Consider the following 461,373-nt stretch of genomic DNA (forward strand, 5'->3'; position numbering starts at 1 on the left):
GCCACTCGCGCTTCACGCGCGCGCCCGGTCGACGCATTCGCTGCCCGAGATCGGTCGTGAAGAACCACGCCACGTTGTCGAGATCAATCTGGCTCGCATCGTCGGCGCTCACGACGCCCGCGTTGATCAGCCCGAGCAATTGGTCTTGCAGGCCCGCTGCGTCGCAAGGCCGCGTCAAGTCCAGCCGCTGCAAGAACTCGTGCGTCAGCGTTCCGCGCTGCCTCGCATCCGGTTCCGGCTTCGATTGGGCGAATCGCGGCAGCGGCAGGACGCGCCCGGCGGTCGACGCCGACGTTGCAGTCGATTTCGTTGCACGCCAAGCGGCCGTCGGCTCTTGCGGGTCTTCGCGCGTATCCCAACGCCGCTTCAGCACGCTCGCCGCCGCGACCGCCGGCAGGCGCGTCATTGGCTCGAACGCGTAGGAGGTTTCGAGACGCCGTCGCACGGTCGCCACGATCTGCTCAATCTCTTTCGCGCGTTCGCCGGCACCCGCCGCCGGCGCGGGAAGCGGCGCCAGCGTTGCAGCGGCTCCGAGCAGCGTTGACGACGCCGAATGAATCGGTGTATCAAGTTTCCAATCCGCCATCGCATCAGTCGAATACGTGACGACATCGAACAGTTCCGGCGGTCCTCCCGTCGATCCCGGCGATGCGTCGCGATCGTTCACGACCGTCGCACGATACCGAACGCGATCATTCGGCTGCGCGCAGATCGCCGGCAGCACCCAGTCCAGCATCGTGCTAGCGCTGCGCCGCTCAATCAACGGCAGCGCACCGAACGACCCCGCGTAGCGCCGTCGCAGGTCGTCTATTGAGTCGATGTTCCCGCTCCCGACGAGGATCAGCCGCTGCTTCGCGCGCGTCATGGCCACGTACAACACGCGCAGCTCTTCCGCCAGCGCCTCCTCGGTCAACGATCGCGCGACGAGCTTGTACGCGATCGTCGGATAGGTGATGTACTGCTCCAGATCAACCGCCTTGAGCGCCAGTCCGAGACGCCGATCCATCAGCACCGCCTCGCGCGCGTCGCCGAAGTTGATCCGCTTGCCCAGTTCGCCGACGATCACCACCGGAAACTCCAGCCCTTTGCTGCGATGGATGCTCATCACCTGCACGGCGTCCTCATCGCCGGCCGAGACGCTGCCGCGCGCGAGATCACGATCAGATTCTTTCATTGCCGCGATGAACTCTAGGAATCGCCGCAGCCCCTGCCGCTGAAAGGCGCCGAACTGCCGCGCGAGATCGTGCAGGCATACGAGGTTCGCGCGCCGCTGCGCCCCATCGCGAAGCCCGCTGACGTAAGCCAGATAGCCCGTCTCCTCGTAAAGCCGCCATAGCAGATCGGCGGGCGTCAGTTGCCGCGCGCGGTCGCGCCACGTTTGAATGGTTTCCAGAAAATCGGCAACGCGCCTGGCGCGTTCACGATCCTCGTCGTGCTTGACGTAGCGCACCACGGACTCGTGGAAGTCCGAATCGCGCGACGATGAACGAATCATGGCCAAGTCATCGTCACTGAACGGCTCACCCAGCAGCGGACCACGCATCACCGCCGCCAGGGGGATGTCCTGCCGCGCGTTGTCCAACAACGCGAGGAACGACAGCACATCACGAACCTCCAGCGCCTCGAACAAACCGCGGTCCGACTCGCTGCGCACCGGGATGCCACGCCGCGCGAGCGTGCGCACCAGCGCACCGGCCCGCGGTTGCAGCGAACGCAACAAGACAACGATGTCACCATACCGAACGCCCTCGGCCGCTAACGCAGCAATGCGATCCGCGATGACATACGCTTCGCGCTCGATCTGAAGCCAGTCCACGGCCTCGCCGTCCGAATCCGGTGAATCGGAATCGTGGCTACCCGCCGCGTCGTCGCTCGATTCGCCGGCGGCTGCGTGATCCGATTCATCCCCGCGCCGCGGCGTCTCCAGCAGGTGCAATTCGACAGGAGTCACTTTTTCAGCATCCGCGCTTTCGGTCCGGCCGGGCTTCAGCCGCGCGCGATCGTCGTAATCGATCTCGCCCAGGTCCTGCGCCATGATTTTCTCGAACACGGCGTTGACGGCTTCCAGCACTGCCGGCCGGCTGCGAAAGTTCTCAACCAGATCAATCCGCCGTCCGCGGTCATCCACGCCCGAACCGTAGGCCTCGGCGCGCCGCAGGAACAGCCGCGGCTCGGCGAGGCGAAAGCGATAGATGCTCTGTTTCACATCGCCGACGCAGAAGAGATTGCCCGGTCGCCCGGTATCGTCCTCACGGCTGATGAGCCGAATGATCTCCGCCTGCACCGGGTTGATATCCTGAAACTCATCGACGAGAACATGCTCGAAGCGATCGCGCAGCCGCCTGGCCACGCCGGCCGCATCGTTGCGAAGCAAATCCAACGTGTAACGCTCAAGGTCGGCGAAGTCGATCGCGGCGAGCTGGTGCTTGGCCGTTGCGTAGGCATCCCGCGCTCGGGCCGCGATGGCGAAAAGCGTCCGAATATGCGGCGCGATCCGCGCGAGGCCCGCTTTCGCCTGCGCTCGGCTCAAACCACCGAAATCCCGACGCAGCCGACCGGCGAAGTAACGCTCCTTGATGGCCTTCAATTCGTCACGAATCGGCTCCAGGGCGCTCACCGCATCATTCGACACTTCCTTCGCCCAGCGCTTGAAGTCCAGCCGACCGAATTGGAAGTTTGATATCTCACCGATGAGGCCATCCAACGCCGCCTCATTCGCTGACGGCCGCGACACACAACGCCGCCATGCGTCCATCGAGCGATCGAAAGGCTCGATCCACTCCAGCATCTTGACGATCAAGGCCTCCGCCTTCGGCCGCGCGGCCATCAACCGGGCGATCACGGCCTTCACCACCGCCGATTGCTCGGTCAGCTCCGATTGCAGCGCGGCCAGCCATTCCCGCTGCCACGCCGCGCCGTCTGCGTCGTAGCGTGCCAGAGATCCGGCACACCACGCATCGGGATCGGGCAACGACGCGAGAAACGCATTCAATCGCTCCACCGCATCCAGCAGCCGGCGATCCCCCGCGCTGCCGTACGCGCCCAGAAACTCCAGCACCGCCTCCCCCGCCGCGCCGTCGAGCGTCGCCAGCTCGTCCAGCGCCTGCTTGGCCGTCTCGCGCCGCAGCATGGCGGATTCATTTTCATCCAGCAGCGGCGCCTGCGGCTCCAGATCGACCTCGGCAAAGTGTCGATTCAACGTGCGCCGACAGAAGCTGTGAAGCGTGGAGATCGCCGCGGTGTCGAGCAGCGCGAGCTGCCGCGCGAGCCACGAATTCCCCGGTTCACGCGCCAGCCGCTCACGCAATGCCAAGCCGATGCGCTCGCGCATCTCCGCCGCCGCGGCGTCGGTGAACGTGACGACCAGAAACCGCTCCACGCCGCACCGCGCCGTCTCATCCGCCATCAGCCGCGCGCAACGCTCCGCCAGCACGGCGGTCTTGCCGCTGCCGGCGCCGGCCGACACGAGCACGTTCACGCCGAGGGTTTCAATGGCGGCGCACTGCGAGGGCGTCCAGCGAATCGCGCTCATGATTCGCCCCCTTTCGTACGGCGCTTGTTGCTCGGCGCGGGTTTCGTCTCGCGCTGGACCTTTGAATCGATCGCGCCACCCAGTTTCCGCAGCACCTCCTCGCGCCGCATGGCGTCGAGCCGCCGGCTCGAGCGCGCGACCTGCTCAATCCGACAGACCGCGGCGTAGTCGCAGTGCGCACAGGGCGACTTCGTGCCCAGCCGATACGGTGACACGGCAATCTCTCCCGCGATCCACGCCTCGCACAACTCCGTCATCTTGTCGCGCACATAATCCAGCAGCGGTCCCATCACACCGCTCGAGACAACATCAGTCGAATTAACATAACCCGGGCTGCCGTCCTTGCTGATCTGCACCGAGAAAACGTTGCTGCGGCCATTGCCCAGCTCGGAGTCCAGTTCGCCGATCCAGTCGAAATCGATGATGCCGCGCGGCCCGAAGCCGCTGAACGGCCTCTTCTTCTCCACCGCGTCGGGCGAATCCACGCTCGTCAGCGGCGACAACAGTGGAAGATAAAACGCTCCGCCGGGGATGACGCGTGCGCCGGCGATGCGCTCGCCATGGTCCCGCAGCACGAGCAGGTACGCCGCCAGTTGCAGCGCCAACCCGTGCCACAACTCATCCAGCCCCAGCCGCTTCGCTTTGGTCGAGCGTTTGTAGTCGTAGACCACACCGACGATCCCGCGCGATGACTGCATCAGGTCGATCCGATCAATCACGCCGCGCAGCAGCACCTTCGCGCCATTCTTGAGCGTCAGCTCCAGCGCCGGCAACGGCTCGGGCCGTTTCGCCTCGCCCTCCCGAATCGACAGGCCGAACTTCTGCTCCAGCCGCGCCGGCGCGAGTTTCGTCCGCCCGATCGTTCGACGCTGGCCTTCGACGGCCGCCGGCAGCTCGCGCCGGCCGCGCCACGTCGCCAGCTTCTGCTGCGGCGCTTCCATGCGAATCTGCTCGGCATAGCGGTTGACGGCCTGTTCGCAGAGCGTCGACACGCGTTGCGTGATCTCGACGGCCCCCAGTTGTTCCAGCGCGCGCCCCTCGGTCCGCAATCCCTCGACGAACTCCTCCATCACCGTGTGATACACGCGGCCCAGGTCCAGCGCGCCGATCTCGTGCTCCACGCGCTTTTCCAGTCGAAGGCCGCGCGCCGCGAAATGCCGGAACGGGCACTCCGCCATCATCTCCAAAGAATATACATTAGTCTCATACGGCGCCCGCCACATCGCCCCGGCCGCATCCGTTCCGAGCCGCGCGGTCTCGGCCGGCCGCAACGCCGACAGCGCCCGCTTCGCATCGCCGCGCAACAACTCATCGGTCCGCGCCAGCTCGTACAACGCCCGCCACGGCTCGGCCACGGACGGCGACAACCGCTGCTCGCACAGCGCGCGAATCTGCTCCGCGACCGCGCCCGCCAATTCCCGCGACGTCGACACATCCGCCGCGCCGAATCCCTCGATCGTCTCTTCCGCCGCCTCGGGCAGCACCGCGCGAACCTCCTCCCAAAAGGGCGAAGGCCGCAGCGATCGCCCTTTTTCATCGCTCCGGGGACAGCTCACCCACAATCGCTCGCTCGCACGCGTCAGCGCGATGTACGCCAGCGATCGCTCATCCAGCGCCCGCCGCTGGAAATTCATCGCCATCTCCAGACCGCTCGCCGCCAGCGCTGCCCGTTCGTCATCCCCCAGCACATCGTCCTCGCAGAGCCGCGCCGGGAAATCCGACTCGCTCATTCCCAGCAGGAAGACCGCCCGGACCGGCGGGTGGCGGCTGCGCTCGATCGCACTCACCAACACCTGATCGAGCGTCGACGGCGCCAGCGCCAAGGTGAACTCACTCAAGCCCGCTTCCACGCACTCGCGAAACTGCCGTGCGGTCATCTGCTCATCGCCCAGCGCGTCATGCAATTCTTCCAGCAATCGCACGACGCTGGTCCACGCCTGCTCATGCTCCGCTGCGGCGTCGTGATCGCCGCGCGCCATCGCCGAATCCCGCCACGCCATCAATTGCGCCCCCACCTGCATTCGCTCCAGCATCGACCACAACCGCTCCAGCCAGGTCGCCGTCTTCGGGTGCGCCCCCGCCGCGCCAGGAAGCCAATCGCCAACGAGTTCCAGCACCGCCGCGCGCATCGCATTGAGCCGCGCGAGCGCGTCGGAATCCGCTCGCGACATCGTTTCTTCGTCGCTTCCGCCGCCGGCTCGCGGGGAGTACTTCCACGGCTCCCGCCAGTTCGCCACGTCAATCAATCCGTACGCGAGAACGTAATTCTCCAGCTCGTCGGACTCATCATCCGTGAAGCGCGTCAAGCCCGATTTGAGCACCCCCAGCACCGCCGGACCGAAGCCGCGCGGCGCGTGCAGCGCCAGCGTCTCGCGCAACAGGCGAATCAGCGCATGCGGATGCGTCGGCCGACGACGATCCATGAAATACGGGATGCCATGCGCCGTCAGCGCCGCCGACAACAAATCGTGGTACGGCTCCAGGTCGCGCACGATGATCGCGAGATCGCGATAGCGCAGCCCGCCGACCGGCTTTCGCACCAAATCGACCATCGCCTTCACCGCCGCGAGCACCTCCGTCCGGCGATCCGGCGTCAGCACCAGTCGCACGGCCGGATCAGCCGACGGTGCGGACGCCGGCGTCGGTCCGTTCGCATCACGTTGCGCGACGTTCGATCGGCCGATTGAGAACAGTTCGCGCTCCAATCGAGCCAGCCATGGCGACCCTGCAAAGCGCGGGAACTCCTTCGGCGCCAAGAGCAGCGGCCGATCGACCGTCACGCCGGCCTCGGTCATCGCATGGCGCACGCCGTGCCACGTCCGTTCCATCCGCGCGAACAGGCCCAGTTCATCCGGCGCGCCGGCTCCGCTCCACGCCGCTTCGCACCCGGGGTCCAGCAGCAGCGCCAGTTCCATCTGCGACGCCTGCCGTGCCAGCGACACCAGCATTCGCACCTGTTGGCGCGTCAGCCCGGCGAAGCCGTCCACCCAGATCATCGCGCCGCTCAACCAGTCCGAACGCTCCAGACGCAGACGCGCCAGATCGAGCACCCCTTCGGGATCAACCCGCTCACTTCCCAGATACTCCAGGTAGTCGCGATACAGCATCGCCAGGTCATGCAAGCGTCGCGCCGACGGCACGTCGTCCGATTCCGCGCGACGGGCAGCCTCGTCCAGTTGCTCGACCGTCGCCGCTTCCTGGAGCAATTCCGTCACGCCGCGCGCCACGGCCGCGATGAAGCCCGGCCGATCGGCCACACGATCAAACTCCCGCCATTGCCCGCGACGACGCCCCAGCAATCGTCGCAGCACCGCCTGACGCCCGCTCGGCGAGAGCACGACCGGCACCGGCCCCGTCAACTCATTGAGAATCCGATGCGCGAGACGGCGAAAGCTCAACACTTCGCACCGGCCCAGCACCGGCACGCCAGCCATCGCCAACAGTCCGCGCTCCATCTGAAACGCCGCCTGCTCCGGCACGAGCATCACCAGGCGCGGACCGTCCGCGATGCTGTGCGTCAGATGCTCGCACAATCGACGCAGACAGGCGTGGGTCTTGCCTGACCCCGCCCGACCGGCGATAAGGCGGATCGACATGGCCAGTGTCCAGAGAGTTTCGTTTTCCATGCTCCAGTAGAAAGCACGCGGCGACGCTTGGCAACCATCCTTTGCACGCCGTGCCTGATTTTGACACCCGCTCGCAGTTTGGCAAAATCCGGCACAAGGCTGCGGCGCCGTGTTATTCGGGTACAATCCCCGCGTTGTCGCACGGAGCCATACGATCGTGACCGCCGCGCCGCACCTGCTCGCCGACGCCGCAGACTGGATAGCGGTCCTGCTGCGCTACAAGACATTTGCCGCGCTGTTCTTCGCGGCCGCCGTCGCGTCGGCCGTCGCCACGCCGATGTACATCCTGCTCGCGGCGCGGCTCGGATGGGTCGATCGTCCCGCCGGACGCAAGCAGCACGAGAAAGCAACGCCCACCATGGGCGGGCTGGTCATCTTCGCGGTCGTCTTCGCCGGCGCGGCCGCTGCCATGATGCTGACCAACCGCGTCGGCACGATGCTCGCCGAAAAGCGTTTCTACCTGTACGGGCTGGCCGCCTGCACGGCCTGCATGATCGGGCTGGGCATCATCGACGACCGCCACCCGGTCCGGCCGCGCGTCAAGCTGTTTGTTCAGACAATTGTCGCTATCGCCGCCGTGGCACTGGGCTTTCGAATGGAAGCGCTCACGATCCCCGGCGTCGGCTCGCTTCCGCTGCATCCCGCGATCGCCGCGCCGTTGAGCCTCCTCTGGATCGTCGGTATCACCAACGCAGTGAATTTGACCGACGGACTGGACGGTCTTGCCGCGGGCGTCTGCTTCCTGGCGGCCGCCGTCAACGCGCTCGTCGCGATCTGGCTCGAGAACTATTACATGAGCGTGATGATGCTGCTGCTGGCCGGCGCGCTGCTCGGCTTCCTCCGCTGGAACTTCCACCCCGCGCGCGTCTTTCTCGGCGACACCGGATCGCTGGCACTGGGCATGTTCCTCGCGCTGGCCTCGCTGCATTCGGCGCAGAAGGCGCACACCGTCGTGCTCATTCTCGTGCCGCTTTTCGCCCTGGGCTACCCCATCTTCGACACGCTCCTGGCGATCACGCGTCGCATGGTGCGCGGGCAGCCGCTCTTCGCATCCGACCGCGATCACATTCATCATCGCCTGCTGGATCGCACGCGCAGCCCATCGGCGGCGGCGATTCAAATCTACGCCGGTTCGGCCCTGCTTGCCCTGCTCTGCCTCGCCGCCATGACGACCAATTTCCTCGTCGTCGGCCTCGCGGTGACGGCCGTACTCGGGCTGGCGGTCTTCTGCGCGCGGGTGCTGGGCTACCTCGAATGGGGCGGCTGGGCGGCGAAATGGTCGGGCCGAAGTGAGACACAACTCCTCCATGCCGCGGCGCAACACGCGCGGTTGCGAATCGGCACGGCGAAATCAATGCCCGAAGTGCTTGGCGCCTTCGCGCTGGTCGCGCCGGAGACTCCTCTGCGCGAAGTGCAGGCCGATCTGCCGCACGGATGCGAGGCCGTCAAGCTGGCCGACGCCGAAGACGCCGCCGTGGAAGTCCGGCTGCAAATCGCAGCGCACGACGCCACCCTGACGCTTCTTCTGGACGGCTCGAAGCCGCTCGACGCCGAGCGCCGTCTGATCCTGGAAGAACTGGCACACGCCGCCACGCAGCGCCTTGCCGAGCTTCGCATGGCTTTTGTCGATGATTCACCCGACGCCAACCGACCAGCCCCAGTCCCGTGACCGACACACGCCATCTTCTCTACGTCACCGAGTTCTTCGCGCCCGATCTCTGCGCCACGGCCGTCGTCGCGACCGATCACCTCGCGCACCTTGCCGCTCGGCGACCGGACTGGCAGTTCACCGTCCTGACCGGCAACCGCGCCTGGCACGATCCGACGATCGTTTATCCCGCGCGCGAACGGATCGGCCGCGTGGATGTCATTCGCGTGGCACGCCCATCGCTGCACAGCCGCTCGCTGCTCGACCGGGCGCGCGGTTTCGCCGTGTTTTACTCTCGCGCGCTCGCCGCCGCGCACGATCTGGGCCGCTTTGATCTGGTCATCGGCTCGACTGCGCCGCCGCTGGGCGGTCGCATCGCCCGCAAGCTCGCCAAGCGGATCGGCTGCCCGTACCTCTACAAGGTTTACGACCTGTACCCGGATACCGCCGTGGCCCTCGGGCGACTAGGCGAACACTCGCTCATCACGAAGGTATGGCTGCGCGACGATTCGCGCACGATGCGCGACGCCGACGCCGTCGTCTGCATCGCCCGCGGAATCGAGGATCGGCTGCGACGAACGCGCGGCCTGATTTCGCCGAAACTGCTCACCATCCATGACGGCTACGATCCGGCGCGGATCGCCCGCCGTCACGTGAAACCGCACGAGGAACAGACGCCATCCGTCCCCGGCTTCACAACGGGCCGGCCGCTGATCGTTCAATACGCCGGCAACATGGGGCTGTCTCATCCGTTCGGCACGATTCTCGACGCGGCGAAGCGCCTCGCCACGGATGCGCGAATTCGATTCCAGTTCATCGGCGCGGGGCCGGCGCGCGGCGAACTGGCCGCCGGCCTGCCGCCCAGCGCCGAGCTGCTGCCCTTCCAGCCCGACGACCGCTTCGCGGACCGGATGCATGATGCCGACATTTGTCTTGTCACGCAGCACACCAATCTGTTCGACCACGCCCTGCCCTACAAGGTGTATGCCATTCTCGCCGCCGGCAAACCGCTGATCTTCGTCGGCAACCCGCGAAGTGAAATCGCCGATTGGCTGCAATCAGCCGAGTGCGGGCTTACCATCCCACAGGGAGACGGCCCAGCGCTGGCCGATGCGATCAAGACGTTGTATTCCGATCCCTCGCGCCGGACGGCGATGGGCCGCCGGGCGCGCGCGCTCTTTGACGAGCGTTTCCACGTGAACGCCGCCACCGGCAAGTGGGTCACTCTGATTAACGACGTACTGAACCGGCCTCGCAAGCCCGCAGGGTCGCAGTAGTGCTCGGTTTGGATTTACGGAGGATCGCCCTCTAGAATGCCGCCAAGGAATGCTTTGATCATGCTTAGCGCTTCCGCACGCGTAACGAAAACCGTCTGCCCCGTGTTGGTCTGGATGATCGCCGCCACGGCGTGCAGTTTCGCCGAAGACGGCAAATCGCCGCCTGCCGCTCGGCAGGCGACTTCCGTCCCCTCAACACAACCGGCCGATGCCGCCTCCTCCGGCGACCCGGTCGCTGACGAAATTCTCGACCGACTCGACGCGCGCGGCGAATCCATCAAGGGCCTCGCCTGCAAGATCATCTACCGCTACGTCACCGTCTTCCCTGCCGAGAGCATGCAGCAGAAGGACGGCACGCTGCTTTTCGCCAAGGCCGACCCCAACGCGCGCTTTCTCATTCACTTCACGAAACTCTCCGCCGAGGGCATCGAGCGCGAAACGGGCGAATACTGGGCCTTTGACGGCCGCTGGCTGACCGAGCGCAACGACAAGAGCCGCACGATCATCAAGCGCGAGATCGCCGCGCCGGGCGAGCGCAAGGATCCGTTCAAGCTCGGTCAGGGTCCGTTCCCCTTGCCGCTGGGACAGAAGCGAAAGGATATCCTCGACAACTTCACCGTGCGGCTGGAAAAATTCACGCTCGGCGACCCGCGCGGAAGCGACCATTTGCACTGCGTCCCGAAGCCGGGCACGCCGCTGGCCAATAAATATACCAGAGTAGATATATACGTCGACCGCGCCGCCAGCCTGCCCGTGCGCATCGTCACCGAGCGCGTCAGCGACGCCAATCGCATCGAGGTCGATTTCAAATCCATTGACACGAACGAGGCGCCCGCCGCCTCGCGCTTCACGATCGAGGAGCCGAAGGGATACGACGTATCGGTCGAGCCGCTTGAATCGGCCGACGCCGCCGGGGTGCTGCCATGACGCGACCGAAAGCCGTTCGCCTCGCGCTCGCCTGCCTGCCGGCGCTTCTCATTGCCGCCATCGCGCTGCCCGCCTGCGATTACATCCCGCGCGGCTCGACGCAGAAAAACGATCTCGCCACGCTGCGAACCGTGACCATCACCATCACCGGTAAGAAGTCCTACAACGCCTGGGTCGCCGAAACCCAGGAGACGCAGATGCTGGGACTCATGAACGTCACCAATGCCGAGCTGACACCCGATCGCGCCATGATTTTCGCCTTCGATCGTGACGAGTACCGCTCGTTCTGGATGCGCAACACGATCATTCCGCTCGACATCGCCTACATCCGCTCCGACGGCACGATCGTGAAGACCTACACCATGGAGCCGCTCAACGAGATCGGGTACCACTCGATCGAGCCGGCCCGCTTCGCCCTCGAGGTCCGCGCCGGCCAGTTTGCCGAGCTTGGCATCCAACCCGGTGACCACGTCGAGATTCCACCCGACCTGCTGGATTAGGCTCTCATTTCTATCGGGCCTTCCAGCGTCCCGAAACGGCAGCAATTCAGGACTTCGCGCAGCGAATGCTGCGACCCCTTGCGGCCGAAGTAATCTCGCGGCCCGGCCGCCTCGCACCATGATGACCGCCCAGACACCCATCCGCGACGCGCCGACCACGAACGGTGCACCTTTTGAGGCCACAAGCCGTCCGCGCCTCGCCGTGGAGTTGTTTAATCCTTCCTGCATTGAAGTGCCGTCGCTCACGGAACTCGCGCAAGACGGGTCGTTCGAATTGATCCCTGCGACGCATCACACAGTCCAACCATCGAGTGCGAATCCGCTCGAAACCAGCCGACCGGCGGCCAATCCACGCACACCACCGCCCGTCGCGGTCATCGTCGATCCGGCGCTGGCCGGCACGGTCAACGAAACCGAGCTTACCGATCTTCTCGCGGCGGCGGATCAGCGCGGGCAAACCGTGCTGATCCTGACGCGACGGCCGGCGCGGTTCCATCTTCCGGCGCCGTGCTGCGTCGCCCTCTCGCCCGACGATTCCACGGAGACCGTCCGCGGGGCGCTGCGAGGCTTGGCGGCATCGTCCGGCGCGCTCGCGCGTTTGCAGTCCGAACGCCGGCGCATTCAACACGTCGGCGAAAGCGTGCGCGATTACTTTGCCGCCATGGACTGCGAATTGCGGCTCGCGTCGCGACTGCAACAGGAATTTCTCCCACGCAGTGGCCAGCGCTTCGGACCGGCCGTCTTTCACACGCTCTTTCGGCCCGCCAACTGGGTCAGCGGCGATGTCTTCGACATCGTGCGGCTCGATGAGGAGCACGTCGCCTTCTATCTCGCCGACGCCATGGGGCACGGCGTCGCCGCCGGACTGCTCACCATGTACGTCCGCCAGTCGATCCGGCCCAAGCGCATCCTCGTCTCCGGCTACGAGATCATACCGCCCGGCGAGGTGCTCGGAATGCTCAACGATCGCTTCTGCGACCAGAAACTCCCCGAGCCGCACTTCATCACCGCCATCTACGCGATCTTCAACATGGAAACGCTGCAACTGGACTACGCCGTCGCCGGCCATCCGCCCGCGTTACGCATCCGTCCCGGTGGCGACATCTCCGAACTGCCGGGCGACGGCGCGCTCATCGGTCTCGGCTATGGTCAGACATTTGTCGCGCAATCCGTCCAGCTCCATCGCGGCGACCGCCTCATCGTCTACAGCGACGGCATCGAGCCGGCCATCATCACCGAACGTCACCCCGCGCCGCAGCCGCCCTGCTGGACGGCCAACGCAAGCGAGCTCCTGCAACTGCCCGCGGACCAGCTTATTCCGCGCCTCTTCGACGCCGTCGACCGCACACCTGGCAGCCTTCGCCACGCGGACGACGTCTCCGCACTCGTGCTTGATATCGACCCCTGAAACACGCGGCGCTTCGCCGCTGCGACCCTCCGAAACATGCTACAATAGGCATCGAGAGGGGTTTTTGTGCGCTCCACGAGCCGGTTGATTCTGTTCGCCGCGGCCATGACGCTGCACGCGGGCTGCGGCCTCGCGCCGGCTGCGTCCGTCTCGGGCACATTCGAGAACGTCGGCAACGACACCGTCCCGAGATTCTTCCACAAGGCCACGCGCCTGCACGACGGCCGCGTCCTCGTCACCGGCGGCATGACGCTGCAAATCTTCCCGCCTTCGCTCATCTCGCTGAACCGCATCGCGACGTACGACCCCGTCTCACGGACGTTCTCCGATTCGTTTGCGCCGACCGGCGGCGGACCGGCAACGAATCCGCTCCTCGCAACCGCACGCAGCAGCCATACGCAAACCACCCTCCTCGACGGCCGCGTGCTGATCACCGGCGGACACATCGGCGCCAGCGGCACCAATCCGGGCACGGCGACGACATCCGTAGAAATATTCAACCCGATCACGGGCGCCGTCACCCCCGGCCCCGTTATGGCCATCCCCCGAGCCATGCACACCGATACGCTGCTCGCGGACGGTCGAGTCGTCGTTTGCGGCGGAGGCAGCAATACCTGGCAAGTGCTCGACCCCATCACGAACACCTGGTCTACACAATTCTTCCTTGCACATTCTCGCATCAGCCATGCGGCCGTGCGGCTGGCGGACTTTCGCGGTCCGGGGCTGGACAGCGTGCTGCTCATCGGCGGCGGCGGCAGCGGACCGGCGACGATGGAGTTTCTCAACCCCGACGCGGGCACGACGAGTCTCGCGACCTCGGTTCTGTCGGTCGGCGTCGATGATCTCGGCGCGGCCGTGCTGCCCGACGGCACGGTGCTGATCGTCGGTGGACAAAGCATCGCCACCGGCAACACCGTCAACCTTGCCTACCGCTTCAATCCCGAGACGGATACACTCGTCTCGATTGATCCGCCGCCCAATCGACCCGACGGCCTCTCCGACCACGCCGTGATCCCAATGGGCCGCTACGTCGCCCTCTTCGGCGGCGAGCAGGAGATCAGCGGCAACGACACCGAACTGGACTACTGTGCTATCTTCGATTCCGCGACGAACACTTGGCCCTTCACGGCCGCGATGAACCGCGTACACGATGACTTCCCCGCGGTGCAGCTTGAGGACGGGGCGATCCTGCTCATCGGCGGCGGCGCGCCGCTCTTCGGCAACGAGGCCCCCACCAATCTTGCCGAAATCTTCGTGCCGATTCTCCCGCAGCCGGGCGATCTCAACGCCGACGGCGCGATCAACGAACTGGACATCCCCTTCTTCGTGTCCGTCCTCATCGCGCCCGAATCCGCCACGGTTAAGCAAGCCGCCGCCGCCGACCTGAACGACGACGACGCCCTCGACGGCCAGGACGTACCGCTGTTTGTGGCCGCGTTGACGGATCGCTAAAACTCCCTGACCCGTCGGGCGACCAACCCCGCACGAACAGCGCGGCCTTGTCCGTACCGCCGCAGTCGTGCGGCGTAATGATCGACGGCAACCCCCATCGGCCGGCGCGCTCCGGACCATTCCCACAGCACAGGACACGGCCATCGCCGGACCCATTGCGCGAATGATCCGATCCATGCGAGCGATCCGGGTGGCAACATTCTCGCCATCTGGAGAATCGTTCCTGGAGTGGGGATTGCCGCTGGAATTACATTTGGGGCCACGATGGGCTTCGAGGTAGTATGAACCACGAATGCTTCGCAATCTCATGCTTACCCTTGCCTACGACGGCGCCGACTTTCACGGCTGGCAGAACCAGCCCGGCCAGCGCACGGTCCAGTCCTGCGTCGAGACGGCGTTGCGCCGGGCGTTGCGACATCAGGTCGTCGTCATCGGGTGCAGTCGGACCGATGCCGGCGTCCATGCGGCGGCTTACGTCGCCAATGCCTACACGACCGCGACGACCGCCGATCTGCCGATCGCGCGAAGCATCGGCTCGCGCCTGCCGAAAGACATGACCCTGCTTCACCTCGAGACGGTCCCGCTGACGTTTCACGCGACGCGCTCGGCCCTGGGCAAACTTTATCGGTATCGCGTTCACGCCGCGCCAGGTCGGCCGTGCGAACAACTCACCCAGCGTTTTACGTATCACTTCTGGCAGGCGCTGGACGTCAACGCGATGCGCGCCGCGGCGGAGCATCTGATCGGTCGGCACGATTTCACGTCGTTCGCGTCGGCGGGCAACGAGCGCGAATCGAACGTGCGAACGATTCGGCGGATTGACGTATACCGCGTCGGACTGGAAGTGCGATTCGACATTGAGGGCGACGGGTTCCTGTACAAGCAGGTGCGCAACATGGTCGGCACCCTGATCGAGGTCGGTCGCGGGCATCGGCCGCCGGAATGGGTGGCGCAAGTTCGCGACGCGCTGGATCGGACCAAGGCCGGACCGACCGCTCCGGCGCGAGGCTTGTGCCTGCAATGGGTGCGATACAATCTGCGCGACCTGCCGGAGCCGGCGCCGGACGTGCTGGACAAGGCGCGGGAGGCCGGTGCGCCGCCGGCGCACCTGCGAGCCTTGGTGGAACGGCAGCATCGCTCGCTGAATGAGAAACAGCGGCAGGCGCTCGCGCCGAAGCCGGAGGGCGTGGAAATCGTTGAAGACCCCGAGGCGTGAGCGCGCGAGGCGCGTTCGACGGGTCAATGGCGATCCAGACGCGTGGAGCCTGCTGCCTTGCGCATTGTACACGTCATCACGCGGTTGATCGTCGGCGGGGCGCAGGAGAACACCGTTCTGACCTGCGAGGGGTTGGCGCAGCGCGGCCACGATGTCTATTTATGGGCCGGTCCGACCACGGGGCCGGAAGGCTCGCTCGTACCACGGGTCGAGCGCGCGGGCCGATCGCCCAACGGGGCATACGCCTATGAGGAGTTTCCTGATCTGGTGCGGCAGATCAGTCCCGCGTGTGAGCTTCGCGCGCTGGCGGCGCTACGCCGTCGATTGGAACAGCTTCGGCCCGACGTGATCCACACGCATTCGAGCAAGGCGGGGATTCTGGGGCGGATCGCGGCCCATCGCGCTGGGGTGCCGGTCATCGTGCACACCGTTCACGGCATGAGCTTCAACCGCACGCAGGCATGGCCGGCCCGGGCGCTGTATGCCGCGCTGGAACGGTTCTGCGCGCGACGATGTCACAAAATTGTCAGCGTGGCCGACGCCATGACGCGGCAGGCGCTGGAGGCCGGCGTGGGGCGGCCCGATCAGTACGTCACCGTGCGCAGCGGCATGGTGACGGCGGACTTCGACCCGGCGCGCTACGAGGGTCGCGAAGTGCGGCGCGCGTGGGGCATGCCGGACGATGCCGTCGTCGTCGGCACGGTGGCGCGCTTGTTTGAGAACAAGGGATATGAGCAGTTGATCGAGGCGATCCCGCGAGCCGTGCAAGCGGAGCCGCACTTGCGATTTGTCTGGATTGGGGACGGCGCCCATCGCGCGAAGTACGAGGCGGAGCTGGTACGCCGCGGGCTGCGCGATCGCGTGACGATCACCGGTCTACTCCCGCCGGAGGAGATGCCGCGCGTGCTGTCGGGCATGGACCTGGTGGCTCATGCCTCGCAGTGGGAAGGCCTGCCGCGCGCCGTGGTGCAGGGGATGCTGATGGGCAAGCCGGCGGTGTGTTTTGACTTGGACGGCGCGCCGGAGGTGGTCATCCCCGGCGAAACGGGCGAACTCGCGGCACCGGGGGACGTTGGCGCGTTTGCCGATGCAATCGTGAAACTCGCGCGCGATGCGGCGTTGCGTGCGCGCTGCGGTGAGCAAGGCCGGCGGCGGTGCCTGCTGGAGTTCGACCACCATCGCATGGTGGACGCGCTGGAGGGGCTGTATCGGAGCTTGCGGAAATGAAGCGACGTTTGCTGCGGATGGCGGCGTGTTTCTAGAACCGGTTTCTAAACTCCTCTCCCCCTTGGGGGAGAGGTTGGGTGAGGGGGAAATGTGGTTCAACCGAAAGGATTCACCCTCACCCCGACTCTCTCCCTGAAAGGGAGAGGGGGTTTTGAAACAGCTTGTACATTCCTAATTCGTCATTCTCAATTCCGCCACGCTCATGCGTGGATCAGCAGCTTCGTTTCCTTCGGCAGGTTCGCCGCGACCTCGGAGATGATGTCGCCGCGCAGGGTGCGAAAGACCGATCCGCGCCGCGTCACCCCCATGATGACGTAATCGACGGCGTAGGTTCCCGCGAAGTCGAGAATCATCTCGGCCGGCGATCGCGCGACGCAATAAATCGGCACAAGCGGGATGCGTTTCTCGCGCGCGAGCTGATGCGCCTGAAGGAAGATCGGCACGGCGTCGGGATCGTCTTCCATGCGAAACTGACCGTCCGCCGGCGGCCCGTAGGCCACGCGCAGATCGCGCACGAACAAAACGAGCAGGTTGCAGTTCCGCGCCTCGGCTTCTTCCGCGGCAAACGTCAGCAGATCGGGATTGCCGCGCGTGGAGACCAGCACCCGACCCCGCGACGGATCGAACGGCTCGATGCCTTCCATCGTGAGCGCGTTCGCGCCCTCCACCGGCGGCGCTTCGAACCAACTCCCCACCGCATCGGCGACCCGGGGAATGTACGGCTTCACCGCCGGCGCTTTCTTCACGAGCGCGCGCAGCAGGTATCCGCCAGCGATGACGGAGAGCGCGAAGATCGACGCATGGACTTTCTGATAGGCAATCGTGCATTCCACGATGAGCAGGAACGCGGCGATCGTACCCAGCGCAACGCGCTCCCATTGCTTCAGTTCGACCTTCCGGTTGATGCAGGTCGATCCCAGGTTCAGCGTGATCGCGCCGACGACGCCGATGGCGTAGAGGTGCGCCAACCTCTCGACGTCGCCCTCGAAAATCAGCACCATCGTGCAGATCGCCAGCGACGTGATCAATCCCAGCCAGGGAACGCCGAAGGCGTTGAGCCGGGTAAAGCCGCCGGGCATCTCCCCGTCCCGCGCCAGCGCGTATTGCAGGCTGATCATCGCCCCCACCGCCGTGTTCGTCGCCGACAGCAGCAGCAGCCCGAACACGACCGCCGCGACCATGCCAAACGTCGGGTGAACCACTTCCGACGCGACCACTTTCATCATCGTGTCGCGCGCGGCCAGATCGTGCGCCGTCAGTTCGTGCTCGGGCCGATCGGCGAGGATCGGCGTCGGCTCGCTCTCCAGCGCCGTCAGGCTCGGCAGGTTGGTCATGGCGACGGCGAAGAACAGGTTGAAGAAAACCACTTCGGCGAGAACGACGGAGATCGCCTTGCGCGACGTCTTGCCGACCGGCTCGACCATGATGCCGGTCATGTTGGCGATGGCTTCGACGCCTGACAGCGCCAGGATGATGTGAACGAAGCTGGTCCACTTCACGTTGAGCGGGCGATGATCCCAGGTAATGTGCGACAGGCCCATCCGTGGGATGCAAAACAGCGCAATGATCACCATACAGACAAATGTAAGTATCGCGATCATCGTGGCGAGCCGGCTCGCACGCCGCGGACCCACGAAGTTCACGCAGGCAATGACGAAAATCGCCCCAATGGCGAACATCCACGCCGACTCGGCGGATACCCCGAAATAGCGGAACGCCTCCACCGCCGACAGACCCGCCGTGATCACGTAATCCGCGAAGAGCAGGTACGCCCCGAGCAGGGCGACCTGCTGGTGCGTGGCCTTCGCAGCCGAATACACCCCCCCGCCGTCGTGAAAACACCGGCAGATCACCGTGTAGGCCCAGCCCACGATGATCATGAGCAGGCACATGCCCGCGACGTGCCACGGGCTGGAGGTGCCCGAATAGAAAAACGCCAGACCCAGCACGTAGAGGCGGCTGGTCCCCCAGTCCCCAAACAGCAGGCTCCCGGCGTGTCGCCAGGTCAGTTCACGCGGCCGTTGTTGATGGACCTGCAACACGAATGGTAGGTGATGCCCTTAAAGCAATTGCGCCCGCCGGAAACACCAGTCCCCGGTGCCGTTGCGGTGGTGCGAATGCTACCCGATGCGACGGCGCGCTCCAAAGGGCCTGTGAATTCCATCGGTCAGGGGATGCGAAGAAGGGGGTGGAATGGCGATTCGCCTGCGGCTAATCTGCCCGGCTATGAATCCCCAAACGTTGAATAAGACCATGGACCGCAACGACTTAGATTCCCTGGTCTGCCGCGAGGTGCTGGTCGAATTGTTCGGTCTTATGCGGCGGATGAAGCGGCGCGGGGTGGCCTATTCGTCCTGGTATGGGCACCTCGATGCCTGGCCCAGCGCGTGGGAACACATCAATCGCGGCGAAACTTACGAGATGTGGCCGGGCAATCCGGATGAGCTGACGGTTCCCTGGTTTCTGCTTTGGGAAATTGCCTGGCTGGCGGCCAACACACCGATGCGGCATGGGGCGCGGGTATTGGACATGGGCGGCGCGGGGTCGTTGTTCACCTGCTATTTGGCGAGCCGTGGATGCGAGGTCCATACCATCGATCTGCAACAGGAGCTTTGCGATCGGACGGCGAGCATCGCGAAAGCCATGAATTGGCGGCTGATTCCCCGTCGAATGGACATGACGCGTTTGGAGTACCCCGACGGTTATTTTGATCACGTGTTCAGCGTCTGCGTGTTTGAGCATCTGCCGGTTTCGGGGCGCGTGGAATGCAACACGCAGGTCAAGCGTGTACTCAAACCTGGCGGTACGGCCGCTTACACGTTTGATTTCGCCAATCCGCAATCGTTCGGTCGGATCGACACGCCGGAGGACGTTCGGCGACAGTTCATCGAACCATCCGGCCTGACGCCGCGCGGCAACGAGAGGTTCCACGACAATGGAAAGCGGTACCTTGCGTCGCCGCAGTGTTTCGGGTTCGGCCGATTCCTTCGAACCGGAGCGGCCCTTCATTCGTTGGTAACAGGGACAATGGATCGTCGCCGCGTGCTGGCGGGGAGCACGTCCTATACGATGGGATCGGTGTTCCTAGAAAAAGGGGAGTGAATATCGGCAAAACCCGCGGTCCGGTATTAGCGCCGCCGGGCAGTGCTGAAAATCGGGAATTTTCAGGAAACCGGCCATTTTTCGTTTGCCAGCAGCCGATAGAGACCATATAGATACCGTTGACGTTAGCGGTCGCGCAGGCTTGAAGTGGGTGGGAGACCAGGGCGAGCGTTCGATGCGGGCACAGATCAAAACCGACCCCAACCGGCACTATAAGACCCTCATTGCGCTCGTGCTTTCCATGACGTGCGTGACGTTGTTCCTGTTCTGGCTGGCGAATGTCACGCCTGTGACACCGCTGCGTGGCAAGGTCGGCGCCGCGCCGACGTGGGATCGCATCTCCGTCCGCGCCGAGAAGGAACCGGGCACCGAACGGGGATTCTTTCACTTTCGGATCGACGAGCAGGGTCGCCTGTTTCAGACCAGCGCGTGGAAGAGCGGCGTGCCTTCGCCTGTCCGCCGCGGCACGATTCACATCCTGCTAAGCAACGACAATCCGCTGAATCCCCCGACGGTCGAGCAGACGCAGACGCTGTCTCGGACGATCCGGGAGCTGCGCACGCGCTTCAACATCGGCGTCGATCAGGTCCACGTGGACCACGGCGAGCAAGTCGCCCGCGCGGGCTGACCACGAACCGCTCACAAGCGAGTCTCCTCCAACCGGCTCTGCAACGGCCGGTTTTTTGTTGCGCGGTGGAAGTTCGTGCAGGTAGCGAGGCGATCTCGCAATCACCGGGCCGACGCGGCCCGGCTTTGAAGCGGGATCGCTCGGTCATCGAAAGCGGGCACGTCGATCGCGTCAAAGCGCATATACTGTCCGGCGATGCGCGGTTTGGTTTACGAAGCTTCGCCGATGCGCTGGATGCTCTGCCGGGTGGCGGGCCTGTTCACCCCGCGCGCGTACTACGGTCCTCTGTCGATGCTGCGCCTGCGCGAACTGCCGATGCCGGCGCTGCCCGGCCCGGACTGGGTGCGCCTGCGAACGCGCTTGGGCGGCATCTGCGGCACGGATCTCGCCCTGATCGCGCAGCGCAACCATCCGGCGACCGTCCTTCAGCGTTTTGCACACTTTCCGGCCGTCCTGGGCCACGAAAACGTGGCCACGATTGAAGCAGTGGGCGAAGGCGTGCGAGGCTGGGCCGTCGGCCAGCGGGTTTGCGTCGAGCCTTCCATCGGCTGCGCGGGCCGCGGGATGGCGCCGCTGTGTGCACAGTGTGCAGCGGGCCGATGCTCGATCTGTGAGCATGCGGGCGACGCCGATCTTCCCCCGCGGGCACTGGTGGGGTTGAATCGCCTGACGGGCGGGAGCTGGTCGGAGTTCTTTGTCGCCCATGTATCGCAGCTTCACGCCGTATCGGACGCGCTGCCCGACGAGCAGGCTGTGTTGATTGATCCATTGGCGTCGGCGGCGCATGGCGTGCTTCGCCGGCCGCCGCGCGCGGGCGAGCGCGTGCTGGTGAACGGTGCGGGGATCATCGCGCTGGGCGTGATCGCGGCGATTCGGGCGCTGGGATTGCGGAATGAAATCGTCGCGACGGCGCGGCACGCCTTCCAATCGCATCTGGCACGAAGCGCCGGCGCAACGGATGTGATTGAGATCCCGAGCGGAACGCGCCAGGCGGACCGGTATGAAGCGATCGCGCGGCGCGTCGGCGGCCGGCGAGTGGAAGGACGATTCGGCAACCAGGGCCTGCTTGGCGGGTTTGATCTGACGTACGACTGCACCGGCAACGGGGCGGGCATGACCGATGCGATGAAATGGACGCGGGCGCGAGGGTGCGTTGTGATGCTGGGCACGAGCGGAATCACGCTGCTTGATACCACCCCGCTCTGGTTTGACGAGTTGGAAGTCATCGGGGCCAACGGTCGCCAGATGGAAGAGTCCGAAGGCAGCAAGGTTCACACATACGAGATGCTGATGGGCTGGGTGGCCGAGGGTCGTTTGAAGCTGGACGCGTTTCCGGTTCGGACGTATCGGCTGGACGCCTATCGGACGGCGTTGGGGGATTTGCTGTCGCGCGGGCGGCGCGGGGTTCTGAAGGCAGCATTTGATTTTCGGTCCGCAGGTGGCTGATAACATTCCGTGCCGGGCTGCTGAAAGTTCCTCCTTATGCAGCCGGTGCATCCTGCCGACGATGGGGGGGCTTAGGAGTCTTTCCACAGGGAGGAATCGGACATGCGTCGGAAGACAATCGTAACGAAACTCACCGTCGTCGCGGCCTTGTTTGTCTCACCCATGCTGGCCGGCTGCGACGCGGTCGGCGTGCTGGGGCCGAACTTGAATTTGAACTACGTATTGCCCCTGGGCTTCGGCGGAGCGCCGGGCCTGTACAACCCGTACGGCATCGTGCAGGCGATCGTCAATTCGCTGCTCGGCTCGGCGCTTCCGTCGGGTGACGGCGGCGACGGCGGCAGCCCGCAGCCGAATCCGTCGATCGTCAATTCGACGGCGGTCGGCGCCATATCGCAGTAAACCGGCGATTGAAACGGCATCCCAAGGGCCGTCGCTTCGATCGAGGCGCCGGCCCTTTTTCCTGCGCCGCGGCGCCGATCGCTACTCGGCCGAATCCAGCCCCATGCACGCCAGCAAATCGACCAATTGCGAAATGACGTGATCGGCTTCACCGGCCCAGGCTGGACGCGGCACGGGCGGTTCGGCGCGGTCGCCGACCCAGAGCAGGACCGTCGTCGCGCCGGCGCCTCGGCCGCACAGAATGTCGAAATGGTAATCCCCGACCACCCAGGCGTCGCACGGTGAGCGGCCCAGCGCCGCGCAGACTTCGCGGACCGGCGTCGGATCGGGCTTGATCACACCGTCCTCGCGCGTCCGCACGTGGTCGAAGGCCAGGTCGTGTCGATCGAGAAAGGTTCTTGCCGAGTCGCGGCTGTTTCGCGTCATCAGGGCTACTTTGTAGCCGCGTCGGCGCAGCCCATCGACGACCTCGCGCGCGCCGGGCTGCAATCTGCTCGTTTGCGCGTTGTACGTTTCGTGGCGATGGAGAATCGCCTCGGCGCGGGCGCGCTGGGCATCCGTCATCTGTTCAAGCGATTCGAGAATGGGCCGCCGCGCCGGTCCATCCGGCAGGCCGATCTCGCGGCGAATGGCGTCGAAATCGAACTGGTCATGCGTAAGCGTGCCGTCCATGTCAAACAGGACGGCAGTCTTGAGCGGGTTCACGCGCGGGCACTGGGAAAGCGATTCAGACATGATGAACGAGCGCGCCGGGGGGTCATCGTGCCTTAGCGGTGGCACCCTTGGCGCGGGCGTGTGCCGGGCGCATGATCTTGTGCGCCGCCTGGGTCTCGGAGAAATCGACGACTTCGACGGGGGTCAGTCCGGCCTCGCGCGCGGCGGCGTGAACGTTGGCCTTGGTGACCGTGCGGACGCTCTTGGGCAAGACGACCCAGATCGCTCCGTCGGACTCGAGGTTTTCACAAAGGTCTTCAATCTGACGCAGTTCGCTGGCGCGTTCGACGCCGAGCATGACCAGATCGCAGCGCGCATCGCCGTTGTGCACGACGCGGGCGCACTTGTTCTGGAGCGAGTTCAGGAAGGCCGGATCGTCAATGTTCATGATGCGGATGGTCTGGCCGTCGCGAATGCCGAGCTTGTCGGCGAGGCTGCGCGGGTGGCGCATCTGCTCGATCCACTGGCTGGCGGTTTTCTCGGAATGCAGATCGATGGAGACGGTGTTCCCATGAAAACCGAAATGCACGACGGGGCCTTCCTGCCGCGGGGCGGTCAGCTCGGCGATGCGAAAGCGATACTTGGTGGAGCCGGCAAAATCGATATGGTCGGCCTCCATGCGGGCCTTTCCTTCGTAGCGCTCCTTGCCGACTTTCAAGTGACAGGCGGATTCCATTGCCATGATCACGATTCCTCTCGAATCATTCGGGGCCGTCGTGCGCGGCGACCGACGGGCGGCGATTCGCACGCGGAAAAAACGAGACCCAGGACGAAGACATCCTGCTTGGAGCGCCGACACTTTCGCGTGATCACGCTGCTTCGCAAAAGCCAGGCATCGATGTCACCGTGCGCCCAAGACCTGCCTTGCCCCGAAGGAAACGATTCTCATGGCATGCCGGCTTGCGATTGAACCGCGCCCATTGCCGACGAACCGCGAACCGTTTCCGAAAAGCCATTATACCCGAACGGCGCCGACCGGCAAACGTCGCAAGTCGCGCCGTCAGCGTGGATTGCCGACGTCGCCATGAATGAATCCATTTCGGGCGGCATCGCATGATGAATTCACAATCGCGCGACCTCGCCCGATTTCGGCGCGTTCAACACGGAAGGAGTTGAAAAATGTCAGCGCGCACAAAAAACCCCGGCGCTTCGTCTGCTGAAACGCCGGGGCCGGTGTTGATACACCCCCACGGGGACTCGAACCCCGGTCTCCAGGATGAGAACCTGATATCCTAGGCCACTAGACGATGGGGGCCGGATAAACCCGAACGGCTTTCACCAATCGGGCCAGACTTAAGAGGGACTGACTATTAGAGCAGTGAATTCGGCAGTTGGCAAGTGCTCCCGCGACGCCCGTTTCTTGTCGAATCGTGCGATCCGGAGTATACTCCGTCGTTATAAGTGAAGCCGCTTCAAGCGATTGAAGCGACGGGCGTGAGGTGATCGCCGATATGCCGATTTACGAGTTTTCCTGCCCCGAATGCGGGCACGAGTTTGACGAATTGGTACCCTCGGCGTCTGCACGTCCGCGCGCGGTCTGCCCGCGCTGCGGCAAGGACACCGTGCAAAAGCGCCTTAGTCTGTTCGCGGCACGTTCCCATGAGGGAACGTCGCGAACGAACCAGCCGGTCCCGCCAGGCGGGTGCGGTCGCTGCGGTGACCCGGCCGGGCCATGCGGTCTGACTTGACCAGCGTGCATTTCGTAAGGAAACAAGGGATGGGCAATCTCCCGCAGCAGTCCACTCGTGCGAATTCCGTTCCGGCCCCCGTCGCGGCCCTCATGGCCTGGCTGGTGCCGGGTCTGGGTCACTGGCTGCTGGGTGAGCGGGCGCGCGGCGCGGTTTTCTTCGTGGTGATTTGTGTCACGTTCTGGGCCGGCGTCGCAGTCGGCGGCGTGCGCAGCACGGTGACGCCGAAAGAGAACGGCGCCTGGATCGCCGCCCAGTTGTGCGCCGGGCCGCAGGCGGTGGCAGCGATGTACCTCGGCAAGCGCGATCAAACGCTGAACGGCAATCGGCACAAGGCACCTTGGCCGGCGTCAAACATCTCGGTCGTCTACGCGGGAATCGCGGGATTGTTGAACCTGCTGGTCATCATTGACACGTTGTCGCGCTGCGAAGCAGCACCGGTACCGGCCGTGTCGCGCGGTCCGCCCGGAAAGGGAGCCGTACGATGAACGCCCTGCTGGCGACCTTGTTTGTTCATCCGCTGTCGATCACGGGAATCGGCCGGATCGCCATGCTGGCGCCGCTGTGTTTGTCCGTCGCGCTGGTTTACAAGACGATCCGCTGCGAGCGGCTGTCGGAGATTCCGAAGGCGAGCGTGGTGCTTTGGGTGACGATTCTTGCCTGCATGATGCTGATCGGGGCGGGGCTGCTTGTTGTGTCGAACGTGCTGGCGTGACGGTGCGGCGAAGGGATCGACCGCCTCGCGGCGGGCGAATCGGCCTCATCTTCAAGAACCATACGGATAATGCCATGAATGTAACAGTGAAACGGGCGACGCTCTGGACCACGGAAAAGCCGAACACGCCGGGGACGCTGGCGACGGCGCTGGGGCCGCTGGCGGATCACGGGGTGGACCTGGGCCTGGTCATGGGTTACAGCACGCAGGACAAGTCGCGTGCGTCGGTGGAAGTCTCGCCGGTGGACGGTGCGGCGGCCAAACGCGCGGCGCGGCAGGCCGGTTTCACAAGATCGGGGTACCCGTGCGTGAGCGTCATAGGCGTGAACAAGCCGGGGCTGGGCCGCCACATCGCTGCAAGCCTCGCCGACGCGGGGATCAACATCAACTTCTTCGTGGCGCAGGTCGTCGACAAGCACTACGCCGGAATGTTCAGCTTCGAGGCGGAATCGGAAGCCGACCTGGCCGTGAAGATCATTCGTCAAGCCGTCGCACATTACACCGGCCGTGGTGCCGCGGCGAAGCAATCAGCGGGTTCGCGCCGAAAGACTGCGACCCGCAGCCTGTCGCGTAGCCGTTCCGCCGATCGCCGTCCGTCCAGAAAGGTTCGCTGACGATGCGCGCTGCAATCAGCTGCTTGGTCGTCTTGGGGATGAGTTTTCTTGGCGCGTGCGACAAGCCGGCTGACTCCACGTCCGGCGCGGGAAGCGCCACGCCGGCGGTCACCGGAATCAAAGCGCCCGCGACGCAGTCCTCTGTGCCGTTGAACGGCGCGCCGGCCGGATCGCCCTCGGCGGATAACGCGATGAGGTCATCCACGACGCAGCCGAACCTGCGCCGCGCCGAGACGCTCAAAGGCGCCTGGTGGGAGCTGGATGAGAATTCGTACGATTTCGGCACGGCCTGGTCGGGCCAGCTTCAATCGCACACCTTTCTGCTCAAGAACAACGGTCCGGAGCCGCTGGAAATTTATGAGATGAAACCGTCGTGTTTCTGCGTGACGACGGAGCGGCTCGCCGCGCGCGTGCTGCCCAATCGGGGCACATCGGTTCGGTTCCACGTCAACCTCGCCAATCGCGTCGGTCCGTTCCTGGAGAGCATGACGCTGGTCACGAACGACCCCCAGCAGCCCTACATCGTGATGGAGATGCGCGGTGACGTGCGGATGCCGGCGGTGCAGGAAGTGATTTACGATTCCTCGCTTCCGGGCGGAGGCGACGCGACCACGCTGGGTCCGGTGCGAGGCATGCTGGGCACGTTCGGGAAGCTCAAGCGCGGCGACGTGCCGCTGAAGCGCATCCTGCGGATTCGCAATACGTCGGGTCAGCCGTTGCACCTGTCGTTGCTGCCGATGTTCCCGGAGAAGTCGCGGTTCAGCGCCGCGTTGAAGGCGACGATCGAGGGCGAAGAATACGAACTCACCATTGACGGTCATCCGCCCTTTGACGAAGGGCGAACCGAGGCGATGATTTCGCTCCAGACGAACCTGCGCGATCTCGAACGGTTTTCAATACCCGTGTCGGTCGAAGTCGTGGGCCGCATCGAGGTGCGTCCCAATCTGATTGTCGTCAATCCCAACCGGGCGGCGGTCCTGGAGCGACGGATCACCATCCGCCATGACGGAAGTCAGCCGTTTGTCATTACAGGGCTGTTCGCGAGCGACGCAAGCTTTGATCTGCGGCTGCTTCCACAGGACCCGGCCAAGCCGAACGAATGGCGGGCCTTGCTGAAGCTGCCCGGACCGCAATGGGTCCCGCCGCCCTGGGGCGAGATCATCCGTTTTGAAACGACGGACGCCCAGCGACACACGATCGACATTCCCGTCGTTGTGGATCGGGACATTCCCCTGTCGCCACGGCCGGATTCCGTTCCGCTGGCCTGGCAGCCGGGGATGATGCCGCCGGCGCCGTAGATTCGATCGCGCGGTTCGCCCGGCCGGCTATTCGCGTCGTGCAAACGTCACAATCACGTCGGTGATCGGCTGTTCCCCGTTGAGGGGCACCGCGGCGATGGCATCAACGACGTCCATTCCCTCAACGACCCGCGCGAACACCGTAAAGCCGCCGTTCTGGTTGTCGAGGTTCGCGGAATTGTCGGCAAGGTTGACAAAGAACTGGCTCGTGGCAGAGTTGGGATCGCCGCCGAGCTTGGCCATGGCGACGGTGGCGCGCACGTTGCTGCGGCTGGGGCTGAACTCGTTCTGAATCGGCGGGCGCAGGCCGGCCGGCTGAACGTTGCCAGGCAGGAATCCGCCGCCCTGAACAACGAAGCCCGGCACGACGCGATGGAAGATCGTGCCATTGTAGAAGCCATCGGTGACGTATTGCAGGAAGTTCGCGGTCGTGATCGGGGCATCGTCCACGAGTTCAAACACCATATCGCCCAGCGTCGTGGAGAGGCGCACGCGATTGGCCGTGACGACCCGGAAGGCGTTGTCGAGCGTGTCGGACGAGGCGTCGGGGTTGATGACCCGAGCGCTGTAATCGCCGAGCGGCGCGCCGCGGAGGTCCACGTCAAACGTCAGCGTGGAAGAACCCTGAACGACGACGTTCGTGCCCTCGATGGTCGTGGCGTTACGCGTCAGCCGGACGATCGCGCCGTCGACGAAATTCTCGCCCGTGGCGATGATGCCGGTGACCGTCGTGCCCACCACGCCGAAGTCGGGATTGAGCGATCTCACGAAAACGTCCGTGCCGACGACATCGACCAGCCGGGTGGTGGACGACGATGCACCGACCTCATCGGTCACCGTGAGTCGCACGTTGTAATCGTTCGGTTCGGCGTAGGTATGGCTGATCGTCGCGCCTTCGCCGGTCTGACCGTCGGCAAAATCCCAGGCGAACCGGACGATGTTGCCGTCGCTGTCCGTGCTGCCGGTCGCATCGAAGTTAAAGCGCAGGGCGTTGTTCGGGTCTTGTGTGAAGGTAAAGACCGCCGTCGGCAACGCATTGATCAGCACGGTGCGCGTGACGTTCGACGCCGCGCCGCGATCATCGCGGACGGTGAGCCGCACGACGAATCGTCCGCTGCGTGGGAACTCATGCACGACGTTGCTGCCGACATCGGATGTGCCGTCGCCGAAATCCCACGCGAAGGATTCGATCACGCCGTCCGGGTCGCGGCTGGTGGACGCATTGAACCGGCGCGAAAGCGGCAGGAGATTGTCCTCGCTGTCACGCACGTCGGAAAAGACAAACGCCGCCGTCGGCGCGACGTTCGGCCCGCGGACTTCGACGGGAATCGAACCAGTCGCCAGGAACGCCGCAGGCGTCCCATTGATCGGATCGGCCGCGCTGAACAGATGCACGCGCACGTTGAAGACGCCGTTGCCGGTGTATTGGTGGCTCACGGTGCGACCCGTCGAGACGGTCATGTTGTTGAGCATGCCGCCGTCGCCGAAATCCCAGTTGATCCGATGGGTTTCGGGATAGGCGCGCAGATCGACCGTGAAGGTGCGCGTGAAGGTGTCGCCGTCGGGCACGTTCGGGATGATCGCCGGCGGGCCGCGGAAGTTCAGCAGGCTGCCGACCCCGCCGCAGCCGTCGGCCGTCATGCCGAGTGACAGTGCCAGGCCGCCCAGAAGACAGAGTACCATCGCACGCTTGGACATGATGTTCCCCATTCGACCGTTCGGTGGAACCGGTCGGCCTTCGTCAGCCCCTGTGCGAGAAAGGCGGTTGTTCATTGTATTCCGTCACCAGGGGTGCAGTCCGCTGCCGGGCGACGAAACGCAGCGGGACCTTCCGTCGAAGGAATTTCGGACGGTCCGGCAACGTGCTTGAGGTGCAAGTCCCCCAGGCACAGCCATTACGACATCGGCGGATGAGTTATCGGGCGAGGCGATACCCAGCCGTCGCGCAAGGCGTTCGTTTCGAGCCGGGCGAAGCCTGTCCGGTGCGGCGGGCCAACCGGGGGCGGGCCATTCGGGCAGGTAAGACAGATAACAACCAGATCAAGCCTCGGGGAGCAGGTCACTGCTGGGCGAAGCGTTGCACCCGGCGGTGCAATACCGTTCAACGGCGTGCGCGGAATCGGGTAAATCGAGACAGTCGGCGAGATCAAGCCAAGGACGCCGCGAGCAAGGCATTACCGCGCAACGAAGTGAATGAAAACGACCAGAAGTGAAATGGGTAGGGCCGGAATTGAACCGGCGACACACGGATTTTCAGTCCGTTGCTCTACCAACTGAGCTACCTACCCGCCTGCCGGGCAATCAGGCCAACGGCGATTACCCGCATGGCAGACTGGCGATTATGAATCGGGATTGAACGGGTTGCAAGAGAAGCCGCAACCGTGCCGCCTCGACACGCACCCGCTGGCTCGATTGCAGGCGATTTGGACGCTCCTCATCATACAGCAGATCGACCGATTACGACCGCGCGAACTTGGACGGATCGAGCGATCCCAACCCCTGGTCCCACGAAATCGTAAGACCACCCCGGCGGCCGGCCGATTTCTCGCGGCGCTTGGCCGCTTCCTTCTCTGCGGCGGCCTTGGCGGCGGCGCGCTCGGCAAGTTCCTCGGGGGTCGGCTCACGCGGCGGCGTCTTCATGGAAAGCGAGATCTTGTGGTTCGCCGGATCGACGCCGAGCACGCGGACCTCGACCTCCTGCCCCGGCTTGACCTTGTCGGTCACGGCCTTGACGCGCGTGTCCGACAGTTCCGAAATGTGAATCAGGCCGTCGATGCCGTCCTCCAGCGCGACAAACGCGCCGAACTCGGTGGTGCGGACAACTTTGCCGGTGACCTTCGAACCGGCCACGTATTTCTCGGCGGCCTTGGACCACGGATCATCGGTCACCGCCTTGAGGCTCAATCCGATCCGCTTCTTCTCGGCATCGACCGAGAGCACGCCCACTTCGACGATATCGCCCTCTTTCACGACTTCCTTCGGGTGGTGCACGCGGCGCGTCCAACTCAACTCGGCCAGCGGCAAGAGGCCGTCCACACCCGGCTCCAACTCAACAAACGCGCCGAAGTTCTGCAGCCGCACGACCCGGCCGGAAACCTTCGCGCCGACGGGGTATTTCTCCGTCACGCGCGTCCAGGGATCAGGCTGCGCCTGTTTGAGACTAAGCGAAACGCGATTCTTCTCCTTGTTCAGCTTGATGATCTTGACTTCAATCTCGTCGCCGACCTTTAGGACGTCTTCGGGCTTGTTGACGCGGCCCCAACTCATGTCGGTCACATGCAACAGGCCGTCGACCCCGCCGAGATCGACAAACGCGCCATACTCGGCGATGCCCTTCACCTTGCCGCGGCGAATCTGGCCGACCTCCAGCTCGCCCAGTGCCTTCTCGCGTAATTGCGCCTGCTCTTTCATGAGCCACTTGCGCCGGGAGAGAATGATATTCTCCTCACCGGGATCGTGCTTCGTCACCTCGGCCGAAACGGTCTTGCCGATCAACTCCGAGATGTCCTTCAGGAAGTGCACGTCGACCTGGCTCGCGGGGATGAACCCGCGCAGGCCTTCGATGTTGACCTCCAGACCGCCCTTGTTCATGCCGGTCACGACGCCGGTGACCACCGCGCCGGGCTTCATTTCGCGCAGAATCGCCGCCTGACGTGCCTTGCGCCGCGAGACGTTCAGCAAACCTGTGCGATCATCATTGCCAAGGACCGCGACCTCGATCGAATCGCCGACGGCGAAATTTTCATCCTTGCCAAACTCCGATTTGGGCATCGTGCCCAGGCTCTTGCCGCCGAAATCGATCAGCACGTCCTCCGACCCGATGTTGGCGATGCGACCTGACACGATCGTGTCGGTCGTCGGCTCACCCACGGCCAGTTGGTTGTTCACGTCGGCCGTGCGATCGGATTCCGTCAGCCCGGCCATGGCCTCTTCAAGGGCCGCATTGACCGACGGGTCATCGACGCCTGCGAGAGAGGCCACCAGTTCCGCTCCGGACAACTTCTGTCGAGGCGCCCCTCCCCCGCCGGAGGGTCGAACCGGCGCGGCGGCAGCGTCGGGCGCCGGCGGATTCGCCGGCGCGGCGGATGGTGAATTAGACGAGTGTGAATCGGCGGGTTGAGAAATGGGATCGGTCGAGTCCATGATCGGTTCAATCCACGCGCGGTCGACGGGCGGCCGCGCGAACGTTCGGCTGGGTAACAAGCAGTCACGCAGAGGCGATCATCGATCGAACCGCGCTCCCAGCCGTACGGAGCGCGTGGCGATTCGACGAACGTTCGTCGCAGCAATTCCATTTGCGTGCGGGACGAGACAGCAAGAAAACGGCGGGAATCTCCCTCCTGCCGATCAGACCATACGATACCGGAAGACGATGGCCAAGTCGACACCGCCGCCGGGTCGTCCACGTCCTTCATCGGTCAGAGAATGCCGTGTCGAGAACCCGATCCCGAAGCGCGTTTTTCGCCCCGCCGGTGGTTTCTTTTAACAAATCGGATTCCTTTCGGACTATCGCCGCAAGTGAGAAAAGGTCTGACCAATCGAAGCCGGCGCAGTCGCAGCAGCGCGATGTTGACGGGCGATGCTGCGACGAACGCAACAAGCCGTGAGAACAGGAAATGGACCGTTGTAGCAACAACGAAAGCACTCAAGGGATGGCTCGGCAGCCGATGTCCGCGCGCGGCGCAGACGGCGAGCGCGGTCGGTAAACGATACGGCTGGACGGTATCGGTGCGAGGCTTCTGAAAAATGATAGGCCGCACGATGGCGCGTTGTCATCGGCTTTATCGGCACCATGCGAAAAAAATGCGCGTGCGGGAATCAATGGACGAGATTCCGGCGCATTCGGCCGAAGTTAAGAGATATAATGGAGTGACTCCCGAGACGAAATCCCTAAGCTGGGGGAGACTGCCATGGCCTCTCACGATCTGCGACGTATCCTGGCCGGTTGGGATTACGAGCCCAATCAAATCACGGTGCGAAAGATCACCGGTGATGACGGCACGATCAAGATCCAGATGCGCCTGGACCTGGGCCTGCTCCAGATGGAGGTGCAGGGTCGGCCCGACGGGCTTCGTCCCCACGGATTCGAGTCCCTGCTGGACTATCACGAGAACCGCATCAACGAGCACATGAACAAGAACGGCACCGATCTGGGGCTGGAGCTGACGCCCGAGGAGTGCCAGGCGCTGCGTGAGGAATCCGTCCAGTACTACCATCGGTACCTCGCCGAGTTCGTCCTGGAGGATTTCGCCGGAGTGCAGCGCGACACAAGTCGCAATCTGCGCGTGCTCGATCTGTGCGCCAACTACGCCCGCGAAGAGAGCGATCGCGAAGTGCTTGAGCAGTATCGCCCCTACCTGATCATGATGAACACCCGCGCCGAGGTCCACCTCGCCCTGCGAAAAGGCTCCTTCAAGACGGCCTTGGCGCGCGTGAACGCGGGCTTGACCGCCATCAAGGATGTGATGACCGAGTCGGGCCAGGACGAGCGATGGGAAGACGCGACTGAAGTGTCAATTCTCATGGCGCTTCGCAGCGAAATCGCCGCGCGCCTGCCGGCCGACCCGATGCAGAAGCTCGAAGAAGAACTGCAACGCGCCGTGGATGAAGAGCGCTATGAAGACGCCATCGTGCTTCGCCAACGCATGCAAGCCATGCGCGAACAACAGTCCGGCGCCCCGGTCCGCCGGCGTCCCAAGAAGTAGCCAATCCCAATGGATTCGGCTCGCGGAATCACCCGTCGCGGCGCGCGCCAACGCAACCTCGCCCCACTTACGGCCCCACCACGCGGGCGATCAACGCCGGGCCATCCTGCTTCCCGAATGGAAAAATGTTCGGGTGCAGATTTGCCGTCTTGAAATCCTGGTCCGCCAACAACGTGCTCGCAGAACCGGTCGTGTCCATTAAATCCGTCACGTCCGACGTGTGGTTCAGCCCGAGCAGGTGCCCCGCTTCGTGTGCCGCGACGTTGCCGATCGCCGTGGCAATGCCGTCGGCGGTCGGCTGCACCGCGAACGCCTTGTCGAAATCATTGGTGAAAACAATCGCGTCGTCGCAGCGATCGACGTTTTCCTGATCGACATCCTGCGAGATTCCAAAGAGCGTGGCGCTGAACGCCCCAAACTCAATCGTGCTGAAGGGGCCCGCGGGCGGCGGGTCGTCGCTCGTGACGACCTGCACGGGCGTTCCCTCGAAGTTCTCCCGTACGACGTCAGCAATTTTCATCTTGATCGCGGCGGTCATGCCCGCGTAGTTCGCGTCGATGTCGGCGGCATTAAACGGCAGGACGGTGAAGTTCCCCTCGGGCAGCATGATCGAACCGCCGGCAAAGTTCAGAAGCAGAATCTGCGGCGGCGGCGTAGGGATCGGCTCACTGCGCAGAATCTCCACCGAGCCGGAATAGGCCTGCGTCACGTTGTTCGCCGCCGAGTTTGCCAGACAGAGAAACAGCTTGCCCGTCGCCTGTGTGACCACCGCGTCAATGATGGTTTGCAGACCCGCCGCGCCGCCCTGCCCGGAATAGTACGTGAACAGCACGCCGTCAAAATCCAGCACCGCCGTCTTGGGGCGCAGCGTGCCGACCGGCGGCTCCAGCGCGACGCGAACACGATCTCCCGGCTGAACCGGTCCCAGGTCGTACACATCGACCTTGCTCGGAGCGAGGCTCGAATTCAATGCGGCGAATCCGGCGTCGTCGAGGAGCAAGCGCGTCGCGGTACCGAGCGAACTACCGATCGGTCCGGGTGGAAGCGGCGTGTCCATGCTCCCGCCGCAGTTAAGGCCCGTGGCGCAAACGAGCATGGCAAGCGCGAGGAGCGCCGGCGCGAATCCGCGGGAGGCGAATACGCCGGTCGATTCGCGGTGAGGCGCGGGCACGGAAAGGTCAATGGCGTTATGGGAATTCACAAGGAGGTACTCACGGCGAAGGTTCTCCGGCGAGGGGTATTTGATCCTATGCGGACGGATCCCGCTTCGCGCGGCGCGGGGCACGTGGGTCCGACCCGGCTCCGCACCCGCGATTATACCGCCGGAATTCGCGGACGCGCGGGCGCGAAACCAGTTGCCAGCACCCCGGATCGGCCGTTATATTCGGCGGCAGATAAGGATAGTCGCGTCGCCCGAAACGATCGGATCCCGTACCGGGATCGGGCGACCCCGCCGAAAGGAGTCGGATCATGCCGCGTACGTTCATTCTGCTCTGCACAATGGCCCTCTCATCCATCGCGCTGACCGGCTGCAAAAAGCCCGACCAGCCGCTGCCGATCGGCAACATCGACAAGGATTATGACCGCCCGCTGCCGCCGGGCGCGTTCGCCTTGCGCAAGATCGACCCGTCGCAATACCCGCGGTTCGGCGATGCGTGGTACAAGGCCAAGGGCACGACCCTGCGCGACGCGGTGCAGAGCAGCATCAACTACCTCAAGAAGCCGTCGAGCAAGAAGTACTACCCGCTCGGACCGATCACGCATGAGAAAGCCATGGCGACGCTTCAGGCCTTCCTCGTGACGCTGGACCAATCCAACAGCCCCGAGGCGCTCGATGAAGCCATTCGTCGCGATTACGACGTGTACATGTCCATCGGCTGCGACGATGATGGCGCCGTGTTGTTCACCGGCTACTACTCGCCGATCTTCAACGGCAGCAAGGAGCAGACGGCGGAATACACCGTGCCGCTTTATCGTCTGCCGCCCGGCTTCACGAAGGACGTCGAGGGCAACCCACTCGGCGGGCCGTACAAAACCCGCGCTGAAATCGAAACCAGCCAGGAACTCATGGGCAATGAAATCGTCTGGCTCGGCGATCGTTTCGAGGCGTATGTCTTCACCGTGCAGGGGTCGGGTTTCATCCGCCTGCCCGATCAGTCGCTCTTTGAAATCGGCTACGCCGGCCACAACGGGCATGAGTACACACCCATCGGCCGCCAGATGGTCGCCGATGGAAAAATCGACAAATACAAACTTTCGCTCGATACCCTCATTCGTTACTTCAAGGAACACCCCGAAGACATCGACACCTATTTGCACCTCAACAAGCGATACGTTTTCTTTCAGGAATCCACGGGCGGGCCGTACGGCTGCCTCGCCGAGAAGGTTCGGCCCTATCACTCCATCGCCACCGACAAGGACATCTTCCCCCGCGCGGGCCTCGCGTTTGTTGACACGCGCATTCCCGACGAGCGCGACCACGGCACCAAGCGGCCGTTCCGCACGTTTGTGCTGGACCAGGACCGCGGCGCGGCGATCCGCGCTCCGGGCCGCTGCGACATCTACATGGGCGTCGGCGACGAAGCCGGCAAGATGGCGGGATTCACCTACAGCGAGGGGCGGTTGTATTACCTGTTCCTGAAAGACGGCGTGCAGCCGCCGGGGCAGATGGCGGGGCAACCGGGCGCGGCGGAATCGACGGAATCGACGGAATCGTCCGGGGCGACGATGACGTCATCGGGCGAATGATGAATCGCGTTCCACCCGCCCCGCTTCCTCCGCAATCGCCATGAACAGATTCTGCTCCGCCGCGGAATACTTCCGCCCGCGGCGGGCCACGACCTTCAGCGCCACGTCCAGCGCCTTGACCGGGTCATTTCGCGCCGCGCCGGCATCCGTCAGCCAGCTGAAACTCGGCACGAACTGCGGCGGCATGCGGCTTCCCAACACGTTGCAACCGTAGCCGAACACCGCGCCGGTCGGCAGCCGCGTGCCAATAGCGGTCTTGGTGTGATCCCCGATGAACGCACCGACAAACGTCTGCCCGGATTCAACCGGCACGCCGTTGATCGGCACGCGAACCGGGCCGTACGTATTCTTCAAATCGCTCCCCACCGTGTCCGCGCCGAGGTTCACCCACTCGCCGACGTACGAATGCCCGATGAACCCGTCGTGCTGCTTATTGGAATAGCCGTGAAAAATCGTGCCCTCAACCTCGCCGCCGATCTTGCACGCCTCGCCGATGCTGCACCCAGGCCGCACGGCCGCACCGGGATTAATAATACATTTGTCACCGATATAGCACGGCCCCACGATCACCGCGCCGGGCGAAACCGTCGCGTTCTCCCCGATGTAGATCGGTCCTTCCTCGGCATCCAGCACGGCGCCGGGCTTGATCGTTGTTCCACCGCCGACGTGAATTGCGTGCCCGCTCACGAGGTGCGCGCCGGCGTACACGCGACCCAGCACGTCGCACTGCCGCTGCGCCGCCTGCCGCACGATCTCGCCCGCGTTCTCCTGCACCGCCTGCCACGGCCAGTCGATCAGCCTCCAAATCTCGTCCGACATCGTCGCACCGGCCAGCCCGCCCAGCTTCTGCCGCAGGGCTACCGGATCGAGCAATACGTTTGGCGTCAACTGCGAACCCAGCGCCCGATTCACCCGCGCGGCCACCAGCACCTCCCCTTGCCACACAGCCGACATCGGAGGCAACGCGAACGCGGCTCGCAGCAACACGCGCCCGTTCACCCACAACTGATCGTCGCAGGTCGAGGGTTGATTCACGCGCCGCGGCTGCCGCTCGGCCATCACCGCCGCCAGCACCGGACGCACGAATACCGCATCGGCTGTTCGATTGACGGCCGTCTCGATCTTGGCCAGCAGGTTGTCGAAACCGATCCGGAGATTAAACGTCGCGCGGGAATAGACCAGCGGCAGCAGGTTGCGAAAGCCCGCGTCTTCAAACACGATCAAGGACATGGCCGAATCATCCCCTCCCCCGCGCGCTATTGCAACGACACGGGGTCTACGTCCACGACGACGCTCTGGATCGCACTGCGCAGCGCCCCCTCCGCCCGAAAGGCATCCATCGCCGCCAGCACCGCATCGCCGCCCGAAAATATCATCACGATCTCGTAGCGATACTGATCGCGCAGCCGGGCGATCGACGCCTCGCGCGCCGGCTGCACCGTCCCCCCGAGATTTCGCTTCGCCAGAATGGCCCGCAGCCGATCCGCCATCGCGATCGATTCCTTCGACAGTTTCGACGCCTGCCGGTCGGCCAGGACGATCCGCACCATCCGCGTCGCCGGCGGCAGATGATTGCGCCGACGGCTCGCCAGTTCCCGCTCGGCGAATGCTTCGTAGTCGCCGCGAACGGCGTGCTGCACGGACTCGTTGTCCTTGGCGAACGTCTGCACCACGACGTGCCCGCCGGCAAAGCCCCGCCCGCTGCGGCCTGCGACCTGCAACACAAGTTGAAACGTGCGTTCCTCGGCGCGAAAGTCATTCTGTGCCAGCGCCGTATCGGCGCTGACGACGCCGACAAACGACACGAACGGGAAATCCAGCCCCTTGGCGATCATCTGCGTGCCGACGAGCACGTCGAACTCGCGCCGCTCGAAGGCTGACAGCACCTCGGCGTAGTCCGCCGCGCGCTGCATCACGTCCGAGTCCATGCGCCGGACGCGGGTCGCCGGAAACTTCCGCGCCAGCTCCTCTTCAACACGCTGCGTCCCCAGGCCGAACCGCACCATTCTCCCGTCGCAATTGGACATCGGGCACTGCACCGGCGGATTCACACGATTGAGACAATAATGGCAATGCACCTGCCCCGTCGTCTGGTGAAACACCATTCGCACGCTGCACCGCGGGCACGTCGCGACGTAGCGGCACTTGGGGCAGTGCAGGTAACTCGCATAACCCCGGCGGTTCAGCAGGATCACCGCCTGTTGCCCCTGGTTCAGCGTCGCCGCCAGCCGGGCCTCCATCTCGCGCGAGAGCAGATGCACCCCGCCGCGCGCGTGATGCTCCTCGTGCATATCGACCAGATGCACCTGCGGCATCGGCAGATCGCCGACGCGGCGCGGCAGGCGCAGGAGTTTGTAGTGCGGGCGCGTCTTGAGATTCTGCCACGTCTCCAGCGACGGCGTCGCCGACCCCAGCACGCAGACGATCCCTTCCAGCGACGCGCGCCGCACCGCGACATCCCGCGCGTGATACCGCGGGCTGGCCTGGCTCTTGTAGCTCGGCTCGGCCTCCTCATCGACGACGATCAGCCCCAGGCTCGGACAGGGTGCGAACACCGCGCTGCGCGTGCCGATGACCACGTCCACTTCGCCGCGCGCGATCGCACTCCACGCGCGCGACCGCTCCACGTCGCTCAAGCCGCTGTGCAGCGTCGCCACGCGGTCGAACCGCGCCGCCAGCCGCACGATCGTCTGCGTCGTCAGCGCGATCTCCGGCACAAGAAAAATCGCCTGCCGCCCAGAGGCAATGACGCGCCGGATCGCCGTGACATAGACTTCTGTCTTACCGCTGCCGGTCACGCCGAACAGCACCTGCACGCTGAATCCGCCTCTTCCGATGGCCGATTCGATGGCATCCACGGCCGCCTGCTGATCCGCGTTCAGCGAAAAGTCCGGCTCGTGTCGCTCCACCACCGGCGCGGATGCTTCCAGCGGCTCACGTTCGACCTCGATCGTCACGCGCCCGCGCCGCGCCAGTGTTTGCACCGTCGCAGCGCTGCATGCCGCCGCCGTGCACAGGGCCGCGATCTCCATGCGCCCCCCCGCGTTTGCCAGCACGGATACGATGCGCGCCGTCTTCTCCGCAAAGCCGGACGGACGGCGCTTTTTCGCATGCGTCGCGCGTTCATCGTTCACCGGGCCGACGCACCCCGGCTTTGATTGATCGTTCGCTATCGTACTCTGTTGCGATTCTTCGCCCGAAGTACGTTTGCTCGTGCAATCGCCTCGTTGATCTGCTTTGTCGGGGTGCGCTTCCTCGTGCGCTGCGGTATCCACCCATTGAACGTAGCGCACCTTCCGAAAGCCCGCCTTGCGCCGCGCGGCTCGGGGCACCAGCAGATCCAGTGTGCGCCCCAGTGGCGCCGCGTAGTACCGTGACACCCATTGGCCGAGTTCGAGCAACCGCTCCGGGATCGGATCGCACGATTCATCCACCGAAAGAATCGGTCGCAACGACGTTTCCCACGCTCCTTCGGACACCGCGATGCAGATCGCGTCCGCCGGCACGCCGCTTCGCCCGAACGGAACGCGCACGCGTGCGCCAGGCTTCACCGCCGCCGCCAGTTCCGCCGGCACGCGATACGAATAAGGCTTGTCCACCGGGCGCAGCAGCGCGATCGTCGCGACCGGCCCGTGTTCGAGCGACGGCTTTTCCATCAGGGAGCCGGTGAATCGATCTCGCTTTCGAGATGACATGGCTCTCATGATACCGCCGCACCGGAGCGGGTTCCTGCCTGGCCGCAGGTGGCGACATTGCACGCTCTGCGCGCTCGCGTACAGTAACGGCATGGTCGAAGTGCATGAACTGACCAAGGACTTCCCCACGACCGAGGGCGGGTTGAAGCGCGTCGTCGACGGGGTCTCCTTCATCGTCCGGCCGGGGGAAATCTACGGCCTGCTCGGGCCGAACGGGGCTGGCAAGACCACCACGCTTCGCATGATCAGCGGCCTGCTCACGCCGACCGACGGCTGGGCCTCGCTGAACGGCCACAACGTGCGCCACGATCGCGAAGCCGCGAAGCGCGCGCTGGGCTATCTCACCGCCAGCACGGGCTTGTACCAGCGTTTGACGCCGCGCGAGTTTCTGCGCTACTTCGGCGAGTTGCTCGGTATGACTCCCGCCGCCATCGACCGCCGCATCGCCGCCCTGTTCGACTGGCTCGACATGCACAGCTTCGCCGATCTGCGCTGCGGCGGACTCTCCACCGGCCAGAAGCAACGCACCAACATCGCCCGCGCTCTGCTGGGCGATCCGCCCGTGCTCATCCTGGACGAGCCGACGCTTGGGTTGGACGTGCTCACCAATCGCATCGTGCTCGACTTCGTCCGCGCCGAGGCGACCGCCGGCAAGGCGATCATTCTCTCCACGCATTACCTCGACGAGGCGGAGACGCTCTGCCATCGCTTCGGCCTGCTGCACGAGGGGCGGATCGTCGGCGAGGGCGATCTTGCGGCGCTGCGGCAGCGCGCCGGTCGCCAGCGGCTGTCGGAGATCTTTCTGCACCTCTGCGGCCATTCCGAGCACGTGCTGGCGATGAGCGGCGCGACGGCAACTCGTCTGCGCGGGGGAAAGTGAGACACGATGACGTCACGCTTCCGCCGCGTCTGGGTTGTCTTTCGCAAGGAACTGCTCGACACGCTGCGCGACCGTCGCACGCTGGTGGCGATGATCGTCGTGCCGATCGTGCTCTACCCGATCCTGATGCTCGTGATGGTGCAGGCGCTCCGCATGGAGGCCGGACGGCGACAAGTGGAGCTGTACACCGTCGCCGTGCCCGACGAGGCGCATCGCGCGTGGTTGTACGGCGTCCTTCATCGCGACGATGCCGAACGCGAAATCGGCGGCGCTGAATTGAAGTCGACTCCGGCGCAACACCCGGATCAATCGCCCGGGCAGACGCCGCCCGATGCCGGGCTGTCGACCACGCTGACCGCCGATCAGTTTGAGATCACCGTCGCCGGCGATCAGTCGCTCTGGAATCTTGTCACGCGGCAATCGCACCAACTGGGGCTGATCGTCGAACCGCCGCCCAACGCGACCCATTGGGCCGACGCCACCAATCGCGCGGCGCAATTCATCTACAACGAGACCGATCCGCGCAGCGAGTTCGTCTTCAATTACCTCGCGCGCGTTCTCGACCGCGAGGCCCAGCGCGTGATTCGCGCGCGGGTCATCCGCGCGGCCGGCAGCGATCAACTCTTGCAGCCGTTCACCACCGCAGCCCTTTCCACCGCCAGCCCGCAGCAGCGGTTCGCGAAGATCCTCGCGATGGTGGTCCCCTTCCTGCTCGTCATCATGTCCGTCACCGGGGCGATGTATCCCGCGATCGACCTGACGGCCGGTGAGCGCGAACGCGGCACGCTCGAAACACTCGCCGCGTCGCCGGTTCCCATCGGTCAAATCGTCGCCGGGAAGTTCGGCGTCATCGTCACCATCGCCATGGTCAGCACGGCGCTCAATCTCGCTTCCATGTCGGCCGTCATTCATTTCGCCGGACTGGAGCAACTGCTTGATCTGAAGTCCCGCCGAGCCGCGCCGCCAACCGCCGCATCGTCGGCGTCCACCGCCGACGGGGAGAATAACGTCGTCACGACGCACTCGCCGCCACGTGCGCCGGGTGACACCGCGCGATCGACGGCGCTGCGTCAACACGACTATCTCACGATGCGGCAAAACCTCGAAGCCGACGCCCGCAAGCAGACAAGCTTTCTCGTGCTCGCCGCACCGCTCGTCATGCTGGCCATGATCCCCTTCGCCGTGCTCTTCAGCGCCGTCATGCTCGCGACGTGCAGTTTCGCGCGCACCTTCAAGGAAGCGCAAAACTACATGATGCCCGTCATGATGGCCGCGATCATCCCAGCGATGGTCGTCAGTTACATGCCGACCCTCAAGCTCGAAGGCACGTTGCTCGTCGTTCCCGTCGCGAACGTCGTCGTGCTCATTCGCGATCTCTTTCTCGGTCAGACAAACGGCACGGCCGCCGCGATCTGCCTGCTGTCCACGAGTTTCTACGCCGCCGCCGCCGTCGCTACCGCGGCGAAACTCTACGGGCACGAAGCCGTGCTCTTTTCCGATGTCGCGGGTTACAAGACGCTGCTGCGCCGGCGATTTATCCTGCCGCGACCTCGGCCCGGACCCGCCATGGCCCTGCTCACGGTCGCCCTCGCGTTCCCCGTCTACTTCTATTGGCAATCCGCATCGATCACAGTTGACAGTACGGCCGACAGACTCCGCAGCGCCGTCGCACTGGGCCAGATTCTGATCCTCGCGGCACCGCCGCTCTTGCTCGCCTGGTATGCCAGGCTCGACTGGCGCGAGACGTTTTCACTGCGCGCGCCGGCCTTGCTTCCAACGCTTGGCGCGCTGCTCATTGCCGCGTCCATCGTCCCCGTCGGCCAATTGCTGCAACAAATTCAGGGCTGGGCCGTCCCCGGTCTGCGCCCCAGCGGTGAACTATTCCGCAAACAGGCCGAACTAATGCTTGATGGATCACTCGCCGCCATTCTGATCGCGTTCGCGCTCATCCCGGCCATCTGCGAGGAGATTCTGTTTCGTGGATTCCTGCTCGGCGGACTAAAAGGCCGTGCCCGGCCGGTCGTCGTTGCGATGATCGTCGGACTCGCGTTCGGTCTGTTTCACATCTACGCAGAGAAAATTCCGCTGACGACCGTGCTTGGGGTTGTCCTCTCGCTCGTGTGCCTGTATTCCGGCAGCATCTTCCCCGCCATGCTCATTCACGTCGCCAACAACGGATTGGCCCTGCTCGCCGCTCGGCCGGAAGGCGCGCGCCTCGTGGGGTGGTTCGGCTTGGTTGATGCTTCGGCGGCGGGCGAGATCGTGTTCAACGCCCGCGCCGCGATGTTCCTCGCGGCGTTTCTGGTGGGGATGTTGTTCGTCGTCGCAGGTCGTCGTGGTGAAGGACAACTCGCCCATAGCGATTAGCGAACAAACGCCGCGCGCACGTGTAGTCGTCATACAACAGCAGATCACGCAAGCGATTGAACAAGACCAGGGCACTCTCTCGGGCGCTTCGATTGCTTGCGCGATAAGCTCCTTTTCGCTATCCGCTACTCACATTCCCCCTTCCGCCTTGTCGCGCCCGGCCTCATTCGGCACAATATGCTGAATCCCGGAGAGACGCTTCCCCATGAAAGCCGCCCGCTATCACCAGACCGGCAAGCCCGATGTCATCCGCTACGAAGACGTGCCCGACCCCGTGCCGCAGCCGGGCGAGGTGCTGCTCAAGGTTCGCGCCGCCGCGCTCAACCGGCTCGACGTCTTCCTTCGCAGCGGCGCGACCTCGATGCCCGGCTTCACCCTGCCGCACATCGGCGGATTCGACTTCGCCGGTGAAGTTGCCGCCGTCGGCCCCGGCGTCGATCCAAGGCGCATCGGCGAATCCTGCGTCGTCAATGCTCGCGTCACCGGCCCCGCGGCGCGCGGCCGGCTCGACATCCTCGGCATCGCCCGGCCCGGCGGATTCGCGCAATTTGTCTGTGTTCCCGCGCACTGCCTCGCCCCCAAACCCGCGAACTACTCGTGGGAAGAATCCGCCGCGTTCGGCTGCGTCTATCTCACTGCGTGGTACGGCCTCATCCTTCAGGCAGCCCTCAAACCCGGCGAGACCGTTCTTGTTCACGCGGGCGGCAGCGGCGCGGGCACCGCCGCCATCCAGGTCGCCAAGTCCGCCGGCGCGACGGTCATCACCACCGCCGGAACCGACGAAAAGTGCGCCAAGGCGCGCGAGCTGCTCAAGGCCGATCATGCGATCAATTACAAATCGCAAAATGTCGCGAAAACCGTGCGCGATCTCACCGGCGGGCGCGGCGTCGACGTTGTGTTCGATCCCGTCTGGGGTGAAACCGCCGAATCCACGATGGAGTGCATCGCCCTGCGCGGCCGCTGGATCGTGCTCGGCATGGTCGGTGGTCAGATGGGGCGGATCGAAGCAGCGAAGCTGCTCTTCCGCGAGGTGACGATTCGCGGCATCGTGGAGTTCTATTCCGACGAATCGCAGATCGCCGGCGCGTGGAACCTGGCGCATCGGGGTCTCGTGCGGCCGATCATCAGCAAGGTCTGGCCGCTCGCTGATCTGGCGCAGGCACACGCCCAGATGGAGAGCGGCGACGTGTTCGGCAAACTCGTCGTGACGCCGTGACGCGCGCGGTGGAAGGTCCATCACACGACTCCGCTCCAGATGCGATGCTCAATAAAAAGCCCCGGGCAATTGCCCGGGGCTTTGGGTTGAAAAAACACTCGTTCTTCGCCGTTTCAAGTTCAATCGGACGTCATCGATAGATGTGCGTGCTCTCGCTCTCTTCGACAGGCGTCTGCAACTGGTCGCTCGTCATGTTGCAGCGGAATCGCACGTCGCCGCCTTCCAGGCCGCGCACCTTCACGCGATACACCGCCTGGCCCTTCTCCGCCAGTCGCGGCAGCGGAGCGAAGCGAATCTCCTGCCCGCCGACCGTGTGATTGACCGGACCGCTCGCGCTGATGAACTCCAGCTCCGGCGGCAATGTCACGTTGATGACTACATTCGTGCCTTCGGCTGTGCCCTGGTTCGTCGCGTAGATTTCATACGTCGTCTCGGCGCCGACCTCGATCGGATCTTCCAGGTCCACGACTTCCAGCAGCATCGCCGGCACGCCTTCGGCCTTCGTCGTCGCCGACGCCACAGCTTCGGCACAATAGCTCTTCGCTTCGACCGTGTTCGTGTACGTGCCCTTCTCGGTCGGCTTGAGCGTCACGGTCACGCTCTTGCTCTCGCCGGGGTTCAGATCGCCCAGCCGCCAGACCACGCGGCCGCCTTTCAGCGTGCCGCCGTCGGTCGACTCGACAAACTGCGTCCCGCCGGGAACCTCGTCGGTCAGCACGGTATCCACCGCCGTCGCGTTGCCGCGATTGGCGACCGTGATCTCGTACTTCGCCGGCCGGCCGATGTACCGCGTGCCGGGGCCGGTTTTGGTGATCTCCAGTTCAGGCTTGAGGACGACCGTCTTCGTGGACGCCTCGGCGTTCAACCCGCCGTCTTCCGTCGCAGTGGCCTGATTGGTGAACTCACCGATCGTGGACGACTTCAGCGTCGCCGCGTACTCCCGCGATTCGCCCGCCGCCAGATCCCCGACTGCATAAGTCAGGCTGCGCTGGCCGTCGATCGTCATCCAGCCGTCGGGCAGGGTATCGGTGATGCGCACGTTCTTCGCCGCGCCGCTGCCCGTGTTGCTCACGCGCAGTTTGACGGGAATCGTATCGCACAGCATGACCGTGTCCGGTGCGGTCTTGACCAGTTGCAGCGACGGCTCGACGACGCGCGTCGCCGAGCAGATCGACGTGTTGAACGTGACCGTCGCGCAGCCGCGCAGATCGCCGACCTGCTTTGCCGTGCCGGTGACGACCAGCGTCCTGGTCTCGCGCGCCGCCAGCGTGCCGATCGCCCACGAGAAGCCGTCCTCGATCTTGTCCACCTTCGGTTCCGTCGAGCGAACCTCCATGCCCTCGGGCGGGTGCTCATAGAGCATCACGTCGGTCAGCCCGCAGCCGGTCGTGTTCGTCACTTTCAATTCATACGTCATGCCGTTGCCGAGCCGCACTTCCGCAGGAGTCACGCGCTCGAGAATCACAGCCGCCGCGGCGCGATTGCCCGGCGGGAAGAACTGCCTCGTCGTGCCGTAGGTCTCCTTCACGCCCGCCGACTTCGCCGGCATGCGCGACGACGGCGACGCCTTGGGCGCCGGGCTTTCGACATGCGTCGGTCTCGGCGCGGAATGGGCCAGCGTGGTTCGCGGCCGCTCGTCCTGCGAGGAGCCGCTGCCCTTCATGTGCGCCTCCGGCGTCGACGACGATGATCGAATGGTCATCATCTCGTCGTCCGCAGCCCGGCGCGGCTGCATGTGCCCATCTTCGCGTTCGGCGACGCGCGCCTTGGCGGCGCGGCGCTTTTCGATTTCGGTGCGCGGATTGTGAGGGGTGCCCTGATACGTTCGATCCACGCGCGGCGGGTTGCTGGTGTGATCATTTGTCGGTGCCGGCTCGGGCAACGGCTCCATTTCCTCGTCCGGCTCGGTGCCGTCACGAAAGCCCGCTGGGACAATTCTCGCGCGCGACTGGGCGATGGCGGGCTGAACGGATGTAGCCAATCTCGGCTCATGCGAAGTCTTCGCGGAATCGGATCGCGAAGCCATCGTTTCGGGGGTCGTCAGCGACTCCGTCATCGCCTCGCCATGCCAGGCCTCGGTCGCGTCCGTTGAAGGGCGCTCCGGCGTCCGGAAGAAACCGCCCGTGCTCGGTACCTTGATGCCGCCGGAGGCGATCACATACGCCGCCGAAACGATCATCGTTCCGCCCATCAGCCCCAGGATCAGTTCGGCCATCCGTTGCCACTTCATGCTCATGCTCCTTGCAGACTCATCGCCGCTTCCCACCGTTCGGCGTCTCGGCGCTTCGTCGCACTCTCTCACGGCGAGCAGGCTCGCCGGCTACATGTCATAGCATCCGCCATTTCGACCATTCGTCGTTTCGACGCATCGCCTTTCTGGCGTTTCAATAAATATGCGTGCTCTCGGTTTCCTCGACCGGCGAGGTCGTCTGGTCCGTCGTCATCGTCGCGCGGAACCGTACGTCGCCCGTTCCCTTGCCCTTGACCGTCACGCGATAGACCAGCTTGCCGCCCGGTGGCACCGACGCCGCGGGGGCAAAGCTGACCTGCGGGCCTGTGTTCGTCGCCTCGGTCGGACCGTGCGCCGCCACGAACTCCTGCTGCGGCGGCAGGTAGCAGTTGATGACGACATTCGTCGCATCGGCCGAACCCTGATTCGTCACGACGATCTCATACGTCTCGTTCTGGCCGACCTCGATCGGGTCGTCCTTGTCGATGACTTCCAGCAGCACGGCCGCGATGCCTTCGACATCCGTCGTCGCCGACGCCTTCGCCTCGGTGCAATACGCCCGGGCGACCGTGTCGTTTCGGAACACGCCGCTCTCGTTGCACTGCACCGTCACGGTCACCGTCTTCGACGCGTCGGGGTTCAGCGTGCCCAGTCGCCAGACCAGCTCGCTGCCGTTGTGCCGCGGTCCGTCCGACGCCTGCGTCAGCACCATGCCCGGCGGCAATACATCCGTGAGCATCACGTCGCGCGCCGGCGCGTCGCCGCGGTTCATCACCGTGATCTCAAACGTCGCAGGCCTGCCCAGGTAGCGCTTCTCCGGACCGGTCTTGGTCACCATCAATTCGGGTTGGCGAATCACCGTCGTACACGCCGCCTCGGCGCGGAGATTGCCCTCGCCCGTGGCAATCGCTCGAACGGGGTAACTGCCGCGCGTCGCCGCCTTCACGTTGAAATGCGCCCGCTTCGACTGGCCCGCCTCCAGCGTGCCCGCGTCAAACGTCATCGTCGAGCGGCCGGTTTCGGTCAGCAACCCCGGCGGCAATTGGGCATTCACCACGACGTTCGTCGCCGGCGCGTCGCCCGGATTGCTCACGCGCACCGAGTACGGCAGCACGTCGCAGGTAATCGCCTCGCCGATGCACTGCAATTCCAGCGCAAGCTGCGGCGCGATGATCTCCGTGTCCGCGCAGTCACGCGCCGACAATCCCTGCGACGCCGTTACCTCGGCGCAGTTCGTGTACCGCCCCGTATGGATCGCCCGCACGTTCACCGTCAGGGTGCGCTTGCGCCGCGCCGAAAGCTTGTCAAAGTTCCATACCAGCACGTTGCCGCGAATCTCCGCCGGCGGATTCGCCGAGACGTACTCGACTCCCAGCGGAAGCGGGTCCGAGACCGACACGTCCAGCGCGTCAGCCGTCGAAGGATTCGTCACGACGACGTTGTAGACGAACTGCTCACCCAGGTTGGCGAACTCCGGCGCGTCCTTGTCGATCGTGATCTTCGGTGCGATCCATTGCTTGGTCGTGCCGCCCGTCGCAATGTGCCGCGCCGGCTTGCAACACTTTTCATCAGCGGGGCGGATGATATCGATCTGGATATTGTTCAGACCCTCCTGCGGCTGAACCTGCGTCAGCACGGCACGGGCGATGCCGGCGCCGTCGGTCCTGGTCGTCACCGTCTCGGTGCCGCTCGGCTGAAACGAGCCGGGAGGCCCGTCCACAAGCTTGTAGTTCACGATGTAGTTCGCCAGCGGCGTCCCGTCGCTGATGCGATACACGCGCGTCTCCAGATCGTGCGGCGTGCCCGTGGGATTCTGCGCCGGCGGCGGCCACTCCCATGCCACGTCGTACCAATGCTTGACCGCGAAGACCTTGTGCTTGTCCCAGTTGAAAATGCCCGGGGCGTACACCGTGATGTGGGTGTCGCCCTCGATCGGCGATGTGATCACGCACCAGGTCTGCCCAGGCTCCAGCGTGATGTCGTCCGACGGGTCATCGTTCCCGCGCGTCAGAACATGATTGAAGTTGTTGGTGTGCGAAATGGCGAACTTGTTCGTGACTTTCATGCCGCGGCTGGCACGCCACCCGCTTTCGTCCACCTCCACGATGTCGCCGACGCTGCCGTCCGCGATGATCCATTCCACGCGACGGTTGGGCAGCGGCTTGCCGTCCTTGTCACGCACCGTGGCGATCAACACGTGCTGCGTCTTCACCGGGTTCACGTCCTCGGCCGGGCTCAACTCGATCGTGCCCGCGTAGGGGTCCCAATCCGAGTAGTACCCGCCTTCCGGCGGTTTCGGATGCGTCTTGATCTCGTCGCCCGTCGCCGGCCATGTGCCCGAATGCGGCATGTGCTCGCGGCACCCCGCTGTCGCGACCACCATGGCGGCCGCCAGGCACACCACCCACGTGTACTTCAGCTTCATGGCATTCTCCATCTTCGATGAAACTGGACGAGAGGCCTCCGCCGGAGACGCGCTCGCGCCTTCACTCGAGGTCACATGAGTTGATGCAACGGTCGCTCCATTGACACTTGTGCCGTCATGAATCTGGCGGGCGAACAACGAATCTCGACGTGCATCCTTGCTCATCGAACAATGCTCCATCCGTGTCTGGGTCTGTCGCGCCGCGACGGCCGCGCCGCTCGACTGCGCGAACAAACCGGCCCGCGCGAAGCGTGTGGACCCCGCGCGGACCTCTCCTATTCGACCCGATAAGGCAGGGCCTTCATTTAGAAATGGGACCTGTTTCGAGTTCTCGGCCGCAGAAGCGCTCCCGACGACCGATAAGCAGGCGAGATCAATTCCGCCGCCCAGTGCAGGCTGGACGTTGCGCATAGAAAAGGCCGCCGCGATCGCTTGCGACGGCCTTCGGCTTAACTCTAGAACCGAATTTCAAAACTCCTCTCCCCTTGGGGGAGAGGGAAATGTGGTTCAAACGAAATGATTCACCCTCACCCCGACCCTCTCCCTGGAAGGGAGAGGGAGTTTTGAAACAGCTTGTCCTCAAAATGCGCTGGATGCGCTGGGCGGCATGGCTGCGACTTCCGGCGGCCAAGCTCGATCGCCACTAACGAGGCACGATTACCGTCTCGCCGGTGTCGCCGGAGTCCTGAATCCCTGCCACGCTCGGTTGTTCGTTCACCGGATCGGCCACCGGTCGAAGGCGCGGGTCGTCCGATGCGACGTACGTTTCGATGAACCTCGCGATGTCGCCGGTGAATCGCGGACGCGGCAGTGACCACACGACTTTCGCTGTGCTGTCCGCCACGTTGCCCAGCAGCCGCCACGGATGAGCGATGCTCCAGCGCGGATCGGCCTGCTTCTGCATCGCCACCGTCGCCGGCAGCGGAACCAGCAAACCGTTCCCGTGCGTCGGATCGCCGGCAGCGAGCATGGCCGATCGTCGCAGATCGTTCAGTGTTAGATCGACGGCGAGCGGATCATCTTCATCCGCGAGTGGCGCGCGACGCTCCGATGGAAGTGTCTTGTTTGTGGCACTGCTGGCAGGCTGTTCGACCGGTGCGGCCGTGGAATGGCTCGACGTCGCAGGCGCCGCGGCAATCTCAATCGGTTGATTGGCGATCACCGCGCTCGTCGGTTCGCGGCGCGTCGCCTTGGCGCTGCCCGCATCCGCCATGCCGCCGGCCGCCGAGTCGTCCAGCACGTCGTTACGGATCTCCGTCGTCATCGGCCCGCGATGCACCTTCGCCAGCGATTCATGCGTCTGCGGCACCAGGTCTCCATCCGGCTCGCGACCAGCACGCGGCGTCGCGCGGGACGACGCATCCTCGGGCAACGTAAAATCGCCCGTGCCTGATCCGCTCTTCGTCATCTCCGTACCGGCCGGCTCCACGGCCTTCGGCTCCCCCAGGTCCGATACGACCTGCAACGCATACGAATAGGCAAGCCCCAGATTGGCCGCGCGATCCATCGCCTCCACTCGGAAGCGAATCTCGTGATCCACCGCCTCCGACGGAATCTCGTAGCTGATCGATCCGCTGTCTGCCAAATCGCGCTGCACCTCGATCGGCTTGTGATCGTCCGACGTGAAATCCATCGCCATGCTGATCGTGACGGGATTCTCAATCAGGTGATAGTCCTTCGCCGTCCACGAAATCGTGATCGTCTGACCCGGCGTGTACCACGTCTGCTCCGGCTCGATGAAAACCTCCACCTCGGGCGGCGTCGTATCAACGTGATAGACCCGCTCGGGGAAGGCGGGCGTCTCTTTGGCAGGCTCCTGGCCAGGACCGATGAAGCGAATCCCGTAATCGCCGTCTTCCTCCACCTCAAACGGGAAGAACGTCTGCTCACGGCCGAAATAACCCGCCTTATGCCAGTGGAAGCCGTTGTTATCGGTCCAATACAATGCCACCTGCGGCACTTCCTCCGGCGTGTATCCCGCCGGACGGCGAATCATGACAACTTTCTCACGCGTGAAGTAATGCAGCGGGTCGTTCGGCCGCGCCTTCACTTCGGGGGTCAACTCGGCCGCCGGCTTCACGTAGCTCGGCTGGTTGTAGGCCCACTCCGGATACTGATTCGGTGGGTCGAAGGAGGCGTCCTTGTCGCTGCGCGGGGTGTTGTCCTTGCGCGCGAAGGGCGCGGGCATCTCGCTGCATGCGCTAAGAAGGAAAGAAAAGACAACCGTCGCGAAAACGGTCAGCCGCATCCGTGTGCTGTTCCACATGTCAAGCATCCTTGCTGAACAAAGGTCCCTGCGGGCGAATTGTAACGCGGCGGGCCGATTGTCAACAGGCGTGCCAAACGGCAAATGGCGTGCTGCCATATGCCGCTTCGACGCCGCGCTATGCGGATATCGTCGCACACCGCTTCCGCGCTTGATGCCGCGAACGGCTCGGCGTCAATGAATCGAACGGGATGCGTGCCCAGAGATCATGAACAAACTATCGAAACGCCGCCACGCCCCGGCGAAAGATCCGCAGACCATCGCTATCAGTATTGCCGGCTGCGATCCAGTCGGGGGCTTGCGACGGATCCACGTACCGCTCCGGGTGAGGCATCAGCCCAAGTACCCGACCCGTCGCGTCGATCAGCCCAGCCGCGTTTTCAATGCTGCCATTGGGGTTGGCAGGCCCCATGCCGAAACTGCCCGATTCGGCCCCCGCACCGGAATCCTCCCCGACGTAACGCATCGCCACGTGCCGCTGGAACGCCGGCCGCGCCCGCTCCGACGCATCCAACGTCGTCCACACGCGCCCTTCGGCGTTCGCCACCGGAAGGATCATCGTCTCGCCGCGCTCCAGCATCGGGCAGGCGTCCGTATCCACACGGCAGCGAACCCACCGGTCCTCATACCGCCCGCGATCCCCCAAGGTCAGTGTGAACGGGGCGTCGGACTCCCGCCCTGGAATCAGACCCAGGCTCACCAGCACCTGGAACCCGTTGCAGATTCCCAGGACCAGTCCTCCGCGATCGACGAAACGAAATAACTCGTCGCCGACATTCAGTCGCAGTTGATTCGCAAAGATGCGACCGCTGGCGATGTCGTCGCCATACGAAAATCCTCCAGGGATCGTCAGCACCTGATGCTCCCCCAGCAGGCCCGGGCGCTCAATCAGACGATTGACGTGGATGACCGTCGGGTCCCCGCCGGCAAGCCGCCACGCGTGCGCGGTCTCCTCGTCGCAATTCGTACCCGGCGCTCGAAGTACCAGCACGCGAACCGAAGCCATGCGCAAATTGTAATCCTCACAGCGCGGCCGGCCAAGCGAAGTTCGAGCTTGCTGCGAACGAACCATTCAAGTTTCGCCAGGCGTGTTCGCAACACCTGCTTGCGCTCCCGCTCTTTGACGCCTGCGCTACCGCAACTGACAATGAGCGCTTCGGAGGACTCCCCCGGTGATGCGCCCGCGTGCCCACGATTGCAATCGAACCGCGCGAACGCTCCGGGTCGCGGCCGTCCTGTCGCTTGCGACGTTGCCTGTCTGCGATCGTTCATCCGACGTTGCACCGCCGACCTCCCACGCGACGGCACACGACCCCGCCGCGACGCAGCCACAAACGAATTCGCCTCGTTTTCGCCGCATCATCTCCATCTCGCCAGACGCCACCGAGATGATCGGCGCGCTCGGAGCGGCCGATCGCCTCGTCGCCGTCAGCTCCTTCTGCATCGACCCGCCGCAGGTGATGAAGCTTCCGCGAATCGGCGGGCTGTTCGACGTCAACCTGGAACTTGTGCTGCGCTTGCAGCCGGACCTGATTGTGTTGCGCGGCGACCATCGCGCCGTGCAGGAGCTTTGCGAGCGAAACCGCATCCCCATCTACCGCGATCGTACCAATACATTTGACGACATCTTTCAGACGCTCGGCGACCTGGGCGAGTTGCTCGACGCGACGGACCGGGCGGAGCAGATCGCCGCCGCGATGCACGAGCGGCTCGCCAAGATCGAATCCGCCCTCGCACCGCTGCCTCGTCCACGTGTCTTCGTCACGCTCTCACGAAACCCCGACACGCTTGCGGCCGTCATGACCGCCGGACAGAATACCTTTGTCGATGAGATCATCCGCCGGGCCGGCGGCATCAACGTCTTCGCCGACGCCTCGCTTGATTATCCGCAGGTCAGTCCCGAAGCCGTCCTCGCCGCCCGGCCCGACGTGATCATCGAGTGCATGCCGGAGGTCGCCATCACGGACGCCTTGCGCGACAAGGTCGTTAAGACGTGGAGACCCCTGGCCCAGCTGCCGGCCGTCGCGTCGGGCCGCATCCATCTGCTCGACCTGCCGCACGCGCTGATCCCGTCCCACCGGGTCGTCGACACAGTCGCCGCCGTCGCGCGCATCCTGCATCCGGAGGCGAAGCTTGACTGACGCCGCCACGCCCATCCTGACCCTCGATCGCGTCACGTTCGGCTTCCCGCGCCGGCCGGACTTCCTCAAGCCCGTCACCCTGTCCATCGCGCGCGGCGACCTCTGGACCGTCATCGGTCCCAACGGCGCGGGCAAGTCCACGCTGCTGCGACTGATGGGCGGACTGGCCAGGCCGACCGGCGGCATCGTCCGAGTCGAATCCGAAGACATTTGGGACCTGCCCGCGCGACTGCGCGCCCGGCGCATCGCGCTTCTGCCGCAGCACCTGCCGCGCGATCTGGGCCTGACCGCGCGCGAGGTCGTGCTGATGGGCCGCTTTCCCCATCGCCGCTTCGGACTCTTCGACCGGCCCGCCGACCAGGCCGTCGTCGCGGATGTCATGAATTTGACGCAAACGACCGCCTTCGCCGACCGCTCCATCGACACGCTCTCCGGCGGCGAGGCCCAGCGCGTCCACGTCGCCGCCGCCCTGGCCCAGCAACCCGATCTGCTGCTGCTCGACGAACCAGCCGCCGCCCTCGACCTCAATCATCAACTCCTGCTTCTGGACATCCTCCACGAACTCACGCGACGCCGCGGCCTGGCCGTCGTCGTCGTCACGCACGATCTCAACTTCGCCTGGCGCGCCGCTTCCCATGTCCTGCTCCTGCACGAGGGCCGACCGATCGCCTCCGGCGCGCCCGCCGACGTGATGCGACCCGAAACGCTTGAACAGGTCTATGACGTGCGGCTGGGTCGCGCCGCCGCGCCCCGCGCCCGCGGCGACTGGCTCGTTGTCACCGGCCCGCGCCAATCCGACGGAGCCCCGTCATGATCTCCGTCACACCCGCGCGATACTGGTTCACTCTTTTCTGCGGCGCGGCCGTCCTCGGCGCGGTGCTGCTGCTCGCTCCGGGAATCGGCAGCCAGACATCGGTCGGACCGATCGAAGCCTGGCGCGCCTGGCAATCGCCAGACGCGAATCCCCTGGCGTATCAAATCGCTTTTTCGCTTCGACTGCCGCGCACGTTGCTGGCGGTGCAGGTCGGCATCACGCTCGCGCTGTGTGGCGCGGTCTTTCAAACGCTTTTTCGCAACCCCCTCGCCACGCCCTACACCTTGGGGATCTCCAGCGGCGGTTCGCTCGGCGCGCTGCTCGCCATCAAACTCGGCTTCGAAGTATCCCTCCTGGGAATCTCCAGCATCTCCCTCGCAGCGTTTCTCGGCGCGATGGCCGTCGTCGGCGTCGTCTTTCTCGTCACGCGCGGCGCCCGGCGATTCACCACCAACGAACTGCTCCTGTCCGGCGTCACGCTCGGCCTGTTCTGCTCGGCCATGATGATGCTCGTCACTTACTTCTCTAACGCGCGGCAGACCTTTGAAATCGTCCGCTGGATGATGGGCTCGCTCGACACCGTCGGTCACTTCGAAAACACCACCAGCCTCCCGCTCACCGTCCCCGCGTGGATCGTGCTCATCGCCGCCGCGCGCAGCCTCAATCAGTACCTGCTGGGCGACGAACTGGCCCGAACGCGCGGCGTTAATATCGACCGATTGCGATTACTATGCATCTTCTTCGCCTCCCTCGCCACCGCCGCCGTCGTCGCCATCTGCGGACCCATCGGGTTTGTCGGTCTCGTCGTCCCCCAGATCATCGCGCTCCTCACCGGACGCGACTGCCGAATTCTCTTTCCGATGTCGGCGCTGGCGGGCGGCGTCTTTCTCGCCGTCTGCGACTGGATCAGCCAGCTTGCCATGACCTGGGTCGGCTGGGCGTCCCACCGCGACCTGGCCGGCGTCATTCTGCCCGTCGGCGTCGTGACGGCCGTGGTCGGCGTGCCCATCTTTCTCGTTCTGCTGCATCGACGCATGGTCTGATGCCGCTCATCGGTTTGTCGCCCGGCTGGTCCGCGCGTATCCTTATGCGGCGGGCAGCCTGTCGCGCCCGACACCTACGCATGATCGATTCCGAACACCCCGCGACCGATCCACAGCCAACGCTCCCTCCGGTTCCGCGCCGAAATCCGCGAAGACGAACCGCCGTGCTGGTTGCGCTGCTGATGATCGGTGCGGCGTCGTATGCGGGGTATCAACTTTCGGCTCGCTACCCCCGGCGACTGGCGACGGTGCGAGACGGCGTGCTCTACCGCTCGGCGCAGCCCAAGCCCCGGCATCTAAAGACACTTGTCAAAGACTTTGGGATCAAGACGCTCTTCATCGTTCGCGACGTCGGCGGCGAGACCGTTCAGAACGAAATCGCCGAAGCCCGCCGACTCGGCCTTCGCGTCATCGAAGCCCCCGTTGTCAGCCGTCAGCCTGTCCCGCCTGAACGCATCCGCGAATTCTTCGATTGCCTGGACGATCCGGCCAATCTTCCTGTCCTGGTCCACTGCTCCGCCGGTCGGCACCGCACCGGCGTCCTCTGCGCCGCCTATCGCATCGAGCGCGACGGCTGGTCGAACGACCGCGCCGTGGAAGAACTGCTCTCGTTCGGCTTCGACGTCGAGCCGCACCGGCTGCTGCTGGATCAGGTCCGCGCCTACCGCCCGCGCGCCCCGGCGGCGGTTTCCAGCTCCGGCGCGAACGGGGAGATGAGCGACTGACGCATGACGCCTCGCACCACCACCGATTGCGCCGCGCTCCTGCTCGCCGCCCGGCCCGAGGCCGACGCCGCGTCGACCAACGATGGAAGCGATCCGTGGCTTCTCGTCGGCCTCCTCGCACAAGCCGTCATCATGGTGACATTTATCTGGCAGTGGTGGGAATCCAACCGGCGCGGCCGATTCTGGCTGCCGCCCTTCGCCGCCGCCCTCGCCCTGCTCGCCACCGCCGCCCTCCTGGCCTACGCCCTGAACCGCGCCGATCCGGTCTTCATCTTCGGCGAGGCCGTCTATCTCGTCATCGCCCTGCGCATGCATTACCTCGCCGTGCAGTTCAAACGTCGCGTCGAACACGCCCAATGGCCCGGCTTCCCTCGCGTCTCTCCGGAAGTCGCCGAACAACGCCACGTCGAATCCTCCGCCTCCCTCTCCGGAAAAATCGACACGGATCAAAAATAACCCGCCGTCGATTCCGTCCCCACTCTACAAGCTGTTTCAAAACCCCCTCTCCCTTTCAGCGAGAGGGTCGGGGGTGAGGGTGAATCCTTTCGGTTGAACCACATTTCCCCCTCACCCAACCTCTCCCCCAAGCGGGAGAGGAGTTTCGAAACCAGTTCTAACGCCTCGGCTGGTAATGAAGGATCGGCCGGCGGATGAACGCCTCCCCGTCGATCGCCGCCTGGAGCCGGTCGTAGTCTTCCAGGACGTCCCGGTTCGCGTCAAAAAACGCCTCCACCATCTTCCAGTTTCGCAGCACCACGGCATGCGAGCGGAACCGATTGTCGTCGTCGTTGTCCAGAATGATCGTCAGCAAATGCTGCATCGCGTAGGCCTCGGAATCGGTGTCCGCATTGCCGATGCCGATCCCCACGCGACCCAGCACGCGCTTCAGATGCCCGATGCGATCCGCCTTGAACTTCTGCACCCCGATGCTCTGCGCCAGGCCCGGCGTCGTGATCACCGGCGCGCGCGGGAACCCATTCGCCTCCAGCCAACGCTTCGTCTTCTCCAGCAAAAAACCCGGCCGCGCCGTCAGATACACCAGCCCGAATCGTTCGTTCAACTTCGTCAGCACCGCCGCGGCATCGTCAAATGGCCGCGAGGCCATATCGTGTTCGTCGAACACCAGCTCGCGGTAGTGCGTCATCGACACCGTGCCGTCAATGTCGCACACGATCACCATTCGCCCGGGTGGAAATCGAAACACCAGCCCCTCGCCTTTCAGCGGGTCGCCCGCATGTCGCGCCTCGGCGCGGAAGTGCGTCGCATCGACCGGCAACTCGCACGCCAGCCGGGCCACGCCCATGTCATTCGTGACGGCCTCGCCCAATCGCTGTTCGTGGATATGAAACGAGACCGGCACACCCGCGATGCCCGTCATGCCGCCGCGCACCGTACGCTCCAGGCGCGCCTCGAGCACGGTCTTCTGATCCGGCGTGTAGAACGCATCGCTGACCACCAGCATGGCTTGCTGACACCCCGTCGTGCAAGCCGCTATGGCGACGAGAACCGCCGTCACTATTGGCCGATGGTTTCGCATTCCAGTACCCTCCAAAATCACGGCAACGGGGCAACGCCGTGTGCCCTCGCTGCGGCGGCAGTCATGATGCCCGCCGACGGATGAATCAACTCGGCGAGAAGCTCCAGACTCTCCACCAGTCTTGGACCGGGCCGGCTGAAATAGGCATTGCCATCCACCACATGAATCCGTCCCGCTCGCACGCACGAAAGCCCCTCGTATCCTGCATGGCCCCGCAAGATCGGCAGGTCACGCTTCGTTCGCTCGATATCAAAACCGCAGCACGCCACCACGAGCACCTCCGGATCGGCCCGCACGATTTCCTCCCAATCGACGCCGCGCGAACGCTCGCCCGCGCGGCCGAGCATCTCCCGACCGCCCGCCAGCTCGACCAGCTCCGGCGACCAGTGCCCGCTCGAAAATGGCGGATCGATCCACTCCAGCAGCACCACGCGCGGACGCTTCGCGATACGGCTCGCTCGCGTCGCAACCATCGCCACACGCGCTTTCAATTCAGAGACCACTTTCATCGCGCGATGAGCAACCCCCGCCGCCTCCCCCACGGTGAGCATGCTCTCGAAGACATCTTCCAGACGAGTCGGTTCGAGATTGACCACCTTCGGCCGGCCGGGCAGCCTGCACACCGCAGCGGCGACGTCCGACGCCGCCACGGCACAGACATCGCACAACGTTTGCGTGACGATCAGGTCGGGCTGCACGCGCTCCAGCGTCGCCGGATCGAGCTTGTAAAGTGTGCGATCTGTCTTGAGTTGCGCGCGGACCATCTCGTCGATGTCGCGACTGGCCGCGTCGGTGGGAATCAGCGTGTGCGTCACCTTCGGCAAGCTGCGCACCGCCGGCGGATAATCGCATTCATGCGTCACGCCGACCAGTTGGTCGCCCAGGCCCAGCGCGCACACGATCTCGGTCGCGCTCGGTAACAATGAAACAATACGCATCGGAGTTGTTCCTTCCCGGCAGGCGCCACGGGCGGTCTCGTCGCCTGGCTGCCATGATATACCCTCTCGGCTCGATCGATACGTTCGACCGAGTCGATCACAGCCCACAATTCGGTGTCAAGCCGCCGATTCACGGATACCGTCCAACCTGCTCGAGCCTTGTCGCCATGCGAAATGCCGGGGGTGAAGCACCTCGCTATAATCAGCCCGGCAAATGCCCGTTGGCACGTGGAGCCTCCCTTGGCGCGGTTCACTCTCAACAATCTCTCCTGTGCCCAGGCTGCTGCAATCGGACTTGCATCGGCTTGGTTGACCGTCGGCGTTCATGCGGCTGTGGCGCAAGATACCAAGTCCAGCGCCGCCTATCCCGGAAACGAATTCGTCAACGTTCGGCTCACCTCCGAAAAATCCACCGTCGCCTTGTCGGGCACGTCCGACCTCGCCGTCATCTTCGACATCACGCCCGGCTGGCATCTCTATTGGCGAAACCCCGGCGACTCCGGCCTGCCGCCGCGCGTTGCCTTCAAGCCCATCGACGGCGTCACCTTCGGACCGCCGCAATGGCCGGTGCCAAAGCGCAAGGTCGAAGGCGATATGCTTCTCGATTACATTTACGAACGCGAGCTGGTCCTGATCGTCCCCGTAACGCTTGATGCCAGGTTCGCGGGCGGTTCCAGCCTGTCCCTGACCGCCGAAGTTGAATGGCTCGTCTGCAAGGAGCGATGCCTACAGGGCCGTGCGATCCTGACGGCGTCGATCCCCGTCGCGGATGGCGGCTCGCTCTCGCCCGACGCAAAGCGTTTCTCCGATGCCCGCGCTCGACATCCCATCTTGGCCGCCGAGTTCAAGACCTGCGAATCGCGATGGGAAGGCCTCAGGCTGACGATTCGCGTGAAGGACGCAACGAGCCTCACGTTCTTTCCGTATGAAAACGATGAAAACGTCTACCCCCACGACCTGATCCGCGACGGCTCCGTGAAATCCGACACGCTCCGGTTGCGGTACGGCGAGGACGTCGCCCGTTTGAAGCGCGTCGCCGGGATCCTGTCGGTCACGCGAAGCGGCCGCGAGACGTACCTGGAAATCAGCGTCAAACCTCCGGATTTGAAATGACAGCGGTTCTGCATCGTCGCGGCCCGGCGTTCGGCGCGACGATGCAGTCAGCAATAAGGAGCACACACATGACCCTACGAAAGAACATCGGACTGATGGCAATCACCGGCGTTGCGGCCATCGCCGTGGCAGGCGTCGGTCTGCTCATGGCCGGCCCGCGCGACGGCAAAGGCAGGAAGACTGAACCAGCGTCGACGGCTGCGCTCAAGATCGGCGACAAGGCCCCGGAGTTCACCCTGAAGGACACCGAGGGCAAGGAGCACAAACTTAGCGATTACACCAAGAAGGGGAAGATCGTCGTGATCGAGTGGTTCAACTCCGGCTGCCCCTTCATCAAGCTCCACCACGAAAAGCAGACAACCGTCGCCGATCTGTACAAGGACTTCAAGGACAAGGACGTCGCCTTCATCGCCATCAATTCCACCAACTCCGGCCATTCGGACTTCGGCAAGGACGCCGACGCGAAAACCAGGTGGAAGATAGAGTTTCCAATTCTCATTGACTCCGACGGCAAGGTCGGCCATGCCTACGGCGCCAAGACCACGCCGCACATGTTTGTGATCGATAAGAACGGCATGCTGGCATACCAGGGCGCGATGGACAACGATCCGCGCATGGACAAGAAGGACGCCGAAAAGGTGAACTACGTCCGCGCGGCGCTGAACGATCTGACCGCCGGGAAGAAGGTCGCCACGCCGGAGACCAAGCCCTACGGCTGCAGCGTGAAGTACTGATCGCGGCGCGGCATAGAACGCCGCGATTCTGGTTGACGGCGAAGAAGGCGCGGCGTGAAGTACTGATCGAGCCGCGGCAAATAAAGCCTGATACGGGAACCGCGTCAGAGACAAACATTGCGGCAAGCGAACGAGAAGCCGCGGTCCATCCCACGGGCCGCGGCCTTTTTTTCCGCTGCGGACAAAGGCCGACCCGATCCTTCGTCTGTTCGCTCATTCCGCCGGCGGCGCGGCGATCCGGTCGTTGTGCATCAACCTCGAACGGCGCCACGATCGCCCAGAAGGACGGGTCTCGGGTAAACAAAATCGGGGCGACTAGATTCGAACTAGCGACCTTCTGCACCCCATGCAGACGCTCTAGACCAGGCTGAGCTACGCCCCGTAGCTGCACGAGCATTCTAATCGATCCACGTGCCGGCTCAAGACGGCCCCGCGAGCACTCAAAACTCGCATCGCAACTACACCACAATCGATGCCCGACCGCCCGCGTCCGCTGCGGACTTCCCCCGCCCCTGTCGCGTTGACATCTGCCCCCGTGATTCATAGCCTAGCTCGCCGCAAACAAGCCCGGCGGCCGATGCCGCTGCGCCGATCCGTCTGCTTGCTGGGACGCACCGCGGGTGGGCGGCAAGTTACTGGAAGATGGCTTCCGCCGTCGAACGAAACAGACCGAGGCAGACCCGCACGTGGACGACGCCCTTTTTATCCTCATTCTCCTCTACTTCGGCGGCGTGCTGTGGCTCACCTACAGTCTGTTCAGCACGATTTTCCTCCTTCGACAACAGCAGCAGATCGCCGCCGCCCCGCGCACCGGGCGAGACTGGCCCACGATCGACGTGCTCGTCCCCGTCAAGGATGAAGCGGATACCATCGGCGCGTGCCTTCAATCCATCCTCGATCAGGACTATCGCGCCACCACCGGCGGCACGCAAATCGCCGGTGCGACCTCCGCTTCCAACAATGCCGGTAGACAGGACGCCGCGCAAACCAACGCGTCGGATTCGCCCCCCGACGGCCGGCCGCGCCTGCTCGTCGTGAACGATCGCTCGACCGACAACACCGCCGCCGCCGTGCAGGCGGTACAGGACGCCCACCCCCATGTGAAACGACTGGACATCCGCGAATTACCCGAAGGCCTGTACGGCAAGCCGCACGCGCTGCACGCACTCGCCCCGCAGCTTCGCGGCGACGTGCTGGCGTTTGTCGACAGCGATCTGCATCTCGAGCCACACTGCCTGCGCACGCTGACGCATCACCTGTTGCAGCACAATCTCGACTGGGTCGCGACGATGGGCCGGCCGGAGATTTCGCGCTTCTGGGAGCGGCTGCTCGTGCCGCTGCTGGGCGCGATCACCTTCGCCTGGTACGACCCGCGGAAGATCAGCGATCCAGCGTGGCCCAATGCCGTTGGCTCGGCACTGATGATCTGCCGCGCGTCGGCCTATCGCGCCATCGGCGGGCATCGCGCGGTCATCAACATCTACGACGAAGACAGCGAGCTGATCCGCATCGCCAAGCGCGCCGGCCAGCGCGTCAGCTTTGTCATGGTGCCCGAGCTGTTCCGTCAGCGGCATTACGGCACGCTGAAGCGCACCATTCACGGCATCACGCGCACCCTCGTCGGTGGATTGAAAACGCTCCCGCGCATTTTCATCACCATCAACTCGATGTTCTTCGTCTCCGTGCTGCCGATGGTGCTCCTGGGGGCCGTCGGCATCGCCGCCGCGCGCGGGGCGACGATCCCGCACGGCGGGCTCCTCGCGGGAATCGCCGCGCTGCACCTGGTCGTCTCCACCGCGCTCATTCGCGTCGTCCATCGCACGGCCGGAACCGGCGGCTCGGCCGTGTGGCTGCACCCACTGGGAACCCTGATGATGACATACATTTGCCTGCGAGCGGCCGTGCACCTGCTGCGCGGCGCGCGCATCACCTGGCGAGGGACCTCCTACGAACGCAGCCCTGCTTGAAAGACAGTTTGAAAACCTCCGCCGCCACGCCGCCCGCCCCCTCGCCTGGATCGGACTGCCCCTGCTGCTGCACGTCTGGTCGCTCACCGGGCCGTTCTGTTTCGATGACCTGAACCTCGTGCTCAAAGCCGAACGCTATCTCGCCGCCGAATCGACCGATCCCTCGCTCTTTCGCTTCGCCCCCGATGCCGACGCCTGGCGGCGCCTGCGGCGGACAGGGTCCTATCCGTGGTGGTCGCCGGCCGACGGACGCGCCGATTTCTTCCGCCCGCTGGCCGAGGCCGCGTTCTATCTTGACATGAAGCTATTTGGCCGACAGGCCTGGGCGCACCGAATGATGAGCCTCGCCGTGTTTGTGGTCGCCCTCGTTCTGCTGCACCGGCTGTTGCTCCGAATGGGCGTCGATCCCTTGCGCGCCGGCCTCGCGACGATGATGTTCGGCGTGTCACAGGCCGCCGCCCAGCCCGCCACGTTCATCAGCAATCGCAGCGATCTGTTAGTACTCATGGGCGTTTGCACCGCCGCGCACGCCTTCGCACCGCTCATCGCGCCAACGGCCGCGCGAAAGCCCGCTCGCGCGGGATCAACCGTGGCAATTGCCGGACTGGGTTTCGCCGGTGCGCTGCTTAGCAAGGAGATCGCCGTCGGCTGGGCGGGGACCATCGTGCTGTTCGAAATCTGGCGGCGAATTCGCGGAGACCAGACCCCGCAGCCACGCCTGCTCGCCGCGATGCTCGCGCTGACGCTGGTCTTTCTCGCCGCGTATGTCGCTTACTACGTCAGCACGCGCGCCGGCGCCGGTTCACGGACCGCCCTGCTCGCCGGTGCGCCCAAGAGTGGCGTCTTTTATCTGTCACTCTGGCTGCTCGGCGCGCCGATCAATCTCCTCACCGATCGCGGAGTCGACACCCTCATCCCCCTTGCCGTCGGCTGCCTCATCACCCTCGTGCTCATCGCGCCGCACGTGCGCCGCATGCTCGCCGCTGACCCGGCCGCACGTTTCTTTCTCTGCTGGGCCAGCGCCTTTGGCGCGATCGCCCTGCTCACTGCGCCAGAGGCCCGCGCCCTGTGCCTCGCCACGCCAGGCTGGGCCTACTTCCTCGCCCACCTGCTCCTGCCGAAGGAATCCGCCGCGCCAAACGGACCACGCCCTCCCTCGCTCCTGCTCCGTCACCATCTCCTCTTCTCCAACGGCGGCATCGGCATGGCCGCGGCCGTCGGCATCGTCGTCGTCTCCATGCAGGCCGAGCGCCGGGCCCAATCGCACATTCAGACTTGTGTCGCTTCACTGGATACGCCGTTGCGCGATGGCGACACGATGATCCTCCCCGCGCCCGAGATCGATCTGGAATGGCTCGCCGCAGGCGATCGCCTGCAATTCCTCACCGGCCGGCGAGACGTCGCGCTGCATTTCCTGCACGCTGCCGACGCACGCTCGAAGATCGACCACGTCGATGCCCACACCCTGCGCGTCGCGCTCGATCAGGACGCAACCGACCGCGCCTGGAACGAATGCTCCTGGCTCTATCGCTACTGGATGCCCAAGCCGTCCCTGCTCGATTCCGCTCTGGCGGCGCGCATGCTTGGCGCCGGCTGGACACCGCGAATCGGCGCGCGGTTCGATCTGCCCGATTTCACCGTGGAAATCAGCGGGGTGAAGGATAATCAAATTACGGAATTGAACTTTCGATTCGCCCGGCCGCTGGACGACCCGCGCCTGCACATCGCGACGGGCCAATCCAGCCCACGCGGTTAAGTGGTTTAGAGTGCCGCGATTACGGCACCTCGATCGCCATCGCCACCGCGTTCCCCCCGCCCAGGCACAGCGACGCCACGCCCCGCTTGCGACCCAGAACCTCCAATGCGTTGATCAGCGTCACGATCACCCGCGTCCCGCTGCATCCGATCGGGTGCCCCAGCGCGATCGCCCCGCCCAGCACGTTCACCTTCTCGTGCGGAATCTCCAACTGACGCATGCACGCCAGCATCTGCGCCGCAAACGCCTCGTTGATCTCGAACAGATCCACGTCCTTCATCTTCCAGCCGGCCTTCTCCACCGCACCGCGAACCGCCCCCACCGGCGCGATGAACAGCTCCTTCGGCGCCACGCCGAACGTCGTGTGCGCGACGATCCGCGCTCGCACCGGCCAGCCCCGCTTCGCTGCCTCGGCCTCCGACGTAATCAGCGCCATGGCGGCCCCGTCCGTCAATTGCGACGAGTTTCCCGCCGTGATCGTGCCGTCTTTCTCGAAGGCGGGCTTGAGTTTCTTGAGGTCATCCAGCGTCACATCCGACCGGATCGACTCATCTTCCGCCAGCACCATCGGCCCCTTGCGGCCCGGCACTTCGATCGCGGCAATCGTTCGATTGAAGTGCCCCGCCTTGGCAGCAGCCGCCGCGCGGCGATGGCTCTCCAGCGAGTATGCATCCTGGTCGTCGCGGCTCACACCGTATTTTCGCGCCGTGTACTCCGCCGCGTTGCCCATGCCCCATTTCTCAAACGGGCATGTCAGGCCGTCGGACACCATGCCGTCTTCCATCGTCATGTGCCCGAACTTCACCGCGCCCGTTCGCGTACCGCGCACGTAGTACGGCGCGTTCGACATGCTCTCGATGCCGCCAGTCAGAATCGTCGTCGCCTCACCGAGACGAATGTTGTTGTCCGCGTTCATCGCCGCGCGCATGCCCGATCCGCAAACCTGATTCACCGTCACCGCCGTGATCGTCTCCGGCAGGCCCGCCTTCAGCGCCACCTGTCGCGCCGGGTTCTGACCCGCCCCGGCCTGAAGCACCTGACCGATCAGCGCCCAATCCACTGCTTCGACAGGACACTGGATCGCCTCAAGCGTCGCTTTCGCCACTTGCGCCCCGATGTCCGTCGCGCTAAGCGGGCTTAACGCTCCCAGAAGCTTGCCCATCGGGCTGCGACGTGCTTCGACTATCACGCTGCGTGTCATGCAATATCCCCGGTGGCGGCGGCCGTGGAGTCCTCCCGGTGGCCGTCGCGGTCATGCCGTGCGGGCAACCCTGCCCACCTTATTGAAATTATAACGGAATTTGTGCAAACGCAACAACAGGAACGGCCCACGACATGCCGGGATCGTCCAAATCGCACCGATTATACCGAATCTAAGGCATTATCGGCATCAGACCCGCAAGAGGAGTGCCTGTTGCTCTTCGTGCAGATGCGAAAGGAGGTCCGCGGATGAAGCGGCGATCACACCGCCGAAACGCGCTGCGGCTCGCGGATGAGACTCTCCGCGATCGTCATGCGCTGCATCTCGCTCGTGCCTTCGTAGATCTCGGTGATTTTCGCGTCACGCAGGTAGCGCTCGACTTCGCTCTCGCGGCAGTAGCCCATGCCGCCGAAGATCTGAATGGCGTGGTTCGCGCAGAACGTGGCCGTCTCGGAGGCGAACACCTTGGCCATCGCCGGAATGTGCAGCGAGTGCGCCCCCTGCGCCTTCAGCCAGCAGCCCTTGTACAGCAACGCGCGCGACGCCTCGATCCGCACCGCCATGTCGGCGATCTTCCATTGTATCGCCTGAAACTCCGACAGACTCTTGCCGAATTGCCGGCGTTGCAGAGCGTAATCCGTCGAGCGATCCAGCGCCGCCTGCGCGATGCCCACCGCCTGCGCCGCGATGCCCAGCCGGCCACCGTCGATCGCCGTAAGCGCGATCTTCAGCCCGCTGCCGCGCTCCCCGATGAGATTCTCCGCCGGAACCCTGGCATTCTCGAAAATCAACTCCGTCGTGCTGCTGCCGCGAATCCCCAGTTTGTCTTCATGCTTGCCGACCGTCACGCCCGGTGTGTCCTTCGGCACCAGCAGGCAGCTCGCATTGCGCCGGTCGCCCTCATCCGTCCGCACAAACAACAGGATCACGTCCGCCTCGGCCCCGTTGGTCACCCACATCTTCGTGCCGTTGATGATCCACTCGTTGCCCTTCAACTCGGCCCGGCATTTCATCGCGCCGGCATCCGAACCGCTGCCGGCCTCGCTCAACGAAAAACAATTCAGCCACTCGCCCGACGCCATCTTCGGCAGCCACGCCTTCTTCTGCGCTTCGTTCCCGAACTTCAGTATCGGGTCGATCACCAGCGAGTTCTGCACGCTGTTGATCACGCCGACCGATGCATCGGCATACGACAGCTCTTCCACGACGATCGCCGACGCCAACGCGTCCAACCCCGGGCCGCCGTACTGCTCCGGAATGCAGATGCCCTGGTACCCCATCTCACCCAGCTGCCGAATGATCTCACGCGGGAACTCGCCCTTGAGGTCGCGCTCCATCGCCCCCGGCGCCACCACGTTCCGTGCGAAATCGCGAATGCTCTCGCGAAGCATCGCGTGATCCTCGTCCAGCTCATAGCCGTACCCGATGGGGCCTGATGTCGTTATCGTGTCGTTCATGCCGCCCTGCACTCTCGTTGATTCAATCGCCCAAACCCCGCTACCCTCACCCGCTGTACTTGCCACGCGATGATCACGCCCTGCGCCGCTGAAACTCCGCACGAGCGATCAGCATCCGCTGAACCTCGCTCGACCCCTCCCCGATCTCGCACAACTTGTTGTCACGCACCAGCCGCTCCACGCACACATCCTTCACATACCCCGCACCACCGTGAATCTGGATCGACTCCCAACCCACCCGGCTCGCCATCTCCGACGCGTACAACTTGGCGATCGAACTCAATCGCTTGTCCGGACGCCCCGCGTCGTGCGTGCTCGCCGCCTGACGAACCAGCAGCCGCGCCGATTCCACCAGCGTCTCCATGTCCGCCAGCTTGAATGCAATCGCCTGATGGGCGTGCAGCGGAACTCCGAAGCTTTTGCGCTCCGCCGCGTACTTCACCGCCTCCTCCAGGCAGCCGCGACCCAGCCCCACCGAGAGCGACCCGATCGTGCATCGCCCGCGATCCAGTACGCGCAGCGCATCCACGTACCCCTCGTTGTAGTTCCCGCAGAGGTTCTCCTCGGGTATCTCGCAATTCTCGAAATTCACCGGGACCGTGTCGCTCGCGCGCATACCCATCTTGTCTTCCGGCTCACCGACGATCAGACCTGGCCGATCACGCTCCACGATGAACGCCGAGATCGTCCGAGCCCCGCGCTTCGGCTCCGTCCGCGCCGTCACCACAAAGACCCCGGCGCGCTTTCCGTTCGTGATCCAGAACTTGCGACCGTTCAGCTTCCAGCCGGTCTTCGTCCGCTCGGCGCGCGTCGTCATCGCCTCGGCATCGGTTCCGCAGTCCGGCTCGCTCAAACACCACGAGCCGATGACCTCGCCCGACGCCAGCCTCGGCAGCCACTGGGCCTTTTGCTTCTCGTTCGCCGCCAGCCGAATGTGCGTCGCACACAGTCCCAGGTGCGCCGCGAGGAACAAGGCCGTCCCACCGCACCAGCGGGCCAGTTCCTCCGTCACGACCGTCATGCCCAGCAACCCCTGACCCGCGCCGCCGTACTCTTCCGGAATGGTGACCCCGAGCAAACCGATTCGACCCATTTCGGCGACGACTTCCTCCGGCAGCCATTTCACCTCGTCCCACTTCCGGGCATTGGGCGCGATGACTTCCAGAGCGAACTTACGGGTCAGATCGCGAAACGCGGCAAGGTCTTCCGACAGCTCATAACTCATGTTGCACACTCGATGCGGAAAGGGCGATCGCCCCTATCAATCTGCTTGACAATGGGTTACGCGATGCAGAACCGGCAATCCATCTGCAATTATAAACCGCCCTTGCACAGCGTCAAAGCCCGCTTGCGTCGCTGCTCCCAATACTGCTTGGGGACCAGTCCCCCGGAGCTGCGATCAGTCCCGACACGGCAAGAGCCGATGGCGACCCTTTCCATCCAATGCCACACGCCACAGCGCCTCATGCGGATCCTGGCCCAGCAACAAGCGCCAGTCGTTCCGAACCGCCTCTTCCAGCAGGCGGCCCTTCGCCTGCATGTTCTCGTACGGCAGCAAGTCATAGGCCATGTTGTACCGCAATCCGACGTGTGCCGAGGTCGGCATCAGATCGGCCGGCAGCACAATCGTCACCCCGCCGCCGCGAAGCACCACGCCCTGCTGATGCCGCGTATGACCCGGCAGCGGCCGCACCGAAACCCCCGGCGCGATCTCGGCCTCCCCCTCGACGAGTGACAGAATACCGGCACGCTCCAGGGGCGCGAGGTTTTCCTTGCGATAGGTTCCCGTCATCACAGCGTGATGGTTGACGGCATCGTCCCACTCGCCGCGTTGCACGATGTACTTCGCGCGCGGAAACGCCGGCAGGAATCCGCCTCGTCCATCCGCCACCGTCCCACCCCCCGCATGATCGAAATGAAGATGCGTGAGGACGACCACGTCAATCGTGGCGGGGTCGATCCCTGCCGCGCAGAGCGAGTCCATCAATCCGAACGGCGACAGGCGAAAGAACCCCCGCTCCTTCTCTTCATACTTCGACGCCGCGCCGACGCCCGTTTCGATCAGCACGCGCCGACCCCCCGTTTCCACCAGCACGCACGTCGTCGCGAGCGGGATGCGATTGGCCTCATCGACTTCCACCAGCCTGGACCACATCGGCTTGGGAATAATGCCGAACATTGCCCCGCCATCCAGCCACAACCCACCGCCGTCGAGCAGCGTCATCCGCAAGTCGCCAAGATGTAGCCTGTGCGGCGTCGCCGTGGGGCCGGTTCGAGCCTGATGGGTCGAGATGGGCGACGCAGTCATAGTCTCGTTTATAGTGACTTGCGAAAGGTGAATCAATCAGCTTCGTGCGCCGAGCCGACCGCTTTGATTCCGCCGCTGGACCGCTATAATCGCGGCCCGATTTCAATCACGCCCATTCAAACGAAAGGACGCTCCCTCCATGTTGCTCGCGGAAAAGCTCGCCCGCTGGACCCACAAGCTCAAGTATTCCGACCTCACCAAGGATGCCATTCACGAGTGCAAGCGCCGATTCATTGATTCGCTCGGAACCGCATTGGGCGCTTACAAATCCAAGCCCGCGACCATTGCCCGCGCCACCGCAGCCGCCCTGCCCATCAAGAACGGCGGTTCCGTCGTCATCGGCACGAACCTCCGAACAACGCCCGAGCTCGCCGCCTTCGCCAACGGCGCCCACATCCGCTACCTCGATTACAACGACACGTACCTGTCTAAAGAACCGGCACATCCGTCCGATAATATCGCCGCCACCCTCGCCGTCGCTCAAGCCGCCAACCGATCCGGCAAGGACTTGATCCTCGCCACCATCATCGCGTACGAAATCCAGTGCCGGCTCTGCGATGCGGCCTCGCTTCGCGCGCACGGCTTCGATCATGTCACGTACGGCGCCTTCAGCGCGACGCTCGGGGCGGCCAAGCTCTGGGGCATGTCCGTCGAGGAAATGATCCACGCGCAGGGACTGGCCGGCGTCTGCAACATCGCCACGCGGCAGACCCGTACCGGGCAAATTTCCATGTGGAAGGCCTGCGCCTTCTCGAACGCCTGCCGCAATGCGATCTTCGCCGCCAACCTGGCGCGACAAGGCTTCACCGGCCCGCACGAAATCTTCGAAGGCCCAAAGGGCGTCTTCAAAATGCTCACCAAGACCCCCTTTGACGTGCAGCTCGGCTCCAAATCCGGCGGATACATGATCAACAAAACTTACATCAAGTTCTGGCCCGCCGAGTATCACGCCCAAAGCTCCATCGACGCCGCCCTGCAAATCCGAAAGCAGTTCATGGCCGACGGCTACAAATGGCAGGACATTGCCAAGCTTGAAATGGAATCCTTCGAAGCCGCCGTCTCCATCATCGGCAGCGAGCCGGAGAAGTGGCGGCCCACCAGCCGTGAGACCGCCGATCACAGCATGGGCTACATGACCATCGCCGCCCTCATCGACGGCGACGTGACGCGCGAAACCTTCTCACCCAGAAAATTCACCAACAAGAAATACCTCGATCTTCTCGACAACACCACCATCGTCGAGGCCGACGACCTCAACGCCGGTTATCCTGACGGCATCCCCAATCGCCTAAAGCTGCACATGAAGGATGGCCGCATCTATCAGATGACCGTCACGTATCCCCGCGGCCACGCCGGCAACCCCATGACCGATGACGAGGTCGAGTACAAGTTCTCGACGCTGGCCGAAGGCGTCATTCCCGAGCGATTGCAGCGCAAGCTGCTCGATCAGATGTGGTCGCTCGACAAGGCGCGGGATGTCCGCAAGCTCTGGGCGTTTCCGGTTTCAAAGTAATTCGCTATCGACCGTTGCAGAGCGCGGATTCAGTCGCGCGCTTGCAGCGCTCGTCTCACACGCCAAGCACGCACGCCTCTGAAAGCCACTGGCGTTTGCCCGGGGCTTTGTTGCTGCACGGAGTGCGGCGAACGCGGCGCGAACGGCCCGCGCATAAAAAACCGCGGCCCCTGAAGGTTGCCCTTCAGAGGCCGCGGGGTTGAACAACTTATCGCGTCAACTCAACCGGATTACGGCTGGGTCGCAACGATCGAGAACGAACCCGTCGCACCGTGCCAGCCGGTGATTCGGATTCTGTAGGTGACATTCGCCGTCGCATTCCACTGGACGCGCGACGCGCTGCCGCCACCACAGAAGTCGTCATCACAGCCGACCTCGGTCAGCGATCCGCACGTTCCGCTGTACACGACCATGATCATGTCGTATGCAGCGTCGGTGCAGCCATTGACCGTCGTCAGACCGCCGACCGTCGGTGTGAACGTGTACCAACCGTCGCCGGAGGTATTCTGGCCTCCGCCGGCGCTCTCGCAGGACGGAACCAGACCCGGGCTGGGCGTCAGACCCACGGTCGTCCCAACCTTCGGAACGTTCAGCGTGAGCGGCGTCGCGTCGGCACAGTTGTCCGGAGCCAGCTGCGGGCAAGGATTCGCCGTGCAGTTCTGACCCAGGGTCCACGAACCACCGATCAGGTTCAAACACGTCGGCTCGTCGCTGTCCTGGCACAGGATATTCGGTCCGACCGTGTAGCAGCAGCGGCCTTGAGGCAGACCACAATCCTGCTTGTCGATGCGGATGTTATCCAGACAGAACGCGAAGTCACCACTCAACAGGTCACCCGCCGTGTAGTTGGCCTGACCAGCCGTACCGCCCGCTCGGGAAGCCGAGACGTTGTTGGCCGTACCAGCCAGCGACCACAGCCAGCAGCAATCGCCTGACGCGTTGTTGACAATCTCGATCCAGTAGCACGTGCCCGCCGTGACGTTCACGCCCGGGATCGTCGCTTCGTAGCGCCACTGCGTGGCCTGACCGAAGCTGCCGATCGGCGGGATGAATCCGTCAGCCGTCTTCGTCGGCACCACCGCATGCGGACCGGACAGCACGCTGCCCGGGACACCGGCGTTGTCGTTGAAGATGGTGATGCGGAAATCATCGCCCGTGCCGGCCTGGTTCGAGCAGACCGTGCCACCGGCCAGGTTCAGGTAGAACCCATGCCAGCAGACGCTCGTGATCGTGCCGCTGACGTTCGGGCGGAAGTCGTCGGTCGTCCGCTGATTGCAGCCCAGGGCCGCGCTCAACGCACTCACCGCACCACCGTCCGAAGTCGTCACGTGGCACTTGGCCGGATCAACACAGGTACCGATTGCCGGGCAATCCGTACCGGTGAGCAGCAGGTTCACGAAGCCCGGCACGTCGGCCAGCGTAATGGCATAGTCGCCATTGATGTCGGCCCGGCACGTGTTCAGGTTGTAGCAGCCGTCGACCGGGAACAGATTGATCGGCGGAGTGAGCAGGTTCTTGACGAACAGCTTCACGTCCTGACCGTTGCGCTTGCCGTCGTTGTTCATGTCACCCTTGCAGCAGACCTGCGCCGGGGCGGCCGCACAACTGACGGTCAAGAGGTAATCCGTTCCGCAATCGATGCCACTGAACACGTTGGGAACCACGATGATAAGGTACTCACCGGGGCATACCGACGCCGAGATTGGCGTATCTTCGCAGGCCGCACCCGCCGTGGCCGACGCAATGCCGAACAGGTCGCCGGCACAGGGGTCACCCGGGTTACCGATCTTGAAGATCGACGTGATGCCGCGGAAACCACCGTTGAACGTGACGTTCAGCGTGCCGGCCGTCGCGACCGACAGGCGGTACCAGTCCGTGTCGCGGCGGTTCTGCGTGACGGTCCCGTCGAGGAAGGTGTAAGTACCCGCCTCGCCGCAGATCGTCGAGTTGCACGTGATCGTCTTGAACACGTTCGGGGTGCTGTTGCAGCCGCCGTTGGTCGTGTCCACGTAATTCGCCGCACAAATCGGCTCGTTCTCCGGCACGCCGCCGCCCGGACAGGTAATCGCACAGGCGAAGCACTGGGGCGAAGACGTGACCGTCAGCGACAGCAGAACCGGCGTTCCGCAGTTTTCCGGAACCGGATCGATCGTCGTCAGCGGCGAGTTCTGAATCGAGTTGAACGCGCCGACTTCGATGAAGATGAAGTTGCCCGGGAAGAACGGCGACGACGGCGTCGAGCCGACCGTCACACAGACGCACGAGTCAACTTCCGCGCCGGCGAAGCACGGGGCAATGCCTTGCGCCGTGACAGCGGTCAGCTCGTTCGGCGAGCAATCGTCGTTGGTGACTTCCGGTGTACCGACGCACTCACCCGTTGTCGGATCCATGACGCCATCGGCGTAAATCGCAAGCACGGTGTCGAAATCCGAACCACAGGTGCTGAACGTGATGCCCTGGCCAGGCGTCGCCGTGACCGGGATCCGGTACTTGAAGAACGTCCGCTTGCGGACGGCCTTGGTCGTGGTGCCGAAGCCGCTCGGAAGCAGTTCAGGACCCTGACCATCCGGACCGGACAGGCGGAACGGCTTGAAGCACGCTTCGCCGATTTCCGGGCACGGAACCGTCTTGCAGCCGATGCCGGTGAACGGCGTCAGGGTCGGATCGCCCTCGGTCGCGTCATAGACGCTGGTGAAGAAACCACCGTCCTGCTCACACGTCGACGGATCACCGGTCGTGATCGCGCAAGCGCCATCGGGCCAGCAGCAGCGGCCGGAGTTGGCGGTCCACGGGAAGGCCGCGACCGGGACGAAGTCGATCCTCAACATGCCAGGACCGCGATTGGCGTCCGTCTCATCGAAGGTGGCCACGCGGATCTTGAAGCACTCATCGACAGCCGGCGCACCGCCGCCGCCGATATCCGAGATCGCCAGGTAGGAAGCGAAGTTGCCGCGATTGATGTTGATGTCATCGTTGCAACCGATTTCTTCGAGGTTGGCACATTGCGTCGCCTGGTTAGAACCGCAATCGACGCGGTAGACCGCCACGCGCGTGTCAACGCAGGAGTCGTATGTGCTCACAACGAGGCGACCAGCCACGGCGCCGGCCGGCACGTTCGCAACGGTCGGGCGGTAGTCCCACCACATGTCGCGGAACATCGGAACCGGACCGTTTTCGCACGTCGCGGTCGTGGTCGTGCTCTCCGTGGTTGCAAACGTGGTGTCGAACGCGACCATGACGGTGCTGTTCGTCAGCGTGATCTTCGTCAGACAGGTCTCGTTGGTCGGCGGAGTCGGACACGTGACCGAACCGCAGGTCGAGCCGTCGCCCTGGTAAACACCACCGGCGAGGACACAGCCCAACGCATTCGTGCGACCTTGCGGGTCGTTCGGGTTATCCACACAACCCGTCGGCAGACAGCAGGCGCCATCGGGCAGGTCGCACGGCTCGCAAGTCAGAACACCGCAGTACTGAATCCCGCACGGGAAGCCAACGGTGGTCGGCGCTCGCGCCACGGCGTAGTACGTGCCAGGAGGCAGACACGCCGTCGCAACGGCCGGCAGACAACCGGCGCCCGAGGTGCCCGAAGCGACGTCGCCCGGGCCGGACGGGGTAGCGAGGTTACACGGACCCGGAGGAAGCGGGATGAAGAGCTGGGCATTGGCGCCCGCCTCGCTCGTGACCGTCCACGTGACGCGCGAGGTGCTGGTCAGCGTGAAGCGGTAGTAGTCGTTGTCGCGGCGGTTCTCGACCACCGTGCCATTCTGGAAGGTGTAGGTTCCCATCGTGCCGAACACGCGATCGCCGCACTGGATGTTCGTGAAGTTCGGGTTGTTGGGATCCGGAGAGAAGGCACAACCGCTGTTGGTCGTGTCCACGTAGTTCGCCGCACAATCCGGCTCGTTGTCGATGATGTTGGCATTGCAATCGATCGTGGCCGGATCGGCGTCGGTGCCCTGGATCACGTTGCAAAGAACGCAAGGCGGGGCCTCGGCACAGGTGCCTTCCGTCCAGCGGTGGAAGTATTGCAGACAATCGCCCAAGGGCGTCGGATCAGTACAGACAGCCGTCTGCTGATTGCAGCAGGCGCCGTCAGGACCCGAACTGGCCTGAATCTGAATACCAAAGTTCGCAATGGGATTTCCGCCGAAGAAGAAAGCCGTGGCCGCACAATTAGGCGTGTCCTGCATCAGGAACACGTCGCCGCTGGAGCCGATTTCACCGGCGCCCGAGAAATCTCTCGTGATGGCCCAGGCAGGACCGGAACCGCCACCCGTCGCCACCGGCGTCACGAGTCCGATGTTGACCGTGTTCGGAATGAGGACGTCGGGGAAGGTGAAAATCTCGTTGTGGAAGCCGGGGGCGACCGTCAGAGCCAACTGCTCCGCAATCAGCACGGCGCCGGCATCGGTACAGAACGGGGAGGTCGTGTTCCAGATCTGGCACCGCAGCGGAAACGCCGGAATGCCACCGAACGAACCGACGAACACCGTGATCGTGCACACAAAGCGGTTCGTGCCCGCCATCGTGCAGGTGTCAGCCGTGATTCGCCCTTGACCGGCGATGATAAAGGCCGACGTCGCGCCCTGCATGTTGTTGTAAATATCAATGCATGCGCCGCGCGGATTGCCACCCTCTGCATCCTCGCCGCCCAAGCCGGACAGATCGACCGGGATCACGCGATCCGCATCCGCCAGCAACGGACTCATGCCGCCGGCGGCAGCCCAATCAACCGGTGTCGCCTCGTCGGCGACCGCCGGCCGGCCCGCTTGTGAAACAACGGAAGCCGAACTCGACTTGTCGGTCGAGTCGGCCTTCGCCGTCCACGTCGTGTTGGCGATGATGGCGCAACACATGCACGCCGTCATCCACAGCGTCTTAAAGCCTCTTGCGTTACTCATGGACACCTGCTCCTTAAAAAATGGATCCATCAAAACGGGAGAACATTGGGCCACTTTCGATGCGCTCCGGCAACGAACACGCCTTGCTCTGTCTGATTAGACCACCCTCTTGCTGTTCATCCCCACTCACGGTTAAACACATCGAGACCGTCGCACGCGCGGCGGCCGCGAAGAACGATTTTCGTCTAAAAACTGCGTTCCCATCCCTTCGTGCGAGGCTTTTCGGGAGCGGGATTCCCCGAAGACATCTCGGACGATTACACGCATGTTACCAATATTCGAGGCTCCGCGTCAAGCCAAATCGGCCTTTCAGACGCCAAACCGAAGCAACTATTTCTGAAACTGACTCACTCCGCCATCCGAACGCAATCCTTTTTAAAAGCTGGAGTTAGCGATAAAATGCCTCGCAGCGATAACCGATACAGGTCAAATCTGTCTGTGCATAAACACCTATCAATACCCCGATTTTGATACAGGTTAACGAAAACTACAGCAATGTCCTATAACTGTTACAAAAATCCCGAGTTTCCGTTGATCCGTCGCGTTTCCGTCTCAACGATTATCATCGTTGCATGGCCAGCGACCTGCCCGTGATATCGGCCCTGGTGCCACGGAGCATCGATGCGATTGCCGACGCGGCGCACGCGGTGCAGGCCAACGTCGCCGCGCTGCGCGTGGCGTGGTGCCGGCACACCGGAGAGACGGCGGTAGCGCACGAAATCCGCACGCCCTCGCCCGGCCCGGTGCGGCGGATGCGCGAAATCCTGATCCTGCCGCGCGTGCTGAAGGAATATACTTTCGGCGAAATATCGCTCCGGCTCCGCCAGGTCTGGGGCGAGTTCTGTGCCCTGTGCTGGCTGTTCCCGCACGTCGATCCGCAGCAACCCATCGTTTTTGATCCGCTCCCGCCGGCCGAATCCATCCGCTGCTGCGCCGACATCCAGACCAAGCTCGCCGAAATTCAGCGCGGCCTCTGGCGCCTTCGGCATGAAATATACATACGTCAGATTCCGACCCCCGGGGCCGTTCCCGGACTTCAGGCCGAGCACGAAATCGCCCTCGCAATGCCCGTCAGCGTCTATGGCCAGCCGGTTCATGAGGCGCCCGATGAACCCCTGCTGGCATGCGCTTGCGAATACGCCGGCATGCTCGCCGCTCTGCGCTGGGCCACGGATTCGCGCTGGACGTGGGAAGCTCCGGGAATCATGGATGTGATCCCAGCCCCGCATGATCTGTAACCTTTTGTCAATCGAAATGTTACGCTCAATTAGGACTGCCTCGCAAATCGCGCCCGGGCAAGCGACGAATGCAACCGCCAACCGGAGGCGAGCGTAAGAACCAATGCGCCGATAGACTTCGGGGAACGGTTCGCACTGGTCGCAAGGCCGCCCCGGCGGGAAGGCGGCGCGCTGCCATGATCGCGTTGCAACGGACTAAGATCCCCCAACGGACCCTCATGAATCTCGGTGATATTCTCCTGGAACAAAAGGCCATCACGCCGGAGCAGCTCCGCGCGGCCAACGAGCAATGCGGTCCGACCGATCGCCTGGATCGCGTGCTGGTGCGTTTGGGCTTCTGCACCGAGACGACGGTGCTGGAGGCGCTGGGGGCGTTGTATCATTTCGACGTGGTGGACCTGACGTCGCCGGGCATCAAGGTGGATTTGGACATCCTCCGCAAGATGCCGTCGAAGCTGGTGCATCGGTCGAAGCTGATACCGCTGGACCGGGTGAACGGTTCGATTCGGGTCGCCACGCCGGATCCGTTTCAGATTTATGCATTTGACGAGTTACGAATGCTCTGCGGTCTGGAAGTGCGACCGGTCCTCGCGAAAGAGAGCGAGATCAACGAGATCATCAAGAAGCACTTCGGCGTCGGCGGCGACACGGTCAGCCAGTTGGTGGAAGACGACGGGCTGGAAGTCGTCAGCGAGGTCGGCGAATCGGCCGGCGACCTGGCGCAGATGGCCGAGGACGCCAGCGTCATCAAGCTGGTGAACGAGATTCTCCTCGAAGCGATCAACGAACGGGCGAGCGACGTTCACATCGAGCCGTACGAGCACGATTTGAAGATCCGCTATCGCGTGGACGGCGTTTTGCGGAACACCAACGTGCCGCCGCAGATTCGCCAATTGCAGGCGGCGATCATCAGCCGCATCAAGATTCTGGCGAATCTGAACATCGCCGAGCGCCGCGTGCCGCAGGACGGCAGCTTCAAGATCAAGGTCCACTCGCGCGAGATCGACCTTCGCGTCAGCATCATTCCGATGGTGTTCGGCGAGGGCGTGGTCATGCGTATTCTCGACAAGCAGGCGATTCTGCTGTCGATGTCGGACCTGGGCTTCCAGGACGCGATGCGCAAGCAGTTCGAGCACGTCATCAGCCAGCCGCACGGCATTCTGCTGGTGACCGGACCGACCGGAAGCGGTAAGACGACCACGCTGTACGCCGCCCTGAACAGCATCAAAAGTGACGAGATCAAGACACTCACCGTCGAGGATCCGGTCGAATACCACCTCGAGGGGATCAACCAGGTCGGCGTGAATCTCAAAGCCGGGCTGACGTTCGCCAAGGGCATGCGCGCGTTTCTTCGACACGACCCCGACGTCATCATGGTCGGTGAGATTCGCGATCTGGAGACCGCCGAAACGGCGGTGCAGGCATCGCTGACCGGTCACTTCGTCCTGTCGACGCTCCACACAAACGATGCGCCGAGCGCGACGACGCGCTTGCTGGACATGGGCGTGGAGCCGTTTCTGGTTTCCAGTTCGCTGGAAGCGGTGCTGGCCCAGCGTCTGATTCGCACGATCTGCAAGCATTGCAAGGAAGAGTACCTGCCGGAAAAGCACGAGATCCCGCCGGACTTCAACTACCAGGGCGAGAAGCTGTTCCGCGGGCGCGGCTGCCGCGAGTGTCGCAACACCGGTTATTCCGGCCGGAAGGGCCTGTTTGAATTGATGGTAATGGATGACGACCTTCGCGAGCTGGTCCTGCAACGATCAAGCGCCGGCAAGATTCGCAATCTGGCCATCCAGCATGGGATGGTTCAACTTCGAGACGACGGATGGGAAAAGGTGCGCAAGGGCATCACGACCCTCTCCGAAGTCGTGCAGGCGACCAAAGGATAGGGCCACTTCCCGGCGCCGAAGCGGTATTCTTCCTCCTGCAACAAGACCCGTGTATCTTTATGATCGCTCCGTGCGCAGACCGGGATCGGCAGGCTTCCGCGGATTTGCACTCACAAGGTCGCGACCAGCGCGGCGGCGTTCAACAACGACTCATACTGCTGCACCAGTTCATCCACCTTCGCTCGCGCGGCGTCGACGGGCCGGCGTGCTTCGGCCGCAACGTCCGCGTCGGCCTTCATTCGGGCCTGGGCCTGGGTGAGGGCGGCTTCCTGCTGCACGATGCGATCGGGCAGCTTCGCCCGCTCGATTTCGGCATCGGCGGCGCGCTGCCGAGCCGCGGCGAGCGCGATCTGCGCGGCGTTGCGCGCCCGATCGGTCCGCTGCATGTTCTCCTGCGCATCCGCCGCCGATTGCCGGAGAAGGGCCAGCGCTTCCTCCGCCTTCGCAAGCGCCGCGCTGCCGGATGGCTCCGCAGCAACCGCCGAAGCCGCGGGCTGCGATGCAATCGGACCCGACGCGGAACCAGCCGGTTGGGTGGAGGTCGGTGCCGCGTCGCCCATCGGCGCAGCGGCCAGGCTCCGCCGAAGCGCTTCGACCGACTCGGAGAATCTCGCGGTTGCTTCCATGCTGCGGCGATGCTCTGCTTGCGCGATTTCGGCATGCTGTTCCGCCTCGCGCAGCGTCTGCTCGGCCGCCTGCACCGCTCGCGCCATCTCGGCCAGCGTCGCCGGCGCGTTTGAAAGCTGCGCACGCATGGCGTTCAGTTCCGCGGCGACCCGCTCGGCCGCCCGGCGTGATTCCTCGGCGACGGCGGCGATCGGCGCGAAACGTGCTTCCGCTTCGGCCAAGGCTTCGCGCGCGGCGTCCAACTGCATGCGCACTTCTCCGGCGCGCCGTAGCGCCAGCCGCGCTTCAGCCCATCGAACCGCCTGGTCCGCGTCCTGCTCCGACTTCGCAGCCTGATCGGCTGCCGTTTTCGCGGCATTCAACGCCGCTTCGGCCTCGCGCTCACGGGCCTGCGCCTGCTCCAGACCGGCCTGGGCGGCGGCCGTTTGGTTGACCATGCCGTCGCGGCGGGCCGTCGCCGCGGCCAGAAGCGACTCGGCCTGCTGCATGGCGCCACGGGCTTCTTGTTCGGCTGCCACGGCTGCCGTCCGCTGTGCTTTGGCCGCATCCGATGCCGCCATCGCCGCCTTCAATGCCTCGGAAGTCTGCGCCGCTCGCGCCAGCGCGGCCGCCGTTTCGGAGGTATCAGCCGGTTGCGTCGCCGCGACGGCATTCGACGACGTTGCGCCCGCGACCGCCGCCTGCGCGGCTGCGTCCGCATCCACCGCCGTCTTCAACGCCTGCAAGCTCGACTCCACGAGACTCGATGCCGCGGCCGTCGATTGTGCCGCAAGCGCGACACGACCGGCTGCCTCTTCCCGCGCGCGCCCGAATTGTTCGACTTCCTGATTCGCCGCCGCCGCGGCCGCCTGCGCCGACGCCAGTGCGGCGGCGGCCTCGGTTCGCGCCGTTTTCGCTTGATTGAGCGCGTCGGTCGCGTCCGCCAGCGCAGCCTGCGCCGCGTCGCGCGCCTGCAACGATTTTCCGTGCGATTCCCGGGCGACTGTTACCTCCTTGATCGCGCGGGCCAGTTGCTCGGGCCACGGCAAGGGGCTGGCCGTCGCATCGCCCCGTACGCCGCCATCCGTCGCCGACCACACGCGCAGCCGCCCGGCCCAGTCGCCCGCGATGATTCGATCCTCGCCTGCGGTCGCTGCGGAGCCGTTCACCAATGCTGCCGCGAGCGCCAAGTCCTCCATCGGCCCCAGCGACCGGACCATGCCACCGTTCGCATCCCAAAGCTTGACGTGTCGATCGCGACCCGCCGTCACCGATCGGCCATCTGCCGCGAAACACACCTTCAGGCACCCACCCTCGTGCGCGGGCCACTCCTTCACCATCGTGCCGCCGTTCACCTCAAACCATCGGACGCGTCCATCCTCGCAGGCCGTCGCAAGAAGGTTCGAGTCACTCCGCCATGCCAGCGCCGTCACCGCTGCCGGATGCGACGCGAACGCGAGGTACGGCGCCGCTGACTCGGCCTCCCAAAGATGGACGTTTCCTCCGCGATCCGCCGTCGCGAGCAGAACGCCGTCGGGACTGTATGCCACAGCCGTGACCCAGTCCGTATGCTTATCGATGCGATGGCGAAGCTGTCCATCGGCGGTGGAAAACACTTTCACGCGGCGCGACGGGCCGCCCAGCGCGACAAATTGCTCCAGCGGATCGATGTCGGCGGCCAGAACCGAGTCCGTTTCATCGCCCACCATGCCGAGCAGGCGACCATCGGCGGTTGCCCAGATCGCGACGCCGCCGGTTCGCGCCCCCTCGCCCACGCCGGCAATGAGTACGCGGCCGGATCGACTGAAGCGAAGCGTATTGGGAAATCCGCGCGGAACAGGGAGCACGCCGATGAGTTCGGCTGTGCGCCCGTCCAACAGCAGAACCTGTTTCTGCGCGGTCGCGGCAATGAGCGGGCGGAACGGATGCGCAACCAGATCGAGCACCGCGCCGCCGCGTGCCGTCGTCACGAGGTTGGCGAGCGGGTAGCGCGCCCGGATAGGCTGGGCGGCCTCGGCTGCCGGAGGCGTCGTGCTCACCGCGGCCAGTACCGGCGCGGCGGACTTGGGGGCGGTGCTGGAGGCGGTTTCGAGGCAACCGCCGGCGATCCACCGGCGAATCAAATCTATTTCCGTCTCATTCAACGGGCTGCCCGAGGGCGGCATGAACGGTTCGCGGGTTCGCTTCACGACGGCGAGCAGCGTGCTGCCGTCCGGATCACCGGGTTTGAGCACCGCGCCGCCGCTGCTGCCGGCCATGGCGGGGCCGAATGCGCCAAGGTCGAGACCGCCCTTGAGACGATCGGCGTTGTGACAGTTCAGACACCGGTTGGCGAGCAGCGGGCGAACGTGATCGACGTATGTGACCTTTTCGTCGGCTGTGACCGACGCCGCACCAGGGATGAACGCACTCCAAACCATCGCGCAGCGCATCGCAGCGAATGCGAATCGTGGCGGACGGGATGAGCGCGGGGTCGTTAACACGAAGCGGGTTCCTCAATGGTTGAACATGAATTCGCGGCTGTTCAGGATCGCCCAGAAGACATCTTCCAGCGCCGCACGCAGGGCGGCGTCGTCCGGCTTTGCGTCCGGCCTGGTCGGATCGACCGGCGGGAGCTGATCGAGCAATCGGGCGCGCTCGGCATCGGTCGGTCTGCGTGAGAGGCACGTCACATAGAGCTTGTCAACGATCTCCGCCGGTGAACGGCCCTGCCCGATGAGTTCCGCCACGACGCCGCCTTGCTTGATCCGCTGGTGCACGGTCTCACCGTTGAGCAGGTGCAGCGCCTGGGACAGATTCGGCTCCATGCGCACCTCGCAGGTGCAGACCGTGGCGCGGGTGGAGCGCCCGAACGTCGTCAGAAAATAGTCATATGTATTACCATCGGGAATCTGCACCGCCCTGGCGCCGCGCGGCAGTCCGGCGAACTTGTTGGGGGTCCGCGTCACCTGCGCGACCGCGTCCAGGAGCGACTCCGCGCGGATTCGACGCACCTGCATCCGCGAGAAGTTTGACACATCCGACGCGTTGGATGCGTTCGACTCGGCCGCACGCTGGTAGGCGTGCGACGTGCAGAGGTCGCGCACGAGCCGGCGATGGTCGAACTCGTACGCGATCAGCCGATCCGCCAATGCCTCCAGCAAGGGGCCGTTCGACGGCGGATTGCTGACGCGTAAATCGTCAGCCGGTTCGATGATTCCGCGGCTGAAAAAATGCGCCCAGGTGAAGTTCGCCACGTTTCGCGCGAACATCCGGTTGTCCTTCGCCGTCAGCCAGTCGGCCAGCACGGCGCGGCGGTCCTTTCCAGCCACGTCTGCGACCGGTCCGCCGAGGAACTTCGGGGCCATGACCCGCCCGCCGACGGGATGTTTCAGGTCGCCGCCGCCGCCGTTGAAGATGATCATCTCGCGCGGGTCCTCGCCGCCCTTGCGTCCGACCTGCGAGAAAAACGCGGCGAAGCCGTAATAGTCGTCCATCGTCCAGCGATCGAAGGGGTGATTGTGACACTGGGCGCACTGGATGCGCATGCCGAGAAAGGCCTGCGCGACGTTCTCGGCGAGTTTCAATACATCCGTCTCAAGTTGATAAAAGTTGGTCGCGGGGTTGGTAAACGTGCCGCCGTTGGCCGCAAGGAGATCGCGCACGATCAGGTTGATCGGCGTGCCCGCCGCCAGTCGCTCGCTCAACCAGCCGTGGTAAAGCAGCATGGCTTTCTGCGAGACCTGGAGCGTCGAGCGGACTCCGAGGCGCTCGGCCCATTTCATGACCCACAGCTCGGTGAACTCCTTGCGCGCCATCAACTCGTCGACCAGCTTGGCGCGTTTATCCGGCGCGGGGTCGGCGAGAAAGCGTTCGTACTCGTCGGGGGTCGGAAGCAGGCCGATGAGATCGATCGTGGCGCGGCGCAGGAACGTTTCGTCGCTGCACAGCTCCGATGGCGTGATGCGCAGCTTCGCAAGTTTGCGATCGATGTGTTCATCGATGTAGTTGCCGGGTTGTCCGGGCGTTGGCGGCGGTGGAATCACGCCGGCAGTTGAATCCGCGGGGACAACGATAACCGACGTGCCGACCGTCAGCGCGTCGAACCGGGCCATGACCAGCGCCTCGCCGGCGTGCGCCGCGCGGACGACGCCATCGGGCGACGCCGTCACCGCGAATTCGTTGTTGCTGATGAACGTCGCCAGGTCCGTCACATCGCGATCGGTGCCGTCGGAATAGGCCGCCCGGACAACGAGCGTCTGCGAGCGTCCGACGCCGCCCAGCACGATGTCCTGCGGGAACAACTCCAGCCCGACGACAACCGGCACGTCGGCCGGATCGGCGGGGCTGCCGGCGGCCAGCCAATCGACAATTGTCTTGTATCGCGCATCGCCGCGCTCCATCAGCTTGCCGCCGGTGTGCGGCGCGCCGCCGACCGCCTTGAGCAGCATCAGGCTTTCTTCCGGCAACGCGGGATTCAGCCGCCGCCCCGGAGCCTCGCGCGTCACCGTGCGATAGTCACCGGCCGGATCGTAACCAAACAGCGACAGGTGGAAGCCGTCCTGCCCGCGAGCCGATCCGTGGCACGCGCCGTTGTTGCAGCCGCTCTTGGTCAGCGCCGGCAGCACGTCCAGTCGAAAACCGACCGGCCGGCGCGACGCGGCGTTCGACACGGTGATGGGAACGTCCACGCGATGAGACTGCCACGTCACCGTCAGCGTCGTCTGCCCATCGGCGACCGGAACCACGGCGCGGCCCCGCAAACCGGCCAGCCTGGCATCCGCCACGGCAACGGATGCCTCGGTTGTCAGGTCATGCGTCACGCTAGTGGCATCAACACCGCGCACGACGAACGACTGGGCATCGTGGCCGCCCTGAAGCGAAATGGTGGCCGGGAATACGTCGATCCGCTCCATCACCGGTAGACCGGTGGCCGCGGCGGGCATGGTAGTCGGCAATGCATCGCGCGTCGGCGTGGCCGCGAAGGCCGCATGGCCAAGCACGAATGTCACAATTACGACAACGCGGGTCATGGCACCGCTCCCTTGGCCGAACCGCCCGGCGCCTCGCCGGCGGAAGCCGGCTTGCTTACCGCGGCGGCTTTCTCGGCGGCCTGCTTTCGCAACTGCTCCAATCGACTCAACGGCTTGGGCGCGGGGGCGGCAACAGACGGCGGCGCGGCCGGCACTGCGGCGACAGCGGGTGCGGGGGCCGGCGGCGGTGCGTCGATGCGAAGCACGCCGCCCTGTGCCACGCGATGCGTAATCTCCTCGCCGTTCTGTACAAGCGACAACTGGCACAACAGGCCGCCATGCTGGCCAATCGGCGCCTCGGGACCTGTGGCCACGTCGAAGACAATTTCCTTGTCCGCCGCCGTGATCTGTTTCGGCGAACAACTCGTATGCGCGGGCAGGCCGAGCATCGTCAGCACCGCCGTCCCCTCAAAGGGCCGCACCGGCTCCAGCTTCACGAGCAGCGACGCGGTCTGCCCTCGCTGCGCCGCAGCCATCTGAATTGTTCCAATGACGAACGGCCGCTCGACTTGCAGCGGCGTCAGCGCGCTGGAGACCCAGACATCGCCGCCCGCGATGCCGGCCCGTGCAAGGATGACGACGTTCGACGTGCGAACCGGCGCGTCGGGCGCGGCACTTAATGGGTACAGGACTTCGGCAGCGCTCACCGGCACCGGCACGGTCACGGCCGACGCAATGCCCGGCGGGTTCCACAGCATTTGAAGCGTCACCTCGCCGGTGAAGCCCGCCTCGCGCGTGACGCGGACCTTCAGGGCTTTCGAGCCGTTCTGCACGAGCGGCGACTTGGGCGGCTCGATATCGATCCGAAACGGCGCGGGCTGCGTGACGGCGGCGGCAAGCCGATCCACGTGTGTTTGATAGTAAACCGTCTCATTTGGAGCGGCGATCACCAATGGGATCGTCTGGCGAAAGGCGCCGATCAGATCCGCGCTGGCGTCGCCCATCTTGATGCGGCCGCGCACGTCCACCAGCGACCCGGCCAACGGGGCATCGGCCGCGGCCTCGAACACGACCGGCGTCACGCCGCGATCCGCTTCGATCCCGGTTGAGTGTACCGTTACGCCACCCGGTATGCTGCCAAACTCCAGCGCCACGGCGCCGCCGGTGTTCTGACGATCTGCCCGGACCAGCACGGCGAAGCGATTGCCGCGCGGCACGGCGACCGCCTGCAAGTGCTGCGGCCGCTTCGCGTCCACGCGCTCCAGTGCCAGGCCCAGGCTTGCACGCGGCGGGGCAATTTCCACGACATATACAAACGTATCACCGCCCCGCCCCAGGTGATCCCGCACACGCAGCTCGTACTCTCCATCGGCCGGCGCGGTCCAGTTCAGCACGCTATCGACCCCCGCGCCATCATCGACGCCGGCCAGCCCCTGACCGGCCGCATCAAACACCTCGACGATGCAGTCGAGCGGGCTGCGCAGCCGCCGCGCGAACGACTCAATCACCAGGTTCTGTCCCTTTGCCGCGCGGAAGCGATGGCGGTCCACTTCGCCCGGCGCGGCGATGACGCCGTACACGGCGCAGGGCGCCGAAAGCACGGCCGGCTCGACGGGCGCGCTGGTTGGCGAAGCCGACGGACTCCCGGGCAACGGTTCGCCGCGCGCCGGATACGGGCAAGGCCGCATCCAGACCGGCGATGGCGACACACCGGTGTCATCGCTCGCGTTGATCGGCCACGCCCCCGCCGCATCGGCCGGCATGACGCCCGGCGGCGGGCGCACCGCCCCCGCGGCATCGCCCAGCAGCGTGACCGCCGGCTCCTCCCCGGGGCGTCCGACGGGCGGATACGCGACGCGCGGTCGCGGGAACGTGCCGACGTGCAGCCGATAGCGCGACTGCTCGCTGCCGCCGAGCGACGCATCACGCACGCTGATCACATACACGCCGTCGACCGGCGCGACGATCGACGCGACGCTGTCCTGAAGCAACAGGGACGAATCATCGCTGACGGCCTGCTCAAAACGACGCGAGTCGAGAATCGCCACGGCCGGGTCGAACATCGCCCGCCCCAGGCGCATGGCCTCGATCTCGGCCGTGAGCCGCTGGCCCTTCTTCACTTCCACCGCGTAGTAATCGATATCTTCGAGCGTGATGGCGCCGTCGATCGTGCTGTTCAATGCGATCTTCTGCGGCGCGGCGAAGTCGCCGTTGGGCTCGACCTCGGCCACGACCGGCAACGCGCCGACCCAGACGGTGCGCAGCTCGGTGACGCCGCCGGCCGTGCGCAGCCGCAGCGGATGCTCGCCGAGCGGGCAATCCGCGGCCACCGCGCAATTCATGACAACAGTATTATTATCAACCGCCTTCAGGTCCCTGACGGACACGCCGGGCTTGTAGAACAGCGCTTCGGAGACCTCGCCCAGTCTCGCCCCGCGCAGGGTCAGCGCACCGGTTGTGCCGCGCGTCAAGCCGGCGGGCATGATGTCGTGCAACTCCGGTGAGCCGGCGACAACGATCGGCGCGGACGGCGACGCCGGGGCAGTGGTCGGTGCAGCCGGCGCGGACACGGGTGCGGCCGACGCGGTCGTCGGCACCATCGGCTCGCCCGCACGAACCGGCGAGATCAAAACCGGTGCGCCAAGTGCAACCACCATGCAACACATGGCCGCCAGAGGTCGCAAGCATGCCACCCTGTTCAGCAGCCCTGCTACGTCCATGCCGGAAACCCGCTCCCTGACGGTCGCGGTTCGGTTGGAAACTGATCGCGGATCGTTTCGTACCATCACGCAGGCTTCGCCAGTATCTCCGTCAGCACGCGGCCGCCTTTGACAATCTCAACCGGCCGGCCACCGGGCGCCATCAGCTCCTTGTCCGCGGGAATGCCAAGCTGGTTATAGACAGTCGTCGCCAAATCCTCGATGCCCACCGGGTCCTTCGCCGGCTCGCTCGCCGTCGCGTCGGTCGCGCCATGAACCAGCCCGCCGTGCACGCCGCCACCCGCCAGCACCGCGCTGAACACGCGCGGCCAGTGATCCCGTCCCGCGTCGCGATTCAACTTCGGCGTGCGGCCGAACTCCGTTGTCACCATCACGAGCGTCCTGCCGAGCAGACCTCGCCGATCCAGATCGCGAATCAAAGCCGCAAAGCCCTGGTCGAACTGCCGCAACTGGCCGCGCACGCCGTCAGCGATGCCCGCGTGATGATCCCAGCTTCCGAACGTCATCGACACAAAACGCACGCCCGCCTCGACCAGTCGCCGACACAACAGCATCCGCTGGCCCGCGGCATGACGACCATACTCGTTGCGAATCGCGTCCGGCTCGGCCGCAAGATGAAATGCCTCGCGCGCCTGGGCCGAACTCAACAGCGTGTACGCGCGCTGATAGAACTCGTCCATCGCCGCGACGGCGTCGCCGGTCTCCATCGCGTGGAAGTGCGCATCCACCGCGTCGAGCATGCGCCGCCGCCGCTCGAAGCGCTGATGATCGACGTCGCCCGGCAGCGACAGATCACGCACGGCAAAAGTGCTCTCCGCCGGATCGGACCCGACCGAGAACGGCCCGTACTTGTTGCTCAAGTACCCCGACCCGGCGAACTCGTTCGGCACGCCCGGCACGCAGACATAAGGCGGCAGGTCGTTCCGCCCGCCCAGCTCATGCGACACGACCGACCCGAACGACGGATAGGCCAGTGCTGTGCTCGGGCGATAGCCGGTGAACATGTTGTGCGTGCCGCGCTCGTGCGCGGCTTCGCCGTGCGTAAGGCTGCGAAGGATCGTCAGCCTGTCGGCGATCTTCGCCGTCTCACCGAGGCACTCGCTGAATGCCACGCCGGCCAGGCAGGTGTTCACCGTGCCGAGCGGGCCGCGATACTCGATCGGCGCGTAGGGCTTGGGGTCGAACGATTCCTGCGCGCTGATGCCTCCGGGCAGGAAGATGTGAATAACGGAATCGGCGACCGCCGCCTTGGCCGCGTACTGCTTCTGATCGGCTAGCGCCAGCTTCTGAAGATACTCGGGCAGCAGCAGACCCAGCCCGCCGACCAGCCCGACGTACACAAATTCACGCCGACTCGGTTTGGTGTGGTCCGCCCCGCCGCAGCCGCAATCCCCGTGGGCCATGGTCGTCTCCACGTGTTGAAAGGAGGTGCCGCGCGGCGAACGACTCCACGACGAACCCGCGCGATACGCGGCTGAAGATTGTAATGGATTGTTCCAGCAAATGGGAACGCCGGCCATGCGGCGGTGCCGGTCCATTCGGGTGTGGGCACAGGCGAATAGAGCCTGTGCCTTCGAGAAGCAAACCTGACCCGTCCCTACTCGGCGTAGGCAGCGAGCGCCTTGCGCAGGCCTGCGGGCAGCGGCTCGGGCACGACTTCATCACCGCGACGGCGCATGCAGGCGATCTGCTGCTCGCCGCGAGCAGCCAGTTCCTCGCGCCCACCGCGAATGCGGAAATATTCGAACTTCATCGTGACCTGGTTCTGCGTGAGGCCGGCCAGCCGCATGCGAATCAGCACTTCGTCAAAGGCGGTCAACTCCGCGAGGTATTCACACGATACGCGCGTCGTCACCAGCGCCAGGCCGTGGCGCAGCTCGTCCAGTACTTCCGGCGCATGATCGCGCAGAAACATCTCGCGGCAGCGACCCTGCCAGCGCACATGATTGGCGTAATAGACATTCCCCACGAGGTTCGTCTCTTCGAACCCCACCACGAACCGGCACTCATACGCCCGCATGCCGCGCCCCCGCTGATTCGTGCATCGCCAGCAAGCCCACGGCCACCGCAGGCCGGCCTCCACGTTCTGCGAACACGACTGTCATTGATATGGCACCGCCCGCGCGAATCGTGAGCCACCCGTCGCGGTGGAACTCCTTGAGCGTCAGCGGAACATCGTGCGGCAGCCCGGCCTTTGCCGCGCATTCGATCACGGTCCACACGCGAGTCGCCGCCGCGTCGAGCGATTCACCCGCCACGCCGGCAATCTGTTCGGCCAGCGCGAACCGCGCCGTGCCGAGCAAGCCGCGCCAGGTATCACGCGGGCGCGATGTCACCAGCTCGACGTCGCAGCCGAGCCGGGTGGCGTCGTCCGCAACAATGGCGAGTGTCAGGCCCGCGCCGTGCGACGTCGACACGCTGCGGCCGTCCCACGCTTCCGGTTTTCCGTCGGATCGGTGCGACCAGCGCGAATCCGAATCCAACAAATCACTTAGCGCCGCATCCGATTGCGCGCGACGGTTCATCGTAGCGGAGTCAGTGCCGTTTCCACCGTGGCCGTTTCCGTTCGCGCTCGGCTGCGGCGCGCCATGCTCCTCAACCAGCGCGACTCGCACCGAGGCACCAATCAGATCCGCCGCGCGCCGTTCAAGACTGGGCGCGAGCAGGACCGGCGCGTGCGCCCCGTGATGAGCAGCGGGCGCAATCGCTCGAAGTTTCAGCCCGTGCCATGCCTCGATCAACTCGCCGTCCGGCGCGAAGACCTGCACGTCGTAAACGAAGTCCGCGCCGCTGTGCGATCGCTCGCGCGCCTCGACGTAACGCGCCGAATCGGCTCGCACCGCGTGAACGTCGAGGCGCTCGACGCCGGTGGGCAGAATCGTCGCGTGCGGAATGCATGCCTGAATCGCATGAATCGTGCCGTCGCGCGCGGCCGGGCAGCCCAGCATGAGATCGGCCGGCAGATACGATCCGAACCAGCGGCGAGCGCCGCCATTCACAAGGTCGTCCGTCGCAGCTTCACCAAGTTCCGCGAGACACGCCTTCGCCGCGAGCACGTGATAGCCTCGCACAACGCGGAAGCGGCCGGTGTGAAAGAGCAGCTTGCCGTATAGGTCGGCATCGGGAATGAGATTCAAGCGCGGCGGGAGCGTGGCAGGCGTCATCCGGGCCGAAACGTTCCGGCTCGGTTGCAACGCCGAATCGAAACGGCAGATGGCGCGGAAATGATCGACGGCGAAACCGGTTTGCGCACTGCGCACCGCCACGTCGATCGTTCCGTCCTCGCGCACGAGCGCGGCAATGCGAATCGTCACGCCGCCGTCGGGCACGACGACGGGCTGGGCTAGCTCTACATCTTCGAAGCTCGGCGGCGTTTCGGTTCCTGCGACGGCCATCGCGACCTGCGCCATCGCCTCCAACCCGAGGACGGCCGCGAACAACCGCTCGCCGTGGAACACATGATCGTCCAGGTACGGATCGGTCGAGGGAGAGAGCTTCGCGTCGACCACCAGCTCGATGCCGGGATAATAGACACGCGGCGATTCCAGGAATCGGCGGAACGGCAGCGGCGGCCCTTCCAGCGTCAGCGTCGGCGCGTCGCCGAACCGGCTCGTCACCAGCACGCGCGACGGCGTATCGTGCGAAAGCAAGCGCTTCATCACGCGCACGCCCTCGTCCGGCGTGATCGCGCGAATGCCCTGCCGCGCCAGCGCGTCGATCCGGCCCAGCCGCTCGCCCATGCCGACGCCAGACCAGACCGACCACTCAATCGCCAGCGACCGGCAGCGCGGATGCTGCGCGCCCCACCGCTCCACCAGCGACGCCAGCCAGTCGTTCGCCACGGCGTAATCCGCTTCGCCCGCCATGCCGGCTCGCGCGATGAGCGAGCCAAACGCGACAAACAGCTTCAATCGATCCGCATTCACCGCCGCCAGCACGTTCCGCGCCCCCTGCACCTTCGGCCGCAGCGTTTCATGGAACGACGCCTGGTCCAGATGCTGAATCAGCTTGGGCGTGTTCGCGCCGGCCCCGTGCAAAAACGCCGTCACCGGACCCAGCGCTCGCTCGGCCTCGCGCACCGCCGCCGCCACCGACTCGGCGTCCGTCACGTCGGCGCGAAGATACTTGAAGGAAACGCCCGACTGCTCGAACCGCGCGAGATTCGACGCCAGCTCTGTATCGCGCGACGGATCCGACCGCCCGAGCAGGGCCAGTTTGACGCCTGTCTCACGAGCCAGATCCAGCGCGCACTCCGCGGCGATGCCCTTGCCGCCCCCGGTCACAAGCAGAACGTCATCCGCGGTGAGTGACGTGACCGTGCCTGTCGCCAAGGCGCCAATCGCGCAAGCGGTCGAATCATCCCCCTCTCCGTGCGTCATCCCCACGAAATCGATTGCTTGCGCCATCGGCTGCTTCAGCGGCGTCAGGACCGGTTCGTACCGCCGACCCCGCGCATCGTAGCGCACTTCACGGAAACCCTCTGCATGCCGCGTCTCCGCCATCACCCAATCGGCGGCCTGTTCATGCGCCGTCGGCACATGGACCACGCTCACCGCGACATGCGGCGCCTCGAGATGCAACGTCCGCGCGAACGCCTCGGCTCCCATTCCCCCGGGCAACTCGCCCGCACGCGAATCCTGCACAATCACCAGCCGCGCCGGGCTGTTGTCCCGTAATACGGCCCGCGCGCCTTCCAGCAACATGGCTGCGCTGCTCTCGGCGTATTGCGGCGGCACGCAAACCAACACGCCCGCGCCGCGACCGCCCCGTGCCAGCGCCGCGCTGATCCGACCCTTGAACGGACACAATTGATGCGCGATCACCCGCCAGCCATCGGCCGACGCCGCCAACGGCGATTCGAACTCATGATCTCGTAGCGACTCATGCGTGTCACTTCCGTCGAACGCGCCGGCCGACCGCAACGGCCGCTCGCGCCACGTCACCGCAAACGGCCGCACCCAGCTATCGACTCCGGCGGGCGGGGAATCGTCCGGACTGCTCGTGCCATCGGCTGCCGCGCCGCCGATCGCGCGAAGCTCGTCCAGCGCCTGCGCCAAGCCGCCAACGGTCGCACCCGCGTAGGCCGTCGGCGAGACCGGCGCGGGTAACCCCAATCGCTTACAGGCGGCTACCGCGATTTGCCCGACCACGATCGAATTGAGGTGCAGATCGCCCAGCAGGCGGCTGCTCTCCGTGACCGACTCCGCGGGCAGCTCCGCCTTCTGCGCGACCAGCTCGCGAATGACATCGAGGGCCGATTCGCCGGAATCCGATACGACGCCGACCGCTGTGCTCACGGCAGCGTACTCCGGCACGGAGGCAGCGCCCGACAAAGCGACGACGCCGGCGCGATCAAGAACCGGCGCCGATTCACACGGACTGGCGATGAATCGCGGACGCCGATTCAAATCGAACGGCCGCGTCAGGCGATCCTCAAACAAAGCCCGCACTCGAACCGGCGCGCCGACCGCGTGAACCGCTCCGGCGGCGCAGAGCAAACCGCGTACCGATTCGCTCGCGGCATCCATCGAAACCACGGGCGTCGGCGCAAATCGGCTGACCAATCCACCCAGAACACGACCCGGTCCGGCCTCGATCAGCAGATCCACGTCGTGGGCCATTCGCCGGACGGCCTCGGTGAAGCGGACCGGCGCGATCACCTGCGAAACAAGTAATGCTTCGATATTTTCGCCTGCGGTCAGTTCGCGCCCGGTGATCGTCGACACGACCCGGCGCAACGGTGGCCGGAGCGATTCGCGACGCAACTGCTCCGCGAGCGGCCCGGCGGCCCGGCTGACCAGTGGCGAATGAAATGCGTGCGAAACTTTGAGGCGCGTCGCACCGATTCCGCGCGCATCGGCCCGGGCCATGATCTGCGCCACTGCCTGGCACTCACCCGACACCACTGTCAAATCCGGCGCGTTGATCGCGGAGACGACCGCGCCCGTACCCGCTGCCAGCGCCTCGACCTCGTCGGCCGAAGCCATGATCGCCGCCATCGCGCCGTGCGGCTCGGGCAGGTCGGCCATCGCGCGGCCGCGCACCCTGGCGACGCGCAGCAGCGCCGATTCGTCCATCGCGCCGGCCCAGTGCAGCGCCGTCAGTTCGCCCAGACTATGCCCCGCCGCGATCTGCGCGGCGATGCCCAGCCGGCCCAGCGCCCGCAGCGCCGCCAGCTCCGCCGCCACGATCGCCGGCTGCGCGACATCTGTCTGCACGTCATCGCCGTGCATCGGCAGGTCCGCCGCATCATAAAGCGCGCGCACAGTTTCAAACCGATCGCGCCAGGCGCCGCCATCGCGCCGAGCCGCGCAGCCCTGACCGGGAAAGATCAGGCCGATCCGCGGCGATGCGTGACCACTTCCCAGGAAGACGCCTGTCGCATCGATGCGATTCGTCTCGCCCGAGTCGATCCACTCAACCAACCGCCCCGCCCGTTCAGCCAACTCGCTCGGCGTGCCGGCCACCACCGCCCCGCGCCAGGCGCGGTTCGCATCGGTTCCGATCGAATCTCCCTCGCGATCCGCGCGGTTGGCCAAGTCCGCCGCAAGATCGATCAGCTCGGCGCGCGATAGATTCGGCGCGATCGCCGCCACACGAGATGCTTGTTCGCGAAGCACCGAGGCGGACGCCGCGGAGAAAACGAACAACTCCGCATCCTGCGCAAACGAATGCTGCCGACGCAACCGAATCGTGCGCGCGGTCGGCCCGCGCGGCGGCCCCTCCAGCACGACATGCGTATTCAACCCACCGAAACCCATGGCGCTGACCGCTGTGCGCATCGGCTCGGTGCGATCCCACGCCTCGGGCGCGCGCGCCACGCGCAGCGCCGCATCCTTCTCGCGAAGAATCGCATGCGGCTCACCGCAGCCGGTGATCGGCGGAATGACGCCTTCGCGCGCTGCCACCGCCGCCTTCAACAATCCCGCCAGGCCCGCCGCCGCCTTCGTATGCCCGATGTTCGCCTTGATGGAGCCGATCGCCGCGGGCCGGGCCGCGCCCGCCTCGCGCCGAGCGGCCGTCAGCACGCCCAGCTCCGTCTCGTCGCCGACGCGCGTCCCGGTGCCGTGGCCCTCAAAGTAGTCAATCGTATCAATCCCGAAACCCGCCCGCTGATAAGCCCGCTTCAGCGCCAGCCGCTGCCCCGCAGGCTCCGGCCGCGTGATGCCGCCGCTGCCGTCCGACGAAACCCCCCAGCCGCGAATGACCGCGTGAATCCGTCGGCCCTGCGCGATCGCTTCCTGCTCGCGCATCAGCACGACAAAGCCGCACCCTTCGCCCGGCCAGAACCCCGACGAGCGCGCGTCATACACGCGCATATCGTCACTCGCCAGCGCGCCGGCCTTGGCGAAGCCGATCAACTCGAACGGGTCGAGGCTCAAGTCCACGCCGCCGGCGATCGCGATATCCAGATCGCCCGCGACAATCGCCGAACAGGCATTCGACACCGCCAGCAGCGACGCCGCGCAGGCGCCGTCCAGTGTGTATCCGCCGCCCTTCAGATCGAAGTGATTGCAGATGCGCCCGGCGATCGTGTTCGACAGCCCGCCCGCCAGGGTCTCCTCGTTCACCGTCGGGAACGGCTGCTTGTATCGCGGTTCGAGCGTTTGCAGAAACGACTCGATCTCCTCCGATGTGCGACCCTGTTCGGCCATCGCCGCGCCAACCACGCGCCGCACGTACGGCCAGCGCAGCCGAAGCACGTTCGCGCGCGACGTATCACCCGTCAGGGTGTTGGCCAGTAAGACACCGGTCGATTCTTTCGGAAGGTCGGCGCCGCCCTCAAACCCCGCGTCGGCCAAAGCCTGCGTCGCGATGTCCAGGGCCATCCAGTGCGCGAGATCGGCCGAGCGGAACTGGCTGCCCGAGACGCGAAACGTCACGCGGTCAAACTCATAACCCTCGATCAGCGCCGCCTCGCAGGAGTAGGTGCGATCTTCGGCCGCGCGATCGCTGGAGAAATAATCCTCCATGCGCATCCGTTCGGGCGGCATTCGTCGAAACGACCGCCGCTGCGCCAAGACATTCTCCCAAAGCTCCGACGGCGTGCGAGCGTCCGGATACCGGCAGGCCATGCCCACGATTGCGATGCCGTCGCGACGAGGTGTCATGAAACCCCCTCCCGCAGCCTCGCGCTGATGGCCGCACGCCAGGCCTCGAACGCCGTACCGTCGCCGTTTTCGGGCGCAACGACATCGAGACATTCGTCTGTGATGCGTGCCGCCGCATCCGCCGACAAGCCGCACAACAAACGGCACGCCCGATCGGTGTGCTCGGCCGGATTGCCGGCGCGCTGCCTCGCCTTGGCCGCGAAGGCCGCCCCCTGCCCCAGCGAAAAGCGATGCTCGACCGCCAGCGCCGCCAAGCACTCGAGGTCGGACGATTCGACGCCGCCGGCGTAGGCACACGCCAGCCCGACCCCACTCCAAAGATCGGCGCGCCGGGCCGCATCCATCGCGACGATCTGCTCCGCGATCCGCGAAACATCCGCGCCCAGCGCGAACCACATGCCGCGGCCCAGGCCCATGTCCCACGCGCGCAGCGCGTAGCCGTGCAATCGACGCGGTCGATCCCCGCGCAGCACGGCCCGCGCAGGATGAAAGTACGCGTCATGAAACGCCCATCCGTCGATCGCCAGCCAGCGCAGCAATGGGTCCATTCGACTCAACGATTTGCCGATTCCCATCGGCAGCCGCGCCATGGCCCAGCCCGCTCCGACGTACACCATGTAAACGTGTGCGCTTCCCACACCGGTGACCAAGCGCTGCCAGCGCGAGCGATTCCACGGCGTCAGCGCGTCGAGCAGGTACAACGCCATGGCCGCGCCTTCAAAAGCAAAGCCGCGCCGCTCGTGATCGGCCGTCTCCAACCGTTCGGCCAGCTCCGTGAGATCCGCCGAATCCAACGCCGCGTGGTAACCATAGACAAACGTCTCACCGATCTGTTCCAGCCGCGCCCCGGCGCGCGGGTGAACCGCCGTCACGCCGCGTCGCGCAAGGGTAATCTCGCGAAGATCAATGCCCAGCAGCCGACGACGAACCGCACGCCAAAACGAACTTCCCGCAGCGCGCCGCGATGATTCGGCGCGGGCCGTGACCGGCTCACCGCATGCGGTGGTTGCCATCGGGATTCTCCGAGTTCGGCGGCCGGACTGATCGGGTACCGCCGCAGACTCCATGTGCAACCTGGACGCGGAACCATCCGACCAACCGGAGACGTGGAATCGAGAGCGATCGGACAGGTCGCCGTTTGCCGCCCTCTCCGACACTACACTACGACTTTGGCCTGTCCGATTCAAGCATTCTGGGCCTTTCAACGCACCGGGCGAGTTCAATATCACAGTAAAACGTCGCGCCTGACCGCCCCCTCGCAACAAGCCGCTCCGCTTGAGTCGTTGTGAATCGTCGGTATGCACGGCAGACCCCTTCCTCCGTTCCCATAGAACCGATTTCAAAACTCCTCTCCCCCTTGGGGGAGAGGCCGGGTGAGGGGGAACTGTGGTTCAAACGAAATGATTCACCCTCACCCCAACCCTCTCCCTGAAAGGGAGAGGGAGTTTTGAAACAGCTTTTAGCATGGCTCTAGCCAACGTGATGACGAATCTCCCGGCACGATGGCCGTTTAAAGAATCCAATGGACGCGCACGCGGTTGAATCGTCTTCCAATGGGGAGTAAAATCGCGTCCGTTCCCTTCATGGGCAGCCCGGGTGTTTTACCCAGAGCGGGTCGCAGGCCTTCCGTCCGCGACACCTCGGCCTGGATGCGACCTCTCTCCGAGGGTCTTCCATGGCGATTTCGCTGCGATTGCTGGTAATGGCGTCCGCGCTGATTGGCGGATACGTCTGGGTTCGCCCCGCGCCGCCGGAGCGACCGGCCGCGCACGTGCGTTTTGAGGAACGCGCCGCGGCCGCAGGCTGCCGTAATGTTCACTCGATGTGCCGGCTCCATCCGGCCTTTGAGAACATCATGCCGTGGTTGTCGTCGGTCGGAGCGGCGGCGGCTGCGGCGGACTACGACGGCGACGGCTTCGCCGATTTGCATGTCACGCAAAGCGGCCGAGGGCAGGCGAACCGGTTGTTTCACAATCGTGGGGATGGGACGTTTGAAGACGTGACGGCGGCGGCCGGCGTCGGCATCGGCAACGCGGCCGGGGCGTGCATGCACGCGATCTGGGGCGATCTCGACAACGACGGCGACCTGGACCTGTACGTGATCAAGTGGGGCGATAGGAACACGCTTTTTCGCAACGAAGGCGGCGGGCGGTTCACCGATATCAGTAAAAAGTCGGGAGTCGATTTCTGGGGCTACGGCAACGCGGCGACGTTTTTCGACTACGACCGCGACGGGCATCTCGACATTCTGCTCGGCAACTATTTCGCCGACACCATCGTGGACGAGAAGACCGGCAGCAGGGTGCGCAACGATTTGTGGAACCCCGTCTCGACCAAAATCATGCACGAGACCTTCACCCACGCGGCCAACGGCGGGCGAAACGTGCTCTATCGCAATCGCGGGGACGGCACCTTCGAAGACGTCACGACCGCCGTCGGCATGACCTTTCACGGCTGGACGCTGTCGGTCGGCGCGGGCGATCTGAACAACGACGGCTGGCCCGATCTGTACATCGCCAACGATTTCGGCCCCGATGAGTACTACCTCAACACCGGCGCGACGGAGCAGCCGCCGCGCTTCCGGCTGGTGATCGACCCGCGCGGCCATCCCGGCGTGGGCAACGACTGGTGGAAGGGCATGAACGTCGATTTCGGCGACGTGAACAACGACGGCTATCTGGATATCTACGTGACAAACATCCTCTCGCGCAAATACAAGACCGACGAAGGCAACATGCTCTGGCTCAACTGCGGCGACGCCGCGATGACCGGCGGGCGCGGTTTCAAGAACATCGCCGAACCGGCCGGCGCAATGGACGGTGGCTGGGGCTGGGGCGGAAAGTTCGCAGACTTTGATCTCGACGGTTTGATGGATATCTTCACCGTCAACGGCTTCGTCACCGGCCACCCCGATCGGACGTATTGGTATCACATTCAGGAGATGGTGACGCAGACGAAGAATCAGACCGTGGACACGCGCGACTGGCCGGTCATGGGCGATCGCGATCTCTCCGGTCGCGAGTTGAGTCGATTGTTCATGCAGCTTCCAGCCACCGCCGATCGCATCCAAAGAACCGATCACGCAAGCGATCGAATCGAACGCGCCACGAGCAAAAGCCAGCGAGCCGCGGGCGAAAGCCAGCGAGCCGCGGGCGAAAGCCAACGAGCCGCGGGCGAAAGCCAACGAGCCGCGGGCTTCAGCCCGCGCGGCGCTACGAACGGGAACGAACCCCGTTTTTGCGATGCCGCCGAAGCTGCCGGCATCACGGACACGTACAACGGCCGGGGCATCGCGCTGGCGGACTACAATCACGACGGATTGCTGGATATCTACGTTGCCAATCAGGGCGCGCCGTCTTCGTACTACGTCAATCGCACCACGCCGCCGGTCGGCGCGTCGTTCCTTCGAATCCAACTCATCGGCCGACCCGATCTGCCCCTGCGGCTGGGCGGACGTACGCTCGCGTCCACGACGAACGCCGTCGGTGCGAGGGTCACGATCCAGACCTGCGCCGGCATCATGATGCGCGAAGTCCAGGGCGGCACCGGTTACTCCTCGCAATCGGAGTATCCGCTGCACTTCGGCGTGCCAAATCCCGCGGCCGTCGAGCGCATCACCGTACAATGGCCCAGCGGCCGCACGCAGGAGGTCACCGACGACGCGGCGCGCAAACTGGTGGGACATCACCTTCGCTGGGTGGAAGGCGCGCAGCCGGAGGTGCGAAAATGACCTTGCACGCTTGCCGCGCCCCAGTGCGCCGCGCACTGGTTCGTCCGGCCTGGTTGGTGATCGCGGTGATTGCCGCCGGGACCGGTGCGTTCGCCTGGTCGCGTGTCGGACTGCTCGATCTGCCGAGCGTGCCACGCGATCTCGCGCTCGACGCGACCGGGTTGGGCGAGCTGGCCGCAATGAAGCAGCTCGACGACGCCCTCCACGCGCCGCAACGTTCCGATCAGAAAGCCGATCGCACGGGCGATCACCCTTTGTCGCCCGCCGCTCAACGTGTTCGCGACGGCCTGAATCTGATTCGCGCCGGCCAATCCGAAGCCGGCCTCGTTGCCATGCAGCAAGGCGTCGCGCAGGATCCCGACAACCTCGTGCTGTCCAACGCCTACCGGATGGCGTGCTTCAAACTTCGCCGCGCTGCGATGGCTGATGCGCGCCGGGCGTCCGCTTCGCCGGTTGCCGCGACCGGCGCGGTCAATTCCGTCTTTCCCGCCTACCTCGAAACACAGCCGATCGCGCTGTTGGAAAAGTTGGTGAAGGAACACCCCTCGCGCGAAACGCGACTCGCCCTGGCGCTCGCGTGGGTGGATGAAATGCTGCTCTTCCCCGCGCTGGAAGTCAAAGCTCCCGCCAGCGTCGAAAGCGTGCGCGAACTCACCGCCATCCTTGATGGCGCCGGTACGATCAAGGCAACGCAGGCGACCGCCAATCCGTACTACGTTCCCGCGCTTTTCGCGCGGGGGTTGAATCACCTGCATCGCCCCGCGCGGCTTGTCTGGCCCGAGGCCGACAAGACGCCGCCCGATGCCGCCGTGCAGGACATCGGCCGCTGCATCGCCGTGGGCCGGAAGTTCAACGTCGGCGCGGCGCGGCTTCAGGCCACGCTCGCCATCGCGCTGGGCGACGCGTACGTCAAGATCGGCCGCTCGCAAAACGCCCGTTCGTGGTGGCAGATCGCGCAGAATCTGTGCCGGGATGATGCAATCCAGCAGGCGGTGCGCCGTCGCTATGCGTGGCGGGATGAAACGGTGCTGGACGAGCTGGAGGCCGAGCTGGACCGCGCTCGCGCGGAACTTGACGAACCGATGACTGACTTGCGAATGATGTGGAGCACGCCGTGAACAACGCCGTCAACAATCGCGAACGAGCCGAGGACTTCAGCCCGCGCGGCGCGAGCGGCGCGAGCGCCACAAGCGCGACACGCCCCGGCTGCGAATCCGCATCGCACGCGAAGCCCGCAGAACGGACCGCGCGGCGCGGTTTCTCGTTAGTGATTCCGAGCATCAAGGACCCGCGCGTCACCGTCGCCGCCGCGCAGACGCTCTGGGTGGTCCTGGGGGCGACGGTCTATTACTTCAACCGCGATCCGTTTCGGCTCGGTATCACCCTGCTGACCGCCTGCGGGATCGACTTCCTTGTCGCGCTGATCCGGCGTCGCGAAATTCTCGTGCCGATCAGCGCCTACCTCACTGCGCTCTCCATCGGCATCCTGCTCGAAAGCTACGATTGGCGAATCTACGTCGTCGCCGCGGCCTGGGGCATTCTCTCGAAGTACCTGGTGCGCAACCGTACCGGGCATTTCTTCAACCCATCCAACTTCGGCCTCGTCACCGCCCTCCTGCTTTGCCCGCACATTGCCACGATCGCGCCGGGTTCCCAGTGGGGCGCGGACTACCGCATTGCCTTCGCCATCATCGCGCTCGGCCTGCTCATGATGATTCGCATTCGACGTCTGGATCTCGCGCTTGCATGGATCGGTGGGTACGTCTTCATGAGCTTCGTCCGCATGGCGCTCGGTCAGGGCGGCTTGGTTTTCGCGCTCGGACCGATGACCGGCGCGGAGTTCGCACTGTTTACGTTCGTCATGTTGCCCGACCCCAAGGCCAGCCCGCCGACGCCTCGCGGTCGCATCCTCTGGGGGTTGTCGATCGCGCTGCTCGACGGCGTCCTGCGCTACCTGGAGGTACGCTATTCCATGTTCTACGCGCTGTTCATCCTCTGCGCGACGCTGCCGATCCTCCGATGGTCCGCCGCGCGTTCGGGGTTGACCGAACGCGAATTCTGGAAGCACTGGAAAATCCCGTTCGGCGGCCGCGCTGCAACGCCGGCAACCGTCAGCGCCGCCGAGCCGGCGTGAGCGAAGGACGCCTCCCCGCATGTCCGACCCCTTGCCCTTCGCGATTCGCCGCCCACGTTTGACGCTCGGCCTTGTGCTGCTGGCGGCGCTTGTCGCGGCACCGGGCCTGACGAAACTCCGCCTGCGAACCGACGGCCACGCGCTGGTGCCGCACGATGCGCCGCAGGTTCAGATCGACCGCGCGATCCGAGCCGAGTTCGGTCTCACCGATCCCATCGTCGTGGTGCTTCGCTCCGATGGACCCGACGGCATCTACAACGCGACCACCCTCTCGCAGCTTGCGAATCTGACCCGCTCGCTTCAGCAGCTTGAAGGCGTCGACCCCGACGACGTCAGCAGTCTCGCCACCGAGAAGAGCCACCGCGTCCGAACGGGCACCCTCAATTTCCTCGACCTGCTCGATCCCCTTCCGCAGACGCCGGCGGAACTCACCACGCTGCGCGACGACGTGCGCCGAATTGATCTGTACCGCGGAACGCTCGTCTCGCGCGATGAGCGCGCCGCGGCCATCTACGTCGGCGTGCGCGAAGCGACCGAGCGCCTGCCGCTTTACCATCGCATCCGGCAGGTGGTGCAAGACTGCGGGATCGATCCGCAGACCGTTCACATCACCGGCTCACCGGTGGCCGAATCGCTGCTGGGTACTCACATTCTGGAAGATCTCGGCGTACCGGTCACCCTGATCGATCCTCGCTGCGCATCCCTTTCGGAGCCGGCGGCCCGGTCGCCGCGCGACCTGGAATCGCTTCGGCTCTGGATCGCGCACCACGTCGGCCTGCTGCCGATCGCCATCGCTGTCATGACGATTGTCTTTATCATCGCGTTTCGCAGCCTCGCCGCCGTCGCCCTCACCTGGCTCAAAATCGTCTCCTGCCTGATCATCGTCTTTGGAATCATGGGATGGATCGGTTCGCCCATCTACCTCACGACCGCCGTGATTCCCGTGATTCTCATCGCCATCGGCGTCTCCGACGAAGTCCACCTGTTCAATCGCTATGCGCGCCGTCTCGCGGACGCCACGCCACAGAACGGGGAGTCAACTTCGCGTTGGACGAGCGAGCGCGCCGGGCACAATCTGGCCGCCGCGCTGGGTGAAGTGCGCCGGCCGATCATCCTGACCTCCGTCACCACGGCGATTGCGTTCCTCTCGTTTGTGCTGTCACCGCTGGAGCCCGTCCGCGCCTTCGGTCTTTTCACCGCGCTGGGCGCGATGGTTTGCCTCGCCTGGGCGCTGACCGGCACGCCCGCCGCCGCCGTCCTCTTGCATCCACGCTGGTTTCATCGAGCCAATCGCTCCGGTGAAACCCACTCCGATCGGCCGTCCCGGCTCGTCCGTTTGGGCTTGGCGGTCGCCCGCCGCCCGCGCGAAGTGGCGGGGGCGCTCGTCGTCGTTCTGGGTCTTGCCTCGCTGGGTATCGGGCGCGTCGAGATTCAGGACAGCTGGATCGACGGTTTCTCCCCCGCCAGTCGATTTCATCGCGACACGCGGCTATTCAATGACGCGTTCCTCGGCATGCACGTGCTCTATGTGTGCGTCGATACCGGCGCGGAAACCCTGAAAGGCACCCTGAACGAGTCCCAAATCGACCATTTCGCGCTCGGCCTGCCCGGCGATCTGGCGAGCGACCCCGCCTCGCTGATCGGTCGCCGCGTGGAGCTGTCGCGCGACGGCCCGCCGCCGGAAAATAACACAATCATGACACCTGTTCACACCACGCGCATCAAGACCGCCGCGCGGCAGGGTGACCGGATCGTCGTCGGCATCGAGCGGCTCGACGGCTCGCCGCGTTTCACCATGGGCATTCAAAAGGGAGAGTTGATTCGTTTCGAGATCCGACGGCGCCGCCTGACCGATCCGACGACGCTCACGGCCGTGCGCGAGCTGGAGCGATTCCTCGCCGCGCGCGCCGAAGACCGCGTCGGCGGCGCGCTGGGCCCCGCCGCCTACGTCGAGACGACGAGTTACCTCGCGCGCGGCCGCCTGGACGAAGCTCGCACGATCCCGAAAGACGCAAGCCAGCTCGACTTCGTCTGGAAGTGGTTCGCCAACCTCCGCGGGCCGCGGCGCACCCGCGCCACGATCGATGCCGACTACGCACGAGGAATCATCAGCGTGTACATGAACCACGCCAACTTTCGCGACACCGCGCGCCTGATCGGCGCAATCCGCCATTACGAGCGCGACCATCTCGCTCCGATCGGCCTGTCGCTCTCTCTCGCCGGGGACGTCGCCGTCAGCCAGGCGCTCATTGCCGCCATCGTCTCGACCGAGGTGCGATCCGTCTCGCTTTCACTTCTGGGTGTGCTGGTTGTATGCGTTGTCATCACGCGATCACTGAAATGGGGACTGCTGTCGATTCTCCCGTGCGGCCTCGCCGTGCCCATCAACTTCGCCATCATGGGCTGGTGCGGTATTCCACTCGGCGTCGCCACGTCGATGTTTGCCGCCATGACCATCGGCATCGGCGTGGATTACGCCATTCATTTTGTCGAACGCTTTCGCCGGGAACAGGCCGCCGGCCTCGATGCGCCCGATGCAGTCAGCCGGTCGCTCGGCGTCGCCGGCGGCGGCATTCTCATCGACGCGTTGAGCGTGGGGCTGGGATTCTCCGTGCTGATGCTTTCACAGGTTCCCGCGAACGCCCGCCTTGCGATCATGGTGGTGGCGAGCATCGCGACCTGTCTGCTGGCCACGCTTTGCGTCCTGCCTGTAGCCCTGCTCTCACGCCGAATCGCGGCCGACTAAGTGGAGCCGCAGAATGATTCATAGGGTGTGGCACCGGCGTCCCGCCGGTGAATCACAGGCGAGACGCCTGTGCCACAGGTGGATGCTCATCGCGGCTTCACTTATAGGTAATTCACCCCACTATGGAATTGAATGGTTTCACAAGATTCCCCTTCAACCCAGTAGCCGCGCGAGCGTGCGGTACGTCTACAAAGCGAGAAGAGGTGTGGCCATCGCGTCGTAAGTCCTTGACTTGCAGAGGTCAACGTGTTAGGCTGGACGCTGGTTTGTCGAGCGGGATGAAGCATGTGACAGTTCTGCTCGATTGCTTTTTGCTTCACGTTGCTTCACGCCGTTCACCTCGTCTTAAGCCGATCGCGGCCCGCTTTCACGTCAGCGTCTAGCGCGTGGCACGCAGTGGGCAGGTTTTGGTCGTCCGGCATGAATCCCGATTTCGCGAGGCAGGGCGCTTCGCGGCTTGAGTGATAAATGGCTCTTGAGTGTGCCCCCGCCGCGTTCGCGGTGGTGGAGGAGGAACAACCATGTTTCCACAGGTTCAATCCGTCCCGTGTCGCAAGCGAATCAGCTCGGCCATCGGAATGGCAGCGGTGCTGGCTGCGGCGTTGATCGCCACGCCGGCTGCCGTTCACGCCGTCATCTGCATCGTGCCTGATGTCGGCGGCACGGCTCAACTGCCGCCGCAGTGCGTTGCGGGCTATCTTAGTCCGCAGCAGGTTCACATGATCGTCAACGGTCTGCCCCCCGGCACGACGATCATTGCCGACTTTACCCATCGCGAATTCGGCATCACCAACAGCGGGCCGGGCGGCGGACTCGGCGGTGAGTTCGAGCAGTTCAATTCCTTCGCCGGGATCAATCTTCAAGGGACCGGCGCGCTGGCCGGCTTCAACCGGTTCGTCGGCATGCAGCTTCAGTGCGAAACGCACATCGGCCCGCGCACGCTCGGCGCGCCGGTGCAATCCTTCCCCACCGATTTCTTCATGATGCAGGGCCAGCTTCCCCCCGGCGACCCGGATTTCGACCTGTTGCGAATTACAGCCGGCACGGCCTTCGGCATGCCCAGCCCCGGTCACACCACCCTCACGCAGCGGCCGGGTGGCACTTGGAACGTCGACAGCTTCTTCGACATCACCTACCGCATTGACTTCATAGGTGCCCCGGGCGGCGCGCTGGCTGGGATGTCCGGCAGCACCACGGGTACGGTGCGTATGCAAGCGGGCGATCCGGTCACGCCGGGTTTCTGCCGCTGCAAGGGCGATTTCAATCTGGACGCCGTCGTCGATCTGCTCGATGTCGACTCGTTCGTGGACGAGGTGCTGAAAGTCGAGGACGCCGACCTCTGCGCCGACATGAACAACAGCCTGAACGTCGACGGCCAGGATATTCGCTCGTTCCTGGCTGCCATCTTCAACGGCGGAAACTGCCCCGCGCTCGACGCATGGGAGACGCCCGATTCCACCGGTTTACCCACGTCGTCATCTTTCTATACCTTCGGCGGACCGGGACAACCATCGATCCCGGCCGGCTTCTTCCACCCGGGATCCTTGCCCTTTGACGGCATGGTGCTGTTCGATTCGCAGCCGATTGATCCGATCAACCTCGGCCCGACTGACACCATTGTCAAGCGGCCGGGCCTGCCAGGCCCGCCGGGACCCGGCTTGATTGTTCCGATCGAAATGCTTGAGTTGAACCTCGTCAGCGCCGCGCCGATCACCGTCGATAACGGCACGTTCACCGAACAGTGGCACGTCAACGTGGCGATCTCCGATACGCCCGCGCCGGGCGGCAATATGATCGTTCAGCAGACCGGACCCAACGGCGGCACGTTCTCCGCGGTCGTCAACGTGCGACCGGTCTTTGTCTTCACCAACGCCCAGGACTTGGAGCAACTCGACGCTGGTCTTATTACGCCCGATGAAGTGCGAGTCCGGGTCTTGGACACCGGCGATCCGGGTAGTCCGCTCAACCCGCTTCAGCTTCAGTTCGGCGACGGCCCGACCTCGTCCGACTGGGCGTCGCAAGTCTGCGGGCAGCCGCTGGAAGACGGTCTCTTCATGTTCCATAACCCCGGGTTCCCGTTCGTCCCCGGCATCAACGCGCCCTTCAATTGTTTTGATGCCTTCAAGCCCGGACCGATGAAGCACGTCAAGCCCGGTGAAGCTCACTACATCAAACCGCCGAACAGGAATCCGGGAGGCGTGCCGATTCCGCGATGCGGTTACCACTTCATCGGTTCCAAGGTCTTCTGCCGAAGCGGCAAGGTCGGCAAGTGCCCGCCCGCGCCGCCGGTGCTGTGCGGTCGACGCTGTCCGCCGCTGCCCTGCCCGACCTTCGGCATTCGCATCGTGCGGATCGGCTGCAAGGCCCCCAGCGGCCTGTTCAATCGCGGCTTCTGCGTGCAGTTCTACCGGCTGCGCCCGCCGCCCTTTGACTGCGCCGTCTGCCCGTAATCCGGGCCATCCCGCGTGGCGCGCGTGAGTAAATTCTCGCACCCACGGAACGGCGTGATTTCCAATAAAGCCGCGGCCGCACCGGTCGCGGCTTTTTTTATTCAAGCTCGATTTCATTTCTTGCTAAACGTCTCAACGCGGGGCATACTGCGCCGCGCCGAGATTGATGCTCGGCAACGGTCCGTCCGGCCCTTCTTCCTTAGGAGTCTCCCATGTACACGACCCGTCACGCTCGCCTCGTTGCCCGGTTCGCGATCCTGTCGCTCGGCCTTGCCGTCCTGCTGACCGGATGCGCCGCCAAATCCGTCGATTTCAGCACGATCAACCGCCCCGCGCGTGCCCCGGAGATGAGCAATTTCGATGTCTTCGTCGGCTCGTGGGACTGGACCGCCGAGATGACCAACGCCGACGACTCGCATAAGAGCTGGAGCGGCTCGGCCAAGTGGGACTGGACGCTCGATCAGCGCTGCCTGCACGGCGAGCTTTCGGCCCGCAGCGGCGACAAAGCCTTCAACGCGGCCGGCGTCTGGAGCTGGCACCCCACCTCGAAGAAATACATCTGGTGGATGTTCAACGACTGGGGTTTCCCGCAGGAAGGCACGGCCAAGTACGACGCCGACCGCAAGACCTGGACCATGTCCTACCGCAGCGTCGGCCTGGACGGTACGGCCAGCGAGGGCTACTACAAAATGACGGTTGTCGATCCGAGCACACTGCAATGGGAACTGCACGAGTGGACGCCCATGCGCCTGGTGAAGAAGATGGAGATGAAGGGGACGTATAAGAGGAAGTAAGCGCGACGGGCGAGTTGATTACAGCTTTCCGAGCCGCCTCGCCGTCAGCGCCCCCGGGCCGGTGAGCAGGATTCCGAGCATGACGACGGCCAGCGTCAGCGGGTACTCCATGCCGCCCTTTTGGGAATCGAACGCGCCGCCGTGCGACATGAACGCGGCGACGAGCATCGTGAACACCGTGAACGGCACAACGGCCCGCACACCGACGCCCGCGATCAACACCAGCCCGCCGGCGAACTCCGCCAGCGCCGCGGCCCACGCGCTGACGGTTGGCAGCGGCACGTTCTTCGATTGCAGGTAGCCGATCATGCCGTTGATGCCGTGGCCGCCGAAGACGCCGAAGAGCTTCTGCGACCCGTGAAAGGCCATGACCACGCCGACCATGCAGCGAATCAGCAACAGGCCGACGTCGGCGAGTTTGATGCGAATCGTTCCGTGAGACATTGTCATTCTCCCGCGATGCACCGGATCACGGCCTCCAGAGGCCGCCGCCACGCCACCCGCGTCACGCCATCCCACCCTTTGAGCAACGACCGAATACAAGACTCATGTGGCACGGACTGACAGCCCGTGAATTCTGTTCGTGCGACCAGTGCGAATCACTCGCCGATTGTTGATCGCTCGGCGGGCGCAGGCGGCTCGATCCAGATCAGGTTCCCGAACGTTCGCGGATCATAGCAGTACCGCGGCGCGCGTGCCCAGTCGGAGTATTCGCCGCGAATCGGCTCGAACCGCGCCAGGTTCACGCCCCAGACCGGGCTGGTCCGCGCGGCCGGCCCCAGCGCGTCGATGGCGATGGCGACTTCGGCCGACCAGCCATAGGCCGTCCGTGCGACGGCGTATTGCGGGGCCGCGCCGGGCCACGGGGCCGTGCGTCCCACCGGCGGGACGATGCCGACGCCGCGTTCAAAGACCGCGCCGCCCTCGGCTTTGATGACGAGGTGAAACAGATCGTCGCTGCGCGTGGCGAGATTGGTCGGGTCGATCAGGATTTCAACCAGATCGGCGTCGCGCGGCATGAGGTCCTCATACTCGACGACGTTGGAAAACCGCGCGGGTCGCGGCGGCCCGATCGCCGATTCGGCGCGGGGCGAGGCCGAGTGCAGACCAATATATAAATATTGATCGTCCCGACTGAAGTAGGCCACGGTCTGGCTTTCGGCGCGCGGCCGCGGCTCGACCGGCGTTGCCCCGGCTGCGCCGAAGGCCGATTCCGGCAGGTCGTCCCGCGCGCCGACCGACTTGTTGATCAGCCGAAAATCACCGGCGGCGTTCAGCTCCGCGGGCTGCCAGTCCGACAGATTGCCGTCGATCACAATCGGCCCGCCCGCCCGCGGCGCACGCACCATCGACACCGCGCAGACCGCGAACGTCCGACCCAGGAACCCCGCATCAAACACAACGGGCTGCAAGTAATGTCCGTCCAGATCGCGCGGCGGCAACACCGGAAGCCGCGCCGTCAACTGCCTCCGTACGACGCTCATTTCATGCATCGGACCGATGCGGTGCTGATCAGCGACGGCCACGGCCGAGTGCGGCAACCCCGCGAAGCGCAGCGTTCCCGTCACCGGCACGCGCAACTCGCTGCGCACCGCGACCTCACACGTCAGCACGTACGCGCCGCCGTCGGACTCGGCGTCAAATCGAAGCCGTTGCGACTCGGGCCAGCACTCCAGACGCCGCGTCGATGCGAGGAACTTCTCCCACAACGCGTTGATGCGTCCTTTGCGCGAGCCGTCGACGCCGCCCGCGTCCGGCACGCTCTCCTCGGCCAGCGCCGCCTCCAGCTCTTCGATCAAAATCCGCTGGGCGAGATCCCACATCGCCGGGTCATCCACACGCCGCGCAAAGAGACCATCCTGAAAATTGTCGCCATAGGCATCGGTCCCCGCCGCCTTGATCAAAGACGACGCCAGCAAGCGCGCCGTCTCCCCGCGGCCGTGCCGCTCCATCAGCTTCAGATGCTGGTAATCCTGCAAACCCAGCTGCAACTGCTTCAGGCGAACCGAGGGAATCGGCTCATTCAGTCCGAACATGCGACCGGGGTAAATCAGCCACGTATCCGAACGTTGCCGCGACTCGGTGATCGGCTCATCCAGCACGCGCGGCGGCCAGTCTGTCGCGCGGTCGATGTCCAGCGCGACGTTGCCCCGCAGGAACGCCTGCCATGGCAGGCTCCGTGCGTGCGTCACCGGCGCTTCCACCGCGAGGCTCCCGCTGTACGGCGGGCGATCCGGCCGAAGCCACGCCTGCGACCCGCGCGCATGCAGCGTGCGCACGGTTCGCGCATGCTCGTACCGCGCCGGCGTGCGCCAGATGCGCACAACCTCCGACAGATCGTCAAAGACATGTTCGTACCAGCCGAAGGGCGACATCGCCTGCGGCACAAGACAGGAGGCAAACGGCGCGGTCACACCGGCTTCGCGCACAAGCCGCGCCAACCGGCGCACTTGGTCGATTTCTCTCTTTGTCGGGTTCTCCGTCGCCGGCAGATCGAAATACAGGAACGACCGTGCGAACCAGCCCCGATCCGTGAAGTGCGCTGCGGCCTGACGCGCCGTGTCCTTCAATACACCGGCATACAGGGCGGAATCCAATCCATCGAACTGCATCGGATTGGGCTGCGCGAGATCGACCGGCAGCGGCCAATACGCCGCGCCGCGCCCGTCGGCAAACGCCGCGCCGCCGATGAGCGGACCGCAAAAATCATCGTACTGCGACCAGTCCAGTTGCACCGCGCCGCTGGAATCCTGCGCGAAACCGGGGCGAATCTCATCGGTGTACGGCGACAGCCCGTGTTCGTGCAGCATCGCAAACGCCTGCTCGATCTGCCTTCGCACGTCATGATCGGCCAGCGCGATGCGCGGATCTGCCGGGTCGTACTCGCTCAACGCGGCGATCAACGGTCCAAGCTGCACGCGCGCCGGAACCGGCAGCGAGTCCTCCGACGACGGATAGACATCCAGCACGCGAAGCTCGATCGGCACACGCGAGACATGCCCCGCCGCGTCGCGCAACGTCAATCCGGAGAGATACGCTCCCGGCCGCGCATCGGGCGGGACACGCACCTCGACCCACAGCGTCAGCGACGCGCCGGGCCGAATCGTGAGCGGCTGACCGAAGTTTCTCGCATCCAGCGGAACCAGGGCATCGGGAATCTCACGCGGTTCGCGCACGCCCTGCGAACGCAAGTACCAGTTCGAATAGCGATTGATGGTGATCGGCCAATGGCGATACAGGCGAACCGACGAAGCCGGAATCGGCGCGGGCGGCGAAGCGATCGGCGCTGCCGGCTTCGTCGAGGCATCCGGTGCCGCCACTGCCGGCGCGCCGAATGCCGGAACAAAGGGCTCGGTCAGAATCTCGACCCCCACGGCGGCGGTTTCGCCCGCGGAAAGCCCCAGTGTGAACGCCGTCACTTCGCGCACGCCGCCGGCGATCTGAATGACGTTTCGATTTCGGTTGTAATAGGGGCTATCAAGCTCGGCGATGGCCGTCGTGACCGGCGCGCCGGGCGCAGTCGCCCACAGCTGCGGCAGCGCGCTTTGCGTCGCCTTTGATGCGCAGCCGGCCAGCGACACCGCCAGCAGGCCGACGCCGATCCATCCCGTAATCGCCCCAGCGCGAGCGCTCGCCCGAACGCAGGAGCATGATGGATATTCGACCTGGGAATGAACCATGTATGGATTGAATCGGTTGATCGATCCGCCGACCTGTGCCCGGCCTTTACGGCCGCTATGGGATAGCCAGCTGGCGCGGGGGATTCGAACCATCTCGGCGGCCTATCATTTATGGTATTCTCCCCCACTGCAACATCGAGCGGAGAAATCGTCCATGCAGCCCATGGCGGCTGCGTCCGATAGTTGATCCGCAGCCATCACCGATGTAATCGAGATTCCGGCATGTCGTCCACCGATTTCAAACCCGCCAAAGACGCCAAGCCCAGGAACCGCGAGCGTTGTCGGCCGCAGCCGACTGGCGACGTGAGTCTCCCGGTCGTGGTGGACTCCAGCGCGCCGAACGGCCCCGCCGGCATGCGCGCGTCGCGGATGGGCAAATGGCGCGCGGCGTCTCTGATCACCGTTCACGTGCTGATGATCGCCCATGTGATGCACTGGCTCTGGAGCGGCACGACGGTGTCGCCCATCGAACCATCGGAAGCGAAGGACCTCGCGCTGTCGGGCGTTGTCAACGCCGGTTTCATCTTCTTCGCGCTGGCGATCGCCTCAACACTTCTGTTCGGCCGCTATTTCTGCGGCTGGGGGTGCCACCTTGTCGCATATCAGGATTTCACGCTCTGGGTGCTGAAGAAACTGCACCTGCGCCCGCGCGAGTTCAAATCGCGCCTGCTGATTTTTGTCCCGCTGCTCGCAGCGTTTTACATGTTTGTCTGGCCGGCCGTGTATCGGTTCGTGCTGCGCATCGAGCCGCCGCCGCTCACGATGCACCTGACGACCAGCGGATTCTGGGACACGTTCCCCAGCTACGGCGTGGCGATTCTCACCGTCCTCGTCTGTGGCGTGGCGATCATTTACTTCCTCGGCCCCAAAGGGTTCTGCACCTACGCCTGCCCCTATGGCGGTTTCTTCGGACCCGTCGACAAGCTCGCCGTCGGTCGCATTCGCGTCACCGACGCCTGCAACGCCTGCGGCCACTGCACCGCGACTTGCACCTCCAACGTCGATGTCGCGCAGGAAGTCAAACTCTACAAGATGGTCGTCAGCCCCGGTTGCATGAAATGCATGGACTGCGTCAGCGTCTGCCCGACGAATGCCCTGTACTTCGGATTTGGCTCGCCGGCCCTCGGGGCCAAGCCGATCGGCGACCCCAAGCCGCGCCAGTACGACCTCTCGTTGATCGAGGAGCTGGCGGCCGGCGTCGTGTTTGTCGGCGCGTTTCTCGCGTTTCGCTCACTGTATGGCAAGATCCCGTTTCTGTTGTCGCTCGGCATCGCCGGAATTGTCGCATTCCTGACGCTCAAGGCCGCAGCGCTTCTCTATCGCCCCGATGTAACGCTCCAGAAAACCCGTCTGAAACTGGACGGTCGCTTGAGGCCGGGCGGCGTCCTGTTCGCACTGCTCGTCGCCGTCCTGCTCGCCTTCACCGTGCACAGTGGGATCTGGCGTTATCACGATTACCTTGGCAATCAGGCGTATGCCCTGCTCCCCGGCGAGGACCTCGGCTGGCAGCACCAGGCGGATTATGCCACGAGATTGTCACTCGAACAGCGGCACAGCGCGCAGATGGCGATTCGCCACTTGTCCCGCGCGCGTGAACTCGCCCTGATGCGCGTGCCGGAGAACGACCTCGCGCTGTCTTGGGCTTTGCTCATGGACGGACAGGCGGAGGCGGCGCGGCAATTGGTGGCCGACGTCATCCATCATCGCCCGGACGACGCACTGCTGCACCTGAAGCAGGCGACGTACGAGGTCTTCTCCGGTCGAACGAACGAGGCCCGCGCAGCCTTCCGCCGGGCCATGGATCGTTGCGCCACAGGCGACAATGACAGCGATGCCGCGGCCCCGCCCTCCCCCGCGGCCGGCCTGGTTTATGCAGACTACGGTCTTTTTCTCGCCGCCTCCGGCGACGCCCTCGGCGCGCGCCAGGCCCTGATCACCGCCACGCAGCGCGATCCGCGCTCCTCGGCGATCTGGGGCGCGCTGGGCAGTTTTGAGCTTTCCGCCGGACGCATCAACGACGCGCGCTCCGCCCTGATCCGCGCCGTCACGCTCGCGCCGCACAACCACGAAGCGTCCCGCCTATTGCAGCATCTGGCGAAGCTGCCGCAGGACTTCGCCGGGGCCTTGCCGCACTACGACGCCGCGCTTGCCGAGCGACCGGGCGCGTTTGCCCTGCGATACAACCGCGCCTACGCCCTGACGGAGCTGGGCCGCGTGGAGGAGGCCGTTCAGGCGTATCAGCAGGTAGTCCGCGATTGGCCAGACGCCGCCGCCGCACACGCCGATCTGGGCGCGCTGTGCGTCATGCGCGGCGATCTGCCCGGAGCCGTGCACGAATACGAAACGGCCGTGCGGCTGCTGCCGGACGATGCCGAAGCCGTCCTGCGGCTGGGGTTCCTGTACGAACAATCCGGCCGGCGAGACGATGCGCGTCGGCAGTACCAGCGCGTGCTGACGATCGGCAACGCGCAACAGAAGCAAATGGCGCAAGCGGTCCTCAATCGGTGAAAATCAGCCCGGCGTATCCCACGGCGTCGCGCGGTCGCTCCGGACGAATCGCGGACAGCACCTCGTGACTGGTCGTGTGTTCGAGCAGGTCGGCCCGCGTCGCGCCGCAGGCCCGGCACGCGGCGATCGTCGCGGCAATCGCCCCCGCTCCGCACGCGTTCTGATTCGCGCGTGCCTCGGCCACGGCGGATTCGGCGCGCAGCGCGAGCATCAGATCGATCATGCGGCGATCGTTCACGTCCTTCGCCCAGCGCAGGCCGTCGTCGCCGAGGCCGCGCGGCATGAACCCGTAGCTCGGACCGTAGTGCGTGAGGTCGGTCGATGCCAGAAATGCGACATTCGCCCCGCCGGCGCGGCACATCTCCCCCACGGCCGCGCCCAGTTCCACGGCTCCCTCCGCGGGCGGCGTCATGATCGGCAGGATGCGGGCATCGGGAAGCAGATGCTGAATGAACGGCACTTCGACTTCAATACTGTGTTCATCGCGGTGTGCCTGCGGCGCGGCATCGAGCAGACGAGTCTGCGTGATGAGCGCGTCGCTCAAGGCATCGTCCACCGTGGCAAGCCCCAGCGGGGTGCGCCACGCCCCGCTCGGATAGATCGACGGACGCGGACCATGCGGCACGTGAATCGCACCGAAGATCACGATCGTGAGCGGTTGCGCCTTGATTGACCCCGGCTCTGGCGCGCGACGCTGCGCGATGTGCAGAATGACCCGGGCCGCCACCGCACCGCTGCACACCCAGCCGGCATGAGGCACCACGCCGCCGAGGATGCGGCCGACGCGCCCGGCGGACGCATCGGGGGTTAGGACGCGACGAGTCGGATCCCGTCGTGCTTCGCCACCGAGTGTGCCCTGTACCGTTGCATCGTCGCGCAGGACAGGATCGCTTGCGCGCCGCACGCATTGTTCAACGGATTTCAGACAGCCCGGTGCCTCATCGGGATAAAACATCCCTGCGACGGCAGGCTCACGGATCAACATGGCACGAAAGTATAGCGCATCGCGGCGCCAGGCGATGCCCATCCGACGAGTGAAAACTGATCCCTCCGTGCCTCCGTGCTCCTGTTTCGACTGTTTGACTTTTCGGCGCTACCCGCCCTACACGCCGCCGTGCATGTACTCGTGCAAATAGCGAATCGTCTCTTCGGAGTCCTTCAACTCCCGCGCGAGGATGTCGCCGGCCGAGATGATCCCGACGAGCTTGCCGCCCTCAATCACCGGCAGGTGGCGGAGCTTGTGCCGCGTCATGATCGTGCGACAGGCCTCCAGCGACGTGTGCGGCACGACGAAAGCGACTTTCTCCGTCATCACGTCGCGAATCGGCGTGTCGGCCGCGTCGCGCCCCTCGAATACGACGCGGTTCATCACGTCGCGCTCGGTGAAGATGCCGGCGATTTCGTCTCCGTTCATCACGACGACCGCTCCAATCCGGCGGTCGTGCATGACCTGCACCGCGTCCAGCGCCGTGGCGTCGAGCGGAACCGTGGCGACGTTGCGACCCTTACCGGCGAGCACATCTCGAACAAGCGACATGGCGCGACTCCTTCAATAGTCAAACGGGTCCGAGCGGACCACCTTCAGGAACAGCCGCGATGAATTGACCTGATGGAATTATACCGCCCCGCCGTGAAACGCCAGAAAAAAAATGCTCCTGGTCGAGGGAAAAACCCACGGCACCTCCCCATCCACCAGGCAATCGTACCCTGCCCGAGTCCTCTTACATTGTGCCGTTTTTCACAGGTGGCGAATCAGCCCGATCTGGCAGCCAAGCTCGTGGGAGCCGTAAGACAATTTTCACATTAATCGGTCGTCCGGGGGAACAGTGCCGTGGCGGGCGGCGCCCACCCTGCGGCTAAAAAAAGCTTCCGGCGCATGGCTTGAATCAGCCCGAACCCGGTCCATGGGTGGCCGAACTGTCGTACAGCTTCTTGGGATTGGCGGGCAGGTGGATTCGTATGAGCGTCCCTTCGCCGGGGATGCTGTCCACCTGGATGCGTCCGCGATGCTCGTCGACGATTTTCTTCGCGACGGCCAGACCCAGACCCGTCCCGCCGTGGCCCTTGGTGGAATAAAACACTTCGAATATGCGCTCGCGCAATTCGGCCGAGATGCCCGGCCCGTTGTCGCCCACGGTGATCGTCGCCTCGTCGGCTGCGGCGTCGTAGGACGTGGAGATCGTGACCATGCCCGACAGCTTCGGCACCGCGTCGATGGCATTCACGACGATGTTCAGTACGACTTGGTGAACGCCGTCTTCGTCCATCATGATCGCCGGCATGTGCGCGCCGGGGTTGGTGCGCAGCGTGACGCCCTTGTCGTCGGCACGCCGCTGCACGAGCTTGATCACGTCAGCAACGACGTCGTTCACCTGAACCGGGTCCAGCCGCGGCTCGCGTTTTTTCGCGTAGGCCAGCATGTTCATCGTCAGCGAGTAAATCTTGTCGAGATTCCGCTGCACGATCTGCCAGCCCTGATCGACCGTCGCCAGCGATTGGCCGCGCAGGCCCATCTCCACCACGTCGCTGCCGCCCATCATGCCCTGGAGGATGTTCTTGATGTAATGCGACAGCGCCGCGACCGTCTCTCCCGCGGCCGCCAGACGCTCGGTCCGCATGCGCTCGTTCACCAGCCGCGCGTCTTCGATCGACAGTCCGGCCATCTGCCCGATCGCGGCAACCAGTCGCAACTGTTCTTCCGTGTAGATGTGCCGTCCCATCGCACAATCGACGTACAACACGCCGAGAATCTCCTTGCGCGAAACGAGCGGCACGCAGATGACCGACCGCAGCCCGATCTCCTGGCTGCCGCCGCCGCCGGGCCTGGCGAATCGCGCATCGTTCATCGCGTTCGAGCAGAGCACGCCCTCGCGCGTCGAGATCACATGATCTACAATTGACTTGCTTGCGCGAATCCGGTCCCGCGCGTCATCCTGCCAACGCACGACTTCCGCTTCGTACTTTCCCTGCTTCGGATCGCGCAACAACACAAACCCGCGATCCGCGGGCACCTCCTCGAAGATCAGGTCCATCACCCGCTCGCAAAGCTGTTGCGGTGAAAGGATCGCCCCGACCGCATCGAGCAGCGCCGACATCACACGCCACGATCGCACCGCCTCGGCCGCCGCAGGCGACGCGAGTATCATGCTGTCGTCCCCGCTGCCGACCGATCCGATGATCGACGCCGGCGTGCGCTCCGCCGAATCCAGATCGACCAGCGCCGAAGCCGGCGTCGCCGCGCCCCCCTCGGTGTCAAGCTCCTCCGCGGCGTCCCAGACCATCAGCGTCGCACCCATGCGAATCTGATCGCCGTGCTTCAATCGCATCGGCCGTTCCAACCGCCGACCGTTCAGGTAAGTCCCGTTCGCGCTCTTGAGGTCATCCAGCGTCCAACCCCGGCCGGTCGGACGTAGCTCTGCATGGCGGCGCGACACGGTGAAGTCGGTCAGCGGCAAGGCCTCGCTGGCCCGCCCCAGCAGAACCAGCTCCCCCTCGGTGGGGTCGTATCGAAGCCCTTTATCCGGGCCTTGCAGAATGAGAATGGTGGGCACCGCGGTCGATCCTTCCCTTGCCACGTCTTGGTTCGTATCTCCCTTTCCATCGGGTCGATCCGCACGTGGCCACAGCACCGTGTTAAGGCGGCGTAAAGTTCTACTCCGCTTGATGTTGCGGGTCAAACCCGTGGCCCGATTTCGTTGCGATTTCATCCGCATGAGCCTACGATAACTCGAATCACGAACTCCGAACGCCGATTCCGGCTCCTCGAGGTGCGCCATGATCTCCGCCGAGCAACGCCAGCAGCTACGAGATGCGATCGGATCGCACGACTTTCTTCATCGCATTCTGCGCCAAGTGGAGCACCTCCACCGCGTCGTCTTTCACGAACGAGTCAAAAATCTGGACTGGCAGTTCGTCCGCGCCAGCGCCGAAGAGATTCTCATCGCCGACATCGTCTCGCGCCATGCCGGGCAGATCGACGGCGTCTACTTCGCCCTGCGCAAGGCCGAAGATTCCGGCCGATCCTGGCAGCAGGCCATCGCCGAGTACGCCTCGTACATTCACAATTACTACACGACGCCGCTGGGCGTGGTGATGCGGCGCGACCTGTTTGGTGAGGATTGTCACTTCGTCACGTCGGCCGCCGACCCGTTCAACAAGCCGAACGTCGCGCGCGCCGCGGCTGCCACCGTGAAGCCTTCCGCGCCACCGATCCTGCCGCCAGCGGACGCTACGCCGAAGCCAGTTCCCGCAGGACGGCCTTGAGATAGTCCCACATCTTGGCGACCGAGTCAGGATAAACGCGCTCGTCGGGGCTGTGCGCGCCGGTGATGTTCGGGCCGAAGGAGATCATGTCCAGCCCGCCGACGCGCTGCCCGATGATGCCGCATTCCAGCCCGGCATGAATGGCCGTGACGCCCGGCTCGTGCCCGAACACGCGCGCGTACACTTTTTTGCACGTGTCCAACAAAGGCGACCGGATGTCGGGCCGCCAGCCGGGGTACTCGTTCCCGATGGAGGATGACGCCCCGGCCAGCGCGGCGATCGACCGCAGCATTTGCACCGTGCGGACCATCTGCGCCTCCGACGCGCTGCGCGCCAGGCAACCGGCGGTGATCTGGAGCGAGCCGCTCGCGTCGCACGTCACGGTCGACAAATTGTTCGACGTCTGAACAAGGCCGGGAATCTCCGGAAACACGGCCAGCACCCCGCTCGGAATCGCCGCCAGCGCCCCCAGCACCCGCGCCGTGTCGACGGCGGTCGCTGCCTGATCAGCATGCACCGAGCCGACGGAAATCGCGGCATCCGCCTCGCCGTTGTCTGTTTTTAACGCAGCGCAGACCTGCTCGCAGGACTTGCGCAGCGCCTCGCTCACGCCGCGCGGACCACACACGACTGCCGACGCCTCACGCGGGATCGCGTTGCGCTTGCTCCCGCCCGCGAGCTGCGCGATCCGCAAACCGTCGATGCCCGCGCCGAGCAGCGCCTGAACCAGCGACTTGATGGCGTTGCCTCGATTCAGATGAATGTCGCTGCCGCTGTGGCCGCCGCGCAGACCGCGCACCTCCACCCGCGCCGATTCCAGGCCGGCCGCCTTTTCCACGGGCAGCCTCCACGCGTAATTCACGTCTGTGCCGCCGGCGCAGCCGATGTAGAGCGTGTCGTCCTCCTCGCTGTCCAGGTTGATCAGCCGCTGGGCCGTGAGAAACCCCTTCTCTATGGACTTCGCGCCGGTCATGCCGTCTTCTTCGTCGTAGGTCAGCAGAATCTCCAGCGGCCCGCGCTGCACATCCGGCTCCGTCGCCGCGGCCAGCGCCAGGCACACGCCGATGCCGTTGTCCGCACCCAACGTCGTACCTTCCGCGCGAACAACGGTCTTGTCATCTTTCGTTCGATCCAGGATCAGCCGGATCGGGTCGCGGTCGAAATCGTGCTTCGTGCCCGAGTTGGCCTCGCACACCATGTCGAGGTGCCCCTGAAGGCAGATCGGCGGCGCGTGTTCAAATCCCGGCGTGGCCGGCGCGGTGATAAGCAAGTTGCCCGATGCATCCTGTCGCACGTTCAAGCCATTCTCGGCGGCGAGCTGCTTCATGCGCGCTCGGATTCGGTCCTCCTTCTTTGAACCGCGGGGAATGGCCGACATCTCGGCGAAGAATCGCCAGACGGCTTCGGGCTTGAGTTTCAAAACGGCTGGGTCGACATGGTCATAGGACATGGAAGATAGCGTAGGGGGAAGTGGAAAAAGGGAAAAGGGAACGGGGAACAGGCACGGAAGGGTATTGCGGCGGAGAAGGACTTGCGATCAGGGTACAGCGTGTGGCTAATGGCTCACGGTTCATGGCTGGCGGCTTACCCCTGCGTTCGTCGCGACGACCCAGTCATCTTCGTCCGCACCCGCTTCGCCGCGATCGACCTCGCAGAGCAGTCGCGCGGGCGGGCGATAAAACAGTTTCAGATTCTCGTAGTCCTCCCGCTCGAACACGATGTAGACGGGGCGCTCGGATTCAAGCAACTCGCACAGGCGCGTCGCAGCCGTGCGGCGCAGGTCTTCGTTGGAAGCGCGGTTGCGTCGCTGGGCGATGAGTTTGTAAGGGTCCATCACCTGCAACACCTCGCGGCGGCAGTAATACGTCACGCGTCCATCGGGCCGATTGCTCGCCCAATACAGCGGCGCATCGTCGGAAACATTGGCGTCGCGCAGATGCTGCACCAGCGCGCGCGGATCGTCGCAGTTCCCCAGCGCCGGACCGAGCAGCGTCCACGTTACGAGGAAACCTGTCACGCACGATGCGCCGACGGCGACGAGACTTCGGATGCGCTGCGGAGAAGTCGGCGCGGCCGCCGCACCGTACAACCGCACCGCGCCATACATTCCCGCAATGATCAGCCCGGCGATGACCAGCGTGCCCCACGTCACCGGCGGATGCCACGCCTCGTGAAACATGTGATCGCCGACGAACCACGCGATGATCGCCCCGGCGCTCGCCAGCACGACAAACACCAGGCCGATCCATTTCGTGCGCCGTGGATTCACCGCCGGTCGATGCAGAAAGAACCGCTCCAGCACGGGGCCAAGCAGCAACATGCAGCCCGGCAGCGCAGGGAGCAGATAGTACGGCTTCTTGAAACTCATAAGCGAGAGAATCGCGACCGTCACGAGAACCCAGCACCACGCGTAGCGCATCGGCCGGCGATGGCTTCGATAGGCCCGCAGAAAGGGCGCAGCAAGCGCCTCGGGTACGGACAGCGACCACGGCATCGCCAACCCCAGCAACAGCGGCGCGTAGTACCAGTAGCCGCCGGATTTCACCCCGGGGTAATCCCCTTCCAGCCGGTCCAGGTATTCATAGTTCCATAGCTCCCAGAAATACGGCTCGCGCCGAGCGACGAGGAACATCCACGGCAGGAACATCATCAAGAACAGCGGAACGCCCCACCAAAGGCCCAGACTCGTCAGCGCCAACTTCAGCCGCGGCCACGCATCAAACACCAATCGACTCATCGCGCCGCGAATGCGTCCCGGCCGCGCAGCCGTCAATCTCCGCAGCGGTCGATCCAGCCACCAGTAGACCGCGATCGGCGCGCACACAACCATCAGCGGCATCGGCCCCTTGGCGAGCATGGCCAGACCCAGGGCGAGGTAGAAGGCCGCCTGATGCCAGCGGCGCGCGGAGCCGGTCGCACGCCGCGACCACCAGAATTCCGCGAAGGCCCAGGTGCACAGCAGCGTCAGGACGGCTTCGACCGTGGCATTGAGCGCGAACAGCATCGCGCCGACGGATGTTAAATATGCAAACGTCGTGATTCGAGCCGCCGTCACGCCGAACATGTCGCGCGCGAGGCGGAGCAGGATCAGCGCCGTAGCGAGCGTCGCCAGCACCGACGGCAGGCGAGGAATGAACTCCTCGGAGATCCAGTGCGTTGCCCACCGGTCGGGCAGGGCCTTCGTCACGGCGGCGACGAGCCAGGGAGCCAACGGCGGCTTCATCAGAAACGGTGTATCAAGATACTGCGGGACGATCCAATCGCCGGTCTGGAGCGTCTGACGGGCGATCTGGGCGACGATGACTTCGTGATCGCCCAGTGATGGACCGCGGGACAGCGTGATCAGGGCGAAGAGTACCCATGCCAGGAACAACAGCGCCATCGCCTGCCGGCCCAGCCCTGCCTGCGGATGCGCCCCCTCTCTCACGCTTGCAAACGATACAGCACCGGAATCGGAGTTGAGCGATAATCGAGACATTCCAAGCAATACCCAAAGGCGATGGCCGAGCAGGAAATCCCCGCCGCCCGGCAGAAGGGGAAAAAACGCCAACTCTCATGGCGACGAAGAGTTATTGTCAGCCAACGGCGGAATACTCGCAACAGAACGAGGATTTCAGCCATCGCATCCTGGAAATTGGGGAAGACCGCGTCGCCGCCCCCAAAAAAGTTCCGTTTCTACCCGCGTGAGAGCCTCCGATGCCGTCCGTATTAGAGAATGATCTGCCGAGGGCGGATTGGCTGGGGGACAGCCCGCACTCGTAGGAGGAAACCTGCCCGCGATGGTTCCGTCCTGATGGGGACCATCTGCCTGTTTGCATTCCAACCGTCGCGACCGCATCCGGAATCACGCCTGCGGCCCGCGATAATACAATCGTGTTCGACCGGTGGATGTTTGTCGGCTCGCCCATCCGCTGGTTGATTCTCCCACCCGGTGGTCGGACCGGGTGGGAACTTTTTTTATGCCGCCGCCCGTTCACGCGGCCCGCCGAGCAGGACGCATCCTGACGGTGTAGAATCCTGATGCGATGAGTTTCTGCCCGCTCGTGTTTGAGCCGATTTATCGCCCCAAGGTCTGGGGCGGTCGCCATCTGGCGCGCCTCCTGAACAAGCCATTGCCGTCGCCGGATGACCAGCCCATTGGCGAATCGTGGGAGGTCGTCGATCTGCCCGATGCGCAGTCCATCGTTGCGCGCGGACCGATGAAGGGTCGAACCCTGCATTCCCTTGTGGACGAATGGGGCGCGGACCTGCTCGGCCGGGCACCCCTCGCCGCGGGGCGCTTCCCCCTGCTCATCAAGTTTCTCGATGCCTGCCAGCCGCTGTCGATCCAGGTGCATCCCGACGATGCGACGGCGGCGCGCGCGGGCCTCGCGCCGATCGGCAAGCACGAGGCGTGGTATGTCATCGAAGCACGGGATGACGCGACGATCTATCGCGGACTGCGGCCCGGTGTTTCACGCGATCGCGCGGCCGAGCAACTTGCGCGCGACCCGGCGTCGCTTGTGGACTGCGTAGCGACGCGCCGCGCGCGGCCCGGCGATGCGTTCTATCTCCCCGCAGGCACGGTCCATGCCGCGGGCGGCGGACTCGTGCTTGCCGAGGTGCAGACCCCCTGCGACGTGACGTACCGGCTCTACGACTGGGATCGCACCAGGCCGGCCGGCGACGCGGGCATGCACATCCGCGAGGGGATCGACGCGATTGTCACGAACTCGGATTTCGCCGCGGCCGAGAAGCGCACACACGTGACGAGCATCTTCACGACGGTGACCCGGCTGATCTCCTGCCCGAAGTTCCGCATGGAGAAGGTGCGCTTCGTCGAAGGCGTCGAGCAGGAGATTCCCTACGCGGAGCTGGTCTGCTGGATCGTGCTCGAAGGTCGCGGCGAGATCGTCAGCGGCAGCGCCTCGGAGCGCTTCGCCGCCGGCGACGTGGTCGTGTTGCCCGCGGCGCTTCGCAAAGCAAGATTAAAGACACACGCAGCCTGCACGTGGCTGGAAGTGACCGTGCCGGTCGAGTCGGACCTGGCGAGGTTTGATCGCCCCGCCGCGGGCGTCCTGCGCGAGACGCCGGCTGCTGACGGATTTGTATCACTTGGAATCCGCCGAACCGGCCCCGGCAACCAACCGTGATCCCGGCGAGGGAGGGCGCCTTTCCTCGGCTTCCGCGCCGCCCACTCATCGGCGGCGCGATCGGATCAACGTGGCGATCGAGGGAGGTGCAATGAATCCGCAACTCACGATGTTCGGGCAGAATATCTTCCTGCTCATCGGCATCGCCATGCTGCTGGCCATCATCGTGATCGTGCTGTTGGTCGCCGTCGTGGGCTGGCGCGTCTGGCGGTTTCAGCGCCAACAAAGCGCCGTTGACCGCGAGTTCGCGAAGAGGACAGGCAAGCCACCTTCCGCGGCACCCGGAGGAACGCACGGCCCGGCCGATCAACCGCCCGACCCCGGCCTGCCCCCGATGGCACAGGGCATCTGCAACGCGTGCGGGCGCGTGTATGCGAAGGTCTATCACCTGCCGGATGGCGAGCGACTTTGCAAAACGTGCTTTTCAAAGCGCCCGGCGCAAGCATAGAATGGATCAACGACCCCCGCCGCGGTGAATGTGAAATCCGTCCGGCCTGACCGCTTCACACGCACGATTCGAACCCGCCGCCCCTGCAACGCCGGCGAGTGACATGAACATGACCCACCCCACCCTCGACGACAAACTCTACGACCTCGGCAACGGCCGCAAGCTCTCCATGCGCGATCTGCTGGATTACTTCGCGCAGATGGGCCGCCTGCGCGTGTCGGACCTGCACATCAAGGCCGGCGTGCCGCCGGTCTATCGCGTCGACGGGCAATTGCAGAAGATGAAAGGCCCGCCGCTCACACGTGAGTCGGTCGAACTGCTTGCGCGCAGCCTGCTCACCGAACACGAATGGCCGCGCCTCGTCGAAGGCCGCTCGACCGACGGCTCGTGCATGACCGACACGATGCAGTTCCGCCTGAACTTCTTTCACGAGAACGAAGGGCTCGCCATCGCCATCCGCGCGCTGGAATCATCGGCCCCGGCCGTGGAGGAGATCGGCTTCCCCAATAACGTCTGGCGCGACATCGTCGCGCGGCAGCATGGGCTGGTGCTCGTGACCGGCATCACCGGCGCGGGCAAGAGCACGACCATCGCGTCGCTGATCGACCGCATCGCCCAGACGCGTCCCTGCCGCATCATCACGCTCGAAGACCCCATCGAATACCGATTGCACAGCAAGGCCGCGATTATCTCGCAGCGCGAGGTTGGGCGCGACGTGCCCAGCTTCGAGCGCGGCCTGCGCGATTGCCTGCGCGAGGACCCGGACGTGATCTTCGTCGGCGAGATGCGCGATCGCGAAAGCGCCGCCTGGACGCTGACGGCCGCCGAGACCGGGCACCTGGTGTTTTCAACGCTGCACACGCGCGACACGCGCGGAACGCTGACGCGGGTGCTGGACATGTTTCCGCCGAACAAGCAGGACGAGATTGCCAGCCAGCTTTCGCTGGGGTTGAGCCATGTCATCTCGCAGAAATTGATCCCGCGCGCGAAGGGCGAAGGCCGCATCGTGGCCATGGAGATCATGAACAACATCTACGCCTGCTCAAACCTCATTCGCCAGTGCAAGGTGGAGCAGATTTACTCGCAGTTGCAGACGCGGACGAAGGACGTGCCCGAGGAACGCATGACGACGCTGGAGCGCTCGCTGGCCAATCTCGTCCGCGCCGGCCACATCACGCCGCTGGAAGCCGAGAAATGGGCCAACAACCCGAGCGCGTTCCTGGAAGAGATGCAGCGCGTGTGAAGCAACTCGGTGGGCGATGCCCGCCTTCCGCGAGGCGAGCCGGCTTCAAGGACTTTCAAAAATCCGCCGCGATGCGGTGCCCGTCCGGCTGAATCTTGATCACGGAATGCACCGGCAGGCCGGGAAACTTGTCACGCCCCTTCAGGAAGCATAGCTCGATCAGCACGGCCACGCCGACGATGTGGGCCTTCAGCTCGCGCACCAACTGGCACGCGGCGACCATCGTTCCGCCGGTGGCGAGCAAGTCGTCGATCATTAGCACGCGGGCATCGGGGCGGATCGCGTCCTCGTGAATCTCCAGCGAATCGCTGCCGTACTCCAATTGATACGTCACTTTGCGCGTCTTGGCCGGCAGCTTGCCGGGTTTGCGAATCGGCACGAAGCCGGCCGACAGATTCCGCGCGACGGCCGTGCCGAAGATGAACCCGCGGCTCTCGGCGCCGACGACCACGTCAATGTGCTGATCGCGGAACGGCTGCGTGAGAAACTCCACGGCGAGCGAGAGCGCGGCCGAATCCCCCAGCAGCGGGGTGATGTCCTTGAAGACGATTCCGGGCTTGGGAAAGTCGGGCACGTCGCGCAGCAGCTTCGCGAGGCAGTCCACGCCGGTGAGTCGCAGTCCATCGAGCGCCATGAGGTCGATCCTTTCGTGAGCCGGGCATTATACGGGGGAAGAAGAACCGGCCCAAGTTCACCGGCGTGATGGGCGTAACCTGGAACGCCGGGATTCCCGTCTGCGCGGGAACGACGAGCCGACGTTACTTCCGCACGAGCACGCTGCCGCCGTGGCTCAAGCCCAGCAGCACGTCGCCGCTCGCCTCGGCGAGGCGTCGCGAGGCGTCCGCCGTGACCGGTTGTCCCTCGATGCGCACGATGACGTCCCCCGGTGTCAGCCCTGCGCGATCGGCCGGCGATCCGTTCGCAACCACCAGCACCATCAGGCAGCCGCCCGGCAATCGCCCCGCCTGGCGCGTGGCGGCATCGGGTTCGCCCAGCGTCGCGCCGCGAAAGACAAATGGCGCGATGCGCGCGGGGTGTGATTCGGTCGGCGGCCGGCGCGCGAGCGTCACGCGTGTCCGGCCTCGCCGACCCTGCCGCTCGTACTCCATCTCCACGGTGCGATCCGGCCCGGCCGCGCCGACCCGCTGGACGAACTCGTCGGCGCTGTCGACCGTTGATCCTTCCATCGCGAGGATGACATCGCCGTCTCGCAATCCCGCCGCATGGGCAGGTCCATCGGGAAAAACCGTCTCCAGCAGCACGCCGCCGCGATCGCGCCGGCCGCGCAATTCGGAGAGACTCCCGACGCGCACACCGGCGTAGCCGTAGTCCGGCTCCACGCCATCAAGCAATTTGTCGATAACAAGCTGCGTGCGCGCCGTCAGCGGAATCGCGAAAGCGATCGGCTCGGCGCCCGCCTGGGGCAGCGACGCCGCCGCGACGATCCCCACCACCCGACCGCGCCGGTCGATCAGCGGCCCGCCGGAATGACCCGGGTGAATCTGCGCCGTCGTCTGAATCATGTCGCCGTAGTAGCGGTCCTCGTCGCGGCCGAACGTCTCGGGCAGCGGCCGCGCAATCGCGCTGACGATTCCCAGGGCCGCGGCGGCCTGCCCGTCGGCGGCGAGACCCAGCGGGTTGCCCAGCGCCAGCACAATCGCCCCGCGCTGCAACTCGCGCGCATCGACCAGCGGCGCGATCGGCAGGCCCTCTTCCGCGACGGCGATCACCGCCAGATCGGCGCGTGGATCGGCCGCCACGCGCCGCGCGCGAAACCGCCGCCCGTCGTGCAGCGTTACGTGGATCGTCGCCGCGTCGGCGATGACGTGCTGATTGGTGAGAATCCTCCCGTCGGAGCGAATGATGACACCGCTGCCGCTCGCCGACGTAACGAACGGATCGCGCGCGGCGGCGGCAGGCGCCGCCCGTCTCTCGACAGCGATCGCTACAACCCAGGGCGACGCGTCGTCGATCAGGCGCATGACGGCGCGTTCCAGCTCGGCGAGCGGATCCACGAGGGCATCGCTCGCGGTGTGATCCGATGGCGTTGATGTCGGGTGCGACTCGGGTTGATTCGCTGAAGATTGAGTGGCCGCGGAATCCGGCGCGGGAGGCGCTGTTTCCGGCTGCGACGTGACTTGGGAAGCTGGACCGTCGGCGACGGCCCGCGCGAGGAGCGCGCACCATGCCGAAAGCATGGCTGCGACGCTGACCATCACAATGTGATACCGGAAACGTGGCATGAGCGATCGGCTCCGTCCGGATCGTCAGGGCAAACTCAAATCGCGCGCCGCCTAGTCATTGGGCACGACGATGTTCAACTGCTGCGTCGAACCGATGCCGCCCGATTGGAACTTTACAAGCTTGACGCCGGGATCGACGACAAAAATATAGGCGAAGAACCGCTCGTCGTCCGGCGTGGCTTGCAGCGCCTTGGTCGTGACGCGCCGCGGTTTGGCGAGGCAGCGTTCGGGCACTTCCGGCTCGGGGTGGTATTGCACCTCGATCATCGACTTGCCTTCCACTCTGGCTTTCGCGATAACGCCCTGCGCGTAATACAGCTTGCCATCGTCGGTCGTTACCTTGATCTGCGCCGCGACGTTCGACGCGTAGTTCAGCGACTTGCCGAACAGGCTCTCGGCCTGCAATTGCTTCGCCCCGAGAAAGACGATCTTCTTCCCATCCGGCACGAACAACTGCGTCACGGCGTCGCCGCCCTCCGGCTCGCTTTCGGGTGCGTTGATGGCGAAATGACAATCGCCAATCCGATCGCCCTGCAAGGCCGACTGGACCAGGTTCTCCGACTTGGGCAGCGCGATCGGCAGCGTGTCAGTAACGGCGGTGCCTTCCTGCGTCACGTTGGAGACGTGGGTCGCGCCGGCGGGGGCTTCGCCAACCTGCGGCGCCTCGGCGGCGGCCGCCGCCTGCCGTCCACCCGAAGCGGTGGAGGCGTAGGCCGGCGGTTTTTCAACGAACTGCTTCCTGGTTAGCTCGAGGCGCGGACCGCGCTTGAAGGCGATATACCACGGCGTGAAATTCTCGGGGACTTCGAACACGACATCAAATCGATAGCCGCTGCCGTCCTTCTCCTGCACCGCCTTGGTGTGCGAAGCCGTGAGGATGAATTGCGTTTCCGGCTTGAAGCGCACGAGTCGCTTCGCCTGCCCGCGGACCAGCTCGCGATAATTGTGCGAGTGGTGCGTGTAGAGATCGCTTGAGCCGATCGCGGGATAAACCATCGGCGTCGCGCCCGACGCCGGATCGGGACCCACCAGCCGAAACTGCGGCAGCCGATAGCGAATCTCGGGATGCTCCGGCGGCGCGGCGCTGGAGGCCACGCGCACGTTCACCACGATGAACTTGCTTGCGCCATTGGGCGAAGCGACCTCGAATTCGCGGACGAGATTGCCGTTCTCCAGCGATTGCTTCACGATCGAAATCTCGCGTGCCTCCCACCAGGCACGAACCCCCAGGGCATCGGCCGGAATCTCGTGACGATCCTCGGTCTGGGTGCACGAGCGCGCGCAGTACAAATCCATCAGCAAATCGGGCTTGGCCTTCGCGAGCGGATTGCCGCCGCCGAAGCGCCCGTTGGAAAGCAGATTGACCAGTCCGACGGTGAACTCATCGGGCTTGAAGAACAGCCCGCTTCGCACGATCGCGCCGTTGGCATTCGTGCTGACGCGCTCCCAGCCGAAGACGTTCGAACTGATCGGCAGCATCTGGACGCCGATCAGGGCCATGCCGACGAGCACCATCCCGGAGAAAAAGCCGCTCAACCCCGCTCCGATGCGATCCAACGCGACGGGCAGCTTCACGTTTCCGGTGATCAGCTTGTCGGTCAACACGCGCAACACAACCACGACAACGAAAAACAGCAGGATCAGCGCGAGCGGCTGGCCCAACCCGTTCCCCAGCGTGCCGGACCAGAGCGCGTTCACCGATTCGTAATAACCGAAGGCGACCATCGCACCGATGACGCACTCGAAGAACATCAGGACGCCGCTCAAAAAACCCTGATATACCCAATAGGCGGCGACAAGGATGACCATCAATCCGACGGCGATGGAGAACAACATGGGGACGATCCTCGAGGCAGTGACCACGTGACCAGTCGTCAGTGGGTCCGGAATCTACTTTTCCACGACGCGCCCGCACCGGCGGTCCGCGATTCGCTCGCCGCTGCTCCGCAGCGCACCCGTCCGGCGGCTGGACCCATTCTCATGCCGGCGCAGCGGTGGCCGGCGCGGGGTCTTTTGTCACGCGCAGCACTTCGTTGATGCTCGTCAGGCCTTCGTACACCTTGAACAGCGCGACTTCCTGAAGGTACAGCATGCCCTTCTTGCGTGCCGCGGTCTTCACCAGCGCCAGATCGCTTCCCGCCGCGATCAGGCCGCGCAACTCGTCGTCGAGAATCAGCAACTCGAACACGCCCGTCCGCCCGAGGTATCCCGACCCCTGGCAGATCGGACAAATGATCGGATTGCCACGCTTGTCCACTTCGATCTCTTCCGGGTTGGGAGGCCGATAGAATGGACGGTTCTCTCCGGTCGGGAGATTGCCTTTCTTCAGCAGCGCCGGGTCGGGCTTGTACGCCTTCCGGCAGTTCGTGCACAACAGGCGCACCAGCCGCTGCGATGAGACGCCCAGCAGCCCCGCGGCGGCCAGCGCCGGGTCGTTCACGGCTTGGAGATACGCCCGCAAAGCGTGAAACGTGTCCCTTGCATTAAGTCCAATATATATTTTCTTGCCCTGCTTCGCTGCGACCGCCGCCAGCTGCGCCGTCTCGGCATCGGGCAGGTCGCCCGACATGCAGACATCCGGCTCGGTGCGCAACAGCGTGCGGAAACGCCGCCCGTACGTCACCGTGCCCCCCTGGCTGTCAAACACGTGCTGCGTGATGTTCTCCAGGTCCATGTTCTTCGAAATTTCCAGCGTGTGGATGTTCTGCAAAAACGCATCGTGCGTGCGAAGGATCGCATACAGCGTGCTCGTGATCCCGCTCTGCTTCGGACCGCTGACCAGAAACACGCCCGATTTGGCCTCGGTCACGAGCGGTTGCAACTGGTCCAGTTGCAGCTTGGCCAGCCCGATATCCGGCAGCCGGAACTTCTGCTCCTCGGAAATCAGCTTCAGGATCATGCGCTGGCCGGCGCTGCTGCCGGAAGTGCGCACCTCGACTTGCGCCGTCTTGTCGCCCTTGCCGCCCGCGCCAATCGATGCCTTGAAACTCCCGCTTTGCGGGCGACGATTCTCCTCGGGGTTCAGTCCCGCCACGCGTTTCAGATGCGCGAAGACAATCGTCGCCACCGTTTCCTCGATCGGCTCGCGCAACCGATCCACCCCGTCGACGCGATAGACGATCTTCAGCGGTTGCCCCGGTACAAGATCCATCCGCACGTCGCTGCTCCGCCGCCAGATCGCGTCGAACAGCAAGTCCTGCATGGCCTGATAGCCCGCCGCCTGATCCGGATCCTTCGGCCACTCCGGCGTCTTGCCGGCCGCATCCTTGATGCGCGTCCGATCCTGGGCATCCTTGGCGCTGGTTTCCTTGTTGCCCCCGCTGCTCAAGCGCTTGAAATGCGCCATGGTCAGAACGGTCTGCGTCGGACCGACGCGCTGATTGCGCTGTAGCACATACGCGATGGCCACGCCGCCGAAGACCACCAGAAACACCAGCAGCCCGACAAAAAACACCGGAATCAGCAGCCACGCCACGAGACCGACCAGGCCACCAAAGAACACGAGGCTGACCCACAGGCCCGGCGGCATGCGGACCTTTTTGGTGTCCGCCTGAACCCATGTCGCGGTATGCGCGAACAGAATGAGCATCAGGAGCAGCACAACGATCTTAATTGGGTCGAAATAGCCGCCTTCCGTCGGCAGCGCCGCCAGCGGTAGGGAAGTCCATTGCAAATTGACGGTGAAATCTGGCATTCGGTCTGTCGGCCCGGGGGTCGAATCGGGGGGAACCGTTATTGAATTCAGGGTCGGAGCGTCGACCGCCGTGGTCCTCCACCGCACCCACCCGGCTGGAAAGCGACCATTCTACGTTGGGACCGCGGGAATGGGAAGCAGGAAGCGACACGCGCAGGAAAGGGTGATCCCTGCTAGCCGGAGCAAGGCTTGAACGGGGCGGACCCGCGAGATACCGGACCGCCGGGCGTCAGGCGCTCTGCTTGCGAATAATCATGTCAAACTGGCGGACCATGCTGCCGTGCAATCCGCGGACAATGGCGAAGTAAATGGCGGCGGTGCAAAGCGCCGCGACGGCGGCGGCGTAACGAGCGTACCGAAAATCGGCTGAAGTGAGCTTCGCACCCGGCGGCTCCAACGCCCATTGCGGCGCCAGCGCCACCCACGCTGCGTTCGCGGGAGATGCCGACATCAGCGCCGCGGTGAAGGCATGGCTCTCGCTGCCGCGCAACGGCACGACGCAGGCCGACGAGAGCGCGAACACAAAGATCACGATCGCCATGCTCGTGAACACCGCCGTCAGGGTCTTGCGGTTCTTGATGGAGCGGTCCAGGCCGATGACGCAGGCGAAGGCCGTGAAGGCGACAAACAGCACCGGCAGCGTCAGGAGCGACTCGGGGCTGACCACCGGCCCGGTTCCGGCGGGCCGCCGCTTGACGAGATCGAGCAAAAAGAATACCAAGATTGTGGCATACGGAATCGCCAGCAGCGGTCCGGTCGCGGCGATCAGCCCGCGCATCTTGCCGCGAATGATCTGACTGCTTGTCAACGGGGTCGACAACACCAGTTCCAGCGTGGCCGATTCCTTTTCGCGCGTCAGCGATGTGGCAGCCGTCACCGTGGCGATAAACAGCGCGATGAACAACTCGACCGAAACGATCCCGAACAGCATCGCCTGCGCCTGGCGCGCGCTGAACCAGCCCTTGCCGTAGACGAACAGCGCGCCCAAGGCCACCAGCGCCCCGCCGCCGATCACGACACCGCGCAGCAGACGCCCGCCGCCGGCCGCCGCGCCCGTGACGCTCTCGCGCCACGCGACGGGGTTGTCCCAGACGTGCCGCGGCTTGCGGGTCTGCTCGCCCGCTTCGACCTCAACTTGGCGACGATTACGAAACAGGCGAGACCAGAACGTGTCTTCGCCCTCTTTCGCGCCACGCCGCACGAAAAACATCGACAGCACGATCAACACCATCGACGCCAGCACCGTCATCGCCATGAAACTCAAATGCGGGTACGCCAGCCAGTAAGACTTGGGAAATCCGTAGTGACTGACGGTACCAAGTTCCGGCGCCGGCGTCATGCCGAGCACGACCCAAAGCGAGAGGAATGGATGAAATGGCGCAAGCCAACTCATGCGGCTGCCCGCGAAATTCCCGGGAGGAGGCGGCGACTCCACCGGGATCAGCGCCGGCACTTCGGCGAGAAAGATCATGACGATCAGGTACGTTGCGATGGCAAGGTAAAACGAAAAAATCGTCCGCCCGGTACCGATTTTGATAACGCTGATGGCGATGGCAATAGAGCCGGTAAGCAGCGCCGTGGTCGCGGCCAGCGCGCTCGACAAAATGATCTCGCGGCCGGTGACGCCGCCGTACACCATCATAATGCAAAAGAGCGGCACGCCGGCAAGCAGGAGATTGACGACAAAATAAAGACGCGACAGCAGCGACCCGAGAACAATCTGCCCGTTGGTCAGCGGGGTCGACAGGAGAATGTTGAACGTCTGGGCGTTTTTCTCCTGCGTGATGGCGGCCGAGGCGAAGACCGGCGCGATGATGCAGACCATGAGCAGTTGAAGGATTGACACGACGCGGAACACCTGCGAGGCGTTCTTCGCCAGCTCCGACAGGCTGGACTGACCCTGGCTGCGAATCACAACCACGCCGATGACGACGGCGAACGCGAGAACGGCAATGTAACCCGCGCGGATCCAGAGATGCTGAATCCGCCGGCCCCCGGCGCTGACCACGCGCACAAGGATCGGGTTGGCCGGTATGAGCCGCCAGAACCAGATGCCCAGATCTCGAAGGAACGCGTTCAGGTGAAGTGCTCCGGGGCGGTTCGCGGCGAGTCCACTCGCCGGCTAACCAAGAGAGTCTTTATCTCTGATCACGGACCATGAATGACGGATCACTGGTAATTGGACACGGAGCGCCGCTCAACTCGGCACGTGCTTGAGACCCTTGTCTTCGAGCTTGCGCCGCACCGATTCTCGCGCTGCGGCCCGCTGGGCGCTGTCCGGCAGCGAGTCGATCCGCCGTTTGAAATCCCGCGAGAGCTCTTCAATGGGCTTGAGCAGCCGGCGATATTCCTCCTCGAGCGAGAACATCCACGGACCGTCACCCATATCGGCGTTGCGCTGCGTCAATCGCTGCGTGATGCGATTCTCGATAATCTGGCTGCGCCACTGCGGCGTTTTGATCTTCTTCGCCTGCTCCTGGCAGTCCTTCAGGATCGCCTGCGCTGCGGTGACCTGCTTCTCGTTCAGCTTGTAATACTCCGTCGCGGCCTTGATGTAGCCTTCCCAATTGTTGTCGGGGCTGATCTGCCAATCGATCCAGCGCTCCACGCTCTGCCGGGCGTCGCGACGCTCTTTCGGCTCGGTCGGATCCTCCGGCGGCGGCTCGGCCTTCTCATCGTTCGGATCAACGCCGGGCGGGTCCATGAACGGATTGGCGTTGTCGCCGACCTTCCCGTCACGCCAGCGCTTCATGCGCGTCTCGAAGATCGTCAACCCCGCGGCGGCGGCCGTCACGTCACCGGTGAACTTCAATCGCTGCGTCACGGACATCTGCTGGCCGATTTCCGCCGCGCCGTTGGTAAAAAGTTTTTTCAAATTCGCCGACAACGGCTCGGACATGCGGGCGAATTCCATGGCCTCCTCCTTCGGCATGCGCCCGTCGTGCTCGATCATCGTCGCGAACATCAGTTCGATCAGGTCACGCCCGGTCTTTTCATTCTCGTGGGCAAAGGTCATGAACTGCCTCACCATGATCGCTTCGATCTCGCCGGCCTGCTTCTCGTCCAATTCGTATCGCTTGGTCATCTGCTCGACGAACTTGCGGCTCATCGCCTGCGCCATCTTCGGCGTAAAACGCAGCCCCAGCTCGGTCGGCCGCATGACGTCGGCCTCGCTCACCGCACGACCGCCGCGCGCATCGGTGGCCGCGGAATCCTCGGGCGAGCGCGTCTCCTGCGCCCGCGAGGGCACGGCAACGAACAACGCACCTGCAAACATGGCCGCCAAAGGCCGCAGCCCGGCCGCCCTGCTCGGCCATGCCGTGCCACCGATTCGGCACCTGAAAGCGCGCCGTCGCATCTCCGGGCCGCAGCGTGGTCGCCGCGGCGACTGCCTCCAGGCCTGCGCGCCTCGGACCCGACGCTTCGATGTCTCACATGGGCGCTCGAGCGCCTTGGCGTCTCTCATTGCACTTTCCCCTTGGTGAATCGCATGAACGCGGTCTCCAGGTTCACCGGCTCTTCCTGGATCCCGCGCAACGGCAGCTTCGCCTGCACCAGCGCCTCCGCCAGAAACGAAAAATCCTGCGTCGCCGAGGACAAATCCACGATCAATCGCCCGTCGTCCTGCTCCACGCTCGCCACATGCGGCAGCTTGCTCAACACCTGCTGCGCCTTCTCCTGCCCTGCGGCCACGCGCACTTCCACGCGCGTCCCCGTCCGCGTCTGCCGCACGATCTCATCGATCGGCCCGTGAAACAGCAGCTCGCCGCGCTCGATGATCCCGACCGTCGTACACATCTCCGCCAACTCGTGGAGAATGTGCGAACTGATGATGATCGTCTTGCCCATGCGCCGAAGCTCTTTCAACAGCTCGCGCATCTCGATCCGCGCCCGCGGGTCCAGACCGCTCGCCGGCTCGTCGAGAAAGAGCACGCGCGGATCGTGCAGCAGCACCCGCGCCACGCTCAACCGCTGCTTCATCCCGCGCGAAAGCGAATCGACCAGCGCCTCGCGCTTCTCCGTCAGATCGGTCAACTCCAAGACGTCGCCCACCACACGCTGACGCTGATCCCCGTGGATGCCATAGGCCGCCGCGAAGAACTCCAGATACTCCAGCACGGCCATGTCTTCGTACGCGCCAAAGAAGTCCGGCACGTAACCGATCAGCGGGCGAATCCGCCGCGATTCGTACCCCACCGTGTAGCCGCAGACCTTCGCCTCCCCCCAGGTCGGCTGAAGCAGCGTCGAGAGAATTCGAATCGTCGTGGTTTTGCCCGCGCCGTTCGGCCCGATGTAACCGAAGCACTCGCCTTCTTCGATGTTGAGGTGCAGGCCGTTGAGCGCCACCAGCTTGCCGTAGCGCTTCGTCAGATTGATCGTCTGAATGATCACGGCTCACGCCTCTCCGCCCGCCCCCATGAGCGTTCCACCGGTATCACAAACCGATAAATCGTTCGCGATTGGTTCGGCTTCAACGCGACGCGATCCACTTCCAGCACCGCCGGTCCAGGTTCCCTCGAATACCCGATCAGCAGCGCCGTCGTCGGCGTCAGCAGCCGAGAACAGTCCAACGACCGCCCGTGCGTCCGGCGAACCGCCGATCGGCCGTTCGAATCCTCGCGAATCAGGTCACTGAATGATAGCAGCAGCGCGGAATTGTACTCCGAGTCGACCATCGGGGCGCGAGGATCGTTCGGATTCACCGACATCGGGTTGAGCGCTGCGCCCCAGCGGAGCAGTTGATCGGATAGCAGCGGCAGGCGCGGCCGGCGGGCGGGCGGATCAGCCGGCTTGGCGGGATCGAACAGCGTGTAGAGCCGATCGCGCAACTGGGCGGCGCTCAATTCCTGACCCGCATTGAGATCGCCGATCGCGAAACACCGCGCCAGGACGTTCCGACCCTCGCCCGCGACGAGTTCATCGGTCTCGACGAGATAGCACGATTCCAGCGCGACCGGTAGTCCGTTGCGCAAAAAACTGCCTTCACCAAATTCATATGGAATCTGCGCGCGGTCACTGCCGGTGTTGCGAAACGAAACGAGCTTGCCGTCGAACGAACCGCCGATCGGGCCATGCCAGGTGCCGGTGAACTCCTTGAGCGTGGCGCGAATCGGAACGTCGTCCAGCCATTCACCGCCGAGGCGCGCCCGGTAGGCTTCCGGCGCGGCGAACTTCGAGGACGTTCCCTGAATCGAATCGCTTTCGGGCACCACGCGCAACGGTCCGCCGCGTGACTCCCCCGCGCTCGCGTCGCCCGTCGGCAAACGCAAATCCAGCCGGGCGTGATCCGGCGTGCGCACGCCGAACAAGTTCACGGCGCAGCCGTCGACGCGGCCGGCCAATGCGTCCACCACACTCGTCTGCCACAGACGCGTCGTCACGCCGCGCAGGCCCCAGACCATCATCATGCCGACGACGCTGCTGACGACGCTGACCACGGCAAAGGCCGACCAGGACACGTGCAGCCACCCGCGCCGCTTCAGATAATGGTGACTGCCGATCGTCGCGACAAACCAGTAGGCCAGGCCGAATGCAATCGCAATAACGACAAACGCCGCCCCGACGCTCTCGAACGAGATCGACTGCCGCAGCACGCTGTACAAATCCACGCGACCGAACATCCGCGCGCCGATACCCACGTCCTTGTCCTCGTACACAAACGGCAGCGCAAGCAGCCGCCGGGCCACGACTGTTTCGCACGCTGTGTTGAGAAAGGCGTCTTCTGTCGCGTCCAAATCGGGCTCGTCTTCAACCAGCATGCTGCGCATCTGGCGTGGGACGGGCAGCAGCTCATTCAGGGATGCGCCGACAAAAGTCACCACGCCGCGGCCGAGAAACCGCCGATGCGCGATCTGCGGATTCGGACAGCGCGGCGGCACGGGAATCGACCCCGGTCGCGGTTCCATCCGGCAGCGCGTGATCGGATTTCGCGCGTAGCGGCGCGTCAGCCGAGAGGCGTATTCTTCGTGCTCAACGATGTCCAGGAACTCCAGCGCCTCGGTCCGCTCCTCGACCCCGATCAGCGTCACCGGCAGCGCCTCGGCCAGCGGCGAGTTCGCCAGCATCTGCCAGTTGCGCCCCCCGGTCAGCAGCAGGCGACCGCCCTCGCGCACCCAGTCCATCAGCGCGGCAATCTGCTGCGGCGACAGGCCCGACGGGTCCGCATCGTCCCACACGATCGCATCCACCGCGTCCAGCCCCTGCCAGCGGCTGGGAAGCGCGCGCGGCGGCATGGCGCGCACATGCCGAGCGTTGATCCAGTTCGACTGTTGCCGGCGCTTGGAATCCAGCCACGCGACGTGCGCCAGACGGCGAGGGGACGACAGATCAACCACAAGAAACTCATCCGCGGGAAGGTCCAACACCGGCTGGCCGGTCAGTTCCTTTACGACCTCGCCCGTCTCGTCCAGCAGCGAGGCTCGTCGACCTTCGGCGTCGTACAACCGTACCGACGGCGGCCCGGCTGTGCCGCTGACTTCATTCGGTACAAAGTAAACCTGATAGGATCGCCATTCGGCTCCGGGGGCCAGCGTCACGGGTGCCACCGATGTGGCAATATCGCCGTCGCGGTCGGACTGGCTCACGCGCAACTCGCCCTCGAACGGCCGATCACCGCGGAAACGCAAGGACACGTCGATGAACGACCAGTTGCCGCTGCGCACCAGCGGAACGCCCTCGGAGAACAATCCGACGCGCTGGATGCGACCCTCGATCTGTTCCGATGCCGCGGACGCCGGCGCCACCGTGGGCTGCGCGACCGCCACCTCGCTCACTGCCACAATCAGACAGAACCACCCCATCGCACCCGCGCCAAGCCGGGCGATGAAGCCCCGGCTCCGGGGGCATCGGCGGCGCGCTCGGTTCGATTCGCGTTTCATGACAATCGACTCTATTTGAACGGCTACAAGCTGTTTCAAAACCCCCTCTCCCTTTCGGGGAGAGGCTCGGGTGAGGGTGAATCCTTTCGGTTGAACCACATTTTCCCCCTCACCCGACCTCTCCCCAGGGGAGAGGAGTTTTGAAACCAGTTTGCTTCGTTGAAAACATCTTGACTTCGAGGCGTTGATTTTGTAAACGCCGTTCATGGCGAAGAACACCAATCTCCTGCTGAACGTCGCAACGCTTGAGCATGAAGGTCGCCGGGCGGTGCCTGCTGCCGTACGGCCACCCGAAGAGTCCGCATAAGTTCACGCAGCGGCAACTGATGACCTGCACGGTGCTGCGGGCTTATACCAAGACCACCTATCGCGGGGTGATTGAACTGCTCGAAGCCTCGGGCCAGCTTCGCCGCATTCTGTGCATGGAGCGGCTGCCGCACTACTCGACGCTCAAAAGTTCGCTGATCGCACGGTGATTCCGGAGATTCTGGGATTCCTGCTGCAAGAGATTCTGCGTGAGGTGGGTGACCAGAGCGACGAAGTGGCGATGGATTCGACGGGTCTGGAGACCTCGTCGGCCAGCGCTCACTACGTCAGCCGCAGCGGGCGGCAGCGCCAGCAGTACGTGAAGGTGTCGGCGTCTGTGACCTGCAAGAGCATGCTGGCGGCGGGCTGGTCGTCGGCTGGGGCCGGGCAACGACAAGGCTGAAGCGCGCTGGCTCCTGACGGAAACCGCCCAGAAGCTGCTGAAGTATTTGTACGCGGATGCCGGCTACGATGCGGGTGGGTTCATACGTACTGTCGTGAGACGTGGGGCGTGCGCAGTTACATCCCGCCGGCGGTGCATCGCCGCGATGGCGGCGTGAACGGTCGCTACCGATCGCAGATGACGCGGCTGCCGAAGCGGTATGGTCGTCGCTGGCATGTCGAGTCCTTCTTCAGCGAAACCAAACGCACCATGGGATCGCACCTGAACGCCCGCACAGAACGCGGTCTGTTCACCGAAGCAGCGATCCGCGTCCTGGCCTACACCCTCCGGCGATAGCCGGGGGCAAATTCGCAGCAGATGTTGTCAACAGAGCAAAACCAGTTCTAGTGCTTCTCGTCACACCGGCAGATCATTTCGCCACACCCCGGACACCCGTTGCGGTACTTCGCCATCGCCCGCGTCAGGTCCACGCCCTCGACGTTCGCCAGCGTCACCAACCACGCCAGCACGTCGGCAAACTCCGCCTCTTTCTCCGCCTGCGGCTGGCCCTCGCCGATCGCGGCCGCCAATTCGCCGACTTCCTCCATCAGCCACAAAAACGTCCCGGCTGCCCCGCGCTTGCGGTCCTTGGCCGAGTACATACGTTCGATCAATTGCTGCGTTTCCGATAGCGTCATGTTGATAACATCCTTCGCGTGCGTGCAAAAGGGCGAGCAACGCCCACCCTTCCTTGTTTTCCTGCTTCTCGTTCCCCCCGGCACCTCTCCGCCATAGGGTGGGAAATGCCTACTCTCCTGTTGCGTGTTCCCTCATCCCCCGCCCAGCGATTGCGCTCGCTTCTTATACTTGCTCGCCTGTTCCGCGTCGCCGATCGCCTCGGCCACACGCGCCAACCCCGCCCAGCCGTCCGGCTCATCGGGCTTTAAGCGGCAGGCCGTGTCAAACGAGCGCCGAGCATTCATGAAATCGCTTGACTTCAGATACGCCTCGCCCAGACCGTTGTGACTCGGTCGATCGTACGGGTCGATCTCGATGGCCTGGCGAAACCATTTCGCAGCCTCCGTCGCCTTCCCGCGCTTCAGCAGAATCTCGCCGATCCGGCGCGGCACGGCCGGTTCATCCTCCACGCGCCGCGCCAGCTCCTCCAGCTCGACAAGCGCTTCGTCCTCGCGCCCCTGCACGAGGTAGATTCCCGCCAGCCGTCGATACGACGCCGGATCGTCCGGCAGCATCTTCTTGTACCGCGAGAGCGCCGTGATCGCCGCGGGCCAGTTCAACCGCGCCTGCTCAAGGTACCCCAGATATTTAATTCCGTCTGCATTCTTCGCATCGACTTCAACCAGCCGCCGAATGATCGGCTCCGCTTCGTCCACGAAGGCCGCTCGCTTCGTTTCATCTCGCTCCTGCTCCATGCGCCCGATCAGAATCTGCCCAAGCACTTCGAGCGCCCTGGCCTGCATCGCGTCGCGCTTCAGCGCGCGACGCGCGATCTCCTCGGCCCTCTCCACGTCGCCGTCCACCAGGAGCGCCTGGGCATAGCGCGCCAGCAAGCCCGCGTCGTCGCCGCGCGATTCGACCTGCTTCGCCAGCGTCTCCGAATCCTCCACTGGCACATCCGGAAGCCCCCACGCGTTCACCTCTCTTGAAGCATAGGTCGAAAACGCCCGCGCGAACTCGTCTTCGCTTACGCCAAGCGCCTGTTCAAACACCGCCGCCTGCGTCAGCCGATCCTTGAACCCCTTGAGCATCTCATGAATCTTGGACTCGCCCCAGCGTTCAATAATGTATTCCACCATCCACTCGCTCTGCGCATACGCCAGCTCGCGGTCGTCGGCGCGACGCGGTCGCATGAAGCCCCAGTCAATCGTCTTCAGCGTGAAAAGCCGATCGCGTCGCACCGCTTCGCTAAGCAGTTGCTTCGTCCGCCACGTTCGAGGCTGCGGCTCCTCGTGCACGGCCAGGCCCTCCGTCATCCAATGCGGGATGCGGTTCTCGGTCGCCGCGAGCGTGACCGTGTGCGTAAACTCATGGCGCAGCACCGTCGCCCAGTTGAAATGCCCGAACGGCGGCGTGCCGCGCGGCGCCTGCATCGCGATGACGCGCCCGGTGCACGCGCCGACCGTCGCGATGAACGGCCTTCCCGTGATGCGCACCGAGAAGCCCATGTGATCCGGGAATATTTCGATGATTGTCTGCTTTACAGGCGCGGTCTTGAACTTCTCGCAAAGATCCCGATGCATGCGCTCCAGGGCCTCGCCGAAATACGGCGCGATCGGCCCGTCTCGCGACTCGTCAAACTTGACAATGAAGTGGTCCGTCTCCAGCCGCGCGAAATGGTCGATCTGATCGAGCAATTGCAGGAGGTTGTGCGTGTGCGCGTTGAAGCTGTCCAGCCCGAAGGCCTCCTCCAGCGTCCGTCGCGCGAGATGCTCCTCGCCGGTCTCCATGTACAGCTGCCCCAGGTCGGCGCGCGGCTCCGACCACGTCGGCGCGTGATCCATCGCCTGTTTGAAATGCGTCTCGGCGTCGGCGAATTGCCTCCCGGCCGACAGCCATTTCGCCAATGTGTGATGCAGCACCGCGCAGCGCGGATTGATCTTCTCCACGCGCGCAACCGCCTCGCGATACGCCGGCGCCTCCCCGCTGCGCAGCCGCGCCGCCGCAAGCACCGACAGCGCCTCCACGGAATTCGGATTGGTCTCCAACGCCTCGGTCGCGATTCGCGCCGCCTCTTCGTAGCGCCGCTCCGTCATGCGCGTGCTCGACAGCAGCACCCGCGCGCCCACGTGCGGCGGACAGACCTTCAGCGCGGCGGCCGCGCGCTTTTCACACTCCTCGAAGTTCCAATCCTCCAGCGCCGCCCAACCCAGCCCGACGTGCGCCGCCGCGACGTTCGCATTCTGTTCCAGCACCCGCTGAAAATCCGCCACCGCCTCCTTCGAATTGTGCTTCTCCAGCAACAACTCCGCCCCCGCCTGCCGCGCCGGCCAGTACGCCGCATCAACAAACTCGTACGCCTCCTGATAGACCTCTGTCAACACATGCTTCGTCCGCCGAACGACATCGGGGTTGCGCGTCAGCACGCTGTAGCGCAGGAACCCGCGACCCAGATCGGTCATGTCCTCCACGCGTTCCGGCAACGTGCCCGAGGTCATCCGCTCGTTGAACCATTTGTACGTCTCAATCGCGCCGGCCGTATCGCCGGTCAGCTCCTGAAGCTGCCCCAATTGCAATCGCGCGCGGTAGTGATCGCGTGCCCGCTCGAGGGCCGCGCGGTTGTGGCGAATCGCCGCGTCGTACTCGCCGACTTCCGCACGCAGCGCCGCCAGCGCCGCGTGCCAATCGGCCGAGCGTTCCCCCACCGAGCGGATCGCGTCGAGTCGCGCGATGCCCCGGCGATAATCGCCAATGAGCCGATCCACCTCGGCCCGCCCGCACGCCGCAGCGATCGCGTACGCGGGCGCCTTCCCTGCGGCCTCGTACCTTTCGACGGCCATGGCGTACTCGCCGGCGAGCGCCGCATCGCGTGCCTCGCGCAATGCGGCGGCGCTCGGGTCACGTTCTTCGTTCGCGGTTGCGGACGCCGGCACCAGGGCAAGACCGAGGACGGCTATGAGTCGAAGCGGGATTGAACCTGTGATCGCCCATCGGCGCGGCGCGCCGCGTCGGCAGAGAGAAAGAATCGGAAAGGCTGCGAGGCGCGTCACGTGCTCATTCTATGGAACGGTGAATCGCAACGTCAAACGACCGTGCGCGGAGGACGTCGCGCCCCCCGTTACGTGGCGCCAAACGCCCGCGTGAACAGTTCGCCGTTCTCGCGAATGACGGCGTCGTGCCGCGCGAACAGGATCGCATTCAGCACGATCGCCCCGAGCGCCGCGTAGAAATGCGCCCCCGACGCCGTCGCCGCGCCGTCGGCTGCCCCCAGCGCCGTGGTCAGCACCATCGACGCCACGCCGAGCATGGCGAGTTTCAACGCCCGGGCCTTGAGCCGATCCACCATCGCCGCAAAGGACGCGTCCAGCCCATGATGCAGGATTGATTGCTTGACGATCTTGTCCTGCACCATGAAGTAGACGAACACCAGCACATGAACAAAACAGGTAAACAGGGCCGCCAGAATGCCCAGCATGAAGTGCCGCGCGAAGTTCTGCGTCCCCGTCACGGTCGTCCCCATCGCCGCCGTCAGACACAGCAGCAACAGGTTCGCGCCCGCCAGCAATCGAAAGCTCGCTTTCATGGTGAAGGTTCAATGGCTCGGCCATCTGGCGTTTTCTACTGCTTCACGATCTTTCCCGGTCCCTGATCGGTGATGATCGTCGTGTTGAACCACGTTGTTTCGGTCTGCAACTTGCCAACGGCCTCGGTCAGGCCGTCGTTGAAGGTCCCCTCGAACACCAGGTCACCCGTCAGAACGATGCGCACATTGCTACCGTTCACCACCGGGTTCAGGTTCAGATCGCGCTCCACGACGCGCTGCTCGGACCCGAAGAGGTTCGTCGAGCGCGTGGTGATCTGCGTCAGCCGCCCGCTGCCGTTGAACACCAGCGTCTTATCTATAAACGTCGAAATCTGCTCGCCGGTCAGTAGCCACGTCCCCGCCAGCACGGCTTCCGCCGGCGGCGTCACGTTGACCTCGCACGCGCCGCCCATCAGCGCCGCAAACGCCAGGCAGGCAATCAGCGCCCATGCCCCGCCGCGCGACCGCCGCCACCGGATTCGCAATCCTACCGACCGAACGCCCCCTGATCTGCTCCGTTCCATGTTGCCCGTCCCTTTCGTCGCGAGGAGGAATCGATGCGCTCATCCCACGCGAGGCGATGGGATTGTATCGGCAGGACGCGGCCCGTGGCCAGTGGTTCGTCGTCCGTGATTGGTTCGCAGGGTGCGTCCCCCGAACGCGCCCTCATCGTTCGTGCCTTCTTGGTGCCCGCATAACTCAACCGCCGTAATTCTCGGCAAGGCGCGTCTCGATTTCCCCGCGCAGACGATGGGCCTCGCCGCGAACGGACTCGGCATTGCGGGTCAATTCCTCGCGCGTTCGTTCGTCGCGTATGCCCGGCAGGTTGATCAGCACGTTCAGCCTCGCCCCTTCCAGCGCCGCATGCGCGAAGAGCGCCGCGACGCCCGCATCAGACAGACAGTTTTTCTTCGATCGCGCCAAACCCCGCGCTGCGAGTCGCATCACCTCCAGCGACGCCTGCATGATCGACAGCGGTGTTCGCGTCGCCTCGATCACGGCGGCCTGCCGCTCGGCCGCGTGGGCCTCGTCGTCCGGCAGCTTCCACGATGCGGCCAGCGCGTTGAACGCCGCGATGTCTTCATCCATCAGGGACAGCAGCCGCCCGCGCAGCGCATCGGCCTCGGCAATCGTATCGTGCAGCACGCCCGGCGTGCCGTCCTTTTTGTCATTCAGCCGCGCCACCATGCCGCACAGCGCCCCCGCCACCGAGCCGACCAGCGCGCTGGCGCTGCCGCCACCCGGCGTCGCGGAGCGGGAGGCAAGTTGTTCGAGGAACTCGGTTAGTTGGACAGCCATGCTCATCCCACCTTTGGACCGAGCAGTTTCAGCACTTCCGCCTCGCGCGAGACGGCGTTCTTCTCGATCCCCCCGGCCTTCAAGAGGTATGAATCCGCCTTGGCGCGATCCTTCAAACTCTTCGCGTTGATCTTCACGTTCAGGTGCGCGCCGATCACCGCCGATCGCGCGCACAACGCCGCCACGCCCACGTCCGACGCGCTCGCTTCCATGCCGTCGCGCGCCATCGCCTCGATCACGTCAAAACTCTCCAGCGCCGACTCCATCACCGCCAGCGGCGCTTCGATCGCTCGCATCGTCGCCGCCTCGATCGCCGTCGTGCGCGCCGCCTTTTCCGACTCGCTGCCCTGGGGCAGCCCAAACGCCGCCATCAGCGCGTTGAACGCCGCTGTGTCTTCGTCGACCAGCGCCAGCAGCCGGTCGTGCAGCGTCTTTCCTCGCTCCGCCCAGCCGGAAAACTCCTCCCAGCGCGCATCCCAGCCGCGCTTGTGACTCGACAGATTCGCTACCATCGTCGCCAGCGCTGCACCCAGCGCACCCAGCAACGCCGACACGCTACCGCCTCCGGGCGCGGGCGACTCGCTGGCCGTCTCTTCGACAAAGTCCTTCACCGTCCGATCCACCAACCGCCGTGCAGCCTTGTCGGCGATGGCGTACTCGATGATTTTCTCCTCCGGCTTGAACGGCGATAGATCGTTCAAGCCCAGGCTGCGCACCGCGATCCTGATCAGCTCCCGATCGCTCACGCCCGTCGAACGCTGCTGCTTGCGCAGGAAATACCGCCCCGCCTCCAGCATCGCCGACAGCGGGACCATGCCCACGATCTCGCTGCCGGTCACGCGCACGCCGCGCGCCTCGGCCCGCTTGCAGCATTCGTCAAACGCCACGTGCAGCGGCGTCACGCCGATGTTCGTCAGGTTGATCGAAATCTGTGCGATGCCGTATTCCTCGATGTACCACCCGATCGCCTTGACGCACTTCAGCGACCCCGGCACCCAGACCTTCTGTCCCTTCTCATCGAGCACCGGCTTGCCCGTCGGCGTGCCGTCGTCGGTCTTCACGCGGCCTTTCTCGCGGATGTCGTAGGCAATCGCGTTGGCCCGCCGTACGCTCGTGGTGTTCAGATTCACGTTGTACGCGATCAGAAAATCGCGCGCCCCCACGGCGATGGCCCCCGTCCGTGCGTTGAACGTCGCCGGGCCGAAATCGGGCTTCCACTCCGGACGCGTCAGTTTGGCGCGCAGCCCCTCGTACTCCCCCGCACGGACATCGGCAAGATTCTTCCGCTGCGGCGACGTGGCGGCGTACTCGTAACAATAAACTGGAATCTGTAATTCATCGCCGATCCGCTTCGCCAGCGCCCGCGCCAGCTTGGCCGTCTCGTCCATGCTGATGCCGCTGACCGGAATCAAGGGACAGACATCCGTCGCGCCAAAACGCGGATGCTCGCCCTTGTGCCGGCTCATGTCGATCAGCTCGGCCGCTCGCTTCGCCGCACGAAACGCCGCCTCGCAGACGGCGCACGGCTCACCGACGAACGTCACCACCGTCCGATTCGTCGCCTTGCCGGGGTCGACGTCGAGCAGGCGGACGCCTTCGACCGACTCAATCGCATCCGTGATCTGGCGAATGACGGCCGAATCGCGGCCTTCGCTGAAATTGGGAACGCACTCGATCAACGCGGGCATGGGTCACGCACTCCCTGTGCCGCGGATTCCTTCGCGGCCCGCGTAGTGTATGACAGGGACTTCCTTTCGTGAATTGAACTCAAATAGCCGATTGCTCAAGCATTCGAAACAGCATGAGAATCAAACGACCGCCGACCGTCTTGCAGATTCGTCCGTTCGTGGATTCATTCGACGGCTTGCGCCGTCGGCGTTTTGCGCGGAAGATTGCACTTCGCCAGTCGTTGAGCAACCTTTGCAATCTCTGCTCCGCTTCCTCTGGCTTGAACCCCCACGGTCCCTCACGCCTGAACGTTTCCTCAATAAGTGAGGGGGACGACCCGACCCGCCTTGATGACGGTCCGCACCGCCGGGACGGCCACGCGATACACCCATTGATCGACGCTGGCCGCGTCGACGATCAGCAGATCGGCCTGATGCCCCACGGCGATTGCGCCAAGTCGGTCGGCGCGGCGCAGGGCCGCTGCCGCGTTGGCGGTGACGGCGACCAGCGTTTCCATCGGCGTCATGCGCAGCAGCGTCGCGGCGATGGACATCACCAGCGGCAGCGATTCGATCATGCACGAACCGGGGTTGCAATCGGTCGCCAGCGCGACCGGCAGCCCGGCGGTGATCAACTTTCGCGCCGGCGCGGGCGGGCTGTTGAGAAAAAACGAACAACCCGGCAGCAGGACGGGTATCGTGTGACCGCCCTTCAACGCCGCGAGGTCCTCGTCGGTCACGAATTCGAGATGATCGGCGCTGGCCGCACCCAGTTCCACCGCCAGCCGCGTCGCGCCGCTGGCCGACAACTGCTCGGCGTGAACCTTCGGAATCAGACCCGCGGCCGCGCAGTGCACGAGATACCGGCGCGCCTGCTCCAGCGTGAAAGCCCCCTTCTCGCAAAACACATCCGCGAATCGGGCCAGATTCTCATCGCGAATCACCGAGAGCAGTTCCGGCGCGATCATCGCGTCGAGATAGGCCTCGTTCTGCCCGGCGAACTCCGGCGACGTTGCGTGCGCGCCGAGATACGTGCCGACCATCTCGACGCCTGTCAATTCACCGACGCGCCGGATCGCCCGCAGCATTTTTATCTCATTCGCCGGGTCCAGACCGTAGCCGCTCTTCGCTTCGATCGTCGTCACGCCGGCCGCCAGCATCCGCCGCACGCGCGGCAGCGATTGCGCCACCAGTTCGTCCTCGCTCGCGGCGCGCACGGCGCGCATCGTGCTGCGAATCCCACCGCCTGATTCGAGAATCTCCAGGTAACTCGTCCCGCGAATCTTTTGAACAAACTCCCCCTCGCGCGAACCGGCGAAGACGACGTGTGTGTGACAGTCGATCAATCCCGGCACGACGACCCCGCCGCCCGCATCAATCACTCCCTCCCCCTCCGAGGGAATAGGCCGAGGTGAGAGTGATGGCATTTGCCGACGTGCTTCGACGGGCGCATCCCGCTCCGGCCCGAACCACGCAATGCGATCGCCCTCGATCAGAACCGCGGCATTCTCGATCAGCGGCGGCGCGGAGAACATCGCCCCCGCAACCGGTCCGGGCGGCACGGCGACCAATTGACCGATGTTGCGGATGAACGTCATTTCAATATCCACTGTCGTAGAATTGCCCGCTTCGAACTGGATTCAAAACTCCTTTCCCCCTTGGGGGAGAGGTCGAGTGAGGAGGAAAAGTAGTTCAAACGAAAGGATTCACCCTCACCCCGACCCTCTCCCTGGAAGGGAGAGGGGGCTTTGAAACAGCTTGTCGGTGCCGATCTCACCTGATCGCATTCCAGGAACGCGCTTTCGTTCTGATCGAACAGGAATCGCACGGCCGCAGCATCGCACGACCGCAGCATCGCACGACCGCAGCATCGCACGACCGCAGCATCGCTCGGCACTCCCTGTCGGACGACCATGCGGTCGCGAAGCGCAGTCAGGAATCGCGGTACGGATCGATCACGAATTCACGAACCAATCAGCCGCCGAACATCATCGGCTTCTTCAACGCTCGCCGATTAAACGTGACCTGCCCGAAGTGCCAGTACGGATGCGCGCCCAGCAGCCCGATCACGGCGCCGATCGTGGGGAACATCTGCCGCAGGTTCTCCGGGGCAGGCTCGTCGTAACGCGACTCGGGAAAGCCCTTCACGAACTCCACCGTCATCTTCGCGCTGTCTGTATACATCTTCCACGCTTCGGCGCGGGTCATGCCGTCGTCGGCGCGACAGACGCTGCCGCCTCCGTAGGACTTGTGAAGTGGCTCGCTGTAACGCTTCGGCTGACCGGTGATCTGCGAGATCAAGCTGTCTTCCGACACGGCGAGGTGCGCGAGGATCCAGTTGACGTGGTTCGCGCCGTCGAACGGCTGATACCGACAATCGGCATCACTCAATTCCTTTACGGCGCCCTCGTAAAGCCACTGGGCCGACGCGTGCTGATTCAGAACGATGTCTTTGGGTGTCATGCGTGATTCTCCCTGGGGTTACTGCCCACCGAGCGATTCTAGCGGCAAATACCGATTACGGTCAGCGGAAGAACACCTTGGGAAGACCGTCCTGACCGCAACGCACGACCGGACGCCGTCATTCCGCCAGGGCCTTCTCAAAAATGATAAGATTGTCTCCGCGATCCGGGTCCCACCGCACGCCGACGATGTTGAAACCCATCGTGATCGCCATGTGCAGCACCGGACGATGGCCGTTGTGACACTCCATGCGGAGGTACTGATAGCCATGCTCGCGCGCCCAGGCGAACTGCGCCTCCTGCAATTGTGCGCCGATGCCCATGCGGCGGAAATCAGGATGCACGCCGGCCAGCCAGGCAAAAAAGACCGACGGCTTCAATTCGAACCCGGTGGCGAACCCGACGGGGCGTTCCTCGACGATGGCAATGAGCATCAGCGCGTTGTACCGGCCCAGGAACCGCCGGCGGAAGAACTCAACGTCCTTCGGCGGGCGAAAAATCTCGTTGTAAAGTTCGGTGATAAGCGGCAGCTCCCCCGGACCGACGATCTGTACGTTGGCGTTGGCCATGTTGACAATTGACGCCGATCAACCCATGCCCGGCTGCGGCAGCGATCCGCCGGGGAGCGTGTCCGGCAACGTGCTGGGCCGTGCCGGTGGAACCGGCCGCGCCGCTCGCGGAGCTTTGCCCTCGTCGGCCAGCAGGTCGGTCAGGCTTGGCCGATCCAGCGTTTCGCCGCGGCACAGCGATTCAACTTCTTCCGCATCGAGTGTCTCGTATTTCAACAAGGCCTCGGCCACGCGCACGACCTTGTCCCAGTTCTCGCTGATCATGCGCTCGGCATCGCGAAATGCTTCTTCCGACAGGCGGCGAATCTCCGCGTCGATCACGCCGGCTGTTTCGTCGGAATAGTTCCGCTCGGGCACGAGCATCTCGCGCGCGTTGTCCGGCGAATACTTCACAAATCCGAGTTTGTCGCTCATGCCCCATTCGAGCACCATCGCGCGCGACAGATGCGTCACCTGCTCGATGTCCATCGCTGCGCCACTGCTCACGTCGCCGCTGTGTCGCTGCTCCGCGATGCGGCCGCCGCACAGCACGCGCAACGTCGCCATCAGCCAGCGCCGCGCGTAGCCGTACCGATCTTTCTCCGGCAGGCTCATCGTCGCGCCCAACGCTCGACCGCGCGGAATGATCGTCACCTTGTGCAGCGGGTCGGCCTCGCCCTTCAGCAGCACCTGCAACACCGCGTGGCCCGCCTCGTGATAGGCCGTGTTCTCCCGCTCCTTCTCCTCGATCTGCCGGCTCTTGTTCGACCGGCCGTAGCGCACCTTGTCGCGCGCCTCCTCGAGGTCGTCCATCTCGATCATGTCCTTGTTCTGCATGGTCGCGAGAATGGCCGCCTCGTTGATCGTCGCCGCCAGCTCGGCCCCGTTGAACATCGGCGTGCCGCGGGCGATCCGCATCAGATCGACGCTCGGCGCCAGCTTTACCTTCTTGGCGTGAACTTTCAGAATCTCCAACCGGCCCTTGATGTCGGGCAACGGCACGTAGACCCGCCGGTCGAACCGGCCCGGCCGCGTCAGCGCAGGGTCGAGAATGTCGTCGCGGTTCGTCGCCGCGATCACGATCACCTGGTCCGACGTGTCGAATCCGTCCATCTCGACGAGAATCGCATTGAGCGTTTGCTCGCGCTCGTCATGCCCGCCGCCACCAAAGGCCGCCCCGCGCCGCCGGCCGACCGCGTCGATTTCATCGAGGAAAATGATGCACGGCGCGTTTTCCTTTGCGCTCTTGAACAAATCGCGCACACGCGACGCGCCCACGCCGACGAACATCTCCACGAAATCCGCACCACTGATTGAAAAGAACGGCACATCGGCCTCGCCGGCGATCGCCTTGGCCAGCAGCGTCTTGCCGCAGCCCGGCTCACCCACCAGCAGCACGCCGCGCGGGATCCGACCGCCCAGCCGCTGGAACTTCTTGGGGTTCTTCAGGAACTCGATGATCTCGGCGACTTCTTCCTTCGCCTCTTCGACGCCCGCCACGTCCTTGAACGTGATGTTCGTCAACTCTTTGTTGCTGACGCGATGGCGCGATCGGCCGAAGCTCCCCAGCATCCCCGCCCCGCCGGCGGACGACCGCAACTGGCGAAACACAAAGAACCAGATAAACCCGAAAATGAGCAGCCACGGGATGATCGACAGCAACGTGTTAATGAGCGGCTGGGTGCTCTGCTCGTACTGAATGACCGTATCGGGGCAGGCCTTGCGGAGCTTCTCCGCGAGTTCGTCGACGTTGTCGACGCGCATCGTGACCTTGTATCGCTTCTGGATGCCGCGGGAACGCGGTACGCCCTGCGCCGCCTCGCGCGGTTCTGCGAGGATGTAATCGTCACTGATGGTGATTTGCGTGAACAGCCCGTCGCGGGCCATCTTCCAGAACTTGTCGATCGTCACCGACTCCGGCGGCGTGTAGCTCCGCGAGACCACCAACGCGATCATCAGGCCGATCAGCAGGAACCCCACCCAGCTCATCGCCCCGCGCGTCATGCGCATGCGCGGCGGCATCGGCGGACCGCCGCCCCGGCTGCCCTTGCGAGGCCGCTGTCCTCCGTCTTCCGGTTCCGGTCCGTCGTCCGACATGCGATTCCTATCTCTAACCTTTCGGCCCCTCAAACACCGCTGCTTAGATTCGGTGCCGCTCAAACAAGGCCCGCGCGCCGATTCGTCCACTATTCTCGATCTGCACGGTCCGTCCCGATCGTTTGAGCATTATAGTCCGCGCCGCGCTTACCAGTCCGCCGTTTCCATCTGCTCAATCATCCGCTCCGCGAGGCGATCCATCGCGCGCTGGCTGGCGTGATAAAAATCCTCATTCAGCGGGCGGATGTAATCCACCGTCTGCACGAAATTCGGCCGGTCCACCAGCACCTCGCCGGTGCGCAAATCCTTCCACTGAAAGCTCACGACGAACGTCGCCGCCGTCTCACGCGGTTTCACCGCCTGAAAGTCCCGACCGATCGTTGACTGACGCACCTCGCGCACTTCGCCGGTCAGCAGCGTGTCGGCCCGGTCTTTCTTCGCCAGCTTGAACGGCGTCTCCGCCTCGATTCGCTTCGCCAGCGCCTCGGTCAACTGCAACTCCAGCCCGCGGCGAAACTCCCGGCTTTCAAACACGTCCACCGCCACCGTGCGAATCCTGTCGCCGTTGGCGTTCTGCGTGCGAATCACAGCCGATCGGTCCGTCGAATACCCGCAACCGCTCACCGTCGCAGCCACGATGACGCAAAGCAGTAACGCCCGGTTGGTCAATCCATTTGACCGCATCGATCCTGTTGACTGCATCGCACCTGCTCCCGAGAGACTCACACGGTTCGCGCGCACCGGACCGCGCCGGCTGCCCCGGCCGCGATCTTCCCCCTCGGAACGGGCCGATTATAGCCCCATCCAGCCAACCAGCAATCAAATCGCACCGGCGGGCCTTGGCAGCGGGTTGATCCGCCCGTTCCGGCATGCATACGATTAGGATGGTTGAGCCGCAGCGCACGGGCCGCGTCCCCGCGGATCGTTCCCGGTTATCACTCCTGACCCGTTGCCGCGCTGCACCCGTTGCTCATTGAAACACGCCCACCACCACCAGCTCGGACGCTTCGACGATGGCCGATCAACCTGAACCAACTCCAACCGCTCCGCGGCGCTCGCCCTGGTCGATGACCGGCGTGCTCACGTGGTCGTCCGCCGCGATGATCTTGCTGTGCGTCGGTGGCGGAATGCTCCGGCTTGTGGCGCATGTGCTCGACCCCGCGCCGCTCACGTCGGCAATAGTCGCCGAGTTTATCCTGTGGATCGCCGTCGGCGCGATGGCGAGCGGGGTGCTGGCGGCGATGTCAACGATGATCGCGTTGCTGCGTGAAGTGCGGGACGGGCTCGTGCGCGTCGAACGCTACCAGTACGAACTCGGCCAGCGCGCCCAGCGCGACGCCGCCGGCGAAGTCGCCAGGATGGACACGGTTTTCGGTGCGCAGCTCGAAGCACCGGTTGACGCGCCGCGCGATCCACCGCCCGATCCGACGCGAGACCGACCGGCCGTCGAGATTCCGTGGCGCGAGATCGTGCAGGCCCTTCACGACATCCGCGACTATACGCTCTTGTCTGACGAGCAGCGGCGCGAAAAGAAGGCGCACTACGACGAGCAGCAGTGGCGCCAGGGACGCGAGCGGCTCGAGTCGGCCCTGGCGGCGCACGATTTCAGCGCGGCGCGGCGCGTGGCGGAGGACCTGGCCCGGCGGTTCTCAAATCGTGCCGAGGCGGCGGCACTGCCCGGCGAAGTCGAGACCGCGCGCGAGCGATTCGAATCGAGCGACGTGGTCACGACGACGAAGCAGGTCAACGATCTCATCAATATTGCCGCGTGGCAGCGCGCCCGCGACGTGGCCCAGCAGCTTCAACAGCGGCATCCCGATTCCAGCGAAGCCCGGCAGCTCCTTCTGCGCATCGAGCGCGAGCACAACCTCGCACAGGGCGAGCAGCAACGACGAATGGCGGCGGAAGTCCAGCGATACGTCTCGCGCCGACGTTGGGAGGAAGCCCTCGCCGCCGCGAAAACCTTCATCGAGCGCTTCCCGCAAACCGCCGATGCCGAAGCCCTGCGCCTGCAATTGCCGACCCTCGAAACCAATGCCGAGATCGAACGACGCCAGCAACTCGAAGCCAGGATCATGGACCTCGCTCGACACGGCCGCTACATCCAGGCGGTCGATCTCGCGCGGCAGGTGATCGCGCAATACCCCGGCAGTCCGCAGGCCGAAGCGTTGCGATCGCAGCTCGCGCGGCTGGAAGATCTCGCAAACAACCCCTCGGCCCCGCCCGCGCGCATCCGCCTGGAATGATCGCGTTGATTCCGGCGGGGGGGCAGAACAGCATGGCGCACCTTTCAAGTTCCTGGTGCATTCTTGGTGCGACAAAGACGCAATCTGTCGTTTACGGCTCACGGCTCATGGCCCTGCCCGCCACGAAACCCGTGCTCCAGGCCCATTGAAAGTTAAAGCCCCCGATGCGGCCGTCCACGTCGAGTATCTCACCGACCAGATACAGTCCCGGGCACTTGCGCGAGGCCATCGTGGCGGGGTCGATCTCATTCAGGGCCACACCGCCGGCCGTCACTTCGGCGTGGACAAAGCCGCGACTGTCCACAACCGGCAACGGCCACTGGTGCAGAGCACGAATCAGCCGCCGGCGGACCTCGCGCGAAAGATGCGCAAGCGCGATGCGGCCATCCATGGAAAGCTCCGCCAGCACGGCATCGACGAGTCGCGCAGGCAGGCGCCGGCCCAGGGCGTTTCGCAGTTGGGTGCGCGGCTCGCGCACGGCGTGTTCAATCCAGCGCTGTTCTTCCGCCTCGAACGTGCCGGCGGTCCCGCGTGCGGTCGCGTCGGCCGGGAGCAGGTTGGCGGTGAGTTCGATGGGGCGGCCTTCCAGCGCGGCGCGATGCCAGATACGCGACACATCCATCGCTGCGGGGCCGCTGACTCCGAAGTGGGTCCACAGCATGGGACCGCGAACGCGCACGGGTTTCTCCCCCTGCACGCGGGCGGTGATCTCGACTTCGTGGGCGATGCCCGATAGCCCCTTGTGAAAGCCGCCGCTCAAGACAAGCGGGGCGAGCGCGGGAGTCGTCGGCACGATCGTGTGTCCAAGGCTTTTGGCTATTTCGTAGCCGTGGCCGTCGCTGCCGGTCTTGGGCAGGGATTTCCCGCCGGTGGCCAGGACGACGCGCTGTGCGAGGACAGGGCCGCGCGATGTACCGATGCGAAATTCGCTCGCGCCGACGCCGGATTGCAGGCGATCGACGCGCTCCACGCGCGAGTCGGTTCGGATCCGCACGCCCAGCCGGCCGGCCTCGCGCAGCAAGGCATCGAGCACCGTCCGCGCGGAGTTCGAATCGGGAAAGAGCTTGCCCCATTGCTCCTCGTGCAGCGCCACGCCCAGTTCGCGAAAAAACGCCGAGGCGTCGTTCTCGCTGAATGCGGCGAGAATCTTCTTCACCACCGGCCGGCTGGGGGCGTAGAAGTCTTCCGGCGTCACGCGCGCGTTGGTGACGTTGCAGCGGCCCCCACCGCTGACGAGGATTTTCGCACCGAGCTTCTTCGCGCCGTCGAGGATCAGCACATCCAGGCGCGGCCGATGGCGCGCGGCGAAGATCGCGGTCGCCAGCCCCGCCGCGCCGCCGCCGATGATCGCCACGTCCGCGAGGGTCGCGGGCGGCATCAAGGGGTCACGTGAATCGGACGTTCCCGTGTCGTGCATCGCCGCATCGTAGCCGCCGGCTGAAGCGCTTCAATTCACCGACCGCCGGCTCGGGATCGTCGCCGCACAACGTACCTTCAAACCGATCCGGGGCGTATCGCCCCGGTGAACGGTGCAACACGCCCCGGATTAACGTTTCGATGCACGACGCGGGAATTCGCCGAAGGCGGCTCCGCCCCGATCAGCAGGGCTTGGAGAACGCCGCCTTCATCCGGTCCAGCATCTGGTCCGGCGGCACATCCTCGACATGCGTCGCGATCGACCAGCGGTGGCCGAACGGATCCTTCACCTTGGCGAAGCGATCGCCCCAGAACATGTTGGTCGGCGGCATCATCGACTCGGCGCCCGCGCCGACGGCCCGTTTGTGCGCGGCGTCGACGTCCTCGACGTACAGGTGAATCGTGACCGGCGAATTGTTCAGCGCGAGCGGCGAGACGACGCCCATGTCCGGGCACTCTTCGCCCATCATGATGACGGAATTGCCGATCATCATTTCCGCGTGCATGACGCTCTTGCCGTCGGGTCCGGGCATGCGATACATCTCCTCGGCCCCGAACGCCTTCTTGTAGAAATCAAGCGCCGCACCGGTGTTCTTCAGCGTGAGGTAGGGCGTGACCGTGTGATGCCCTTCCGGAATCGGATTGACGTGCGCCATGAACATGCTCCTTTGATTGAGAAAAAGGGGTGGATTTCGCGGCAACGACGAACAGGCCGCCCATGCCGCTTCAGCTCGCTTGGACGATTGTCGCACAAATCGTCACCCAACTCAATGCGGCCGGCCCCGCAGCCGCGACCGACCGAACCCGCCTGTGCAGACGGTTTTCCGCGCTTGCAAGATCGGCTATCATCCGATCATTGCGACCCTTACCGGAGTATTGAGACATGATTCGACCCTCCACGCGGCCGCTCTTCGCAATCATCCTGCTGACTCTGACGTCGTGCGCGCCGGGCCAGTCGCGCGAGTCGGTGCAAGGATCGGCTGGGAGGTCCGGCGGCGCGGTGTTTTCGCCGGTATCCGCCGATGCAAAACCGGCAGCAGATCAAGTTCTCCTCGCGCCGCGATACGTGGCCGGACACTCGGATTACATCGAGTTCAAACAGGATGTCACGCAGACGCAGTCCGAGCGCGGCGCGCCGGACGTGACCGCGGGGTTGAAGCGCCTGTACGGCATGATCCGCCGGGTCGAGTCGGTTTCACAAGACGGCGTGACGCTGACGCTGACGCTCGATCGCGCGATGCACGAGAAATGGAGCATGTACCTCCGCCGCTGGTACGATTCCGATCGCCACGACAACACCGACGAGCTGCCGATTCTCTCGCGCGCCCTGAACATCGTGCTACGCCGCGTGTTTCAGTTCCAACTGAACAAGCGGCTCGAGGTCGTGGACGTGCAGGTCCCCGACGATATCGACAAGGCATTGATTGAGACGCAGGACGGTTTCTTCGCGCCGGAAGTTCGGCGCGATTTCAGCGCGCAGCGGCTCAAGATCAATTGGATCCTCATGCCCGGGGCCCTTTATGCCAACAAGCCGGTCAAGGTCGGCGATACATGGACCAACACGGTGGAGGACCAGCTTCCCCTGCAAGGCCCGGCGCGCATGCTCTTCGAATGCAAGCTGGAAAAGCTCGAGGGCGAGCCGGGAACGCGACTCGCCACGGTTTCCTTCAAGGGCGCGCTCCAACTGACGGGCGATCTGAACAAACTTGACCGCTACGCGCGCTCCTACCAGAGCGAGTGGGACGGCGTCGCAACGTTTGATGAAGCCCGGCGTGAATTCACGCGCCGCATTCAACAGACCCGCACGCGGTTCATGTTCGCCGGACAATCAGCCGATCCCAAGACCCCGCCTCCGGATCAATTGCTCTACGTGAAAGTGGATCAGTCCTATCGCGTCACGACGCTTGATGAACGTCTCGCCGAACAAAAGGCCCTCGCGGCGGCCTCCCAACCCAGGCCGACCAGCCAGCCGGCCGGCGGCTGATGCCCCCTCTTCGGCACTCATTATGTCTACACGGGTGTTTTTATGAGGCAACGCGGCGTCAGGAGCCGGTCAGGACCCGCTCGGTGAACTCGGCGACATCGATCCCGTCGAGTACGCCGTCAGAATTGAAATCGAGAAACCACGGCGGCGCGTTCGGATCGGATACCAGGTAAATCCGGACGAATTCGGCGATATCCAGACCGTCGATCTTTCCGTCCACCATTAAGTCCGCCGCCTCGGACACCCGCAGGACCACATCGGGGCTGTGGGCGCCGGCGAGATTGACCCCGCGAATCCAAAGCTCCGACGGGATCACCGGCGCGGTCCAGATGTACTCCATCGGATTCTCGCCCTCGATCACCCCCGCATCGGCGAACGAGACCCAGCCTCCACCGTTGACATTCGCCTCAAACCGAACCCACTCGAACATGTTGTGCTTGAGGGTGATCGTCACCTGGTCCGCCTGGCCCGAGACCGCCGCTTCCACATTGTTCAGCGGGTAGTTCACGCTCAAGTCATCCATGGATACGACCGGTCGATTCATGCCATACGCGTTGTTCATGAAATCGTCATTGCAGACGAAGAAGAACGGCGCCGGCCCGGCATAGCTCTTGTTTTGCAGGGTTTTGGTCGAAACGATGAAATGCTCGAAGTAACCGTTCCACCACCATTCGTAGTAGTACGGCGGCAAGGGCGAGCGATTCACCAGGCTCGGCATGAAGATTAGCGGCGGAGCGGGAATGGCCTGCCATTGACCGTCAACATTTTCCAGTTGGATCATGTCCGCCACGTCGAAATGGTGCAGCTCACGACTGCCTAAGGGCCCCAGGGCTTCGTGCTCGATCCAGTTGTTGCCCTTCGGGAAAAAGAAGACCCATCGGTTGTATCGCGTCGAGAACATCTCCATGCACACGTCGGCGTTCAATTCATCGGTGATCCCGTTGGTGAGCCGCGCGGGGATGCCGTGCGCCTGGGCCAATCCGACGGCGGCCGCCGAGATATCGCCGCAGCTCCAAACCATCAAATCACCAAAGACCTCGTTCATGGCGATGATCGGCAGCGCTCGATACTCGTTGCTGACCACCGAGCTGATTCCGTCCCAGTGAAAATGATTCGAGGTGAAGTGAATGATCGCTTTCATCATGTCCCATTCGCGATCTTTCCAATCGAGGGACATGTTTACGTCAGCGAAGATGCCGCGCATCGCAGCATATTCGCGAAGCCAGGGCATGTCGTTGTCGCCGGGCTGCGAATCAAACTCGTACCCGTGCATCTGGTAGGGATAAGCCGCATCGTCAACGACCTGTCCGTTCGAGAGGATCTCCCAGACTAACTCGGAACGGGCCGGTGCGGTCGCCAGCGCAACCGTGAAAAGCAACAGGGCGCCCAGACCGCCTCGGGGCGCGCACCGGCGCAAAATGGTCGTTTTCCATCGCATGCCCCACCCTCCACGAATTCGAGCCGTTGCAACCGCTGCCTGGCGGTGATAGCCGACGAATCCCCCATTTCGCAATCCGGCAACGCTTGTGCAGGTTTGAGGTTGGATCCTTGCAGGCAAGCCCGCCGGGATTCAGCCTGTTCTGAATTCACTCCACACATGTTAAGATAGTTCAAAACCAGGGCACAAAACAATCTCTATCCGGGGATTTTTGTGCGGAAATCAGCGGGAATGCTCGCGGCCGCGCCATCCGGGCGCTGCGGTGGCCCTATCCAGGAGTTCGATGGCATGGCATGGCAGGCATTGGATCGAATTACCCCTGTTATTGACACCGAGGCCGGACCCGTTCTGAACGAGGCCGTTCGCGACAAAATTCGATCGTTTTTCCCCCGATACGAGACCAAACGCGCGGCATTGCTGCCCGCCTTGCACATCGTGCAGGACGCGCTGGGGCATGTCAGCTACGCGGCCATGCTGGAAATCGCGCACGTGTTGGAAATTCCCCCCAGTGCCGTGATGGATACCCTTAGCTTCTACACTCACTTCTGGGACCATCACAAAGGGAAAAAGGTGATCGTGCTCTGTCGCAGCCTGTCGTGCCAGCTTTTGGGCGCCGATGCTGTTCTGGCGACACTCAAAGATCAATTGCAGATTGATGAACACGGTACCACCGCGGATGGCCAGTACAGCCTCCTCACCGAAGAATGCCTGGCCGCCTGCGATCACGGGCCTTGCATGCTGATCAACGAAAAACTGCATAAAAAGGTAAAACCCGACGACGTCGCGAAGATACTCAAGGACCCCAAGAACGATCAGATCGCCTGTGAACGTTCCGATCTGTTTGACCGGCCGGCGGCGGCGACCGGACCGGAACAGGCCGTTCCCGACCTGCCGACGACTTCCGATGTCAACGAAATGAAACGCGCCGGTCACTGACGTCACGAACACATCCCGCGTCGCAGGTTCTGTATCTGGCCAACCATGTCCTTCACCGGGCTTGAGCCTGACCGATTCACGCCACCCCGCGAGCCGCTTTCGACGGTGCTGGGCGCGCTGGCGCTGATGACGCTCGCCGTGTTTCTGATCCTCTCGCCCATCCTCCATCTGTCCGACTGGAGCGCGCCCATCACGAATCTCAACGTCCTCGAGGCCGTGGCGTGGCGCGAGGGAAGGCTGCACCTCTCGACCCCGCTCGGTCAAGACCCGCGTTATCGCCCGACGGATACCGCCTTCGTGAACGGCCGCGTCTACAACATCTTCCCTCCCTTCATGTCGTTTTTCAGCTATGCGGCGCTGACGCTCCAGAGCTGGCAAGGCTTCGACGACGCCTTGGCCCGCGAGGCCGCCGATCCGGGGACCTCGGCGATTTACGCACCGTGGTACGTCTTGCTGGTTTTCTGGCCGTTGCCGATCGCCGCCTTCTGGGCGGCGCGCGAATCGATTCTCGCCGCGCAGCGCCCCGGGCCGCTCGCCGGATCAACGGGATGCCCATCACCACCAACGCTCACGCCGAGCATCGGCGCCGCGCTGATCGCGGCCTATTGGATGCTGGGCACGCCGCTGACGCGACTTTTATATAATTGTCAAACTGCTGCCACCAACGAACTGAACCACGTGCTCGCCGGCACCGGGCTGCTGCTCGTCGCCGGTGATCTCGTCCACCGGCGACGGATGTGGATCGCCGCCGTCGGGCTGATCTGGGCCATGTGGTCACGCCAGCTCACCGTCTTCTACCTCCTCGCGCTGCTCGGACTGGTCTGGAGCGCGTGGCGCACCCGGAAACAAGGCCGCTCGACGGCTCGCGGATCGAATCCGTCTCCTTCGCTCGAATCGCCGGCCGTCGCTGCAAACCCCGCCCAATCCCAATCACTCCTGATGCCGGAGTATGCCTCTGCGTCGACCGTCGTCGCGACGCCGCTGCCATCCCCCATTCAGGACGCGCCGACCGATCCCGCGCGCATCGTCCGGCGTGGACTGATTGCCGCGCTGCTCGTCATCATTGTCGGCGGCGGTGCCCTTGCCACGCTCAACACACTCAAGTTCGGTCACCCTTTCGACACCGGTTATGCCGCGATCTACGCCGGCCGCGAGAAAGACCTTTACGCCAAACGCTACCTGCGCTACCAGAAGCTCTTCGACGTGCGGTTCCTGCCGGAAAACTTTTACTGGATGAATCTCGCTCCGCCCACCATCGAAGTCCGCCGCATGACCGCCATCATCAGCGGCGAGGGTGACGGCACCGCCCTCTGGATCACGTCGCCCCTGCTGCTGCTGGTCCTGATCGCCGCTCGATCCTGGTGGCGCGATCCCGCGCGACGCGCCCTGATGCTGGCGTCGTTCGTGGTCGTCTTCGGATTTCTCTGCTACCACAACACCGGATCGCTCCAGCGCGGGTTTCATCGCTTTTCGATGGATGTCGTACCCATCTGGCTCATCGTCATCGCACCGTACGCCGTGACGCGCCGCGCCCTGCCTTTTACACTTGCCTGCCTGGCGTACAGCACACTCTACTTTCACTTTCTATGCCGCAACTGACGACCGCACCCGAGCAGCCCCTCTCGCCGCCGAACGCGCCCGATCCGCCGGCGCGCCGCACGCCGAACGACCGCGCCCAATCCCTCGGGGTCTTTCTGCTTTTGGTCGTCGCCATCCTTCTGGTCGCCGGAAAAAAACTTCAACTGTCTCAATGGTCCGCCTCCGCCGACGACAACGCCGCCATCGCCGAGGCCATGGCCTGGCGCGCCGGCCGGCTCGACCTCCCCCACGAAGGCCGCGACGCCGCCGTCGATCGCATGCACGATACGGCCTGGTACAACAACAAGGTCTACAACATCTTTCCGCCGCTGATGGCTTTCTTAAGCTATGCCGCCGCTCCATTGAACCAGGCACTCTCCGGCCGGCCTGACTTTTGGCAACCGATGCTTTACGCGCTGCTCGCCTTCGGTCCGCTTCCGTTGCTGGGCTTCCTGGTGTTCCGTCGCGCCACGAACTCGGATTGGCGGGGCGCATTGATTACGCTCGTCTGGATCGCCGGCTCACCGCTTCTCCCCGCGCTGGGCGAAGCACGCGGCGCTTACCTCGGCTCGCTCAATCACGTCTTCTCGCAGACCGGCCTGCTCCTCTTGCTCTGGGATGTCCTCGGAAAACGCCGAATCTGGCTCGGATTGATCGGTCTCGCCGTCGCGGTCTGGAGCCGGCAGATGACCGCGCTCTATGCCCCCGCGCTCCTCTGGGCCGCATGGCGCGGGCCGGCAGATGCGCGCGGTTTCTCGCGAAACAAGCGCGCCTTCGGGACGATACTCGGGCTTGCGATGATTGCCGCACCACTGCTTACTCTCAACTACCTCAAATTCGGCAACCCCCTGCAATTCGGCTACGGCTACATTTACGAAAACCGGCCCTCTGGTTACGTCGAGGATCGCTTCCGCGCCCACGGGGTCTTCTCGCACCATTTCATTCCCGAGAACGCATACTACCAGTTCGTCGCACCGCCACGCGTCGCCCTCGGACTGGATGGCCTCCACGTCAGCGAGACGAACAACATCGGCACAGGAATTGTCTGGACGACGCCCATCGTGCTCTGGCTCTTGATCGCACTGCCTCGTTGCCTCGCGCAGGCTCCCGCTCGCATCGCGCTCCTGTGCAGCCTCGCAGTCATGCTCGGCGACCTGTGCTATCACAGCCCCGGCTTCCTCCAGAGCGGCTACAGCCGCTTCGCGATGGACTACCTGCCCGTTTGGCTGGTTCTCGCGGCGCCCTGCATGTTCGACCCGCCACCCAACCGGCAGACCGACCGCTGCGACTCGGCATGGGGCTGGCGAAACTGGCTGACGGCCGCCTGTGTTGCGTGGAGCCTCTTTTACTTCCAAACTATCACCCCCGACGCGTATTTCCGTGGAGTGGTCGGAGGCTAAATGGCAAAGTTCGAACCGGTTCTGTTAAGAAACGTGGGCGTGCCCGACTCCCACAAGCTCGACGTCTACCGCTCGCGCGGGGGGTATGCCGCCGCGAAGAAGGTTCTCACCGAATGGACCCCCGACGCCACCGTGGAATTCATCAAATCCAGCGGGCTGCGCGGCCGCGGCGGCGCCGGGTTCCCCACCGGCATGAAATGGTCGTTCCTCCCGGCGGATCGCACCATCACTTACCTTTGCGTCAATGCCGATGAATCCGAGCCGGGCACCTTCTGCAACCGCGTGCTCATGGAGCACGACCCCCACCAGTTGCTCGAGGGCATCCTTATCGCCGGCTACGCCACGCGAACGACCGTCGCGTACATTTACATGCGTGTAGAGTTTCACGAGCAGTTTCACCGGCTCCAAAAAGCGCTCGATGAAGCCTACGCCGCCGGCTTGTTCGGCAAGAAGCTCTTTGGCACCGATTACAACCTCGAATGCTACATCCATCGCGGCGCGGGGGCCTACGTCTGCGGCGAGGAAACCGGCCTGATCGAGAGCCTGGAGGGCAAGCGCGGCTGGCCGCGAATCAAGCCGCCCTTCCCGGCGATAGAGGGACTGTTCCGCCGGCCGACCGTCGTGAACAACGTCGAGACGATCTGCTGCGTGCCACACATCGTTGAGCGGGGTGTGGACTGGTTCAAATCCCTCGGTCCCGAAGGCTCCAGCGGCCCGAAGCTCTACACGCTTAGCGGCCCCGTGAAGCGGCCCGGCTGCTTTGAAGCCCCGCTGGGGATCCCCTGCCGCGAACTGATTTTCGGCGAGGATTTCGGCCAGGGCATGCTCGACGGCAAGCGCGTCAAGGGCTGCATCCCCGGCGGCCTGTCGGTCGGCGTGCTGACCGAGCAAGAACTAGACTGTCGTCTTGATTTCGACGACGTCCGCAAGTACGGCTTGCTGGGCCTTGGCACGGCCGGCGCGATCGTCATTCCGCACGATGCCGATATCCGCCAGGTTCTGGCCAATATCGCCCGGTTTTATTCTCACGAAAGCTGCGGCCAGTGTACCCAGTGCCGCGAGGGAACGAACTGGCTGTACAAAATTGCGATGCGCATCGCCCTGGGCGCCGGGCGGATCGAGGACCTGGACCTGATCGTCGAGGTCACGAAGAACATGGGCATGATGCCCGGCCTGTCCATCTGCGGCCTGCCGGACGGCGCAGCGTTCCCCATACGTACTCTCGTGGAAAAGTTCCGTCCGGAGTTCGAGGAACACATCCGCCGGCAGGAGCCGGGTCGAGTGCATCAGGTCCTGAAGCGATTGAACCCCGCTGTATACGAGTTGCCCATTCTACGCGGTAGCTGAACGAACCTGCGCCGCCGCACGAAATCGCCAGGACGCTGAAACCCGGCATGGATTCTTTACGACTCGCTAAAAAAGGTCCTGCTCATCGGGTGGGACGCCGCCGATTGGAAAGCAATCCACCCCCTGCTTGACGCCGGAGAGATACTACAAGCTGTTCAAAACCCCCTCTCTCTTTCAGCGTGAGGGTCGGGGGTGAGGGTGAATCATTTCGGTTGAACTACTTTTCCCTCACCCAACCTCTCCTCCAAGGGGGAGAGGAGTTATGAAACCAGTTCTAGGCAATCAGGAAATTACCGGACCAACGATAAATAACATAATACAATACATAGACTTACAATCTATTGACCTGCGGCTCTCCCTTCGGTCCGAACGAGCCGAAAGCGATCAGAGATGAAAATCTTGTACTCCCGGGTTCCTCCACCGAAGTACCCGCAAAAAAAATTTAACTTGCCCCCCATGAAGCCTTGACTTCAAGACATCATTTGTGGTAGATTGCCGTTTGTGAATGGGGAGGAAGCACCCCAACAATAAAGAACCGAAAGGTATCGAACACAATTCTGGAGGAGAGAACATGAACAGTCTGCAAACCCTTCTGTCGAAGTTTGACAAGCGCTGGCTGGGTGCCGGTGCGGCGGCTGCCGGCGCTGCTGTTGCCACGCAGGCAACCGAGGCGGCCATCGTTCACACGCCGAACGCAAACATCAACATTCCTTCCACGACGGCGGGCATTTATCTGAACGTCGTGACGGGTGTGTTCAGCACAGCGCCTGCCAGTGCTCCGGGTTGGGACGTCAACCCGTGGAGCAGCTCGACGCTTAGCTATTTCAACCCGTCAGCGCCCTCCGGTGGCGTCTATGTGCTCCGCGTCGGTGGTGGCGCGGTCGGCAACCTGCCCATTGGCACGACCATCGGTCCGACCCCCGGCGGCGGCCGAACCTACGGCAGCGGTTCGGCACAGGTGACCGGCAACGATCCGCACATCCTCAACAGCGACCAGAACTGCATCGGGTTCCGCTTCCAAAATGAAGCCAACCAGAACCAGATTCACTACGGCTGGATGAGGATCTCGCTCGCCGGCGCGTTGAATGGGCAGCCCCGCACGATTACCGAGTACGCTTACGAGAGCGTCGCTGGCGCAGAGATCGGCTGCGGTATCGTACCGGAACCGAGCACGCTCGCCCTGCTGGCCCTCGGCGCGGTTGGTCTGATTCGCCGCCGCAAGTAATATCCCGTCGTAGCTCTATTGCCGACGGCGATGTGTTCGATATCCTTAGCCGGTGCTGTCCTTCGCGGGACGGCACCGGCTTTTTTTTGATCCAGCTTTTTAACTGGCGTTCAATGGTGCAGTGAATGGCGGCTCAACAACTTGCCCAGCGAGTGCTTCTCATCGGTTGGGATGCCGCAGACTGGAAAATCATCTCCCCGCTCGTCGATGCAGGCCAGATGCCGGCCTTGTCTGCCCTGATCGACGGCGGCACCATGGGCGAGATCGCCACGCTGAATCCGCCGCTCTCGCCGATCCTCTGGACCTCCATCGCCACCGGCAAACGCGCCTTCAAACACGGCATTCGCGGCTTCGTCGAACCCATCGACGCGGCCCCAGGCGTCCGCGCCGTCAGCAGCACCTCGCGATCCTGCAAAGCGATCTGGAACATTCTCCATCAAGCCGGCCATACGCCGCACGCCGTCGGATTCTTCGCCTCGCATCCGGCCGAGCCGATCCGCGGCGTCTGCATCAGCAATCAGTTCGCCGAATCGCCGCCGAAGAATCCCACGGACCCGTGGCCGCTGCCGGTGGAGGCCGTTCACCCCGCGTCGAAGGCGGATGCGTTCGGAGCGCTTCGCGTTCACCCGTCCGAGATCGGTGATGACGTGCTGCGCGAGTTCATCCCGCGGCTGGACGAGGTGGATCGAACGCGCGACGATCGTCCCGCAAAGCTCGCCGCCGCCCTCGCAAAAGCCGCCACCCTTCAAGCCGCGACCACGACGATCCTCGAAAATGAGCCGTGGGATTTCGTCGCGACCTACTTCGACGCCATTGACGTGATCTCGCACCATTTCATGCCGTTCCACCCGCCGCGCATGCCGCACATCGACGAGCGGGATTTTGAGCTGTATCAGCATGTCATAACGGGCATCTACAAGTTCCACGATCTGATGCTCGCGCGACTCGTCGAGCTGGCCGGGCCCGACGCCTCGATCATCGTCCTCTCGGATCACGGTTTTCACAGCGATCACTTGCGCCCCGTCGCCGATCCCGCCGCGCATCATGCATCTGATCCATCCGCGGACGCTGCGATGGACGCCGCGTGGCATCGGCCGCTGGGCGTGTTGTTCATGCACGGACCGCACGTTCGCAAGGACGATCGCATCTTCGGCGCGACGCTACTGGATATCGCGCCGACCATTCTGACGATGTTCGGTCTACCGGTCGGGCAGGACATGGACGGCAACGTGCTCGTGCCCGCGTTTGATACGCTGATCGAGATTGAGCGAATCGAAAGCTGGGACGCGGTCGAAGGCGACGCCGGAATGCACCCCCCCGGCAAGCGTGAGCAGCCGTTCGATCAGGCGGCTGTGATGCAGCACCTGGTGGACCTGGGCTACCTCGAAGCGCTGGATCAGGATGCGAAGAAGAACGCCGACGCGGCGATCCGCGAGGGCAATTTCAATCTGGCGATCAGCTACATGGAGGCCGGCAAGCTGAACGACGCGTGCCGCCTGCTGGAGCCGCTGCATGATGCCCATCCCGACGAGCCCCGCTACGCCACGCCTCTGGCACGTTGCTTGCACTACCTGGGCCAGCCGCAGCGGGCATCCGACATCATCGAACGGCTCGTCGCGCGGCACCCGGATCTGCCCGACGCGGCGCTGCTGCTGGCGGCCGTGCGGTTCAACCTCGGGCGACAGGAGGAGGCCATCGAGCTGCTGACGCACGCGGCGGCGCGCAATCCGAACGATGCGCGCGTTCACCACATGCTGGGCGGGGCGATGCTTAGCATGCAGAAGTGGAAGGAAGCGGAGGCCTGCTACCAGAAGGCGATTGCTCTGAACGAAGCCGACCATGAATCCCTGAACGGTCTCTCCTTCGCGCTGCTCAAGCTGGGTCGATTCGAGGAAGCGGCGGAAGCGGCGTTGCGAGCAGTTGGAATTCAGCATTTTTTCCCCGTGGCGCACATGCACCTGGGGATGGCGCTGACGAATCTGAAGGAGTTCCGCCGGGCGCTGGGTCCGCTGGAGTTGGCCGTGTCGATGCAGCCGAATCTGCTGGACGCGCATCGTTACCTGGCGACGATCCACCGGGAGTTGATGAACTGGGACCTGGCGAAGAAGCACCGCATCGCGGCGGAAGAACTGATGAAACACCTGCCGCCGCAGAATCGCTGACGGGACCGCTGCCGATCGGGATCAGTATCGAAACGCGGATTTTTTCTCATACAGCGCAAGGCGCTCGCGGAAGCGAGCCATCCGGCCTTGCGAGGCGCTGGTGGTCTTGAGGCTCAAGACCTCCTGCATGATCTGGACCGCGCGGGGGAAGTCTCCGGATTCGGCGTATGCCGCGGCCAGGGTGTCCAGCACTTCCGGGTTTTTGTGACCGGTTGCCTTGTCGGCCAGCATCGCCAGACGCAGGGCTTCGGCGCCCTGGCGAAGCGCCGCCTCACTCGAAGTCGCGCGAATCCACGCCAGCATGTTGGCGAGCGACGTGTCCCGATCGGCGATTTTTGTGTTGTCCCGGAAGAACTGCTGGGCGGCTTGAGCCGATTGGCGGTGCAACGCCTGCACCACACGCGACATCGCCCCGCGGACGACGCCTCCTTCATCCGTCTCGATGCAATGCTGAATAAGCTGGAACGCCTTGGCATAGTCGCCCTTCCTGCCCCAGCGTTCAACCGCGCCGGCGACCGTGCCGAGGGGATCCCGATAGCGCTCGGCCGACTGCGCGTAGTTACCGCGCGCCAGAACATCGGCAAACTTGAGGAACACACCCGGTTCGATCGGCATCAGCGGATCGGCCCGCCAGGCGCCGAGGACATACAGAAGTTTGCCGATCAGTTCGCAGTCGTACTCCTCGGGTGAATCGAACGCGCGCAGGGCGTTGGGATAGGACTTGCCGGCGGTCTCAAAATCATCCGTGAGGAGATAGGCCGCAACCAGCCCCACGCAGGCCCCGGGGTGTTTGCGTTGTCGCACAATGACTTGCTGGAAATAGTTCGGCGCATCGGAGGAGTGGTTGAGCAAAGCCACGATACCGGTTTGAGCGAGCAAATCCAGATCATCGGGCCGGTTCTTGAGGATGATCTTGTATTGCTGGGCGGCCTCGTCGTAGCGTTTCAACTCGAGCAGCGCCTGGGCATACAGTTGACGATTTTCATCGTCGCCGCTGAACTGCGAGAGGTAGTCCTTGAAATGCTTTAGCGCCAAGTCCATCTCTTGCCGGAAATAGTGAAGGCGACCCAGCAGCTTGTTGGCCTGATCGAGATAGCGAGGATATTTGCGAAGCTCGGAAACGACCGAGATCGCCAAGTCGAATTCACCCACGTCGATCAGCTGCGCCGCCACGTCCAGCAGCCATTCGGGCTGGGCGCCGATGCTCATCATGCGGATGTAGAGGGGATCCCGCACGACGGGCGGTTCGCGGCCCTGTTTTTCGGCATCGGTGTGAATCCCGGCGTTGACGCGGTCTCCCTTGGCCTCCAGCAACTTTGCCAGCGCTCCATGGGCCCGAGCGAACTTGGGGGCGCATTCCAGGGCTTTCTGGTAGTGCTTGATCGCTTCGTCGTTCTGCTTTTTCAGCCTTGCGCATTCTCCAAGCCCGAAATGCACACGGGGATCCTTCGGTGATAAACTCGCCGCCTTCTGATAAAGCACCTGTGCTTCATTTAGATCCTTCTCACGGATCAGATCGGCCAATCGTACGATGACCGCCGGATAGTCCGGGTCCATCCGGTAGGCGCTCCGGTAGGCTTCCACCGCCCGGGAGAACTCGTACGAATCCTCCAGCGCCATCGCAAGGTAATACTGCCACTTCATCTCATTGGGAGCCAGACGCGCAGCCCGCTCCAGGAACTGGATGGCCGGAGTAGATTTGGAGAATCGCTGGCAGAGAATCCCCACCTCGCCGATTTTCTCGGGGTTGGACGGGTCGGCCTGGGCTGCCTTGTAAGCATCTTCCAACAGCCGAGTATCTTCCGCCGGCAGTCCCAGGAGATCCACGACCGGCAGCGAGGAATCAGCCTTGGCGGCCGGGCCGGAGGATCCGGAACTCTCGGCGGGCATTGAAGTCGATTGAGCCTGCCCCCCCGCCAGCGCGCCCAGCCACGCAAACAGGATTCCGGCGTATCGAGCGGGAGGTTGAAATCGAACATTTCGTCCACGGAGCAAGAATCGCATTGGCATGGTGTGCGTCGTCATGAAAGACCATTGGAACTGCCGCGTTTCGACCGCCTTGGAACGGCCTGGCAAAGGCTGTGATTTTATCCGAACCGCGCGGGCAACGCCAAGAAAGGCTTCAGTTTGCCAAGCCCGGTCGAAGTTTGTGACGTTATTCACAAACCAGCCGATTCGCATTATAACGAAGCGAAATCGGCGCAGTTCTGCGGCAGCAGGACGGGACTCGCGCAGGTCTGGAGTGGCATGCCCAAGATCATTGTCGATGGCAGGGAAGTCGAATGCCGGGATCGCATCCCGGTGCTGCAAGCCGTTCTGGAGGCGGGGTGGGACGTTCCCCATTACTGCTATCACCCGGGTCTTTCCATCGTGGCGTCGTGCCGGCTGTGCCTGATGGAAATGAAGATGCCCAATCCGAAGACCAAGGCGATGGAATGGGCGCCTCGGCTGATGCCCAGTTGTCAGACGCCGGTCAAAGAGGGGATGGAAGTCCGGTTCGACTCGGAGAAGGTGCGTGACAATCAAAAGCACTGCATGGAGTACTTCCTGCTGAACCACCCGCTGGATTGCCCGGTGTGCGATCAGGCGGGCGAGTGCTATTTGCAGGATTACAGCCTGAAGTTCGGCGAGGCGACCAGTCGCATGGTCGAGGCGAAGAACAAGAACCCCAAGAAGGACATCGGCAGCAAGACCTTGTTGTACCAGGATCGCTGCGTGATGTGCTCGCGGTGCGTTCGGTTCTGCAACGAGGTGGCAGGCACGGGCGAATTGGCGATCGTGAACCGGGGGAGCCGGGCGGAGATCGACGTGTTCCCCGGCGTGCCGCTGGAAAATCGGCTTCAGGGCAACGTGGTGGACCTCTGCCCGGTCGGCTCGCTGCTGGATAAAGACTTTTTGATGGATCAGCGGGTATGGTTCCTTCGCGGGGGCGATTCGATCTGCCCGCTGTGCGCCACGGGCTGCGCCATTCGCGTGGATCAGAACAACGGCACGGTCTATCGCGTCAAGCCGCGCTTCAACCCCGGCGTGAACGACTGGTGGATCTGCGACGACGGGCGATTCGGCTGGAAATACGCGCACGATGAGAAGCGCCTGAATCAGTTGATGGTGCGGCGCGGCCTGGAGGTTGATTCACCGGAGTGGAGCGCGCTGCCGGGGATCGTGCGCGTGCGGCTGGAGTCGCTCGTGCGATCAGCGGGTGGCGAAAAAATCGCGGTGCTGCTCTCGCCGTTCATGGCGTGCGAAGAGGCATGGATGCTGGCGTCGTTTGTGCGGTCGATCGCACCGGAGAGCACGCTGGCGATGGGGCCGGTGCCGTATGAGGGCGAAGACGACACGTTCCCGAAGGGATCGAGCAACGGCGCGGCGGTGAAGTTCCGCGTGCTGGCAGAAAAATGCCCGAATCGCCGGGGAATTGAGATGATCCTCGCGTCGCTGGGCGGAAATCGCGCGACGTTCGAGGAGTTTACGAAGAAGGCGGGTGAAGGGGCGTTCGCCGGGGCGTGGATCGTCGGCGGCTATCCCAAGCCGTGGCTGACGAAGGAACTGGAGGGCGCGCTCGGCAAGATTGAGACAATTTTCGCGCAGGACCTTTTCCCGAGCGCGCTGACCGGCGCGGCCACGATCGTGATGCCCAGTTGCTCGTGGGCCGAGCGGTCGGGCACGTTCCTCAACGCACAGAACAAGGTGCAGCCGTTCGAGGCGGCGATCGCGCCGATCGAGGGTTGCCAGAGCGATGGACAGTACCTGCACGCGATCTGGGGCGGGCAGGGGCTGTATCAGGCGGCGAAGGTGCGCGAAGCCATGGCGAAGTCGATGCCGGCCTTCGCCTCGATCCATGTCCCCCCGCCCATGCCGGAGCACGCGCACTGATGATTGACGGCGTAAAAAACATCCTGGCCGACCAGTTCTGGTTCAGCCTGATTTTGTCGGGCGCGGCGCTGGGCGGGATCATGACGGCCGTGGCGTACGGGATTTTGCTGGAACGGAAGATCGCGGCGTGGATGCAGGATCGGTACGGTCCGAATCGCGTGGGTCCGTACGGTTTGTTGCAGCCGCTGGCCGACGGACTGAAGTTTCTGCTGAAGGAAGACATCATCCCGCGGAACGTGGATCGCGTGCTGTTCGTGCTGGCGCCGCTGGCGATATTTGTGGTGGCGCTGATCGGCTTCGCGGTGATCCCGTGGGGCGGGACGTTCAAGTGGCCGTGGATGGCGGCCGACGCCGCGCCGCTGAAGGTGCAGGTGGCGAGCATTGATATTGGACTGTTGTATATACTCGCGGTCGCGTCGCTGGGGGTGTACGGCGTGGTGCTGGGCGGGTGGGCGAGCAACAACAAGTATTCGTTCTACGGCGGGATGCGCGCGGCGGCGCAGATGCTTTCGTACGAAATCCCGATGGGGCTGGCGATACTGACGGTCGTGCTGACGGCCGGGGCGCTGCGGCTGGAGGATCTGGTCGCCTATCAGGCCGGGCACTGGTGGATCGTGGCGTATCACCCGTTGGTGGCGTTGATTTTCTTCACGACGGCGCTGGCGGAATCGAACCGCATGCCGTTCGATCTGGCCGAGAGCGAGCAGGAGCTGGTCGGCGGGTACCACACGGAATACAGCGCGATGAAGCTGGCGTTGTTTTTCCTCGCGGAGTACGCGCACATGATCACGTCGAGCGCGCTGATGGTGTGCCTGTTCTTCGGCGGCTGGCGCGTGCCGGGGTGGACGTGGCTGAACGAGGATCCGTCGGTGCTGGCGATGCTGGCGCGGGTCGGGGCGATGTCGGGCAAGATCTTCCTGTTGATCTGCGTGTACATGTTCATCCGCTGGACGATCCCGCGGTTTCGGTTCGACCAGTTGATGCGTCTGGCGTGGAAGAGCCTCGTGCCGATGTCGATGGCGCTGGTGGCGCTTCAGGGCGCGGTGATCTACTACGGTTGGCCGCAATGGTTCACGCTGATCGGCAACGGGTCGATTCTGCTGATCGGCGGCGCGGTGAGCGCGCTGGGCGGCAAGCCGATCACAGGCCGGCAGCAGAGCCTGGGTCCGGTGGGCCGGTCGCCGGGGCGGGAGGCGATGAGCCATGTCTAGCGGTCGGGACTGGAAACAGACAGACGTAGTTTATGTGACGCAGCCGCCGCTGTCGATGGGCGAGCGGTTGTACCTGCCGCAGATTTTCGGCGGGATGAAGACGACATTGCGGCACCTGTTCAAGAAGCGGCTGCGCGACGAGACGGTGGTGCAGTATCCCGAACAGAAACGCACGCTTCGCAAGGAGATTTATCGCGGCGTGCATCGATTGAATCGCGATGAGCAGGGCCGCGTGGCGTGCGTGGCGTGTTTCATGTGCGAGACGGCCTGCCCGGCGCACTGCATTCACATCGAGGGGGCCGAAAGCCCCTGGCCCGACCGCGAGAAGTACCCGATCCAGTTCGACATCGACGAGCTGCGGTGCATCTACTGCGGCATGTGCGAAGAGGCCTGCCCGGTCGATGCAATCGAGTTGACGCCGGAGTATCATCTGGTCGGCGGCTCGCGTGAGGAGATGATCTTCGACAAGGAAAAGCTGCTGATGGTGTTCGATCGAACGAAGGACGAGAAGCCGCGGAAGGGTCCGGCGATTACGGGGTATTAGTGCGTGTTTCCGCTCGCGCAGCCTTCGTGATGCGCGACTCGGCTTGGTGGCGCAGTGCAGCCTGAACTGGTATATGGCATCTATGTCGTGTCGGCGCTGGGGGCGCTGGCGACGTACCTCGCGTTGCCCAAGGCGAGCGGCGGCGTGCGCCGCGGCGTGCTCTGGACGCTGATGGCCATCGCGGCCGGCGCGGGGCTGATGCTGCTGGGTCGCATCCTCGGCGAGCAGGCGGGGCGCGTGTATTTTTGCATTCTGGCGGCGTTGGCGCTGGCCGGCGGCGTGGGCGTCGTGACGCACAGCCGCCCGGTTTATTCGGCGCTGTTCTTCATCGTGGTGGTATTGAGCACGGCCGGATTGATGTTTCTCGTTGGCGCGGAGTTCCTCGGCGCGGCGCTGGTGATCGTCTATGCCGGCGCGATCCTGGTTACCTACGTATTTGTCATCATGTTGGCACAACAGTCGGCCCCGACGACGGGCGGGCAGTTCGCGGCGGCACTGGATTACGACCGCTCGGCGCGCGAGCCGCTGGCGGCGATTCTCGCGGGGTTCGTGCTGGTCGGCGTCATCGGCGGCGCGATCGTGAAGCACGACTGGTCGAAGCTGGCGGCCGGTGCGGCGAAGTCCGCGGCAGCCGAAGGTTCCAGCAACGTGCTGGACCTTGGCGGCCTCCTGATGTCGCCACAGTTCGCAGTGAGCGTCGAGCTGGCCGGCGTGCTGCTGATGGTGGCGATGATCGGCGCGATCGCGATCGCGCGAAAGAAAGTGCCGCATGCAATGGAAGACGCGGGCGAGGAACGCCGCCCCGGCGAGATCGGGCGGCATGTGAAGCCGTTCTAACGATGACGCGCGCAAGGTCGTCCAGGGCCGCGGCCATTTAGCAGGCGAGCTTGCTCGCTGTGGATGAAGAAGACGCAACGACCGCACTGCTTGAAGCAGTGGCACACAATGAGAAGAGCGCGATGAGCAGTGCGACGGGATTGATGGTGCTGGGCGCGGCCCTGTTCGGATTGGGCGTCGTGGGATTTCTCACGCGCCGCAATCTGATCGTGATGTTTCTCTGCACCGAGGTGATGTTTCAGGGCGTGCTGGTGAATCTCGTCGCGATGGGAGTGGTCTGGAAGAATCTCCAAGGCCAAATGTTCGGCCTGTATGTGCTGGTCATCGCCGCGGTCGAGGCGGGTCTGGGCCTGGCGATCGTGGTGATGCTGTACCGCCGGCGCGGGACGCTGGACGCGGAGAGTTGGCGTGGGCTGCGCGGGTAGTTTGAAGTTGCTCGCCGGCGCGGCGGGCGATATCGCTGCGAGCGTGCTCGCGGCAAACGAGTGGAAGTGATGCATTTGAAACTGTGGGCCATTCTGGTTCCGATGCTGCCGCTGGCGGGCGCCGCCTGGGTCGGGCTGATCGGCTTGCGCGGGCTGCGCGACCGGTCGCACTGGCTGGTGCTGCTCGGTGTCGCCGGTGCGTTTGCCTGCTCAATCATACTGTTTCAGCGGGTCAGCGCGGTGGACCCGAACGATGCGCACGCAGTCGCTCAAATGGCGCAACCGCTCGTGATGTATTCGTGGCTAAGCGTCGGCGGCGGTTCGTGGCTGGATGTGTCCTTTCGCGTCGATCCGCTCACGTGCGTAATGCTGCTCACGGTCACCGGCATTGCCCTGCTGATCGTCATGTACTCCGTCGGCTACATGCGCGACCACCACGGCCACGCCGAGCGCGGCTACGAACGGTTCTTCGCGTTTCTCGGCTTCTTCGTCTTCTCCATGTGCATGCTCGTTCTGGCGGGCAATTTCCTGCTGCTCTACCTGGGCTGGGAACTGGTCGGCCTGTCGAGCTACCTGCTCATCGGGTTCTATTATCAAAAGCCCGAGGCCGCGGCGGCGGCGAAGAAAGCGTTTCTCGTCAACCGCATCGGCGACTTCGGCTTCGGTCTGGGCATCCTGCTGATCTATCTCACGTTCGGCTCGCTCGATTACCGAACGGTGTTCGGTTTTATCGAGCAGGGCATCAAGCCCGATGGCACGGCCATTGAGGCGTGGCGGCTGACGGCGATCCCCCTGCTTCTCTTCTGCGGCGCGATGGGCAAGAGTGCCCAGATGCCGCTGCACGTCTGGCTGCCCGACGCGATGGAAGGCCCCACGCCGGTCAGCGCGTTGATCCACGCGGCGACGATGGTGACGGCGGGCGTGTACATGGTCGCACGGTGCCACGTCATCTTTGCATCCAGCCAGTACGCGATGTGGGTCGTCGGTTCGATCGGCGCGGCGACGGCGTTGATCGCGGCCACCATCGCCCTGACGCAATTCGACATGAAGCGGATCCTTGCGTACTCGACCTTGAGCCAGCTTGGGTTCATGTTCCTGGCGCTGGGCGTCGGAGCATTCGATACGGCGGTGTTTCACCTGTTCACGCACGCCTTTTTCAAGGCGCTGCTGTTCCTCGCTGCCGGCAGCGTGATGCACGCGATGAACGGCGTGATCGACATTCGACGATTTTCCGGCCTGCGGCGCGACCTGCCCATCACGCATGGGACGTTCCTGGTGGGCGGTCTGGCGCTGGCGGGCTTCCCGTTGTTGTCGGGCTTCTGGAGCAAGGATGAGATTCTGCACGCGGCCCTGGGCAGCGGCGTGCCGTGGCTCGGCTGGATCGGCCTGTTCACGGCGCTGCTGACAGCGTTCTATACGTTCCGAATGATCTTCATGGCATTTTACGGCGCCAAGCGGCTGCCGGTCGAGGTGGAACACGCGCACGAAAGCGGCGCGTGGATGACGATCCCGCTAATGGTGCTGGCGCTTGGCGCGCTGGGCGTGGGTTACTTCGGCGTGACGATGCACGCGGGCGGCGCATTCGGCATGTTCGAGCCGCACGGCAGGTTTCACGCATTCCTCGCGCCGGTGTTCAGCGACTTGAAGACGATGGCACACGCCGCGGGACCCGGTGCGGAAGCCTCGCACGGCGGCGGGCACGCGCTGATGTACATCTCCGCCGGGCTGTCGATCTGGGGCATTTTCACGGCGTGGTTCTTCTACCTGCGCCGGCCGACGATCCCGCTGGCGATCGCGCTGTCGAGCGGCCCGATGTATCAATTGCTATATCGCAAGTACTACTTCGACGAGCTGTACGATGTTGGGATTGTCCGCCCGCTTCGGCGGCTCGGCGATCTCTGCTACGCTGTGGACCGCTTCTGCATCAATCTGATTCTGTGGGTTATCGCCGCCGTCCCCCGCGCGATCGGCTACGGTCTCAAGACGTGGCAACAAGGCGCGTTGCAGGGCTACGCCGTCGGGATGGTGGTCGGCCTCGCGGTGATGTTGTGGTGGATGGTGGCGGAGTGAGAAAAGGCGAAACGCAGGAAGTTGGGTGCATCAGGCACGCGACGAAAAGGAAGCTGAATGTCGTTTCTGGCAACTAGCTGGATAGGCGAGCACATCCTGTCGCTGGTGATTTTTTTCCCGGTGGCTTGCGCGATGGTGCTCTACTCGCGCCGCGCGTGGGAGCCGGCCGCGATTCGACGCTTCGCGCTGACGTCGTCCGTGCTCACGCTTCTGCTGGCGGTCGCCGCGACCATGCTCTATCTGGAAGAGAGTCTGTCGGCGCGATTCACCGGCGGCTACGGCCTCGTGGAGCGCGCCGATTGGATCATCGGACAAAGCGGCGCCGTGGCGCTGCAAATCCAATACTACCTTGGCGTCGACGGCATCAGCCTGCCGCTCGTGCTGCTCACGGCATTCCTGACGCCGCTGGCCATCTGGGGCAGTTACACGGGCATCGGCGAGCGCCACCGCGAGTATTACTCGCTCATGCTCATGCTGCTTGGAGCGATGCTCGGGGTGTTCTGCGCCCGCGACCTGCTGCTTTTCTACGTCTGCTTCGAGTTCACGCTGATCCCGCTTTACTTCCTGATCGGCATCTGGGGCGGATCCCAGCGGGCCAAGGCCGCCAATATGTTTTTCCTCTACACGCTCGCGGGCAGCATGCTCACCTTTGCGGGCGTGCTCTATCTCGGCTGGCAGGCGTCGCAGGCGCCGCTCGCGCCGGGCGGCACACACGCTTTCACGTTCGACATGGATGTGCTCGGCCGGCTCGCGAGCGAGGGGGTTCTGTCGCTCAACGCGCAATGGTGGCTGTTTCTCGCGTTCTTTGCCGGGTTCGCCATTAAGGTGCCGCTGTTTCCATTCCATACATGGCTGCCGCTGGCGCATACCGAAGCGCCAACGGCCGGCAGCGTTCTGCTGGCTGCGGTGCTGCTGAAGCTGGGCACGTACGGATTTCTGCGGTTGAGTCTGCCGATGCTGCCCGACGCGGCGCTGGCCCTGGCCCCGGCGATGGCGACGCTGGCCGTGGTGGGGATCATCTACGGCGCGCTGGCCGCCTGGGTACAGACGGATGTCAAGAAGCTCGTCGCCTACTCGTCCGTCTCGCACCTGGGCTTCTGCCTGCTGGGCATGTTCAGCCTCAAGATGGCCGGTCTGACCGGTTCGCTTTTGTACATGATCAATCACGGGCTATCGACCGGCGCGTTGTTTCTCATCGTCGGCATGATCTACGAGCGTTATCACACGCGCGAGATGGCCGAGATCGGCGGTCTCGCGCGCAAGATGCCCATCATGGCGTTCTTTCTGATCGTGTTCACGATGTCGAGCATCGGTCTGCCGGGGTTGAACGGCTTCGTCAGCGAGTTTCTCGTTTTGCTCGGCACGTTCACGTCGGCCAGCAAATCCGGCGGCACGCCGGTCGGTCCGTTGAAGCCGGTCTATGCCGTGTTCGCCGCGAGCGGCATCCTGCTCGGCGCGATTTACATGCTGCACATGGCCGGGCGCGTGCTGTTCGGCCCGCCGAAGGAGCCTGAACACGGGATGGATACGTCCACCGGATTGACGCAGGACCTGACGCGGCGCGAGGTGGGCATTCTCGCACCGATCGCCCTGGTGTGTCTGTTCCTCGGCGTATATCCCAGACCGGTCATGAACATGATGGAGCCATCCCTGAACGAAGCCGTGCTCACGAAGGTGCTGGGGCCGGCGAGCGAGGACGCCGCCGGCAATGCGCTCGCGGATAACAGCGGCGCAATCGCTTACCCGTCGCACTCGCGCGTGGCTGTGACAGACGTACCGACGGAAGGAGGCCGCCCATGACCTCCCTGCTGGCCATGCACCCGCTGCTGATGCACCTCATGCCCGAGGTGGTTCTCGTCTGCGGCGCGTCGGCGATCCTTCTCCTCGGCCTGGGTTCCGCCCAGCGCGGGAAGACTCGTTCAGCCGAGTTGGCCTTGCTCACGCTGCTGGGCGCGCTCTGGTCGGCCTATGTGATGGAAGACAATCCCCCGGCACCGGTCAGCGGGTTGTGGGAAAGCAGTCTCGTCTGGTACGCGCGCATGGTGTCGATCGGCGTGGGTGTGTTGATTCTCATGGTGAATCGCCACGTGCCACGCTCCGAGGAGAGCGCCGAGTTCTTCGCGCTGACGTTGTTCTCGATTGCGGGCATCTCGCTCGTGACGGTCGCGAACGACCTGATGCTGCTGTTCCTCGCGCTGGAGCTGGTCAGCGTGCCGACGTATGTGCTGGTCGGCCTGTCCCGACGATCGATTCATTCGCAGGAGGCAACGGGCAAGTATTTCTTCCTTGGAGCTTTCGCCGCAGCCATCACGCTTTACGGCTTTTCGTTTTTGTATGGCGCGGCCGGCACGATGCAACTTTTCAGCCGCAGCGCAAGCCAGCCATGCATCGCGTCGGTGCTCTCCGATCCGACCATGGCCTCCAACAAGCTCGTCATGCTCGGACTGGTGCTTTCGCTGACGGGGCTGGCGTTCAAGCTGGCGGCGGTGCCGCTGCATTTCTACGTGGCGGACGTCTATCAGGGGGCGGCCGCGCCGGTGAGCGGGCTGCTGGGTTTCGTGCCGAAGTTCGCGGGCGTTCTCGCGATCATTCGCCTGTTGAGCCTGACCGGCTGGGTCTTCGATCAGAAGCTATACGGTCTGCTGTGGGTCATGGCGGCCGCGACGATGCTGGTGGGCAACACGCTCGCGCTGATGCAGCACAACGTGAAGCGCATGCTGGCCTATTCCAGCGTCGCACACTCGGGCTACATGCTGGTCGGATTGGTCGCCGGGCCGGGCGTGGGCGAGTCGGTGGTGGCGTCGCCGCTGCGCAACGGACTGGTGGCGGTGTTGTTTTATGTCGCGATCTACGGCGTGATGAATCTTGGGGCGTTCGCGGCGCTGGCGTTTTTCCGGCGGCGCGACGAGGACGCCGACGAGGACCGCTCGGCCGAATCCGTCGAGGAGCTTTCGGGCGCGGCGCGGGAGCATCCGTGGGCGAGCCTGTGCCTGGCGTTGTGCGTGCTGGGACTGATGGGTTTCCCGCTGACGGCCGGGTTCCTCGGCAAGCTGTACATCTTCAGTTCGGCGATTTCGGCGGGCGCGGTGACGATGCGACACGATGCCATGCTGGGGCTGGTGATCTTCGGCGTGCTCAATTCGGCCATCGCGGCGGCGTATTACCTGCGGATCATTGCGGTCGTGTATCTCGGCAAGCCGGCCGAGGGCGGTCGGGTTGCGGGTTGCCACGCATTGAAGGGCGCGTTGGTGCTGTGCGCGATTGCAGTCGTGGGGTTGTTCGTGCGGCCAACGATTTTGTTTGAGCAATCAAGTCGCGCCGCCGAGGACGTGCACGTGGCCGCGCCGCACACGGCGGAAGCGGTGGCGGAGAGGCGCTTGCGAATAGCGAATAGCGACTAGCGAAAAAATGCAGAATGTAGATTTGAGAATGTAGAAAAGCGATACCGCTCCGAGCACCGACTTGGAATTTCGACCGTTTTCCTTTCGCTATTTGCCATTCGCTATTTCTTCAGAAGCTTGATCGGCGCGAAGGTTCCTCCCAGGATTTGCCTTGCGTTGGCCCCCAGCCAGTGTTGCAGCACCGTCGCATAGACCGCGCGAAAGTCGATCTGCCACTTCACGTCGCCGCGGTCCAGCTTGTTCGCGTCGAGACTTGGGTGTTGGCCGACCAGGCCCGGCTGCACGCCGCTGCCCACGACGAAGAGCGGCGCGGCGGCGCCGTGATCGGTGCCCTGCGAGGCGTTCTCCGCGACGCGGCGGCCGAACTCGCTGAAGGTCATGATCAGCACGCGGTCGAGCAGCCCGTCGGCTTTGAGCGATTGCACAAACTCGGCCAGCGCGTCGCCGAGCTGCGTCATGAGCTGCTGGTGCCGGCCAAGCTGGCCGGCGTGCGTGTCGAACCCACCGAGTGACACATAATAGACACGCGTCGGTAAATCAGCGGCGATCATGCGATGAACCATCGCCAGTTGCTGGCCCAATTGCCCGCCGTTGCGACGCACTTTCCCACCGACCGGGCTGCGACCCAGCCGCGCCGCGCGACCGCTCCCGCCGCCCGCGGCCTGTTGAATCTGCCGGGCGCTGGCTCGCGCGTCCATGGCCGTGCGCTGAAGGAATGCCAGCGCGCCCGCCTCGGTCAGGCGGTCGGCTCCTTTCGGAATTTCTACGGCTTCGTTCAATGCCTCGAAAGCCTCCTGCCCCGCACGCGAACCATCCGGCCCGCGCCAGGAGAGTTGATCGGGCTGGTCGAAGCTGACCGGGCTGAAGCGGCGGCCCTGCAAGGCCAGCGGCGCCTCGGTGGTCAGCGCAATGCCCAGTCGCGGATCGCACGGGTCCTTGCCGCTGCACGTGCAATCGAAGTACCGGCCGATCCAGCCGTCATGGTGCTGCCCGTTGGGCGAGGCGGTTGACCAGATGTCGGTGGCGACGAAGTGCGAGCGATCGGGATTGGGATAACCCACGCCCTGCACGATGGAGAGCAGACCATCGTCGAACAGTTGCTTCATCCCCGTCGCGGCGGGATGCAACCCGAGTTTGTCGGTGAGCTTCAGCGCGTCCTGCTTCGCGATGGCGATGCGCGGCCGGGCGCGGTAGTAAGCATCGTTGGTGTAGGGAATGACGGTGTTAAGTCCGTCGTTGCCGCCGGCAAGCTGCACGACGACAAGTATGCGCTGGTCATCGCGGCGGGCCGGTTTTTTGCCGCGAACGGAACCGGGTTCGGCCGCAAAAAGCGACGACGCCGTCGCGTCGATAAACGCCGGGACGGTGGCGGCGCCGGAGAGAAGCGTCAGTCCGCGAGCGATGAAGTCCCTTCTCGTATGAATCATGGGTTCAGACATGGGCAACCTCGCTTGAAATTTAGATTGGCGCCCTCGAGCACACTCGTGGCCTGTCGCACGCCACTTCTCCAATCTCCATTTTACATTCTACGCTTACCGTTGAACGGATTCGCCGCATGTTCCCGGTGCTTCAACTCAACTGATACTCCGGCATGCTGACGATCAGGTGGAGCAGGAGCCGGACGGATGCGGCGTCAATTTGGCCGCTCTCCGGGAGTTCATCTTTCAACGCACGAATGAGAATCTGCCGCCTGCCCTGCGCGATCTCGCGCTGGAGCAGCCGGCGAACGAAGTAATCCACGACGGCCTCGGGGGAATCGAGCTTGTTCGCGCGGATCATCGGGAGCGGATCGAACGGCGGTTGAGCGGCGTCAGCCAGCCTCGCGTCCATCGCCTCGCCGCCGAGCGTCGCCTCCAGTTGTCGGCGCATCGCGGCGCGCCGCGCGCGTTCGCGCGGGTTGTCGGTGCCGTCGAGAATCATGCCGACGAGGTTGTACCGGTTGAAGAGCGTGCTGGTGCTGATCCAGGATGCGCCGCCGTCCCAGCCCTTGACGTTGGGCGGCTGCATCAGTTGCTGCCCCATTTGTCGCAGGGCGACGTTGATCGCGAGCGTGTCGCGCGGTGGCACTTCCAGCATGCGCATCGTGCCGACGACGAGCTCCACCGGGCTTTTGATGTGCGTGAATCGCGCCTTCTCGCCGTAGAACAGATCGCTTAGAAACATCTCGCGCAGCATCGGTTTCAAGTCGTACTTGTTTTTTCGCAGCGTCCTGGCGAGCGCCTTCACGACATTGGGCGGCGGGTCCTCGTGCGCGAAGAACGTCCAGAACTTCGCCGCCAGGAACTCGGCCGTTGCCGGCTGTGCCAGAATTATGTCAACAATGTCGGCGGGGCCCCACGGCCCGGTGCGCCCCAGGAAGGTCTTCACGCCGTCGTCGTGCTGCCGGCGGTTGAAGGTCGTCTCGCCGGTCGCCGGATCGATCTGGATGCCCGTGAGCGCGCGCGCCGCCTCCTTGATGTCCTTCTCGGTGTAGTGCCCGCTGCCCATCGTGAACAGTTCCATCAGCTCGCGGGCGTAGTTCTCGTTGGGCTTGCCCTTTCGATTCTGCTGCGAGTTCAGGTACAACACCATCGCGCCGTCGGCCGTCACATCGAGCAACAGATCGCGAAAGTTGCCGGCGGCGTGTTTGCGGAACAGCTCGTTCTGCTGGTACAGCAGGTAGCTCGACTTCACCTCGCGAAAGCCGCTGGTGAAATGGCCGTGCCAGAAGAGGACGAGCTTTTCCTGCAACGGGCGCGGCGTGGCGACCATGGTCTGAATCCACCAGTCGAGCACGCGTGTAAGCTGCGCCGCCGACTCGCGCCGCAGGCGCATTTGTTCGCGCTGGCGCTCCTGCTCCGACATTTCCATGCGCGCCATGCGATCGGGCCGCGCCGCGCGCGCGACCTCAATCGGCAGCGTTTCGTCCGGCTCGTTCTCGTAATTCAGCAGATAATCGACGGCCTTGCGCCGGCCCATCTGATGCAGGAAGTCGATCTGCTCGGGCGTGCCGCCGAAGCCGGCGCGGCGAAGGAGGTGCGCGGCGTGATCGCGCGACCAGTCGTTGGAGGAATAAAGCTGGCCCGTCGGCGCAGTCCCGGCCAACGTCAACATCATGGCAAACATCATGTTCAACATGGGCGATTCCTCACATGGGCTGCCGATCATGACGCCAGAGGCCCCGCCGCCATGCCGCCCCTGGCCGCCAGCTCGCCCCCGGCGTCCTGCCACGCCAACAAGCCGATTTCGCATGCCATCGTGTCGTTCCAGCATGGCCATCAAAAGGGGCGCAGCCATGCTGCTCTCGATGCCCGGCCAAACGACCGCCATACGGTATTATTTCGGCCTCGCGGCGCGAGTTACTCTTTTGGCGGCAGAACGCGGCCCAACAAGGCCATGTCGTTCTGTTTACCGGTCGGAAAGATGGTGACGCTCAACGGGGCCGTCTTGAACTCCTGATCGGTCAGGAGCGTGCTGGCCGAGCCGGTCGTGTCCATGAGGGCGGTCACGTCGGCCACGTGATTGAGGCCGAGCAAGTGCCCCATCTCGTGCGCGGCGACGTTGCCGATGGCGACGCCGATGCCGTCGGCGCTGGGCCGGGGGTTAAAGGGGTCGTCGAAGTTGTTGGTAAAGACCAGCCCGTCGTCGCAGCGGTCGCGGTTAGCGGCGTCGACGTCCTGCGCGACGCCGAACTTGGTCTCGCTGAACGCGCCGAAGAAAATGGTTGACGTACAGACCGGCGGTGCCGGGTCGTCGGTTGTCACGATCACAAGACTCGTGTTGCGGAAGTTCTGCTGCACCGTCTCGATGATCTTCGCCTTGATCTGATCCGTCTTCCCGGCGTAGGCCGGATCGATGTTCGCGGCGTCGAACGGCTCGGTGGTGTACGTCCGATCACCAGGAATGGTAATCACGCCGCCGTCGAAATCGAGCATGACGATCTGCTGCGCCGGCGTGGGGATCGCCTGGCCCTTTCGCACTTCCACGTCTCCGACGTACGCGCCGGTCTGATCGCCGAAGAAGTATTTCGTGACGGCGAGGTAGTACGGCTCATCCGCGACCGTCACCACCTCGTCAATGTACGATTCGATCTTTCCGGCGGACAGGTCCAGGTCGTCGTTCAGCGCGAAGACCTCCTGCTGCGAATTGAAGATGCAAATGATCGGGTCGAGATTGCTGCCCGAGGCGGGGCGCACGCTGACGATCACACGATCACCGGGTTCAAGCCGGCCGAGGCTGTATACATCGACCTTGCCGTTCGTAATGTTGCCGGAGATCACGGCCTTGCCCTGCGCGTCGAGCGGCAACAGCGCGGCGGAATCGAAGTCTTTCCCCGGAGCGACGCCGCCGGGCAACATCGGAGCAAAGAGATCGCACCCCGCGACGAGCAGTCCGAAGGCCACGAATCCGAGCACTTGATTGCAGTGACCGCCGCGCCGACCGTTTTGATGTGAGCGTGGATTTGAAAGATTCAAGGCAACGCGCTCCGAATACCGGCGAGGGATCAGGCGAGGAGGACGACGCCCCATTATACGCGATGGCACCGGCGAAAGCGAGCAAACCCGGCGAGCCTTAGGGGTTGCTATAGGTGAAATTCACATGATTGACGCCGTGGCAGGTGAGCGTGCAGGAACCCTGGAATCGGCCCGTGTCGATGAAGCGGCGCTGACCGCCGACGATGCGCAAGTCAAAGTTGATGAGCGCGCTGTGGTTGGCCGGGCTGCCCGAGACACCGTGCGGCGCGTGGCACGACGAGCAGGGCGTGCGGCCGGTGACAACGTGCCGATTGTGGAAGCTGAAGCTCTGGTCGCCGAGGATGCTGGTGCGATCGTGGCAGCGATAGCACAGCGCGTAGGCCTGGGGCGATTCCATCGTGAAGTCGGCGGTTTCATAGTTTTCCACGAGCAGCCAATCGAAGCGTGAGCCGTGCGGCCCGTTCGGTCCGCCGCCGCCGAGGTTGCGCGCGTCGGGATTGTTGTGGCAGCTCTGGCAGCTCAAGACCTGGTGTGCGAATGGGTTGATCAGGCTGGGGACTTCGCCGGAGTTTCGCGCGGGGCTGACGACGGGATGAAGCGACGCGTTGGTCGGGAGGAACTGGCGGCGCACGTTGCCGAAGTTGTCACGCTGGCGGGGAATGCGGTCCTGCATGAACACGGGATTATCGCCGTGGCAGCGGAAGCAGACTTCGTAATAGTACCTCGCCCGGTCAGTCGGCGTACCGGCGACGGTGACGCCCTTCACGAACTCCATCGGCGGCGGCACAAGCACGCCGCGCGGCTCGAACACCGGCACGAGCGAGCCGATCGGGTTGTCGCGCACGGCATGGGGATTGTGGCAATCGACGCACTCGCTGTGCGGAGGCATCGCCAGGTGATTCTCCGCCGGGTCGTGCAGGTCGAGCAGGCGATTGAATCGGTGCGCGCTACGCAGGTTCAGCACGCCCTGGATGTCGCGCCCGTTCAGGCCATTGTGGCAACTGATGCATAGCTCGCTGGGCCGGTCGTTCAACAATCGCTCGCGGTGCTGCGCGTTGTGCGACGTATGGCATGAATAGCACGCGGCGTCGGCCATGGTCGCGAACGGCAGGGCCTCGCCGTTGGTGACGGTAACGGGCACCGAGCGCGGCGCAAGGGCGTGAGCGCTCATCTGCCAGCCGTCCATTTTGTGGCAGGTGTTGCAAAGCGCGCCCTGTCGCTGGGTGACGCGGAGAAAATCGCCCAGCTCGTTGTTATGCGGGTTGTGGCAGGCGGTGCATTCCATTTCGCCACGCTCGCCGAGCTTGATGCGCTGGGAGACCAGGTCGGGCGAGCGAAGCTGGTGATCGCGCGCCGCCAGTTGGCGATCAAATCGGAAGCCGATCGGATGATCGTCGGAGAGATCGTTCGTGAGATTCGAGCGACCCGAGGTCAGGAACGGCTGGTTCATCGGAATCGGATCGGTCGGCGGGCGACTCAACACCATGCCGAGCGCGATGGAGCCGTCGTGGCAGGAGAGGCACATCTTGCTCGGCCCGCCGGGTTGATCGATGCGGGCGTCGGTCGTGCTGCTCTGGTAGATGCGATAGTAGGTCGTGGGGTTGTAGCGGTTCCAGAGCGGGGCCTGCGGGCTGGCGTTGTGCGGCGTGTGGCAGAAGATGCAGACCTCGCCCTCGTCCAGCGCGCGGATCGTGCCGGGTCCGGTGGCCGAGAGATTGTGCACCGAGTTGACGACGCTCTCATCGGCGCGGGCGGTGTGCGCCCATGCGGTCGTCAAGAACAAGACCATCGTGAGTCGTGTCGTTTTCATGGCACGTTTTGCGTCGTCGGGGCATCGCCCGCTCCGAGAAACTGAAACACCTGCACCCGCCGATTGTACGTATCGGCGATCCAGATACGATCCCGCTCATCAATCGTGATGCCCGACGGCAGGTAAAACTCACCCGGACCGAGGCCCTCCTGGCCCCAGGCCATCAGCAATCGACCGTCGCGCGAAAAAATCTGCACGTTTTCGAACTGATTGTCCACGACGTACACATGGCCCTGCGAGTCGAAGGCAAGGTCGCGCGGCATCGAAAAATCTCCCGCAGCGTCGCCCTTCCGGCCGAACATGCCAAGCGGCGAGCCGGTCTCGGCCAGCAACTGAACGCGGAAATTCATCGAATCGGCCACGGCCATTCCGTAACGCGGATCAAACGTCAGGCCTGCGGGATAATTGAACTCGCCCTGCGACGCGCCGCGCCGGCCGAGCGTCCGCTTCCGGGTGCCATCCCCCCCGATCACGTGACACACGTGGGCCGCGGAATCCAGGACAAACAAATCGCCGCTCGCCGGATGCACGGCAATGGCTGACGGCCGCTTCAATCCTTCGATGACAAGTGTTCGCCGATATCGACCATTCGAGTCAAACTCGAACACCCCGGGGCGTGCGCTATCCGCGACGAACAACGATTCACCGTGTAGCGCCAGGTCGATCGGAAACCCAAACGGCGCGCCGCCCGCCGATGTGATCGTCTGAAACTCCCGCGTTGCCACGTTCAACCGATACACAGCTCGCGCCTGGCCATCCGCCACGAAGACGACCTCCCCGCGCGCGGCGACCGCCGTCGGCGTCGAAAAGTTTGTCACCGGCGGCGGGCCTTCGAGGGCCGATTTGACGGCGGCCCAGCCGGTCGGGCGACGATCCAGCGACTGCTCACCGATTAATTCGCCGATGTAACGGATGCGCGGAACATCGGGCGCCTTCGGCCAGACGATAGCCGGCGCGATGTCAGGAAAAACCGGTTTCTGGGGGCGCTGACAGGCCGCCATCGCGCCCAGCGCGAGGAAAGCCCAAACAAAGCGAGTGCGGTGCTGCCGATGCCCCGCCGATGAAACGCAGGCGAGACGCCCGTGCCACAAGTTGCCTTCGCGCGTAACCCATCGCATCGTCATGATCGCGGCTTTCCGATGATCGGTATCTCGCGGCGGACCTTGACCCACAGCGCGGCGGTGTTGTCGGTGCTTGTCGGCAGATCGAGCATATCGTATTCGGCTTCGACCAGCAGCGTGAACAGCCCCAGCTTCCACGAGACCGACGCCGTCAGGTCCACGCCGTTGGTCTCGCCGAAGAGGGAGTCGTTCTGGAAGCGGTAGAGCGCGGTGGCGTTGGCCTCGATGCTCGGCGCGAACGTGTAGCGATAGAACGCGCCGAGATCCAGCAACGTCGTATCGCGCGAGTCGAAGTTCTCGTTGCCATCGAAGCGAAAATGCGAAAGCGCTCCGCGCAGCGCCGCCTGCTGCTTCAGATCCTGTAACACCGTGACATCGCCGGTAAAGTGCCCAGCCTGGTACGGATCGATGCCGTCGTGGTTGTACTCGTATTCCGCCGACGCGGCCCAGCGGGGCTTGCTGATCGCGACGCCGAGCCGGTGGCGGTTGATGTCGCGTTCCTGAAAAACGAGATAGCGATCATCCGACAGGTCTTCGTCCTGGAGCGACAGAGCGTAGTACGGCTCGATGCCGTTCTTGAACCGGTGCGCCAGGCGCAGATCGATGCGATCGCGCGTCGTGCCGTAGTCGTTGAACGCGCGATACGAGTACGTCACCAGCACGGTCTGACCATCGACGATCATGCCGGTCGGGTTTCGCACCAGTGACGTCAACTCGCCCTGCTTCACGATGGCGTAGTCGCGCCCGGCGAGAAACAAGCGCGACCGGTCAGCCGCCATGACCACGAGTGTCGCGAGGTTGATGTTGCGCTGTGCGAGATACACCGGCAGCGGATCGCGGAAAGTAAGCGTCTCTTCAATCGTGATACCGTCTCGACGACCGTCGGACGTACGCGTCTGCGAGTGATGGTACGACAGATTCGCGCTGGACCGCCCCCAGGCGTTTTCCTTTGAGAAGGTCGAATTGAACATCGAGCCCCATTCGGTGGCGTCGGCGTTGCGGTCGGCGCGCTGCTCAAGGGCGTACAGGTTGATCGTGTTGGTCAACGATTTGAACAGCGTATGGGTCAGGCCGGCCTCACCGCGGAACGTCTCGGTCGAGAGGTCGAAGTAATTCTGCTTGAGGTACTGGGTGCGAAAGAGCGAGAAGAGATCATCGGTGTGCTGGAACCGCAGTTGCGGCGCGACTTCGACGGCGTCGCGCGGGAGATCGCCGCGCTCCTCCTCGACGCGCACGAACGTATCCAGCCGGCTGCGCCGGTCCTCGCCGAACTGGATCGCATCATTCAGGGCGAGGTAGTTGCGCGTCGTGGTGAACGAGTCCCGCGTGCCGGAGTAGCGGTCGTTGCGGTTCTCGTACTCGTAGTTGATGTTGAGCGAATGGTCCTCGGTGGGGTTCCAGGTCGCTTCGTAGCGCAGCGTGTCCTCGGCGAGTTCCTCGTCGTCGGTCAGATAGCGCGAATCACTGGTCAGATCGTCGTACAGGTGATCAAACGTCAACTGCATCGGCAGCTTCGGATCGTTGAAAATCAGCGCCGCGCCGTAGCGCTCCCGCGTGCGGTCCAGGCTCGGCAGAAACGGCCGCTGGAGCCGATCCCGCAGTTGCGAGGCATTCGCGGTCGCGGAGAGCCTGCCCTGCGGAAAAGCATGCAGACGAAGGTCGTACTCCAGCAACGTGCCGTCCGGATCGCGCGAAAGATCAAATCCCGGCCGCGATTCCTTGTAGTCCTCCTGCGAGAGTCCGCCTCGAATCATGGCGTCGTACAGCAGCACTTTTTCGCTGACGATGCTGCCGCTGGAGGAGAGGCCGAGGTATTCTTCAAATCGCGTGGACCGGTTCTTCTGGTCGTAGCGCGCGAAGGGCCCGCCGATGTCGGTGCGGACGGTCCGGCGCATGGCCTCGAAGTTCGCGCCGAGTTCAGCCGTCAGCTCCTCCACCTTCAGGAGGGGGCCGCGCGGCGATTGCAGGCTCAAGGGACCGGGCGACTCGGTCGTGGATTCGCCGGCCGACCCATCCGCTGCATCGGCTACGGCATGACGCGCCTCGCCGCTTGAAGCATCTGCCATCGCGGATGCAACGCATCCAACGAGCAGCAGGACGGCGACAAGGAACAGTGCTCTGCGAATCAGCATGACCTGGAACCGGGCACGACTTGCGACGAGCCGATACTGCTTGAGTCTGGAGCGTCCGGCTCGGGCATCTCGCCTTGACGCCGTCAGGCAGGTATCCTACCGAGGCGCTGGGTTTGCGTCGTCGAACTTTTCGATGAACGCGCCTCGCATGCGGTCTGCAACCCGGCCACTTTCCTGCGAGCAGCACATATGAAGCACACCGCGACAGATTGGCGTCCTGTTCGATTAGGGACAATCACGCTGGGTGCGGTATTTTGCGCGGTTCTTGTCGCCTGCGCCGCACGACCAGCCGCCCAAAACGCACCTCCAGATTCATCGGCGGAAACCGGCGGTGGACCCGCAGCCGTCGAAGAGCCGTCCGAGCTGTACGCCGGCGGGCTGACCGGTAGCAAGCACGACTTCTCCTTGAGCGACGGGCGCTGGAAGGACCTCTGCACGCCCTGCCACACGCCGCACGAACCAACGCCGCCAACGGCAGCGCCCCCCGGCGCGCCGCCCGTTCGATTCGTGAGTTACGCGGCGGATCCCACGACCCTGGACCGCTCGTCGGTGCTGTGTCTAAGCTGCCACGATGGCGTCACCGCGCAGGATGTGTTCAGCGGCGCGCACGCCCTCTCGTGGGCGACGCCGCTGGGGACGAGCACCCTGCCGATCAGCGGGCGGGTCAGCCACCCGATCGGCGTTCGGCTCCCGCTGGGCGACCCGACCTATCGCAGCCCGGCCGAAGTGCAGGCGAGCGGACGGATCAAGCTGCCGGGCGGGCGCGTGCAGTGCATCTCCTGCCACGATCCGCACAACACCGACCGGCATCCCGCGATGCTGGTTCAATCCAATCGCGGCAGCCAATTGTGCCTCGCATGTCATCGCATTTGAAATTCCACCGAGCCGTCCTTGGCGCGACGCTGGCGGCGCTGCCGACGATGGTCTGCGGCTGCGCGAGCGGTGGGACCGCTTTTCGATCGCAGGTTTCATGGTACGCCGCCGCCTCGCCGGGTCTGAACAACTCATCGGATCAAGTAAATCAGACAACGGGGCCGCGTGCTCTGGCCCTCGGCAACCTGCGGTTTGGGCGGGAACCCTCCGAAACCCGGCAGGCATTGGCGGAATTCTTCCTCGGGGAGCGCATCGAGCGCGGCCCCGGTCTCGTCAAGCCCGGTGCAATCGCGCGACATCGAGACGGATTGCTGATTTCCGACGCCGGGCTGGGCACGCTGGTTCGCTGGACTCCTGCCGCGCAAGCGCTTCAACCGGCGCTGGCCTCGACGGATCCGATTCGCGCTGCCGCCATCGCCGCCTGCGAAAACGGTGATTTTCTCGTCGCGATCCCCGCGGCGTCGGCGGTTCATCGGTACGACGCGCGCGGTCGGTTGATTCGAAGCTATTCGTTGCCGAGCGAGTTTCGACCGATGGGCGCGGCGCAGATCGGCGGCGAAATTTGGGTGACCAACGCGGCGCGACATGTCATTGAGGTCTTCGATTCGGCAAGTGGCTCGCATGGGCGCGCGATCGGGCGGCGCGGGCACGGACCGGGCGAGTTCAACCTGCCGCTGGGCATCGCGGCGTTGGCGAAGGATCATCCGCTCGCGGGCGGCGGCGCGGTGGTGGTGGACGCGTTCAACGCGCGTGTGCAGGTGCTTGATTCGAGCGGCCGATGGATGCACGACCTGGGCGGACCGGGCGATGTCACGGGTCGCTTTGGCAGGCCGATCGGGGCGGCCGTCGGACCGGATGGAGCGCTCTTCGTGCTTGATGCGGCCTCGCAGCGCGTGCACGCGTTCGACGGGCGAGGCAACGCCCTGCTGGCATTTGGTCGTCAGGCGACCGACGCACACTCGCTGCTGCTTCCGAGCGGGCTGTGCGTGGTGAGTTCGCCTGATCTGGCGGACGAGCTGCCGCGCGAGACGGGCCTTGCATTAAGACCTGCCTATTATATTTGGGTCTCGGAGCAAGTCGATCGGCCCGGAATACGGGCTTATGCGTGGTTTCCTGAAGCGGCCGGGCGCGTCGCGCCCTAGTCGTCAAGGCACTCGAAAAAATCGTCCCACGCCTCGCCGATCTCTTCGTTGTCGTCGGCGTCGTCCAGATCGTCGAACAGGTTATCCAGACAGTCGCCGTCGACGACGCCGCAACCGGCGGTCAAAGGCAGCGACGCACCCAGCGCCAACAGACACAACACCGACCCCATCGACCGCCGTGCAATGCGTTTGAGCGTTTCCGTTCGCATGGAATGAAACCCCTGGATACGTACTCGGTCGACGGCGCGCCGCGTTTCAGTTCCCGCCGGGCGCCAGCCTCCGCCGGATCATCTCGGCCCGGGCGATGCTGCGCTGCTCACCCGTCAGCCGGGCACCCTGCACCTTTTGCAGGTGCGCAGGTTGCGTCATCAGGAACAAGTCATTGATCGTCTGAATGGTGACATCCTTGATCCGGCCGAGGTGAACCCCCAACCGCAAGTGCGACAAATGCAGCATCGCTTCTTCGCTGCTGATCGTCCGCGCGTGCCGCAGCGTGCCCAGCGAGCGCCAGACGCGATCGTCCAGCGAAATCGCTCGCTCTGCCGCGAGCGTGCGCCGCGCTTTCTGTTCGTATTCGATGATTTTCGGGATGACCGACAGGCGAAATTCGTTGATCGTGTCTTCCTCGGTGCGTCCAAGCGTCACCTGGTTCGACACCTGGAAGAAGTCGCCCGCCGCCTCGGTTCCCTCACCAAAAAGGCCTCGCACCGCCAGGCGCATGTCGCGCGCCGCGCGAAAGACGCGCTCGATCTCACCGGTCAGCTTCAGACCCGGCAGGTGCAGCATGACCGAGACGCGAATGCCCGTGCCGACGTTCGTCGGGCAGGCGGTGAGATAGCCGTAGCGCGGGTGGAAGGCGTACTCGATCTTGCTTTCAAGTTTGTCGTCCAGCGCGTTGATGTCGCGCCAGATCTCGTCGAGTTGCAGCCCGCTGCGGAGGACTTGAATCCGAAGGTGGTCTTCCTCGTTCACCATGACCGACACGTTCTCGGTCTTGCTGATGGCGACGCCGCGGCTGCCCTTGCCTTCGGCCAGATTGCGGCTGACAAGATGGCGCTCGACCAGGACCTGCTGGTCAAGATCGCTGATGGCGTTCATGTCGAGAAACGCGCCGGCGGCGCCGCCGGCGGCCGAGACGACGTGCGGGCGGAGCATTTCCATGAGTTCGCTGCGCTGGTTTTCGCTGGTTCGGCTCAAGAACGGATAGCCCGCGACGTTGCGCGCCAGGCGCACGCGTGAGCTGATGACGATCTCGTTCATCGGCCCGGTGCCGCGCAGCCATTCACCGGCGTGTCGTACCATTTCATCAAGCATGAAGCGATGTCCCCGGGCACGCGGCCCGAATCAGCTTTCCTCAAGCTGCCGGATGCGATCACGAATGCGAGCGGCTTCCTCGTACTGCTCGGAATCGACCGCACGGGTCAGCTCGCGCCGCAACCGCACGAGGTCGTTCTCCGCCGCGCGCGGCGCGTTGAGCCGATTGGGCACCTTGCCGATGTGATGACTCGCGCCCTCGTGGGCGCGCTCGATCAGCGGCACGAGCGCCTTCTCAAACGCATCGTAATCGTGCGGGCAGCCCAACTGGCCCTGGTTCCGAAACTCAACAAACGTCAGCTTGCAGTGCGGACAGGCCAGATCCGCCAACTGCTGGATCACCGTCTTGTTCATCACCAGACCGGTGATCAACTCCCCGAGTTGCACGTGCGCCGGCGCCTTCGGCAGGATTCCCTCTTCCTGCGCGCAGCGTTCGCACAGGTGGCGCTCCTGCTTTTCCCCTTGCACGATGTCAGTCAGGTGGACCGTCGCCTGCTGCTTCTTGCAGACTTGGCAGTTCATATTCATCTGGCGAAGACACTCCGTCGGACGCGCCGACCCCCACCGACCCCGTCGGCAGCCGTCTCGCGCAATCCTCGCGCTCTCGATATTCTATCGTCAATTATGGGCCGTTGCATCACTTCCCCCCGCCGGGCTTTATGGATAATAGCTCGCCGCGCAGCGCCGCGTCTCCCACACGCGAACCCACCCCACGCGCAACCCGTGCGCCAGCCCCGCCGACAACCGTTCCGCGATATACCGAGCTACCTGTTCCGTCGTCGGATTGATCCCTGCAAAGGCCGGGTGCTCGTTCAAGTGCCGGTCGTGCAACTCCGCCACGATCCCATCCAGCTTCGGCTGGAGCACCGTGAAATCCGCCAGCCAGCCGGACGAATCCAGCTCGCTCCCTGACACGCACGCCTCGACCTGCCAGTTGTGGCCGTGCAGCGGTTCCAGCGAGCCATCGGGCAAACGGAGCTGATGCGCGGCGGAGAATTCGGCGAGAAGCGTCAACTCATAGTGCGGCACGATCCCCTCCCATCCTGCTCGACGCCGATCCACGCAAGCATCATCGCGGGGAGTCCCTGAAGAAACAAGCGCGACGGCGTCTGGTCGTTCAATGCGAAACGCGCCTCGTCGGTCAGCACAAAGATGCTCGCGATGAACGCGAGCAATCCTGCCGTCAGCCACGCGGCCGCACCGGTTCCGCGCGCGAAGCCGCTTCTCAAACAAGCTCGCACAATGCAGCCCAGCAGAAGCGCGCCCAAGACCGCGACGGCCGGCCCCAGCGACAGCCACGCCAGCCCGTGCCGCATCAGCGCCGCCCACGCCTCTGGATGATAGCGGATTGTCGTCATGGCCCGGCCCTGATCGCCGAAGTCCACCACCCATGCCGTGATTGCGGCACCAGCCACCAGCGCGAAAGCGGCAATCAAACACACTCGCCGCGGCGCGTTTTGCCAGAACGCCGCGCCGGCCATCCCGAACACCAGCAGCGTCAGCACTGCATAGCCGATCCCTTCGCGCTTCGTGCACGCCGCAGCCGACGCAAAGGCAACCGCCAGGACGAAGTCCGTGACACATCCAAGCTGCCGCCATCGCAGCAGCGCACCGACCGTTGCACTCACAAAGCAAGCCAACGGCAAATCGGCGTAGCCCGGCCGATAGACATGAATGCACGCGAGCGGAATCGAGCCGGCGAGATACGCCGCAATGATCGCCCGACGGCGGCAGCCGATGGATGCCAGCGCCCCGCCGACGACACCAATCAGACTCGCATAGAATAAGATCCACGTCAGCCCGACGAGCCCTTCGGACCACTGCCCCAAGCACATCGCAGGCCACGCTGCGATCAGCGGCAAGAGCGGCGGGTAATTCGTGTACGAGCCCGCCTGGTAAAACGGCGAAACGGGGTCCAACGGCAGCGTTCCCAAACCCGCAATCACCTTCGCCTTGTAGAGCCAGATCGTGTAGGCGTCGTCGGCGCGAATCGGCACGTCCAGCGCCACGCCGACAAAGGTTATCAGTCGCGCGGCAGTCAACACGGCCATCAGCGCAACGGCGATGGCGAACCACGCCGATGCGCCGCGTGACAAAGGCCCTTCCAGTCGTTTCTCGGCTGTTGCGACGGGAGGCACGGATTCTCTCGCCGGATGGCCGGTGATGGCATCGCGTTCGGCCCGGCGGCGGCGATGCGCCTTCACCCATTCGATCGCGACGCCCATCGCCATGAGAACGATGATCGTGCCGATGACCTGGATGCGACCCGCAAGCGCCGACTGACCGTACAGCATCGCGGCGAGAAGGACCTGCCCCAGCAGCCACCCCGCGCCGATTCGCCAACCCCGGCTTCGCTTAGACGAATCAAGCAGCGCGAGCAAACCCATCCCCGCCGTCCACGGCAGACCCATTCCAAACAGGAGCGTCAGGCTCATCGCGCGACCCTCCTCCCAAGCAAGAAAACATCGGAGTCCATTGAGGCGACGCGTTCGAAGGGCGAGTTCGGATTCAGGGCGGCTTCGAATCGATCGCCGTTCGCCCGGATGGCCGCGACGTAGTCCGCTTGCGACGGATCCTTGACACGACGAAAGGTCGGCGCGAGCAGGTAATCCAGCCGGTGCGCCGGATAGAACGGGTCGGCGGCGACGACGGCATAGGTCGCGCCGGGCGGCGCATGGTGGCGCATGGCTTCCGCGGCCCAGGCGATGTCCTCGCCCCACAGGTGGGCTTGCTGTTGCACGGGCGTCAACGACGCAAACACGTCACGCTCGGTGCGCGCCTGCCGCGCGAGATTCCACGTTGCCCAGCCGTCGACCACGAACCACGCGATCAGCAACGGCGCAAGACACGCGAACCGGGAGAGCGGTCGCCGCCTCGCCGCGGCCCACGCCCCGGCCAGACCGATCAGCGTCAGAACGAACTCGAGCAGCATCCGGTTCAGCGCTCGCCCCAGGATCGTCGGCCCGCGCAGGAAGTTGACGGAATGATTGGCGATCGGCTCCGGCTCGATGAACGATTGCCACGCCAGCGCGAGGCGCTGCGCGGCAGGCGGATTGGGCAATTCCAGTTTGATAAGCCGCACTGCGGTGAGCGGCTCATCCCGGCCGACGATTTGCACGCCGAGGCGATGAATCCGCACGGGCGGCACCGGCATCGACCGATCGATCGTGACGGGCGCTGGTGTCAGATTTGTGGCACTCTCCGCATAGCGATAGGCCTCGCCGGGCGACTCCTGCCAGAGCATGCGAACAAGAACCGGCGCCGAGTCCCTTCCCGGTGAGACCATCGACGGAAACGCCAGGCTGACGCGCAGCACCGGCGGCGTGTCGAACACCCACGCGACCGGTGGCAAGATCACGCTGATCGGCCGATCGCCCTGCATTTGAAGCGTCAGCCCCTGCTCATTCAGGGACGCGAGATGGGCGTTGATATCCGCGCCGACGAGAGACGCCTCCGTCGTCGGCGTCCATGACCACGGGGACCACGGCATCATGAACGGTTGCGCGAGCAAGGAAGTGCCAATCAAGGCCATCAGGCAATACGTACAGAATCGCACCGACCGCGATAAGAACGGGCGCGTCGGCGATGCGACGACAACGGGGTTGTTTGGATCGATCGTCACGGCTCGCTATAGTAAGCCCCGGTGTGAGAATCGACGAATCGTAAACCGCACCCGCGTTCGGCATCGTCGCCGCGGCAAGCATGCAGGGACAGCCCGTGCCGAGTTATTTTCCCAGTCTGTCACAATTGCAGCCCCTCGTCGGGCGGGGGCGCACCGCGCCGGTGTTTCGCCGATTGCTGGGCGATCAGTTGACTCCGGTCAGTGCGTTTGCCCGATTGAGCGCAGGTGCTCCGCGCGCGTTCCTGCTCGAGAGCGTCGTCGGCGGCGAGAAGATCGCCCGGTACAGTTTCGTCGGTGCGAACCCGCGCACCCTGTTCCGCGCAAAGGATCGAACCGCGACCATCCAGCGCGATGGCGCGATCACGCACACCTACCCCGACCTCGCCGATCCGCTGGCCGAACTGGCGCGGCTCGTGGACGAGCATCGATCCGCATCCGACGGTGCGGCCCACGTCGAGTCCGTGACGCTGCCCCGTTTCACCGGCGGCGCGGTGGGCTTCGCCGCGTACGACGCGGTGCGCTACCACGAACATCTCCCCGCACCCCCGCCGGATGATCGCAATCTGCCCGATCTGGACTTCGGCATCTACGATGAAATGGTCATCTTCGACCATGTGAACAAGACGCTGCTCCTGGTCGGGCACGTGCCGCTGGACGCACCGAACCTCGCGGACGCTTATCACTCCGCCTGCGGTCGCATCGACGCGCTCGCGGCGCGACTCACCGCCGAATCGGCTTCGCTTCGAACGGACTTCCCGCTCGATGCCGCGCCCGATCTTCCCTTCACGAGCAACGTGCCGCGCCCGCAGTTTGAAGCGACCGTGCGCCGCGCCATCGAATACATCCGCGCCGGCGACATCTTCCAGGTCGTCTTGAGTCAGCGGCTGCGTGTGCCATCGGCCGCCGATCCCTTTGACGTGTACCGCGCCTTGCGCGTCGTGAATCCGTCGCCGTTCATGTTTTTTCTTCGCACGCCCGATTGCGTGTTGATCGGGGCCAGCCCGGAAATTCTCTGTCGCGTCGAGGACGGCACGATCACCAATCGGCCTCTGGCCGGAACGCGTCGCCGCGGGCACACGGCCGAGGAGGACGCCGCGCTGGAGCGCGAGCTGCTGGCCGACGCCAAGGACCGGGCCGAGCACATCATGCTCGTGGACCTGGGCCGCAATGATGTCAGTGTTGTGTCACATCCCGGCACGGTGCGTCTCACCGAGTGCATGACCGTCGAGCGCTACAGCCACGTCATGCACCTGTCGAGCAACATCACCGGTCGCCTCGCGGCGGGGAAGACCGCGATCGACGCCCTGAAGGCCGCCCTGCCGGTCGGCACGGTCAGCGGCGCGCCGAAGGTTCGCGCCATGCAGATCATCGACGAGCTGGAGCCGCATCGCCGCGGGCCGTACGGCGGCGCGGTCGGTTACCTGGATTTCGCCGGAAATATGGACACTTGTATCGCCCTGCGCACGCTCGTTGCCCGGACCGGACCGGACGGCTGGAACTACGACGTGCAGGCCGGCGCGGGCGTCGTCGCCGACAGCGACCCCGGCGCGGAATGGGAAGAGACGATGAACAAGGCACGGGCCATGATGCGCGCCATCGCCCTCGCCGCAGCCGATCCGAGCGAATCCGGCGATCGATCCGATTGACAGCTTCGCGTGGCGCCGCTAGGCTTTCTTCCCCTCGAAGCACCCCCCAGCCCGGGTGGCGGAATTGGCAGACGCGCCAGGTTGAGGGCCTGGTTCCGGTTATACGGAGTGCAGGTTCGATCCCTGTCCCGGGCAGTTACTTCCTACCTGGTTTGATAACAGCAAACATGGTATGTGCAGCGCGACCGGCAATCTACGGTTGCGCCGCCGTCGCGGGGGCAATCGCGCCGTCCGGCTCGGCCGGCTGTGACGTCGCGCCGCTTTGGGAAAACTTACGGTAATCCTCGATCGTGCTCTGCATCACGAGAATCTCAACGCGGCGGTTCTCGGCCTGCTGCGTTTCACTCACGGCTTCCTTCACGATCGGCTCATACGGGCCCACCGCGACGAGCCGCAATCGCTCCGGCTCGACGCCTTTGGCGATCAGCCGCTCGCGCACGGCCCGCGCTCGGGCGAATGACAGCTCAATGGCATCGTTGTGCGATCCGGGGTCGTCCGGCTCGGCGAAGGTGTGGCCGCGAATCTCCACGCGATTGCGATAGCCGCGGATCTTCTCGGCGATTTGATCGAGCAGCGCCAGCGCGACCGGACCGGGCTGGGACTTGTTCGGCTCGAAGCCGATGCGGCCGCCGATGGTGACCTCCAGTCCATCGCGAATCTTGCGCACCTTGTACTGTTTCCCGATGGACGACGCCTGGTCGGAGTAACCGTAGTTGGCCGGCATGGGCGGCAATTGAAGCGTTTGAAGCATGAGCAGGAGCGATTTGAAATCCACCGAGTTGTCGGGCATCCAGCCTTTTTGCCCCGGCGCACCGAGGGCTTCGCGGATCGACTCCATCGCGGTCATCATCATCTGCTCGTCGTCATCGAAGTTGGCCATCGCGGCCAGCAATACGAAAAAGCACAAGAGCAATGACATCAGATCGCCGTAGGTCACGACCCATTCCGGCGCTCCGGACGGTGCGGCGGGCTTTTTCAGTGCCATGTGCGTTTCCCGTGAATCCGGCGCGTGCAGGACGCACCCGATGCCTCTTCCATGTTTTGCTTCGCCGGTTTCGTCTCACGCCGCCTTGGCACCGGCCTGCCGTGCGGACGGCGAGAGGAAAACCATCAGCTTCGACTCGAGCATGCGCGGGTTCTCGCCCGCCTGAAGTCCGACGATGCCCGCCTGGGCGATCGTCAGGTTCAGCATCTCGCTGGCGTGCGTGTTGTTCAGCTTGTCGGCCAGCGGCAGACACACCATGTTGGCGAGCACCGCGCCATACATCGTCGTCAACAACGCGACGGCCATACCCGGTCCGATCTTCTTCGGGTCGTCCATGTTCTGAAGCATGATGACCAGACCGACCAGCGTTCCGATCATGCCGTAGGCCGGCGCGTACTTGCCTAGCAGGTCTAGCACCTGCTTGCCCTCTGCGTGGCGCGCGTCGATCGCCATCAGTTCGTACTCCATGGTCTGCTTGACGATCTCGGGATCGGTGCCGTCGATGACGAGTTGCAGGGCGTTGGCGACGAACTTGTTATCGATGCTGGCCACCTGGTTCTGAAGCGCCAGCACTCCCTCGCGGCGGCTGATGTCCGCGAGTTTGACAAATTGCTTGATCATTTCATCGGCCGGGCGATTTTTGTTGAAGAGCGCGTTCTTGACGATGCCCATCAGCCCGAGGAATCGGTTGAGCTTGACCGAGAGCAGCGTCGTCGCGATGCCGCCGCCGACGACCATCACGAACGACGGTGTATCCCAGAAGCCGCTCGGATCGCCGCCCGATCCTGATATCATCGCCCAGAGAAAGATCGCCACGCCGGCGATGAATCCGATGAGTGTTGCGAAGTCCATTTCGTTCTGCCCCGTAATCCGTTACGCCTGCCCCGGTTCCCGCCGACTCGACCGGCCCCGGAGACCGACACCTTATCGGCGCACAAAAGGCGTGAGGTTACTCCGGACTTGCAGCCGATCCGCCAAACGGGAAGGTCCGAAAATCAACTCCTGATATCCGGGCAAAGCGGCACAGAGAGAATCGAAACAGGCACGGACTCACGGCTTCGGGCCGGTCTGCTGCTCCAGCGCTCGCAGGGCGGCCAAGGCGCCGGCGTGGCCCGGCTGGCGCGCCAGCACGTCACGGTACTGGTCAGCCGCTGCCTGGGCTGCGCCGCGCTGCTGCAGGGCAAATGCCAGGTTCATCCGCGCGGGGATCAGCCCGGGGTCCAGTTCGAGTGCGCGGCGGAAATAGACGATTGAATCATCAAGCCGGCCTTGTCGCCCAAGTACGCCGCCCAGGTTGGTCAGCGCTGGCGCGTACGAAGGATCCAGCGTCAGGGCGCGCTGAAACCGTTGCACGGCCTCGTCCAGGCGCCCCAGATCGCGCAAGGCCAGCCCCAGGTTGTTCTGCAGCGCCGCGTCGTCGGACCGGAGTGCTTCCAGCATGCTGTACTGCGCCAGGGCTTCGGCCGGGCGGCCGGCATCCAGCAGCAATCCGGCAAGATTCAGCCTCGCGTCGCGATCCTCGGGATCGCACGCCAGCGCCCGCTCATAACACGCTACCGCTTTTGCGGGCTGGCCGGTGTATTCGTAATGGTGCCCGAGGCCAAAGTGCAGCTTGGCCGCGCGCGGTGCGCCGATCAGCATGTGCTGATACAGCGCCTCGGTGGAGCGCCACGGGCGAATCGTTGCGCGCGTCACGGCGAACTCGGCCGCGATGACCACCAGCCCCGCCGCCAGGACAACCTGCTTGAGTGCGAGCGGCGCGACCCATTCCGCCAGAGCGGCTCGCAGGCCCGCCGCGAGCGGCAGGAGCAAGCCGATCGCCGGCAAATAGACGTATTTATCCGACGCCACAACCACCGTGAAGCCGATCACTCCCAGCGTCGGAAAGATCATCGTGAAGAAAATCATCGCTCCGACAAGCGGGGCGGCCGTCCAGCGCCGCGCGACAAGAATCAACGCAACGAAGAGGAGCGGCGTCAGGATCAACCCGGCCAGCACCGTCGGATGCGATGGGGATAACGGCTCTGGAAATGCGTAAAACGCAGAGAGGTCCGCGGGCCAGAGAATCTTCCCCAGATAGAACGCCACATTGTGACAAAGCATCATCGAAATGCGCGACCAGCCCTGCTGCGACGGCGCCTGCACGTACGTCGCGGATTGCGACCGATACGTGACCACCGCCGACACGATGCCCAGCGCCAGCAGCGGCAGCTTTTCGATGATCGCCCGCCCCCACGCCCGATTCGGCGGCCAGGCCGGCACGCGCCGCAGCGGCCACACATCCATCAGCAGCATCGCCAACGGCAGCGGCGTGCTGGTCGGCTTGGACATCAGCGCAAGCAGATAAAAACCCAGGGCGGCCCCGATTCGCCGACGTCCACCCCCCGGCGCGGGTCGTTCTGTGGCGAACCGCGCCGGATCGGACGGCCCGACGTATGCGATGAGCGACAGCAGCGCAAACATCGTCGCAAGCAGCGTTTTGCGCTCGCCCACCCACGGGATCGGCTCGACCGTCAGCGGATGCACACCGAAGATCAGCGCGGTCAGAGCGGCCGACCCGACGACGGCCCATGAATTCGACCCGTTTGTCGCGAGCGCCCGGCCGTCAAGGGGACGCTCCAAGACCTGCTCGCGCTCCGCGCTGCGCCGCAACATGCGATGCAGCAGCACCATGATTAGTGACGTGTTAATGACATGTAGCAGCAGGCTCGTCCGATGAAAAGGCCGCAACTGATCCGGCCGGCCGCCCAGTGCCACGTCGAGCATGAGCGAGATCATGGCCAGCGGCTGGTAGTATCCGCCGACGGTGGATGGGTTGAGCACCTCGATCACGAAGCGCCGGGCGCTGTCCCAGCTCGGGTGGCGCACCAGCGGATTGTTGATGAGATACTGATGGTCATCCGGCGCGAGGGCCTCGGCGTCCAGCGCCGGCGCATGCGCCGCGGCCGTGACGAGGGCGAGAAGCAGCACGACCGCCGGTAACCAGCCTCGCCCGCGCGTGACTCTCCGGTCTACCATCACGGAAACCATAGAAGCGGCAAGTAAAATAAAAAGCCCGAAGCGGATTCACAACGGTCCGAGCGCTCGGACAGATCAGAGGCTGCTGGCGGTATCGGAGAAACAGCCGACGGTGGGATTTGAACCCACGACCTCAGCTTTACGAAAGCCGTGCTCTACCGCTGAGCTACGTCGGCGCGGTACCTCGAAAGGAGTCCGGGCAGTATAGTCGCCGCGGCCAAACTATCAATCCGAAGCATTTTCCGTAATGCGAGAGAGCCCGTCAAGGGCGACGTCGACGCTCCGGAGTCGAGTCACGATCGTTCGGCCCTGGTATCGCTGGCGTGGCGTTTCTTACGGGCACGTGTCTGCGGCGAGCAGCTTCGTCACCAGGGCATCGGCATCCGTCAGGTCGAGCATGTCGTCCTCGTTGACATCGGCCACGCACAACTCGAGCGAGCCAAGGGGCGGATCGGCCAGCAGGCGAATGATGAATTCGTTGATATCCAACCCGTCGATCGTGCCATCACTGTTGCAGTCGCCGGGGCAGCAGAAGACGGAAGCCGGGGGGCACGTCGCGTAGCCCGGGAGGATCAGCGCCGTGAACGCGCCGAGGTCCAGCCCGTCGACGGCGTTGTCACCGTTGACATCGGCGCGGCAGAATTGCGGATCGGCGGGCAACGGCGGATTGAGCACGGCGTTGATCAGCGGATCGAGATCGATCAGGTCGAGGTCGCCATCGCCCTGCATGTCGCCCGGGCAACATGGCTGCGGGCAAGTGACCTCCTGGCAAAGGATTCCGCTGCCCTGAAAGACGCCATTGGCGAAAGAACACGCCGTGGAGTCAAGGAACTGGCACGAGCCGTCTGGCAAGCAACACGCACCGGGCGGCTGAAGACACGGATTGGGATCGCAGGTCGTTGCCGGCCCCTGAAAGGTGCCGCCGTTGCCGTTGCAGTCGATCTCGGTTTGCTCCTGGCAGCTTCCATTCGGATGGCAGCACGCGCCCAAAGGTTGCGGGCAGGGGTTGGGGGAGCAGGTCGCGCCGACGGTGAAGACGCCGCTTAGGCCGTCGCACTCCGCTTCCGTCACGACGCTGCACACGCCGCCGGCCTGACAACAGGAGCCGGTCGGTTGGGGGCAGTTGTTTGGCGTGCAGGTCGTCGCGGGTCCGCTGAAGGTTCCCATCGCGATGATGCAATCGGCTTCGACAAGTTCCTCGCAATGGCCGTCGAGAAAACAGCAGGCGCCATAGGGATCACATGCCACGGTGATGTCGCCCGTGCCGGTCTCGCCATTCACCCCGCCGATGCGCACGAGATAGCAATTGCCCGCTTCCACGGGGAACGTCACCAGCGGCGCGCCGTTGGGCGAGCAGCCGTCGTTGTCACAGGTGATCGGCGCAGCGCCGACCGGGCAGGCGCAACCGTCATACACGGCCATTGCGGCGTTGAAGTTCGCCCCGCACAGGTCGATGGTGACTTCGCCGTCACACGTCGCGACGTAGTTGTACCAGACGTCGTTGGTGATCAGCGCGCAGGGCGGATCGGGTGTATCGGCCGGACCGTCGGTGCTCGCGGAGTTGGTGACGAACGGCGTGACGCCTTCGCCCAGCGTGAGCGCGCCGGCACAGGGATCGTTCTCCGGCGGCGGGCAGGTAATCGGCGAACAAAGCTCGCCGGGTGTGAAGACATCCGGCGCGATGCACGCCGCGGCGGGGAGGACTTCGCAGGTGTGATCGGCATGGCAGCAGGCGCCATGGCCGGCTGGCACGCAATCAATTTTGAGATTGCCCGATCCGGTCGCGCCGGCGACGCCGCCGATGCGAAGGAGATAGCAATTGCCCATTGTCACGGGCAGGCTGACCTTGCTCGCGCCGCCGGGCGTCATGCAGCCGTCATCGTTGCAGGCGAGCCGCGGCCCGAGGACGGGAGGGCAGAAGCACGAGTCATAAACCGCCAACGCGGAATTGAAGTTTGTACCATCGCAGAGACTGATATGCAGCGTACCGGTGCACTCGGCGGTGTAGGAATACCAGATGTCGTTGGTGATGACCGGGCAGCCGGGTCCGGCGTCGGGCGGTCCGTCGGTGGTCGCGCCGAGCGTGGAGAAGGGCAAGAAGCCGCTGGTGATCGTGAGCTTGAATTGACAACTGTCGTTGACCGGCGGGCATTGGACCGCAGCGCACGTTCCGGCGGTCCAGACGCCGTTCATGTTTTCACAGTCGAGAATCGAGAGGTCTTCGCAGGTTCCATCGGGCTTGCAGCAGGCGCCGGGCGTGGTGTCGCCGCAGGGCGGGACGAGATTCGCACAGAGCGTGTCCGGCACGAAGCGTTCGTCCAGGTCCTGGCAATCGGCGATGCCGACGTTGTCGGTGCATACTGCAGTAGTGTCATTGCAGCAGGCGCCGATCACCGGTGCGCAGGGTGGATTAAGCAGAGAACAGATCGTGCCGATGTGGAAGACGTCGAATGGTCCGGCGCACTGGGTCACGCTGGAGACGGTCGTACACACGCCGGTCTGGGCGTTGCAGCACGCGCCGACGTCGGTGACGGTCTTTTGCCCGTAGAGTTGGAACGACAGTTCACGCGCTTCGCCAGCGGCCGGCGCCCCCGGAGCGGCGCAGAAGCCGAGATTGCCGGGATTGTTCGTCCAGCTGTTAATGTTCACAGCCGGGAAGTACACCTTCGACATCGACACATCGAATGGCAGATCGGCCGAGAGCATCCAGGCGCTCTGCGGCGGGGCATGGTGCCGAGGGACGACGCTGATCCAATACGTGTGATTCTTCGCGACGAGCAGATTGACGGGGATGTCCACGACGTAGGCCGGGCGGCAGGAATTGACAAGCGTCTGATTCTCCAGCTCGGCCATCGGGACCAGTTGCGAGGCGACAACGGTGCCGGTGTGCCCGCCCATTTCGTTGGGCTGGCCGGATGGAATGTTCCCGATGGCATTCTCATAGATGGTGACGTAAACACCGCCGGTCCAAGTCGTGGTCGGTGTGGCCGCCGGAGCGCCGCTCTGGAAGAAGTGAAACGCGACGCGGACGGTCGAGATGCGCGCGATGGTATCCGGCGAGACGGCATCGGTGATCGAGAAATCATCCGCAGCCGCGGCGATGAACTTCCACGGCGGGAGTGCCTCGCTCCACTGACTCGCGGGATTGCCGAAATCGTCGATCGGCGCGCCGTTGTCGAAGAGCAACTCGCCGGGCGGCGTGTTGCCGCGCAGGCGAACCGGCATCTCGCGCCAGACGGCATCGGCCGCGATGCCCTTCTCGCCCGACACCGGGCTGTTCTGCGGCGTGGAGAATTGCGACGGACCGCCGGCGGCGGCTGGGTTGCCCTGGCTGTTGGGCTTGATCTGCGAAAGCGTCAGAGCAGGCGACCCGAGCAGGCATGCGAACGCAACCATGAAGGTGTGGAGCATCCCCCCCACGGCGCAGCGCCGGCTGGTCCCCAAGTAGCCCTTTGTCATCGGCCTGCCTTCCCAGTAACTCCTGACACACCAAGCGCTTGAAGTCGGTGGGATGTTTTCGGCGTGGATGCGTCCCCTCTTCGACGCTCATTTTACCCACTTTCTGATTCTAATCCTAGCCTAATTGTCCTGTTGCTTGAGTCTCATAAGTGGTTGGTGGCCCGTGATTACAAGCTGTTTCAACAAACCCCTCTCGCTTTCAGGGAGAGGGTCGGGCAGAGGGTGAATCATTTCGGTTGAACTACTGTTCCCCCTCACCCAACCTCTCCCCCAAGGGGGAGAGGAGTTTTGAAACCCGTTCTAGTGTTCAGTTGCCGGACGCCGGTGGCCGGTAAGAGGGCGAATCGCCGCATACGAGGGGATGCGTCGCGGAAATGTGAGCGTTGCGGGAAATCCGAACGAACGGTTCTTCGTCAAGCATTCCGCTCGCGGCGGCGGCGCTTCCGTGGAGCATCGGCCGGTAACTGATTCGGCGTCACGGGAACAGGGCCGGATGGCGTTCGTGTAGCGGAGCGCGCCGGCTCGGGCGCAGCGTGCGAGGCCGCGCTGGCCGCCGCGGCGGCGCGGGGCGAAACACCGGCGACCGCTGGCGGCGATTCCAGGCCGGTGCGCTCACCGCGAAAGAGGTTCTTCAAAATGGCGAGCAGCGAGTCGGCGCTGAAATAGACATCCGGAACGCGCCAGTGGATCGTCCGGCCGTCGGGAATGCGCACCGACCCGCCGCGATTCGTGAAGAGCGGCTCGATCTTTCGGACTTCACCGTCGAAGGTGAAAACGATGTCCGGCTCTTTTTTGATAATCGTCTTGATTGACCAGCCAGCGGCCCGAACTTTGATTTCCGTCAGCGTCAGGAGCGTCTCAACCGATTTCGGATAGCGCCCGAAGGCGTCGATCAGATCGCGCGCGAGCAGATCCACGTCGTCGGCCGTGCGACAGGCCGCGACGCGCCGGTAGCACTCCATGCGCTGACGGTCCGACGGGATGTACCCGCGCGGGATGTAGGCCTCGACGTCCAGCTCGACGTGCACGGCCACGCGCTGCGACGGCGCTTCGCCGCGCAGGCGCTTGACCGCCTGCTCGAGCAACTGGCAGTACATTTCGTAGCCGACCGCCGCGATGTGGCCCGACTGTTCGGGGCCGAGCAGGTTGCCCGCGCCGCGGATTTCCAGATCGCGCATGGCGATGCGAAAGCCAGCGCCCAGCTCGCTGTATTCCTCGACGGCCTTGAGACGCTTCGCCGCCGTGCTGGTCAGCGGGCGATTGGGGGAAAGCATGAGGTAGCAATAAGCGCGGTGCTTGTACCGCCCGACGCGGCCGCGAAGCTGGTGCAGATCGGCCAGACCGAACAGCTCGGCGCGATCGATGAAGATCGTGTTGGCGCTGGGGATGTCCAGCCCGGCCTCGATGATGGACGTGCTCACGAGCACGTCGGCCTCGCGGTTGATAAAGCGCGTCATGACCTCTTCCAGTTCGTCGGACGGCATCTGCCCGTGGCCGACGAGGAAGCGCGCCTCGGGAACAAGCGTCATCAGCTTCGCCGCGACGGTGTGAATGCTCTTGACGCGGTTGTGAACAAAGAACACCTGCCCGTCGCGGTTCAGCTCGCGGATGATCGACTCACGTATGAGGTCATCGCTCCACGAAACGACGCGTGTCGAGATCGAACGGCGGTCCATCGGCGGCGTCGCCAGGCTGCTGATGTCGCGCAGGCCGATCATCGACATGTGCAGGGTGCGCGGGATCGGCGTCGCCGAGAGCGTCAGCACCTCCACCGTCGCGCGGAGATGCTTGAGCCGCTCCTTCTGCTCGACGCCGAAACGCTGCTCCTCATCAACGATGACCAGCCCGAGATCGGCGAACCGCACGTCGCGCGAGAGGATGCGATGCGTGCCGATCAGCACGTCCACCTGACCCTTGCGCACCGCGGCGACCATCTCCTTCTGTTCAGCCGACGTGCGATACCGGTTCAGGCAGCGCACCGTGAACGGGTACTCCGCGAAGCGCTCGCTGAACGTGCGGAAATGCTGCTCGGCCAGCACGGTGGTCGGCACCAGCACAGCCACCTGCTTGCCGAATTCGACCGCCTTGAACGCCGCGCGCATGGCCAGTTCCGTCTTGCCGTACCCCACATCGCCACAGAGCAAACGATCCATCGCGCGGGGCATCGCCATGTCACGCTTGATGTCGGCCAGCGCCGTCAATTGATCCGGCGTCTCGGTGTACGGAAACGATGCCTCAAATTCCTTCTGCCAGCGCGTGTCGGCCGGATAAGCCACGCCGCCCTCGGCATCGCGCGACGCGGCCACGCGGAGCAGATCGGCCGCCAGGTCCGACACGGCCTCCTCCACGCGGGCCTTGGTCTTCTGCCAGCGCGTGCCGCCGAGCTTGGAGAGGGTCGGCCGCGCGCCCTTCGCCCCAATGTACTTTTGTACGAGGTCGATCTGTGACGCGGGCACGTGCACGACGCCGTCATCGGCGAAGCGCAGGGTGAGATACTCCTCGCTCTTGCCGGAGCCGCCCTTCGCGGCGGTGCGCATCCCGGTGAAGCGGCCGATGCCGTGGACGACGTGGACGACGTAATCGCCCTCTTCGAGATCGAGGAAACTCTCGATGGGGCGACCGGCGGCGATCTTGCGAATGCTCCGTTTAAGCGTGTAGCGGCGGAAAAGTTCGTGATGCGGGACGACGGCGAAGGCGCGCGGTGACGTCGCATCCGACGCGATCCAGCGAAAGCCGCGGTGGATCGTGCCGAGTTGGAGAACAATGTTCGCGGCGGCGTTGCCGGTTGGCTCGATTGCTTGCGCGATCGGGTTCCGGATTTCGACGGCCTGCGCCGCCGGCTCCTGGGGTACGATGGATTGGGCGATCAACTCATTCAATCGCTCGCGCTCGCCGTCGTTGTCGCAATAGACATAGACGCGTTGCTGTTTCGCCAGTTGCAGGAGTTGCAGCACGGCATCGGTCGATTTGCCCTCGAAGGTCGGCAGTCCCTCGCAGGTCAGCTCGAAGGTGTCCGCCGCGGAGGCGGACTCGGACGCGAAACGGCTCACGTGCAGCACGGCGAACGTCGCGAACTGTCGCAGCAGCGCCTCGATGGTGTAATGCCCGACCGGATTGCCGAGACGCTCCAGCACCGTGCGGCCGATCTCGGCGATTTCGAGCGATTCGTGCAGGACGATGATCGTATCGGGCGGGAGATAATGCGTGAACGTTGTGGTTTCTCCCGGCGTGCGCCCCGGCGGCGGTGGCAGCGTGATGCGCGCGGATGGCAGCGTGCGCGTCGAGCGTTGCGTGCCGACCTCGAACGGGCGGATCGACTCGATCTCGTCGCCGAAGAATTCGATGCGCAGCGGATCGGCGTCGATGGTGGCGAAGATGTCCAGGATGCCGCCGCGCAGCGCGAAGTCGCCCGGTTGCTCGACCTGGTCCAGCCGCGTGAAGCCACGGGCGACGAGGTAATCCGCGATGGATTCGGGCGTGCGCTCCTCGCCGACCGAGAGTGTCATCGTATTGGCATCCAGCGCCGACGCGGCCGGGACGGGCTGCATGAGCGCCTGGATCGGCGCAACGATGATCGGTCGCTCGCCGCGGCGCAAGGCTTCACAAAGTCGCGTGCGCTCGGTGTTGATCTCGCCCGACCCCGCGCCCTCGCCGGGAAGTGTTTCCCACGCGGGGAGAAGCTCGACCACGGGTGGTTCAACGGGGTCCGGTCGATCGCTTGCGCGATCGGCTCTTTGGACGAAGATGGTTTCGAGATCGTCGCGCGCTTCGTCGGCCTGATCGAGGTGCGCGGTGACGAAAAGCAGCGGACGATGGAGTTGCCGGCTAAGCAGGCCCGCCAGAATGGGCGCGCACGATCCCCACAGCCCGTGCGCCGCGAGGGGGGGCCCTCCCGCCTTCAATCGCGCCGCCAGGGCCGCCACGCGGGCGTCCACGGCGATGTCGTGCCAAGGCAGCACGATTGCATTATCGCATTCGCCGTCGGCTTTCGCAATTCGCGGCCCTTCGCCGCCGTGCAATCGTGAATCGCAGGACCAAAAGCCTTATCATGCAAGGGGAACCCTCCGGGGCATGTGATTCGCGTGACGCTGACTCCGCCATTTGACCTGTCCGATGCGCCGAAGACCCTGCGCGCGCATCACGCTTCGCCGACGACTGGCCACGGGCATCCGACGCGCGTCGAGACACCGCGCGTTCGATCGGCACATGCTTCAGCAGCCCACTCGGTGCACTACCTCACCCGCTTCGACGCATCCGCCGCCGCGACGATCTGCTCGTGGGTGCGCAGCCCCGCTGAATTAACATTCCTCGCCCCCGGCACGGCCCCGCCGCTGACCGCCGAAAAGGTCGCCGCATGGGGACGCGAACGCGCCAATCGGCTCTTGCTGTGCGCGGCGGATCGTGCACAGGCGGTCGGCTATGGCGAATTGAATCCGATGGTCCATCGGGCGGATCAGATGTGGATCGGGCACTTGATCGTGAATCCCGACGTTCGCGGAATGGGCATCGGGCAGCGGTTCACGCAGGCGCTGTTGGCCCGCGCCTTTCTGCAATATGGAGTGGCCGAGGTGCTGCTGCTGGTCTTCCCGGAAAATCGTCCTGCGTTGGCGTGCTATGAACGCTGCGGCATGGTCGTCACCGGGCGCGAACACAAACTCTTTGAAGCCACCGGGCAGCGACACCTGTTCCTGCGCATGAGCATCAAGGCGGCACGGTTCCACCGCTGGGTCGAGCGCGGCAGAATGCCTCCGACCCCCCTTCCGTTTCACGCCTGACCAACCAGCGGTGTGCGGCGGTCGCTCAACGCCCACGGCGCGCGGGATCGTGAAAGAATAGGAATCGCTCGAGCGCGTCGAACCCGTGACAGGTCGTACACACATTCGGCGCGCGGAACGGGCGAAGCATGAGCCGGGCCGAGCGAAGCGCCTCGCGCGAGCGATCCGGACCGCTGAATTCCGCATCGGGCAGATACCCGTGCGGCGTGTGACAGGTGCGGCACGCGATCTGCCCCTGCGATGCGGGGCGGCCATTGACGTCGTAGAGCGGCAGATTCCCATCGCTCGGTCCGTCAAAGATGTTCAACATGGGCACGTCGGGATGGGTCGCGATCATCGGCGGACGAGCCGTGCCGCCGTCGCGATGACAAGCTTCACAGCGCTGATCCGACGCGTGCATGGCCGCGAAGTTGATCGTCTCGCGCGGAGCGGCCGCCTGCGGCATCGCGCGGGGCCTTCCTGATTCCTCCACGACCGTGAGCGATCTCGGCCAGAGAAGATCGTCCTCGATGGCTGTGGGCATCGCGTGCACCGAATGACAGGGCAGACACGCTTGCGCCGGCAGTTGCTTCGATTCGAACGTCGCAGCCGCGTGAGCGGTCAGGGGGATGGCCGATGCGTCGGCGTGACAGGTGATGCAGAGGCTGCTCGCGGGCGCGCCGGCTGCGGTGCGCAGGAATTTGTGCGCCGCTCCGTCGGCGGCATGTGGATTGTGACAGGTGCGGCAGCCGACGGCGGACGCCTCGGTTGAGGCGGAGCGTGCGAGCGGCAAGCCGCCGGTCGCGAAACCGGCCGGCACGATGCGCGGGTGCATGGCCGCGTGATTGGACTGTTTCATGCGTTCGCCCTCGCCGCCATGACCCCAGGCCGCGCCGGGATGGCAGGCGATGCATGATCCGTCGGATGCGGCGTCGGCGGGGGACGCGGCGAAGGTAAAAAGTCCTTTGTCGTCTTTTCCATGCGGTCGGTGACAGGCAAGGCAGGTGTCTTCGCGAAGCGCAGCGGCCTGCGGCCATTGGTTTCCCGTGCTGCGAAAATCGTGCGGCCCGCCGGAGAGCGCCGCGTAATCGGCGTGGCATTTCAGGCACAAGCCTGGCGTCGGCTCACGAAGGAACTGCCCCAGCGCCGGACGATTCGGCTCATGCGGCCCGTGCGGATCGTGGCATTCGACGCAGGCGGCCTTCGGGTGATTGAAGCTCCCGAGCGCCTTCTCACCGGCGCAGCGGCCTTCCTGGTGGCAGGTGATGCACTTGCCGCCGCCGGGGTCGAGGTCGCTGATCTCCGGCGAGCGCGCGTAGCGATGAAACAGGTGGCATGAACTGCACGGCCCGCCCGTCTGGGCGGTCATGCCCAGCCGGTTGCGCTCCTCGGGGAAGGTTCTGCGCAGATCGTGCGGCGTGTTAAAGACAGATGTCTTCTCCGAATGGCAGCCGACGCAGAACGAGCCGTCGGTCAGTTCGGCCGCGAGCATGAACCGCTCGCCCTTGCCGTGATGCAGTTTGTGACACGAGAGACAGATAAGCCGGTCCTCGGGGCCCAGGCGCGTGCCGAGCGCCGCGACGGCCGCCTTCTGCGCCGCGTTGGCGACCGGGCTAAGCGGGTGTTCGGTGTGATCGCCGTCGCGAAACATGCCCGGTCGCATCTGGTCGTGGCAGGAGAGGCACAGCTGATTGGACTCGGTGCCCATCACGAGCAGGTGATCGTGGGCGGCGCCGTGCGGCGTGTGGCAGACGTTGCAGGTCAGTTCGCGCGGATTCGGGCCGACTTTCGCGCCGGCGGCGATCAGATCATTCGGCACGGCCCAGGGCATGCCGCCGGTCGGGTGCGTGCCGCGCTGGGGTCCGCGGGTCTTGTCGGCGTGACAGGTGACGCACATTTCGCCCGAGGTGTTCAGCATTCTCAAAAAGACCGATGTCTTTAGATTGCCGGACAGGTCACCTCCCGCGTGCGCCGAATGACACGTTCGACAGGCAATCTTGCCGTCAACCAGCGGCAACTGCGGCGGGACGGTCATCTCCGGCAGCGGCACGATATCGGTCCGATGGCCGTGCTCCAGCCAGACGCGCCGGCGCGAATCGACGATCGATCCGTCGTGACACGACAGGCAGGTGTGCGGCTGGCTGACGTAGGGATGAATCGGATCATCCGCGGGCGGGTCAATCAATTCCGTGCCGCGCTTCTGTGCCAGCGGCTCGACCCATTCCAGGTGGCAGACCGTGCAGGCCCGCGCCTGCCGCCCGACGACGCTGGGCCGCGAGGAATCAGGCTGTGCAGCCAAGCGATGCGGGCGGCCCGATTCGATTCGGCGAGTGATGTCCAGCTTTCGAACGCGGCAGGCGTCCAGTTCCACGACGTATAGATTGCCCGACGCATCAAACGCCATGCCCATGGGCGCGGCGAGCTTCAGGGGTTGTCCCGCCCCATCGCGCAGAACGTCGACGAAACGCCCCGTCGGCGTAAACACCTGCACGACCCCCATGACGCTGTCGCTCACCCAGACATTCCCATCGGCATCCAGCGCCACGCCCTTGGGGCGATACAGCATCCCCGGCTCGACGCCGTATTGCGCGATCGTTGTCACCACGCCGCCGGTATCGCTGAACACGCCGATGCGGCCGTTCAAGACATCCGTCACATACACATTCCCCCTCGCGTCCCGTCCCAGCATGAACGGATAGTGCATCTGCCCCCGCGCCTCGCCTTGGCGGCCGGCCAGCGCGTGCGTGCCTCGCTTGACATCGTGACGAATCAGCACGTGTCGATTGTTGTCGACCGACCAGACCACTGCGCCATCCGGAGAGACGGCCACATCCGTCGGATCGGCCGGGTGGTCGTTCGGTCCGGCGGGCAAAGGAATGATACGAATCAGCTCGACGGGTGCGTCAGCGGCCACTAGGACCTTCGCGACGACGATCCGCGCGTTGCCTGCGTCAGCGATCCAGAGGTTGCCTGACGCATCGACATCAATGCCGACGGGATGAGACAGAGATTCGCTGCCGACGCGCCGAATCTCGCGGGCGATGTCGCCGCTGGCGTTGAATATCACGATTCGATCATTCACACCATCGACGACGAACACGCCTGCGTCGCGCGCGACAGCAACATCCGTCGGCATCAGCAGGCCCGGCGTGGACCGGTCGGTGAAGTCCAACGCGATTTGTGCCAGAAGTGGAACATCCGGCGTGTTCGACCCGGGCTGCGTCGTGGTAAAACCAGCAATCGGCGCGTCAGCATGCTGCGCAAAAATCCGCGCCACACAGAATAAACCGAGCCAGATCGCAACCACCAGAGAAAATCGACCCCCACGGTGCAGCGAGTGGGCATCGCGCGAAGTGAATACTCTGAAAAAACGCTGCGGCATCGTGGACCTCGGCGGTCGATTCGCTGAACATGATAGACGCATGACCGCGCCTTGCCTATCGACGAAGCAGCGCGCGCGGCACGAGGAGCGTACGCATGGACCAAACGCCGCCGCTTGATTCGAACAACCATGTCGACTCCAACGTGACCGGTTCGATCGGCGAGAACGCGCCGCGAAACCCAGGAGGATCCGTGAACCATCCAGCCGCACCGACGAAGAAAAAACGTTCACGCATGAAGCTGCTGGTCGTCTCGGGGCTGGGGCTGATGGTCTTTGCGGCAGCGAGTATCGGCGGTGCGGAGTATTACACATCGCGGCCGAACTTCTGCGGGTCATGCCACGTGATGGACCCGTACTTTGATTCGTGGTCGCACGATGTCCACGGGAAAAAAGCCGGCGTTCTGTGCGTTGAATGCCACTACGCCCCCGGCGAGCAGCACACGGTTCGCGCCAAGTTCCGCGGGCTGTCGCAGGCAGCGAGCTACTTCAGCGGGCGATACGGCGCGGGTCGACCGCGCGCCCACGTCAACAACGGAAGCTGCCTCACCTCGGAGTGTCACGGTGATGGCAACGGCACGCGTCTGGCCGATGAGCACATGAACAAGTCGCTGCTGATCGGCGAGCCTCGCACCGAAACGCGCCTCATCGCCGGCCTGCCGACCGAGGTCGAGCGGAAGCCGACCGTGCGATTTGTCCACGCCAAGCACCAACTCATCGACGAGCGCATCACGCTGAACAAGCGCGATCTCACGGTCGTTGGTGATCGCCTGCGCAAGGCCCTCCCGCCCGAGGCGTTCAAGCGGGTGGAAGCCGCCGTGCAATCGGTAAAGGATGCCTCCCGTCGCCAGGCCGATCTGATCGCCTTGTTGAAGCAACTGGGACACGACGCCCACTCCGCCGACGCGCTGGAGTTCATGCGGCTGGAGCACATGCGCGTTCGGCTGGCGCAGTTGGCCGATCTGAACTGCGCCGCGTGTCACACCTACGACGCCGGTGGTTCGAATCACTTCCGCGTCGATACGACGACGTGCTTCACCTGCCATTTCACGCACCAGGCGTTCAATCGTGACACGGGCGAATGCCTGAAGTGCCACGAGCCGCCGACAAGGCAGATCGTGGTGCATGCCCCGGTCGCCGGCACGAGTACCACGGCAGCCGCCGGCGCGCTGATGGACCACCAGGACATCGTCGCGCGCGGGATTGACTGCGCCAGTTGCCACGCGGACGTGATCCAGGGGCAGTCGGACGTGACGGCGCGCGACTGCACGCACTGCCACGACCAGTCAAAGTTCATCGAGGAGTTTGAGGCCCGCACGACCCAGACCGTCGAGGAATACCACCGCGTCCACGTCGGCGGGCAGCACGCGCGATGCACCGATTGCCACCGCACGATTCATCACGCGTTGATCGAGCCGGAGTTCGTCGGAAGCCGCGCCGAATTTCTCAAGCCCGTCGTCGACGACTGCCAGCATTGTCACCCCTCGCACCACCGCGAGCAGGTCGAGTTGCTCATGGGCGTCGGCGGCGCGGGGATCGACCGGCCGATGCCCAATGCGATGTTCGGCTCGCGGCTGAACTGCAAGGCGTGCCACAGCGAACCGGGGAGCGATTTCAAGGGCGACCCGCTGGTGAAGGCGACGGAGGAAACCTGTCTCAAATGCCACGGAGAAGACTACCGGACGGTCTTCCAGCAGTGGCGCGGCGAGATCGCCAGCCAGCTCGCCGAGGCGCGGGCGGCGCTGCAACGCGTGGACGATCGCATCAAGGCGGTCGGCGTGCGGGCGCAATCGCTGCCGCCGCGGATTCGCGACGGGATCGAAAACGCGCGAACAAACATCCGTCTGATCGAAACCGGCAACGGCGTGCACAATCGCACCTATGCGGTCTCGTTGCTGGATCTCGCCTCGCGTGATCTGGACGCAGCCCTGGCGGAGTTGAGTCGGTTGTAGGAAGTGAACGAAGTGGCCGCCGGTTGGATACCGGCGCCACAGGGTGCATGAGGAGCAGTGCCCACTCTACGCCAGCCTCACTTCTCATGACACGCCAGGCAGAGCGTGGCGCTGGGGACGCGCAGCGCCGCGTGGGCATCTTCCGCCGCGACCGACCGTTGCCCGAGATCCGAGCCGGCGGGAAACAATTCCGGCTGATGCGGGTTATGACAGGTGTAGCAAGTAACGCGGTCGCCGCCCAGGGGCAGGCCCGACAAGGTATCACCCGAGCCGATTGTTGACGCATCCGCCACCGCGCGACTGGATGCCAGCCAGTTGCGGACCTCATCCGTCACAGGTCGATCCACGTGGCCGCGCTCGGAGACGTCCCAATGCCGGACGTGACATGCGAGGCACCCCTGCGACGACTCCGTCCGCAGCAGCGAATGCCCGCGCCGCGCGCCATCGGCCGGCACGTCGGGAGCGTCCGTATGACAAAACAAACACGTGCGTGAATTGACCGCGCCGCTTGCATCGACCTGCCGGTGCGGACTGAACTGCCACGAGGCATCCTCCACGTGGCAGGTGCGGCAATAGGAATCAGCCCGATCCGATTCGTACCCGCGCAGCATCGCCGGATTGTCCGCCGGCCGCCGCGCCCCCGCATCACAATGTTGACGAATGTCGTGACACGTCAGACAGGTCAGCCGGCCCGCGTCGGTCGGCCAGTCTTCGGGCGTTGTCACCGTGGCCGTCCGCGCGAGCCTTCCCGTCGGGTGCGGTTCGTCGTGGGCCTTTCTGCCCTCGTGGCAGGCGAGGCATGTTTGATCGGCCTTCGCAACGGGAATCGCCTGCGGCGCGCCGTCGCCTGAAGCGTGACACGCGTTGCACTGCGTGGACGACCAGTGCGGATTGATCGCCGGCTCGACGCCCTCCACCAGCGGACGCGATCGGACGGGTGGAGCAGCGATCCGGGCCGTCGCGGCGTGGTCGCGGCCCCACGCGTACGCGCGCAGCCCCGGTTCGACGTAGCGCTCGGCGACAACGATGTAGTAGTCGGCGTCGAATCCATCCGGCGGCGCGGTCGCCTCGCCCGGCAAGTGTGACACAACGGCCAGACTGGAAGGCGAAACCAGCTTCTGTGATTCGTCGTCGGCGTCGCCAAAGACCGCGATCACTTCGCCGCGATCATCAAACGCCTGCACGCGCCCCAGCTTCGCATCGACGACGAACAACGTACCATCCGGCCCGAAGCCGGCATCGCGAGGCAGGGAAAAGCAGCCGATCCCGTCTCCGGCGCGCCCAATCGTCCGCTGCCATGTCCCATCGGGCGCGAACCGTTGCACGCGATGATTCATCGTATCGACGATGCATACCCCGCCATCGGGCGACACCGCGAGATTCGTCGGATAACGAAACTCGCCCGAGGCGTCGCCGTTTCGCCCGATGGAACGAAGCCATTTGCCCGACGCGCCGTGGTAAACCTCGATGCGATGGGCCGTCAGATTGCTCACCCAAAGTTCTTCACCGACGAACGCCAATCCGCCGGAGCGAAACTCCACGCCCGCCGGCGCTGCGCACGAGGTCTCGTTCCCGGCCGCGTCGAGGATCGTGACTTCACTCCCTGCGACCCCGGAACAGGCGACCGCCAGACTGCCATCGGGCGCGGTCGCGCAGGCGAGCGGAGAACACGCCTTCTGCCACGATCGCATCGAGGCAGAGGACCGATCGCCGACAGACCAGAAAAGCAAGTCGTTCCGTTCGGCATCGACGACAACCAAATCATGCTCCGCCGTCGCGCGAACGTGAATCGGCTTTCCAAGTTCCTTTGTCGGCGAATCGTCGACGCCGAACACCAGCGACGCCAGCCCATCGATCCGGGGGCCCTGCGTCCGCGGCATCCGAAGATTGCCCAGCGGCGCCGCGCTGCGAGGTACGATCGGCTCACGCGGTGCGGCTTTCGCACCTGCCACCGGCGCGGATAGGCCCGCCGTCTCGGACGATGCCCCCGACGACAGACGCCGTTCGCAGCCGCCGAGCGCGATTCCCATCAGCACGGCCAACGCCAGCGTGAGCCGCAGCGCGTGGCCGATCAGAGTCGATGGCACGACAGGCATAGCGCGCTCCGTTCATTGGACTTGACCAGCATAGCCGGGTGACCACCCGCATGATGAGGATCGTGACACGACACGCATTGCACGCGCCCCTCGGGCAGCCGGATGCGCCCGTCGCGCGTGACGGCGTTCGTGGCCCGATAGCGCGGGTGATCGGAAGGATAGCGTCCGCCGATCGGGTGGCCGGCCAGTGCCGCGGAACGTTCCTCGCCGGGTTCGAAGCGCGCGAGACGCGCGGCGTGTGCCGTGGTAAATACATCTGTCGCGATAACACCATCGTGGCAGCCCAGGCACACGAGGCTGTGGCGATCCAGCTCACGATCCGCATCCTGCGCCAGCACGGCGGCCGCGCGAGGGAGTCGATCCGCCGGCGGCCGCGCCGCGCCGTCCGTCATGCCTTCGGGCGTGTGACAGGTGAGGCACAGGCTTCGCGCGTCGCCACGGCCGTTGGAGAAATCATGCGGTCCGCCGAGTAAGCGGCTGGCGTAGGAGGCGCTTTGCGCCGGTAGCGATGCCGCCGATCGCGACGCCGATTCCTCTCGGCCGGATCGCGTCGCCTCGGTCCGGACCGGCCCCGGCGATTCCAGGCAGGCCGTCACGAGCGTGTGCGCAGCCGCCGCACACGCCAGCATCCACACGCTTGGGCGCGGGCCTCCGCTCGCTCTGCATCGATGGGGAATCGCCATGGCAAGCGTCAATCGTATGGAAGCGACCGAGCGGGGGCAATCAGTACCGGAACAGGCGATTCGCAGAAACCGGAAATATTGCGCGATTCCACGCACGGCTTGCCGCGGAGGGGTTTCGCGAATAAGTTGATCCTACGCAACGCATTTCAGGAAGAAAAGGAGCCGTGAACTCATGCCGCGCCGAATTCCATCCAACTCCATGCCATTCGTTCGCACGCGCATCTTGCGCCGGGTAATAGCCTGTGTCTCCTCCATCGCCGCCGCGTTGTTCCTCGCGGCCGCTGCCTGCGACAAGCAGCCCGCGCCGCCGCCCGCGAAGCCGACGGCTCCGCAAACCGCCGACAAGGATCTCGAAGCCCTTCGGGATAAAGTCGTCGGGCAACCGGGCAATGCCGCGCTTCCGCCGAATCACCCGCCGATCGGCGGCCAGCCCGCAGCCGCCAGCGCTCCCGCGCAGGATGGGATGCCGCCGGGGCACCCGCCGATCAATGCCGCGCGACCGGCCGCGCCCTTCGCAGCAATGAGCGCCGACCCACCGAAGTATGATGTCCCCGAAGATTGGAAGGCCCAGCAGCCACGAACTCCGATGCGCAAGGCACAGTACGCGCTGCCGGGAGATGCCGGCGATGGGGAGATGATCCTCTTTTATTTCGGTCAAGGTGAAGGCGGCGATATTGAATCCAATCTTGCGCGATGGAAAGCGATGTTCGCGACAGCCGATGGCCAGCCGGTGCCGGAAGACGCCTGCAAGGTGGAGCGCCTCACCGTGAACGATTTGAAAGTCACCACGCTGGACGTCTCGGGCACTTACCGCGAGCCGGCGATGATGAACCCGCAGGCGCCGCCCGAGCGGCCGGGCTATCGCATGTTGTGCGCGATCGTGGAAATGCCCAACGGCAACTGGTTCTTCAAGGGGACCGGGCCAGCCGCCACGATGGCGCGCCATGAAGCGTCGTTTCGCAAACTGGTTCAGTCCTTGAAATCCAAATAGCGGCGCGGCGTTCGCGAGGCATTCGGCTTGCTCGCGATCCCGAATCCGGCCGCTTGCGTCAAACCCCATTTCCATAGATCGCTGCGTGGAATTGCGCAGGCTTAAGGCCGAAGTGCGCACGGGTCCGCGCGCGGTTGCGAGACAAGCGAATGCCTCAAGCGCTGGGCAGACTGTTTAATAAGCCATTGCAAAAATCGGCGAGGTTGTATATAGGTCACGGACTTAATCGCACGGCGCAGAACACGCCGCGACCATTCTGGCCCGTAGGTGAGCAAGCATGGACCCCAGGACCAGCGCGAGCGAAGCCAAGCAGCGAGAAATCGACGCGCTCCAGCAGCGATTGGCGGAGCTGCAAGCGGACCTCGCCGTGGTAAGTCAGCACATGGACTGGGTTCCACGGCAGTATTACACGACCTATCACATTCTCGCCGGCATGGTGCTGGGGCTGGCCGGCGCGATCACCAGCCTGCTGTTCAACATCATCGGCGCGGCGATGGTCGGCAAGCACCCGCTGGAGTTGATCCGCGTATACCTCACCTTCCCGATGGGCGAGAAGGCCCTGGAGGTGCAGAGCGGGTTCGTGCTGGCGGCAGGTTGCTGCCTCTATCTTGGCACCGGGATGATCGGCGGGATACCGTTCCACATGATCTTGAGCCGCTATTTTGACCGCGCCGGCGGCGGCAAACGGTTCGTCGTCGCGTCGGTCCTGGCGCTGGGTGTCTGGCTGATCAACTACTATGGGTTGATCGCGTGGCTGCAACCGGCCCTGATCGGCGGCAACTGGATTCTGGAGCGCGTGCCGGTCTATGTCGCAATAATGACACATCTCATCTTCGGCTGGACGCTGCTGGCCGTCGACCAGTGGGGGCGTTTTGTCCCGCGCGCCGCGCGATACTCGGGGTCCGCCGCGTCATGAAACATCTCCTGTTCATCGCAACCGGTATCGCATTGCTCGCGCTGGCCGCCGCGCCGGGGTGCAAGCCCGCGCCCGCCGACGACGAAGACACGTCCCGCCCCGCGGCCTTCGGCTATCAGCAGAGCGTTCACGACGCGCTGCTCGAAGAAGGGCGCTCGGCCTACCTGCAATATTGCGTCGGCTGTCACGGCGATCGGGGTGACGGCAATGGTCCGGCCGCCAAGTTCCTGCATCCGCCGCCCCGCAACTTCATCACGGCCAATTACAAGTTCAGCTCCGCTCGCGCCGGCCGGCTCCCGACCGATGCCGATCTGAAACGCACCATCACCCTGGGCCTTCGCGGATCGGCCATGCCGGCTTTTCGACTCCTTTCCACGCGCACCGTCGAAGCGCTCGTGACTTACCTCAAGAGTCTCTCGCCCCGCTGGAAAGAGGAAGACGCCTCGATGCCCGTGCCGCTGGTTGATGATCCTTACCGGCGCGAGACCGACAAGACCGAGGCCATCGCCCGCGGCGAGGCGCTTTATCATGGTCTGGCCATCTGCTGGTCCTGTCATCCCGCTTACGTCCCCGAGGCGAGGATCAACGAATACATCGTTTCGTTCGGCAACCCTGCGCGGGAGGGATTCCGGCCGAACCTGCATCTCGCCGAAGCGAAGCCGAACAGCGAGGGCATCGTGCTGTATCCGCCGGATTTTCTGCGCGACTTCGTCCGCGCCGGCACCAGCCTGGAAGACTTGTACCGCTCCGTCGCCGCCGGCATCACCAGCACCGCCATGCCGACCTGGTACGACTCGATCGACATTCCGGGCGCGAATCCCGGCGATCCGCCGCGTGCGTCCGCCGGCGATCTGTGGGCCATTGCGTATTACGTGCAAGACTTGCTCAAAAAGCGCCCGCCGCTTCTGAAGCCCAATGAGTTCAACGTCCGCGCGCACGCGCAGGGCATTTACCTGCACGGACCGCCGCCCAAGCCGACCCAGCCGACGACGCCTGAATCAGAGCAACCCACGAACTTTGAGCCGGATTTTTGACACCACGCGCCCTGACCGGCGCTCACCGAACCGGATCGCACCATGACGACGCCCGCTTCCGCCGCCGTGCCCCACGACGACGCACCCGCTCGCCCAACTCATGAGCTGGTCGATCAACAGATGGTGCTGTTTCACCTGATCGCTGCACTGGTCTTTCTCGGTGTGTCGATCCTCGCGGGGTTTCTTTACTCGTTCCAGTTCCTCCAGCGCTATCCGCTACCCGGGATCGAACTGTTCTCCCCCGGCCGCTGGCGGCTGGTTCATACCAACGGTGTCGCCTACGGGTTCATTGCCAACGCCTTCCTCGGCGCGCTGCACTGGATGATCCCGCGACTGACGATGCGCCCGGTCTACAGCCGCAAGCTGTCGCTGTTCATTTTCTACGCATGGCAGGCGGTCGTGCTGGTCACTGCCGGCGGGCTGCTCGCCGGACACGCGCAGGCGCTCGAATGGGGCGAGACGCCCGTCTATGTTGATCCCGTCGCGCTCGTCGGCCTCGTGCTGGTGGCGATCAACTTTTTGAAGCCGATCTTCGCCACCACCGGTCCGATGTACGTCGCCCTCTGGTATTTCATCGCCGCGTTCATCTGGACTGTGCTGGTCTATGCCATGGGAAATTTCATCCCCGAGTATTTCGTCGGCGGCTCGGCGGCCGGCGCGATCGGCGGCATGTTCATCCACGACCTCGTCGGCCTGTTCGTTACCCCGCTGGGTTGGGGCATGATGTACTACTTCGTACCGATCCTTCTCAAGAAACCGATCTGGAGCCACGGATTGAGCCTCGTCGGTTTCTGGGGCCTCGCGTTCTTCTACCCGCTGACGGGCATTCACCATTTCCTCTACAGCCCGATCCCGATGTTTCTGCAATACGGCGCCGTCATCACCACCATCGCCATCGAGCTGGTCGTCGCCACGGTCATCGTCAATTTCTTCCTGACGATCCGCGGCCGCGGCGACGCCCTGCGGACCAGCCTGCCGATTCGCTGGTTCTACACCGGCATGATCTTCTACTTCACGACGTGCCTGCAATGCGCATTTCAAACCACGATGACGTTTCAGAAGATCATCCACTTCACTGACTGGGTGGTCGGCCACGCGCACCTCGTCATGTTCGGCGTCTTCGGATTCTGGCTGCTGGGCATGATGGTCTATCTCATCCCGCGCGTGTTGAATGTCCCGTGGTACAGCGCATCGCTCAATAGCTGGCATTACTGGCTGACGGCCTTCGGCACGCTCATCATGTTTCTTGACTTACTCGTCGCCGGTCTGGTGCAGGGGTTCCTCTGGCGCGATCTCGCCCCGTGGGAGGAGTCGATCCGCGCGTCGATGCCCTTCTGGCTCGTGCGCACCTTCAGCGGCATCATGATCGTCGTTGGGCAGTTCATGTTCTTCTACAACGTGTACATGACTTGGCGCGCCGCGGCGAGCAGACCGGCCCGCGCACCGGCGCCGGTTCCCGCGTGATTCCCGGAGGGTTCGGACCGCATGTTTGAATCGAAAGCAGGCGTGTTTCTCATCGCGGGGATCGGCTTCTTCGCGCTCTCGTTCCTCGTCATGGGACTGCTGCCCTGGACGATCTACTACAACGAGCCGGAGCTGACGGTCGATCAGATCGCCGCCAAGGGGATCCTCCCCGATTTTGTCGACCTGGCCGAACGTTTCCCCGATCAGTTTAAGGATTACTTCGGCGAGGTCAGCGAAAAGTCCTTTGCCGAAGCACTGGCGCTGGGCCACAAAATCTACGTTGCAGAGGCCTGCTGGCATTGCCATTCCCAGTTCATCCGGCCTGTCTCGAACGAGGACCTTCGCTGGGGGCCGGTCTCGCACGCCCTGGAGTACCAGAATCGCTTGCAGCGCCCGGTGCTCTTCGGCACGCGGCGCGTCGGGCCGGACCTCTCGCGAGAAGGCGGGGTGCGCAGCAACGACTGGCACATCGCACATTTCTGGGATCCGACCAGTGTCACGCCCAGCTCGGTCATGCCCTCCTACAAGTGGTTCTTCGACGGTGACGGCTATCCGAACAAGCGCGGCATGGCGATCATCACGTACGTCCAATGGCTGGGAAGCTGGCTGAAGGAATATCCGTACTATCATGGGGATGGACCCAGCGGACCGACCACGCAGCCGGCCTATCCGCCGCGAACGGCCGCCAGCCAGCCCGCCGCCGGATGAGAAAAGGAGCCGACACCATGCAACGGGCCTCCGATTCCAGAACCAAGACGATCGTCGTCGTGACGATCGGCGTGCTGATCCTTCTGCCCGCCGCCTATGGATTCATCGAGAAGCTCACGCTCTTCATCCTCGCCGTGAAGCGCGACCTGATCGCCGGGTTCACGATCATTCCCGTGGTGAATTACCTGATCGTGACGGCCGGCATGGCCTGCCTGTTGATCTGGGCGGTGGCCCACGGCATGTTTCGTCGAATCGAGCAACCCAAGTACACGATGCTGGAGCGCGAAGAAGAGATCGACCGCCTCGACGCAAGCGAGAACCGAACGGGGGAAGACCGATGAGCCAGCACACCGATCCGACCACCGCGAGCAATGCCGCGCCGCAGGACGAAAATCGATTTCACACCTACGTCACGCATCACATTCCGTGGTACGTCCGCGCGATGTGGATCGCGTTCTGGATCGGGCTGGTCTGGTACCTCGTCGCTTACGCGATTCCGAACGCAAAGAATTATTTCTAGCGGCCTGATCGGAAGAATCGAAACAAGAGCATGAGTTCTCCCCTCGCTAAGAGTTCGTCCACCAGGCTCGGGCCGAATTGGATCCGGGCTTTATACTTCGCTCGTTAGCGAGCCGACCATGAACGCCTGCCACTTCTGCCATTTGCCGATGCCCGCGCGAGGCAGCGCCGCCACGCCGGACGCGGATCGCTTCTGCTGCATCGGCTGTCGAATCGCCGCGGAGATCACCCGCGCGCGGGGCGAAGGCGGGCAGGCCGCATGGATCATGGCCCGCCTCGGCATCGCCGTCTTTCTCACGATGTCCGTCATGGTCATGGCGACGTATCTGTACGGCTACGAATGGTCGGCTCGCGCCGGTCCCACGACACCGGCGCACGGCGAGATGCCCTCGGCCTTGGCCGGCGTTGTTCGCTACATATGTCTTATTTTTGCAACGCCGGTATTCTTCATCCTCGGAATTCCCGTGTGGAACAGCGCCGTGGCGAACGCGCGCCGCGGGGTTGCTTCCACCGATCTGCTCATCGTGCTCGGCGTCGCCGCGGCGTACATTTACTCCTACGTCTCCACCCTGCGCGGCGAGGGCGGCGTCTACTTCGAAACCGCCTGCATGATCCTCGTCTTCGTCACGCTTGGCCGCTACCTCGAAACCTCCATGAAGCTCCACGCCTCCGATGCCGTCCGCGGCCTCGAATCGCTTTTCCCCGCTTCCGTCTCCGTTCGGAACGACGCCAACCAGATCACGACCCTGCCCCTGTCCGCCGTACGCGCCGGCCAGAGCATCGTTGTGCCCGCCGGTCAGCGCATCGCCGTCGATGGCATCATTCTCGATGGCGCGTCGTTCGTGGACGAGCAACTTCTCACCGGTGAAAGCGCACCGGTCGCTCGACGAATCGGTGACGCCGTTCGCGCAGGCACGCTCAACACCGACGGCGTGCTCGTGGTTCGTGCCACGCGCGTCGGCGAGGAAAGCACCCTCGGTCGACTCGTTCGTCTGCTCGACGACGCACGACGAAGCAAGGGCCGGTACGAGCGCCTGGCCGATCGGATCGCTTCGTGGCTGATTGGCGCCACGATCGTAACCGCCGCGCTCGGGGCCTATCTCGGCGCGATGCGCGGCGGCCTGGAAGAATCGCTCATGACCGCGCTGGCGGTATTGCTCATTGCCTGCCCCTGCTCGCTGGGCATCGCCACGCCGCTGGCGATCTGGGTCGCGCTGGGCGCGGCCGCGGCCCGGCGAGTGCTGTTCACGGGTGGTGAGGCGATCGAAAAGCTCGCATGCGTGCGAACCGTCTGCTTCGACAAGACCGGTACGCTGACCGGGGGCACGCCCACGGTTGCGAGTTTCACGGCGAGCGAGGCGGATTCGGAAACGGTTCTGCGCACCGCGGCTGGGATGGCTTCACTTAGCACGCACGCGCTGTCGCGCGGAATTGCCGATTACATTGCGCTGCGCCGTGTAACGCCCGCGCGATTCGGCAACGTACAAACGCTTCCGGCGCGCGGCCTGATCGGTCAGCGGGATGAACAACTGTGCGCGATGGGCAGTCCCGAGTTGATGGCCGAGCGGGGATTTGCGTTTAATGCGGCGATGCGAGCCGCACTGGAGAAGGCCGAATCTGCCGCGAGGCCGGTGGTCTGCATCGGATGGAGCGGTTCGGTGCGCGGGGTATTCGCGCTGGATGAGACCCTGCGTCCCACGGCGAGGTCCGCGCTGGCCGCGATTCGCCGTATCGGTGCGAGGGTGATGGTGCTGACGGGCGATCACGCACAGCGCGGCGAGGCCCTCGCGCGCGAGCTGGACGTACCGGTCCGCTCGCGCCTTGCTCCGCAGGACAAGATTCGTTGCGTGGAACAAGCACAGTCCACAAGCGCGGTCGCAATGGTCGGCGACGGGTTGAATGACGCGCCGGCCCTGGCAGCGGCTGACGTGGGCATCGCGCTGGGTTGCGGCGCGGACCTCACGCGCGAGTCGGCCGACGTCTGCCTGCTGGGCGATGATCCGGCCGCCGTGCCGTGGGCCATGATGCTGGCGCGCCGCGCCGTTCGGACGATTCGCTTCAATTTGCTTTGGGCCTGCATCTACAATGTCGGCGGCATGGGGTTGGCCGTCGCGGGCAAGCTGTCGCCGCTCGTTGCCGCCGCTGCCATGGTCGTGAGCAGCCTCATGGTCGTCTCCCACTCGGCTCGACTGGCGCAAGCCGCCCAACGGCTCGATGAGCCTGCGGATTCGCTCGCCGAATTTCCTGCACATAATCAAGCGAAGAAATCAGGACCACCCCGCGCGGGGCGTGCCACGATGGAGGCACTTTCATGACGGCTTTGTCGGCAACCACCCTCGGCGCGGTCCTCGTCGGCGGCCTGCTCGGCTCGGCGCACTGCATCGGCATGTGCGGCGGCATCGCCGCCGCGCTTGGCACACTCGATATCCCCATGCGCCCGCTCGTGCTGCGGCACCTGGCCTACAATTTCGGTCGCGTGTTCACCTATGCCTTCATGGGCGCGATGGCCGGGGCAGCGGGGCTCTGGCTCGACCAATATCGCCTGCCGCTCGTCGCCGCGCAGCAGGTGTTTTCCATCCTTGCGGGTGTCATCATGCTGGCAGTCGGCCTGAACGTCTTGGGAGTCCTTCGCCTGCCGCGTTCGTGGGCCATGCCCGAATTGCTGTCCCCCCTGTTCAAGGCGCTGCTCAACGCGCGCTCGCCCGGTGGTTTCTTCCTCGCCGGTCTCGCCAACGGATTCCTCCCGTGCGGACTCGTCTACGCCTTCGTTGCCATGGCTGCGGCAAGCGGCGCCGTCATCGCCGGCGGCGCGCTCATGGCCGCCTTCGGACTCGGAACGATCCCCGCGATGCTCGCCGTCGGCTGCGGCAGTCGACTACTCACACACACGGCACGACTCCGCGTTTATCGCGTCGCGGCCGTGCTGATCGTCCTGCTGGGCAGCGTCACGGTGGCACGCGCGTTCACCGCGCCGAGCGGCGCCTGCCACGATGGATCCAGCCATGCAACCGGAGCCGATCCCGCGCATAATTGCTGCGACACACCTGACCGTTGAGGTGCGCAGCATGAGCCGGCCCGCTTGGAACTTTCTCGTCGATTGCCTCTCGTTTGTCGCCTTTGTCGCGCTGCTGACCAGCGCAGCGCTGGTGCAATTCGCCTTTCCACCCGCGTCGCGCGCCGCTGGATATGTGCTCTGGGGTCACGGGATTGATTACTACACGCGCGCCTCCGGCGTCTGCCTCGCCGTCTTCGCGCTCACCCTTCTCGTACACCTGATTCAACACTGGACGTGGGTCTGCAACTTCATCGCCGTGCGCGCCGCGCGCTGGACCGGACGCCCGTTTGCCGTCAACTCGGCCATCAATACGGTCTACGGCGTCGCCACGCTAATTGCCGTCTTCACGCTGATCGGCGGCGTACTCGTCGCGGCGGAGCTTTCCATTGTCGCGCCGCCGCCCTAGGATTCCGACCCAGACCCCAGGACGCCCTCATGCTCGCCGCCGTCGAGTTCACACCGCTGATGATCGCCGCGCTCATCGGATGGATCATCAGCGTCTGCTTTCACGAATTCTCGCACGCCCTCGTCGCCTACTGGGGCGGCGACACGTCCACGGCCGAACGCGGCTACCTCACCTTCAACCCCGCGAAATACATCGACCCGTTCTTCAGCCTCGCCATTCCCGCGGCCGTGTTCCTGCTCGGCGGCTTCCCCCTGCCCGGCGGCGCGGTGCTCATCGACTACTCGCGTCTTAAATCTGACAAGTGGGGTTCCTACGTCTCCGCCGCCGGACCGGCCAGCAACTTCATTCTCTTTCTCCTGACCGCGTTCATCTTTCACCCGGCCCTGGGCATCGTCGATGTCACCACCTACGACCAGCCAACCTGGGTTTACTTCTGCGGCGCGATGGCTGTGCTCAATTTCATCGCCGTCGTCTTCAATCTGATCCCCCTCCCGCCCTTCGACGGCTTCGGAATCATCGAGCACAAGTTGAGCAACGAGACGCGCTGGCGCATGCGCATGCCGCAGACGTCGCTGGCCTGCATCGCCCTGGCGTTCTTCGGATTCGGACTCGAACCGGTGCAGCGCTTCGTCTGGGGCGGGTTCGATCAGCTGTGCTCCATGCTGGGCCTGCCGACCGACCTGCTCGCCGTGTGCTTCCAGGTCGTCCTGTTCAACGAGGTGCCGGTAGGCGTTTGAAATTGGAACGGAAACTTAACCCACGCGTTGCAATCGACAAGATAGATCCTAATTCGTTTCTTGTGCAGACATGAGCTGGCCAAAAATCCAATGCTTGCCGTTATTCGCGCCGTAATTGAGCTATAACATACTGAATGGCAACACGTTGCAAGTATTGACGAAAAACATACTTGACTTTCGATGCCGTCACTGCTAAATGTCCTTAGGACATTTAGCAGTGACGGAATTGATATTACTATGTGGTTTAGAACATTATCATCACAAGTACTCGAACTTCTCTCGTACGAGCGACGACGCGTTGCTGCGAGTTGGAGGCTGCTGATTCTCGCTCGAAGAATCTGCATGAAGGAGAGTGCGCCGTTACTCGACGCGGGAAAGCTGCCTCGCCTGATCACTGAAATGGAACGGCTACGGTACATCGAGAATGCGCCAAGCGTCCATGGTGTCTACATCGTCACCGCCCCATTCTCTTCGATCGTACCGGTTGTGGATGAACAGATAGTACAAGAGGCCAACCCGTGGGCCGTATTCAGCCATTCCACAGCCATGACCCATCACGGCCTTACCAATGACATCCCCAGACGGATTGTCGCGAATTTTTTCGCGTCGCCACGGCGCAATCGAATTCCGCTCAATACCACTCCTGACGATTGGTTGGACCTTGAACTGCCTCGTGGAAGCCGACCAAACCATGCAGGTTCTGTCAGGGTTCAGTGGATTCGCATCAAGGACGAGTTTGACTTCGGGCACTGCGTAAGTACCAGCCAGGGCATTTCCATTTACGTCACCGATATTGAACGAACCCTTCTGGACGGACTCCGCGCGCCGTCCAAGTGCGGCGGCATCAGTTCGGTCCTCCATGCATGGAAGAATGCCGCGAAGCGAATCGACCTGAATCGCCTGATCGAATACACGATTCGATTTGATAATTCTGTGCTACGGCAACGTGTAGGCTTCCTGCTCGAGTTGACAGGCCTCAAGCATCCCATACTGAAAGAATGGCGCAAGTCGCTTCTACGGGGGGGATCGGTACGGCTAGTTGCTCAAGCTCCCTATGCCTCCAATCATTCAGAAAGGTGGAACCTTTCGTTGAACGTACCATCAGGACTTCTGGAAGAACTTGCCGAGAATCAATGACTCGACGCCTCTATCCAATTTCGCTCGCGGAACTTGCGAATTTTGCCCGCGAACTTCGTGTCACGACCGAGGAATCGCGAAAGCGGTTCGTGCAGTACGTTGTTCTTCAGGCCATCTCCGCATCGCCTCTGCGCGATGTCCTCATCTTCAAGGGCGGCAATGCGCTGCGATTCGTTTACGCCAATCGTCGAGGTACGATGGATCTTGATTTCACCGCGACAAGCGCCCTGCCGGACGACAAGCCGTCCATCGGTCTGGCGCTGGACAGCGCGTTTGTCGTGGCGTTCGGACAATTCGGAGTCAAGCTGCGTTATCAAAGCGCGCAACGCAACCCGCCCGGCGCGGACAAGCATTTTCCCACCTACGAGGTCAAGGTCGGTTACCAGTTCCCTGGCGATCGATACTTTCCTGAATTTGATGCTCGCGCACAACCCGTATCCTCCGTCGTCGACCTGGAGATCAGCTTGAACGATGTCGTTTGTGATGACGCTTTGATCAAACTTGATCCGCAGCGCGACCTTTGCACGCGCGTCTGTTCCGTGGAGGACATCGTTGCGGAGAAGCTCCGCGCCTTGCTCCAGCAGCGTGTGCGGAAAAGACACCGAAAACAAGATGCCTACGACATTGCATCGATGTTGAGGATGCATCGGGATCAAATCAACCCTGAAAGAGTTACGCAGTTTTTTCTTCGAAAGGCCAAGGCACGGGGAATCAATCCCAGTCGTTCGATGTTCGATGACGAAATCCGAAGACGCGCCAGTTGCGAATACGAAACCCTTTTCGATGATGAACGCGATCCCTACTACATTCCATTCGATCAAGCCTGGGATGAGGTGATCCGACTGGTCCACGCACTGGATATCCCTCCCTAGCGAATGGTGTAGACATGAGTGCCGAATCCCAAGAGTGCAGGTCGGATGCGGGCAGAACGGGCACGACCATGCAGATTCGATCGCTCCGAATCCCTTTGTTATCATTCTGCTGGGCGGGCGCTTATCGTCCGTATCATGCAATTGATCCCGAACTCCAACAGACACATTGACCCATGCGAATCCTTAGCGGCGTACAACCTTCCGGCAAGCTTCACCTCGGCAACTACTTCGGCGCGATGAAGCAGCACATCGAGCTTCAGCACGACCACGAGTGCTTCATCTTCATCGCCAATTACCACGCGCTCACGACCATTCAGGACCCGGCGCGGCTCACCGGCCTCACGCGCGACGTGGCGATCGATTACCTTGCGCTCGGCCTCGACCCGGCCAAGGCCTGCCTCTTTCGCCAGAGCGACGTGCCGGAGGTCTGCGAGCTGGCGTGGATTCTCTCCACCGTCACCGGCAAGGGGCTGCTCGAACGGGCCGTCAGCTACAAGGACAAAGTCGCGCGCGGCCTGTCGGCCTCGATGGGCCTGTTCAGTTACCCGATCCTCCAGGCCGCCGACATACTCATTTATCGCAGCGACGCCGTGCCCGTCGGCAAGGACCAGGTGCAGCACATCGAGATGACCGCCGACATGGCGGGATACTTTCACAATACGTACAAGTGCGAGGTCTTCACGCTGCCGCAGGCGAAGCTCAACGACGCCGCCATCGTCCCCGGCCTCGACGGCGAGAAGATGAGCAAGAGCTACGGCAACACGATCGATCTGTTCGAGGACGCCAGGAGCGCGAAGAAGAAGATCATGGCGATCAAGACCGACAGCACGCCGGTCGAATCGCCCAAGAACCCCGACACCTGCACGGTCTTCGCGTTGCTTAAGCTTTTCCTCGACGCAACGGAACTGGCCGAGTGGCGGCAGCGTTACGAACAAGGCGGCATGGGCTACGGCGACGCGAAGAAACGGCTGGCCGAGGCGTTTGAAGCGCGCTTCGGCCCCGCGCGCGAGAAGCGCGCCGCGCTGGAGAAAGACACCGGGTACGTCGAGGAGGTGCTCACGGCGGCGGGTAAGAAGGCCCGCGCCGTCGCACAGGCCGTCATGAAAGACGTGCGCCGGGCCTGCGGAATCGTCGTTTCAACGTAGCAGCCGGCACCGAAGCTGCCCGCATGGTTGCACGGCTCGGCTCGCGCTGGCATGATGCCGATCATGCTTCGCGCGATCATCTTCGATTTCGACGGCGTCATCGCCGACACCGAGCCGCTGCACTACGCAGCGTTCGAGCGCGTCTTGCGCGACACGCCGCTGGCCATCACGCGCGAGGAATACTTCGCCCGGTACGTCGGTCTCTCGGATCGCGTCTTTCTTGAGCGGCTGGCCGCCGACCGGCGCGCCGCATTCGGCGACGAGCTGAAGCGATTCTACGACGAAAAGTATCAGGTCTATTTGGAGCTGATCGGCCAAGGCACGTCGCTTATCGCCGGGCTGAACGAGTTTCTCGCCGACTTGCCTGCGAACCTGCCGGTCGCCATTTGCAGCGGTGCCCGCCGCACGGAGATCGATCTGATCCTGTCGCAGCACAACCTCGCGTCGCGATTCCCGATCATCGTCTCCTCCGAAGACGTGCATTCGTCCAAGCCCGAGCCGCACGGTTACCTGATGACGCTGCACAAACTCCGCGCCCTATACCTTTACGGCAAAGAGCATGCGAAGGATGTGGACCCGATCGAAGCGATGCCCGCCGATTCCTGCCTCGCCATCGAGGACAGCCCGCAGGGCATTCTCGCTGCCCGCGCCGCCGGAATGCGCACGCTGGCCATGCTGCCGTCGCATATCGCATCGGACGTGTCGGCGGCCGACCTGCGCCGGGAAAACTTCCGCGGCCTGACGTGGGACGACTTGTGCTATCGGTTTGTTTCGCAAGGTTGAGAAAAGCCGGCACGCACCGATGATTCGCAACGTCGCACGAAACGTCTGGCAGATCAGCGGCTTTCCGCCCGGCGCGATCAATTGTTACCTCGTTGGTGATGGCGACCGGCACATTCTCATCGACGCCGGTTCGAAGCTTGATCGGCGCGTCATCCTGCGGCGTCTGCGCGGTGCGAATGTCTCACTCGTGGCACTCACACACGTTCATCCCGATCACCAGGGCGCGGTGGTCGCCGTGTGCAACGCGTTCAACTGCCCGCTCGCCTGTCACGATGCCGACCGACCGGCGATGGAAGGACGCTCCCCCATGCTGCCCGACAAACGCCCGATCCGCTGGTCGAGCCGGTTCTTCGGCGGGCCGCCGCGGCAGGTCGACCAGTCGCTCCGAGATGGCGACAACGTGGCCGGCTTCCGCGTCCTCGAAGCGCCCGGGCACACGCCGGGGCACGTGATCTTCTTCCGCGAGGCCGACCGCGTGGCCATCGCCGGCGATCTCGCAACGAACATGAACTTCCTCACGCTGCGCCCCGGCCTGCATCAACCGCCGGCCTTCTTCAGCGTCGATCCGGCTCGCAATCGTGCATCTTTCAAGAAGCTTGTCGAATTAAACCCCGGCATCGTGCTGTTCGGGCACGGCCCCCCATTGCGTGACATGAGCGCCCTGCGCGCGTTCGCCCAGCGACTGGAGCGCGGTCAGCGCGCGGCAGCCGAGGGCGTTTGAACTTCGTTGTCCGGAATTTCCATGCGCCCCGTGGCCGGGCAGCGCTGAAGCCGCGTCGCCGCGCGACGGAATTTTTGCTTGAACCCCGCTTCGTCCATCTTTGCGGCCGTCGCGAGCTTCGCGAGCATAACGGGGTTTTCCAAATCCTCGCTTTCGAGGCGGATCATGTAAGCTCGCGCCGTGCGGTAGCCGTCGGAGTCGATATCGACCTGCCGGATGCGCGTGCGATTGGTCTGCGGATCCACCATGTCGCTGAAACGCATCGGCACCAGCTCGTTGGACTGGATCGTCACCATCACGCCGACGGAATGGTCGATCTTCGGATCGAGCAGGATGCGAATCGCCCCGTTGCCCAGCTCACGGCAATAAGCGATGTCGAGCGGCGTCGGCGGGGCACACCGCAGCATGTAGCCAATCGTCTGTGGAATGATCGTCAGGCTGTCGCCGCGCTCGCTGAATCGCCGCGTCAACTCATCGGTCAGCATGCGCGCCAGCGGAACCTCGGCCAGGCGCAAATGTCCCGCCGCGTCCATCGGCACCTTCTTGTTCAGCATGCGCTCCAGTTCCTCGCGGTCGCCCAGCCGATAGGCCAGGCCCTCGGCGACGATGGCGACGCCATCCACGCGACCCATCGCCCGCCGCTTGATGATCGCGCCCTCCAGCACATCCGCGATCTGCCCCAACGTCACCGTCTCGGCGAACTCCTCGGGGATCAGCGTCAACGTCGCGCCGGTCGCCTTGCCCATGCCCAGCGCGAGGAACCCCGCGTGCCGACCCATCGCCACGACGATATACCAGCGGCCCGTTGTCTTTGCGTCTTCCATCAGATTCGCAATCAACTCGCTGCCGAGATGCCGCGCGGTATTAAAGCCAAATGTCGGAATATCCCCCGGCAGCGGAAGATCGTTATCAATCGTCTTGGGCACATGCACGACGCGGATGCGCCCGCCGCTCCGCTCCGAAACGAACCGCGCCGACAGCGCCGTGTCGTCCCCCCCGATCGTCACCACGTGCGTCACCCCCAGTTCCGTGAAATGCCGCAGCACGCGATCGACCTTCGCGTTGTCCGGCCGGACCGTCATGTCCTCATCGAGGGCCGATTCATCAAGCAGCGTCGTCCGAGCCGTCCGCAGGATCGACCCGCCGTCGAAGTGAATCCGCGCGACGCGGGAGATTGTCAGCTCCTCGGTGTGCCGCTCGGCAACGAACCGATCGCTCGACAGGTGCTTGAAGCCGTCAAGGATGCCGACGACCGTCATGCCCCTGTTGACGGCCTCGATGGTCGTCGCACCAATCACGGCGTTGATCCCCGGAGCAGGTCCCCCGCCCACGATGATTGCCAAACGAGAATGAGCCACTTGGAAGCTCCTCAATCGATCAAGTAAAACGGTTTACCTTGCCTGCAAAGTTGGATTATAGCACGATTCGGCTAGCCCCGTCACAGCCCGGTGAAAACCGTTCGCCGGTCCACGAAACATAGCTTGTTCCCGAAGGGATCGGCGACATAAAACGACCGTTCGCCCCAGGGCCGCACAGCGATCTGTCCGGCAGGGTCGCCGTGGACGTCGCCGGTATCGAACACCTCGCACGCCTTCTGGCAGGCGATGTACGTCCGATCGAGATCATCCACCGCGAAATAGAGATGTTCAGGCAACGGCGCGGGGCAGCCTTCGTCCCCGTCGGCCTTGGGGTCGTAACAGGCAAGGATCGTCCCGTCGCAGTCAAAATAGTGCCGGCCGTCGGAAACGCGCAGACCGGGAATCCCGAGAACGGCGGCATAGAACGCGGCGGCCTGTTCGATGTCCGCCACCGGAACGATCACGCGGTACAACTTCGGGTACATGTTCGGACCTCCAGTGTGGTAGTGTACCGGCATCATGGCCCTGTCGCTTGACGAGAAACGGGAAATTCGCGTCACCTGCGCGCTGCGGATCCCGTCCTATCTGCGCGACGAAATCGAGGCGCTGGGCTATCAACTGATCGACGAAGGCCGCGCTTACGTCGAACTGTTCGGCACGCTGCGCGACGCCATGCGGCTGAACCTGCACCTGCGCACCGCCCAGCATGTGCTCTATCTGCTGAACCGTTTCGATTGCGACGGACCGGACCAGCTCTATCGCGCGGTGAACGGACTGCCGTGGGAGACAATCGTCGCAGCCGACGGCTATCTTACGGTCAGCAGCAGCGTCAATCATCCGACGATCAACAGTTGGGCGTTCGCCAGCCTGAAGGTGAAGGACGCCATCGTCGATCGCATCGCGGACAAGATGGGTCGCCGGCCGGACAGCGGGCCGGATCGTAGCGGCGTGGTGGTGCACCTCGAATGGCACGGCGATCAGGCGGCGGTTTATCTTAACACGTCGGGGAACAAGCTTTCGGACCGGGGTTATCGACGCATTCCGCACAAAGCGCCGATGGCCGAGACGCTGGCGGCGGCGGTGCTGATGGCGGCGGGGTATGACGGCAGCGGCGTGCTGGTGAACCCGATGTGCGGCAGCGGGACGCTGGCGATCGAGGCGGCGCTGATGGCGACGGGCCGCGCGCCGGGATTGCTGCGCAGCGATTACGGGCTGTTGCACGTGCTAGGGATGGACAAGGAGGCGTGGCAGGCCGCGCGGCGCGAGGCAGGCAAAGCGCGCGCGGCAAGCAAAAGGCGTGGAGCGGGACCAACGAAGGCGAGGGCATCCGATTCGATCATTATCGCAAGCGACCTCGACCCGGCGGCGCTGGCGGCGGCGAAGCAGAACGCGAAGACGGCCGGCGTGGATCACATGATCGAATTCGCCCAGTGCGACTTCGCCGAAACGCGCGTGCCGGAGCTGGGGGAATGCCCCGGAATGGTGCTGCTGAACCCCGAATACGGCGAGCGGATGGGAGATGAGAAGGCGCTGGAGGCGACGTACGCGCGGATCGGCGATTTTTTCAAACAGAAATGTGCGGGCTACACGGGCTTCATCTTCACCGGCAACCGCAATCTGGTGAAGCACGTCGGCCTGCGCGCCAGCCGGCGGATCGAATTCTGGAACGCGCGGATCGACTGCCGGTTGATGCGCTATGAAATGTACCGCGGGACGCGCGAGGCGTATGGGACAAGCGGCCAATTGAAACCTGGCGATTCAAAATCTCGCCCATCCGAGCCGCGAGCTTAAGCGTAAGCCGCGCGACAACGAGCTGTGAGCGAACGTCATCGTGGCGAGGCTGGAAGGAGCGTGGATTTCTTAAGCGCTTTCAAGAATCTCCCGCACCCTTTCATCGAATCCCCTACCGCATTCCGGGCATCGCCCCGTTTCAACCGTCAGGCCGCGGAGCAGGTAGCCGCACTTCATGCACACCGGCACGCCCTGGACGAGCAGTTCGCTGCGCAGCATGACCGGCATGCTCTTGCGATGAAGTCGCACGGCCAGCAGCAGCGACGCGAGCACCGGGCCGGCGAACGTGATCGCGTCCTCCCACGCGCCGGGCCAGTTCACGTATCGCATGGCGTACTTCAGAAGCAGCATGACGGCGACGCCGATGAGTGCCATACTACCGACACCCGACCAGAAGCCCCACGATCCGAGGCGGCTGGCCTGCGCACCGATTCGTCGCAGGGCGATTTCGCGCTGCGCGTCGGACGCGAAGTAGTCCATCTCCGCAAACCCGGCGAGGGAGATATTCAGCGGGCTTAGACGGGAAACGGCGGGCGTCGCGTCCGGCGCAGGAGGGCGATCACGCGGCGGCTCGGAAGGCAGCTGGCCGCTTTCATCGGTGCGCGATGGTGGATCGTGCGTCATGGAACTATACCGTCTCTCCTGGAACGGGTTTCATAACTCCTCTCCCCCTTGGGATGGATTCGAGACGCGGGAGGAGACTTGCTCCTCTAGAACGGGTTTCATAACTCCTCTCCCCCTTGGGATGGATTCGAGACGCGGGAGGAGACTTGCTCCTAGAACGGGTTTCATAACTCCTCTCCCCCTTGGGGGAGAGGTTGGGTGAGGGGGAAAAGTAGTTCAATCGAAATGATTCACCCTCACCCCGACCCTCTCCCTGAAAGGGAGAGGGGGTTATGAAACAGCTTGTACGATGGCCACCAGATGCCGCGGCATGCCTGGCGCTACACAGTACAATAACGCTCTAATCGTTGTGCTGTCACGCGCTCACGCGATCGCACCATCGCCGGTAGAATCTTGATCAGCGAAGGAGACCCCATGGCGAAGCGTCGCGGTTCGAACGGGCGGCAGGCAACGAAGGACAAGGGCGTCATCGTGTCGTTTCGGGTGGACCGGCACCTGGCCGACGTGCTGAACCAGGTGCCCGACAAATCGGCGTTCATTCGAGACATCATTCTGCGCAGTTTCTACGAGACCTGCCCGGTCTGCCGGGGGCGCGGCGTCCTGCCGGCGGAGCTTTCGCGCTGGGCCGCCGGGCGACTGAAGGCCGACGCGTCCGTCGAGTGCTCGTGCTGCTTGTACGGCTACCCGAAGCAGACGCTGCCGGCGAAGCACCGCAAGACGGCCGAGCCGTTCGTCTGCCCGCATTGCGAGTCGCACGACCATCGTCATTGAGCGATTGCGCGGTGATCGATGTCGCGGTGCGCTGGTTGAATCGCGGCGAGCAAGCTCGCCGGCTAAATGCGGATTTCGATGAACAGATGGGACACGCTTCCATCCGTCCGTCGCGCCGGGTTGCATGGTTGCGACGGGTGGCATGGCTGTGGCCTTTGGCGGCCATGCTCGCGCGATCATCCGAAGGAGCCTTTTTGCCATGAATAAGCCGCCACGCGTAATCGACATCCGCCCGGCCGCCGACTCGCGCGATTTCGCCGACATCGGCCTGCTCATGCGTGAGTATCTCACCGAGCTGGGCGTCGACTTGTGCTTTCAGGATTTCGAGGGCGAGGTGGCTGACCTGCCGCGCGCAAGAAAACGGGCGCACCGCGCTGTCGCACGATGCGCCCGCTGATGGGTTGTCAATCATAACTGACGATGCCAACCCGAACGAGGATTCGGATCGGCGTCAGCGGTCATCGGCCGCCGGTCAGAAAAAGTCAATCAGCGAAATCAGCAGATCGACGTATTCCGCCAGCGCCGTCTTCTGCGCCGAGGGCACCATCCAGTCCTGCGGGGCGTTGACGCCGTCGACCCGATCCAGCAGATTCTCCAGCTGATTCTGGGCCGCGTTGTAGTTCCCGTGGCCGATCAGCGCCGAGGCCAGCGCCGCGTGCAGCGCGAGCGTCGCCCGCCGCGCCTTCTTGGCAAGGGCATTGTTCCCGGTGAACAGATTGTGATCCAATTGCAGGATGTCAATCGCCAGTTGACATGTCAGGCTTCGCAGGTAGTCCTGCGTGACGCCGGGCTGCAACGGGAGCGGATCAACGTTGTCGGCAACGCCGTCGCCGTCGGTGTCGGCGCTGCATGGAGAAGTCTGGAGCGTCAGCAGTTCATAGCCGTCCTGTAGCCCGTCGCCGTCGGAATCTGCCAGAAGCGGATTCGGGCAGCCCGATCCCTGGGCCGTGTCGACTTCGACGCCGTCGCTCAAGCCATCGCCATCCGTATCCGCGATGAGCGGATTCGTGCCGAAGATCGTCTCGTTCGCGTTCGACAAGCCGTCGCCGTCGATGTCGCCGTCGCAGGCATCGCCGATGCCGTCGCCGTCGAGATCGGCCTGATCGGCGTTGGCGGTACTCGGACAGTTGTCCACATCACCGCACAGCCCATCACCGTCCAGGTCGTTGGCCGGATCATTCGGGCAGGCGTCGCAGGCATCGCCCAGTCCGTCGCCGTCGGCGTTCTCCTGACCGCTGTTCGCCACGGTCGGGCAGTTATCCTCATCGCCGCAGACGCCATCACCGTCTGCGTCATTGTTCGCGTCGAACGGGCAGAGATCGCAGGCGTCGCCCAGCAGATCGCCATCGGAGTCTTCCTGGCCAGGGTTGGCGAATCCGGGGCAGTTATCGAGATTCTCGCAGACGCCGTCGCCGTCGCCATCGTTGCTGGCATCGTTGGAGCACACATCGCAGAGGTCACCGATGCCGTCGCTGTCGGCGTCGTCCTGGCCGGCGTTGGGCAGCGTCGGACAGTTGTCCACGTTTCCGCAGACGCCGTCGCCGTCGGAATCATTGGCCGCATCGAGCGGGCAGGCGTCGCACGCATCGCCCAGGCCGTCGCCGTCGGCATCTTCCTGACCGGGATTGGCGTCGTTGGGGCAATTGTCATCGTCGTCGGCGATGCCGTCGTCGTCGGCGTCGGTCTCGGCCGGAGCGAACCGGAGATTATCGATCGCGCCAGAAGGCGCCGCGACGCTGACCCGATGAATGGGCGTGGTCGACTCGATGCCGACAAAGCCATACTCGAGAAATCCGCAACCGGTGCCGTCGATGAATGGCCCCGTGAAGACCGCCGTCTCGATCACATTGTTGTTCTCGTCGAAGGCGGTGAAGGTCGCGTTCTGAAAGAAGATCGCCACGAACACAAACCCGAAGGCCTGCACCGGCGGATCGAACTCAAACGACGAGGTCTGCGAGGCGGAGAGGCCGTACGGCGTCGAACCGCCGGCGATGTCCTGAACGAGCCTGAAGCAGGCATCGCTGTCGCGCACCACGCGCACCTGCGGGAGGATCGTCACGCCCTGTGACGCGTATTCGTTGGCGGGCATCGTGATGTTGGACATCACGGGCAACGTCGCGCCCGTGCCGTCCTGCTCAAACGTGATGTGCGTGTGAGCGATTGAATTGAAATAACTGACGTCGGTGATGGGGGCGGCCCATGATCGAACGCCGGACCCCGCCATCAACAACCCCGCCGCGAGCGCGGCGCCCAGGAAACGCGTGCGTGAAAACATATCTCGTCCTCCCAGAAATGAATGGTGCATCGCCGCTGCGCGATCCACGAGATCCGCTCGGCGCGGGCAAGTGACGCCCCGATGGAGCGCATTATCCGAATTCGTCATCGGCGATTCAAGGAATTTCGCAGAAGGGAATGCCACAATCTTGGACGGCGCAGCTTCTGCGCGGCGCCCGGCACCCGCGCCAACCCTCTCCCCGGAGGTTTCCAAGGTCGAATTGAATAATTGAACTACCGTCGCCGACGAATCAGGCCCATCCCGGCCAGTGCCATCAGTGCCAGGGACGCCGGTTCGGGTGCCCAAGTAGCGGCACTGAACGTGCCGCTGCCGGTGAAGGGTGACGGCAACGTGCCCAGCAGATTGCCCGTGTTGACATCGTATTTATAGAAGTTGGGCTGCGTCGTATTCGGGCCGTCGGTCACGTAGTATGCGATCCCCGCGTGGACGGCCAAGCCATCAATGTCCGTCTCACCGGCGGGATAGCCGGCTAATTGCGACTGCGTGAACCCCAGATAGTCGATGTGATACAGGCCGGGCGTGTTCGGACTGGGAGCCGTATCCGAAAGGCCGTAAAGCTTGCCGTCCGTGAGATCGAAATCCAGCCCGCCGAAATCGTAAGCGGACGGATAGACATAGACCTGCGAAGCGACCAACGTGCCGGGGTCGATCTCGTAGACCGCCTCGGTCGCGATGTTGCGCGTGCCGTACAGCTTGCCGTTATTGAAGCCCAGCCCGACGAAGTTGATGGTCGCCGCATTGAACATCATCGTGCCGACATTGGTTGGCGTCAGCACCGGCCCGAACGGCGACTTGTACAACGTGGACCCGTTGTTCCAATAGAGCGTATTCGTCGCCGCGTCGTAAGCCATGCCCCATGGCTTGGCGTCCGGCCCCGTTCCGGAATAGATCGGCGTGGCAACACCCGTCGTCGGGTTCACGTTGTAAATCGTGGCGGTGCCCGATTGATCGTTCCCGACGATCAACTGGCCGAGTGCCGGGGTCGCGGCAAAAAGTGCTGCGGAGACAAAAAGCAGAACGCATCGCATGATCCACCTCTGATTGGTCTCAAACCCGCGCAACATGAATCGAGCGCGGAATTCGCATGGTTCCACCAGGAGCGTATTATCGCAGAATTGTCATGGAAAATCAATGATTTCACCCGTCCTGCCCCTTGTCATTTTCAGGATAACAGTGGACAGAAGGCCGGATTTCAGCCGATTCAGCCTATTTGCAACTTGCTAAGTCTGAAATATCCCGACCGCCGCGGCAATTCAGGGCGTGTCGGGGCGACCATCGCCGCACTTGAGCACGGCTGTCAGGGTGACGGCCTTATGCCAGGTTCATCGTCATCAGGAATTCGGCGTTGCTCTTGACCTTCTTCAGCCGGGTCGTGAGCAGTTCCATTGCTTCGACGGGGTTCATGTCGACCAGCACGCGGCGGAGTTTATAGACCAGCTCCAGTTCCTTCGGGTCCAGCAGCAACTCCTCCTTGCGCGTGCCGGAGCCGGCAATGTCGATCGCGGGCCAGACGCGCTTGTCCACCAGCCGACGATCCAGGTGCAGTTCGCTGTTACCCGTGCCCTTGAACTCCTCGAAGATGACTTCGTCCATCTTCGAGCCAGTATCGACCAGGGCCGTGCCGATGATCGTGAGGCTGCCGCCCTCTTCCACCGCGCGGGCCGCGCCGAAGAACCGCTTGGGCTTCTGCAACGCATTGGCATCGACGCCGCCGGTCAGGATCTTGCCGGAGTGCGGAACTTCGGTGTTGTACGCCCGCGCCAATCGCGTGATCGAGTCGAGCAGGATCACCACGTCGCGACCGTACTCCACCAGACGCCGCGCCTTCTCAATCACCATTTCGGCAACCTGCACGTGCCGGCTGGCCGGTTCGTCAAACGTGCTGGATACGACCTCGGCCTTGGTGTGCCGCTGCATTTCGGTCACTTCCTCGGGGCGCTCATCGACGAGGAGAATGATCACGTACGCATCGGGGTGATTGGTCGTGATGGCGTTGGCCATTTTCTGCATCAACACGGTCTTGCCGGTACGCGGCGGCGCGACGATCAGCATGCGCTGGCCGAAGCCGATCGGCGTGACGAGGTCGATCACGCGCATGTTGATCTCGTCGGGATTGGTCTCCAGCACGATGCGCCGGGTCGGATGATGCGGCGTGAGGTCTTCAAAGACCGCCTTCTCGGTGACCTTGTCCGGCTCCTCGAAGCAGATCGCCTCGACGCGCAACAAAGCAAAATACTTCTCGCTCTCTTTGGGCGGACGAATCTGCCCGGCGACGATGTGCCCGCTTCGCAGACCGAAGCGGCGTATCTGCGACGGACTGATGTAAATGTCGTCCGGGCAGGGAACGTAGTTGTATTCCGGGCTGCGCAGGAAGCCGAACCCGTCGGGCAGGATCTCCAGCACGCCCTCGCCATACATCAGGCCGTTCTTGTTGATCCGCTCCTTGAGGATCTTGAAAATCAATTCCTGCTTCTTCATCAACGCGTAGTCGGTGATGCCCTCCTGCTTCGCCAGCTCGTGCAGATCGTTGACGGACATCTTCTGCAATTCGGTAATGTGCAGATCGCCTCGCTTCACCTTTTCGTAGCGCTCGTGCGTCTCGCGGTCGATGCCCGGTCCGCCACCAGCCGCGGCCTCGCCGATCGGCCCCATCGCCGCGTCGCGCGGGGCAGCGCCTTCGCCAGCCAGTCCGGCCGAGAACCCGGCGGCTTCGGTCCGCGCGGGCGCGTCATGTGGCGCCACCGGCGCGACGTCCAATTCCTCGTCCTGCGGCTCGAAACTCTCCACCACCACGCCGGCCGGCTCTTCGTTCCGCATCGGTTCGCGTCGCATGGGCTGGCGCGGATGCTTGGCCGAGGGGCCTTCGCCGGGGCGGCGCGGTTTGCGAGGGGGATGAGCGCGGTTGTGACCAGGTCGTGGCATGTGAACTACCTCCCAGGGAGAGATGAAATGCTCAAAGCAGGTTCGTCGGAGTGGTAAAGGGGTTTGTCTTTTATCGTGATCGTGCAGGCCGCCGCAGAGCAAGGCCCGACGCAGGTTTCAGAAAGGCGCGACGTGCGAATCGCACCGGGGTTCCAATCTTGCGGGGGAAAAGTCGTCGATCAGGCGCGCTCGCCGAACTCCGCGAGGACCGCGGCGAACACCCGTTCCACCTGCTGGCGCAGGTCCGTCAGGGTGGAATTGTTCTGCACCATATGATCGGCTCTCGCCCGCTTCATGTCCAGAGGGTACTGGGAGTTTTCTCGTCGCTTCAGTTCTCCCGGCGCCCAATGACGGACCTTTTCGGACCTTCCTTTCCGCAATTCTTCCGCCGTATCAACAAAAATCACCGAATCGCACAACTGATCCAGACCGGCCTCGAACAACAGGGGGCTGTCCAGAACGATCATTCGCACTGCGGGATTCGCCTCGGCGTCGGCCATCAACACCGATCGCCTCGCCGCGATCCGCGGATGCAACAAGGCTTGCAAACGAAGCCGTTGCGATTCATCGCCGAAGACCAGTTCCGAGACCTTGCGGCGATCTACGCCGCCATCCGGCGATCGGATCGAGTCACCCCACCAGCCAATCAGCGTTTGCTGAACTTCCGGCGATGCAAGCTCAAGGGTGTTCAACGCATCGGACGAAATCACCGCCGCGCCCAGATCCGCGAGGATCGATGCCACTGTGCTCTTGCCCGAGCCGATGCCGCCCGAAAGACCCACCACGGGCTTGCTGCGACCTGCCTTCGTCACGCATCACCCGCCAGCCAAACGGGAGTCTGTCAACGCGAAGAAACGCTTCTACTCAAGACGCTTCGGCTGAACCGAACCAGGGCCATGCAACGCCCACGCAGATCACCGTTCGCACCGAAGTATTGTTAAAGTAGAATCCGCCCGGCGAATCCATCCGCCCAGTACGAGTTGAACGTCATCCCTCCCCCAAAGCATAGCCGATGGGCAAATGCGTTTCAACAGGAATCTGGGTGCGTGCTTTGTCGCACAAAATGGCGGGCTACCGTGATGATCACGCGCCCGGCACCGCCGGCGCGGATCACCCCAGCCCGACCTCCCGGTTGAACGCTTCGATCCGTGCGTCCCAGCCGGCGGCTTGCTCAAAGGTCTGCGCCCAGAAGTCCGGATCCCACAGGCGGCGCAGCTCGTCGACGCCGCGTTGCTGCTGCTCAACCCAGGTGAAGTATTTGAAGTTGTGCAGCGCCTTGCGGTCTTGATACCCCAGCTCGCGCAGGTGATCGACGCCGATTCCTTCGAGATAGCGCGCGAAATGCCGCCCCGCGAGCGACTCCGAATACGCCCCGTGCAAGGAACGTTGCTCCGCGATGCGCGAGGCGTACAGCTCCATCGAATCAGTCAGGGGGATGAACAACACGTCGCGCCCGTCCATCTCGTAAAGCTTTGCCGTCTTGATCGCCGCGACGAGGTTGCACAGGCTCGAGATGCCAATGTCCGGCAGGCGGTCGACCACGCCGCGCGAAACGCCGGCCTGCTCGAGCGTTCGGCGGCCGGCGTCCTCGTTGAACAGCCGCATCAGCGCCAGGCACTGCTCGTCGTCGATGGCGGCGACCAGGTCGGTGTTGCGCACGTTGTGAATCCAGGGGATGTGCTTGTCGCCGATGCCTTCAATGCGATGATCGCCGAAACCACAGGCCAGCAGCGTGGGGCATTGAAGCGCCTCGACGGCGACGACGCGAACCTGCGGCGCGATGGTGCGAAGATAGTCGCCGGCGGCGATCGTGCCCGCGCTGCCGGTCGCGGAGATGTAACCGGCGAGGCGATAGGGAGCTGCGGTGCGGATAGGAGCCGCGGGCTTCAGCCCGCGCGGCGCATCGAGGGCCAGTGCCGCTTGAGAATCCGCGCGGGCTGAAGCCCGCGGCTCATTGATTGGCTCCTTGATTGGCTCCTTGATTGGCTCCTTGATTGGCGGCGCGGCGTGCAACTGCCGAAAGATTTCCTCCACGATCGACCCCGTGACGTGATAATGCCACGCCGCGTTGCCAAACTCCTCGAACTGGTTGAAGATCACGCAATCCGGCCGCGTCCGGCGGATCTCCCAGCACTTGTCGTAAATCTCCTTCACGTTGCTCTCGCAGCCCGGCGTCGCGATCACCTCGGCCCCGATCGATCGCAGCCACTCGAACCGCTCGCGCGACATGCCCTCCGGCAGAATCGCCACGGCCGTGCAGCCCAGCAGCGCGCAGTCGTACGCCCCGCCGCGGCAGTAGTTGCCCGTGCTCGGCCAGACGGCCTTCTGCGCCGTCGGGTCAAACTGACCAGTGACAAGCCGTGGCACGAGGCAGCCGAAGGCCGCGCCGACTTTGTGCGCGCCGGTCGGGAAGTGCTTTCCAACAATGCCGATGATGCGCGCGGGCACGCCGGTGAGGGCGGGCGGGAACTCGATCCAGTTTCCGTTGTTGAAGCCGCCGCCGCGGGCGACCGGTTCGTTCTTCCACGTGATGCGAAACAAGTTGGCGGGATCGACGTCCCACAGGCCGACGTTCTGGAGGCGGTCTTTGATGCGTTGTGGAACGAGCGACGGGTCCTTCTGCTGCGCGAAGGTGGGGATGATGATGTTGCGCTCACGGCAAAGGGCGATGGCGTTTTGGAGGGCAGACTCGGGTGAAACCTTTGTACTCACAATGATGCTCCGATTGAATGCTCGTCGCAGCACCCAGTCTATCCGCTTTGTCATCCAAACCCAACGCAGGCATCGCGGTATAATTCGGCCGACTGTACCAGACAGCCCGTTCGAGGATCGCACGTGAGCCTTGTGACCCTATTGAAGTGCGTCGCCTGCGGGAAGGAATTCCCGCCTGCCGCCGGCTGGACCTGCCCCACCTGCGGACCGGACGAAGGCATCCTCGACGTGCAATACGATATGCCGCGTGTCCGGCAAACGCTGACCCGCGCGGCGCTGTCCATCCGGCCGCTGTCGCACTGGCGATACGCCGAGTTGCTGCCGATCGACGTGCCGCCGCCCGCGGGGATCGAGCACATCGGCTGGACGCCGCTGATCGAGGCGCCGCGCCTGGCCGCGGCCCTGGGCATCGAACGATTGCGGCTGAAGGACGACGGCCGCAGCGCGTCGGCCTCGTTCAAGGATCGCGCCAGCAGCATCGGCGTCGCCCATGCCATTGAAATGCACCGTGGCACCGGCGTCTCGCCGGTGGAGATCGCCTGCGCGTCGACCGGTAACGCTGCCAGCAGTCTGGCATATTGCGCGGCCGCCGCGGGACTGGGCTGCAACATCTTCGTGCCGCGGACCGTGCCCGAGGGCAAGCTCGCGCAATTGCTCGCCTATGGCGCTCGCGTGTTCAAAGTCATGGGCAGCTATGCCGAAGCGTACGATCTGTGCACGCACGCCTGCGCCCGGTTCGGCTGGTACAACCGCAATTGTGCGGTGAACCCCTATCTGGTCGAGGGCAAAAAGACCGGCGGGCTGGAAGTCGCCGAGCAGTGCGCCGACGATCCGCCGGAGTGGGTGGCCGTCAGCATCGGCGACGGCTGCACGATCTCCGGAATATACAAGGGTCTGCGTCAGTCGCGCGAGGCCGGCATCATCTCCTGGAACGCGCGGATGCTGGGCGTGCAGTCGGAGGGCGTCGCGCCGATCGCGAACCTGTGGCAGCGACGGAACGCCGGCGAATGGCTGGAGAAGCTGACCGGCCGTGATCTGCATTCGCGCGACACGACCTATGCCGACAGCATCAACTGCCCCGTGCCGCGCAACTGGCGCAAGGCGCTGGCCGCCCTGCGCGACAGCGACGGCGCGTGCGTCGCCGTCACCGACGAACAAATCATGGAGGCCGTGCGTACAGCGGGCAGGCTGTCGGGCGTCTTCGCCGAACCGGCGGCGGCGGCGGCGGTCGCGGGCATCGCCCAGGCCCGGCGCGACGGCATTCTCACCGAGCGGTCAAACGTCGTCGCCATGATCACCGGCAACGGATTGAAGGACACGGCGGGCGCGCTGCGGGCCGTCGGCAAGCCGCATGAAGTGCCGCCGGACGTCGGCGAAGTGGAGCGAATCATACGCCAGGAGTGATTGGAGAATGAAGAATTGAGAAGGCCGGCGTGGTTTCAGGACTCCTCTCCCCCTGAAGGAGAAGTCGGGTGAAGGGGACGAGCGGTCTTAGCGAAGCAGCTTACCCCCATCCCGGCCCTCTCCCTGGAAGGGAGAGGGTGACGCCTGCCCTCGTCAATCTTAATTCTTAATTCGACATTCTACAATCAGTGACCATGTCCACCATTCTCACCAACGCCATTCTCTGTGATCTCGACCCGCCGCGCGTTCAACACGGCGCGCTGCGCATCGAGGACGGCCTCATCACCCATCGCGGTAAATCCGTTCCGACTGGCCGCGAAGATGAAGTAATTGATCTTGGCGGCGCGGTGGTGATGCCCGGACTGGTCAACGGCCACACGCACCTGTACTCGGCGCTGGCGGTCGGCATGCCCCCGCCGCCGAAGTCGCCGCGAAATTTCCTGCAAATCCTCAAGTACGTCTGGTGGCGGCTGGATCAGGCACTGGACGACGAGTCGATTGAGATGTCAGCGCGCATCGGCGCGCTGGAGGCCCTGCGCTGCGGCACGACGACGCTCATCGACCATCACGCCTCGCCCCGCGCCATCGACGGCTCGCTGGATCGGATCGAAGCCGGCCTTCACGCTGTCGGCCTTCGCGGCGTGCTTTGTTATGAAGTCACCGATCGTCACGGGCGCGCGGGACGCGAAGCGGGGCTGGCGGAGAACGCCCGATATATCGATAAATGTCGAGAACATGGGCACGGTCGATACGCCGGACTGGTCGGCGCGCACGCCTGTTTCACCCTCGGCGACGACGCCCTGCAACGCCTCGCCGAGCTCTCACAAAAAACGCGTTGCGGCGTGCACATTCACGTCGCAGAAGACCCCTGCGACGAAGCGGTCTGCCGCCGCAAGCACCGTCAATCACTCATCGCCCGACTCGACGACTACGGTCTGCTCCACGAGCGATCCCTCTTCGCGCACGGCACACATCTGGACGCCGCGGCGACCAAACGCATCCGCGCCGCAAAGGTCACGATGGCCCACAACGCCCGCTCGAACATGAACAACGCCGTCGGCTATGCTCCCGTCGCCGATTTCGGCCCGCGCGTCATGCTCGGAACCGACGGCATCGGCGCGAACATGCTCGGCGAGGCCCGGGCCGCGTGGTTCATCGCGCGACATCAGAAATCGCGTCTCTCCCCCGCCGACCTTCTGAATATGCTCGCTCACAGTGCCCGCCGTGCGTCGGCCTCGCTCGGCGTCACCCTCGGCAAGCTGCAACCCGGCGCGGCCGCGGACGTCATCCTCACCAACTATCGCCCGTTCACGCCGATCGACGCCGACAACCTCGCCGGGCATCTGCTCTTCGCCATCGGTCCGCAACACGTCGAATCGGTCCTCATCGACGGCCGCTGGAAACTCCGTGGCGGCACGGTGCGGGAGTGCGACGAAGTCGGCATGCGCGAAGCGGCTGTAGGAATCGCGAAACGGCTGTGGGAACGGATGGCGGGTCGCCTCGCCGAGGGCTGATCAGCGCGCCGTGGGCTTCGGCTCGCACGCCGCTGATGCACGAAAGAACGCCTTTCTTGGCTTCGAACGACCGCGCGGTCTGAAGCCCGCGGCTCGCTGGTCGTGAAACTACTCGTTCGTCGGAAGATCCCCCGGTTCGTCCGCATCGCGCAACACGGCGTCGGTCGGCAATTCCACAAGCTGCATGCGGTCGGCGAATTCTCGCGTCAGCGCATTCAATCCGCCGTCGCACGCTGGCGACATCACGAAAGGAATCAACTCGGCCGGGAGAATGATCGGATGCCCGCGACGGCCGCCGTGCGACGCGATGATGATCGACCCCCGGTCGTTGGCGGACGCCTTCGCGCTGCCCGCTCCCGACACGCGCGAAACATCCGCGCGATACGCGCCGACACACGCTGCGAAAACCGCGGTCGTCAGCCCGGGATAATCGCCGGGACAGACGAGAATGCCATCGCGCGGCGCGATGTCTTCCCGTTCGCGGCAGGCACGCAACCCCACGCGAATCGAATCGATCATCTCCGATGATTCATCCTCGTTGAACACAACGCGGATCTTGCCGTTCGACAATTCATCATTCGACGCGCCCAGCGCGTCGATGATCGCGCAGCGCGTCACGATCATGACATCCGCGATGCCCTCAACCGCCGCCATCGTCTCCGCCAGTCGCCACAGCATCGGCCGGCCGCCCACGTCGATCAATTGCTTGGGCCGCCCCATGCGGCGCGACCAACCCGCGGCGGGAATGATGGCAACGATTCGCGGCGTCTCACTCATGCACGTTCACCTGATTCACGCGAGACGAATCCAGCACACCCGCCATCAGGTGCCGCATCGTGTGATACGCCCACAGATCCAGCGTGTGTTCGCCCTCCAACGGTGAGTGCGCGTGCAACGCCTTGAGCGCATGCGTCGCGCCGTCAAACTCCGCAACGACCACGCCGTCATCCAGCACCAGGTGGCCATCCACCGCCATCAGTCGAAACACGCGGCCCTTGATCCGCCCGCGAATCCACGGCCCCTGCGCCGATCGCCCGATGACAAACCCGTCGCGCGGGGCAGCCTGCTCCCACGAGCGCTCGGTGCCGAAGAACGTCGGCTTCTTGATGTACGGCCCGCCGTACTCGGGGCAGAACGTGTCGCAATTACCGCATTCGTTGCAAAAGTCGCTGTAGCAGGCGATCTGCATCGACTCGGTGATTTCGAAGCGCCGCGATTCGCCGGCGCGGGACGTGAGCGTGTTGCTTCGCGCGTCACCATTAATCGGTGACACGATGATGTCGTGATAATCGAAGGCCACTTGGGGCGTGGGGTAGGTGAAATTCGCCGCGTTCGGGCAGACGGGCAAGCACTTGTCGCAGGTGATGCAGTCGAACGTCTCCAGGTGCGAGTCGATGCGCTTGGGGACTTTGCGATTGTTCTCGGCGCGATAGCGCGGGTCGTTGCGGGCCTGCTCCGCAGCGAGAGTGGTGTTGTTCAATTCAGCTCGCTTCACTTCTTCCAACGAGCCGCGAGCTTCAGCTCGCGCGGCGTTTGTGCGTCGAGCGAACGACTCTTCCGCGATCGAATGGCCACGCGGGCTGAAGCCCGCGGCTCGTTGCGGCGACGAGCGGTTCGCATCGGCGCGATCCGACGCGCTTCGCTTGATGATGTAGTCATTCATCGTCGCCGCGCCGAGTTTTCGCATCTCCGCCGAGAGGCGATCGAGATACGCCGGCATCCGACCATAGCCACCAGGGCGAAGCAGATCCGTGCTGGTCGTAATGGGCACGAACCCGCACGCGACGGCCGACGGAAAGTTCTGCGCGTCGATCCCCGCGCTGAAGGAGATGGGAAACTCCGCACCCATCGCCCGGCGAAATTCGTCCGTGAGTGTCATCGTAATGACATGAAGCGGCTGGCCCGACAGATACATCACCTTGTTGTCCGGCGTGAAGAAATCGCGGTGGTTGAGCACCTCCAGCGTGTTGCTGAATTTCGCGCCGAACGTCCGCCCGCGCGCCGCCGCGAAGCCCGACAGCCGCCGGCAAAGCTGCACGCCTTCGTCAAACCCCAGCCCGGTGCGATAGGCCTCGGGGTTCACGGTCAATTCCGTGTAGCCCAGCACGTCGTGCAGCAAATGCTCCAGCCGCTCCTTGCCGAGCATCGGCGGGTTCATCTTCACGATCACGTTGAAATCGTACTCGCCCATCAGAAACTCGCAGATGCGCTCGATCTCGTCCGCCGGGCAGCCGTGAAACGTCGAGAGCGTGATGCCATCGCTGATGCGCGCGGGGTATTTCAAGTCGCGCGCGGCGGTGAATTCCGCCGGAATCTCGGCGCGAAGCTTTTCCACCATCGGCCGCGCGTCGATCATCGCATCGAGAAACCCGCGCACCGCGTCGCCGCGTATGCCCGCGAGGTCGTAGCCGACGCTCAAGTCATACACCACGTCGCCCGCCGGACCGCGATTGCCTGCCGGCCCGTCCGGGTGCGCAGATCGAAACATATCAATCAACATCGCCCCGGCCACGTACTCCCGAATCGATTCGGCGATGCGCAGCTCCTGCGACCACTCGATGTTGTAGCCCACGTTGGTCACGTCGATGCAGGGGCGGCCGATCGTGAGCCGGTCATTCACCTGCACCGTCTTGAGTTCGAGGATGCGCCCGCCGGCGGCGTAGCTCAACAGGATGTTCTGCGCCATCTGCGTGTGCGGCCCGGCGGCAGGGCCGAGCGGATTGCCGGCGCGATGCCCGTGAAACGCGACCGACAAATCCGGCCCGTCGTCCGCCGGCGCGTACCAGCGATTGCGCGGCAGTTCGAACAGCGCGCCCTGCCGCGACGGTTCGAGGTACAACCGTCTTACAAGGTCCGCAAACGGCGCTGGAACCAGCTCGGCCATGTTGTCATTGTACCGTCGGTTCCTTACCGCGCGCCGATTTTTGTCCCAAACATCGGCATGTCGGACCGGACTTGCTGTTCCACGCTCGGCAGCTAATCACGTATAATCAAGGCACCATGTCCGCACCGGCTCATGCATCCTCAACCGTATCCTTCACGCTGAACGGCCAACCCGTCTCCACGCCGCATGGCGACCGCAGCCTGCTCGATGTGCTGCGCGAGGATTTCGACATCATCTCGCCGAAGAACGGCTGCCAGCCGATGGGGCAGTGCGGCTGCTGCACGATTCTGATCGACGGCAAGCCGCGGTTGAGCTGCACGATCAAGGCGTCCGTGGCCGCCGGCAAGAAGGTGACGACGCTCGAAGGCCTGCCCGAGCCAACGCGCCAGCAGATCGCCGACTGCTTCGTTCACGCCGGCGCGGTGCAGTGCGGCTTCTGCATCCCCGGCATCGCCATGCGAGCGCATGCCCTGTGCGAGAAGAACCCCGCGCCGACGCACGATCAAATCACCGGCGATCTGCGAGCGCACCTGTGCCGCTGCACGGGCTACACCAAGATCGTCGACGCCATCGATCTGCTCGCGCGCGTCCGCGGCGGCGAGCCGATGCCGTCCAACGGCTGCGCCGGCAAGGTCGGCGAGCGCCTGCACCGTTACACCGGTCACGACGCCGCCCTCGGCATGCGCCGCTACATCGACGACATCAAGGTGCCCGGCATGGTCTTCGCCGCGCCGCGGTTGAGCGATCATCCCCGCGCGCTGGTGAAGAAAATCAATACCGCGCCGGCGATGGCGGTGCCCGGCGTGCTGCGCGTCGTCACGGCGGCCGACGTACCGGGCGACCGCTTCGTCGGCCTGATCACGCCGGACTGGCCCGTCTTCATCGCCGAAGGCGAGGAAACGCGCTACGTTGGCGACGTGCTGGCGTTTGTCGTGGCGGCGGACGTTCACGCGGCACGGTACGCGGCGGATCAGATCGAGATCGAATACGACGTCCGCACGCCGGTGACGACGCCGGACGACGCGCTGAAACCGGATGCGCCGAAGATTCACCCCGGCGGCAATTTGCTTTCCAGATCGGCGCTTGTTCGCGGTGAACCCGATGCGGTGCTGGCCGCTTCCGCCCACGTCGTCGAGAACGTCTGGCAGACCCAGTGCATCGAGCACCTGTATCTCGAACCCGAGGCGGCCATCGCCATTCCCGAAGGGGATGGATTGAAATTGCTCACCCAGGGCCAGGGCATTTTCGACGATCGTCGTCAGACGGCGAAGGTGCTCGGCTGGCCGATCGAGCGCGTCCGCGCCGAGCTGGTCTCCAACGGCGGGGCCTTCGGCGGCAAGGAAGACATGAGCGTGCAGGCGCAGACCGCGCTGTGCGCGGTGCTGGTGAACAAACCCGTCAAGTGCGTGCTCACGCGCGAGCAGAGTCTGCGATTGCACCCCAAGCGCCACCCGGTGCGCATCTCGCTGAAGGTCGGCTGCGATGCCGAGGGCAAACTGACCGCCGCGCGCGTGCGCATCATTGGTGACAAGGGCGCGTATGCATCCGTCGGCGCGAAGGTGCTGGAGCGCGCCGCGGGCCACGCCATCGGTCCATACAAATGCGACAACATCGACATCGAGTCGCTGGCGGTCTATACGAACAATCCCCCGAACGGAGCCATGCGCGGCTTCGGCGCGAATCAGGCGGCCTACGCCATCGAAGGCGCGCTCGACATGCTCGCCGCGAAAGTCGGCATCGACGGGTGGGAAATCCGCTGGCGAAACATCCTGCGACCCGGTGATCGCTTCTGCACCGGTCAGCGGCTGACCAAGCCGTTCGGGCTGGAGCAGACGCTGCTCGCCGTGCGCGACGCTTATCGCGCCGAGAAATTCGCCGGCATCGCCTGCGGCATCAAGAACGTCGGCATCGGCAACGGCCTGCCCGAGATCGGCTGTGCGAGTCTGACCGTCGAAGCCGACGGGTCGATCACGATCCGAACCGGCCACACTGAAATGGGACAGGGTCTGTTCACCATCGCCATTCAGACCGCCGTGCAGGAGACGGGCCTGCCGCACGAGATTTTCACCGCCCGATGCGACACGTCCGACCCCAACGACAGCGGCCAGACGACCGGCAGCCGCGGCACGGTGCTGACCTGTCACGCGGTCATCGACGCGTGCAAGAAATTAAACGCCGATTTGAAGGAACTTCATCTGCCGCCTGCCGATTCTTCACGTGCGAATGCGAACCAGCCGCAAGCGCGCTCCAACGAGCCGCATTCCAACGAGCCGCGGGCTTCAGCCCGCGCGGCGATGCCAGCGCTCATGAAGCTCGCCGGCCGAAAATACCTCGGCCGCTGGGAGTGCTACAAAACCGACAAGTTCGGCGCGGACGTGCCCGAGCCGAAGACGCACCTCACCTACGGATTCGCGACGCAAGTCTGTATTCTCGACGAGACCGGGCGAATTAAGAAGTTCATCGCCGCCCACGATGTCGGCCGCGTGATGAACCCGACGCTGCTGGAAGGCCAGCTCGAAGGCTCGATCCACATGGGCCTGGGCTACGCGCTCACGGAGGAGATGGTCTACGACGGCGGCCGACTTGTGACGGATGACGTGAAATCCTGCGGTGTGCTGCGCGCGCATCACATGCCGCCGATCGAAATAATTCTCGTCGAAGTGCCCGACCCGGATTGCCCCTACGGCGCACGCGGCGTCGCCGAGATCGGCCTTGTCCCCACGGCCCCCTCCGTGGCCGGCGCGCTGGCGAAGTTCGAGGGCTTCCATCGCACGACGCTGCCGATGAAGGATTCTCCGGCGGCGAAGGCCATCCTCGGCCCGCGCGCCGGTTGATTTTAATTAACGAATGTTCGTTGACCAAAGCCCGGGGCCCGCTTGGCGGGGCCCTTGGAAATGTACTCACTTTCCTAACCACTCAAATCGCTGTCGAGGGCGCATTCTGAAATTGCCTCGGCGTACAATGATTGCATGAGCGAACTTGCACCCGTGCTGGATGCCCTGCTTGCCGACCTCGACGCCGGCCGGCCGGTCGCGCTTTGCACCGTCCTGCGCACGCGCGGGAGCACGCCGCAGGCGCCGGGCGCGACGATGCTCGTCCGCGCCGATGGCAAAACGCTCGGCACGCTCGGCGGCGGATGCGTCGAGGCCGAGGTTCGCAAACGCGCCTTTGAAATGCTCCGCGCCAATCAAAGCGGCATGCTCGATTTCACGCTCGATCACGATTACGGCTGGGACGACGGCCTCATCTGCGGCGGGCGGATGTTCATCGGTGTCATGCCGATGTCGCGCGAGAACGACGCCGCCCCATACCGCGCCGCACTCGCCGCCACGCGCGCACGACAACCGGCTGCGTTTCCCATCGTCATTGACGCCGCGCCGTCCGGAGGCGGCACCAGCGGAATCGCCGGCGCCAATTCGCAGGACCGGCCCGGTGTGAACGCCGCATCCGTCGCGCCACGGCGCGAGCGGTACACCGTGCATCTGGAGGTGCCGCCGACGCTGCTGATCGCCGGAGCCGGGCACGTCGGACGAGCGCTGGCCACGCTGGCCGTCGATCTGGATTTTCACGTCGTCGTCATCGACGACCGTGCCGACTACGCCTCGCGCGAGCGCTTCGACGGCCGCGTTGAACTGGTCGTGGGCGACATCGCCGCCGCGTTGCGCGGCCGTGCGATTGATGCCGGTTGCTACGTTGTGATCGTCACGCGCGGCCATCAGAATGACGAGAAAGCGCTGGACGCCGTCATTCGCTCACCCGCGGGTTACATCGGCCTGATCGGCAGCCGGCGCAAGAGCCGGTTGATTCTCGACGATTTGCGCGCGGCCGGCGTGCCCGATGATTTGCTCGCGCGCGTGCACACGCCGATCGGCCTGCCGATCAACGCGGTGACGGTTCCGGAAATCGCGATCAGCATCGCGGCGCAACTCGTGCAGGTCCGGCGAAGCCAGTTGCCGGTGCTGGTCGAGGGCCCGATACACACACCATGATCCGCGCGTCGCCCCCAACGAGCCGCGGGCTTCAGCCCGCGCGGCAATCAACACGTGAACGAACCGTTCGCAAGACAGATCAGCGCCGCGCGGGCTGAAGCCCGCGGCTCATTGATTCCTACGCGCATTCGGCCAATCGGAAAAAGATCAACCTCGCCAGCACGCGGCGACGATAGGCGGCGGTGGAGCGCATATCGTCAATCGGCGAAATATCGGCGGTGAGCAGCGATTCGATATCTGGAGGACCAGTAAACGTGCGGCCCGCGTCCAGCGAAGCCTCCAGCGCGCGACAGCGCACCACCGTCGGCGCGACGCTGTTGGCGACCACACGCCAACCATTGGCGCCGTGCGAAAGGGCCACGCCGACCTTCGTAATCGCCTGTGCCCGCCGCGCGCCGACTTTGTGAAACCACTGCACGTCCCACGCCGGCGGCGGCAAGCGAATCGCGACGATCAATTCATCCGCCGCGCGCACACTTGTGCGGTATCCGGTGTAGAACTCGTCCAGCCGCACCTCGCGCCGGCCGCGCACCGATGCCAGCACCACCCTCGCGTCGTACGCCATCAACACCGGCACACCGTCGGCCGCCGGCGAGCCGTTGCCGATGTTGCCCGCCCACGTGCCGCGCGTCTGAATCTGAACCGCGCCGACCTGCCGCGCCGCCTCGCCGAGCAAGGGATACGCCGCCGCCGCCTCGCGCGACTGCATCACATCCCAGTACGTCGTCAGCCCGCCGAGTTCGAGCCATGGGGAGGCACCGGCGTCTCGCCGCAGATCGAAGGACGGGACGCCCATGCCACCGGACCCCTGGTCAAAGCAGCCGCCTACGACGTTCCAATTCATCACCGCCAGCTCCCGCACGCGCGACAGGTCCAGCAGTGTGAGGCCGTTCTTCTCGCGATGATGCCACGACACCATCACATCCGTGCCGCCCGCGATCGGCGTCACCACCTCCCGGCGTCCTGCCGACTCCGCCAGCATCGCCAGCGCCTCGTCCAATCCTCGCGGCGAGAGAACTTTCACGGTCTCGCCTCCCCGCGCAGGCGCAGCGCTGCCTCGGCCCCCGCCACGATGCCGTCGTACCCCGTGCAGCGGCACAGGTTGCCGCTCAAGAACTCCCGCAGATCGACATTCGACGCAATCTCCGGCCGCTCCAGCAACCAGCGAATGCTCATCACGATTCCCGGCGTGCACGCGCCGCACTGTGACGTCCCTGTGGCATTCAGCGCGCTCGCCACGTCCGCCGACACGCTCTCCACCGTTGTCACGGCTCGTCCCGCCGCCTGAAACGCCGGCACGAGGCACGAATTCACCAGCAGCCCGTCCAGGATGACGCTGCACGCGCCGCACTCCCCTTCGCCGCAGCCTTCCTTCGTCCCGGGGCAGGCGCAGTCGTACCGCAACACGTCGAGCAACCGGGCATCCAGCGCCACGCGACGCGAAACCGGCGCGCCGTTCAGCGTGAACGCGAGTTCGAACGTCTCAACGTCGCCGCCGTTGGTGGGCAGGACGCCCTTCAAAGGCGGGCCGTCTGGCGTGTCGTGCGTCGCCATCGTCACCGGCCCTCCAGCAACGTCATCAATCGCTCGGGCGTCAGCGGAATCTCGTTCGCTTCAATGCCCAGCGCATCGCACACCGCGTTCAGGATCGCCGGCGCGGGGCCGTCCATCGGCAACTCGCCGATCCCCTTGGCTCCCTGCGGACCGAAGGGCGATGGCGACTCCTCGAAAAAAACGCGAATCGGCGGCAGATCGGCGCACGCGGGGATGACATAATTCGTCATTTGACAATTTTTCATGACGCCGTCGTCCAGGACCACGTCTTCATACAGCGCCCAGCCGATGCCCTGCACGACGCCGCCCTGAATCTGCCCGCGCGCCAGCGTCGGATTCAGCACGCGACCGACCTCCTGCCGCGCGACGAAATCCGTCACGCGTACGCCATAGGTTCGCAAATCAATTTCTACTTCGGCGACGTACGCCCCCCACGAGTACGCCGCGTACGCATCGCCGCGATAAGTCTGGTCGTCCCATTGAATGTGCGCGGGCTTTTGATACTTCCCGCGGCCGATCAGCCGTTGCCCCGGGTTCGTCGCGTGCCAGGCCTGAAGCGCCACAGGTAAATCGCTCGATGCCGATTTTGTGACGCTGACGCCCGTTTGCTTCAATAGATCATCGCACGCGACTTCAATCAATTTCCCAACGACCATCGCGGTGCGGCTGGCTACCGTCGGCCCGCTGTTGGGCACGCGGCTGGTATCGGCCATCGCCACGCGAACGAGATTGGCAGGCACACCAAGCCGCGCCGCGGCGATCTGCGACAGGATCGTCGATGTTCCCTGCCCCATGTCGGTCTGCGCGGTGAGCACCTCGATCGTGCCGTCAGCATGTCCTTCGACCCACACCTCCGATGCGAGATAGGTCTCGCCGCTCCCCGTGAATCCTGAACCGTGGTGAAAAGTCGCGAAGCCGATGCCGCGCCGCAGATAAGGATGCGCCCCCTCGCCATGGTTCATCGCCGCGTGTTGCCTTCGCCGCTCGTCGTACCGCGCATCGTGCAGCGCCGCGTCCATCAAGGCCGGAAGATCAACTCCACCCGTCACCACCTGCCCCGTCGCCAGCGTCTGCCCGTCGCGCACCAGATTTCGCCGCCGCAGCTCCACCGGTGACATCCGCAGCCGCCGCGCGATCACGTCCATGTGCCGCTCGATCGCGAACATCGTCTGCGGCGCGCCGAACCCGCGGAACGCCCCGTACGGCACACTGTTCGTCAGGCGCGCCTCGCCGATCACGCGGATGTTCTCACACGCATACGGACCCGCCGCGTGAATGCAGCCGCGACTCAACACCACCGGCGACAGCGTCACATACGCTCCGCCATCCAGTACGACGTCTATATCCATCGCCAGCAACCTGCCGCTCGCATCCAACGCCGTGCGATGCCGCACCACGCCCGGGTGCCGCTTCGTCGTCGCCGCCATGTCTTCCTGACGGTCGTACACGATCTTCACTGCCGCTCCGGCCTTCTCCGCCAGCAGCGCTGCATGAATCGCCAGGTTCGACGGAAAATCCTCCTTGCCGCCAAAGCCCCCGCCGACCGGCGCCTGAATCACCCGAAACGCCTCGCGCGGCCGATCAAAAAAATACGCCAGTGAATCCACCACGTAATACGGACACTGCATCGACCCGCGCACCACGAGCCGACCGTCCTCCTGCCATGCCACCATGCCCTGCGTCTCAAGATAGACATGCTCCTGCGCGCCGGTGGCGTAGCGGCCCTCGATGACGTGCGCCGCGGAATTGAACAACGCTTCCCAATCGCGCTCGCCTCCGATCTCGCCCGCCCCCTTGCGAATCTCCAAGTGCTTCAGCACGTTGTCGGTTCCATGCTGAATCAACTCCGGCGTGAGCGGCATGTCCGGCTTCAACACCGCCGGCAGCGGATCAACCTCCACACGCACCGCCCGCAACGCATCGCGCAGTTTATGAATCGACCGGTGCGCAATCAGCACCACCGGCTCGTGTTTGTGCCGAAACGCGCTTGCCACCAGCGCCGGCTGATCGGTCTCAATCAGCTTGATCGCGTTCCGCCCCGCGGGGATGTCCCGATGATCGACGATCACAAACTCCGACCAGTTGATCGTCGGATCAAACACAACGCGCTTGATCCGCCCCCGCGCGATCGGCGTGCGAATCGTCCCGCCGTGCAACACGCCGGGGATCGCCACGTCGTCCACGTACGCGGCCCGGCCGGTGAGCTTGTCCAGCCCATCGACCCGCGGAATGTCAACACCGATGCTCATGGACCGCTCACCCTGCCTGGCAGTCCGGACGCTCGCGGACGCGTATCGCCGAAGCTGCCGCTGAACAAGAACCACGCCCGATCCGTTGGAAAGTATACCGATCCGCGCGGCCTGACGCGATGACAAAGGCCCGCGACCACGATGAACCGTGCGCCCTGCGAGGTAGCCGACTGCCGCATCCGATGGATAGAATAACCAACCTTGAGGAGATCGCTTATGACCCGTCGTCTCATTGTGCTGTCCGTGCTGGCCGCCCTGTTCGCCGGTTCCGTGCCCGCCTGCGTTCAGAAGGAGCGCGAGCCGGAAAAGAACCGCGTCAAGGTTCGCGCCCCCTTCACGAAAGTCGACGTCGAATGGGAGCGTGACGAAGATGAACCCAAGACCGACGTCGACGTGGACGTGGACGATTGAGCCGCGACCGCGCGACGAATTCCGCCTCGGTTCTTGGCCCGGCCGCCGACGCCGCCGATCTCATTCGCATCCGCGGCGCCCGCACCCACAACCTCCGCGATCTCTCGCTCGATATCCCGCGCGATCGGCTCATCGTCGTCACCGGGCTGTCCGGCTCCGGAAAAAGTTCGCTCGCCTTCGACACGATCTACGCCGAAGGTCAGCGCCGCTACGTCGAAAGCCTGTCCACGTACGCACGCCAGGTACTCGGCCCGTCGCTGCGGCCCGACGTCGATGTCATCGAAGGCCTCCCGCCGACCATCGCCATCGCCCAGCAGGCCGGACGATCCGGTCCGCGATCGACCGTCGCGACCATCACCGATATCCACGATTTCCTGCGACTGCTCTTCGCACGCGTCGGCGAGCCGCACTGCCCCGGCTGCGGCATGCCCATCACCCGCCACACCCTCACCCAGATTGTTGACGCCATCATGGTGACACCTTCCGGATCGCGCCTGATGATCCTCGCGCCGGTGGTGCGAGCGGCGAGCGGCGCGCACTCCGAAACGCTCGCCCGCATCGGCAAGCAGGGCTTTGTCCGCGTGCGCATCGACGGTCATCAGCACGAAGCCTCCGCCGTGCCCCCGCTCGAAAAGAACAAGCCGCACGACATCGATGTCGTCGTGGATCGCCTCGTCATGCGCGACGACCTCCGCGCTCGGCTGACGGAATCCATCGAAACGGCCCTCCGCCTGGCGGACGGTCTCGTCATCGCCTCGCGCGACGTCGACGGTGACTGGGCAGACACGCGCTATTGCACCCGTTACCGTTGCCCGGATTGCAACCTCGCCCTGCCGGAGCTGGAGCCGCGGCTGTTCTCCTTCAACTCGCCGCACGGTGCCTGCCCCGCGTGCGAAGGTCTCGGCGAAGAATACTCCTTCGACCCCCGGCAGATCGTCCCCGATCCGAAGTTGCCGCTCGAAGCCGGTGCGATCGCGCCCTGGCGGCGCGGCGACGCGCTCTCGCGCCCCATGGCCCGGCTGCTCGATCAATTCTGCCAAGCGTTCAACGTCTCGCCCTCCACGCCCTATTGCAACCTGCCCGCGAAGGTTAGAGACATTTTGCTAAACGGCACGTCCCCAAACGCGAGCGGCGCCGCCTTCGAAGGCGTCATCCCCAACCTGCAACGCCGCTGGAAGGAATCGCAGAGCGACGCCCTGCGCGAACGGCTTGCACAGTACATCGCGCGCCGACCCTGCCCTGCCTGCCTTGGCGCGCGGCTGCGGCCCGAAGCCCTCGCCGTCAAACTCGACGGCAAGTCCATCGACGAACTCGCGCACTTGAGCATCGACGCCGCTGCCGGCTTCTTCCACGCCTTCTCGCCCGCCGCCGACCTGCGACCCATCGCCGAACCCATCGTCCGCGAGATTCGCCAGCGCCTGCGATTCATGATCGACGTCGGAATCGGCTACCTCACCCTCGCTCGGACCACCGATACGCTCTCCAACGGCGAGGCCCAGCGAATTCGGCTCGCCACCCAGATCGGCTCCGGCCTCGTCGGCGTCTGTTACGTGCTCGACGAGCCGACGATCGGGCTGCACCCGCGCGACACAGCGCGGCTCATCGACACACTCCGTCGGCTGAAGGCGCAGGGCAACACGCTTTTTGTCGTCGAGCACGATCCCGACGTGATCGCCGCCGGCGAGTGGTTCATCGACCTCGGCCCCGGAGCGGGCGCGCACGGCGGCCGCCTGCTGGCCAACGGCCCGCGCGATGCGCTGCTGGCCTCGACGGAATCCGTCACCGCCGCGTACGTGCGAGGCGACGCCGCCGTCGCGCACGCCGCAGGCCGCGCGTTGCGCGAGCCCGATGCGCGCCGCGTGTTGACCGTGCAAGGCGCGGCGGAGAACAACCTGCAACGCATCGACGTGACCTTCCCGCTCGGCCTGTTCTGCTGCGTCACCGGCGTGTCCGGCTCGGGCAAGTCCACCCTCGTGAATCAAATCCTGCTGCCCGCGCTGAAGCAGCACCTGGGCATCTCGCACGACCGCCCCGGCGCACACCGCGCCATCACCGGGCTGGCCTACGTCGACAAGGTCATCGAGATCGATCAATCCTCCATCGGCCGCAGCCCGCGCAGCAATCCCGCCACGTATTGCGGCGTCTTCGACGCAGTCCGCGATCTCTTCGCCAGGACGCGCGAGGCCCGCGCTCGCGGCTACGACGCCGCGCGCTTTTCCTTCAACGCGCGCGGCGGCCGGTGCGAAGCGTGCCACGGTTACGGCACTCGCCGCGTCGAGATGCACTTCCTCCCCGATCTCTTCGTGAAATGCGGCGACTGCGGCGGCACGCGCTACAGCCGCGAAACGCTGGAGATTCGCTATCGCGGAAAATCCATCGCCGACGTGCTCAACCTCCGCGCCGAAGAGGCGCTGGCGTTCTTCGAAAACGTGCCCGCGATCAGGCAAACGCTCGCCGCCGTCGTCGATGTCGGTCTGGGCTACCTCACGCTCGGCCAGCCCGCGCACATGCTCTCCGGCGGCGAGGCCCAGCGCCTGAAACTCGCCGCCGAACTGGCACGCTCCCCCATCGGCCACACGCTCTACGTCCTCGACGAACCGACCAGCGGGCTGCATTTCGCCGACATCCGACGCCTGCTCGACGTGTTGCACCGGCTCATCGACGCGGGCCACTCCGTCATCGCCATCGAACACAATTTAGACGTCATTCGACAGGCCGATTGGATCATCGACCTCGGCCCCGAAGGCGGCGATGCGGGCGGGCGGCTCATCGCCGAAGGATCGCCCATGCAAATCGCCCAAACCGATACGCACACGGGACGACACCTCAAGCGGGTCATGGCGAACGAAAAGTTCACCCCGGCCGCCAGCTTTGCCGAAGCGGGCGAGGCCGCGCAGAAGGCATCAACCCGCGACCAATCGTGCCATGAATGAGGCAACCACTTCGCCGGTACCGCTCCGCACCGGCCGAACTCGGTCTCACGCCGGCAGCTCTCGACTTGAAACTCGCCTCATCCAGCGACGATCGATTCGGCGCTCTCGCGCGAAGTGAAAGCAATGCAGAGACGGAACGAATGCCGGTGGAGGCGGCTCCGATCGCACGCGACGCCCCCTCGCGGAAATGCCGGCCGGCCCTGGAAAGACCCGCCGTTCGCGTGGGACGTCGCATCCGAACAAGGCCGTGAGGGGTGCCGCATGCGGAATGGAGTTGCAATCCGGGCAGGAAGAACTCTCATTAAACGGGTTCCAGTTGAGAGGAGCAGGTCAACAGACGCACTTCAGCGATCGCTCGCCCCCGCCGCGCTGCCCCGCCCCATCCTGCCGATCCGCCGTTTCTCCGATATAATCTCCGCTGCGGGACGGAACCCGCCGCACTCGGAAAGACCCACGTGGATTGGATCGGCGCTCGCGGCGTGCCTTACATGGCGCGCCGCGCTTACACCATCGAAGTCAGGCACTTCCTGTTCTGGGGGCTGTTCGCCGGGCTGGTTGAAGGGACGGTCTCCGCCGTCGTCGTCGCCAAGACCTTCGGCGGCAGCAACTTCCTCATCACCGTTGTCCAGGCCACCCCCGCCTTCGCCAATCTCGTCAGCCTCTACTGGGGCGCGCTCATCGTCGGCCGACGGAAAATTCCCGCCTTCATCGCCCTCGCCTCCGCCAGCGTCGCCGTTGCTCTTTCCATCGCCGTCACGCCGCGCTCCCATCTGGGCGGATGGATCTTCGCCCTGCAAATCTGCCTCGCGCGCGTCTTCATGTCCGGCGTCGTCACCACACGCGCCTCCCTCTGGAAGAGCAACTACCCGCGCTCCCATCGAGGCCGTATCACCGCCAACCTTCAGATCGTCCGCACCCTGATGAGCCTGCCCGTCATCCTCGGCGGCGGCCTGCTCTTTGACCTTGCTCCCGCCGCTTATCATTGGTTCTACCCCACCATCGCCGTCATCGGCGCGATGGGCCTGCTGGTCCTGCGCGGCGAACGCGTCCGCGGCGAGGAGCGGACCATCTCCCATCGAACCAACGGCGACCCCACAGAGCCGACCGCGCGGCGGATCGAAACCGACGATGCAAAAAAACCCCTCGCCGACGACGGCGTCATCGAGCCCTTCTCGCTCATCGCCCTCGTCAGCCCCTGGCAGATCATCCATCGCATGCGGCAAGTCCTCCGCGCCGACCCGCGCTTCGCCCGATACTGCAAGGCCCAGATGTGCATCGGCACCGCCAACCTCATGGTCATGCCGGTTAATACAATCGTCTTAACCAAAGTCCTCAACCTCAACTACACCTTGAGCAACGGCCTGCTCGATTTCATTCCCCGCGTCGTCACCATCGCCATGCTCCCCGTCTGGGCGCGCCTCTTCGACCGCGTCGGCGTCCTGCGCTTTCGCATGTCCAACTCGCTCTGCTGGTGCGGATCGCTGCTCTTCTGCGGCCTCGGCGCGCTTTTCGCACACCTCTCCACCGGGCAGGCCGGCGCGCTCGCCGCCGTCGCCCTCGGCATCTACGTCGTCGGCCGACTCTTCGAAGGATTCGCCCAGAGCGGCGGCGCCATCGCATGGAACATCGGCCACCTGCACTTCGCCGAGGACGACAAGGCCGAGCTGTACATGGGCATTCACGTGTCACTGACCGGCCTGCGCGGGCTGATCGCGCCGTTCCTCGGCGCGCTGCTTTACACGTACATAGGCTGGCTCGTCTTCATGGTGGGATTCGTCATCTCGCTGATCGGCTATTTTATCTTCACCGGGTTGGCCCGCGAAGAAGCCGCGATGACAAACGGCGTGCTTCGGCGCGACGAAACCGACACGCACATTGAACCGTCCAACGGCGAACCCGCCGCACGCGCTACCCGCCCGGCGCGCCCGCTTCAAGATGCTTCGCGAGGAAGTGCGTCATGATCGGCCACGCCCGCAGCGAAGGTTGACTCCCGAACGGCTGACACCACGCATGGCCGAACCCCGGCAGTTTCGCCACCGTGCACGACACGCCGGCCCCTTCGCAAGCCTCGGCAAGCTTGGTCGCCTGCTCGAACGGCACCACCTCATCACGATCGCCATGCAGAATCAGGATCGGCGGCGCGCCGGCGTGAACGTGTGAAATCGGCGACGCCTCGACGTACCGCGCGGCGAACTTTTCCGGCGAGCCGCCCAGATAGCCGTCCGCCATTCGCCGGATCACAAAATTCGCCGACTTGTAGATGGTTGTCAGATCGGTCGGCCCGGCGATGCTCACGATGCAGCGCACATCGGCGGACTCGCCCGCGTACGCATCGTCTTGGAACGCCTCCGATTGGCCCGCCAGCCCCGCCACCAGCGCCAGCTGCCCCCCGGCTGAGAATCCGCCGACGCCCACGCGCTGCGGATCGACCCCGTATTGCGCGCGACGGACCTTGAGAAATCGAATCGCCGCCAGCGCATCCAGAATCGGCGCGGGGTGATGGTCGCCGCCGAGATCACACAAGCGATACTGCGCCGTGGCCGCCGTGTACCCCATCGACGCGAGGTGCTTCACCATCGGCCGAAGGCTACGCCGATCCCCGTGCATCCATCCCCCGCCGTGAAACAGCACAATCGCCGGCCGCGGGAGTGGTCCGCCGACAGGCGTATAAATGTCGATCAACAACTTGCGATCACCGCGCGTCACGTACGGAATCGACTCGTACGCGCGAACGTCGTAGATCCCCACCGGCGGCGGGTTGCATCCGACGGCGGAAACCGCGCTGACGACGACGATGAGAATGAAAAATCCGGCGGAGCGATTTGCAGGCGAAAGACCGCACTTTTTGTGGGCGCTCATGACGTCATGATCGTGCGCCGTAGCAGGATGTCAATGCCGATCATGCAGCCGGCGAGCTTGCTCGCCGATGCCGCTCTCCCGCGTAACCGCCCCAAACAATAATTCACCAGCACACGCCACGGATTCGCCATGAACGGCCACATCAGCGCCGCACTGCGAAGATGCTTCGCCGCCGTCGGCAGGTCGCCATTTTCAAGGTAATGCATGCCCGTGCGCTCATGGACGCGCGCGACGGCCCGCCGCCGCAATCGCCCCGACGGATCCAGCACGCGAAACAGTTCGGCGTAATCCGCGATCAGCCGCTCCATCTCCGCGCCGTGCTTGCGCGGATCGCGCCAATGCGCCGGCCCCGGCTGCTGGCGAATCAGCGGCGTCGGGAGGATCAGCGCCCGATGGCGGCGCAACAGTTCAATCGCGATCCGCCGATCCTCGCACGCCCGCCCCGAAGCGAACCCGCCGACCGACTCTATCGCCTCCCGCCGCGCCAGCATCGACGAACACAAACCGGTGAACACATTGCGCACCAGCAGCGCCGCCTGAATCCGCGCGGGATCGAGCGGCCCGTCGTACGACATCGTGACAAATGTCTGTTCCGACTCGCTCCACACGCGCGCCGCCGTGATGCAGAAATCCGCCTCCGGATTCTGCCGCATCGCCGCGACCTGCGTCGCCAGTTTCTCCGGCTCCCACACGTCGTCGGCATCGAGAAACGCCAGCCACCCACCGTGCGACCGCGCGATCCCCGTGTTCCGCGCCGCCGACGCTCCGCCGTTCGCCTGACGAATCAACCGCACATGCTTGAAATACGGCGCGCAGACGTCCGCCGTGCGATCCATCCCGTCCGCATCCGGCGCGCTGCCGTCGTCCACCACGATGATCTCATCGGGCGGCAGCGTCTGTGCCAGCACCGACTCAATCGCCGCGGGCAACACCTCGGCCGAGTTGTACGATGGAATGATGACGGAAATACCGCTGGGGTTCATCCTACCATGTATCGGCGTTTGGCAGGCCTCCATGACTGCACAAGATCTGAATTTCAATTGACCGCTCGCAGTCCTTCGCCCGCTCATGCCGGGTTCACTTCTGCGACCATTGCGCGGGAAACAGAGTACGACCAACTCCTGAAGTCCTTCCAGAAGTTCCAGCGCACCGCGCACCATCCTCCCCCTCGGAACAAAATGGCCAATATCTCGGCCTTGGATGCTTCATCTCGTACCATGAAACGCCTTCGGCCTCGCCCCCGTCGCAACATTCTCGACCGCCGGGTATCGGCAAGAAATGCACCCTTTATCCGCGATGACGCGATATCACTTCCACACTCCGGCACAAAACAAGCAATTCGTCTTCTCCTCCGGGGTAGTCGTCGTCGAGCCGGTCGCCGCCGCCTTCGGCCGGACTGACGCAATCCGCCAGACGCCACGTCGCGCGGCCCCGGCGAATCGCCAGGTGCACCTGCCAGCCGCCGGTCGCAAGGTAATCACGCAGGTGCGAGCGGATCAGATCGGCCGCCATCTCCACGTCCACATCGACGGCGTCATCCTTCGCGCCCTCGTCTTCCGCCGACGCCAGTACCCATCGCCCCGGCTCGTGACCGTGCGCGGCGGGCAGAAAGATCAACTCCTCGTTCGCGTCGGGGTCGCCGGGCGAGGTGAAGACGGGCGATCCGACGATCTGCAGCGCGGCCCGCGTGATCTCATGGAGTTTGTCGGCGGTCATGGTTGGCCTTTGCCCCGGCGCTAGGCCGCGAAGAACGGTGTGGGCGGCGCCGGGATCTGTCCCGTGGAGATGTTCTCAAAATCTCGCGCGGATTTCCACACCCAGGTTCGTGGAAAACGCTTGCGGCCGCGAGAGACGCCTTCGCAGCCGTGGCATCCACGTTGCACCGCATGTTTCCTGCGGTCCGCCGGGAAATCCCTCAATTGGCCGCGGCAATTCGGTCTGCGTCCAGGCGCCGCCGGGAGGTGCCTCATGAAAGTCCTGATCGCCGACAAATTCGAGGAAAACGGGCTGGCCCGGCTCCGGGAGATGGGCTGCGACGTGTTGTACAAACCGGGCACGAGCGGCCCCGCGCTGACGGCTGCCCTGCGCGAGACGGGCGCGCGCGTGCTGGTCGTCCGATCGACGCGGGTGACGGGGGAGATGCTCCGCGCGGCGGAGAATCTCAAGCTCGTCATTCGCGCCGGCTCCGGCACAGACACGATCGACGTGGACGCGGCGACCGAATGCGACATTCGGGTCTGCAATTGCCCCGGTCTGAACAGCGTCGCCGTGGCGGAGCTGACGATCGGCCTGATGATCGCGCTGGACCGCCGCATCGCCGACGAGACGAACGATCTGCGGCGCGGCGTCTGGAACAAAAAGGAGTACAGCCGGGCACGCGGGCTGAAAGGGCGCACGCTGGGGATCATCGGTCTCGGACGCATCGGGTACGAAGTCGCCAGCCGCGCGAAGGCGTTTGAAATGCGGCTGATCTATCACGACGTGGTGCCTCGGCCGGACATTGAACGCGAGCTGGGTGTGCGTCAGGTGCCGCTGGAACAGTTGTTGCGCGAATCGGACTTCATCACGTTGCACGTGACCGGCGGGAAGGAGAATCACCATCTGATCGGTGCGCGGGAGATCGCGCAGATGAAACCGACGGCTTACCTGCTGAATTGCAGCCGCGGGGATGTGCTGGACGAACAGGCGCTGATCGAAGCGCTGGAAAGCGGTCGGATCGCCGGCGCGGCAATGGATGTGTATGAGATTGAACCGGCCGCGACGGACAGCGAGTTCAAGGACCCGGTCCGGACCGCGCCGCGATTCTGCGGAACGCATCACGTCGGCGCGTCCACGGAGCAGGCGCAGCTCGCCATCGCCGAAGAGGTCGCGCACATCGTCGAGCGATTCATGGAGCGAGGCGAAGCGCTGCACTGCGTCAACGCGCGACAGCCGGCGGACAGGTTGTAGCGGGGCGTCATCACATCGCCGCGCGATAGATGGAGAGGAGCGCGTTTGCGCCGACGGGGCGCGGGTTGAAGCGCGCGGTCCATTGCTGCGCCGCCAGGTCCGCCAGGCGCGGCAGGGCGGCGGCCGGGATGTCTAATTGCGACAAGCGGCGCGGCAGGGCGGCGGCGTTGAGCAGGTGTTCGATCCGCTCGGCGAGGAGGACGGCGTCGGCGCACAGATCGGCATAGGGGTTCTCGCCCTCGGCCGCATTGTAACGAATCACGTGCGGCAGCATCAGGCCGACCGCCTGCCCGTGCACGACTCCGAACTCGCTCGTCAACGGATTGGCACACGCGTGCGCCGCGCCCAGCATGGACTTTTCAATCGCCACGCCGGCGAGGTGCGCGCCGAACAACATCCGTTGCCGTGCGGCGTCAGGCTCATCACCGCCGAGGCTCGCGCCATCGATGCCTTCCGGCGCGCGGTCGCTCGCACCGCCTTTCTTGCCCGCCCCGCGCATCACCGTCTCAAACGCCGCATCAAGCAACCGCCACGCCTCGCGCGACATCCGCCGCGATAATTCACTTCGCCGATTGCAGCCGGCCGTCTCCACCGCGTGCGCCACGGCATCAATCCCCGTCGCCGCGGTCACCGCGCGCGGGGCCGTCGCGGTCAATTCCGGATCGAGTATCGCCGCGCGCGGCAACGCCTTCTCATCGCCGCAGGCCATCTTCTGATGCGTGTCGGGATCGGTGATCAGCGCGAACGACTGCGCCTCGCTGCCGGTCCCGGCCGTCGTGGGCACGGCGATGAGCGGCAACATGGGGCGAGTCGCCTTGCCGACGCCCCAGTAGTCGCTCATGCGGCCGCCATTGGTGAGCAGGAAGTTGATGCCCTTGGCCGCGTCCATGCTACTGCCGCCGCCGAGGCCGACGATGAGATCGATACCCAGCTCGCGCGCGACGCGCAAGCCGGCGTCGACGACGCGCGTCGTAGGGTTTTCGTGCACATCGTGAAAGATGGTCACTTCCAACCCCGCATCGCGCAGAATCTCCGCGCCGCGATCAGCATGCCCCGCGCGACGAATGCCGGGATCGGTCACCAGCAGCACACGCGTGCCACCCAGCTCGACGGCAATCTCGCCGAGCTTGCGAAGCGTCCCCGCGCCGAACGTCACCCGCACGGCGGAATATTGCAGCAAATCAGCGAGCATTCGTCGAGTCGCCTCTTGGGTTCATTCTCATTAAGTGCGGATGAATGGAGTGCTCGCAGACTACGCCGCCGGTTCAATCTGAAACGCCCGCTGCCGGTACAAATGCTCGAACAGATTTCCTTCGTGCGGCTGGTCCCAACTGATGCGCACCGTTGGGATCGCGCCGATGTTCAGCCGGTCGATGTCGCCGCAGGCCATCAGTTCGGCGGCGAATCCCTTGTCGGCCGTGATGGCCGAGACGATCAGCGATTTGCCGATCGCGCCGGGCATGTCGCGCGTCGGGCACTCGATCACGGTGGCAAATGGAAACAGAAACTCCCGATTGGCCAGCGGGTGCTCGCGGTCCTCGCAGTGAATGATCGTGGGCAGCAGGTACGCACAGCGGCCGATGGTGGCGAGTCTGGGTGAACCACGATGCACGGTGGTCAACTCGATCGCCCCGGGTTCGCGCAGGCCCGCGTCGATCGCGCCGCTGATCGCCTCGGCCATTTTCGGATTGGCGAACGCGGCGATCTTCGCGTCGGGGTCGTCGGCGGGCAGGGCGCGAATCTTCGCCAGCTCGCGGGCAACGGCGTCGGCAATCTCTCTCCCATATCGTGGCGTCCAGATGGCAGACGCGTTGATGCACGAGCGGCCGCCGTTGGCGACGATAGACGTGACCATGATATCGACGTACTTCTTCCAGTCGTCGGCTGCATCGTCGCCGAGGACGACTTTCGAGTAACCGGGGCCGTGCAGCTCGACGCGCGGGTCATTGGCCCACGCCCGCGTGGTGGACGCATCGCCGAAGAGCATCGCGCGATCAACGACCCGGAGCAGTTCGCCCGCGCCGGCGTGATCAGTGGGGTAGAAGCCGAACGCTTCGCGCGGCACGCCCGCAGCGCAGAACGCCTCGATGATCCGCAGCGGCGACCACGGCTCTTCGCGGCCGGGCTTGAGCACCACAGGCGTTTTCAAGGCGATTGCCGGCATCCACAGCGAGTGCACGCCGGGCGAATTGCTCGGAAGCACCGCGCCGAACGTCCGCGCCTCGCGGATGTAGCTCAACGTGCGGCCGTCGTCGCTGCCGAAGCCGCGATCGAGGATGGAGAGATCGAAACCGCGTGTCAGCCCGGCGACAACCAGTTCGATCTCATCAAACATGCGGAAGATTTTCTGCGCGTTGGCGCGGCACAACGCCTGCGGCATGCCGGTCGTACCCGAGAGTTGACGAACGTAGTCATCAAACGTCTGCGTCGAATCGCCCAGCGGCAGGGCGGCGGTGGTAAACAGTTGGCCCGCCTTGCGGCTCATGGCCATCAGCTGTGCGACGGTGAATCGCTCCAGCACGCGCCAATCCATGCGATGCACGTCGCGGGCGATCATGCCGCTGTTGGCCTGACTGACGCGGGCGAGCGGCTCACCCGTGGCATGGTGGACGATCTCGATGTAATCGACACTTGTGTACGGCTTGCCGTGTCGAAGGATCGGTAGGTGCAGCATGAAATCGCCTCGTGGGTGCAGGAATCGTCACGGCTTGCGCACCGATTCGACGCGGCATTATAATCGTTAACGCTCGCTCCGGCCGAGCCTCACCCGTGGCGGGCGCTCGCGCGTCTCTCCCTGTTGGGATCCGCCATTCGAGAGCTTGCCGCGAGGACTCCGCGGTTTGAGGATTGCGCCCGTCGTCGGTAGCATGTCGGCCTTCGGCGGGGTTGTTCCGCCTGTTCGTACGCGTCCCAAGTGCCTTCTCGTGGGCCGGTTCAGCGAGCTTCCTGCATGGCCATTCAGTTTTTCTGTGCTGCCTGTCATCAGCCGATCGAAGTGGACGATGACGCGGCGAATCAATCGGTGACCTGCCCCTATTGCCGCAAGGTCGTGACCGCCCCGTTCTCGTCGGACCCGAGTGTGCGCATGCCGGGCGGCGGGGCGCTGCGCGAGGCGGGTCCGCTTGGCGACGCGCCGCGACCGGCGGCGGCCGGCGAGACCTTGTCGCCGTTGACTTCCGGAACGGCGATGCCGCAGCTGCCAGTGGGGCGGAATACGATTGGCTGGGTGGCGTTTGTTTTTGCGATACTTAGCGTGGTGAGCGTGATCGCGACCACGATTGTTTATGGCTCGTGGATCGCATCCGAAGGCATCAAGACGGCTTCGGAGTTGCAGAAACGTTTGAGCGAGATTCAATCCAGTGGCCAGGCGCCGCCAGCCGTGATGACGGCCAGCGGCATGGCCTGCCTGGGAATCGTCGCGTACCTCGCGGCGCTGGTGACCGGCATCGTAGGAATTGTCAACAAAAAGAAGCCAAGGTGGCCGGCAATCGCGGCCGTGATGGTTGTTGCGGGATCGATCCTGTTGCTGTGCGGCATGACCTGCCTGGAGGCGATGTCGAATCGCGCGGGTGGAGGCTGACGCCGCGTTGGGTTGTTTGACGTGGAAGCTTGATCGCGCCCGATAACCGATGTCGATGCCCCTGCTGGCGTGTCGAACGCGCGTGATTCGCGCGGGTTCGATCGACGATTTTCACGGACCTGTCTTTCGCGGGCGAGCGCGCGAATCACGACCTGAAAAAACGCGCGAAGTTTCGCGCCGTTTGCGTTGACATCGTTCGCCCATGCTGGTAACTTCGGACTGGGCATTGGACGCGGCGCCGGCTCGCGCGGCGACGCCGATTTCGACGTTTGTTGAGGCTGACATGGATACGCCGGGCACCATTCGCACCCCTCGGCCGCCGCACAGCGCGCCGCGCCGCCGTCATTTCACGCTGGAGCATGCCAACCGCACGCTGCCGCTCGTGCGGCGCATCGTGGCCGACATCGTCCGCCAGCACAAGCTCGTCTCGTCTTTGGAAGACAAATGTCACATTCGTCGGCCCGACGTGCCACGCGAAAAACAGGAAGAACTGACTCGCCAGTACGCCGTCGAGCTGGAGAAACTGGGCGATCTCGCCGATGAACTCACCGCCGTCGGTTGCGAGATCAAGGACTGGCGTATCGGCCTGATCGACTTCCGAAGCCTGCATCAGGGCCGGGAGATTGAGCTGTGCTGGCGACTGGGCGAAGACCGCATCGCCTTCTGGCACGAAGTCAACGCCGGTTTCGCCGGCCGCCAACCCATCGATGAAGGCTCCTTCGAATCGCTGCCCGCCGTGCCGGTCGCGGGCTGATCTTGCGCCACGAACTTTTGCTCTAATCCGGTTCGAACGCCAGAAGCGCAAGCAAGCCGCGAGTCGCTGGCTGGTGGGTGGGCAATGCCCCCTCTGTGACTGCGCCCGGCATCCTCCGGGCGCTCGAGCCTTTGCGCCTCCGCTGGGCTCTTCGATTCTTCGACGATGCGACGTTTCCCCCCTCGGTTGACAGCATGCCATCCAACCGGCTAAATGCTCCCTTCGCTTCGGAGCAATCTGCTCATGGCCGACAGCCCCGATCTGTTTGATTCGCCGGACACCCCTGCTGCCGCCGCAACGCCGCCCGGCTTGACCGCGGAATCGATTGGCGACAGGCCAATCGCCTCGCCCGTCGCCCTCAAATATCTCCGCCTGCACCTGTGCCCTGAAGTCGGCAGCATCCGGTTCGGTAATCTCATTCGAGAACTGGGCGGCATCGATGCAGTGCTCCGCGCCGCAGCGGGCCGCTTGCAATCCGTGACCCAGGTCGGACCCAAGACGGCTGACCGCATCGCGCGGCATCGCGACGAAGTCGACGTCGACATGGAAGTGCGCCTTGCTGGTGAACTCGGTTGCCGCATTCTTTGTCTGGCCGATCCCGAGTATCCGGCGATTCTGAAGATGATCGACGATCCGCCGCCGTGCCTCTATTACCGTGGAACGTTGGATCGCGGTGACGGCCTGGCGCTGGCCATCGTCGGCTCGCGCCGCTGCTCGCGGTACGGCGCGGAGCAGGCCGAGCGCTTTGCAGCCCTGGCCGTTCGCGCAGGAATGACCGTGATCTCCGGCCTGGCCCGTGGCATTGATTCCTTCGCTCATCGCGGCGCGCTCAAGGCAGGCGGGCGCACGCTGGCCGTCACCGGCTGCGGCCTGGCGCACGTGTTTCCACAGGAGCAGGAAGGCCTCGCCGGCGAGATCGCCGCGAACGGGGCGGTGATCAGCGAGCTGCCGATGACCATCCCGCCCGACGCGAAGAACTTCCCGCCGCGCAATCGCATCATCGCGGGTCTTTCGCTGGGCGTCATGGTGATCGAGGCGGCCCAGCGCAGCGGCGCACTGATCACCGCGCGGCTGGCCGGCGAATACAACCGGGAGGTTTTTGCCGTACCCGGCCCGATCGACTCGCCTTATGCCGAGGGCGCCAACGACCTGATCCGCCAGGGCGCGGCCAAGCTCGTGATGCGCATGGAAGACGTGCTGGCCGAACTGGGCGAGGCCGGCGCGCTGCTGATGCAGGCTGGACAGAGCGACTCGTCCGATCCGTCGGGTCGATCGGAATCACCAGCACAAGGGGGCGAGCGCATCAATCCGCCACGCGAACACGCGGTCGCCTTGACGGAGCTGCAATCACGTATCGTCGAGGCCGTCGCGGCTGGCCAGCGTGCGTTGGATGATCTTTGCGAGGTGGTTGGCGAGACGCCGGGGCGAATCGCATCGCAATTGATCACGCTCCAGTTGTTGGGCGTCGTCCGCCGTCTGCCCGGCGAGATGTACGAAGCCACGCGCAAATAATAGCGGCGGCTTGCAAGGTCTTTGCAAGCCGCCGCGGTTATGGACAACTCACGCAGCCTCGGTGAGCCGCATCGGCCCACGCGGTGCTTACGGAACAAGACAACCGTCTGAACGCGTCATCAGGTTGACCGTCCACGACGTGCCCGAACCGACAGGCTTGATGCCCGGGTCGAGGGACGATGAGGTCGACTGGGCCGTGGTGTAGATGTTGTCACGGCCGCGGGAGACCTTCTGGACGGTGGAGTCCGGCTTGCCGACGAGGCCCAGGTCCGGACCCTTGGCGAACTCGACGTGCGAGTCGACAAAGAGCACGTTCTGGCCTTCGCGGTTGGTGTGGTTGCCGCTGTTGCCGCGGAAGGCGCTGTTGCGATCCACGTCAACCAGCACGGTAGCGGCGACCGTTCCGTCAATGTAGGGGTTGCCGTCCGCCATGAACGGGAAGACCGGCTCGGAACTGGTGCCCAGCGCGCGCCGGTTCAGGTCGTGTTGGTACATGTAGGCATAGCTCAAGTTGGTCGGGCCGAGGAAATCGTAGTAAATCGTCGTATCCTGGGCCGGATCGGGCACGTCCGTCGTGCTCGGGCAGATGTACTGCTTCGGCGTGGTGTTGTTGCCGCGCACGATGGTCCACATATCGACCGAGACCGACGGGATACCGCTGGTCGGCGGCTCGGTGGTCCGGTGGACCGGCTGGAAGTTCTGCATGTTGGGCGTCCCTTCCATCGGCTGGGCGATCATCGGGAACACGCCCGGATCGTCCTGGGCGTAAATGAACATCGCCTGGCCCAGACCGCGCAGGTTGGCAGAGCAGACCGTCCGCTTGGACAGCTCCCGTGCGCGAGAAAGGCTCGGCAGGAGGATCGAGATCAACAGGGCGATGATGGCAATCACCACCAGCAGCTCGATCAGGGTAAAGGCCTTTTGTTTCTTCACGATCGCATACCTCCTTACACTTGCGTTCCGGCTTTCTGACGAGTTCCCAGCACCCTCCGTCGGGACACCAATTGGGATCTTATGACTCCGATCAAGCGGCGAACCATCAAGGGCCGCTTCGCGTATTGCGGTGTTCCCGCCTGGAGCGTTGGACTGGCAATCGTCGTCAGGTGTGCAGTGCCTTCGGCTTTGCACGCCGGTCGGGGTGAGGCCACGCAAATCTCGGCAGCGCTGCCGAGGGCTTGGCCTGTATGTCGTTCGTCGTCGAAGGCGACCCGTCTCAACCAGCGCTCTGCCAAAACGCGGGATGAAAAGGCGACCGCCGGCGAGAACGAATCATGTCGCGCGATCTACGAACCACTGGTGTGTCAAAGACTCTGACCGGTGGGATTGGAAGGAAGGCGGAAGGTAAGGTATGACTCGCGAGATTGCGCCCCCGCGCAGGCGAATAATTCGATGATGACGTTCGACTCTTTCGCGTCTTCCGCTTCCAGCCCCGGAGGCCGGCTCGTCTCAATACTACCCTTATTATCGTAACATCACCTCCACCCGCGTCAAGACTTTTTTCCCCTTTATTTCCAGTTTCAGCATCCTCCCAAACCGCCCTCCAGAGCCTTGAAATTTCGACCGCAACCGCCATTCCCGGAAGCACGACCGGGGCAGCACAAAACCCCAATCGCAGTCATAAGTCCAGTGCCAGGCTTTGGATCTGTGCATCGTCGCACTGTCCCAATCCAAGTTGACGTGCTGTGAGAAGTTGTTTTGGAATGTGGGCGTCCGAAAAGAGCGGCTTCAACCCTCGTTCGGACCGCACCGAATTAAGCAACCCAAAAGCCACGGCATCGGCCGCCACAGGATCGGTCGAGAATAGCATCGTCCCGGCGTCATGAATGGTGCTGCGCTGGGCATCCGGCCCTTTGTCGAACACCAGCCGGATGCCGTTGACCACGTTCAGCCGCAGCTTCGAGCGGATCGGCTCCGATGCGACGATCTGCCCGATCGCCGGGTCGCAGCCGTTGGCATGGAACCGCGCGGGGTGGCGAATCAGACCGTGCGAGAGGTTCTTGAGGCAGCCCGACATCGTCGCGAGCGAATGCGTCTTGATGAACGGCACGTTGATGATCGCGGTGGCTTCGTCGAGCGCTGCAAGGAACGAGTCCTTCCCCGCGCTGCCGAACTCCACGACTTTGCCCTGCCAGCGGACGTCGGGCTTGCGCGTCTTGCGCAGCAGCGACAGGTCGCCCGCTTCCAGCACCAAGATCTGATCGAGCGAGAAACCTGCGGTCACCAGCGAACGCAGCATTTCGTCAATCACCGGCGGCGTTGTGCCGAGCTGCTCGCGAGCGGATTGATTGCACTTGATGAGAATCACGTCGCTGGGTTTGAGCAGCTTGTTCCACGCATCGGTCCCGTTGGACGCACCGGTGACGGCGCAGAGTCCCTCCTCGAAGAAGTCGTGCAGGATGCTCTTCTCAATGCCGTGAGCGCCGCTGATGTAGGGCGAGCGCGTCTGCACGACGCGCGAAACCGCCGCCGCGGTGGTCGTCGCGCTTTGCGCCGTCGCCACACCGGGCGCGCCGCCGATCGCCATCGGAAGATTGGTCTTCACGCCGCCGCCTTCGGCCGGCACACGCGCGCCGGTCAGCACTGCGGCTGCCCCGCAAAGACCGGATCGAAGGAAATCACGTCGGGTTGGTTTCATAAGCAGAACGCGCCTGGCCCCATGCAATTGACACACTCACGAGGCCTCCATACGTTATCGACCAACCGCCTCGCCCATGCATCAAAGGCCTTGCCATCGCGGCTGATGCGGCGCGATCGTATCCCCCTCTCCCTTGTAGCGAGAGGGCCGGGGTGAGGGTGGATTGCAATCGCTGGCCACTGCGTCCGCTCATTGATATTCGCAATGTCAACACCATCGAACGAGTCGTCGCTCCGTGCCGTCTTCCGAGCCGTCGGGCAGGAGCACGTCTTCGCTTTCTGGGACGGTCTCGATGCCGGGCAGCGTCAGGAACTGCTGTCGGACTTGTCGCTGATTTCGGTCGAGCAACTGCCGCGGCTCCGGCAGATCGTGCTGGGTCACGGCGCCGTACACGCCGCGCCGGGCGACGTCCAGCCGCCAACGGTCATCCGCCGCGAGGCCGTGACAACCGAGCAAATGCAAATCGGCCGTCGATTGCTGTCCGAGGGCAAGGTCGCCGCGTTCACCGTCGCCGGCGGGCAAGGCACGCGGCTGGGGTACGACGGGCCGAAGGGCGCATTCCCTATCGGTCCGATCAGCCACAAGCCGCTGTTTCAGCTGTTCGCGGAAGCAATCATCGCAACGGATCGCAAGTACGGCGGTGTGACCCACTGGTACATCATGACCAGTCCGCAGAACGACGCGGCGACCAAGGCATTTTTCGACGAGTTTCGATATTTTGGGATGCCGGCCGACCGCGTGCATTTCTTCACGCAGGGCGTGATGCCGGCGTTTGATCGAGACGGACGAATCCTGCTCGATCAGCCGCATCGCGTGGCGCTGTCGCCCGATGGGCACGGCGGCTCGCTGCTGGCGATGGCGACGAGCGGCACGCTGGCCGACCTGGCGGCACGCGGCATCGAGCACATCAGCTACTTTCAGGTGGACAATCCGCTGGTGAAGCCGCTCGATCCGGCGTTTCTCGGTTTGCACGCCGCGAGCGGTTCGGAGATGTCGAGCAAAACGCTGCCCAAGGCGGACGATCTGGAGCGCGTGGGGAACTTCGTGATGATCGGCGGGCGGCTGGCGGTCATCGAGTATTCCGATTTGCCCGAGGCACTGGCGAGGCGGCGAAACGCCGACGGCTCGCGCACGTTCGACGCGGCCAACATCGCCGTGCATGTGCTAAGCCGCGCGTTTATCGAACGGCTGACGCGCGATCGAGCGGCATTCGGTCTGCCCTGGCACCGGGCGGAGAAAAAAGTCCCGTGTATCGATTTGAACTCGGGTCAGCGCGTCGAGCCGTCCGCGCCCAACGCCGTGAAGCTGGAGGCTTTTATTTTCGACGCGCTGCCGCTGGCCGAGCGGGCCGTGTTGATGGAGACGTCGCGCGCCGAGGAATTCAGCCCGGTGAAGAACGCGACGGGCGTCGATTCGGTCGAGACGGCGAAGCGCGACATCAGTCGCCGAGCGGCCGCATGGCTGGCGCGGGCGGGCGTCGCGATCCCGCGCATGGGCGATGAGCCGGACGGCGTGTTCGAAATCAGCCCGTTGTACGCACTGGACGCGGAGGATGTCGCCGCCAGATCGCCGAAACTGACCGTCTCCCCCGCCGCGCGGGTGTATTTGGAATGACCTTGTAGACTGATCGCGGCCAGCGACTTCCCGGGGGTTGCTCGCCGTGCTCCCGGCAACGCCTGCGCCCTTGGCCTGGCGATTCCGATTGAGACCGACTTCGCTCGGTCTAGCTCGCCCCGATCAATCCCCCCAACCGCTCCATCCCCTTCGTAATCGTCGCCATATCCGTCGCAAAGCTAAGCCGCACATGCGTATCCATGCCGAACGCGCTGCCGGGCACCAATGCCACGTGCACGCGGTCCAGCACCAGCGCGCAGAACTCGATGGATGTCTTCACGCCCAGCCGCGCGTACGTCCCGCTCACGTTCGGAAAACAGTAAAACGCCCCCGTCGGCCGCACACAGGTCACGTCTTTCAGGCCGCAGAGTCGCTCGTGCATGAATCGCCCGCGCTGCTCGAACTCGCGGCGCATATTCTCGACGTGCGACTGATCGCCCGTCAGCGCTTCGACCAGCGCGTGCTGGATAAACGTGGCCGTGCCGCTGGTGGTGTGCGTTTGAAGCTTGGCCATCGCGCGGATGATCTCGCGCGGGCCAGCGGCGAATCCGACGCGCCAACCGGTCATGGCGTGCGTCTTGCTGGCGGCGTTGAAGGTGATCGTTTTCTCTTGCCACTCGGGGCTGATGGCGGCGAAACTCAAATTCTCGCGCAAGTTTGTTCCGCCGGATTTCGCGCTCGCGCCGCCGCCTGGCGCGTCATGGTAGCGTAACTGATCGTACATCTCGTCGGAGAAGACGACGATATCGCGGCCGGCGAGCGTTTCGGCGATGGCCCGGGTCTCGGCGGCGGTGTACGAAAACCCGCCGGGATTGGACGGGCTGTTAAAGACAAGTATCTTCGTTCGCGGCGTGAGGGCGGCGGCGACCTGTTGCGGCGTGATCTTCAGGCCCGTCGCATCGCTGCCGACGATCGGTACCACCACGCCCCCGCACAGCTTGATCTGTTCGGAGAAGCTGACCCAGTACGGCACCGGCAGCAGCACCTCATCGCCGGGGTTGAGCAGGGCCATGAACGCAAGGTAAAGCGCCTCCTTGCCGCCGACCGTCACAATGACCTGGTCGGGCTGGTAGGTAAGGCCGTTGTCGCGGAGTAATTTCTTACAAACGGCCGCTCGGGCTTCGGTGATGCCGCTGGTCGGCTTGGCGTAGGAGGTGTGACCCGCTGCGAGGGCGCGGTTCGCGGCGGCCTTGATGTGCTCCGGCGTGTCGAAATCCGGCTCGCCCGCGCCGAAGCCGACCACGTCGATGCCCGCCCGCTTCATCTCGGCGGCCTTGGCGGCCGTAGCGAGGGTGGCGGCTTCTTCAATGAGGCTGACGCGGTCGGCGAGTTTCATATAATCCGCTCCGGCGTCGGGTGATCCGACGGCGGCGGCATTTTATCGAAGTTGATGCGGGTGTGGAAATGGCAACGATGGACGTCTCGCGCGTGCTGGATGTGGGCAATTGTGATCCGGATCACGGGATGATCCGCGGAATGCTGGAGCGGAATTTCCGCGTTGCGATTGACCGCGTAATGTTCGTCGACGAGGCGATTGAGAAGATGCGCTCGAATCAATACGACCTGGTGCTGTTTAATCGCCTGATCTTCGAGGATGGCAGCGAAGGAATCGACCTGCTGCACCGAGCAAAAAGCGATCCGGCCGTGAAGCGGGCACCGATGATGATGATCAGTAATTTCGAGAAGGCGCAAGCGAAGAGTGTCGCCGCAGGCGGTGTGATGGGCTTTGGCAAAGCGGTGGTCGACTCGCCGGGTACGGTGGCGCTGCTATCGCAATACCTGCTGCGGAAGGCTTAAGACGGCGCGGAAACCGACGAGAGAGTGCCGTGTTAACATTATCAGTCGCATGGCGTAACAATGCACAGATTCCTGTAATGCGAGTTATAAGTCCTGTTACAACTAATAAGGTGAGTTTTTTTCGGATTTTCATGTTCGCCATATTATTCATAAATTATTTAAATGTAATCACTTAGAATCGTTCAATATATCACAGCTCGCTAGCAATAACTTTTAACGGTATAGGTGATTTGCGTAACAAAAAAACCGTGATATATTCCTCTTGTCGGTTTGTTGTAACAGACTCCCCCCGCATGGCTCCGGGTGAACCGGGGTCGAGTTAGCCGGGGCGGGTGGGTTTGAGAGCGACCATCCGCTTCGAGAACACAACCGGAATTTGCAGATCGCCCAGGACCGAGGTTTCGCGCGCGCTCCCAGCGTCCCCGCGCGAGGACCGCAGATTGGAACAATCAGCCCGGGCGAAGAGAACGGCCCTCGGAGGCCGTGGGAGTCCCAGCCATGACGCACGAACATGAAGGCGAGAACGTTTCACCGGTAGCGCGAACCGTGGTGCCGAGCGTGAAGCCGCCACTGGAATCGATTCTGGCGCGGATCAGCACCGAGGATCGTGCGACGCTGGATCGGCTGTTGACCGAGACGGTCGAGTATCTAGACCATCCGAGTTTTGCGCGAGCGCGAACGGCGAAGGAGCTGTTCGGCGTGGCGGCGGAGCAGGCGGTTCGGCCGTGGGTGAACAGCGCTGATGCTCGGCCGTTGGCCAAGGGCTGCGGCACGAACGCGACGTTGACCAACAACCAGGAACAGAAGCTGTTCCTGCGAATGAACTATGCCCGTTATCGCATGGCCAAACTGTTCCAGGCGTATGCCGGGAAGCGATTGACGGGCAAGGCTGCAAGCGAGTTGCTCTTCTGGCATCGGCAGGTCATCGCGACGCGGTGCGAGATCGTGCAGGCGAACGTGCCGCTCGTGCTGGCGATGGCCAAGCGGACGCGGATGGGCAACGTCGATTACGCGGAATTGATCAGCGAAGGAAACATGGCGCTGCTTCGCAGCGTCGACAAGTTTGACTGCGGGCGCGGGTTCAAGTTCAGCACCTACGCCTGCCGTGCAATTCTCAAGAGCTTCAGCCGGGTCGCGCTGAAGTCCAACCGCCATCGCGGTCGGTTTCCGACGGAATTCGACCCGTCGCTGGAGAAGAGTCGGCACGCCGAACAGATGCGCGAGCAGTTGGAAGTGGATTGCGTCGATGAGCTGCGCGGCATTCTAAGTCGGAACCTGGCGGATCTGAACGAGACCGAGGTGAAGGTGATCCAGGCGCGGTTCGCGCTGGGGCAGGCGGCGCAGGCGGGTGGCGACGTCGAACCGGCGCCGAAGACGCTCGAGCAGGTCGGGCTGATGATCGGTGTGACCAAGGAGCGCGTGCGGCAGATTCAGAACCGGGCGCTGGCCAAGCTCCGCAGCAAATTGCAGGATGACTTCCTGGCGGCGTAACGAATGATCGGCAAATGCCGAAATGAAGAAAGCCCACGGAACGCTCCGCGGGCTTTTTCATGCGCCTTGCTTGTCCGTTTTCCCGCGAGCGTCACGCCGGCGGGAGGCCGGGAATCTGGTCGCGGCCTTCAGGAATCTGAATGCTCGATCCCTTGAAGTCGTCGCCGATCGGTTCAAACCGCCCGCCGAGGTGTTTCGCGAGAAACGCTTCGGTGACGGCATTGAACGACGTGCGATTCTGCGGCCGCGCGAACCCGTGGCCCTCGTCGGGGTAGAGCACGTACACGACCGGAATCTTCTGCTCCTTCATGGCCTTGACGATCTGGTCCGACTCGGCCTGCTTCACGCGGGGGTCGTTGGCGCCCTGGCCGATGAGTAGCGGCTTGCGGATGCGGTTCGCGTACGTGAGCGGCGATCGCTCGCGAAGAAGGAGCTTGCCCTCCTCGGTGCGCGGGTCGCCGACGCGCGTCGTGAACATGTCCATCATCGGCTTCCAGTATTCAGGGATGCTCTGGAGCAGCGTCAGCAGATTCGATGGGCCGACAATGTCCACGCCGCACGCGAAGCGGTCGGGGGTGTAGGTCAGCCCGACCAGCGTCGCGTAACCGCCGTAGCTGCCGCCCATGATGGCGATCTTGTTGCGATCGGCGATGTTCTTGCGCACAGCCCAATCGACGGCATCGAGCAAGTCGTTGTGCATGGCGGCCGCCCATTCCTTGTTGCCGGCGTTGACGAACTGCTTGCCCAGGCCGGTGGACGATCGGAAGTTGACGCTTAGCACCGCGTAGCCGCGATTGCTTAGCCACTGGTGCGTTCCGTTGTAGCCCCAGGTGTCACGCGCCCACGGACCGCCGTGGACGAGCAAAACCATGGGCACCGGGCCGTGATCAGGTCGGCCGTTGCGGTCCTGATCGGTCCAGACGGGAAGTGTCAGATAACTGACAAGGTTGAGTCCGTCGCGTGCCTTGATGACGACCGGATGCATGGGGGCGAGGGGGAGGTTCTCGAGCTTCGAGCGATTGGTGAAGAGGAACTTCGCGTTGCGGTTGGCGCGGTCGTAGTGGTAGTAGCGGACGGGACCGTCATCGACGACGTAGGTGACAATCCAGTGCTGGTCGTCGAGGGTGCGCGAGCTGATATCAAAGTCGCCGGGGTGCAGCCTGGCGAGCAGATCCATGTCGGGCTTGATGCTCGGATCGAGGATCTGCCGCTCCTCGCGGTCATAATTGGTCGTGACCGCCTGGATGGTGTTCTCGGTCGGGTGAACCATTGCGTCGCTGACGTCGGCCTTGCTGCTGGAGGCGATGACCTTCTGCGTGCCGGACTTGAGGTCGTGGGCGACGACGGCGGACGTGTTCCGGCCGCGGCTGTCGATCAGGTAGAGCGTCTGGCCGGACTTGTCGAATCCCATGGGACTGGTCGTGAGGGCGTCGTCAGCGGGAACACTGGTGAACAGGCTCCAGTCGTTACCAGTAAGTTGATAAAAGTCCATGCCTCCGGCGGGGGTCATCTTGCTGCCGAATCGGATGTGGTAGTCGTCGTCGACGACGAACGAGACGAAGCCCTCGTTCTTGAGCACGAGCGTGCGCTCGCCCGAGGCGAGGTGAACGCGATAGACGTCGTGCAGACTTTTGTCTCGGTCGTTGATCTGCACGAGGATGTCGGCGGGGATGCGATGGCTGACGGCGAGGATGCGTCCCTGAATGCCGTCAATGGGCGTGAGGTCGCGCGTGGCCATCGTCGTGACATCGGTCGCGTGGATGTGCCAGTTCTCGTCGCCGTCCTTGTCCTGCGGATAGAGAATCGTCTTATTGTCGTAGGCCCACTGGAAACTGCGGACGCCGCGCGTCGTGTCGTTCGTGACGGGCTTGGCCGCGGCGAGATCGCCGATCGGCGCGACCCAGACGTTCAGCACGCCGTCCTTGTCGGCCAGCCAGGCGAGGTGCGCGCCGTCGGGGCTGATCTGCGGCGCGGCGCGCTCGGGATTACCGAAGAGAATGGATCGCGCGATGAGCGGCGTGCTGGCTTGATCCTTCGGAATGGGAACGGAAGACCGGTTCGTCGACTGGCAGCCTGCCAACAGGGCGAGTGCGACAACGGCAATGGAAGCATGACTCCGGGTGTTCATCTTGGCTCCTTGGGTGTGTTGAATTGAACCACTGCGCTGGAGCAACCCGCAACGGCACGTTGCGAAACTCCGAGTGATTCACTGTTTGTTAACGAAACCACAGTCCACGTCTTTCGCGCGAGATCAGGGGCCGCCGTCGCCGACTGCCAGTTCCCGCACGAAATCGACCGCGGCGGCGAGTGCGCCCGATTCGCCACCGCGGGCCATGGCCTCGTGAATGCGGCGGACCAATGCGCTGCCGACGATCGCGCCATCGGCAAACGAGCAGACTCCGTGGACCTGGTCGGCGGTCCCGATTCCGAAGCCGATGAGCACCGGGCGGCCTGATTGCTCGCGGATGCGCGTGACGTTCGCGGCGAGGTCGGTGGGCAGGGCGGCGCGCTCGCCGGTGGTGCCCTGGACGGATACGTAGTAGAGGAACCCGCCGGCGGCGCGCGCGATGCGTTGGGCGCGCTCGGGCGGCGTTGTGGGTGCGACGAGCATCGACAATCGCATATTTTGAGCGGCGCAACGGTCGGCGAGGTCGGCCGCCTCCTCCAGCGGCAGATCGGGCACGATCAGACCATCGAAACCGGCGTGAGAGGCTTCTTCGACAAATCGATCCGCGCCGCGACGGTAGACGATCGAAGCGGAGACCATTGCGAGGAGGGGATGTGGAAAGGCGCTTCGCACGCGCGTCACCATGGCAAGGATCTCCACGAGTCGGACACCGGCTGCTAAGGCGTGCGCGAAGGCGTGTTGAATGACGGGGCCGTCGGCGATCGGATCGGAAAACGGAATGCCCAGTTCGACGCCGCGGATCGGCAGCGCGGCAAGGCGCGTGAGCAGCTGCTCCGTGAAGGCGAGCGAGGGGAACCCGGCGGGAATGAACGGCCACAGACCCGGCGGCTGCTCGACGAGTCGGCGGTCGATTCGGTTGGTCGGTGGTGGCGAGGTCATGGGTTCAGTCGGTTCACGCTTGAGATTTCACACGTTTCACGCATTCAAGCATGGCCGCCCGAAATCGCGGCCATGTCATTGTTCGCGGCGATTCCGCTCGCTTAGCCCAGCATCGTGCCGCGGAGACGGGCGACCTCCACGCAATCCTTGTCGCCGCGTCCGGACAGATTCACGACTATTGTATCATTACGGCTCATCGTGGGCGCGAGGTTGACCACGTGGGCCACGGCGTGCGCCGTTTCCAATGCGGGGAGGATGCCCTCCAACCGGCTTAGCAACTCGAACGCGGCCAAGGCTTCTTCGTCGGTGGCCGATTCGTACCGCACGCGGCCGCTCGCCGCCCAATAGGCGTGTTCCGGGCCGACGCCGGGGTAATCCAGCCCCGCGGACACGGAATGCACGGCCTGGGTCTGGCCGTCCTCGTCCTGTAAGACATATGTATGCATTCCGTGCAGCACGCCGGGCCGACCGCGCGCGATCGTCGCGCTGTGCCGGCGGTCCAAACCCTCGCCGGCCGCCTCGACGCCGATCAGACGTACGCCAGCATCGCCAACGAACGGGTGAAAAATCCCCGCCGCGTTGCTGCCGCCGCCGACGCACGCGATGACGGCGGTCGGCAGCCGGCCCGTCGCCGAAAGCATTTGTTCGCGCGCCTCGCGTCCAATGACCGATTGCAGATCGCGCACGAGCATCGGGAACGGGTGCGGACCCATGACCGAGCCGATGACGTAATGCGTGTCCCCGACGGAAGCCATCCAGTCGCGCAAGGCCTCGTTGATCGCATCCTTGAGCGTGCGCTGGCCCGACTCGACCGGCACGACCTGCGCGCCGAGCAGGCGCATGCGATACACATTCAGTGCCTGGCGCCGCACGTCTTCGGCTCCCATATAGACGGTTGCAGGCATTCCGAACACCGCCGCCGCGGTGGCCGTCGCGACGCCGTGCTGACCTGCCCCGGTCTCGGCGATCAGCCGGCGCTTGCCCATCCGCCGGGCGAGGATGGCCTGACCGAGCGTGTTGTTGATCTTGTGCGCTCCGGTGTGGTTGAGGTCTTCGCGCTTGAGCCAGACCTGCGCGCCGCCGAGGTGCTCGGTCAGGCGACGCGCGAAATACAGCGCGCTGGGACGGCCGACGTAATCCCGGAGATAGCCATCCAGCTCGGACCAGTAGGCGTCGTCGATCTTTGCAGCGGCGTAGGCGGCGTCCAGCTCGGCCAATGCGGCCATGAGCGTTTCCGGCACATATTGCCCGCCAAAATCGCCGAAGCGACCGCTGGCGTCGGGAGAAGTCGGGAGTTCGGGATGGGTTCGGCTCATGGGTAACCTTCGGGAATGCGGGGCATCATACGGCTGACACCGTCGGGCCGCCAAAACCGCTGATTCGGCGCGATTCGCAGCGGCCGGTTGGCCGATAGAATAACGATATGGCCAATCAACCATTTGGAACGGTTCCCGGGTTCGGATCGGCGTATGTCCGGCAGCTTTCGATCTTTCTCGAGGATCGGGTTGGGGCGCTGCTGCGGATGTTCCGCTGCTTCGAAGGGTCGCAGGTAAAGGTCGTCGGCATGTCGGTGGTGCACGCGATTGATTGCGCGATCATCCGCATCATTTGTGACGACGCCGACAAAGCAATCGACCTGCTCAAGAGCCGGGACTTTCCGGTGTCGGTGTCGGAGCTGGTGGTCGTGGAGGTGCCGCATGGGCAGGGGCTGATCTCGATCTGCGGCGCGCTGATCGCCGGCGAAGTGAACATCGACTACGCCTACCCGCTGCTGGTGCGCCCGACCGGCCGCGCGGCGCTGGCGATTCACACCGAGGATCTGGAGACCGCCGTGACGGTGCTTCGGTCTCGCAAGTTTGTCTTGCTGGGTGAAGATGACCTCGGCGACGGCCCGGCGCGATGACGCGGGAATGCCGAGTTTAGAATGAGGAATGTAGAAAGGTTGGCACGGTCTACCCAGCCCCGAGCGCGAGCGAGCGGGCACCGCGGACGCAGAACAGAATGATCAACCGCGAAGCCTTCCAATCCAAGTCTTGAGTTTCGAGTTTGCATTCTCGAATTGAGCCGGCCTTCAGAGTGAGTTAGAATGGGCGTGCCGCATCCGGGCGATTAGCTCAATTGGCAGAGCACCTCGTTTACACCGAGGGGGTCGGGGGTTCAAGTCCCTCATCGCCCAGTCATTGGTCGCCTCTCTCCCCGTGGACCCGCGCGAACATCGGCCGTAATCTGTCCGCGTGAGCGACGCCGCCCATACGCAACCCCCCGACCCCGATGCCGTCCGAATGTCGTTCGGCGAGCACCTGGAGGAACTGCGCAAACGACTGATCTGGGCCATCTTCGGCCTCGTCGCGGCGACGGTGCTTTGTTTTCACTTCGGCGACAAGCTCATCACGATCCTGACGACGCCGTACATGGTCGCGATGAATGAGATCGGGCAGGAGGCGCGGCTGGTCCAGCTCAACCCGCTCGAATCATTCATGGAGTATTTCAAGATCTCGCTTGAGTTCGGGCTGGTTCTGGCGGCGCCGTGGATTCTGTATCAACTCTGGCTGTTCATCGCGGCGGGTCTGTATCCGAACGAGCGGAAGATCGTCACGTACTTCGCACCGGCGTCGATCGGGTTGTTTCTGCTCGGCGCGTCGTTTCTCGTGCTGGTTGTGCTGTCCGGGTTGATCAAGTTCCTGATCTCCATCGCCGGTTGGTTCCCGCTGCCCGATCCCAACGCGGGGCTGTATGCCTGGATGCGCGGTGACGGCGAGATCGTGGCGACGCAGCCCGCCGACGTGCGCATGAACATCCCAGTCGCCACGGTGGAACCCCCCGCTCCCGTCGAAGGCCAGATCTGGCTGGACCCGCGCACGCGGCGGCTGAACGTCTATTACAACGGCGAGACGTACTACCTGCCGATGCAGAAAGCCAGCGCGAAGCAGATCGTGCAACCGTTCTTCAGCGTGGCGGAGTATCTCGGTTTTGTCACCAATCTGGCACTCGCGTTCGGGCTGGGGTTCCAGGTGCCGATCGTCGTGGTGTTCCTGATCGCCCTGCGCATTGTGACATCCGTGCAAATGCGCAGCGCGCGGCGGTTTGTCGCGCTGGCCGTGTTGATCGCGTCGGCCGTCATCACGCCGACGCCGGACATCGGCACGATGCTGATGCTGGCCGTGCCGATGCTGGTGCTGTTCGAGGCGGGGCTGCTGGTCGGGCGCGTGATCGAACGCCGGCAGGCGGCGGAAACGACGTAGAGCGCGTCAACGATTCACCAGTCCCAGCTCCAGTTGGACTTGCTCTCGACGCGGGCCTCGGCAGGAATGCGTCCGGCCAGTTCGAACGGATCGGTCGTCTGCGACAGCCACGTCCGCCATGCATCGGGGTTGTGGCGATGCGTGACACCGGTCAGGGCGATCAGGCTCTGTTCGGCTGCGCGCGTGATGGCAAAGTCCTCTTCTCGAAGCAGGGCGATCAGCGTCTCCAGCACGCCGCGATCGTGAAAAAATCCCAATGCGTCGATCAGCGCGAGGCGCACGTTGCGATCGTGATCGGTGACGACGCGTTCGCGCAACACGCGGATCAATTCGTCGCGCTGCGACAGCTCATAGCTGTGCCCGCCCACGATGATCGTGAGCAATCGCGCGGCCTCCCAACGGAGCGGACCCGGGGCCGGCCGCACATCGTCCAACCGTTGCGATGCGCTGCGGAGAATCTTCAGCAGCGTCGGCAAGTGCCGCGGGCCGGCTGACCGGTGCATCGCGCGGACGGCCGCGCAGCGCACGGCGGTGTTGCGGTCGGTCCGCGCGATGGTGTCGAAGACCTTGACGGCCCAATCGGTCGCGGCGTCGGCGCTGTTCGACAGGCCATTCACACCTTCCCGGCGCTCGTCGGGATTAGGCGATTCGAGCGCCAGATCGACGTAGTCCTTTGTGGATTTGCGCTGGTACCAACTCTTGTTCTTTCCGGAACAGCCGCAAACGATGCCAGCGATGAGGTACATCGCGAGCATCCACCTGCTCATCGCGCCATGAAGGTGCGCCGGGCGTTTTGCGGCACGGAGCCGGTCAACCAGGTTATTTCGGTGCGGCGGCATGGCTGGCCATAAGTTGTTCGTGCGGGACCCACGTGACATCGGTGATCGGGTGGCCGAAGAAGCGCTGGCCGAGCTCCTTGAAGCGCTGGGGGTTGTCGCTGACGTAGCAGGAAAGCGTACCGGGGCGCGTCGAATCCGTCAGGGCGTCGCGCGCGGCGAGCTTCTCGGCGACGGAATGAGCCGTCTGTTCGCCGGAGTCGACCAGCAGGACATTCTCCCCAGCGACCTGCGTGAACGCGTTTTTTAGAAGCGGGTAATGCGTGCAACCCAGGACGATGACTTTCGGGCCGAGCTTAAGGACCGGTGTGAGATAATCGCGCACGCTCAACAGGGTGATCGGATCGTCGCAGCTTCGCCCCTCTTCGACGAGCGGCACAAACAGCGGGCAGGCCTTCTGCGTTACGCGCTGGCTGGAATTGATCTGCATGATCGCGCGGCGGTAGGCGTCGGAGTGGATCGTCGCCTCGGTGGCGATGACGGCAATGACGCCGCCGGCGGCCGCTTCGACCGCGGCCCGCGCGCCCGGCTCGACGACGCCGAGAATCGGCACGGGAACCTGCGCCGCCAGCTCACCCAGCGCGACGGCGCTGGCGGTGTTGCAGGCGACGACGATGACCTTCGGATCGAACCCCATCAGGAAATGGCAGATTTCCAGTGAGAACTGGGTGACCGTCTGCGTGCTCTTGTTGCCGTAGGGGACTCGAGCGGTGTCACCAAAGTAAATGATGTCTTCGCTGGGCATGCGGCGGCGCAGCGCACGAACGACCGTGAGGCCGCCGATGCCGGAATCGAAAACGCCGATGCTGCGTGGATCACCCGCCATGCCGTCTGCATCCTTGCCGTCGCACCGCCCCGATTCGATCCGCCCTGGATCGCGGCGATATCGTATCGTCGGCAGCCCGGAACGACAAAGATGACTGGTTTTCGCGGCGGCGGATTGTTTCGCGGATTGCCGAATCCGCTGTTCAGCCCGTACAATCACCACCGCTTAAGAGGGAGTCTTCGCCATGGATGGTGGAACCGCCACGATGAATCACGCCTCTGAATCCCCGGACCCGTCTGACGCCGCGCCGCTCGATGAAGCGGACTGCGTTCGCAACGAATCGGCGCACGAATCGACGGACGACGTCGCGCCGGAAATTCAACCGCGTCAGGTCGTCGAGGCGATTCTGTTCGCCACGGACTCGCCGCTGCCGGCCGCGAAGATCGCGAAGATTCTCGGCGTGGGGGACGCGCGCGAGGTGCGCGGGCACATCGCGGCGCTGAATCAGCTCTATGCCGACATGGGGCTGTCGTTTCGCATTAACGAAATCGCCGGCGGGTTTCAGATGCTGACGCTGCCGGCGTTCAACGCGTGGCTCTCCAAGCTGCTTCGCACGCGCGACGAGACACGCCTGACGCCCGCGGCATTGGAGACGCTGGCGATCGTTGCGTACAAGCAACCGGTGACGCGCGCCGATGTGGAGTCGATCCGAGGGGTCGCGGCGGGCGACGTGCTGAATCGCCTGCGCGAGATGAACCTCGTGAAGATCGTCGGCCGCGCCGAGGACTTGGGCCGCCCGATGCTGTACGGCACGACGAAGCGGTTTCTCGAGGTATTCGGTCTGGCCTCGCTGGAAGAACTCCCGCAGGTGGAAGCGCTGCGCGGTGGGGCCGCCGCCGCGCCGCCGCCGCGCGAGCCGGTTGGTTCACCTGCTCGATCCGGAGAAGGCGTTGCGAGCGAATCCGCGGAATCGACCGAGGCAGTACTGGATGACACTGGCCCGACACTGAAGGTGGTCAATGACGACGAGACCGCCGCGTAAGGAGCCTGTCAGCATGGCGGATTCTCGCCCTGCGGCGCGACGTCGGCGGTGTAGGTCGTTCTTCCTTTCGATCAGTTTCAATGCGATCCTTTGTTCGACGCTGGCCGCCGCGCCGGTTCTGTTTGTCTCGCGCTCCGGCGAGATCGTTCGATTAACCGACCTCAACCAAGACGATGACTATCTCGATTCGGGCGAGCGCCTGACGTACTGCACCGGATTGCCTGCGGCGGGTGGATCCATCGTCGCAACCTCCGATGGGCTTTACGTCGCGCGGACCGACCTGCCGATCGTGCTGCGCATCGCGGACCTGAACGGCGACGGCGATGCGCTCGATGCAGGCGAACTTGCGCTGTTTGCCGAATGGACTGGCGGGCCGCCGGCGCCCACGTTTACCGCTCTGGCGGCCGCAGCTGCCGGCGTTCTATACGTCGCCGATTCCGCGAATGGAGGGCTGCTGCGGCTGGAGGATGCCAACGGCGACGGCGACGCGATGGATTTCGGCGAGTTGCTGATCGTCGGCGACGGATTGACCAGCCCGATCAGCCTGGCGGTCCGGCCTGATGGCTGCGTGCTGGCGGCGCAGAATCTGTCGGCGGCGCCGGTGCGGATTCTGCGCGACCGAAACAGCGACGGGGATTTTTTTGATTTCTCCGAGAACCTAAGTTATGCCGAGAATATGTCACCTGGCAACGGGCTGGTCGCGCCCGGCGAATGGTCGTCGTTTCTGGCACGGCCGGCGACGGGCGATGTTGTGTGGCTGCGCGATCTGACGCGGGATCACGATGTGCTGGATGCCGGCGAGGTCGTGACGTATGCCGTCGGCATGGCGTCGGCGGCGCACCTCGCTGCCGATGGCGCGACGGCTTTGTATGTCGCGGCAGTTGATGTACCGGGCACGATCTATCGCGTGGAGGATTTGAACGGCGACGGCGACGCGCTGGACCTTGGAGAAATCATTCCGGCCGCGGAGGGGCTCACGATGTCGGCGGGAATCGCGGTGGCGGTTGCGCCGACCGTGCCGAGTTGCGTGCGCGGCGATCTGAACGCGGACGGTTCCGTGACGCCGAGCGATGCGCCGCTGCTGGCGAACACGCTGATGGACCCGACAGGGGCCGAGTGGTGTCGCGCCGACGTCAACGATGACGGGCTGCTCGACGGCCGCGACGTCGCAGCGTTTGTGGATCTTCTTCTATCATAAATCAGCGATCCGGATACGCCTGTATGCGCCTGGAACGCCCCCGATGGCCCCATCACTGCCTACTTCGCGCGCGATGCGATGTGATCCAGCACGTTCATGTAATTGATGTAGCTGTCGTAGGGCGATTCGTACGGATTGAAATACTTGTGCACGTCGCCGTCGGCGAAGTACTTGGTGCACATGTAATAGAAATGGTCGGACGTCTGCACTCGGCGCCAATCGTTCAGCAGCGCCTCGTCGCCCTTGGCCTTCACCGCCGCTTCGAGGTTGTAACACTCCTGGAGCGCGTTGGACTGCATGGCGTTGCCCAGCCAAGCCGACAGATCGCGCTCGGTGTCGGCCCAACTGATCAGATGCGGCGCGTTGAATTCGCCCACCGGCTCGTAGCTGTCGATCACCTCGCTGGGCGTCTTGAAGTTGTTGTCGAGGCTGATGCGCATCACCTCGCCCGGCAGGTGATAGAGAAAATCAAAAATGCCCGTCTCGGCCCACTGGTGCTCGCCGAGGGTTTCGTAGTCCATGAACAGGTTCACCGTGTAGCCGCAGCCGTTCACCTGATTCACCCATTTGGCGAACTTGTCAGCCGTCAGAGGCCACTCGGCCCAGCCGCGATTGGAGAATCGAAACGCGATGTCGTCCGACAGGCGGTAGTTCTTCAGCAGCACGCGAATCGGCGCGTTGGGCGCGGAGTACACAAAATTCGGTGAGCGATAGCCCAGCAGATGATCGGCCCCCTCGGCGATGATGGCTTTGTAGCCCATGCCGGCGACGGCCGCGGCGATCTCGTTGTTGTAAATCAGCTCGGTGTTGCGAAAGACGCGGCTGGTCTGGCCGAACAGGGTCTTGATTTTCTCCTGCTGAAGGCGGACTTGTTCATGAAATTCAGTGCGCGAATAAAGGAACGACAGGCTGTGATAGTAGGTCTCGGCGAGAAACTCGACGCAGCCCGTGTCGGCCAGGCGCTTGAAACTGTCGATCACCTGCGGGCACCACGCCGCGAATTGATCCAACACGACGCCGGTCAGGGAATACGAGACGCGAAAGCGCCCTTCGTGCAGTTTGATCAAATCGTAGATGCACTGATTGGCCGGGATGTAGCACTTGTTGGCGACCTTGCGGCAGATTTCCGCGTTCTTGGCGTCGTCGAAGTAATTGCTGTCCTGATCGAAAATCGAATAGCGGCGCAGGCGATAAGGCTGGTGAACCTGAAAATAGAAACACACCGAGGCCATCGGAATCGTCCGCCTTATCTGGCCGCCAGGGCCTGCCCGTACACCTTTACGACGGCCGCGGCCGAATCGCGCCAGGTGAGTTTCTGAATTTCAAAGCTGCCGTGCTCGCGCAGCGTCGCCTGAAGCGGCGGGTGGCGCAGGACGGCGATGATCTTGTTCGCCATTTCGTGGATGTCCCAGAAGTCCACCTTCAGAACGTGCGTGAGAACCTCCGAGACGCCCGACTGCTTGGAGATCAGCACGGGCACGTCATGCGAGAGCGCCTCCAGCGGCGCGATGCCGAATGGTTCGCTCACGCTCGGCATGACGTACAAGTCCGCCATCTTGAAAACGCGCGCCACGTCGTCGCCGCGCAGAAAACCCGTGAACACCACCTTGTGCCCGATGCCCAACTCCGCCGCCATCTCAATCGACCGGCGAGCCATGTCGCCCGAGCCGGCCATCACGAAGCGCACGTTCTTCTCGTGCTCGAGCACTTTCTTCGCCGCGGCGAGGAAATATTCCGGCCCCTTCTGCATCGTGATCCGCCCGAGGAACAGGACGATCTTCTCATCCTTGCGGATGTTGGGCGGCAGCTCGATCGCCTGGCCGTTGCCGTTGTTGTCGATGGCGTTGTACACGACTTCGACGCGCGCGGCCGGAGCGGAATACCGATGCAACAGGATATTGCGCGTCAAATGGCTGACCGCGATAACGCGGTCGGCGTTGTGCACACCGGCCCGCTCAATGTCGTAAATGCGCTGATTGACGTGCTCGCCGCTGCGGTCGAACTCCGTCGAGTGAACGTGAACCACCAGCGGCTTGCCCGTCGCGGCGGCCACCGCCATCCCCGCCGGATAGGTCATCCAGTCGTGCGCGTGAATCACGTCGAAATGCTCGCCCCGCGCGAGGGCCACGGCGATCAGCGCGAACCGCTCCACTTCGGCGAACATGTCGCCGCCGTAATGCCCCGCCGGACCGCACTCCATCGGGATGATCGCCCGGCCGCTCGTGCTCACGTTTGTTCCGCCGCCAGACGCATCGGCCTGCGTGGCGACCGTCTCCGCCTCTACCGTCTGCCCGCGCGAAATGTTCGATTCCAGATGCGTGACATATTCCGCAGGCCGACCGTAGGGCTGCAACATGGACGGAATCGCGCGGAACTCGACGTTCTCGAACTCCTTGAGGCGGTAAGCGGTGTATTGCTGCAACTGTTGCGAAGTCGGCGTCTTGAGATGCACATGCGTGGCAGCGGCGCTCGTAACCGGCTGCGGCAGCACGAACACCACGCGGTGGCCCAGCTCGCTCAAGCCCTTGGTCAGGCCGTAGCAGGCGGTGCCCAGACCGCCGCTGATGAACGGTGGAAACTCCCATCCCAGCATGAAGATGTTCATGATATCCTGCTTGCCCGACTGCCTGGGACTGACGTGTACGCGCGGCTCACCGCTTTCATGTCAACTCACCGAATGGTAGCCCGCGCAATCGAACGCGGCGCGAGACGGCGCGGCGCGTCGCGATGGGTCCATCCGGTACGCTGTGGCGGCGATCTCCAACCCGGCCGGATCGGCCTGTGGATTGTTCAGAGTATCGGGGTGCGGCGGGGCGCTGTCAAGCGTCGCAATGCCGCATGTTTAACGCGAAAACCGGCCGGAAGCGGGGAGCGCACGTCAATAGGCGCCTCAAGGTTGAGCATCCGGCCGGCGCTCAATGACGTTGGCCATGCAGCGGACCGCGCCGTTGAGATGCGCGATCGGCGCGACGTCGACGGCACGGACCTTCGCGCCTAGCACCTCATACGCCCGGCGCGCGGCGGCGTCAAGCGCGGGGATGCGCCACGTCGGCAGGTACACCACGCGCCGCCCGTCCACCGTCTCCTGAAGCACGTTGTTGTACGTCACGATGAAGTCGCCGTTGAGGCATTCGGCGTACGGCAATCGTGTCACGGTGAATCCCTCGTCGGCCAGTCGGCGGGCAACCTCGTCGAAACGCTCCTGCCGCGGCGTTGAAACGTCAGCCTCATGCCCCATGAGTCTCGCCGCAAGCTCGCGCCGCGAGTCATCGTCGGCGCCTTTCATCGCTTCCGCACCCAGCGCCGGACTGGCGACCAGAACATGCCGGGCGTCAAACACCGTGACGTACATATCGAGATGCACAAACGGCACGTGGCCCGCGTCGTCGCTCACGAGCGTCACCGGCGGCGAGAACGTCCGCTGCAACCACTCGCGCGCTGGGCCATCACCGGTCGGCGGTGAGTTCTCCGTGAGCACGTTGGCCCCGATGAAGACGCGATCGGTCGATGCCAGCACGTTGCCCCCTTCCAGCACCAGATCCGTCGGTGCGATTCGTAGTTGGGAAACCATCCCCTCCAGCAACGCCGCGGCGCCGGCGCGTTCATTCAATCGGCTCGGTTCGTTCGCCAGACCGGCGATCGACGGAATCAGACACACCGGATACGCGCTGCCCGCATCCCGCACAGTGCCGAACAGGAAGCGATCGCGCGGCCACACCGAGATCGGACCGGCCACCCGGCGCGTCTCGATCCGCAGCCGCCGGTCGTAGCCGTATTGCTTCATGCGACCGAGCGTCTCGCGCTGGGCGGCCTCGCTGTCACAGGCGAACGTCACGCGCGTGCCGTCGCGCAGCGCCCCGAGCAGGTCGTACACAGGCTTCGATGCCTGCGCGACAAGGCCGTCCTTGCTGTGAATGAGAAGATGCTCGATGCGCCCGTCGTACTCCGCCAGCGGCGTCATCGGCGACAGGGTCGCCGGCTGCGTCGCAGTACCGCTTCGCGGCAGGATCGGCGCTCGGCGCGACCGGTCACAGCCCGCGCCGCCCGGCACGAGAACGAGCAGGGTCGCCGCAACAAGCAGAGAGTGACGTGATAGTGGCATGGATGTGACGCGCGAATCACCAGTCCAGAGGCTTGCGCCACGCGTTGCGCAGGTCGTCCAACGTGGCGGATTCAATCACCGCCCCGCTCGCATTCAACCACCGCAATTCACCGCGCGGCGCGGAGGCGGCATCCCTCGTCGCGGGCACGCGCGCCACGATGCGCACGATCAGTCCGTCGACGCGCGACAGCGCTTGCATCGCATCCACCGATGCGACTTGCAAAACGTATGTTCCCGGACGCGGCGCGAACGGATCGCCCAGTGCGGCCAGTGCATCGCCGTCGATGTCGCAACCGATTCCATTCGCCATCGCCATCTCGGCGACCGCTACCGCGAGGCCGCCATCGCTGACATCGTGCGCCGCGAGCACCCCCCCCGAGCCGATGACGTCGGCCACCGCGCGGTGCAACGCGACCAGCGGCTGGAATCGCGCGGCGTGCCAATCCTCCGCCGTGGTCGTGCAGACCACGAGCGACGTCGGCGCAGTGTGCGGCTTGAGCGATGCCGTCACGCACCGCCGCACGTCGGGCACGATCGACACCGCGGAAATCAGCAGCGTGTACGGAATGGCCAGTCGCCCCTCGGTCAGCTTCGATACGGGCACGCCCGGCCATCGCTGGGCCATCAGCGCTTCGAGTTTGCGGGCATCCTCGAAGCGCAGCGAAAACTCGTTGTTGAGCGAATCTTTCCCGCTGATGAACGGCACACCGTACGCCAGCGCCGCATCGTGACACGCCTGGCAGGCGCGAACCAGTGCTCCGAGGTTTCGCGCGTCGTCCACGCGCGGCCAGCAGAAATTGTCGAGGATCGCCGTCTGCGACGGATCGCCGCCGACGCAGACCACGTTGCGAAGCGCTTCGTCGATCGCCGCCCACGCCATGAGGTACGGATCCACGTCGGCCAGCTCCGGCGCGAGACCGCAGCCCAGCGCCACTCCACGATAGGAATCGAGCAGCGGTCGAAGCACCGCGCCGTCCGAGGGACCGTCGTACCGGCCGACGAGCGGCTTCACGGCGCTGCGACCCTGCACTTCGTGATCGTACTGGCGGATGATCCAGTGTTTCGACGCCGTCGTCGGGTTGCCCAGCGCCGAAAGCAGGCGATCAATCCGCGAAGACGCGTCTGACTCACTCGATGGCGTTTGAAGCCGACGAATTGCAACCCGTCGGCTTGGTGCACCGGGTTGCTCGCTGGTTGAATCTTGTTCCGGAGTCCATTCCGCCCGCAGCGTCTTCCGCGGCAGGCCCTCGTGCAGAAATGCCAAATCAACGTCACCTACCGGCGCTCCGTCGTAGGTCACGACCAGCCGACCCGTGTCGGTGAACTCGCCGATGATCGTCGCCTCCACGTCCTCGCTGCGGCACAGCGCCAGCAGCGTCTCCACGCGATCGGCCGGCGCGGCCAGCACCATCCGCTCCTGCGCTTCGGAGATCCAGATTTCGTCGTAGCGAAGCCCGGCGTACTTCAGCGGCACGCGCTCCAGCCGTACAACCGCGCCCGTCTCCGCCGCCATCTCGCCGATCGCCGACGACAACCCCCCCGCGCCGCAATCGGTGATCGCAGAGAACAGGCACGTCCGCGCGCCGTCCAGTCCCACCCAGTCGCGCGCCGCCAGAACGACATCGAGCACTTTCTTCTCTTCGATCGCGTTGCCGATCTGCACGGCGTGCGCGAACTCATCCTCGTGCGTGTGCGACATCTCGGCGCTGGAGAACGTCGCGCCGTGGATGCCGTCGCGACCCGTCCGCCCGCCGAGCAGCACAATCCGATCGCCCGGCCGCACACGCTTATCGATCCGATCGCGCGGAATCAATCCAAGGCACCCGCAGTAAACGAGCGGATTGCCCAGGTACCGCGGATCGACCTGCACCGCCCCGTTCACCGTCGGGATGCCCATGCGATTGCCATAGTCGCGCACCCCCGCCACCACGCCGCGCAACACGCTTCGTGGATGAATCACGCCGCCCGGCACGCCGTCGACCGGCCAGTCGGGCGGCGCGACGCAGAAGACATCTGTATTCGCAAGCGGCCGCGCCCCCAGTCCGCAGCCGAGCACGTCGCGAATCACGCCGCCGACGCCTGTCGCCGCTCCGCCGTATGGTTCGATGGCCGACGGATGATTGTGTGTCTCAACTTTGAAGGCGATGCCGTGCCGGTCGTCGAACGCGATCACGCCGGCGTTGTCCTGGAAAACCGACAGGCACGTCGGCCCCCGACCGGCGCGCATCAGTTCATCCGTCGCCCGGGCAATCGTATCTTTCAGCAGGTTGTCGTAGCGGATGACCGGTTCGTCATTGGTGGACGACTTCAAGGAGCCGCGGGCTTCAGCCCGCGCGGCCGTCAGAACGGACAACTCAACCGATGCCGGAGGCATCGCTGCCCCGTGGTACTCAAATGCCGACTTAAGCGTCTTGTGGACGCAATGCTCCGACCACGTCTGCGCGATCGTCTCCAACTCGAGATCGGTCGGCTCGCGCCCCTGCGCGCGGTAGTACGCCTGCACCGCCCGCATCTCGTCGAGCGACAAAAACAAATGACCGCGCCGGCTTAGCGATTCCAACGCCTCATCGCTGCATTCCGTGATCGGCACGGTGCGCAACCGAAATTCATACTTCGGCGGCGTCGGCGGCGGCACGATCTCCCGCGCTCCCCAGACCGCCTCCTCGATGCACTCATTCGCCAGCAGGGGGGGGATTCTCGCCTTCTCCGTGTCGCCCGGAATGGGTGATAGTACGTAGCGCCGCCCGGTCCGAACGTTATCACATGCAATGCCCATCGCTCGAATCGCCGCGAGGGTCGATTGCGCGACCGGGTCCATGACACCCGGACGCGGGAATACCTCGATGGCCACTCCTTCCGGCGGGTCGTCTACTTTTTGGCCCTCTCCTCGGATGGAAAACTCTTGGCTGACGCGATCCGAGAGCAGTTCCGTTGCGATCCGGCGCGCCAGTTGCCGTGAGTCGGGGATCGACCCCGCCAGCGACACGAGATAAAGGCTGGAAACGTGGACATCTCGAACAGATCGGATGCCAAACCCGTGAAGGGTCTGGACCGTGGACTTCCCGACGGGATCTTGCATACCGGGGCGGTTCGAAACCTCGATTCTCCAAAGTCCCATAAAATTGAGCGGTAGTTCAGGGCTGCGCCGGGCAGTCGTAAACCAATGTCAACACTAACATTAGTACTGCCAAGGCTTCCGCAGGACTCCAAGACGTTAATGTCATATAACCGCTGCGTCAAATATTTCTTGTCGATGATCTTAGATCGGCTTACCCTATTGGCTCGTATCCAATGGGCAGCCAGCAGGTCGCGGGCTTGCTGCCCGAGTGAGGCGAATCAACTCGAAATCGGAGACCGGCCCCGGCGCGGATTGGGCTGGCGGGCAATCGAAAAGCCCTGTGCTCCGAAGGTGATGAAGGAACATCTGGATTGCAGTCATCGGTTTGCTAAGTTCGCAAAACGCCAAGCGATCGCCGCCGAAGTCAGGTCGGCGACCGCAGCGTGATGCCTTTGAAAGGATCGTGAATGAGCACGCTTTCCAACGGAACGAATGGCGCGATCGGTGGGGGTTACCTCGAGTTCGAACGCCCCCTCGCCAAGATCGAACGCCAGATCGAGGAATTGGAGGCCAGTCAGTCGGTCTCGGGCCGGGATCACTCCGAGACCATTCGCATCATGCGGGCCGAGCTTCAGGCCGCCCGCAAGAAGCTCTACAGCAATCTCGATGCCTGGGAGACCGTGCAGATGGCCCGGCACCCCAAGCGTCCCCTTGTGCCCGACTATCTCAACCTGATGGTCCGCGACTTCTGCGAGCTGCACGGCGACAAGAACTTCCGTGATGACCGCGCGATCATCACCGGCTTCGGCCGAATTGATAACCACAAGTGCCTGTTCGTCGGCCACGACAAGGGCAAGGACACCAAGCAGCGGCTGGAGAACTGCTTCGGCATGGCCCACCCCGAGGGCTATCGCAAAGCGCTCTCGAAGATGAAGCTCGCCGAGAAGTTCGGCTTGCCGGTGGTTTGTCTGATCGACACGGCCGGCGCGTATCCCGGCATCGGCGCCGAGGAGCGCGGCATCGCGCATGCGATCGCCGTGAACCTGATGGAGATGGCCCGGCTGCGCACGCCGATCGTGTGCGTGGTGATCGGCGAGGGCGGCTCGGGCGGCGCGCTGGGCATCGGCGTCGGCGACCGCGTCGCGATGCTGGAGCACGCGTATTACTCGGTCATCTCGCCCGAGGGCTGCGCCGCGATTCTGTGGAAGTCGGCCGAGCACGCCTCGACGGCGGCCCGCGCGCTGAAGTTCACCGGGAAGGACCTTCGCAAGCTCAAGCTGATCGACGAGATCATTAAGGAGCCGCTGGGCGGCGCGCACCGCGATCCGACGACGACGGCGGAGAATCTCAAGTCGTTTATTGTCGAAACGCTCAAGGATCTCAAGCGCGTCAAGATGGATACGCTCGTCAAGCGGCGCTACGCGAAGATTCGCAACGTAGGCTCGTTCTTCACCGACACGTCGGCGGCCGCTTCGGCGGCCAAAGCGCGCCGGTCGGCCAAGGTCGTGGTGGACAGCGCGCCCCGTGCGGCGGTCTCCCGCGCGGCGGCATCGGCCAAGCGCGCGGCCGCGGCCTACGAGCCGGCGTGAGTACGATCCGCGTGGGTATCGCAGGGTCCGCTGTGCGGACCCTACGCACCGCATCACTCCCGCGCTCTGCAAGGTCCGCATAGTCGAGCCTACGCGCTCTTCGAACCCTACGCGCCGGCGATCTCATACCGGATTCAGTCCCGCCGCACTTGCTCCAGCCCGAGCCAGAAGACTTCCGAGCCGCAGTAGAGCATCAGGATCACAAAGGCCCCGCGGAGGATGCCGACGGGCCATTTATGCACCTTGTCGGCGGCGACCCACGAGCCGACGATGGCCGATGGAATCAGACAAAGCGCGAGAAAGAGCGAGTCGCGCAGGCGGTAGCCGTGCTCGTGCAGGTGGGCGTGTTTGACGATCGTGCCGACGACGCTGGACCAGAGGATCGTCGAGGCCGAGTTGGCGATGGCGTTTGTCAGCGGCACGCGGAGGAAGACCTGCTGGGTCGGCACGGCCACAAGTCCGCCGCCGACGCCGAGCAGTCCGCCGGCCAGGCCCGCCGGCAGCCCGACGAGCGTGACGATCTTCCAGCGCGGCACGCGGGCGGCGTCGGCCGGAGTCATGGGCGGCAGGCGCTTGCGCGTGCCGAGGCGGAAGAGGTTATAGACGATTGCATAGAATAAGAACGCGCTGAAGGCGATTTGCAGGTAGCCCTGGCCCGCGCCGCGAAAGGCTTGCATCTCGCTGGCGAAGACGCCCGCGATCGCCCCGGCGACGGCCGACGGCGCCATCCAGCGGGTGATCGGCCGCAGGACGGCTCCGGCGGCGCCGTGTCGCAGGACGGCCGGACCGACGACGAAGAAGTTCACGGCCATGGCGGCGGCCTGGTAGAGGTGCTGCCCGGCAGGGCCAAGCAGGAGAATCATGCCGGGGATCATGACGGTCGATCCGCCGATTCCGAGGAGTCCGCCGGAGAAACCGGCGAGCAGACCGACCAGGACAAGCCACGCGTAAGTCATCGCGGGCATCTTCGGGTAACGGGGTGCGCGCGGCAACGGGCGCATAAAAAAAGCCGAGGCTTCGTCCCGAAGCCCCGGCCTGGTGGGAAGACCGCTGACAGGACCGATGAGGCCCCGGAGCGGATGTGGGTCAAACTCTGTGAACCGGACTGTAGCCCTCCGGGCGTCCGCGTTCACACGAACATTCGGACAGACCGATCGGCCTCTTCAACAAAATCAGCAAAGTTTCGCGCGGGTTGAAAGAGGTGAGCCGGTTATGCGGGCAGTTGGCGTGTGATGGATTCCGCGCGTCTCAAAAATACTGGACGCAGGGCGGCGCGAGGGCCGACGTCGCGCGGAACTTGCGAGAGCGCAGTCAACCCTCCGGGGTGTTTTTCTCACGCCTCGGCGATGCTTTGCTGGTGATGGCGCGGGCGGCGACGGTGACCAAAGCCTTCCGATAATCGGCCAGAAGCGGTTTTTCGGACGCGCGGGCAACGCAGACAAAGTCGTACCCGGCGGGGAGCTGATCGCGTTCGAGTCGAAAGGCCTCGCGGATCAGACGCTTGATGCGGTTGCGGCGGACGGCGGCGCCGATGCGGCGACTGACGGAGACGCCGAGCCGAGAATACGAAAGGCTATTTTCGAGGGCATAGACGACGAGCAGGCGATTGGAGGCGGATCGCTTCGCGGCGAAGACGGCGTCGAAGGCCTTACTTCCAGACAAACGTCGTGTTTTGGGGAATCGCAGGCGCGGGGTCATGGCGAGTGCCCGAATGGAATCGACGTAGGCGATGTTAACAGGGGCCGCACAAAACCCATTGTCCATTCACTTCTGCCACGGAAGAGTGGCGATTTCGATCGGCGCCTACCAGACTCCCTGACGGCGCTAGTCGGCTCTCGTCGGCCCAAGGAGCGGTGACCGAACTGGGTGCTGCGACGATTTTGGCTATTCAGACATCGTGGTTGTTCGCATGATTTGATCCTGTGCAGGAGAAGCAAGATGTTGAAAGCAGGAGTCCGATTCATCGGGATGCTATCTGGAATCATCGCGCTGGGAGGCTGCCTAGTTGATGCCGATCATCCGGTTGAAGTGGAAATCGAGCAACCCGCTCCGCGACCGGTCCAAGGAACGCTGAATTGTAATGACGGTGGTCCGACTTGGCACTGGGATGCAGAGACGAGTTCTTGGTATTATACAGACGGTCAAGGCAATCGACACTATGGGACGCCGCCATGCTGGGGTGGCTCTGCTCAAGTTCAAATGCCGGCAACGATTCCGAGCACGCGTGAAGGTCTCGGACTTGTGCCGAACTCCAGCGATAAGATAAAGCCATTGATCTGGATCACACGGCACGATGCCGCGAACCAGGGATATTATTCCAAAGAGGACGAGCTTGATCTGTTCATCGCAGCGGAATTGGAATGGCTGATGCCATTTGAAAGCGATTCGGAATTATTGAATGCTATCGGCGCAGAGAACATCAGCTATCATCCGGTCGATGTGAGCGATTCGAGTCGCACGAGGCCGGTACTTATTCGGTTTGAAGGGATTCGGCTTGGTGTGGCAATCAAGCTTCTTTCAGAATTGGGTGCGACGGAAGTCACACACAACGGGGGTTCTACCAGCCGAGTCGGTTCGCGAATCATGCTCAATGACAGTGTCGAAGAGTATTCGGCGGCACTTGTTTACGAAGGCGAGAACCACTTATCGACAATCGAACTTGAATAAGCTATTGACATGTAATCATAGATTCGGGCCGACACTGTGCATGGCATTGCTAGTCGGGCTTCAGTTTGGGTGCGTCACGAAGCCGGCCGCAGGCTCGTCCAAGTCTGATTCTGAACAATCCAGTGCATTAAGTGTTCGCGTTCTGCGCGTTGCGGGGGAACGCGCCTATCGCGCGGGAACGCAGGTTGACTCATACCATGTCATTTCGACATTAAATTGGCCGGAAGCGGGGCTTTGTGCGATCACCGCAGAGGGTGTTCCCATGGCGTGGGACACGCTTCATTGTGAACCGAGGCCACCTCGCGTGAGCGAGACGTCGCGGTTCCCGGTTTTGGGTGTCTATGCCGCGCGAAGACCTTTGACTACGACGCCGAATGAACTCATCCTCGACCCTATAGTTCACGCCGGACAGGAAGTCATCATTGCCGGGCTTGACTTGGACTCGCTGAAGAATCAGGATGAGTTCTGGCAGTTGCCCACTCTGCACAAAACGGCAACCATTCTGGAAAGACCAATCACAGCAACGCTATCACAGCGTGAGTTGATTTGGCTTGCCGCACCGCCGGGTAACTATGACGGCTTCATTGGCGGTCCGGTAGGTGTGGAGCTTCCCGGTCAGAGATTTCAGGTATTCGCAGTGATCTTGGGTTTTTCGCAACCGACGAAGCAGGATATGGCCCGCATTGTACTGACTGCAATGCCAATCGGGAGCATCGTCGAGCGGGTCGAGCCGTGAAACAAACCTCTTACAGCAAATCAATAATCACGATAGCTGTGCTGCAATTCTTCTGTGGATGCGCATCCGGTATCCGATTCACTCAACAAGAGCTGAATCAACTCGAGTTGGCGCGGAAGGAACTCAAGGTGCTGCCTGTCTATGCAATGGGGCATGGAGCGGGATTTCCCATCAGCCGCCGGAATGCGATTAGCGCTGCGCATACGTTTATGGATTCGGCGCGACAGGATCATTCCGTGGCCGGTCATTTGGACTGCGTTATTGCCGCAGTTGCCGGGCGCCCGATGCTGGCGCAGTGGCCTCATGCAGCGGCAGACTTATCTACCCTTCCCCCTCAGCGGGATTGGGTTGTACTAATGGCTACAGTAGACCGATTTGAACCCAATGAAATCGACAGTACCATCATTCCACGCGAGGGCGAAATGGTTGTGTTGGGGGGCTTTCCCATGCCCAAGGGAACCACGGCGCAAGAATCGCCGGCTCAACTCACCGACCGAGCGCCAGTGATCGTCGCCGGACGTGTTTTGCAGATGTCAGACTCAACAAACGGTGAATTAGTCGAGGTTGAAGTTTCGCCGTTGGAACGTGAAGGCCGCGGGTTTTCAGGCGGACCTGCGGCGACGGTTGATGATAAGGGCAATGTGCGGGTTTGGGGAGTGATTGTGAGGGGTGGTTGGCGTTGGACGCCACGGCCAGTACTTCGCCGAGTCTTTGCCTTGACAATTGCACGACTGTCTCAATCCGATTTTGACCGTTTCTGCCGTGCGCGTTTATTGAATCCAGAAGAGGAAAAAACGTTGTCAACGGTACCAACAACTCAAACAAATCGAGCCCCTTGAGTAACATGTAACATCTCTAACTTTTTGCCGAGATTGCACCTTGTGTGTGCAATTGGTGGATAATCGTGATTTCATGTGAATCGCAGTGAATAACGGGTCGGATGCCGGCATGGCGACTGATCTTCGCCCTGTGAGATCAGGAAAATCGCAATGTCGCGAAACTTTTTTTGTGATCACCACGCTCGCGCTAATTCATAGCTCCATCGACGTTTGCGCGCGGGCGGCGATTGCAAGTTCAACTCAACGCCTGTGACTTGCACACACGGCGAATTTTTCGTTTGACCCGCGCGAATCCCATTGTACATTCACTTCTGCCACGGAAGAGTGGCGATTTCGATCGGCGCCTACCAGGCTCCCTGACGGCGCAAGTCGGCTCTCGTCGGCCCACGGAGCGGCGACCGAACCGGTGGCAACACCCGGCGGCGTCGCGAGGTGAACCCATAGCCCGGGTCGGCGAATCAGAAGCCTAACGCCAGGGAGCATGCGGCGCGAAACCCTGTGAAGGGCGCTCGGCCTTACGGGGCCGGGCAGGTCGTCTGCTGATTGAGACTCTGCGGCGCACGGTAAGCCGCTCGCGAGCAATCGCGGGGGCCGACAAGCGCGTGAGAGGATGAGCCGTCGGAATGGGCGGCCAAGGCAGGCGAAGTGAACCCTTGAGAGGGACGAAACCCAGGGGAGCAACCGGCGGCACGGCGGGGTCAAACTCGTCGCGGCCGCGAGGGACTCACCCGAGGAAGCACCCGGAAGTCGGGCGACAGGCCCGAGCTTCGACAAATCTCTGGTTTGTCGAAGCGAGGCCTGTAGTGAACGGCAGGCGGGTCGGCACCGGCGGAGGACGCCGGGCAACCTCGGTTGAGGAGAAGGCTCCGAAGGGAAAACCCCATAGGTGCTGTCGGCCTGAAACAGGGCGGACCAGGCGCGAGAGGGAGTAAACCGTCGAGAGGGTGGCAAGAAACCCTGCGGGCGGACGGTGGCGGGCAGGCAAGGCTCGCGGATGACCGGACCTCTTGCGAACGCATGTGCCAAAGGGGCACGAAAGCCCATGGAAGGGGCCGCGGTTGAGAGACCTGCGGCTAGCGTCGTCCGGGTAAGACCCTGGAGGGCGGTGAAATCCGAAGAGAGGGGCGGCGGCGAAAGAGTTAAATCATTTGCTCCGCAGCATCCCGCCGAGAGCCGCATGGCCGGGCCTGATGGCCAACGGTGAAGCGGCCTCGCCGAAGCAATGACGGCGATGGCGGCGGGTTGAACGGGCCTCTGAACGGATAGCCAAGCCCACGAGGGGACGGCCGATGTCGGGAGACCGGCTCGGTGCGACGGACGACGGCGAAGACTTCGAAGGGCAAAGCGATCGAAACCTCTTCCGCGGCATTTTTTGGTTTTACGCGCTGATGCGCGGCGCTTGCTGGCCGGGGCGATCGCGGCATCGGAGACAACTCGGTTGTTTTGGCGCGGTCTGCCGTCTAGGAAGGATCTGACGAGGGCAGGCCGCCTTTTTTTGCGCCCATTATCTAAAATGCTGATTTCACGCGAGCGCGTCTGACCTGCTCCGCGAGACTTGATCCGGTTGTTATGAGAGTCTTAGCTGCCCGGATGGGCAAGGAGATTCTCGATGAAGCGAATACGACATACCCCGGACCAGATCATCTCCCAGCCGAGTGAGGCGGACGCGATGCTGACGGCCGGGGCGAGCATCGGTCAGGTGTATCGGCGGCTTCGAGCAACTCCAGGCAGCGACCGGGAAACGAGCAGAACGGAGGCTGCCGTCAGTGCTCAAGCGGCGCGGCGTGCGAATCGAGTCATTCCCCAATGATCTTGACGAGCACGCGTTTCCTTCGGCGGCCGTCGAACTCGCCGTAAAAGATCTGCTCCCACGGTCCGAAGTCCAGCTCGCCGCCGGTGATGGCCACGACGACTTCGCGGCCCATGATGGTGCGTTTCAGATGGGCGTCGGCGTTGTCTTCGCCCGTATCGTTGTGTCGGTATTGGTCGAGCGGCGCGTGCGGGGCGAGTCCCTCCAGCCAGCGTTCCAGGTCCTGATGCAGGCCGCGTTCGTCGTCGTTGATGAAGACACTCGCCGAAATGTGCATGGCGTTGACGAGGCAAAGCCCTTCGCGGATGCCGCTCCTGGCGATGGCGGCCTGAACTTGCGCGGTGATGTTGATGAAGGCCCTGCGCGTCGGAGTGTGAAACCACAGTTCTTCGCGGAAATGCTTCACGACGGATCCCCGGCGAGACTGGACAGGTACTCCTCAACGTTGAGGTAGCCGTCGCCGTCGGAATCGGTCAGGCTGTCGGCGACGTTTGGATCACCGCCGAATTCCAGCTCGCGATTGTTGGGAAGGTAGTCACCGTCCGTGTCGGTCGGCAGGGGTGGCGCGTTGTTGGACACGTAGAGTCCGTTCAGGGTGTCGCGATTGGGGATGACGCGCTGCACGACGACGAAGGGGTATTTGACCGGGTCGGCAAGAATCTGCGCCGCGCCGGCGGGGAGGACGATGCCGTCGATCGTGCAGTTCATCTGGGCGAGCAGGGCAAGCTTGGCGTCGGCCAGCGTCTGGCCCGGCTGCATGCGGTACTGCCGGGGGGTGCAGAGGATCGTCGGGTCGGCATTGGGCCGGAACCAGAGGACGTTTGCCACCTCGCCGTGATGCGGGCCGATGCGGCGAAGGTTCGGATCGCCCACGGGCTGGGAATCGACCAGAAGATTGTTGTCGACGACGTAGCGCAGCTCGTTGACGAGTGCCGTATCTATGGCATCGCGTCGCGGCTTGGTCGCACCGGCGCCGTCGAGCACCCGCGTGGTCGCCTCCTGGACGGGGTAGGTCGTGACGGGGGGCGCGGGCAGCGGGTCTGGCAGCTCGACTTGATCGCGCAGGTGCCCGGGGGTGATGAACACGTTGCAGACGGAGGCGCTGCCCCCGCACAATCCGCCGACGTTGGGCGTCACATATGCGACACCGACATCCCATTCGTCCTGGGTGGTGGACGTGCGTAGCGGCGCGAGGTTGTCCCGCAGATGGATGCGCGGCAACGGCCCCTCGTCCGGCGAGTTGATGTCGATCAGGTTGCGAATTTCAGGCGGCGCGAACGACGTGTCGAGGCCCGGAATGTACCGATTGCCGATGAAGTTCACGCTCGCGTTGAACTCAAACTGCGCCGGCTGCGCGACGTTCCAGTTGTACTCCACGTTGTTGCGGAAATCCCAGACCTTGCCTTCGACAATCAACGGGTTGCGGGCCGAGTTGTGCGCAAATAAATTGTGATGAAGCGACGCGTACGTAAGATCCTTCGGGGTCAATCCGCCCGGGGTCGGCGCCGCCAGCATGCCGAACCCCGTCGGACCCAGCGGATTTCCGAACAGCGACGCCTCGGAAATAATGGACCACTGAATCGTGAAGTTCCGCACCCAGTTCCACGTGCTGACGTTCTTGTCAATGGCCCACGAGATCGAGCAGTGATCGATGATGAAATTGTAGACCGATTGCTGCGCGGAATTCGCCTCGAAATCGTTGCGAAAGATCGTGATGCCGTCCAGCAGCGTCGTGTCCGGATCCCCCTTCTCATAAAGGATCCTCATCCGCAAATGCCGAAGCACCACGTCGTGCGTGCGCACAACCAACGGCTGATGCGCGAGGACAATCCCATCGCCGCCGGCCGTCTGACCCGCGACCGTCACAAACGGATTCAGGATCCGAACAGGCTCCTCAAGGTAAATGACCCCGTGAACGTCAAACACGATGAACCGCGGACCCGACGCCTCCAACGCCTCCCGCAGGCTGCCAGGTGCCGTCACGAACCCGCCCAGGCCGTTGGGAATCTTGTCGGCCAGCGTCGTCACCTTGATGATTCGCGGCTGCTCCGAACCATCGCCCCGGCCGCCGAATGCATACGCGCCGAATCCCTCCGCTCCGGGGAAGTTGGGAATCGCGGCGCTGGGGACCAGCGGATCGGTCAGCAAGGCCGATTCCTGGTCGTTAGCTATTCCATCGTTGTCGTCGTCGGCGCTGGGGTCCAGATCGCCGTAAATCATTTCGAAGTCATCGGCGAGGCCGTTGCCGTTGTTGTCGGTGAAATCACTTCGCAGGTCGCTGGTAGGCGTGTTGCAGGTCAGGGCGATCGATGCGCACGCGACCAGAAATAATCCCAGCGTCAGCGCGAGATCGCGAACCATCACAGGACGCATCGTGAACTTCGGCTTCATAAGCCCGCCCCGAAAACGTAACCACTCACCTGTCAACTTTAAGTTTTGCGCGAGGCATTGCAACCGAATCAGGCTCCAAACTCAAGGCGTGGACCTTATTTGATCGTGAAAAGGAGCACACCGGACCCTGCACCTGCGACCTTGTTTTCGGCCATTGCCGGGTGCATGATTGAATCGCGGAATCGGACCTGACGTTCCTGCGTGGTCCGCCCCGGCAGGGTTTGGAGCATGGTGGCGATCTCATTCAGCAGGCGTTACGATCCTACGCGCCAGGCGTCGGCAGCCTGACGCACGCGAGTGTCCCCCATGCGCTCCTCGGCTCGTTCACCTCGTGCCTTCACTCTGATCGAACTTCTTGTCGTCATCAGCATCATCGCACTCATCGTCGCGATTCTGCTGCCATCGCTTTCCGGCGCGCGGCGTCAGGGCCAATCGATTCAATGCCTGGCGCGGCTCTCGCAACTGGGAATGGGCTGGCACATGTATGCCGACGACTACGACGACGTCGCCGTGCCGGGTCGATATGGTAATCTCGCGGGCGGCGCGTCGAACCCCGCGAACTTCTACGACGTAGGCAGCGGGTTGAAGTTCCGCCCGCGCTGGATCGCGCTGATGGGCAAGTACGTCGGCGCAGTGGCGTTTGAGAACCCGCTCCCCGCGGACCGGCAGGACTATGACCACAAGGTGTATCAGTGCCCCTCCGTCCCCGACTGGATGGACGAGCGCAATCACGCCTATGGCTACAATCACCAATTCCTCGGCAACGCCCGCATGACGAACGGCCGATTCCACAATTTCCCGGTGAACCGCTCGAAAATCACCAGCTTCGCCAGCACCGTCATGGCGGCGGACACGCTGGGCACGGCGGCGGGCTTCGCGCCGGAAAATCGCAAGCCGTATAACAACAACGGCACGGACTTCGCGGAGCTGGCGAATCACGGCTGGACGCTTGATCCGCCACGCCTCAAGCCCGAATCCGAACACGGCAGCGGCGACCCGGGCAGCCCGCGCACCGCTGTCGATCCGCGCCACATGAACAAGTCAAACGTCATTTTCTGCGACGGACACGGCGAGACTGCCACGCCGCGCCGGCTTGGCTATCGCACCGACGCCGCCGGCGCCTACGTGGATGATGCCGCGGAAGACCGCCCCCATAATCGGGAATTCTCCGGGACCGGCCGAGACACCGATCCGCCGTTGCCGCCGACTTGATCGTGAACGTGCTTCGCTCATCGGACGAGGCAAAGGAAGCATTCCGCCATGTGGGAACAACTTCGACCCTGGCTGGGTGATGTCCATTCGCTGCTCGCACCGGAACTGGTGGGTCCCGTTGTCAGCCTCGCTGCGATCCTTTGCGGGGGCATGACCGGCTTCGAGCGTCAGCGGGCTGCCAAGCCCGCGGGCTTTCGCACGATGATCCTCATCTGCCTCGGGTCCGCTATTTTTACACAGGCGTCCATCTTGCTCGGTGGCGGTCCGGCTCATGCCGACCGCGCGCGGGTCGCGGCCCAAGTCGTCACCGGCATCGGTTTTCTCGGCGCGGGCGCCATCCTTCGCGAAAAAGGCCAAGTCGTCGGCATCACCACCGCCGCCGGCATCTGGGCCACCGCCGCCGTCGGACTGATTCTCGGCGCAGGCCATCTCGCGCTGGGGTTCTTCTTCACGCTTCTCATCGTCGGCACACTCTCCGCGGCTCGCGCCATCGAGCGACTCGTCGAAGGACCGTGCCGGCCTGCCACGCTCGTGCTGAAACTTGTGGATACCAGCGCACGAACGCGGTTGCAGGTCGAAAGCATCCTGGAGGACCACCCCTTCCCGATTTTTCCGGAATACTCCACCACTGCCGACGGTGCGATCGTCGCTCGTATCCGCTATTGCACCCTCCACCGCGACCATCACACCTGGCTGAATGAGCTGCTCGCCTCCCCCGCCATCGAAAGCATCGAGCAGGCCGATTGAAGGACTTCGCCTTGACGAATCCGCTCTCACACACCTGAAAACGCAGGTCCACTAATAATCGCTCTCCCAGACTTGCCACGCCAGACGTCGCGAAAACCCGTTTCGGCAAAACCGTATTTCGACGCGATTCAAGTTTCTGACGACCGGTCGCTACCTTCTCCGGCGCCGGCACTCGGGACGTTGGCGCAAGCGGGTCGATGGAATGGATGGCTTCGCGGGAGTGGTGTGTTCCCGCCAGCCGCGCACGTCTGTCATGCGGTTCGAGGTGATGTATGTCTGCCTATTCCACGTCGCGTCTGGGATTTCGCCTGGCACAGGTCGGCCGGTTCATGTTCGCCTTGATTGTTGGCGCGTTGTTTGGCGCTGCTGCGTGGGAATCCCCCGCGCGGGAAAACCAGGATCAGCTTGCAACACCCGAATCCTGGAAGGCCATTGAAACAACGATCGCGTTTCGGCCAACCTGGGCCGTCGACCAGCCCGTGGCGCCCCATGACGCTCCGGCCTCCACGATCCTGCCGATCGGAGAGGCCGCCGCTAACAAGTCGCACAAGAAGCAACATGCCGCGGCCGCCATGCCGCTGCGATGGTCCATTGACGATGAGGCCGTTTCCCCGCGTGCGGCAACGGCTCCAGGCGAGGAGATCGCCGTACGCACCGCCGAGCTGCATTCGCGCGGGCCTCCGACGCAGCAGGCGAATCGGTCCGGCCGCGCGCAACGACTGGACCGCTCGCCCGATCCAGCAGTCGACTGACGCCGGCTCATCCCCAACTCATTGCGCTGAATTCAAAGGCCCTCGGCACCTGTGCCGGGGGCTTTTTTGTTGCCGCCGTTGCACGTTTTCAAGCCCCTCGCGGCGTCGTAGAATGCCCCAACTTGTTGAGCCGGTGGCCCCTGACGAACGCACCGCGGCTATCCAGCCCTCAAACCACGCGCGAGAGACCGCAGCTATGCCCATTCATCCGACGGCCATCATCGACCCCAAGGCCCAGATCGCCAAGTCCGCAGACATCGGCCCTTATGTCATCATCGAGGGCGACGTCAAGATCGGCGAGAACGTACACGTCTATCCGCACGCGTACCTTTCCGGTTGGACCGAAATCGGAGACCGCTGCGTGATTCATCCCGGCGCGGTGATCGGCCATCTGCCGCAGGATTTTCATTACACCGGCGAGCGGTCGTACTGCCGGATCGGCGCAGGGACGATCGTCCGAGAGTTCGCGTCCATTCACCGCGGCACCCAGCCCGAATCGTGGACCATCCTCGGGCAGGATTGCTTCATCCTCGGCTACGCGCACATCGGCCACAATTGTGAACTCGGCAACGGAGTCAAGCTCTACAACGGATCGGCTGTGGCCGGCCACGCCATCATCGGTGACCACGCGATCGTGAGCGGCCATGTTGTGGTGCATCAATTCGCTCGAATCGGAGAATACACCATGATCGGCGGCGGCTCGCGCGTCATCAAGGACATTCCGCCGTTCATGAAGGTGCTCGGTGAATCGATGTGCGTGGCGCACAACGGCCTCGGCATGCGCCGCAGCGGCAAGTTCTCGACCGATGAAATCAATGAAGTGCGCTCCGCCTATCGCATCCTGTTCCGATCGACCCAACCCTTCACCCGGTCGATCGATGCCTTCGCAGCGACCGTCCGCACGGCCGCCGGGCGGCGCATTCTGGACTTTCTGCGAGGCCCATCCAAACTGGGGATCGCCGGTGGACGCAAAGCGGCCGCACTGCGCGAGCTGGACAGCGGCGACGGGGAGGCGTGAACGAAGCACTTGGCTGAACAACGCCAACCAGACAAAACTCGGAACCTATGACCTGTTCCAGCGCCTCGGCACGGACCACGTACCACTGCATTCATGTCCATCCTGCTCGACATCCTCGGCCCGCGAAAAGACTTCGAGGGGGGTCTGTATCTGCCGGACTTCAAGAGCGTCTCGGCCAAGCGCGCCATTCAGAAGTTGCCAGTCACCGCGGCGCTGCATGTCCCGCTCTGCTTCCGGCCCGACCTGCCGACGACCGCCGCCGTCGCCGTCGGTGATCGCGTCCTCCGCGGCCAACGGCTGGCCATTCCGCAAACGTCCGACGGCATCCCATCCTACGCACCGACTTCCGGTCGCATCGACGCCTTCGAGCCGGTCGAGACGGTCGCGGACGGCGCGCTGCCCGGCGTGGTGCTGTTGCCCGACGGGCGTGATGAGGCCGCTCCGCCGGATCCGACCATGCACCATGAATCGTTCCTGGGTCGACTCATGGATCGCGCGGTGGTCTGTGTGAACCCGCGCCAGCCGGCGCATGTCGTTCTGCAACGCGCCATCGCCGCCGGCGTGACCGACCTCATCATCAACGGAATGGAGACCGAGCCGTATCTCACGGCGGACCTTCGGACGCTGGTGGAAGAGCCTGGTCTGCTGATCGACACCGTTTGCGAGATTGCCGACGCCGTGGGCGTGGTCAATGTGTACTTGGCGGTTCCCTATCGCCATCGGCGCGTGGTCAAGCGGCTGGAGGCCGAGGCAGCCGGTCGATATGTCGAAATCGCGGCACTAAGCGACAAGTACCCCCAGTGCCATCCGACAATGCTGATCAAGACGCTGCTCGATCGCGAAGTCCCACCCGGCGGCGGCGCGCTGGACACCGAAACGCTGGTCCTGCCGCTTTCCACGGTGCGTGCCATGGGCCACGCCTTGTGGCACAGCGAACCGATGACGCATGTCCTGATGACCGTCGCGGGGGACGCGGTGGATCACGCCGGAACCTATCGCGTGGCCATCGGAACACCGCTGCGCGAGCTGGCCGAGCGCGTCGGACAGTATCGTCCGGTCAAATCCGCCGTCTGGGGCGGGCCGTTCACGGGTCTCGCCGTGACCAGCGATCAGGCCGTGGTGACGGCCGATACCATTGCCCTCCTGCTGTTTGCCGAGGCGGAAGAAGCGCCGGCCGCGCCGTGCGTGCACTGCGGCTGGTGCGTGGAAGACTGCCCGGTCGGACTATCGCCGACGTCGCTGATTGACCCGGACTATGCGCGGCGTTCGACGACCTACGCGGCCGAAGTCAACGCCTGCATCGACTGCGGCCTCTGCACGTATGTCTGCCCATCAAAACTCCCGCTGGCCGAAACCATCCGCGCGGAGCGATTGCGATTGAAACCGCCGTCGGGCAACGGCAAAGGAAGCGCACGATGACAACGGCCTCGTGGATGCTCCCGGTTTCGTCCGCGGCGCGGGCCGCGCCGCATCGCTTGAGCGGCAGCTCAATCGACGATATTCTGCGCGCGTGGATCTTTGCCGCGGCGATCTGCGCCTTGAGCGGCGTCGTGCTGTTCGGCCTGGCGGCCCTGCGCAGCCTGACGGTGACGGTTCTGGCAGCCGTGGCGTGTGAAGCGATTTGGTACGGCGTCAGCCGCAAGCGTTCCATCGGCGGAGTCACCCATTCGACGCTGACGGGTCTGCTCGTCGCACTCACGCTGCCGGCGACGGCGCCGTGGTACGTCGGCGCGGTCGCCGCAGCCGTCGCCGTGATTCTCGCAAAAGGTCTGTTTGTCGGCGAGGGGCGGTATCTGTGGCAGCCCGCGCTCGTGGGTCGCGTCGTCGCGCAGTTTGTCTTCTCCTCCGCCTTTGCCATGACCGGCAGCGCCGCCTCATGGCCGGTCCTCGCGCCGGGGCACCTGCTGGTCGGCAAACTATCCCGCGCTGTTCCGATCGACGTGGCGACGTACGGCGGCTGGAGTGGTTCCGGCGGCCCCTCGCCCCAGGATGCCTGGCTGATGCCCGTTCCCGCGGCGACGCTGCGTGCATTCGCCGAGGGTCACCTCGCGCCCGATGGCGATCTGAACTATCTGCCGTTGATTCGCGATCATCTCCCACCCTGGATCGATACGGTTCTGGGGACCGTCCCCGGCGGTCTGGGCGAGACCTGTGTCCTGGCCATCATCGTTGCCGGACTGTATCTCATTTACAGGGGGTACCTTCGCTGGCAGTTACCGGTCGCCATGCTTGCGGCGGCGGCCGCGGCGGCGGTTGTCTTTCCCGTGGAGAGCGCCCAGCCCGGCAACGCTTACCTGTGGTTCCCGGGGCTGGCGGTGGAGGACGGGCGCGCGGTCGGCCTCGCCTACGTGCTGTATCACTTGACGTCGGGCCAGTTGATGCTTGGCGCGTTTCTCCTGGCAGGTGACATGATAGCGACCCCCCTTCGCGTGCGCGGGCAAATCGCCTTCGCCGTCGGAGCAGGCATTCTCACGATCTTCATGCGCTTGTACGGCGTCGTCGAAGGCGAGTGTTACTGGTCGATCCTGATGATGAACACCGTTGTGCCGCTGATCGACCGCCGAACCCGGCGCGAGATCATCGGCCTGGAACCCATCGAAGCCTGACCGCACGCGGTCGCGCGATTCGCACACGGAGAAGACACGCCATCATGCATCCGACCATCGCCCCACGCTGCCCCGGTCGCACCTGTCGTGCGCGGCTGCCACGCCAATCGGCCCTGGCCGGCTCGTATGCCTGCGCCTGTCCGCGTTGCGGCGAATCGGTCACGCTGAACGTTTCCGACGAGTTGGCCGCCGGGCGCGTCGAATCCTGCCCCGTCTGCCGCGGGAGCGAGTTTTTCATCCGCAAGGACTTTCCCCAGCGGCTGGGCCTGTTGACGGTGATCATTTTTGGCGTGGTAGCGTCCATCTTCTATTACTTCCACAACGTCGTCGCCACGTTTGCCACGCTCGGCTCGCTGGTGGCGGTGGACGCGCTGATTTATCTGTTCGTTGGGCGCGTCACGGTCTGCTACCGTTGCCGGGCCGAGTTCCGCGGCGTCGGATATAATCCCGCCCATGGCGGCTTTGACCTGGCCACCAGCGAGAAGTACGACGCCTGACCCCTAGGCCCCGCGTTTCCATTCGCCGCGTATCTCCACGAGGCTTGCTCTCCGATGAAAGCCGACGACGCACCGCAATTTGATCTGGACCGCATCGCCGCTGCCGTGCGCGAGATTCTCCTGGCCGTCGGTGAGAACCCTGATCGCGAGGGGCTTCGCATGACGCCGCAGCGGGTCGCACGGATGTATGCCGAAATGTTCGAGGGGCTGGCGACGGATCCGCGTCGGCATCTGCAAACCTTCTTCGAGGAAAAATACGACGAACTGGTCGTGCTGCGCGACATCCCCTTTTACTCCATGTGCGAGCACCACTTGCTTCCGTTCATGGGCCGGGCGCACATCGCTTACCTGCCCGACGGCAAGGTCATCGGCTTGTCTAAAATGGCACGGGTCGTTGACGCCTTCGCCCATCGCCCACAGGTGCAGGAGCGGCTGACAACCCAGGTCGCGGAAATTCTCATGCAGGAACTGGGGGCCAAGGGCGTGGCGGTGGTGTTTGAGGCCGAGCACTCGTGCATGACCTGCCGCGGCGTGAAGAAACCCGGCAGCGTGATGGTCACGTCGGCCGTGCTGGGCCTGTGCCGGACCAACACCGCGACGCGTGCTGAAGTCATGTCGCTGCTTCACAGGTAACGGCGCGTCCCCGCGGCGGCATCAGCTCGGACGTGTGGTGGCCGTGTCTTCGCCCGGCGGAAGCGGCGGGATGCCCAGCTTGGCACAGATGTTCTCGTACGTGGCGCGATACATGCGTCCGCCGTACTCGTGTGCGATCCGCTGAACCATCTGCGGAAAGGTCTGGGAGAACTTCTGTCGGCCCGAGACGATGCTTTTGTGGTATCCGTCGTAAACCTCTCTGGCCCGATTCAGGTATCGCAGCGCGCTTTCGTCCTCGTCGTAGGCGTATTCGAGCAGGCCGCGGGCGATGAGGGCCTCGACGCGCGCCAGCGCCTTGGGATAATCGTTGATCTCCCGGTCGAACTTGAACTGCGCCTCGAGGAACCCGTCCAGCCCGCGTTCATACATCGGATCGGGAAACGTCTTCGCCAGGTAGTCGAACAGCTCCCGGGCTTTGGCGTTCTGGTTCTGCTCGTGCAGACGCAGGATCGCCGTTCGCATGAAGTTGACGAACGTAGATTTGAAGTTCTCCGAAACGGGCGACTGCTGCCGTTCGGTCTTGAGGTACTCCTTGGAGTCCTCCAGAAACGCCCGCATCAGCGCCGGAATCACCCGCACGTCCGGCGACATCAGCGGCGGTTCGCCCAGCTTGGCCTGACGGCTCATCGTCAGCCGCCCGCGGTGAAACATCTTCTGCAAACAGAAAAACTCGATGCGGTTGGTGTTCAGCCGATGAATATCAAGCCGGGTCTTGGGGTCCGCACCCTTTTCCATCCCCATGTTCGCCCAGTACAGCGCGTGAGCCTCGGGCAGGCGAAAGTCCAGCGTCAACTCAAATCCCTTCTGCATCGCCACAATTCGCACGGGATCGAGCTTCACTTCGTTTCGCAGCCGCCACGCTCGCCAGTACCGCTCCAGCGCCGTCCGCGCGTCAGCCAGCTCGGGGTCTTCCATCAGCTTCTTCAACGCGACCTTGCGATCCTCCTGCTCGCCCGGCGCGGCGTTGGCGACTTGAAACTCACCCGTCTTCAGATTCCCCAGCAGGCTCAAGTACACGCCGGGCCTGGACACGTCAAAATCGAATCCGCGCAAGGCGTCAACCAGTCGCCGCACGACGGCACCCTTTAACAACTCCTCGAAACGCACCGGCATCACCGCCAGCGCGTCGTACGGATAATCACGATAATAATCCCCTTCCACGCGGCCGGGCTTGACCCATCCATCCGGAGGCGGACCGAGGATGTCCTCCATCTGAAGGGCGAATTGTAACTTGTAGTACGAGTGCATCTCGTCCATGAAGTCGCCGACCTTGTGAAACAGAATCCACGACAATTCCCGGTAGAGTTGCGTGCTGTTCGGATTCAGCGGGATGCCCTTGTCGCGAATCAGCTCGTAGCCGTTCTTCACCCAGCGCCATCGTTCTTCCGGCGTCTTCAGCGTGACCGAGATGTTGTACGCCATGTTCCAGCCCTGGAACGCCCACACCGCGGCGAACTTCGGCTGCAACTCGCAAATCCGCCTGGCCAACTGATAGGCATCGAAGGTGCGGCCTTCTTCCTTCAGCTTCGTCGCGCGCAACCACAGATAATCGACGATCACCGCGCGACCCAGCGCCAACAGCGGCGTCAGAAGCAGCGACGGCTGCACCTCGCGCGGAACCGGCGGCTGCGAGAGCTGATGCATGGCCCGCTGGGCATTCAGCGGGCCGATCAGCAGCGACGACAGGGCGATCGTCGCCACCCCGCCTGCTCCGAACAGCCATTTTCTGGTTCCAGGTCGCATGATGAGTGGTCAGTCGTCAGGGGTCACGGTGGTCAATCATTCGTTGATGGGCGAGCAGTGCCTTTCCTTAGGCCGGTTCAATGCTCACGGTGCCTCGGTGCCGTTATTTTGACGTTTCGCTTTCTTGTCGGTTCGACGTTTCTCATACGATCACCGCCGCGATCTCGCGCCGCCGCAGCGTGAACACGCCGATCACTATCGCCAGCGCCGCCTTGATCATGACAAACTTCCATGTCTGCTCCCAGAGGACGTCCCAACCCACGGCGCGACCTTCGATCAGCTTGTCCACCGGGCTGACATCACCCAGCGCCATGATCCAACTGATCGCATCGATCGTCATGCGGCGAACCTCAAACGCCAAACCGGGACTGTCAAGCCCGATGTAGTCCTTGGTCACCGCCAGGGCCTCCGCCAGAAAGCCCGTGCTGCACGAAATGATATAAATCGTCACGCAGATCAACGCTCCCACCGGAAAGCTCAAAAACGTCGACGCGCACACCGCGATGGCGCCCAGGCAAGCCAGTGGAATCATCGTCGCCAGCCATACCTGCAACAGCCCCGTCTCAAAGGAACCGACCCGATAGAGGACTTCCAGATCGCGCGCTTCATGATCAAACACCGCCGTGACGTCACGAGGATCCACATTCTGGAAGACGACGCTGATCGTGCCGTCGTCGCTGACGCTTTGAACGGGAATCTCCAGCTCGTAGGCCGTGTTGACGGGGAACGCGTCCACCGTCTCGAGGTAGCTTGGTTTCGTCGGGTCGCCGATGCCCCAGACGCACAGGATCGTGTTCTCCTCCAGCGTGCGCCCCATGATCTCGGCCGCTTCGGGCGGCCCCCCGAGGTTTCGAATCTTGAATCGAATGCTCATGATGAACGACGGGTCGCGGCGCGGCGGCGGCCCCTTCATGATGAACTGCCGTCCCTCGAAGCGGGGCACCGTACAGAACATCCCGCTGATCTCCAGCAGAATCTGATCGCGCGTCCGTTTTTCGCTCCAGCCTTCAGGCAGCCGGCCCTCCTCCCGCAACTGGTTGTAGCGCTCATCGACCAGCTTGGAGAAATCCGGCAATTTCGCCGCGACGGCCGCGCGCGAGACGAGCACCTGTCGGCGCACCTCGTCGTATCGCCGCAGGTTCACGCGCATCGGCTCGGACAACTTCAACAGCATGTCAAACACCTGCTGCGTCGTGAACCCCAGCGTCTCCGCGAACTTCTCGACAATCGGGCTGGCGATGCCGGGCTTGCCGATTCCGCTGACGCGATCGAGTGCGTCGACGAGACTCGCGGCCTGGGACTGCGTCAAGCCGCCCTTGGTCGACAGCTCCGCCGCAAGATCGCGCTTGAATCCATTGACGATCGCGCGCGAGCCGGCATACGTCGCCAGCGTCGCGACGAACAGCAGGAAGGCGTTCATCACCATCACGCCGGTCCACTTCCCCATCACGATCTGCCACCGCGCGATGGGCTTGCTCACGATCGAGTAAATCTGCCGGCTGGCGATTTCCACCGAGAGCGACCGGCACGCGAAGAAGACCGTCAGCAACGCCAGCATGAACGACGTGAACCCCAGGCTGTAGCCCATGAACATCTGGACGCGGCCCTTGATCGTGCCGTCGCCCTCCGCCGTCACGTAGAAAAACGGCAGGCTCACAAGAATGAGCAACGCGAAGCCCGATGCCGTCCGGGCGCGAATCCCCTCGGCCAGCGTCGTCCGTGCAACCGCCGCGATGCGACGGCCCGCGCCGCCCAGTTCCCATCCACCGATCTCCCCTCCCTGGCGCGAGAAGGCGCGGCGCAGCACGTAGCCCAGCGTCACCAGGGCCATGAAGGCCCCGATGCTGAACATCACCATGAAGAAGGTGTTTTCGTCCACGGACTCGCTCGTTGAAGGTGCGTCGGGGCGCGGCGTGCCCGCGCGATCGTGACTATGGACCGTCCTTGCGTTTCGTCAGCCGATCGAGCACCGAGCGATCCGGTTTGGATTCGCCGGCTGGGCTGGGCCGTGGTGCCGGCTCGACCGGCGTCATTTGGGGTTTGGCCTTGCCCGTCAATCCTGCCAGCACGTCCGCTCGCGGCACGGGCGCGGCCTCGACCGGTTCGGTTGTCACGCGCGGTCCGCCGTCGGCTGGCACCGCGCGGCCCGCCTGCACCAGCGATTCCACCAATGCCGCGCCGCGCTTCTTCTCGGCCGACAGGAAACCCGCCACGCCCGTCGACACTTCCGCGCCGCTGGTCTGCAACTGATCCCGCTGCGCCTGGCCCACGACGCGCAGAAAAAACGCCTCCAGCCGATCCGTCGGGTGTTCAACCGCCATCACTTCGCTGCCGGCGGCTGCCACCACCTTACGGATCTGTTCGATTGTCTTCTCATCCAACTGGCGCGCGACGATCTGCGTCACCTCACGGCGCTCCAGCAATTCATTCACCGGTCCCAGCGCGCGCCGCCTGCCGCCGTACATGATGCATACCCGATCGCACACGTCCTCCACGTCCGCCAGCAGGTGGCTGCACAGCAGGACGGTCTTGCCGTGCTCGGCCAGCGCCTTGATGACGTCCTTGATCTGGCTCGTGCCGACCGGATCCAGCCCGGTCGTCGGCTCGTCAAGAATCAGAAGGTCGGGATCGTTGATGAGCGCCTGGGCCAGGCCGATCCGCCTTGCCATGCCCTTGGAATACGTGCCGACCGTCCGCCGTCCCGCGCGGCGCAACCCGACCATCTCGATCAACTGCTCGGTGCGCCGCCGCCGCTCGTGTCGATCCAGCTTGAACAGCCGCCCGTAGTAATCCAGCGTCTCGTACGCGTTGAGGAAGCGGTACAGGTACGATTCCTCGGGCATGAAACCGATGCGGGACTTCACCGCCGTATCCGTCGGCGGCCGGCCGAAGACGCGGGCCGCGCCGGTCGTGGGATACAACAGGCCCAGCAGCATCTTGATGGTTGTCGATTTTCCGGAGCCGTTCGGCCCCAGCAGCCCGAACACTTCGCCCGGCTGAATTTCGAGGTCCAGATGGTCGACGGCCAGCACCTTGTCCCGCCCCCAGAAGTCCTGAAAGACCTTGGTCAGCGACAGGCACTGAACGACGGGCGGCGCGGTAGACGAGGAATGGCTCATTGGATCAACTTGGGCACTTCAAACGGCTTGGCCGTTTCCTGGCCGGGCTTCTTCTTTTCTTCTGGCTTCTGGAGCGGCGGCCGCGCGATCTGCAACCAGAACCGGTCGCCCGTTCGCGGCACGAACGTCTTGAGGATCTTCTCATTGTTCATCGCCGCCGCGAACGTCTCGTCGTACATGCGTGACATGAAAATGTCCGGGTTGCGGAGATACTCCGGCAGCAAGGCCATGAACTGATTGAACTCGCCCTCGGCCTCTTTCACGATCTGATCGCGCCGCACCTCGGCGTTGCGGATGATCTCCTGCACCTGCCCGCTGGACGCGTGCAGCAATTGCTCGGTTTTCGATTGCAGCGATGCCAGCTCCGACTTCAGCGCGCCGGACTCCGCCGCGCCCGCGGAGGACAGCTTCAGCATCAACTCAAACTCCGCGTTCACCTGATCCGCCAGCGCCGCGTATTGCGGTCCGGCCGTCTGGAACAACTTCGACTGCGCCTCGGCCTCGGCCTTCTTGATCGCCACGGCCATCTGCGACTGCGCCGAGAGCACCTGATCAAAAACTTCCTGCGTCTGACGCGGCGGGAGAATCGCCTCGACCGTGCTGGTCTTGGGCGCGAGCACGCCGGTCGCCGGATCGAGCGTCAACCCCAGCGGCAGCCCGGCCTGCTCGAACTCGCGGAACTTGCCCAGCAACCGCAGCGCGACGGCCTCGAGAAACTCGTTCTGCTTTGTGCCGCGGATGTCCAGCGCGCCGCGCTGCGCCGCCGTCTCAATCACGGCATCGCGCACGAGGCTCGTGAGCAGCGTGTACTCCGGATACAGCCGATAGGGGTAAGACCGCACGTCGGCCGTCGGATCGGGCGCGGGCTTGATGTTCGTCAGGTAGGCGACCGCGTCGGCGACCTTGTACTTGATGGTCAGCGAGGCATGAAGAATGTTCACGTCGCCGGTGATGAGGTAATCGTCTCGCTCCGGGCTAAGCGTGCCGTACTTGTAGCCCTTGATGCCGCCGGTCTTTTCGTCGTCCGACAACTGGAACATGAACTCGACCGGCAACTCACGCTCGTTCACGGCGACCGTCTCAAAACGCTCGAACGGGTACGGCCAGGACCAGTGCCACCCTGGCGGCAGCACGGGATCCTGGCTCATGTCGTCCTTCGACGCGCCGACGATCCGACCGTAGCGCAGCTTCACGCCGACTTCGTTCGGCTGCACCGTCGAAAAGCCGCTTAGAAAGTAAACCACCACCAGCACGAACATGAGCAGCTTCAGAATGCTGAAGCTCTTGCGCAACGCGTCGGCCAGCGACTGATTCGCCAGGTCGAGATCGCCATCCGGCAGCACCTTCAACGGGCCGTATCCTCCCGCGGTGCCCACGCCGTGATCGTGCCCAGGTGAAGGATCGTGATGTCCACCGGGTCCGCTGCTCATGGGCGATGCCTCGGCTTCTCAATGGGCGGTTTGTCTCCGGACGGATGACTCAGCGCCGCCCGGGTTGGTTCCTCCATGTTCACCGCGCCGACCTGGTTCGATCCGATTGAGCCGCGAACCGCCTTGGTCGCGTCGCGCAACAACTTGAACAACTCGATCACGTCGGCATCGAGCACCAGCGTCGTCTGGCCGGCCAGCACTTTCAGCAGCGTCTCGCGCTTCTTGAGAAAATCGCTCAACGCGCGGTTCTTGTCGAACTCCTTGTAGTACTTCGCCGCTTCGGCCTCGCCTTTGCCCTCGATCGACTTCGCATAGGCCGACGCACGGGCCAGGATCTTGTTGGAGATTTCCTCGGCCGTCACGCGAATCTCCCGCGCCTTCGCGTCGCCCTCGGCCGACAGCTCCTTGATCGTCTTGGTCCGGTCTTCCTTCATGCGGTTGAAGACTTCGCCCGTCACCGATTCCGGGATGCCCAGCCGCTTGATGCCGACGCTCACCACCTCGATGCCGTAATTGTCTCGCGCCGGCTGGCGGATGCCTTCGAGAAACTCCTTCTCAATCTGCGCGAACTTCATCTCCTCGGGATTCACGTTCACAAGATGGCTCAACGGATGCCCGCGCAACACGATCGACACCCGGTTCTCCAGCATGTCGCGAATCTTCACGCCGGCCGTGTCCTCGCGGCCCACCGCCTTGAGAAACTGCTTGCCGTCGCGGATTCGCCAGGTCGCGTAGGCCGTCAGCACGACCGTCTTCTGATCCTCGGTGCCGATCTGCCGGAACTCGGTCTCGAAGCTGCGCAGCCGCGTGTCGTAGCGATGCACCGCCTCGATCGGCCACGGCAACTTGAAGTGCAACCCGGCCTGTTCGGCGGGAATCACCTCCTTGATCTGATCGAATCGCGTGACGACGGCCGTCTCGGTGAAGCGCACCTGAAACGCGCACATCATCAGGCAGACAACGGCCAACAGAATCGCCGCAACAAAGAGGGTGGATACTTTCGGTGACATAATTTGTTTCCAGCAGGGGTCGGATCACGGATAGCCGTTAGCCAATCCAACTATCCCGCATCGGACCTTTCTCAACGTGCTTGGCGCCGCAGAATGGCGGGCCGTACCCACTCGACGACTACGACGCTCCGTTTCAATTCCTTGACGCTTCGACGTTTCACTCAATCCCCTTTCGCCTCGCTCGCAGCCAGCTCGGCGCCGAGCGCTTCGAATCCGACCGGCGGTTTGAGATCCAAATCGTACACCACCTTGTCCGGCTCATCGAGAAGAATCACGTACTTCCGAATGTCTTTCAGCCCTTCTTCAAGCATGCGCAGATACGAACGCAGCATGTAGGTATAAGGCGACGACTCGTACGCGGCCAGGTGCAACCGGTAGAACTCCGCATCCGACTTTTCACGAAAAACGCGATTCATCGTCTTCATCTGGGCCATGGCCACGACTTCGCGCGCCGTGCCGCCCGATTCCTCGCGCAGCATGCGCTCCACTTGTTCCGTGGCCGATGCCGTCGACGCGCCGTTCTCATGCCGTGCCGAGTCCTCCAACCGGATTGCGTCGTAAATCTTCTGCCACGTCGGACCAGCTGCCAGCATCTTCGTCGCCGCCGCCTCGCCCTCGGCCTTGCGAATCGTCGACTCACGCTTTTCATACGCCGTGACGACTTCTTCGTACGTCTTGGCCACGTCCTGATCCGGCGGCGGATGCACCCCGCCGATTCCGACGTAGACAATTTGAACACCCAGTCCTTCACCGTCGTCGCCCGCCTGATCGCAGGCCCGTTGCAACCCCTCATGCAAATGCGCCGCCGCGTCCAGGCCGCCCTTGCCAAGCAAATCCAGGATGTCCGCGCCGGCCGCGTACCGCGTCAGTTCTCGAAACGCCAGCGATTCCAGAATCTTGGCGACGTCTTTGGACTGCGCGTGAAACCGAATGACCTCCGCGTCGGCGTCCTTCACGCGCCACTGAACCGGCATGTTCATGCTGACAAGATTGATCGGCGTCTTCGACGCGGCCGAGGCCGCCCGATCCGCCACCAGCAGTTGATACTCCTTCTTGTAGTGCTTCTTGGTCCAGAGAATCGGAAGACCCGCCAGACGCTTCTCCGTCTCCGCGTCCTTCTCATATCCGATTTCCAGGCGTTGCACGCGCTCCACCGGGATCAGCGTCGCGCGATCCAGCGGCCACGGCCACGTCAGATGAACGCCCGGTTTCGCCGTCGTCGTCGGTCGGCGACCCAATCGCTCAATCACCGCCTGATGCCCCGGCGGCACCACGACGATGCACGTCACCGCCATAATGACCGCCGCCTGCACCAGCAGCAGCGGAACCACGACGCGGCCCATCAACTTGTAGAACCACGTCTCGCTGACCTTGAAGCCGAACTGGTAGTCAATCGTGCGCGAGATGTTGCGCAAAATACCGCCCGGCTCGCTGAACATCCCCAGGAACCGGCTGTCGTAGAACGGCCGCTGCTCCTGGCCCGGTGTTCGCGGGCGATAGAAGTCCAGCACAAAGTTCAATACCGTCTCGCAGGCGAGCAGGACAAGCAGAACGCCGATCCCCATGCCGACCCAGTAGTCGGCCGTCTCGACGCCGGTGAGATTGACCAGAATGCCGATCGACGCCGCGAAGCAAACGACGCACGCGCCGAACATGAAGTTGCCGCCGGCGCGAAGGTGTGAATAACCCGCCAGCCGGCTCATGCCCAGGGCATACCGGCTCATCATGAAGAAGACAAACGCAAGACCGCCGGTGAAGAAGATCAGCACGCGGTCATTGATGATTGGTCCGCCGACGTTGCCCGCGATCGGTGGAAACTGAAACCGCCAGGGGAAGATGAGCAGCGCCGCCGCCACGTGAGCCGCAGCGCCGATCAGGGCCAGCGTCGGCACGAGATAACGCTCGATGGAACGAAGCCGCCGACCCATCGCCAGCTTCTCCATCTGGTCGGCGTCTTCGTCGTCGAAGATCGTCTGGGCGCCGCCGAGCTTCTCGCGCCGCTGGCGCTCCAACTCGGCCAGTTCGAGCTTTTCCTCCTCAAGCAGCCGTTGTTGATGAACCTGAATCCAACAGAGAATCCATACTCCGATCGTGCAAAAAACCTGGAAGCCCGCCGCCCACACGGTGATGGAACTGCCGCGCGTCCACACCCCCAGGATGCCCAAAACCACCGACGCCACCAGCGCCAGCAACGCCCCGAGCAGGGCGACCGTCTCTCCGCGTCGATCTATCGATTGCATGAACGTGATCCGTTAAAGGCGCTCGGCGGTGTGGTGATGCGTCTGGTCCAGGATCCGCCGGGACGAAAATCGCACGCTCCGGACGGCTTCGGCCGGGGTCGTTTCCTTGTTCAGCACTTTCAGCCGACGGACCGGCCCTTTCACCAGCCGGCTTTTGCGTGAAGCAACAGGCATATCATGCTTAAGACGCCACGGGTCGCCGCTACGCCGGTTTCGGTTTCAACTTCGCTTCGCGTTGTCAAGGCTCGCTATTGTAGGGGCCACACGCCGCATGCCAAGTCGGACGGAAGCAGTAAGCGAGGAGGCATGAACTCATGTGCCATTCATTCAGTATGGTTCGGTGAGGTGCCCATTCTAAACCTGCTCCCTCTCATCCGTACCACCTTGCCCTGAAACTTCCCTATCATTTCACGAACCAAGCGGCATCTGCCACCGTCCTTGACCGTGCCGGCCAGCCAACGTATTTATGCAGGCCCAGAAACGACTGCGGCCAACCAACAGCCATGGACCCCATCAATGGGTCCTTCGAAGAGTCGCCCGACGGCCTGCTCCATGAGGCCAAAGGCTCACCGCTCAAGGCAACCTGCTCAATGATCCAACTCCTAGGCGTCGCCAAGAACTCCTACCTCCAGACCCTGCGACAGCCGGTCTATGGGATCATTGTGCTCGTCACGCTGGGGGGGCTGGCCATGGCACCGACCGTGACCGGTTGGACCCTCGACGATGACAACAAAATGCTGCGCGATCTGGGACTTTCTACGCTGCTCATCCAGGGTTTGTTCCTGGCATGTTTCGCCGCGTCGAGCGTCCTGAACACCGAAATCGACGACAAAACCGTCCTCTCCGTCGCCGCGAAGCCCATCGCACGATCCGTTTTTCTTTCCGGCAAGTTCTTCGGCGTCTTCGGTGCCATCGCCACCGCCCACTACCTCGCGGGACTGGTTCTCTACATGGTCATCCGTCACGGAGTGCTCCAAGCGGCCTACGAAAAATCAGATCTGACCGTCATTTTCCTCGGGCTGATCCCGCTTGCGTCGATGCTTATCCTTGGGGCCGTTCTGAATTACCTGTTCGATTGGCGCTACCTCCCCACCGTCATCACGCTCTTTCTGATCACCGGTTCTTTTTCCACTCTGGTTCTCCTCGCCATCGACCGCGACTGGAAAATTCAGGCTTACGAAGTCACCCAGATCGTCGATCCGCTCCCGCCGGAGATCAGCGACCCCGCGATGCTGCGCGGCATCGTCGAGTTTCGACCTGATCCCGGACAGGCACACCTCACCGGCCACAAAGGGGTCATCGTTCGCAAATTGTGGAAAGGCCCGATAACCGAACAAGACCTTGAGTACCTGATGGGGCTTTCATCGAGCATCGTCTGGAAGAACGACTGCCGATTTCTCGCCGACAAAGCCCGCGAGATGCAAGGCAGCGAGATCTTCAAATCCGCGATTCTTGTTCTCGGAGCGCTGGGACTGCTCACGGCGATCGCGCTGGCTGCTTCGACGCGCCTGGGACTGATGTCAACGTTTCTGATCTGCCTCGCGGCTGTGGGAGTCGGGCTGACGGTCGATCACATCATCCGCCCCATAGCGGATTCCGGAGCAACGTGGGCGCGAATCGCCGCGAATGCCCTTCCGAACTTTCAGATGTTCTGGATGGTAGATGCTCTGGCGGATGATCGTGTGATCCCGTGGAGCTACGTCGGCGCGGCCATGGGCTACTGCGCCGTGTACTCACTGGGCCTGCTCCTGCTCGGTATCGCCCTGTTTGAGACCCGCGAGGTGGGGTAGGATAGACCGGAGAAACGTCAAAACGTCCAAAAGTCAAACAAAGGCACCCGGGGAAGGCGCAGGGTGGGCACTGCCCACCATTCGGACGCATGATGCGTCCCGAGCGCACCTTCAAATTGGCTCACAGCGAAACACTCACGGCTAAAGGTTCTGATTGACATGGCTCACCAAATCATCGGCGTCGGCGCGGCGGAAGCGGAACACTACGCCCACCACCACGACCACAAACACGATCACAACCACAGCCATTTCCATGAGCACGCCGGCTCGGCCGCCCACGCCGCGCGCTCGGCGACCTTCTGGCTCTTCCTCACCTTTGCCGGCGGCATCCTTGTCCTGACCAGCTACTACATCCAATGGTTCAGCCCGGTCGTCGAGACAGTTGACGAATTAGGCCGCGTCACAGTGACCTATCAATACCAGTTCCACATGGATCTTGTCGCCGCCGTCGGCGCGCTGCTCCTGGCCTTTCGCATCATTGGCTACGCCCTGCGAAACCTGTTGAGCGGCCACATGCACATGGACGAACTCGTCGCCCTCGCCATCGTCGCCAGCATCGGCATCGGCGACTACCGCGCGGCCGGCGTCATCGGATTCTTCCTGCTGCTTTCCGAGATCGTCGAGACGCGCACGGCCATCGGCGCGCGGGCCAGCATTGAGGAACTGATCCGCCTCACCCCCAAGACCGCACGGCTCATCACGCCGCAGGGCGAGCGCGAGGTCGAAGCCATCTCGCTTCAGAAGGGCCAGCGCGTTCGCGTGCTGCCCGGCGACAACGTGCCCGCAGACGGCGTCGTCGTCTCCGGCGAATCGACCATTAACCAAGCGAACATCACTGGTGAATCGCTCCCGGTGGACAAGCACCCCGGCGACCCAGTCTTTTCCGGCACGTCCAATTTGACCGGCGCGCTGGAGGTCGAAGTCACCCGCGTCGGCGAAGAGACCACCCTCGGCAAGGTGCAGGAGCTGATCCTCGCCGCCGAACGCACGCGCATCCCCATCATGCGGCTGATCGATCGCTACGTCGGCTGGTACACGCCCGTGATTCTCATGCTCGCGGCCCTCGTGCTGTTCTTCACCAAGGACGACAACGGCATGTACCGCGCCATCACCATGCTTGTCGCGAGCTGCCCCTGCGCCCTGATCATGGCGACGCCCACGGCCATGGTCGCCGGATTGTCGTGCGCGGCCCGACTGGGCATCCTGATCAAGGACGTGACGCACCTCGAAGGCGCGGGCCGGCTCAACGCCGTGGTGTTCGACAAAACCGGCACGTTGACAACCGGCGAATTGTCCGTCACGCGCCTGATCCCGCTCGAAGGCGTCGATGGCGCCGATCTGCTGGCGACCGCCGCCTCGGCGGAGTTGCAGAGCAACCACCCGGCGGCGCGGGCGATCAACGACGTCGCGCGCGAAGCGAACGTGAGCGTGACTCGACCGGAGAAGTTCGAGGAAGTCGCCGGTCGCGGCGTGGCGGCGCGAGTCGGCGGCGCGGAGGTGCTGGTCGGCCGCGAGACGTTCCTGCGCGAGCGCGGGGTGGATACGTCGGTGGCCGCGGCGGTGGTTGAACAGATCGAGGGCATGAGCCAGCTTTACGTCGCGCGCAACGGACGCGTGCTGGGTGTGGTGGGATTGGAAGATCGCACGCGTCATGCGGCGCGCGAGGCCGTCGATGAGCTGCGCGCGATCGGCATGCGCCGCGTGGCGATGCTCACCGGCGATCGACAAGGCGTGGCCCGGCGCGTGGCGGCGGAGATGGGCTGCACCGAGTTCAAGGCCGACTGCCTGCCGCAGGAGAAGCTCGATCTCGTCGAGCAGATGAAACGCGAAGGCTATCGCGTCGCGGTGATCGGCGACGGCGTGAACGATGCGCCGGCGCTGGCGGCGGGCGATCTCGGCATCGCCATGGGCGCAGTCGGCAGCGATGTCGCCATCAACTCGGCGTCGATCGCGCTGCTGAACAACGATCTGACGCGCATTCCGTTCCTGATCCGCTTGAGCCGCGCGACGCGAAAGGTCGTGGTGCAGAACCTCGTCTTCGGCGTTTTGTTCGTGGTGACGGTCATGGCGCTCGGCGCGTTCGACGTCATCCGTCCGACGCTCGCGGCCGCCCTGCACACCGCTTCGACGCTCGTCGTCGTCTTCAACTCGGCGCGGCTGGTGCGCTTCGGCGAAGAGAAGCAGACGCACGAGCAGATGATGCACGGCGCGAGCGGCGCTCCGGCGCGCGCGTAAGCGCGATCCGACACGCCATCGCATGCACGCTCCTCCAGGCGTTTTGCTTCAGCATTCATCGAAGCCGGCGGATGGCCATCCGTCGGCTTCCGGGACATTCATTCGATTCGCCGGTTTCCATCGCCGTGCCGTCAATCCGTCACAATCGAATGGCCCGCTTCCTTCCACGCGCGAAAGCCGCCGTCCATCGAGATGACGTTTCGATAGCCCATTTTCTGCAAACTTTCGGCAACCAGCGCCGAGCGAAAGCCGCCACCACAATACAGCACCAGCTCGGTATTCGGATCGGGGTACTTCGTCTCGATGTCGCGCTCGATGATGCCGCGGCCCAGGTGCACCGCTCCGGGTAGATGACCCGCGGCCCATTCGTTGTCTTCGCGCACATCGACCAGCACGAACGTCTCGCCGCGATCCATTCGCGCCTTCACCGTCGGCACGTCCGTCTCGCGTACGTGTTGCTTCGCTTCGCTCACAAGTTTGAGAAATCCGGGGGCGTGTTTCATGTGAAACGCTCCATCTGAATCCAATTGGAAAGCTCCATCCGAAGCCGACGAATTGCCGTTCATCGGCTTGCCGGGCGGAAGACTCGCGCCATTTCGCTACGCGCGGCAACGCATCAAACCGCCGCGTCGATCCAGCCGCCGCCGAGAACAATCTCGCCGTCGTAGAACACCGCCGCCTGACCCGGCGCGACGGCCCACTGCGGCTCATCGAAACGCACGGTCACGGTATCAACACGCCGCGTGGACTCACCGTTGGATGCGCCCGATCGGATGGCGTCGCCGGCACTGCTGCGGTCACCGTTCGCGGCGTCGATCGTCACCGTCGCCGGCGCGGCCGCGTGGTTGTAGCGCACGCGCACCTGCGCGCGGATCGGGCCGGACGGCCGGTCGATGAGCCACTGCACATCGCTCGCTCGAAGCGCGCCAGTCAGCGCTGCTTCGCGCGGGCCGACCGTCAGGGTACCCGTCGATGCGTCCAAACCGGTGACATAAATCGGCGTGCCCTGGGCCACGCGCACGCCGCGCCGCTGGCCGATCGTGAACTGCGGCAGGCCGTCATGCCGGCCCAGCACACGCCCATCGACGTGGCGAATCTCGCCCGGCACGAACGCCTCGGGCCGCCGCGCGCGAACCACCGCCGCGTAATTCCGGTCCGGCACAAAGCAGATGTCCTGCGACTCGGCCTTGTCATGCACGGCCAGCCCCAGCCGCCGCGCGTGGGCGCGAACCTGCTCTTTCGTCAAGTCGCCAAGCGGGAACAGCGTGCGCCGCAGCATCCGTGTCGAAACGCCGAACAGAAAATACGATTGATCCTTCTCGGTGTGCCGCGCCGTGCGCAGGATCGGCCTCGCCATGCCCGCTCCGTCTTCGCGCCAGTCGAGCCGGGCGTAGTGACCGGTGGCGATGTACTCCGCACCGACGGCGTCCGCATAATTCCGCAGCTTGCCGAACTTCAGCCACGAGTTGCACAACACGCAGGGATTCGGCGTGCGGCCGACGGCGTATTCGTCGGCGAAGCGATCGATGAGCTTGGAGAAGTCCTTCTCAAAGTTGATCGCGTAGAAGGGAATGCCCAGCTTGCCGGCGACCACGCGCGCATCGGTCGCGTCCTCGGCCGAGCAGCAGCCGCGATGACGATCCCCGCGCGGCGTGGCGGACTGCACCGGCAGCGGCACGGTTCGCGGTGTCTGCGGCGAGAATTCGTGGGCGTTGATGGCGCATGCGTCCTGTGCCGCGCGAGAGTCCTTTGCCGCACATGCGTCGTTTGCCGAATCGTCGCCTTGCGGCCCGTGATCGTGCGAACCCAGGCGCATGAAGACGCCGACCACGTCGTAGCCCTGCTCGTGGAGCAGGCAGGCCGCGACGCTGGAATCGACGCCGCCGCTCATGGCGACCAGAACACGTGAACGCGTGGACATGGGAGAATTGTATCAGTTGAATGCGGGAAAGAAAAACGTTTCCAACGAGCCGATTGCGCAAGCAATTGTTCGATTCGCAGCCGATCAACCGCCACGGCGAACCGCCGGATGGCTCGATCCGTTATTCATGATTTCGATTGTTGTGCAATCGGCTGGTTGAATTCGTTCCGACGCCGGCTCTTTCTCTGCATTCTTAATTCTTAATTCGATCTTCTTCACTGCTTCGCCGTTCACGTTTCGCGATTCGCAATCAATCCAGCGGCCCGAGGACCGGCAGGGGGATGCCGCTTCCAACCGAGCGCACCGGCATGGCACTGTCCCAGACGCCGGCGATCGCGGCGGCGCACTGCGGACACTTGCCCGGTTCGCGCATGCGATTCTCATGGACGTAAAAGCCCTCGCGGCGAATCACGATCGCGTCGCACGCCGGGCAATGAGTCGATTCCAGATCGCCCACCAGGCCGTGCAGGTTGCCGGGATAAACGAATCGCAAACCCGCCGTCTTGCCGATCTCGTACGCCCGCAGCAGCGTCTGCTTCGGCGTGCGCGGCGTGTCGGCCATTTTGTAATCGGGATGAAACGCCGTGACGTGCCAGGGGATGTCGCGCGAAACGCCCGCGAGGAACGTCGCGATCCCTTTCAATTCCGCGTCGCCGTCGTTGAAGCCCGGCACGATCAGCGTGACCACCTCGACCCAGTAGCCCATCTCGACAAGCTGCTCAATTGTGGCCAACACGTTACTCAAGACGCCGCCCAGCTCGCGATACCGCCGGTCGTCAAACCCCTTCAGATCGACCTTGTACAAATCCACGTACGGGCGAAGAAATTTCAACACCTCCGGCGTGCCGTTGCCGTTCGAGACGAACCCGCACGTCAGCCCGCGCGCTTTGGCCGCCTTGAACACTTCGACCGCCCATTCGGCCGTGATGAGCGGCTCGTTGTACGTGGAAACGACGACCGGCGCGCCGTGCCCGACGGCAAGCTCCGCCAACCGAACAGGATCGGTGAACCGCGGCAGGCTGACGGCCTCGTCGTCGCGCAGCGCCTGCGACGTAATCCAGTTCTGGCAATACGAGCAATGCAGATCGCATCCGAGCATGCCGAACGAGAGGGCATCGCGTCCGGGGAAGGCGTGATAGAACGGCTTTTTCTCTATCGGGTCGATCTGCAATCCGGCGACGTAGCCATATGGCACGCGCAATTCGCCGCCCGCGTTGAAGCGCACCCGGCAGACGCCGCTTCGCCCCTCGCGAATGCTGCACCGATGACCGCAAGCAAAGCAGCGAATGGCGTCGCCCTCGACGCGCACCAGCGCCGGGTCCGCGGCGGCGGTGTTTTCGTGGAGGACCTTCTTGAGCGATGCCGTTGCCGACATGGCGGCTGTTTCCTCATGACCCACTTGGATTATAGAGAGGACGTGACCGGCGATTGCGGCCTGGGTTGGCCAACCAGGGCGATTGCAAGCGACATAAAACGTTTATCCTGGCCATTCGAGGAACCTGATGGACATGAAATGTGACTGGAATGGTGCATGCTGGGTCTCGCACTTGGGCAAGGTCATGGGGGAAGATAAAATGAGGGTCTCGATTCGCGCCCGTTGGCGCGGTTGTCCTCCGGGGTACCATCCATGAGCACGCAGCCTACCGACACCATCCGGTCCGCCCGCAAGCGCGACAACAATCATCTTGTCACGATTCAGGAACACATTCTCTGCCAGCAGCGGCATCACCAGACGGCGACCGGTGGATTTTCGTGGCTGCTTTCGGGCATCACGCTGGCAGCGCGAATTATTTCGGCAAACGTGCGCCGCGCAGGAATCCTCGACGTGCTGGGGGAAGCCGGCAGCGCCAACGTGAGCGGCGAGCAGCAACAGAAGCTGGACGTGCTGGCCAACAAGAGCATTCAGTTGTGCCTGGAGTATCGCGGCAACGTCGGCATCATCGCTTCCGAGGAACTCGATGAGCCAACCGTGCTGACCAACGCCGGATCCGCCGGGAAATACGTCGTCGTGTTCGATCCGCTGGACGGTTCAAGCAACATCGACGTGAACGTGTCCGTCGGGACGATCTTCTCGATCCTCGAGCGCGATCCGGACGGCTTCAACGCCAACGACCCGGCCGCCGACGTCCTTCAGGCGGGCATGCGCCAGTTGGCGGCGGGTTACATCGTCTATGGCTCCAGCACCGTGCTGGTCTACACGACCGGCGAGGGGGTGCACTTCTTCACGCTCGATCCGTCGGTCGGCGCGTTTGTGTTGTCCAACGAGAACGTGCGCATGCCGGAGAAGGGCAAGATCTACTCGGTGAACGAAGGCAACTACAACTCCTTCCCCGAGGGCGTCAAGCGCTACCTGCAATGGTGCAAGACGGAGGAAGCGGGGCCGTTTACCAGCCGCTACATCGGATCGCTTGTGGCGGACTTTCACCGCACGCTTCTTCGCGGCGGCATCTTCCTCTACCCGCCGACGGCCAAGGCGCCGACCGGCAAACTGCGCCTGCTCTACGAAGCCAATCCCATTGCGTTCATCGCCGAACAGGCCGGCGGAATGGCGACCGACGGCAAGGGACGAATCCTGGAAAAGAACCCGACCAGTCTTCACCAGCGCACGCCGCTGTTCGTCGGCAGCAAATGGGAGATGGATCGGCTGCAAAAGTACCTGGAAGAATTTCCCGATTGATTGAACCGATCCTGCATCGGGCTACACTTGGTAGATCGGCGCGGCGACTTTGCCGGTCGGCGAGGCTGCGCCTTCCACGCTCGCACGAGGCTTCATGACCCAGACCCGCCCTGCGGACACCTCCGACTGGACGATCGGGAAGCTGCTCGACTGGACGCGCGCCCATTTTGATTCGCGCGGCGTTGAGGAACCTCGTCTCTGCGCCGAGATTCTCCTCGCCAAGGCGCTTGCCTGCCGCCGGATCGACTTGTATGCGCAATACGACCGCCGGCCGGATGAAGCACAGCGCGCGGCGTTTCGCGCGATGGTCAAAGCGGCCGCCGAACATCGTCCGATTGCGTACCTCGTCGGGAAGAAGGAGTTCTATTCGCTTGAGTTCGACGTGACGCCCGACGTGCTGATTCCACGGCCTGAAACAGAGATAATCGTCGAGAAGGCGCTGGCCTTTGCGGCGAACTGCCCAGGCGATCGCGTGACCGTGTGGGACGTGGGCACGGGTTCGGGCTGCATCGCGGTGACGATTGCGAAGCGCGAGCCTCGCGCGCAGGTTGTCGCGACGGACATCAGCGAGCCGGCGCTGGCGGTGGCGCGGAGCAATGCCGCGAAGCATGGCGTGGCTGAACGTGTGATGTTCACCGTGGCCGATTTGCTGGAGCAGGCGAGCGGCGGTTCCGGCGAAGCGTTTGATCTCATCACGGCGAACCTGCCGTACGTGGCGACGGCCGATGCCCAGTCGCTGCCGAAGATGGTGCGCGACAACGAACCTGCGACGGCGCTGTTTGCCGGCGCGGACGGGCTGGGTCTGTTTCGGCGCATGGCACCGCAAGCTGCGCCGCGGCTGCGCCCGGGCGGATTGCTGCTGCTGGAAATCGGGATGGGCCAGGCCGAGGCGGTGACGCGCTTGTACGTTGCCGCGGGGCTGGAGCTGACCGGTGCGTACGCAGACCTTCGCGGGATTGTGCGGACGCTGGGCTTTACACTACCGGCATGAGCGATCTGTCGCAGCGCGAATTCCATCGCATTCTGATTATTAAGCCCAGTTCGCCGGGCGACATTCTGCACGCGCTGCCGGTGCTGCACGCGCTGCGGTGGCGCTACCCCTCGGCGCACATCGCGTGGCTGGTGGCGACGACGTTTGTCGATCTCATCGCCGCCGACCCGGATTTGAACGAAGTCATTCCGTTCGATCGGAAGCGATTCGGACGCCTTGGCCGGAGCCTGTCCGTCACAGCCGATTTCCTGTCCTTTGTGCGGCAACTGCGCCGCAAGCGATTCGATCTCGTCGTGGATCTCCAGGGCTTGTTTCGCAGCGGATTCCTGGCGCGGGCGTCGGGCGCGGCGGTGCGGATCGGTTTCGCCGACGCGCGGGAACTGGCCCCGGCTTTCTACTCGCATCGCGTTCCGCGCGGGACCAGTCGCGATGTCCACGCCGTGGACAAGAATCTCGGCGTGGCCCGATTGCTGAATCTCGACGGCGCGCAGCCCGACGTGCGCATCACGCTGACGGCGGAAGATCGCGCGGCCGCGACGCAACTGCTGGCAACCGCCGGCGTTGCGGAGTGCGAGCGATTTGCGGCGTTGGTTCCAGGCACGCGGTGGGAGACGAAGTGCTGGCCCGCGGAGCGTTTCGGCGAGCTGGCAGGGAGGCTGTCGGAGCAGTGCGGCGTCAAATCCGTGTTGATCGGCGGGAAGGATGACGAGCCGCTCGCCGACGCGGCCATTCGCGCCGCGCACGATCGCGCGGTCAGCCTGTGCGGCCGCACGACGCTGCGACAGGTCGCGGCGATCATCGAGCGCGCGGCGATCGTTGTGACGGCCGATTCCACGCCGATGCACATGGCGGCGGCGCTGGGGCGGCCGCTGGTCGCACTGTTCGGACCGACGAATCCGGCGCGGACCGGGCCGTACGGACGAATGAACGACGTGGTGCGCCTGCCGCTGAACTGCTCCCCCTGTTATTTTCGCAAACTGTCGCAATGCCCGTACAGCCTTCGGTGCATGAACGATCTTTCCGTCGAGGCCGTCTTCAGTGCAGTGGCCGCACGATTGACCCCGCGTTGAGCATCTCGTCCAGCACCGCGGCGGCGTTGTCGGCCGCACCGGGTCGAACGATCGGCTCGATCACCTGCCGCAGACGCTCTCGCATGGCGTCCAGTCGACCGGGCGCGCAGAGCAATTCCAATGCCCGCGCCGAAATCGCCGACGTGTTCACGTAGTACGGCATGAACTCCGGCACGATCTCCTCGCCGGCAAGAATATTCGGAATCGACAGGTGCTTCGTCGTGATGAACCACCGGCCGATCAGGTTGTAGAGCCAGCGATTGGTGTTGTACATCACGATCATCGGCGTGCGACGAAACGCGACCTCCAGCGTCACCGTGCCCGATGCCACCAGCGCCAGGTCGGCCGCGGCAATGGCCGCGGCACGATCGGCCGCCCCCGCCACGACGGTCAGCCCCACGCTGCGACGGCTGTGCGCGTTGATCTCCTGGATCAGCGCGTTCACCTGCCCGTTGGCAGCGGTGACGATGAACCTGGCCCGGCGAAATCGCGCGGCGATTGCTCGGGCGACTTCAAGCTGGCCGGGAAAGACTTCCCGCACGACGTGCTCGCGCGATCCGGGGAGAATCGCAATCACAGGCTGCCCGTCGTGACGAAATGCCGTCACCCTCGCCGGATCGGCCGGCGTCGCCAGCAATCGGTCGAACGACGGATGCCCGACGTATTTCGCGTCGATGCCCCACTCACGAAAGTACGGTTCCTCGAACGGCCAGATGCACGCGACGCGGGTCGTCCGCGCGCGGATGCGCTGGTTGCGCCAGCGCCGCCAGCCCCAGGCCCAGCTCTGGGGCGCGATGTAATACAACACCGGCACTCCCGCCTTGCGCGCGATCTTCGCGATCGGCAGGTTCAGCGCAGGCGAGTCGATCATCACGGCCGCGTCGTGCGGCTCGCGCGCGAAGTGCTTGCGAAATATGGCCAGCATGCGCAGCGCTTCGGGCACGCGCGAGACTGCGGCATGCGCCATGGCCGAGCGCGTGGTCAGATCGGCCAGCGCCCGGCAACCGGCGGCCTGCATGGCCGGACCTGCGAGTCCGACAAAGGTCGCATCGGGCCGGCGGCGTCGAAACGCGGAAATGAATGCAGCGGCGTGTTCGTCGGCGCTCTGCTCGGCTGCACTGATGAAGATTCGAGTTGGAGGGGATTTGTCGTTCATGCGGCGATCCACGGGGGAGTATCCGTCCCTCGGGTCCAAACTCCAACCCCCCAACCGGTAGGGGGCGTGGGCGGTGGTGCAGGCTACCCGTCGGCACCGCCAAGGCATGGGTGGATAGTGGAAAAGGGTCGTGAATCGCGCCTAAACCCAATGGAGGGGCCGGGTTGTGTACGGCGGGGGCTTGAAGTTGGCGGGGGCTGTGGTTGACGCACCGGGGCAAGTGGCTTAAGCTTGCAGGTTCGCCGAAATCGTGCGTATTCGTCCATCGAATACCGTGTGCAACATTTGAGCTGCAAGGGAGGTGACGATTGTCATCGGAGTTGGTCCGCGAGTTGATTGCATCGGGCGTGCATTTTGGCCACCGTGTGAGCCGGTGGAACCCCAAGATGGCCCCGTACATCTTCGGCAAGCGGAATGGAATTCACATCATCGATATTCGCGAGACCATCAAAGGTCTGCTTCGATCGAAGAAGTTTCTCGGCGCGATGGTTGCCCAAGGCAGCGATGTGCTGCTGGTCGGCACCAAGCGACAAGCCCGAGAGACCGTGGCAAAGCAGGCACAGCGCGTAGGCATGCACTACGTCAACGAACGATGGCTCGGCGGCACGCTCACGAACTTCAAAACCATTCGCTCCCGTCTGGCGCGCCTCGAAGAGCTGGAAAGCTACGAGACGACCGGTCGCATCGCCGCGCTCACCAAAAAGGAACGCGCAATGGTGGACCGGGAACGCAAGAAAATCACCCGCAATCTCGACGGCATCCGACGCATGACGCGGCTGCCCGGCGTGCTGGTGGTGCTGGACGTGCGGCGCGAGTACATCGCACTCAAGGAGGCCCGCAAGCTGGGCATCCCGACGATCTGCCTGGTCGATACGGACAGTGATCCGGACTCGGCCGACATCGTGATCCCCGGCAACGACGACGCCATGCGCGCGATTGACATCATCGTGACGCAACTGGCCGACGCCATCGAGGAAGGCAAGCGCAGTCGACCGGCGCCCGGCGAGGGTGGCGGCGATTCGGCCGGCGGCCCCGGCACGGCGCGTCCGCGGCGGTCCAGGCGCCTGTCGACCTCTGAAATCGCGGCGATGGAATCGGGCAGCGGAACCGCGACGGACGACGCCGGCGAGTCCGGTGCGATCGCCAGCGGCGCCGAAACGCAAGTCGCCCAGTCGTAGCCGGTCTGACTCGAGCGGGCGGCCCGCCCTTCGGGCGTTACAATAATGAGAACAGGTTGCGTCGCCGGCGGCGTCCGGTCGGCGCGGCGTACAACACCGATGCGACCCACCGGTCTGCCGGGCTGTGGAATTTGCACCCAGGAGAGAACACCCATGCCGGAGATCAGCGCGAAACAGGTACAAACCCTTCGAGCCAAGACCGACTTGGCCATGATGGACTGCAAGAACGCTCTCGTCGAAGCGGGCGGCGACGAAGCCAAGGCGCTGGAGATTCTGCGCAAGAAGTTCGCCGACAAGATGAGCGTCCGCGCCGACAAAGAGGCCGCCAACGGCCGCATTGGCATCTTTGCGAATGAAAAAGGCGCGGCGTTGTGTGAAGTACGCTGCGAGACGGACTTTGTCGCGACGAACGACACGTTCCGCGAGCTGGCCAACCAGATCGCCCAGGCCGCGCTGGACAGCGGTCTGACCGATGGGGAGAAGATCAAGTCCGCCAAGGCCCCCGACGGTCGCACGGTGAACGATCATCTGGTGGATGCCTTCGGCAAGCTGAAAGAGAACATGAACGTGCAGCGGGCCAAGCTCGTATCGGGCATCGGCGCGGCCTACGTGCATCACAACGGCAAGGTCGGCGCGGCCATCGGTTGCGACGGCGCTCCGGGCGAGGCCGGTCGGCATATCTGCATGCACATTGCTTCGACGCAATTGATCACCGGCCTGACGCGCGAGGATGTTCCGGCGGCCGAGGTCGAAGCCGCCCGGGCCAAGTTCAAAGAGGAGGTCAAGGGCAAGCCGGAGCAGATCATCGACAAGATCGTGAGCGGCAAGATGGACCGCTGGTTCGGCGAGCGCGTGCTGGTCGAGCAGCCGTTCGTGATGGACGACAAGAAGACGGTCGGGGCCTATGCGAAGGAGCACGGGTTCACGATCAAGTCGTTCACGAAGATGGAAGTGGGAGCAATGAACTAGTTTTTTCCAAAGCCGCGTAAGCGGCTTTTTTTATGCGCGAGTGCATACGACCATGCCAAAGACAGGACGATCGAAAGCAAAGTCCGGAAGAAAGTCGGGCGGTATCCGCCGCGCGCTGCTGAAGATCTCCGGTGAGGGGATCGGGCATCCCGGCGGGTTCGGAATCGACGGCGGTGCACTACGACGAATCGCCGAGGAAGTCATCTCCGTGACCAAAACCGGCGTGCAGGTGGCCATCGTCGTGGGTGGCGGGAACTTTCTCCGCGGCGAGACAACCGCCTCGGCCCTGCGCATTCAAGAGGCCACCGCGCACTACATGGGCATGCTCGCCACGGTCATCAACGCCCTCGCGCTGCAGGACACGCTCGAAGACCTCGGCCAGCCGACGCGCGTGCAATCGTCGATCGCCATCCACAGCGCCTGTGAAAGCTACATCCGTCGCCGTTGCATCCGGCACCTGGAGAAAGGTCGCGTCGTCATCATCGCCGCAGGCACCGGTCGCCCCTACGTCACGACCGACACGGCCGCGGCCTTGGCGGCCGTCGAGATCAACGCCGACGTGCTGTTCAAGGCGACGAAGGTGGACGGCGTGTACTCGGCGGATCCGAAGAAGGACAAGCGCGCGAAGTTCATGCCGATCTTGAGCTACAATCAGGTGATCGATCAGCGGCTGCGCGTGATGGACGTGTCGGCGGTTGATCTTTGCCAGCGTCATGGCGTGCCGATCCGCGTGTTCAACCTCATGCAGCCCGGCAACATGAAGCGAGCCGTCTCGAGCGCCAAGATCGGCACGCTGATTTCGGAGTAGCCGCATGGCGGCGTTGCGCGCCGAAGCAGACGGATTGCAATCCGTGGGCTTCAACGTGGTGTTGGCGAGATTCGCACCATAACACCGGCGTCGTGCCGCTCGCGTACTGTGATTGCATGCAAACACCGCGCGACCATCTGCTGGATCACGACCTGCCCGGGCTGACGGAGCAATTCAAGTCCGCCGGCGAAGCGGCGTTCCGCGCCAAGCAGGTCTTCGAGTGGGTCTTCGAGCGCGGGGCAACGTCGTTCGAGCAGATGACGAATCTGTCCAAGCCGCTGCGCGAGAAACTCGCCGCGCGATACGACCTGTACGCCTCCGCGATCACGCGCCGCGCCGCATCCGGCGACGGCACGGTCAAACTGCTGCTCTCCTGGCCTGACGGCGCAACAACCGAATGCGTCCTCATTCCCGTGCCGGCGGAGGGTCGGTACACCGCCTGCATCAGCTCGCAGGTCGGCTGTCCGGTCGGCTGTCGCTTCTGTGCCAGCGGGCTGGACGGCCTGCAACGGAATCTCACCGCCGGACAGATCATCGAGCAGGCATTGCGGGTGCGTGCCGAGGTCGCGGCGGCCGGCGGCGAACGTCTGACGAATGTCGTGTTCATGGGCCTGGGCGAGCCGCTGGCGAATTATGAGAATGTCTTGAAGGCGGCGCGGGCGATCAACGCGCCGTGGGGGCTGGGCGTCGGCGCGCGAAAGATCACCATCAGCACGGTCGGCCTGCCGAAGCAGATTCGCCGCCTCGCGGACGAAGGGCTGCAACTGACGCTGGCCCTGTCCCTGCACGCACCGAACGAATCACTTCGAGCGGAGTTGATTCCCTGGGCGGAGAAGATTCAACTCCAGGAGATCACCGCGGCCTGCCGGCACTATTTTGAAAAGACCGGGCGCGAAATCACGCTCGAGTACATCCTGCTGCACGGGGTCAACGACCGACCGGAGCACGCGGCGCAGCTCGCCGCTTTCTGCCGCCGGCTTCGCTGCAACGTGAACCTGATCCGCTACAATCCGGTCGAAGGCTTGCCCTATGGACGGCCGACAAGCGAATCCACGGCGGCGTTCCAGCGGCATCTGCGCGAGCGCGGCGTGAACGCCCACGTGCGCACGTCGCGCGGGCTGGACATCGACGCAGCCTGCGGGCAGTTGCGGCGCAAGGAGGCAGCGGCCGTCGTGCAGGTCACGGTCGGCGAGGCAGTTTCCGAATCACGCTGACGCATTCGCCGTGTTACGTTGTATCCGATTCAAGAAGCCAAATGGACATTCGGCATTTTCATCGGCGTTTGTACGAATCGTCGCGCGACCTGCTGCCGCCGGGTGAGGCCGTCGTCTGCGCCGTGTCGGGCGGAGCCGACTCGCTGGCCATGCTGCACGGGCTGCACGAGATCAACCGGCGCAAGCAGTGCGGCTGGCGGCTGATCGTGGCGCATCTGGACCACGGTTTGCGCGCCGACTCGGCGGCGACACGGCAGTTTGTCGAGTCCGTCGCCGCGAAGCTGGCACTTCCCTGTGTGGACGGCGTCGCCGATGTGGCAGCGCTTGCCCGGCGCGCGAAACAGTCCGTGGAAACGGCCGGCCGCGCGCGCCGCTATGCGTTCCTGGCCGAGGTCGCGAAGCGTCATGGCGCGCGATACATCGCCGTGGCTCATCACGCCGACGACCAGGCGGAGACCGTCCTGCACCGCATCCTGCGCGGTACGGGCCTGCGCGGCCTGGCCGGGATTCCGCGGCGCCGGCGACTCCATCCAAACAGCGACATTCGTATTGTTCGACCGATGCTTTCGTTCACGCGCGAAACGCTGCACGCCTATCTGCGCCGGCGCGGTGTGAGTTTTCTGGACGACCCCACGAACGCCGATCCGTCGGCCGCCACGCGGAACCACCTGCGCCACGACGTCCTGCCTCGGCTCGCGCGCGACGTGAATCCACGTGTGCAGCAGGCACTGGTCCGCCTTGGCGATCAGGCGCGCGCAGCGTCAACGGCGATCCGCCGTTCGGCGCGGGGAGCGTTGAACCGCGCCAAGCGCGCGGCCGACGAATGCGGGCGCGCTGCGGCCGGGCGATTCACGTACCCCGAAGCCGTTGCGTCGTGTGTGATCTCGGTGACGCCGCTGCTCGAATTGCCGACGGCGATCCAGCGCGAAGCCGTCGTGCTCCTGTTGAATCGCCTTGGGTGGCCGCGCTGTTCGATGACCGCCGAGCGGATCGACGCGGTGGCGAAGTTGCTCCGGATGGATGGCCGGCGACGACGAGTCGAGCTGCCCGGAGGCTGCTTTGAACGTAGTGGCGAATGGGTTTGCGCGAGCCGGAGAGAGATCGGCGGGCGCGGCGCGTCGAACCCGATCCCTCACGGTCGCGGCTCGGAGCAGGCACTCGGCCGGGAGCGTGCAAGCCGTCGTCGCAAGTCCAGCCGGCGGCTCGCTTCGACGCTGGAGGGCGCGGGTCATTGAGCGATGCAAGACCATCGGTCGACACGTTTCGACGGCGGCTGGCCTGGGTGCTGTTCGGCGCTCTCTGCTGCCAACTTGGCGTCATCACCTGGGCGGAATGGCAGCCGGAGCGTTTTGATTATCCCGACTCGCACCGTTACCTGCGCGTCGCGCGGAACATCGCAGCGGGCAACGGCCCGATTGAATCGGCCGACCTCCGCGCGGGAACCGATCCGCTTTATCCGCTCGTGCTGTCCATCCCGATTCGGCTCGGTATGACGGATGATGTCTATGTTTGCCGCTTCGCGCGCGGGGTGCAGGCCGTACTGGGCGTCGTGATCGTCGCTCTGACCGCCGCCGTGGCGCGCCGATGGGTGAGCGACCGCGCGGCCCTGGTCGCGGCGGCGTTGCTCGCGACCCATCCGATTCTCCTCTTCTTTCACGGGCTTGTCCTCACCGAGATCTTGTACATCGCCCTGCTCATGGGCGCGTGGCTTTTTCTGGCCCGACTTCGGGAGCAGGGCACGTTGCCGGATGCGTTCGCCTGTGCCGGCGCGACGGGCATCCTGCTGGGCCTGGCGACACTCACGCGCAGCACAAGCCTGCTGCTGCCGATTCTGGTGTTGCCATTAATATGGCACTTCACGAACGGACCGACCCCGCACAAAGCGCGCATCGCGATCGCGGCGATGCTCCTCTACGGCGCGGTGCTCGCCCCCAACATCCTGCGAAACGAGCGGCTGTTCGGGCGATTGATCCCCACGCGCGTCGGCGGCGGCGCGAGCCTGCTGGAGGCGCTGGGCCCCTGGGCCGACGGCTCGCCGGGCATGGACCGCATCGTGTATCCACCGGTCGATGCCCACGCCGACGAAGCCGAGCGCGACGCCGTCTATCGCCGCGCCGCAATCGATTGGGCGCGCGCCCACCCGCAGGAAACGCTCGCGCTCGCATGGGCCAAGTTGCGGCGCACCTGGTCGATCACGCTCAACGCGCCGGGTTACGAATCCCCCCTTTATGCCGCCGTCGGCTGGCTCACGGTCGCGCCGATCTTCGCGCTCGCGGTCGCTGGAATCTGGCGTCTGCGTCGTCAAGGTTGGACGCTCTTGTTCCTGCTGGTGCCGGCGATTTATTTCTCGGCGATCCACATGGTATTCGTCGGGTCCGTGCGGTATCGCATGCCGGCGATGCCCCTGCTGATGATTCTGGCAGTGGTCGGCGCGGGGGCGCGGCTTCGTCTGGACCAGCCTCGCAGCAACGTCTAGATTGTCAACGATGGCATTGATTGGAATGACCTCTGCCGAAGCGCGCCGCCAGCGTCGACGGCGCTGGATCGAACGCCGGGCCGTGGACCGCCACCCGGTCTCCCTGACGCGCTACCGTGCAAGTCTCGCCATGCTTTTGTTCATCCTTCTGGGCGGAATCTGGTACACCGCGATGACGCGCGATCGCGCCATCCAGCAGCGCGTGGTGGAGTTTCTCCAGGACGCGACCGGGTGCGAGGTGCGCGTCGGCAGCGCGCGGTTCAGTTTGTTCGGTGGCATCACCCTGCGAGATGTCCGAATCGCCACGCCCTACAAGCCCGAACTGGACCCCCGCGCCATCGATCCGGACGATCGGCAGATCGTCTCCGCCGAGTCCATTCAACTGATCCACAATCCCTGGCTGCTCTTCATCGGTCGGCTTCGGGTCGAAGAACTCATCGCCGTCGAACCCCGCATCCGGTTTCTTCAAAACGTCGATACCGGCGCGCACAACTGGCAGTTCTTCGGGCGCAGCGAGCGACCACGCGGCGCCGCGGGCGGAGGGCACCGGCCAAAGGTGCGGGTCCGATCGGCCCGCGCCATCGTCGCCAGCCTCTCGCACGACGCCGCGCCGGTTGTGCGCGAGGAGGAACTCGACGCCGACGTTCGGCCGCATCCCACTTCTGAAACCGGTTACTTCATCGAAGTCCGGCGATACAGCGAACCGGCCGAACACGCGACTGTTGTCTTCGACCCCGGAGCCAAGACCGTCACCAACGCGCCGTTCGTGGACGCGCGCACGGTGCGACTGCAACTGCCCAAGGCGGCGCAGCAGCTCTTCGAGCAGATCGATCTGCAAGGCGACGTCAAGCTCACGCGCATGACCTACGAGGCCAGCGCGGCCATGGAGCGCAACTACGAAATTGCCCTGCGCAACGTCCGCTGTCGCATTCCGCTCTCCATGCTGCGTTCGGGGATCACGGCGACGCAGCCCGCCAACGCGACCGCCGCCGGCCTGCCCGAAGGATTCGACTCCGCCGTGACCATGACCGGCGTGCAGGGCCGGCTCAAATGGAGCGGTACGCGGCTCGAACTGGACGTCGCCGGGATGGTAAACGATGCCACATGCCAGCTTGAAGGCACGGTTGATGCGGCCGACCGGCCCCTCGGTGAAATGGGGTTCGACGTGCGATTCACCGCCGCGGCGCTGCCCGCTCCGGAAGGTCCTGTGCGCGCGGAACTTCTCCATGATCCGTCCGTGCCCTATGTGCTTCGCGCAATCTTCGTCGACTACGATCCGCACGGCGTCTTCGACGTGGACCTGCAACTCCGCCGCGCGCCGGGCGAGCACGCCTCATTGGACCTCCACGGCACCCTCAAACCACTCGGCGTCCGCGCGCGATCGGCCTGGTTCCCCTACGAGGTCACGGATCTCACCGGCTTGCTCCGATTCGACGGGCCGATCGTTCGCATCGAAGGCCTGAACGGCCGGCACGGTCCCGCGGCGTTGAGCTTTCACGGCACCGTCGATCAACGACGCTTCTGGTCGCAGGTGGCGGTCGACATCCGCGGTCGAAACGTTCCCCTGGAAGACGAACTGCGCGATGCGCTCTCTCCACACCACCAGGCAGCCTGGCGCCGCATCACCCCGACCGGCGCGGTGGATCTCAATGTGCGACTTGAGCGCGCGGGCAGCGCCGACGAATCGCAGCAGCCGCCCTGGCGGACACGCGTCGACGTGTCGCCGGTGACTTGCGCCTTTTCGATCGCCAATCGCTACGAAATTTCCGACGTGTGCGGCCGCCTCGCCATCGAAGACGACCTGGTTGAGATTCACGAGCTGGTCGGCCGCCGGGGTGACGCGGTCATCCGCCTCCATGGGCGCACTGCGTTTCATCCAGACGCCCCGCCCGAGTCGGAGTTGACCGTCCAGGCGTTCGGCGTGCCGCTGGATGACGCCCTCGCATCAATCCTCCCGCCGGAGGGCCGCGGCGCCTTCGCCCAGTTTCAACCGAGCGGCCGCGTCGATGTCAACGGGACCATTCTTCTGCGTCGTACCGAGCCGACCGCGCTGTACGACCTTCGCCTCACGCTACGCGACGGTTTGATCTGTTATCGCGACTTTCCTTATCGCGTGGAAGACGTGACCGGCGACGTGCTGATCCAACCCGAAGGCGTATCGATCCTTCGCGCACAAGGTCGACACGGTCAGGCCGCGATCTGCGTCACCGGCGATGTCAGGCGGCGCGACGATGGCGGATTTGCCGCCGACCTGTCGCTGGCTTGCGAGTCGCTGCCGCTGGACCAGGACTTGTACACGGCCTTTCCGGCAAGCCTTCAGTCCGTATGGCAGGCGCTGAATCCCAGCGGCACGGTGGCCGCGCGGACTCATCTGCACTGCCTCGCGCGCGATGGCAAGTTGCAGACGCACCATCAGACGCATCTGACGGTCCGCGAGAGCGCCGCACGACTGGATGCCCTCCCCCTGCCGCTCACCGGTCTATCCGGCGAGGTCCGCATCGGTCCGCAGCGCGTGGAGATCCTCGGCCTGACCGGGCGACTCGGCGACGGGCGGTTTCGCGTCACGGGAGACATCGATCTGTCAGCACCGCGCCCGGCGGGTCTGTTATCGCTCCGTGCGACCGATCTGAAACTCGACGATTCCCTCTTCGCGGCGCTGCCGGGCGATCTTTGTACGGCGTTGCGGTCGGTCCAGGCGCGCGGCACGGTCGATCTGTACCTCGATCCGCTGCGATTCGCCCCCGACGCAACCGATCGGATGACCTGGTATTTTGATGGGAGTCTCACTATCCGCGGCGGCCAGGCCGATCTGGGCCTCGCGATTCGCGACGCCGCAGGCTCCGTGCGCGGCAGCGGACGCGTCGATCCGGTCGAGGGCGTGTCGCTGAACCTGCGGGCCGCACTGCGCACGATTGCGCTGGCCGGCTGGCCGCTCGAAGACTTGACGGCGAACGTGCTGATGGAGGCGGGCCGGCACAACGTGCAGATTGATGAGGCCGCAGCCGGGCTGTACGGCGGACAGGTGACTGGCGTGGCGGAGATTGATCTGGGCCGCGGCGAGCCCCGGTATCGCGCGTCCATCACGGCGCACGATCTGCAAGTGAACCAATACCTCGCCGCTTCGGAACCGGCGAAGGCCGATCCCGAACCATCCGGGCGATCGGCGACCAGCCGCACCGCCGCGACGAACCGCACCCGTTCGGACATGCTGCAGGCCCGAGGCGATATCTACGGAAATCTTATTCTACGGGGGCGCGGAGGAACGGCGGCCTATCGTGAGGGCGCGGGGGAGTTGTATGTGCGCTCGGCACAGATTTGGAAGCTTCCCCTGCTCTTCGCGATTTTCCAGGTGCTGAATCTGACGCCGGATGAGAATGTGTTTCACGATGGTCGACTGAAGTTCTTCCTGTCGAAGAATACGCTGACCCTGCAAACAATTGACTTGCAAGGGCGGGCCGTGTCGTTTGTCGGCGGCGGCACCATGAACCTCGCCACGCGCGAGCTGGATGTCACCCTGCTGGCGGGCAGTCCGGTGCGCATTCGCGTTCCGTTTCTGACCGACCTGCTTGAAGGCGCCTCGCGCGAGTTGATGGAGGTGCGCCTCCGCGGCACCGTCGAGGAACCGACGATCCACCCCCAACCCCTGCGAAGTCTCAAGGAAATCCTGCGCGGTCTCTTTCCCAAACCGCCCGAGCCGGCCGAACCGCAACCGCTGGAGGCGGCTGCCCAGTACGACGCACCGGCGGAGTAACTCGCAAGAGGGTCGGTTCGCGCCGTCTTCTTCCGGCGTGGTCAGGCATCGACCGCGGCCGCCATCAGACGCTGCTGATGATCGAGTTTGCGCAGCGCGGCGATCAGTTCGTCCAATTCCCCGTTGACGATCTGCTCGAGGGGGTAGCTCTCGTTGATGCGATGGTCGGTGCAGCGATTCTGCGGAAAATTGTAAGTGCGGATGCGCTCGCTGCGGTCGCCCGAACCGATCATGCTTTTGCGCGTGGAATCGCGCTTGGCCCGTTCGATCTCATCGTAATGCTGCTTGACGCGACTGACCAGCAGACGCCGGGCCTTGGCGCGATTCTTGTGCTGGCTGCGCTCATCACGCATGGAGACGGTGATGCCCGTTGCCTTGTGTTCGAGCTTGATCGCGGAAGCCACCTTGTTGACATTCTGACCGCCCGGACCGCCCGCCGCGCTGACGTGCTCCAGTACGTCCTTGTCCCAGTCGATCTCGAACTCCGTCTCTTCCACTTCCGGCAAAACGGCCACCGTCGCCGCGGACGTATGAATGCGCCCCTGTGTCTCGGTCACGGGCACGCGCTGTACGCGATGCCCGCCGCCTTCGTAACCGAGGTGCGTGTAAACGCCCGGTCCCTTCACGTTGAAGATCACTTCGCGATAGCCGCCGTGGTCACCGGGCGAGGCATCGATCACCTCCACCTTGAAGCCGTGCGCCGCGGCGTAACGCGAATAAATCTCAAACAGATCGCCCGCGAACAGCGCGGCCTCGTCGCCGCCCGTCCCCGCGCGGATTTCCATGATGATCGAATCGACGTTTGCATCGTCGCCCGCCAGCAGGCCCGCGATCAATTCCTCCATGAGACCGGTCACGCGCAATTCCAACTGCGGCAGCTCCTCACGCGCCATCTCGCGCAACTCGGCATCGCCCGACGGGTCTTCCGCCATCGCGCGCGTCTCGTCAAGCTGGCGCAGTAGATCGCGGTACACGCGATACGGCTCCACCAAGCGACCGAGATTGTGATGCTCCTTGGCGAGCCGCACGATCTTCGCGGAATTCGACGCCGTCGCCGGGTCCGACATTTCCGTCGTGAGCGCCTCGTATCGCGCTGCCAGCGCATCAAGCCGGGTCAGGAGTTGTTTGTTCAGTTCGTCGGACATGCAGATAAGCCGTGCGATAATGAAAACCCGCGGCGATCAAAAAGAAAAACGCCGCCGTCTCCAAAAAGAGACCGCGGCGCGCTGAAACGATCCTGCCGACGCTAGGCCTTGTTCGGTTCGCCTTTCTTGCCGCCCTTGAAGTAGTTCGAGCCGAACTTCTTCTGGAACTTCTCGACGCGGCCGGCCGTGTCCACGAACTTCTGCGTGCCGGTGAAAAACGGATGGCACGCCGAGCAGATTTCCACGGCGATCTTCTCGCGCGTGCTGCCGGTCTCAAACGAATGGCCGCAGCCGCACGTCACGGTCGTCTTGTAATACTTCGGATGAATGTCGGGCTTCACGGAGTCACCTGTTGCCTTGTTGAAAGTCCTGTTTCGAGCCATGCATTTTAGTGGCTCGCGGCGGTCGAACAAGGGGCGACCCCGCAGGCTAGCCTGTTGAACAGCCCCTTCCTATTCCCCACCGATTGGCCTTTCACGCGCGACAACGCTAACTGCATATGTTGCAGTCACTTGCGAAGCTAATCGCTCCTCGACTTCGACTCTCTATAATGCCCAAGGCCTGCGGTTCCGATAAGGTTCCCATCGTATGGAAACACTCCTCACCTGCCCCAAGTTCTCCGTCGTACGCAAATCCGTGCGCGGACGCGATGGCCGGGACCATCTGCGAGAGATCGTCGTGCATCCCGGCGCGGTCGTCGTGCTGCCGCTGCTGGACGACGGACGCTGCCTGATGCTGCGGCACGTTCGGCCGTCGGTCGACAAGGTGCTGTGGGAGCTACCGGCCGGAACGCTGGACAAGCCGGGCGAGGAGCCGGAGTCGGCCGCGGCGCGCGAGGTGGAAGAGGAGACGGGTCACCGCGCCGGGCGAATTGAGCAACTTTGCGAGTTCCACCCGTCGCCGGGGATCTTGAGCGAGTTGATTCGTGCGTACGTCGCGCGCGATCTGTCGCCGACGCGGCAGAATCTCGATGCCGGCGAAGACCTGGACGTCGTGCCGACGCCGGTGGATGATGCCATAAAAATGGCACTCGACGGGCGCATCATCGACGCGAAAACGATCATCACGCTGCTGGTCTGGAACGGAAGGGGGCGGCCATGAGCTGGGAGCATCGGGATTACGCGTACGATTCCGATTCGCCGCAATCGGGAGGTCTCCGCAGTTGGTTCGGCGGCCTGCCCGCACCGGGTCGCACGATCAAATGGATCATGGGCGCCAACATCGCCCTGTGGATGCTTTGCCTTTTTACCGGCGGCGATCGCAGTCCAGTCTTTCAATCCCTGTCAATGCGGACGGACCTGGTCTTGCAGGGGCAAGTCTGGCGGCTCGTAACGTTCACCTACCTGCATGATCCGCAGGGTTTGGGCCACGTGTTCTTCAACATGCTCGGTCTTTACTTTCTGGGCATGTACCTGGAGCGAGACCTGGGACCAAAGCGGTTCTTCCGTTTTTATACATTTGGTGGCGTGTTTGCGGTCGCCCTCTACCTGCTTCTTACATCGGTGAACTGGATCGCGCGCGAAGCGACCCTCGTCGGCGCATCCGGCAACGTTCTGGCCGTGCTCGGCGCCTGCGCCGTGCGCTATCCCGGCATTCGGTTGATTCTCGTGCTTTTCCCCGTGCCCATTCGTACGGCCGTGCTGATCTTCACCGTTCTGTACGCCTTCAACCTGTTCACGCGCGGATCAAACGCGGGCGGCGATGCGTGCCACCTCGCCGGCATGGCGTTCGGCGTGGCCTGGGGCTATCGCGGAGCGAGCTGGTCGCGCCGCTGGTCACACTGGAAGGAGCGTCGGGAGCGGAACGCGTACGAGGCCCGGCGCCGCGCCGCGGCATCGCTTCAGGTAGAAGTCGATCGCATCCTGGAAAAGGTCCACCAGAATGGGATTCAAAGCCTGACCGAGCGGGAGAAGAAGACCCTCGCCGACGCGACGCACAAGCAGCAGGCGACGGGGCGACGATGAAATTGATTTTCGCGGCGGCCATGCCTACGCTGTAAGGGCCGCGCGACCGATCGGGCGAGCGCGCTGGACCCCGAGTTCGGCGGTTCTTAACCACGCATCACACGGAGGCACGCAATGAAGATTCACATTACCTACTGCCAGCAGTGAAACTACTTGCCCCAAGCCACCGGTCTGGTGGCCGAACTGACGCAGAAATACGGCAAGGACAAAGTCACATGCGAACTCACCCCCGGCGGTGGAGGTGTCTTCGACGTGACGCTCGACGGCAAATTGATCTTCAGCAAGAAGCAGGTCGGGCGATTCCCCACCTACGGCGAAATCCCGCTGGCGATCGACCAGAATCTGGCAAATCGCTAGAACCGGTTTCAACACTCCTCTCCCCCTCTGGGGGAGAGGTCGGGTGAGGGGGAAAAGCGGTTCGTACGAAACGTTTCACCCTCGCTCCATCCCTCGCCCCGGAAGGCAGAGGAAGCATTGGAACAACTTCTAGGCAAGCAGCATCGCCGCGTCCTGAATCGTGTTGCCGCACAACTGGCCCACCGGAACAATGGCCGCAGGCGACTGCGGCTCGCTGGGCCGCCATAATAGTAATCTGTCGCGATTGTCGTTCACCGCCGCGATCCAATCATCCGCCGCCCACGCCCAGCGAAGCGGCACCGCCGCCCGATATTCCCCGCGATAGGCATCGCCGATCACCAGCAAATCCAGCACCGGGCGGCGATCCGCCGCCAGCAGCCGCGCGATCCCTCCCCCCGGCAGCCAGTGCAGCGATTCCACGGCGTGACCCGTCGGACCGCGCAGCTCCGCCAGATCGTGCGGCGCGCGCGTCGGCCAGCGCAGCAGACGCCCGTCTTTCAGCCCCGCAAAGACCCAGCCCTCTGCGACGCACAGCGCCGTCACTTCCGCCGGCGCGGTCAGCAGCACCGGCGCTTCGGCGGAATCGGGCCGCCAGCCGGCGACGCGGGAATCAATCGAAAACCAGATCGCGCCCGCGCCATCGCACTGCACGTCGCGCACGCTCTTCGCGCCAACGGTCAACTGCTCGAGGCACGCCGTGCCATCGTCGGCCGCCGCCGCGCCGCCGGACTCTCCCGGTGCGGCGTGCACCGCCCATCGCCGCAGCCCGGCCTCGGAATGCGTCGCATAGAGCCGCTCGCCGAGCAGAACAGCCGCGTTCACGCCGCCGCGCGGCGATGCGGGTTGGTCAAACGCAAACTGGCGCGTCAGGCTGAATTCGCCATTCAGCAAGTACACACCACGCCGCGCGCCAACAAGCACCGTGCGCGCACCGACGGATTCCATCACCCGCACCGAACGCAATGGGCCGATGTCACCCTCGAGCCGCCGCCGCCACGCCAGTTGATGCGGCGACGCCGGATCGACCGCCAGCAACTCATCTCCCGCGACGAGCAGGATCAGCGCCGTTCGGCGCGACGCGGGCTGCGCCAGCAAGCCGGCATAGAGCTGGGCGCGCTGGCCGGCGTCAAACGTGCGAATCAATTCCGCGACGCGCGCCTCGCCCGATTCCCCCGCCATCGCGCGGACCTTGTCGAGCATGGAGGCCAGCGACGCCAGATGCGCCTCCCGCGAAGCTGCCGCCATCTTCCGCAGAGACGCTTCTTCTTCGAGTCGTTGACGGCGCTGCTCGGCGAAGCGCTCATCGTGCCGAGCGGCCTCAAACGCGCTGGACGCGAACTCCACCCGCACGTCGGCACACAGGCCCAGCCCGCTCGAAAAGCCGAACGGCTTGAACCGCTCGGCGAGCGCGGCATCGAATGCTTCCCATGTGGCGACGCTCGCCAGTTCCGCGGCGGTCCGCGTGCCGGCGAAGTCGGCTGCTTCACGCCGCACGACTTCCTCGCAATGGCGTTGCAATTGGTCGAGCGTGACGCGCTCACCGCTGCCGACGACGGCGCGGTGGAACGACGCCAACTCGTCGCGATGCGGCACTAGCTGCACGCGCAGATGAACCTTCGCGATGAAATCGAATCCGTCCGAGGACGGCAGACCGCGAAACTCGAACGTCAACGGAAGCGGATCGGTCCGCGCGATCAGGATGCGCCGCCAGCGGCCGCTCTCGATCTCCGCACCGGCTCGCAGTAATTCAGGTTGATCCCCGTCCGCCCACGCCAGCGCCAGGCACGACGCCGGCACGGTGACGCGCCGGGAGAGAAGCGGAAAAACATCCGATGCGAACGTGACGGCCGCGACCGCTTGCGGATCGCGCGTGAACCTGTCCAGATCGAATCGTGGCATGAATTCCTCAACGAGGCCGACCGAGGGTACGAAAGCCCGCTCGGCGAATTATAGAACGGCGAAGCCGACGGAGGGCTATCCGCCGGCTTCAGCATCAACCATGACACGATGCATCGCATGCGAATCCCGATGCGCGACACTCCGATGAGTCCTACCCCCCCGCGCGGAACCGTTCAAAACGCAGCAGGTCGTTCTTGTTCACGCTTGGCGGCAATTGCTCGATCACCGAGAAAATATCGGCCCGGCTGATCGGCCGAGGCTCGCCGCCGCCGATCGCGCTCATGAACGGAATCGTCGCTGCCTTCTCGGCAATCGCCTTGACGTCGGCTCCGCTGTAGCCGTCGAGCCGTTCAACGATCTCGCCGAAATCCACATCGTCGGCCAGCGGGCGCTTGCCGAGATAAATCTCCACCAGCTTGAATCGCGCCGGCGCATCGGGCAAGGGCACGTACACCTTCGAATCAAATCGACCCGGCCGCATGACCGCGCTGTCCAGCGCCCACGGCTCGTTGGTCGCGCCGACAAACAACAGCGGATTCGATTTTGCGTTGCGATCGAAGCCCTCCAGCTCCTGCAAAATCTGCGGTACCACGCGCGTCATCACGCTGCTGTTCGAATCGCGCCGGCTGGGCACCAGCGCCTCGATCTCGTCGATGAAGATGATCGAACGCCGTTCGGCCTTCGCCGCGGTGAACAACTTGCGAATGTTCTGCTCCGCTTCGCCGACCCATTTGCTCAACACCTGCGCCGGGCTGATGACGAACATCGTCGCGTCGATCTCGGCCGCGACGGCCTTGGCGATCATCGTCTTGCCGGTGCCGGGCGGGCCGTAGAGCAGCAGGCCGCCGCCGGTGGCGATGCCGTATTTCGCTGCCAGCTCCGGGTGGCTGAACGGGTAGATCATTTTCATGCGGATTTCGTGCTTCACATCCTCCAGCCCGGCGATGTCGTCGAAGCGGACCGACGGCTTCTCGCGCACGACCCAATCGGAGGCATCGGTGCCCTTGTCGTCGCCATCGCTCGCCGCCGCGCGGCGCAAGGCGCGCTTCTGGTCCGCGCGCTCGTCGCACTGCCGTGCGAACTCGATCAACTCCGCCGCCATCACCTTCCGCCGCTGCCGCCGCGTCGGATCGCCGGTCTCGGCCGCGATCTTGATCATCGCATCCGCCGCCTGCATGAGAAACGGCTTGGCCTCGGCATAGTTGCCGGCCTTGTACGCAGCAAGTCCGCGAGTCTTCAATCGTTCGAAGGTGTCGTAGGAGATGGTCATAACCGCCGAGAAAAATGGTATCCGTGTCAACCTCGAGGCCTGGCTTCCGCCGGCAAGCCTCCGACAATAAAATCAAGCATCTGGTGCGCCGCGACGACAGCTTCGGTGACCATTTCAGGAATCACACGCGAAGCAGAATCGGGATAGCGCAGATCAACCGCACAGGTTGTGAGCCATTCCCAAGCCCTGCTACCTGGTTCAGGCCGGGAAGCCATCGTTCGCAGAGGCCCATCAAGTCGATCAAATCATGCGTTCGCGGAGGCCGTTGATCGTTGAGAAGTAGAACCCCTTTGAGCGCCTTCTCAATGGCTTGCTGAAGGTGAAAACAAGCGGACTCCGGCAGCGGCGGCGTCGAGGCAAGCAGGACATCTGCCGCTTGCAAATCCTGACGAGCCGCTGCCATCCAATCGCGCACGAGTTCAACTTTCGGCGGCATATAGCCTGATTCCTTTCTGCCGGATTTCGTGCTGAAAGCTGCCGAATACGTCGGCATAGCGATTGAATCGCTCCTGCGTGCTGAAATGAAGCTCAATCGGCAACCCACTCGGTCGAACGGCAGCATAGGCCTTTCGATAGTCATCCCCGCTTATGCAATCGCTTTCCAGCAGCACCATCAGATCGACGTCGCTGCCTGTTCTGGGCACACCGCGCGCATGCGAACCGAACAAGTAGATCGCACGAGGGGATAGCGCTTCGACCAGCCGGCGCACAGCAATCGTCAGGGTTTCATCCGACAGTTTGTTATGCGGATTGAATTGCACCATAACGTCACCCGTTTCCACAGCATACTCCAAAGCCTGCCGCGATCTTGTTCATCGCATCCGCCGCCTGCATGAGAAACGGCTTGGCCTCGGCATCGTTGCCGGCCTTGTAGGCCGCCAGTCCGCGAGTCTTGAGGCGTTCGAAGGTGTCGTAGGAGATGGTCATAATGAATTAATGCGCTGATCAGTTTGCATTCTTGACTGATTACTTCGTCTCCTTCGCCCCGGCGTTTTTCACTTCGTTCAACTCCGCCCGGAGCGCATCCAGCTCGTCCACATCCTTCGCATGTTCCGCCTCGCTCTCGGCGTCGATCATCGCGTCGATCTCGGCGTCGGTCACCACTTCGGCCGGAACATGCTCGGTGTCTTTCGCCGCGATGTCTTCCACCGTCTCGAGGAACATCGTCATCCGCTCTTCCATCGTCTGGCTCTGGGCCATCGCCTTTTCCCATTCCGTCTGCGTGCGCACCAGGTCCGTCTCGCCGAACATGCGGGCGATCTCGCGGGCCATGGTGCCCATCGCCTCGGCAAAATCGCTGCTCGCCTCGGCCTGGCGCTTGATGATCAGCGCGTTCTTCACGGCCAGCAGTTGCCGCTCAAGCATTTTCTTCACCGTGGCCGTCTTTTTCAGTGAGTTGCGAATGAAGACATACTGCGCATTGTCGCCGATCTGTTTGGCGCGGCGGGCGTTCTTCACGAACTCGTCGGTGAACTTGTTCTGCTCGGCGATCGACTTCTCGATCCGCCGGATGCCCTGGCGAATTTTGATGTCCCGCTCGATGCGGCGCTCTTCGGAACTCTTGAACAGGCTCATGTCACGTCCTCGTGCGTCCGGTTTCGATCGCTCGCGCGATCAGCTCTTTGCTAATCTTCAACGACGGCCTCGGCGTCGCGCGCGCGACCGCCCTGCCGTGCCGGTTCTGCTTCGCCGGCCGCGCCATGCGTTTCCGCGTTGATCGTCGGCGCCTCGATCGCAACCGCCGGTTCAACCGCTTCATCACGCTCAATCGCCACGCCCCGCTCGATCCGTGGCTCACTCGCTTCGGCCGATTCCACGGAAATCGGTCGCGACACCGCCGAGGATGCGATCGGCACCGGAGAAGCGTCTGACCTTTCCGGCGGCACGTTCGCTTCGATCGCTTCCTCCGAGGTCGGTGCGGCCTCTGTTTGCTTGCGTCGCTGCGGCGGGTAATCCGTCGCGTTCATGCTCAACCGCTTGCCGCATCGCGCGCAGTAATTCGCCGTCACCACTTCGACCGGCGCCTGGCAGGTCGGGCAAACGGCCGGCGATCGCGCCGCCTGCGCCGCCTCGTCACGCAAGAACGCCTCGATGCGATGGGCCAGCATCAGGCAATCCTCCCTCGAACCCGGCGACAGACTCACGACCGTGCGCCCCTTCTTGCGCGAAAACTCGATGTCCACGGCGGGCCGGTCGCTCGGCCAGTTAAGCAGAAACGTGTTCACCCGGTCGCCCCAGCTTGGCCGATGGCTCTCCCAACCACCGCGTGACGGCGCGGGCGGCCCCTCGATCCGCACGCCATCGAGGTACCACGGCTCGACGATGCGCATGCCGCGGCGCAGGGCGAACTGCATCAGCGCCCACCGCGCTCGGTCCTTGCTGCAATCGACGAATACGTCAAATGCCATCGGTCAATTCCGCGTCACGACGCGCCCTCGGCCTGCTGATGCCGCTCGCGCACGCGACGCTCGGCCTCGTCAAACGCCTGCCCCTCGTCGGAAATCAGGCCCGTGTCCATTTGTTCCCACACGTCCAGCACCTGCTTCGACCCCGGCGTCAGGATGCTCTCGCCATCTGTCGCCGACACCTGCAACATGTCGTCCAGACGCTCCTGGTACATCTCCGACGTGATCGAATCGTTGGCGATCATCTTCTCCAGCGCGATCAAATCCTTCTCGGAGATCAGCCCCAGCCGCGAGCCGCGAGCCTTCGCCCGGTCGGCGTTCTCGCGCAGCATGCGCATGCGCGAAACGGTGAGATACTCCTTCGAGCGGATGTTGAGCTGCCGACCCATCATCAACTGCTCGGTCGTCTTCAGGTCGAACTCCTGCGCCAGCATGCGCCGCACTTCGGGCGATTTCTCCTCGCGCCCGCGCTGGAATATCTCCTGCTTCTTCGCCGCGACGTCCTGAATCTTCTTATGCAACTGCTGACGCTCGCGGTCCAGGAGCAGCTCCTGACGACGAAGCTCCTGCCGCGTCATTTGTGACAGCGCCTTGCCGCGTTTCGTCAGCCAGTCAAACAGTCCCATTCAAGCCACCCTTCATGCCCCGTGGCACCGGCGTCTCGCCGGTGAATACGGCGCAACCTTCGATTCGTCTCATCGCATCGTCCGCGCCAAGGCGAAACGACCCATCCCGTACCGGCGTTACTCGACGCTCCCGGACGATCGCGGCTCGGAGGTTCCGCACACGGACCATCCGCCTCGAACGCAAGGCATCAACCCTCCGCCTGCGCCGGGCCGCGATCTTTCTGGCCGCTCGCACGCGACGGCGGCGCGGCATCCGCGCTTGTGCTCGATGCGTTCGTTGATCTGGCCACCGCCGCATCGCCTTCCAGTTCCTTCAGAATCGCCGCCTCGTCCTCGGAGATCGACGTCTCGGCCAGGCCCACTTCCAGCCCGCTCACGAGTTCATCGTTCGCAGAAAGCTGTTCGAGCATCTCCTCGGCGTTCACCGCTGCCTCGGTCAGCTCCTCGCTCGTCGGCATCTCCGCTGCCGTGCCGGTGCGGGCCAACTCGAGATTGTGAATGTGCGTGCTGATGATGTTGATCTGCTTCGAGAGGATCGACGCGCTCGTGTTGCACCGGGAGATGTCCTTGCGAAGGTGCGCGATCTGCGACGCCAGACGCCGCTTCGCCACCTGCGACGACTGTTTCTTGCCCTCTTCCACCATGTCGGCCTCGCGCTTCTCCAGCCGCGCGATGTCGTCATACATCCGGTCGAGCCGGCCCGACAACGCCGCACGCCGCTCGGCAAGGACGTTGATCTTCTTCGCCTCGTCGCCCTCGCGCGAGAACAGGCTCTTGATCCATTCGGCCAGCGACATTGAATCGTTCTCCTTGCCGGGATCGGCCGGCGCTCCGCGATACAGATAAACGTCTCCATCCTGCCGGCTGACGCGCAGCTCGTCGTCCTGCCGCGCGACCGCCTCGAACGCCTGGCGCACCAGCGGCAGCGGCAGCTCCAGCCGGCGCGCCATGCTATCGGCCGACAGACCGCCGGTCAGCAGGTCGGTCCGGCGGTTCTCAATCTCCCGGCGGACGCGCGCGACCTTCTCACCGACGTCTTCGGGGTCGAAGAGGCGCAGCAGCCGTTCATCGAGTTGCCGACCGGTCGATGCGACGCGCCAACCCCCGCCGGGCCGCGGCGCGACCAGCACGACGCGCACGTTGTGCAGATCGAGGTTCGCGTGATAGACGCTCTCCTCAAACCCGCTCGGGCTGCACACGCCGATCAGGTGCGGGGCTTTGCCGTCGGTCACCAGCTCGCGCACGTGCGCCGTCACCTCCGCCAGCGTCACCGGCGGCGGATTCTCGTTGCCGTCCAGCAGCGGACCGGGCGGGCACAGCACGCTCGCCACCGCCACGCTGCGAAGCTTCTTCCCGAAGAGGAAGCGCCGATCAAACCCGCGCACCGTGAACCCGCGCCCGTGCGGCAGGCGCGACAACCGCTCGCGATCAAACATCCGCCGATCGATCATCGCCGCGCGCAACGCCTCGGCGCGATCGTGATCGGCGCGGCGAAACCACTTTCCCGAAATGACGCGCCCTTCGGCCGCCTTCAGGTTCGCCGCCGCGCCGGCCAGAAAGGCCGACTCGACTTCCAGCGCGTGTTCCGCAGCCGACTTCAATAAACGATCCTCCGAACGACTCGATGAGACCGATCTCCTGATCGGTCACGGACCATACCGATGTTCGATCGCTCGCGCGAGCGCTCCTTGATCGCGCCTCACCGCCCGCGCGGGCGGCCGCACATGCGGCAGAACTTCGCGTACGGCGGGTTGGCGGCGCGGCATCGACCACGATCGCATTCCCAGTGAATCACCGGCGGCGCGCCGTTCTCCCGGAGGCCCGCTCGGTCCGACAGACCCTCCTCGCACATATCTCGAAACGCGGCGCGCAACGATAGAACGGTGATCACCGCCGCCAAGGTCAAAAACCCGATCACGATCAGGCTCGGGGGGCCGATTCCAGTCGACCAGAACACCATCGCTTCAGCCCACCCTTTCCGGCAGGGCGCCTCCGCAGAACACACAGAAGCGATCATCGGCTGCGGGGTAACCGCCGCACTGCTCGCAGCGACGCGGGTTCGTCACCAGCTGCGCGCCGCAATGAATGCAAAAGTTGTCATCGCGCTCGACGCGCCCGCCGCAGGCCGGGCAGCTCCCACCCACCGCGACCCCGACCGGCCGCGAACGCAAATGATCGGATGAGCGAATAATCGGGGGCGCGCTGCCCGCGTCAATCATCGCCAGCGCCTCGGTCGCTGACGCCAGCCGCCGATCGCGACGTGTATACAACTTGCTGAATACACCATCCACCCACGACGGCAGGCCCGGCCGGATGTGCGACGGCAGGTCTCCTCCGCTGGGCCGCTCGCCGCAGCACATTTCAAAGAGAACGATGCCCACCGAGTACAGATCGCTCCGATTGTCGGTCTGCCCCCCGTCCCGCTGCTCGGGCGACATGTAGGCCAGCGTGCCCGAAATGCTGCGGCCCTCCTCGGAAACAAGGCTGCCCGATTGAAGAATGCTCGCCGTGGTGACCTCCCCCGCCTGCCCCAGCCCGAAATCCGTCACCTTCACGTCATCCGTGACAATCGTCTCCACTGGCTTCCGGCCCGCCCCGGCCACCAGCACGTTGGCCGGCTTGATGTCCCGGTGGATCACCCCGTTGGTGTGCGCGTGCTCCAGCGCCCGCAGAATCCCCACCGTGATCTGTTGTACGCTGGACGGCGGCAATCCACGCGGGTGCCTCTCGATCAGCCCCGCCAGCGACAGCCCCTCCACGTACTCCATCACCAGATACGGAACGTCCGCGAACGGGTCCAGGCCGATCGCACGCACGATGTTCGGGTGACGCAGCCCGTGAATGGCGATGCCTTCCTTCTGAAGGTTTCGCACGTACTGCGAATCGGTCGGAACCTTGATGGCGACCGTGTCGTTTTTCCAGATGTGATGGTGGGCCTTCCAAACCTGGCCGAAGCTACCGACCCCGATCTGTTCATCGAGGACGTACTCGCTGATTCGTTCTCCAGCCTTTGGCCCGGTCATGATTCGCCCCTTGCCTGTTCTGTAAACGTTGCAAACGACTGACGGGTGCGGACGCGGACCATTGAACTCATCGCCGCCGCGCGCAGGTCTTTTGCCGTCAACCGTTTACGTGTCGCGCCAGGGACTCGCAGATGATGAAATTATAAGCCCCCGCTGCGGCGAAACCAACCAGCACCACGAACCACGACAGCACGCCGCGGATCCCGCCATCCGCCAGCCAAAACGCCAAGAGAATGTCAACTACGCTGTAACCGCCGATCACCCCAACGCTCACGGCCGCCGCGCCCTGCGCGCTGTTCATCCGAGCTTGTGCCGCCAGCAATGGGCGCATAAACAAGTAGCTCGACCACGGCAGCGCCGCCACCACGACCAGCCAGATGATCGTGAGCTTCACGACTCCGCCGGCCGCCTTGATCGACTCGGGATTCTTATAGGCCCAGTACCCGCCGGCCGCGACGCCCGCGAAGATGATCGCCGTCGCGACCTTCGCCCCGACAAACTTGAAAGCATCTACCAGGAACATCGCGACGCTCCATGCGTCCTGCGGTTGTCAGGCACCCGCATTCCCCGGAAACGGCATGATTCACCGTTACGGTGTAATGCAGACCCTAGATTCAACCTCGAAATGCGCAGAATGGTATTCGATTCTGCCTCGCTTCTATTTTGAACTATAACAGAGAGTTACGTCGCGGCGACTACAATTCGCACCGCCGTTTGGAACCGCACCCCCTTGACGAATCCCGGTCCGACGCCGACACTTTAACGTCTGATTTCGCAGCAAGTTAACTTCTCGGACGTTCCACCGGCCACGGGGGAGCCGGCGAGCAGCACAGGAAAGCCACCATGCCCAAAGCCATCGATCTTCGCAAAGGCCAGTGCGTTGAATACGAAAGCAAACTCTGGATCGTGCACGAAGCATCGCGCGTCTCCAAGGGGAACTGGCGCAGCTACATGCAGGTCAAGCTCAAGAACTTCCAGACCGGCCAGATCATCGATCAACGGTTCAACATGGATGAGGACCTGCCATCGCCTCACGTCGAAGACCGCACCTACGAGTACCTCTATCGCGACGGCGACAGCTTCGTTCTCATGGACATGCAAAACTACGAGCAGGTCAACGTCTCAAAGGACCTCATGCCCGACGCCGAGAGTTACCTGAAGGGCAACGAGAAAGTGATCGCCAAGAGCATCGACGGCCAGATCGTCGGCGTGGAACTGCCCAACACCGTCGTGCTCCAGGTCACCGAAGCGCCACCGGTCATCAAGGGCGCAACGGCCACGAACCAAAGCAAGGATGCCGTGCTGGAAACCGGGCTGAAGGTCCGCGTCCCGCCGTTCATCGTGACCGGCGAAATGGTGAAAATCGACACGCGAACCGGGGAATACATCGAGCGGGCATAGTGTCCCTGTTGCAGTCCACCGGCGCGCGCGCCTACCCGTGGTACCACGACATCGTGCCGTTTCTGGGCGGGCTGGCCGATCCGCTCATGGGAATCACCAGCGCCGCGGCTCGTTTTTTTCGTTCGTTTCCACTCCCTCCAACCGCCGATACGCCCAAGCGCCGTAAACGCGGCGTCACCTTTGTCCTGGGCGGCATCGAAGGCCCCAGCCAACACAGCCGTGACATGGGATTGGGCCTGCTTCGGGGCGGCTATCGCGGCGCGGTGTCGATCTTTCCGTGGAATCGCTGCGTGCCGGTCATCGGCGTGTTTCGAAACCTGATGAGCCATGCCCATCACGAGCAGCAGTCTGATGTGCTCGTAGAACTCATTCGGCAGCATCGGTCGGCTTATCAATCCCCAGTCAACTTCATCGCCCAATCGGGTGGATGCTTCGTAGCCGTCCGAACGCTTGAGAAGCTCGACGCCGCTGACGGCGTCGCGCAGGCCATTCTGCTCGCACCTTCGATTTCTCCCGATTATGACATTCGACCTGCGGCGCAACGTTGTTCCGGCGGACTGTACAGCGTTGGCGGGCGCGGCGATTACTTCTTCCTTGGTCTGGGAACGATGCTCCTGGGTACCTCCGATCGAGTTCATACCCCGTCAGCCGGTCTGGTCGGCTGGCATCATCGCCATGAGAAGTTCCATGAAGTTCGATGGCACCCTTCGTGGACGCGACACGGCTACGTCGGAAACCACATTACAACTTCATCCCGGCGATTTATCGCCGAAGTTATCGCGCCTATCTTCCGCAAACCGTAAGGAAAGACACGCAGTAGCCCATTTCTTGACCCTCTCTCGCCGAGTCGCCTAGAATCGCCCTCCACCAGCCAGCAGGTCTGGCTTCGGGCAGCTCCCGGACACGAGGAATCCAAACCGAATGAACATCGACGAAATCAAAACCCTGACGGATCTGATGGTCGAGAACGACCTGTCGGAGGTCATGATCCGTGACGGCGAGAAACGAATCATTCTCCGCCGAGGCGGTCGAGCTCCCGTTGTGGCATCTGTTCAGGCAGCCATCCCGGCAGACCATGCCGCAGCGGCAGCCCCGGCATCCCCCCCGGCTCCGGCAGCCTTGGTTTCGTCAGCCCCGGTACCGGCAGCCCCCGCGGTGGATGCGAGCCTGTCCACCATCAAGTCGCCGATGGTCGGCACGTTCTACGCAGCACCGGACCCCGACGCGCCGGCGTTTGTAAAGGTCGGCGACCGTGTGAACCCCGATAGCGTCATCGGAGTCATCGAGGCCATGAAGGTTTTCAACGAGATCAAGGCCGAGATCAGTGGGACGATCGAGTCCATAGACGTAACCAGTGGCACACCTGTGGAGTTTGGGCAGGTACTGATGCGCGTTCGCCCCTAGCGGTGTGGTCCAACAAAGCGCAGTCCATCCGACCGAATACGAACAGGAGTCAACGTGGCGTTAGGGGCGTCCCGACCAACCGTGCAAAAACGCAAGTTCTCCAAGATCCTTGTGGCCAATCGAGGCGAAATCGCCCTGCGGGTGATCCGCGCCTGCAAGGAAATGGGCATTCAGACCGTCGCGGTCTACTCGGAAGCCGACCGCGACGCGCCCTACCTGCAACTGGCAGATCAGCGTGTCTGCATCGGCCCTGCGCCGTCGGTGCAGAGTTACCTTCGATCGGATCGAATCATCGCGGCGGCCGAGGTCGCCAACGTCGACGCCATTCATCCCGGTTACGGGTTTCTCGCCGAGAACGCGAGTTTTTCCGAGCAGTGCCGCGCGAGCAAGATCGAATTCATCGGCCCCAGCGCCGAGGCGATCCGCCTGCTGGGCGACAAGGCGGCGGCGAAGAAGCTGGCCAAGAAGACTCGCGTCAAGACGGTCCCCGGCAGCGATGGCGTCGTCGAGGACGACGAACACGCGGTCAAGCTCGCGGCGGAGATCGGCTACCCGGTGATGATCAAAGCGGCGGCCGGCGGCGGCGGCCGCGGCATGCGCGTGGCACATAACGAAGTCACGCTGCGCACACAGATTCGCAACGCTCGGAACGAAGCCGAAACGGCCTTCAAGGACGGTCGCGTCTACATTGAAAAGTTGATCGAGCAGCCGCGGCACGTCGAAGTGCAAATCCTCGCGGACCAGCACGGCAATCGGATTCATCTGTGGGAGCGTGATTGCACGCTTCAGCGGCGGCATCAGAAACTGGTGGAAGAATCGCCCTCGCCGGCGATCAGCGACAAGACGCGACAGGCGCTGTGCGCCGCAGCGGTGAAGCTGGTCGAGGCGGCGAATTATTACTCGGCCGGCACCGTGGAATTCATCGTTGACAAAAATGGTGATTTTTACTTCCTGGAAGTCAACACGCGTATCCAGGTCGAGCACACCGTCACCGAGCTGGTCACCGGAATCGACTTGATCCAATGGATGATTCGCATCGCCGCCGGAGAGAAACTGACCTTGCGTCAGAAGGACATCCCACAGAACGGCTGCGCCATCGAAGTGCGAATCAACGCCGAGGACCCGGCCAACGGGTTCCGCCCTTGTCCGGGTCGGATCGAGGAATTCCGCGCGCCAGGCGGCTTCGGCGTGCGGTTTGATTCGCACGCCTGCGCGGGCTACACCATCGGCCCGAATTACGATTCCCTGGTGGGCAAGCTGCTGGTGCATCGGGCGACGCGCGAAGAGGCGATCCATTGCATGCAGCGCTGCCTGGCCGAGTTTCACATCGCACCGATCAAGACGACGATACCGCTGTTGCGCGAGATCTTCGCCAACGCCGATTTCGCCAACGCCAACATCGATACGGGATTCATCGAGCGCGTCCTGCTGGCGCGCCCGCCGTCCTGACCGTCCGGTTCTACTTCGTCGCCGCGCGCGACAGACACCCCAGAATCACTCGAATCAGAATCGTCGTCTCGACCGGCTTGGTGATGTAATCGTCACAGCCCTCCACGATGCATGTGTCGCGTTCCGGACCGGTTGACTCGGCCGTCAGCGCGATGATCGGGCGGTCAAATCCCTTCGCGCGAAGCAGGCGTGTGGCCGCGTGGCCGTCGAGCACCGGCATGTCCATGTCCATCAGAACGGCCTCGACCGGGGAGTCGGACGCGCGGCCGTCGAGCACGATGTTGACCGCGGCCTTGCCATTGTCACAGACCGAGACGTGTGCCCCTTCGCGGCTAAGCAACCGTGCGATCAATCCGCGCGTCGAAGAGCAATCCTCGACGACAAGAATATGCCGACCCGACAACTCGCGAAAACCGTGGCCGCGCCCATTGCCATTTCCGGCATCAGCAACCATGTCGAACCTGCCTCCTCGTTGGAGCGACAACCACCCTGCGTCGCTCGTTTGCGCACACTCAACCCGGCAAACCGGAAGGGCCGATTCGCGCCCTGTGGCGGTACACCAGTAGGCCCATCGGCGATTACCAATGAGCAATTCACATCGTTCAATCCTAGGCGCGTCACTCCATACTTATCTGACCTTTTTGGGATGTGTCGCTACGCACGGCCCGAAAGTGCGAAAAATGGAGCGGCGCTGCCCATGCCAGCCGACGTCATCGAGTCCGCTGGAATCGACTATGTTTGTCGCTTTCCGAACGCGATCACCTCATTCAGACTGCCCGACCGAAAGCCCTCAAGGTCGAGCGCGACGTATGCATACCCGAGCGATCGCAACGCCTCCGTGACGCGCTGCCGAAGCGCCGGCTCGGCCAATCGCGCGATCTGCCCGCGAGGGACCTCGATCCTCGCCAGCGCCCCCCGCGACGCATCCCCATGATGGCGGACGCGACACTCGACCAACCCCTCGCCCCGCAGGACCTGCTCGGCCTGCTCCACCATCGCCAGTTTCTCCGGCGTGACCGCCTCCCCATAGGGCAAGCGGCTCGACAGGCACGGGGCGGCCGGTTTGTCGGCCGTCGGCAGACCGAGCCACCGCGACGCCGCGCGGACATCGGCTTTGGTCAATCCGGCTTCGGCGAGCGGGGCACGAACGCCGAACTCGGCCGCCGCGAGCAGACCCGGGCGATGATCGCCCAAATCGTCGGCGTTGGTGCCGGAAGCGATGGTCGCCAGCCCATGCCGCGTAAGCAGCGGCGTCATACGCGAATAAAGTTCGGTCTTGCAGTGATAACAGCGATTGACGGGGTTGGCGAGGTAGGCGGGATTTTCAAACTCCCGCGTTGAAATGACCTCATGCCGCGCACCGATATGCTCCGCCAGGCGACGGGCGTCGGCTAATTCGTTCGCTGCGACGCTGGGGCTTGCGCCCGTGACGGCCAGCACGCGCTCCGTGCCAAGCGCATCGACCGCCAGTTTCAAGACGAGCGTAGAATCGACCCCACCGCTGAAGGCTACCGCTGCGCTGCCCAGTTCCCGAAGGATGGCATTCGCGCGTTCGAGCTTTGCCGCCGCATCCGTGACGATCATCGCCGCTCCATCGGCCATGAAGACATCTTAACCGGTCTGCGGCGCGGCGTCGCATCAGCGCGAAGGTGCGTCCGGAGCGCTCCTGCTGCCCTTGGCTCATGGTGTCTCGGGAATGCGACTCCCGTGCGGGTCGGCGACGCCGGGCATCTCCTGCTCGATCCGCGATTGAAGCTCCGTCCCGACGTAATGCTCCATCCGACCGGCCGGTTCGTGCAGGTGATCCAACGGGAGCGGAAAGTGTTTGTTCAGATAGGCCTCCCACAAGCGATGCGCCCGGACGAGGCTCGCGGCCGCGGCGCGCCCGGCGTCGGTCAGCCGAAGCGTCTGCTGCGACGGCTCAAGAAGTCGATCACGCAGCAGCGTTCGCACGGCCGAGCGGGACGTACGCGTCGCGCCGATCGAGTCAAAAAGCACGTCCACGGTCAGGGGCCGGCCGCCGGCGCGCTCCTCCCATCGGTACACCATTCCGAGCACGTCCTCGCGCGCGATGCGCAGGGCAAGCGTCCACTGCCGCCAGCGCTTGCTGATGTAACCGTGCCGCGGCGCAAGAAACACCGCCAGCGCGAAGAACGCGGTCGCAACCGTGGCCATCATCGCGGCGGGCGGCGTGTCGATGACGTACGCCGCGATCAGATAGCCGATCACTCCGCTCACCGCGCCGATCACCGCCGCCAGCACGAGCATCGTCTTGAGCCGATCGGTCAGCAGGTATGCGGTGGCCGGCGGCGCGATGAGCATGGCGACGACGAGAATCGAACCAACCGCCTCAAACGAGGCCACGGCCGTCGCGGCGACGAGCGTCATGAGCAGGTAGTGAACGAGTGTGGCGCTGATGCCCATGGTCGTCGCGAGAAACGCGTCGAACGAGACGATCTGCAATTCCTTGTAGCAGAGCGTCACAAACATGAGATTCACGGCGCACATGCCGGCGAGGATGGCCGTTTGGCGCGGGAGGGGCCATTCGCGGCCGAAGAGAATGAGCGGATAGCCCGGCGCCGCGCCGATATCGCCGTACAGCACGCAGCCGGGGTCGAGATCGACGCTGTCGGCGACGAAGGTGATGAGCAGGACGCCGAGCGCAAAGAGTGACGTAAATACGACGCCCATTGAGGAGTCCTCGGGGACCTTTCCCCACTGATGCAGCAACTGCGTCGCGTAGGCGGTGAAGACGCCGACAATCAAAGCGCCGATCAGCATGGGCACGACGTGCCGCGTGCCGGTGAGAATGAACGCCAGGGCCAGGCCCGGCAGCACGGCGTGCGAGATCGCGTCGCCCAGCAGCGCCATGCGCCGCAGCACAAGAAAACACCCGAGCACCGCGCACGCCACGTTGCACAGGACGGCGGTCGCCATCACCCAGCCATCATCGGGCGTGAGCATGGCCAGCATCGGCATCAGCGCGGCGGCCTTCATGCGACGGCGCCTCCCGATCGCACTACCGGCGCGGGCGGATTCACGCTGCGGCGGCGAATCAGGCTCACCACGACGCCGCGCTGCGGGGCGAAGAGCATCGACAGGGCGAAGATCACTGCCGAAGTCAGTACCACTGCCGGGCCGGTCGAAATCTTGGCGTGCAGGGCGCTGATCGCGCTGCCGACGACGCCGGAGACGGCCCCAAAGAACGCGGCCAGCACGATCATGCGATGGAGCCGATGCGTCCAGAATCGAGCCGCGGTCGCGGGGATGATCAGCAGCGCCGCCATCAGCACGACGCCGACGGCCGGCAGTCCGACGACCGTGCAGACGACCAGCAGGAGCATCAGCGCAAGGTCCAGCCGTCGCACCGGCCAGCCCTGCGACGCGCCGAATTCACGATCAAAACAAAGCAGGCGGAACTCCTTGAACAGCAGTGTCACGATTGCGACCGTCGCGGCGGCGACCGCGGCGATGGTCCAAACATCCTCGGGCAGCATCGCGGCGGCCTTGCCGAACAGGAATCCGTCGAGTCCGGCCGAGTTACCCAGGTGCAGATCGCCGATGATGCGCGACAAGCACAACCCTGCGGCGAAGAAGCCGCTCAAGACGATTCCGATGGCGGCGTCTTCCTTCACGCGCGTGTGATCGCGAATAAATGCCACGGCGGCGACACCCAGCGCGCCGGCGACCGCCGCCCCGGCGAGCAGCGCGAGGAAGCTCCGATCGCCCGTCAGGAAAAACGCCACCCACAACCCCGGCAGCGCCGCATGCGCGAGCGCATCGCCCATCAGCGCTCGCCGGCGCAACACCGCGAGGCTGCCGATCACGCCGGAGCACAATCCCAACAGGCCCGTGCCGATCAGCACGATCCGCGTGTTGGGATCCTGAAGCGTCAGCAATCGAAAAAGCTCATCCGTCATTGGAGTAACAGCGAAACGCTCCCGCTGCATCGCGTGCGTTTTCGACGCACCGGCTTTTTACACCCGCTTCGCCTGGCGCAAGGCCTCGCCGGCCGCGTCCAGGATCGTCAGCCGCCCGCCGTAGGTCTCCTGAAGATTCTTGTTGTTGAACACCTCGCGCGTCGGCCCGGCGGCCACCACGCGCAAGTTCAGCAGCACCGTGTAATCAAAGTACTCCGGCGCGGTCTGCAAATCGTGATGCACGGCGATGACCGTCCGTCCCGACGTGCGCAGCGCCTTGAGCAACTCCACGATCGCCGCCTCGGTCGCCGCATCGACCCCCGCAAACGGCTCATCCATGAAATAGACTTCCGCATCCTGTACCAGCGCCCGCGCGAGAAACACCCGCTGCTGCTGACCACCCGACAACTGGCTGATCTGACGGTGCGCATAATCCGCCATCCCCACGCGCGCCAAACCCTCCATCGCCGCTGCGCGATCCGCTCGCCCCGGACGACGCAGCCAGCCCAGCCTCCCGTATCGGCCCATCAGCACCACATCCAGCGCGCTCACGGGAAAATCCCAGTCCACCGTTTCGCGCTGCGGTACATAACCCACGCGGCGGCGACACCGTGCCAGCGGCTGACCAAAAATCTCGATCCGCCCGCTGGCGATCGGCACCAGACCCAGCACCGCCTTGAGCAACGTCGTCTTGCCGGCGCCGTTCGGCCCCATGACGCCGATCAATCGCCCGGCAGGCAACTCCAGGTCCACGTCCCACAGCACCGGCTTGCGGTCATAGGCGACGGTCACATCGTGCACTTCGACAGCGATCATCTTGAATTCATCGGCATCGGGGCGTGGCGAAGCCGGTTGGACTCGATTCGCACCCGATTCGCTGGTTTCGGCCTTCATCACCGATGGTGAGCTTGCCCGCGGTGTCATTGCAGCGCCTTTACAATCGTCTCGACGTTGTGCCGCACCATGCCGATGTACGTCCCCTCGGTCGTCCCCGCCGCCCCCATGGCGTCGCTGAACAGCTCGCCGCCGATGCGCACGACGTGGCCCCGCGCCTTGCAGCCCTCGATCAGCGCCTGAATCGTCCGCGGATTCACGCTGCTCTCGATGAACACCGCGGGAATCTTCCGAGCAACCAGCGTATCCACCAGATCATTGATCTTCTTCAATGCCGCTTCGCTCTCGGTGCTGATCCCCTGGATCGCCAGCACCTCCATGCCGTACGCCCGGCCGAAATACCCGAACGCGTCGTGCGCCGTCACCAGCACGCGCCGTTCGACCGGCAGCGACGCGATGCGCAAACGGCACCAGTCGTGCAATTCGTCCAGCTTTGCGGTGTAGTCCGCGGCGCGCGCGGCAAACTCGTCTTTCCACGCCGGCCTCACTGCGCTCAACCCATCGCGGATCGTGCCGACGGCGGACTGCCACAGCGACACATCGAACCAAACGTGCGGATCAAATTGACCTTCAAACTCCGGCGGCTCGCGCAACTTTGACGGGTCGATATCCTGCGTCACGGCGTACACGGGTTTCTTCCGCGCCATCTGCACGAACAGATCGGCCATTTTGCCTTCCAAATGAAGACCGCCGTAGAAGATGACCTCGGCGGCGGACAGGGCGCGATGGTCGGCCGGCGTCGCTTTGTAAAGATGCGGATCGACGTGCTCCCCCATGAGGCCGGTGACCTCGACGCGCGGGCCGCCGATGTTGCGGACCACATCGGTGATCATGCCGATTGTGCAGACGACTTTCAGGGGGGCGTCGGTCGCCGTGCCGGCGCCGGGCGAGGCCGCGGCTTGCCCGCTCGGGGGGGCTTCGCGGCAGCCGGCCGTCGAAGGCACGAGCACCAGCGCGAGAAGCCCGAGGAGGACCGGCCTCCGGCATTTGAACCAAACAAGATGGGGCATACAATCTATCTCCGTGGCCTAGAAGTGTAGCATAGGCTACAATTTGCCGCAATGGAGACGGCGAGATATTCCGCCGGCTCGCCATGGCCCGCGTTAGGAGCTGCCTCGTGGCTCGAAAACGTCTATCCGCCGCCCGGAAACCGGCCTCCGGAACGCCCGGTGCTCCAGCGCGCAGCCGGCGCAACCACGCCGACGCCTTCCGCGCCAGCCGCCAATCCAACGCCGCCGAGACGGCCGAGGACTACGCCGAATTGATTGATGAGTTGATCCGTCAGAATGGCGAAGCGCGATCGGTGGAACTCGCGGCGCGGCTGGGGGTGTCCCACGTGACGGTGGCCAAGACGATCCGGCGGTTGTGCCGCGAGGGGCTGGTGCAGGCCAAGCCGTATCGAGCCATTTTCCTAACAGCGCAGGGCCAGGCACTGGCCGAGCGCTGTCGCAAGCGGCACGAAGAAGTGGCGTTGTTTCTCGTCGCGCTGGGGGTCTCGTCCGCGACGGCCGAGATCGACGCCGAAGGGATCGAGCATCATGTCAGCGATGAGACGCTCGAAGCGATGCGCCGGTTCATAAAAAAAGGCCCGCGCCGATGAGCGCGAGCCTTTGAGAGTTAAGCGTCATTCGTCCGCGTGGCGTCAGATCCCGCCACCGCCACCGCCACCACCACCGCCCTGGCCTCCAAGGCCGCCGCCCTGGTTGTTCGTCGGCGGTTCCGTTGCATCACCGCCAGGGAATCCAGGCGGAATATTCTGATAGACGTCGCTTGTACCGCACCCCAGCGGGATGGTGCAGGACGGATCGGCGTTGAAGTCCGGCGTCTCCAGCAGCGGGAACATCAGGTTCAACTGATCCGCCGGCGTGCAGAACGTCAACACGGTGCCGCAGATGGGGATCGACGCCAGCGTGTTGACGCAGCCGTTGTTCAGGACCGTCCCGCCGGCGAGGATCGCCGTCGCGCCGAGCATCAGCTTCCGCAGTTTTCGTGCATGGGTCATGGATTTCATGGATCGCTTCCTCAAACTGTCTATTCAGCGAGGCACGTTTAAGTCACTCCTGGTCACGGGCCGATGGTTGTCACCGGACAGCCGTAGAACAGATCGTCGCCGCCGTTCAGGATTCCGCCGGTGGGCGCGCCGTTCTCTCCGATCACCTGCACGTTCGGAACGCCGCACACGTTGAAGATGCCCAGGAATCGGCCGTTCGCATCAATCAACGACGGCGACAAGGATGTCACCCCGGTCTGCAGCGCCATCACGGTGCAGGAACCGAGCTGGGTCAGAAACGCGCCGGAGAGAATCATCAGCGCAAGCTTCGCGGCTTTGTAACGTCGCATCATCGCAAACTTCTCCGCCAAATTCCCCGAGGCAGGCTACGGCAGGCAGGCTGGAATGGCCGCCGCCGGGCAAACCGGCTGCTTCCATCTCTCCCTAATGCTACCCGCCCCCCGCCCGGCTTTCAAGGGGTTTTGTGCGAACGATCGCGGGTCGCGGCGGCAGCGTCACGATCGCCGTGGTGCCGCGAAATCCGGTTGCCGAATGAAGCATAGCAAACTGGCCATAAAGCGTCAGAAACCCGTTCCTATCGGGCTGTTACGAGCCTGTTAGCCTTGTGATATCAGCGAAATTCAGCGGCCCAGAATCTGGCGGATGCGGTCAGGCGTGACGGGGTGAATCAGACCCTTGTTGGTGATGATTCCGGTAATCAGCGAGGCGGGGGTCACGTCAAACGCCGGGCTGAAACAGGGCACCTCGACCGGGGCGAAGCGATCCAGGCCCACGCGGCGAATTTCCTCCGCGTCGCGGAACTCAATCGGAATCCCCGAGCCGTCCTTGATGGACGTGTCGAACGTCGTGACCGGCGCGGCCACATAGAACGGGACGCTGTGCGCGGCAGCCAGCACGGCCAATCCGTACGTGCCGATCTTGTTGGCGGTGTCGCCATTGGCGGCGATGCGATCGGCGCCGACGATGACCAGCTGGGCCTGCTTCTGCGCGAGGATGACAGCCGCCATGTTGTCGCACATGAGAATGGTTTCGATGCCGGCGCGGGAGAGTTCCCAGGACGTGAGCCGCGCGCCCTGAAGCAGCGGGCGGGTTTCGTCGACAAACACGCGAAATTTTCGGCCCGCCTCGTGCGCCGCGTACATGGCAGCCAGCGCGGTGCCGTACTCGCTGGTGGCCAGCGCGCCGGCGTTGCAATGGGTGATGATGCCGGCGCCGTCGGGAATGAGATCTCGACCGACCGCGCCGATCGCGCGGCACATGGCGGCGTCCTCGTTGCGAATGGCATGGGCCTCGATGAGCAGGGATTGAAAAGCCGCTTCCCATTCCAGTCCGGCGGGCAAGGCCTCGGCCTTGCGGCGCATACGGTCCAGTGCCCAGAAGAGGTTGACAGCGGTCGGGCGGCTCGTGGCCAGAAAATCGCAGATCTGCCGCGTGCGGAAGCGCCAATCGTCGATCTCGTAGAACTCATCAAGGCCGACGAGCACGCCGTAGGCGGCGGCGACACCGATGGCCGGGGCGCCGCGGACCTGAAGCGTCTTGATGGCGTCCCAGACCTGCTGGAGTGTCACGCACGTAATATATTGCACGTCGTTGGGCAGAAGGGTCTGATCGATGAGCTGCAGCGCCCCGCGCGGGCCGGCCCCCTGGTTCCACCAGACCGGACGAAGCACCTGACGCGTCGGATCGGGCACGGCCTCGGCTTGGCCGAGCATGGTCAGGTTTGGCGTGCGGCGCGGATTCATGGCACGTCACCCGCCAGTTCGGCCATCAGTTCCACCTCGACGGCGGCATTCATCGGAAGCGCCGCCGCGCCGACGGCGGCGCGCGCGTGGCGACCGGCCTCTCCGAAGATTTCGACCATGAGGTCGCTCGCGCCGTTGGCGACTTTGGGCTGATCGGAAAAACCCGGCGCGCTGTTCACGAAGACGGCCAGGCGCACGATGCGACCGATCCGGTCGATTCCGCCGGCGACGTCCGCGGCGATGGCAAGGGCGTTCAGACCGGCCTGACGCGCGGCCGCGCGGGCCGCCTCAAGATCGACCTCCGTCGCGACCTTGCCCGTCGCGGTCAGTTGGCCGTTCAGAAAGGGCAGCTGCCCGCTGACAAAAATCAATCGGCCCGCGCGGATGCCGGGGAGGTACGAGCCGATGGCCTGCGGCGCCGGCGGCAGGGTCAACCCCAGTTGCGTCAGCTTCTCGGAAGGCGTCACGGTTGCTCCTCGTCGTCGGTCTCGCCGACCCCTTCGTGCAGCACGGCGTCGATATCTATATCCGTCTTGATGCGATCCAGCTCGGCGAAGGCCGCCGCGTCCTCCTCGTCCAGTTCGTCGAGCATCTCTGCTCCGTCGTCATCCGCCGCGCCCCGCCGCGCGCCAGCCTCGGTTACGACCGTGTCCTCGCCGGACTCATCGGCTGCCTCGGAATCGTCTTCCGGAGCACGGCCCGCCATCGCCGCTTCGCCGGCCCGGTTGTATTCCCACTCGCCGCCGACGGTGATCGGCTCGGCAGACAGCAGCGTGATCGAAATCGGCCCGTGCAGCAGCTCCTGTCGCACGGCGACGCGCTTCTGACGGATCAGCTCCAGCAGCGCCAGGAACAGGCCGATCATCTCGACCTTGGTTCGCCCGATGAACACTTCCTCAAAGCCCAGGTCGCGCCCCTCGCGCACGAGCCGGTCCAGCAGGTCGGTCGCATGGAGCGAGATCGGCGTGTCGTCGAAGAGCACGTCGTGCGTCGGCGCCTTCGCGCCGATGGAGGACATCAACTGGTTGAACGCGGCGACGAGATCCCAGATCTGCACGTCTTCAAGGTCCACCGCGTTGGATTTTGGAATCACATCGCGCGCCGGGATGCGCGACCATTTCATGGCCTGCAATTGCGCCGCCGCGCCCAGCTCGAACGACGCGTCCTTGAACTTCTTGTATTCCAGCAACTGCCGCACCAGTTCCAGCCGCGGGTCGGACAGGTCTTCCTCACCGCCCTCTTCGACCGGCGGCCGCGGCAGCAGCATGCGGCTTTTGATCTCCATGAGCGTGGCGGCCATGACGAGGAAATCGCCGGCGACGTTCGGATCGATCGCCGCGAGCGTCTCGACGTAGCGGCAATACTGCTCCGTCACCCGCGCGATGGGGATGTCATAAATATCCACCTCGTCGCGCCGGATCAGATAAAGCAACAGATCCAGCGGGCCGTTGTAGACGTCGGTTTGGACGGAATAATCTGCCATCGCGGGCTATCCTAGCCGGTGCGAGAAAAGGCCGCGAGCCAACGAAGCGCGCTCGACGCACCTCACCAATACCCATGCGCCCATCAATGCCCGACGTGGCCCGCGCTGCCGAACATCGCCTCGGCCGCTTCCATCAGCGTCTCGCTCGTGGCCGGGTGCGGGTGGATCGTCGTGCCGATGTCCTCGGCCACGGCCGCCATTTCAATCGCCAGCGCTCCCTCGGCGATCAGGTCGCCCGCGTGGGCACCGACCAGGCCGACCCCCAGCAACCGTTGCGACGACTTGTCAAAAATGAGCTTCGTCAGACCATCGGTGCGGCCCATCGCGACGGCGCGGCCGCTGGCGCTCCACGGATACTTGGTGATCTTCACGTCCAGGCCTTTGGCCTTGGCCTCGGCCTCGGTCACGCCGCACCAGGCGACTTCGGGGTCGGTATAGACCACTGCCGGAATGCACGCCGGATCGAACACGGTCGGCTTGCCGAGAATCGCTTCGACGGCGACCTTGCCCTCGCGGCTGGCCTTGTGGGCCAGCATCGGCTCGCCGGCCACGTCACCAATCGCAAAGATACGCTTGTCGGTGGTGCGCCGCTGCGGGTCCACGGTGATGAAGCCGCGGTCGTTTACCGCCACCTTGGTGTTCTCCAGTCCCAAGTTGTCGGTGTTCGGTCGTCGGCCGACCGAGACGAGCACGCGGTCAAATTCCAGCGTCTGCTCCTGCCCGCCTTGCGAGAACGTGATCGCGACGGCGCTGCCGCTCTTTTTCGCCGACTTCAGCGCTGCGCCGGTGAGAATCGCCTTGAACTGTTTCTTCAGCTTATTCAACAACGGTCGCGTCAGATCGGCGTCGGCCCCCATGAGCAGGCTGTCCAGCGCCTCCAGCACGGTGACTTCGCTGCCGAGCGTGGCGTAGACCTGACCCAACTCGAGGCCGATGTAGCCGCCGCCGATGACCAGCAGCCGCTTGGGAATTTCCTGCATCTTCAGGGCGTCGGCCGCGTCCCAGCACAACTCGCGCGGCATGATCTTCTCGGGCAGCAGTTTCGCCACCGATCCGGTGGCGATGATGCAGTGCTTGAACTTGACGCGCGCGACCTCGCCGCCCTCGATGCGCACCGTCTTGGAATCCTCGAACTCCGCGATGCCGGTGATGTAGTCCACCTTACGCGAAGCGAGCAGCGTCTTCACGCCGCCGGCCAGCTTCTTGATGACGCCGTTCTTCCAGTCGCGCAGCTTCGCGACATCGGTCTGGGGCTTGCCAAACGTGACGCCCCACGCGGCTGCTTCGTGCGCCTCGTCGATGACCTTCGCCACGTGCAGAAGCGTCTTGCTCGGAATGCACCCCTCGCGAAGGCAGACGCCGCCGGGCACCTCGGCCTTTTCAATCAACGCCGTCTTGATGCCGTGATCACCGGCGTAGACGCCCGCGACGTAACCGCCAGGCCCGCCCCCGATAATCAGAAGATCGACTTCCTGCGTGAACTCGCCGACAACCATGGTGTGTTCCTCGATGGTGCAATCATGCCGCCGTGCCCGAAAGAACTCCCCACCGGGCATCGAGCGGATCCGCTCCGGGCCGAGCCGATTTTAGGGTCGCCGACGCACCGCGCCAAACACCGCCAAGCTTAGTGAATAAACTCGCGCGCGTTGGGCGAATCGTCGTCGGTGCGAACTTTCGGCTGGTCCTTCGTCCACTCGTGATGGTTCGCGTCGGCCGTGTTCAACGGCTCGATGTGAACCGTGGTCCGTGCCGTGGGCCAGTGCGTGGCGATGGCATCCTCGATTTCGTGCCCCAGCGCGTGCGCCGTCGCGACGGTCGTCTCCGGCAACACGACCAGGTGCATCTCGATGTGCCGCTCCGCCCCGCTCTGCCGTGTGCGCAGACCATGCACCTCCACGAATCGGCTTGCGAACGGTTGGATCAGCGCGGCAATCCGATCGAGATCCTCCTTCGGCAGGGCCGCGTCGGTGAACTGCCGGTACACCTCCCGAAAGATGTGCAGCCCGATGAACACGAGGCACACCGCCACGCCCAGCGACAGAAGATTGTCCACCAGCGGATAGTTGCCCACAGCGCCGATGAGCAGGCCGACGGCCAATCCGCCCGTAATATAGATATGCGTCTGTAAGTGCATCGCCTCGGCATAGACCGCCGGCGAACGCGTCGCCCGCGCCTCACGCAGCAGGTACAACGACACAAACAGGTACAGCACCGACGCCGCGCCCATCGCCGCCACCACGTACCACGGAATCGCCTCCGGCGACTTGCCGTGAATAATCCGATCCACCGACTCGTACGCGATGCCGAGCGCCGCCGCGATCACGAACGACGCCTCGACCGACGCCCCCAGCGCCTCGAACTTGCCATGGCCGAACGGGTGCGAGCGATCGGCCGGTCGCGCCGCGATGTACACCGCAATCAGCACGACGACCGAATCAAGGCCGTCCAGCAGCGTGTGAATGCCCTCGGCAACCAGGCTGGCCAGACCGAGCGTAATACCCAGCGCCAGTTCCACAATACAAACCAGTGCACTGGTGACGATGCACAACTTGACCGCGCGGAGCCGCCGCTGGGTTTCAAGCTGCTCCGGTGTGTGGGTCAATCCTTCGCTCATGGTGCACGCGGCGGGCCGCGTCCTGCTTATCGTACGCCCCGCCGCACGCCAAGCAAACGCCGTTTATACTCCCGGCGCACAGGCCGCGCGGCGGCCCCCAGCGAGTCCTCTGCATGACGGATGCCGACGCGACGATCATCATTCCGAATTACAACGGAATGCGGTTCCTGCCCGATCTGATGGCTTCGCTCAAGCGACAGAGCCTCGGCGGGGCACGCATCATCGTGGTCGATGACGCCTCGACGGATGACGGCTGCGCCTATCTGCGCAGCGAGCACCCGACGGTGACGGTGTTACGGAACGAGCGCAACCTCGGTTTCGCGGGCACCTGCAACGCCGGTCTGCGCGCCGCGACGACGACATTCGTCGTGCTCCTGAACAACGACACGACCGTGGACGAGGATTGGCTGGCAGCGGGCCTCGCGGCCTTCGATGCGCCGGACATCGCCGCCGTCGCGTCGCTCGTGGTGCTGGCCGAACCGCCGCATCGGATCGACACCGCGGGGGATGTGTATTCCGTCGTCGGCGCCGCGGCCAAGCGCTGCCACGGGCGGCCGCGCGAGTCGGCCCGCGATCTGCCGCGCGAGGTCTTTTCCGCATGCGGCGCGTCGGCGTTCTATCGGCGCGAGAGGATCGCGCAGCTCGGATGCCTCGACGAGCGCATGGTAAGCTACTACGAAGACGTGGACATGGGTTTTCGGCTTGCCTGGGCGGGCCTTCGCTGCGTGTTCGAGCCGCGATCGGTGTGTTATCACCGGCTTAGCGCATCGTACGATCCGCGCGGCTGGAATTATCATTTCAATTCCGCACGCAACGCGGAGATCATCTGGCAAACGCTCATGCCGCAGTCGATCCGCGACGAATTCGCCGACGCGCGGCGCGCGTTTCTCGCGATTCAAGCGGCGCACAAATGGCGACTGGGCTGTCTGAAGGCGCATCGCGCAGGCCGTCGCGCGGCCGCCGAGGCCGTTGATTGGATCGCACAGAAGCGCGCCGACGTGGCGAAGTTAGCCGGCGATTCAGGCGTCACGGCGGAGCAAATCGCAGCGCGGCTGGAACGCGATTGGTGGCGGCTGCATGGATGGGGGCGGCGCTAGGCGTCGATGCGACATGATCAGCGTCTTGTGCGTCAATTATCGAAGCGCCGGGGATGTCATAAATCTGGCAGCGAGCCTCCGCGCGTCGAAAAACGTCCCAACGCCGATCGAGCTGATTGTCACAAACAACTCGCCGGACCAACCGCTGCGGCTCGAATCCGATTCGCGCGTTTCGGTGAGCGTCTTCGACGCGCCGAATATCGGTTTCGCCGCCGGCGTCAATCATGCCCTGCGCCACGGCACCGGCGACCGGATCATGATCGCCAATCCCGACGTAACGGTGCAACCCGATACGCTCGCCGCCGCATGCGATTATCTCGACGCCCATCCCGAGGTCGGCATCGTCCTGCCGCGATTGCTCAACCCCGACGGCACGGAGCAGGCGTCGATCCGCCGGTTTTACACTTGGCCCGTGGTACTTTACGCGCGCACGCCGCTCCGCGCACTGGGCTTTCGCCCGAAGTTCTTCCGCGACTATCTCTACGAATCGCTCCCGCGCGACCAGCCCATCGACGTCGACTGGGGCATCGGCGCCGCCATGTTCCTGCGCCGCGCCGACTGCACGGGCGGCATCTTCGACGAACGGTTCTTTCTGTATTTCGAGGATGTCGATCTTTGTCTGCGAATGTGGCAGCGCGGCCGGCGAGTCGTCTATTGCCCGCACCTGACCTGCCTGCACGCGCATCGCCGCGCGAGTCGCAATCCCTTCAGCGGTGCAGGCTGGATGCACCTGCAAAGCATGATGCGATTCATCCGCAAACATGGCGGCCTGCCGCAGCGACCGACACGCCGCGCGACGCCGTCCGCGATGCCCCTCGAATAGCTCCAACCAACGCTGCTTCGTTACGGCCCGCCGAGCGATTGAAATCGGTGCAGCCACGTGTGCGCCGCGCGAACGTGCGCCCCAGCCGCGGCGCCCCGCACCGCGAACGCCTCCGGCTCGCGCTGGCAGCGATCGAGCAATTCAGCTAACTCGGCCCGCGAACCGAATCGGATCAGCTGCGACGTCACGCCCGACGCGTCGCCCAGCGCGGCGTCTGCCGTGTCATCATACTGACGTACCGCCACGCACGCGTTCATCGCCATGGCATCGAGTATCGCGTGAACGCGGGATTCCGCCGGATCCAGAACGACAAGCAAGCCCGCTCTCGGTACCACGCCGCCCTGCGCGACGCAGGCCACTTGGGGTTCGTGTGAGCGAACGACGGCCGCGTACGCCTCGTTCACCAGCGCGGGGATCAGCAGCCTTGCAACGCGCTCCAACAGCCCGCCGCGGACCGACGCGCTGCGAAGGTGAAAACCCAGGTCGCGCTCCGCTCTCGACAGCAGCGACTCCGCATCCGCGGGTTTCAGCGTGTCCACCCGCGCCGCGCCCAGCGCCGCCGCGCGCTCATACAGCTTCACGTGCGTCGCAAGGTTCAGCCCCGCCGCCGCGGCCGACGTGCTCAAGGAGGTCGCCAGCAGCGCGATTCCTCGCGACGCCGTCGAATCACCGCTGGGCGAGGAACCCGACGGATTCGCCCCGCGCTGCGCGGCGGTCACCCCCGCCGCCGGCGGGCACAGCACGATGCGAGCCGCCGGAAATCCCGCTTCCACGGCCGCGGTCTGTTGCCGCGCGCTTCGCGCAATGAGCATCGCGCCAGCGGGAACCTGGCCGAGCCAATCCGGAACGAGCGCTTGCCCGTGCGTCGGCATGATCGCCAGGCTCACAGGCGGCAACCGATAGGGCAGGGCGATCGGAAGACTGTCCAGCAGGATGATTTCAGATGGCCGCCACGAAGCCAGCCGCTCCTCCATCGCCAGTGGATGCACCGCATCGGGTCGATCATAGACAAAGGTAACAACCTCCGCGCCGGCGGCCGACGCCCCCTCGCCCAGTCGCGACGCCGTTTCCCACGCCGCCGCCGACGGCGCGCCGGACGCAATCACGAGTCGATCCCGTTGCGACGCTGATGAACCGGCCTGACCCGGCGCGACTTGCTCCAGCACCGAGTTTAGCGCCGCGCGCCGCGCGGCGCGTTGCCCCGCAACGTCCTGCGAAATCGCCGTCAGCCGCGTCGAGATCTCATGAACATCCGAATGCGAAAAATGGGGCCACGACAGGACCCGATCCGGCGCCAGGTAACCATTCTGCTCAAGCAGAAATCGGTGCAGATCATCCCACGCCGCCGAGCCCGCGAAAATCAGAAGCCGACCGCGCTCCAGGTCGGCCACGAAATCGTGCAGGCAGATCGCCAGCGCCGCCCTCGCCGCGTCCTCCTCGATGACAAACACGGCCTGATGCGGCGCGAGCCGCGCCAGCAGCAGCGCCGCCTCGGCGCCCTGCCCCATTCCGACGAGCAACACATTGCCGCTGCCGGGTGCGAATGCCTCAACCAGCGCTTCGGCCCGCGCGTGCGGCATCGTTGTGCGGCCCAGCCACGCCGGCGTACCATCCGCCCCCTGCCAGCAAAGAGTCATCGCGCCATCGCGCCCGGTCACGAACCGCACACTCGCCGGCAACGTGGCGCCGCGAAGCAGGCCGGCGCTATTCGGCAACCGCCGGGCCAAAGAAGTCAATTGTCGTTCTAGCCGATCCGGCGAGAGGCCTGCGACGAGTGCGGCGCCCATCCGTGGACTCCGAATCCATGGGGTGAGAAGTTATTGCAGCGCGCCGGTCCAGCGATCCACGGCGATCCAAGCGAGAAAAATCATCCAGGCTGCGTACAAGGCGAATGCGGGTACCAGATGCCGAAGCGTGATCCGCGGCGCGAACTCCTTTTCCCATGCGTGCGTGTCGGCCACCGCCTCGGGGCTCATGGCCGTCGCGTCGTTCGCGCTCATACCCCCTCCGCCTCCAAGGTCGCCTCGCCCGCCCCGCAAACGGGTATGCGATAATTGCGATCGAACGCCGTGCGAAAATCGTAGACGTCGTCAAAGTCTTCGATCACGTCGTCCGGCTGCTTCTGAAGCAGGCCGTTCGCCACCAACGCGAAAACCATCTCGCCGAAATCACGCGTGCTGCGAATGCCCCAGTGGCGAAGCACCGTGCCGGCCATCAGCCCCCAGCGATCGATCGCCAGATCGCGCAGCCCGCGACAGAGATCGGCTCCGCTGACGTGGAGGTTCATCCCGTCAGCCAGTTCCTCGATTCCCCCCATCTCTTCGATCAGCTTCACGATGCGCGGAGGAAGCCGCCCCTTGATCAGCAGATCCATCAGCGTGTCTATATCCACTTCGTGATGGTGCATCCAATCGAGCACGGCACGGACCTGCTTCACGTTCGGCCCGTGAACCTGCCGCACCGTGTAATCCAATCCCTGGCGCAGAAAATCGTACGCATCAGGCGAGTACCGCCCCAGTTCCCGCGCCACTTCAACAATGTCTTTGACTTCGGTCTCGCTCATAAACCGTCGCACGATTATAGGCAAAACCGGCCGACGCGTCGAAGCCCGTTGCCGATTGCCCCGTCCCCCCGGGGGGGACACCCGAACAACGCCACTGCCATCAGGCTCATGTCACGCGCCGGGGGGACGCGGCTCGGATGGCGAACCCCCTTCAGCCCCGCCCGATTCGCCGCCGCCGTCGAGTCTTCGCCCCCTTCGACCGCGACGTCGCCGACGGCGACCTCGCGAACCACGATCCGGCCGGGGTTCCGATGCAGCCGTATCCGCGCCTTGATCCTGATCCAGGACCCCTTCGGCAAAACCGGAAGCGTCCGGCTCGGCGCAAGGGACGTCCTGCTCCTGGTCACCGTGCGCGTCCGGCGACGCCGAAGGCTCGACCGCGCCGTCGGCGGGGCGGCGGTCTTCAACCTGCGATCGGTCATTTGACCGGCCGACGCGGCGATCATTTTCTCGCCGGGGACGTTGCGGTCCGCCCCGATCCCCGCCCTGTAATTCGCCCGGCGGCAACGGGGGCAGCTTGGGCAAATCGCGCTCCAGCAGTGCCTCGATCCCGACCGTCTCGATCTGATGGTTGCCGTCGTACTGAATCGTCAGCAATTGCGTCAGCACTTGCCGGTCTCGAACGGTCCCGATGCCGCGATCGGTGCGCACACGCACGCCGTTGCGCGGCAGTTTCTTATCGAGTTCTTCATACCCCTCGTGCTCATAACGCAGGCAGCATCGCAACCGGCCGCACCGTCCCGACACCTTGGCCGGGTCCAGCGTCGCCTTTTGCAGCTTGGCCATGCGCATCGTCACGGGTCGCAGCGTCTTGAGAAAGTTCTTGCAGCAGCACTCGCGCCCGCAGATTTCGTAATCCGCCACAAGCCGCGCTTCGTCGCGCGCGCCCACCTGGTGCATCTCGATGCGCGTATGGTATTCGTGCGCCAATTGGCGGACCAGCTCGCGAAAATCGATCCGCCCGTCGGCCATGAAATGAAAGATAATTCGCTCGCCGCCGAAGAGGTGTTCGCAGGCGACGAACTTGATCGGAAGCTCGAGCGTCCGTGCAATCTCACGCGCGCGCTTCAGCTTGGCGGCTGCGTCGGCGTTGATGTGACGCTCCTCGTCGAGATCCTGCGGCGTCGCGACGCGAAGGATTCGACCGGCCTTGAGCGTGTAAAAATCCGGCCCGCTGTTCTTCACATATTCCAGCAATTGATCGCGCCGCACCGACTTCTCGCACCCGCTGCACGTCAGGCTGACCATCTGACCGATCTCGATGCCGCGGGCGGTCTGAATGACCACCTTCGCGCCGCAGCCGAACAACATCCCCGGCGCGTAGCGAAACTCCCCGATGTAATTCATGTAGCCGTGGCGGACCGCGCAGGTGGGATAAACCTTCTCCAGCCCGTTGCCGCATTGGCCGTTCGGGTTGCACGAACTCGGCGAGAAGCTTCGGCTTCCCGTGAGGGCGTCGTTGAGGACGGTAAGATTGGCGACCATATGGACTCGCTCGACTGACGAGCCGGGTGAACTTGGTTCTCGTATTCCGGCGTCCGATCCGTGCACGCAATACGGACCTGTTTCACGCGCTTCATTCTAATCTTGCGCGGTCATTATACAAACCAGGCCGTCCAGGCCGCGCCTCACCGAGTAAAAAAGGCGAAGGCCGATCACCTATCGATGATCGGCCTTCGTAAAAGCTGGCACTGACCTACTCTCGCCCGGTAGGACTACCATCGGCCCCAAGGACTTCACTACTGAGTTCGGAATGGGATCAGGTGTTTCCCCTTGGGCTTGGGCACCAGCAAAGGATCGCCGGACCTGTCGGCCCGACGATCCTGTTATCCTTAGAACCGCGGGAGCGTTTCCAGACAAACGACGATGGTTACATCACCGAGGACTTTCTTCAGCCTCCCACGGGTCAGGTACATACAAGGAATAGAGTGGACATGCGGAGCGGCCGAATCTCGAAGATCCTTGCCGAACGTACGACTTTGATGCGGACGCCACGCGCCAACGGTTTTACGCGTTGACGAAGTAACAGCCCGTCATCAATGTGATCAAGCAATCGACCATTAGTACCGGTTAGCTGAAGCCATCTCTGGCCTTACACGCCCGGCCTATCAACCTCGTGGTCTACGAGGGGTCTCTCGTCTCCGAAGAGACATCCAGATCTCATCTTCGGGGGGGCTTCACGCTTAGATGCTTTCAGCGTTTATCCTTTCGCAACGTAGCTACCCAGCGGTGCCCTTAGCAGGACAACTGGTGCACTAGGGGTTGCTACAACCCAATCCTCTCGTACTAAGGTTGTCTCCCGTCAAATCTGGTGCGCCCACGACAGATAGGGACCGACCTGGCTCACGCCGGTCTGAACCCAGCTCGCGTACCGCTTTAATCGGCGAACAGCCGAACCCTTGGGACCGCCTTCAGCCCCAGGATGCGATGGGCCGACATCGAGGTGCCAAACCTCCACGCCGCTATGGACGCTCGGTGGAGATCAGCCTGTTATCCCCGGAGTACCTTTTGTCCGATGAGCGATAGCCCTTCCACACGGGACTACCGGATCACTAGGGCCTGCTTTCGCATCTGCTGGTCATGTCTGACTCGCAGTTAAGCCGGCTTATACCCTTGCGCTCTGCGCACGATTGCCAACCGTGCTGAGCCGACCATTGCACTCCTCCGGTACTTTTTGGGAGGAGACCGCCCCAGTCAAACTGCCCACCTAACAATGTCCCCCGCCCGGCTTCACGGGTCGAGGTGAGGAGACGAATAATACAAGGGTGGTATTTCAACGACGGCTCCCCAGCAGCCGAAACCGCTGGATCAAAGCCTCCCACCTATCCTACGCATGTGTTAACCGGCTCCACTATCAGGCTACAGTAAAGGTTCACGGGGTCTTTCCGTCTTGCCGCGGGTATGTGGTATCTTCACCACAAGTCCTATTTCACCGAGTCGGTCCTTGAGACAGTGCAGCAGTCGTTTCGCCATTCATGCGCGTCGGAACTTACCCGACAAGGAACTTCGCTACCTTAGGACCCTCATAGTTAGGGCCGCCGTTTACGGGTGCTTCGGTCGCCAGCTTCAGGGGCGAACCCCTTGACCGCCTTCCTTAACATTCCCGCACCGAGCAGGCGTCAGTCTCTATACGTCCTCTTGCGAGTTTGCAGAGACCTGTGTTTTTGATAAACAGTCGCCGCTGCCGTTTCTCTGCGCCCTCTGCGCGTATTGCTACAAGCAGAAGGGACCCCTTCTCCCGGAGTTACGGGGTTAATTTGCCTAGTTCCTTAAGGACCGTTCTCTCGAGCGCCTGAGGATACTCTCCTCGCCTACCTGTGTCAGTTTTAGTACGGGTCCGTACATCGTCCACGTACGCTTTTCTCGGTTCCGTCTAACCACACTTCAGCAACAAATCGGCCTCGCCCTCTCGGGCACCCTCGAACCTAATCGTGGGCTGTGGATCGACCAAACGCACGCACGCTTCGACCTTTGCACGGAGTGCAGGAATATTAACCTGCTGTCCATCGGCTACGCCTTTCGGCCTGGCCTTAGGGTCCGACTAACCCTGGGCGGATTTACCTTCCCCAGGAAACCTTAGGCTTACGGCGTGAGGGATTTTCACCCTCATTATCGTTACTCAAACCGGCATACTCACCTGATAGGCCCAGCAGCGCTCCTCACGGTACGCCTTGTATCTGCCTATCAGCGCTCCCCTACCCCGCATAAAGACTCGCGCCTTTATGCAGCCGCAGCTTCGGTTGATGTCTTAGTCCCGTTCATTATCGGTGCCGGATTTCTCGACGGGTAAGCTATTACGCACTTTTTAAATGGTGGCTGCTTCTAAGCCAACATCCCCGCTGTCTGTGAAATCCAACTTCCTTACGCACTTAGACATCATTCGGGACCTTAGCTGACGGTCTGGGTTGTTTCCCTTTTGACCGTGGACATTATCACCCACAGTCTTTTTCCCGGGATAGTCATCACGGTATTCGGAGTTTGATTGGAGGCGGTAGCCTGGTGGGCCCCACGATCCATTCAGTAGCTCTACCCCCGTGATGTAGTTTCCCAAGACACGCCCTCAAGCGTTTTCGGGGAGAACCAGCTATCTCTGCGTTTGATTAGACTTTTACTCCTCCCCACAGGTCATGCCAGAACTTTTCAACGTTCACGGCTTCGAACCTCCGCGCCCGGTTAGGGGCGCTTCATTCTGCCCATGGGTAGATCACGCAGTTTCGGGTCTACCCCCTGCGACTCATTCGCCCTATTCAGACTCGCTTTCGCTACGGCTCCACCGCGTGCGCGGTTTAGCCTTGCCACAGAGGAGTAACTCGCCGGTCCATTATGCAAAAGGTACGCCATCGACCATTCCCCTTGCGGGGTATAGGTCTCTGACTGCTTGTAGATGCATGGTTTCAGGTTCTTTTTACTCCGCTTATTGCGGTTCTTTTCACCTTTCAGTCGCCTTACTTGTTCTCTATCGGTCGTCCACGAGTACTTAGCCTTGGAGGGTGGGCCCCCCGGCTTCACGCGGAGTTTCACGGCATCCGCGCTACTCTGGGAATCCTCTCAACGGAGAGCATCGATCGTCGCGTACGGGACTGTCACCCTATGTTGTCAGCCTTTCCAGACTGTTCCGCTGATCGCGCTTTTGTAACTCCTCGAGGCCCCGCAACCCCAGTCCGAAGACTGGTTTGGGCTATGTCCGCGTTCGCTCGCCGCTACTGACGGAGTCTCGGTTGATTTCCTTTCCTCCAGGTACTGAGATGTTTCAGTTCCCTGGGTAGGCTCCACGACACTATGCATTCATGCCGCGGTCACGCCGCCTGTTCAGCGACGCGGGGTTTCCCCATTCAGACATCTCCGGATCAACGCTTGTTTGCCAACTCCCCGGAGCTTATCGCAGGCTGCCACGTCTTTCTTCGCCTGTGGACGCCTAGGCATCCACCATGCACCCTTATCTAGCTTGACCACATTGATGACACGCTGTCAAAACCGTGACACCACGCTCCCCTGCGGAACCGTCGTGCCCCGACTCATCCCTCGTGCCGCCAACCTGGCCAGCCGCCGTCGGCGCTCTATTGTCTCTCAATCCATCCGAAAGACCGTTCGATGCGATCGCTTCCGCGATCGGCTCCCGGGCCTCTCCGATGGACCAAAATCCAACAGAACAATAAGGATCTTGTGATTCGGATTACTCTCACATATCCACTCTATTCAATTGTCAAAGAGCATCGAGCCTGCCAACAACCGGCCGGCGTATCCGCCGACCCGCCGTCGCAGCACCCGGCGACACGCTCTCTGCCGAAAGCCCGTCGCCCGACGCTGCCGACCCGATCTTCACTTGTCAGGTCTGCGGCCCAACGTCAGCCGAGACTCGCATTCACTGGAGCCGACCGGGATCGAACCGGCAACCCCTAGCTTGCAAAGCTAGTGCTCTCCCAATTGAGCTACGGCCCCGATCTCTTCCGGACCGCCCGGTCCGAACATCGCCGGACCGCTTCGCTCGTCGGTCTGCACTTCTCGGCAAGCCGCTCGATATTGGGCCCGACAAGATTCGAACTTGTGACCTCGTCCTTATCAGGGACGCGCTCTAACCAACTGAGCTACGAGCCCGAACTTTGTCGCCCCTCTCTCCAACGGGCACTTGACTCCGCCCACTTCCGTCACGGACCGGCGACAAAAAAGCCACCGACGATTGCGGTGGCTCGGAGAAACCGTTGCCTACCTCACTCTTCGTCGATGCCGTCAAACTCGCGTGTCGGCGTTTGCGTTCAGTTCGCTGTCTCCGCCTTTCTCTTGTCGGCCAATTCGCTTCGAATCAACCGCGCTGCGATTGCGATTCGCAGCACAGTAATGTAGCGGCACGGCGATCCCTGTCAACCGCCATTTTCATCCGATTTTAATACTTCTTTGCACAGATACAACCTTATTTCCTGTAACCACTTACATCTACCAAGCCCCGCCGTGTTCCGCCGGCCCGCCATCCGATTTTTTTCGACCATTTCCAACCACGGACGCCAGCCCTTCTCCAGGACCACCTCCCTCTCCCGGCGGTTCGCGATCGGTTTGGGCCAATCGCGATGATCTGTCTAATTTCCATCCGCGAACTCTTTCACCCGCCTCCCCGACGCCAAGGTCACGGATTGTGATATACTACCTGGCTCGGTTCGGCCGCCTGATCGGTCGGCTGTTCCCGACGGATGAACCGTACTCTTGTAACGCGGGTTCGCATCGCCGACAGACTCTGGAGGATACGCAGACGTGAGGAAGTCCAAGGATATCAAGCGCAAGCGCAAACTGGCCGCCATCGAGTTCCGCAAGGGCAACAAGACGGAAGCCTACAAAATGTACGCCGAAGCCAAAAAGGAACTCGACGAACTCCGCGGCCGCAACAAGCCGGCCCCCGCAGCCGCCCCCGCAGCCGCGGCCGAGTAAGCAGCGCGCCGATCGAAGCAGGATTGAAGATTCCGATGGTGAAGCCTGGGGATTGCAGTCCGTGGGCTTCCATGCTGCTGGCAGTGCCTACGGCACAAGGGCGTCCACAAACCCCGCCGCATCCAGGCCGTCGATGAACGTGTCGCTGTTCATGTCACCGTTGGAGATCGGGCAGCAGATGTTCGCGGCAGCGTAGCCGATCGGATCGAGCAGCGCATCCACGAACGCGTCCACATCTCCCAGCGTCACAGAACCGTCACAGTTCATGTCCCCCGGCGGCGTGGGCACAGCCGGGCCGAGCGTGCCGTTCGAGCGGACATTCTGCACCAATACATCCTGCCCGCCGCCGCTCGCGCCATCCGACCAAACCAATTTGCTCATCCCGCAATCGTCCCTTGCCACGTCGAGCCGGCTCTTCCCAGTCGGTCGCGTCGACGCCAGCACGGGTGAACCGGACCACGCCTGCGCGCCGCTTGCATCGAGTCGTGCCGATTTCACGACCGCCGTGCCGCCGCCGGTGTCTTCAAACCAATGCGTGATGCAGCCACCGCCGAAAGCGACGGTACGATCAAAACCTTCCTGTGATGCGTCCATGGCCGAGACCACCGCGCCGTCGTCGGTCCATTGCCGCGCGCCGATGGCGCTGTATCTCTGTGCCCGGACGCCCCACATGTTCTGCGTGGGGCTGGATGACTCCACCGAGCTAAGATAAATCTCATTCGCGGCCGCGTCATACGCCACGCTGGCGGAGATGCGAATGCGCCCGGCCGTCACGCCGGTCGAAGCGACGCCGTTGTGCGGAAACAGCTCATTCCCCGCGGCGTCGACGTGCTGCACGTAAGCGTTTCGCGAGCCGCCGTTTTCATACCAGCCGAAGATCGCGCCACCCGCGCCATCCGGCAGGAACGGCGGAAACGTCGCATTCTGCAACGACGTGCCGTCGAAGATGATGCGCGGGCTGCCGCCGTTCCAAAGCGGCGTGCCGGCGGCGTCGTACTTCTGCGCATACAGGTGCTTGTTGCTCAAGATGCAATTCGTCCCGCCGCATCGCACCCACAGGGCGATCACGCTGCCGTTGTCGCCGGGTTGCAGGTCGGCCAGCAGCAGCGTGCGCGACGCCTCGGTGATCGATACGCCGCCGGGGCCCCATTGCAGTGCGCCGGTCGCATCGAGCTTGTGAAGCACGATGCCGCCGTTCTGGGACCAGCCGATGATCGTGTAATCGTCGGACGTGATCGCAACGCGCGGGCTGTGCTGATCCGGCGGATTGAAGACGACGCCGCCTGGCCCCCACAGTTTGTTTCCGGCGGGATCGACCTTCTGCACCGCGAGCGCATCGAAGTTGACCAGGCCGTACACCAGGACCGCGTTGTCGCTGGCATCGACGGCGAGGCCATAATCCTCGGTCGAGCTGACCGAGCGGTCGGCGATCTCGATGCCGTTGGCGGTCCATTGCGGGACACCGGCCGCGTCGAGCCGCTGGAGGTACACGTCGTACCCGCCGGTGCGGTTGTCGAACCAGCTCACGTAGCTCGCACCGCCGGCGGCGTTGCGAATCTTGGGCTGCACCTGATCACCCGCCGCGGTGCAGACGGGCGTATTAACCGAAGGATTGTCGGTCCACTGGCCTCGCGCGGTCGCGATCGGGAGGATCGCGGCGCAGAACAAAGCCGCCGGAATAAACCTTGCAAACGATGATGGCATAATACCCCTCCATTCGCCGCGCGGTCGCCGGCAGCCGATGCCCACGTTCCACGGAGGCATCGTACCACAACGAGCGCGGCAACATCCAGCGCGGGCGACAAAATTACTTCAGCGGATTCGCAATCAGGCTCGCCGTCTTGCCCGCGCGGAGAGCCACATCAGCAACACCAGACCCGTTACCAGGTGCGCCAACCCCACCCATGCAGGCCAATTCGAAACGGTACCGGTCAGCGGATCGGGCTGCGATTTTTCCACGCGCATGAAAAGCAGTCCCTGCACCAGCAGCAGTGCGCCGACTCCCATCCCCCAGCGCGGCATTCCGCGATGCAGCAGCAACAGCCACGCCGCGGCGGCGATCATCAACTCGCGCGCGAGCGGAAACACCGCGATGCCGTACGCCAGCGACGCCGGTGCTTCGACGATCGCGTTACGCACATTCACTTTCGTCCCCTGCGACGTGGCGACAACCACCTTGGACGCGCCCGGTCCCATCCATTCGCCTTCGGGCGTGACGACCCAGATGTGCTTCAGGTCCGCCACCATGCGCGATTGGTAGCCCAGCCGGCGCATGACCGACGCGGCGATGACCGCACGGCCGTCGCAGTCTTCCCGCAGGATGCCGTGGTTCTCGCGCGCCTTCTCAAAAATCTCGGCGACGGTGGGCATGTAGTCGGCGCTGCCCCACAGGTTCCAGTCCCATTCGTATTTCACTTTGTCATAGACAAATCGCTCCACTTCGCGCTGCATGGCGGCGGCGGGGCTTACGGGCCTGCCGGAATCTCGCTGGGCTTTCACCTTGTCCTTGATGCTGCGCCGCAACTCGGCCAGGTCATCGTCCCAGGCGGCCAGTTCGGGAGCATCCGGTTCGATCATCCGGTCGAAATTAGACATATGTCGCAAATGCCGGACGTAGCGAACCGGATCGGGAAACAGGACGAAGTGCGTCACGATGGCAAAGAGCACCAGCTTCAGAGGAACGCGCCAATACCAGCGCAGGCCTCGGCGCGGGGTGGTCGCGGAATCCGGCGAGCGGTTGTCGATCTCGCTCATTGGAGCACGCCTGTTCAATCCGCCGTCACGTCTGCGGCGCGGTTTGCGCGTCTTTGTGATCGCGCCAGAAGTGAACCAACAGCACCCCGACGCCGACCACGAGCAGGGCATCCGCGATGTTGAAGATCCACGGCCACAACGCAACGTTGCCGATCTTCGCCTCAATCTGAATGAAATCGCGGACGACCGGCTGCAAACCACTCTTGCCATCGGCCGGCGGCCTGGGATAGGTGCGCGGATTGGCGCCGGTCGGAAAGTCGCCGAGCGTAATCGCGTTGTGGGTTTCGGAGATCAGCGTGCCGACGATTCGACCGCGATCGGGGAGGTAGGCGACGTAGGCGGTCTGGGTGGTGCGGTCGTAGAGATTGCCCAAGGCACCGGCGAGAACGCAGCCGAGCGCGATGTGCATCGACCAGCGCTTCGCGCCGGAGTTGGCGAAGAGGTATAGCACAAACATGAGCGCCAGCACCGATGCGCCGACGAAAATCGGCGCGAGGCCCGCTCCGATGCCGAACAGCGCGCCGGGGTTGAGTGAAAGCCGCAGGCTGCACAGGTTCCTGATCAGCTCGACGCTGTCGTCGGCGTCGTAGCGCTGAAAGGCCCAGGCCTTGGTCCACAGATCGGCCACGAGTCCGACAATTGTAGCGATCCACAGCCGGGCATGGCTGGGCAGATGGCCCATGGCCCAGGGTTCGGCCTGCTCGGACGCGTCGTGCGGCGCGGTCGGGGCCGCCAGGAGCGTGGATGCGTCGCTTGACATGTGCAGGAGGATATCGCGGACGGTGGACAATTTCCACCCAACGAGCCGATCGCGCCGGTGAGCGAATCAAATGAGAAGCGACCGGCAGTTAACGTCACGCATGATCGGCAATCGCCGATTGCTTGCGCAATCGGCTCGTTCAACCGCCGCGGCCGCGCTGTTCCTGCTGGCGGTGATATTCGATGCAATAGCGCGCCCACGGGCGGGCATCGAGACGGGCTTTGCTGATGGGCTTGTGCGTGCCGAGGCAGACGCCGTAGGTGCCAGCGTCGATCCGCGCAAGGGCTTCGTCGATTTCCTTGAGCGTCTCGCGCTCGTTTGCAATGAGGCCGAGAGTGAATTCCTGCTCGTAGTTGTCGGTGCCGATGTCGGCCATGTGAATCGGCATCTGCGAGAGATCGCCGGCCGATTCGGAGCGGCTCTTGCCGAGGGCTTCGTTCTCCATGTGAGTGACGGCGCCGAGAAGCTGGTCACGCTTGGCGAGCAGCATGCGGCGATAGCGATCCAGCTCCGCAGACGAGAGCGACGAGCGCGGCACCGGCGTCTCGGCGGACACGGGAGCAATCGCCTTCGAAACAGGTGTTCGCCTGGACGCGGCGCCGGGCGCGCTCGTGCGACGGGAGAGCCCGTTGGATCCGTTCCCCCCGGCGTGCTGCCCATTCGAATCGTGCTGACCGTTGCCGTCCCTGGCAGAGTTCCCGTTCAGTTTGTGCGTACCATTACGCCGCTTTCCCACATCCATGCAATACACGCTCCTGAACTATGCGAGGCAATATCGCTCGGCCGTGTCGCGCCAGGGTATCTGTGCCCCGGCGACGGCCGCTCCCCTCCGAAACGGAGTGCAGTCGACTGTTTCACTATATGACAGATCGCCGGGTTGTGTCAAGCGGGCGGAATGCCTTATCGTTTCCGGACGAACGGATCGGCGGCGAGACCGGCCCGCGCCGCCGCGCGGAATTCGCGCAATAAAACGACGTTTGTATTTTCACAACCCGCCGCCGCGCGATCGGACTCCGTACTGCCATGAACATGGCCCCCGTCACGTATCAGCTCCTCGCCACCTGCTCCGCCACCCACGCGCGCGCCGGCCGCCTGCACACGCCGCACGGCATCATTAATACACCAGTCTTTATGCCGGTCGGCACGCGCGGCTCCGTCAAGGGCCTCACCCCGGACATGCTCCGCGCCGCCGGCGCCGGCATCCTCCTGGCCAACACCTATCACCTGACCCTGCGGCCGGGGGAGGAAACCGTCGCCGCGCTGGGCGGTCTGCACCGCTTCATGGGCTGGGACGGGCCGATCCTCACCGATTCGGGAGGATACCAGGTCTTTTCGCTCGCCGTTCTGACGCGCGCCGACGACCACGGCGTCACGTTCAAGTCTCACCTCGATGGCGCGCCGATGCGCCTCGACCCCGCTCGGGCCGTCGCCATTCAGGAGCAGCTCGGCGCCGACATCATCATGGCCTTCGACCAGTGCCCCGCATTGCCCGCGACGCCCGAAGCGCTCCAAACCGCTGTGCGCCGCTCCATCGCCTGGGCCGACGCCTGCAAACAAGCCCAACGGCGCAGCGACCAGGGACTCTTCGCCATCGTGCAGGGCGGTCTCGATCTCGATTTGCGTCTGCATTGCCTGGACGCCTTGGTGAACATCGGCTTCCCCGGTTATGCCGTCGGCGGACTCTCCGTCGGCGAGCATCCCGACGACATGGCGGCGCTCCTGCGGCAGTTCGCGCACCGCATGCCGCCCGATCGGCCGCGCTACCTCATGGGCGTCGGACGGCCTCTGGACATCGTCCGCGCCGTGGCGGCCGGCATCGACCTGTTTGATTGCGTGATGCCGACACGGAACGGGCGGAATTCGTTTGCGTTTGTCGACGGCGGCGTGCTGCGACTGCGCAACGCCAAGTATCGTCTGGACACGCAACCGCTCGATGCAACCTGCGACTGCTACACGTGCCGCCATTTTTCACGCGGCTACCTGCGACACCTGTTCCTCGCCGATGAGATGCTCGGGCCGATTCTGGTATCGCTGCACAACATCGCGTATTATCTGCGCTTCATGGCGCGGATCCGCTCGGCGATCGCCGACGGTACGTTTCCGCGCCTTCTCGAAGCATGTGAAGCGGCCGCCGCATCGCCGCCGAACGAGGATTCGGAATGATCGATCTGATTGAACTGCTCGCGCAAGGGACGCCTGCCACCGGCTCGCCGGCGCCGGCGCCGGGGCTGTCGCAAATGCTCTTTCCGCTGCTGCTCATGGGCGCGGTGTTCTACTTTCTCCTGATCCGTCCGCAAAGCGCAGAAAAGAAGCGACGCGAAGCCATGCTCTCGGCCCTCAAAAAGAACGACCGCGTCGTCACCGCCGGCGGAATCCTCGGAACCGTGCTCAACGTCAAGGACGACGAAGTCACGCTCAAGGTCGATGAATCCAGCAACACGAAAATCACCTTCACCCGGTCGGCCATTCAGCGCGTGCTCGGGACCGAGTCCGCGCCGAGCAGCGCAACGACCGAGCCGGCGAAGAAGTAACCCGCTCCCCGGCTGATGCCATGCACGGGTCAGGGATGACTTCCATGCCCAACAAGCTTTCGTATCCCCGCGCTGCGCACCGTGCGCCCGCTGCCGAGGCTGGCACGCCGAAGCCCGCCCCGACGCGCGATCAGATCGACGCGCGGTACAAATGGGACCTTTCCGACATCTTCCCGGATGACGCGGCGTTCGAAGCGGCATTCAAATCGGTCGAGTCCGATCTCGCGAGTTTCACCCGACGCCGTGGCACGCTCGCGCGCAGCGCGAATGATCTGCGCGACGCGCTCGCCGCGCACGACGAACTCGGCGCACAACTTGAACGCGTTGTCCTCTACGCGGGGCTGTCGTACCACCTCGACATGTCCGTCGGCGCAGCCCAGGGTCGATGGGACCGGACGCACACGCTCTCCACCCGCGCCGCGGAAGCCACAAGCTGGATGACGCCGGAACTGATCGCCGTCGGCCGCGAGAAAATCAACGCGTGGATGGCCTCCGATCCGAAACTGGCCGTGTATCGCCACCTGGTTGACGACCTGTTTCGGCAGCAGGCGCACGTGCTTTCGGAGCGCGAGGAGGAGCTGCTGGCGATGGCCGGCGAGATCGCCTCGGCCCCCGAATCCATCTTCAGCCGGTTCACGAACACGAATCTCGATTTTCCGGTCATTCGCGACGAACAGAACGCCGAGGTGCGTTTGACGCCCGCGCGTTACGGCTCGATGTTGTACTCGCCGGATCGCCGCGTGCGGCGGGATGCCTTCATCGGCCTGCACGAGACCTACCGCGCCAAGATCAACACGCTTAGCGCGACGCTCTCGGCCCAGGTGAAGCAGCACATGTTTTACGCCCGTGCCCGGCGCTTCGGATCGTGCCTCGAAGCCGCCCTGCATCGGCCGAACATCCCCGTCGCGGTGTACGACAATCTGATCTCGACGATCGAGCGCCATCTCGACAAGTTGCATCGCTACGTTGCCCTGCGGAAGAAGCTGCTCCAGCTCGATGCGGTGCATGGCTACGACCTGTACGTTCCCATGGTCGACGCGCCGCGTGAGGAAATCCCCTACGACGACGCGATGGAGACGGTCACGAAATCGCTCGCCGTCCTGGGTGATGATTACACGGCCGTGCTGCGCGAAGCGGCGGCGAACCGATGGATTGACGTCTATGAGACGAAGGACAAGCGCAGCGGCGCGTACTCCTGGGGCAGCTATCTGACGCATCCGTACCTGCTGCTCAACTATCAGGGCACACGCAACGACCGCTCGACCCTGGCACACGAACTAGGCCACGCCATGCACTCGTGGTACACGGTGAAATCGCAGCCGATCGTGTACGGCGATTACGCGACGTTTTGCGCCGAGGTGGCCTCGACCGTCAACGAAGTAATTCTTGACGAGTACCTGTATGAACACGCCCGCAGCGACACCGAGCGATTGGCCGTCGTGCAGGACCAGATCGAGAGCATCCGCACGACGGTGCTGCGGCAGACGATGTTCGCCGAGTACGAGCGGAGGATCCACGCCCGCGCCGAGGCCGGCGAGCCGCTGACGGGGGATTGGCTGTGCGCCGCGTATCGCGAGCTGGTGGCGAAGTATTACGGCCCGGCGCTGGTGATCGACGATTGTCTGGAAGTCGAGGGCCTGCGCATCCCCCATTTCTATCGCAACTTTTATGTCTACACGTACGCCACCAGCCATTGCGCCGCCGTGGACATCGGCCGCCGAATCGTCGCGGGCGACGCAGCCGCCGTACGAGGCCACAAGGCGTTCCTCTCGGCGGGCAGCAGCCGGTATCCCCTGGACGTGCTGGCTCTCGCCGGCGTGGACATGACCACCCCCGCGCCGATCGAGCGAACGATGGAATGGTTCGGGGAGTTGCTCGGAAAGTTTGAATCGCTGGCGAGATGACGCGGGGAAATCAAATCTCGCGCCTCATCCCTGGCTCGCCACGCGGTCCACTTCTTCCACCGTCGTGATGCCCTCGATCACCTTGCGATAGCCGCTGTCGGCGAGCGTGTGGAACATCCATTCGCCGGCGGCTTTGCGGAGATCGCCGATCGTGGGATTGGTGAGAATCACATCGCGCACCTGCGGGCTGAACAGCAACGTCTCAAAAAGCGCCATGCGCCCGCGATAGCCCACGTTCATGCACTTCTTGCAGCCGACGGCTTCGTAGAATTCACCAAACTGGCGGCTTTCGAGGTTCAATCGCCGGATCGTCTTCGTGTCCGGCTTGTAAGGCCGCTTGCACGACGGACACAGCACGCGCGCCAGTCGCTGGCTGATGCACATCGTGACCGAGTTCGCCACGAGAAACGGCTCAACGCCCAGATCAAGCAGGCGGAAGATCGTGCCGATCGTGTCGCGCGCGTGGATTGTCGTCAGCACGAGGTGGCCCGTCGTGGCGGCCTGCATGGCCATTTTAGCGGTTTCCTGATCGCGAATCTCACCGACGAGAATCACGTCGGGATCCTGCCGCAGGACGCTGGAGAGGACGGAGGCGAAGGTCAGGTTGTGAACCGGGTCGATGGAGATCTGCGTCGTATTGGGCAATTCGTACTCGACCGGATCCTCGATGGTAACGATGTTGCGCGTGTAAGCGTCGATCGTTTGCAGCGCGGTGTAGAGCGTGGTGGTTTTTCCGCTGCCGGTCGGGCCGGCGATGATGATGAGGCCTGCATCCTGCGAACAGATGCGTGACATCTCGGCGACGACATCCAGCTCCATGCCGAGATTCTCGAACTGACCCGGCACGGTGCCCTTGTCGAGGAAGCGCAGCGCCAGCTTCTGACCGTGCAGCGTCGGCGTCAGGTTCACGCGAAAATCGACCCGGCGCGTCGGCAGCTCGGCAGCGAAGCTCCCCTCCTGCACGATGTTGCGTTTGGAGATATCCAATTCGCAGAGAATCTTGATAACGTTCAGGACCGCCACACCCATCTTGGCGGTGAGGTCGCCGACGGCGTGCAGCAGACTGTCGATGCGGAAGCGAATCGAGTACACCTCGGGCTTCGGCTCGATGTGAATGTCGGTGGCGCGCACGCGAAACGCCGCGAAGAGCAGTTGCCGCAGGGCCTCCATGGCCTCGCCGGCCTTCTCTGACGGCGCAACCGTCTCGCTTTTGCGATTGAGCAGGCGGATGTCGCGCGCGACTTGCGGCGCGCCCTCGGGCGGCGGCACGTTGATGCACGATTGCATCAGCGTCGCCAGTTGCTTGGCCAGCGGGCCGCTGACCATCGAGCGCACCGCCAGCGTCGTCGCCACGACATCGCGATCGACCGACGTTCGCGGCAGGTCTTCCGGGACTTCCTCAACGAGTTGCGCCTTGGGGAGAACTCGCCTGGCCGCCTGCTCGGCGATTTCATCGGGCAGGATGCGCAGTAACGTCGCGCCGATGCGCAGCGATTCGCCCAGCGCGAGGTTGGCTTCCCGCACACGGTTCTCGCCGATCCAGGTGCCGTTGTGGCTTTTGAGATCGGTCAGCTTGAACACGCCGCCGATGTGCTCAATGACACAATGCTTGCGCGATGCGGCCGGATCTTCCAACACGACGTCGTTGCCGGGCTGGCGACCGATGCTCAATCGCGCCCCGTTGAATGGAACAATCCGAGTCTTGCCCTGCGATGTGATTTCAAGCCGCGGCATGGGAGCGTGCCCTGAAAGCCTGCAAATCGAACTGACCGTTCATTATAACCGGCCGCGGCGGAAAGGGGGTCATTCACTTCGCGTCCAACCGCAGGTCAGGTCGAAGCACTTCGATGCCTGGGGAGCTCTTGACGATTCGACGTTTCTCACAGGATTGCCGCCGCTTTGGAGCGAATCCCCTTCAGCCGCATCTTCAACTCTTCGGGGTTCGGCGCGACTTCCAACGCCAGCTTCATGTCCAGGTATTCTTCCTGAATGAGCTGGTAAATCGCCTCGGTGAAATCCTGCATGCCTTCGTGAATGCTGTTCTTGAGCACCGTGGTGATCTCAAAATCGCGACTTTCGGCGATCAGCTTCCGCACCGATGGGTTGTTAATCATGATCTCGCAGCACGGCACACGCGACCGTTCCGGATGGATGCTGGGCAGCAGCTTCTGGCAGACAATCGCCTTCAGATTGAACACCAGCGCCTGGCGCACCTGCGCCCGGCCCTCCTCGGGAAACAGATCGAGAATGCGCGAAATGGTCTGCGCGGCCGTCGAGGCGTGAATCGTGCCGAAGCACAGATGGCCGGTCTCGGCGGCGTGAATGGCAGCTTCGAATGTGTCGCGGTCTCGCATTTCGCCGACGAGCACGACGTCGGGGTCTTCGCGCATGAGGTATTTCAGCGCATCGTGGAAGTTCTTCACGTCGATGCCGATCTCGCGCTGGTTGATGAACGCCTTGTCGTCCTCAAAGATGTACTCGATCGGGTCCTCGATCGTCACGATGTGGCAGGCGCGGGTCTTGTTGATGTAGTTGATCATCGAGGCGATCGTCGTGCTCTTGCCCGAGCCGGTGATGCCCGCCAGCAGAATCAGCCCCTGATGATGCTTGGAAATCTCCTTCAGCACCGGCGGGAGGTGCAACTGCTCGAAGTCCTGGATGTCCTTCACGACGCGCCGCGCCGCCATCGACGTCATGCCGCGCTGGCGGAAGACGTTCACGCGAAAGCGATCCTGCCCCGGCACCTGGTGCGCGAAGTCCAGCGCGCCGTTCTCAATGAAAAACTGCTTCTGCCGATCGGTGATCACCTCGAAGATCATCGCCTCGATCTCCTCGGTCGACAGCGGTGGTTCCTGACTCTTGCGGATCTCCCCCTTGAGCCGAAAACGCGGCGGCTGATTCGCCTTCAGGTGAACATCGCTCGCGCCCATCTTCGTGCAGGCGCGGAACAATCGATTGATCGTCGGATTCGGATTGCGGTGATGTTCTTTGCCGCCCGCGCTGACTTCCACGTCGTGGACGTCAATCGGGTTTGAGCCGCCTTCCTGTTCCGGGCTGGAATGCGCTTCCATGTGAAACCGCTCCTGTCGGTTCGGGGTCGAGTCTGACCGTCACGGGCGAGGCCGATAACGGCCATCCAGGCATGGTGAGGCAGTCACCCCGCGGCCCCCTCATCTGGCGCATGCACGCCCCCGGGGATGACACCGGTTGATTCTAAACCCGAGTTGGCCCGAATCAAGGGGGCACGCTTCCGCTGCACGAATTCCGCGTCCGCCATCGCCGGCGTCGTCCGGGCTACAATCCCGCCATGACCACTACCCCGACTCTCGGCGCGGGACTGGCCGTGGAGCTTCGTCCTGCGCTGCGCAAACGCGCCATTCTCCCTCTGTTGCTGCTGGCTTATCCGGTCGGTCTGGCGCTGATGTGGCGGCGAACCGCCTGGCGCATCGGCACCAAGACCGCGCTAAGCATTCTGTTCGCGCCGGCGTTTGTGCTGCTCGTTCTTCTCTGCCTCAAACCGTGGTGGGATTTCACCGGCGATCTGGGCTGGACCAGTTTCTCACTGGATTTCACAAAAGGCCCGGGGCAGTACAACCAGCTCGAAGCGCACCGCGCGCAACAGAAGGACACGATCAAGCCCGGCGCGGGTGCCCCCGCCCTGATCGTGCCCGACTGGACCGATTTCCGCGGACCTCGGCGTGACGGAATCGTGGCATCCACCATCTCGCTCGATTGGAGCAAGAAGCCGCCGCGCCAGCTGTATCGCCAGCCCGTCGGTGAAGGGTACTCGAGCTTTGTCATCGGCGGCGGCCGCGCCTACACGATGGAGCAGCGCCGCGGCGACGAAGCCCTCGTCTGCTACGACGCCGCGACCGGACGCGAGCTTTGGACCATGCAGTACCCCGCGCGCTTCACCGAAACCCTCGGCGGCGACGGCCCCCGCGCGACGCCCACGCTGGATGGCGATCGCGTCTATTCGCTCGGCGCGGAGGGGCATCTGTTCTGCGTGAAGGCGGCGGACGGCCACCCCCTCTGGAACCGCCATGTCTTGAAGGACTTCCGTGGAGAGAATCTCACCTGGGCCATGAGCGGCTCGCCCCTCATTGTTGATGACGCGGTGCTCGTGACCAGTTCCGGCGTCGGCGCGCCGGCCGTGCAGGCCTATGACAAACTGACCGGAAAGCCGCGATGGGATGCCGACGTCGGGCGGCAGGGCTACACGTCGCTGGTGACGGCAACGCTGCTAGGCACGCGGCAGGTGCTGAATCTCGCGGCCAGCACGCTGGTCGCTCTCGACCCGGCCAACGGGAAGACCCTGTGGACGTTTCCCTGGCCCACGAGCATGGGCATCAACTGCTCACAGCCGATCCCCGTCGGCGAGGATCGCGTTTTTGTCTCGGCGGGCTATGGCCACGGGTGCGCATTGGTGAAGCTGGCGCGCGAGGGCAACAAGCTCGTCGCCAAAGAGCTTTGGTCCAGCATCAAGATGAAGAACAAATTCAGCGCGTCAGTCATTCACGACGGCCATGTCTATGGGCTGGACGAGGGCGTTCTGGCGTGCCTGAATCTTGACACCGGCGAGCGCAAGTGGAAGGGGAAATCCTACGGCCACGGCAACCTGCTTCTGGTTGCCGGGGGGCCGTCCGGCGCCAAGTCTCCTGCCGCACATCTGATCGTGCTCTCCGAGGAGGGTGAACTGGCGCTGGTGCGCGCGACGCCGGAGAAGTTCGAAGAACTTGGCGCCATTCAGGCGCTCAAGGGCCGCACGTGGAACAACTTCACCCTCACCGGCACGTTGCTTCTCGCCCGCAATCACAAGGAAATGGTGGCGTACGACCTCGCGCCGTAGGGTGCGTGATGGTTGAATCGCATCGACGACCGCAGGCGCCTTGACGCGCCAAAACGGCTCACGCAACGCTACGATTTCACCAGCAGCCGTTCCCGCGCGGGCAATCGATCCAGCACGGCGAGAATCCGCTCGGCCGCGTGCCCGTCACCGTATGGGTTGACGACTTGTCGGGTCTGCACGCGGAACGCCTCGGTCGACGCATACTGCACTGCCGCCGCGACGGCCGCGCGATCGCATGGCACGTCGATCACGTTCGCGGCGCTGTACCGGCCCGCCTGGCGGTCACCGATGTTCACGGCCGGAAGATGCAGGCTCGGCGCTTCCAGCAAGGCCGCGCTGCTGTTGCCGACCAGCACGGTCGCATCGGCCAGCGCGCTCCAGAAGACCGCCTGTGGCAACGACGCCACAAGCCGGGCCGTCGGCCGATTCGCGACAAACGCCTCCATCGCGCTGCGCACCGCGCCGTGGCCCACGTCGGCATTGGGGCCGATCAGCAGCATCGGGCCGTCCCAATGTGAGACGCCGGCCAGCGCCTCGGCGATCTGCTGCGCAGCCGGCGGCGCGTTCACGGTCTGCGGGTGAAACAAAAACACCAGCAGCGGTCGATGATCACGCGGGGGCAATACGCCCTCCAGGCGATCTCGCTCAATGGGTTGAAACGTCGCCAGGGCATCGACGGCCAGCGCTCCGGTCGGCAGGACGCGCCACGGCGCTTCGCCCATGGAAGCAATCCGCGCGGCGTGTTCCGGCAAAGCCGGAAAATGCAGGTGCGCCAGCTTCGTGATCGCATGGCGACAGGCGTCGTCATACGCCCCCCGGGTCACGTCACCACCGTGCAGGTGCGCGATGACCGTGCCGCACAACGTCGCCGCCAGCGCCGCCGCCAGCATTTCCGCGCGGTCGCCCAATACAAACACCAGATCCGGCCGCAGCCGATCAATCGCCTCGGCAAACGAACCGATGGCCGCGCCGGTGTTGCACGCGACCGCGATCGGATCATCGCCGGGGATGAAATGATCGACGGGAATCAGCCGCGCCCGCTTCGGAACGCGAATTTCGTTCTGCGTCAGACCGTGCTCGGCAGACTGGTGCGTGCCACCGGCGAGGAGCACCGGCTCCCACGCCTCGCGCGCGGCCACTGCTTCGATCAACGGCGCATAAATGCCCGCGTCGGCTCGCGTCGTCGAAATGAACGCGATCCGTTTCAGCCATGCCGGCGCAACGCCAGGCTCGCGCGACGGCGACGACGCGCTCCACGGAGCGACGGATCCGTGACGCGTGGGGGATTCGCTCAACATGCCGCGGCCCTCCTGGCCCCATCCATCCGATCGGCGGCCCGAAGCATCCGCGCTGGATGCTCCGAACCGCGCTCCATCCGGTCAGCATGACAGCTTACAGCGCCAGCATGAAAGCGACGAGGTCTTTCTTCTCGGCGGCCGTCAGCTTCAATTCCAGCACAAGATTGAAGAACTCGACCGTGTCGTCCAACGTCATCAGCCGGTCGTCGTGCAGATACGGCGGCGAGTCCTTGATGCCGCGCAGCGGGAAGGTCTTGATCGGCCCGTCGGCGGCCGCCATCCGCCCGCCGTGCTCCTGCGGCTTGAAGAACCGCTCGGTCTTGAGATTGTGCATCAGGTTATCCGTGTAGTACGGAGCGGGATGACAGACGCCGCACTGCGCCTTGCCGAAGAACAGCGCTTCACCGCGCAGCTCGGCCTCGCTGGCCTTGCTCTGGTCCAGCCGACCCATCACGTTCAGCTTCGGCGCGGGCGGGAAATCGAGCAGTTCCTGGAACTCGGCCATCGCATGTACGTGCAACGCGCGATCGAGCGTGTTCACGCCCTTCTTGGCGGCGGTGATCGGGTCACCATCAAAATACGCCGCGCGCTGCTCGAACTCCGTAAAGTCTTCCACACTCTTCAGCGCTCGCTGCGAGCCGAACAGCCGCTGAATGTTCACGCCGCGCAGCGACGGCGTGTCGATGCGATGGCGAAACTCCTGCGGGCGAATGTCGCCGACGAGGTGCGTCGAGGCGTTGGTGTGGCCGTTGGCGTGGCAGTCAAAGCAGGCGACGCCGCGGCTGGGTTTCTCCGATCGACGGTCGTCGGTCTGATTGAACTGCTGCTGGGCAAAAGGCGTGACCAGGAGCCGCAGCCCATCAAGCTGCTTGGGGTTCAGGATGCCCTCGAACAGCTCGTAGTAGTTCATCAGCGTAACCAGCTGGCCCCTGGACACATCACCCAAGTCCGGGCGCGTGGTGAGATAAATCGGCGGGGGAAACTCCGGAAGGAAATGAGCCGGCAAGTCGAAATCGAGATCGAATCGCGTCAGATCGCGGCCTTCCTGCCGCATCACTTCATCGATGTGGTGCCGGGGAAACACCATGCCGCCTTCCGGATGATTGGGGTGCGGCAACGGAAGGAAACCCGCCGGCCACAATCCCTTCTCGCGAATCTGCTCCGGCGACATCGCGCCCAGTTCTTCCCAAGTCACGCCGTCCGGCAGTTTGACCCGCACACCGCCCTGCACCGGCTTGCCGCGGGACATCGTCGCGCCCGCCACCGGCAGGTCCGACAGATCGTACCGCTCGGCCAGCAGGCTCATGTGCCGCTTCATGATCTCCGGCTTGGCGGCCTTCATCTTCGCGATCACCGACGCAATCGGCTCCGGCCGATCGGCTGCGCGAGTCGCCGTTGCCATTGCGACGCCGACAATCGCCGCCACAGCCAGAACATGCTTCGAGTTCTTCCAGCGGTTGTTTCTCATGGTTGCCAACTCCTTTCAGTTCAAACACCGTTCATGGTCTTCGCCGTTCCTGCGGTCAACCACGCCCCGCGCTACCGCGACGCCTCGTCGCAAGGCCCGGGCGCGATGCGAGTCGCCTGCTGCATGCTTCACAAACTCCCTTGAAATGAATCGAGTAATCGTTGATTTGGAAACCCAGCCGGCTGACGCTTGGCAGCACCGGCAGGTCCAGCGACGGTGCGTCGAAGTCCATCACGCGATCGCACCGCGTGCAAACCAGATGGTGGTGCCGGTGCGTCCCCGCGTCGTATCGCGCTGCGGATCCCGGCGTACACGCTTTGCCGATTGCGCCAAGTTTCACGAGCGCATCGAGGACCCGGTAGACCGTCGTGCGCGAAATGCCCGGCAGCCGGCGCTTCGCCTCGGCAAACACCTCATCCGCCGTGGGATGGTCCCCCATGTCCAGCAACGTGTGGAGAATGAAGCGGCGCTGGACCGTCAACGGCACACCACGCGCTTGGCACAGCCCCGCCAGTTCACGGATCCGCTGCGCGATCTCCTGCGCGCGATGGCGATTTGATTTTGTCGGACGCGCCGACCTTGCACGCTTCATTGCGGTTGCTACTTTGTGGCAACCACAACATCGTGTCAAGCCCGCCGCGAAGCGCCGATCGCAGCATCTCGTCGTTGGGGCCGGCCCGTTTCTCGGCGGCGTCATCGCCGCAGGGGTGTACGACGCACAATTGCAACAATGAATAAGACCTATTCGCAGTGCGAGTGCGACGGCCGCGCGCTAGCCCGCGCGGGTTTCGGCAAAGGCCCTCCAGTTCGCACAGCAGCCCGGCGCGGGGACGGGGCAGTCTTCCGGCGCGGTCGCCTCGAACCAGTGCCGCGTGCGATTGCAGATCGCGCAAACGCTCAACATCACCGGCACTTCGACCAGCACCCCGACCACCGTCGCCAACGCCGCGCCCGACTCGGGGCCGTACAGCGCGATGGCCGTCGCGACCGCCAGCTCAAAGAAATTGCTCGCCCCGATCAATGCGCCGGGCGCAGCGACCCGATGCGGCACGCGAAAGAGTTTCATCAATCCGTAAACCAGTGATGAATTGAAATAGACCTGGATCAAAATCGGAACGGCGATCAACGCAACGTGCAACGAGCGATTCGTGATGTTGTCGGCCTGAAACGCGAAAATGAGAACGAGCGTGGCCAGCAGCGCCAGCACCGCCACCGGATGAAACTTCGGCAGGAACGCCTGCTCGAACCACTCGGCCCCGTGCGAGCGAATCAACGCCGTCCGCGTGATCGCTCCGGCCGCCAGCGGAATCACGATGAAACACACGACGGCGTACAGCAGCACCGTGAACGGCACCGTCAGCGACGACGCCCCGCTGACCAGCAGCGTCACGATCGGCGCGAACAGCACCAGCATCAGCAGGTCGTTCACCGAGACCTGCACCAGCGTGTACGCCGCATCGCCTCGCGTCAGGTAGCTCCACACGAAGACCATCGCCGTGCACGGCGCCGCCGCCAGAATGATGACGCCGGCAATGTACTGGTCGGCCTGCTCCGCGCCGATCCACGGCGCGAACAGGTGCTTGAAGAACACATACCCGATCAGCGCCATGCTGAACGGCTTGACCAGCCAGTTGACGAAGCAGGTGATCAGCAGGCCGCGGGGGCGCTTGCCGACGTTGACGATCGACGCGAAATCGATCTTTAACATCATCGGGTAGATCATCAGCCAGATCAGCACGGCGATCGGGGCGTTGATCTGGCTCCCGCCGCCGAACTCCAGCCGCCGCAGCGCGTCCACCGCCCCCGGCGCGAGCCTGCCGAGCGCGACGCCGACCACCATGCACAGAGCGACCCAGAGCGTGAGATAACGCTCGAAGACATTCAGCCGCCGCGGCGAAGCATCCGGTTCCATCATGGTGTCACTCCTGTACGGGTTTCCGACCAAAGAACACCGCGCTCCAGATTTTTCCGGCGGCGGCTGCGGCCAGCCTCGCGGTCTCCGCCGCGGCGACGCCCTCGGTCGTTGCCAGGGCCGCCAGTTGCGAGGATTCGTAGATCACGCGCTGACGAACTTCGACATCGGTCAATCCGGCGGCGCGCAGCCCGGCCACGTATGCGTCCTCGTTGATGGCCCCGGCGATGCAGCTTGCGTGAAGATCCGCGTTCCGGCGAATTTCGTCCGGCAAGTCGGCCGCCACGACGTCCGACACGCGCAGGCGCCCGCCGGGCCGCAGGACGCGCGCGATCTCGGCGAAGACCCGCTCTTTCTCCGGCGACAGATTGATGACGCAGTTGGAGATGACCCAATCAACCGAACCATCCTCCACTGGCAACTGCTCGATAAGGCCCTTGCGCACCTCGATGTTCGACAGGCCCGCCGCAGCGATGTTGGCCCGAGCCCGCTCGATCATCGCGTCGGTCATGTCCACGCCGATGACGCGGCCGCTCGGTCCCACCTTCTGCGCCGCGATCAGCAAGTCGATGCCCGCGCCGCAGCCCAGATCGAGCACAACCTCGCCCGGTCGCACCTCGGAAAACGCGAGCGGATTGCCGCAGCCGAAGGAATTGGCCACCGCATCGGCCGGCAGCCCCGCAAGGTCTTCTTCCTGGTAGCCGGCGGTCTTCGCGAGCACGCCCTTCGACGAACCGCCGCAGCAGGTCGACGTCCCGCAACACCCGCCGCCCGGCTGGGTAACGGCCTTCTCATACTGTCGCGACACCATTTCACGGACTGCCTGGTTGCTGCTCATGTACCATTCTCCCTGGGTCGGCACGCTGCGGGCGGGCAGCATTGTTCGATTGCAGCCGCCAGCGTGCGCAACGTGTTCACCACGATTTCACCATTCACCGAGTAATAAACCTGCTTCCCCCGACGCTGCGCGACCAGCACGCCGGCCTCGCGCAGCAATGCCAGATGACGCGACACGACGGAAACATCCACCGGGCAACAGGCGGCCAGTTCGCCGACCGTGCAGGGCCGGCGACACTGCGCCAGGCGGCAGAGGATGGCCACCCGATTGGCATCGCCAAAGGCCTTGAAGAAACGCGGTTCGATCAGCGTGTCGATCGTCGGGCAGCAGGCACGGCGTCGAACGGCGGGTTTGCGCTTTCTTTTGCTCATTTGCGTCATTATGCAAATATAAGCCCCGTACCCGGCCAGGTCAAGAACTTTTTTTCAGAATCGATCCGACCGTGCCGCCGTCCGATCGAACCGATGCCTTGCCTCTTGTCTGCCAACGGGTTACAACTACTTGCAGCAATTGCCAAGCGCCTGCGGCGCGATACCGGATGACCGTACCCCATGGACCTTCCTGACCTGAAAAACCTTCTCGCGACGATCGAATCCGACGCTCGGGCGGCCATCGCCGCCGCCGCCACCATCGACGCATTGCGCGCCGCGGAATCGAAGATCAGCAAAGGCCCGCTCGCCGACGCCCTGAAATCCATCAAACAGATCGCGCCCGACCAGCGCGGCCCGGCCGGCCAGGCCATCAACGCCACCAAGAACGCCGTCGCAGAACTGTTCGCCGCCGCCATGGCCCGGCTGCGCGAAGCCGACGTCGCCGGCGAGCGCAGGACCGCCGCCGACTTCGACCCGACTCTGCCGCCGCCGCTCACCCCGCGCGGCAGCCTCCACCCCGTCACGGCCGTGCAGCGCGAAGTCGAGCGCATCTTCACCGGCCTGGGCTTCGCCGTCGTCGGCGGGCCGGAGATGGAGACTGATTTCTACAATTTCGAAGCGCTCAACATCCCCCCCATGCACCCGGCCCGCGATGCACAGGACACCTTCTGGCTCACCAACGGCTGGCTCCTGCGCACCCACACCAGCCCCTGCCAGGTCCGCGCCATGAAACGCTTCGGCCCGCCGATCCGCGTCATCGCCCCCGGCCGCTGCTTTCGTTACGAAGCCATTGACGCCTCGCACGAAAACACGTTTCACCAGCTTGAGGGATTGTTGATCGACAAGGACATCTCCGTCGCACACCTCATCGCCTTCATGAAGCTGCTGCTGCGAGAAGTCTTTCAACGTGATGTGAAAGTCCGCCTGCGGCCCGGCTTCTTCCCCTTCGTCGAACCCGGTTTTGAACTCGACATGTCCTGCGCCATCTGCAACGGGACGGCCGTCCGCCCCGACGGCGAACCCTGCGCCACGTGCAAGCGCAGCGGCTGGGTGGAGATTCTCCCCTGCGGCATGGTCCACCCCAACGTGCTGCGCCACGGCGGCATCGACCCGCACGAATACACCGGCTTCGCCTTCGGCCTGGGCCTGACGAGGCTGGCGATGATGAAGTACGGCATTGCAGACATTCGTATATTAAATAGCGGTGACCTGCGCGGGATCGTTCACCCCGAACGGCTCAAAGGTCCTTCGCTGATCAGGCAGGGATAAGGTTGAATGCTGGATGCCGGATCCTGGCTGCTTGAACAGCGAGGCTTCGGTTGATGCTTTCAATCAGACCCGGAAGCAGGCTAATCCTGCGACCAAATTCCTATTCCTCTTCTCGTAGCTTCGCGATCACGTTGAAATCCTCCAGCGTCGTCGTGTCGCCCTCGACGCGGCCCTTGGTCGCCAGCTCGCGCAGCAGCCGCCGCATGATCTTCCCGCTGCGCGTCTTGGGCAAAGCGTCGGTGAAGCGAATATCCTTCGGCCGGGCAATTGCGCCGACTTGCGTCACGACGTGCTGCTTCAATTCCTCCTTCAACGCGTCGCTCGGCGCGTTGCCGCCCTTGAGCGTCACGAACGCCGCGATGGCCTCGCCGGTAAGATCGTCGGGGAAGCCCACCACGGCCGCCTCGGCCACCTTCGGATGGCTCACCAGCGCCGATTCAATCTCGGCGGTGCCAAGGCGATGACCCGACACCTTGATCACGTCATCGACGCGACCCATGATCCAGAAGTACCCGTCGGCGTCGCAGCGGGCGCCGTCGCCGGTGAAGTACATGCCGGGGATCTCCGACCAGTACTGCTTGCGGAAGCGTTCTTCGTCGCCGTACACGCCACGCAACATGCCCGGCCAAGGTTTGCGGATCACGAGAAACCCGCCGGCGTTCGGCCCCTGCACGGTGCCGTCCTTGTCCATGATCGCCGGATCGATCCCCGGCAGCGGGCGCGTCGCCGATCCGGGCTTGGTCGGCGTCGCCCCGGGCACCGGCGCGATCAGGATGCCGCCCGTCTCGGTCTGCCACCAGGTGTCAACAATGGGGCACTTGCCGCGGCCGATGTTCTCGTGATACCAGGTCCACGCGGCCGGGTTGATCGGCTCGCCGACCGTGCCCAGCAGCTTCACGCTCGACAGATCGTGCTTCGCCGGGTGATGCGTGCCCTGCCGCATGAAAGCGCGAATGGCCGTCGGAGCGGTGTAGAACTTTGTCACCTTGTGCCGGGCGATGACGGCCCAGAAGCGATCCCAGTCGGGGAAGTTCGGCGCGCCTTCGTACAGGACGCACGTCACGCCGTTCTGCAACGGACCGTAAATGATGTAGCTGTGCCCCGTGATCCAGCCGATATCCGCCGTGCACCAGTAGATGTCGTCGGGCTTGAGATCAAAAACCAGCCGCGCCGTGTAGGCCGTGTACACCATGTAGCCCGCCGTCGTGTGCAGGATGCCCTTGGGCTTGCCGGTGCTGCCGCTCGTGTACAGCAGAAACAGCATGTGCTCGCTGTCGAGCGGCTCGGCCGGGCATTCGTCGGGCACGTCGGCGATGGCATCGTGCCACCAGATGTCGCGGCCGGACTGCATGGCGACGCCCTCGCCGCAATGGTTCAGCACAACGACCTTCCTGATCAGCGGCGTCAGCTTGCACGCTTCATCCACGGCGTTCTTGAGCGGCACAACTGCGCCACGCCGCCAGCCGCCCCCTGCGGTGATGACCACGTGCGACTGCGCATCCTCGACGCGATCGACAATCGCCTGCGCCGAGAAACCGCCGAAGATCACCGAGTGCGGCGCGCCGATCCGCGCGCAGGCCAGCACGGCCACGACCAGCTCCGGAACCATCGGCATGTAGATCGTGACGCGGTCGCCTTTCTTGACGCCGAGCTTTTTCAATCCATTGGCGAATCGGCTGACGTCGCGCAGCAACTGGGCGTAGGTGAGACGCCGCACGTCGCGCGGCGTGCCCGCCTCGTCGCACGGCTCGCCCTCCCACAGCAGGGCGACGTGCTCGCCGCGCCCGCGGGCCACCTGCAAATCGAGACAATTGTATGATACGTTCGTCGTGCCCCCGACGAACCACTTGGCAAACGGCGGGGACCAGTCCAGCACGCGATCCCACTTTTTGAAGAAGTGCGAGCCAGACGCCACCTCGGCCCAGAACGACTCGGGATCCTCCATCGACCGGCGATACAGCGCCTCGTACTCGGCCGGCGACTTGATGTGCGCCGCGGCCGCGAACGCCGACGGCGGTGGATACAGTTGGGAATCGGTCTGGATTGACTCAATCGTCGGGTCGGACATGATCCACCTCGTTATGGGCTGCCTCCGCCTGAAACCGCCATTATGCACATTTTCTTCGCCACGTTGAACAGTTACCGGCTCTGAAATCGGGGCCTTGTTTGCCCACGTCTACCACCACGGCTAGACTAGACCACATGAATGCACCCGAAGCCGCCGCCGATCCTCGCTTGGTTCGCCGCGCAGCGCTGCCCGCGCTGGTCGTCGGTGTCGCGGCAATGGTCGGCATTCAGGCCACCGTCAGTGCGGTCGAGCCTCCGTTGAAGCGGACCGCGCGGATCTGCGACATCCCCACGTCCATCGGCGCGGCGACCTCGGTCTCGGGCTTTGATGCATCGCCGCTGATGCTCTGCTCGGCCCTCGTGATGGCGGCGTGTCTCCTGGCGTCGGCCCGTACACCCAGTACGGTCTTCACTCCGATTCAACTCTCCGTCCGACTTGTCAGTTCGCCGACGCTTGCGTCGCGTGATCGCAAGGTTCAAATCGCCTATCACCTCGGCGGCCTCTACGGCCCGTAGCGTCAGCCTGGAATCTGGTGGGCCGTGCCCGCCCTGCAGGTCTCCGCTTCCTGTCCCCCTTTGTACCTTCGTTTTGGCGTTTCGACGTTTTGACGTTTCCCTTGAAGCGAGATTCCCCATGCCCGTCACTGCCATCGTCGGTAACCTGTTCAAAAAGGTCTTCGGTTCGCGCAACGAACGCCTGCTCAAGGCCTATCACAAGAACGTCGTGCTCATCAACGCCCTCGAACCGGCGCTGCGCGGCGACTACGACGCCCGCTTCGCCGAGGCCAAGGCCAGGCTCCCCGCCGATCTGCCCGCCGACCAGCTCCCGGCCGCCTTGCAGAGGATTCGCGTCGAGTTAAGCGCCGACCTGCGCGATCGCACGACCGCACTCAAACAGAAGCTCGCCGACGGATTGGATCCCGCGCAGGCGCTGCCCGAGGCGTTTGCCATCCTCCGCGAAGCGTCGCGCCGGGCGCAGAATCACCGCCATTTCGACTGCCAATTGGTCGGCGGCATGGTGCTCTACGAGGGCAAAATCGCCGAGATGAAAACCGGCGAGGGCAAAACGATTGTCTGCCACCTCGCCGCATTCCTGCGCTGCCTCGAAGGCAAGAAAGTTCACATCGTCACGGTCAACGACTACCTCGTGCAACGCGATGCCGAATTCGCCAGGCCCATCTTTGAACTGGTCGGCTTCACCGTCGGCTACATCCAGTCACAGGTCGATCCCGGCGGACGCGAGGGCATCCGCGCCGCCGCCTACGCCTGCCACGTCACGTACGGCACCAACAACGAGTTCGGCTTCGACTACCTCCGCGACAACATGAAGATCACCGTCGAGGAGCAGGTCCAGGGCCGGCTCGACTTCGCCATCATCGACGAAGTCGATTCCATTCTCATCGACGAGGCCCGCACACCGCTCATCATCAGCGGCCCCGCCTCCGACGATGTCTCGCGCTATCGCACGGCCGACGGCGTCGCACGCGTCCTGATCCAGCGCCAGGCGCAGGCCAACGCCGAAACCCTCGCGCGCCTCAAGCAATGGGGCGACGATCCGCCGAAGGGCTACGCCGAGCACCCGAAGTACGCCGACGCCAACCGCAAATTCAAAGCCGATCCCAACTGGATCAGCGAGGACGAGGCCGAGGCCATCGGACACCGGCAGTATTACGTCGTGCAGCGCGAGCGCAAGCAGGTGTCCATCACGCACGACGGCATCACCGTCGCACAGGAACACCTGGGCGTCGGTTCGCTCTATTCCGGCGCCAACATGGAATGGCCCCACCTGATCGAAAACGCCGTGCGAGCGCACGTCACTTACGAGAAGGACGTGGACTACGTCGTTAAAGACGGCGAGGTCATCATCGTCGATTCCTTCACCGGCCGACTCATGCACGGGCGGCAATGGTCCGACGGTCTGCATCAGGCCGTTGAAGCGAAGGAATCCGTGCGCGTCAAGGAGGAGACGCAGACGCTCGCCACGATCACCCTGCAAAACTTCTTCAAGCTTTACAAGCGAATCGCCGGCATGACCGGAACGGCCATGACCGAGGCCGATGAGTTCATGAAGATCTACAAGCTGGAAGTCGTGGCGATTCCCACAAATCGCCCCGTCAACCGGCAGGACTTCCACGATCGAATATACAAGACCGTGGACGACAAGTACGACGCCATCGTCGAGGAGATTCACGACATCCACACGCGCGGCCGACCGCGCGATCCGTTCATTCTCAACGACGTTCTCAAGAACGTCCTGCCCATCGTTCAAAAACAAGGTGGGCCGGTCGAACTCATCCAATCCGCCCTCGCCGCCTTCAACGCAGCCGGTGCGCCCAGCGCCGAACTCGCGCAGCAGATGGCCGATGCCTACGACGCGGCGATGGGCGATCTCGCGCGCGGGCGGCCGGTCCTGGTCGGCACGATCTCCATTGAGAACTCCGAGAAGCTCTCCAACGCGCTGACGCGCAAGTACGGCATCGAGCACGAAGTACTCAACGCCAAGCAGCACGCGCGAGAAGCCGAGATCGTCAAAAAAGCCGGTGAACGCCACCTGCCCACGCGCGGCAAGGAGAAAACGCTTCAAGGCAACGTCACGATCGCGACCAACATGGCCGGCCGCGGCACCGACATCAAGCTGCAACAAGGCGTCGTCTACGAAAAATGCGTCGGCGATCTTGGTCCCCCGCAGGGCACGAACGGGCATGGCAAGCGCTTCGGCTGGAACGAACCCGGCGTCATCGGCACCAAGTGCTGCATCAGTTGCCCCGATTACGATCCGAAGACCAACTGCGCCCATTGCTGGAAGCCGAAAGTCGATCCTCGCTTCCCCGAGCTGGGCCGCAAAGTCTGCCCGATCAACGTGCCGTGCGGATTGCACATCATCGGCACCGAGCGCCACGAATCGCGCCGCATTGACAATCAGTTGCGCGGACGATCCGGCCGACAGGGCGACCCCGGATCAAGCCGTTTCTTTCTTTCGCTGGGCGATGATCTGCTCAAGATGTTCATGGGCGAGTGGACGCTGAAAATGCTCGAGCGCATGGGCTTCGAAGACGGCATGGCCATCGAGGCCAAGAGCATCAACAAGGGAATCGAGCGGGCACAGAAGAAGGTGGAAGAGAAAAACTTCTCCGCACGCAAGCATCTGCTGGAATACGACGAAGTCATGGATCACCAGCGGCAGGTGTTCTACACCCAGCGGCAGGAGATTCTCGAATCCAGCCGCGTCGGCAAGTCGGCCAGCCTCCAAACCCTGATCGCCCGCATGATCGATAAGACGATCGAGACCGCCGCTTCGACGTATCTCGCGAAGGACTACGGCGCGAAGTGCATCGTCGAGTGGGTGCGCGGTGAGCTGGAAGTCTCACTCGATCCTAAGAACATCGATTTGTATGACCGCGATCGCACCGAGCGAATCATCCGCGAAGAGGCAAAGGCCGAAGCACGCAGCCAGATTCAGATTTCCGTCGGCGAGTACATGGACCCGGACCTCGACCGCAAGGAATGGGACATCCGCGGATTGCATCAATGGGCCACGACGCGATTTGACTGCAAGATTTCCCAGAATCATATGCGAGACATGTCGCCCGAAGAGGTCGTGGAGAAGCTCATCGAAGCGGCCGAGGCCAAAATCGAAGCCGCCGATTTGAGCGCGCTCGAACGGTTTTTCGACCCCCAGTTGGCCGTGCACACGCTCATGCAATGGGCGCGAATGAAGTTCGGCGTGGAGCTGGACCCGGCCGCGCTGGAAAACGCCGGTGAGGCCGACGCGCTCAAGCGCGTGCGCGAGCAGGTCCGCGCCGCGTACCGCGAGCGCGAGGTACGCTACCCCGTCGAGTGGGTACTCGAACGGACCATCCTCCGCGATGACGGCAACACCGCCTACGCCGTCGACCAGCTCGTCAAGTGGGTCAATCTCAAGTTCGGTCAGAACTGGACGCTTGAAAGCGTGTCCGGCCGCAGCGTGCAGGAGCTGGCCGATCAGTTGTTTCAGTTGAATCGTGAGTATCTCGCCGGACCGCGCCTCGAGCAGGAGATCGACGCGGCAATCGCAGCCCATCGCGGGGACGGACCCCTTGCTCAATGGGCGGCGCAGCGATTCGGCCCGGCCTTTGATGAAGCGGTGCTTCGCGAATCGACCGACCCGCGCACGGCCTTGCTGACGATCGGACGCGATCTGCTCCGTCGCGAGCTGACGATGCTCGAGCGATACGTGCTGTTGCAAATCTACGATCAGGCCTGGAAGGAACACATGCACGCGATGGACCTCCTCAAAGAGGCCATCGGCCTGCGCGGATTCGCCGAGCAGGATCCCAAGATCGCCTACAAGCGCGAGGGGTTCCAGATGTTCCAGGAAATGCTTCGTGGCATCGAGGACAAGGTCACCAACATCATCTTCAAGGTGCGGTTGACCGAGGAGACCGCCGCGCGGGACCACTCCCGCAACGCCACGACACGCCACGCCGAGTCCACCAACCTCGGCTTCGCCGGCCAGGCCGATGCCGACCGCGATGCCGCGATGAAGGCACAAGGCCAGGAGCAGAAGGTCGAGCAGATTCGCCGGGACCAGCCGAAGGTCGGGCGCAACGACCCCTGCCCGTGCGGCAGCGGAAAGAAGTACAAGGCCTGTCACGGCAAGGGAGCGAAGTAAGGGCTGACAACGAACTGCGATAAACGCGAAAGGCAGCCGGGGCGCGCGCGTTCGACGCACCAAAACGGGAAACGCAGATTCCATGAAGAAGACAGAATCCAGCAGGTAGAACGAAACGGCCCTCGATCACCCGCCGCGGGCGAAAAAACTTTCGCCTTTCGCCGCTCGCGATTCACCTTTCAAAGACTCTCCCCGCAGGCGGAGCAGCGCGGCGAAGACCGGTTGGGCAACTCGTGTCCGCAGGACGGACAACTCGCCCGCGACGCGCCGGATTGACCGCGCCGCGCGCAGCGCAAGGCCCACCATGCAGCGCACAGGGCGAGGACCATCGCCAAGGTAATCAGCCAGGAAAGGCGCATAATCACAGCGCTGGGCGGCGCGTATGTTTACAAACGTATAACGATTCCCCGTTCCGGAAAGCGCCGCCGCGCCGCCAGCGCTGCGAACCAGAGATGATACCACCAATCGGCCCGACGCAACCCCTGCAGGCTGACGTGAATTCCTCATTCATGCTGCGGACGGAAGCCGGTGTGCAGCCGCACACAATCGCAATCGCAAAAACGGACCGCCGCAAAGAACGATTTGCCCAATCTGAAACCTTACGGTTCCGTCAGCGTCGTCGCCGCGCGTGGTTCCAGTTCAAACGTCACCTCGTACGGCGGCGTCGACTCTGGAATCGAAAACCCCGGCGGCAGCACGAATTGCACGCGACGCTGAATTTTTGTCCCGACTTTCTCGATGTCCGCCGCGAACACATCCGCAAATGCACGTATTTCACGCGGGTCCAGTTGCTCCACGAGGTCTTTCGGACCCGTCACGTCAATATCCGGCCGAAGGTTCACGTTCGGATCAGGCACGATCCGAAACTCGTCCTGCACCTTCTGCGGCACCGACCAGGTAATCTGAATCGGGCCTTTGCGCACCGTCTGCGTCTGGCTCTGTATCTGCCCGGAAATCGTGACTTCTTCCGTGGGCCGAATCTCCACGCGCAACCCGGGGTCCAGCTCGCGCAGCGCTTCAATCACCAGCGGCACGCGCACGCGAAACGTCCCATCCGCCTGCTTCGCCGCGATGATGCGCTGCTGTGCATCCGCCCGCGCCACCGGATCGCGCCGTAACTTCTCCGCTGCGTACCGCGGCAACCGAACGGCTACCTTGTCCGGCGACGGCTCGGCACTCACCTTCAACTCACCATAGTTTGGGGCCACGCGCACGTCGGACACCGTCTCATACTCGTCGATGTAGACTGCTGCATTAATCGGCTCAACGTTGCTCACCTTCAACCCCGATTCCGCTACCGCCTTCACCCGGTTCAGAATCTCCCGCGAGCCGATCGTCTGTTTCTGCGTCGACGACTCCATCGTGCTATCCAACACCGCCTCGAAGTAGGGCCGCGAATCCACGATCTCGGCCATTTCCTTGAGGTGCCGCCGCCGGCCCCGAAACGTCACGTGAAACGTCTGCTCAAACGGCGGCTCCGCGAACGCCGCGTACCGATCCGGCGAATCGCTCGTCACACGCACCGGAAGCGACAACATCTGCTCGTCCATCACATTCTGATCGGCCACCAGCCAAATCAGAATCGTGATACCCGCCACGGCCAGGCCGGACCGGATGCGTTCGTAGATCGCGGAACTGATCATTGGTTCATTCCATTACGTCTCGGCCTCGTTCTCGCGCGGCGGTTCGGGCGGACGACCCAGTCGCTCGCGCAGTTGCGCACGAAGCTGCTCCGGCGTCAACGGACGCACCATCTCGCCGCGCTCCACAAGACTGATCGTCTTCGTCTCCTCACTGACGACCACCACGATCGCGTCCGTTTCGTTCGTCAGGCCGATGGCCGCCCGATGCCGCGAGCCGAGCGACGGCGCCACGTCGTCTGAATCGGTCAGCGGAAACTGAACCGCCGCCGCGAGAATGCGACCCTGACCGATGACCACGCCCATGTCGTGCAACGGCGAGCCAGGCCAGAAGATCGTCACCAGCAGTTCACGCGTCAATTCCGAGTCCAGCTTGCAGCCCGCGTCGATCATCGCACCGAGCTCATTCGATCGCTGAAACGCGATGATCGCGCCGATGCCGCGCTTCGCCAGCGTCTCCACCGCCTCCGTCACCTCGTCAATCGTTCGATCCAGGCTCCCCGATGCCTCGGCGAAGAAACTCGCCGCGCCCAGCCGAATGAGCGCCCGGCGCAGCTCCGGTTGAAACGCCACGAGTGCGCTGGCGAACAACCCGCCGACAAAGAACGGATAAATCGTCTTGATGCGCTCCAGATCAAAAATGTTCGCCACGAGGTTCAATACCAGCGTTCCGCCGACCAGTAACAGCAGAAATCCGCGAAGCAGACGCGCTCCGCGCGTCCCTTTCAGGAATCGCGCGATCCAGAACACCACCAGCCCGATGACGAACAACTCAACGAAGTCCGTCCACACCAGGCGCGGCAGGCGATCCGAGATGAACCGAAAAAAATCCAACCGGCGCCTCCTCGGCGACCTTTAACCGACCCCGGCCGCGCCGCGCTGGACGCCGACGCGGCGGCGGCCGCATTATACCCATCGACGCGTTGGCCGCCCTGATGCGGCATCCTCTCTTCGTTGGAGGTACTCGACCCGTGTCGTCCCCGCGCGTGCTCATTACCCGTCCGATCCCCGACGCCGGTCTCGCGCTGCTCCGCGCCGCGAAGCTCGACTATCACCTGCCCGATTCGCCGCCCGATCACGATCGCCTCTTCCAACTCGTCGCCCATCACGACGCCGTCATCGGCCAATTGGCCGATCGATTTGATGCCCCGTTGATCGCCGCCGCGTCGTCCCGTTGCCGGATCATCGCCACCTGCTCGGTCGGCACCGACCACATCGACCTCGACGCCGCCCGGGCCGCAGGCATCCACGTCACGAACACCCCCGGTGTCCTCACCGAGGCCACCGCCGATCTCACCTGGGCCCTTCTCCTCGCCACCGCCCGACGCATCACCGAAGCCGAGCGACTCGCGCGATCCGGCACCTGGCAAGGCTGGGAGATGATGCAGATGCTCGGCGCCGATGTTCACGGTCGCATGCTCGGTATCGTCGGCGCGGGCCGGATCGGCACGGCCGTCGCGCGACGCTCGATCGGGTTCTCCATGACCGTGCTTTACACAGCCCGCGAAGACAAGCCCGCGATGGCGGCGCTCGGCGCGCGACGCGTGCCGCTCGAGACACTGCTAGCCGGGAGTGATTTTGTTTCGCTCCACTGCCCATTGACCGACGAAACGCGCCATCTGCTGAATCGCTCCGCCCTGGAGCGCATGCGTCCGGGGAGCGTTCTCATCAATACGGCGCGCGGACCGATCGTCGATGAATCGGCTCTGATCGACCTGCTGCGCGAGCGTCGCATCGCCGCGGCAGGTTTCGATGTGTACGAACATGAACCGCGCATTCCTCCCGAGTTGATCGCGCTCGAAAACGTCGTGCTGCTCCCGCACATCGGATCGGCCACCGTGACGACGCGCAACCGCATGGCGGAAATGGCGGCGGAAGACGTGATCGCCGTCCTGGGTGGCAAACCACCATTGCGGCCCGTTTGTTGAAGTTAAGCCGCACCGGTCGAAGCGACCGCTCGGCTTGTGTCGCGCTGCGGCTCGCCCGTATCATGGCGCTCGTATCACGGCGGATGAACCGACCATTCGGCCCACCCTCCGGGGGCAGTTGGGCACCCCACACGGCGGCCTTTCGGCGAGATCATGTTGCGGTTTAATGTTTATCTTGACGGCGCGCCGGCGAAATCGCTCGACCTGACCGCGGCGCACCTGCTGGGCAACGAGCGGGTCCCCCTGCGCGGCGAGATTCGTTTTGAAAACGGGCAGGTCATCTGCGAAACACGGGCGCGCGGCGCGGCCGCCTTGGCCCTTCTCTGGCCGGTGCGCGGCGCGGGGGTCGGCGGCACGCTCATGCTCGAAACGACGCGGCTGGTCGAGCGCAGCGAGCCGTACAATCTGCACGTCGAACTGGCTCGCGGCCAGCTGATGCGAATCACCCAGAAGCGCGAGGACTGGGGCCTGTTCGACTACCCCGAAGGGGCTGCGGTGTACAAGCAGATCGACCTCGCGCGCGAATACCTCGTCGCCGCGATAACCGCCGACGACGCCCTCACCGCCACGAAGCACGCCGACGCATCCATCGCCGCCGGACTCAAAGCCGCCGAAGCGACCGCAGCCCTGCACGCCGACGTCTTCATCAAACGGCGCGAGCCGACCGGTCCGTTTGCCCGTCGACCATTCGGCTGTCGAATTCTTCCCGCGCACTGCACCGAGGCGGCGCTGGCCCGCGCGGCGGACGCCTTTGATTTCGTCACGCTGCCCTGTGACTGGGTGACCACGCAACCGCAGGCGGGCAGGTTCGACTTGGCCGAGCTGGAACGCTGCGCCGCCCTGCTCAAGGCAAAGAAGTTCCCGGTGACGGCCGGTCCCCTGCTGTCCTTCGACGACTCCGCGCTGCCCGATTACGTCCGGCGCAAACACACGACATTTGACTCGTTTCGAGACGCCGCCGCCAAACACCTCAAACACGTCATCACCGCGCTGGCGCCGCACATCACCGCGTGGGAAGTCGTTCGCGGCTTGCACGCGCACAACGTCCTTCGCTTCAATTTCGAACAACTGGTGGACCTGTCTCGCCTTGCCGCTCTGACCGCACGGCAATGCGCCCCGCGCTCCGCCGTCATCCTCGGTATCGCCATGCCCTGGGGCGAGTACTACGCCGCCGATCCCCAGACCATCCCGCCGGTCCTGTACGCCGAGATGGCCGTACAAAGCGGCATCCCGTTCGACGCCTTCGGGCTGGAGATCTGGTTCGGCTCGGGCACCGACCCGGGCAGCGGTCGGCGCTTCGTGCGTGACATGATGCAGGTGTCCTCGATGCTCGACCGGTTCGGGGCGATGGGGAAACCGATACACATCACCGCGGCGGGCGTACCGTCGGGCGGCGAGATCGGCGCCGGATGCTGGCGCGGCGCCTGGTCGGCGATCAACCAGGCGGCCTGGGCCAAGGAGTTCTATCGCATCGCGCTTAGCAAGCCGTTCGTGGAGTCGATCTGCTGGCGGCATCTGATCGACCGGCCGGATTCATCCAGCGGCGTCGTGTGCGCGGACCTGTCTCCCAAGCCGGCGTTTGATGCAATCCAGACGCTGCGCGCGGAAATCTCGGCAGGGACGTAATTCCGTTCCTACGCGCCGAGGATGCACCTTACTCTTTGGCGGCCGGCGGCGCCCCTTCGGTCGCCTTGTTTCGCACCACTTCAAGAATATCCCGCTCGAGCTGCACGTCGCGCGGCAGATCGGTCCAGACCTGATCCTGTGCCGCCGTCACGCCGGCCTCGCGGTCGATCGGCGTGTCGGTGGGATAATCATCAAATCGCTCCATGTCACGGAAAACGCGGTGATCGGCCGTGTCGAGCCGCTGCACCTCCACCACGCAATGCACGATGCTGCCCTCGCCCCACGGCTGCACATACAGCGTGGCCGTGCGCCGCAGGCGATTGGGAAACTTCAACGCCGTGTCACGAATGCGACCGGTGCCACCGCGCTGCTCGTACTCGGTCGTCACGCTGCGAATCTGGCCGTCGACCGGAGAGGCCTGGGCCACGCGAAACCACTGCTTCATCGCATGAAGACATGCGTCGTACGCAGCCGCCGGCGCGATGTGCGGCAGCCGTATCGCCGTGCCCTCGCCCCGCGACCGCCTCGACGAAAGCCCGCTTGACGAATCACCGGGGCAGCCGGCGCCCAACAGCGACAGCGGCATCGCGGCCAGAACGGACCATCGCACCAGGGTCGCCGCCGCAGACATTCGAGTGGATGACACGATGACCACGCTCCCGAGGACCGGCGCGCCGGGCTTCAACGTCCCCCGCACGGCGAACGGCCGGAGAATAGCCGCCGCGCGCGGTACGGTCAATCTGCCGTTGTTTCTGCTACACTTCGCCGCCAAATGGCGAAGGGTTTCCCGCGATACCTGGACATCATCTCCGGCCGCGCGCAGGGCGTGCTTGCCGAGTTCGCCCGCGCCGCTCTCGCGGGGCTGTCCGTCCCCTACCGCGTCGCGGTCTCGCTGCGTAACGGGTGGTATACCTATGTTCCCGGTACGCGTCGCCGCGCGGCGCTGCCGGTGATTTCCATCGGCAATCTCACCGCGGGCGGCACCGGCAAGACACCCGTCTCCGCGATGGTCGCGGATTTGCTTCTCCAGCGCGGGCGGCGCGTCGCTGTCCTCCTGCGCGGTTACAAGGGGCGGCCGATTCAGTTTGACAACGATCAGCGCGGCCGCGCCGCCGATCAGTGGCGCATGGAAAGCGACGAAGCCGAAGTGCTTCGCCGCCGCTGCCCCGCAGCGCGCGTGATCCTCAATCCCGATCGCGTCGCCGCCGCGCGCCAGGCCGTCGCGGAACGGTGCGACGTCGCCGTGCTGGACGACGGCTTTCAGCATCGCCGCATTCGGCGAGAGTTGGACATCGTGCTGATTGATGCCACCAATCCGTTCGGCCACCAGCGCCTCTTGCCGCGTGGCCTGTTGCGCGAGCCGATCCGCGCCTTGCGCCGCGCCGACCTGATCATCCTCACGCGCAGCGACCAGGCCGACGAAACCAGCAAGGCCCTGCTTCAACGAACGCTGCGCAAGGCGTCCGGCGGCAAGCCCGTCGTGCAAGCCATTCACCGAATCGCCGGCTTCCTCGATATCAAGAGTCGACCGGTCCAAGTGGAGGACCCGCGCGCCGTGCAGGCCGTGCTCTTCGCCGGAATCGCCAACTTCCAGAGCTTTCGGCAATCCGTCGAAGAACTGGGCGTGCATGTCCTCGCGGCCTACGAGTATCCCGATCACCACCCCTACACGGCCGATGAGATAAGCGGCCTGGTCGAAGTCGCCAGCAACCTTGAAGCCAACGCCCTTATTACCACCGAGAAGGACGCAGTCAAACTGGTCGGCCGCTGGCCCGATGGCGGCTGTCCGGTGCTTGTGGTCGATCTTTCGATCGAACTGCTTGATGACGGGCATGCGGTGCTAGCCGCCGCGCTCGACCGAGCGCTGACAGATTCCTGACGCGAGAATGACCAGCGCGCGATCCGCGCGGCGCGAAAAAAGCCCCAGGCATGAGCCCGGGGCCTGGATTCCCTTTCAACTTGATCGGACCCGCGCCACATATCCGCCGCAGCGGGATTCACAAACGCGCGTCCCGCGGGGTCAATTCCGCGGCGCGATCGGCGGATCAACGTCTTCCACCATCTCCCCGGCTTCCATCAACAGCTCGCGGGCCTTGAGGATCGACCCTTCCAACTGCTGCACCCGCGCGTCGTCGCGCGTTTTCCCTTCGCTCAAGAGCTTCTTGCGCTCGCTGATGAACTCCTCCATGCGCAGGCGTATCTGGGCGTAGATCATGTTCGCCGCCTGCTCGCGCTTCTCCTCATCCGTCGTTGCCAGAACCGGTTCCTGCGCGGCGGTTGTTTGCGATTGCGACGGCGTGATCGGCTCCAGCCGCGTCGGATGAACCTGCGGCTTCTTCGTTTCGGCCGGCGCCGGCTCCGTGTGCGTCGCCGCCGCGACCTGGGCCGGCTCGGGCTTCGTCGGCGCGGCCGGTTCCGCCGCCTGCTTGTGCGCGGCCGGCTCGCTCGACGAATTCGAACAACCCCAAGCCATCATTGCGGCGACCGACAACACCGCGCCGCGCGAAAATTGCTTCCATACGGTTGACATCGAATCAGACTCCCGAATCAGGTTCTGGCGAGTTTTTGTTAGGGTACGCTCCCACACTATGCTTCGGTGCCGCGCCGTCAGCCGGAGCGACCACCGACGGTTTCCTCAATGTCACGGCTTTCCAGCCGGCTGGGTCGACGCCGCGGGTGTGCCTGCGGCCGACTGCGCCGGCGCCTTTTTCCAGTCCGTCTCCTGCGGGCGAATCACTTCGATCATCGTCGCGACGAGCTGCGCGCTGTCCCCCGAACCATCCTTGTATCCCGTCACGATGATCCGGTCATTCTCGCGGATGTCTTCCAGCTTCTGGGCGCGGCCGTTGATGACCACTTCCGTATTCTCGCGGATGGTTCCTCGAAGCTCGCGTTCCACGCCGCGATCGTCCTTGAAGACCATCGACACGTCGTTGTTCTTCAAGTCGATGTGCTTGGCGATCCCTTCGATCTTTCGGACCTTCGGCGACTTCTTTTCCTTGTCGGAGCAACCGGCGATTCCCAACACGGCCGTCAGCAGCCCGACAACGCACCGCACTCCCCAGGATCGATTCATCACTGCCCTGACTCCCTGCGGGTCCGACTCACACTGTTGCGTGCTTAGTCCGTCCCTACCCGCCTACAGCTCGCTCACTCTAAGGCACGCCGCCGCGTGGGGAAAGACCACATCGGGTGGCTCGTTGATTGTTACGTTCCCGTGATGGGTTCAGAAGAAGTAAACGGCTCCCGCTGGAACCCGTCGATTGAACCGCAACGTTTTGTAGGTTAAGATATTACGATCGTCGCCCCACACTTTTTTGAAGGAACCATTCCATGCTTAACTCTCGCCGCTTTGCACGTATCGCCCTGGTTCTGTTCTTGGCGATTGCTGTCCTGCCGGCTCGCGCATCGGAGAATGCCGCCGACAAACGCCGTTCCGACAGCGCCGCGCTCTTTTCCGAGGCAGATTACCTTCGCCACGTCAGCACACTCGCCGACGACTCCTTCGAAGGCCGCGGAACCGGGCAGGAGGGCATCGACAAGGCCGCGGAGTACATCGCCGCGCGCTTCGAGGAATGGGGCGTTCAGCCCGGCGGTGACGACCACACTTACTTCCAAAACTTCACGCTCAAACTCAAAAGTCAGGTGGCCCAGGGCACACGACTGGCGGTCGGCATGAATGATCGACCGACGCGCCGCGCCGCGACCCTCCACGAGGACTACATCCCGTTTCCGTTTTCATCCAACGGCAGCTTCAGCGGAGAAGTCGTTTTCGCGGGATACGGAATCGTCAAGGACGACGCGGGCTACAACGACTACGCGGGAATTGATGTCGCCGACAAAATCGTGCTCGTGCTGCGGCGCGGGCCGAAGTTCGGCGATTTCTCCGTGCAGGATTCCGCCTTCCGCGCGAAGGCCTCGCGCGCAGCCGGCCGCGACGCCGCGGCGCTGCTCGTGGTCAATCCCGCTGATGACGAAGAAGGTGACAAGCTGTTCGATTTCAACGCGCAGGGAACGGCGCGATTCGGCGGACGCGGCTACGGCATCCCCATGATTCACATCAGCCGCAAACTGGCCGACCGCATGCTGCGAGCCGGGGGCTTGGGCGGGCTGGAGGCCGCCCAGAAGCGAATCGAGGAAACACAGAAGCCGGCCTCGGCTGTGCTGAAGGGCGTGACGATTCGCGGGCGCGTCGAGATCGAACCGATCGAGTCCCCGGTGCGCAACATCATCGGCATCGTGCCCGGAACCGGTCCGCAGAAAGACGAATACATCGTCATGGGGGCGCACTACGACCATCTCGGCATTCGTAACAAGGGCACGTCGGAGTTCAACCCGGAAAAAGACATCAGCAACGGCGCCGACGACAACGCATCGGGCACGACGCTCGTGATGATGCTGGCCCGCGCCTTCGCCTCGGGCAAACCGCCGAATCGGACGATGGTCTTCATGCTTTTCACCGGTGAAGAGATGGGTCTGCTCGGCTCGGCGCACTACGCCAACAATCCCACCATCGACCTGACCAAAGTCAACGCCATGCTCAACTTCGACATGGTCGGCCGGCTCAAGGACAACAAGCTCGAAGTCGGCGGCATGCGCACCGGCGGGTTTGAAGACCTGGTCCACCGCCTCGCCGAACCCTACGGTTTTACGATTCGCGATGGCGGCGGCGGGCGCGGCCCGTCGGACCACACCAGCTTTTACAACAAGGACATCCCGGTGCTGTTCTTCTTCACCGGGCTGCACAAGCAATATCACCAGCCCGAGGACGATACGCCTCTGCTGAACATCGAGGGCGCCGTGCGAATCGCCCGCTTCGGCGCTGACATCGTTGACGAGATCGACGCGCGCTCCGAGCGCATCGTGTTCACGCAAGACACGAGCCGCGCTCGCATCTCGCGGCAGGATACGCCCGACGACGAGCCGCAGGTCGCCACGGCCTCTCCCGCTGACGAACCGGAGCGCCTGCGTCTGGGCATCGTGCCTGACATGGACAACGATCAACCCGGTGTTGTCATCGCCCAGGTTGTCGACGGCTCCCCCGCAGCCGCCGCGGGATTGAAGGCGGGCGATCGCCTGATGGCCATCGGCGAGAAGCGCATTGCCGGCGTGATGGACATTGCCGGCGCGCTAAGCGCCTTCAAGTGGGGCGAAACGGCGCGCGTGCGCATTGTGCGCGACGGTGAGCGGAAGTCGATTGACGTGAAGTTCCCCGCGCGAGCAGCCGTGGCCGCCCGACCGGCCCCGGATCGCGCGCGGCCTGACCGCGAACGCCGCCGAGAGGACGCTCGCGAGCGCGGCCCCGGCGACGCCGACACGGCCACCGCGCCCGGCTCCATCGAGCGGTCGCTCAACGAGCTGGTCGGCCGCATGGCGGATTTGAGCGGCGGCGATTGCACCGTGAACATCAAGGGCCAGAACGTGGACATCACGCTCACGGTCGCCGCAAGACATGAAAGCGACAGGCGTCTTGTATCACAGATCGGCCGCTCGCTGGACGCCGCGGTCCGCGGCGACGTGCGCATCGGCGTGTCGTTCAATCTTTCGCGCGGCCGCGGCCAGGAACCTTCCAATCCGCTCCGCGGCCCGTTCCGAGATCGACCCGGCGGACGGCGCGGCATGCAGTCCACCGCGGACGCCGGCGAGGAAGACATGACCACACGACCGCGACGCGACAACCGCCCTGAACGGCCCCAGCCACCGGCTACGCCTGCGCCGCCGCGCGCCGCGGGCGGCGATCCTACGCAAAAGGCCGCCAAGAAAGACCCGCACGCGCACGCCGACGATGAAGTCGCCGCCGTGCCCATGCCGAAGGTGCGCCTGGGCATCCTGCCGACCTACGGCGAATCCGAAGGCCGCGGTTACGAAATCACCGGCGTGGTGGACGACGGCCCGGCCGCGAAGGCAGGCATGAAGAACAACGATCGCATCCTGAAGATCGGGGGCAAAAACGTGACAGATGTCTATTCCTACATGGAGGCCCTCGCCGGCTACAAGCCCGGCGATGAAGTCACCGTCGTCGTCCTGCGCGGCGACCGGGAAATCACCCTGACGATCAAGAGCGCTCCGCAGAAGTCGCTCGACGCCGATTAACCTCGCGGATCTCCGGCATCCGTGCGCGTGTTAACCGAACTCGCGGAATGCCTCGCGCTAACCCCTTGTCGCCGCACGCCTTTTACGGCCCGCGCCGCCTTGTGACGCTCGCTTCCGCCCCGTAGAATCGCACGTCTTGTCGACCGGCAGGTCCGGCGCGGAAGGCTCGGCGTCGGCACTCGCCGGTCGCGGACGCGAATCGGTATCTTCGTTTCACCCTACGGAGGCCGTATGCCCGGTTATACCATCCAGGACATCCGCAACATCGCCCTCGTCGGTCACAGCGGCGCGGGAAAGACTTCTCTCGCCGAAGCCATCCTCCACGCCGCCGGCGTCACCAACCGGCTCGGCAGCACCGCCGACAAAACCAGTATTCTCGATGTCGACGACGAAGAGAAGGAACGCGGTATTTCCATCGAGTCGCATCTTCTCAACGTCCCCCTCGACGGCCGGACTCTCAACATCATCGACACTCCCGGCGCGCCCGACTTCATCGGTCCCGCCATCGCCGCGCTCGCCGCCGTCGAGACCGCCGTCATCGTCATCCACGCCGGCGCCGGCATTCAGGTCAACACCCGTCGAATGAAGGACCTCGCCGGCGCCTGCGGACTCGCCCGCGCCGTTGTCATCAATCGCATCGATGCCGACAACGCCGATCTTGCCGGCCTTATCAACGCCCTCAAGGAAACCTTCGGCCCCCAGGTCACGCCGGTCAATCTGCCCGTCAACGGCGGCAAGGGCGTCATCGACTGCATAGACAACACCACGGGCGATTCCGATGTCGGCGATGTCGCCGAAGCCCACACCAACCTCGTCGAACGCATCGCCGAAGTCGATGACGCCCTGATCGCCAAATACTTCGACACCGGTGCGCTCTCCCACGACGAGATCGAGCACCACTTCCCTCGCGCCATCGCCGAAGGAAAGGTCTGCCCCGTCCTCTTCACCAACGCCCGCACCGGCGTCGGCGTCAAGGAACTTCTTCAGTTCATCGCTCACGACTGCCCGGCGCCCATCGAAGGCGCCCAGCGACGACTCGTCCACGGCGAAACCGAGACGCCCATCGATCCCAATCCCAACGGCCCCTTTGTTGGCCAGGTCTTCAAGATCGCCGTCGATCCCAAGAGCCACATCAAGTACGCCTTCATTCGCGCCTTCGCGGGGACGCTCAAGAGCGACGCCAACCTTATCCTGCCCGGCGAGAAGAAGGGCTTCCGCCCCGGCCACCTGCTCAAGTTCCAGGGCGCCACGCCCAAAGAAATCGACGAAGGAATCGCCGGTGACATCTTCGCCGTCGGCAAGCTCGATTTGCACATCGGCAACACCGTCTTCGTCGATCAGGGCGAAGGGAAGATCGCCATGCCGCGCACGCCCACGCCCATGTTCTCCCTCGCCGTCGAGCCAAAGGCCCGTGGCGACGAAGCCAAGATCGGTGAAGCCATGCGCCGCTTCACCGATACCGATCCCTGCTTCCGTTCACATTACGACGCTCAAACCCACGAACTGGTCATCAGCGGCATCGGCGATCTGCACCTGCGCGTCATCCTTTCCCGCATGCACCGGCTTTATAAACTCGACGTGAACACCAAGCCGCCCAAGATTCCCTATCGCGAGACGATCACCGCACAGGCCGACGGCCACCACCGACACAAGAAGCAGACCGGCGGCGCGGGGCAGTTCGGCGAAGTCTTCCTGAAGGTCTATCCGCTCCCGCGCGGCAGCGAGCCGCCGATGGAATGGTCATGGGACATCTTCGGCGGCGCCATCCCCGGGCAGTTCGAGCCTGCGATCAAGAAAGGCGTCGTCGAGCTGATGGGGCAGGGCGCGCTGGCCGGCTTCCCGATTCAGGATGTCAAAATCAGCATCACCGACGGCAAACACCATCCGGTCGACTCGAAGGAAGTCGCCTTCAAGACCGCGGGCAAGCTGGCCTTCAAAGACGCGTTTCTCAAAGCAAAGCCCGTCCTGCTCGAGCCGATCGTCAACATCGAGGTCACCGTCCCCGCCGACAACGTCGGCGACATCACCGGCGATCTCGCCCAGCGCCGCGGCCGACCGAGCGGCCAGGACATGCTTCCCGGCAATTTCGCCGTCATCAAGGCGCAGGTCCCGCTGGCGAAAGTGGCGGATTATCACTCACGTCTAAGTTCCATCTCCGGCGGCAAGGGCAGCTTCGCCATGGAGCTGTCGCACTACGAACCCGTGCCCGCCAACGAGGCCCAGGCCATCATCGCGGCCTACAAGCCGCACAAGGATGAGGACGAGTAGCCGCGCCGAACGGTCGCCGCGCATCAGGAATCCACCTCACCATGAGAGCGAACAACGTGCAGGACACCCACGCATGCGGCGTGGCCACCGGCGCGGCACCCACCGCGGCCAATCAATCCGCCACGGCGACGCCCCATGCGGCAGCCTCCGCGACGCCCTCCGAGCGGCCGATCCATCCCATCACCCGCGCACGCATCGCACTGGTCCGCGCCTTGCTCATGGCGTGGGTCCGGGCCTTCTCGCTCAAGGGCCTCTACGGTCTGGGGCGATTCTTCGGCACGTGCGAGTACCTCTGCGATTACAACCGACGACGACGCGTGCGACGAAAACTGCACCAATTTTTCAAGGATGAGCTTTCGCCCGCCCGCGTGCGGCTGATCACCTGGCGATACTTCATGCGCATCCGCTGCGACAAGATGTTCTACACCATCATGGATCGCATCCCGCGGGACAAACTGTTCAAGCGCATCAAGCTCAAAGGCATCGACCAGATCGACGAGGCCCTACAACGCGGACGGGGCGTGTACGTCGCGCTCTGCCACTTCGGCTCCCATCACATCGCCGGACTCATGATGGCCCTGCTGGGATACGACATCGCGGGCGTGCGCGACGACAAGGAAAGCGTCGTGCGGCGCTACATCATGCAGAAATACCGCGAGACCTTCCCCGAAGTCGCGCGAATGAAAATGTTCTACTCATCGAGCTTTCCCCGGCAGATCATGCGCCACATGCAGCAAAACGGCATCGTCGCCAGCCTGCTCGACGTCGATCGACGCCGCGGCGAGACCACGCGCATGCACCCGGTCAACATCTTCGGCGAGGAGCGCGAGTTCCTTGCCGGCCCCGTGCAGATGGCCATCCGTTGCGGCGCAACGACCTTTCAAGGGTTCGTCGTCTCGCGGCGAAACTTTTATTATCAGCTGATTATCGATGAGAAGCTGATCGATCCCGACCAGCCCGAAGCCGAGGACGTCATCGTTCAGCGCGTCATGCAGCACTACGCCAACAACGTCGAGGCCTTTGCCCGGCGGCACCCCGATCATCTGATGAAGATCTAGCGGCGCGGCGGAGGCCGGCGCAGCGGAAGATTGCGACCCAGCCGCTGACGCGCGTTGCGCTCGACCTCATTGCGCTCGCTCTGTTCGACGGCCCGCAGGAATCCCCCGGCCTGCCGGCGCGCCTGCTCCGCTGCCAGAAGATCGGCACGACTGATCTCCCCCACCACCGCCGAGAAGTCGGAATCGAGCAGGGCCTCCTGCGCCGCAGCCAGATTGGACCGCACGATCGCCTCCAGCGCCGCATCCACCGGCGGCTGCCCATCGGATTCATTGGACGGCATCTCGATCCGCGCCGGCAACCGCTCGACCGCGGGCGTCGACGAACCAGGCGGCCGGCGAATCGGACGGATGCGCGCGGACAGCAGCGAGTTGATCGGTGGTTTTTCGTGACTCAAGACGACTGCCCGATCCGTGCAGCTCGCACGATCACACCAACGCGCCCGGCCGCGTGCCAGTTTCCACGGGCAGTCCCGCAATCGACGCATGCCGCGCCGAACTCACCGCGGGCGATTCCGCGCCCAGCCACGGCGCGGGCGACACGACCGGTAGACCCGGCCACGTCGCCGACAGCCGCTCGGCTTCATCCTCCGCCACGCCCGGCGAAAGCGAACCGATCACGACGCCATCGACCCCGCTCCCATCGAATGCATCGGTCGAAACGACCTCCGCGTTTCGCCAGATGCCGGAATCTCCGCCGCCATCATAGACGCGTTCGAGCCAAAGTCCAGTTTTTTTCAGCAGATCAAGCAGTTGTTCGCAGCCTTTGCCGCGGCCCCACACCGCCACGCGCCGCACGGCGCACTTATCGGCCCACGACCGAATCGCCGCGCAAGCTCGATCCAGGCCCATCAGGCGCTCAAATTGTAATTCAGACATCGGTCGCGATTTAACGCCACGCGACAGAATCGCCCGCGCCTCCGCGCGGCCCGCCTCGAACCCCGCCATCGCGCCTTCCTTCCGCGCGACCCGCTCGTATCGCTCGAACGTCGACTCGATCAGGTCCGCTCGCAGCGATGCCGGCGCATGCCGCGCCCACATGCGCACGTTGTTCCGCACCAGCAACCGCAGCATCCGATTGTTGTCGCGATTGCGCGTCACGCGCCCGTGCCAGACGAGCAACTCCCCGCGCGGCTCCACGCGCCAGCCGTTCCTCCACAACTTGCACGCCAGATCATACTCCTCGGCGTAATACTCGTAGTCCGTCGGATACCCGCCGACCGCGAGAAACGCCTCGCGCCGCACGGCCCCGCCGCAATTAAAAAAGATGCCCGGAACCCCGCCCGCATCGTGACGATGCGGCGGATCCGTTAATCGAACCCGACACGCCATCGCCGCCAGCGACGCGTCGCACGCGAACAGTCCTCCCAGCGCGTCGATGACGCCCGGTGCAGGGTGGCTGTCGTCGTCCAGCATCAGCAGCACGCGCCCCTCCGCCGCCGCTGCGCCGAGGTTTCGCGCCGCGCAGCCGATGTTGCGCGACAGGTGAATCCAGCGCACGTCCGGATGATCGGCCGCCAGGGCGGAAGTCTCGTCCGTCGAGCCGTTGTCGAGGACGATCACTTCAAACGCTCGATCGGGCAGTTCGCGCAGCCGAGCCAGCGTCGCGCGCAACACCGCTGCGCGGTTATGTGTCGGTATAATGACACTACATTCACACGCCGGCCGCATGTGGCGCCTTTCGCACGGGAGCTGACCGAACGCCCCGGCCGCTTTCCAGCAACCGCGTCCCGACGCGCTCGCCCGAATCGACGCTCGCCAGTTCCGTCCGGCCGGCGAGCCACCTCGCCAATTCTTCCGCCGTCACCGGTACGATCCCCAGCCGACCGATCTGCACCGCCGCCACCGCGCTGTACAGATACGACGCCTGCATCAGCGTCGCGCCAGCCGCCATCGCCAGCGTCGCCGCGGCCGTCGCGCTCTCGCCGCACCCCAGTCGATCCAACGACCACTCCGACAACGCCGGCAGATACTCACTCAAGAGCCGGTCGTGCCAGTTGGGTGACGCCCGGTCGTGCGAGCGGCGATCAAACGTCACCACGCCGCGCTTCGCGACGCTCACCAGCATCCGCGCCGCGCCCGTTGCCTGCATTACCTCATACGCGACCGCCGACAGACCACCGCTCGAACTCCCCGCTGCCTCACGAAGCCGCCGCTCGGAGACGCAAATCAAATCCGGCGATGACGCAACGTGTATCGTTCCCTGGCCGCCCGCCGACACCGTGCACCACCGGCCCGCTTCATGCAGCGATGCCGCCGCCGCTTCGACCATACCGGGCATCACAAACCCGTAACCACAGTCGTGCACGATGAACGCATCGACCCGAGCAGCCAACTCGCGCACCAAACTTGTCACCGCGCGTTCACTGATCGAATCAAGCGGGCGCGCCCCCGCGCGATCCACCCGGAACAGCTTCTGATCATCCGCGACGAAGCGCGTGCGGACCACCGCATCCTCGCGATAGCTCAATGCCTCAACGCGCACCCCGCCCGACTCCAGCGCCTGACGCAATCGCCGCGACGAGGCATCCCGCCCCAACGCCGTCACCAGCGTCGTCGGCGCGCCCAGCGCCGCCGCCGCAAGCGCCACCGCACCGGCCTCGCCGACGTACTCGCGTTCCCCCAGCTCCAGCAACGACATCATCGGCGCTTCGCCCGCGGCTGCCGACACGTCGCACGCCACGTAGCGCTCCAGCGTCGTCTCACCGATCACCAGCAACGACCGCCCGCGCATGCGACCAAGCAGTTCCGCCAGAGTCGACCGATCGATCCCATGCCGCCGGCACACCACGCCCAGCCGATCCGCAGCGAATTCTCCCACACGCGCGAGCGACTCCGCCAGACGCGTCGAGCTGAACACGACCTGACCGCTGGAGAACACCACCCGCCCGCCGTGCGACTCGACCGTCTGGCGCTCCGCGAGAAAGCGCGGATCCTGGCTGGCCGCGTACTCCTGGCCCTTCACGTAAATGTCGGGCCGGACCTGTCTCAATATCTCAACAGCTGTCTCGTTTTGATCAATCACGACGTAGTCGACGAATGCCAGCGCCGCGAGGTTCTCCGCGCGCAGCTCTTCGGGGATGTACGGCCGCTGATCGCCTTTGCTGATCTGCGCATCGCCGGTAATCGATACGACCAGCACATCGCCGAGCGAACGCGCGAATTGCAGATAGCGAATGTGCCCGGGGTGGACGATGTCGAAGCAACCGTGACATTGCACCACGACCGGCGCGCGAGCCGATCCATCACCCGAACGCGCGGACAGGGGGTTGTCACGCAGGCGCGCCAGGGCGGCAGCCAGCGCCGCCGGCGAGAGGATCTTTTCACGATAGGAACACTCGACGCCGGTTTCGCGCGGGATCATTCGATCGCCCCCGATTACTGCGGCTTGAAGATCGCCTTGGCCGAGGCGACCACGCCTCGCGCCACCAGACTCGCCAGCAGCAGCAGCGTCAACCAGCCCACGGTCAGCGCCAGGATCGGCCACGCCCGAGCGATCGACTCCGGCATCGTCGGATAGATGGTTCCCGCCAGAAACGCAATCACGCCCGCGCTCGCGATCGCGCCCAGATGCCCGCGGACATTCCCCGGCAGCGGCGCCATCCGCACCGTCAGACAGACGAGCAGATACGTGAACAGCAGAATCTTCCACGGATCGACCGCCGCCGAACGCACCGCGTTCAACGTCGCTTCCGACAGCGTGATCAAGTCGCGCAGCTGCGCCCAGATCGCCGTCAGCGTCCTCGGAACCTGCTGGGATATTTTTTCCGCCGGAACACCCATCAGCACCGGAGCGCCCAGGCGAACGCCCAAGACGTAGATCAATCCGCCGAGTGCCGCCATCGGCAGCAACGCCACCAGCACCGGACCGATAATCGGCAACTTTGGCTGCGGCCCGGGGTCGAAAGAGGCCTCGCCTTTGTCGCCATCCTTCACCAAGGCCGTATCGTTCACCGTCGCGCCCGTGATGAGCAACGCCACGATTCGTGCCAGCATCGCCATCAGCGTGCCCGGCAGCAGCAGCATGTTCACGGTCTTGGGACGAATCATGCCCAGCCAGAGCGTGTTCACGCCCCAAGCCAGGAGGACAGCCACGGCAATCCAGAAACAGGCAGTCGCATAGATCATGGCTGATGTCGCGCAGAATTCGCCCGGCGCGGAATCCCCGCGCGAGCCGCACTAAACATCGGCATTCCCGCACGGCCAAATTGAAGCGCGCAGCATGCCGGCCCAGGCGCTCGCGCAATTCCCGCTTGTCGCCGCCGCCGCAATTTGACATAATGCCGACTCGGACCGACGGCTCTTCTTGACGGGCACCCTCAAGGCCATCATGGCGCAAACGATCTGCTGTCCCTGCGGAACCCCCATTGACTGTGACCACGTCGAACTCGTGATCACCGCCACCTGTCCGCGCTGCGACCGCGAGCTGCCTCTGGAACTGGACCATTCCTTCGGCGCGCGGCGGGCCATGCTGACCATCATGGAAGGCCCCCACTGGGTCGGCGAACAATTCATCATGCCCGTCGGGGCCGCCCTTTCCATCGGCCGAGCCTCCGGTAACTGGCTTTGCCTCGATGCCGCCGACATCGCTGACACCCACTGTCGACTCACCCTCGCCGCCTCCGGGGCCGTCATCGTCGAAGACCTCAACAGCCCGGCCGGCACCTGGATCGGTCCGCAGCGCATCGTGCGCGGTCACCTCGCGCCGACCGGTTCCTTGCGCGTCGGGCCGTTCCGGTTTCGATTCGACATTCAAACGCCGGAGGGCCGCATCGTCGCGCCGGACGGGCGGGACCAGAGTGACAGTGAATTGTCACTCCCGACCATGGCCAGCGTGAAGCGGAAGAACTCGCCGGCGCAATGGGCCGCGCGAAACCGCTTCATCCTCGCACGCTGGATCATTCTGACGCTCGCCTCGATCGGCGGGGCCGATTTCACGCTGCACCTTCGCGCACGACCGCCGGCCCCCTGGAACTGGAACAAGGCCCTCATCGCCGGCGCGCTCGTCTGGCTCATCACCAGTTTCGCCGGACGGCACGTCACGCTGATTCACAATTACCTGAAGTATGCCTCGCTCGGATTGACCGTCGCCCTCGCGTTGGTCGGGCTGTCCTTCGGTGCGGGCGCCTTCGCCACCGCGTCGCTTTGCGCGGCAGCAGGCCTGGTGGTGCTCATCATGCGCGAGCCGCAGCCCTGGCTGGCCTTCGGCGGTGCGCTCATCGGCGCATTCGGACTGATCGTTCTAACGCGCGATTTGACGCAGTTGATCCGGATCATTTCGTCCGGCGGATAAGGCTGGATCGCGGCCGGTCGGCGCGATGCAAACCTCCACCTCGGAAGCCATTTCCGGTATAATTGCCGATACGGTACCGCGCCGCCAGGCATCGGCGCGGGCCATCATGGAGTCATTCCCATGACTCAAGCGGCGATGAAATCCTGCGAACTGTGCAAGGCGCCGATCACGCCCGAGCAGATCATTCAACGTCAGGCGGGGCTCGTGAAGGGCGTCTTGCTCTGCCCCCCTTGCGTCGAGCAGAAGCGTCGTGAAGCCATCGAGGCGCAAAAGGCCGCCGGCGCTCACCCCGGAATCGGCGCGAACGCCACGCAAGCCGCCCCGGTCACCACGGCCAAGAAGGAATTCCACGAAGAGCCGATCTCCCTCGTCGAGGCCGGCGTCGGCGGCAGTTCCGGCCTGATTCGCAGCTTCGCGGCAAGCAGCACGCTCGGCGGCGTTCATACCGAGGCCAACCTCAAGCGGCCGATGTCGACGGTTTCCGAACCGCCGACTCGCTGCCGCACGTTCAACGGCAAGCTGACCCCTGCGGCGCTGGCGCACATGGACGCACAGATCAACGAATGGCTCGACGCCCACCCGGACATCTTCATCAAGCATGTCGTCTCGGCCGTCGGCCCCTTCGAGGCCAAGCACGTCGAGCAGCACCTGATCCTCACCATCTTCTATTGATCCTTGGCGCCGGGCGCCGTCATAATGCCCGCATGGCTAAAACCAAGTCGCTCGCGCCAACCGTCGCCTCGCGCCGCCAGCTGCGCATCCTCCAGGAGCTTGTGAATCTCCCCACGGCGCCCTTTGTCGAGCGCTACGTCATCGCCTACATCCGCGCGTTCGTCGCTGCACGACCGAGCCTGCGCATGGCCATCGACCGATTCGGCAATCTGCTGGTGACTTATTCTCCCGCCAGAAAATCAAGCGCGCCGCGACGAGCCAAATCGAGCGGGCGGCCGATCCTCTTCGCCGCGCACATGGACCACCCCGGTTTCGCCGCGACCCGCATGATCGACGCGCGCCGCGTGGAGGCCGAGTTTCGCGGCTGGGTCTCCACGCCTTACTTTGCCGGCGAGAAGATTCAGTTCTTCGACAACGGCCGCTGGATTCCCGCGACCATCGAGCGCGTGCTGAATGAGCAGCCGGCCACCGCCGGCGCGCGGCGCGCCACGCGCAGCGCCAACACGTTCCGCAACGAGCGACCGCCTCGCGGAGTGATCGCACGCGTTGCCCGGCCCGTCGCGCCCGGCAGCCCCGGCATGTGGGCGCTGCCCGACGCGCGCCTCCGCGGTCACCAGCTTCACGCTCGCGTCTGCGACGACCTCGCCGGACTCGCCGCCGTGCTGTGCATGCTCGATGAAATCTGTCGCCGGCGCATCCCGACGCTTGCTTACGCCTTCTTCACGCGAGCGGAAGAGGTTGGCTTCGCCGGCGCGCTCGCTGCGGTCGAAGCCAAGACCGTGCCACGGAAGGCCGTCGTCGTTGCGGTCGAGTGCAGCAAAGCCATCGCCGGCGTTCAGTTCGGCGATGGACCCGTCCTGCGCGTCGGCGATAAGGCCTCGGTCTTCACGCCCGCCGCGACCGCCTATTGCCAGGTCGTCGCCGAAGCGCTGACCGAGCGCGATGCAAGCTTCCGATTTCAACGCAAGTTGATGGACGGCGGCACCTGCGAATCCACGGCCTACTGCCACCACGGCTACGACGCGACCGGCATCTGTCTGCCGCTGGGGAACTATCACAACATGGACGCGGCGCGCGGCCGAATCGCTACCGAGTACGTCGATCTGCGGGATTACCTCAATCTCGTGAAGTGGTTTGTGGCGCTGGCGCAAAGCCCGGCGACGCTGCCCTACGACGGACGGCATCCCGGATTGAGCAGGCGGCTGGATGATCTGCTGCGTGCGAATCGGCCGAAGCTGCTGAAGACGGCGAACGGCCGAGGATAAATCAGGTGAGTCTTACTTTTTTCCGCCGTTGCCCGACGGAGCGGGGTCCTTGCGGGCGAGGGGCACGCGGAAGTTAATGCTGCAATAGTGGCACTTAACGACCTGGCCCCGGAACTGCGCCGGGACGCGCAAAACCTTTTTGCACTTCAGGTTCGGGCAGATCGTGATGACGGTCGATTGATGGTCCATCGGATGGCTCATCGTCGCAAACCCTCCTCGGAAGCGGGCTTGTCGCCGCTGCCACCGCCGACGCATCAGCAGTCGCGGCTTATCAGACATCGGTCAAAACGTGTCGCGGATTAAGCGTACAAAAGATTTGCGCATCGGTCGGCTCGCGCCGCGAAAAAATCCGCGACAACCAGGCCAATAAAAAAGGCCGGCGGATTCACTCCGCCGGCCTCATATCACGTTCACGTTTATCGGCCGCCCAGGTCGCCACGGCGAGCAGTGTGCCGTAATCCGATCCTCCCTGCCCGGTATGCGCCGTCTGGACGTTTTGACGCTTACCTACGCCGATTCCTTCCGCCGCTCGTCAAGGATCGGCGTCGCCTTCGCCTCGCCCCGCACGATCGCATCGGTGATGACATAGTGTCCTTGCATCGCCGGTTCCGGCAAGTGGTACATGATGTCCAGCATGACATCCTCCACGACGCCGCGCAGGGCCCGCGCGCCCGTGTCGCGCTTCAACGCCCGCCGCGCGATCTCGTGCAACGCCCCGTCGGTGAACTCCAGTGTGCTTCCGGCCATCTCGAACATCTTCGAATACTGTCGGCACAGCGCATTACGCGGCTGCGTCAGCACGTTCACCAGCGCCGACTCGTCCAGCGGCCCCAGCGTCGCCACAACCGGCAGACGTCCGACAAACTCGGGGATCATGCCATACTCGATCAGGTCCTCCGGCGAAGCCAGCCGAAGCAGTTCCGACCGCTCGGCCGCTGACTGCAACGATCCGGCCTGCTCGGTCGCGAAGCCGATGTTCTTGCGCCCGACGCGCCGCTGGATGATTTCTTCCAGATTGCTGAATGTCCCGGCGCAGATGAACAGTATCTGCGACGTGTCCATCTGGATGTACTGCTGCTCGGGATGCTTGCGCCCGCCCTGCGGCGGGATGTTCGAGATCGTGCCCTCGAGCATCTTCAGCAGCGCCTGCTGCACGCCCTCGCCCGATACGTCGCGCGTGATGCTCACGTTGCCGGCCGACCGCGCGATCTTGTCGATCTCGTCGATGTACACGATGCCGCGCTGCGCCGCCTCGAGATCGTAATCCGCGCACTGCAACAGCCGCAGGAGGATGTTCTCCACGTCTTCGCCGACGTAGCCCGCCTCGGTCAGCGTCGTCGCGTCGCCGATCGCCAGCGGCACGTCCAGCAGCTTGGCCAGGCTGCGCGCCAGCAGCGTCTTGCCCGAACCGGTCGGCCCGATCAGCAGAATGTTACTCTTGTCGATTTCCACATCGTCGGCGTCGGACGACTCGGCGTAGCTCAATCGCTTGTAATGATTGTGCACCGCGACCGACAAAGCCCGCTTGGCGTGGTCCTGCCCGACGACGTACCGATCGAGGTACTCGTTGATCTCGCGCGGCGCGGGAATCTTCGAGAACATCGGCCGCACGCCGCTGGCCTTGCGCTTCTCCTGCCGGATGATGTTGTGGCAGAGATCAACGCAGTTGGAGCAAATGTAGGCGTCGTTCGGTCCTTCGACCATCGGGCCGACTTCGCGATGCGTCTTGCCGCAGAAGCTGCACGTGCTCGTGCGCCGCCGCCGCATGCCGGGGCCGCCGCTGCCGCCCATGCCCGAACCGCCCCGCGGTCCTTCGTCACCCGGTCCGCCGTTCTTGGATCCGTTCTTCAAGAATCACGTCCTTCCACTGATTGCGCCACCGGCGAGTTGCGCGGCGCGCGGACACGGGGCTGCCCGATCCGCACGCAACTTATCGTCCGCCCTGCGCAGGTGTCTTGATGTCATTCCCCGCCTGCGGCGAACTCTGCGCCGCGCGGCCCGTTGCCGCGCCCGTCGCGCCGCCTTTGCGCTCCGACGCACCGCCCGTCGATTGCAGCACGCCGGCTCGCAGTTTCTCGAACTCTTCGTCCGACAACTGCCCGCTGGATCGTAGCTCGCGCAATTTGTGCAGCGACCACACCGCGCCGGATTCGACTTCGCCGGTTCCGGATCGCGCCCACCGCCGACCCAGCCACAGCGCGACCCCCAGCATCGCCAGCGCTCCCAGCAGGAGCAAGCCCCAGATCAGGGCACTTAGCAATTCCGGCGTCGACTGCGACGGCACGCGATCCTCACACTCTGCTGCGGCGCATGCGCCGCATTCGATGCGAACGAACAAACGGCGCCATCATGACCATCGCCGCCAGACCGATCGATTCAAGACCGAGCACGCCGCACAACGGCGCGAGCGGGAAAGGCGACGATCCGTTCATGTAACTCACGCCCGTCGTATCCACCTGCTGCGACACGGCGTTGGCCAGCGCCCGGCCGCGCGAATCGCTCTTGACGCGCTCGAACACGACGCCGATCGCGTCCTGCGGAACGCCGAACGTCGACGACGCGCCGACGCCGCCCGGTTTCGTGATCACCTGCGACTGCACCGCAAGGTCCAGATCAAACTCTTCGTTCAGCGCGACGTCGTACTCGTACGGCAGACTCAACCCGGTGAACAGAATCGCCTTCGCGAGGCTCACGTTCGTGTCCGGATTGGTGAAATCGACTATCGGAAAATTCACATTGGCCAGCGCGCCGGCCTGGCGCACGATCGACACGGCCCCGTTCGGCCCGCCCGCCAGCGCCACGTCGCCGGAGATCAGCGTCACCGCGCGCTGGTCGGCGCGCCGCTGACTCACGCTGAACGTCAGATTCACTTCGACGCCGGTCAGATCCGTCCCCGCGCGCAGCGACGCAATCAACATGACGCCGGTCAGCAGCACGCGGCTGCGAACGCGCGACGGCGGCCCGCCCTCGCCGATGCCGCCGATGTCCGCCGCCGTGACGCGCACGCGGCGTGTTTCGTTGACGATGCCCTCGATGCGCCAGCCGGTCACGTCGTCATCGGAGAAGGCGCTCAAGTCCAGCCCGGCGTCGTTCGGGGTCTGACCGCCGGAGAAGACCGGCTTGTCCAGCAAACTGATGGCCTGCGCCGAGGCGCTGGTCGTGCCGTCGGAGTTCAGCCGATCCAGGCTCGATCGCGCGGCGATCGGCGGCGATGCCTGCGTCTGCGGCACGGCCTCTCGTGCGAAATCTGTCTGAATCGGCAACGGACCGAAGAATTGCAGGATCGATGATTGCGCGCTGCCGGTCACGTTCAGCACTTCCGCGCGAACCGCCGACGTCGCCAGCGCGCACCCCAGCGCAGCCGATAAAACTCCCCGAATCATTCGAGACATGGTCAGCCCTCTGCTCCGATGCGAGGCGGCGCAAGTGCGGCAATTCCCTCTGGAAACACCTGCACTCCTATTCTACACCGTTCCCGCCCGGCCGCCCAATACGATTTTGCCAAGGACTGGATTTGCTATGTTCAATCTGCGCAGCAGGTTAGAGATCGGATCTGGCGATTGAAACCCGGAAATCAGAGCCGCGACCATCGGGGAGCGGGTTCTTAACGTTGGAATATTTGAACCCGCCCGCCACAGCGGGTCTTCGACGTGCTGGGGCGCGCGGCACGGTTCAAACGCTACCTGGGAATCGGTGGGCACTTCCATCCTGCGCGCCGGCGGTGGTCCGCCGCGGCCACGCCGATACCGATCATGCGTAGCTGTGCAGCCCGACGATGTAGAAGTTCACCACCCACCAGTTGAACTGCATCACGGCGAAGCCCACGACGCTTAGCACGGCGGTCCACAAGGCATGATGCTTGGTGACAAATCGCGCGTGGATCAGAATCGCATAGACCAGCCACGTGTTGAGCGCGAAGACTTCCTTCGGATCCCACCCCCAAGGCCGGCCCCAGGAGTAATCGGCCCAGACCGCGCCGAGCACCAGTCCGACGAAGAGCGAAATCGTCGACGTGTAGAGCAGCACGCGATGCGATCGGTCGAACTCATCGAGGATGGACCGCGTGCGCTGTGTGAGACTGGGGTCTTCGGCCGGCGCATTCATCGCCACCGCGCCGCCGCCCGCGCCGGCCAGAACGACCTGCCTGCGGCTCAAGAGCATCGCCGCCGCGCCGACCGCCAGCATCGCGCCGCCCGCGGTGGCCGCGGCAAAGGCCGTGACAAACCCCGCGCTGGACGCATGGTCGAAATAGCCGATCTTCGCGAGGACGAGGCAGGCCATCGCGCCGATTTGCGCGCCGATGGTGCCCTGGGCCAGCGGCTGACGATGCCGAAGGGCACTGACAAAGAGATAACAATTCGCGACGCCGTACGCGAGCGTGATGACCGCGTAGCTGGAGATGATGAGCACCGTGTGGATGCGAAGCATGACGTCGTCCAGAATCGGCATCATGGTCGTCAGGCGATTGTCCACTTTGTCCGGCAGAATCTCGGGCAGCGCCAGGGCGAAGAACCCCAGCAGCGCCGAACTCAACAGGAACACCCGCTTGCGCAGGAACAATTCAAGCAACAAGCCCAGCGCGGTGCCCGCCAGCGTGCTCGACACGACCGCTTCGTACATGTTCGCCACGGGGATGCGCCCGATGACGTACCACCGCAGTCCCAGGTCATACGCATGAATGCCGATCGCCGCCGTGAGCATCACCAGGCCGACGTTGCGCACCCAGCGGTAGCGCGTCGCCACCGCAAAGATTGAAACAAAAAACGTGAAGATATAGACCAGCCAGGCCCACCACATCAGGTCCATGCGGCGGTACTTCACCTCGGCCAGCCGTCGCGCCGATTCGGGATAGATCCCCGCCGGCGCGAGCGTCGGCATGAGCTGCTCCAGCCGGCCGATGTGCTCGTTGATCTGCGACGCATCGCGCGCGAGCCATGCTCGCTCCAGCGCCTGCATCACCGCCAGCACGTCGTGCGCCTGTTTCTCATTCAAGCCGGTGTCCTGCCGGCTGCGCGGATCGGCCAGCGACGCCGGAGAGGACCACGGCGTATCGTGCGTGCCGGTCGGGTGTGGGACAACGGTGAACGTCCAGCCGAGGCTCTCGAAGAGATTGACCGCCGAGAGCATGCGATCCATCGCCTTTTTCTTGATTGTCTCGCCGGCCAACTCGCGCACCCGCGCCGAGACCATCGGCGAGCGCACGAATTCCAGGCTCACCATGCCGCGCCGGAACAAGTCCATCCGCGCTTCGTCGGAGATCGGCACCGGATACGCCGTCAGGTCGGCCAGCAGGACCTTGTCCTTCACATACAGGATCGGCGCGGCGCGATAGGCCGACGCATTGAACATCAACTCCATCGCCGCGACGACCGGGTCCAGCCCGTAGAGCGGCTTGCTGCCGTGAATCGTCTTCATCGCGTCACGCGCCCACGAGTCCACCGTGGCGTAGCGCCAACTGTGCTGCAAAACGATCGCGCCGAGGCGCTTCACGTCGATCTGGGATTGAATCGCCGCCAGGCGCTCCGCCGCGCGCTGCGCCGTGGCTTCATCGGCGGGCGCTTGCGCATGCCCGTGCGCGTCGAACCCCGCCATGCCGGAGTGTGCCTTCATCATGGCATCAACCGCCGCGTCCGGCCTCCCCGCGGACTGCGACGCCGCAGGCGCCGCCGTCGATTGGGCTTGCACGGCCGCCGGTCGCGCGATCGCGCCCGCCATTCCCACCAGCGCCGCCAGAATTAATCCCAGGGCGCTCCCGACCGGCTCGCGCGGGCCCGTCCGAACGCCGCGCCCCGGTGCGGGGTCGCGCGGCGCCGGATCGTCTGCCGACGTCGCCGCCGCGGCCAGCCGACGCCGTCGCACCAGCGCCGGTTTCACAGTCCACGCGTACATCATGCCCAACGTTATCAGCAAACAACCAAACGCCATCGTCATGACACCCTCACGATTGCCCACTCCCAGCACCGTCCACGACTCGTGATCCCCGGCCGCCTGCGACTGAAACAGCGTCCATCCGCCGATCCGCGCCGTGTTGTTCAACCACGCCTTGGCCGCCACGACCCGGCGTTCCGTCGGATCCTCGTATCGGAAATAACTCGCCCATCCGCTGGGCTGCTGCCGCCCAGGATAGAAATCTGTCTGCAATCGCTCGAGCGTCACCCGGCCCGGCAGCGCCCGCTCGTAGCGACCGTAGATCAACTGCACCGGCCGGCCGCCGGGGATCGAATCCACCACCGTCGGCTCATGGCGATCCATCAGCGTCGTGTTGTTGTACAAGCTGAACGGCACCCATTGCCGATGCGTCCACGATCCGTCGCGCGCCGCCAGCTTCACGCGAATCAACGACTCCGTCCGCCGCACGTCGCCCAGCGACCGCCGCTGACGCACCGGCACCACCTGCGGCACCTGAACAATCCGCGGCTTCTCGATGCATTCCAGCAGCGTCAGCGCCAAGTCGCCCGCCCGGAACGGCTCGCCGCTCTTGAGCTGTGACACCGTCCGCTTGCCGCCCCGCGCCGTATGCACGACGACCGGCGCCAGCGACTCGCTCGCCGCGATCATGAAATGATCCACCGAGGCGTCGGTGTAGAACAGCGCGAGGTTGTCGTCCACGAGATTCGCCGTATCCGACATCTTCTTGCCCGCGCGATCGCGATCCTGATTCAACTGCGGGAAGCGATGCAGCACCGACCGCTGAAACTCCTGCTTCGGCGATTTCACCCACACCAGCGCGATCGGCGTCCGCGCGTTGTTGAAGCCTGCCGTCATCAAGGGCCAGCTCGGCCGAAGTTCCTCCACCGTCAGGCTATAGTCCGTGCCTTCCACGTCGATCTTCATGCCCGGCGTGACCGCGTAGCTCCGGCGAACGTCGCGATCCTTGACCCACACTTCCAGCACGTGCTCGCCCGGCACCGGCTTGGTGTACATGTCCGGCAGCGCGGTCTGACCCGTCAGCCATGCGAACTCAAACCGTTCGCCCTGGTTCAACTCCACCATCGACCGCGCCGGCACGCTCGCCGCCAGCCAGCTGTCGGCCTTGTCCGGCCCGCGCGTCACCTGAACGTGCGCCAGCGGCATCGTCTGATCGCCCCCGGGGATCGCACGATCTTCCAGGCGCGCGTACGGCAGATACCCGTCGATTTCCACCGTGAACGGCCAATCGGCCGACACCGCACGGTTCGAGTCATCCAACGTCAGCGGCATCCGCCACGACTCGACCAGCGGGATCGGCGTCATGCGATCGGGGCGCACGACGTTGCCCGCTGTATCGGTGATGGGTGGTTCACCCGCCGGCTCGACGAATCGCTCGTTGTAGTACGGCAGGCCGTTCAGCGCGAAGACCTCGGTGTGCCCGTCGCGCGTCACCGACAGCATCGGCGTCGTGTCGTCGTAAAACGTCTCCGTGGTGCGACCCGGTGACAGCAGCAGCAGCAGCCGGTCGCTCAATTTCGCGAACCGCGCATCCACGTCGCCGCCCTGCCGCAGCTCGATCTCCTGCGGCGGCTGGTCTCCGATCTGCGCAACGAGCTTCACCCGCGCCGCCGGCGTCATGCCCGAATGCTCCACGTCGGTGACTTCCAGCGCATGCCGCCCGCCCAGCATGGGGATGTTCGTCTCGAAACGCTTGCCCTTCACCGCCACGAACGAGCCGATCACCGCGCCTTGCGGATCGGTCTTCAGCCGATCGGAAGACACCAGTCGAATGCGCGGGGCATCAAGCCAGACATCGCCTTCGATCTTCTGCCCGAAATACACCACGCCCCCGCCGCACAACATCAACAGGCCGGTGTGAACGGTCAGCACGCCCAGATTGCGCACGTTGAACGCGATCCGACGGATCGTCGTGACCGTCAGACAGACGCAAAACAAGACGATCAACAGCAAGAAGACCCAGTGATTGAAAAAGGCGAATTCCGTCAACTCAAAGAATTGACGAAACGTGGGAACGGCCGACCCGAGCGCCGAGTAGATGAGGATCAACGCAATCAGCACGATACCCAGCTTGATGCTGTCGAACGGGTCGATCATGCGGGACAGGAGCGGTCGCGTCGGCGTGGTGCGTGGTCGGGCGTTCACGTGCATTTCCATGGGTGTGGGTATTCAATCGTTGCGGGTGTATGGGTTGTCCTGTTTCCGGTTAATTCGCCGCCCGCCGGTCGCGGAAATCACCCTTTTACGGTACCGGGTCGCCGGGCGGCAGGTGAGTCGAGCGACAAGCGAACCCCAGCACTGCAACTGTGGTGCCAGAAGCCGAAAACGCACCTCCTCCGAGACTTGTTGCATTCTAGCCGGGGATGTCGGAAACCGCCCTTCGAAAAGCGAGTGCCAGCACCCGTTGCTGGTACGGCGTAACCGCTTTACAACGTGGACCTTACCTTTGTAAGCGACTTAGGCAGATGCCATCCGGGGTCGAATTCCCTGTGACCGGCAGCACAAACGGTCCACGTGATAAGCCCCGATTTCCACCAGCTCGATGCGTCCATCGATCCCAGGATGCACCCGTCGATCGTGCTGCTTCTCGCGAGACGGTAGCGGAAATATCCCAATTTTGTGTCAATCTGCGCAGCCGTGGTTGGCCATGCTTCTTCAATTGGGTTGGCGGCAGTTTGGCGTTAGCCTTGTCTTGGAGATTCCGGAGACGGGACGATTGTGGACACGCATGCTCCGCCAGGAAGGACCGGGGCGAAGGGACGTTCAACCAGGCCGTCATCATTGCCGGGTCTCTCTCGACGACCGGCACGCTTTCCATGTCCGACTTGATGATCTTTTTCCAGCCGCGGTATGCCGCCGCACTCGCCGCGCTCGGCCTGGCCACGCTCGATGACTTCCTCGCCGAACAGGCCGGCCGATTGGTCAGCGCGCACGGCCTGACGCATACCCGTCGCATCGAATTCGCGCACGCCGGTCAGATCCTCGCCGGCTATCTGAAGATTTACGACTACACGCGCCGGCCGCTGCGGCATCGGTTCATTCGCGACAAGGCTCGCCGCGAGGCGGAGAACGTTTCGGTCCTCCGCCATCGCTGCGGCCTTTCGATGCCGACCGTTGTCTGCATCGGCGCGCGGCGACGGCTGGGCGCGCTCGTGCGAAGCTTCATCCTGACGCTGGAGCTGCCGGCGTCGCGCCCGCTCGCTGAAGCGTGGGACCACTCGCTGGTTGATCGAACCGAGCTGCTCGCGCGTTCGCCGGCTTTCGTCGCGCGGATGCACGCCGCCGGATTCGTTCACATCGATCTGCGCTGGCGCAACATCCTTGTGTGCTGCGAAGGCGATCGTCCTTTCGAATTCGTGCCGATTGATTGCGTGCGCGGTGGATGGCGGCGCGCACGCCTGGCGCGGGAACACGGTCGACTTCGTGATCTGTCCAGCCTCTACAAGGACGCGCGGCCACGACTGACTCGCACCCAGTTGCTCCGCTGGTACATCGCCTACGTCGCCGCGCTGAACGACGTCGATCCGCGTCGAAGGCGGCAACCGGCGAACGAGAGCGCTCGGATCCGCCTTGACGGGTTGCATCGGCAAGCCATTTGTGTCATTCTGCGCGATCGCGATTCCAAGGACGGATCGCCCGCATGAGCATTCACTTCGAAATCGAGCCGCCGTATGCCGAAGCCCTGCGCGCCGCGGGACTCGACTCCTTCGACGCGCTGATGGCCGCGCGCGGCGGTCCGGCCGTCAGCGCTCACGCCGAACGGGAGACGATTCCGCTGGATATTCAGCTCGACGGCACGATGCAGCGCTGCTTCCTCAAGCGCGTCTTCCGCGTGCCGATCAAACAAGTCGTCGCCCCGCTGCTGCGCGGGCGCCGCGCGCGGTCGCAGCCCCTGCACGAGTGGAACATGCTCGGCGCGCTGCGCGCCGCCGGAATCGGCGCCATGCAGCGCATCGCCGTCGGGGAACAGCGCATCGCGGGCCAGCCCGTAGCGGCGTGCCTGCTTGTCGCCGCGGTGCCATCGGACAATACGTTCGAACATTGGATGCAAACAGGGGATGTGCGATCCGGCTCGGTCGGCGCACGGCAGCGCGCCCGCCTTCTGGGCGCCGTCGGAACGCTCATGGGGCGACTGTCGTCTAACGGGTTCATGTGGCCCGACTGTCAGGCGAAGCACCTCTTTGCGGCGCGGCAGCCGGACGGCCCCGGGTGGTCCCTGTGGCTGATCGACGTGGAGCGAATGGAGCGCGATGCGAATCGCGCGCAATCCATCGAGCGTCGCCTGCAAGGAGCGAGGGCTCACCTCGTTCGTCTGCGCCGATCGTGCCCGATGGCGCGGTTCACGTGGCGCGATTATTTGCACGTCGCGGCCGGGTTGCGCCGCGCGCTGTGGACCGACGGCGGTTGCCCGCGCCGCGGCCGGCCGGAGCCGGTTCACACAGAAAAAGACCGTTCGAAGGCTGCGCCGATCCTGTTCGACACGTTCGCTAAGATGGAGTTGCGACCCGCCGTGCCCGACGATCAGCGTCCATTGAACGGTGTCCGGAGCGTTGACGGGTACAAGATGCTCGCCGAATACGAGAACCTGTTTCGGGCGCATCAGCTTGATCATTTTGATCGTCTTTTCAATCTCGCTTCGGATGCCGATCTTCACAAACCGGGCCTGGCGGCCCATCGCAGCCGCAGCCGATTCACGCTGACCGACGCCACTGGCCGGGAGCACACGTTTTTTCTGAAGCGCTACCTGCATCCCCCGACGGCCGATCAACTTCGCCGCATCGTCAGCGGCTCGCCGGGGGAGAGCATGGCCGCGCGCGAGTACCGTTGCATCAAGCGCTTGAATCAGATTGGAATCTCCACGCTGCAATGCGTCGCCGTTGGGCAACGGATGGTCGGACTCACCGAGCGGCAAAGCTTCCTGATCACGGTGGGCTTGAACGACGTTTCACTGGAGCGCTACGCGGCGGACATCGCGCGCGGTCATGCGCCGCTCCCGTCGCCCGGATTGCGGCGGCAGATCATCTGCCAGCTCGCGCTGGTGGCGCGCACGCTTCATGCCGCGCGCTATTTTCATCGCGACCTTTATTTGTCTCATGTTTTTCTGCATCGCAACGCCAACGGATCGGTCGCCCTGCGGTTGATCGACCTCGCACGGATGCTGGTCAAGCCGCGCCAAACCCTCCGCTGGACAATCAAAGATTTGGCCGCCTTGGATTACAGCGCCCCGCGACCGCTGGTCACACGAGCCGATCGGGTTCGATTTCTTCTCGTCTACCTGAATCCGTTGCGCGATCGTTGCTTACTTTCGAGCCTGGGCGTCGAGCGCGGAAGCTGGGCAAGCGCCGTGCGCCGAGATCGGACCGCCGCCGACCGCGCGGCCGGGAAGCAGGCCCTGCGTTACCATATTCCGCTGGTTGCCGCGCGCGTTCGCAAGATGGCCGTTCACGACGCGCGCCGCCGGGAAACGGGTGCCACGGCTTGATGCAGTGGCCCACACAAGGATCGTAGGCAGGGGCACACGTGAAGCTCGGCATCATCATTGAGCGATTGGAAGCCTGGCGCGGCGGGGCGGAAACCTCCACGCTGGAACTGGCGCGCCTGTTGCGCGAGAAGGGGCACGCGATTCACGTCATCACCTCCACGATCAGCCAGTCGACGCCCGGTTTGACGATCCACCAGGTGCCGGCGCCGAGCGTCTTCGGCCCGCTTCGCACCGCGACGTTTGTTCGCCACGCCGCTCGGCAGGCGGAACAGATCGGGTTCGATGCGGTCCTGGCCATGTCGCCCTGTCCCGCCGCCGACGTGTATCAGCCCCGCGGGGGGCTGGTGCGCGAGACGCTGGCGCGCAACATCGCCACGCGCAGCTCCGCTCCGCGCCGGTTCGCCAAGCGCGCCATGCTCGCGCTGAACATCAAGCAGCGCAGCCTGCTGGAGCTGGAACGCAAGACCCTGCGCGAAGGCGGACCCATCGTCGTCGCGGTGTCGAACTACGTCGCGCGACAATGCCGGGAACTCTACGGCCTGACGCCGCCGCGCGTCCGCATCGTCTTCAACGGCGTCACCATCGAGCGACCGCCGGCGCCGCAATGGGCCGCCGACCGCGCCGCAATCCGGCAGCAGTATCACGTTCCGGACGGCGCGCTGCTGTTGCTCTTCGTCGCGCACAATTTTCGCCTGAAGGGGCTGGAACCCTTGATCGAAACGGCCTCGCGCCTGGTCACCGGCGGGTTCACCGATTTTCGCGTGCTCGTGGTCGGGCGCGACAACCCGGTGCGATTTCAGAGGCGGATTCACACGCAACACCTGGATCGCTTCATCACGTTCACCGGTCCGACCCAGCGCTCCGCCGCGTTCTTCTGCGCGGCCGATGCACTCGTGCATCCAACCTACTATGACCCGTGCAGCCGCGTGGTACTGGAAGCCCTCGCGCTGGGCGTGCCGGTGCTGACGACGCGATTCAACGGCGCGAGCGAGATCATGACCGACGGCGTGGAAGGGTTCGTCATCGCCACGCCGGACGAAGTGGGCCTGTGGGCGCGACGGATCACGGAACTGGCCGACCCGGCGCTGCGGGAAAAGATGGTTGCAGCGGCGCTGCGACTGCGCGAGCGCGTCAGCATGAAGCGGCACGCGGAGGAGTTGAACGCGATCCTGTTGGAGGCAGCCGACCGGCGGGGCACAAAACGTCGCGCCCCGGCGTGAGTAAAAAAAGAAACGCCCAGCCGAAGCCGGGCGTCAGACCGGAGATGCGATCTCCGGGGCTGTTACATAAGAAAGTAGCTCGTTGCATGGTGCAAGTCAAGCAAAGCACTCGACTCATTGCATACGTCGATGGGTTCAATCTCTATTTCGGCATGAAGCAAAGCAAATATGAGAGGTACATGTGGCTTAACGTTCACGCCCTGATCGCATCACTCCTAAAGGCCGACCAGGTATTGGTTTGTGTGCGATACTTCACGTCGAGAGTCATCGGGGATGCAGGCAAAATGGCCCGCCAGACTTCGTACCTGGAGGCGCTTGAGACGGTTCCCGATGTCCATATTAACTATGGAAAATACCAACGGCAAGACCGACGGTGCTCCGTCTGCAAGGCGACAGATTATGTTGCCAACGAGAAAATGACGGACGTAAACATAGCCACTGAACTCATGGCGGACGCTTTTCAAGATCAATTCGATGTCGCCATGCTCGTTTCAGCAGATAGCGATCTGACATCCCCGGTTCGACGGGTGCGCGGGCTGTTTCCGGACAAGAGGGTCATCATCGCATTTCCTCCGGCTCGCACCTCCAGAGAACTTGTCGGGGCAGCCAGCGCATCGTTTACCATTGGGCGTCAGAAACTAGCGACCAGTCAGCTCCCCGATCTCGTCATGCGTGCGGACGGGCATAGGTTGTCTCGCCCTGCAACCTGGCATTAGCCGAGGCAAGACTTTAAATGCCAAACTCCAAGTCAAGCGACTCCGGTGCTTTGGATTCGGGCCGCACCGACAAATGGAGACGATTCGAGTCAACCGGAGATGTATCGCGTGCTTAACAAGGTTGTCGGCTGGCTTGGACGTCTGTTTGGGGTGATGCCCCCCTCTGACCAAGCTCGCGGCGGCGCGGGCGACGCGCTGCCGGTCGCACGCACGACGGTCGGCCTGTGTTTCGATTTCGCGCCGGGCATCGGTTTTGAAAGCGCTCGCGAGGCGGACATCGGACTGGACCTCATCCTCGGCAAGCTGAACGAGATGCGGCTCACCGCGACGTTTTTCTGCCCGGCCAAACTCTGCGAGACGATGCCCGGGCGGCTGGAACAGATCGCCTCGCGCGGCCACGAGCTGGGCTGCCTCGGATACGCCGACGAGGAACCTCGCAAACTCACCGAAGACGCCCTGGCGCAGATGATCATTGCCTGCCGCAGCGCGTTTGAGCGACGAGGCTGGAAGCCCGCCGGGTATCGCTATCCGCACTCCGACTGGGACGCGCGGCTCAACGCCGTGCTGCCGCGGCAGCAGTTCATCTACCACGCCCACCACGATCACGCGAAACACCCCTATCGCGTCGCCCGCGGTCCGGACCTGGTGCGCGTGCCGATCTGCACCGACGATCGCGGCCTGCGCCGCCGGCAGGAGACCGTGAACCTGACGCTGTCCAAGCATTTGCGCTATCTGCGAAAAGCGATCGCGCGCGGGACGTATGTCGCCGTGGCGTTCCACCCGGCGATTCTCGCGGAAGACCCCGATCACATGAGCCACTGGGAGGAATGGGTCCGGGCTGCCGTGCGCAGCCGGGCGGACGTCGGCCCGCTGGTGCGCGCGCTGCCGGAGGCCCTTCGCCCGGTATCGAGCGAACCCGCGGCCAAAAGGGAAAAGACCTGATGACGAACGCCACAAACATGGCACTGCTTTTCCTCGGCGCGCACCTCGCCGGGACGATCCCGTTCGGCCTCCTCGTCGCGCGGCTCAAGGGCGTCGACATTCGATCGGTCGGCAGCGGCAACGTCGGCGCGACCAACGTCGGCCGCGTGCTGGGTCGCAAATGGGGCGTGCTCGTCCTGCTGCTCGACGCCGGCAAGGGCGCGGCCGCCACGATCGCGGCACGCCTCGTGATGGACCACGCCGGCATGGTCGGCGTTACCCAGCGCGATCTCGTCTGGCTCGGCGCGGGGTTCGCCTGCGTCCTGGGGAACATCGCGCCGTTCTATCTCGGCTTTCGCGGCGGAAAGGGCGTGGCGGCGTCGCTCGGCGCGATCATGGGAATCTACCCGTACATGACCCTGCCTGGTCTCGCCGTGTTGTTTGTGTTCGCCGTCACCGCGCTGGTCAGCCGCTACGTCTCCCTCGCCTCGATCGTGGCGGCCTGTTCCCTGCCGTTGATCTTCTCCGCTGCCTGCCTCCTGGCGGGTTGGCCGCTCGTTGAGCATTGGCCGCTTTTCTCGTTAGGTGTGCTGCTGGCCACCTTCATCACCATTCGTCATCGTGCCAATCTCGCTCGCATTCGCGCTGGGACCGAGAACCGAATCGGCTCTCGCACGGACCGATAAGAATCGGACACCTGCCGACTGATTACACGAACACACCCGTGATTTTTTAGAGACCGCTGGGCCAATTCACCGCCACAGCGCTTGATCGACGCATGGGGGCTTCGTAGACTCGAATGCCTGCGGTGTTTGTGTAGCCCTTCCTCGCCCCGATGCGGCCCGTGCGGCGGATGTGCCCGCGCCGTTGGACCGCCTCGGCAGGGTGATTCTCGCCGGCGGGGGGGTCAAGTCCGGATTCTCGCAGTCCGATCAGACCAACCAGCCTTGGTAGGTGGTGAGCAAACGTTATCAGGCGTTGTCCGGCCGATTTTTCGTCGCTTCCGGCGCGCTTGTAAATAATCACCCGCGTATCAATCCACGATACGTGAATAGGGGACTCGGCCTCCTCGCCGGCCGCCGACCCGCCTGACGGAGAGAAGTCCATGCTGCGCTCGTCACGATCGTTCCGTTTCTGCGTCGCGTTCCTGTTCCTAGCAGCCGCCGGATTGGGTGGCTGCGCGACCCTCGGCGGCATCCTGCCGTTCGGGGTCATCACCGCCGTGCAGCTCTTCGACCAACCCAATTACACCATGGCCTTGAGCGTTGACTCGGCCGTCTCGAATCCGGCAGCGGTTTCGAAAGTGAACTGGGTCTTCGGCGACGGCGGAGGGTTTGTCGCCGGCGCGCCGGGTCGCACGACGATTACCTACAAGTACGCCGCGCCGGGAACCTACAACGTCACGGCCTACATCTTCGGCACCGACGGCACCATCGCGGCAACGCTCAACAACGACATCACGGTCTTGCCGGGTGACGGCGTCAATCCGCCGACCGGCGACCTGCCCGGGCTGATCTCGGCGGCGAATCCGGCCGACGGCGCGGAAAACGTCAACGTGCGCGTCGTGCTGACGTGGACCGGCGGCGCGAACGCCGACAGCAACGACATTTATCTCGGCACCGACGAAGATGCCGTCAACGCCGCCAACGACGGCACGGCCGGCATTTTCCAAGGCAACCAGGAAGAGAACTCCTTTGACCCCGAGGGGGAAGACGGCTTCCTGCAGCCGGATACGGAGTACTTCTGGCGGATCGATACCGTCAACGCCGTCGGCATCACCAAGGGCGTCGTGCGCAGCTTCCGCACGGCCAAGGCTCCGGAGAAGGCCAAGACGCCGACGCCGGCCAACAATTCGGTTTCAGCCCGCGCGGATCAGGTGCTGTCGTGGGTCGCCGGGGCACGCACATCCAATCATGATGTCTATTTTGGAAAGAACCTGATGGCCGTGACGGATGCCACGCCCGAAACGGAAGACATCTTCATCGGGAATCAGGGCGGCACGACGTTTGACCCGTCCGACGAGGACGCCGACATCGAAGGTGAACTGCTCCCCGCCACGACTTACTTCTGGCGCGTTGACGAAGTCGGCATCGGCGGCATCACCAAGGGCGACGTGTGGTCGTTCACCACGCGACCGGCCCCGCCGCCGATCACCAGCCCGAATCCGGCCGACATGGCGATCGATGTCGGCGTCGAACAGGTTTTGAGTTGGAACGCGCCGGGCAGCGTCGAGAATTACGACGTGTACTTCGGGTTTGACGCCGCCGATGTCGCCGATGCGACGCGCGACAGCCCCGAGTTCATGGGCAACCAGACGAACAAGCTTTTCGATCCCGGCACGCTGATTTCGAGCTTCACCTATTTCTGGCGCGTCGATACGCGCGGCCCCGGAGGAACGAGCCGCGGGACCGTGCTCACGTTCACGACGGCGGACGCGCCGGCCCAGGTGGTCGCGCCGTTCACGCCGGCCAACAACGCGCTGAACCAGAGCATCGATCAGATTCTGCAATGGACCGCGGGAGTCGGCGGCGACGTCGATGAATACCAAGTCTACTTCAGCAACGTTGAATCCCAGGTGGTCAATGCCGTGACCTCGGCGCGCGTCGCCGTGCTCGACGTGGCCCAGACCCAGTTCGATCTGCCGAACGATCTGATGCCCGCCACGACGTACTACTGGCGCGTCGACACCGTCGGCCCCGGCGGCCGCACCATCGGCCCGCTGCTGCGATTCACCACGGGCGCGCTGGCCGGTCTGGCCACCAATCCCAACCCGCTGAACACCGCGATTGAGGTCGCGCCCGATGCCGTCTTGTCGTGGACCGCCGGCGTCGGTTCGTCATCCAGCGATATCTACTTCGGAACCAGCCAGTCGGCCGTCAACGCCGCCACGACCTCCGATGCGGAGTTCCGGGGCAATACGGCCGGCAATACGTTCGATCCGTTCGGGGCCTCGCCGATGGCCGCCAATACGACTTACTTCTGGCGCATCGACTCGCGCAGCACCGGCGGGCCGAACAAAGGGACGATCTGGCAGTTCAAGACCGGTCCGGGCCGCGCCACCAACCCCTCACCGGCGCATCTGGCCACCGGCACGTCCAACAATCCGACGCTCTCGTGGACGGCCGGCATCGGAACCGACAGTCACAACGTGTACTTCGGCGAGGACGAAACGGCCGTCACCGACGCCAACACGCTTAGTCCGGAGTTCCGCGGCAATCAGACCGGCACGACGTTCAATCCGGGTTCGCTCATCTCGGTGACGACGTATTTCTGGCGTATCGATGAAGTCGCCGCCAACGGAGACACCACGAAGGGCCTCGTTTGGCGATTCACGACCGAGTTGCCGAAGGCGACCAATCCCGATCCGTCGAATCTGGCGTCGGGCGTGCTGCTTGATGCGATTCTCTCGTGGACGGCTGCCGCCGGCGCGGCATCCTACAATGTCTATTTCGGGACGAGCCTGGCCGCCGTGTCGAACGCGACCACGTCCGATCCGGAGTTCCAGGGCAATCAGGCCGGCACGCTGTTTGACCCGCCGGGCCTGATGACCGCCAACACGCAGTTCTTCTGGCGCATCGATTCCGTGACCGGCATGACGACGACCAAGGGCGATGTCTGGCGCTTCACGACGCTGGCCCCGCCGGCGCAGGTCAGCGGACCGAACCCGCTCAACGGCGCGACGAACGTCTCGATCACGGTGACGCTCATGTGGGCCACGGCTGGCAGTGCGACCAGTTACGACGTGTACTTCGGGACGAGCCAGATGGCGGTGCAGAATGCCACGACGTCCGATCCCGAGTTCCAGGGCAACCAGCCGGGCACGAACTTCACGCCGGCGGGCCTCGTGAACAACACGCAATACTTCTGGAGGATCGACTCGAAGAACACCGCCGGCACCACGACCGGGAGCGTCTTCAGCTTCACGACGGTTCCGTAGCAGAGAGCGAAGCCCCGTGAGCGGATTGGTGGGTGAAGGCCCCCCTTACCCGCGCTCGCGGGACACGATGACAAAAAAAGCCCCAGGCATTTGCCTGGGGCTTTTTCATTCAGCGATTCAACGAGCGCAAGCTACGGCTTGGTCGCCCCTTCCGCGCCGATCTGCTTCGCTGCCTGGAAGTACTTGAGGACTTTTTCACTCTCGGTCTTGGCGTCGCCGCTGGCCAGCTGGACCGCCGCCTTGGCCGATTCGATCGCCGCATCCAGCATGCCCATCTCGGCCTCGACCCGTGCCCGAACCAAATGGCCCTCGGCGGTCTTGTTCAACTCCGCCGCGCGCCGGGCGGCGGCCAGCAATCGTCGCGGATCGCCGCGTTCCGCCAGCTCCCGCCCCATTTCGATCTGCACAAACTCCATCAAGCCGCGCGGAGAATTGGCGATCGCCTTGTCCATCTCGGACTCCAACGCCGGAATCTTGTCCGCCATGTCGAACTCCGTCAGGACCTGACGCTTGATGTAATACGGCTGGACTTCGCCGGGCTTCAGGGCAATCGCCTCGTCCAGCAACTTCACCAGCTTTGCCGAATCCTTCGCCTCGTAGGCCGGTCGCAACTGCATCATCACTTCGTTGAACTTCTTGTCGGTCTCGGCCATTTTCTTCGCCGAGGCCGCGTCGAGCTTGCCCGCCAGCGTTTGCTCCAGCGCCGAATCGAACGCCGGATCCATCGGGTGGCCGGTCCAGACGACTTCACCGGACTTGCTGACGATGAAGGCGTGCGGGATGCCGTCGATCCCTTCCATCCACTTGTTGTTCGTGCCCAGCTCGTCGTCGATGCCGACGCTGTAAGGCATGTCGATCATCGAGCCGTCGGGCTTCTTCTTCTTCATGAACTTGTCGACGACCTCCGCCTCCTCGTTGCTGATGCCCAGGATCACAAGGCCGTCTTTGCTGTGCTTGCGATGCAGCTCCGCCAAGTGCGGAATACTTTTCAGACAAGGCCCGCACCACGTCGCCCAGAACTCGACCACGAACGTGTGCTTTTCGGCGCCCGCGCCACCGGGCAACACCGCCGGCGCCTGGTTGAACCACTTGGCTACCTTGATCGGCGGCGCCTTGTCGCCGATCTGCGGTGCGGCCGACGCCGCCGAGCCACTCCCCAGAATGGCCGACGTCGCCAGCCACGCCATTGATTTCAAACCGCGGACAAATCCTCGAGTCATTGAATGCACCATCGTGTCAGGGGTTAAAGTTGGAAACACGGCCTACGGGCCGATCGGTCAACAGGAATGATAAGCGCGGCGCAAGCGGGCGACCATTGCCCTGCTTCACCAGTGCGGAGACGGGCCGGCGACCGGGCCGGAGGATGTCAATTGATCCATAAAGGGCGGTCGCCGGTCTTTTTCCGGCGGGCCGCCGCGATGCCCAGACCGCCCAGCAGCAAAAGGACCGCCGTGGCCGGTTCGGGCGCGGGCGGGTCGAAGGCGACGGTGAGCGCGCCGTTGGAATCAATGTATGCAATCGCGGGCCAGCTCGTGCCGTAGTCATCGAACGCCAGTGACGGCCGGCGGGCATGGTTGTTGGGCGCGTCGTGCAGGATCGAATCGTCCACGAGGCTGTGCTGCCACGTCATCGCGCCGGTGAGGTAGGCCATGAGCAGGCGCTGGGCGGAGTTGGAATTAACAAAGTTTTCGTAAGCAATCGCAGGCCGCCCGTCGGACAAATCAAACGCGAGCGCCACGTCGCGATACTGCTCCGTGGTCGAGCTTAGCACTTCCGTCGTTTGCAGAAACGACCCCGTGAACTTCGCGTAAAACAGCTTGGATGTATTCGTGCCGCTGTTGAGCGTGGTATAGGCCAGTGCCATGCGGCCGTCGGTGGGATCGCGTGCGATGTCCACGCCGCCGATGGCGTCATCGCTCGTCAGGGTGGCGGTTGACCACGCGCCGCCGCCGGCCGGTTCGGATGCGATGAGGACGCCCTGGCCGCCGCCGGCAAGATTTCCGCGCGCGATGAAATGGCGTCGCCCCTGCCCGTCGGTCGACATCGCGGAATCGTGAACGAGCGTGACGCCGGAAAGCGACAACATGTCGGCTGTCGTGAAGGCCGATCCGGTGTGACCGATGGAGCGGAAGTTTCCCGTCGTGGTGCCGCCGAAGTAGCCGCGCGCGGTGCCGGCGAGATCGTAAGTGAGGCTGATATTGGGCCGAGCGGCGTTGGCGGCGCCGGTCCCGGCGATGCTCTGGTTGGCGCCGTAGTTGAACTGACCCTGCACGCTGCCGTCGCCGTTGATCCACGCGAGCAGCGGTCGCTCGGAACGATCGAAGGAGAGGGCCGCACGCTTGCCGACATCGTTGCCGGTAATCAGGGTGCGCGTGTTCCACAGGCCCAGCCCCGTCATTTGCGAATGTCGCACCGCGCCGTCGCTGGTGTTCTGATTGATCTCGGTCCAGCCGATCGAAGCCGAACCATAATGATCAAAGGCAAGGACCGGTGACGACACATACGAGTTGGCGCCCGGTGAAGCCACAAACGACGAGAACCAGATCGGCGTGCCGTCGATCGCCATGACGGGCGATGCGATCCGCGCCAGGCAAACAACTGCGAGAAGAACGCCGCACTTGGAAAACGACATGCCGATTCTCCTGGGAATGAGTCAGGGCCGTGAACAGCCGGCCCGATTGTCAAAAAGTTAGAGTGGCGCGGCGGCCATCGTCAAGTGCTCGGTTGGACAGCGCGCGCGGCGCGGGTTAGACTCGACGTCGATTTCACAACAATTCACAGGCCGGTCGGCCGGGTCCATCGTGACCGGGAGGTGGAACATGGGTGTTCTTGACGGAAAGCTAAGCGTGGTGACGGGTGGATCGCGCGGGATCGGACGGGCGATCGCCCTGGCGCTGGCACAGGAAGGCAGCGACGTGGCACTGATCTATGCGCACAAGCGGGAACCGGCGCAGGAAGTGGCCGACCTGATCGCAAAGATGGGACGTAAGGCAAATGTCTATAAAGCAGACGTTTCGCTGCCGGAGGAAGACGATCGCGTCGTGGCGGAGATCAAGAAGGACCTCGGCACGGTGCAGATTCTAGTGAACAACGCCGGCATCACGCGCGACAAATCGTTCCTGAAAATGAACCGGGACATGTGGCACGAAGTGCTCAACGTGAACCTGACCGGTGCGGCCATGATGATGCACCGGCTGCTTCCCGGGATGATCGAGTCGGGCTGGGGACGCATCGTGAACATCACCAGCGTCGTCGGGCAGATGGGCAATTTCGGCCAGGCGAACTACGCCGCGGCCAAGGGCGGCCTGGTCTCGCTGACCAAGACGCTCGCTCGCGAGTTCGCGCGGAAGAACATCACCGTCAACGCCGTCGCGCCGGGCTACATCGAGACCGACATGACCGCGAACGTGCCCGGCGATGTGCTGGAACATGTGCGGCAGATGACGCCGATGGGCCGGCTGGGCAAACCCGAGGAAGTCGCGTCGGCGGTGGTTTATCTTGCCTCGCCGCAGGCATCGTTCATCACCGGTGAAGTGCTCGGTGTGAACGGTGGCATGTACATGTAGAAACGTCCAACGAACCGAAACCGGGGCACCAGGCCGTAGGATGGGCATCGCCCACCATGCTGGCTCATGGTTCAATGAAACTCGAACTGGAAACCGGGCCGTGGAACGAGGCGCTGACGGACGACTCCATTGCGGTCGCGCTGGGGCGACTCGATGGCGACCAATGTTCGTACGCCATCCTCGATCATACGGAAGACACCTATCTCCAGACGTGCGGTTCACCGGAAAGCGGGTTCGTTCTGGAGTATCAGGTCGACGATCTCGACCATCACTACCAGTCGCTGCGCCAGGACATCCCCCTCACCGAAGTCGTCACGGCCTTTCAGAAATACGCGCGAGGCGACGCGTCGTGGCAGCGCGATTATGAATGGCGCAAGATGGAGCCGATGGTCTTGAAGCCGCCGCAGCCGCGCAAAGTCTTCTTCGGTATCATGGTCGTGCTGGTCGCGCTGGTGGCCGTTCTTCGTTGTTTCAGGGAGTGAGTCGACTGCCGCTTGAACCGGGCCGGCTATTCCGCGCGAAAACCGATGCGCACGGTGTGCGTGCGATGGTGTGCGCTGATGATCGTCATGCGATAGGTCTGGCCCGACGCGCCTCGGAACGTGAGCGACCGGCCGACGCGGAGCGCGCGCACTTTTCGAATGCGCTCGCCCCCCTTGAGCAGGTCCACGTCGACCTCAATGACGCCGTCGTCCTCGTCGGTGTCCTTCAGCTTGAGCGTGATGCCGTCGATCGCGTCGCCCGTGCGGGGGAAACGCTGGTCCTGCAAGCTGTACGTGCGCACGACCTGAAATGCGGTGTTTTCTCCGGCCAGGCTCGGCGCGCCGCCGTGCATCGCCGGCCTTTTCGCCGGGCGTTCGGAATGGACGACCGGTTCCTCCCCGGGTGCGGAGTCGGTCGAGGTGTCCGCGGCGCGTGCCGTAATCTTGTCAGTCGGCTCGCGCGTCTTGCGCTGGGACTCTGATCGTTCGGGGCGACGCGGGCGCGGTGGCGGCTTCGCCGGCTGGGGTGCCGGTTCCCTCGGATCGCGCGCGGCGAGCGTCGCCCCATCGGCCCGCGCCATCGAACCCGCCGGCGTGGTCGCTTGTGAGGCCTCCGTGGGCGACGAGTCGCGCACGGCATCGGCCTTCGCGACGCTTCGACGCGGTTCGAGCTGCGCCCTGGGCAGGGCCGTGTTGCCGCGCTTCAGCCAGTCTTCACGGACCGCGGCGATCTGGGTCGAATGCTCGGTCTCCAACTGGCGAATCATCTGCGCCGCGGTCGCGTGGTCGGGCTGAATCTCAATCGTGCGCATCCAGCAGCGCCAGGCATCGGCGTAGCGGCCCTCGTCCGCCGCCGTCAGCGCGAGGCGCTCCCAGTATGCCGCCGCCGCCGGGCGAGTCCGCTCGAGGCCGTCGGCGATGGTGAGGCTGCCGCGGTGATCCTGCGCAGCGCGACAATAGTAGTCATACGCCACGGCCGGGTCGCCGCGCTCCTCGGCCTGCCTTGCAAGATCGGCGTTGCGTCCGCCGCCGCAGCCGCCAGCCGACGTGACGAACGCGATCAGCACCATCGAGCATCGTCGAAGGGATTGCGGGATTCGCTTCATGGCGACGCTCCGGAAGCCTGCGCGCCGGACGCCTCATACACCGAGCGATCCAGCGGATAGGGATCGGGCGACAACAGCCGCGGGGCGATGACCGCCTGAACAAATCGCCGCGACGAGACGCCCGTGTGCGAGCCGCTCCAATCATACCCGACGTAGGCCGGCTGCCAGGGGAGATTAAAGACCCGGCTGTAGGCGTCGATCGAGTCGGTGCTGCCGGCGCGGGCGGGCATGCGAAATCCGTTCAGTCCCGCGGGAGGACCGCTCTTGCCGTCGGCGTTGACGATCAGGGTCTTCGCGATGCCGTCGTGTGTGCTGCACGTGGCGTAGAGCCTGCCGCGGACGTGCTTCATCGGCCGCGTCAGATCGTAGCGAGCCGAACAGGTCGGCGAGAAGAGCACCACGTCATCCACCATCACGCCCTCGTCGAGCCGTTCCAGCGCCATGAGAATCAATGACGTGCCCGCGGACAGCCCCATCAATCGTATCGGCGAATTCGCGTCGACTTGGCGATGGGCCTCGATGCGCCGGGCGAGACGCTTGGCAATCAGGCCGCTGCTGGCATTGACAAAATGATCGTGGGCGGGGCCGAGGAAGCTGGTCCAGGTAAAAGTCTCGAAACGGCCTTCGTAACCCGCGTCGCGCAGACCGCGTTCCACGCTTCCGGCGCTGGCGCCCCAACTGGCGCCTTCAAGGTAGATGACGACGGGACCGCCCGTCGGTTTGGAACAACCGGCAGCGATGCCGACGCAGAAGAACGCCGCGAAGGTGATCCGTTTTCGCCGTGACGGCGCAACGGAACAAGCCCGCTCCCGGATGGTGGCGGCTCGGTTCGGCGCGCCGGAGGTCAACGCACGACCGACGGGCGCGCGCATTGACGCGCAATCGACCCCGATCCGCGAGCAATCCGGAACGGAGTACGGCCAAGTGGAATCATGTTTCAAGTGCAATCACGTACCGCCCGGTTCGGGGATGTCCCAGCCGCGCTCACGTTCCTTCTGCTGAACCTGCTCGAGCGTGAGTGCGCCGGGAAGGGGGTCCTTTTTCTGGGTCAGGTTCGTGCCCTTCTTGACCAGCTCGGCGTTCTTGGCCTTCCACTCGGCGTACGGCTCGGGCAGTTCGTCCTCGGTGTAAATGGCGTGGACCGGGCACTCGGGAATGCACAGGCCGCAATCGATGCAGGTGTCGGGATCGATGACCAGCATCGCCGGATCGGTCGTCTCCCAGAAACACTCGACCGGGCAGACCGTGGCGCAGTCGGTGTAACGGCAATTCACGCAGCGTTCGGTGACAATGTGCGTCATGGCTGATAGGGCCTCCGCAATGTTGGCGACCGAGTGTCTCCCCCGGCCGACTGGGGCTGTCAGAGGGCGTTATCAAACAATGTAATCGGCTTCGAGTCAACACCAACCCGCTTTCCGGCTCGAGCAAAATCGCTCGGCAATTTGCCGCATCGGACCGATTGGGCCAAGATACCGCCTTTAAAAATCCATTCCCACACAACACAATGGAGACCATCCGTGGCGACCATACCCGATAACTTTTTGGGCCTTCCAAGGCCCCACGCCGAGTATCGCAAGGCGAAGTACGCCGTCCTTCCGATCCCGTATGACTCCACGGTCAGCTTCCAGGTCGGCACACGCCACGGCCCCCGCGCCATCCTCACCGCCAGCCAGCAGGTCGAACTGTTCGATCAGGAATACGAGCGTGAGTTCTTCAAAGCGGGCGTGGCAACGCTGGACCCGGTCGCGCCGAACATGGCCGGGCCCAAGGCGATGCACGAGGACATCTTCGCGGAGGCCCGGCGCGTCGTGGCCGACGGGAAGTTTCTGATCGGCCTGGGTGGCGAACATTCGATCACCAGCGCGCTGGTCCGCGCCGTGCTGACGAAGCACAAGAAGTTGAGCGTGCTCCAGATCGATGCACACGCCGACCTGCGCGCCGAGTACGAAGACACGCCGTTCAGCCATGCGGCCGTCATGCGGCGCGTGGTCGAGATGGGCGTGAAGGTGACCGGCGTCGGCATTCGCAATTACTGCATCGAAGAACATCGCTTCATGAAATCGAAGAAGATCGCGCCGATCTCCGCGCGTCAGGCGCGCGAGGACGCGGACTGGATGATGCGCGCGGTCGAGTCGCTCGGCGAGAACGTCTACGTCACCATCGACATCGACGGTTTCGACCCGGCGTATGCCCCCGGCACCGGCACGCCCGAGCCGGGCGGACTCGATTGGTTCCAGGTGACCGATCTGCTCAAGGCGACGGCGATGAACCGGCGCATCGTCGCGGCCGACGTGGTGGAAGTGATCCCGCTGCCCGGCAACGCGATGACGGAGTTCTTGGCGGCGAAGCTGATCTACAAGCTCATCGCCCACATCGAGGCAAATGGCGGAGGGAGGCGAACGAAGAATTGAGACGCCGCTATTCGTTATTCGCTATTTGCCATTCAGACAAATCCAGCTTCTTAAACAGCACCTGCGGCGCGGGGCCGAGCGCATGTCCCACCGGCAGGGGTTCGGTCGCACGGGGCCACGTCCACTGGTCCGCCGGCACATTCATCGACACGCGTATCTTCTCCGCGGCGAACGGCAGGAACGGCGCGAGCAGCACGCCCAGCGTCCGCACCGCCTGAATGCAGGTGTGAATCGTCGCAGCGGTGCGCGCCGCGTCGGTCTTGCGCGTGGTCCACGGCGCGCGGCCGTCGATGTAACGATTGCACGCGCGGAAGGCTTCCATGACGCGACCGAGGGCGGACTTGAACCGCGCCGCTTCGATCTCCTCGCCGACCTTCTCCGGCAGCGCCGCCAGCATGGCGAGGAGTGCCCGATCGGTGTCATCGGCGGCATCGAACGGCGGCACGCGGCGGTCAAAATCGTCGGTCACGATCTTCTGCCAGCGGTTCACGAAATTGCCCAGCGCGGCGATCAGCTCGCCGTTGTTCCGCTCGACGAAGTCTTCAAAACTCCAGAAGGTGCGCTGCGATTCCGGCGCATTGATGGTGAGATAATATCGCAGCGGGTCGGGGTCGAACGACTGGAGATAGTCCTCGATCCACACAGCCGTGCCGCGCGATTTGCTGATCTTCTCCTCCTCCTTGCCGGGGAACTTGATATTGAGAAATGCGTTGGCCACGACGTTCGACGGCAGTTGGTAATGACCCGCCGCCTTCGGTCGCGTGAAACTGCTGCCG

At 64.1% G+C, this 461,373-nt stretch carries 354 protein-coding genes, 8 tRNA genes, 2 rRNA genes and 2 pseudogenes (2 of these 366 only partly in view); 171 read left to right on the forward strand and 195 right to left on the reverse strand.

Features of this window, described 5'->3' with window-relative positions; genetic code table 11:
- A protein-coding gene (gene addA, locus HRU71_06285; protein ID QOJ03116.1) for a helicase-exonuclease AddAB subunit AddA crosses the window boundary here: on the reverse strand, positions 1-3,532 show its 5' portion. It extends 344 nt beyond the left edge of the window; the window shows 3,532 of its 3,876 coding nt (coding positions 1-3,532); its start codon is at positions 3,530-3,532; the stop codon falls past the left edge of the window.
- On the reverse strand, positions 3,529-7,128 hold the full coding sequence (locus tag HRU71_06290; protein QOJ03117.1) for an exodeoxyribonuclease V subunit gamma: 3,600 nt from the start codon (positions 7,126-7,128) through the stop codon (positions 3,529-3,531). The genes addA and HRU71_06290 overlap by 4 nt, the downstream gene beginning before the upstream one ends.
- A 139-nt stretch (positions 7,129-7,267) precedes the next feature.
- Between HRU71_06290 and HRU71_06295 the strand changes: the two genes are divergently transcribed.
- From HRU71_06295 to HRU71_06330, 8 genes are all read left to right on the forward strand, one after another.
- Positions 7,268-8,827, forward strand: coding sequence for an undecaprenyl/decaprenyl-phosphate alpha-N-acetylglucosaminyl 1-phosphate transferase (locus HRU71_06295; GenBank protein QOJ03118.1), 1,560 nt, complete (start codon positions 7,268-7,270; stop codon positions 8,825-8,827).
- Entirely contained in the window at positions 8,824-10,083 is a 1,260-nt protein-coding gene (locus tag HRU71_06300; GenBank protein ID QOJ03119.1) for a glycosyltransferase family 4 protein, read from the forward strand. Before HRU71_06295 ends, HRU71_06300 begins: the two co-directional genes overlap by 4 nt.
- A gap of 60 nt (positions 10,084-10,143) precedes the next feature.
- Positions 10,144-11,010: a hypothetical protein gene (locus HRU71_06305; GenBank protein ID QOJ03120.1), complete on the forward strand. Its 867-nt coding sequence runs from the start codon at positions 10,144-10,146 to the stop codon at positions 11,008-11,010.
- Positions 11,007-11,510 carry a DUF192 domain-containing protein gene (locus HRU71_06310; protein ID QOJ03121.1) on the forward strand — a complete coding sequence of 168 codons (504 nt, stop codon included), beginning with the start codon at positions 11,007-11,009 and terminating at the stop codon, positions 11,508-11,510. The genes HRU71_06305 and HRU71_06310 overlap by 4 nt, the downstream gene beginning before the upstream one ends.
- 118 nt (positions 11,511-11,628) lie before the next feature.
- Positions 11,629-12,918, forward strand: coding sequence for a serine/threonine-protein phosphatase (locus tag HRU71_06315; protein ID QOJ03122.1), 1,290 nt, complete (start codon positions 11,629-11,631; stop codon positions 12,916-12,918).
- 66 nt (positions 12,919-12,984) lie between these two features.
- A complete protein-coding gene (locus HRU71_06320; GenBank protein ID QOJ03123.1) occupies positions 12,985-14,370 on the forward strand; it encodes a hypothetical protein in 1,386 nt (461 codons plus the stop codon).
- Between the two features lie 292 nt (positions 14,371-14,662).
- A complete protein-coding gene (gene truA, locus HRU71_06325; GenBank protein QOJ03124.1) occupies positions 14,663-15,586 on the forward strand; it encodes a tRNA pseudouridine(38-40) synthase TruA in 924 nt (307 codons plus the stop codon).
- A 57-nt stretch (positions 15,587-15,643) separates the two neighbouring features.
- Positions 15,644-16,813, forward strand: coding sequence for a glycosyltransferase family 4 protein (locus tag HRU71_06330; GenBank protein QOJ03125.1), 1,170 nt, complete (start codon positions 15,644-15,646; stop codon positions 16,811-16,813).
- Positions 16,814-17,013: 200 nt separating this feature from the next.
- Here the strand turns inward: HRU71_06330 and HRU71_06335 are convergent, their stop codons facing one another.
- Positions 17,014-18,855, reverse strand: a complete 1,842-nt coding sequence (locus HRU71_06335) for an amino acid permease (protein QOJ03126.1) — start codon at positions 18,853-18,855, stop codon at positions 17,014-17,016.
- Between the two features lie 211 nt (positions 18,856-19,066).
- Between HRU71_06335 and HRU71_06340 the strand changes: the two genes are divergently transcribed.
- From HRU71_06340 to HRU71_06355, 4 genes are all read left to right on the forward strand, one after another.
- Positions 19,067-19,915, forward strand: coding sequence for a class I SAM-dependent methyltransferase (locus HRU71_06340; protein QOJ03127.1), 849 nt, complete (start codon positions 19,067-19,069; stop codon positions 19,913-19,915).
- A gap of 175 nt (positions 19,916-20,090) precedes the next feature.
- A complete protein-coding gene (locus HRU71_06345) occupies positions 20,091-20,543 on the forward strand; it encodes an N-acetylmuramoyl-L-alanine amidase (GenBank protein ID QOJ03128.1) in 453 nt (150 codons plus the stop codon).
- Positions 20,544-20,768: 225 nt separating this feature from the next.
- The gene (locus tag HRU71_06350; GenBank protein QOJ03129.1) at positions 20,769-21,989 is read left to right on the forward strand and encodes an alcohol dehydrogenase catalytic domain-containing protein; all 1,221 of its coding nucleotides are present in this window, start codon (positions 20,769-20,771) and stop codon (positions 21,987-21,989) included.
- A 102-nt stretch (positions 21,990-22,091) separates the two neighbouring features.
- Positions 22,092-22,388 (forward strand): hypothetical protein, encoded by a 297-nt coding sequence (locus tag HRU71_06355; GenBank protein QOJ03130.1) that lies wholly within the window; start codon positions 22,092-22,094, stop codon positions 22,386-22,388.
- 81 nt (positions 22,389-22,469) lie between these two features.
- On the opposite strand, the gene HRU71_06360 is transcribed toward HRU71_06355, so the two are convergent.
- The 3 genes from HRU71_06360 to HRU71_06370 all read right to left on the reverse strand — a co-directional run bounded on the left by HRU71_06360 (position 22,470) and on the right by HRU71_06370 (position 24,357).
- Positions 22,470-23,123 (reverse strand): HAD family hydrolase, encoded by a 654-nt coding sequence (locus HRU71_06360; GenBank protein QOJ03131.1) that lies wholly within the window; start codon positions 23,121-23,123, stop codon positions 22,470-22,472.
- A gap of 22 nt (positions 23,124-23,145) precedes the next feature.
- On the reverse strand, positions 23,146-23,784 hold the full coding sequence (locus HRU71_06365; GenBank protein QOJ03132.1) for a DUF3052 family protein: 639 nt from the start codon (positions 23,782-23,784) through the stop codon (positions 23,146-23,148).
- Between the two features lie 500 nt (positions 23,785-24,284).
- Positions 24,285-24,357: transfer RNA gene (locus tag HRU71_06370), tRNA-Glu, on the reverse strand.
- A gap of 196 nt (positions 24,358-24,553) precedes the next feature.
- Between HRU71_06370 and HRU71_06375 the strand changes: the two genes are divergently transcribed.
- From HRU71_06375 to HRU71_06395, 5 genes are all read left to right on the forward strand, one after another.
- Positions 24,554-24,790, forward strand: coding sequence for a zinc ribbon domain-containing protein (locus HRU71_06375; GenBank protein QOJ03133.1), 237 nt, complete (start codon positions 24,554-24,556; stop codon positions 24,788-24,790).
- A gap of 29 nt (positions 24,791-24,819) precedes the next feature.
- Entirely contained in the window at positions 24,820-25,278 is a 459-nt protein-coding gene (locus tag HRU71_06380; GenBank protein ID QOJ03134.1) for a hypothetical protein, read from the forward strand.
- A complete protein-coding gene (locus tag HRU71_06385) occupies positions 25,275-25,505 on the forward strand; it encodes a hypothetical protein (protein ID QOJ03135.1) in 231 nt (76 codons plus the stop codon). Before HRU71_06380 ends, HRU71_06385 begins: the two co-directional genes overlap by 4 nt.
- A 74-nt stretch (positions 25,506-25,579) precedes the next feature.
- The gene (locus HRU71_06390; GenBank protein ID QOJ03136.1) at positions 25,580-26,119 is read left to right on the forward strand and encodes a hypothetical protein; all 540 of its coding nucleotides are present in this window, start codon (positions 25,580-25,582) and stop codon (positions 26,117-26,119) included.
- Positions 26,120-26,121: 2 nt separating this feature from the next.
- A complete protein-coding gene (locus HRU71_06395; GenBank protein ID QOJ03137.1) occupies positions 26,122-27,417 on the forward strand; it encodes a DUF1573 domain-containing protein in 1,296 nt (431 codons plus the stop codon).
- A gap of 27 nt (positions 27,418-27,444) precedes the next feature.
- Here the strand turns inward: HRU71_06395 and HRU71_06400 are convergent, their stop codons facing one another.
- From HRU71_06400 to HRU71_06410, 3 genes are all read right to left on the reverse strand, one after another.
- Positions 27,445-29,115 carry a peptidylprolyl isomerase gene (locus tag HRU71_06400; protein ID QOJ03138.1) on the reverse strand — a complete coding sequence of 557 codons (1,671 nt, stop codon included), beginning with the start codon at positions 29,113-29,115 and terminating at the stop codon, positions 27,445-27,447.
- Positions 29,116-29,632: 517 nt separating this feature from the next.
- Positions 29,633-29,705, reverse strand: a tRNA-Phe gene (locus HRU71_06405).
- A gap of 169 nt (positions 29,706-29,874) precedes the next feature.
- Entirely contained in the window at positions 29,875-31,398 is a 1,524-nt protein-coding gene (locus HRU71_06410; protein ID QOJ03139.1) for a S1 RNA-binding domain-containing protein, read from the reverse strand.
- 929 nt (positions 31,399-32,327) lie between these two features.
- On the opposite strand from HRU71_06410, the gene HRU71_06415 reads away from it, so the two are divergent.
- Positions 32,328-33,122 (forward strand): UvrB/UvrC motif-containing protein, encoded by a 795-nt coding sequence (locus HRU71_06415; protein QOJ03140.1) that lies wholly within the window; start codon positions 32,328-32,330, stop codon positions 33,120-33,122.
- Positions 33,123-33,189: 67 nt separating this feature from the next.
- Here the strand turns inward: HRU71_06415 and HRU71_06420 are convergent, their stop codons facing one another.
- The gene (locus HRU71_06420; GenBank protein ID QOJ03141.1) at positions 33,190-34,179 is read right to left on the reverse strand and encodes a matrixin family metalloprotease; all 990 of its coding nucleotides are present in this window, start codon (positions 34,177-34,179) and stop codon (positions 33,190-33,192) included.
- A gap of 413 nt (positions 34,180-34,592) precedes the next feature.
- Here HRU71_06420 and HRU71_06425 point away from each other — a divergent pair, with 413 nt between their 5' ends.
- Positions 34,593-35,870 (forward strand): MltA domain-containing protein, encoded by a 1,278-nt coding sequence (locus HRU71_06425; protein ID QOJ03142.1) that lies wholly within the window; start codon positions 34,593-34,595, stop codon positions 35,868-35,870.
- Here the strand turns inward: HRU71_06425 and HRU71_06430 are convergent.
- Positions 35,856-37,100, reverse strand: coding sequence for a hypothetical protein (locus HRU71_06430; protein ID QOJ03143.1), 1,245 nt, complete (start codon positions 37,098-37,100; stop codon positions 35,856-35,858). The two genes, HRU71_06425 and HRU71_06430, sit on opposite strands and share 15 nt — an antisense overlap.
- 26 nt (positions 37,101-37,126) lie before the next feature.
- On the reverse strand, positions 37,127-39,565 hold the full coding sequence (priA, locus tag HRU71_06435) for a primosomal protein N' (protein QOJ03144.1): 2,439 nt from the start codon (positions 39,563-39,565) through the stop codon (positions 37,127-37,129).
- A gap of 91 nt (positions 39,566-39,656) precedes the next feature.
- Here priA and HRU71_06440 point away from each other — a divergent pair, with 91 nt between their 5' ends.
- From HRU71_06440 to HRU71_06450, 3 genes are all read left to right on the forward strand, one after another.
- A complete protein-coding gene (locus HRU71_06440; GenBank protein ID QOJ04938.1) occupies positions 39,657-40,445 on the forward strand; it encodes an ABC transporter ATP-binding protein in 789 nt (262 codons plus the stop codon).
- Between the two features lie 6 nt (positions 40,446-40,451).
- Positions 40,452-42,812 (forward strand): CPBP family intramembrane metalloprotease, encoded by a 2,361-nt coding sequence (locus tag HRU71_06445; protein QOJ03145.1) that lies wholly within the window; start codon positions 40,452-40,454, stop codon positions 42,810-42,812.
- A 205-nt stretch (positions 42,813-43,017) separates the two neighbouring features.
- Entirely contained in the window at positions 43,018-44,028 is a 1,011-nt protein-coding gene (locus tag HRU71_06450) for a zinc-binding dehydrogenase (GenBank protein QOJ03146.1), read from the forward strand.
- Positions 44,029-44,158: 130 nt separating this feature from the next.
- On the opposite strand, the gene HRU71_06455 is transcribed toward HRU71_06450, so the two are convergent.
- From HRU71_06455 to HRU71_06470, 4 genes are all read right to left on the reverse strand, one after another.
- Positions 44,159-46,258, reverse strand: a complete 2,100-nt coding sequence (locus tag HRU71_06455; protein QOJ03147.1) for a DUF11 domain-containing protein — start codon at positions 46,256-46,258, stop codon at positions 44,159-44,161.
- Positions 46,259-46,412: 154 nt separating this feature from the next.
- Positions 46,413-48,683: a DUF11 domain-containing protein gene (locus HRU71_06460; protein QOJ03148.1), complete on the reverse strand. Its 2,271-nt coding sequence runs from the start codon at positions 48,681-48,683 to the stop codon at positions 46,413-46,415.
- 643 nt (positions 48,684-49,326) lie between these two features.
- On the reverse strand, positions 49,327-50,949 hold the full coding sequence (locus HRU71_06465; GenBank protein QOJ03149.1) for a hypothetical protein: 1,623 nt from the start codon (positions 50,947-50,949) through the stop codon (positions 49,327-49,329).
- Between the two features lie 217 nt (positions 50,950-51,166).
- Positions 51,167-51,955 carry a phosphoribosylformylglycinamidine synthase subunit PurQ gene (locus HRU71_06470; GenBank protein QOJ03150.1) on the reverse strand — a complete coding sequence of 263 codons (789 nt, stop codon included), beginning with the start codon at positions 51,953-51,955 and terminating at the stop codon, positions 51,167-51,169.
- A gap of 169 nt (positions 51,956-52,124) precedes the next feature.
- On the opposite strand from HRU71_06470, the gene HRU71_06475 reads away from it, so the two are divergent.
- The 5 genes from HRU71_06475 (at position 52,125) to HRU71_06495 (ending at position 56,128) form a co-directional block, all read left to right on the forward strand.
- Positions 52,125-53,090 carry an ABC transporter substrate-binding protein gene (locus tag HRU71_06475; GenBank protein QOJ03151.1) on the forward strand — a complete coding sequence of 322 codons (966 nt, stop codon included), beginning with the start codon at positions 52,125-52,127 and terminating at the stop codon, positions 53,088-53,090.
- Positions 53,083-53,904 carry an ABC transporter ATP-binding protein gene (locus HRU71_06480; GenBank protein ID QOJ03152.1) on the forward strand — a complete coding sequence of 274 codons (822 nt, stop codon included), beginning with the start codon at positions 53,083-53,085 and terminating at the stop codon, positions 53,902-53,904. The genes HRU71_06475 and HRU71_06480 overlap by 8 nt, the downstream gene beginning before the upstream one ends.
- Complete coding sequence (locus tag HRU71_06485; GenBank protein ID QOJ03153.1) at positions 53,901-54,947, forward strand: iron ABC transporter permease; 1,047 nt, start codon at positions 53,901-53,903, stop codon at positions 54,945-54,947. The genes HRU71_06480 and HRU71_06485 overlap by 4 nt, the downstream gene beginning before the upstream one ends.
- Before the next feature lie 164 nt (positions 54,948-55,111).
- A complete protein-coding gene (locus HRU71_06490; GenBank protein ID QOJ03154.1) occupies positions 55,112-55,672 on the forward strand; it encodes a tyrosine-protein phosphatase in 561 nt (186 codons plus the stop codon).
- A 3-nt stretch (positions 55,673-55,675) separates the two neighbouring features.
- A complete protein-coding gene (locus HRU71_06495; protein ID QOJ03155.1) occupies positions 55,676-56,128 on the forward strand; it encodes a lipid-A-disaccharide synthase N-terminal domain-containing protein in 453 nt (150 codons plus the stop codon).
- 157 nt (positions 56,129-56,285) lie between these two features.
- Here HRU71_06495 and HRU71_06500 read toward each other — a convergent pair whose 3' ends face one another.
- Positions 56,286-57,209 (reverse strand): hypothetical protein, encoded by a 924-nt coding sequence (locus HRU71_06500; protein ID QOJ03156.1) that lies wholly within the window; start codon positions 57,207-57,209, stop codon positions 56,286-56,288.
- A gap of 17 nt (positions 57,210-57,226) precedes the next feature.
- Positions 57,227-58,147, reverse strand: a complete 921-nt coding sequence (locus HRU71_06505) for a cobalamin-binding protein (GenBank protein ID QOJ03157.1) — start codon at positions 58,145-58,147, stop codon at positions 57,227-57,229.
- 240 nt (positions 58,148-58,387) lie between these two features.
- Here HRU71_06505 and HRU71_06510 point away from each other — a divergent pair, with 240 nt between their 5' ends.
- Together HRU71_06510 and HRU71_06515 are read left to right on the forward strand one after the other, a co-directional pair.
- Complete coding sequence (locus tag HRU71_06510) at positions 58,388-59,260, forward strand: hypothetical protein (GenBank protein QOJ03158.1); 873 nt, start codon at positions 58,388-58,390, stop codon at positions 59,258-59,260.
- Positions 59,261-59,328: 68 nt separating this feature from the next.
- Positions 59,329-59,994, forward strand: a complete 666-nt coding sequence (locus tag HRU71_06515) for a thioredoxin family protein (GenBank protein QOJ03159.1) — start codon at positions 59,329-59,331, stop codon at positions 59,992-59,994.
- Between the two features lie 306 nt (positions 59,995-60,300).
- Here HRU71_06515 and HRU71_06520 read toward each other — a convergent pair.
- Positions 60,301-60,376 (reverse strand) — tRNA-Pro (locus HRU71_06520).
- 304 nt (positions 60,377-60,680) lie between these two features.
- Here HRU71_06520 and HRU71_06525 point away from each other — a divergent pair.
- Positions 60,681-61,961 (forward strand): glycosyltransferase, encoded by a 1,281-nt coding sequence (locus HRU71_06525; protein ID QOJ03160.1) that lies wholly within the window; start codon positions 60,681-60,683, stop codon positions 61,959-61,961.
- 118 nt (positions 61,962-62,079) lie between these two features.
- Entirely contained in the window at positions 62,080-63,717 is a 1,638-nt protein-coding gene (locus HRU71_06530) for a hypothetical protein (protein QOJ03161.1), read from the forward strand.
- A gap of 19 nt (positions 63,718-63,736) precedes the next feature.
- Here the strand turns inward: HRU71_06530 and HRU71_06535 are convergent, their stop codons facing one another.
- From HRU71_06535 to HRU71_06550, 4 genes are all read right to left on the reverse strand, one after another.
- Positions 63,737-64,918 (reverse strand): thiolase family protein, encoded by a 1,182-nt coding sequence (locus tag HRU71_06535; protein ID QOJ03162.1) that lies wholly within the window; start codon positions 64,916-64,918, stop codon positions 63,737-63,739.
- Between the two features lie 260 nt (positions 64,919-65,178).
- On the reverse strand, positions 65,179-66,375 hold the full coding sequence (locus HRU71_06540; protein ID QOJ03163.1) for an acyl-CoA dehydrogenase family protein: 1,197 nt from the start codon (positions 66,373-66,375) through the stop codon (positions 65,179-65,181).
- Between the two features lie 73 nt (positions 66,376-66,448).
- A complete protein-coding gene (locus tag HRU71_06545; protein ID QOJ03164.1) occupies positions 66,449-67,600 on the reverse strand; it encodes an acyl-CoA dehydrogenase family protein in 1,152 nt (383 codons plus the stop codon).
- A gap of 174 nt (positions 67,601-67,774) precedes the next feature.
- Positions 67,775-68,599 (reverse strand): MBL fold metallo-hydrolase, encoded by an 825-nt coding sequence (locus HRU71_06550; GenBank protein QOJ03165.1) that lies wholly within the window; start codon positions 68,597-68,599, stop codon positions 67,775-67,777.
- A gap of 223 nt (positions 68,600-68,822) precedes the next feature.
- Between HRU71_06550 and HRU71_06555 the strand changes: the two genes are divergently transcribed.
- On the forward strand, positions 68,823-70,196 hold the full coding sequence (locus HRU71_06555) for an MmgE/PrpD family protein (protein ID QOJ03166.1): 1,374 nt from the start codon (positions 68,823-68,825) through the stop codon (positions 70,194-70,196).
- Positions 70,197-70,426: 230 nt separating this feature from the next.
- On the opposite strand, the gene HRU71_06560 is transcribed toward HRU71_06555, so the two are convergent.
- The gene (locus tag HRU71_06560) at positions 70,427-75,097 is read right to left on the reverse strand and encodes a hypothetical protein (protein QOJ03167.1); all 4,671 of its coding nucleotides are present in this window, start codon (positions 75,095-75,097) and stop codon (positions 70,427-70,429) included.
- 572 nt (positions 75,098-75,669) lie between these two features.
- Here HRU71_06560 and HRU71_06565 point away from each other — a divergent pair.
- Positions 75,670-76,335, forward strand: coding sequence for a hypothetical protein (locus tag HRU71_06565; GenBank protein QOJ03168.1), 666 nt, complete (start codon positions 75,670-75,672; stop codon positions 76,333-76,335).
- A gap of 218 nt (positions 76,336-76,553) precedes the next feature.
- Positions 76,554-78,224 carry a Flp pilus assembly complex ATPase component TadA gene (gene tadA, locus HRU71_06570; protein ID QOJ03169.1) on the forward strand — a complete coding sequence of 557 codons (1,671 nt, stop codon included), beginning with the start codon at positions 76,554-76,556 and terminating at the stop codon, positions 78,222-78,224.
- A 110-nt stretch (positions 78,225-78,334) separates the two neighbouring features.
- On the opposite strand, the gene HRU71_06575 is transcribed toward tadA (HRU71_06570), so the two are convergent.
- From HRU71_06575 to HRU71_06605, 7 genes are all read right to left on the reverse strand, one after another.
- Positions 78,335-81,250: a hypothetical protein gene (locus tag HRU71_06575; GenBank protein QOJ03170.1), complete on the reverse strand. Its 2,916-nt coding sequence runs from the start codon at positions 81,248-81,250 to the stop codon at positions 78,335-78,337.
- Between the two features lie 75 nt (positions 81,251-81,325).
- The gene (locus tag HRU71_06580; GenBank protein ID QOJ04939.1) at positions 81,326-83,755 is read right to left on the reverse strand and encodes a DUF1549 domain-containing protein; all 2,430 of its coding nucleotides are present in this window, start codon (positions 83,753-83,755) and stop codon (positions 81,326-81,328) included.
- Positions 83,756-83,838: 83 nt separating this feature from the next.
- On the reverse strand, positions 83,839-86,439 hold the full coding sequence (locus tag HRU71_06585) for a peptidase (protein ID QOJ03171.1): 2,601 nt from the start codon (positions 86,437-86,439) through the stop codon (positions 83,839-83,841).
- A 128-nt stretch (positions 86,440-86,567) separates the two neighbouring features.
- Complete coding sequence (locus HRU71_06590) at positions 86,568-87,905, reverse strand: DUF1501 domain-containing protein (protein QOJ03172.1); 1,338 nt, start codon at positions 87,903-87,905, stop codon at positions 86,568-86,570.
- A gap of 194 nt (positions 87,906-88,099) precedes the next feature.
- Positions 88,100-88,522: a thioesterase family protein gene (locus HRU71_06595; protein QOJ03173.1), complete on the reverse strand. Its 423-nt coding sequence runs from the start codon at positions 88,520-88,522 to the stop codon at positions 88,100-88,102.
- The gene (locus HRU71_06600) at positions 88,509-94,613 is read right to left on the reverse strand and encodes an SDR family NAD(P)-dependent oxidoreductase (protein ID QOJ03174.1); all 6,105 of its coding nucleotides are present in this window, start codon (positions 94,611-94,613) and stop codon (positions 88,509-88,511) included. The genes HRU71_06595 and HRU71_06600 overlap by 14 nt, the downstream gene beginning before the upstream one ends.
- A complete protein-coding gene (locus HRU71_06605; GenBank protein QOJ03175.1) occupies positions 94,610-95,626 on the reverse strand; it encodes a DUF1702 family protein in 1,017 nt (338 codons plus the stop codon). Before HRU71_06605 ends, HRU71_06600 begins: the two co-directional genes overlap by 4 nt.
- A 662-nt stretch (positions 95,627-96,288) precedes the next feature.
- Between HRU71_06605 and HRU71_06610 the strand changes: the two genes are divergently transcribed.
- From HRU71_06610 to HRU71_06635, 6 genes are all read left to right on the forward strand, one after another.
- The gene (locus tag HRU71_06610; GenBank protein ID QOJ03176.1) at positions 96,289-98,343 is read left to right on the forward strand and encodes a VCBS repeat-containing protein; all 2,055 of its coding nucleotides are present in this window, start codon (positions 96,289-96,291) and stop codon (positions 98,341-98,343) included.
- Entirely contained in the window at positions 98,340-99,461 is a 1,122-nt protein-coding gene (locus tag HRU71_06615) for a hypothetical protein (GenBank protein ID QOJ03177.1), read from the forward strand. Before HRU71_06610 ends, HRU71_06615 begins: the two co-directional genes overlap by 4 nt.
- Positions 99,458-100,477, forward strand: a complete 1,020-nt coding sequence (locus tag HRU71_06620) for a hypothetical protein (protein ID QOJ03178.1) — start codon at positions 99,458-99,460, stop codon at positions 100,475-100,477. The genes HRU71_06615 and HRU71_06620 overlap by 4 nt, the downstream gene beginning before the upstream one ends.
- A gap of 19 nt (positions 100,478-100,496) precedes the next feature.
- Positions 100,497-103,223 (forward strand): MMPL family transporter, encoded by a 2,727-nt coding sequence (locus HRU71_06625; protein QOJ03179.1) that lies wholly within the window; start codon positions 100,497-100,499, stop codon positions 103,221-103,223.
- A gap of 521 nt (positions 103,224-103,744) precedes the next feature.
- Positions 103,745-105,673, forward strand: a complete 1,929-nt coding sequence (locus HRU71_06630) for a hypothetical protein (GenBank protein ID QOJ03180.1) — start codon at positions 103,745-103,747, stop codon at positions 105,671-105,673.
- Positions 105,674-105,885: 212 nt separating this feature from the next.
- Positions 105,886-106,467 (forward strand): hypothetical protein, encoded by a 582-nt coding sequence (locus HRU71_06635; GenBank protein ID QOJ03181.1) that lies wholly within the window; start codon positions 105,886-105,888, stop codon positions 106,465-106,467.
- A gap of 18 nt (positions 106,468-106,485) precedes the next feature.
- On the opposite strand, the gene HRU71_06640 is transcribed toward HRU71_06635, so the two are convergent.
- Positions 106,486-106,911 carry a DoxX family protein gene (locus HRU71_06640; protein ID QOJ03182.1) on the reverse strand — a complete coding sequence of 142 codons (426 nt, stop codon included), beginning with the start codon at positions 106,909-106,911 and terminating at the stop codon, positions 106,486-106,488.
- Positions 106,912-107,066: 155 nt separating this feature from the next.
- Positions 107,067-110,147: a DUF4091 domain-containing protein gene (locus tag HRU71_06645; protein ID QOJ03183.1), complete on the reverse strand. Its 3,081-nt coding sequence runs from the start codon at positions 110,145-110,147 to the stop codon at positions 107,067-107,069.
- Positions 110,148-110,369: 222 nt separating this feature from the next.
- On the opposite strand from HRU71_06645, the gene HRU71_06650 reads away from it, so the two are divergent.
- The gene (locus tag HRU71_06650; protein QOJ03184.1) at positions 110,370-112,655 is read left to right on the forward strand and encodes a tetratricopeptide repeat protein; all 2,286 of its coding nucleotides are present in this window, start codon (positions 110,370-110,372) and stop codon (positions 112,653-112,655) included.
- On the opposite strand, the gene amrB is transcribed toward HRU71_06650, so the two are convergent.
- The 3 genes from amrB to HRU71_06665 all read right to left on the reverse strand — a co-directional run bounded on the left by amrB (position 112,645) and on the right by HRU71_06665 (position 116,206).
- The gene (gene amrB / locus HRU71_06655; protein QOJ03185.1) at positions 112,645-113,640 is read right to left on the reverse strand and encodes an AmmeMemoRadiSam system protein B; all 996 of its coding nucleotides are present in this window, start codon (positions 113,638-113,640) and stop codon (positions 112,645-112,647) included. The genes HRU71_06650 and amrB overlap by 11 nt on opposite strands.
- A 117-nt stretch (positions 113,641-113,757) precedes the next feature.
- Positions 113,758-114,192: a CBS domain-containing protein gene (locus HRU71_06660; GenBank protein ID QOJ03186.1), complete on the reverse strand. Its 435-nt coding sequence runs from the start codon at positions 114,190-114,192 to the stop codon at positions 113,758-113,760.
- 349 nt (positions 114,193-114,541) lie between these two features.
- On the reverse strand, positions 114,542-116,206 hold the full coding sequence (locus HRU71_06665; GenBank protein ID QOJ03187.1) for an FHA domain-containing protein: 1,665 nt from the start codon (positions 116,204-116,206) through the stop codon (positions 114,542-114,544).
- Between the two features lie 223 nt (positions 116,207-116,429).
- On the opposite strand from HRU71_06665, the gene HRU71_06670 reads away from it, so the two are divergent.
- On the forward strand, positions 116,430-116,918 hold the full coding sequence (locus HRU71_06670; GenBank protein ID QOJ03188.1) for a hypothetical protein: 489 nt from the start codon (positions 116,430-116,432) through the stop codon (positions 116,916-116,918).
- On the opposite strand, the gene HRU71_06675 is transcribed toward HRU71_06670, so the two are convergent.
- On the reverse strand, positions 116,884-118,368 hold the full coding sequence (locus tag HRU71_06675; protein QOJ03189.1) for an aminoacyl-histidine dipeptidase: 1,485 nt from the start codon (positions 118,366-118,368) through the stop codon (positions 116,884-116,886). The genes HRU71_06670 and HRU71_06675 overlap by 35 nt on opposite strands.
- Before the next feature lie 120 nt (positions 118,369-118,488).
- On the reverse strand, positions 118,489-120,396 hold the full coding sequence (locus tag HRU71_06680; GenBank protein ID QOJ03190.1) for a glycosyltransferase family 39 protein: 1,908 nt from the start codon (positions 120,394-120,396) through the stop codon (positions 118,489-118,491).
- A 547-nt stretch (positions 120,397-120,943) separates the two neighbouring features.
- Here HRU71_06680 and HRU71_06685 point away from each other — a divergent pair.
- From HRU71_06685 to HRU71_06695, 3 genes are all read left to right on the forward strand, one after another.
- Positions 120,944-122,050: a class I mannose-6-phosphate isomerase gene (locus HRU71_06685; protein ID QOJ03191.1), complete on the forward strand. Its 1,107-nt coding sequence runs from the start codon at positions 120,944-120,946 to the stop codon at positions 122,048-122,050.
- Positions 122,051-122,141: 91 nt separating this feature from the next.
- Positions 122,142-122,498 (forward strand): hypothetical protein, encoded by a 357-nt coding sequence (locus tag HRU71_06690; protein ID QOJ03192.1) that lies wholly within the window; start codon positions 122,142-122,144, stop codon positions 122,496-122,498.
- A 109-nt stretch (positions 122,499-122,607) separates the two neighbouring features.
- Positions 122,608-123,741: a PilT/PilU family type 4a pilus ATPase gene (locus HRU71_06695; GenBank protein QOJ03193.1), complete on the forward strand. Its 1,134-nt coding sequence runs from the start codon at positions 122,608-122,610 to the stop codon at positions 123,739-123,741.
- 55 nt (positions 123,742-123,796) lie between these two features.
- Here the strand turns inward: HRU71_06695 and HRU71_06700 are convergent, their stop codons facing one another.
- From HRU71_06700 to HRU71_06735, 8 genes are all read right to left on the reverse strand, one after another.
- Positions 123,797-124,375 carry an adenine phosphoribosyltransferase gene (locus HRU71_06700; protein QOJ03194.1) on the reverse strand — a complete coding sequence of 193 codons (579 nt, stop codon included), beginning with the start codon at positions 124,373-124,375 and terminating at the stop codon, positions 123,797-123,799.
- 124 nt (positions 124,376-124,499) lie between these two features.
- Positions 124,500-125,984 carry a trypsin-like peptidase domain-containing protein gene (locus HRU71_06705; GenBank protein QOJ03195.1) on the reverse strand — a complete coding sequence of 495 codons (1,485 nt, stop codon included), beginning with the start codon at positions 125,982-125,984 and terminating at the stop codon, positions 124,500-124,502.
- A gap of 51 nt (positions 125,985-126,035) precedes the next feature.
- The gene (locus HRU71_06710; GenBank protein QOJ03196.1) at positions 126,036-127,820 is read right to left on the reverse strand and encodes a CvpA family protein; all 1,785 of its coding nucleotides are present in this window, start codon (positions 127,818-127,820) and stop codon (positions 126,036-126,038) included.
- A 142-nt stretch (positions 127,821-127,962) separates the two neighbouring features.
- The gene (gene tadA / locus HRU71_06715; GenBank protein ID QOJ03197.1) at positions 127,963-129,678 is read right to left on the reverse strand and encodes a Flp pilus assembly complex ATPase component TadA; all 1,716 of its coding nucleotides are present in this window, start codon (positions 129,676-129,678) and stop codon (positions 127,963-127,965) included.
- 229 nt (positions 129,679-129,907) lie between these two features.
- A complete protein-coding gene (locus tag HRU71_06720; GenBank protein ID QOJ03198.1) occupies positions 129,908-131,686 on the reverse strand; it encodes an ABC transporter permease subunit in 1,779 nt (592 codons plus the stop codon).
- A 189-nt stretch (positions 131,687-131,875) separates the two neighbouring features.
- Entirely contained in the window at positions 131,876-132,964 is a 1,089-nt protein-coding gene (locus HRU71_06725) for a hypothetical protein (protein QOJ03199.1), read from the reverse strand.
- A gap of 176 nt (positions 132,965-133,140) precedes the next feature.
- Positions 133,141-134,067, reverse strand: a complete 927-nt coding sequence (locus tag HRU71_06730) for an ABC transporter ATP-binding protein (protein QOJ04940.1) — start codon at positions 134,065-134,067, stop codon at positions 133,141-133,143.
- The gene (locus HRU71_06735; protein QOJ03200.1) at positions 134,067-136,556 is read right to left on the reverse strand and encodes a hypothetical protein; all 2,490 of its coding nucleotides are present in this window, start codon (positions 136,554-136,556) and stop codon (positions 134,067-134,069) included. The genes HRU71_06730 and HRU71_06735 overlap by 1 nt, the downstream gene beginning before the upstream one ends.
- A gap of 245 nt (positions 136,557-136,801) precedes the next feature.
- Here HRU71_06735 and HRU71_06740 point away from each other — a divergent pair, with 245 nt between their 5' ends.
- The 3 genes from HRU71_06740 (at position 136,802) to HRU71_06750 (ending at position 137,601) form a co-directional block, all read left to right on the forward strand.
- Entirely contained in the window at positions 136,802-137,032 is a 231-nt protein-coding gene (locus HRU71_06740) for a hypothetical protein (GenBank protein ID QOJ03201.1), read from the forward strand.
- Positions 137,029-137,265, forward strand: a complete 237-nt coding sequence (locus HRU71_06745) for a hypothetical protein (protein QOJ03202.1) — start codon at positions 137,029-137,031, stop codon at positions 137,263-137,265. The genes HRU71_06740 and HRU71_06745 overlap by 4 nt, the downstream gene beginning before the upstream one ends.
- 108 nt (positions 137,266-137,373) lie before the next feature.
- Entirely contained in the window at positions 137,374-137,601 is a 228-nt protein-coding gene (locus HRU71_06750) for a transposase (GenBank protein ID QOJ03203.1), read from the forward strand.
- A 47-nt stretch (positions 137,602-137,648) separates the two neighbouring features.
- On the opposite strand, the gene HRU71_06755 is transcribed toward HRU71_06750, so the two are convergent.
- The 11 genes from HRU71_06755 to HRU71_06805 form a co-directional block, all read right to left on the reverse strand.
- Positions 137,649-137,942, reverse strand: a complete 294-nt coding sequence (locus HRU71_06755) for a nucleotide pyrophosphohydrolase (GenBank protein QOJ03204.1) — start codon at positions 137,940-137,942, stop codon at positions 137,649-137,651.
- 132 nt (positions 137,943-138,074) lie between these two features.
- Positions 138,075-140,972, reverse strand: coding sequence for a tetratricopeptide repeat protein (locus tag HRU71_06760; protein QOJ03205.1), 2,898 nt, complete (start codon positions 140,970-140,972; stop codon positions 138,075-138,077).
- 68 nt (positions 140,973-141,040) lie between these two features.
- Positions 141,041-141,505 carry a hypothetical protein gene (locus tag HRU71_06765; GenBank protein ID QOJ03206.1) on the reverse strand — a complete coding sequence of 155 codons (465 nt, stop codon included), beginning with the start codon at positions 141,503-141,505 and terminating at the stop codon, positions 141,041-141,043.
- Positions 141,506-141,540: 35 nt separating this feature from the next.
- Positions 141,541-142,029, reverse strand: a complete 489-nt coding sequence (locus HRU71_06770; protein ID QOJ03207.1) for a hypothetical protein — start codon at positions 142,027-142,029, stop codon at positions 141,541-141,543.
- Between the two features lie 175 nt (positions 142,030-142,204).
- Positions 142,205-142,804, reverse strand: coding sequence for a cyclodeaminase/cyclohydrolase family protein (locus HRU71_06775; protein QOJ03208.1), 600 nt, complete (start codon positions 142,802-142,804; stop codon positions 142,205-142,207).
- Positions 142,805-142,806: 2 nt separating this feature from the next.
- Positions 142,807-144,492 (reverse strand): glutamate formimidoyltransferase, encoded by a 1,686-nt coding sequence (ftcD, locus tag HRU71_06780; protein ID QOJ03209.1) that lies wholly within the window; start codon positions 144,490-144,492, stop codon positions 142,807-142,809.
- Positions 144,493-144,788: 296 nt separating this feature from the next.
- Positions 144,789-146,069 carry an imidazolonepropionase gene (locus HRU71_06785; protein QOJ03210.1) on the reverse strand — a complete coding sequence of 427 codons (1,281 nt, stop codon included), beginning with the start codon at positions 146,067-146,069 and terminating at the stop codon, positions 144,789-144,791.
- A gap of 376 nt (positions 146,070-146,445) precedes the next feature.
- The gene (locus HRU71_06790; protein ID QOJ03211.1) at positions 146,446-146,934 is read right to left on the reverse strand and encodes a DinB family protein; all 489 of its coding nucleotides are present in this window, start codon (positions 146,932-146,934) and stop codon (positions 146,446-146,448) included.
- Between the two features lie 118 nt (positions 146,935-147,052).
- Complete coding sequence (locus HRU71_06795) at positions 147,053-147,502, reverse strand: GNAT family N-acetyltransferase (protein ID QOJ03212.1); 450 nt, start codon at positions 147,500-147,502, stop codon at positions 147,053-147,055.
- Positions 147,503-147,520: 18 nt separating this feature from the next.
- Positions 147,521-149,437, reverse strand: a complete 1,917-nt coding sequence (hflB, locus tag HRU71_06800; GenBank protein QOJ04941.1) for an ATP-dependent zinc metalloprotease FtsH — start codon at positions 149,435-149,437, stop codon at positions 147,521-147,523.
- A gap of 288 nt (positions 149,438-149,725) precedes the next feature.
- On the reverse strand, positions 149,726-150,280 hold the full coding sequence (locus tag HRU71_06805) for a hypothetical protein (GenBank protein QOJ03213.1): 555 nt from the start codon (positions 150,278-150,280) through the stop codon (positions 149,726-149,728).
- A 311-nt stretch (positions 150,281-150,591) separates the two neighbouring features.
- Here HRU71_06805 and HRU71_06810 point away from each other — a divergent pair, with 311 nt between their 5' ends.
- Complete coding sequence (locus HRU71_06810; protein QOJ03214.1) at positions 150,592-151,824, forward strand: tetratricopeptide repeat protein; 1,233 nt, start codon at positions 150,592-150,594, stop codon at positions 151,822-151,824.
- A 91-nt stretch (positions 151,825-151,915) separates the two neighbouring features.
- On the opposite strand, the gene HRU71_06815 is transcribed toward HRU71_06810, so the two are convergent.
- Together HRU71_06815 and HRU71_06820 are read right to left on the reverse strand one after the other, a co-directional pair.
- On the reverse strand, positions 151,916-153,241 hold the full coding sequence (locus HRU71_06815) for an NAD(P)/FAD-dependent oxidoreductase (GenBank protein QOJ03215.1): 1,326 nt from the start codon (positions 153,239-153,241) through the stop codon (positions 151,916-151,918).
- A 181-nt stretch (positions 153,242-153,422) separates the two neighbouring features.
- Positions 153,423-153,902 (reverse strand): VOC family protein, encoded by a 480-nt coding sequence (locus HRU71_06820; protein ID QOJ03216.1) that lies wholly within the window; start codon positions 153,900-153,902, stop codon positions 153,423-153,425.
- Between the two features lie 221 nt (positions 153,903-154,123).
- Here HRU71_06820 and HRU71_06825 point away from each other — a divergent pair, with 221 nt between their 5' ends.
- Positions 154,124-155,224 (forward strand): hypothetical protein, encoded by a 1,101-nt coding sequence (locus HRU71_06825; GenBank protein QOJ03217.1) that lies wholly within the window; start codon positions 154,124-154,126, stop codon positions 155,222-155,224.
- Positions 155,225-155,282: 58 nt separating this feature from the next.
- Here the strand turns inward: HRU71_06825 and HRU71_06830 are convergent, their stop codons facing one another.
- Positions 155,283-156,662, reverse strand: coding sequence for a hypothetical protein (locus HRU71_06830; GenBank protein ID QOJ03218.1), 1,380 nt, complete (start codon positions 156,660-156,662; stop codon positions 155,283-155,285).
- 288 nt (positions 156,663-156,950) lie between these two features.
- On the opposite strand from HRU71_06830, the gene HRU71_06835 reads away from it, so the two are divergent.
- From HRU71_06835 to HRU71_06860, 6 genes are all read left to right on the forward strand, one after another.
- Positions 156,951-157,598, forward strand: a complete 648-nt coding sequence (locus tag HRU71_06835; GenBank protein QOJ03219.1) for an NAD(P)H-dependent oxidoreductase subunit E — start codon at positions 156,951-156,953, stop codon at positions 157,596-157,598.
- Positions 157,599-157,643: 45 nt separating this feature from the next.
- A complete protein-coding gene (locus HRU71_06840) occupies positions 157,644-159,197 on the forward strand; it encodes a hypothetical protein (GenBank protein QOJ03220.1) in 1,554 nt (517 codons plus the stop codon).
- Positions 159,185-160,576, forward strand: a complete 1,392-nt coding sequence (locus tag HRU71_06845; protein ID QOJ03221.1) for a hypothetical protein — start codon at positions 159,185-159,187, stop codon at positions 160,574-160,576. Before HRU71_06840 ends, HRU71_06845 begins: the two co-directional genes overlap by 13 nt.
- Positions 160,577-161,923: an NADH-quinone oxidoreductase subunit NuoF gene (gene nuoF, locus HRU71_06850; GenBank protein QOJ03222.1), complete on the forward strand. Its 1,347-nt coding sequence runs from the start codon at positions 160,577-160,579 to the stop codon at positions 161,921-161,923.
- A gap of 571 nt (positions 161,924-162,494) precedes the next feature.
- A complete protein-coding gene (locus HRU71_06855) occupies positions 162,495-163,148 on the forward strand; it encodes a PEP-CTERM sorting domain-containing protein (GenBank protein QOJ03223.1) in 654 nt (217 codons plus the stop codon).
- 125 nt (positions 163,149-163,273) lie between these two features.
- The gene (locus HRU71_06860; GenBank protein QOJ03224.1) at positions 163,274-165,310 is read left to right on the forward strand and encodes an alkaline phosphatase family protein; all 2,037 of its coding nucleotides are present in this window, start codon (positions 163,274-163,276) and stop codon (positions 165,308-165,310) included.
- A gap of 21 nt (positions 165,311-165,331) precedes the next feature.
- Here the strand turns inward: HRU71_06860 and HRU71_06865 are convergent, their stop codons facing one another.
- Positions 165,332-167,320 (reverse strand): tetratricopeptide repeat protein, encoded by a 1,989-nt coding sequence (locus HRU71_06865; protein ID QOJ03225.1) that lies wholly within the window; start codon positions 167,318-167,320, stop codon positions 165,332-165,334.
- 237 nt (positions 167,321-167,557) lie between these two features.
- Here HRU71_06865 and HRU71_06870 point away from each other — a divergent pair, with 237 nt between their 5' ends.
- The 8 genes from HRU71_06870 to HRU71_06905 all read left to right on the forward strand — a co-directional run bounded on the left by HRU71_06870 (position 167,558) and on the right by HRU71_06905 (position 177,671).
- Positions 167,558-169,183, forward strand: a complete 1,626-nt coding sequence (locus tag HRU71_06870; GenBank protein ID QOJ03226.1) for a (2Fe-2S)-binding protein — start codon at positions 167,558-167,560, stop codon at positions 169,181-169,183.
- Entirely contained in the window at positions 169,183-170,394 is a 1,212-nt protein-coding gene (gene nuoH, locus HRU71_06875) for an NADH-quinone oxidoreductase subunit NuoH (protein QOJ03227.1), read from the forward strand. Before HRU71_06870 ends, nuoH begins: the two co-directional genes overlap by 1 nt.
- Complete coding sequence (locus HRU71_06880) at positions 170,387-170,938, forward strand: NADH-quinone oxidoreductase subunit I (protein ID QOJ03228.1); 552 nt, start codon at positions 170,387-170,389, stop codon at positions 170,936-170,938. Before nuoH ends, HRU71_06880 begins: the two co-directional genes overlap by 8 nt.
- Positions 170,939-170,992: 54 nt before the next feature.
- Entirely contained in the window at positions 170,993-171,775 is a 783-nt protein-coding gene (locus HRU71_06885) for an NADH-quinone oxidoreductase subunit J (protein ID QOJ03229.1), read from the forward strand.
- Positions 171,776-171,897: 122 nt separating this feature from the next.
- A complete protein-coding gene (nuoK, locus tag HRU71_06890) occupies positions 171,898-172,200 on the forward strand; it encodes an NADH-quinone oxidoreductase subunit NuoK (protein QOJ04942.1) in 303 nt (100 codons plus the stop codon).
- 69 nt (positions 172,201-172,269) lie between these two features.
- Positions 172,270-174,270 (forward strand): NADH-quinone oxidoreductase subunit L, encoded by a 2,001-nt coding sequence (nuoL, locus tag HRU71_06895; protein QOJ03230.1) that lies wholly within the window; start codon positions 172,270-172,272, stop codon positions 174,268-174,270.
- 57 nt (positions 174,271-174,327) lie between these two features.
- Positions 174,328-176,070 (forward strand): NADH-quinone oxidoreductase subunit M, encoded by a 1,743-nt coding sequence (locus HRU71_06900; GenBank protein ID QOJ03231.1) that lies wholly within the window; start codon positions 174,328-174,330, stop codon positions 176,068-176,070.
- Entirely contained in the window at positions 176,067-177,671 is a 1,605-nt protein-coding gene (locus HRU71_06905; GenBank protein QOJ03232.1) for an NADH-quinone oxidoreductase subunit N, read from the forward strand. Before HRU71_06900 ends, HRU71_06905 begins: the two co-directional genes overlap by 4 nt.
- A 101-nt stretch (positions 177,672-177,772) precedes the next feature.
- Here HRU71_06905 and HRU71_06910 read toward each other — a convergent pair whose 3' ends face one another.
- The 6 genes from HRU71_06910 to HRU71_06935 all read right to left on the reverse strand — a co-directional run bounded on the left by HRU71_06910 (position 177,773) and on the right by HRU71_06935 (position 187,188).
- Positions 177,773-179,110: a DUF1501 domain-containing protein gene (locus HRU71_06910; protein ID QOJ03233.1), complete on the reverse strand. Its 1,338-nt coding sequence runs from the start codon at positions 179,108-179,110 to the stop codon at positions 177,773-177,775.
- Between the two features lie 130 nt (positions 179,111-179,240).
- Entirely contained in the window at positions 179,241-180,788 is a 1,548-nt protein-coding gene (locus tag HRU71_06915) for a DUF1800 domain-containing protein (protein QOJ03234.1), read from the reverse strand.
- Between the two features lie 221 nt (positions 180,789-181,009).
- A complete protein-coding gene (locus HRU71_06920) occupies positions 181,010-182,053 on the reverse strand; it encodes a matrixin family metalloprotease (protein QOJ03235.1) in 1,044 nt (347 codons plus the stop codon).
- Positions 182,054-182,222: 169 nt separating this feature from the next.
- On the reverse strand, positions 182,223-183,935 hold the full coding sequence (locus HRU71_06925; protein ID QOJ03236.1) for a hypothetical protein: 1,713 nt from the start codon (positions 183,933-183,935) through the stop codon (positions 182,223-182,225).
- The gene (locus tag HRU71_06930; protein QOJ03237.1) at positions 183,932-185,059 is read right to left on the reverse strand and encodes a 6-bladed beta-propeller; all 1,128 of its coding nucleotides are present in this window, start codon (positions 185,057-185,059) and stop codon (positions 183,932-183,934) included. The genes HRU71_06925 and HRU71_06930 overlap by 4 nt, the downstream gene beginning before the upstream one ends.
- Complete coding sequence (locus HRU71_06935) at positions 185,056-187,188, reverse strand: hypothetical protein (GenBank protein ID QOJ03238.1); 2,133 nt, start codon at positions 187,186-187,188, stop codon at positions 185,056-185,058. Before HRU71_06935 ends, HRU71_06930 begins: the two co-directional genes overlap by 4 nt.
- A gap of 189 nt (positions 187,189-187,377) precedes the next feature.
- Between HRU71_06935 and HRU71_06940 the strand changes: the two genes are divergently transcribed.
- A complete protein-coding gene (locus HRU71_06940; protein QOJ03239.1) occupies positions 187,378-188,061 on the forward strand; it encodes a cytochrome c3 family protein in 684 nt (227 codons plus the stop codon).
- The gene (locus HRU71_06945; GenBank protein ID QOJ03240.1) at positions 188,046-189,203 is read left to right on the forward strand and encodes a hypothetical protein; all 1,158 of its coding nucleotides are present in this window, start codon (positions 188,046-188,048) and stop codon (positions 189,201-189,203) included. Before HRU71_06940 ends, HRU71_06945 begins: the two co-directional genes overlap by 16 nt.
- Here HRU71_06945 and HRU71_06950 read toward each other — a convergent pair.
- The 6 genes from HRU71_06950 to HRU71_06975 all read right to left on the reverse strand — a co-directional run bounded on the left by HRU71_06950 (position 189,200) and on the right by HRU71_06975 (position 194,010).
- Positions 189,200-189,412 (reverse strand): hypothetical protein, encoded by a 213-nt coding sequence (locus HRU71_06950; protein ID QOJ03241.1) that lies wholly within the window; start codon positions 189,410-189,412, stop codon positions 189,200-189,202. The genes HRU71_06945 and HRU71_06950 overlap by 4 nt on opposite strands.
- A gap of 46 nt (positions 189,413-189,458) precedes the next feature.
- Entirely contained in the window at positions 189,459-190,517 is a 1,059-nt protein-coding gene (locus tag HRU71_06955) for a protein arginine kinase (GenBank protein QOJ03242.1), read from the reverse strand.
- Positions 190,518-190,547: 30 nt separating this feature from the next.
- Entirely contained in the window at positions 190,548-191,045 is a 498-nt protein-coding gene (locus tag HRU71_06960) for a UvrB/UvrC motif-containing protein (protein QOJ03243.1), read from the reverse strand.
- Between the two features lie 129 nt (positions 191,046-191,174).
- Positions 191,175-191,546, reverse strand: coding sequence for a 6-carboxytetrahydropterin synthase (locus tag HRU71_06965; protein ID QOJ03244.1), 372 nt, complete (start codon positions 191,544-191,546; stop codon positions 191,175-191,177).
- Entirely contained in the window at positions 191,528-192,952 is a 1,425-nt protein-coding gene (locus tag HRU71_06970) for a hypothetical protein (GenBank protein QOJ03245.1), read from the reverse strand. Before HRU71_06970 ends, HRU71_06965 begins: the two co-directional genes overlap by 19 nt.
- On the reverse strand, positions 192,949-194,010 hold the full coding sequence (locus HRU71_06975; protein ID QOJ03246.1) for a hypothetical protein: 1,062 nt from the start codon (positions 194,008-194,010) through the stop codon (positions 192,949-192,951). The genes HRU71_06970 and HRU71_06975 overlap by 4 nt, the downstream gene beginning before the upstream one ends.
- Before the next feature lie 209 nt (positions 194,011-194,219).
- Here HRU71_06975 and trpE point away from each other — a divergent pair, with 209 nt between their 5' ends.
- Together trpE and HRU71_06985 are read left to right on the forward strand one after the other, a co-directional pair.
- Entirely contained in the window at positions 194,220-195,785 is a 1,566-nt protein-coding gene (trpE, locus tag HRU71_06980; protein ID QOJ03247.1) for an anthranilate synthase component I, read from the forward strand.
- A 49-nt stretch (positions 195,786-195,834) separates the two neighbouring features.
- Positions 195,835-195,920, forward strand: a tRNA-Leu gene (locus HRU71_06985).
- 58 nt (positions 195,921-195,978) lie between these two features.
- Here the strand turns inward: HRU71_06985 and HRU71_06990 are convergent.
- The 6 genes from HRU71_06990 to mfd all read right to left on the reverse strand — a co-directional run bounded on the left by HRU71_06990 (position 195,979) and on the right by mfd (position 207,206).
- The gene (locus tag HRU71_06990; GenBank protein QOJ03248.1) at positions 195,979-196,770 is read right to left on the reverse strand and encodes an OmpA family protein; all 792 of its coding nucleotides are present in this window, start codon (positions 196,768-196,770) and stop codon (positions 195,979-195,981) included.
- A gap of 75 nt (positions 196,771-196,845) precedes the next feature.
- Positions 196,846-197,622: a MotA/TolQ/ExbB proton channel family protein gene (locus HRU71_06995; GenBank protein ID QOJ03249.1), complete on the reverse strand. Its 777-nt coding sequence runs from the start codon at positions 197,620-197,622 to the stop codon at positions 196,846-196,848.
- 198 nt (positions 197,623-197,820) lie between these two features.
- Positions 197,821-199,788, reverse strand: coding sequence for a tetratricopeptide repeat protein (locus HRU71_07000; protein ID QOJ03250.1), 1,968 nt, complete (start codon positions 199,786-199,788; stop codon positions 197,821-197,823).
- 104 nt (positions 199,789-199,892) lie between these two features.
- Positions 199,893-199,964 (reverse strand) — tRNA-Thr (locus HRU71_07005).
- Between the two features lie 157 nt (positions 199,965-200,121).
- Positions 200,122-203,247, reverse strand: a complete 3,126-nt coding sequence (locus HRU71_07010; GenBank protein ID QOJ03251.1) for a hypothetical protein — start codon at positions 203,245-203,247, stop codon at positions 200,122-200,124.
- Positions 203,248-203,660: 413 nt separating this feature from the next.
- The gene (gene mfd / locus HRU71_07015; protein ID QOJ03252.1) at positions 203,661-207,206 is read right to left on the reverse strand and encodes a transcription-repair coupling factor; all 3,546 of its coding nucleotides are present in this window, start codon (positions 207,204-207,206) and stop codon (positions 203,661-203,663) included.
- A gap of 123 nt (positions 207,207-207,329) precedes the next feature.
- Here mfd and HRU71_07020 point away from each other — a divergent pair, with 123 nt between their 5' ends.
- On the forward strand, positions 207,330-208,022 hold the full coding sequence (locus HRU71_07020; GenBank protein ID QOJ03253.1) for a GNAT family N-acetyltransferase: 693 nt from the start codon (positions 207,330-207,332) through the stop codon (positions 208,020-208,022).
- A gap of 25 nt (positions 208,023-208,047) precedes the next feature.
- On the opposite strand, the gene HRU71_07025 is transcribed toward HRU71_07020, so the two are convergent.
- Positions 208,048-211,278 carry a hypothetical protein gene (locus HRU71_07025; protein QOJ03254.1) on the reverse strand — a complete coding sequence of 1,077 codons (3,231 nt, stop codon included), beginning with the start codon at positions 211,276-211,278 and terminating at the stop codon, positions 208,048-208,050.
- A 200-nt stretch (positions 211,279-211,478) separates the two neighbouring features.
- Here HRU71_07025 and HRU71_07030 point away from each other — a divergent pair, with 200 nt between their 5' ends.
- Positions 211,479-213,332 (forward strand): NapC/NirT family cytochrome c, encoded by a 1,854-nt coding sequence (locus HRU71_07030; protein QOJ03255.1) that lies wholly within the window; start codon positions 211,479-211,481, stop codon positions 213,330-213,332.
- A gap of 77 nt (positions 213,333-213,409) precedes the next feature.
- Here the strand turns inward: HRU71_07030 and HRU71_07035 are convergent, their stop codons facing one another.
- Both HRU71_07035 and HRU71_07040 read right to left on the reverse strand, forming a co-directional pair.
- Positions 213,410-215,428 (reverse strand): hypothetical protein, encoded by a 2,019-nt coding sequence (locus tag HRU71_07035; protein ID QOJ03256.1) that lies wholly within the window; start codon positions 215,426-215,428, stop codon positions 213,410-213,412.
- Positions 215,404-216,111, reverse strand: coding sequence for a hypothetical protein (locus tag HRU71_07040; protein ID QOJ03257.1), 708 nt, complete (start codon positions 216,109-216,111; stop codon positions 215,404-215,406). Before HRU71_07040 ends, HRU71_07035 begins: the two co-directional genes overlap by 25 nt.
- 172 nt (positions 216,112-216,283) lie before the next feature.
- Here HRU71_07040 and HRU71_07045 point away from each other — a divergent pair, with 172 nt between their 5' ends.
- The 16 genes from HRU71_07045 (at position 216,284) to HRU71_07120 (ending at position 230,599) form a co-directional block, all read left to right on the forward strand.
- Complete coding sequence (locus tag HRU71_07045) at positions 216,284-217,102, forward strand: hypothetical protein (GenBank protein QOJ03258.1); 819 nt, start codon at positions 216,284-216,286, stop codon at positions 217,100-217,102.
- A 277-nt stretch (positions 217,103-217,379) separates the two neighbouring features.
- Entirely contained in the window at positions 217,380-218,018 is a 639-nt protein-coding gene (locus HRU71_07050) for a hypothetical protein (protein ID QOJ03259.1), read from the forward strand.
- Entirely contained in the window at positions 218,015-219,052 is a 1,038-nt protein-coding gene (locus HRU71_07055; protein QOJ03260.1) for a cytochrome c, read from the forward strand. The genes HRU71_07050 and HRU71_07055 overlap by 4 nt, the downstream gene beginning before the upstream one ends.
- 42 nt (positions 219,053-219,094) lie before the next feature.
- Positions 219,095-220,516 (forward strand): cbb3-type cytochrome c oxidase subunit I, encoded by a 1,422-nt coding sequence (locus HRU71_07060; GenBank protein QOJ03261.1) that lies wholly within the window; start codon positions 219,095-219,097, stop codon positions 220,514-220,516.
- A 21-nt stretch (positions 220,517-220,537) separates the two neighbouring features.
- A complete protein-coding gene (locus HRU71_07065) occupies positions 220,538-221,224 on the forward strand; it encodes a cbb3-type cytochrome c oxidase subunit II (protein QOJ03262.1) in 687 nt (228 codons plus the stop codon).
- Between the two features lie 17 nt (positions 221,225-221,241).
- Positions 221,242-221,565 carry a hypothetical protein gene (locus HRU71_07070; GenBank protein ID QOJ03263.1) on the forward strand — a complete coding sequence of 108 codons (324 nt, stop codon included), beginning with the start codon at positions 221,242-221,244 and terminating at the stop codon, positions 221,563-221,565.
- Positions 221,562-221,744 carry a hypothetical protein gene (locus HRU71_07075; protein ID QOJ03264.1) on the forward strand — a complete coding sequence of 61 codons (183 nt, stop codon included), beginning with the start codon at positions 221,562-221,564 and terminating at the stop codon, positions 221,742-221,744. The genes HRU71_07070 and HRU71_07075 overlap by 4 nt, the downstream gene beginning before the upstream one ends.
- Positions 221,745-221,862: 118 nt before the next feature.
- Positions 221,863-224,058, forward strand: a complete 2,196-nt coding sequence (locus HRU71_07080) for a cation-translocating P-type ATPase (GenBank protein QOJ03265.1) — start codon at positions 221,863-221,865, stop codon at positions 224,056-224,058.
- On the forward strand, positions 224,055-224,798 hold the full coding sequence (locus tag HRU71_07085; protein ID QOJ03266.1) for a sulfite exporter TauE/SafE family protein: 744 nt from the start codon (positions 224,055-224,057) through the stop codon (positions 224,796-224,798). Before HRU71_07080 ends, HRU71_07085 begins: the two co-directional genes overlap by 4 nt.
- Positions 224,799-224,808: 10 nt before the next feature.
- Positions 224,809-225,204: a hypothetical protein gene (locus HRU71_07090; GenBank protein ID QOJ03267.1), complete on the forward strand. Its 396-nt coding sequence runs from the start codon at positions 224,809-224,811 to the stop codon at positions 225,202-225,204.
- Between the two features lie 29 nt (positions 225,205-225,233).
- Positions 225,234-225,941 carry a site-2 protease family protein gene (locus tag HRU71_07095; protein QOJ03268.1) on the forward strand — a complete coding sequence of 236 codons (708 nt, stop codon included), beginning with the start codon at positions 225,234-225,236 and terminating at the stop codon, positions 225,939-225,941.
- Positions 225,942-226,283: 342 nt separating this feature from the next.
- Positions 226,284-227,078, forward strand: coding sequence for a hypothetical protein (locus HRU71_07100; GenBank protein ID QOJ03269.1), 795 nt, complete (start codon positions 226,284-226,286; stop codon positions 227,076-227,078).
- Positions 227,079-227,167: 89 nt separating this feature from the next.
- The gene (locus HRU71_07105; GenBank protein ID QOJ03270.1) at positions 227,168-227,950 is read left to right on the forward strand and encodes a nucleotidyl transferase AbiEii/AbiGii toxin family protein; all 783 of its coding nucleotides are present in this window, start codon (positions 227,168-227,170) and stop codon (positions 227,948-227,950) included.
- A 173-nt stretch (positions 227,951-228,123) separates the two neighbouring features.
- Positions 228,124-229,095, forward strand: a complete 972-nt coding sequence (gene trpS / locus HRU71_07110; GenBank protein QOJ03271.1) for a tryptophan--tRNA ligase — start codon at positions 228,124-228,126, stop codon at positions 229,093-229,095.
- A 63-nt stretch (positions 229,096-229,158) separates the two neighbouring features.
- On the forward strand, positions 229,159-229,878 hold the full coding sequence (locus tag HRU71_07115) for an HAD family phosphatase (GenBank protein ID QOJ03272.1): 720 nt from the start codon (positions 229,159-229,161) through the stop codon (positions 229,876-229,878).
- A 22-nt stretch (positions 229,879-229,900) separates the two neighbouring features.
- Positions 229,901-230,599, forward strand: a complete 699-nt coding sequence (locus HRU71_07120; protein QOJ04943.1) for an MBL fold metallo-hydrolase — start codon at positions 229,901-229,903, stop codon at positions 230,597-230,599.
- On the opposite strand, the gene HRU71_07125 is transcribed toward HRU71_07120, so the two are convergent.
- Together HRU71_07125 and HRU71_07130 are read right to left on the reverse strand one after the other, a co-directional pair.
- Complete coding sequence (locus HRU71_07125; GenBank protein ID QOJ03273.1) at positions 230,572-231,957, reverse strand: 6-phosphofructokinase; 1,386 nt, start codon at positions 231,955-231,957, stop codon at positions 230,572-230,574. The two genes, HRU71_07120 and HRU71_07125, sit on opposite strands and share 28 nt — an antisense overlap.
- Before the next feature lie 80 nt (positions 231,958-232,037).
- A complete protein-coding gene (locus tag HRU71_07130) occupies positions 232,038-232,442 on the reverse strand; it encodes a VOC family protein (protein ID QOJ03274.1) in 405 nt (134 codons plus the stop codon).
- Positions 232,443-232,476: 34 nt separating this feature from the next.
- Here HRU71_07130 and HRU71_07135 point away from each other — a divergent pair, with 34 nt between their 5' ends.
- Positions 232,477-233,748, forward strand: coding sequence for a class I SAM-dependent RNA methyltransferase (locus HRU71_07135; GenBank protein ID QOJ03275.1), 1,272 nt, complete (start codon positions 232,477-232,479; stop codon positions 233,746-233,748).
- A gap of 69 nt (positions 233,749-233,817) precedes the next feature.
- On the opposite strand, the gene HRU71_07140 is transcribed toward HRU71_07135, so the two are convergent.
- A complete protein-coding gene (locus tag HRU71_07140) occupies positions 233,818-234,372 on the reverse strand; it encodes a hypothetical protein (GenBank protein QOJ03276.1) in 555 nt (184 codons plus the stop codon).
- A 414-nt stretch (positions 234,373-234,786) separates the two neighbouring features.
- Here HRU71_07140 and HRU71_07145 point away from each other — a divergent pair, with 414 nt between their 5' ends.
- Both HRU71_07145 and HRU71_07150 read left to right on the forward strand, forming a co-directional pair.
- Complete coding sequence (locus HRU71_07145; protein ID QOJ03277.1) at positions 234,787-235,143, forward strand: hypothetical protein; 357 nt, start codon at positions 234,787-234,789, stop codon at positions 235,141-235,143.
- 199 nt (positions 235,144-235,342) lie between these two features.
- Entirely contained in the window at positions 235,343-235,540 is a 198-nt protein-coding gene (locus HRU71_07150) for a hypothetical protein (protein QOJ03278.1), read from the forward strand.
- Between the two features lie 75 nt (positions 235,541-235,615).
- Here HRU71_07150 and HRU71_07155 read toward each other — a convergent pair whose 3' ends face one another.
- From HRU71_07155 to HRU71_07175, 5 genes are all read right to left on the reverse strand, one after another.
- The gene (locus HRU71_07155) at positions 235,616-237,526 is read right to left on the reverse strand and encodes a thrombospondin type 3 repeat-containing protein (protein ID QOJ03279.1); all 1,911 of its coding nucleotides are present in this window, start codon (positions 237,524-237,526) and stop codon (positions 235,616-235,618) included.
- A gap of 125 nt (positions 237,527-237,651) precedes the next feature.
- Positions 237,652-238,467 (reverse strand): PEP-CTERM sorting domain-containing protein, encoded by an 816-nt coding sequence (locus HRU71_07160; GenBank protein ID QOJ03280.1) that lies wholly within the window; start codon positions 238,465-238,467, stop codon positions 237,652-237,654.
- A gap of 283 nt (positions 238,468-238,750) precedes the next feature.
- Positions 238,751-240,271, reverse strand: a complete 1,521-nt coding sequence (rho, locus tag HRU71_07165) for a transcription termination factor Rho (GenBank protein QOJ04944.1) — start codon at positions 240,269-240,271, stop codon at positions 238,751-238,753.
- Between the two features lie 269 nt (positions 240,272-240,540).
- Positions 240,541-241,173 carry a dephospho-CoA kinase gene (locus HRU71_07170; protein QOJ03281.1) on the reverse strand — a complete coding sequence of 211 codons (633 nt, stop codon included), beginning with the start codon at positions 241,171-241,173 and terminating at the stop codon, positions 240,541-240,543.
- Positions 241,174-241,471: 298 nt separating this feature from the next.
- The gene (locus HRU71_07175; GenBank protein QOJ03282.1) at positions 241,472-243,127 is read right to left on the reverse strand and encodes a pyridoxal-phosphate dependent enzyme; all 1,656 of its coding nucleotides are present in this window, start codon (positions 243,125-243,127) and stop codon (positions 241,472-241,474) included.
- Between the two features lie 69 nt (positions 243,128-243,196).
- Between HRU71_07175 and thrC the strand changes: the two genes are divergently transcribed.
- Complete coding sequence (gene thrC / locus HRU71_07180; GenBank protein QOJ03283.1) at positions 243,197-244,477, forward strand: threonine synthase; 1,281 nt, start codon at positions 243,197-243,199, stop codon at positions 244,475-244,477.
- A 194-nt stretch (positions 244,478-244,671) separates the two neighbouring features.
- The gene (locus HRU71_07185; GenBank protein ID QOJ03284.1) at positions 244,672-245,991 is read left to right on the forward strand and encodes an amidohydrolase family protein; all 1,320 of its coding nucleotides are present in this window, start codon (positions 244,672-244,674) and stop codon (positions 245,989-245,991) included.
- 108 nt (positions 245,992-246,099) lie between these two features.
- Here the strand turns inward: HRU71_07185 and HRU71_07190 are convergent, their stop codons facing one another.
- Positions 246,100-246,768 (reverse strand): nucleotidyltransferase family protein, encoded by a 669-nt coding sequence (locus HRU71_07190; protein ID QOJ03285.1) that lies wholly within the window; start codon positions 246,766-246,768, stop codon positions 246,100-246,102.
- Positions 246,761-248,875: a glutamate synthase gene (locus HRU71_07195; protein ID QOJ03286.1), complete on the reverse strand. Its 2,115-nt coding sequence runs from the start codon at positions 248,873-248,875 to the stop codon at positions 246,761-246,763. The genes HRU71_07190 and HRU71_07195 overlap by 8 nt, the downstream gene beginning before the upstream one ends.
- Before the next feature lie 116 nt (positions 248,876-248,991).
- On the opposite strand from HRU71_07195, the gene HRU71_07200 reads away from it, so the two are divergent.
- Both HRU71_07200 and HRU71_07205 read left to right on the forward strand, forming a co-directional pair.
- Positions 248,992-251,709: a molybdopterin-dependent oxidoreductase gene (locus HRU71_07200; GenBank protein QOJ03287.1), complete on the forward strand. Its 2,718-nt coding sequence runs from the start codon at positions 248,992-248,994 to the stop codon at positions 251,707-251,709.
- 135 nt (positions 251,710-251,844) lie between these two features.
- Positions 251,845-252,864 carry an XdhC family protein gene (locus HRU71_07205; GenBank protein QOJ03288.1) on the forward strand — a complete coding sequence of 340 codons (1,020 nt, stop codon included), beginning with the start codon at positions 251,845-251,847 and terminating at the stop codon, positions 252,862-252,864.
- A gap of 118 nt (positions 252,865-252,982) precedes the next feature.
- Here the strand turns inward: HRU71_07205 and HRU71_07210 are convergent, their stop codons facing one another.
- Genes HRU71_07210 through HRU71_07220 form a run of 3 tightly spaced genes read right to left on the reverse strand, consistent with a single transcriptional unit; the run spans position 252,983 to position 256,667 of the window.
- Positions 252,983-253,888, reverse strand: coding sequence for an FAD binding domain-containing protein (locus tag HRU71_07210; GenBank protein QOJ03289.1), 906 nt, complete (start codon positions 253,886-253,888; stop codon positions 252,983-252,985).
- Positions 253,885-254,418 carry a (2Fe-2S)-binding protein gene (locus HRU71_07215; GenBank protein QOJ03290.1) on the reverse strand — a complete coding sequence of 178 codons (534 nt, stop codon included), beginning with the start codon at positions 254,416-254,418 and terminating at the stop codon, positions 253,885-253,887. Before HRU71_07215 ends, HRU71_07210 begins: the two co-directional genes overlap by 4 nt.
- 2 nt (positions 254,419-254,420) lie before the next feature.
- Positions 254,421-256,667 carry a xanthine dehydrogenase family protein gene (locus HRU71_07220; GenBank protein QOJ03291.1) on the reverse strand — a complete coding sequence of 749 codons (2,247 nt, stop codon included), beginning with the start codon at positions 256,665-256,667 and terminating at the stop codon, positions 254,421-254,423.
- A gap of 216 nt (positions 256,668-256,883) precedes the next feature.
- On the opposite strand from HRU71_07220, the gene HRU71_07225 reads away from it, so the two are divergent.
- The 3 genes from HRU71_07225 to HRU71_07235 all read left to right on the forward strand — a co-directional run bounded on the left by HRU71_07225 (position 256,884) and on the right by HRU71_07235 (position 261,972).
- Entirely contained in the window at positions 256,884-257,078 is a 195-nt protein-coding gene (locus tag HRU71_07225; GenBank protein QOJ03292.1) for a hypothetical protein, read from the forward strand.
- Positions 257,079-257,140: 62 nt separating this feature from the next.
- On the forward strand, positions 257,141-260,011 hold the full coding sequence (uvrA, locus tag HRU71_07230) for an excinuclease ABC subunit UvrA (protein ID QOJ04945.1): 2,871 nt from the start codon (positions 257,141-257,143) through the stop codon (positions 260,009-260,011).
- 455 nt (positions 260,012-260,466) lie between these two features.
- Complete coding sequence (locus HRU71_07235) at positions 260,467-261,972, forward strand: MFS transporter (protein ID QOJ03293.1); 1,506 nt, start codon at positions 260,467-260,469, stop codon at positions 261,970-261,972.
- Here HRU71_07235 and HRU71_07240 read toward each other — a convergent pair.
- From HRU71_07240 to HRU71_07250, 3 genes are all read right to left on the reverse strand, one after another.
- A complete protein-coding gene (locus HRU71_07240; protein ID QOJ03294.1) occupies positions 261,920-262,870 on the reverse strand; it encodes an alpha/beta hydrolase in 951 nt (316 codons plus the stop codon). The genes HRU71_07235 and HRU71_07240 overlap by 53 nt on opposite strands.
- On the reverse strand, positions 262,867-263,853 hold the full coding sequence (locus HRU71_07245) for a glycosyltransferase family 2 protein (GenBank protein ID QOJ03295.1): 987 nt from the start codon (positions 263,851-263,853) through the stop codon (positions 262,867-262,869). Before HRU71_07245 ends, HRU71_07240 begins: the two co-directional genes overlap by 4 nt.
- A 304-nt stretch (positions 263,854-264,157) precedes the next feature.
- Positions 264,158-264,586 (reverse strand): hypothetical protein, encoded by a 429-nt coding sequence (locus tag HRU71_07250; GenBank protein ID QOJ03296.1) that lies wholly within the window; start codon positions 264,584-264,586, stop codon positions 264,158-264,160.
- 261 nt (positions 264,587-264,847) lie between these two features.
- On the opposite strand from HRU71_07250, the gene HRU71_07255 reads away from it, so the two are divergent.
- The gene (locus HRU71_07255) at positions 264,848-265,819 is read left to right on the forward strand and encodes a hydroxyacid dehydrogenase (protein QOJ04946.1); all 972 of its coding nucleotides are present in this window, start codon (positions 264,848-264,850) and stop codon (positions 265,817-265,819) included.
- Between the two features lie 10 nt (positions 265,820-265,829).
- Here HRU71_07255 and HRU71_07260 read toward each other — a convergent pair whose 3' ends face one another.
- Positions 265,830-267,011: an iron-containing alcohol dehydrogenase gene (locus HRU71_07260; protein ID QOJ03297.1), complete on the reverse strand. Its 1,182-nt coding sequence runs from the start codon at positions 267,009-267,011 to the stop codon at positions 265,830-265,832.
- Positions 267,012-267,071: 60 nt separating this feature from the next.
- On the reverse strand, positions 267,072-268,493 hold the full coding sequence (locus HRU71_07265; GenBank protein ID QOJ03298.1) for an aldehyde dehydrogenase family protein: 1,422 nt from the start codon (positions 268,491-268,493) through the stop codon (positions 267,072-267,074).
- Between the two features lie 276 nt (positions 268,494-268,769).
- Between HRU71_07265 and HRU71_07270 the strand changes: the two genes are divergently transcribed.
- The 3 genes from HRU71_07270 (at position 268,770) to dprA (ending at position 271,665) form a co-directional block, all read left to right on the forward strand.
- Positions 268,770-269,399: a hypothetical protein gene (locus HRU71_07270; protein QOJ03299.1), complete on the forward strand. Its 630-nt coding sequence runs from the start codon at positions 268,770-268,772 to the stop codon at positions 269,397-269,399.
- 202 nt (positions 269,400-269,601) lie between these two features.
- A complete protein-coding gene (locus tag HRU71_07275; protein QOJ03300.1) occupies positions 269,602-270,153 on the forward strand; it encodes a DUF2203 domain-containing protein in 552 nt (183 codons plus the stop codon).
- 243 nt (positions 270,154-270,396) lie between these two features.
- Positions 270,397-271,665, forward strand: a complete 1,269-nt coding sequence (dprA, locus tag HRU71_07280; GenBank protein ID QOJ03301.1) for a DNA-protecting protein DprA — start codon at positions 270,397-270,399, stop codon at positions 271,663-271,665.
- An 87-nt stretch (positions 271,666-271,752) separates the two neighbouring features.
- Here the strand turns inward: dprA and HRU71_07285 are convergent, their stop codons facing one another.
- Entirely contained in the window at positions 271,753-272,598 is an 846-nt protein-coding gene (locus tag HRU71_07285; protein QOJ03302.1) for a prepilin-type N-terminal cleavage/methylation domain-containing protein, read from the reverse strand.
- Positions 272,599-273,280: 682 nt separating this feature from the next.
- Positions 273,281-274,300 (reverse strand): DUF362 domain-containing protein, encoded by a 1,020-nt coding sequence (locus HRU71_07290; GenBank protein ID QOJ03303.1) that lies wholly within the window; start codon positions 274,298-274,300, stop codon positions 273,281-273,283.
- A gap of 204 nt (positions 274,301-274,504) precedes the next feature.
- Here HRU71_07290 and HRU71_07295 point away from each other — a divergent pair, with 204 nt between their 5' ends.
- Positions 274,505-275,914, forward strand: coding sequence for a UDPGP type 1 family protein (locus HRU71_07295; GenBank protein ID QOJ03304.1), 1,410 nt, complete (start codon positions 274,505-274,507; stop codon positions 275,912-275,914).
- A 109-nt stretch (positions 275,915-276,023) separates the two neighbouring features.
- On the opposite strand, the gene HRU71_07300 is transcribed toward HRU71_07295, so the two are convergent.
- The gene (locus tag HRU71_07300) at positions 276,024-277,250 is read right to left on the reverse strand and encodes a pyridoxal phosphate-dependent aminotransferase (GenBank protein QOJ03305.1); all 1,227 of its coding nucleotides are present in this window, start codon (positions 277,248-277,250) and stop codon (positions 276,024-276,026) included.
- 77 nt (positions 277,251-277,327) lie between these two features.
- Here HRU71_07300 and HRU71_07305 point away from each other — a divergent pair, with 77 nt between their 5' ends.
- Positions 277,328-277,711, forward strand: coding sequence for a response regulator (locus HRU71_07305; protein QOJ03306.1), 384 nt, complete (start codon positions 277,328-277,330; stop codon positions 277,709-277,711).
- A 498-nt stretch (positions 277,712-278,209) separates the two neighbouring features.
- The gene (locus tag HRU71_07310; GenBank protein ID QOJ03307.1) at positions 278,210-279,202 is read left to right on the forward strand and encodes a sigma-70 family RNA polymerase sigma factor; all 993 of its coding nucleotides are present in this window, start codon (positions 278,210-278,212) and stop codon (positions 279,200-279,202) included.
- Positions 279,203-279,293: 91 nt separating this feature from the next.
- Here HRU71_07310 and HRU71_07315 read toward each other — a convergent pair whose 3' ends face one another.
- From HRU71_07315 to trpB, 3 genes are all read right to left on the reverse strand, one after another.
- Positions 279,294-281,330 (reverse strand): S9 family peptidase, encoded by a 2,037-nt coding sequence (locus HRU71_07315; GenBank protein ID QOJ03308.1) that lies wholly within the window; start codon positions 281,328-281,330, stop codon positions 279,294-279,296.
- A gap of 123 nt (positions 281,331-281,453) precedes the next feature.
- Positions 281,454-282,269 carry a tryptophan synthase subunit alpha gene (locus tag HRU71_07320; GenBank protein ID QOJ03309.1) on the reverse strand — a complete coding sequence of 272 codons (816 nt, stop codon included), beginning with the start codon at positions 282,267-282,269 and terminating at the stop codon, positions 281,454-281,456.
- Between the two features lie 101 nt (positions 282,270-282,370).
- Positions 282,371-283,585 (reverse strand): tryptophan synthase subunit beta, encoded by a 1,215-nt coding sequence (gene trpB, locus HRU71_07325; GenBank protein QOJ03310.1) that lies wholly within the window; start codon positions 283,583-283,585, stop codon positions 282,371-282,373.
- Positions 283,586-283,692: 107 nt separating this feature from the next.
- Between trpB and HRU71_07330 the strand changes: the two genes are divergently transcribed.
- From HRU71_07330 to HRU71_07340, 3 genes are all read left to right on the forward strand, one after another.
- Positions 283,693-284,172, forward strand: a complete 480-nt coding sequence (locus tag HRU71_07330; GenBank protein ID QOJ03311.1) for an acetolactate synthase — start codon at positions 283,693-283,695, stop codon at positions 284,170-284,172.
- Between the two features lie 200 nt (positions 284,173-284,372).
- A tRNA-Val gene (locus HRU71_07335) sits at positions 284,373-284,445 on the forward strand.
- A 58-nt stretch (positions 284,446-284,503) separates the two neighbouring features.
- Positions 284,504-285,511: a preprotein translocase subunit TatC gene (locus HRU71_07340; GenBank protein ID QOJ03312.1), complete on the forward strand. Its 1,008-nt coding sequence runs from the start codon at positions 284,504-284,506 to the stop codon at positions 285,509-285,511.
- 14 nt (positions 285,512-285,525) lie between these two features.
- Here the strand turns inward: HRU71_07340 and HRU71_07345 are convergent, their stop codons facing one another.
- Together HRU71_07345 and HRU71_07350 are read right to left on the reverse strand one after the other, a co-directional pair.
- A complete protein-coding gene (locus HRU71_07345) occupies positions 285,526-286,257 on the reverse strand; it encodes a HEAT repeat domain-containing protein (GenBank protein ID QOJ03313.1) in 732 nt (243 codons plus the stop codon).
- Positions 286,258-286,330: 73 nt separating this feature from the next.
- Positions 286,331-287,173, reverse strand: a complete 843-nt coding sequence (locus HRU71_07350; GenBank protein ID QOJ03314.1) for a glutamate racemase — start codon at positions 287,171-287,173, stop codon at positions 286,331-286,333.
- A 184-nt stretch (positions 287,174-287,357) separates the two neighbouring features.
- Here HRU71_07350 and scpB point away from each other — a divergent pair, with 184 nt between their 5' ends.
- Both scpB and HRU71_07360 read left to right on the forward strand, forming a co-directional pair.
- The gene (gene scpB, locus HRU71_07355) at positions 287,358-288,155 is read left to right on the forward strand and encodes an SMC-Scp complex subunit ScpB (protein QOJ03315.1); all 798 of its coding nucleotides are present in this window, start codon (positions 287,358-287,360) and stop codon (positions 288,153-288,155) included.
- Between the two features lie 13 nt (positions 288,156-288,168).
- The gene (locus tag HRU71_07360; GenBank protein ID QOJ03316.1) at positions 288,169-289,353 is read left to right on the forward strand and encodes a hypothetical protein; all 1,185 of its coding nucleotides are present in this window, start codon (positions 288,169-288,171) and stop codon (positions 289,351-289,353) included.
- 59 nt (positions 289,354-289,412) lie between these two features.
- Here the strand turns inward: HRU71_07360 and HRU71_07365 are convergent, their stop codons facing one another.
- The 4 genes from HRU71_07365 to HRU71_07380 form a co-directional block, all read right to left on the reverse strand.
- Positions 289,413-290,585, reverse strand: a complete 1,173-nt coding sequence (locus HRU71_07365) for a polysaccharide deacetylase family protein (protein QOJ03317.1) — start codon at positions 290,583-290,585, stop codon at positions 289,413-289,415.
- A 14-nt stretch (positions 290,586-290,599) separates the two neighbouring features.
- Positions 290,600-291,958 (reverse strand): glycosyltransferase, encoded by a 1,359-nt coding sequence (locus HRU71_07370; protein ID QOJ03318.1) that lies wholly within the window; start codon positions 291,956-291,958, stop codon positions 290,600-290,602.
- A gap of 285 nt (positions 291,959-292,243) precedes the next feature.
- On the reverse strand, positions 292,244-293,455 hold the full coding sequence (locus HRU71_07375) for a hypothetical protein (GenBank protein ID QOJ03319.1): 1,212 nt from the start codon (positions 293,453-293,455) through the stop codon (positions 292,244-292,246).
- A 16-nt stretch (positions 293,456-293,471) separates the two neighbouring features.
- Positions 293,472-296,534: a phosphoribosylformylglycinamidine synthase gene (locus HRU71_07380; GenBank protein ID QOJ03320.1), complete on the reverse strand. Its 3,063-nt coding sequence runs from the start codon at positions 296,532-296,534 to the stop codon at positions 293,472-293,474.
- A 479-nt stretch (positions 296,535-297,013) separates the two neighbouring features.
- Between HRU71_07380 and HRU71_07385 the strand changes: the two genes are divergently transcribed.
- Positions 297,014-298,102: an acetyl-CoA carboxylase carboxyltransferase subunit alpha gene (locus HRU71_07385; GenBank protein ID QOJ04947.1), complete on the forward strand. Its 1,089-nt coding sequence runs from the start codon at positions 297,014-297,016 to the stop codon at positions 298,100-298,102.
- 134 nt (positions 298,103-298,236) lie between these two features.
- Here the strand turns inward: HRU71_07385 and HRU71_07390 are convergent, their stop codons facing one another.
- Positions 298,237-299,058 carry a sulfite exporter TauE/SafE family protein gene (locus tag HRU71_07390; GenBank protein QOJ03321.1) on the reverse strand — a complete coding sequence of 274 codons (822 nt, stop codon included), beginning with the start codon at positions 299,056-299,058 and terminating at the stop codon, positions 298,237-298,239.
- A 355-nt stretch (positions 299,059-299,413) separates the two neighbouring features.
- Complete coding sequence (gene rnpA, locus HRU71_07395; protein QOJ04948.1) at positions 299,414-299,800, reverse strand: ribonuclease P protein component; 387 nt, start codon at positions 299,798-299,800, stop codon at positions 299,414-299,416.
- Positions 299,801-300,040: 240 nt separating this feature from the next.
- Here rnpA and HRU71_07400 point away from each other — a divergent pair, with 240 nt between their 5' ends.
- The 3 genes from HRU71_07400 to HRU71_07410 all read left to right on the forward strand — a co-directional run bounded on the left by HRU71_07400 (position 300,041) and on the right by HRU71_07410 (position 302,344).
- Positions 300,041-300,769 (forward strand): hypothetical protein, encoded by a 729-nt coding sequence (locus HRU71_07400; GenBank protein ID QOJ03322.1) that lies wholly within the window; start codon positions 300,041-300,043, stop codon positions 300,767-300,769.
- Between the two features lie 304 nt (positions 300,770-301,073).
- Positions 301,074-301,505, forward strand: a complete 432-nt coding sequence (locus HRU71_07405) for a hypothetical protein (protein ID QOJ03323.1) — start codon at positions 301,074-301,076, stop codon at positions 301,503-301,505.
- Positions 301,502-302,344, forward strand: a complete 843-nt coding sequence (locus HRU71_07410; protein ID QOJ03324.1) for a hypothetical protein — start codon at positions 301,502-301,504, stop codon at positions 302,342-302,344. The genes HRU71_07405 and HRU71_07410 overlap by 4 nt, the downstream gene beginning before the upstream one ends.
- A gap of 1,796 nt (positions 302,345-304,140) precedes the next feature.
- Here HRU71_07410 and HRU71_07415 read toward each other — a convergent pair.
- Entirely contained in the window at positions 304,141-304,560 is a 420-nt protein-coding gene (locus HRU71_07415; protein ID QOJ03325.1) for a YjbQ family protein, read from the reverse strand.
- Positions 304,557-306,545 (reverse strand): hypothetical protein, encoded by a 1,989-nt coding sequence (locus HRU71_07420; GenBank protein QOJ03326.1) that lies wholly within the window; start codon positions 306,543-306,545, stop codon positions 304,557-304,559. Before HRU71_07420 ends, HRU71_07415 begins: the two co-directional genes overlap by 4 nt.
- Before the next feature lie 306 nt (positions 306,546-306,851).
- On the opposite strand from HRU71_07420, the gene HRU71_07425 reads away from it, so the two are divergent.
- From HRU71_07425 to folE, 8 genes are all read left to right on the forward strand, one after another.
- The gene (locus tag HRU71_07425; GenBank protein QOJ03327.1) at positions 306,852-307,757 is read left to right on the forward strand and encodes a type II secretion system protein; all 906 of its coding nucleotides are present in this window, start codon (positions 306,852-306,854) and stop codon (positions 307,755-307,757) included.
- Between the two features lie 48 nt (positions 307,758-307,805).
- Positions 307,806-308,504, forward strand: a complete 699-nt coding sequence (locus HRU71_07430) for an MgtC/SapB family protein (protein ID QOJ03328.1) — start codon at positions 307,806-307,808, stop codon at positions 308,502-308,504.
- 272 nt (positions 308,505-308,776) lie between these two features.
- Positions 308,777-309,256, forward strand: coding sequence for a hypothetical protein (locus HRU71_07435; GenBank protein ID QOJ03329.1), 480 nt, complete (start codon positions 308,777-308,779; stop codon positions 309,254-309,256).
- Between the two features lie 196 nt (positions 309,257-309,452).
- The gene (gene lpxA / locus HRU71_07440; protein ID QOJ03330.1) at positions 309,453-310,274 is read left to right on the forward strand and encodes an acyl-ACP--UDP-N-acetylglucosamine O-acyltransferase; all 822 of its coding nucleotides are present in this window, start codon (positions 309,453-309,455) and stop codon (positions 310,272-310,274) included.
- 93 nt (positions 310,275-310,367) lie between these two features.
- Complete coding sequence (locus tag HRU71_07445; GenBank protein QOJ03331.1) at positions 310,368-311,693, forward strand: 4Fe-4S dicluster domain-containing protein; 1,326 nt, start codon at positions 310,368-310,370, stop codon at positions 311,691-311,693.
- Positions 311,690-312,880 carry an RnfABCDGE type electron transport complex subunit D gene (locus tag HRU71_07450; GenBank protein ID QOJ03332.1) on the forward strand — a complete coding sequence of 397 codons (1,191 nt, stop codon included), beginning with the start codon at positions 311,690-311,692 and terminating at the stop codon, positions 312,878-312,880. The genes HRU71_07445 and HRU71_07450 overlap by 4 nt, the downstream gene beginning before the upstream one ends.
- A gap of 44 nt (positions 312,881-312,924) precedes the next feature.
- Positions 312,925-313,377 carry a hypothetical protein gene (locus tag HRU71_07455; protein ID QOJ03333.1) on the forward strand — a complete coding sequence of 151 codons (453 nt, stop codon included), beginning with the start codon at positions 312,925-312,927 and terminating at the stop codon, positions 313,375-313,377.
- 54 nt (positions 313,378-313,431) lie between these two features.
- Entirely contained in the window at positions 313,432-314,010 is a 579-nt protein-coding gene (gene folE, locus HRU71_07460; protein QOJ03334.1) for a GTP cyclohydrolase I FolE, read from the forward strand.
- Between the two features lie 21 nt (positions 314,011-314,031).
- Here folE and HRU71_07465 read toward each other — a convergent pair whose 3' ends face one another.
- From HRU71_07465 to HRU71_07490, 6 genes are all read right to left on the reverse strand, one after another.
- Positions 314,032-315,774 (reverse strand): hypothetical protein, encoded by a 1,743-nt coding sequence (locus tag HRU71_07465; protein QOJ03335.1) that lies wholly within the window; start codon positions 315,772-315,774, stop codon positions 314,032-314,034.
- Between the two features lie 142 nt (positions 315,775-315,916).
- The gene (locus HRU71_07470; protein ID QOJ03336.1) at positions 315,917-317,653 is read right to left on the reverse strand and encodes an ABC transporter permease; all 1,737 of its coding nucleotides are present in this window, start codon (positions 317,651-317,653) and stop codon (positions 315,917-315,919) included.
- A gap of 52 nt (positions 317,654-317,705) precedes the next feature.
- The gene (locus tag HRU71_07475; protein ID QOJ03337.1) at positions 317,706-318,893 is read right to left on the reverse strand and encodes an ABC transporter ATP-binding protein; all 1,188 of its coding nucleotides are present in this window, start codon (positions 318,891-318,893) and stop codon (positions 317,706-317,708) included.
- A complete protein-coding gene (locus HRU71_07480; GenBank protein ID QOJ03338.1) occupies positions 318,890-320,323 on the reverse strand; it encodes a hypothetical protein in 1,434 nt (477 codons plus the stop codon). Before HRU71_07480 ends, HRU71_07475 begins: the two co-directional genes overlap by 4 nt.
- Positions 320,320-321,333 (reverse strand): protease modulator HflC, encoded by a 1,014-nt coding sequence (locus HRU71_07485; protein ID QOJ03339.1) that lies wholly within the window; start codon positions 321,331-321,333, stop codon positions 320,320-320,322. Before HRU71_07485 ends, HRU71_07480 begins: the two co-directional genes overlap by 4 nt.
- A 161-nt stretch (positions 321,334-321,494) precedes the next feature.
- Positions 321,495-323,573: a hypothetical protein gene (locus HRU71_07490; protein ID QOJ03340.1), complete on the reverse strand. Its 2,079-nt coding sequence runs from the start codon at positions 323,571-323,573 to the stop codon at positions 321,495-321,497.
- 503 nt (positions 323,574-324,076) lie between these two features.
- Here HRU71_07490 and HRU71_07495 point away from each other — a divergent pair.
- The gene (locus HRU71_07495) at positions 324,077-325,363 is read left to right on the forward strand and encodes a hypothetical protein (GenBank protein ID QOJ03341.1); all 1,287 of its coding nucleotides are present in this window, start codon (positions 324,077-324,079) and stop codon (positions 325,361-325,363) included.
- A gap of 159 nt (positions 325,364-325,522) precedes the next feature.
- Positions 325,523-327,598 carry a cation-translocating P-type ATPase gene (locus HRU71_07500; GenBank protein ID QOJ03342.1) on the forward strand — a complete coding sequence of 692 codons (2,076 nt, stop codon included), beginning with the start codon at positions 325,523-325,525 and terminating at the stop codon, positions 327,596-327,598.
- A gap of 131 nt (positions 327,599-327,729) precedes the next feature.
- Here the strand turns inward: HRU71_07500 and HRU71_07505 are convergent, their stop codons facing one another.
- The 3 genes from HRU71_07505 to amrS form a co-directional block, all read right to left on the reverse strand.
- Positions 327,730-328,101 (reverse strand): sulfurtransferase, encoded by a 372-nt coding sequence (locus tag HRU71_07505; protein ID QOJ03343.1) that lies wholly within the window; start codon positions 328,099-328,101, stop codon positions 327,730-327,732.
- A gap of 113 nt (positions 328,102-328,214) precedes the next feature.
- Positions 328,215-329,489 (reverse strand): tRNA 2-thiouridine(34) synthase MnmA, encoded by a 1,275-nt coding sequence (gene mnmA / locus HRU71_07510; protein ID QOJ04949.1) that lies wholly within the window; start codon positions 329,487-329,489, stop codon positions 328,215-328,217.
- 280 nt (positions 329,490-329,769) lie between these two features.
- Positions 329,770-330,894, reverse strand: a complete 1,125-nt coding sequence (gene amrS / locus HRU71_07515) for an AmmeMemoRadiSam system radical SAM enzyme (GenBank protein QOJ03344.1) — start codon at positions 330,892-330,894, stop codon at positions 329,770-329,772.
- 252 nt (positions 330,895-331,146) lie between these two features.
- Here amrS and fbp point away from each other — a divergent pair, with 252 nt between their 5' ends.
- The 3 genes from fbp (at position 331,147) to rfaQ (ending at position 334,257) form a co-directional block, all read left to right on the forward strand.
- Positions 331,147-332,196 (forward strand): class 1 fructose-bisphosphatase, encoded by a 1,050-nt coding sequence (fbp, locus tag HRU71_07520; GenBank protein ID QOJ03345.1) that lies wholly within the window; start codon positions 331,147-331,149, stop codon positions 332,194-332,196.
- A 94-nt stretch (positions 332,197-332,290) separates the two neighbouring features.
- Positions 332,291-333,187, forward strand: coding sequence for a peptide chain release factor N(5)-glutamine methyltransferase (gene prmC, locus HRU71_07525; protein ID QOJ03346.1), 897 nt, complete (start codon positions 332,291-332,293; stop codon positions 333,185-333,187).
- A complete protein-coding gene (gene rfaQ, locus HRU71_07530) occupies positions 333,184-334,257 on the forward strand; it encodes a putative lipopolysaccharide heptosyltransferase III (GenBank protein ID QOJ03347.1) in 1,074 nt (357 codons plus the stop codon). The genes prmC and rfaQ overlap by 4 nt, the downstream gene beginning before the upstream one ends.
- Here rfaQ and lpxB read toward each other — a convergent pair.
- Positions 334,223-335,413 carry a lipid-A-disaccharide synthase gene (gene lpxB, locus HRU71_07535; protein QOJ03348.1) on the reverse strand — a complete coding sequence of 397 codons (1,191 nt, stop codon included), beginning with the start codon at positions 335,411-335,413 and terminating at the stop codon, positions 334,223-334,225. The two genes, rfaQ and lpxB, sit on opposite strands and share 35 nt — an antisense overlap.
- Before the next feature lie 308 nt (positions 335,414-335,721).
- Between lpxB and rpsB the strand changes: the two genes are divergently transcribed.
- From rpsB to HRU71_07570, 7 genes are all read left to right on the forward strand, one after another.
- Positions 335,722-336,591: a 30S ribosomal protein S2 gene (gene rpsB, locus HRU71_07540; protein QOJ03349.1), complete on the forward strand. Its 870-nt coding sequence runs from the start codon at positions 335,722-335,724 to the stop codon at positions 336,589-336,591.
- Positions 336,592-336,744: 153 nt separating this feature from the next.
- Positions 336,745-337,560: a translation elongation factor Ts gene (gene tsf, locus HRU71_07545; GenBank protein QOJ03350.1), complete on the forward strand. Its 816-nt coding sequence runs from the start codon at positions 336,745-336,747 to the stop codon at positions 337,558-337,560.
- A gap of 52 nt (positions 337,561-337,612) precedes the next feature.
- Entirely contained in the window at positions 337,613-338,368 is a 756-nt protein-coding gene (locus HRU71_07550; protein QOJ03351.1) for a UMP kinase, read from the forward strand.
- 116 nt (positions 338,369-338,484) lie between these two features.
- Positions 338,485-339,582 (forward strand): 23S rRNA (adenine(2503)-C(2))-methyltransferase RlmN, encoded by a 1,098-nt coding sequence (gene rlmN / locus HRU71_07555; protein QOJ03352.1) that lies wholly within the window; start codon positions 338,485-338,487, stop codon positions 339,580-339,582.
- A gap of 41 nt (positions 339,583-339,623) precedes the next feature.
- Positions 339,624-340,817 carry a tRNA lysidine(34) synthetase TilS gene (gene tilS, locus HRU71_07560; GenBank protein ID QOJ03353.1) on the forward strand — a complete coding sequence of 398 codons (1,194 nt, stop codon included), beginning with the start codon at positions 339,624-339,626 and terminating at the stop codon, positions 340,815-340,817.
- The gene (locus tag HRU71_07565) at positions 340,814-342,058 is read left to right on the forward strand and encodes a glycosyltransferase family 39 protein (protein QOJ03354.1); all 1,245 of its coding nucleotides are present in this window, start codon (positions 340,814-340,816) and stop codon (positions 342,056-342,058) included. The genes tilS and HRU71_07565 overlap by 4 nt, the downstream gene beginning before the upstream one ends.
- A 25-nt stretch (positions 342,059-342,083) precedes the next feature.
- Entirely contained in the window at positions 342,084-345,809 is a 3,726-nt protein-coding gene (locus HRU71_07570; protein QOJ03355.1) for an AsmA-like C-terminal domain-containing protein, read from the forward strand.
- 41 nt (positions 345,810-345,850) lie between these two features.
- On the opposite strand, the gene prfA is transcribed toward HRU71_07570, so the two are convergent.
- Positions 345,851-346,954: a peptide chain release factor 1 gene (gene prfA, locus HRU71_07575; GenBank protein QOJ03356.1), complete on the reverse strand. Its 1,104-nt coding sequence runs from the start codon at positions 346,952-346,954 to the stop codon at positions 345,851-345,853.
- A 101-nt stretch (positions 346,955-347,055) separates the two neighbouring features.
- Positions 347,056-347,295 (reverse strand): 50S ribosomal protein L31, encoded by a 240-nt coding sequence (gene rpmE / locus HRU71_07580; protein ID QOJ03357.1) that lies wholly within the window; start codon positions 347,293-347,295, stop codon positions 347,056-347,058.
- Positions 347,296-347,542: 247 nt separating this feature from the next.
- On the opposite strand from rpmE, the gene HRU71_07585 reads away from it, so the two are divergent.
- The 3 genes from HRU71_07585 to HRU71_07595 all read left to right on the forward strand — a co-directional run bounded on the left by HRU71_07585 (position 347,543) and on the right by HRU71_07595 (position 349,275).
- Positions 347,543-348,055: an NUDIX hydrolase gene (locus HRU71_07585; GenBank protein QOJ03358.1), complete on the forward strand. Its 513-nt coding sequence runs from the start codon at positions 347,543-347,545 to the stop codon at positions 348,053-348,055.
- Complete coding sequence (locus HRU71_07590; GenBank protein ID QOJ03359.1) at positions 348,052-348,918, forward strand: rhomboid family intramembrane serine protease; 867 nt, start codon at positions 348,052-348,054, stop codon at positions 348,916-348,918. Before HRU71_07585 ends, HRU71_07590 begins: the two co-directional genes overlap by 4 nt.
- 153 nt (positions 348,919-349,071) lie before the next feature.
- A complete protein-coding gene (locus tag HRU71_07595; protein ID QOJ03360.1) occupies positions 349,072-349,275 on the forward strand; it encodes a SelT/SelW/SelH family protein in 204 nt (67 codons plus the stop codon).
- Positions 349,276-349,404: 129 nt separating this feature from the next.
- Here HRU71_07595 and HRU71_07600 read toward each other — a convergent pair whose 3' ends face one another.
- The 12 genes from HRU71_07600 to HRU71_07655 form a co-directional block, all read right to left on the reverse strand.
- Positions 349,405-351,174 (reverse strand): hypothetical protein, encoded by a 1,770-nt coding sequence (locus HRU71_07600; GenBank protein QOJ03361.1) that lies wholly within the window; start codon positions 351,172-351,174, stop codon positions 349,405-349,407.
- A 151-nt stretch (positions 351,175-351,325) separates the two neighbouring features.
- Complete coding sequence (locus HRU71_07605) at positions 351,326-352,444, reverse strand: ATP-binding protein (GenBank protein ID QOJ03362.1); 1,119 nt, start codon at positions 352,442-352,444, stop codon at positions 351,326-351,328.
- Between the two features lie 121 nt (positions 352,445-352,565).
- Positions 352,566-352,880, reverse strand: coding sequence for a HEPN domain-containing protein (locus HRU71_07610; protein QOJ03363.1), 315 nt, complete (start codon positions 352,878-352,880; stop codon positions 352,566-352,568).
- Positions 352,864-353,208 (reverse strand): nucleotidyltransferase domain-containing protein, encoded by a 345-nt coding sequence (locus HRU71_07615; GenBank protein QOJ04950.1) that lies wholly within the window; start codon positions 353,206-353,208, stop codon positions 352,864-352,866. The genes HRU71_07610 and HRU71_07615 overlap by 17 nt, the downstream gene beginning before the upstream one ends.
- A 4-nt stretch (positions 353,209-353,212) precedes the next feature.
- A complete protein-coding gene (locus HRU71_07620; GenBank protein QOJ03364.1) occupies positions 353,213-353,371 on the reverse strand; it encodes a hypothetical protein in 159 nt (52 codons plus the stop codon).
- A gap of 39 nt (positions 353,372-353,410) precedes the next feature.
- Positions 353,411-354,019 (reverse strand): hypothetical protein, encoded by a 609-nt coding sequence (locus tag HRU71_07625; GenBank protein QOJ03365.1) that lies wholly within the window; start codon positions 354,017-354,019, stop codon positions 353,411-353,413.
- Positions 354,020-354,069: 50 nt separating this feature from the next.
- On the reverse strand, positions 354,070-354,852 hold the full coding sequence (locus tag HRU71_07630; GenBank protein QOJ03366.1) for a hypothetical protein: 783 nt from the start codon (positions 354,850-354,852) through the stop codon (positions 354,070-354,072).
- A gap of 14 nt (positions 354,853-354,866) precedes the next feature.
- Positions 354,867-355,475, reverse strand: a complete 609-nt coding sequence (locus HRU71_07635; GenBank protein QOJ03367.1) for a hypothetical protein — start codon at positions 355,473-355,475, stop codon at positions 354,867-354,869.
- Positions 355,476-355,663: 188 nt separating this feature from the next.
- A complete protein-coding gene (locus HRU71_07640) occupies positions 355,664-357,076 on the reverse strand; it encodes a hypothetical protein (protein ID QOJ03368.1) in 1,413 nt (470 codons plus the stop codon).
- Positions 357,077-357,174: 98 nt separating this feature from the next.
- Positions 357,175-357,393, reverse strand: coding sequence for a hypothetical protein (locus tag HRU71_07645; GenBank protein QOJ03369.1), 219 nt, complete (start codon positions 357,391-357,393; stop codon positions 357,175-357,177).
- A 46-nt stretch (positions 357,394-357,439) separates the two neighbouring features.
- On the reverse strand, positions 357,440-358,498 hold the full coding sequence (locus HRU71_07650; GenBank protein QOJ03370.1) for a protein kinase: 1,059 nt from the start codon (positions 358,496-358,498) through the stop codon (positions 357,440-357,442).
- 97 nt (positions 358,499-358,595) lie between these two features.
- Positions 358,596-359,021 (reverse strand): hypothetical protein, encoded by a 426-nt coding sequence (locus HRU71_07655; GenBank protein ID QOJ03371.1) that lies wholly within the window; start codon positions 359,019-359,021, stop codon positions 358,596-358,598.
- 320 nt (positions 359,022-359,341) lie between these two features.
- On the opposite strand from HRU71_07655, the gene efp reads away from it, so the two are divergent.
- The 4 genes from efp to accC all read left to right on the forward strand — a co-directional run bounded on the left by efp (position 359,342) and on the right by accC (position 362,752).
- Positions 359,342-359,899: an elongation factor P gene (gene efp, locus HRU71_07660; GenBank protein ID QOJ03372.1), complete on the forward strand. Its 558-nt coding sequence runs from the start codon at positions 359,342-359,344 to the stop codon at positions 359,897-359,899.
- Complete coding sequence (locus tag HRU71_07665) at positions 359,899-360,702, forward strand: hypothetical protein (protein ID QOJ03373.1); 804 nt, start codon at positions 359,899-359,901, stop codon at positions 360,700-360,702. The genes efp and HRU71_07665 overlap by 1 nt, the downstream gene beginning before the upstream one ends.
- Positions 360,703-360,820: 118 nt before the next feature.
- The gene (gene accB / locus HRU71_07670; protein QOJ03374.1) at positions 360,821-361,303 is read left to right on the forward strand and encodes an acetyl-CoA carboxylase biotin carboxyl carrier protein; all 483 of its coding nucleotides are present in this window, start codon (positions 360,821-360,823) and stop codon (positions 361,301-361,303) included.
- Positions 361,304-361,384: 81 nt separating this feature from the next.
- Positions 361,385-362,752 carry an acetyl-CoA carboxylase biotin carboxylase subunit gene (gene accC, locus HRU71_07675; protein QOJ03375.1) on the forward strand — a complete coding sequence of 456 codons (1,368 nt, stop codon included), beginning with the start codon at positions 361,385-361,387 and terminating at the stop codon, positions 362,750-362,752.
- Between the two features lie 10 nt (positions 362,753-362,762).
- Here accC and HRU71_07680 read toward each other — a convergent pair whose 3' ends face one another.
- The 6 genes from HRU71_07680 to HRU71_07705 all read right to left on the reverse strand — a co-directional run bounded on the left by HRU71_07680 (position 362,763) and on the right by HRU71_07705 (position 368,576).
- Entirely contained in the window at positions 362,763-363,206 is a 444-nt protein-coding gene (locus tag HRU71_07680) for a response regulator (protein ID QOJ03376.1), read from the reverse strand.
- A 278-nt stretch (positions 363,207-363,484) separates the two neighbouring features.
- Complete coding sequence (larE, locus tag HRU71_07685) at positions 363,485-364,336, reverse strand: ATP-dependent sacrificial sulfur transferase LarE (GenBank protein ID QOJ04951.1); 852 nt, start codon at positions 364,334-364,336, stop codon at positions 363,485-363,487.
- A 96-nt stretch (positions 364,337-364,432) separates the two neighbouring features.
- Complete coding sequence (locus HRU71_07690; GenBank protein ID QOJ03377.1) at positions 364,433-365,749, reverse strand: metal ABC transporter permease; 1,317 nt, start codon at positions 365,747-365,749, stop codon at positions 364,433-364,435.
- A complete protein-coding gene (locus tag HRU71_07695; protein ID QOJ03378.1) occupies positions 365,746-366,672 on the reverse strand; it encodes a metal ABC transporter permease in 927 nt (308 codons plus the stop codon). Before HRU71_07695 ends, HRU71_07690 begins: the two co-directional genes overlap by 4 nt.
- A gap of 57 nt (positions 366,673-366,729) precedes the next feature.
- Positions 366,730-367,488 carry a metal ABC transporter ATP-binding protein gene (locus HRU71_07700; protein QOJ03379.1) on the reverse strand — a complete coding sequence of 253 codons (759 nt, stop codon included), beginning with the start codon at positions 367,486-367,488 and terminating at the stop codon, positions 366,730-366,732.
- A 104-nt stretch (positions 367,489-367,592) separates the two neighbouring features.
- Positions 367,593-368,576 carry a zinc ABC transporter substrate-binding protein gene (locus tag HRU71_07705; protein ID QOJ03380.1) on the reverse strand — a complete coding sequence of 328 codons (984 nt, stop codon included), beginning with the start codon at positions 368,574-368,576 and terminating at the stop codon, positions 367,593-367,595.
- Positions 368,577-368,659: 83 nt separating this feature from the next.
- On the opposite strand from HRU71_07705, the gene mntR reads away from it, so the two are divergent.
- The gene (mntR, locus tag HRU71_07710) at positions 368,660-369,166 is read left to right on the forward strand and encodes a manganese-binding transcriptional regulator MntR (GenBank protein ID QOJ03381.1); all 507 of its coding nucleotides are present in this window, start codon (positions 368,660-368,662) and stop codon (positions 369,164-369,166) included.
- A gap of 42 nt (positions 369,167-369,208) precedes the next feature.
- On the opposite strand, the gene HRU71_07715 is transcribed toward mntR, so the two are convergent.
- The 7 genes from HRU71_07715 to HRU71_07745 all read right to left on the reverse strand — a co-directional run bounded on the left by HRU71_07715 (position 369,209) and on the right by HRU71_07745 (position 375,404).
- Positions 369,209-369,577 (reverse strand): hypothetical protein, encoded by a 369-nt coding sequence (locus HRU71_07715; GenBank protein QOJ03382.1) that lies wholly within the window; start codon positions 369,575-369,577, stop codon positions 369,209-369,211.
- A 53-nt stretch (positions 369,578-369,630) separates the two neighbouring features.
- Complete coding sequence (locus HRU71_07720) at positions 369,631-369,909, reverse strand: hypothetical protein (protein QOJ03383.1); 279 nt, start codon at positions 369,907-369,909, stop codon at positions 369,631-369,633.
- Between the two features lie 288 nt (positions 369,910-370,197).
- Complete coding sequence (gene mtnA / locus HRU71_07725; protein QOJ04952.1) at positions 370,198-371,289, reverse strand: S-methyl-5-thioribose-1-phosphate isomerase; 1,092 nt, start codon at positions 371,287-371,289, stop codon at positions 370,198-370,200.
- A gap of 26 nt (positions 371,290-371,315) precedes the next feature.
- A complete protein-coding gene (locus tag HRU71_07730) occupies positions 371,316-371,786 on the reverse strand; it encodes a RidA family protein (GenBank protein ID QOJ03384.1) in 471 nt (156 codons plus the stop codon).
- Entirely contained in the window at positions 371,783-372,802 is a 1,020-nt protein-coding gene (locus HRU71_07735; GenBank protein ID QOJ03385.1) for a segregation/condensation protein A, read from the reverse strand. The genes HRU71_07730 and HRU71_07735 overlap by 4 nt, the downstream gene beginning before the upstream one ends.
- Positions 372,803-372,885: 83 nt before the next feature.
- Positions 372,886-374,298, reverse strand: coding sequence for a dihydrolipoyl dehydrogenase (gene lpdA / locus HRU71_07740; GenBank protein ID QOJ04953.1), 1,413 nt, complete (start codon positions 374,296-374,298; stop codon positions 372,886-372,888).
- Positions 374,299-374,426: 128 nt separating this feature from the next.
- Positions 374,427-375,404, reverse strand: a complete 978-nt coding sequence (locus HRU71_07745) for a cation transporter (protein ID QOJ03386.1) — start codon at positions 375,402-375,404, stop codon at positions 374,427-374,429.
- A 125-nt stretch (positions 375,405-375,529) separates the two neighbouring features.
- Here HRU71_07745 and HRU71_07750 point away from each other — a divergent pair, with 125 nt between their 5' ends.
- Both HRU71_07750 and HRU71_07755 read left to right on the forward strand, forming a co-directional pair.
- The gene (locus HRU71_07750) at positions 375,530-376,513 is read left to right on the forward strand and encodes a glycosyltransferase family 2 protein (GenBank protein QOJ03387.1); all 984 of its coding nucleotides are present in this window, start codon (positions 375,530-375,532) and stop codon (positions 376,511-376,513) included.
- Between the two features lie 13 nt (positions 376,514-376,526).
- Positions 376,527-377,336 (forward strand): glycosyltransferase family 2 protein, encoded by an 810-nt coding sequence (locus HRU71_07755; protein ID QOJ03388.1) that lies wholly within the window; start codon positions 376,527-376,529, stop codon positions 377,334-377,336.
- Positions 377,337-377,356: 20 nt separating this feature from the next.
- On the opposite strand, the gene HRU71_07760 is transcribed toward HRU71_07755, so the two are convergent.
- From HRU71_07760 to HRU71_07795, 8 genes are all read right to left on the reverse strand, one after another.
- Positions 377,357-379,123, reverse strand: a complete 1,767-nt coding sequence (locus HRU71_07760; protein QOJ03389.1) for a hypothetical protein — start codon at positions 379,121-379,123, stop codon at positions 377,357-377,359.
- A 30-nt stretch (positions 379,124-379,153) separates the two neighbouring features.
- A complete protein-coding gene (locus tag HRU71_07765) occupies positions 379,154-379,336 on the reverse strand; it encodes a hypothetical protein (GenBank protein ID QOJ03390.1) in 183 nt (60 codons plus the stop codon).
- Positions 379,333-379,899 (reverse strand): hypothetical protein, encoded by a 567-nt coding sequence (locus HRU71_07770; GenBank protein QOJ03391.1) that lies wholly within the window; start codon positions 379,897-379,899, stop codon positions 379,333-379,335. The genes HRU71_07765 and HRU71_07770 overlap by 4 nt, the downstream gene beginning before the upstream one ends.
- Positions 379,900-380,010: 111 nt before the next feature.
- Positions 380,011-381,384 (reverse strand): hypothetical protein, encoded by a 1,374-nt coding sequence (locus HRU71_07775; protein QOJ03392.1) that lies wholly within the window; start codon positions 381,382-381,384, stop codon positions 380,011-380,013.
- Positions 381,385-381,582: 198 nt separating this feature from the next.
- Positions 381,583-381,690: ribosomal RNA gene (gene rrf, locus HRU71_07780) — 5S ribosomal RNA — on the reverse strand.
- A gap of 250 nt (positions 381,691-381,940) precedes the next feature.
- A 23S ribosomal RNA gene (locus HRU71_07785) occupies positions 381,941-384,854 on the reverse strand.
- A 411-nt stretch (positions 384,855-385,265) separates the two neighbouring features.
- Positions 385,266-385,338: transfer RNA gene (locus HRU71_07790), tRNA-Ala, on the reverse strand.
- 82 nt (positions 385,339-385,420) lie between these two features.
- Positions 385,421-385,494: transfer RNA gene (locus tag HRU71_07795), tRNA-Ile, on the reverse strand.
- 648 nt (positions 385,495-386,142) lie between these two features.
- Here HRU71_07795 and HRU71_07800 point away from each other — a divergent pair.
- Positions 386,143-386,316, forward strand: coding sequence for a hypothetical protein (locus tag HRU71_07800; GenBank protein ID QOJ03393.1), 174 nt, complete (start codon positions 386,143-386,145; stop codon positions 386,314-386,316).
- A gap of 87 nt (positions 386,317-386,403) precedes the next feature.
- Here the strand turns inward: HRU71_07800 and HRU71_07805 are convergent, their stop codons facing one another.
- From HRU71_07805 to HRU71_07820, 4 genes are all read right to left on the reverse strand, one after another.
- Positions 386,404-388,020, reverse strand: coding sequence for a hypothetical protein (locus HRU71_07805; GenBank protein QOJ03394.1), 1,617 nt, complete (start codon positions 388,018-388,020; stop codon positions 386,404-386,406).
- 123 nt (positions 388,021-388,143) lie between these two features.
- On the reverse strand, positions 388,144-389,070 hold the full coding sequence (locus HRU71_07810; GenBank protein QOJ03395.1) for a hypothetical protein: 927 nt from the start codon (positions 389,068-389,070) through the stop codon (positions 388,144-388,146).
- Positions 389,071-389,095: 25 nt separating this feature from the next.
- The gene (locus tag HRU71_07815) at positions 389,096-389,830 is read right to left on the reverse strand and encodes a signal peptidase II (GenBank protein QOJ03396.1); all 735 of its coding nucleotides are present in this window, start codon (positions 389,828-389,830) and stop codon (positions 389,096-389,098) included.
- A 139-nt stretch (positions 389,831-389,969) separates the two neighbouring features.
- Entirely contained in the window at positions 389,970-390,320 is a 351-nt protein-coding gene (locus tag HRU71_07820) for a TraR/DksA C4-type zinc finger protein (protein ID QOJ04954.1), read from the reverse strand.
- 539 nt (positions 390,321-390,859) lie between these two features.
- Between HRU71_07820 and tgt the strand changes: the two genes are divergently transcribed.
- Genes tgt through pepF form a run of 3 tightly spaced genes read left to right on the forward strand, consistent with a single transcriptional unit; the run spans position 390,860 to position 394,265 of the window.
- Positions 390,860-391,993 (forward strand): tRNA guanosine(34) transglycosylase Tgt, encoded by a 1,134-nt coding sequence (tgt, locus tag HRU71_07825; protein ID QOJ04955.1) that lies wholly within the window; start codon positions 390,860-390,862, stop codon positions 391,991-391,993.
- Positions 391,990-392,361 (forward strand): preprotein translocase subunit YajC, encoded by a 372-nt coding sequence (yajC, locus tag HRU71_07830; GenBank protein ID QOJ03397.1) that lies wholly within the window; start codon positions 391,990-391,992, stop codon positions 392,359-392,361. The genes tgt and yajC overlap by 4 nt, the downstream gene beginning before the upstream one ends.
- 44 nt (positions 392,362-392,405) lie before the next feature.
- Positions 392,406-394,265 (forward strand): oligoendopeptidase F, encoded by a 1,860-nt coding sequence (gene pepF / locus HRU71_07835; protein ID QOJ03398.1) that lies wholly within the window; start codon positions 392,406-392,408, stop codon positions 394,263-394,265.
- Positions 394,266-394,289: 24 nt separating this feature from the next.
- On the opposite strand, the gene tadA (HRU71_07840) is transcribed toward pepF, so the two are convergent.
- Both tadA (HRU71_07840) and HRU71_07845 read right to left on the reverse strand, forming a co-directional pair.
- A complete protein-coding gene (tadA, locus tag HRU71_07840; protein ID QOJ03399.1) occupies positions 394,290-395,999 on the reverse strand; it encodes a Flp pilus assembly complex ATPase component TadA in 1,710 nt (569 codons plus the stop codon).
- A gap of 146 nt (positions 396,000-396,145) precedes the next feature.
- Complete coding sequence (locus HRU71_07845) at positions 396,146-397,336, reverse strand: PilT/PilU family type 4a pilus ATPase (GenBank protein QOJ03400.1); 1,191 nt, start codon at positions 397,334-397,336, stop codon at positions 396,146-396,148.
- A gap of 236 nt (positions 397,337-397,572) precedes the next feature.
- On the opposite strand from HRU71_07845, the gene HRU71_07850 reads away from it, so the two are divergent.
- Entirely contained in the window at positions 397,573-399,114 is a 1,542-nt protein-coding gene (locus tag HRU71_07850) for a PQQ-binding-like beta-propeller repeat protein (GenBank protein QOJ03401.1), read from the forward strand.
- Positions 399,115-399,182: 68 nt separating this feature from the next.
- Here the strand turns inward: HRU71_07850 and neuC are convergent, their stop codons facing one another.
- The 6 genes from neuC to HRU71_07880 form a co-directional block, all read right to left on the reverse strand.
- Positions 399,183-400,412 (reverse strand): UDP-N-acetylglucosamine 2-epimerase (hydrolyzing), encoded by a 1,230-nt coding sequence (gene neuC / locus HRU71_07855; GenBank protein QOJ03402.1) that lies wholly within the window; start codon positions 400,410-400,412, stop codon positions 399,183-399,185.
- A 94-nt stretch (positions 400,413-400,506) separates the two neighbouring features.
- Positions 400,507-401,880 carry a cytochrome B6 gene (locus HRU71_07860; GenBank protein QOJ03403.1) on the reverse strand — a complete coding sequence of 458 codons (1,374 nt, stop codon included), beginning with the start codon at positions 401,878-401,880 and terminating at the stop codon, positions 400,507-400,509.
- Between the two features lie 55 nt (positions 401,881-401,935).
- Entirely contained in the window at positions 401,936-402,472 is a 537-nt protein-coding gene (locus HRU71_07865; protein QOJ03404.1) for a transcriptional repressor, read from the reverse strand.
- 180 nt (positions 402,473-402,652) lie between these two features.
- Positions 402,653-403,792, reverse strand: a complete 1,140-nt coding sequence (arsB, locus tag HRU71_07870) for an ACR3 family arsenite efflux transporter (protein QOJ04956.1) — start codon at positions 403,790-403,792, stop codon at positions 402,653-402,655.
- Between the two features lie 7 nt (positions 403,793-403,799).
- Positions 403,800-404,630: an arsenite methyltransferase gene (gene arsM, locus HRU71_07875; GenBank protein QOJ03405.1), complete on the reverse strand. Its 831-nt coding sequence runs from the start codon at positions 404,628-404,630 to the stop codon at positions 403,800-403,802.
- On the reverse strand, positions 404,627-405,001 hold the full coding sequence (locus HRU71_07880; GenBank protein ID QOJ03406.1) for a winged helix-turn-helix transcriptional regulator: 375 nt from the start codon (positions 404,999-405,001) through the stop codon (positions 404,627-404,629). The genes arsM and HRU71_07880 overlap by 4 nt, the downstream gene beginning before the upstream one ends.
- A 180-nt stretch (positions 405,002-405,181) precedes the next feature.
- Between HRU71_07880 and pheS the strand changes: the two genes are divergently transcribed.
- The gene (pheS, locus tag HRU71_07885; GenBank protein ID QOJ03407.1) at positions 405,182-406,270 is read left to right on the forward strand and encodes a phenylalanine--tRNA ligase subunit alpha; all 1,089 of its coding nucleotides are present in this window, start codon (positions 405,182-405,184) and stop codon (positions 406,268-406,270) included.
- A 100-nt stretch (positions 406,271-406,370) separates the two neighbouring features.
- Here pheS and acs read toward each other — a convergent pair whose 3' ends face one another.
- Positions 406,371-408,338 carry an acetate--CoA ligase gene (acs, locus tag HRU71_07890; protein ID QOJ03408.1) on the reverse strand — a complete coding sequence of 656 codons (1,968 nt, stop codon included), beginning with the start codon at positions 408,336-408,338 and terminating at the stop codon, positions 406,371-406,373.
- Between the two features lie 134 nt (positions 408,339-408,472).
- Between acs and HRU71_07895 the strand changes: the two genes are divergently transcribed.
- From HRU71_07895 to HRU71_07910, 4 genes and pseudogenes are all read left to right on the forward strand, one after another.
- Complete coding sequence (locus tag HRU71_07895) at positions 408,473-408,853, forward strand: hypothetical protein (GenBank protein ID QOJ03409.1); 381 nt, start codon at positions 408,473-408,475, stop codon at positions 408,851-408,853.
- Positions 408,854-408,971: 118 nt separating this feature from the next.
- A pseudogene (locus HRU71_07900) lies at positions 408,972-410,306 on the forward strand (hypothetical protein).
- Between the two features lie 426 nt (positions 410,307-410,732).
- Positions 410,733-410,975 (forward strand): annotated as a pseudogene (locus tag HRU71_07905) (hypothetical protein).
- A gap of 1,707 nt (positions 410,976-412,682) precedes the next feature.
- Positions 412,683-412,988: an SEC-C domain-containing protein gene (locus HRU71_07910; protein ID QOJ04957.1), complete on the forward strand. Its 306-nt coding sequence runs from the start codon at positions 412,683-412,685 to the stop codon at positions 412,986-412,988.
- A gap of 599 nt (positions 412,989-413,587) precedes the next feature.
- On the opposite strand, the gene HRU71_07915 is transcribed toward HRU71_07910, so the two are convergent.
- Both HRU71_07915 and HRU71_07920 read right to left on the reverse strand, forming a co-directional pair.
- Entirely contained in the window at positions 413,588-414,631 is a 1,044-nt protein-coding gene (locus HRU71_07915) for a hypothetical protein (protein ID QOJ03410.1), read from the reverse strand.
- Between the two features lie 12 nt (positions 414,632-414,643).
- Positions 414,644-415,462: a diadenylate cyclase gene (locus tag HRU71_07920; GenBank protein QOJ03411.1), complete on the reverse strand. Its 819-nt coding sequence runs from the start codon at positions 415,460-415,462 to the stop codon at positions 414,644-414,646.
- A 101-nt stretch (positions 415,463-415,563) separates the two neighbouring features.
- Between HRU71_07920 and HRU71_07925 the strand changes: the two genes are divergently transcribed.
- Both HRU71_07925 and HRU71_07930 read left to right on the forward strand, forming a co-directional pair.
- Positions 415,564-416,556, forward strand: coding sequence for a D-glycerate dehydrogenase (locus tag HRU71_07925; GenBank protein QOJ03412.1), 993 nt, complete (start codon positions 415,564-415,566; stop codon positions 416,554-416,556).
- 153 nt (positions 416,557-416,709) lie between these two features.
- Positions 416,710-418,182, forward strand: a complete 1,473-nt coding sequence (locus tag HRU71_07930) for a hypothetical protein (GenBank protein QOJ03413.1) — start codon at positions 416,710-416,712, stop codon at positions 418,180-418,182.
- Positions 418,183-418,210: 28 nt separating this feature from the next.
- Here the strand turns inward: HRU71_07930 and HRU71_07935 are convergent, their stop codons facing one another.
- Entirely contained in the window at positions 418,211-418,921 is a 711-nt protein-coding gene (locus HRU71_07935) for a hypothetical protein (protein QOJ03414.1), read from the reverse strand.
- A gap of 33 nt (positions 418,922-418,954) precedes the next feature.
- Between HRU71_07935 and lpxK the strand changes: the two genes are divergently transcribed.
- On the forward strand, positions 418,955-420,061 hold the full coding sequence (gene lpxK, locus HRU71_07940) for a tetraacyldisaccharide 4'-kinase (GenBank protein QOJ03415.1): 1,107 nt from the start codon (positions 418,955-418,957) through the stop codon (positions 420,059-420,061).
- Between the two features lie 141 nt (positions 420,062-420,202).
- On the opposite strand, the gene HRU71_07945 is transcribed toward lpxK, so the two are convergent.
- Together HRU71_07945 and HRU71_07950 are read right to left on the reverse strand one after the other, a co-directional pair.
- Positions 420,203-420,712, reverse strand: a complete 510-nt coding sequence (locus HRU71_07945) for a hypothetical protein (protein ID QOJ03416.1) — start codon at positions 420,710-420,712, stop codon at positions 420,203-420,205.
- A 111-nt stretch (positions 420,713-420,823) separates the two neighbouring features.
- Entirely contained in the window at positions 420,824-421,258 is a 435-nt protein-coding gene (locus HRU71_07950) for a hypothetical protein (protein ID QOJ03417.1), read from the reverse strand.
- Positions 421,259-421,515: 257 nt separating this feature from the next.
- Here HRU71_07950 and HRU71_07955 point away from each other — a divergent pair, with 257 nt between their 5' ends.
- The 3 genes from HRU71_07955 to HRU71_07965 all read left to right on the forward strand — a co-directional run bounded on the left by HRU71_07955 (position 421,516) and on the right by HRU71_07965 (position 427,601).
- A complete protein-coding gene (locus tag HRU71_07955) occupies positions 421,516-424,275 on the forward strand; it encodes a M28 family peptidase (GenBank protein QOJ03418.1) in 2,760 nt (919 codons plus the stop codon).
- Between the two features lie 231 nt (positions 424,276-424,506).
- Positions 424,507-426,543 (forward strand): elongation factor G, encoded by a 2,037-nt coding sequence (locus tag HRU71_07960; protein ID QOJ03419.1) that lies wholly within the window; start codon positions 424,507-424,509, stop codon positions 426,541-426,543.
- Between the two features lie 41 nt (positions 426,544-426,584).
- Entirely contained in the window at positions 426,585-427,601 is a 1,017-nt protein-coding gene (locus tag HRU71_07965) for a lysophospholipid acyltransferase family protein (protein ID QOJ03420.1), read from the forward strand.
- Here HRU71_07965 and HRU71_07970 read toward each other — a convergent pair.
- From HRU71_07970 to HRU71_07985, 4 genes are read right to left on the reverse strand one after another with little or no spacing between them, the layout of a single operon-like run.
- Positions 427,598-427,996 carry a hypothetical protein gene (locus HRU71_07970; protein ID QOJ03421.1) on the reverse strand — a complete coding sequence of 133 codons (399 nt, stop codon included), beginning with the start codon at positions 427,994-427,996 and terminating at the stop codon, positions 427,598-427,600. The two genes, HRU71_07965 and HRU71_07970, sit on opposite strands and share 4 nt — an antisense overlap.
- A gap of 31 nt (positions 427,997-428,027) precedes the next feature.
- The gene (locus HRU71_07975) at positions 428,028-429,215 is read right to left on the reverse strand and encodes a glycosyltransferase (protein QOJ03422.1); all 1,188 of its coding nucleotides are present in this window, start codon (positions 429,213-429,215) and stop codon (positions 428,028-428,030) included.
- Between the two features lie 37 nt (positions 429,216-429,252).
- Complete coding sequence (locus HRU71_07980) at positions 429,253-430,962, reverse strand: adenylyltransferase/cytidyltransferase family protein (protein QOJ03423.1); 1,710 nt, start codon at positions 430,960-430,962, stop codon at positions 429,253-429,255.
- Between the two features lie 14 nt (positions 430,963-430,976).
- Positions 430,977-431,726, reverse strand: a complete 750-nt coding sequence (locus HRU71_07985; GenBank protein ID QOJ03424.1) for a hypothetical protein — start codon at positions 431,724-431,726, stop codon at positions 430,977-430,979.
- A 202-nt stretch (positions 431,727-431,928) separates the two neighbouring features.
- Between HRU71_07985 and HRU71_07990 the strand changes: the two genes are divergently transcribed.
- From HRU71_07990 to HRU71_08000, 3 genes are all read left to right on the forward strand, one after another.
- The gene (locus tag HRU71_07990) at positions 431,929-432,891 is read left to right on the forward strand and encodes an FHA domain-containing protein (GenBank protein QOJ03425.1); all 963 of its coding nucleotides are present in this window, start codon (positions 431,929-431,931) and stop codon (positions 432,889-432,891) included.
- 120 nt (positions 432,892-433,011) lie between these two features.
- Positions 433,012-433,563 (forward strand): hypothetical protein, encoded by a 552-nt coding sequence (locus tag HRU71_07995; GenBank protein ID QOJ03426.1) that lies wholly within the window; start codon positions 433,012-433,014, stop codon positions 433,561-433,563.
- 32 nt (positions 433,564-433,595) lie between these two features.
- On the forward strand, positions 433,596-434,828 hold the full coding sequence (locus HRU71_08000) for a hypothetical protein (GenBank protein ID QOJ03427.1): 1,233 nt from the start codon (positions 433,596-433,598) through the stop codon (positions 434,826-434,828).
- Positions 434,829-434,840: 12 nt separating this feature from the next.
- On the opposite strand, the gene HRU71_08005 is transcribed toward HRU71_08000, so the two are convergent.
- From HRU71_08005 to ccsA, 5 genes are all read right to left on the reverse strand, one after another.
- The gene (locus HRU71_08005) at positions 434,841-435,017 is read right to left on the reverse strand and encodes a hypothetical protein (GenBank protein ID QOJ03428.1); all 177 of its coding nucleotides are present in this window, start codon (positions 435,015-435,017) and stop codon (positions 434,841-434,843) included.
- A 318-nt stretch (positions 435,018-435,335) separates the two neighbouring features.
- Positions 435,336-436,595 (reverse strand): ATP-dependent Clp protease ATP-binding subunit ClpX, encoded by a 1,260-nt coding sequence (gene clpX, locus HRU71_08010; GenBank protein QOJ04958.1) that lies wholly within the window; start codon positions 436,593-436,595, stop codon positions 435,336-435,338.
- 163 nt (positions 436,596-436,758) lie between these two features.
- Positions 436,759-437,112, reverse strand: a complete 354-nt coding sequence (locus HRU71_08015) for an SHOCT domain-containing protein (GenBank protein QOJ03429.1) — start codon at positions 437,110-437,112, stop codon at positions 436,759-436,761.
- A gap of 7 nt (positions 437,113-437,119) precedes the next feature.
- Entirely contained in the window at positions 437,120-438,220 is a 1,101-nt protein-coding gene (locus HRU71_08020; protein QOJ03430.1) for a hypothetical protein, read from the reverse strand.
- Between the two features lie 358 nt (positions 438,221-438,578).
- Positions 438,579-442,901 (reverse strand): cytochrome c biogenesis protein CcsA, encoded by a 4,323-nt coding sequence (gene ccsA, locus HRU71_08025; protein QOJ03431.1) that lies wholly within the window; start codon positions 442,899-442,901, stop codon positions 438,579-438,581.
- 671 nt (positions 442,902-443,572) lie between these two features.
- On the opposite strand from ccsA, the gene HRU71_08030 reads away from it, so the two are divergent.
- The 6 genes from HRU71_08030 to plsY all read left to right on the forward strand — a co-directional run bounded on the left by HRU71_08030 (position 443,573) and on the right by plsY (position 449,781).
- Positions 443,573-444,400 (forward strand): hypothetical protein, encoded by an 828-nt coding sequence (locus tag HRU71_08030; protein ID QOJ03432.1) that lies wholly within the window; start codon positions 443,573-443,575, stop codon positions 444,398-444,400.
- The gene (locus HRU71_08035; GenBank protein QOJ03433.1) at positions 444,397-446,238 is read left to right on the forward strand and encodes a hypothetical protein; all 1,842 of its coding nucleotides are present in this window, start codon (positions 444,397-444,399) and stop codon (positions 446,236-446,238) included. Before HRU71_08030 ends, HRU71_08035 begins: the two co-directional genes overlap by 4 nt.
- Positions 446,239-446,276: 38 nt before the next feature.
- On the forward strand, positions 446,277-447,458 hold the full coding sequence (locus tag HRU71_08040; protein ID QOJ03434.1) for a glycosyltransferase family 4 protein: 1,182 nt from the start codon (positions 446,277-446,279) through the stop codon (positions 447,456-447,458).
- Positions 447,459-447,544: 86 nt separating this feature from the next.
- On the forward strand, positions 447,545-448,174 hold the full coding sequence (locus HRU71_08045; GenBank protein QOJ03435.1) for an NYN domain-containing protein: 630 nt from the start codon (positions 447,545-447,547) through the stop codon (positions 448,172-448,174).
- Between the two features lie 99 nt (positions 448,175-448,273).
- Positions 448,274-449,116 carry a polysaccharide deacetylase family protein gene (locus tag HRU71_08050; protein QOJ03436.1) on the forward strand — a complete coding sequence of 281 codons (843 nt, stop codon included), beginning with the start codon at positions 448,274-448,276 and terminating at the stop codon, positions 449,114-449,116.
- Positions 449,116-449,781 carry a glycerol-3-phosphate 1-O-acyltransferase PlsY gene (gene plsY / locus HRU71_08055; protein ID QOJ03437.1) on the forward strand — a complete coding sequence of 222 codons (666 nt, stop codon included), beginning with the start codon at positions 449,116-449,118 and terminating at the stop codon, positions 449,779-449,781. The genes HRU71_08050 and plsY overlap by 1 nt, the downstream gene beginning before the upstream one ends.
- Positions 449,782-449,827: 46 nt before the next feature.
- On the opposite strand, the gene HRU71_08060 is transcribed toward plsY, so the two are convergent.
- On the reverse strand, positions 449,828-450,202 hold the full coding sequence (locus HRU71_08060) for a hypothetical protein (GenBank protein ID QOJ03438.1): 375 nt from the start codon (positions 450,200-450,202) through the stop codon (positions 449,828-449,830).
- Between HRU71_08060 and HRU71_08065 the strand changes: the two genes are divergently transcribed.
- A complete protein-coding gene (locus HRU71_08065; protein QOJ03439.1) occupies positions 450,201-453,032 on the forward strand; it encodes a PKD domain-containing protein in 2,832 nt (943 codons plus the stop codon). The two genes, HRU71_08060 and HRU71_08065, sit on opposite strands and share 2 nt — an antisense overlap.
- A gap of 131 nt (positions 453,033-453,163) precedes the next feature.
- Here HRU71_08065 and HRU71_08070 read toward each other — a convergent pair whose 3' ends face one another.
- Complete coding sequence (locus tag HRU71_08070; GenBank protein ID QOJ03440.1) at positions 453,164-454,252, reverse strand: TlpA family protein disulfide reductase; 1,089 nt, start codon at positions 454,250-454,252, stop codon at positions 453,164-453,166.
- Between the two features lie 146 nt (positions 454,253-454,398).
- Entirely contained in the window at positions 454,399-455,664 is a 1,266-nt protein-coding gene (locus HRU71_08075) for a PEP-CTERM sorting domain-containing protein (GenBank protein ID QOJ03441.1), read from the reverse strand.
- A 187-nt stretch (positions 455,665-455,851) separates the two neighbouring features.
- On the opposite strand from HRU71_08075, the gene fabG reads away from it, so the two are divergent.
- Both fabG and HRU71_08085 read left to right on the forward strand, forming a co-directional pair.
- On the forward strand, positions 455,852-456,598 hold the full coding sequence (gene fabG, locus HRU71_08080; protein QOJ03442.1) for a 3-oxoacyl-[acyl-carrier-protein] reductase: 747 nt from the start codon (positions 455,852-455,854) through the stop codon (positions 456,596-456,598).
- A gap of 74 nt (positions 456,599-456,672) precedes the next feature.
- A complete protein-coding gene (locus HRU71_08085; protein QOJ03443.1) occupies positions 456,673-457,080 on the forward strand; it encodes a hypothetical protein in 408 nt (135 codons plus the stop codon).
- 26 nt (positions 457,081-457,106) lie between these two features.
- On the opposite strand, the gene HRU71_08090 is transcribed toward HRU71_08085, so the two are convergent.
- From HRU71_08090 to HRU71_08100, 3 genes are all read right to left on the reverse strand, one after another.
- Positions 457,107-458,186 carry a hypothetical protein gene (locus HRU71_08090; GenBank protein QOJ03444.1) on the reverse strand — a complete coding sequence of 360 codons (1,080 nt, stop codon included), beginning with the start codon at positions 458,184-458,186 and terminating at the stop codon, positions 457,107-457,109.
- Positions 458,183-459,058, reverse strand: coding sequence for a hypothetical protein (locus HRU71_08095; protein ID QOJ03445.1), 876 nt, complete (start codon positions 459,056-459,058; stop codon positions 458,183-458,185). The genes HRU71_08090 and HRU71_08095 overlap by 4 nt, the downstream gene beginning before the upstream one ends.
- Positions 459,059-459,133: 75 nt before the next feature.
- The gene (locus tag HRU71_08100; protein QOJ03446.1) at positions 459,134-459,487 is read right to left on the reverse strand and encodes a ferredoxin family protein; all 354 of its coding nucleotides are present in this window, start codon (positions 459,485-459,487) and stop codon (positions 459,134-459,136) included.
- 216 nt (positions 459,488-459,703) lie between these two features.
- On the opposite strand from HRU71_08100, the gene speB reads away from it, so the two are divergent.
- A complete protein-coding gene (speB, locus tag HRU71_08105; GenBank protein ID QOJ03447.1) occupies positions 459,704-460,597 on the forward strand; it encodes an agmatinase in 894 nt (297 codons plus the stop codon).
- Positions 460,598-460,604: 7 nt separating this feature from the next.
- On the opposite strand, the gene HRU71_08110 is transcribed toward speB, so the two are convergent.
- Positions 460,605-461,373: the final stretch of a class I tRNA ligase family protein gene (locus HRU71_08110; GenBank protein QOJ03448.1), read on the reverse strand. The gene runs 1,010 nt beyond the window's last position; the window shows 769 of its 1,779 coding nt (coding positions 1,011-1,779); its start codon lies off the right edge, out of view; the stop codon is at positions 460,605-460,607.

It is taken from the genome of Planctomycetia bacterium (genome assembly GCA_015200345.1).
In the GTDB taxonomy this organism is placed as follows: Bacteria; Planctomycetota; Phycisphaerae; order UBA1845; family UTPLA1; genus PLA3.

Bases quoted from the DNA above. Each gene is read 5' to 3' on its own strand.
- HRU71_06290 (QOJ03117.1), bottom strand. From the start codon at position 7,128: ATGTCGATCCGCCTTATCGCCGGTCGGGCGGGGTCAGGCAAGACCCAC.
- HRU71_06305 (QOJ03120.1), top strand. From the start codon at position 10,144: ATGCTTAGCGCTTCCGCACGCGTAACGAAAACCGTCTGCCCCGTGTTG.
- HRU71_06310 (QOJ03121.1), top strand. From the start codon at position 11,007: ATGACGCGACCGAAAGCCGTTCGCCTCGCGCTCGCCTGCCTGCCGGCG.
- HRU71_06315 (QOJ03122.1), top strand. From the start codon at position 11,629: ATGATGACCGCCCAGACACCCATCCGCGACGCGCCGACCACGAACGGT.
- truA (QOJ03124.1), top strand. From the start codon at position 14,663: ATGCTTCGCAATCTCATGCTTACCCTTGCCTACGACGGCGCCGACTTT.
- HRU71_06340 (QOJ03127.1), top strand. From the start codon at position 19,067: ATGGACCGCAACGACTTAGATTCCCTGGTCTGCCGCGAGGTGCTGGTC.
- HRU71_06345 (QOJ03128.1), top strand. From the start codon at position 20,091: ATGCGGGCACAGATCAAAACCGACCCCAACCGGCACTATAAGACCCTC.
- HRU71_06350 (QOJ03129.1), top strand. From the start codon at position 20,769: ATGCGCTGGATGCTCTGCCGGGTGGCGGGCCTGTTCACCCCGCGCGCG.
- HRU71_06355 (QOJ03130.1), top strand. From the start codon at position 22,092: ATGCGTCGGAAGACAATCGTAACGAAACTCACCGTCGTCGCGGCCTTG.
- HRU71_06360 (QOJ03131.1), bottom strand. From the start codon at position 23,123: ATGTCTGAATCGCTTTCCCAGTGCCCGCGCGTGAACCCGCTCAAGACT.
- HRU71_06365 (QOJ03132.1), bottom strand. From the start codon at position 23,784: ATGGCAATGGAATCCGCCTGTCACTTGAAAGTCGGCAAGGAGCGCTAC.
- HRU71_06375 (QOJ03133.1), top strand. From the start codon at position 24,554: ATGCCGATTTACGAGTTTTCCTGCCCCGAATGCGGGCACGAGTTTGAC.
- HRU71_06380 (QOJ03134.1), top strand. From the start codon at position 24,820: ATGGGCAATCTCCCGCAGCAGTCCACTCGTGCGAATTCCGTTCCGGCC.
- HRU71_06385 (QOJ03135.1), top strand. From the start codon at position 25,275: ATGAACGCCCTGCTGGCGACCTTGTTTGTTCATCCGCTGTCGATCACG.
- HRU71_06390 (QOJ03136.1), top strand. From the start codon at position 25,580: ATGAATGTAACAGTGAAACGGGCGACGCTCTGGACCACGGAAAAGCCG.
- HRU71_06395 (QOJ03137.1), top strand. From the start codon at position 26,122: ATGCGCGCTGCAATCAGCTGCTTGGTCGTCTTGGGGATGAGTTTTCTT.
- HRU71_06400 (QOJ03138.1), bottom strand. From the start codon at position 29,115: ATGTCCAAGCGTGCGATGGTACTCTGTCTTCTGGGCGGCCTGGCACTG.
- HRU71_06415 (QOJ03140.1), top strand. From the start codon at position 32,328: ATGGCCTCTCACGATCTGCGACGTATCCTGGCCGGTTGGGATTACGAG.
- HRU71_06420 (QOJ03141.1), bottom strand. From the start codon at position 34,179: ATGGACACGCCGCTTCCACCCGGACCGATCGGTAGTTCGCTCGGTACC.
- HRU71_06425 (QOJ03142.1), top strand. From the start codon at position 34,593: ATGCCGCGTACGTTCATTCTGCTCTGCACAATGGCCCTCTCATCCATC.
- HRU71_06430 (QOJ03143.1), bottom strand. From the start codon at position 37,100: ATGTCCTTGATCGTGTTTGAAGACGCGGGCTTTCGCAACCTGCTGCCG.
- priA (QOJ03144.1), bottom strand. From the start codon at position 39,565: ATGTCATCTCGAAAGCGAGATCGATTCACCGGCTCCCTGATGGAAAAG.
- HRU71_06440 (QOJ04938.1), top strand. From the start codon at position 39,657: ATGGTCGAAGTGCATGAACTGACCAAGGACTTCCCCACGACCGAGGGC.
- HRU71_06445 (QOJ03145.1), top strand. From the start codon at position 40,452: ATGACGTCACGCTTCCGCCGCGTCTGGGTTGTCTTTCGCAAGGAACTG.
- HRU71_06450 (QOJ03146.1), top strand. From the start codon at position 43,018: ATGAAAGCCGCCCGCTATCACCAGACCGGCAAGCCCGATGTCATCCGC.
- HRU71_06455 (QOJ03147.1), bottom strand. From the start codon at position 46,258: ATGAAGTGGCAACGGATGGCCGAACTGATCCTGGGGCTGATGGGCGGA.
- HRU71_06460 (QOJ03148.1), bottom strand. From the start codon at position 48,683: ATGAAGCTGAAGTACACGTGGGTGGTGTGCCTGGCGGCCGCCATGGTG.
- HRU71_06465 (QOJ03149.1), bottom strand. From the start codon at position 50,949: ATGTGGAACAGCACACGGATGCGGCTGACCGTTTTCGCGACGGTTGTC.
- HRU71_06470 (QOJ03150.1), bottom strand. From the start codon at position 51,955: ATGGCTTCGGTTCGCGTGCTGGTACTTCGAGCGCCGGGTACGAATTGC.
- HRU71_06475 (QOJ03151.1), top strand. From the start codon at position 52,125: ATGCGCCCGCGTGCCCACGATTGCAATCGAACCGCGCGAACGCTCCGG.
- HRU71_06485 (QOJ03153.1), top strand. From the start codon at position 53,901: ATGATCTCCGTCACACCCGCGCGATACTGGTTCACTCTTTTCTGCGGC.
- HRU71_06495 (QOJ03155.1), top strand. From the start codon at position 55,676: ATGACGCCTCGCACCACCACCGATTGCGCCGCGCTCCTGCTCGCCGCC.
- HRU71_06500 (QOJ03156.1), bottom strand. From the start codon at position 57,209: ATGCGAAACCATCGGCCAATAGTGACGGCGGTTCTCGTCGCCATAGCG.
- HRU71_06505 (QOJ03157.1), bottom strand. From the start codon at position 58,147: ATGCGTATTGTTTCATTGTTACCGAGCGCGACCGAGATCGTGTGCGCG.
- HRU71_06515 (QOJ03159.1), top strand. From the start codon at position 59,329: ATGACCCTACGAAAGAACATCGGACTGATGGCAATCACCGGCGTTGCG.
- HRU71_06535 (QOJ03162.1), bottom strand. From the start codon at position 64,918: ATGACACGCAGCGTGATAGTCGAAGCACGTCGCAGCCCGATGGGCAAG.
- HRU71_06540 (QOJ03163.1), bottom strand. From the start codon at position 66,375: ATGAACGACACGATAACGACATCAGGCCCCATCGGGTACGGCTATGAG.
- HRU71_06545 (QOJ03164.1), bottom strand. From the start codon at position 67,600: ATGAGTTATGAGCTGTCGGAAGACCTTGCCGCGTTTCGCGATCTGACC.
- HRU71_06550 (QOJ03165.1), bottom strand. From the start codon at position 68,599: ATGACGCTGCTCGACGGCGGTGGGTTGTGGCTGGATGGCGGGGCAATG.
- HRU71_06555 (QOJ03166.1), top strand. From the start codon at position 68,823: ATGTTGCTCGCGGAAAAGCTCGCCCGCTGGACCCACAAGCTCAAGTAT.
- HRU71_06560 (QOJ03167.1), bottom strand. From the start codon at position 75,097: ATGAGTAACGCAAGAGGCTTTAAGACGCTGTGGATGACGGCGTGCATG.
- HRU71_06565 (QOJ03168.1), top strand. From the start codon at position 75,670: ATGGCCAGCGACCTGCCCGTGATATCGGCCCTGGTGCCACGGAGCATC.
- tadA (QOJ03169.1), top strand. From the start codon at position 76,554: ATGAATCTCGGTGATATTCTCCTGGAACAAAAGGCCATCACGCCGGAG.
- HRU71_06575 (QOJ03170.1), bottom strand. From the start codon at position 81,250: ATGGTTTGGAGTGCGTTCATCCCTGGTGCGGCGTCGGTCACAGCCGAC.
- HRU71_06580 (QOJ04939.1), bottom strand. From the start codon at position 83,755: ATGCCCGCCGCGGCCACCGGTCTACCGGTGATGGAGCGGATCGACGTA.
- HRU71_06585 (QOJ03171.1), bottom strand. From the start codon at position 86,439: ATGGTGGTTGCACTTGGCGCACCGGTTTTGATCTCGCCGGTTCGTGCG.
- HRU71_06590 (QOJ03172.1), bottom strand. From the start codon at position 87,905: ATGGCCCACGGGGATTGCGGCTGCGGCGGGGCGGACCACACCAAACCG.
- HRU71_06595 (QOJ03173.1), bottom strand. From the start codon at position 88,522: ATGCGGGCGTATGAGTGCCGGTTCGTGGTGGGGTTCGAAGAGACGAAC.
- HRU71_06600 (QOJ03174.1), bottom strand. From the start codon at position 94,613: ATGACACCTCGTCGCGACGGCATCGCAATCGTGGGCATGGCCTGCCGG.
- HRU71_06605 (QOJ03175.1), bottom strand. From the start codon at position 95,626: ATGGCAACCACCGCATGCGGTGAGCCGGTCACGGCCCGCGCCGAATCA.
- HRU71_06610 (QOJ03176.1), top strand. From the start codon at position 96,289: ATGGCGATTTCGCTGCGATTGCTGGTAATGGCGTCCGCGCTGATTGGC.
- HRU71_06615 (QOJ03177.1), top strand. From the start codon at position 98,340: ATGACCTTGCACGCTTGCCGCGCCCCAGTGCGCCGCGCACTGGTTCGT.
- HRU71_06625 (QOJ03179.1), top strand. From the start codon at position 100,497: ATGTCCGACCCCTTGCCCTTCGCGATTCGCCGCCCACGTTTGACGCTC.
- HRU71_06630 (QOJ03180.1), top strand. From the start codon at position 103,745: ATGTTTCCACAGGTTCAATCCGTCCCGTGTCGCAAGCGAATCAGCTCG.
- HRU71_06635 (QOJ03181.1), top strand. From the start codon at position 105,886: ATGTACACGACCCGTCACGCTCGCCTCGTTGCCCGGTTCGCGATCCTG.
- HRU71_06640 (QOJ03182.1), bottom strand. From the start codon at position 106,911: ATGTCTCACGGAACGATTCGCATCAAACTCGCCGACGTCGGCCTGTTG.
- HRU71_06645 (QOJ03183.1), bottom strand. From the start codon at position 110,147: ATGGTTCATTCCCAGGTCGAATATCCATCATGCTCCTGCGTTCGGGCG.
- HRU71_06650 (QOJ03184.1), top strand. From the start codon at position 110,370: ATGTCGTCCACCGATTTCAAACCCGCCAAAGACGCCAAGCCCAGGAAC.
- amrB (QOJ03185.1), bottom strand. From the start codon at position 113,640: ATGTTGATCCGTGAGCCTGCCGTCGCAGGGATGTTTTATCCCGATGAG.
- HRU71_06660 (QOJ03186.1), bottom strand. From the start codon at position 114,192: ATGTCGCTTGTTCGAGATGTGCTCGCCGGTAAGGGTCGCAACGTCGCC.
- HRU71_06670 (QOJ03188.1), top strand. From the start codon at position 116,430: ATGATCTCCGCCGAGCAACGCCAGCAGCTACGAGATGCGATCGGATCG.
- HRU71_06675 (QOJ03189.1), bottom strand. From the start codon at position 118,368: ATGTCCTATGACCATGTCGACCCAGCCGTTTTGAAACTCAAGCCCGAA.
- HRU71_06680 (QOJ03190.1), bottom strand. From the start codon at position 120,396: ATGTCTCGATTATCGCTCAACTCCGATTCCGGTGCTGTATCGTTTGCA.
- HRU71_06685 (QOJ03191.1), top strand. From the start codon at position 120,944: ATGAGTTTCTGCCCGCTCGTGTTTGAGCCGATTTATCGCCCCAAGGTC.
- HRU71_06690 (QOJ03192.1), top strand. From the start codon at position 122,142: ATGAATCCGCAACTCACGATGTTCGGGCAGAATATCTTCCTGCTCATC.
- HRU71_06695 (QOJ03193.1), top strand. From the start codon at position 122,608: ATGACCCACCCCACCCTCGACGACAAACTCTACGACCTCGGCAACGGC.
- HRU71_06700 (QOJ03194.1), bottom strand. From the start codon at position 124,375: ATGGCGCTCGATGGACTGCGACTCACCGGCGTGGACTGCCTCGCGAAG.
- HRU71_06705 (QOJ03195.1), bottom strand. From the start codon at position 125,984: ATGCCACGTTTCCGGTATCACATTGTGATGGTCAGCGTCGCAGCCATG.
- HRU71_06710 (QOJ03196.1), bottom strand. From the start codon at position 127,820: ATGTTGTTCTCCATCGCCGTCGGATTGATGGTCATCCTTGTCGCCGCC.
- tadA (QOJ03197.1), bottom strand. From the start codon at position 129,678: ATGCCAGATTTCACCGTCAATTTGCAATGGACTTCCCTACCGCTGGCG.
- HRU71_06735 (QOJ03200.1), bottom strand. From the start codon at position 136,556: ATGAAACGCGAATCGAACCGAGCGCGCCGCCGATGCCCCCGGAGCCGG.
- HRU71_06755 (QOJ03204.1), bottom strand. From the start codon at position 137,942: ATGACGCTATCGGAAACGCAGCAATTGATCGAACGTATGTACTCGGCC.
- HRU71_06765 (QOJ03206.1), bottom strand. From the start codon at position 141,505: ATGAAAGCGAGCTTTCGATTGCTGGCGGGCGCGAACCTGTTGCTGCTG.
- HRU71_06770 (QOJ03207.1), bottom strand. From the start codon at position 142,029: ATGGAACGGAGCAGATCAGGGGGCGTTCGGTCGGTAGGATTGCGAATC.
- HRU71_06775 (QOJ03208.1), bottom strand. From the start codon at position 142,804: ATGGCTGTCCAACTAACCGAGTTCCTCGAACAACTTGCCTCCCGCTCC.
- ftcD (QOJ03209.1), bottom strand. From the start codon at position 144,492: ATGCCCGCGTTGATCGAGTGCGTTCCCAATTTCAGCGAAGGCCGCGAT.
- HRU71_06785 (QOJ03210.1), bottom strand. From the start codon at position 146,069: ATGACGTTCATCCGCAACATCGGTCAATTGGTCGCCGTGCCGCCCGGA.
- HRU71_06790 (QOJ03211.1), bottom strand. From the start codon at position 146,934: ATGACACCCAAAGACATCGTTCTGAATCAGCACGCGTCGGCCCAGTGG.
- HRU71_06795 (QOJ03212.1), bottom strand. From the start codon at position 147,502: ATGGCCAACGCCAACGTACAGATCGTCGGTCCGGGGGAGCTGCCGCTT.
- hflB (QOJ04941.1), bottom strand. From the start codon at position 149,437: ATGATCGCGTTGGTGGTCTCGCGGAGCTACACGCCGCCGGAGTCGGTG.
- HRU71_06805 (QOJ03213.1), bottom strand. From the start codon at position 150,280: ATGCAGTCAACAGGATCGATGCGGTCAAATGGATTGACCAACCGGGCG.
- HRU71_06810 (QOJ03214.1), top strand. From the start codon at position 150,592: ATGGCCGATCAACCTGAACCAACTCCAACCGCTCCGCGGCGCTCGCCC.
- HRU71_06815 (QOJ03215.1), bottom strand. From the start codon at position 153,241: ATGCACGACACGGGAACGTCCGATTCACGTGACCCCTTGATGCCGCCC.
- HRU71_06820 (QOJ03216.1), bottom strand. From the start codon at position 153,902: ATGTTCATGGCGCACGTCAATCCGATTCCGGAAGGGCATCACACGGTC.
- HRU71_06825 (QOJ03217.1), top strand. From the start codon at position 154,124: ATGATTCGACCCTCCACGCGGCCGCTCTTCGCAATCATCCTGCTGACT.
- HRU71_06830 (QOJ03218.1), bottom strand. From the start codon at position 156,662: ATGCGATGGAAAACGACCATTTTGCGCCGGTGCGCGCCCCGAGGCGGT.
- HRU71_06835 (QOJ03219.1), top strand. From the start codon at position 156,951: ATGGCATGGCAGGCATTGGATCGAATTACCCCTGTTATTGACACCGAG.
- HRU71_06840 (QOJ03220.1), top strand. From the start codon at position 157,644: ATGTCCTTCACCGGGCTTGAGCCTGACCGATTCACGCCACCCCGCGAG.
- HRU71_06845 (QOJ03221.1), top strand. From the start codon at position 159,185: ATGCCGCAACTGACGACCGCACCCGAGCAGCCCCTCTCGCCGCCGAAC.
- nuoF (QOJ03222.1), top strand. From the start codon at position 160,577: ATGGCAAAGTTCGAACCGGTTCTGTTAAGAAACGTGGGCGTGCCCGAC.
- HRU71_06855 (QOJ03223.1), top strand. From the start codon at position 162,495: ATGAACAGTCTGCAAACCCTTCTGTCGAAGTTTGACAAGCGCTGGCTG.
- HRU71_06860 (QOJ03224.1), top strand. From the start codon at position 163,274: ATGGCGGCTCAACAACTTGCCCAGCGAGTGCTTCTCATCGGTTGGGAT.
- HRU71_06865 (QOJ03225.1), bottom strand. From the start codon at position 167,320: ATGCCAATGCGATTCTTGCTCCGTGGACGAAATGTTCGATTTCAACCT.
- HRU71_06870 (QOJ03226.1), top strand. From the start codon at position 167,558: ATGCCCAAGATCATTGTCGATGGCAGGGAAGTCGAATGCCGGGATCGC.
- nuoH (QOJ03227.1), top strand. From the start codon at position 169,183: ATGATTGACGGCGTAAAAAACATCCTGGCCGACCAGTTCTGGTTCAGC.
- HRU71_06880 (QOJ03228.1), top strand. From the start codon at position 170,387: ATGTCTAGCGGTCGGGACTGGAAACAGACAGACGTAGTTTATGTGACG.
- nuoK (QOJ04942.1), top strand. From the start codon at position 171,898: ATGAGCAGTGCGACGGGATTGATGGTGCTGGGCGCGGCCCTGTTCGGA.
- nuoL (QOJ03230.1), top strand. From the start codon at position 172,270: ATGCATTTGAAACTGTGGGCCATTCTGGTTCCGATGCTGCCGCTGGCG.
- HRU71_06900 (QOJ03231.1), top strand. From the start codon at position 174,328: ATGTCGTTTCTGGCAACTAGCTGGATAGGCGAGCACATCCTGTCGCTG.
- HRU71_06905 (QOJ03232.1), top strand. From the start codon at position 176,067: ATGACCTCCCTGCTGGCCATGCACCCGCTGCTGATGCACCTCATGCCC.
- HRU71_06910 (QOJ03233.1), bottom strand. From the start codon at position 179,110: ATGTCTGAACCCATGATTCATACGAGAAGGGACTTCATCGCTCGCGGA.
- HRU71_06915 (QOJ03234.1), bottom strand. From the start codon at position 180,788: ATGTTGAACATGATGTTTGCCATGATGTTGACGTTGGCCGGGACTGCG.
- HRU71_06925 (QOJ03236.1), bottom strand. From the start codon at position 183,935: ATGAAAACGACACGACTCACGATGGTCTTGTTCTTGACGACCGCATGG.
- HRU71_06930 (QOJ03237.1), bottom strand. From the start codon at position 185,059: ATGACGATGCGATGGGTTACGCGCGAAGGCAACTTGTGGCACGGGCGT.
- HRU71_06935 (QOJ03238.1), bottom strand. From the start codon at position 187,188: ATGCTGATTCGCAGAGCACTGTTCCTTGTCGCCGTCCTGCTGCTCGTT.
- HRU71_06940 (QOJ03239.1), top strand. From the start codon at position 187,378: ATGAAGCACACCGCGACAGATTGGCGTCCTGTTCGATTAGGGACAATC.
- HRU71_06945 (QOJ03240.1), top strand. From the start codon at position 188,046: ATGTCATCGCATTTGAAATTCCACCGAGCCGTCCTTGGCGCGACGCTG.
- HRU71_06950 (QOJ03241.1), bottom strand. From the start codon at position 189,412: ATGCGAACGGAAACGCTCAAACGCATTGCACGGCGGTCGATGGGGTCG.
- HRU71_06955 (QOJ03242.1), bottom strand. From the start codon at position 190,517: ATGCTTGATGAAATGGTACGACACGCCGGTGAATGGCTGCGCGGCACC.
- HRU71_06960 (QOJ03243.1), bottom strand. From the start codon at position 191,045: ATGAATATGAACTGCCAAGTCTGCAAGAAGCAGCAGGCGACGGTCCAC.
- HRU71_06970 (QOJ03245.1), bottom strand. From the start codon at position 192,952: ATGAGCCTGACGCTCCTGTTTGGAATGGGTCTGCCGTGGACGGCGGGG.
- HRU71_06975 (QOJ03246.1), bottom strand. From the start codon at position 194,010: ATGATGCCGTGGTCCCCGTGGTCATGGACGCCGACGACGGAGGCGTCT.
- trpE (QOJ03247.1), top strand. From the start codon at position 194,220: ATGCAGGGACAGCCCGTGCCGAGTTATTTTCCCAGTCTGTCACAATTG.
- HRU71_06990 (QOJ03248.1), bottom strand. From the start codon at position 196,770: ATGGCACTGAAAAAGCCCGCCGCACCGTCCGGAGCGCCGGAATGGGTC.
- HRU71_06995 (QOJ03249.1), bottom strand. From the start codon at position 197,622: ATGGACTTCGCAACACTCATCGGATTCATCGCCGGCGTGGCGATCTTT.
- HRU71_07000 (QOJ03250.1), bottom strand. From the start codon at position 199,788: ATGGTAGACCGGAGAGTCACGCGCGGGCGAGGCTGGTTACCGGCGGTC.
- HRU71_07010 (QOJ03251.1), bottom strand. From the start codon at position 203,247: ATGACAAAGGGCTACTTGGGGACCAGCCGGCGCTGCGCCGTGGGGGGG.
- HRU71_07030 (QOJ03255.1), top strand. From the start codon at position 211,479: ATGGACCAAACGCCGCCGCTTGATTCGAACAACCATGTCGACTCCAAC.
- HRU71_07035 (QOJ03256.1), bottom strand. From the start codon at position 215,428: ATGCCTGTCGTGCCATCGACTCTGATCGGCCACGCGCTGCGGCTCACG.
- HRU71_07040 (QOJ03257.1), bottom strand. From the start codon at position 216,111: ATGGCGATTCCCCATCGATGCAGAGCGAGCGGAGGCCCGCGCCCAAGC.
- HRU71_07045 (QOJ03258.1), top strand. From the start codon at position 216,284: ATGCCGCGCCGAATTCCATCCAACTCCATGCCATTCGTTCGCACGCGC.
- HRU71_07050 (QOJ03259.1), top strand. From the start codon at position 217,380: ATGGACCCCAGGACCAGCGCGAGCGAAGCCAAGCAGCGAGAAATCGAC.
- HRU71_07055 (QOJ03260.1), top strand. From the start codon at position 218,015: ATGAAACATCTCCTGTTCATCGCAACCGGTATCGCATTGCTCGCGCTG.
- HRU71_07060 (QOJ03261.1), top strand. From the start codon at position 219,095: ATGACGACGCCCGCTTCCGCCGCCGTGCCCCACGACGACGCACCCGCT.
- HRU71_07065 (QOJ03262.1), top strand. From the start codon at position 220,538: ATGTTTGAATCGAAAGCAGGCGTGTTTCTCATCGCGGGGATCGGCTTC.
- HRU71_07070 (QOJ03263.1), top strand. From the start codon at position 221,242: ATGCAACGGGCCTCCGATTCCAGAACCAAGACGATCGTCGTCGTGACG.
- HRU71_07075 (QOJ03264.1), top strand. From the start codon at position 221,562: ATGAGCCAGCACACCGATCCGACCACCGCGAGCAATGCCGCGCCGCAG.
- HRU71_07080 (QOJ03265.1), top strand. From the start codon at position 221,863: ATGAACGCCTGCCACTTCTGCCATTTGCCGATGCCCGCGCGAGGCAGC.
- HRU71_07085 (QOJ03266.1), top strand. From the start codon at position 224,055: ATGACGGCTTTGTCGGCAACCACCCTCGGCGCGGTCCTCGTCGGCGGC.
- HRU71_07090 (QOJ03267.1), top strand. From the start codon at position 224,809: ATGAGCCGGCCCGCTTGGAACTTTCTCGTCGATTGCCTCTCGTTTGTC.
- HRU71_07095 (QOJ03268.1), top strand. From the start codon at position 225,234: ATGCTCGCCGCCGTCGAGTTCACACCGCTGATGATCGCCGCGCTCATC.
- HRU71_07100 (QOJ03269.1), top strand. From the start codon at position 226,284: ATGAAGGAGAGTGCGCCGTTACTCGACGCGGGAAAGCTGCCTCGCCTG.
- trpS (QOJ03271.1), top strand. From the start codon at position 228,124: ATGCGAATCCTTAGCGGCGTACAACCTTCCGGCAAGCTTCACCTCGGC.
- HRU71_07115 (QOJ03272.1), top strand. From the start codon at position 229,159: ATGCTTCGCGCGATCATCTTCGATTTCGACGGCGTCATCGCCGACACC.
- HRU71_07130 (QOJ03274.1), bottom strand. From the start codon at position 232,442: ATGTACCCGAAGTTGTACCGCGTGATCGTTCCGGTGGCGGACATCGAA.
- HRU71_07135 (QOJ03275.1), top strand. From the start codon at position 232,477: ATGGCCCTGTCGCTTGACGAGAAACGGGAAATTCGCGTCACCTGCGCG.
- HRU71_07140 (QOJ03276.1), bottom strand. From the start codon at position 234,372: ATGACGCACGATCCACCATCGCGCACCGATGAAAGCGGCCAGCTGCCT.
- HRU71_07145 (QOJ03277.1), top strand. From the start codon at position 234,787: ATGGCGAAGCGTCGCGGTTCGAACGGGCGGCAGGCAACGAAGGACAAG.
- HRU71_07150 (QOJ03278.1), top strand. From the start codon at position 235,343: ATGAATAAGCCGCCACGCGTAATCGACATCCGCCCGGCCGCCGACTCG.
- HRU71_07155 (QOJ03279.1), bottom strand. From the start codon at position 237,526: ATGACGAATTCGGATAATGCGCTCCATCGGGGCGTCACTTGCCCGCGC.
- HRU71_07160 (QOJ03280.1), bottom strand. From the start codon at position 238,467: ATGCGATGCGTTCTGCTTTTTGTCTCCGCAGCACTTTTTGCCGCGACC.
- rho (QOJ04944.1), bottom strand. From the start codon at position 240,271: ATGCGACGCGAACCGATGCGGAACGAAGAGCCGGCCGGCGTGGTGGTG.
- HRU71_07175 (QOJ03282.1), bottom strand. From the start codon at position 243,127: ATGACAAAGCGGATAGACTGGGTGCTGCGACGAGCATTCAATCGGAGC.
- HRU71_07185 (QOJ03284.1), top strand. From the start codon at position 244,672: ATGTCCACCATTCTCACCAACGCCATTCTCTGTGATCTCGACCCGCCG.
- HRU71_07190 (QOJ03285.1), bottom strand. From the start codon at position 246,768: ATGAGTGAGACGCCGCGAATCGTTGCCATCATTCCCGCCGCGGGTTGG.
- HRU71_07195 (QOJ03286.1), bottom strand. From the start codon at position 248,875: ATGGCCGAGCTGGTTCCAGCGCCGTTTGCGGACCTTGTAAGACGGTTG.
- HRU71_07200 (QOJ03287.1), top strand. From the start codon at position 248,992: ATGTCCGCACCGGCTCATGCATCCTCAACCGTATCCTTCACGCTGAAC.
- HRU71_07205 (QOJ03288.1), top strand. From the start codon at position 251,845: ATGAGCGAACTTGCACCCGTGCTGGATGCCCTGCTTGCCGACCTCGAC.
- HRU71_07215 (QOJ03290.1), bottom strand. From the start codon at position 254,418: ATGGCGACGCACGACACGCCAGACGGCCCGCCTTTGAAGGGCGTCCTG.
- HRU71_07220 (QOJ03291.1), bottom strand. From the start codon at position 256,667: ATGAGCATCGGTGTTGACATTCCGCGGGTCGATGGGCTGGACAAGCTC.
- HRU71_07225 (QOJ03292.1), top strand. From the start codon at position 256,884: ATGACCCGTCGTCTCATTGTGCTGTCCGTGCTGGCCGCCCTGTTCGCC.
- HRU71_07240 (QOJ03294.1), bottom strand. From the start codon at position 262,870: ATGAGCGCCCACAAAAAGTGCGGTCTTTCGCCTGCAAATCGCTCCGCC.
- HRU71_07245 (QOJ03295.1), bottom strand. From the start codon at position 263,853: ATGAACCCCAGCGGTATTTCCGTCATCATTCCATCGTACAACTCGGCC.
- HRU71_07250 (QOJ03296.1), bottom strand. From the start codon at position 264,586: ATGACCGCCGACAAACTCCATGAGATCACGCGGGCCGCGCTGCAGATC.
- HRU71_07260 (QOJ03297.1), bottom strand. From the start codon at position 267,011: ATGCTCGCTGATTTGCTGCAATATTCCGCCGTGCGGGTGACGTTCGGC.
- HRU71_07265 (QOJ03298.1), bottom strand. From the start codon at position 268,493: ATGCTGCACCTACCGATCCTTCGACACGGCAAGCCGTACACAAGTGTC.
- HRU71_07270 (QOJ03299.1), top strand. From the start codon at position 268,770: ATGGCCATTCAGTTTTTCTGTGCTGCCTGTCATCAGCCGATCGAAGTG.
- HRU71_07275 (QOJ03300.1), top strand. From the start codon at position 269,602: ATGCTGGTAACTTCGGACTGGGCATTGGACGCGGCGCCGGCTCGCGCG.
- dprA (QOJ03301.1), top strand. From the start codon at position 270,397: ATGGCCGACAGCCCCGATCTGTTTGATTCGCCGGACACCCCTGCTGCC.
- HRU71_07290 (QOJ03303.1), bottom strand. From the start codon at position 274,300: ATGAAACCAACCCGACGTGATTTCCTTCGATCCGGTCTTTGCGGGGCA.
- HRU71_07295 (QOJ03304.1), top strand. From the start codon at position 274,505: ATGTCAACACCATCGAACGAGTCGTCGCTCCGTGCCGTCTTCCGAGCC.
- HRU71_07300 (QOJ03305.1), bottom strand. From the start codon at position 277,250: ATGAAACTCGCCGACCGCGTCAGCCTCATTGAAGAAGCCGCCACCCTC.
- HRU71_07305 (QOJ03306.1), top strand. From the start codon at position 277,328: ATGGACGTCTCGCGCGTGCTGGATGTGGGCAATTGTGATCCGGATCAC.
- HRU71_07310 (QOJ03307.1), top strand. From the start codon at position 278,210: ATGACGCACGAACATGAAGGCGAGAACGTTTCACCGGTAGCGCGAACC.
- HRU71_07315 (QOJ03308.1), bottom strand. From the start codon at position 281,330: ATGAACACCCGGAGTCATGCTTCCATTGCCGTTGTCGCACTCGCCCTG.
- HRU71_07320 (QOJ03309.1), bottom strand. From the start codon at position 282,269: ATGACCTCGCCACCACCGACCAACCGAATCGACCGCCGACTCGTCGAG.
- trpB (QOJ03310.1), bottom strand. From the start codon at position 283,585: ATGAGCCGAACCCATCCCGAACTCCCGACTTCTCCCGACGCCAGCGGT.
- HRU71_07330 (QOJ03311.1), top strand. From the start codon at position 283,693: ATGGCCAATCAACCATTTGGAACGGTTCCCGGGTTCGGATCGGCGTAT.
- HRU71_07345 (QOJ03313.1), bottom strand. From the start codon at position 286,257: ATGTACCTCATCGCTGGCATCGTTTGCGGCTGTTCCGGAAAGAACAAG.
- HRU71_07350 (QOJ03314.1), bottom strand. From the start codon at position 287,173: ATGGCGGGTGATCCACGCAGCATCGGCGTTTTCGATTCCGGCATCGGC.
- scpB (QOJ03315.1), top strand. From the start codon at position 287,358: ATGGATGGTGGAACCGCCACGATGAATCACGCCTCTGAATCCCCGGAC.
- HRU71_07360 (QOJ03316.1), top strand. From the start codon at position 288,169: ATGGCGGATTCTCGCCCTGCGGCGCGACGTCGGCGGTGTAGGTCGTTC.
- HRU71_07365 (QOJ03317.1), bottom strand. From the start codon at position 290,585: ATGGCCTCGGTGTGTTTCTATTTTCAGGTTCACCAGCCTTATCGCCTG.
- HRU71_07370 (QOJ03318.1), bottom strand. From the start codon at position 291,958: ATGAACATCTTCATGCTGGGATGGGAGTTTCCACCGTTCATCAGCGGC.
- HRU71_07375 (QOJ03319.1), bottom strand. From the start codon at position 293,455: ATGCCACTATCACGTCACTCTCTGCTTGTTGCGGCGACCCTGCTCGTT.
- HRU71_07380 (QOJ03320.1), bottom strand. From the start codon at position 296,534: ATGCAAGATCCCGTCGGGAAGTCCACGGTCCAGACCCTTCACGGGTTT.
- HRU71_07390 (QOJ03321.1), bottom strand. From the start codon at position 299,058: ATGACTTACGCGTGGCTTGTCCTGGTCGGTCTGCTCGCCGGTTTCTCC.
- rnpA (QOJ04948.1), bottom strand. From the start codon at position 299,800: ATGACCCCGCGCCTGCGATTCCCCAAAACACGACGTTTGTCTGGAAGT.
- HRU71_07400 (QOJ03322.1), top strand. From the start codon at position 300,041: ATGTTGAAAGCAGGAGTCCGATTCATCGGGATGCTATCTGGAATCATC.
- HRU71_07420 (QOJ03326.1), bottom strand. From the start codon at position 306,545: ATGAAGCCGAAGTTCACGATGCGTCCTGTGATGGTTCGCGATCTCGCG.
- HRU71_07425 (QOJ03327.1), top strand. From the start codon at position 306,852: ATGCGCTCCTCGGCTCGTTCACCTCGTGCCTTCACTCTGATCGAACTT.
- HRU71_07430 (QOJ03328.1), top strand. From the start codon at position 307,806: ATGTGGGAACAACTTCGACCCTGGCTGGGTGATGTCCATTCGCTGCTC.
- HRU71_07435 (QOJ03329.1), top strand. From the start codon at position 308,777: ATGTCTGCCTATTCCACGTCGCGTCTGGGATTTCGCCTGGCACAGGTC.
- lpxA (QOJ03330.1), top strand. From the start codon at position 309,453: ATGCCCATTCATCCGACGGCCATCATCGACCCCAAGGCCCAGATCGCC.
- HRU71_07445 (QOJ03331.1), top strand. From the start codon at position 310,368: ATGTCCATCCTGCTCGACATCCTCGGCCCGCGAAAAGACTTCGAGGGG.
- HRU71_07450 (QOJ03332.1), top strand. From the start codon at position 311,690: ATGACAACGGCCTCGTGGATGCTCCCGGTTTCGTCCGCGGCGCGGGCC.
- HRU71_07455 (QOJ03333.1), top strand. From the start codon at position 312,925: ATGCATCCGACCATCGCCCCACGCTGCCCCGGTCGCACCTGTCGTGCG.
- folE (QOJ03334.1), top strand. From the start codon at position 313,432: ATGAAAGCCGACGACGCACCGCAATTTGATCTGGACCGCATCGCCGCT.
- HRU71_07465 (QOJ03335.1), bottom strand. From the start codon at position 315,774: ATGCGACCTGGAACCAGAAAATGGCTGTTCGGAGCAGGCGGGGTGGCG.
- HRU71_07475 (QOJ03337.1), bottom strand. From the start codon at position 318,893: ATGAGCCATTCCTCGTCTACCGCGCCGCCCGTCGTTCAGTGCCTGTCG.
- HRU71_07480 (QOJ03338.1), bottom strand. From the start codon at position 320,323: ATGAGCAGCGGACCCGGTGGACATCACGATCCTTCACCTGGGCACGAT.
- HRU71_07485 (QOJ03339.1), bottom strand. From the start codon at position 321,333: ATGTCACCGAAAGTATCCACCCTCTTTGTTGCGGCGATTCTGTTGGCC.
- HRU71_07490 (QOJ03340.1), bottom strand. From the start codon at position 323,573: ATGCAATCGATAGATCGACGCGGAGAGACGGTCGCCCTGCTCGGGGCG.
- HRU71_07495 (QOJ03341.1), top strand. From the start codon at position 324,077: ATGGACCCCATCAATGGGTCCTTCGAAGAGTCGCCCGACGGCCTGCTC.
- HRU71_07500 (QOJ03342.1), top strand. From the start codon at position 325,523: ATGGCTCACCAAATCATCGGCGTCGGCGCGGCGGAAGCGGAACACTAC.
- HRU71_07505 (QOJ03343.1), bottom strand. From the start codon at position 328,101: ATGAAACACGCCCCCGGATTTCTCAAACTTGTGAGCGAAGCGAAGCAA.
- mnmA (QOJ04949.1), bottom strand. From the start codon at position 329,489: ATGAGCGGCGGCGTCGATTCCAGCGTCGCGGCCTGCCTGCTCCACGAG.
- amrS (QOJ03344.1), bottom strand. From the start codon at position 330,894: ATGTCGGCAACGGCATCGCTCAAGAAGGTCCTCCACGAAAACACCGCC.
- fbp (QOJ03345.1), top strand. From the start codon at position 331,147: ATGAGCACGCAGCCTACCGACACCATCCGGTCCGCCCGCAAGCGCGAC.
- prmC (QOJ03346.1), top strand. From the start codon at position 332,291: ATGACCCAGACCCGCCCTGCGGACACCTCCGACTGGACGATCGGGAAG.
- rfaQ (QOJ03347.1), top strand. From the start codon at position 333,184: ATGAGCGATCTGTCGCAGCGCGAATTCCATCGCATTCTGATTATTAAG.
- lpxB (QOJ03348.1), bottom strand. From the start codon at position 335,413: ATGAACGACAAATCCCCTCCAACTCGAATCTTCATCAGTGCAGCCGAG.
- tsf (QOJ03350.1), top strand. From the start codon at position 336,745: ATGCCGGAGATCAGCGCGAAACAGGTACAAACCCTTCGAGCCAAGACC.
- HRU71_07550 (QOJ03351.1), top strand. From the start codon at position 337,613: ATGCCAAAGACAGGACGATCGAAAGCAAAGTCCGGAAGAAAGTCGGGC.
- rlmN (QOJ03352.1), top strand. From the start codon at position 338,485: ATGCAAACACCGCGCGACCATCTGCTGGATCACGACCTGCCCGGGCTG.
- tilS (QOJ03353.1), top strand. From the start codon at position 339,624: ATGGACATTCGGCATTTTCATCGGCGTTTGTACGAATCGTCGCGCGAC.
- HRU71_07570 (QOJ03355.1), top strand. From the start codon at position 342,084: ATGACCTCTGCCGAAGCGCGCCGCCAGCGTCGACGGCGCTGGATCGAA.
- prfA (QOJ03356.1), bottom strand. From the start codon at position 346,954: ATGTCCGACGAACTGAACAAACAACTCCTGACCCGGCTTGATGCGCTG.
- HRU71_07585 (QOJ03358.1), top strand. From the start codon at position 347,543: ATGGAAACACTCCTCACCTGCCCCAAGTTCTCCGTCGTACGCAAATCC.
- HRU71_07590 (QOJ03359.1), top strand. From the start codon at position 348,052: ATGAGCTGGGAGCATCGGGATTACGCGTACGATTCCGATTCGCCGCAA.
- HRU71_07600 (QOJ03361.1), bottom strand. From the start codon at position 351,174: ATGCCACGATTCGATCTGGACAGGTTCACGCGCGATCCGCAAGCGGTC.
- HRU71_07605 (QOJ03362.1), bottom strand. From the start codon at position 352,444: ATGACCATCTCCTACGACACCTTCGAACGATTGAAGACTCGCGGACTT.
- HRU71_07610 (QOJ03363.1), bottom strand. From the start codon at position 352,880: ATGCCGCCGAAAGTTGAACTCGTGCGCGATTGGATGGCAGCGGCTCGT.
- HRU71_07615 (QOJ04950.1), bottom strand. From the start codon at position 353,208: ATGGTGCAATTCAATCCGCATAACAAACTGTCGGATGAAACCCTGACG.
- HRU71_07620 (QOJ03364.1), bottom strand. From the start codon at position 353,371: ATGACCATCTCCTACGACACCTTCGAACGCCTCAAGACTCGCGGACTG.
- HRU71_07625 (QOJ03365.1), bottom strand. From the start codon at position 354,019: ATGAGCCTGTTCAAGAGTTCCGAAGAGCGCCGCATCGAGCGGGACATC.
- HRU71_07630 (QOJ03366.1), bottom strand. From the start codon at position 354,852: ATGGCATTTGACGTATTCGTCGATTGCAGCAAGGACCGAGCGCGGTGG.
- HRU71_07635 (QOJ03367.1), bottom strand. From the start codon at position 355,475: ATGGGACTGTTTGACTGGCTGACGAAACGCGGCAAGGCGCTGTCACAA.
- HRU71_07650 (QOJ03370.1), bottom strand. From the start codon at position 358,498: ATGACCGGGCCAAAGGCTGGAGAACGAATCAGCGAGTACGTCCTCGAT.
- HRU71_07655 (QOJ03371.1), bottom strand. From the start codon at position 359,021: ATGTTCCTGGTAGATGCTTTCAAGTTTGTCGGGGCGAAGGTCGCGACG.
- efp (QOJ03372.1), top strand. From the start codon at position 359,342: ATGCCCAAAGCCATCGATCTTCGCAAAGGCCAGTGCGTTGAATACGAA.
- accB (QOJ03374.1), top strand. From the start codon at position 360,821: ATGAACATCGACGAAATCAAAACCCTGACGGATCTGATGGTCGAGAAC.
- HRU71_07680 (QOJ03376.1), bottom strand. From the start codon at position 363,206: ATGGTTGCTGATGCCGGAAATGGCAATGGGCGCGGCCACGGTTTTCGC.
- larE (QOJ04951.1), bottom strand. From the start codon at position 364,336: ATGATCGTCACGGATGCGGCGGCAAAGCTCGAACGCGCGAATGCCATC.
- HRU71_07690 (QOJ03377.1), bottom strand. From the start codon at position 365,749: ATGAAGGCCGCCGCGCTGATGCCGATGCTGGCCATGCTCACGCCCGAT.
- HRU71_07695 (QOJ03378.1), bottom strand. From the start codon at position 366,672: ATGACGGATGAGCTTTTTCGATTGCTGACGCTTCAGGATCCCAACACG.
- HRU71_07700 (QOJ03379.1), bottom strand. From the start codon at position 367,488: ATGATCGCTGTCGAAGTGCACGATGTGACCGTCGCCTATGACCGCAAG.
- HRU71_07705 (QOJ03380.1), bottom strand. From the start codon at position 368,576: ATGCCCCATCTTGTTTGGTTCAAATGCCGGAGGCCGGTCCTCCTCGGG.
- mntR (QOJ03381.1), top strand. From the start codon at position 368,660: ATGGCCCGCGTTAGGAGCTGCCTCGTGGCTCGAAAACGTCTATCCGCC.
- HRU71_07715 (QOJ03382.1), bottom strand. From the start codon at position 369,577: ATGAAATCCATGACCCATGCACGAAAACTGCGGAAGCTGATGCTCGGC.
- HRU71_07720 (QOJ03383.1), bottom strand. From the start codon at position 369,909: ATGATGCGACGTTACAAAGCCGCGAAGCTTGCGCTGATGATTCTCTCC.
- mtnA (QOJ04952.1), bottom strand. From the start codon at position 371,289: ATGCTCGGCCAAGCCGAGGCCGTGCCCGATCCGACGCGTCAGGTGCTT.
- HRU71_07735 (QOJ03385.1), bottom strand. From the start codon at position 372,802: ATGGCAGATTATTCCGTCCAAACCGACGTCTACAACGGCCCGCTGGAT.
- lpdA (QOJ04953.1), bottom strand. From the start codon at position 374,298: ATGGTTGTCGGCGAGTTCACGCAGGAAGTCGATCTTCTGATTATCGGG.
- HRU71_07750 (QOJ03387.1), top strand. From the start codon at position 375,530: ATGACGGATGCCGACGCGACGATCATCATTCCGAATTACAACGGAATG.
- HRU71_07755 (QOJ03388.1), top strand. From the start codon at position 376,527: ATGATCAGCGTCTTGTGCGTCAATTATCGAAGCGCCGGGGATGTCATA.
- HRU71_07760 (QOJ03389.1), bottom strand. From the start codon at position 379,123: ATGGGCGCCGCACTCGTCGCAGGCCTCTCGCCGGATCGGCTAGAACGA.
- HRU71_07765 (QOJ03390.1), bottom strand. From the start codon at position 379,336: ATGAGCGCGAACGACGCGACGGCCATGAGCCCCGAGGCGGTGGCCGAC.
- HRU71_07770 (QOJ03391.1), bottom strand. From the start codon at position 379,899: ATGAGCGAGACCGAAGTCAAAGACATTGTTGAAGTGGCGCGGGAACTG.
- HRU71_07775 (QOJ03392.1), bottom strand. From the start codon at position 381,384: ATGGTCGCCAATCTTACCGTCCTCAACGACGCCCTCACGGGAAGCCGA.
- HRU71_07805 (QOJ03394.1), bottom strand. From the start codon at position 388,020: ATGCCATCATCGTTTGCAAGGTTTATTCCGGCGGCTTTGTTCTGCGCC.
- HRU71_07810 (QOJ03395.1), bottom strand. From the start codon at position 389,070: ATGAGCGAGATCGACAACCGCTCGCCGGATTCCGCGACCACCCCGCGC.
- HRU71_07815 (QOJ03396.1), bottom strand. From the start codon at position 389,830: ATGTCAAGCGACGCATCCACGCTCCTGGCGGCCCCGACCGCGCCGCAC.
- HRU71_07820 (QOJ04954.1), bottom strand. From the start codon at position 390,320: ATGCTGCTCGCCAAGCGTGACCAGCTTCTCGGCGCCGTCACTCACATG.
- tgt (QOJ04955.1), top strand. From the start codon at position 390,860: ATGGCCCCCGTCACGTATCAGCTCCTCGCCACCTGCTCCGCCACCCAC.
- yajC (QOJ03397.1), top strand. From the start codon at position 391,990: ATGATCGATCTGATTGAACTGCTCGCGCAAGGGACGCCTGCCACCGGC.
- pepF (QOJ03398.1), top strand. From the start codon at position 392,406: ATGCCCAACAAGCTTTCGTATCCCCGCGCTGCGCACCGTGCGCCCGCT.
- tadA (QOJ03399.1), bottom strand. From the start codon at position 395,999: ATGCCGCGGCTTGAAATCACATCGCAGGGCAAGACTCGGATTGTTCCA.
- HRU71_07845 (QOJ03400.1), bottom strand. From the start codon at position 397,336: ATGGAAGCGCATTCCAGCCCGGAACAGGAAGGCGGCTCAAACCCGATT.
- HRU71_07850 (QOJ03401.1), top strand. From the start codon at position 397,573: ATGACCACTACCCCGACTCTCGGCGCGGGACTGGCCGTGGAGCTTCGT.
- neuC (QOJ03402.1), bottom strand. From the start codon at position 400,412: ATGTTGAGCGAATCCCCCACGCGTCACGGATCCGTCGCTCCGTGGAGC.
- HRU71_07860 (QOJ03403.1), bottom strand. From the start codon at position 401,880: ATGAGAAACAACCGCTGGAAGAACTCGAAGCATGTTCTGGCTGTGGCG.
- HRU71_07865 (QOJ03404.1), bottom strand. From the start codon at position 402,472: ATGAAGCGTGCAAGGTCGGCGCGTCCGACAAAATCAAATCGCCATCGC.
- arsB (QOJ04956.1), bottom strand. From the start codon at position 403,792: ATGGAACCGGATGCTTCGCCGCGGCGGCTGAATGTCTTCGAGCGTTAT.
- arsM (QOJ03405.1), bottom strand. From the start codon at position 404,630: ATGAGCAGCAACCAGGCAGTCCGTGAAATGGTGTCGCGACAGTATGAG.
- HRU71_07880 (QOJ03406.1), bottom strand. From the start codon at position 405,001: ATGAGCAAAAGAAAGCGCAAACCCGCCGTTCGACGCCGTGCCTGCTGC.
- pheS (QOJ03407.1), top strand. From the start codon at position 405,182: ATGGACCTTCCTGACCTGAAAAACCTTCTCGCGACGATCGAATCCGAC.
- acs (QOJ03408.1), bottom strand. From the start codon at position 408,338: ATGTCCGACCCGACGATTGAGTCAATCCAGACCGATTCCCAACTGTAT.
- HRU71_07895 (QOJ03409.1), top strand. From the start codon at position 408,473: ATGAATGCACCCGAAGCCGCCGCCGATCCTCGCTTGGTTCGCCGCGCA.
- HRU71_07910 (QOJ04957.1), top strand. From the start codon at position 412,683: ATGTTCCAGGAAATGCTTCGTGGCATCGAGGACAAGGTCACCAACATC.
- HRU71_07915 (QOJ03410.1), bottom strand. From the start codon at position 414,631: ATGATCAGTTCCGCGATCTACGAACGCATCCGGTCCGGCCTGGCCGTG.
- HRU71_07925 (QOJ03412.1), top strand. From the start codon at position 415,564: ATGCGGCATCCTCTCTTCGTTGGAGGTACTCGACCCGTGTCGTCCCCG.
- HRU71_07930 (QOJ03413.1), top strand. From the start codon at position 416,710: ATGTTGCGGTTTAATGTTTATCTTGACGGCGCGCCGGCGAAATCGCTC.
- lpxK (QOJ03415.1), top strand. From the start codon at position 418,955: ATGGCGAAGGGTTTCCCGCGATACCTGGACATCATCTCCGGCCGCGCG.
- HRU71_07945 (QOJ03416.1), bottom strand. From the start codon at position 420,712: ATGTCAACCGTATGGAAGCAATTTTCGCGCGGCGCGGTGTTGTCGGTC.
- HRU71_07950 (QOJ03417.1), bottom strand. From the start codon at position 421,258: ATGAATCGATCCTGGGGAGTGCGGTGCGTTGTCGGGCTGCTGACGGCC.
- HRU71_07955 (QOJ03418.1), top strand. From the start codon at position 421,516: ATGCTTAACTCTCGCCGCTTTGCACGTATCGCCCTGGTTCTGTTCTTG.
- HRU71_07960 (QOJ03419.1), top strand. From the start codon at position 424,507: ATGCCCGGTTATACCATCCAGGACATCCGCAACATCGCCCTCGTCGGT.
- HRU71_07965 (QOJ03420.1), top strand. From the start codon at position 426,585: ATGAGAGCGAACAACGTGCAGGACACCCACGCATGCGGCGTGGCCACC.
- HRU71_07980 (QOJ03423.1), bottom strand. From the start codon at position 430,962: ATGATCCCGCGCGAAACCGGCGTCGAGTGTTCCTATCGTGAAAAGATC.
- HRU71_07985 (QOJ03424.1), bottom strand. From the start codon at position 431,726: ATGATCTATGCGACTGCCTGTTTCTGGATTGCCGTGGCTGTCCTCCTG.
- HRU71_07990 (QOJ03425.1), top strand. From the start codon at position 431,929: ATGGCGCAAACGATCTGCTGTCCCTGCGGAACCCCCATTGACTGTGAC.
- HRU71_07995 (QOJ03426.1), top strand. From the start codon at position 433,012: ATGACTCAAGCGGCGATGAAATCCTGCGAACTGTGCAAGGCGCCGATC.
- HRU71_08000 (QOJ03427.1), top strand. From the start codon at position 433,596: ATGGCTAAAACCAAGTCGCTCGCGCCAACCGTCGCCTCGCGCCGCCAG.
- HRU71_08005 (QOJ03428.1), bottom strand. From the start codon at position 435,017: ATGGACCATCAATCGACCGTCATCACGATCTGCCCGAACCTGAAGTGC.
- clpX (QOJ04958.1), bottom strand. From the start codon at position 436,595: ATGCGGCGGCGGCGCACGAGCACGTGCAGCTTCTGCGGCAAGACGCAT.
- HRU71_08020 (QOJ03430.1), bottom strand. From the start codon at position 438,220: ATGTCTCGAATGATTCGGGGAGTTTTATCGGCTGCGCTGGGGTGCGCG.
- HRU71_08030 (QOJ03432.1), top strand. From the start codon at position 443,573: ATGTCCGACTTGATGATCTTTTTCCAGCCGCGGTATGCCGCCGCACTC.
- HRU71_08035 (QOJ03433.1), top strand. From the start codon at position 444,397: ATGAGCATTCACTTCGAAATCGAGCCGCCGTATGCCGAAGCCCTGCGC.
- HRU71_08045 (QOJ03435.1), top strand. From the start codon at position 447,545: ATGGTGCAAGTCAAGCAAAGCACTCGACTCATTGCATACGTCGATGGG.
- HRU71_08050 (QOJ03436.1), top strand. From the start codon at position 448,274: ATGTATCGCGTGCTTAACAAGGTTGTCGGCTGGCTTGGACGTCTGTTT.
- plsY (QOJ03437.1), top strand. From the start codon at position 449,116: ATGACGAACGCCACAAACATGGCACTGCTTTTCCTCGGCGCGCACCTC.
- HRU71_08065 (QOJ03439.1), top strand. From the start codon at position 450,201: ATGCTGCGCTCGTCACGATCGTTCCGTTTCTGCGTCGCGTTCCTGTTC.
- HRU71_08060 (QOJ03438.1), bottom strand. From the start codon at position 450,202: ATGGACTTCTCTCCGTCAGGCGGGTCGGCGGCCGGCGAGGAGGCCGAG.
- HRU71_08070 (QOJ03440.1), bottom strand. From the start codon at position 454,252: ATGACTCGAGGATTTGTCCGCGGTTTGAAATCAATGGCGTGGCTGGCG.
- HRU71_08075 (QOJ03441.1), bottom strand. From the start codon at position 455,664: ATGTCGTTTTCCAAGTGCGGCGTTCTTCTCGCAGTTGTTTGCCTGGCG.
- fabG (QOJ03442.1), top strand. From the start codon at position 455,852: ATGGGTGTTCTTGACGGAAAGCTAAGCGTGGTGACGGGTGGATCGCGC.
- HRU71_08085 (QOJ03443.1), top strand. From the start codon at position 456,673: ATGAAACTCGAACTGGAAACCGGGCCGTGGAACGAGGCGCTGACGGAC.
- HRU71_08090 (QOJ03444.1), bottom strand. From the start codon at position 458,186: ATGAAGCGAATCCCGCAATCCCTTCGACGATGCTCGATGGTGCTGATC.
- HRU71_08095 (QOJ03445.1), bottom strand. From the start codon at position 459,058: ATGCGCGCGCCCGTCGGTCGTGCGTTGACCTCCGGCGCGCCGAACCGA.
- HRU71_08100 (QOJ03446.1), bottom strand. From the start codon at position 459,487: ATGACGCACATTGTCACCGAACGCTGCGTGAATTGCCGTTACACCGAC.